The following is a 457,494-nucleotide window of genomic DNA, read 5'->3' as shown; positions in this document are numbered from 1 at the left end:
GCGTCAATGCCAGGATGGGGCATGGCATTCGGGATGACCCGCGACGTGTTGCGCCCCACGGACTCCTCGCGCGCGGATCGGGTGACGTACGTCGAGCTGTTCTTCGATCTGATGTTCGTGCTCGCGCTGACGCAGTTGTCCGCCTACCTCCACGAGAACCAGACGCCGCTCGGAGCTTTCGAGGGCGTCATCATGGTGTGCGCTCTGTGGTGGGCGTGGGTGTCGACCACATGGGTCACCAACTGGCTCGACCCCGTGAAGCTCCCCGTGCGCGGAGCGGTCGTCGCTCTGGGTTTCATCGCGCTCGTGATGAGCATCTCGATCGCGGAGGCCTTCGGTGATCGAGCGTGGGCGTTCGCGGTGGCGTACGTCGTCCTGCAGATCGGGCGCACGGGATTCATCGTGTGGGCGACCGTTCGCCACGACCGGCGGGTGGCGCACGATTTCGCTCTGATCCTCGGATGGACTGCCGTCGGCGGCGCCCTCTGGATCGTCGGTGCCGTGTTGCCGCCCGCCGGGCAGTTGCCGTTGTGGACCGCGGCTCTCGCGCTCGAACTGCTCGGCATGATTCTCGGGTACCCGGTACCGGGTCGAGGAAGGGTGCTGCTGCAGTCGTGGGACCTGTCCGGTCCCCACATCGCGGAGCGGACCGCGCTCTTCGTTCTCATCGCCGTCGGCGAGGGACTGCTCGTCACCGGCCTCGCTTTCGTCGAGAAAGAGTCGTCCGCGTCATCGGTGGCATCGCTGGTGACGGCGTTCGTCGCTGCCGCGGCGGCGTGGTGGATCTACTTCGATCACGGCGAGCGCGTCGGCGCGGAGGCGATCGAGGCTTCGAACGAACCAGGCAGACTCGCGCGCACGGCGTACACCTGGGTGCATCTTCCGATCATCGGCGGGATCGTGTTGATGAGCGTGGGCGATAAGGAGATGCTGTCGCAACCCGGTCAGCGAAGTGCCGCCGCGACGATCGTCATCGTCGGCGGGCCCCTCCTGTTCCTCGCCGGCACGGCGATGTTTCGGCGCACCCTCGAACGGCGGTGGCCGCGAGCTCAGCTGCTCGGCCTCATCGGTCTGGCCGCGCTCGCGGGGATGGCCCTTTTCCTCCCTGTCCTCAACGCGCTCGGATTGTCGATCGCGGTCGCGATCCTTCTCTCCGGTGTCGCCGCCGCCGAGACCATCGAGCGGGTGCGTCGTGGGCGCAGGGCGGGGGGATGAACGCACCTCTGTCGCTGCCGCCGGTGCGGACTGCCGTGACCACGCTCCTCCCTTACGACGGGTCGACGTGCCGAGATTGTGCGCCGGCTTGGCCCGATGACGTTGACGCGAGGAGCGAGACTGAGGATGAGATCGAGCGCAGTAGCCGTCCACCTCGGTCGGAGGTCGGTGCGGTCTACGGTGTCGCTGGGGGCGCACAGAAGTGAGCGGAGACTCGACGTGGGGGACGTGACGGAGGCGCGGTTCGTCGGGTTGGTCCCCGAGTTCCGCTACCGGTGGATTTCTGACGTCGGGATCCTCGCGGTCGCCGGTGTGCTTGCGCTTTTGATGACGTTCCGGCCGTTCGCCCCTGACGACTCGTCTGGTCCGCAGTGGTTGTGGCTTCTGGGTGGCGTCGGGCTGATCACATTCGTGTGCTTCATCCGAACCGCTCGCATGCAGACGGTTCGGACAGCCGCCCGATCGCGGGTGCGCAGCGCGGGTGGCCTCGCGGTCCTTCTTTCCGCGGTGGCCATATCCGGTCGGGGAGGAGTCGAGAACCGGACGGCCCGGATGGTGCGCGAGGCGGAATGCGGATGGCTCTGGATGACGGCGGAATCACTCACGGTGTTCTCCGGTGACCGTGTGATCGGCGAAGTTCATCCCGGCGACGTCGCGAACGTCTCGGAGACCGTCGGATGGAGCCGTCACCTGTTCGAACCGCAGCTGAAGGTCACGTTCCGCGACGGTTCGATTCTCATGGCGAATCCCGTCCGTGAGGGATTCGCGGAAATCCTTCCCTTCGGCGACCGGAAGCTGAGTCTGCTTCGGCGGCGGATAGAGGGGTTCCAGTAGTGCAGTGGTCGTTGAGGAGGGGTGAGCAGCCACCGAGAGTCTCCGCGGCCATTTTCGCTGGCTACACGCGGCGACGAAAGGAGAGTGGCGAATTAAGACTGTCAGCCGAGAGCTCTGCTGCTGAGATCTAGAACAGAATCCCGACGATGTCCTCAATATGAGACTTTGCTTTTGCGGCTCCGGGATTGTATTTATTCGGGTGTCCGCATTGGTTACGCGTGTGGAGGCACTGGCCGAGAATCGTCCACTGCGCCTTATCTAGCTCACCCAGGTCTCTCGCGATATCGAGCAGAGTCGTCTCCTTGACTGTTGCCAGGTCATCGAACTTCGCGATCTTTACCTTTTGGTAGTACTTCTGAGCGGCTCTCTCCACGATGCTCGCCCCGTGCAGCCACACGCGTTCTTGCAATACTCTCACCGCTCCGACCCAGATGAACACAATGGCGGCTCTGAGGGCATTCACGCTCAGGCACAGGATCGCCTCCTCGACGTAAGCCCTCACATCGGGGTCGGTGACCGCCAGAGCCACTTTTCGGAGTTCCTCGACGCCGTGTTCGATTTCGGGTTGAGTTTCTGGAAGACCCGCCATCGCTCTGACCGCAGTTTGGCCGGTCGGGGTGAGAGCCCAAAGACGTTCCCCGCTCGGGCCGAGGGCGGCGGCATCGACCAGTGCGCCAGCCTTGTTCATGACGTCGGCGACGTTCGCTTGTCTAGCTTTGGGCACGCGTGCCGCTTGCATCGAAGCCTTGATCTGGGCGCTGGATAACGCTCGTTCATCTTTGAAGTGAGCATGCCAGTACAGAACTACGAGGGCACGTTCGCGCCAGGTCTTGGCGCCGGATGTAGATAGGAACTCGACTAGCAACACGCGCTACTTCTTCGCCTCTGCCTTCGGCAGCCCGAGCACCAGGTTGCGCCCGAGATTCGATAGCTTGATGTCTTCCAAACCGCCTGAGTTGTCAAGTTCCTTCTTCCCGGCCTGGGAAGCGGTGTTCTTGACGTCAGTGGGGAGAGTCCACTTTTCTGCGTGGTAACACGTAACGATCTGGGCGATAGTCGCCTTTGTGTTCTCGGCGATCACGAGCATCCAGTAAACACACACGGTGTACTTCTCGATGTGAGTAGAGGGCTTCTTCTCGGCGACGAAGTCGGCGAACGATTGCTTCCCCTGGGGTGACAATTCCAGTGCCTTGTCAGGATTCACCCCGGGAGCCTTGGGTTTGCGGGGCGTCGACTTCTTGCCGTTTGCAGGGGCCGCCGGGGGATCTGCGGTCTGCGCCGCAGCATCATCGCTCGGGGCCGATTGTGACTGCGCGCGCGGTTCCGGCTCGACGCGAGTGCGGTGGCTGACCGGTTGCCCAATCAGGTAATGAAAGGCGTCCGCCTGGAGAGTTTTGGTGGGAAGGCTGCCGATCACATCTGCTGCCTTCCGGACGCGTTCCAGTCGCTGATCGAACTCTGCATCGCTCACGCCCGACTCCATCCCCTACCGGTTCCCGCGGTGTTTTTCTCATGGTGTCCACGTTTCGGGGCTAGCAACACGCCATCGACCGCATCAGTGCTGCCGGGACTCGTCGGGCGGCAAGCGAGCAGTCATCCAACAGTTGCTCACAAGTGGCGCCGAGGGCACCGGCTGAGGTCCCGTTAGGCTCAGATGCAGCTATAGCGGTTTGGAGAACGGCTGGTATGTTCAACCTTCTGATCGGACTCGACGCGAATGTGGTACCTGCGGGGCGCCTATTTGAGTACACGGACGATCGCGTTCGCGGTGATCTCGGAGATGACTACGAGTCTCGAATCGAACGCCTGCCAGCGCTGTCGATGCCCGAAATTGGAGATGATCGGCACGACCAGGTTGCGACGATCGGGCGGGTCACATCAATACGCGCGACAGGACGAACGCATCGATTCATTTTCGAAGCCAGTCCGAAGTTCGACCCCATTCCGACAGAGACGATCCGCGCCCTCGCTGACCGGTTGAACATCGATCCGGATGGATGGGAACTCAAACGAACGCACTGGGCGGTGAAACAAGCGGACTTGTTCGAGGTGCTGTTCGAGAATGCGACGAGAGCTTCCAATGCTGCCCGGACCTACAGTTCATCTGCCGCCGTGCAATTCCCCGTTGATACACCGCTCGACCCAAGACTCGTGGCGGTCATGATGCCCTTCGCCCCGAGCTTCGACGTCGTTTACGAGACGGTTGAGCATGCTGTTCAGGACGCGGGGATGGAGTGCGCCCGAGTGGACAACATCTGGGAACATGACCACGTCATGGGCGATGTGCTCTCGTTGCTTTGGCGTGCTCGGGTAGTTGTCGCAGACCTTACCGGCCAAAACCCGAACGTGTTCTACGAGACCGGTCTGGCACACGCGCTTCCGCGACGCACCATCCTGCTCACGCAGAAGGCCGACGACATTCCGTTTGACCTTCGATCGATCCGATACCTGTCTTACGGCCTCGGCTCCGCTGCTAGGAAGACGCTTCGATCGCAGCTAGGCGAGCGGCTCATGACACTCAAGGGGCTGAGCGCGTCCTGATTCCGGACCTTCCGTGAGAGGGCGAGGACGGGTTCTCGCCGGGATTTCCGATATCGGCTTCCCGGCGGAATCGCGCGATCCCAGTGTCTGACTGGTGGGCCCCGTGGGGCTCGAACCCACGACCCGCGGATTAAAAGTCCGATGCTCTACCGACTGAGCTAGAGGCCCTCGCCGTCCAGCCTACCGGCCTCGCGGGGGCGCTCGTGCTCACCGGCGTCGCCGGGACACGATCCAGAACAGGTAGGCGCCCCCGACGACGGCGGTGAGCAGGCCGACCGGAATCTGCAACGGTGCCAGGGCGCGCTGGGCGATGACGTCGGCGACGAGGAGCACGGCGGCGCCCGTGACCGCGGAGCCGACCAGGGGGATCCCGCTGGTGCCCATGGTGCGTCGGGCGAGTTGCGGTGCGGCGAGGGCGATGAAACCGATGGGACCGGCGACCGCGGTCGCGGTCCCGGTGAGAAGCGCGGCGACGACGATCAGCACGAGGCGTACTCGCCCGGTGCGCACCCCGAGGGCGACAGCGGTGTCGTCGCCGAGCTCGAGAGCGCGGAAGTCGCGGTATACGACGATCAACACGAGTGACAGAATGCCGATCGACGCGAGCAGCAGCGCCACATCGTCGAGAGATGTCGCCGCCAGGCTCCCGTGAAGCCACTGCGTCGCGTTGCGGGCGATCTCGAGTGGGGCCCGGGTCAAGAGGTAATCGTTGACCGCCGACAGCAGGGTCGAGAGCGCGATTCCGGCGAGGATCGTCCGCTCTCGCGAGACGCCCACGCTGCGGGCGATGGCCATGACGATCACGACGGTCAGCAGACCGCCGATCCATGCCCCGGCGGCGGGAGAGGCGGCCGGCGCGAGAAGAGTAAGTCCGACGAGGGCGCCGGTGGCCGACCCGGCGCTGAATCCGACGATGTCGGGGCTCGCGAGCGGGTTGCGGGCGAGCGTCTGGAACACGGCCCCGGCCACGCCGAGGGCGGCGCCGATGGCCAGAGCAGCCAGAACGCGCGGGACGCGCAGGCCCACGACCACGACGGTCGTCCGGCCGTCGCCTTCTCCGGTCAGCGCGGATGCCACCTGCCCGAGGGACGCCGGGAAGGAACCCGTCGTGAGCCCGACCACCGCGGCGATCGCCGCGACGACGAGCGTGCCGATCAGGACGAGGGCGTATCGGCGGCGCCGTCGCGATCGCGCAGGAGTGCGGAGGAGGGTTGCCGTGCTCACGGCATCCGCTTCTTTCGGAGGATGAGCCACAGCAGCAGCGGGGCCCCGAGAAAAGCGGCGACGATCCCCGCCTCCACCTCACCGGGAGGGGCGATGACACGACCGACGACGTCGCTCGCGAGCGTCAGCGCTGCCCCGGTCACGGCGGCCAGGGGGAGCGACGTCCGGACGGACCCGCCCACCGTGCCGCGAACGGCATGAGCCACGAGCAGACCGATGAAGGCCAGGGGCCCCGCAGCCGAGGTCGCGGCGGCGCAGAGCAGGGTGATGGCGACGCCAGAGCCGATCATGACCAGCGGGGGAGAGACCCCGAGCGCCCGCGCCAGGTCGGCGCCGAGCTGCAGCTGATCGAGGCTCCGCGACACGACGACGGCGAGCAGGAGGCCCACGATGGCAAAGGGCAGGAGCTGGAGCGCGACGTCCGGGTCGCGGCGCTCGAACGAACCGACCGCCCAGAAGCGGAACGATTCGAAGGTGTCGTCATCGGCCAGCGTGATGATACGGACGACGGCGCCGAGACACGCGCTGAGCGCCACCCCGGCCAGGACGAGACCGATGGTGTCGTCGCGCCGCTCGCCGCGGACGGCGGTGTGCACCAGCAGCGACGCCCCCGCCGCGCCCGCGAAGGCGAACCAGACGTATCCGCTCGCCGTCGCGACCCCGGAGAACCCGATGGCGACGACGACGCCGAGGGCGGCGCCCGCGTTCACCCCGAGCAGGCCCGGGTCGGCGAGCGGGTTCCGGGTCGCCGCCCGCATCAGTACGCCGGCCACGCCGAGGCATGCGCCTGCGAAGATCGCGGTGAGGGTGCGCGGTAGGCGGAGCTGATGGACGATGACGCCGGCGGCATCCTGTCGATCCGAGAAGAGGGCCGACACGACATCGAGGGGGCTGAGGGCGCGAGATCCCACGGCGAGACTCGCGAGGACGAGTCCGACGAGGATGCCGCTCACGACCAGGAAGAACATGACCGCGCGTCGTCGCGACGACCGTCGACTCGAATCCCGTTCCGCCACGCCCGGGACGGTGGGCGGCTGGACGACGATCACGGAGGTAAGGATAACCTAACCGGGTGATCGACTTTCGTTTCCCGTCCTCTCGTGCCCGATTCTGTCCTCGACGACTCGTCGGCGTCGGCCTCGCTGCAGCCGTGCTCGCCCTCGCCGGATGCGCCGGCCACGCCGCGGGCCCTTCGGCGGTGGATGCCGAGGCCGGCTCGACCGGGGAGTGGACCGTCTCGCGCGACCTCGAGCCCGGCATGGGCTCCGCGCAAGCCGACGGCGTCTTCCCCCGCGAGGTGACGCACTTCGCCGGCACGACCGAGATTCCGTCCGAGCCGAAGCGCATCGCGGTCGTCTCCACGGGGCAGCTCGACGCGCTCCTGTCTCTGGGGCAGGTGCCGGTGGCGGCGACCCGCGCCGAGAACAGCGGACTGGTGCCCCGGTATCTGCTCGACGCGTTCCCCGACCGGGTGCCGGCGCTGGACGCCATGTCGGACATCGGTCAGCGGACCGAGCCCGACCTCGAGGCGATCGCTCAAGCCGCGCCCGATCTGATCCTGATCAACTCGACCCGGGGTGCCCAGCTCTACGACGCCCTCGCGGCCATCGCGCCCACCGTGGTGACGAAGGGCAACGGGGTGAATTGGAAGAGCGACTTCCTCCTCATCGCCGACGCCCTGGGTGACGAGGGCGATGCCCGCGGCATCCTCGACGATCTTCAGGCGCAGAGCGCCGCTTTCTCGCAGACCCACCCGGCGGGGGAGCCGGCCGTATCGTTCCTGCAGTCGACGGGCGACCGCACGCGCATCATGGGACTGCCGTCTTTCGCGGGAGGCATCGCGGAAGATCTCGGTCTCGGACGCCCGGAGTCGCAGCGGTTCGACGAGACGTCGCAGGAGATCAGCGCCGAGCAGATCGACCTCGCCGACGCGGATCACGTGTTCTACGGCGGGACGGGGGAGGGCGTCTCGTTCATCGAGCAGGCACCGCTCTGGCAGACCCTCTCCGCCGTCGCCGGGCAGAAGGCGACGACCGTGGACTTCGACCCGTGGTTCATGAACGCCGGCCCTGTCGCCGCCCGGCTCGTGCAGGACGAGATCATCCGCACGGTCGGTTCCTGACGAACGAAAGCGAGCGCCGGACCCCCTCGCCTGGGGTCCGGCGCTCGCCGTCAGGATCGGTCGATCATCGACCGCTCGGAAACGCGAAGACTCGCGCTTTCGTGAATTACATGGCCGGGGGCATCAGCACCGAGTCGATGAGGTACACCGTGGCGTTGGCGGTCTGGACGCCACCGCAGATCACGTTGGCGTCGTTCACCTTGATGGAGTCGCCCGAGCCCGAGACGGTGACGTCCTGGCCCTCGACCGTGGTGTGCGTGCCGTCGATCGCGTCGGGAGCGATCTGGCCGGGGACCACGTGGTACGTGAGGATCTTGGTCAGGGTGGCCGAGTCGGTCTTGAGGCCGTCGATGGTGGCGGCCGGGATCTTGGCGAACGCGTCGTCGACCGGGGCGAAGACCGTGAACTCCGAACCGTTCAGCGTGTCGACCAGGTTGACGTCGGGGTTCAGCTGGCCGCTGACGGACGCGGTGAGCGTCTTCAGCAGCGGGTTGTTCGACGCGGCGGTGGCCACCGGGTCAGCAGCCATGCCGGCGACCGAGCCGGAGCCCGAGGGAACGGCGGCGGCGTAGTCGGCGCAACCGGGGCCGACGAGGTTGGCGGCCGGGTCCATCGCGCTGGACGACATCGACGGCGAGGCCGACATCGAGGGCATTGCGCTCTCGTCGGTGGTCGAGCCACCCGAGGTGGTGCCACCCGAACATGCGGTGAGAGCGAAGGCCGAGCCCAGAACGAGGGCGAGACCAGCGACAACGGGCTTCTTGTTGGTGAGCATGACATTCCTCCGAAATCATCCGGATCGCGTCTGCGACCCGTCAGGGACACCCCGGTGCGAGGGGCGGTTCGCCGTGGAGCGGCTTACACAGGGTCTTCGGGACCCCCTCGGGATCGGATTGCGAAATGTTGCGGATTCGACCGGTCGCCGGCATTCGGAGGGCTTTAAATCCCTGGTCAAGCGAGAATAAATATTCTTCAGAATGTTTTTCGATCGAACCCGTTGACGCCCGGAAGGCCGCGGAGGCTCAAGATAACGGTTTGCCCCGAGCTGTCTTGCCACGCGCATATACGCGCGCGAGGTTGCGCGGGGCGTAGGCAATGATGGGGTCATGGTGATCGACGGTTTCGACCTTCCCGACGACGGGACGGAGAACGCCGACCACGTGGGTGTCCTCTTGCAGCGCGTCGCCGCCGGCGACCGCGCCGCTTTCGCCGAGTTGTACGACTCCCTGTCGGCCCGCGCCTTCGGTCTGATCCTCCGTGTGCTCGTGGACCGCTCGCAGAGCGAGGAAGTGCTTCAGGAGGTCTTCCTCGAGATCTGGCAATCCGCTGGGCGCTTCACTCCGAACAGAGGTCAGGGAAGATCGTGGGTTCTCACGATCGCGCACCGTCGAGCGGTGGACCGCGTGCGGTCCTCGCAGTCGAGCGTCGATCGAGATGTGCGCGCGGGCTTCCGGGATATGGACGTCGCATACGACGCCGTGTCCGAGAAGGTCGAACTGAAAATGGAAGGGCGGCGCGTCGTCGATGCACTGGCGACGCTCCCCGAGGCGCAGAAAGAAGCGCTCACGCTCGCTTATTTCGGCGGGTACAGCCAAAGTGAGATCGCGACCCTCGTCGGGGCGCCGCTCGGTACGGTCAAGACACGAATGCGCGACGGATTGTCGCGCTTGAGAATGGAGATGGGGGTGGACAAGTGAACGAGAGGGATTTCGCCGACCTCGCCGTCGGACACGCGCTCAACGCGCTCTCCGAGGCTGATGAGCGCGCGTACCAGGAGGCTCTCGCGGGTAACCCGAACTGGGACCACCACGTGCGCCATGCCGTCGACGCGGTGGCCGCGATCGGCGACTCCGTCGAGCCCGTCGAGCCTCCGCCGTCCGTGCGGGCTTCGCTGTTCGCGCGCATCCTCGACCTCCCGCAGGAGTCAGCGGCATCCGCTTCCGCCGTCGAATCCGTCAACGACGTCGAGGACTTCGCCGCGGCCGGCCCCGCTGTCACCGAGCCCGAGCGCGAGGCCGTCACGGTCGGCGCGTCTCCGGGATCCGGATGGGGTGCCCGTCGCTGGTTCGCACTGGCCGCATCGTTCGCTGCCGTCCTCGTGCTCGGCTTCGGCGCCGTCACCGTCAGCCAGTTGTTCGCTCCGCCTGCCGCGGTCGTCGCCCTCCAGCAGATCGAAGATGCACCCGACGCGCAGTCGGCCTCGGCCACCATGCCCGACGGAACGGTCGCGACGGCGCACTGGTCGCCCTCGAGCGGAAAGAGCGTGCTCGTCGCCGACGGCATGCCGGCGCTGCCCGACGGCAAGACCTACGAGCTGTGGTTCGTTCGCGGTGAGAACCAGATCGCGATCCCGGCCGGGATCTTCGAGCCGGATGCCGATGGCAACGCCACTGCTCAGCTCTCGGGTGAGATGCACAGCGGTGACGTCATCGCCGTGACGGTCGAACCCGCGGGTGGTTCTCCCGACGGCACGCCGAGCTCGGCCCCCGTGCTCGCCGTCGCCACGGCCTGATCACCTCCAGACTGCCCGTTCCGGTGCCGTCGCCAGCGGGTACCTCTCGTGCGGCCCGCTCCGCGAGGGGGACGCTCTAGCCTGGATGCATGAGCGATTCCCCCCGCGAATTCCACAAGCCGGTTCGGCGTCCCGCAGAGCTGTTCGACCGTCTGTTCTCGGCGGAGGACCCGGCCGAGGTGTCGCGGGTCGCGCACAGCACGGCGCAGGCGCTCTTGTCGCGCGTGCGAGCCGACCCGAGCATCGACGTGGTCGAGCGGCTCGTGGCGTTCACCGACGATCACGGCATCGACGACATCGCCGAGCTGTGGTCGCGCTCGCCCGCTCGCTCCCTGCCCGGCGCGCTGTGGCGCCTCTATCTTCTGCAGCTGATGATCCACGACGACGCCGCCACAGCCGCCCTGCTCTACGAGCGCGGTCGGGTGGAGATGGCGACGGTTGATGCCGTGGTGGCCGGGGCTCCCGCGCCGGCGGGCCCCGAAGAGCTGGTGCAGCTGATCGACACCATCCTGCGCGGGCTCTTCGAAGGGGACTTCGCCGTGGCCCTCGATCGCGCCGCGGCGTTCTGCCGTGTGCAGGCGGCAGGGTCCACGCACCTCGCCGACGACTACGAGAACACCGAGTCGGAGCGGGCATCTGCCCTCACCACGCGCGCTCTGCGGCTCGCCACGTACGCGGAGGACCTGTCGGCGTCGGCCGCTCTCTGGCGCCGTGACGCGCTCACCTGAGCGGAAAAGATAAGTGCCGGACCGCAGAACGCCTCTCGGCGCATGGCCGCTCATAGCGGCAGAAGATGGAGCCCGGGGTTACTGCGGCCCGGCTAGGAAAGTGTAACAAGCCCCGCCCGCGGACATTCCCTGGAACAGCCCGGTTGACAAGACCCGGGCGTGTCGGCGGTGCGGCGTAGGCTCGGCTCATGGCTTGGCGCTTCGCTCTCGTGATCGACCCTGCGGCACCCGATGACGAAGGCGCCGACTACCGTGACACGCTGCACGAGATCGAGCCACACGGTCCCGCCCTCGGGGTGGGTGAGCTCAGTGCTCAGCGCGGAGACGGCGTGTTCGAGAGCCTCGGCGTCGTCGACGGCCATCCGCAAGAGGTCGGGCCGCACCTCGCGCGCCTCGCGCATTCCGCGGCGCTCTGCGACCTCCCCGCGCCGAACCTCGCCCAGTGGCGCGTCGCGATCGAGCGCGTGGCGCGCGAGGCGGGGGCGGGTGAGAACGTCATGAAGCTGCTGCTCAGCCGCGGCGTCGAGCACGGCCCCGCGCCGACGGCGTGGATCACGCTCGCCGACGCCCCCGACAACACGAGCGGACGAACGACAGGGGTCGCTGTCGCCACCCTCGATCGCGGCTACGCCCTCGACGTCCCCGCGCGCGCTCCCTGGCTCCTGCTCGGGGCCAAGACGCTCTCGTACGCCGTCAACATGGCCGCCATCCGCGAGGCGAAACGTCGCGGGGCCGACGACGCCGTGTTCGTCACGAGCGACGGCTACCTGCTCGAGGCGCCCACGGCATCCGTCGTCCTGCGTGTCGGCGACCGCTTCGTGACGCCCGAGCCGCAGGCCGGCATCCTGCACGGGACGACGCAGCTCAGTCTGTTCGCGTACCTCGAGGGTCGCGGCTTCACCACGGCGTACGAGACGGTGCCGGCGAAAGACCTCGCCACCGCGGATGCCGCCTGGCTGCTGTCGAGCGTGCGGCTCGCCGCCCCGATCCGATCCGTCGACGGGATCGAGGTGCCGGTGGACCGCGCCTTCACCGATGAACTGAACGCCTACCTGCTCAGCCCCCGCGACTGAGCGGCCGGGGAACGACGAAGGCCCCGCCGGAGCGGGGCCTTCGCACGGGACTGCTTATCCGAAACGGCCCGAGACGTAGTCTTCGGTCGCCTGGACGCTGGGTGCGGTGAAGATCGACGCGGTGTCGTTGTACTCGATGAGCTTTCCGGGCTTGCCGGTGCCGGCGATGTTGAAGAACGCCGTCTTGTCGCTCACACGCGAGGCCTGCTGCATGTTGTGCGTCACGATGACGATCGTGTACTCGCTCTTCAGCTCGCCGATCAGCTCTTCGATCGCGAAGGTCGAGATCGGGTCGAGGGCCGAGCACGGCTCGTCCATCAGCAGCACGTCGGGCGAGACGGCGATGGCGCGCGCGATGCACAGACGCTGCTGCTGACCGCCCGAGAGGCCGCCGCCGGGCTTGTCGAGACGGTCCTTGACCTCGTTCCAGAGGTTGGCGCCCCGCAGCGACTTCTCGACCAGGGCGTCGGCGTCGCTCTTCGGCATCCGCTTGTCGTTGAGCTTCGCGCCGGCCAGCACGTTCTCGCGGATCGACATCGTCGGGAACGGGTTGGGGCGCTGGAAGACCATGCCGACGTGGCGACGCACGAGCACGGGGTCGACGCCCGGACCGTAGAGGTCGTCGCCGTCGATGAGCACGCGGCCCTCGACGCGACCGCCGGGGATGACCTCGTGCATGCGGTTCAGCGTGCGCAGGAACGTGGACTTGCCGCAGCCCGAAGGGCCGATGAAGGCGGTGACCGAGCGGGGCTCGATGTCGATCGAGACGCCCTCGACCGCGAGGAAGTCGCTGTAGTAGACGTTGAGGTCTTGGACCTCGATGCTCTTGGACACGAGTGAGTGCCTTTCTGGGCTCAGCGCGCCTTGGGCGCGAACACCGCCGCCACGATACGGGCGATCAGGTTGAAGATGACGACGAGGACGACGAGCAGGAAGGCCGCACCCCAGGCGTTCGCCTGAGACGCATCGATGTCCTGACCGGGGAAGCTGTACGCGGTGTAGGCCATCACGGGGAGGGTCTGCATCGGGCCTTCGAACGGGTTGGCGTTGAAGTTGTCGGTGAAGCTCGCCGCGATGAAGATCGGCGCGGTCTCACCGACGACGCGGGCCACGGCCAGCACGACACCGGTGATGATGCCCGATGCGGCGGTACGCAGCACGACCTTGATGATCGTCGCCGAGCGCGGCACGCCCAGCGCGAGGGCCGCCTCGCGCAAGTCGGCCGGGACGAGGCGCAGCATCTCTTCGGTGGAGCGGATGACGATGGGGATCATCAGCACGCAGAGGGCGATGGATGCCGAGAACCCGCTGAACGCCTTCGGACCGACGACCAGGCTGAACAGCGAGAACGCGAACAGACCGGCGACGATCGAGGGGATGCCGGTCATCACGTCGACGAGGAAGGTGATCGCGCGACGCAGCGGGTTGTTCGGCTGCGCGTACTCGACCAGGTAGACCGCGGCGAGGACGCCGATCGGCACCGAGATGAGGGCGGCGATACCCGTGATGATGAGCGTGCCCGTGATGGCCTGCCAGGCACCCGCCGTCGCGACGACCTCGAGGGTGTCGGGGTTGAAGGCGGTGCCGCCCACCTGCGTGACGAAGTTCCAGTTGACCACCGCGAGGCCCTTGGAGACCACGGTCCACAGGGTCGAGATGAGGGGTGCGACCGCGAGGAGGAACGCGACGGTCACCAGGCCGCGGACGACGCGGTCCACCGCCTTGCGGCGATTCTCGACGATCGAGGACCCGACCCCGATGGCGATCAGGTACAGCACCGCCGAGAGGATCAGCCACGTCGCGAGGGCGAAGCCGCCCAGCAGGAGCTGGATGACCGCGACCACGACGGCCACGCCGACCAGGAGCGCGGGCTCGATGAAGCGGGGCAGCTGGCCGCTGGTGAGGGCCAGGGGAGACGAGGACGAGGGGGCCGTGACGGTCATGAGCGCTTGCCCTTCTTGCGACCCTTCGCACCGGGGCCCGTCGCCCCGATGATGTAGCGGGCGAGCATGTTCACCGCGAGAGAGACGACGAACAGCATGAGGCCGGTACCGATCAGCGCCGAGCGCTGGAGGTCGGTGGCGATCGGGAAGTTCAGCGCGATGTTGGCCGCGATGGTCTGCGAGTTGTATCCGTCGGTGAGCAGCAGCACCGAATAGATCAGGCTGGGCGAGACGATCAGCGCGATGGCCATCGTCTCTCCGAGCGCGCGGCCGAGACCGAGGAGCGTGGCCGAGACCATGCCGCTGCGGGCGTAGGGGAAGACCGCGAGGCGGATCATCTCCCAGCGCGTGGCGCCCAGCGCGAGGGCGGCCTCTTCGTGCAGGCGCGGGGTCTGCAGGAAGATCTCGCGCGTGATTGAGGTGACGATCGGGAGGATCATCACGGCGAGGACGACACCACCGGTGAACATCGTCGAACCCGTGGTCGAGACCGGGCCCTGGAAGAGCGGGATCCAGCCGAGGTACTGGTTGAGGAACTCACCGACCGGCACGAGTAGCGGGCGCATGACGATGATGCCCCACAGGCCGAAGACGATCGAGGGGACCGCGGCCAGCAGGTCGACGATGTAGCCGAGGAAGCCGGCGATCCGACGCGGGGCGTAGTGCGAGATGAACAGCGCGATGCCGATGGCGACCGGCGTGCCGATGACCATGGCGATGAGCGCGGCCCAGATGCTGCCGAACAGCAGCGGACCGACGTACTCCCAGAAGTTGGTCCAGCTGCCGTTCTGGTAGCCCGCGAGGTCACCCTCGGTCCAGTTGCCGGTGATCGCGGGGATGCCGCGGATGATCAGGAAGATCGCCACCCCGGCGAGGATGATCATGATCGACACGGCGGCCGTGGTCGACAGCCCCAGGAAGACCGAATCGCCGACGCGGCGCTTGCCGACGATCGACGTCCGAGGCGGGGGAGGGGAGGACGGGGCGGTCTCTGTGTCAGCGACGGTGTCAGTCACGGGGGACCTCACGCTCGGCACGGGTCATGGTTCTCCTCGGTCGGGTGTTCTCTGAGGATGCTGGCTCAGCGGAGCGTTCGAGCTGGTCGACCGCTCCGATCAGCCCGGCCCGGTCCGCACACGAGGTGCGGGCCGGGCCGAGTCCGAAGAGATGTTTACTTGATCGACGCGAGCGTCTCGGCAGCAGCCGAAAGCACCGAGTCGGGCAGCGGCGCGGAGCCGGCGTTCTTGGCCGCGACCTGCTGGCCGAGCGTGCTGGTCACGAAGCCGAGGTACGACTTGACGAGCTCGGACTGCTTGGCGTCCTTGAACGTGGTGCAGGTGACGGCGTACGACACGAGCGGGATCGGGTACGTCTCAGCGGTGAGCTTCGAGTAGTCGAACTTCTTCGACAGGTCACCGGCGACACCGTTGCTGGCGTCGACCGCGGCGGCCGCGAAGGTCGCGGTGACGGCCTCGGGGCTGTACGCGATGGCGGTGCCGTCCTGGATGATCGACGCGGCGTTCAGGCTGCCGATGGCGGAGTGGTCGGCGTAGCCGATGGTTCCGGTGCCGGCCTTGACGGCCTCGACGACGCCCGAGCCACCCTTCTGCTTCGACACGTTGCCCTCGATGGGCCAGTCCTTGCCCGCGGGCGAGGTCCAGACCGACGACTGCGTCGCGGCGAGGTAGTTGGTGAAGTTCTGCGTGGTGCCCGAGCCGTCCGAACGCGCGACGGTGGTGATGGCGCCGGCGGCGAGGGCCGTGCCGTTGTCCTTGGTGATGGCCGGGTCGGACCAGTCGGTGATCTGCAGAGCGAAGATCTTCGCGATCGTCTCGCCCGAGAGCTTCAGGCTCGTGACGCCGGGGATGTTGAAGATGATGGCGACGCCGTCGAGGTAGACGGGGATGTTGACGCCGCCCTCCGTGCAGAGGGCCTTGGACTGAGCCGTCTGGTCCGCGTTCAGCGGCGAGTCGGAGCCGGCGAAGTCGTACGCGCCGCTGAGGAAGTTGGTGACGCCACCGCCGGAGCCCTGCGACTTGTCGTAGTTGATCGTGACGCCCTTGGCCTGGGCGTTGTACGCGCTGGTCCACGCGGCCTGCGCGTTGGCCTGGGCGCTCGAGCCACCCGCGGTGATCGTGCCCGACAGGTTCGGGTCGACGGTGAACGCGACGTCGGACGAGGTCGACGAGGGGGTCGAGCCCGCGGCGTCGCCGGAGCCCGAGGGGCCGGCGCAGCCGGCGAGGGTCAGGGAGGCCACGGCGGCCACGGTGCCCAGCTGGGCGAGTCGGGAGAGCTTCACGGTGTGAATCCTTCGCATGTCGGGAACAGGAACCCGGTGCAGGGTTCGTCGTGAACGGTAAACAGCGACTGCTAACAGACTGCGTTGCACGGGTGAACGGAAGGTGAACCGGGGCGGCCGTTCCGGGGTGTTTTCCCGGGGGTTGTACTGTTCATCCCCGTGACGACCTCCGCTTCCGAAGCTCAGGCCCCGCTCGACCGGACGGGGGCCGCGGCTCCCGCGCGCACCCTCATCGACATCCTCACAGACGTCGCGTCTCGGCATCCGGAGGCCTCCGCGATCGACGACGGATCCGGAGCCCTCAGCTACCGCGAACTGCTCGCGCGGGTGTGGCGGACGGCGGCGGCCCTGCACGAGGCGGGGGTTCGTCGGGGCGACCGGGTGGGCGTGCGCATGCCGTCCGGGTCGAAGGAGCTGTACGTCTCGATCCTCGCGGTCATGGCGGCGGGCGCCGCATACGTGCCGGTGGATGCCGATGACCCCGACGAGCGCGCGCGCCTGGTGTTCGGCGAAGCCGGGGTGCGCGGCATCGTCGCGGGGGAGGGGGAATTCGTCGCGGCCGAGAGTGATCTCGTCCGTCTCTACGACGGAGAGGCGCCGCACCCCAGCACGAGCGCCGTCCCCATCGTCGCCCCGCCCACGATCGACGACGATGCGTGGATCATCTTCACCTCGGGATCCACGGGCGTCCCGAAGGGCGTGGCGGTGTCTCACCGTTCGGCGGCGGCGTTCGTCGAGGCGGAGGGGCGGATCTTCCTGCAGGGCGAGCCGCTCGGCCCCGGCGACCGCGTGCTGGCCGGACTGTCGGTCGCGTTCGACGCCTCGTGCGAGGAGATGTGGCTCGCCTGGGGACACGGGGCGTGCCTCGTGCCGGCTCCTCGTTCTCTCGTGCGCTCGGGGGAGGACCTGGCCCCGTGGTTGCTGCGACAGGGGATCACGGTCGTCTCGACCGTTCCGACCCTCGCCGCGATGTGGCCGGCCGACTCGATCGAGAACGTGCGCCTGCTGATCTTCGGCGGAGAGGCGTGTCCGCCCGAGCTCGCCGCTCGCCTCGTGGCCGAGGGGCGCGAGGTGTGGAACACCTACGGTCCGACCGAGGCCACCGTCGTGGCGTGCGCGGCTCCGCTCGACGGCTCTCTGCCCGTGCGCATCGGCCTGCCCCTCGACGGGTGGGCCCTCGCGGTGGTGGATGCCGACGGACTCCCCGTCGCCGAGGGCGCGGTGGGCGAGCTGATCATCGGCGGTGTCGGCCTCGCCCGGTATCTCGATCCCGCGAAGGACGCCGAGAAGTACGCACCGATGCCGACCCTCGGGTGGGAGCGGGCGTATCGCTCGGGAGACCTCGTGCGCTTCGAGCGCGAGGGGCTGGTGTTCCAGGGACGCGCGGACGATCAGGTCAAGGTGGGCGGCCGCCGGATCGAGCTCGGTGAGGTCGAGTCGGCGCTGCAGGATCTTCCGGACGTGAGCGCGGCGACCGTGGCGGTGCGGACCACCGAAGCGGGGGTGCCGGTCCTCGTCGGCTATCTCGTGATGGAGGTCGGAGCCGAGCTCGATCGCGGGGCTGCCCGTGCGGCTCTCGCGGAACGACTCCCGGCCGCGACCATCCCCCTCCTCGGCGTGGTGGACTCGCTGCCGGTCCGCACCTCGGGCAAGGTCGACCGCGCGGCCCTCCCGTGGCCCCTGCCCGGAGTGGAAGCCCCCGCCGCGACGGACTTCTCGGTCGACGAGGCCTGGCTGGCCGAGCAGTGGCAGGCCGTTCTGGGCATCCCCGTCACCGAGCGCAAGGCCGACTTCTTCGATCTCGGTGGGGGGTCGCTCGCCGCCGCGCAGCTCGTCTCGCGCATCCGGGCACGGGTGCCGGAGTTCTCGGTCGCCGACATCTACGACGTTCCGCGCCTCGGGGCCATGGCCAAGGCGCTCGGGCCGCAGCTCTCCGACGAGACGCCCGCCGCCTTCCACCGCGCCGAACCGACGCCGCGCACCACCCAGTGGGCGCAGACCCTCCTCGGCGCTCCGCTGTTCATCCTCTCGGGTGTGCGGTGGCTGCTGTACCTGCTCACGGCTTCGGCGCTCCTTCGGCTCGTCCCCGGATTCGACGTGCTGCCGTCGGTGCCCTGGCCGGCTCTCGTCGTCGGTCTCCTCGTCTTCGCGACGCCGTTCGGGCGCATGGCGATCGCCGTGGCATCCGCTCGACTTCTTCTCTCGGGCGTGCGCCCCGGCGACTATCCGCGGGGCGGGTGGGTGCACATCCGGCTCTGGCTCGCCGAGCAGATCGCCGATCAGGTGGATGCCGTGGGTCTGGCCGGAGCCCCCTGGGTGTCGTACTACGCCCGGGCGCTGGGCGCGCGGATCGGTCGGAACGTCGACCTGCACGCGTTGCCTCCCGTCACGGGGATGCTCGTCGTCGGCGACGGGGCCTCGATCGAGCCCGAGGTCGACCTGACCGGGTACTGGATCGACGGCGACCTCGTCCGCATCGGCGAGGTGCGCATCGGCGCCGAGGCCACGGTCGGTGCTCGCTCGACGCTCGCACCCGGCACCCGCATCGGTCGCCGTGCCGAGATCGCGCCGGGCTCGGCCGTCTTCGGACGCGTCAAGGCGGACCAGTCGTGGGCGGGATCGCCCGCCGTCCGCGTGGGCGGGACGGCGAAGGGGTGGCCGACGCAGCGGCCGCCGGCGCCCACCCGCTGGCTGTGGGCCTACGCGGCATCGGCGGTGGTGCTCGCTCTTCTCCCGCTCGCCTCCTTCACCGTGGGCGGTCTCGTCGTGGCGCAGGGGATCCGCGGGGCGGACGATCTCGGCCACGCGGCCGCGGGCGCCTTCGCCTGGCTCGTCCCGGGTGTCGCCGTCGCGGGCCTGGTGTTCGCGGCATCCGTGGTGCTTCTCGTGCGCGTGATGTCGATCGGCCTCACCGAGGGCACCCACCCGGTGCGCAGCCGCGTGGCGTGGCAGGCGTGGACGATCGAAAGACTCCTGGATGCCGCCCGCACGGTGCTCTTCCCCCTCTACTCCTCGCTGTTCACGCCCGTGTGGCTGCGCCTGCTGGGTGCGCGCGTCGGACACGACGTCGAGGCCTCGACGGTTCTTCTGATCCCGTCGATGACGCGCATCGAAGACGGGGCGTTCCTCGCCGACGACACGATGGTCGCGTCGTACGAACTGCGCGCGGGGTGGATGCGCATCGGGCCCGTACGGATCGGCAAGCGCGCCTTCCTCGGCAACTCCGGAATGGCCGCGCCCGGCCACCGCGTTCCGCGGGACGGGCTGGTCGCCGTGCTGTCCGCAGCGCCGATGAAGGCCAAGGCGGGATCGTCCTGGTTGGGCTCGCCCGCGGTGCGCCTTCGCCGGCTCTCGGCCGAGGGTGACGAGTCGCGCACCTATCGACCGACCGCGAGCCTGCGTCTCGCGCGGACGCTGTGGGAGCTGTGCCGCTTCGTGCCGGTCGTCGTCACCTGCGCGATCGGCCTCGGCGTGATGTTCGCTCTCGCCGCGCTCTGGGTCGTGCTCGGTCCGGTGTGGACGCTGCTGTTGTCGGGCGTCGTGCTGCTCGCGGTGGGGGCTGTCGCCGCGGGGGTCTCGACCGCGGCGAAGTGGGCCATCGTCGGCGTGATCCGCGCGGGCGAGCAGCCGCTGTGGTCGAGCTTCGTCTGGCGCACCGAAGTGTCGGACACCTTCACCGAGATGGTTGCGGCCCCGTGGTTCGCGCGCGCGGCGGCGGGAACCCCGGCGCTCGCCGTCTGGCTGCGCAGCCTCGGCGCGAAGATCGGTCGCGGCGTGTGGTGCGACAGCTACTGGCTGCCCGAACCCGACCTGGTCACGTTGGGCGACGCGTCAACCGTCAACCGCGGATGCGTCGTTCAGACGCACCTGTTCCATGATCGAATCATGAGTATGGATACCGTCGAGCTGGAGCCGGGGTCGACCCTCGGTCCGCACAGCGTCGTCCTCCCCGCCTCCACCCTCGGCGCGCACGCGACCGTGGGGCCCGCCTCGCTCGTCATGCGCGGTGAGACCGTCCCGGTCGGTTCGCGGTGGAGCGGCAACCCTATCGGTCCGTGGCGCGCGGTGAAGGTGCGCGCGTACCAGTCGACGACGTGAGCGTGGCCGACCCCTACGCCCCGCAGAGCGGCGACCTCTCGTACGACGTCGAGTCGTACGACCTCGCGATCGGCTATCGCGTCCGCACGAACCGCCTCGACGGCGTCGCCACGATCGTCGCGGTCGCGCGCGAGGCCGTGTCGTCGTTCGCTCTCGATCTCGTCGGCCTCCGAACGTCGCGCGTGCGCGTCGACGGGGCGGTCGCGCGATTCTCGGCGGGGCCGCGGACTCTGCGTGTGACGCCCCCGCACGCTCTCGCCGCCGGGGACCGCTTCGAGGTCGAGGTGACCTACGCGGGTGCGCCCGCTCCCCGCCGGTCGCGGTGGGGAACCGTGGGCTGGGAGGAGCTGACCGACGGCGCTCTCGTCGCGGGGCAGCCCATCGGCGCCCCGACGTGGTTCCCGTGCAACGACCGCCCCGACAACAGGGCGCGCATGCGCCTCGAGATCACGGTCGACGACGGCTACGCCGCCGCCGCCACCGGCGTCGCGGGGTCGAGCACGCGGCGGGGTGGTCGGACGACGACGACGTTCGTCTCCGACGTCCCCACGGCGACGTACCTGGCGGCCGTGCACGTCGGTCGGTACCGCACGCGTCAGCTCGAGGGCACCGGTGACGCCCCGGTGCCCGCCGTCACGGTCACCGCCCCTCCCGCCCTGACCGCCGCGGTCGATCGCGCCTTCGCGACGGTGCCCGACATGCTGCGGGCCTTCGACCGCTTCTTCGGGCCGTACCCCCAAGAAGCGTGCACCCTCGTGGTGACCGCCGACGAGCTCGAGATCCCCCTCGAGGCGCAGGGGCTCGCCGTGTTCGGGATGAACCACCTCGTTCCCGCCGCGCAGCGTCTGGTGGCGCACGAGCTGGCCCACCAGTGGTTCGGCAACAGCGTGGGCATCGCCCGGTGGAGCGACATCTGGCTCAACGAGGGCTTCGCCTGTTACGCCGAGTGGCTGTGGTCGGAGACCTCGGGAGGGGCCTCCGTCGAGTCGTGCGTCGCGGACTACTACGCGCGACTCGCCGCGAAGCCGCGCGACCTCCTGCTGGTCGATCCCGGGCCCGATGACATGTTCGACGACCGGGTCTACAAGCGCGGGGCCCTCACGCTGCACGCGCTGCGGCGCACGCTCGGCGACGAGGTGTTCTTCGATCTCCTGCGGTCGTGGACGGCGGACCACCGCCATGCCCTCGTCACCACGGATGATTTCCGCGCCGCGGTCGAGCGCGCCGGGGGACCCGATGCCGCGGCGGTGCTGTCGCGGTGGATCGACGACGTGGCATTGCCCGTGCGACCCTGACGGCCGGCTCGCGTCGTCGTCAGGCTCAGAGGCCCGAGGCGCTCTCCACCGCCACGGCGAGCACGACGTTCGCCGGACCATCGAGGTCCCACCCGCGCCATTCGCGCGGGCGGCCCTCCGCGGGGGACGGACCGCGTGAGGCGGACGGGAGGATTCGAGCCACCCACGTGCCCCCGTTCCCCTGGACGTCGACCCGTCGAGCATCGACGGTCAGCCCGCGTCCGTCGGCTTTCAGGACGGCCTCGACGCGCGCCCACGTCCGGGCGGGCGCGGCGCTCGACCCGCCGGCATCCGCCCACGCTTCCGGAGCAGGCGACTCGAGATCGTCCGGTCCTGGGGGCGCGGGTCGTGGAAGCACCCGCTCCAGACCCCCCGCATCGGTGGGCACCGCATCCAGACCGACGCGCTCGAGACCCTGCGCTGCCACCGCGACGGCCCACCCCTCGACGTACGACACCGAGACCGCGGCATCCGCCCCCTCCACGTGGATGCGGCCATGGTCTCCGCCGCACGCGGGGCATCGCGAACGGAACCGCGCGCCCGGCAGGAGCTCGGCCAGGAGCGCCCGCGACACGTCGCGACGCCTGGCACCAGCGGGGACCTCGCGCCAGGCGAGTCGGATGCCGGTGGGGAGCGTCACACCTTCGGTTCGTGCGTCTCGATGGCCACGATGCCGGCGCCGGGGTGCTCGACGGGGATGTGCACGACCGAGAACGCCGCGGGCTCCAGCGCCGAAGCGCTCCCGAGGTACGAGCCGCCCATGGTTCCGGTCGCGAGCGCGAGCTCGTGCAGGATGTCGGGCAGGACGGGTCGGTGGCTCGACACGACGACCGGCTTGCGCGCGCGCACCCGTTCGCCGATGAGCGACCGGGCGTCGGCGCGGCCCTCTTCCCACGCGTCCTGGCTGACGGCCTCGGTCAGGTGGACGCGCTGGCCGAGCGCCTGGGCGAGGGGAGTGGCGGTGCGGACACAGCGCTCGGCGGGGCTCGAGTAGACCCGACGCACACCGAAGGCGAGGAGGGGACCGACGATCGCCTCGGCCTGGCGGCGCCCGCGCGGGGTCAGGGGGCGGGCGCTGTCGGAGCTCTCCCACCCCTCGCGGGCCCGCGCCTTGCCGTGGCGCAGCACGACGATCGGGAAGGTGGGCAGAGCCCCCTCTTCGACGATCCGCGTGAACTCGTCGAGGATCTCGATGTCGACGGGGTAGCTGAGGTTCTTGCGGGCCTTCTTCAGGCTCACCCACTCGATCGCCGCGACCTCTTTGTTCGGCACGAACGTCGAGCTGCGCACGGCGGCATCGGTCGCCTCGGCCGCCCAGTAGTGCACGATCTTGGTGCGTGAACTCGGCATCCGGTATCGAGAGACCCCGACGGGCACCCCCAGCGAGACGCGGATGCCGGTCTCCTCACGGATCTCGCGCACCGCGGTCTCGGCGAGCGTCTCGCCGGGGTCGACCTTGCCCTTCGGGAGGGTCAGATCCCGGTACTTCGTGCGGTGGATGAGCAGGATGCGGAGCTTCCCCTCGACCTGCCGCCACACCACACCGCCGGCCGCGTAGACAGCGGTCTCGATCTCGGTCTTCGTCACCGCGCCGTCCGGGCCCGACGCTTGCGCTGGACGAGAGCCATCGTGTGCTCCTGCAGGTCGATGAGGGGCGCCCCGGCATCGTCGACGCTGTGCCGCGTCCACTCGCCCTCGGACCCCAGGTGCCATGAGCTCGTCCCGTCGTCCATCGCGAGGGTGAACAGGGTCGTCAGCTCCTGCACCTGCACGGGGTCGACCACGCGGACCAGGGCCTCGACGCGGCGGTCGAGGTTGCGGTGCATCATGTCGGCGCTGCCGATGAACACCTGCGGGTCGCCGTCGTTCTCGAACGTGAAGATGCGGGAGTGCTCGAGGTAGCGGCCGAGGATGGAGCGCACCGTGATGTTCTCGCTCATCCCGGGGACGCCGGGCTTGATTGAGCAGATGCCGCGCACCCACACCTCGACGGGCACGCCCGCCTGGCTCGCGCGGTACAGGGCATCGATGATCTCTTCGTCGACCATCGAGTTGACCTTGATCCGCACCCCCGAGGGCTTGCCCTCGAGAGCGTTGCGGCGCTCCTTGTCGATGTGGCGCAGGAGCCCTCGGCGCAGGTGCAGGGGTGCGACGAGCAGACGCTTGAACTTCTTCTCGATCGCGTACCCGCTCAGCTCGTTGAACAGACGCGTGAGGTCGCGACCGACCTGGTCGTCGACGGTGAACAGGCCGAAGTCCTCGTAGATACGGCTCGTCTTGGGGTTGTAGTTGCCCGTGCCGACGTGGCTGTAGTGGCGCAGGCGCCCCTCTTCTTCGCGGATGACGAGAGCGAGCTTGCAGTGGGTCTTGAGGCCGACGAGACCGTAGACGACGTGGACGCCCGCCTTCTCGAGCTTGCGCGCCCAGACGATGTTGTTGGCCTCGTCGAAGCGGGCCTTCACCTCGACGAGCGCGAGCACCTGCTTGCCGGCCTCGGCCGCGTCGATGAGCGCCTGCACGATGGGGCTGTCGCCCGAGGTCCGGTACAGCGTCTGCTTGATCGCGAGCACGTGCGGGTCGCGGGCGGCCTGCTCGAGGAAGGCCTGCACGCTCGTCGCGAACGACTCGTAGGGGTGGTGCACGAGCACGTCGCCCTTGCGGATCGCGCCGAACAGGTCGGCGCGGCCGTTCTGCTCGGGCGGCTGGAAGGCCAGAGCCGTCTTGGGCACATGCGGCGGGTAGCGCAGATCGGGCCGGTCGATGCGCGAGAGGTCGAACAGGCCGCGCAGATCGAGGGCGCCGGGCAGCCGGTAGACCTCCTGCTCGGTGATGTCGAGCTCGCTCAGCAACAGCGAGCGGGTCACGTCGTCCATGTCCTCGGTGATCTCGAGGCGGATGGGCGGGCCGAAGCGGCGACGCAGGAGCTCGGCCTCGAGCGCCTGGATGAGGTTCTCGGTCTCGTCCTCTTCGATCGTCATGTCCTCGTTTCGCGTCAAGCGGAACGCGTGGTGATCGAGGACCTCCATCCCGGGGAACAGGTCGCCGAGGTGGTTCGAGATGAGCTCCTCGAGCGGCAGGTAGCGCACGCCGGGCCCGTCTCCGCCGATCTCGACGAAGCGGGGGAGCATGGGGGGCACCTTGAGACGCGCGAACTCCTGACGGCCCGTGCGGGCGTTGCGGATGCGGATCGCGAGGTTCAGCGACAGGCCGGAGATGTACGGGAACGGGTGCGCGGGGTCGACGGCCAGCGGCATGAGCACCGGGAAGACGTTGCGCTGGAAGTACTCGGTGAGCCGCTCGGCGGTGGGCTCGTCGAGCGAGTCCCACGTGACGACCTCGATACCGGCGTCGGCGAGAGCGGGGCGCACCTTCTCGGTCCAGGCGGCGGCGTGGCGGAGCTGCAGGCGGTGCGCCTCGGCCGAGATGTCGGCGAGCACGTCGAGCGGGGCGCGACCGACGTTGGTCGGGACGGCCAGGCCCGTGACGATACGGCGCTTGAGGCCGGCGACGCGCACCATGAAGAACTCGTCGAGGTTGCTGGCGAAGATCGCGAGGAAGTTCGCGCGCTCGAGCACGGGGACCGTGGGGTCTTCGGCGAGTTCGAGCACGCGCTGATTGAACGACAGCCAGCTGATCTCGCGGTCGAGGTAGCGGTGGTCGGGAAGCTGGTCGTCTTCGGCCTCTACGGCCTCGTCGAAGTCGTCGTCGTCGGCGTCGCCGAGACCGGCATCCAGCGAGTCGTGTTCCATCATCCCCACATCATTGCAGGGGTCGGTGACACGTGAGTGAACACGCGGTGCGTGTGGCTTTATGCGGAGGGGGATGCCGCGGCGGGGGCGTCGTCTTCGTAGACGTTGAACCGGTAGCCGACGTTGCGCACCGTGCCGATGAGCTGCTCGAGATCGCCGAGCTTCGCGCGCAGGCGTCGCACGTGCACGTCGACCGTGCGCGTGCCGCCGAAGTAGTCGTAGCCCCAGACCTCGCTCAGCAGCTGCTCGCGCGTGAAGACGCGCGAGGGGTGCGTGGCGAAGAAGTGCAGGAGCTGGAACTCCTTGTAGGTGAGGTCGAGGGGCTTGCCGTGCACCTTCGCCGAGTAGGACGACTCATCGATCGTGATGCCCGAGGTCTGAATGCGCGTGGAGACCTGATCGGCGGCGCGACGGCCCATCGCGAGTCGGATGCGCGCGTCGATCTCGGCGGGACCCGCGCCGACCAGGACGACGTCGTCGATGCCCCAGTCGGTGGAGACCGCGGTGAGTCCGCCCTCGGTGACGATCAGCACGAGCGGCGCCTCGACGCCGGTGGTCGTCAGGATCTTGCTGAGCGACTTCGCGCCGACCAGGTCGAAGCGCGCGTCGACGAAGATGACGTCGGCGCTGGGGGCGTTCACCAGCTGCGCGGCCTCGGCGGGGATCTGTCGGACGCGGTGGCTCAGCAGTTCGAGCGCAGGCAGGGCCGCGCCGCCGCCCGGGGCGGAGCTGAGTACCAGAAGCTGTGCCAAGAGGACCTCCCGTGCGGCGTGCCGCGCACCCGATCATCTTAGGGTGACGGGCGCAGCCCCTCGACACCGGCGCTGCGCGTGCGCGTCGGGGGCGTCGTGGGTGATGATGGGGGCATGTCCACGCCCGACCTCGCGCCGCGCCGCACCTTCGGCGGCGTCGTCGCCGTGTGGGTGCTCGCCGCGGTCGCGGGTGTGCTCATCGGTTTGTTCGCCCCCGAGCCCTGGCGCGCGCAGTGGATCACCGTGGCCCTGGGCGGCTGCATCATCGTGGCCTTCGCCGTGCAGCTCTGGTACGGCCGATCGCAGGCCTTCATCCAGCGCATGGCGCTGAGCAGCGTCGGCGCCATGGTGGTGCTCGGCATCATCACTGCGGGGTTCGGTCTCGCCGCGGTGGTGTCGGGCTAGGATCGAGCTATGGACCTTTTCGCGCTCGAAGCGTTCTTCGTGGGACTTCTCGGCCTCGCCTCGCTGGCGATCGCCTTCGTGTCCGGGACGGTCATCTGGAACCTCTACCGCGGCCAGCGCTGAGCGCGTCGTGATCGAGATCCCGACCGATCTTCCGGCCGACCTCGTTCCGCTCTCGTGGTTGGTCGGCGTCTGGGAGGGTACCGGCGTCATCGACTACGAGGTCGACGGCCGATCCTTCTCGGGTGAGTTCGCCCACCGGGTGAGCTTCAGCCACGATGGCGGTGCGTTCCTGAACTACTCCGCCGACGCGTGGCTCCTCGAGGGAGAAGAGCGACGACCGCTCGTCTCCGAGATCGGCTACTGGCGCCTCGCACGGCCGGTCGGCGACGCCGATGCCGGTCCGGGACTGCTCCCGGCGACCGCGGCCCCGGTGACCCGGACGGCCGACGACGTCGAAGCGCTCCGCAACGCCGACGGCGGCTTCGACATCGAGGTGAGCCTGGCGCACGCAGACGGCATCCTGGAGCTTTACGTCGGGCAGGTGAAGGGCCCGCGCATCGATCTGGCGACGGATGCGGTCGTCCGCACGGCCGGAGCGAAGACCTACACCGCGGCCACCCGCCTCTACGGTCTCGTCGACAACCACCTGCTGTGGGCCTGGGACATCGCCGCCCTCGGCCGCGAGCTCGGCTCGCACGCCTCGGCTCGACTGGCTCGGGCGGAGTGAGCATGACCTCGTTCTCGGACGTCCCCGGTGCGGTCGTGGACGACCGGGGCCTCCGCCACGTCGGTGCTCCCGTCGCGGAGCAGCGCCGCTTGGCATCCGGATCCGCCCTCGCCCCGCTCGGTGACCGCCGTATCATCACGGTCTCGGGCGAGGATCGCCGTAGCTGGCTCGATTCCCTGTCGTCGCAGGCGCTCACGCACCTGGCGCCCGGGGTCTCGACCGAGTTCCTCATCCTCGACCCGCAGGGGCGTGTCGAGCACGCCGCCTCGGTGGTCGACGACGGCGAGATCACGTGGCTCCTCGTCGACGCCTCCGACGCCGAGGCCCTCGCGACCTGGCTCACGCGCATGCGGTTCCGCCTGCGCGTCGTGGTGACGGATCGTTCGGACGAGCTGTTCGTCCTCGGTGGCACGCGCGAGGCCGTCAGCGCCCTCACGACCGTCGCACCGGTCTGGGTCGATCCGTGGCCCGACGTCTCTCCCGGCGGCTGGGCGTACGCCCGTGTCGACCCGCACCCGGGTGCCGACCGCGACTGGGCCGAAGCGATCGTGGATGCCGCGGAGTACGAGCGCGTGATCGCGTCCGCCGCGGCGGGGCAGACGGCTCTGGCCGGTCTCGACGCCGTCGAGGCGCTGCGCGTGGCCGCGTGGCGTCCCCGGGTGTCCGTCGACGCCGACGAGCGGCTCCTCCCGCACGAGATGGACTGGCTCCGCACGGCGGTGCACCTGTCGAAGGGCTGCTACCGCGGCCAGGAGACGGTCGCCAAGGTGCACAACCTCGGTCACCCGCCGCGTCGCGTCGTGGCGTTGCAGCTCGACGGCAGCGACAACGTCCTCCCCTCTCGCGGAGACGTCGTCCGCGCGGGCGACACCGTGATCGGCGCCATCACCTCGGTCGCCGTGCACCACGAGGAGGGCCCCATCGCCCTCGCCCTTGTCAAGCGCACCGCCCCCGAGGGTGAGCCCCTCATCGTCGACACCGCTGACGGCCCGCTCGCCGCCGCAGCCGAGACGGTCGTGCCGGCCGACGCCGGGGCCACCGCCTCGGTTCCCCGCTTGCCGCGCCTCGGGCGCCGCCGCGCCGCGGAATGAGCACCGACGACTCCTCGACGACCGTCGGGGTCGTCGTCGCCCGTTCGCGCTGGCGCACGACGCTGGGTCGTCGCTTCGTCCGCGTCCGCGAGTCGCTCCCCGCGATCGCCCAGATCGTCGTCGCCGCCACGGCCGCCTTCGCGTTCGCCCACGTCGTCCTCGGGCATCCGGTGCCGCTGCTGGCGGCGACCGTGACGGTGTCGAGCCTGGGCCTCGTTCGCGACGCACGTCCGTGGCGGGTGGCCGAGACGGTCATGGGCATGCTGGTCGGCATCCTGATCGCCGAGGTCGTGCTGATCGTGGCGGGCGCGGGATGGTGGCAGATCGCCCTCGCGATGACGGTCACGCTCGTGGTCGCGCGCTTCCTCTCGCCGCAGCCGGGGTTCGCGCTCGCCGCGGTGGTGCAGTCGCTCATCGCCCTCGTCCTGGTCTCGGGCGTCCCGTTCCTCCGCCTGGTCGACGGCGCGGTCGGGGGTGTCGCGGCGCTGATCGTGACCGCGCTCATCCCGCGCACTCTGCGTCGCACCGAGCTGCGCGACGCCGACGAGCTGTTCGACGCGATGGACGCGGCCATGGACACGATCGTTCGGGCCCTGCGCAAGGGCGACCGGGCTCGGGCGGAGCGCGGTCTCGAGCGTGCCCGTTCGCTGCAGACCTACGTCGACGCGTGGAGCGGGTCGCTCGAATCCGGTCGCGAGGTCGCCCGCATCTCGCCGTTCCTGCGCCGCCAGCGGACCGAACTCGACCGCCATGAGCGAGTACGCGGGGCGCTGGATCTCACGACGCGGAATCTGCGCGTCGTCGCTCGGCGTGCGGCGTACCTCTGCGCCGACGGCGAGAGCCGGCCCGTTCCCGCCGACCTTCTGGCCGAGCTGGCCCGAGGGGCGGGGCTCGTGCGCGACGGCCTCGACGACATCTCGCTCGAGCCCGTCGCCCGCGAGGCGATCGGGGCGGTCGCTCGGCGGCTCGATCCGGCGGCCCTCCTTCCGGACGGACGCGTCGGCGAGCTCAACCTGATCGCGGCCCTGCGTCCGCTCGCCGTCGATCTGCTCGTCGCCGCCGGGATGCCCTCGGCCGACGCGCGCGAGTTGCTGCCGCGCGTCTGAGGCTCAGCGCGGAGCGACGGCCTCCCACGCCACGCCCACCTCGCCGAGTCTCCACCGCTCGCGGCGCAGCAGGGGCCACCCCGCGTCCGCCACGGCCCGCATCGCCGTGCGCCAGCGGTGGACCGGCCCGAACGGGGCGACCACCGCAGCGCGGGTCCACTCCCGATCGAGGGATGCCACGAACTCGTGCACGCGCTCGCCCTCGACGTTGCGGTGGATCAGGGCCTTCGGCAGACGTTCGGCGGCGATCGCGGGGGAGTCGAGCTCGGCGAGACGCAGCGAGAGGGTGAGGCTGCGGGGAACGGCATCCGCCCCCACCTCGGCCCAGGTCGCGATGCGACCGATCTCATCGCAGGTGCCCTCGACCAGGATGCCGTCCGGCTGCAGCCGCGCGCACATGCGGCCCCAGGCGTCGGCGACGTCGCCCTCGTCGTACTGCCGCAGGACGTTCATGGCGCGGATGACCGCGGGTCGTCGCGACCGCGGCACGGGAACCTCGAAGCCTCCGCGAGCGAAGGACACCCCCTCGATGCCCGCGGACTGCTCGCGCGCCCGGGCGACGCGGTCGGGGTCGATCTCGAGACCGAGGACCTCGGCATCCGGTCTCTGACTGCGCAGTCGGGCGAGGAGCTCGAGGGGCGTCACGGCACTGGCGCCGAAGCCGAGATCGACGACGAGGGGGTCGTCGGCGCGGCGGAGGACGGGGTGACGGGCGATCCAGCGATCGATCCGGCGGAGGCGGTTGACCCCGGTCGTGCCGCGCGTGGGCCGGCCGACGGGGGAGGGGGTCACCCGAACATTTTGCCAGGCCTCGCGGCCCCGGTCCGCGGCGCTCGTCTCGATAGCATGGAGTCATGCCTCACACGCTGATCCTCCTCCGCCACGGGCAGAGCGAGTGGAACAAGACCAACCAGTTCACCGGCTGGGTCGACGTGCGACTCACCGATCAGGGCAAGGCCGAGGCGAAGCGCGGCGGCGAGCTGCTCGCCGAGTCCGGTGTCCTGCCCGACGTGCTGCACACCTCGGTGCTGAGCCGCGCGATCCAGACGGCCAACCTCGCCCTCGACGCCGCCGACCGCCTCTGGATCCCGGTCAAGCGGTCGTGGCGCCTCAACGAGCGTCACTACGGCGCCCTGCAGGGCAAGGACAAGGCGCAGACCCTCGAGGAGTTCGGCAACGAGCAGTTCATGCTCTGGCGCCGCTCGTTCGACGTTCCGCCGCCGGCGCTGCCCGCCGACGACCAGTACAGCCAGGTGGGCGACCCCCGCTACGACGGGATCGACGGCGAGGTGCCCGACACCGAGTCGCTGAAGATCGTCATCGACCGCATGCTGCCGTACTGGCACAGCGACATCGTGCCCGATCTGCAAGCCGGCAAGACCGTGCTCGTCACCGCGCACGGCAACTCGCTGCGCGGGCTGGTCAAGCACCTCGAGGGCATCAGCGACGCCGACATCGCCGAGCTGAACATCCCCACCGGCATCCCGCTGGTGTACCGCCTCGACGACGACATGAAGCCGCTCGGCCCGGGCGAGTACCTCGACCCCGAGGCCGCGGCCGCCGGTGCCGCCGCCGTCGCCGCTCAGGGCAACAAGCACTGACGCCGGAACGAGAAGAGGGGGTGGATGCCGATCGGCATCCACCCCCTCTTCTGTTGTTCTGCGCTCAGACGACCGGGCTCGGCTCGTGAGCGGACTCGTCGTCGGCGCCGGCCCAGTCGCCCGTCGCGAGGTACACGACCTTCTTCGCGACCGAGACGGCGTGGTCGGCGAAACGCTCGTGGTACCGGCTGGCGAGGGTGGCGTCGACCGTGGCGGTTGCCTCGCCCTTCCAGGAGTCGCCGAGCACCTTCTCGAAGACGCTGACGTGCAGCTCGTCGATGTCGTCGTCGGCGTCGCGGATGGCCTCGGCGATGCGGAGGTCCTGCGTGCGCAGCAGCTCGGCGAGCTTGCGCGACACCTCGACATCGAGCTCGCCCATGCGGGTGAAGGTGCTCTTCAGGCCCTTGGGGATGGCCCGCTCGGGGAAGCGCGAGCGCGCCAGCTGGGCGATGTGCTCGGCCATGTCGCCCATGCGCTCGAGCGAGGCGCTCACGCGAAGGGCGGTGACGACGATGCGCAGATCGCGGGCGACGGGCTGCTGGCGGGCGAGGATTTCGATCGCGAGCTCGTCGAGCTCGAAGGCCTTCTCGTCGATGACGGCGTCGGCTTCGATGACCTCTTCGGCGAGGGAGACGTCGCTCGTGCCGAAGGCGCGCGTGGCGCGGTCGATCGCGACGGTCACGAGGTCGGCGATTTCGACCAGTCGGCTCTGAACGTCCTCGAGGGACTGGTGGAATACTTCGCGCATGGCGGGTACCTTCCTCGTCGGCGGCACGGCACATAGGTGTCCCGCAACCCTCGGGGATTCTTCCCAGCGAAGGTTAACGAGTGGTGCTGTGACAGTGAATAGTAGCCTCTGCCGCGGCCTGCACGGGGGTGAACGGCCGGTGACGCCCGGGAGGCGGCTCTACGCTGGGGGCATGGAACAACCGCAGCTCGTGCTGCTCGCGCTCCTCGCAGGACTCCTGGTCGGGGCCGCGGTGGTCGGCCTCGTGGTCGCAGCCCTCCGCGCTCGCGACCGTTCCCTCGCACAGACCTCCTCGGAGGTGCCCGAGGGCGTGGAGGCCATGCTGGGGGCGATGGACGACCCCGCATTCGTCTGCGACACCTCATCGACCGTGCTGGCGCTCTCGCCGGCCGCCGAGGTGTTCGGCGTCCACGCCGGAGAGGTGATCGCCAGCGAGGAGCTCAAGCGCGTGTCCCGGGTGGCGCGCGACACCGGCTCGGGCATCGCCGAGAACCTGCGCCTGCGCCGCGGCGCCGCTCCCGCCGAACCGCGCCTCGTGGCCGTGCGGGCCACGCCCATCTCGGCCCGCCTCACCCTTCTCGTCCTGCGCGACATCACCGAGCACGAGCGCGTCGAAGAGATGCGGCGCGACTTCGTGGCCAACACGAGCCACGAACTGAAGACCCCCGTCGGCGCGGTGAGCCTTCTCGCCGAGGCGATCGAGTCCGCCGCTGACGACCCCGCCCAGGTGCGGCACTTCTCGTCGCGCCTGCAGGCGGAGGTCACCCGACTGGCTGCGCTCGTCAACCGCATCCTCAGCCTCTCGCGCCTGCAGGCCTCCGACGAGCTGCGCGACGTGCGCGACGTCTCGATCGACGAGGTGGTCACGGCCGCGGTCGAGGGGTACGCGATCCAGGCGGATGCCGCCCAGGTCACGGTGGTCCGCGGGGGGACGAAGGGCCTGTGGGTGCGCGGGGAGCCGCAGATCCTCACCGAGGCCGTCGGCAACCTGGTGGCCAACGCCATTGCCTACTCGCCCGAGGGATCGAAGGTCGGTGTGGGCATCAAGCTCGACGACACGGTCGTCGAGATCGCCGTCACCGACCGCGGGATCGGCATCCCCGAGAGCGACCAGCACCGCGTCTTCGAGCGCTTCTACCGCGCCGACCAGGCGCGCTCGCGCCGGACCGGTGGAACGGGACTCGGCCTGTCGATCGTGAAGCACGCCGTCCAGCGCCACGGGGGAGAGGTGCGGCTGTGGTCTCGGCCCGACCGCGGCTCGACCTTCACCATCCGCCTTCCGATGTCGGAAGCTCCCGACCTCGAGAGCGTCCGCCCCAAACCCCGTCGCAAGGGCCGCAAGGGCTCCGCGACGACCCCCGTACCCGCGAAGGGAGACACCGCATGACCCGCGTTCTGATCGTCGAGGACGAACCCGATCTGGCCGACCCGCTGGCCTACCTGCTGCGCCGGGAGGGGTATGAAGTCGAGATCGCCGAGGACGGTGCCCTCGCACTGGTCGCCTTCCGCGAGCGCGGAGCCGACATCCTCCTGCTGGATCTCATGCTCCCCGGGATGCCGGGGACCGAGGTGTGCCGTCAGGTGCGTCTGACCTCGCAGGTGCCGATCATCATGCTCACGGCGAAGGATTCCGAGGTCGATATCGTCGTCGGTCTCGAACTCGGCGCCGACGACTACGTCACCAAGCCCTACTCGACCCGCGAACTCCTCGCGCGGATGCGCGCTGTGCTGCGCCGCCGCACTCCCGAGGAGGCCGACCTCGACGACCGCGTCCTGTCGGGCGGGCGGGTCGTGCTGGACATCGATCGCCACACTGTCGCCGTGGACGGAGGCGAGATCAACATCCCCCTCAAGGAGTTCGAGCTGCTCGAGGTGCTCATGCGCAACGCCGGTCGCGTGCTCACGCGCGGCCAGCTCATCGACCGCGTGTGGGGGACCGACTACTTCGGCGACACCAAGACCCTCGACGTGCACATCAAGCGCATCCGCTCGCGCATCGAGCAGAACCCGAGCGAGCCGAGCATGCTCGTGACCGTGCGCGGTCTGGGGTACCGCTTCGAGGCCTGACCCCGCGGGAACGACGAAGGCGCCGACGGAGACCGTCGGCGCCTTCGCCGTTCGTTCAGGATGCGGGAGTCGCGCTGGGAGTCGGGGTCGGCGTGGCCGAGGGCGTCGCCGGGATCGAGAACGTGGCCTCGGGGGTCGGCGCCAGGGGAGCGAGGTACTCGAGTGCACCGTCGAGCACGGGGACCTGGATGAGTGCGCCCTGTCCGTCGCCGGACTGGAAGTACACGGGCACGGTCGAACCGGGCACGGCGTCGATGTCGTCGAGGCGCAGCGGCTCGACGTCGTCGGCCAGGTCGCCGAGGCTGAGGGTCCGGTTGGCGGGGACGTTCACCGACGAGCGGACAGCGGTCGAACCTTCGCCGACCTCGAGGCGCAGCGTGAGCGGCTCGGTGGTGTCGTTGACGATGGCCGCGACGAAGTTGCCGGTGGTGCCGTCGTCGTTGGCGACGATCAGCGCGTTGCGCACGTGCAGCGGGCCGGAGTCGGCCGGCACGTTCACGCCGTCCGACGCGGAGTAATCGATGGTGGTCGCCTGCGGGGCGAGGATGTTGCATCCAGTCGTGCCGAGCACGACAGCGGCACCCACGGCGATGGACGCGATCAGGCGCGTTTTCACGGATCCTCCAAGATCGACAGACGGCATCCAGATCATCCTACGGGGTCCGCGGTGTCGAGCCGCCCCCACGCGCGCGAGGAGGGGAAGGCTGCGAGGTGGGCGGAACCTTAGCGCATGCGGGCCTGTGGTATCCTGGATGTTGCCGAAAGGACATAACTCCATGCTTTTTGAGGTTGGCGAGACCGTCGTTTACCCGCACCATGGCGCGGCCACGATCATCGAGGTCAAGGAACGCGTTATCAAGGGTGAGACGAAGAAATACCTGAAGCTCAACGTCACGCAGGGAGACCTCGTCATCGAGGTCCCGGCTGACAACGTCGACCTCGTCGGCGTTCGCGACGTGATCGGCAAAGAGGGTCTCGACCGCGTCTTCGAGGTGCTGCGCGCACCCTTCACCGAGGAGCCGACCAACTGGTCGCGTCGCTACAAGGCGAACCTCGAGAAGCTCGCGTCGGGCGACGTGATCAAGGTGAGCGAGGTCGTCCGCGACCTGTGGCGCCGCGATCAGGACCGCGGTCTGTCCGCCGGCGAGAAGCGCATGCTGGCCAAGGCCCGTCAGATCCTCGTCTCCGAGCTCGCTCTGGCCGAGAAGACCGACGAAGACCGTGCGAGCGTCGTGCTCGACGAGGTCCTCGCGTCCTGACGCCCCGGCGCCGGGACCCCCGCGCTGACGCCCCGTCCCCGCCGTCGAGAACCGATGACGAGGCCGGGGCTTTCGGCGTTCCGCGGCGCATGTCGGGTCGCGCTAGCGTGAACGGGTGACTCTCACCCCCGTTCCCCGTCTCGCGGTCATCGTCGTCGCCGCCGGCTCCGGCACCCGTCTGAAGGGTGGAGCGCCGAAGGCGTTCGTCGGCATCGACGACCGGTCGATCCTGCACCACGCCCTGCGCGGTGTGTTCGCGGCGACGACCGCGCAGGTGGTCGTCGTGGTGCCCCCGGGGTACGAGGGCGAGGCGTTGACCGATGCGCGGGATGCCGCGGGCGATCGTGCCGATCTCGTCACCGTCGTGGTGGGCGGCGCCACCCGTCAGGAATCGGTCGTCGCAGGCCTCGACGCGCTGTGGGCCGACGTCGAGATCGTCCTGGTCCACGACGCGGCGCGCGCGCTGACGCCCGCCGCCGTCTTCGACCGTGTGGTCGCGGCGATCGACGCCGGAGCCGTGGCGGTCATCCCGACGCTCCCCGTGGTGGACACCATCAAGCGGGTCGATGAGGACGGACGCGTGGTCGGACCCGTCGACCGCTCGGAGCTCGCCGCCGCGCAGACCCCTCAGGGCTTCCTGCGGACGGTGCTCCGATCGGCGCTCGCGTCGGTCGATGTCGACCACACCGACGACGCGGCGGCCGTCGCCGCGGCGGGGCATTCCGTGGTCACCGTCGAGGGGGACGCCGTGGCGTTCAAGATCACGACCGGCCCCGACCTCGACCGTGCTCGAGCTCTTCTGCAGGCGAGCCCCGCGGCATCCCTCGTCCAGGCGCCGGTGCACACGGCCCCGCGCGTGGGGATCGGCACCGACGTGCACGGTTTCGGCGGCGAGGGGACGCTCTGGCTCGCGGGCCTCGAATGGCCGGGAGAGCGGGCGCTCTCGGGCCACTCCGACGGTGACGCCGTCGCCCACGCGATCGTCGACGCGCTCTTGGCGGCCGCGGGTCTCGGTGACATCGGCACGCACTTCGGCACGGACCGGCCCGAATTCGCCGGAGCGCACGCCGCCGCCTTCCTCGCGCACACCGTCGGCCTGCTCGGAGCCGCAGGATGGCGCATCGGCAACGTGTCGGTGCAGGTGCAGGCGAACCGCCCGCGCTTCGCGTCGCGTCGCGTCGAGGCCGAGCAGGTGCTGTCGGCCGCCCTCGGCGGTGCGGCGGTATCGGTGAGCGCCACCACGACGGACGGTCTCGGTTTCACGGGGCGCACCGAGGGTGTGGCCGCCTTCGCGACGGCGCTTCTCCTGCCGGCCTAGAGCTCCCGCGTCATGAAGGTCGAGAGCGGGTCGGGCACGTAGGGCGCGAACGCCGGGCATTCGACGAAACCCTCGCTGGCGTAGAGGCGTCGCGCGGGCACGAAGTCGTCGGTGCTCCCGGTCTCGAGCCACAGACTCCGGATGCCGCGCTCCCGCGCATCGTCCATGATGTGCCGCAGGATGGCGCGACCGATCCCCTGGCCGAGGAAGCCCTCCACGACCCGCATCGACTTCAGCTCGGCCCGGCCCCCGTCGAGGTCCTTGCACGCGCCGATACCGGCGAGCTCGTCGTCCACCCACGCCGACCACACCGTGACGCCGTCGGCGGCGAGACGGTCCACGTCGAGCGCGTGCACGCTCTCGACGGGTGTGTTCTCGAGCATGCCGGCGAGGTGCGCGGCGACAAGAGCGCGCGTGGCGTCTCCGGACAGGTCATCGGGGCGGATCATGAGGGGCACTCCCGCACCCTAACCACCCCGTGTTTCACGCTCGGGTCGCGTGGGAAGGCGGCCGGTAGGCTGGGGCGGTGACTGTTCGGCTCTACGACACGAAGGCGCAGGCTCTGCGCGACTTCGTCCCCCTCGACCCCTCGAACGTCACGGTGTACGTCTGCGGGCCGACCGTGCAGTCGGGTCCCCACATCGGTCACGTCCGCGCGGCTCTCGCGTTCGACCTGCTGCGCCGCTGGCTCGCGCACCGCTACGGTCGCGTCACCTTCGTGCGCAACGTCACCGACATCGACGACAAGGTCCTCGCCAACGCGCGGGACACCGAGCCGTGGTGGGCCCTCGCCTACCGCATGGAGCTCGAGTTCTCTCGGGCCTACGAGGCCGTCGGCATCCTTCCCCCGACGTACGAGCCCCGCGCGACCGCTTCGGTGACGCAGATGCAGGAGCTCATCTCGGAGCTCATCGAGCGCGGTCACGCCTACGCCGCTGCCGGAGACGTGTACTTCGACGTGCGATCGTGGCCCGCCTACGGCGAGCTCACGCGGCAGAGCCTGGATGCCATGGAGCCGGCCGCCGACGCCGACCCCCGGGGCAAGAGAGACCCGCGTGACTTCGCCCTGTGGAAGGGCGCGAAGCCCGGGGAGCCCGCTTCGGCGACCTGGGCCTCGCCGTGGGGCGCGGGGCGCCCGGGCTGGCACATCGAGTGCTCGGCGATGTCGCGTCGATACCTGGGGCCGGAGTTCGACATCCACGGTGGCGGCCTCGACCTGCGCTTCCCCCACCACGAGAACGAGATCGCCCAGTCGACCGCCGCCGGGGACCCGTTCGCCCGGTACTGGGTGCACAACGGGCTCGTCACCGTCGACGGGCAGAAGATGTCGAAGTCGCTGGGCAACTTCACCCTCGCCTCCGACGTGCTCGACGCCCACGAACCGCTCGTGGTGCGCTACGCCCTCGCTGCGGCCCATTACCGCTCGAATCTCGACCTCACCGAAGCCTCATGGGCCGAGGCCGAGGCGGCTCTCGGTCGCATCCGGACCTTCCTCGACCGAGCCGCTCGCCTCGTGAAGCCGGGATGGTCCGAGGCGAAGGAGGAGCTCCCGACGGAGTTCGTCGAAGCGATGGACGACGACCTCTCGGTGCCGCGGGCGCTGGCGGCGATCCACACGAGCATCCGCTCGGGAAATGCGCTGCTCGACGCCGGCAAGTACGATGAAGCGAAGCAGGACGTCTCGGACGTCTCGCAGATGACGCTCGTCCTGGGTCTCAACCCTCACTCTTCTCAGTGGGGTAGCACCGGCGGGGGAGCGGAGACCGCCGCTCTGGACGCCCTCGTCCAGACGATGATCACGCAGCGTGCGCAGGCACGCGCGGACAAGGATTGGGCGGCCGCGGATCGCATTCGAGACGCGATCGCCGCCGCAGGAATCACGCTGGAGGACACTCCGGCCGGAACGCATTGGAGTATCGATGGCTAAGCCTGGACGCCCGGGAGCACGCAACCCCGGCAAGAAGAAGGGCCCCCTGAAGGGGACCGGCGGCCACGTCCGCAAGGGACTCGAGGGTCGCGGACCGACCCCCAAGGCCGAGGACCGCGCCTGGCACCCCGCGGGCAAGCGCAAGGCCGCCCAGGAGCGCTACGCCGCCGCCGGCGGCAAGGCGAAGCCGGGCGTGCGCGCCGTCGGCAGCAACCCGAACCGCAAGAGCCCCAAGGCGGCCGACGACACCGAGACGGTCACCGGTCGCAACTCGGTGCTCGAAGCGCTCCGCGCGAAGATCCCCGCCACGGCGATGTACGTCGCCCAGCGCATCGAGATGGACGACCGCGTCAAAGAGATGCTGTCGATGGCGACCAACCGCGGCATCCCCGTGCTCGAGGTCACCCGCCCCGAGCTGGACCGCATGGCCGGCTTCGACGGCGTGCACCAGGGCGTCGCCCTCAAGGTGCCCCCGTACGCCTACGCCCACCCGCAGGACCTGCTCGAGCAGATCATCGACAAGGGCCAGGTGCCCCTGCTCGTCGCGCTCGACGGCGTCACCGACCCCCGCAACCTCGGCGCGATCATCCGCTCGACGGGCGCGTTCGGCGGTCAGGGGCTGATCATCCCGCAGCGTCGCTCGGCGAGCGTCAACTCCGCCGCGTGGAAGACCAGCGCCGGGGCCGCCGCCCGCATCCCCGTCGCCCTGGCGGCCAACCTCACGGCCACGCTGAAGGAGTTCAAGAAGCAGGGAGTCTTCGTGCTCGGCCTCGACGGCGACGGCGACGTCTCGCTGCCCGCCCTCGAACTCGCGGATCGTCCCGTCGTGATCGTCGTCGGCTCGGAGGGCAAGGGCCTGTCGCGCCTGGTCACCGAGACCTGCGACCAGGTCGTGTCGATCCCGATCTCGGCCGTGACCGAGTCGCTCAACGCCGGCATCGCGGCATCCGTCGCCCTCTACCAGGTGTCGACGCTGCGCGCGGCTCGGTGAGCTCCACGATCCTGCTCTGAAAGCCCGACGAAAACGCCGGGTCGCATTGCCCGGGCGCCCCGATCACGGCACGCTGGATGAGGACGTGGTTCCGTCCAGTAGACTGACGAAAGGAACGCCCATGCCCCGCATCGCCGTCATCGGAGGCACCGGCTACGCCGGCAGCCACATCGTGACCGAAGCCGTGCGCCGCGGCCACACCGTGGTCTCGGTCGCCCGCTCGGTTCCGGCCGAGCGCATCGAGGGAGCGACCTACGTCGAAGGCACCGTGCTCGACGTCCCCGGGCTCGTCGCCGAGCTCGACGGGGTCGACGTGGTCGTGTCGGCCGTGGCCCCGCGCGGCGACATGGAGGGCAAGCTGCGCCCCGCGATCGCCGAGCTCGTGGCCGCGCTCCCCGACGGCGTCCGCATCGGCGTCGTGGGTGGCGCGGGTGGATCGCTGGTCGCCGAGGGCGGCCCGCGCCTGGTCGACACCGCCGAGTTCACCGAGGAGTTCAAGCCCGAGGCCCTCGAGGCGTACGGCATCCTCGAGGACCTCCAAGCCGACGACACCGGTCGCGACTGGTTCTACCTCCACCCCGCCGGCGGCTTCGGCGCGTGGGCGCCGGGAGAGCGCACCGGGTCGTACCGCGACGGCGGCGACGTGCTCGTCGTCGACGACGAGGGCAACTCGTTCATCGGCGGTGCCGACTTCGCGATCGCGGTCCTCGACGAGATCGAGAACCCGAAGCACACGCGCGAGCGCTTCACCGTGGGGTACTGAGCCCGCGAGACACCGAGGCCGTGGCATCCGGGATTGAATCCGGATGCCACGGCCTTCGTCGTTCCGGGCGCGCGGTGCCCGGCCCGAGGAGCGGTCAGACCAGGTCGCGCCAGTCCACCGCGTCGGTGTCGGTCGTGGGGACCTCACCGGTTTCGGGAGCGTCGGCGTCGGAGACCGTCGGCAGCGACATCGTGTCGGTGGGCGGGCCCATCACGGTGGCCTCGTCGCGACGGTGACGCAGGACGTCGTCGATGTACGAGCTCACGACCTCGGCCAGGGGCACCGAACGACCGCGCGCCTGCGACATGTACCAGCGGTGCTCGAGCACCTGGTGGAACACCTCGGCGGGCTCGAGCTTGGCGCGCAGGTCCCACGGGATCGCCATGACGATCGGCTCGAACACGCGGGTGAGCCACTCGTGCGCGACCATCTCCTCATCGGCGCCGAGGCGTGACACGCGGGCCCGGAACTCGTCCAGGTCGTTGAGCAGTCGACGGGCCTGGTTCTCTTCGACATCGAGGCCGGTCAGACGGAGCAGGCGGCGCTGGTGGTGTCCGGCATCCACCACCTTGGGTTGGATCGACACCTTCGTGCCGTCGCTGGCCGCGCGGATCGACATCTCGCCGATGTCGAAGCCGAGGGCGTTCAACCGATGCACGCGCTCGGTGATGCGCCACGACTCGTCGACGGCGAAGGACTCCTTGTCGGTGAGAGCCCCCCACAGCGAGTGATACGACGAGACGAGACCGTCGGCGATGGCCACGGCATCCACTCCGCCCTCGAGGCGGCCCCCGGCTTCGAGATCCATGATCTCGCCGGCGATGTTGATGCGGGCGATGTCGAGATCGTGCGCACGCTGACCCGGCGTCAGGCGGTTGCCGTGCAGCTCACCCGTCTCGGCGTCGACCAGGTACGCGGCGAACGCGCCGGCGTCGCGGCGGAAAAGGGTGTTCGACAGCGAGACGTCGCCCCAGTAGAAGCCCACGTTGTGCAGACGCACCAGCAGCACGGCCAGGGCGTCGACGAGGCGCGTCGCGGTGTGCGGGCGGAGCACCTGCGTGAACAGGGCACGGTAGGGGAGCGAGAAGCGCAGGTGCGCCGTCACGAGCGCGGCGGGGAGCGGGCGACCCGAGGCGTCGGTGCGACCGGCGATCACCGCGACGCGGTCGACGCAGGGGGCGTCGAGACGGTCGAGGTTGCCGAGCATGTCGTACTCGCGCCGTGCCATCTCTTCGGTCGTCTCCTTGATGGCGACGACCCGACCCGACAGGTTGGCGAAGCGCACGAGGTGCCGCGAGATGCCCTTCGGAAGCGCCACGATGTGGCTGCTGGGCCAGTCGGCGAGGCCGGTCGACCAGGGCAGCTGCAGGAGGCCCGGGTCGACGGTGCTGGCCGTGATGCTGAGGGATTCGGACACGGGTACCTCCGGGGGAAACGGTGCGGCGCGCCCCCGACCCGACGGATCGGGATCGAGGACGCGCCGCGTCGAAGCGTGGGTCAGGCCGAAGCGATGGCCCGGTCGGTCAGGCGCTCGCCCGTCTCGACGTCGAAGACGTGCACGTGGCCGGGGACCGGCGCCAGCACGACCGTCTCGCCCGCGTTGGGGTGACGGCGGCCGTCGACGCGCGCGACCAGGTCGGTGCGCTTGCCGTTGATGTCGGTGTGACCGTAGAGGTAGCCGTCGGCGCCGAGCTCCTCGACGAGGTCGACGACGACCGAGAGGCCGCGGCCGTCGGCGGGGGCGACCTGGATGTCCTCGGGACGCACGCCGATGGTGACCTCGGAGCCGTTGGCCTTGCCGATGGTGTCGGCTTCGACGGGCACGACCAGGTTGCCGAACTGCACGCCACCCTCGGCCAGGTCGGCGGTGAAGAGGTTCATCGCGGGCGAGCCGATGAAGCCGGCCACGAAGACGTTCTTCGGCGTCTCGTACAGGTCGCGCGGGGTGCCGACCTGCTGGAGCAGGCCGTCCTTCAGCACGGCGATGCGGTCGCCCATGGTGAGCGCCTCGGTCTGGTCGTGGGTGACGTAGACCGTGGTGACGCCGAGGCGACGCTGCAGCGACGCGATCTGGGTGCGGGTCTGCACGCGGAGCTTGGCGTCGAGGTTCGACAGCGGCTCGTCCATGAGGAAGACCTGGGGCTGACGCACGATGGCGCGACCCATGGCGACGCGCTGACGCTGACCACCCGAGAGGGCCTTGGGCTTGCGGGTCAGGTACTGCTCGAGGTCGAGCAGCTTGGCGGCCTCGAGCACGCGAGCTGCGCGCTCTTCTTTGCCGACACCGGCGATCTTGAGCGCGAAGCCCATGTTCTCGGCGACGGTCATGTGCGGGTACAGCGCGTAGTTCTGGAACACCATCGCGATGTCGCGGTCCTTCGGCGGGACGTCGGTGACGTCGCGGTCGCCGATGAGGATACGGCCCGAGTTGACCTCTTCGAGGCCGGCGAGCATGCGCAGCGACGTGGACTTTCCGCAGCCCGAGGGGCCGACGAGAACGAGGAACTCGCCGTCTGCGACGTCGAGGTTCAGCTTGTCCACCGCGGGGCGGGTTCCGCCCGGGTACAGACGGGTTGCGTTGTCGAAGGTGACGGACGCCATGTTTTCTTCTCCTTCACCGGCAGGTACGTGCCGGACGATCCGTAGTGAATGGAATGAACGGGGGCGACCCCGTGCGCCCGACGTTGGACGCAGGGTCAGTATCGCACGTGTCTGGTCATTTCTCAGCCAGCCTGGCTACCATCGATGCTCGGTCGCCCCACCCGCGCGGCCCCCCCTGATTTCATGCGGCATCGTCCGTGCCCGGAAGGTTTCATGTCCAACGACCAGTCACCGAATGTGCCAGCAGAACGCGACCGCCGCGAGGCGGTGCGCGAGAAGGCGCAGCAGGTCAAGGCGAAGCAGACGCGGTGGCGTATCGTGCGCCGCTCGCTGCTGGGCGTGGGCGCCGTCGCCGTGATCGCGGTCGCCGCGGTGGGAGTCTCGTTCGCCCTGAACTCCCGCGAGGCCCGCTCGCAGGCTCTCCCCGACGCGGCGACCGACGACGGCTTCGTGATCACCAACGCCTCGCAGGTGGCCGACCCCCTTGCCGACCAGACCGTCGACGGCAGCGCCGCCACGACGTCGGCCCAGGCCACTCCTCCCGGAGACGCGCCCGCGCCCACCGCCGAGGCGACGCCGGAGCCCACGGGCACGGCCGCTCCCGTCGACATCCGCGTGTACGTCGACTACATGTCGGCCGAGGCCCGCGAGTTCCAGTCCGCGAACGCCAGCCAACTGTCGAAGTGGGTCGGAGACAAGGCCGCGACCCTCACCTATTACCCCGTGGCGATGTTGACGTCCAAGTCCAACGGCACGAAGTACAGCCTGCGTGCGGCCGGTGCTGCCGCCTGCGTCGCGACCCACTCGTCCGACCGGTTCTTCGCGTTCAACCACGAGCTGCTCACCAACCAGCCCGCTGTCGATTCCGACGGCTACAGCGACCAGCAGCTCGCCGACATGGCGCAGGGCGCGGGCGTGAGCGACATCGGAACCGTGCGCGACTGCATCGAAGACGAGACGTACACGGCCTGGGCGAAGGCGGCGACCGATCGCGCCATCAAGGGGCTGCCCGGCACGAAGGGGCAGGCGCTGACGGCGACCCCGACCGTGCTCGTCAACGGCACCGAGTACGTCGGGAACATGGATGACGCGAAGGAGTTCGCCCAGTTCGTGCTCACGGTCGACAGCAACGCGTACTACTCGACCGCCACCCCGACGCCGTCGACCACCCCGTCGACGACGCCCGCGGGCTGATTCGATCCCTCGAAGAGGCCCGTGGTGTGCGATTCTGGTCATATGAACGAGAAGCTTGAGGACTCCCCGCCGCGGCGGTCCCTGGCGCAGCTGAAGATCTGGGTGCAGGAGTTCCGTGAGCAGGGGCACCTGTTCGCCGGCCAGCTGAAGGTCGTCGAGCAAGAGGACGCCGACAGCCAAGACACCGGTCTCGTGGTGATGAACCTGATGAACGCGCGCGCGTCGATCTACATGCAGCCCAAGGGCTACGACCAGCCGCTGTGGGAGGCGACGTTGACGTCGCGTCCCGAAGACCTGACCCTCACCCCGCACGAGATGGCGAGCCTGGCCGCCGAACTCGTCGTCGCGGGCAACCTCTGCTCGTTCCTGCAGTGGAAGTCCCTCGAGTGGGACCGCGAGAGCGGAACCCACGACGTTTGATGCGTCGAGAGCGGCCCGCCCGCCGCTCTAGACTCGTCCATCGAGACGTTCCCCGTCTCACGCCGGCTTGGCGCAATTGGTAGCGCACCGTACTTGTAATACGGGGGTTGCAGGTTCAAGTCCTGTAGCCGGCACCCCATCCATCCCCTGCGCGGGATCGCTCAGATGACGTCGAAGGGCGTGTCGTCGTCGTCGTAGTTGATCGACGGCGGCGCCCAGGCGGCCTGTTGCGCATCCGCCGTGTCCTCCTGCAGATGAACCGTCACGACGGAGATGGTGACCGAGGTGGCGGGGGTGACGAGAATGCTCAGCTTGCTGCCGTCGTCGGTGGTCACCGTCAGGAAGCCTCCACCGGCGTGCACGGCGGCGAGGACCTGACGGCGCAGGTCGTCCGCGTGCTCGAGGGGCGCGAGCGCGTGCGAGACGCCGTCGACGGCGATCCGCAATCGTTCGATGCTCTGTCCCATGACACGCACGGTAGGCGTGTTCCATCGATGCCGGACGGGGGTTGCCGGAACGGGGGAGCGCGAGGCACACTGCGGGGCGTCAACCCCCGACGGAGTTTCGTCATAACGAACGCCGGAAACGTAAGCTCGGCCCGTGACCGACGCCGACATCGAAGACTCCCCGCCGCGGCGCTCGCGCGAGCAACTGCAGGTTTGGGTGGACGAGTTCGAAGAGAACGAGCACTGCATCGCGGGCAGCATCTCGGTGGCGCCCCAGGAGGACGACGGGGGAGAGGACACCGGGCTGGTGATCCTGCGCCTTCGGTACGCATCGTCCTCGGTCTACATGAAGCCGCGCGGCTGGGACGACCCGCTGTGGGAGATGACGATCACCCCGCAGCCTCGGGAACTCGGGTTGTCCGTGCACGAGATCGCCAGTCTCGCCGCCGAACTCGTCGTGGCGAGCAACCTCTGCACGTTTCTCCAGTGGAAGTCGCTCGAGTGGGACCGCGAGAGCGGCCAGCGAGGATCCTCCGCAGGCGCGGCGCCCTCGAGCCCCCGCTGACTCAGCCTCCGTGCGCGGCGGTCCACTCGCGGAACGGCGAGGTCGAATCGTCGACCGGGATCTGCTCCGAGGGCGGGGCGCGTTCCTCGCCTCGACGATGATCTCGCCGTCTTTCACGATGAGGCAGGCGAAGGGCTTTCCCCCGTTCCGGACGATCTCCCTGGCGCGGGAGATGGTCAGGGCGGAGAGCTCGGCGTCGTTCATGGCCTCACCGTAGGCGTTCAGCCCGAAGCGGATCGGCCCTTGCCCTTCCCACGGTCGGCGTGCCAGGCGTTCACGACAAGGCCCGCGCCAGAGCGACGAGGAACACCGCCGCCGCGACGATCATGGCCAGGCCCGCCAGCAGAGCCCCGGCGATGGCGAGGGCGCGAAGGGGCCCCCTGCGGCGGCTTCCGTCCAGGGCGAACAGGAGGGTGCAGACCGAGACCACCAGGACGAGAAGATCGCCGATCAGCCCGGGCGGCGCCCAGACCGAGGTCGCTATCGCAACGACCCCCGCGCCCAGCGCGGCGAGGTGCCACGCGTGGTTGCGTGCGGGACGGGAGTCCTCGGGCACGACTCAGCGCATCCGCACGCGCAGCCACCGCACACCGTGAGGCGCGAGGGTGATTCCGGCACCCAGCCACACGGGCTGCGACGACACCAGGTCGAGCGCCTCCGGGACCAGTCCCGACAGGGTCAGGGCGTCGACCTCGACCGCCGAGTCGGCGACGTTCGCCAGCACCAGGACCGAGAATTCGCGACCCGGGCGGAGGAAGGAGACGACGGATGCCACGTTCGCACCGAACGCGATAAGTTCGTTGCCCGCGAATTCCGGCGTCGACCGGCGGACCTCGGTGAGGCGCGAGAGCCGAGAGAAGACGCGACCGGCCGGGGTGCCGGTATCCGTTCGATCCTCGTAGTTCCTCCCGGGGCGGAAGGGGCGGTTGACCCACCGGCTGTCGTCGGCCTCGTCCGCTCGTTCGGTGTAGGTGTATTCGTTCAGCTGGGCGACCTCGTCACCGAGGTAGAGCAGGGGGATGCCCCCTGTCGAGAGCGCGAGGGCGTGGGCGAGCACGACCCGGTCTTCGCCCCCGGCGTCTCCCGCTTCGACCCCGGCCAGCGAGGCGGTGGTTCCCGTGACGCGAGCGTCTCCCGTGCGCGGGTTCTCTTGGAACGGCACGCCGCGCGCGAACGAACCCTCCGCCCGGCCGACGTAGAAGTCGTTGAGGAAGCTGCGGTGCGGGGACGCGTCGATGCCCAGCTCGGCGGCATCCTCGTCGGCGAAGGTCCACCCGATGTCGTCGTGACTGCGCACGTAGTTGACCCACGCGGTGCCGGCGGGGAGGGCGTGGCGGCGCTCGAGCGCCTGCTGCAGGAGGCGGCCGTCGCGGGTGGCGAGAGCCTCCCAGGTGAGGGCCATCTGCAGCGGGTTGTACGAGATCTGGCACTCGTCCGGCGAGATGTACGAGATCACCTCGTCGGGGTGCACGATGGCCTCCGACTTGAACAGCAGGCCCGGGGCCGCCATGCGCAGGACCGCGTTGAAAGCTTGCAGCAGCAGGTGCGCCTCGGGGAGGGACTCGCAGGTGGTGCCGAGCTGTTTCCAGATGAAGGCCACGGCATCCATGCGGAGGATCTCGACGCCCTGGTTGGCGAGGAAGAGCATTTCGCCCGCCATCGCCTCGAAGACAGCGGGGTTGGCGTAGTTCAGGTCCCACTGGAAGTGGTAGAACGTCGCCCAGATCCAGCGGCCGTCGTCGAGCTGGACGAAGGAACCCGGGTGATCGTCGGGGAAGATCTCGCGCGTGGTCCGCTCGTAGGCGTCGGGCATCTCGCGGTCGGGGAAGATCAGGTAGAAGTCCTCGTACCCCGCCTCGCCCGCGAGGGCCTTCTGCGCCCACTCGTGCTCGTTGCTCGTATGGTTGAAGATGAAGTCGACCACGAGAGAGATCCCCGCCCGGCGCAACTCGGTCGCGAGGGCGGCCAGCTCGTCCATCGTTCCCAGCGCGGGGTTCACCCGCCGATAGCTGGACACCGCGTAGCCCCCGTCGCTGTTGCCCTCGGGGCTTTCGAACAGCGGCATGAGGTGCAGGTAGGTGAGACCCAGTTCGCGGAAGTACGGGATCGATTCCCGGATGCCGTGGAGTCCGCCCGCGTACCGGTCGACGTAGCAGACGCCCCCGAGCATGCCCTCGCTCTCGAACCAGCCGGGTGCGCTCTCGCGTTCGCGGTCGAGGGCCTTCAGCGTCCGGGGACGCGCCAGCCACGACGTGCGTGCGAGATCAACGACGGATGCCAGACGCTCGAGGCCGTCGGGACGCTCGCCGTACAGCCGCGTGAACAGATCGTGCAGGCGCGGAAGGTGCTGCTCGGCATGTGCGAGGAACTCGCGGTCGGTGTCGACCGCGCGGAGGTCGTCGATCAGGCGCGAGACGTCGTCGGAGCCGGGGTGGAGCTGGGTCACGGATCACAGCCTGACGCATCCGGGGGTCAGCGGTCGACAGCGACGTGCCGCCGCCGGCCCGGAGGCGAGGGCAGGGTGGCCCGACCCCGCGTCGTACGATCGACGGTGGCTCCCGCGCGGGGGCGCGAGGGGAGAGCCGTGGCGGAGCGGGGAACGGTCGGCGTGGCCGTCGGGGGAGCGGTGCTCATCGGCGCCCTCACCGCGCTGCAGGCGCGCATTAACGGCACCCTCGGGGCGGAGATCGGCGACGGCTTCGTCGCGGCCGCGGTGTCGTTCAGCTCCGGACTCGTGATCCTCGTCGTACTGTCCGCCCTGATTCCCGGGGGCCGACGCGGGTTCGGTCGCCTGGTCGCCGGCATCCGGACCCGAACCATCCCGCCCTGGATGCTGCTCGGGGGTCTGGTCGGGGCGTTCACCGTCGCGAGCCAGGGGCTGACGGTCGCGACGATCGGCGTGGCACTCTTCACGGTCGGTTTCGTCGCGGGTCAGACCACCGGGGGAATGGTGCTCGACCGCATCGGCTACGGGCCCGCCGGGGTCGTACCGGTGACGGTCCGCCGTCTGGTCGGCGCTCTGCTCGCCATCGCCGGAGTCGTCGTGTGCCTGTCGGGCGACGCGCTCGGCGGGGTTCCGCTGTGGATGCTGGTCGTCCCCGCGATCGCGGGCGCGGGTGTGGCCTGGCAGCAGGGCACCAACGGGCGCCTGCGCGTGCGCGTCGAGAGCCCGCTCACCGCGACGCTGGTGAACTTCATCGGCGGGACGGTGGTCCTCGTGATCGCCGCGGGTGTGCACGTCGGCCTCGTGGGGGCTCCGCGCACCATCCCGACCGAGCCGTGGCTCTACCTCGGCGGGGCGGTGGGCGTGATCTACATCTTCTTGTCGTCCGTCGTCGTACGCCGGACGGGGGTGTTGCTCCTCGGCCTCGGGTCGGTGGTCGGTCTTCTCACGACCTCGGTGCTACTCGACGCGCTCTGGCCGGCCCCGGCCGCCCCCTCCACTCCGGTGGCGCTGCTCGCCGCAGCCGTGGCCATCGCCGGGGTGGCCGTCGCCGCCGTGCCGTGGAGGCGCCGCCGCCGCTGACCGCGAAACGACGACGCCGCCGGGGACGGCTGTCCCACGGCGGCGTCGATCGGAGGAAGGTCAGAGACGCGTCTCGTCGACCGTGCGCTTCTTCGAGCCTCCGGGCATGCGCGACAGGTGCTTCGCGGCATCCACGGTCTTTCGTCGAGTGGCGCGGGTCCGCGGGGGCTTCCCGCCGACGTACAGCCAGCCGAGCAGGACCTCGCCTTTAGCGAGCCCGTGGGCCTTCGCGAGCACCTTGCTGCGGGTGTTGTCGTCGGTGCGCCAGAACACGCCGAAGCCCGCCTCGTCGAGCACGAGGCTGAGCATGTGGGCGACCCCGGATGCCACGGCCTCCTGCTCCCACGCGGGGATCTTCTTCGAGCTGAGGTCGGCGACGACCGCGATGATCAGCGGAGCGCGGCGGGGCTTCGACGAGTGCCCCTTCTTGCCGTCGGCCTTGTTCAGAGCTCGCGCGAGCACGTCGCGATCGGCGCCGCGGATCTCGATGAGCCGCCACGGACGCAGGCTCTTGTGATCGGCGACGCGACCGGCCGCGGCGACGAACGTCTCGAGCTCGGGGCCGGTGGGGGCGAGATCGGTGACCTTCGACCACGACCGGCGGTCGCGCATCGCCTCGAGCGCGCTCATGCCTCGTCGACGGGGGAGTCGGCGGGGGTGAAGTTCAGCGACAGCGAGTTCATGCAGTAGCGGTCGCCGGTGGGCGTGCCGAATCCGTCGGGGAAGACGTGACCCAGGTGCGACCCGCAGTTCGCGCAGCGGACCTCGGTGCGCTGCATACCGTGGCTGTTGTCCTCGAGCAGCTCGACGGCCTCGGGACGGACCGACTCGTAGAAGCTCGGCCACCCGCAGTGCGAGTCGAACTTGGTGCCGCTCTGGAACAGCTCGTTCCCGCAGGCGGCGCAGGTGTAGAAGCCGGCACGGCTCTCATCGAGCAGCTCACCGGTCCAGGCGCGCTCGGTTCCCGCCTGGCGGAGCACCGCGTACTGCTCGGGGCTGAGCTCGGCGCGCCACTGGTCGTCGGACTTGTCGACGGCGTAGGTCATGTTCACTCTCCTTCTTCGCTTCCATTCTCTCGTGCCCGAAGACGGTCAGGTCGTGACGGCATAATCTCCCGGGTGACTCAGGATGCCGTGACCGCCGTCGTCGACCGCTACCGGCGGTTCGCGCGAGACGAAGCCCCCGGCCGTTCGGCGGTGTACGAGGCGTGGGCCCGCCGCGTCACGGACGACGCCGCGGTGGCCGCGGCGCTCGCGCGCATCCCCGAGACACGGCGGCAGCCTCCCCTCGTGTTCGCGGTCATGCGCTTGCTCGGAGCGCCGCTCGACGACGTCGACGCGTGGAGCTCGTGGGTCCTCGACCACGCCGACGCGATCGTCGCCGAGTGCGGGCGCCGGAGCGTTCAGACCAACGAGCCTCTGCGCTGCGCCGCCCTGCTGCCGGCGCTTTCGCTGATCGAGGGGCCGATCGCCCTGCTCGAGGTGGGAGCGAGCGCGGGGCTGTGCCTCTTTCCGGACCGGTACTCGTACCGGTATCGCCGCGGCGGCGAGCTCGTCACGCTCGATCCCGCCGACGGGCCGAGCTCCGTCGTGCTCGATAGCGACCTCGAGGGACACCCCGACCTGCGCATGCCCGAGATCGTCTGGCGGGCCGGGATCGACCTGAGCCCCCTCGACGCTCGAAGCGAGCAGGACCGCTCGTGGCTCACGGGTCTCGTGTGGCCGGGCGAACAGGGGCGCCTCGAGCGCATCGAGCGAGCCCTCGACATCGCCGCGGCCGCTCCGCCCGTCCTCGTCGCCGGTGATGGGGCCGGGGCGCTTCCCGCGCTCGCCGCGACCGCTCCGGCCGGGGCGACGCTCGTCGTGACGACCCCCGGAGTGCTCGCGCACGTCCCCCGCGTCCATCGCGCCGCGGTGATCGACGCCGCGCGGACGGCGGGCAGGTGGATCACCCTCGACGCGCCCGGGCTGCACGACGGGTGGACGAGACGTCCGGAGCCCGCGCGCGGCGGGTTCGCCCTCGCCCTCGACGGCGAGGTGCTCGCGGAGGTCGATCCGCTCGGGGCGTGGGTGGCGTGGCATCCGGAATCGCGGGCGGCGGCGCAGTAGCGTGACGGCGTGACCCTGTCGGACCGTGACCTCGCCTTCCTCGCTTTCGAGGGGGAGTGGCGCCGCCACGCGGGTGCGAAAGAAGAAGCCATCCGCGCGGAGTTCGCACTGACGCCCGCCCGGTACTACCAACTGCTCGGTCGGCTGATCGACACCCCCGAGGCCCTCGCGCACGACCCCATGCTCGTGCGTCGACTGCGCCGTCGGCGCGACGACGCGGCTGCCCAGCACCGGGCGCGCCTGGGGCGGACGGCGGAACGCTGACGGGTTCGCTCGGACGCGACCGATAGCATCGTCCAATGGCCAGATCGACCTTCCCTCGGGATCGCTTCGACGACCTCCCGGCCGACTCCGGTCGCGTCGGCGCTCACCGGGCCGAGAACCCGCGTCTGCGCGGGTGGATCGTCTTCCTGTGGGCGGCCATCGCCACCCTGGTGCTGATCATCGCCGGCATCTTCGCGACGCTCGTGGTCTCGGGCCGTATCTCGCTGGGCCCCGCCGACGCTCCCACCCCGATCGCCTCGGCGGAGCCGACGACCCCGGCCGTGGTCGACACGTCGTACTCGGTGGTGGTGCTCAACGGCACGCCCGACAGCGGTCTCGCCGCCTCCGTCCGCGACCAGATCGTGGCGGCGGGGTGGAGCGGCGACACCGTCGAGACCGGCAACTCCGACAGCACCGACTTCGCCGACACGACCATCTACTACCGTCTCGACAGCGATGAGGCGGCGGCCGAGGGGCTGGCGCAGACGATCGGTGGCGCGCAGGTCGCGCAGAGCGACTTCCTGCAGCCCACCGATGACCCGAACACCCCCGACGACGAGAGCAACGTCAAGCGTCTGATCGTCGTGATCGGCCTCGACCGGGCATCCGGTCAGCCGTCCGCCTCGCCCTCATCCTGACAGCTCGCGGGCCGCGTGTTTCCGCGGAGTAACAACTTGGATGCACGCGCGTCAACAATGCTCCCGAACCCCGATTCGGTGGCACCCCCCGTGCTTACGATGACCTCGTCGTTCAGCAACAGGAGATTCGCATGACGCAGGGCACTGTCAAATGGTTCAACGCCGAGAAGGGCTTCGGCTTCATCACGGTCGATGACGGGCAGGACGTTTTCGTCCACTACTCGAGCATCGAGATGTCGGGCTTCCGCGTCCTCGAGGAGGGGCAGGCCGTCGAATTCACCGTCGGCACCGGTCAGAAGGGCCCCCAGGCGGAGTCCGTGCGACTGGCCTGAGCGCTGATCAGAACGCCGCGGCATCCGAGTTCCGGATGCCGCGGCGTTCGGTGTTTCCGGGACGGTGCGCGGCTTGCACTCCCCAGGGGCGAGTGCCAGAATGAGTTAGCACTCGCTTTCGTCGAGTGCCAAAATCTGCAAGTCACCCGTCCGGGAGGGACGACACACTTATGGCAAAGATCATCGCTTTCGACGAAGAGGCCCGGCGCGGTCTCGAGCGCGGCCTCAACACTCTCGCCGACGCCGTCAAGGTGACCCTGGGCCCCCGCGGTCGCAACGTCGTGCTCGAGAAGAAGTGGGGCGCCCCCACGATCACGAACGACGGTGTCTCGATCGCCAAGGAGATCGAGCTCGACGACCCCTACGAGAAGATCGGCGCAGAGCTGGTCAAGGAGGTCGCCAAGAAGACCGACGATGTCGCGGGTGACGGCACTACCACCGCCACCGTTCTCGCCCAGGCGCTCGTGCGCGAGGGCCTGCGCAACGTCGCCGCCGGCGCCGACCCCATCTCGCTCAAGAAGGGCATCGAGAAGGCCGTCAAGGCCGTCACCGACGAGCTGCTCGCCTCCGCCAAGGAGGTCGAGTCCAAGGAGCAGATCGCCGCCACCGCGTCGATCTCCGCCGCCGACCCCGCGATCGGCGAGCTCATCGCCGAGGCCATCGACAAGGTGGGCAAGGAAGGCGTCGTCACCGTCGAAGAGAGCAACACCTTCGGCACCGAGCTCGAGCTCACCGAGGGCATGCGCTTCGACAAGGGGTACATCAACCCCTACTTCGTCACCGACCCCGAGCGTCAGGAAGCGGTCTTCGAAGACCCGTACATCCTGATCGCCAACCAGAAGATCTCCAACATCAAGGACCTTCTGCCGATCGTCGACAAGGTGATCCAGGAGGGCAAGGAGCTCCTCATCATCGCCGAGGACGTCGAGGGCGAAGCCCTCGCGACGCTCGTGCTCAACAAGATCCGCGGCATCTTCAAGTCGGTCGCCGTCAAGGCTCCCGGCTTCGGCGACCGCCGCAAGGCTCAGCTGCAGGACATCGCGATCCTCACCGGTGGCCAGGTCATCACCGAAGAGGTGGGCCTCAAGCTCGAGAACGCGACCGTCGACCTGCTCGGCCGTGCCCGCAAGGTCATCATCACCAAGGACGAGACCACGATCGTCGAGGGTGCCGGTGAGTCGGAGCTGATCGAGGGTCGCGTGACCCAGATCCGCCGCGAGATCGAGAACACCGACAGCGACTACGACCGCGAGAAGCTCCAGGAGCGCCTCGCGAAGCTCGCCGGTGGCGTCGCCGTCATCAAGGCCGGAGCCGCGACCGAGGTCGAGCTCAAGGAGCGCAAGCACCGCATCGAAGACGCCGTGCGCAACGCCAAGGCCGCTGTGGAAGAGGGTGTCGTCGCCGGTGGTGGCGTCGCGCTCATCCAGGCCGGCAAGAACGCTCTCGCCAACCTCGAGCTCACGGGTGACGAGGCCACGGGCGCGAACATCGTGCGCGTCGCCATCGAGGCCCCGCTCAAGCAGATCGCGCTCAACGCCGGTCTCGAGCCCGGTGTTGTTGCGAACAAGGTCGCCGAGCTCCCCGTGGGCCACGGCCTCAACGCCGCGACCGGCGAGTACGGCGACCTGTTCGCACAGGGCATCATCGACCCGGCCAAGGTCACCCGCTCCGCGCTGCAGAACGCCGCGTCGATCGCCGGCCTCTTCCTCACCACCGAGGTCGTCGTCGCCGACAAGCCCGAGAAGGCCGCCGCTCCCGCGGGCGACCCGACGGGTGGCATGGACTTCTGATCCACGCTGACGCCTGAGAACGCCCCCTCCTCCGGGAGGGGGCGTTCTTGTTTCGGGGCAGGGGCGGGGTGACATCGGAGGAAGGGTGTAATTTCTCACATCTTCGACCCAGGTCATGGACTCGGGGACTACCATCACCCGAGTGACAGACCTCTTCTCCTCTCGTGAAGCCGAGGCGGCCATCGCTCGGATCGAGCCATCGCGGGTCACGGCGCCGTGACGCAGGAGGTTGGTCATGTCTTCCCTCGATGACTCCCTCGTCAGCGACGCGATCGTGCGCTACATCGGCGAAGACCGCTCACCCTTCCCTCTCGATGAGATGTCCGCGGTCAGGAAAGCGCATGCGAACGAGGGGCTCGAACTCACCTCGATGATCGTTCAGACCCTCGTACGATCGGAGGCGATCACACCGGAAGAGGTGGCGCCTTTCGATGACGGGTTGAGGGAACGGCTTTATGAAAAGCTCAGGGCGCTATTCCCGGGCTTGTCCGAGCAGGCAGTGCGCGCCATCGCGTGGAGGTGGGGGTTCCTCAACCTCAGGTGAGGGTGGAAACACCACGCGCTGACGCGCAAGAGACCGCCCAAGCCGTTATCGACAGCCACGGGGTGGAGCGCCGGTTCCGGGAGTCTGAGGAGCAGAAGGGCGCGAGCAACCGTGATCGCGATCCGGCCTCCGGGGCGACCCCCTTGATCAGGCGTCGTTCTCGGGCCGGTAGTTCTCGGGGAGGCGTTCGAGGGGCTGCGTCTCGATGAGTGCGTGCTCCTGGGCGTCGCGACGGTCAGCGAGGGGAAGGGAGACACGGAAGGTCGCTCCGCCCCCGGGGGTGTCGCGCACATCGACCGTGCCGTGCAGGAGGTCGACGATGGATGCCACGATCGACAGGCCCAGACCCGAGCCGCCGGTCTCTCGGGTGCGCGAGGTGTCGGCGCGCCAGAAGCGCTGGAAGATCTGCTCGCGGATCTGCTCGGGCACTCCCTCGCCGTGGTCGATGATCTCGATCCAGCCCATGTCGCTCTCGGCGTCGACGCCGACGCGCAGACCGATGGGGGAGTCCTCGGCCGTGAAGCGGCGGGCATTGCCGAGCAGGTTCGCGACGACCTGACGCACCTTGTTCTCGTCGCCCATGACGATGGGGGCGAGACGTGGTACGGGCCGGACCACACCGAGGGGGGCCGTGCCCTGCGCGGGCTCGCCTTCGGACGAGGGGGATGCCGTGGGCTCTGCGCCGTCCTTCGACCGACGCCGCAACCGGGACAGGGTCGCGCCCGCGATCGCCATCGCCGACGTGGTGGGGGCGGTGCGGCGTCGACCGTTGCCGCTCGCAGGCCGTCCGCCGGAGTCCAGCAGCGGGTCGAGGGTGATCGTGGGAAGCACCAGCTCGTCACGCGAGGTGGTGTCGTCGACGGTCACCTCGCGTTGCGGAGAGGTCACCCGCAGGTCGAGGGCGGCATCGCGGGCGATCGGGCGCAGATCGAGGGCGATGATCGTGACGTCACGACGCTCGTCGAGGCGGGCGAGGGCCAGAAGATCCTCGACCAGGGCGCCCATCCGGATCGCCTCCTTCTCGATGCGCTCCATCGACTGCGCGACGTCCTCGTCGGAACGGATCGCACCCATGCGGTACAGCTCCGCGTAGCCGCGCATGGTCACGAGGGGAGTGCGGAGTTCGTGGCTGGCGTCGCCGATGAATCGACGCATCTGCCGCACGGTGGCATCCCGTTGCCCGAGGGCTCCATCGATCCGAGCGAGCATCGCGTTGATGGCCGTCTTGAGCCGACCCACCTCGGTGTCGGGGACGATGTCGGTCAAGCGCTGACTGAAGTCTCCCGCCGCGATGTCCATGGCTGTCGTCTCGACCTGCCGCAGGTTGCGGAAGGCGAGGGTGACGAGCCAGCGCGTGAGCAGAGCCGTCGCGATGAGGATGAGCAAGGCCACGAAGGCGTAGATGCCGATGTAGGCCGCGACGATCCGATCCGTCGGGGCCAGCGGCTGGATCACCATCTGGGTGTAGACGCCGGGATTTCCCGGCACCTGCAGCACCCCGACGCGGGCGAGGAAGTGCTGCCCCGACTCGGGCGACTCGAGGTCGATGCGTCGATCGATCTGGCTGTAGGTCTGCTCGACCGTGAAGGTCGACGGGATGTCGGGGAGGGCGGTCGTCGACGTGCCGTTGTAGAACGCCTCGCGCTGACCGTCGGGACCGTAGACGACCACCATCGACCCGATCTGCGGTGCGTTGTCGACCTGCGAGAAGACGACGCGGCCGTCGACGGGCGCGGTGGTGAAGATGCTGTTCGCGATGCTTCCGGCGGCCTGCTGAGCGAGCTGCTCGTCGAGGTTGTTCACCAGGGTGGTGCGTAGGAACACCATGGTTCCGATGCCCGCGGTGAACAACCCGATGGCGAGGAGCGCGACGGTGACGCCGGTGACCTTGGTACGCAGGCTCAGCCCGCGCCACCAGCGCGTGAGCGAATCGTCGGAATGCGACAGGAGGACGCCTTCTCTCAGACGGTCTTGCCCGACTTCAGCATGTAGCCGAAGCCGCGCTTGGTCTGGATGAGCGGCTCGGAGGAGTGCGGGTCGATCTTGCGCCGCAGGTACGAGATGTAGCTCTCGACGATGCCCGCGTCGCCGTTGAAGTCGTACTCCCAGACGTGGTCGAGGATCTGCGCCTTCGACAGCACGCGGTTCGGGTTGAGCATGAGGTAGCGCAGGAGCTTGAATTCGGTGGGGCTGAGGTCGATCGAGACGTCGCCGACACTGACGTCGTGCGTGTCCTGATCCATCGTCAGCTCGCCCGTGCGGATGATCGACTCCTCGTCGGCCTGCATGGTGCGACGCAGGATCGCCTGGATGCGGGCGACGATCTCATCGAGGCTGAACGGCTTGGTGACGTAGTCGTCGCCTCCCGCGTTCAGGCCCATGATCTTGTCTTCGGTCTCGTCCTTGGCGGTGAGGAACAGGATCGGAGCGGTGTAGCCGGCGCCGCGCAGACGCTTGGTGACGCTGAAGCCGTTCATGTCGGGGAGCATCACGTCGAGCACGATGAGGTCGGGTTCCTCCTCGAGCACGGCCGAGATCGTCTGCGCGCCGTTCGCCACGGCCCGCACCTGGAACCCGGCGAAACGCAGGCTCGTGATGAGCAGGTCGCGGATGTTCGGTTCGTCGTCCACGACGAGGATGCGAGGAGCTGTCATGCCCTCATTATCGTGATCTGACCCAGCAATGTGCTGGATATGGAACGGAAAGGCGCGTGCTGGTATGCGTCAGGCCGCTTCTGCGTCGATTCCGTCGGCATCCAGAATCGTGTAGGCGTACCCTTGCTCGGCCAGGAATCGCTGGCGATTCTGGGCGAAATCCTGGTCCACGGTGTCGCGGGCGATGAGCGTGTAGAAGCTCGCGGTGTGGTTCGACTGCTTCGGACGGAGCAGGCGACCGAGCCGCTGGGCCTCTTCTTGGCGCGAGCCGAACGACCCCGACACCTGGATGGCGACCGACGCCTCGGGAAGGTCGACCGAGAAATTGGCGACCTTGGACACCACCAGCAGCGGGATGGATCCGTCGCGGAAGCCCTGGAAGAGCTCTTCGCGCTCGGGGATCGGCGTGGCGCCGGTGATCTGCGGCGCGTTCAACGCTTCCGCCAACTCGTCGATCTGATCGAGGTACTGTCCGATCACGAGGATCCTCTCGCCCGGATGCCGTTCGACGAGCCGGCGCGCGACCTCGATCTTGGCGGGGGCGGTGGCCGCGAGACGGTACCGATCCTCGTCGGCGGCGGCGGCGTATTCGAGCCGCTCGTCGGCGGGGAGGTCGATGCGCACCTCGTAGCAGGCCGCGGGGGAGATGAAGCCCTGAGCCTCGATCTCCTTCCACGGGGCGTCGAAGCGCTTCGGACCGATGAGGCTGAAGACATCGCCCTCGCGACCGTCCTCGCGCACGAGGGTCGCCGTGAGGCCGAGGCGGCGGCGGGCCTGCAGGTCGGCCGTGAGCTTGAACACGGGAGCCGGGAGCAGGTGCACCTCGTCGTACAGCACGAGGCCCCAGTCGAGGGCATCGAGGAGGGCGAGGTGGGCGTACTGGCCTTTCCGCTTGGCGGTGAGGATCTGGTACGTCGCGATGGTGACCGGCTTGATCTCCTTGACCTGGCCGGAGTACTCGCCGATCTCGTCGGGGGTCAGACTCGTGCGGCGCAACAGTTCGTCGCGCCACTGACGGGCACTGACGGTGTTGGTGACGAGGATCAGGGTGGTGGTCCGGGTGTCCGCCATGGCTCCCGCACCCACCAGCGTCTTGCCCGCCCCGCAGGGGAGCACCACGACACCGGAGCCGCCTTCCGAGAAGGATTCGACCGCCTGACGCTGGTAGGGGCGCAGGCTCCACCCGTCTTCGGCCAGATCGATCGGGTGCGGGGTGCCGGGGGTGTACCCGGCGAGGTCTTCGGCGGGCCAGCCGATCTTCAGCAGCTCCTGCTTGATGTGGCCGCGTGCCCACGCGTCGACCAGGAAGCTGTCGTCGCTCGGACGACCGATCAGCAGCGGGGCGATGCGCTTGTTGCGCGAGACCTCGCTGAGGACGGCGGCATCGGAGGAGCGCAGGACGAGCTCCCCGTCGTCGTTGCGCTCGATGACGAGACGCCCGTAACGGTTGACGGATTCGCGGATGTCGGTGCTGACCGAGGCGGGCACGGGGAAGCGCGACCACCGGTCGAGGGTGTCGAGCATGGACTCGGCGTCGTGACCGGCCGCTCGAGCGTTCCAGAGGCCCAGGCGGGTGATGCGGTACGTGTGGATGTGCTCGGGTGCGCGCTCGAGCTCGGCGAAGACCGCGAGCTCATGCCGCGCCGTCTCTGCCTGGGGGTGCGCGACCTCGAGGAGTACGGTGCGGTCGCTCTGCACGATGAGGGGGCCGTCAGCCATAGCGTTCGAGTCTACCGGGGTCGGGGAGGGCGGGGCGTGCGCGGCCGTCACTCGACGGGTGCGACCCCGTCGATGTGCGACAGGGGCAGGGTGCGTTCGACGTCGGCGCCGCGATCGCGACCGCGCAGTCGACCTCCGCCGAGACCCGTCGCTTCGAGCCGGAAGACGCGCGCCGAACCGTCGGGCAGGCGCACCGTGACGTCGATGACCGAGCGAGCGCGCACCGCCTGGTCGAGCTCGCGCTCGAGCCACGCGGCATCCGAGTCCTCCGCTCCCGTCCGCAGGCGCTCGATGAGGTCGGCGTAGGTGTCGGCGGGGGCGGTTTCGGGTGAGGCGGGGGCCGCTAGCTTCGCACGTTCGAGTGCGCGGGGACGTCCGTCGGCGTCGACGGCGACCGCCGGGTAGTGCGCGTCGGTCAGCGCCCAGAACACGACGTCGGCCGAGACATGGGAGACCAGCTCGTCGTCCGTGCGCGTGAGGGCGATCGAGCGGAGCGACTGATCGACCTCCATCGACCGCAGGAGCGTCTCGTCCTCGGTCATGACACGGGTGAGATGCGAGGCGGCATCAGCGGTCACCCGCACGCGTCCGTGTTCGGCGGCGGTGCGCTCGATGACGTACGCCAGAGGCTGGGGGAGACCGGTGAGCGAGATCCCGGTGAGGAACTCGCGCAGCGAGTCGGCGGTCTCTCCCGCCGTGATCGCCGCGCTGATGGTGGCGGCGCTGAAGCGATAGCTCGAGGCCTGGGCGCGCGATTCGCGGGCGGCCATCGACCGCAGCCGCACGTCCAGGTGAGGGGCCAGCGGCCCGGGCGCGATCGCCGTGAGGTCGTTCTGCAGGTACACGCGATCGACCTCGGGAGGCAGGAGCTCGCGCAACGCCGAGGTGTCGACGTCACCGCCCTCCGCCAGGGGGCGTGCCCACGGCGTCGCGTGACCGGCGGCGTCGAGAAGACCCCACCGCACGAGACGTTTGATCCAGAGGGCCGCACGGTCGGGTCCCTCGAGGTCGAAGGGCGTCGCCTGGGCCCACTGCTCGGTGGGGATCCAGCCGCCGTCGGACGAGCGGTAGGCCCGCGGAAGGGCGTCGCGCAAAGCCTCGGCGGTGCGCTGCCAGCGCTCGAGGGTCGGCAGTCGCAGCCATTCGCGCCCGGCCGGAGACACGAGCCACGCGCGGTCGTTCGTGCCGAGCAGGCCCACGTCGGCGGCGAGCCCCACGAGGAGGTCCGCCTCGGCCGCGGTCGTGACGGCACCGGCATCGACGAGGCGACGTCTCTCGGTGGCTCCGAGCGATCCGGAGCCGATGCGCCCGAGCGGGGCATCGAGGGTCTGCATGAGGATGTCGGCGACGGATGCCGCGTTGGTGAACACCGCCTCGGAGGCGGCCCCCGTGCTCTCGGGCGTCGACGTCGCGCGGCGCGGGGCAACGGCATCCGGGATCCCCGAGGGCAGGATCTCGCGCGCCGTCTCGAACACGGACGGGAAGGGGAGTCCGTCCTCTCCGACGAGGGCATGGGATGCCAACTGCTCGCGGACTCCGGCGGGTGCGGGGTGCTCCGCATCGAGCAGAGCCGCGGCTTCGTCGCGGTTGAGAGCGGGCAGGCCGCGGGCGATCGAGGCCGGGTCGAGGAGCGCCTCGGCGGCGTCGAACATGTCGCGCCAGGTGCTCGAGGGGGAGATGCTGCGTTCGGCGAAGAGGCGGGCGAGGTCGGCGTCGCTGCGCGCGCTCAACGAGACCGCCAGTGCGCGTTGTGCGGAGGTCTCGGGCACGTCGTCAGGCCTTGTTGGCCCGGGCCCTTCGGACGAAGCTCATGATCAGCACGGCCAGCAGGCACGCGAAGGCCACCGGCGGGGCGATGTAGACGAGCAGGCCGATGACGGGCCACACCCCCGAACCCATGTCGGCTCCGGAACTCGAGCCGATGATGATGGCGAAGAAGCACACGATCGACAGCGCGAGCAGGCCCAGCGACATGAACGCGAGAATGCGGTCGATGCGGCGGACGGGGACGTCGTCGCCCGGTGTGCTGCCACCGGAGGTGCGGGTGCTCATCGGGCTCAGCCTACTGCCTGGCGGAGGTGCCGTAGGCTGGAAGACCGGGATCCGATCGGCTCCCGCGTTCCGCCGCGCTTGCGCGCACTCATCCAGCGAGGTGTCCATGCCCACCGGCAAGGTCAGGTTCTACGACGACGAGAAGGGCTTCGGCTTCATCGTCACCGATGACGGCCAGGACGTGTTCCTGCACGCCACCGCCCTGCCCGCCGGAGCCCCCGGACCCAAGGCCGGGACGCGCCTCGAGTTCGGCGTGGCCGACGGCAAGCGGGGCCTCCAGGCCCTCTCGGTGCGCGTTCTCGACGCCCCCGTGAGCCTGTCGAAGCGATCGCGCAAGCCCGCGGACGACATGGCGATCATCGTCGAGGACCTCGTCAAGCTGCTCGACGGCATCGGCGGCGACCTGCGACGCGGTCGCTACCCCAACGGCCCGCACGCCCAAAAGATCGCCGCGGTCCTGCGCAAGGTCGCCGATGACTTCGAAGCCTGAGCAGCCCGTCGATGAGCGTCTGATCGGCGCCCACGACCTGGCTCTCGCCGCCCTTCACGAGATCACCCCCGCCAGCACCGTCGGACCCGCGGCCGGGTACACCGCCGAGGACGACGGGGCGGTTTCGCTTCGGTTCCACACGCGCCTCGCCGGGTACCCGGGATGGTTCTGGACAGTCAGCGTCGCCGTCGTCGACGACTCCGAACCGACCGTGCTCGAGGTCGAACTGCTGCCCGGTGACGGCGCGCTGCTCGCTCCCGACTGGGTGCCGTGGGCGACGCGACTCGCGGAGTACCAGGCGGCACAGGCGGCGGCCGCCGTCGACGATGATTCCGACGACGACGACGACGACGAGGATGCGGACGACGACGACTCGGACGACGAGGACTCGGATGACGAGGACGACTCCGACGACGAGGAGCCGAAGGCGCGCTTCCACGCGGGAGACCTCGACGGCGTCGACATCGACGAGCTGGACGCGACGCACACGGACGATCCGGCCGACGACGACGAGGCGGAGGACGACGAATCCGACGACGACGAGTCCGACGACGACGACGAGCGCGAACGCAGTTACTGAACGTCTTTCACGACGAAGGCCGCCCCGCTGATGCGGGGCGGCCTTCGTCGTTCGGGGGCTCAGGCCCGCGGCAGGTGCTCGATCGTGTAGTCGATCGCACCGATGAGGCGACGCACGTCGCCGGGCTCGATCGACACGAAGGTCGCCACGCGCAGCTGGTTGCGTCCGAGCTTGCGATACGGCTCGGTGTCGACGATCCCGTTCGCGCGGAGGCTCTTCGCGATCGCCGCCGCGTCGATGCTGTCGTCGAAGTCGACGGTGACGACCACGGGGGAGCGGTCGGCGGGGTCGCCCACGAAGGGGGTGGCCACCTCGCTCGCGTCGGCCCACTCGTACAGGGCCGTCGACGACTCCGCGGTCCGGGCGCCCGCCCACGACAGGCCGCCGTTGTCGAGGATCCACCCGAGCTGCTCGTCGAGCAGGAGGAGCGTCGCGAGGGCCGGGGTGTTGAGCGTCTGCTGCAGGCGCGAGTTGTCGAGCGCGTTCTTCAGGCTGAGGAACTCGGGGATGTAGCGGTCGGATGCCGCGATCCGCTCGATTCGCTCGATCGCGGCGGGCGACACGGCCGCGTACCAGAGGCCGCCGTCGGAACCGAGGTTCTTCTGGGGCGCGAAGTAGTAGACGTCAGCCTGCGTGACGTCGAAGTCGATGCCGCCGGCGGCGCTGGTGGCATCGATGACGGTGAGTGCGCCGGCGTCGGCGTTCACGCGCTGGACGGGAGCGGACACCCCCGTCGAGGTCTCGTTGTGCGGCCAGGCGTAGACGTCGACGCCGTCGACGGCCTCGGCGATCGATCGTGTGCCGGGTGCGGCCTTGCGCACGTCGGGTGCCTGCAACCAGGGAGCCGCGGCGGCCGACGCGAACTTGCCGCCGAACTCGCCGAAGACGAGGTTCTGGCTGCGCTTCTCGATCAGGCCGAAGGCGGCGGCATCCCAGAAGGCGGTCGACCCGCCGTTGCCGAGGATGATCTCGTAGCCCTCGGGCAGACGGAACAGCTGCGACAGACGCTCGCGCGTGCTGGCGACGAGGTTCTTCACGGGCGCCTGACGGTGCGAGGTTCCGAGGATCGAGGCTCCGCGGGTGACGAGGGCCTCGAGCTGCGCGCCGCGCACCTTCGAAGGGCCGCACCCGAAGCGACCGTCGGCGGGCAGGAGATCGGTGGGCAGTTCCACGTGCGACATGGGACCGATTCTAGGGTCACCCTCGGATGGGCCCCGCGCTCATGTCGGAGGGGGTCGGTAGGCTGGGATGACTTGCCGCGCGACATCGAGGACACCTGAATGACCGATCTGATCGACACCACCGAGATGTACCTGCGCACGATCCTCGAGCTCGAAGAAGAGAAGATCGTGCCGCTGCGCGCGCGGATCTCCGAGCGCCTGGGCCACTCGGGTCCGACCGTCTCGCAGACGGTGGGACGAATGGAGCGCGACGGTCTCGTCGTAGTCTCCGAAGATCGTCGCCTCGAGCTGACCGACGACGGTCGGCAGAAGGCCGTCGACGTGATGCGCAAGCACCGGCTCGCCGAGCGCCTGCTGAGTGACGTCATCGGTCTCGACTGGGCGTACGTCCACGATGAGGCCTGCCGCTGGGAGCACGTCATGAGCGAGCAGGTGGAGCGTCGCCTCGTCGAACTGCTCGGCCACCCCACCGAGTCGCCGTACGGCAATCCGATCCCCGGTCTCGACCAGCTCGGCGACGCCAACAGCGTCACCTTCGACGACGGTGTCGTCGGCCTCGTCCGCAAGCTCACCGATGCGGGCGGCCCCATCTCGGGGACGGTCCGCCGCCTCGCCGAGCCCGCGCAGGTCGACCCCGAACTGCTGCAGCAGCTCAAGGCCGCGGGAGTGCTCCCCGGTGCCCACGGCGACTACCGCTTCAACGAGGGCTACGTGCTTGTGCACATGGACGGCGTCGATGAGGGACTCGAGCTGCCCGTCGAGGTCGCCTCGCACATCTTCCTCGTCGCCGAGGACTGAGCGCGGCCGCGTTCGACGGTGCCGGGCCGAGCATCGCCTGGGAGCGGTTACTGAAGCGTGACATGTTCGTTATCTTCGGGTAGCCTCAGAAAGTCCACAGGCGAGAAGCCCGCCGTCGGACCCCTCGCGGTTTGCCTCATCGGCTCGTCGTCCGCGCAGGGCCCAGCCCGCACATCGTGCCCCACATTCGAGTGCTGACGAGCCAGCGTCCCCGAAGACGCAGAGGCGCCGGAGGAACTTTGGCTGAACACAACGAGCCCGCAGCGGACCTACCCGAAGGTGCCGCGACGGGACCCACCCGCAAGAGCGCGCGCGCCGCGGTGACCCGCCCGACCGGTCGCGCCCTGCAGACCACGGCCCCCGCGACCGCACCCGTCGCACGCACCGCTCCTGCTCGAAGCGCCTCGTCGCCGCGTCGCGTCGGCAAGCCGTTGCGCAGCGCCGTCATCCTCTCGATGGTCGCCGGGCTCGTCGCCACGGTCGCCATCCCCGCGTATGCGGCGACCATGCCGGCCGCCGAGACCATGACGCTCCAGCAGATGTCGGCCGCCGACAACCAGTCGCTCGTCGTGGCCTCGGACGCCACCGCCGAGACCCTCGACCGCAGCAGCTACTCCGCCACCACCGCCGACGAGATCCAGAAGAAAAAGGATCAAGAAGCCGCCGCGGCCGCCGCCGCGGAGCGCGCGCGTCAGCTGGCCGCCAACGCCACGAAGGCGTCGACGTCGGTGAGCTCGATCGACCTCAACATGACCGCGCCCGGATCGGGTGAGGTGCGCTGGCCGCTGACGAGCTACACGCTCGGCCGTGGCCTGTGGGATTCCGGCTACCACCAGGGAGTCGACCTCCTCGCCCCCGGCGGACAGCCCATCTTCGCCGCGGCCGGCGGAGTCGTCAGCGTCTCGCAGGAGAGCTACGGTGGCTACGGTGTCGCCATCGTGATCGAGCACGTCATCAACGGTCAGAAGGTCTCGACCACGTACGGTCACATGACGTACGGCAGCCGCCAGGTGCAGGCCGGACAGACCGTCGCCCCGGGCCAGCTCATCGGCCTGGTCGGCTCGACGGGCAGTTCGACCGCCAACCACCTCCACTTCGAGGTGCACATCAACGGCTCGGTCGTCGATCCCTACGCGTGGCTGCAGCAGAACGCCGGCTGATATTCCACACGAAGCGGCGTGCCGGAGGACATCGTTCTCCGACACGCCGCTTCTTGTTTCCCTCCGCGGCCGACCCCGGGCGTGTCGCAGTGGGTTAGCCTGTCAGCGACGTCGGAAGAACCGAAGGGACATACCGATGAACACCAGTCCGCGCATCCGCACCATGGATGCGCTCGGGCTGCTCGTTCTTCGGCATCGTGTGTTCGGATGCCGCGGTTTCACCGTGACCTCCCAGGCGCTGTCTGCCTAGACAGCGCCTTTTTCATACCCTTTCGCACCTTCCGTCGTCGCGAGTCGAACATCCGAGAAGCCGTCTCGGCCATTCGAGAGGACGAGAAATGCGCACACTGGTGCTGAACGCGGGCTACGAGCCCCTCGCGGTCGTGTCGTTCAAGCGAGCCCTCGTGCTCGTGATGAACGACAAGGCCACCGTCGTCGAGAGCATCGACGAAGACCCGGTCTGGGCCGCCCACGGAACCTACGATCGCCCGGCGGTGATCATCCTGACCCGTTACGTGCGGGTTCCGGGGGCCCGCCAGGTGCCGGTCACCCGTCGAGGGGTCCTGCGCCGCGACGCCCACCGTTGCGGATACTGCGGCAAGGCCGCGTCGACGATCGATCACGTGCTGCCCCGTTCGCGCGGCGGCAAGGACACGTGGGAGAACCTCGTGGCGTGCTGCCTGCTGTGCAACAACGTCAAGGGCGATCGCACTCCTCAGGAGATGCGGTGGGAGCTGCGGCTCGTCCCGGCGCCTCCGAGGGGGTCGTCGTGGACGGTGCGCGGTGTGGACAAGAGCGATCCGCGGTGGGAGCCGTACCTGGCGTTGGCCGCGTGAGACCGGCATCCGGGATCCTTCTGCGCACGTGTGGTGGGTGAGGCGTTCCGGGTGATGGGATGGGGGCATGACTCGTGCTCTTCTCGTCATCGACATGCAGCGGGGTTTCGACGACCTCTCGTTCTGGGGTCCGACCGCGAATCCGGAGTGCGAGGCGCATGTCGCGGCGCTGATCGATGCGTGGCGTCGTGACGACGAGCCGATCGTCGTGGTGCGCCATGAGTCGGCGTCCGTCGGTTCCCCTCTTCACCCGGATGCCGAGGGCAACGGGCTCGTCGACGCGGTCGCCGCTGCTCCCGCCGCTCTCGTCGTCTCGAAGAGCGTCAACTCGGCGTTCTATGGAGATCCCGATCTGAACGCGTGGTTGCACGAGCGCGGCATCCGGGAACTGGTGATCTGCGGCATCCAGACGAACATGTGCGTCGAGACGACGGCGCGGATGGCGGGCAACCTCGGCTACGACGTGACGGTCGTCCTGGATGCCACGCGCACCTTCGATCTGACCGGGGAGGTTGCGGGGCTCGGTACCGTCACCCGCACGGCGGCGGAGCTCATGGCGAACACCGCCATCGTGCTGCAGCAGGGGGGATTCGCGCGGATCGCGGCGACGGCCGATCTGGTCTGAGCGGGGCTGTCACCGGCGGGACGCGGGGAAGCCGGTGCGCTCTGCCGGGCGCGCGATCGGGGCTGTGCGGGCGATGTCGGAGGTCGATCGTATCTTCGACCCACAGGGATTGAGGTCATCGAACAGATGTTCTAACCTGTGGGAGTGAGGGCGATCGTGAGAGACCAGGTACAGGCCGTACCCGACATCCATGCGCTGCGCGATCGCCTCGAGCGCATGCAGGGGCGTCGCATGGACGCGCCGGTCCTGCCGACGCATCCGGCTTTCTCTTCGCTGCTGCCCGGTGGGGGATTGCGGTCGGGGTCGGCATACGCGCTGGCCCGCTCGGCGTCTCTTCTGCTGGCGCTCATGGCGCGACCCTCGCAGGACGGCGCGTGGTGCGGGGTGATCGGCATGCCCGAGCTCGGAGCCGAGGCCGCCGAGAAATACGGTCTCGATCTCGATCGACTCGTGTTCATCCCCGACCCGGGTCCCCGGTGGCTCGCCGTGACGGCGACGATCACCGAAGTGCTGCCCGTGGTGGCGGTGCGTCCTCCCTCGGGGTCGACGGCCGCCCGCGGAGGCGCCGAGACCACGAGACTGGCCGCGCGGTTACGCGATCGCGGTTCGGTCCTGCTCGTACAGGGAGCCTGGCCCCAGGCCGAGGCGGTGATCGATGTCGCCGATCCGCGGTGGTCGGGACTCGGCCACGGGCACGGGTACCTCGCCGGGCGTGAGCTGACCGTGTCCGTGACCAGCCGACGGTCGCCGAACGCCCGACGCGCGCGCATGCTGCTGCCCGCCGCAGACGGGACGATCGAGCTGCTGGGTGCTCCGGCGGAGCGACTGGTTCCGCGCGAGCGCGATGCCTTCCCGGTGCGGGCGGTGGGATGATGCAGGCCCCCACGCGCAGCCTCGTGCTGTGGTTCCCCGACTGGCCCATCACGGCGTTCTCGAACGAGGCGGTGAGCCCTCCTCGGCCGGATGCCGCGGTGGCGGTGTTCTCCCACAATGTCGTCGTCGCCTGCTCGTGGGCCGCCCGAGCGCAGGGCGTGCGCCGCGGACAGAAGCGCCGCGATGCGCAGGCGCTGTGCCCGGGACTGCAGGTGGTGCCGGCCGATCCCGTGCGAGATGCACGAGCATTCGCCCCGGTCGTCGCCCGGATCGAGGAGCGCGCTCCCGGCGTTCAGGTCGTCCGGCCCGGTCTCTGCGCCCTCCGCGCACGAGGGCCGGCGCGCTATTACGGCGGTGAGGTCGAGGCTGCGCGCATGCTGATCCGGCAGCTCGACGACGACGGGTTCGGGGGCGTGCGCGCGAGTGTCGCCGACGGGGTGTTCACCGCGGAGCAGGCGGCTCGGACGGCACCTGATGACGACCCCGTCCGCATCGTCGAGCCCGGTGGGGCCGGGGCCTTCCTCGCGCCCCTGTCGATCGCGACTCTCGACGACGCCGAGTTCGGCAGCCTGCTGTCTCGACTGGGAGTGCACACCCTGGGCGAGCTGGCGGGACTCCAGGTCGAGCGGGTGCGGGAACGGTTCGGCGAGAGGGGGGTTCGCCTGCACGCCCTCGCCGGGGGACTCGATTCGCAGCCGGTCCAGCCGCGGACACCCCCTCCCGAGTTGCACCGCGACGTCGCGTTCGAACCGCCTCTCGAGCTCGCCGACCAGGTCGCTTTCGGCATGCGTGTCGCCGCCGAGGAGTTCATCGCCCAGCTCGGCGTGCACGATCTGGTGTGCACCGAGCTGCGTGTCGTGCTCACGGGTGAACGGGGCGAACGCAGCGAGCGCGTGTGGCTGCACCCCGGTTCGTTCGACGCCGCCGGGGTGGTCGACCGCGTGCGCTGGCAGCTCGCCGAAGACGCGCAGGGCATCTTCGGTAGCGGGGTCGCGGGGGTGCACATCGAGCCGGAGGCCGTCGACGCCGCAGCGCACCACGCCAAGGGGCTGTTCGGGGCCGGACCCGACGAGCGGGTGCATCACGCTCTCTCTCGCGTCCAGGCGATGCTCGGCCACCGCGGCGTTGTGACCCCCACGATCGGTGGCGGACGCTGGCTCGCCGAGCGTCAGGTGCTCGTGCCGTGGGGTGATCGGGCGATCGCCGAGAAGGTGCGGACGCGGCCGTGGCCGGGCAGCCTCCCCGACCCTCTGCCCGCCACCGTCTATCCGGAGCCGCGTCTGGTGGGGGTCACCGACATCGCCGGTGCGCCGGTCACGGTGGGCGAACGCGACGTGCTGAGCGCTCCGCCGGCCGTCCTCGAGACCGCCGGGCAGCGACGCCGCATCAGCGAGTGGGCGGGTCCGTGGCCGATCAGCGAGCGGGGGTGGGATGCCCTGCGGGCGCGCAAGGCTCACCGGTTCCAGGTGGTCGACACCGATGGGGGTGCCTGGTTGCTGGTGGTCGAAGAGGGCGAGTGGAGAGCAGAGGGACGCTATGACTGAGGCTCCGCGCACCCCCGGTCCGCAGAAGGGGTCGCGCTGATGGGATGGACCAACCCTCCCGTGAAGTGGTCCGAGCTCGAGCGCGTGCTCAGCGACGCCCGCAGACCCACCGGCGCACCGCCGAACGGCGACGGCGGTGACAGCCCCGCCTGGTCGCACAAACGCGGAGCCTACGTACCGCCCTCGATCGAGCGGCCCACCGATACGGTGCCCTACGCCGAGCTCCACGCGCACTCGTCCTACTCGTTCCTCGACGGCGCGTCCTCACCCGAAGAACTCGTCGAAGAGGCCGAGCGCTTGGGGTTGCACGCCCTCGCCCTCACCGACCACGACGGCTTCTACGGCATCGTACGATTCGCCGAGGCGGCCGAACAGCGGGCCGTGAACACCGTCTTCGGCGCGGAGTTGTCGCTCGGGCTCCCCGGCCCCCAGAACGGGGAGGCGGACCCGACCGGCTCGCACCTGCTCGTCCTCGCCCGCCAGGAAGATGGTTATCACCGCCTCGCCGCCGCCATCACCCACGCCCAGCTGACCGGTGCAGAGAAGGGCCGGCCGGTCTACGACCTCGAAGACCTCGCCGAACGAGCCGGGGGACCGGGCGACCCGCAGTGGGCGGTGCTCACCGGATGCCGCAAGGGGGCGGTACGCCAGGCCCTCGCCTTCGAGGGTCCGGCCGGAGCCGCGCGTGAACTCGACACCCTCGTCGACCTGTTCGGCGCCGAGGCGGTCTATGTCGAGCTGATGGATCACGGCGATCCGCTCGACTCGCGCCGCAACGACGTCCTGGCCGCGCTCGCCGCCGAGCGAGGGTTGCCGATCCTCGCCACCAACAACGTGCACTACGCCGCTCCGCAGAAGGAGCTGTTGGCCGCCGCCGTCGCCGCGGTGCGGGCGAACCGGGGCCTCGACGAGCTCGACGGCTGGCTCCCCTCCCATGCCGGGGCGCATCTGCGTTCGGGGGTCGAGATGGCGGCGCGGTTCCGGCGCTACCCGGGAGCGGTGGCGCGCACGGTCGAGCTCGCCGATGAGATCGCTTTTCCGTTGCGTCGGGCCAAGCCCGCCCTGCCGAAGCAGAAGGTGCCCGAGGGGCACACGCCCATGTCGTGGCTGCGGCACCTGGTCTGGGCGGCCGTACCGCGCAAGTACCCAAATCTGTCCGACGACGACCGGCGACGCATCGAACGCGAGCTCGAGGTCATCGAGATGAAGGACTTCCCGGGCTACTTCCTCATCGTCTACGGCATCGTGGCCGAGGCGCGGCGGCGCGGCATCCTGTGTCAGGGGCGGGGGTCGGCGGCCAACAGCGCCGTCTGCTACCTGCTCGACATCACCGCCGTCGACTCGATCTTTTACAAGCTGCCGTTCGAGCGGTTCCTCTCGAGCCTGCGCGACGAAGAGCCCGACATCGACGTCGACTTCGACTCCGACCGTCGCGAAGAGATCATCCAGTGGGTCTACGGCGAATACGGGCGTGAACGAGCGGCGCAGGTCGCGAACGTGATCCAGTACCGCCCGAAGAACGCCGTGCGCGACATGGCCCGTGCGCTCGGGCACTCCCCGGGCCAGCAGGATGCCTGGTCGAAGCAGGTCGAGCGGTGGGGAGCCACCCTCGAGAGCGGAGCCGATCACGACATCCCCGACCAGGTCATCGAGTTCGCGTCGGAGCTGTTGAAGGCGCCGCGACACCTCGGCATCCACTCCGGGGGAATGGTGCTCACCGACCGCCCGGTGGGCGAGGTCGTCCCCATCGAGCACGCGCGGATGGAGAACCGCACGGTGATCCAGTGGGACAAGGACGATGCCGCGTGGATGGGGCTGGTCAAGTTCGACCTCCTGGGCCTCGGCATGCTCGCGGCCCTGCAGTACTGCTTCGACCTGATCCGCGACGCCACGGGGGAGGAGTGGGAACTGTCGACTCTGCCGAAGGAAGAGAAGGCGGTGTACGACATGCTCTGCCGTGCGGATTCGATCGGGGTGTTCCAGGTGGAGTCGCGCGCGCAGATGGGTCTTCTGCCCCGGTTGCAGCCCCGCACGTTCTATGACCTCGTGGTGCAGATCGCCCTCATCCGCCCCGGCCCGATCCAGGGCGGGGCCGTCCACCCGTTCGTGCGCCGCAAGCTCGGCCAGGAGCCGATCACCTACGTGCACCCCAAGCTCGAGCCGGTGCTCTCACGCACGATGGGAGTACCGGTGTTCCAAGAACAACTCATGCAGATGGCCGTGGCCATCGGCAACTGCTCCGCCGAAGACGCCGATCTGCTGCGTCGCGCCATGGGATCCAAGCGTGGACTGGAGCGGATCGACTCCTTGCGGGAGACGCTCTACGCGGGCATGGCCGAGAACGGCCTGGTGGGGCAGGTCGCCGACGAGCTCTACGCCAAGATCCAGGCCTTCGCGAACTTCGGTTTCGCAGAGTCGCATTCGCTGTCGTTCGCTCTTCTGGTCTACGCCAGCTCATGGATCAAGCTGCACTACCCGGCCGCCTTCCTCGCCGGGCTCCTGCGCGCACAGCCCATGGGGTTCTACTCGCCCGCCACACTCACCGCCGATGCCCGCCGGCACGGGGTGCAGGTACGTCGGCCCGATCTGCTGCGCTCGGGGGTCGAGGCGACCCTCGAACCCGTGGACGACACGGACAGCGAGAGGGGATCGGAGCGGACGGATGCCGCGGGGACGGCGAGAGGGGCGGATGCCGCGGGGTCCGCATCACCGGGTTCGGCGCCGCGGCGGGCGAGGAGGCCGGCGACCGGGCTCGAGGCGTGTGCTCACGCGATCCAGCCGCCGACGGGAGAGTTCGACCCCGCCGAGGCCGATGAGACGCTCGCCCATCGCCGCGACGGGGGTTTCGCCGTGCGTCTCGGGCTGGCCGGCGTCACCGGAATCGGAGCCAAGGTCGCCGCGCGCATCGTCGACGAGCGAGAGAACGGCGGAGACTACCGCGACCTGCGCGACCTCGTGCGGCGGACGGGATTGGTCACGGCTCAGCTCGAAGCCCTCGCCACGGCGGGAGCGTTCGACTGCCTCGGGCACACGAGACGCGAGGCGATCTGGTTGTCGGGGTCGGCCGCCCTCGACCGTCCGGAGTTCCTCCCCGACTCCCTGGTGGCCGTCCAGCCTCCTCTATTCACCGACCCGTCGAGCTACGAGATCCTCGCATCCGACCTGTGGGCCACGGGCCTGTCGGCGGACGACCATCCGCTCACCCATTTCCGGGCCGCGCTCGATGCCCGCGGGGTGCTGACCTCGCGTGAGCTCCGCACCTTCGAGACCGACCGGCGCATCGAGGTGGCGGGGCTCGTGACGCACCGACAGCGGCCGGCCACGGCATCCGGGATCACGTTCCTCAACCTCGAAGACGAACACGGCCTGATGAACATCATCTGCTCGGTCGGCGTGTGGAACAGATACCGCCGCGTCGCGCGCGAATCACCCGCTCTCATCGTGCGCGGGATGCTCGAGCGCTCGGTCGAGGGAGTGACCAACGTGGTCGCCGACGGATTCACCGATCTGCGCGTGGGAGTGTCCCACGCGTCGCGAGACTTCCGATGACGTCGGACGCCATCACTAGACTCGGGCCATCTCGCCCGGTTCCGCACCTGACAGGGGAAACGACATGACCGACACTCCCACTCCGCCCGACGGCTGGTATCCCGACCCCGCCGGAGGCGGCGGTCTGCGCCGCTGGAACGGCACCGGCTGGACCGACGAGGTGCGCTCCGCCACGGAATCCGCACAGACGCACGACGCTGCGCCGCGACCCGGCGACAGCTCGGCGGACCAGGGCTCCGCGGCCACCGAAGGGTCGTCGTACGACATCTCGTCGAGCCTCGACCCGCAGGAGCACCCCGCAGGCGCGGCGCACGAGGGAGCGTCGGCCGACGCTTCGGCGCACGAGGGCACTCCGTCGCTCGACACCCCGTCGGCGTACGCTGCGGGCGGTGCGGACAGCCACGACACGCACGGCCATGACGGCGCGCACGATGCGGCCGCTCCGCTCACCGCCTCCGAGCCGGCGGCCCCTGCTCCACACGAGCCGGCTCCGTACGACTCTGCCGCGCACAACTCAGCCGCGCACGACTCTGTCGCGCACGACTCTGCCGCGTACGAGTCCCCGTCGCATGACTCCGCAGCGTCCGAGTCCGCCTCGCACGGCTCGGCGTCGCACGGCTCGGCGTCGTCCGGCTCCGCGCCCTCGGCGGTTCCGGATTCGGCGTACTCCGCCGCCGGGGCAGCCGCCGGCGCGGGCGTGCCGCCCGTGGCTCCGCCCGCAGCCCCCGCGGCTCCGCCCACCGCCCCCGTCGCTCCGCCGGCAGCCCCGGCCTACACGTCGGCCCCGGCCTTCCCGGGCGCACCGGCTTCGTCCTCCGCTCCGTCGTATCCCTCCGCTCCGGCGTACACCGCCGGCGCGGCCGGAGCCGGCTACGCCGCGGGCCCGGGTTACCCGAGCGCACCCCCGGTGTCGTACGACACCGCCGCCCCTCGCCGCGACATCAAGACCAACACCGTGTGGGTGTGGCTCATGGTCTTCCTGCCGGTGCTCAGCCTGCTCGGAGTCGTGATCTTCGACTGGTCGTCGTACTTCCGTGATGCCTTCTACGCCGGCGTGTACTCCTACGACTCCGGCCCGGCGTCGATGGCCGGCACGAACGCCGCGACCGCGCTGATCACCGTCGTGACGTCGGTGGTGAGCATCGTCGTCTCGGCGCTCACGGTTCTGTTCGCCTTCCTCGACTGGCGTCAGTTGCGCGCACGCGGTGTCGATCGTCCGTTCCACTGGGCCTTCAGCTTCTTCGTGCTGGTCATCGGCTCGGGCCTTGTGTACATCATCGGTCGCGGTGTGATCCTGCGTCGCCGCACCGGCTCGGGCCTCGGTCCGATCTGGGCCGCTGTCGCTGTCAACCTCGCCGTGGTGATCGGCTTCATCGTCTGGATCGTCGTGCTCATCGCGCAGATGTCAGCTCTCATCAACGACTTCTCCACCAGTTTCGGCTACTGAATCGTCGGGCGGGCGCCCCTGGTGCCCGCCCGGCCACGTTCGAAGTCCGTCGTGCGTCTTGCGCCCCGCGTTGTTAGTCGCGCGGCGACAGTCACGCGTCGTCAGTGGCGCATCGACGCGCGCACGGTCAGGACCGCGTCGAGGAGCGCGTGAGCCGCGTCATCCTTGGATCCCGCGACCGTCGCGAGCACGTCACCCGTGGCATCCACGATGGTGAGGGCGTTCTCAGACGATTCGAACCCGCGCGTCCAGCCCACGGCATTGGCCGCCAGCAGATCGACGCCCTTTCGCGCCGCCTTCGCGCGAGCGCGTTCCCGCAGCTCCGCGTCGTCGGCCACGGTCTCGGCCGCGAACCCGACGATCGTCTGCCCGGGGCGGCGGGCGGTCGCGAGTCCCGCGAGGATGTCGCGGTTCTCGCGCAACTTGAGCGTAAGGCCGCCGGGGGAGTCCTGCTTCCGGAGCTTGTGTTCCGACACCGCGGCGACGGAGTAGTCGGCGACAGCCGCGGCCATGACGATCACATCGGCGTCGGGGGCTACGGCATCCATCGCCCGTCCCAACTCGTCAGCGGTCCCGGCGGCGATCACTTCGACGCGAGGGTCGGGACGCACGTCCGCGTCGAGGTGCGCGGCGACGAGCGTCACGCGCGCCCCGGTCCGCGGCGGCCCGTGCGATCGCCACGCCCTGCCGACCACTCGAGCGGTTCCCGAGGAACCGCACGGGGTCGATGGGCTCGCGCGTCCCCCCGGCGCTCACGACGATCGAAAGCCCCTCGAGGTCGCGCGGGCGTCCGACGAGACCCAGGGCCGCGGCCACGATCTCTTCGGGCTCCGACATGCGCCCGGGGCCCGAGTCGCCGCCCGTGAGCACGCCGTCGGCCGGTCCGACCACGTGCACGCCGCGAGAGCGCAGGACGTCCATGTTGTGCGCGGTGGCCGGGTGCCGCCACATCTCGGTGTGCATGGCCGGGGCGACGACGACCGGAGCGGTCGTCGCGAGGAGAGTCGTGCCGAGCAGGTCGGACGCCAGCCCCGCCGTCATCGCCGCGAGCGTGTTCGCGGTGGCGGGGGCGACGATCACCAGGTCGGCGGACTGGCCCAGCGCGACGTGCCGGACACGCGCGACGTCATCGTGCACCGAGGTCGTCACGGGGTTGCGACTGAGGGCCTCCCACGTGGGCAGGCCGACGAAACGCAGGGCGTCCGCGGTCGGGATCACGTGCACGTCGTGCCCCGCCTTCACGAGCAGGCGCACGAGGCTCACGGTCTTGTAGGCGGCGATGCCCCCGGTCACTCCCACGACGACGAACATCGTCCCAGTCTTCCAGGTCGGCGTCCGCGACGGGGGTGGTGCGATGAGAACAGGGGGAGCGACGAGAACAGGCGGTTCCGACGCCGAACGGCCTGTTCCCGTCGCGCGGCCTGTTCTCGTGACGGACCCGGGCCGCCGCACGGGGCGTCCGCGGCCCGCCCCGTCCGGGCCTCGCGCGGGTAGCGTTGTCGGAATGTGCACGGTCGTGATCGACGTTCCCGCGAGTCCCGGTGAGCCCGTGCGGGTGCTCGCCGTCCGCGATGAGGACCGCGACCGCCCCTGGCGGGGCATCGGTGCCTGGTGGCCCGAGCGCGACGGTGTCCTGGGCGTGCGCGATGACCGCGCCGGAGGAGCGTGGCTGGCCCTCGACCCGGCCGCTCACCGGCTCGCGGTTCTGCTCAATCGCGAAGACCTGTCCGACCGTCCCGACGACGGCCTCGTCAGCCGGGGCGGTGTTCCCCTCGATGCGGTGGGGGTCGGCATCCCGGATCGTCCCGCCACGCGGGGGTTCAACCTCGTCGAGGTGGATGCCGCGGGTGCGCACCTCGTGGAGTGGGACGGCGTGGTCTCGCGTCGCACCGCACTCGCCCCGGGCACGCACATGGTCGCCCACCACGCGGTCGACGACCCGGGAACCCCGCGCATCGCGCGGTGGCTCGAGGCGTTCCGCGCGGCCGGCCCGGCGGCCGGCTCGGACTGGTGGATGCCGTGGCTCGGCGTGATCGAGAAGGCGACGCACGAGCCCGAGTCGTCGATCCTGCGGCGGGATGCCCACGACGGGCTCGTCCTCGAGTCGCTCCTGGTCTGTGCGGTGAGCATCGGGCCCGACGGCATGGACGTGCGCGAAGCGACCCTCGCCGAGCCGGGGCGATGGGACGACGGTCTGGTCGCGGCGCTGCGGGAGCGCACGCCGCTGACGGGCGCCGACCGAACCGCCCGGGTCGAAGCGCCGCAGTAGGCTGGGACGATCCCGCCTCCGTAGCTCAGGGGATAGAGCGCCGCACTCCTAACGCGGGCGTCGCAGGTTCGAATCCTGTCGGGGGCACTCCATCGCGATGACTGCGTCGCGCCTTCTTCTGCGCTCGGCGCGACGCGCCCCGCGCGCGACGTCGCTCCGGCAGCGTCCGACGTGCCGTGATTCCGACGACGTCCGTCTCGGCGTTGCCTCCCCGCGTACCGCCGTGGCATGATTACTGAACGATCGGTCGGAAAACCTCGCAGGCGAGGTGGACGGGCCCCGCCAAAGTCGGCGGGGGAGAGGAAGACGATGGCGGACGCGTTTCTCATCGGCGGTGCGCGCACCCCGGTCGGTCGGTACGGCGGGGCGCTGGCATCCGTTCGTCCCGACGATCTCGCGGCCCTCGTCGTGGCCGAGGCGGTGGCCCGCGCGGGCGTCCCCGGCGAGGCGATCGACGAGGTGATCCTCGGTGCTGCGAACCAGGCGGGGGAGGACAACCGCAACGTCGCCCGCATGGCCGTGCTGCTCGCGGGGCTGCCCGACAGCATCCCCGGTCTGACCGTCAACCGCCTCTGCGCCTCGGGAATGAGCGCGATCGCGCTCGCCGCGCAGGCCGTGCGCGCGGGGGACGCCGACCTCGTCGTGGCCGGCGGCGTCGAGTCGATGACCCGCGCGCCCTGGGTGCAGGCGAAGCCCGAGAAGGCCTGGGCGAAGCCCGGGGCGGTATTCGACACCTCGATCGGCTGGCGCTTCACCAATCCACGCCTCGCCGCGCGCGCGAAGGCCACGTTCTCGATGCCCGAAACGGCCGAAGAGGTCGCGCGCCTCGACGGGATCTCGCGGGCGGATGCCGATGCCTTCGCCCTGCGCAGCCACGAGCGCGCGATCGCGGCCCAGGATGCTGGTCGCTTCGCGAGCGAGATCGTCGCCGTCGACACCGGCCGGGGCATCGTCGACAGCGACGAGGGACCGCGCCGTGACACCTCGCTCGACGTGCTCGCGAAGCTCAAGCCGGTCGTGAGGGACGGCGAGGTCGTCACCGCGGGCAACTCCAGCTCGCTCAACGACGGGGCCTCGGCCCTCGTCGTCGCGAGCGCCGAGGCTGTCGAGCGCTACGGACTCCGGCCGCGCGCGAGGATCGTGGCGCACGCCTCCGCGGCTCTCGCCCCCCAGATCATGGGCCTCGGCCCCGTGCCCGCGACCGAGAAAGCCCTCGCGAAGGCCGGGCTCTCGGCATCCGACCTCGGCGCCGTCGAACTCAACGAGGCGTTCGCCTCGCAGTCGCTCGCGTGCGTGCGGCGCCTCGGGCTCGACCCCGAGATCGTCAACGCCGACGGCGGGGCGATCGCGCTGGGGCATCCGCTGGGCTCGAGCGGCTCGCGGCTCATCGTGACCCTGCTCGGCCGGCTCGAGCGCGAGGGCGCGCGGTACGGCCTCGCGACGATGTGCGTCGGCGTCGGCCAGGGCACCGCGATGATCGTGGAGCGGGTCGATGGCTGAAACCATCCGCATCGATGCCACCGCCGACCGCGTCGTCGCCACCCTCGACCGCCCCGAGGTGCGCAACGCGATCGACCAGGCCATGGTCGACGAGCTGCACGCCCTGTGCGCCGAGCTCGAGGCGAACCCGCGCACCCTCATCCTCATCGGCGCGGGCGGTGTCTTCGCCGCGGGAGCCGACATCGCCCAGCTGCGCGAGCGCACGGGAGACGACGCGCGACGCGGCATCAACGCGACGGTGTTCGATCGCATCCGGCACCTCCCGATGCCTGTGATCGCCGCGGTCGACGGCTTCGCCCTCGGCGGGGGAGCCGAACTCGCGTACGCGGCCGACATCCGCCTCGGCACCCCCCGCGTGCGCTTCGGCAATCCCGAGCCGGGCCTCGGCATCATCGCCGCCGCGGGTGCGTCATGGCGTCTGCCCGAGATCGTCGGCCACGCCCGCGCGAGCGAGCTGCTGCTCACCGCGCGCGTGATCGACGCCGACGAGGCCCTCGCCTGGGGGCTGCTGTCGAGCGTGCACGAGCCCGACGACCTGCTCGCCGCCGCGCACGCGGTCGCCGACCGCATCGCCGCGAACTCGGCGCGCGCGACGATCCTCACCAAGCGCGCGCTGCTCGCGCCTCGCGCCGAGCACCCCGCGATCGACGGTGAGCTGCAGGCCGAGCTTTTCGACAGCGCCGACAAGCGCGCCCGCATGACCGCGTTCCTCGAGAGGAAGAAGAAGTGACCCTTCCCGAGACCACGTCTCGCACCCGCGCCGCCGCCACGGCCGCGACCGACACAGCCGCCGCTCCCGCCGGAGCCACGGCATCCGTCCCCGCCGTCGTCGGCGTGCTCGGCGGAGGCCGCATGGGTGCGGGGATCGCGCACGCCTTCCTGCTCGCCGGCTCCCGCGTGCACGTCGTCGAGCGCGACGAGGCCGCCGCCGCCCAGGCACGGGAGCGCGTCGAGACCGCCCTGGCCCGCTCGGCCGAGCGCGGAACGCAGATTCCGGATGCCGACACCCTCACCACCGGAGTCGACGGGGATGCATTCGCCGAGGCGGGCCTCGTGATCGAGGCCGTGCCCGAGGATCGCGACCTCAAGCGCGACGCCCTCGCGCGGATCGAGGGGGCTGTGCAGGACGACGCGGTCGTGGCATCCAACACCTCCTCCATCTCGATCGACGCGCTCGCCGCCTCGCTCGCCCGGCCCGACAGATTTCTCGGGCTGCACTTCTTCAACCCCGTGCCTGCTTCGGCCCTCGTCGAGGTGGTGACCGGCGAGCGCACCGCCGCCGCGGTCGTCACGCGGGCGACGCACTGGGTCGAGGCGATCGGCAAGGCCGCGGTCGTCGTGCGCGATGCGCCGGGCTTCGCGTCGAGCCGGCTGGGGGTCGCGCTCGGGCTCGAGGCGATCCGCATGCTCGAGGAGGGTGTCGCCACCGCGCACGACATCGACACGGCGATGGAGCTGGGCTACCGGCATCCGATGGGACCCCTGCGCACCACCGACATCGTCGGGCTCGACGTGCGCCTCGGCATCGCCGAAGAACTCGAGCGCGCTTTCGGCGCGCGTTTCACCCCGCCCGCTTTGCTGCGCGACCTCGTCGCCGAGGGGCACCTGGGCCGCAAGACCGGCCGCGGATTCTACGAATGGAGCGCCTCATGACCTTCCTCCCCAGCTACGTGAACGGCGCCTGGTGGGCACCCGAAAGCGACTCCGACGCGGCGATCGTGCGTGACGCCTCGACGGGGGAGGAGATCGTTCGCGTCAGCACGCGCGGACTCGATCTCGCGGGCGCGGTCGCCTACGCGCGCACCACCGGCCAGAAGAGCCTCGGTGCCCTCACCTTCCACCAGCGCGCGATGGTGCTGAAGAACCTCGCGATCGCGCTGAACGAGCGTCGCGAAGAGCTCTACGCCCTCTCGGCGCGCTCCGGCTCGACCCGCCGCGACTCGCTCAGCGACATCGATGGCGGCATCGGCGTGTTGTTCACCTTCTCGTCGAAGGCGCGGCGCGAGCTGCCCGCCGGGAAGGTCGTGCTCGACGGACCGATCGAGCCCCTGTCGAAGGACGGCTCGTTCCTCGGCCGGCACGTCTACACGCGCCTGCCGGGCGTCGCGGTGCAGATCAACGCCTTCAACTTCCCGATGTGGGGCGCGCTCGAGAAGTTCGCTCCGGCCTTCCTCGCCGGGCTCCCCACGATTGTCAAGCCCGCAACCCCGACGGCCTATGTCGCCGAGGCGTGGGTGCGCATGGTCGTCGAGACCGGCCTGCTGCCCGAGGGCTCGCTGCAGCTGGTGAGCGGAAGCGTCCCGGGCCTGTTCGACCTGCTCGACCTCGGCGACACCGTCGGGTTCACCGGCAGTGCCTCGACCGCCGAGCGCCTGCGCGCCCAGGCGAAGCCCGGCGTGCGGTTCACGAGCGAGACCGACTCGATCAACGCCTCGATCCTCGGCCCCGACGCCACCCCCGGCACCCCCGAGTTCGACGCCTACGTCAAGCAACTGCTGGTCGAACTCACGACCAAGGCGGGTCAGAAGTGCACGGCGATCCGCCGCGCGATCGTGCCGACGGGCATGACGGATGCCGTGGCCCAGGCGCTGCGCGACAAGATCGCCGAGCGCGTGGTCATCGGCGACCCACGCGCCGAGGGCGTGACGATGGGGCCGGTCGTCTCCCTCGAGCAGCGCGACGAGGTGCTGCGCCAGGTGCGCGCCCTCACCGATGCGGGTGGGCGCTTCGTGGTGGGATCCGCGGAGACGCCCGAGGGTGCTCCTACCGATGGCGCGTTCCTGCAGCCGATGCTGCTGGCCTTCGCGGATGCCGCGACCCCGGCCGTCAACGACATCGAGGCGTTCGGACCGGTCGCGAGCATTGTCGAGTACGCCGACGTCGCCGAGGCCGCGACCATCGTGGGCCGCGGCGGGGGATCGCTCGTCACCAGCGTCGCCACCCACGACCCCGACGTCGCGACCGAGCTGCTCACCCGCATGGGCGCGATGAACGGCCGCGTGCTCTTCCTCGACCGTGACGACGCCCGCACCTCGACCGGACACGGCGCCCCCGTGCCGCACCTCGTGCACGGCGGACCCGGCCGCGCCGGCGGCGGTGAGGAGCTCGGCGGCATCCGCTCAGTGCTCCACTCCATGCAGCGCACCGCGATCCAGGGCTCGCCCCGCATGCTCACCGCGTTGACCGGGGTGTGGCACCCGGGAGCCGAGACCGACTCCGCCGGGACGCATCCGTTCCGCAAGCCCCTCTTGGACCTCCGAATCGGGGATGCCGTGGAATCGGCCGAACGCGAGGTCACCCTCGACGACATCGAGGTGTTCGCGAGATTCACCGGCGACACGTTCTACGCGCACATGGACGAGGAGTCGGCGGCGGCGAACCCCTTCTTCCCGGGCCGCGTCGCGCACGGATACCTGCTCGTGTCGTGGGCGGCCGGCCTCTTCGTCGACCCCGCGCCCGGCCCGGTGCTGGCGAACTCGGGGCTCGAGAACCTGCGCTTCGTCACTCCCGTCTCACCCGGTGACCGCATCCGCGTCGCCCTGACGGCGAAGCAGATCACCCCGCGCGAGACCGACGAGTACGGCGAGGTGCGCTGGGATGCCGTGATCCGCAACCAGAACGACGAGCTCGTCGCGCAATACGACGTGCTCACGCTCGTGGCCAAGACGTGGGCGCCCGCTCCTCGGTCGGAGGGGGTGCTCGCATGAGCCTGCGGCCGATGATGCGCAACGACAACGCCTCGCGCATGCTCGGCATGGTCGTCGAGCACGACGCGCCGGGGGAGTCCCGCGTGTCGATGACCGTGCGCGACGACATGCTCAACGGCTTCGCCATCACCCACGGCGGGCTCGTGTTCACCCTCGCCGACACGGCCTTCGCGATCGCGTGCAACGAAGACGAGCGGGTCACGGTCGCCGGGGGCGCCGACATCACGTTCTTGAAGTCGACGACGGCGGGGCAGACGCTCACCGCGACGGCCGCCCGTCGCGCGCGGAGCGGGCGGACGGGCCTGTACGACATCCGCGTGACCGATGAGACGGGCGACCTCGTCGCCGAGGTGCGCGGCCGCAGCATCACGACCGACCGGCGGCCGCCGGAGGCTGAGCCCGTCGAAGCCGCCAGCCGCCGCGCACCCCACGACCCCGCCCCCGAGCGCGACGAGGCGCTCACGACCACGGAGGTGTCCCGATGACCCTGACCGCCGCATCGCGCCCCGACTTCCTGGCATCCGTCGATCCGACCGCGATCCCGCTCGAGAGCCTGCGCGCGCTGCAGCTCGAACGGCTGCAGTGGACCGTCCGCCACGCCTACGAGAACGTCGCGCTCTACCGACGCAAATTCGACGAGGCCGGCGTTCACCCCGACGACATCCGCAGCCTCGACGACATCCGCCTGCTGCCCTTCACGACCAAGGCCGATCTGCGCGAGACCTACCCCTTCGGCATGTTCGCGGTGCCGATGGCCGACGTCCGCCGCATCCACGCGTCGTCGGGTACGACCGGGCGCCCCACCGTCGTCGGCTACACCGCGGGCGACCTCGACCGGTGGGCCGATCTCGTCGCGCGGTCGCTGAGTGCTGCCGGCATCCGCGCCGGGGATCGCGTGCACAACGCCTACGGCTACGGCCTGTTCACCGGCGGTCTCGGAGCCCACGCGGGGATCGAGCGCCTCGGCGCGACCGTCATCCCCATGTCGGGCGGGCAGACCGCGCGGCAGGCGCAGCTCATCCAGGACTTCGAGCCGGATGCCATTCTCTGCACGCCCAGCTACCTCCTGACGATCGCCGACGCGCTGGAGTCCGCCGGCGTCGACCCGCGGTCGACCTCGCTGAGGGTCGCGGTGCTCGGTGCCGAGCCGTGGACCAACGAGATGCGCCACGAGATCGAGCGTCGCCTCGACCTCGTCGCGGTCGACATCTACGGCCTGAGCGAGGTGATGGGTCCGGGCGTGGCATCCGAGAGCGCCCTGACGAAGGACGGTCCGCACATCTGGGAAGACCACTTCCTCCCCGAGACGATCGACGGCGACAGCGGAGAGCCCGTCGGCGACGGCGAGCTCGGCGAGCTGGTGTTCACCTCGCTCACGAAGGAGGCGTTCCCGGTCATCCGCTATCGCACCCGCGACCTCACCCGGCTGCAGCCCGGCTCGGCGTTCCCGGCGATGCGGCGCATCGAGAAGATCACCGGCCGCAACGACGACATGATCATCCTGCGCGGGGTGAACCTCTTCCCCACGCAGATCGAGGAGATCGTGCTGGGCATCGAGAAGCTCACCCCGCACTTCGTGCTCGAGCTGCGTCGCGAGGGACGAATGGATGCCATGACCGTGCGCATCGAGCGGCATCCGGCCCTCGACCGCGAGGTGTGCGAGGCCGCGGGCGTCGTGCTGCAGCAGCGCATCAAGGTGCTGATCGGCACGACCGTCGACGTGCGCGTCGAGGAGCCCGGCGTGCTGCCGCGCAGCGAGGGCAAGTACAAGCGCGTGTACGACCTGCGCTGACGTCCCGGCGATCGAGTGTGGCCGCCCCGCCCGTGCGCTGAGGACGCACCGCTTCGTCGAGGACGCACACGTTCGGTGGCCATCTGGTGCGTCCTCGACAAACGCGTTCGGTCTCGCCGACGCGGCGCGGACGCGGGGCGTCTCAGGCCTCCGGGCGGGCGAGCGGCGTCTCGTCGAGTCCGTCGATGAGATCGCGGAGGCTGTCGAACACGCGAACGGCTCCGGCATCCCGAAGCTCTTCCGGAGAGAAGCCACCCGTGCGCACGGCGATCGTGGAGATGCCGGCCTTCCGAGCGGCGATCGCGTCCCAGGGGGAGTCCCCGATCATGATGCCGCGCGAACCCGGCACGCGATCGAGTGCCGTCTGAACGAGGTCGGGCGCGGGCTTGCTCGCCTCGACGTCGTCGGAGGTGGTCCAGGCGTCGGCGAGTTCGCGAGCTTCGACGAGGTCGAGGAAGTGCTCGACATGATCGCTCTTGCCGGAGCTGGCGAGGACGATCTGGAACCCACGCCTCTTCACCTCCGCGAGAAGGTCGTGCGCTCCCTCGAAGGGTTTCACCTCGTCGATGAGGGGGTCGAACTCCTCGGTCCACGCCGTCCGCAAGGCCTCGCCGTGCTCGCGCTCGACGTCGTCGCTGGTGAGGGACGCGACGAGCTGATCCCCGCCCATGCCGATGGCGCGGTGGATCCGCCAGATCGGCAGCACGATGTCGTGCCGCAGGAACGAGCGGTACCACGCGAGGGCGTGCTGGTAGTTGGTGTCGACGAGGGTGCCGTCGACGTCGAAGATCGCGGTGTCTGCCATGTCCTCCACGACACACGTTCGGTGCCGCGGGTGCACGCCCGTTGCAGTCCCTCGCGCCCTCCGCTACAGTTTTACTGAACGATCGGTCTGTAAAAGGAGTCGACGATGACGATGACCGCCCCCACGACGGAGGCCCTCGACGGCGAGGCGATGTTCGACGCCCTCATCGAGGCCGACGGACGCATCGAGCCGCGCGACTGGATGCCCGACGGCTACCGACGCACGCTCATCCGCCAGATCTCGCAGCACGCGCACTCGGAGATCATCGGAATGCAGCCCGAGGGGGCGTGGATCACGCGCGCCCCGAGCCTCAAGCGCAAGTCGATCCTGCTCGCCAAGGTGCAGGACGAGGCCGGTCACGGGCTCTACCTGTACTCCGCCGCGCAGACCCTCGGCATCACGCGCGACGAGATGACGCAGCAACTGGTCGACGGCAAGGCGCGGTACTCGTCGATCTTCAACTACCCGACCCCGACGTGGGCCGACATGGGGGCGATCGGCTGGCTCGTCGACGGCGCCGCGATCTGCAACCAGGTGCCCCTGTGCCGCGCCTCGTACGGACCGTACGGACGCGCGATGGTGCGCGTCTGCAAGGAGGAGTCGTTCCACCAGCGCCAGGGATTCGAGATCCTGCTGACGCTCATGCAGGGCACCGACGAGCAGCGGCAGATGGCTCAGGATGCCGTGGACCGGTGGTACTGGCCGAGCCTCATGATGTTCGGACCCCCCGACGACGACTCGCCCAACTCGGCACAGTCGATGGCGTGGAACATCAAGCGTTTCAGCAACGACGATCTGCGCCAGCGGTTCGTCTCGATGCTCGTGCCGCAGGCCGCGGTGCTGGGCGTGACCCTGCCCGACCCCGAGCTGCGTTTCAACGACGAGACCGGCCAGTACGACATGGGCGAGATCGACTGGACCGAGTTCCACGAGGTGCTCGCCGGTCGAGGGCCGCTCAACCGCCAGCGTCTGCAGAACCGTCGCGCCGCGCACGAAGAGGGCGCCTGGGTGCGCGAGGCCGCGGCGGCCTATGCCGCGAAGAAGAGCGCCGCCCGTACCGAGACGGCGGCGGCCTGATGGCCACCCCCGGCGGCAGCCCCGCCGAGACCTGGCCGCTGTGGGAGGTCTTCGTGCGCGCGAACCGCGGTCTGAGCCACGTGCACGTGGGCTCGCTCCACGCCCCCGATGCCGAGCTCGCGGTGCGCAACGCCCGCGACCTCTACACCCGTCGCGGTGAGGGCGTGTCGGTGTGGGTCGTGCCCTCGGATGCCGTGACCACGAGCGACCCGGGAGCCAAGGGCGCGTTCTTCGAGTCGCCCGCGGGAAAGAACTACCGGCACGCGGTGTACTACACCGCCTCCGAGGGGGTGCCGCACCTGTGAGCACCTGGACCGACCACGGTGCAGCGCCGGCGGCTGAGCCCGTCGAAGCCCCTGATCCCCCGCACGGCGACGATCCGCACGGCGACGTCTCGCTCGACGCGCGCGAGCTGTCGGCCGAGCTCGCCGGGGGAGAGGGCCGCGCGACCGACCCCGACGTCGCCGCCTACGCCCTGCAGCTCGGCGACGACGCCCTGATCCTGTCGCAGAACCTCTGCGGCTGGATCGCCCGTGCCCCCGAGCTCGAAGAAGACGTCGCGCTCGGCAACATCGCCCTCGACCTGCTCGGCCACGCCCGCTCGCTCCTGCGCTACGCGGGGTCGTACGACGGCCGCAGCGAGGACGACCTCGCGTACTGGCGCGACGAGCCCGACTTCCGCAGCGCCTGGCTGTTCGAGCTCCCGAACGGCGACTTCGCCCACACGATCGCCCGTCAGCTCCTGGCATCCGCGTACCTGCTCGAGCTGTACCGCGACCTCACGGCATCCGCCGATCCGGTGATCTCGGCGGTCGCGGCGAAGGCCGAGAAAGAGGTCGACTACCACCGCGACCACGCGGTGCAGTGGACGCTGCGTCTCGCCGGCGGCACCGACGAGTCGCGTCGACGCTTCCTCGTCGCCCTCGACGACGTGTGGCCCTATCTCGACGAACTGTTCCGCGACGAGCCGCTGCACGAGCGGCTCGACGGAATCGCCGTGCGCCCGTCGTCGCTGCGCGGTCGCGTCGACGACGTGCTCGCCGCCGTTCTGGCCGAAGAGGACGTTCCCGTGCCCTCGATCCCCGGTTCATCCGCGGGGGGTCGCCGGGGTGCCCACCATCCCTCGTTCGGGCCGTTGCTCGCCGAGATGCAGGTGCTGGCCCGCCGGCATCCGGGGGCGACATGGTGACCGCGACACTCGCGCACGCGCGCGAGGTCGTCGCGGCCGTCGTCGACCCCGAGGTGCCCGTGCTCACGATCGACGACCTCGGGGTGCTCCGCGACGTGCGCCTCGACGGCGACACCGTGACCGTCACGATCACCCCGACCTACTCGGGCTGCCCCGCGGTCGACGCGATCCGCGACGACATCGTGCTCGCGCTGACCTCGGCCGGCTTCGACCACGCCGTGGTGAAGACGACGCTGACCCCCGCGTGGACGACCGACTGGATGAGCGACGACGGCAAGCGCAAGCTCACCGAGTACGGCATCGCCCCGCCGACCGGCCGCGCGCCCGCGGGACCCATCCGCGTGAAGCTCAGCGTCGCGTGCCCCCGCTGCGGATCCCTCGACACCCGCGAGGTCTCGCGCTTCGGCTCCACCTCGTGCAAGTCGCACTGGGAGTGCCGCGCGTGCCTCGAACCCTTCGACCACTTCAAGGTCCTCTGATGACGATGACGGATGCCGTGAACCCGGCCGCCACACCCGGAACCCCGCGCGCCCGCGCCCGCTTCCACACCCTCCGCGTCGCCGACGTGCGCCCCCTCACCCCGACCGCGATCGAGGTGACCTTCGCGGTGCCCGACGACCTCGCGGACGCATTCGACTACGCGCCCGGGCAGTACGTCGCGCTCCGCGCCCGTATCGACGGCGAGGAGCTGCGCCGCTCGTACTCGATCTGCCGGCCGCCGGCGCCCGGCTCGATCAGCGTGGGCATCAAGCGCGACCCCGACGGGCGCTTCTCGACCTGGGCGCACGAGGGCCTGCGCCCCGGCGACGAGGTCGACGTGATGAGCCCCCAGGGCACCTTCGTCTCGAAGGCCTCGACGGCCACGGGCCACGTCGTCGCGATCGCCGCGGGCTCGGGCATCACCCCGATCATGGCGCTCGCCGCCGACGTGCTCGAGCGCTCCGCCGACAGCCGCATGACCATCGTGTACGCCAACCGGTCGTCGACCGACGTGATGTTCGTCGACGAGCTCGCCGACCTGAAGGACCGGTATCCGTCGCGCCTGACGCTCCATCACGTGCTGTCGCGCGAGCAGCGCGCTGCGCCCGTGTTCTCAGGGCGCATCGACGACGAGCGGCTGCGGCTGATCCTCTCGCGGCTCATCGATCCGGCATCCGTCGACGAGTGGTTCCTGTGCGGCCCGTTCGCCCTCGTCGAGCTGTGCCGCGAGGTGCTCGCCGAGGTCGGCGTACCGCGCGAGCGCGTGCGGTTCGAGCTGTTCACCGCGGGAGACGGCGACGCCCCCGCGCAGGCCGGGGGAGCGCGCCCGGTGCGCCTGCGCCAGGACGAACCCGTGCGCCGCATCGACTTCACCCTCGACGGACAGTCGGCGTCGGTCGACAGCCCGGTCGCGGCGAACGAGACGATTCTCGCGGCCGCGCTCCGCGTGCGCCCCGATGTGCCGTTCGCGTGCGCGGGTGGGGTGTGCGGAACCTGCCGCGCCCGCGTGATCGAGGGCGCCGTGACGATGACCGAGAACTACGCCCTCGAGCCCGACGAGATCGAGCGCGGATACGTCCTCACCTGTCAGTCGCACCCGAGCACCGACGCCGTCCGCGTCGACTACGACGGGTGAGCGCGATGATCGACTACCGCTTCGACGAGGGCGTCGCCGAGATCGTGCTGAACGCGCCCTCCCGCCGCAACGCCCTCGGCCTCAACGACCTGCGCGAGCTCGCCGCCGCGTACGACCGCGCCGAGGCCGACGGCGCCCGCGCCGTGCTGCTGCGCGGAGAGGGGCCCTCGTTCTGCGCCGGCCGCGACATCTCGGGCGTCGATCCCGCGACCGACGACGTCGGCGGCTACCTCGATGACATGCTGACCCCGCTGCTGCGCCGCATGGCGATGTTCCCCGCACCCACGTTCGGCGTCGCGCACGGCGCCTGCCTCGGCGTGGGACTCGGTCTGCTGATCGCCACCGACGTCGTCTACGTCGCCGACACCGCGAAGATCGGCTCACCCTTCGCCGCCCTCGGGGCGACCCTCGATTCCGGCGGTCACGCGCTGTTCGTCGAGCGCCTCGGCGCTCACGCCACGCTCGACCTCATCTACACGGGGCGGCTGATGTCGGGTGCCGAGGCCGTTCGTGCCGGACTCTTCTCGCGCGCTTTCCCGGCGGATGAGCTTCCGGATGCCGCGTCCTCGGCGGCCCTCTCGGCCGCGGCCGGTCCGACGCAGGCCTTCGGCGTGAGCAAGCGCATCGTGAGCGCGATCCGCGTCGAGCGCCTGGGCCTGTGGGACGCGATGGCGCTCGAGAACCGCGCCCAGGCGGCCCTGGCCGCCACGGACGACTACCGCGAGGGGTTCGCCGCCTTCCAGGCCAAGCGCCGTCCGGAGTTCACGGGGCGGTGAACCGCGGCCGCGGGGCAGACCCTGCTTGAATCGGGAGATGCCGCGCATCGACGATGATGACGAATTGTCCGCCCTCCGCCGCCGGGCGTACGCGCCGGGCGGCGACATCGCCGACGATCCCGAGGCCCTCGGGCGCTTGATCGAGCTCGAGAGCCGCGACGGCTCCTCCTCGACCTCCGCTTCCGGGTCGGCGCCGCCGGATGTGGAGGGGGCGCCGATCGAGGACAGCGCGGATGAGGGGCCGGACCCGGTACCCGACCCGCCGCGACGGAGGTTCCGGATGCCGCGCCTGCGGCGTTCCACGACGATCCTGCTGACCGCGGCGGCCCTGGTCGTCGTCTGCGCGGGGACCGCGCTCGTCCTCGTGCAGCGCGTGCAGACCGACCCTCTGCAGGTGGGCGCGACCCAGGTCGCCCGACTCGCGCCGGATCCGGGCTTCCGCCCGCCGAGCTCGTTCACGCGGGGAGTGTCGAGCGGCGTCACGTCGTACGCGGAGTTCGAGGGCTTCCGCGTCGCCGTGTACGCCTCGTTCGACGCCGGGGAAGGAGGGTCGAAGTGCATGACCGTCTGGCAACCCGCGCTGCTGCAGGAGCTGGGTGACGGCACGTCCTATGACGGCCAGTACCTCATGCCCTCCTGTGGGGCCGGGCTGTTCCCGCCCACCGCGACGATGCTCCTGAGCGAAGGCACCCCCGAATTGCGCAACGGCGACCTGCCCGCCGGCACCGCCCTGCAGTTCGTCTACGACGCCGCGAACGACGAGGTCGTGGTCTTCGAGGGCTGAGGTCTCGGCATCCGCCCCGCCCATGCGCCACCCCCGCCGCACGCGACGATGCCCCGGCACGCGGCCGGGGCATCGTTCGACAGCGTCAGCGCGTCACGCGGCGCTGGTCACCGCGAACTGCACCGAGCCCTGTTCGGGGTCGATCTGCGCGTCGAGCACGCGGTCGTCGAGGACGGCGGCGGCGTCGCTGTCGAGAAAGACACGCGCTCCGGCGTTCTCCACGACGGCGTCGTCGGGCTGGGGGCCATCCACGACCGAGAGCGCGAACTGCGACTCGGGGGATCCCGCGCCTTCGATGCGGACGCCGCCCTGGGCGGCATCCGGGAACTGGGCGGTGATGGTCTTCACGGCGGTCGTGGCCTCTTCGGTGAGCGTCAGCATGGTGACTCTCCTTCTCTGATCGACGACAGGAGTCAGCCACGATGCCGAGAATCCGAGCCGCGCTCAAGCTCAGGCCGTCATTGCCAGGGTTTTCCCACCGGCCTCTCGACCGGACTCAGGGCAGCAGGCCGGCGCGCCGCGCCCGCGTCACCGCCGCGTGACGCGTGGAGGCGTCGAGCTTCGACATCGCCGAGGCGAGATACGACTTGACCGTGGTCTCGCGCAGGTGCAGCGATGCCGCGATCTCGCCGTTCGTCGACCCCACCGCGGCGCACGCGAGCACGTCGATCTCGCGACGGGACAGGTGCACCTCGGAATCGGATGCCGTGTCGCCGGCGTCTCCGGTGAGGGCGGCGAGACGCGCTTCGACGTCTTCGAGGCGACGGCGCACCTCGTCGTCGGACACCCTCGCCGCGATGCTGCGTAGCTGGGCGTAGCTCTCTCGGATCTCCTCGCGCGCTCCGGCGCCGAGTCCGTTCTCGGGGCCGGGGGCCGAGGCCAGTCGCCGCTCGACCTCGGCGCGCACGCGGAGCTCGGTGCCGAGCTCGCCGGCGACGTCGAAGGCGGGGCGCGCCTCGACGTCTCCGACCGGGGCCTGCGCCCACGATCCGCAGTACAGGACTCCGCGAGCCGCTCCGCTGACGAGGACGGGGACGGCGAACAGCGTGGCGATCCCCTCGCCGAGGATGGCGCGGTCGTAGTCGTGGGTGATCGAGCGAGACGTGCGGTAGTCCAGCGTCATGCGTGGGCGCCGCTCCACGAGGGCGCGACCACCGAGACCCCGCGACGCGTGGACGACGAGGCCCTCGATGCTGCGCGTGCGGGCGCCGACGATCGTGCTGACGTGGACGGCGCCGTCGTGCTCCAACCCGCCGAAGGCGACGGGGAAGTGCGTACGGCGCGCGAGCTCGGCGACCGCGTGCGACACGAGGGTTGCATCGTCTCGAAGTGTGGAGGGTGCACTCACGCACTACCTACTTCCGGGGGTGACGGCTTCGTCGCCGCGTTTCGTAGCGTCGACCCTATCACCGGGGAAGCAGCGGCCGACCCGGACTTTTCCGCCGTTCGACGCAGCGTTGCGTCGCACTCATGAGGCAAGGAGGCCACATGACGGACCGTCGCATCGACGAAGCCCACAAGGGCGGCGTCGACTACATCGCGGTCGAGGAGTCCGCCCCGTTCCGGGAGTTGAAGAAGCGGCAACGCAGCTTCGTCTTCCCCCTCGCGGTGGCGTTCCTCGTCTGGTACTTCGTCTACGTTCTGCTGTCGTCGTTCGCGCCGGAGTTCATGGCGCAGCCGGTTTCGGGAGCCATCACGGTGGGGCTCGTGCTGGGGCTCGGCCAGTTCGTCACCACGTTCGCCATCACCATGGGCTACGTCGCGTATGCCAACCGCCGCCTCGACCCGGGGGCCGAGGCGTTGCGGGTCGAGCTCGAGCGAGCTGACGGGGGCCGCGCATGAACGACGTCTTCGCCAGCATCGAGGCGGCCGTGCAGACGGTCGAGAACAACCCGGTGCTGAACATCTCGATCTTCGGGGCGTTCGTCGCCGTGACCCTGTTCATCGTCATCCGGGCCAGCCGCAACAGCAAGACCGCGGCCGACTACTACGCCGCGGGCCGCTCGTTCACCGGACCGCAGAACGGGTTCGCGATCGCCGGCGACTATCTGTCAGCGGCCTCCTTCCTCGGTATCGTCGGCGCCATCGCCATCAACGGCTACGACGGCTTCCTTTACTCCATCGGGTTCCTCGTCGCGTGGCTCGTCGCGCTGCTTCTCGTCGCCGAGCTGATGCGCAACACCGGCAAGTTCACGATGGCCGACGTGCTGTCGTTCCGTCTGAAGGAGCGGCCGGTGCGCATGGCCGCGGCCATCACCACGCTGGCCGTCTGCTTCTTCTATCTGCTCGCGCAGATGGCCGGAGCCGGTGGCCTGGTGTCGCTGCTGCTGGGCATCACCGAGCGCGTCGGGCAGTCGATCGTCGTCGCGGTGGTCGGCATCCTGATGATCGTGTACGTCCTCATCGGCGGCATGAAGGGCACCACCTGGGTGCAGATCGTCAAGGCGTTCCTGCTGATCGGCGGCGCGATCGTCATGACGGTCTGGGTGCTGGCGATCAACGGCTTCAACCTCAACACGCTCCTCGAGAGCGCGGTGGCGGCCTCTCCCAAGGGTGATGCCGTCCTTGCGCCGGGCCTGCAGTACGGCAAGAACCCCTGGGACTTCATCTCGCTCGCGCTGGCCCTGGTGCTCGGCACCGCGGGTCTGCCGCACGTGCTGATGCGCTTCTACACCGTGCCGACCGCGAAAGAGGCGCGTCGCTCGGTGGTGTGGGCCATCTGGCTGATCGGTCTGTTCTACATCCTCACCCTCGTCCTGGGCTACGGCGCCGGTGCGATGGTCGGATCCGAGACGATCCTCGCCGCGCCCGGGGGAGTGAACGCGGCGGCGCCGCTGCTCGCCCTGGCTCTCGGCGGGCCGCTCCTGCTCGGGTTCATCTCGGCGGTGGCGTTCGCGACGATCCTGGCGGTGGTGGCCGGCCTCACGATCACGGCGGCCGCGTCGTTCGCGCACGACATCTACGCGAACGTCGTGAAGAAGGGCGACGTCCCGCCTGACGGCGAGGTCAAGGTCGCGCGGCGCACGGTCATCGTGATCGGCGTGCTCGCGATCCTCGGCGGCATCGGCGTGCAGGGGCAGAACGTCGCGTTCCTCGTGGCGCTGGCCTTCGCGGTCGCGGCGTCGGCGAACCTGCCGACGATCCTCTTCTCGCTTTTCTGGCGCCGCTTCACCACTCGCGGTGCCGTCTGGAGCATGTACGGCGGTCTGGGATCGGCCCTGGTGCTGATCTTCCTCTCGCCGGTGTTCTGGGGGACCGCGACGAGCGTGTTCGCCAACACGGGTGTGGCGATCTGGCCGCTGAACAACCCCGGCATCGTGTCGATTCCGCTCGGGTTCTTCCTCGGGTGGCTCGGGTCCGTCACGTCGCGGACGCCGGAGGATCCGCGCAAGGCCGCTGAGATGGACGTCCGCTCCCTCACCGGTTACGGCGCCGAGAAGGCCTCGAATCACTGACTGATCGATGCCCGGTCCCGCATCGCGAGGCCGGGCATCGTCGCGCGCGGCGCCCGGGGCGTTCAGGCCGAGGCGCGCAGGGTCTCGCCGAGGATCACGTCGCTCTCGAGCGAGAGCAGGTATTCCTTCACCTCGGGGTGGCCGCCGTATTCGCCGATCGAGCCGTCGGCGCGGACGACCCGGTGCACCGGGACGACGATCGAGAACGGCGACGACGCGCACGCCGTTCCCACCGCGCGGGCTGCTCGCGGGGCCCCGGCCATCATCGACACCTCGCCGTACGAGGCGACTTCGCCGTAGGGAATCTCGAGGGTGGCCTCGAGCGCAGCGCGGGTGAATCCGCGGGCCAAGCGCCAGTCGAGGGCGACATCGAAGGCCCGTCGCGTCCCGTCGAAGTACTCCTCGAGCTGCGAGACCAGGGGGTGGTCCGTGGGCTGATGGTGCTCGGGGACGACCCCGAGACGGTGCGCGATCTCGGCGCGCGCGAGCTCGAGACCGTCGAGGGCCACATTTAGACGCACGAGGGCGTCGTCGACGAAGGTCAGCAGGATCGGCCCGACGGGGCTGTCGTATTCGGTGCTGGTGACTCTGTTCATGCGCTCATCCTCATGACCGTGCCCGGGGCGTGCGCCGAGATCGCGCGCGAAGGGGGAGGATCTCGCCGACTCCCTACCTGGGGAGGAAGAGCCGGTGGCGCGGCGTGTTGCCGATTACCGCGAAACTCGGGCCCGCTGCGCACGATCCCGCACTGCCCGGCTTAGTCTGACAGGTGTGTGGCGAGCTGAGGACGGTGCCGTGATCGGCACTGACGGAGACGAGACGGTGTCGTCCGTCGATCCCGGCGACCTGCGATTGTCGGAACCCGGCATCGTGGTTCGCCACGTGGCCGACCCCGAACGCGACCGGATCCGGTCCGAGGCTGCGGCTCTCGGCGGACGTTCGACCCTCCTGCGCTTCGACGACGCCCGCGATGCCGGCATCGACATCACGAAGGCGCACCCGGGTTCGCTCCCGCAGTTCATCACGGGTCGCGCGACGATGCTGTCGAACCTCTTCCGCGACGAGGTGGCCCTGCGCACGGCCCGCATGGCCGCCGAGCGCATCACGGCGAAGAACGTCGAGCTGCGCACCGCGCGCGGCCTCGAGCCCGTGCACCTCGCGGTGGGCCTGTCGGCGTGGAAGATCGGGGGAGTGGAGTGGTCCGCTCCGGTCCTCCTGCGCCCGCTCGCCATCCGCCGCCACCACGGTGACTTCGAACTGAAGCTGCACGGCGCGTTCGTCATGAACCCCGAGCTCGCTCGCGCGTTCCGCACGCACCTCGGCATCCAGATCGATCCCGCGGCTCTCGCGGGCCTCGCCTACGACCAGGGCGTGTTCAAGCCGCAGCCGGTCATCGACCACATCCGCCGCCTCACTTCGCACGTGCCGACCTTCGTCGTGCATCCGCGTCTGGTGATCTCGTCGTTCGCCGACGTCGGATCGGGTATGGCTCGCGACACGCACGACCTCGACCACACCCTCTTGAACGCGCTCGCCGGTCACCCCGACGACCGCGCGCGCATCACGGTGCGTCGCGACGACCCGCAGGTCGTGAGCCCCGACGAGCGCACTCCCGCTGCCGACACCCTGCTCCTCGACGCGGATGCCGAGCAGGAGCGCGTCCTCGCCCGCATCGCCGCGGGGCAGTCGCTCGCCGTGCACACCCTTCCCGGCACGGGCGGCACGCAGACGGTCATCAACGCGATCGGGCAGCTCGTCCACGACAACAAGCGCGTGCTCGTGGTCAGTGCCCGTCGCTCGACGCTCGACGGCATCCGTCACCGTCTGGCCGGAGTCGGCCTCACGGGTCTCGCCGTCTCTCCGAACCACGTGCGTCGCGACCTCATCCGCGCGATCGGTCGCAACGAGAAGGCCGACCAGCCGAAGGTCGCCGAGATCGACGACGCCCTCGTGCGTCTGCGCACGGTCCTGCGCGACTACCGCTCCGCCGTGACCGAGCCGCACCTGGCGCTGGGCGTCTCGGCGCTCGACATCCTGCGCGCGCTGACGTCGTTGGCATCCACTTCTCCCGCTCCGTCGACCGAGGCCCGCTTCGATCTCGCGACCCTCGAGAGACTCGCCGGACGACGGGATGCCGCGGCCCGGGCGCTCGCGATGGCCGCGCGCCTCGGCGAGTTCCGCTTCGGGCCCGACGATTCGCCCTGGTACGGCGTCAGCTTCTCGCGGACCGAGGACGCGCGTGCGGCGCACGATCTCGCGGGCAAGCTCCACAGCAGCGACGTTCCTCGTCTGCTCGAGCGCGGGTACGAGCTCATCGCGCAGACGCGCATGCGCCCGTTCCAGACGGTGTCCGAGCTCGGGTCGTACCTGAAGCTCCTGCAGGGCATCCGCGAGTCGCTCGATCGCTTCAGCCCGAGTGTCTTCGAGCGTCCGCTCGGCGAGCTCATCGACGCGCACTCGCCGCGCCGCGACGCCTCCGCGATGAGCGGTCCCAACCGTCGTCGCCTCAAGCGGCTGTCGAAGGAGTACGTGCGCCCGGGCGTCCACGTGCCCGACATGTACGAGGCGCTCGTGCGCATCCAGCAGCAGCGTACGGAGTGGCAGCGCGTCGTCGACGCCGGCGTCACCCCCGAGGTGCCGCTGGGTCTCGCGGACGTCCACGTCGCGTGGCAGCGCACCGACGCCCTGCTCGGCGAACTCGATCAGATCCTCGGCCGTCAGGGCTCCGAGCGCCTCGCGACCCTGCCCGTGCAGCGTCTCGTGCGCACCCTCGCCGGTCTCGCCGCGGAGTCGACCTTCTTCGACAACCTCGTCGAGCGCGCGCAACTGCGTTCCGAGCTCGCGCGCCTGGGTCTCGAGCAGCTCCTCGTCGAGCTCTCGGTGCGCCACGTTCCCGAGGAGCGCGTGGGGGCCGAACTCGAGTTCGCGTGGTGGCAGTCGGCCCTCGAGCACCTGCTGCGCACCGACCGTGCTCTTCTCGGTGCGAACACGAGCGTCGTCGACCGTCTCGAGCGCGACTTCCGACTCGTCGACGAGGCCCACGCCGCTGCGGCCGGCCCGTTGCTCGCCGCTCAGCTCGCGACGCAGTGGCGTATCGGCATCGTCGATCACGCCGACGAGGCGGCCGCCCTCAAGCGCGTCCTGAAGGACGGCCTGCACACGGCGCAGGAGATGTCGGATGCCGCGCCCACCCTGCTGCGCACGCTCGCGCCGGTGTGGCTCGCGTCGCCGTACGAGGTTCCCGACGTTCCGACCGATCTCGCGTTCGACGTCGTCATCATCGCGGATGCCGCGGCCCTGTGCCTCGCCGAGGCGGCCCCGGCCCTGCGTCGGGCTCGCCAGGTCGTGCTGTTCGGCGACCCGGTGGTGCAGAAGCCCACCCCCTTCCGCGTGAGCGCGTCGATCGCCGCCGGCCCCGACGAGGCCGACGAGGTCCCCTTCGACGAGACCTCGGTCTTCGAGCGCATCGCCGAGCTGCTGCCCGTCGAGACGCTCACCCGCAGCTACCGCGCCGGCGGCGAGGATCTCTCGCAGCTGGTGAACGACGCCTTCTACGGCGGAGAGATCGTCTCGCTTCCCTGGGCCGGTTCGTACCTCGGCCGCGGCAGCCTGAGCGTCGATTACGTCGAGGGCGGTGTCGGTGCCCCCGACCCCGTCAGCGGCGCGGTCGAGAGCCCCGATGCCGAGGTCGCCCGCGTCGTCACGCTCGTCGTCGAGCACGCCGTGAACCGGGCGTCCGAATCGCTCATGGTCGTCACCGCCAGCCGCAAGCACGCCGAGCGCGTGCGTGCCTCGGTCGTGGTGGCGTTGGCCGGACGCTCCGACGTCGCCGAGTTCATCTCGAGGGATGCCGCCGAGCCCTTCGCCGTGCTGACGCTCGAGGAGTCCGTGGCCGAGAGTCGCGACCGCGTGGTGTTCTCGCTCGGCTTCGGTCTCACGCGCCACGGTCGCGTCCTGAGCGACTTCGGCGACCTGTCGACGCCCGATGGGGAGCGACTGCTCACCGTCGGGATGACGCGTGCTCGCCGCTCGATGGTGATCGTGTCGTCGATCCGTCCCTCGGCGTTCGACGACGGCCGCCTCGAGCACGGTGCCGCGACCCTCATGGGCATTCTGGGCAATGTCGCGTCGCGCAGCCGCGAGACGCGCCTCGAAGACCTCGCCGATCCGCTGACCCGCGCCCTGGCGCGCGAGCTGCGCAGACTCGGCATCGAGGTCGACGTCGATTACCGCGGGTTGCTTCCCCTCGTCGCTCGCTACCAGGGCAAGGCGGTGGTGGCCGAGAGCGATCCCGAGACCATCGGCGAATCCCTCCGCGAGACCCTCCGTCTGCGGCCGCAGATCCTCCGCCGCCTCGGCTGGCACTACGTGCGCGTGCACGCGTTCGATCTGTACAGCGACCCCGCGGGCGTGGCATCCCGTATCGGCGAGCTCCTGGGGCTCGCTCCCGACGACGCGGTCGCCCCCGACGCGACCACCGAGTCGCTCGATCTTCCCGACTGAGTGCGCGATGAGCGACACCCCGCACGATGCCGTCCCCGAGGTGAACGCGACGAGCGGTCGCGGCACCGAGCGTCAGCCGGTCGTCCGCGTCCGCGGTGCTCGTCGGGCGCGCCTGCTCGCCGCCCCGGGCACGACCGCCGAACCGGCGCCGGCCGACGATCCCGCGCGTGGGACGGGTGCGCGGCCCGCGGCATCCGGCCCCAACGACGAGCGCATGATGCGCGACGTCCCGCCGCACTACTGACCCGCGCAGACGAAACGGCGCCCGGGCCGGGATGCGATCCCGGCGCGGACGCCGTCAGGGTGGGGCGATATCGGTTCAGAGTTTGTTCTGGCGCTCCAGCAGGTCGCGGATCTGCACGAGCAGCTCCTGCTCCGTCGGCAGCTTCGGCTCGTCCGAGGCGGGCTCGTTCACCCCGGCGCGCGCGGCGGCGATGGCCTTCCACCGGTTCATCGGGTAGACGAACACGAGGTAGACGACGATCGCCACGGCGAAGAAGCTGATGATCGCCGAGAGCAGGGTGGGGAGGGGGAAGACCACTTCCTGTCCGTAGATGCCCGTGATCGTCGGCCCGACCTCGCCGTTCTCGGCGGGCTTGTAGAACACCTCGATCAGCGGGGTGATGACCGCCGCGACGATGGCGTTGACGACCGCCGTGAACGCCGCGCCGATGACCACCGCGACGGCGAGGTCGATGACGTTCCCGCGGAGGATGAACTCCTTGAATCCCTTGATCATGCGCTGGCTCCTCTCAGGCCGCGCCGACTCGGGCTCAGGAGGCCGAGGACGGGGCGGACGACTTCGATTCCGACTTCGATGATGTCGAAGAACCGGTCGAGCCGCTACCGGACCCGCCGGAGGTGGAGCTGCGGGAGTCGGTGCGGTAGAACCCCGAGCCGTTGAACGTCACGCCGATCGATCCGTACTGCTTGCGCACCTCGCCGCCGCACTCGGGGCACTCGGTGAGGGCGGCGTCCGCGAACGACTGGACCGCGTCGAAACGGTGACCGCACTGCTTGCAGGCGTAGGAGTAGGTGGGCATGAGCGTCCTTCGGGTGTTCAGGAGGTGTGGGCGGCGAGCGGCAGCGTGCGTGTGGGTGTGACCACGCCCGTGACGGGCTGGTCGTGCACGTCGCGCGGCACGTCGTCGATGAGCTCGGAGTCGAAGATGACCGCGTACACCGGCGGGCACTTCTCCATCGAGCCGAGGGTCTTGTCGAAGTAGCCGCGACCCCAGCCGAGACGCATGCCCTGGTGATCGACGGCGGCCGCGGGGATGATCAGAAGGTCGACGTCGTTGACGGCGATCGGCCCCAGAACGTCACCGATCGGTTCGGGAAGCCCGAACAGTCCCTCGGTGATCTCGGTGTCGGGAGTGGCCACGCTCCAGTCGAGCAGACCGTCTTCACGGGTGATCGGGAGCAGGACCCGGATGCCGCGCCCCACCGCTGCGCGGACGAAGGCGTGCGTGCCGGGCTCGGTGGGGGTTGACAGGAAACACGAGATGCTGCGCGCGCCGAGGCGGGCGACGAGGGCGTCGAGCTGCTCTGTGACGCCGGCCTCGGCCACCTCGCGCGCATGGGCGGAGATGGTCTGGCGGCGTTCGCGCAGATCGGCGCGCAGTGCGCGCTTGGCCTGCTCGATACGATCCGGCATGCGGTAAGTCTACGGGCGGGCGCGTTACCGGCGGTGTCGTAGGACCCCGCTAAGGTATGCCCATGCCTCATAAGCCCTTCAAGGCCGTCATCCCGGCCGCCGGACTCGGTACGCGCTTCCTGCCCGCCACGAAGGCGATGCCCAAAGAGATGCTGCCCGTCGTCGACAAGCCGGCCATCCAGTACGTCGTCGAAGAGGCCACCGGCGCCGGCATCGAAGACGTCCTGATCATCATCGGTCGCAACAAGAACAACATCGCCAACCACTTCGACTCCATGCCCGAGCTCGAGGCGAAGCTGCGCGAGAAGGGCGATGACGACAAGCTCGCCAAGGTCGAGCACTCGTCCGAGCTCGCCGACATCCACATGGTGCGTCAGGGCGAGCCGAAGGGTCTGGGTCACGCGGTGCTGCGTGCGCGCAGCCACGTCGGCGACCACCCCTTCGCCGTCCTGCTGGGCGACGACCTCATCGACGAGCGCGACCCGCTGCTCACCAAGATGATGGACGAGTACGACAAGCGCGGCGGTGCCACCGTCATCGCGCTGATGGAGGTCGATCCCGCCCACATCCACCTCTACGGCGTGGCCGCCGTCGAGGCCACCGACGAAGAAGACGTCGTCAAGGTCACGCAGCTCGTCGAGAAGCCCAAGGCCGAAGACGCGCCCTCGAACCTGGCGATCATCGGTCGGTACGTTCTCGGTCCCGATGTCTTCGACATCCTCGAGCGCACCGAGCCCGGCAAGGGCGGCGAGATCCAGCTGACCGATGCCCTCGAAGAGCTCGCGACCGGTGGTGGCGACGGCGGCGGCGTGTACGGCGTCGTCTTCCGCGGGCGTCGTTACGACACCGGCGACCGTGTCGACTACATCAAGGCGATCGTGCAGCTGGCTGCCGACCGCGACGACCTCGGCCCCGCCCTCCGCCCCTGGTTCAAGGAGTTCGCGCAGGGTCTCTGACCCGGGCAAGACGCCATGGATCTGTCCGTCCCCCGGCGGCACGGCGACGTGTCGATCCGTCTCATCCGCAATCGCGATGCGCGCGTCCTCCAGCAGCAGCTGATCGACAACCGCTCGTGGTTGAAGCGGTGGGAGGCGACCAGCCCCGACGGTCCCGTGTCGTTCGACATGCGCCTCGGCATCCGTCGTCTCCTGCAGCAGTACCGCGACGGCGTCGGCGTCCCCTTCGTGATGGCGTGGGACGACGACGTCGCCGGGCAGCTGAACGTGTGGGGCGTGTCGCGCGGGTCGCTGGCGTCGGCGACGATCGGGTACTGGGTCGCCGAGGAGTTCGCGGGTCGCAACATCACCACGATCAGCGTGGCGATGGCGACCGACGTGTGCTTCACCGAGCTCAACCTGCACCGCGTCGAGATCTGCATCCGGCCCGAGAACCACGCCAGCCTGCGCGTGGTCGAGAAGCTCGGCTTCCGCTACGAGGGGTTGCGCCGCAAGTACATCCACATCGACGGCGATTGGCGCGACCACTACGCCTTCGCCCTCGTGCGCGAAGAGGTTCCGTACGGGGTGCTGGACCGATACGTGCGGGGGCAGGTCCCGCCGGATGCCGCTCGTGTTCCTCCTTCGGATCGGGTCTGAACGGTTCCGTTGCGATCCGCCTCCGGTACGTGGCGAAAGTCTCGTCGCGACACGCCGGGGGATGCCGAGGTGTGATCTCTCGGTGACCTACCTTTATGGCATGGGTGGGCAGGTTCTCAGCGGCGGCGTGATCGTCTTCGTCGCGGTCGCGCTCTGGCTCGTCTATCTGCTTCCGTCGTGGCAGAGCCGTCACCGGTTCACCTCCGCCGAACGCAATGCCGTGCGTCTCAACCAGGCGCTGCGCGTGCTCGCCGAGACAGCCGAGACGCCCCGCGAGGTCCGGCTGGAGCTGACGGCCCGCACCGCCCACCAGCAGCAGAAGCTCGCGCGCCAGATCCAGGCCGAGAAGGCCCAGACCGAGCTCGCCGCGGCCAAGGCACGACTCGAGGTGGCTCGTCTCGAGAGTGCCCGCGATCGCGATGTCGTCAAGGAGCAGCGCGCCGCGGCCGTGGACCTGGCTCGTGCCGAGCGTGCCGCGGCCGTCGAGGTCGCTCGCGCCGAACGCGCTGCCGCGCTCGAGAAGACCCGCGCCGAGCGTGCCGCCGCCGTCGAGCGGGCGCACGCCGAGCGCGCGGCGGCCGTTGCGCGCCCCGAGGCTCGTCGAGTCCGTGCTCGCCGCCGCTTCCGTCTGAGCGTGACCACGGTGGGCCTTGCGGGCCTTGTTGCCGCGCTTGTCGGCCTCGCGCAGGTCGTCACCGGGGGAGCGCCGGTGCTACTTTCTCTCGGGTCGGTCGTCGTCGTGGCATCCCTCGTCGTCCTCCGCCGCATCTCCGTCGTGGCCGCCCGCACGGCGCCCGTGTCCGTTGCGACGTCGGTAGCGACGCGCGCGGTCGCGACCGAAGTGCAGGACGTCGCCCTCGTGCCCGAGCCGCGCCCCACGTGGACGCCTCGCGAGCTTCCGCGCCCGCTCGTCGCGTCGGCCGGGTCGCGTGCCGCCGCCGTGGTCGACGAGCAGATCGCCCGCGAGGCGCTGCGCGCCGCTGCCCGCGAGGAGGCCGCGCGCGAGCTCGCCGCCGAGCAGGCTCCCACCCCGATCGAGACGGCTCGTCCGGCCGCTGTCGCCCCCGCTCCGTCGCCGTATGCCGCGATGGGGTACGTCGACGAATCGGAGATCCAGGATCACGTTCAGCGGCTCCTGGCGCGTCGCGCGTCGGGGGAGTGACGCCGGCCCGTTCGCGGGTGCCGGGCTCGCTCCGTCGATCTCCCTCTCGACCGATGCTGTCAGCGGCATACGTTGCTCGTCGCGTGCCGACGGGGGCAGCGCGCGTCGAGGTGGGCGCGGATGACGTGATAGTCTTTACGAGGTTTCCGGGCCTGTGGCGCAGTTGGTAGCGCGCCTCGTTCGCATCGAGGAGGTCAGGGGTTCGAATCCCCTCAGGTCCACCAGAACACCACAAGAAGGCCTCCGCTCAGCGGGGGCCTTCTTCGTTTGTCGCCGGACTCTTCGGGGATGTGCGCACCTTCGCGCTGTAGGCCTGCGCCCTCGGGCTTCTTCCGCACGGCGGTGAGGAGCACGGGCTCGGATGCCCTCGGCCCCTCGTCCGATGGACGTCTCCGATTCAGTCGGCCTCCGCCGCGGCGCGTGCCCGGCGAGAGGCGACCGTCTTGCGGACGATCGCGATGATCACGGGTAGTACCGAGATGAGCACGATCACGATCATGAGGACGTCGATGTTGTCGACGATGAACGGGATGCCGCCCAGAAGCAGACCGATGAGGGTCATGGCCACGACCCAGAGCGTGGCGCCCAGGGTGTTCCACACGAGGAACCGGCGATAGTGCATATGCGCGGTCCCGGCTGCCACCGGCACGTACGTCCGCACGATCGGCACGAAGCGTCCGAGCACGAGGGAGCCGCCGCCGTACCGGGTGAAGAACCGCTCGGCATCGTGCAGACGTTCGGGGCGCAGCACGCGCGCGTCTTCGCGGAAGAGGCGGCGTCCGAAGCGTCGACCGAGCCAGTATCCGACTTGATCGCCCAGGATCGCGGCGGGGATGCCGACCAGCAGCACCTGCCAGGGCTGAATGCCGAGAGGGCCGGCCAGCACCGCCGCGGTGACCAGCAGGGAGTCGCCGGGCAGGAACGGGAACAGCACGCCCGACTCGATGAAAATGAGCAGCGCGATGCCCCCGAGCACCCAGGGCCCGAAAGCGTGGAGGATCGACGCCGCGTCGGGCAGGATCCCGGTCGCCATGGCGACGGAGTGGGTGTTCACGGCAGGTGCTTTCTCCAGGTCGAACGAGCGGGCGCAGACGCACGGGGTCGCGTGCAGGGCGACGCTAACGCAGCCCCGCCAAGGGAAGACCAAGAATCCGTGGGGGTTGCGCCGGCTGTGCAGCCAGGGTCGGAACGTCGGTCGCTCCCCGCCCGACTGTCGGGGTGGCGCTGGCGAGCATCCACGCCGCACCCCACGGAGCCGGCTACAACAGGCTCGTACGGCGCAAGTCGAAGAGATCGGGCTGACGCTCCTCGAAGACGTTCTCGAGCGCGTCCCCGCCATGCTGTTCTGCGTGGAGCGCCTCTGCCGCAGTGATCGGGACCAGTTGCAGCCAGACCGTGTACGTGTCGTCGTCTTCGACGGAAGGGAAGGTCTCGGGCCAGCAGAAGGGGGCCACGATGAACCCGTGTGGGGTGCTCACGCCCTCGCCGGTATGCTGGAACGCCCCGCGGACCACGGTCCCGTACCGCGAGGGACCGCCGTCGGCGACGAAGAACGTGCAGAAGGCGAGCGCGGTTCCGAACCGATCCCATCCGCTGCCCGCGCAGCCGACGAATTCCGCAGTGACCATCTTTCCGGATGCCGTTCGATAGCCGGTGTCGATGCGGTTGGTGCCAACAGTGCTCCATGACGTCAGGCCTTCGTCGGGACAGTCCGCTACCGAGAAGCCGCCCACGCGGTGACCCGACTCCGCCGTACTGTACGTTCCGACGTTCGGGTCGAGGCCTGTTCGCCCGAAACCGGCGAGCGAGTTCGCGAGAGCCGCGTAGTCGTCGACCACCGTTACGCTCGCCAGGCGTGAGCGGCCAGCGCGGAGAAGTCTCCCGCGAGGAACTCGGCGGCGATCGTCCGCACCTGGTCGTCCGTCGGGTCGGCGATCTGCCCGACCTCGTCACCCTCCAGGTTCTCGAAGACGACGAAATCGCGATAGACGGCTAGGTTCCAGCCGCCTGAGTCTGTCACGGACAAGGCGCAATGCTCCTCGTCAGTGGGGTCGAGCTCGGCGAACACTGTCAGGAACACCTCGAGAGTCGCTTCGTCGCCCTCGAACATGTCGCCGTACTGGCCCGTGATCCACACCGCTCGTTCGGGGTCCGCCCCCGTCTCTCGTCCAGCCACACGAGGATTCTTCCGGGGAACCGTCTCGGGTTCAACGCCGCGCGGCCACCGCACGAACCACGCCCCGACGCGATGGCGCCCGACGCCGCCGCCTGCCATGCTCGAGACCATGAAGCCATCCGCCGCCAAGGTCATCGCCGGTGTCGTGTGCGGAGCGGTGGTCGTGGGGCTGGCGGCGTTGACGGTGCCGGCCTTCGCGCCGCTGGGGACGGTCGCCTCGGTGGCAGCGGGCCTCACGTCGTCGCTGAAATCGACTCCGAGCGTTTCGTGGACGCCGTCGGCATCCGCGGCGCCCGTCGATCCCTACGGGCCTCCCGAGGGGTACGTCCACGTCGGCAACGGTACGTACATTCCCGGTGGCGGCTTCGGCGACTGCGCGGAATCCGCCTACATCCACATGGGCAGTCAAGACGGACAGGACTTCACCGCGAGCCTGTTCGGGAAGCTGGTCGACACGGGCGTGAGAGAGTTCGCGGCGGGGACCCCCGCGTTCGCCGATGACGGGCGGATCGCCACCTACACGGTCGCCCCGGGCGATGTCCCCACGGCGATCGGCGACCGGTTCTGCATCTGGAACGGCATGTCCCTCACCACGCTCAACGGCATCCCGGGCAGCACCGCCATTCAGCCCGGTCAGGTGCTGGTGCTCGATCCCGCGGCCGTCCCGGGCTTCGTTTTCGACTATCCCTACGCCCGGTGATCGCCCGCCGCGCCCGGCACGTGGCATCCGGTCGTCAGGCGCCCTGGAACGCCCGCAGCTGAGCGAGCAACGTCGGGGCTCCCGCATCGAAACGCTTGCCGCCGATGAACACGCCGCCCGCGAAGACGATCGCGCCCCAGAGCAGTCCGATCGCGAGCGAGACCCATCCGGCGCCCGTCACTCCGAAGAAGACAGCCATCACGGCGGGGATCACGGCGGGCAGCGCCAGCACGGCGACGAGAGCCCAGCACAGGAAGAACGCCAGGAACATCGTGAACGTCGACCCGGGCACGCGCTTGAAGGGCGAGTCGCCGGGGGCGGGCGTGGGAACGACGAGCAGGGCCGAGCTCACGGCACTGACACCGAGGCCGACCAGCGTGAGGCCCATCGAGCCGCCGATGACCGCGGGGAGCAGCTCCCCCCTGCCGACGATCCCCAGCGTCACGACATCGGCGAGTAGCACGAGCGGGATGCTCACGGTCGCCGATCCGAGCATGCGCCCGAGACGGTCGGCGCGCCCGCGGATACCGGTCTGCATCACCGTGGCGAAGGCGGTGCCGTCGTACGACACGTCGGTGTACGCCAGGATGCCGGCGAAGAATCCGACCAGCAGGCCCGAGGCCGCGAAGAACGGCCCGTCGAGATCGCCGCGTGAGTAGACGAGAACGAGGACGGGGGCGAACGGGATCAGCAGCAACTGCCGCAGATACCGGAAGTCCCGCGTCCACGACGTGAGTGAGCGCGCCCAGGTCGCCCCGACGGGACTCGAGGGCATGATGCCGAACCACCCCAGCGATCCGGACCGGCGACGCGTGGCCACGCGTGCCGGAGGACCGACGAGGGATGCCGCCAGGCTCCGCCGCCAGAGCACCCACAGCAGCGCGAGGGTGGCGGCCGCGATGACGAGCTTGAGGAGCCCCGTGATCCACGCCCCCGCGGCGAGGTCGCCCGGAACGGCCCACGCCGCGGCGACCGGGGTCCACGACAGCGCCGAGACGACGGTTTGCAGCTGCGCCCCCTGCTCGCTCGCCGAGAACAGCAGGTTCGTGACCCCGATGAAGAGCGGACTCGCGAAGATGACGAGGGCAAACCCGACCAGACCCACGACCTCGCGCGTGCGGCGGCCCCCGCCGATGCCCGCGGCGAGAGCGGCCACCGCGCGCGACGCGACGACGCAGATCACCACGCCGAGGGGGACGCACACGACGGCGGCCACGGCCGCGGCCGGGTAGCGGGCCCAGACGAGGAACACGGCGAGGGATCCGATCGCGGTGGTGATCCCGGGCACGCCCGTGAGCCCACCCGCGGTGATCGCGACCATCATCTGCCGGGTCGTCATCGGGAACGGTGCGAGCTTCGCGGGATCGAGGGTGGTGTCGAGCCCCGCGGCGAAGATCGGTCCCACCACCCACCCGAGGGTCAGCACCGCGCCCGCCAAGGTGATGACGGCACGCGCGATGTCGAGGTCGAGCGTTCCGACGAAGAAGAGGCCGACACCCGCGAGGAACAGCATCCAGACCGCACCGATGACGCCGAAGATGAAGCCGACCAACTGCATGGGGCTCCGCGACAGGGTGTTGCCCAGCACGCGGAACCGGATCTTCAGGACTGTCGCAACCACTGCGGCCCCTCCGCGTGGTGGCGCCCGCCGACCAGCTCGACGAAGCGGTCCTGAAGGGTCTGTCCACCGCGGACCTCGTCGACGGTCCCGGATGCCAGCAATCGGCCCTGCGCGATGATGGCGACGTGGTCGCACATGCGTTGCACGAGGTCCATCGAGTGGCTCGAGACGATGACCGTGCCGCCCGAGGCGGTGTAGCCGCGCAGGATGTCTTCGATGTTGGCCGCCGACACGGGGTCGACGGACTCGAAGGGTTCGTCGAGGACGAGCAGGCGGGGGGCGTGCACGAGAGCACAGGCGAGGGCGACCTTCTTGGTCATGCCCGCGGAATAGTCGACGACGGGCGTGCCCGCGGCCTCGGTGAGGTCCATGATCTGCAGCAGGTCGGCCGTGCGGGCACCGACCTCCTCGCGCGTGAGGCCGAACATCATGCCGGTGTAGGTGACGAGTTGCTCGCCGGTCAGCCGGTCGAACAGACGCACGCCGTCGGCGAGATTGCCGATGAGCTTCTTCGCCTCGACCGGGTGGGTCCAGACGTCGACTCCGTGGATGCCGACCGTGCCGGCATACGGCCTCAGGAGTCCCGTCGCCATCGACAGCGTGGTGGTTTTGCCCGCGCCGTTGGGGCCGACCAGGCCGTAGAACGACCCGGTCGGAACGACGAGGTCGAGGCCTTCGACCGCGACCTTCTGACCGAAGCGTTTGGCGAGACCGGTCACCTGCATCGCCGGGCGGGAGTCGGTCGAGGCGCGGGGCGCGACCGCCTCGGGCAGGGCGGACGGCGGGGGGACGTCACGAGGGATGTCGGTCACTCCTCGAACCTATCGGCGGGCAGCGGGGCATTCCCAGCCCCGCTGCGCAACTCTGCGTTCTCAGTACCGGATGGCGTCGATGACCTCGACCCGAACGGCGACGAGAGCGATGTTCATCCGCCCCGCAGCGCCACGCCCCCGAGCGTCCTGAGAACGACGGGGGCGTGGCATCCGGTGTCCGATCGGGTCACTCCTTCGGAGGCGAGACGACGTTCGGCTTGGTCGGGTCGAGGGGCGCTCCGGTCCCGACACGGGCGTGGCTGCGGGAGTACGCGAAGTAGATCGCGAAGCCCAGGGCCAACCAGATGAGGAACCGCAACCACGTCTCGACCGACAGGTTGAGCATGAGGTAGGTGCAGATGGCGGCCGAGAGGATCGGCAGGACCGGGCTCCACGGCACGCGGAATCCGCGCTTGAGGTCGGGGCGCTTGCGGCGCAGCACGATCACGCCGATCGAGACGAGCACGAACGCCGACAGGGTGCCGATGTTGACCATCTCTTCGAGGATGCCGACGGGCGTCAGGCCCGCGACGAGGGCGACGATCACGGTCACCACGATCGAGATGACCCACGGGGTGCGGAAACGCGGGTGCACCTTGGCGAGAGCGCCGGGGAGCAGCCGGTCGCGCGACATCGCGAAGATGATGCGCGTCGCGCCGATGAGCAGCGTCAGCACCACGGTGGTCAGACCCGCCACGGCGCCGGCGGCGATGACCGTCGCCATCCACGTCTGGCCACGCGACGCGAACGCCTCGGCGAGGGCGGCCTTCGGGTTCAGCTCGTCGAAGGGCACCATGCCGGTCACGACCACGGCGACGGCGCAGTAGAGGATCGTGCAGATGACGAGGGAGGCGATGATGCCGATCGGCAGGTCGCGCTGCGGGTTCTTGGTCTCTTCGGCCGTCGTCGCCACGACATCGAAACCGATGTAGGCGAAGAACACCAGGGCCGCACCGGCGAGGATGCCCCCGACGCCGAACGTCGCCGGCTCGAGGCCCGAGAGGAACTGCAACAGCGGCTGGGTGAGGCCGGAGGCCGACTCGGTGGGGACCGACGGCGGGACGAAGGGGGTGTAGTTGGCCGGATTGATGAAGAGGATGCCGGCCACGATGACGAACAGCACGATGAAGAGCTTCACGGCCACCAGCACGAGGTTGACCCGGAGGGACTCCTTGATGCCGACCGTCATGAGGCCGCCGAGGACCAGGACGAGAAGGATCGCGGGCACGTCGACGACACCGCCGGAACTCACCGCCTCGGGCAGGACGATGCCGAGTTGCTGAAGGAAGGTGCTGAGGTAGGCGCTCCACCCCTGGGCCACGACGCTCGCGCCGAGGAACATCTCGAGGATGAGATCCCACCCGATGATCCACGCGAACAGTTCGCCGAGCGAGGCGTACGAGAAGGTGTACGCCGATCCCGAAACGGGGACGGTGGAGGCGAATTCGGCGTAGCACATGGCCGCGAGACCGCACGCGATCGCGGCGATGATGAAGCTGATCACGACAGCCGGGCCGGCGACCTCGTTGGCGGCGCGACCGGTCAGGGTGAAGATGCCCGCGCCGATCACGACGCCGACACCGAAGACGGTCAGGTCGACGGCGCTGAGGGACTTCTTGAGCCGGAACTCCGGCTCATCGGTGTCGGCGATGGATTGCTCCACCGACTTGGTTCGGAAAAGACTCACGCGACGCATCCTCTGTCTCGAGCGATGTCCAGGGAGCGAACACCACCCAGGGAGGATAGTCCCCCGACGGGCGCGGTGCCTATCTTCGGGGAGGGCTCGACAGCCGCGCCTTTATCAGAGATGACTAATGCGGGAAATTCATTGAATGCGGGTGTAAGGTTTTTCGTATTATGGCTATGAAGCACATCACGCACCTCGTCGACGACCTCGACGGCTCTGTTCTCGAAGACGGCCAGGGAAAGCAGATCACCTTTTCCGTCGAAGGTCGCGCTTACGAGATCGACCTCTCCGACCGCAATGCGGACAAGTTCTATTCGGCGATCGCCCCGTTCGTGGATGCCGCTCGTTCGGTGTCCCGCGGCAATTCGTCCGCGCGCCGCCCCCGTGCTGCTCGCCGCTCGAACGACGTCGATCTCGGTGCCGTTCGGGAATGGGCGCGCGCGAACGGACACACCGTGAGCGATCGCGGTCGCGTTCCCGCGACGATTCTCGACGCGTACGCCGAGGCGAATTCCTGAACCTCGCTTGTTCTCCTCTCGGCCGGGCGTGAATGCGACGGCCGAGAGCATGACGATGTTCGCCCCCGCAGCTTGTCGCGTGCTGCGTCACCCGCGTGGAATCGCGGACGCGCCGCGCAGGGCGGGGGTCGGTGAAAGCGGACGAGTCGGCGGGTGAATTCCCAAACCGCAGCCCGGAATGCGCCTCGTCGGCGGCGTATGGTCGCGACATGGCGAAAAAGCACATCATGCAGACGATCGACGACCTCGACGGTTCGGTCATCGAAGACAGAACGACTGTGACCTTCTCTCTGGAAGGGCGTTCCTATGAAATCGATCTGGCTTCTGACAATGCAGACAAACTGCGCGACGACTTTGGGCCGTACATGACGACCGCGCGCCCGGTCGGTTCTTCTCCGTCTCCTCCGCGACGCACCCCGCGCGGGCGGGCCATTCCGACCCGCGATGTGATCGACGTGCGTTCCTGGACACAGAAGAACGGTTTCTCGATCACTGATCGCGGACGCATTTCCGCCACTGTCCTCGCGGCATCCGACGCCGCGCATTAAACCCCCGAACGCGAAGAACCGGATGCCCCGTCGAGGCGGCATCCGGTTCTTCTTTTCTTCCGGTCAGACGAGCGCGGTGCGTCCTGCGCCCGCGGCGAGTCGCTCCGCGGCGAGTCCCTCTGCTGCCGCGAGCGGGGTCACGCCCCGGTTCGCCGCCTCGTCGAAGACGCGGCGGACGGTGTCGCCGATGCCGGCGACGCGCCCCATGATGTCGTCGAGGCTGCCGCGCTCCTTCGCCACCAGGTCGAGGTAGATGACCCCGCCCGCGTTGACGACGAAGTCGGGCGCGTAGAGGATGCCCCGGGCGGCGAGACGGTCGGCGCCGGAGCGGTCGGCCAGAGGATTGTTCGCGGGACCGCAGACGGAGCGGGCGTCGAGGGCGTCGATCACGTCGTCGGTGAGCACCCCGCCGATGCCCGCGGGAACGAAGACGTCGGCGGGAATGAGGTGCGCCTCGCTCGGCTCGACCCACGCCGCGCCCAGTTCGGTCGCGAGAGCGCGCTTGGCGGGATTCACGTCGGTGACGGTGAGAACGGCGCCCTCGCCGGCGAGACGCTCGGCAAGGCGGCTGCCCACCTGGCCGAGACCGGCGATGGTGACGCGGCGCCCGGCCACGGCGCCGGTTCCGACGGCACGCTCCAGGGTCGCGACGAGCGAGGCGTACACGCCGAGGCTCGTGGGACCGGCCGGTTCACCCGAGCCGCCGACCGTGTCGGGGAGCCCGACCACGTGCGCGGTGCGCTCGCTGACGACGAGCATGTCCTCGGTGGTCGAACCCACGTCCTCGGCGGTGCGGTACAGCCCGCCCAGGCTCTCGACCGCGTCACCGAGGTCGAGGAACGCGGCGCGGCGCCGGTCGGCGTCGAGCACGGCGCCCTCCGGCAGTCCGATGACCGACTTGCCGCCGCCCGCGTCGAGGCCGGCGGCGGCGTTCTTGAGCGTCATCGCGGCCGAGAGGCGGAGCGCGTCGCCGAGCGCGTCGGTCCACGACGGGTAGGTCCACAGGCGCGCGCCGCCGAGAGCGGGGCCGAGGACGGACGAGTGCAGGGCCACGGCGACGAACAGACCGCTGCGTCGCCCCGTGATCACCTCCACGCGTTCGTGGGTGAAATCGGGCAGGGGCAGAGCGGTTGTCATCGCGTTCCTTGTCGTCGGTCGCCTTGTGGGCGGCACTGTGCGGATGCCGCGGCGTTGCGGCATCCGGGATCTATTCTGACCCGTCGGCGGGCGTCACGCGAGCGGCCCCGCGGCGCCTCGGCCGAGACCACACGATCCGCGCGAGCGCACATGGCCGGCCCGCGCTCGCGTCCGGCCCGCGGCGGGGCTCGCTCTAGGCTGTCGGGCATGACCGACGCCCTTTCCGCCCGTAGTCGCCTGGTCGCCGCCGCCCTCGAGGAGGCGGGCATCGCCGGCCGCATCGTCGTGCTGCCGGGTGCCGCGTCGACGGCTGCGCTCGCCGCCGCCGCCCTCGGTGTCGAGGTCGGCGCGATCGCCAACAGCCTCGTGTTCTGGAGCGACGACGAGCCATTGCTCGTCATGACCAGTGGCGCGCACCGGGTCGACACGGCGGCTCTCGCCGAGCGGCTCGGGCGCGGCGGCATCCGCCGGGCGACCCCCGAGCAGGTGCTCGCGGCGACCGGCCAGCCCATCGGGGGAGTGGCGCCGACCGGACACCCCGCGCCCCTGACGACGGTGGTCGACGAGGACCTCGCGGCGTTCCTCGAGATCTGGGCCGCGGGCGGCACGCCGCACACGGTGTTCCCGCTGACGTTCGACGAGCTGGTGCGGTTGACCGGCGGGACGGTGACGCGGGTCGTCTGAGTGCGGGCGCGGCGCGGCGTCTCGCCGTGGCCCCGGGGCCATCTTCGGCGCCCCGGGGCCACGTCGCGTGCCCCATGAAAAGGGAGGGGCCGGGCGGCGGCGGTTCGGGGCGGCGCCGCCCGGCGGGCTCACACCCCGGGGGCGGGTGTGAGGGCTGTGAGGCAGACCACCGCGGCGGCGGCTGACCACGCCTGCGGACGGCAGGCGGCGGGGTACGGCGTCGGCACCGACGAGTGGGTGCGCGGGTCGCCCGCGTGCAGCTCGGGCACGCGGTACGCGAAGCCCTCGGCGGCGTCCAGCAGACCGTCGACCACGGACCGCGCCTCGTCGTGCAGGCCCGCGCGCAGCATGCCGTGCGCGGCGATCGCGGTGTCGTGCACCCAGACGCTGCCCCCGTGGTACGACAGTGGCCAGTACCCGGCGGCGCCGGTCGACATGGTGCGGATGCCGTATCCACTCGACATGCTCTCGCCGAGCAACAGCTGGGCGACGTGCGCCTCTTCTTCGGCCGACAGGATGCCGGTGCCGAGCAGGTGCCCGATGTTGCTCGTCAGCGTGTCGACCGGACGCTTGTCGCGGTCGAGCGCGACGGCGGGGTAGCGGCCCTCGGGCGTCTCGACCCAGTACGTCGCGGCGAAGCGCTCCTTGAGGTCGGCGGCCCAGGAGCGCCAGAACGCGGCGTCATCGGCATCCGCTCCCTCGCCGAACTCCTCGAGGAGGTCGGCTCCGGCCAGGGCGGCCTCGTACGCGTACGCCTGCACCTCGCACAGGGCGATCGGACCCTCGGCGAGACTGCCGTCGCGCCACTGGATGGAGTCACCGGAGTCCTTCCACCCCTGGTTCGACAGGCCCGTGCCCATGCGGTCGATGTAGTCGAGGAAGCCGTCGCCGTCGCTGTCGCCGCTGTCGCGGATCCAGCCGAGGGCGCCGCGGAGCGTCGGGAGCAGCTCGCGCACCTCGGCGCCGGGCATGCCGGCGCGCCGGGCGTCGGCGAGAAGACAGATCCACAGCGGGGTCGAATCGACGCTGCCGTAGTACTTCGGCGGCAGCACGATGCCCTCGCCGGGGATCTCGAGCGCCGAGGCCCGCAGCTCGTGCAGGATCTTGCCCGGCTCCTGCGCGGTCTGCGCGTCGTCGTCGGCGCCCTGCAGGCGGGCGAGGACACGCAGAGTGGATGCCGCGATCTCGCGGTCGAGCGGGAGCGCGAGCCGCGCGGCCCAGATCGAGTCGCGGCCGAAGAGCGTGAAGAACCACGGCGCCCCCGCGGCGAAGAACTCGTCGTCGGGGTGATCGGGGAGCACGAGCCGCAGGGCGTCGAGGTCGTCGAGCGCCGCGCGCAGCCACCGCGACAGGCGCGGGTCGGGGGCGCCGGCGGCGACCGCCGCGGCATCCCATCGCGCGGGAGCGGTCGCCGAGCCCACGACGAGCGTGTCGTCGCGCAGCGTCAGCGTCCACCCGATCTCCGCGGAGCCGAAGGGGGCGATCTCGACGTCCCACTCGGCCTCGACGTCGTGATCGGTCGACGCCACGCGAGCGCCCGGAGCGACGAGCTCGAGGCCTTGGGCACCGGCATCCACCCGGATCTTCTCTCCGTCGACCACGGTCTCGGCGTCGCGAGCGGAGGCGTGGCCCGACTTCACCTCGTGCAGCTGCGCGAACTCAGGAGTGAGCGCCAGGCGCAGCGTGGTGCGGATCGGCTGATCGACGCGTGAGTGCAGGGTCCACGACTCGCTCACCACGCCGTCGGCGACGCGGCGGTCGCGCAGCAGCCGCACCTTCGGGTCGGGCGTGGTGTCGTCGAGCCCGCGCAGCAGCCCGCCGAAGACCACGCGCGAGGCGCCGTCGGGGGCGGTCGAGATCCACTCGATCGGCGAGCCGTCGCAGCGGGCGGTGAGCGCGCGCACGTGTCGCACGTCTCCGTGGTAGACGCCGTGCACCGCACCCGCGCCCATGTCGCCCGTGCCGTCGGACCACACCTGGGTGGGGGCCCGCAGAACGATGAGCGCATCGCTGAGCAGCGGTTGCAGGGGAGGGGAGTCGACCGTCGTCCCGGCAGGCGAGGTGGTGGGGGCGGTGGTCATTCTTTGACGGCTCCTTCGCTGGCGTTCATGATGCGGCGCTGGAAGATGAAGAACACCACGGCGACCGGGATCGTCATGATGGCCGCGGCCGCGAGTTTGAGGGGGAATTGGCTGCCCTGGCTGAGCTGACCGCTGGCCAGCGACGCCACGCCCTTGGTCAGCGTGGTCAGCTCGGGGGACTGAGTGGAGATGACGAAGTGGCTGAGTTCGTTCCACGAACCCTGGAACGACAGGATCACGATCGTGATGAGCGCGGGCCGCGCCATCGGCAGCACGACCGACCAGAAGATGCGGAACGTGCCGGCTCCATCGATGCGGGCCTGCTCCTCGACCGAGGGCGGGATCGACTCGAAGAAGTTCTTCATGATGAACACGCCCGCGGCATCCACCAGCAGCGGCAGGATCATGCCCGCGTACGAGTCGTAGATGCCCAGCTGATTGATGACGAGGAACTTCGGGATCAGCAGCACCACGGTCGGCACCGCCATGACCGCGATGAGGGCCGCGAACACGACCCCGCGCCCGCGGAACTGCAGACGGGCGAGCGCGTAGCCGGCGAGGGAGTTGAAGAACACCCGGCCCGCGGTGACGAACACGGTCACCACGACCGAGTTGCCGAACCACACGGGCAAGTCGGAGTTCAGGAACAGTCGCTCGTAGGCCGCCCATGTGAAGGGCTGCGGCGCGAGCGAGATCGGGTCGGCCGCCGCCGCGGCATCCGTCTTGAACGACGTCGCCACCTGCACGAGGAACGGATAGATGTAGATGACCGCGAGCACGATCAGCAGGACGTACAGACCGATCTGCCAGCGCAGGGCCTTGCCCGACATGCGGTGCTTCGCGGGCTTGACGGGTCCGTCGATGCGCTGTTCGGCGAGGACGGTGGTCGGGGGAGAGGCCGTGGCGGTCATCGCTGCATTCCCTTCTGCGCAGGCACCTCGTACTGGCGCAGGCGTCGGCGCGAGACCGGGCGATCGCGCAGCACGAAGCGCTGCAGGATGGTGAGGGCCACGATGATGACGAAGAGCACGAAGGCGATCGCCGCACCCTGCCCCCACTGCTGCGAGAGGAACGCCGAGGAGTAGCTGAGGTAGGCGGGCGTCAGCGTCGTCTTTCCGGGCCCACCCTGGGTGCCCGTGTAGATCTGGTCGAACACCTGCCACGTGCCGATGAGGCCGAGGGTCAGCACCGTGAACAGCACGGGCTTGAGCTGCGGCAGGGTCACGCGCCAGAAGCGCTGCCAGCCGTTCGCGCCGTCCATCATCGCGGCCTCCTGCACGTCGGCGCCGATGTTCTGGAGGCCCGCGATGAACAGCAGCATGAAGGTGCCCGAGGTGGTGAACACGGCCATGAGGATGAAGGCCGACATCGCGACCGAGGGTCCGGCGAGCCAGTCCCACCACGAGACGCCGAGCATCGTGTTGCCGGTGAGGAAGGCCGGGCCGCTCGTGACGCCGACCGCGCCAAGGAGGTTGTGCACGACGCCCGAGGGATCGCTGAACCAGTTCGGTCCGTTGATGCCGAGCCACGACAGCACCTCGTTGACGGCACCGGATGCCGAGAAGAGGAAGAGCCACAGCACGGTGATGGCCACCGAGCTCGTGACCGAGGGGAAGTAGAAGGCGGTGCGGAACAGACCGCGTCCGCGCAGGATCGCGCGGTTGACGAGCACCGCGAGGAAGAGCGACAGCGCGGTCTGCAGCGGCACGACCAACAGCACGTACCAGGCGTTGTTGCGCAGCGCCGTGCCGAAGTCGCGCTCGGCCAGCCCGCCGCCGGTGGTGACCGCGGCGTAGTTGTCGAGGCCGACGAAGCCGACGTTGGGCGAGAAGGGGCTGCCGCGCCCGGTCCAGTCGGAGAAGCTCACCCACAGCGCCATGAGCACGGGGACGAGCAGGAACACGCCCAGGATGATCAGCACGGGGGCGGTGAACAGCCAGCCGGCGGCGGCCTCGCCGCGCCGGATCCCCGGGGAGGAGGATCCGGCGCGACGCGGCGCTGAGGTGAGAGCACTCATGGTTACTTGGTGATGGCCTCGAGGTTGGATTGCGCCGTCTTGAGCAGCGCCTGCGGGTCACCGGTCTTCAGGGACTCCAGCTGAGCGTTGAAGTCGGTGATGACGTCGGCGGCGCCGGCCATGTTCGGCGGGAACTGCGCGTACTCGGCACCGGAGAGGAACGCCGTGAGGTCGGGGTTCGCGGAGCTCCACGCGTCGGCGGCCGACTGGATCGAGGGCATCGGGCCGAAGGCCTTCGAGAACGCCAGCTGCTGGTCGGTCGAGGTCAGGAACTCGACGAGCGAGCGTGCCTGCTCCTGGTTGCCGCTGTCGGCGGCCATGCCCCAGCAGTTGGTGAACTGCAGCGTGCCCTTGCCGCCGGGGCCCGCGGGCAGCTCGGCGACCTTGTACTTCACGCCGGGGTAGTCGGCCGACAGTGCGCCGGTGATCCAGTTGCCCTCGATGACCATCGCGGCCTTCTGGGTGCCGAACGCCTCGCCGCCCCAACCCGCGCCCACATCGGACGCGAAGGCGAAGGTGCCGTCGTTGAGGTGCGTCTTGACGTAGTTCAGCGCCTCGACGTTGGCCGAGCTGTCGGCCGTGGCCTTGCCGTCGGTGACGAGCCCGCCGCCGGCCTCGGCCATGAAGGCGCCCACGCGCTGGTACTCGGCGCCGAACGCGAGACCGACGCGGCCGTCGGTGGTGAGCTTCTGAGCGACGGATGCCAACTGGTCCCAGGTCGTGGGCACGTCGGCATCCGTGAGCCCTGCCGCCGACCAAAGGTCGGTGTTGATGATGAGGGCCAGGGTCGAGAAGTCCTTGGGTGCGCAGAAGAACTTCTCGTCGACGGTGAAATTGTCGACGAGCGAGGGGTAGAAGTCATCCTTGTTCGCCAGGTCGTCGCCGTACGCGGCGATCGAGCCGTTCGCCGCGTAGCCGGCGAGGGCCTCGGGGGCGAGGTAGAAGAGGTCCGGCGGCGAGCCGGCGGCGAAGCCCTGCGAGAGCTGCTGGGGGAGGTCGTTGGCGGTCTGGACCTCCGCCTGCACGCCCGACTGCTGGCTCCAGGCGGCGACGGCGTCGGTGACGGCCTTGGTCTCGGCGTCGCCCGAGGAGCCGATGAGGATGCTCAGCGTGCCCGAGCCCGAGGCTTGGGACTCGCCGGGGGTGTCGTTGAAGCCCGAGCCGCACGCGGTGAGCGTGAGCGCTCCGGTGGCGAGTAGTGCGCCGGCGGCGAGCCAGTTCCGGGCGGTGTGCCGTGTCATGTGTCTCTCTCCTTCGATGAGGCATGCGACCCCTCCGGGTGCTCGGAGGGCCGTCTCTTTGGATCGTTCAAATGACGGTTCGACTACGGTAAGGAACGGCGGTGTTTCCTGTCAAGCGGTTGCTCGCCCGCTTAGGCTGTCGGTCTGAACATCAGGCCTGCGTGCGCGTCATCGCGGAACGCGCAGGCGTCGAAGGATCGGAAGAACCGGATGCCGCTGGGCACCGGCCACGGCACGGGGGAGACGAGGCATGGCGAAGGCGCCCACCGTCGACGACGTCGCACGCGTCGCCGGCGTCTCGCGGCAGACCGTCTCGAACGTCGTGAACACCCCCGACATCGTGCGCGAGGCCACCCGCCTGCGCGTCGAAGCCGCGATCGCCGAGCTCGGATACCGCCCGCACGCCGCCGCGCGCCGCCTGCGCACGCGTCGGAGTTCCACCATCGGCATCCATCTCGATCCGTATGCCGGGGGGATCTCGGGCGTCGTGCTCGACCGCTTCGTGCACGCCCTCACCGAACGCGCGGGCGAGCGCGACATGCGCGTGCTGCTGTACGCCGCGCGCACCCCCGAAGAGGAGATCGCGCGCCTCGGCGACCTGCTCGAGGGGGGAGAGGTCGATGCCGTCGTCATCACCGGCACCTTCCACGGCGACCCGCGCACGGGGTGGCTGCTCGAGCGCGCCCTGCCGTTCGTGTCGTTCGGACGGCCGTGGGGCGAGGACGACGTCGAAGCCCCCGCGCACCTCTGGGTCGATGTGGACGGAGCGGCCGGCACGAGCGCCGCGACCGCGCACCTGCTCGGTCAGGGTTCTTCGCAGATCGCCTTCCTCGGCTGGCCGGGCGGATCCGGCACCGGCGACGAACGCGAACGCGGCTGGCGCGAGAGCGCGGCTTCGGGACCGCGGTGGGTCGTCGAAGAGAACGTCTCGGCCGCGCGCGACGTCGTCGCCGCGGGGCTCGCCGCCGACCCGGGAGTGACGGGCATCGTGTGCGCGAGCGATTCGCTCGCGATCGGCGCGCACCTCGCCGTCACCCTCGCCGGCCGCCCCGACATCACGGTCATCGGCTTCGACAACACCCCCGCGGTGGAGGCGCTCGGCCTCTCGAGCGTCGAGCAGTTGCCCGAAAAGGTGGCATCCGGAGCCCTCGACCTGCTCATGGGCGAGAACGGCACGGTCGTCGCCCCCCGCGCCCCGACGGCGGGGGCGGCGCACGTGCTGGTGGAGCCGCGGCTGGTCGTGCGCTGACGCGCTGCGGTGGTGCGCCGGGGCGGCACCCGCGTCAGGCGTGCCGGCCGATGCGACGGGCGAGCTCGGCGGCGGTTCCGGATGCCGCTGACGCCAGTGCCGCGGCATCGCGCGGCGGGCCGTCGGCCGGCCACGTGATCGCCACGGCCGCGGCGGGCCACCCGGCGTGATCCAGCACCGCAGCGGCGACGGAGCGGAATCCGGGCGTGACCTCGCCGTTCTCGCTCGCGTGGCCGTCGGCCCGCACGAGTCGGAGCACCTCGCGCAGCTCGCGCGGGGTCGCGGGGCCCGCGCCGTGGCGCTGGGTGAGGGCCGTGGCATCCGGGAACAACGCCCGCACCTGTTCGCGAGGAAGCGCCGCGAGCATCGCCCGACCCGTCGCGGTGAGGTGCGCGGGCAGGCGCACGCCCACGTCGGTCACGAGCGCGGGGCGGCGCGGAGCGCGCTCTTCGACGATGTACAGCACGTCGCGTCCGGCCAGCACGGCGAGGTGTGCGGATTCGCCGACCCGGTCGGAGAGCCCCGCGAGCAGCGGCCGGCCGAGGCGGGCGAGGGGTTGCTGCCGGGCGTAGCCGCCGCCGAGCTCGAACGCCGCGGTGCCGAGGCCCCAGCGGCGGTCGCCGGGCAGGTGCACGACGTAGCCGTGCTGCTCGAGGGTGGCGAGCAGGTGGTAGACGCTCGAACGGGGGATGCCGAGGGTCGTGGAGATCGACTGCGCGGCCATCGGGCCGGGCTGGCGCGCGAGCAGCGAGAGGATTCGCAGCGTCTGATCGGCGGCGGGGACCTGCGGGCGGGGATTGTCTGGCATGACAGACACAGGATGCCAGAACCCGGTCGTCGCGCGACAGTGCGCACGATGGAATCGGCGTATGAACGCGAGCGTCACCGTCGGATCCCAGCCCCTCACCCCTCAGGACGTCGTCGCCGTCGCGCGACACGACGCGCGGGTGACGGTGGACGACGACGCTCTGCAGCGCGTGGCCGACACGCGCGCTCTCATCGAGGCGCTCGCCGACGACCCGCAGCCGCATTACGGCATCTCGACCGGCTTCGGTGCGCTGGCGACGACCTTCATCGCCGAGGACCGGCGCGCCCAGCTGCAGGCGAGCCTCATCCGCTCGCACGCCGCGGGCACCGGCTCCGAGGTGGAGCGCGAGGTCGTGCGCGCCCTCATGCTGCTGCGCCTGCAGACCCTCGCGACCGGCCGAACCGGCGTGCGACCGGTCGTCGTCGAGACCTACGCCGCCCTGCTGAACGCCGGGATCACCCCGGTCGTGCGCGAGTACGGCTCGCTCGGCTGCTCGGGCGACCTCGCTCCGCTGTCGCACGTGGCCCTCGCGGTGATGGGCGAGGGGGAGGTGCGCGATGCCGCCGGTGATCTGCGATCCGCCGCCGACGCGCTCGGCGCCGCGGGGATCGCCCCGGTCGCCCTGCGCGAGAAGGAGGGCCTCGCCCTCATCAACGGCACCGACGGCATGCTCGGCATGCTGCTGCTGGCCCTGCACGACCTCGAGATGCTGCTCACCACGGCCGACGTCTCGGCAGCGATCTCGATCGAGTCGCAGTTGGGGACGGATGCCGTGTTCGCGGCCGACCTGATGGCGCTCCGCCCGCAGGTCGGCCAGGCGGCATCCGCGGCGAACCTCCGCTCGTTCCTCGCCGGTTCGCCCATCGTCGCGAGCCACCGCGGGCCCGAGTGCACGCGCGTGCAGGATGCCTACTCCCTGCGCTGCGCGCCCCAGGTGCACGGCGCCGCGCGCGACACGATGGCCCACGCGGCGCAGGTCGCCGAGCGCGAGCTGGCATCCGCCGTCGACAACCCCGTCGTCACCGTCGACGGGCGCGTCGAGTCGAACGGCAATTTCCACGGCGCCCCCGTCGCGTACGTGCTCGACTTCCTCGCGATCGCGGTCGCCGACGTCGCCTCGATGTCGGAGCGCCGCACCGACCGCGCGCTCGACGTCGCGCGGAGCAACGGGCTGCCGCCCTTCCTCGCCGACGAGGTGGGGGTCGACTCGGGCCTGATGATCGCGCAGTACGCCGCCGCGGGAATCGTGTCGGAGCTCAAGCGACTCGCCGCCCCCGCCTCGGTCGACTCGATCCCCTCGAGCGCCATGCAGGAGGACCACGTCTCGATGGGGTGGGCGGGTGCCCGCAAGCTCCGTCGCGCGATCGACGGACTCGCCCGCGTGCTCGCGATCGAAGTGCTGACCGGATGCCGTGCCCTCGACCTGCGCGCTCCCCTCCAGCCCGCGGCGGCCACCGGCGCCGTGCGCGACCTCGTCCGTACGCGTGTCGAGGGCCCCGGCCCCGACCGCTTCGTCTCGCCCGAGATCGAGGCGGTCACCGACCTCGTCGCCTCGGGCGCGGTGGCGCTGGCCGCGCTCGCGCAGACGGACGCCGCCCACACGCCCTCCACTCCCGTACACACCGCCTGACCTCGCGCCCCGATCGAAGGAGATCCGCCATGACCGACACCACCACGACCGGCACGGCACCGGTCGACACGACGCCCGAAGCCGCCGCCCCGGCACCGGAAGTCGTCACGGCCGCAGGACTGGTCACGGAGGCCGCAGCCGCAACGACCGCCGGGGTCCCGGCATCCGCTCGCCGCTCTCCGATCCGCGCGGCGCGCGGCTCCGAGCGCACCGCGAAGAGCTGGGGCGCCGAGGCCGCCAAGCGGATGCTCATGAACAACCTCGACCCCGAGGTCGCCGAGCGTCCCGACGACCTGGTCGTCTACGGCGGCACGGGCAGGGCGGCGCGGTCGTGGGAGGCGTACGACGCGATCGTGCGCACGCTCGAAGAGCTCGAGCCCGACGAGACCCTGCTCGTGCAGTCGGGCAAGCCGGTGGGCGTATTCCGCACGCACGAGTGGGCGCCGCGCGTGCTCATCGCGAACTCGAACCTCGTGGGCGACTGGGCGACGTGGCCCGAGTTCCGCAGACTCGAAGAGCTGGGGCTCACGATGTACGGGCAGATGACGGCCGGGTCGTGGATCTACATCGGCACGCAGGGCATTCTGCAGGGTACGTACGAGACGTTCGCGGCCGTCGCCACCTCGCTCGGCCGCGAGTCGCTCGCCGGCACCCTCACCCTCACTGCCGGGTGCGGCGGCATGGGCGGGGCGCAGCCGCTCGCCGTCACGATGAACGGCGGAGCGGTGCTCATCGTCGACGTCGACCGCACGCGTCTCAACCGCCGCGTCGCCCACGGCTACCTCGACGAGGTCGCTCCCGATCTCGACGCGGCCATAGAACGGGTGAGCGCGGCACGCGAGGCGGGTGAGGCGCTGTCGGTCGGCGTCGAGGGCAACGCGGCCGAGGTGTTCCCGGAGCTTCTGGCCCGCGGCATCCGGATCGACATCGTCACCGATCAGACCAGTGCGCACGACCCGCTGTCGTACCTGCCGGTCGGCGTCTCGCTCGATCAGTGGCAGGCCGAAGCCGCCCGTGACCCCGAGGACTTCACCCGCCGGGCGCGCGAGAGCATGGCGTCCCACGTGAAGGCGATGGTGGGATTCCAGGATGCCGGGGCGGCGGTGTTCGACTACGGCAACTCGATCCGCCGCGAGGCGGAGCTCGGCGGGTACGACCGGGCGTTCGCGTTCCCGGGCTTCGTGCCCGCGTATATCCGCCCGCTGTTCGCCGAGGGCAAGGGACCGTTCCGCTGGGTCGCGCTCTCGGGAGACCCCGAAGACATCGCCAAGACCGACCGGGCCGTCGCCGAACTCTTCCCGGAGGACGCAGCCCTGCACCGCTGGCTCGACAAGGCGGGAAAGCAGGTGCAGGTCGAGGGCCTGCCCGCGCGCATCTGCTGGCTCGGCTACCAGGAACGCCACCTGGCGGGCCTGAAGTTCAACGAGATGGTGGCCTCGGGCGAGCTGGCGGGACCCATCGTGATCGGCCGCGACCACCTCGACGCGGGATCCGTCGCCTCGCCCTACCGCGAGACCGAAGCCATGGCCGACGGCTCGGACGCCATCGCCGACTGGCCCCTGCTCAACGCGCTGCTGAACACCGCGAGCGGAGCGTCGTGGGTGTCGATCCACCACGGCGGCGGGGTGGGGATCGGCCGCAGCATCCACGCGGGACAGGTGTGCGTCGCCGACGGCACCGAGCTCGCCGCCGAGAAGCTCGCCCGCGTGCTCGTCAACGACCCCGGCACCGGAGTCATGCGCCACGTGGACGCCGGCTACGACCGCGCTCGCGAAGTGGCGGCCGAGCGCGGCCTGACGGTGCCGATGTGGTGAGCGCTTCCGCGCTGACCGGTGCCGATGTGGTGAGCGCTTCCGCGCTGACCGGTGCCGATGTGGTGAGCGCTTCCGCGCTGACCGGTGCCGACGCGGTGAGTGCTTCGGAGCGGACCGGTGGGGACGCGGGGGCCGACGGAGCCGGACGCGCGTTCCTGCTGACGAACATCGGCGAGCTCACCACCAACGTCTCCGCCGCGGGCGACCCGTACGGAACGCTGCGCGACGCGGCGGTCCTCGTGCGCGCGGGGCGCGTGGAGTGGACGGGGCTGACGACCGAAGTTCCGGATGCCGCGGGCCTCACCGCCGACGCGAGGATCGAGGTGATCGATGCCGGCGGTCGCGCCGTGATCCCCGGATTCGTCGACAGCCACACGCACCTCGTCTTCGGCGGCGATCGGGCCGAGGAGTTCGCAGCGCGGATGGAGGGGAAGCGGTACGCGGCGGGAGGGATCCGCACCACCGTCGCCGCGACACGGTCCGCCCCCGACGACGAACTCCGCAAGCGCCTGCGCTCCCTCGTCGCCGAGTGTCGCGCGCAGGGGACGACGACGCTCGAGATCAAGACGGGCTACGGCCTCGACGTCGAGACCGAGCTGCGGCTCGCGCGACTCGCCGCGGAGGTCACCGACGAGGTCACCTTCCTCGGGGCTCACGTCGTCGCGCCCGAGTTCGCCGGGCGCGCGGATGAGTACATCGACCTCGTGGTGGGCGAGATGCTCGACGCCGTGTCACCGCTCGTCCGCTGGGTCGACGTCTTCTGCGAGACCGGCGCGTTCACGGCCGCCCAGAGTCGGCGCGTGCTCGAGGCGGGTCGGGCGAAGGGGCTCGGCATCCGGGTGCACGGAAACCAACTCGGCGCGGGAGACGGGGTGGCACTCGCTGTGTCCCTGGATGCCGCCTCCGTCGATCACTGCACGTTCGTCTCGGATGCGGATGTGGCCGCGCTCGCCGCATCCGACACCGTCGCGACCCTGCTGCCGGGGGTGGAGTTCTCGACGCGCCAGCCGTACCCCGACGCGCGGCGCCTTCTCGACGCGGGAGTGACGGTCGCGCTCGCGAGCGACTGCAACCCGGGATCGAGTTTCACCAGCTCGATGCCGCTCATGATCGCCCTCGCCGTACGCGAGATGGGGATGACGCCCGCCGAGGCGGTGTGGGCCGCCACCGCGGGCGGCGCACGGGCACTGCGGCGCACGGATGTGGGCGTGATCCATCCCGGCGCGCGCGCCGACCTCGTGCTGCTCGAGGCCCCGACGCGCGTGCACCTGGCCTATCGGCCGGGTGTGCCCCTCGTGCGGACCGTCTGGAAGGACGGGGCCGAGGTCTGAGACAGGGCGGGCGGACGGCGGGCGGCCGGCCTCAGGGCGTCAGCAGCTCGAACTCGTCGGGAGGGGTGGCGTCGACGTCGTCCCACGTTCCCTCGTGCCACGTGAAGATCGCCACCGCGCACGTGACCATGCGTTCGTCGCGATCGGCCAGGCGCGACACGAGGGCGCTCATCCCGGGGTCGTGAGCGACCACCATCACCTCGTCGACTCCCGCGGCGCGCGCGGAGGCGAGCAGCTGCGCGGGCTCGGCGAGATAGAGCTCGGCGTGCTCGACGACCTCGGCATCGAACGCGCGAGCGAACGCCTCGGCGGTCTCTCGGGCGCGCAGCGCCGTGCTCGAGATCACGACCTCGGGGCGGACGCCCTTGCGCACGACGGTCCGGGCCATCGCCGGTGCATCGCGTCGGCCGCGGTCGTTGAGCGGACGGTCGTGGTCGTCGAGCCCCTCGTCGGCCCAGTCCGACTTCGCATGCCGCGCCAGAACCAATTGGATCATCGTCTTTCCGCCATTCCTGCCAGGAGCTCCAGAACGCACAGCGCGGCCAGTCGCACGGTGCGGGCGTCGGGAGTGTCTGCCGTGGCATCCACCTCGACGATGTCGGCGCTCGTCACGCCGGGGTCTCGGGCCAACCCGCGCGCGAGGGCGCGCAACTCCCAGGCGGCGAGTCCGCCCGGGACGCTCGCGGGGCAGCCCGGGGCGACCGAGCGGTCGCACACGTCCACATCGATGTCGAGGTGGATGCCGGAGGCCGCTGCCGCGGCATGGCCCGGCGCGGGGGCGGAGGTCCGGGTCGTCGGGTCATCGGTCGGGGACGCGACCGCGTGGCCGTCCGCCCACTCCACGGGTCCGTTCGCCGGCGATACGCCCGTGCCGCGGGCGATGCGCAGCGCCTCGGCGACGACCTCGTCGATGCCGCGGCGACGCACCTCGTCGAGCGTGATGACGGTGATGCCCGCGTCGAGAGCGCGCTGCGCGTACGCCGCCGAATTCGCGAAGTCGGCGATGCCGATCTGAACGATGCGGCGCGGGTCGAGACCGTCGGCGATGAGTCGCCGCACGGGGGAGCCGTTCGACTCTCCGTCGCGGAGATCGAAGTGCGCGTCGAGGGTGATCAGACCCCCGACTCCGCGTCCCTGAGCGACACCGTAGGTGGCGGAGTTGTCCCCGCCGAGGGCGATCACCAGACGGGCCGCCGAGAGCGCCGCCACGGCTGCGCGCACGCGCGCCTCGCCGTCACGCCCGTCGGGGTCGTCGACGTCACCGGCGTCCGCGATGGTCAGTGCGGCGGTGAGATCGAGAGGCGGGGGGCCGAGCACCGTCGGCGAGAAGCGCCGGAGAGCCTCGCGCACGGCCGCCGGTGTTTCGCCCGCGCCGGTCGGGGAGAGGGACGTGCGCCACGCGGGGATCCCGAGCAGGACGGCATCCGGCGCCGTCTTCTCATCGGGGGCGGGCCAGTCCCCGGCGCGCGGCCAGAGCGGGTCGACGGACAGGGCGCTCATGCGGCCACGTAGACCCAGGCGCGGATGCCGCTGGCCAGGACGACGGAGGCACGGCGGTAGAGCGAGACCTCGTACTCGTCGGCGGCGTCGAGTTCTTCGGGCGTCACGCGCAGCACGCGTCCGAACACGCGGTCGCGCGGGTCGTCGGTGCGGCGCAGGATCGGGTGCCGGTCGAGGCCGGACAGGCGCGCAACCCCTTCGTCGGCGATGTCGGTCCACTCGAGGCGATAGCCGGCCAGGGCGTCTTCTGCGCCCTCGACGCGGTGACCGAAGGTGTCGAGCTGCACCTCGGGCAGCTGCAGCGTCCCGTAGGTGAAGAGGGACTCCGTGCCCGAACCGTCGCTCACGCGCACCAGGCTACTCACGCGGCGGCGGCGAGGGGCGGCGCGACGCGAGAGGTTTCGGCCAGCGAGTGCGCGAACCGTCATGATCCCCACACCAGGTGGGCGACCGTGAAGATGACCAGGCCCGCGAGAGCACCGACGATCGTGCCGTTCAGACGGATGTACTGCAGGTCGCGCCCGACCATGAGCTCGATCTTCTCGGTGGTCTCTTCGGCGTCCCAGCGTTCGACCGTGTCGGTGATGATCGACGCGATGTCGTGCCGGTACCGCCCCACGACGAACACCGCCGCATCGGTGACCCAGCCGTCGACCCTCTTCTGCAGGGCCTCGTCGCGCTGCAGGCGGACGCCGACCTCGGCGAGGGCGGCGGAGGCGCGGCGACGCAGGGCGCTCTCGGGGTCGGCGAGCGAACGCAGGAGGCCGGCCTTAGCGGTGTTCCAGGCATCGGCCGCCAACTGCCGCACCCGCGGGCTGTCGAAGACCGCTGCCTTCGCCTCCTCGAGACGCACCATCGTCGCCGGGTCATGCTGAAGGCTGTCGGCCAGTCGCCCGAGATAACCGTCGATCGCACCCCGCGCCTGGTGCCGAGGATCGGCGCGCACCGCGTCGACGAACTGCACGGCCTCGCGGTACACGGTGTCGTCGACGAGCCGTGCGGCCATGCTGGGCACCCAGGCCGGGAGTCGACGCGAGACCAGCCCCTGGAACGTGTCGCGGTTGTTGCCGAGCCAGACCGCGATGTTGTCGAGGGCGAGATCCACGGCGCCGTGGTGAGCACCCGAGCCGACGACGCGTTCGAGCCATCCACCGATTGAGGGGCCCCAGTCGGGGGAGAGGAGGTGTTCGCGGGCGAGGTCTTCGATGAGACCCTGCACGTCGTCGTCACTCAGTGCGGTGAGGACGCTCGACGCGAGCGTCGCGCCCTCGGCGGCCACGCGGTCGGCGTGTGCGGGATCGGCGAGCCAGGCCCCGGCTCGCGCCGAGAGGGGCGTGGACTCGAGCTTCGTGCGCACGACGTCGCCCTCGAGGAAGTTCGTCTCGACGAACTCGCCCAGCTGGCGCCCGATCTCGTCTTTTCGTCGCGGGATGATCGCCGTGTGCGGGATGGGAAGGCCCAGCGGGTGCCGGAACAGCGCGGTGACAGCGAACCAGTCGGCCAGGGCGCCCACCATGCCGCCCTCGGCCGCCGCGCGGACGTACTGCAGCCACTCGACCTCGCGCTGCAGCGAGAACGACACGGCGAAGACGAGGGCCATCGCGATCAGCGCGCCGAGAGCGACCCCCTTCATCACCCGGAGAGCGCGGCGGCGCTCCTGATCGGCCGGGCTCAGCGCCCGGGTCGGCGTGCGCGCCATCAGTCGGTCACCGGCCCGAGCCAGGCCGTGGCCGCGGTGGAGTGCGCCGACTCGGAGTCGGAGGGGTGGAACATGCCGGCGAGGACGTCGCGGTACAACCGGCTCAGCTCGTGGCGCGAGAAGTACGCCGAACCGCCGCCGACGAGGATGGCGTCGTCGACGACCTCTTTCGCCATGGCGACGGCGCGGTACTTCACGCCCGCCAGCAGGGTGAACCAGCGCGCGCCGTGGTCGACGAGGGTGTCGACGTCGGAGGCGAGCGAGGCCAACTGCGGCGGGAGCGCGTCGTAGGCGAGCGCCATATCGGCGACGCGCCACCGGATGTCGGGGTCGTTCGCGTAAGTGGTCCCGGTCTTCTTAGACCGGCGCGAGGTCGCCGCCTCGACCGCGAGGTCGATGGCCCGCCGCGCGATGCCCGTGTAGACGGAGGCCAGCAGGATCTCGAAGACGGCGAAGATGCCGAACACGAGGGGATCGGGCTGGGGTCCCGGGACGACGCGGCGGATGACGCGGTCGGCGGGAGCGTGCGCACCGCGAAGCTCGGTCGTACGGCTCTGCGTGCCGCGCATGCCGAGGGTGTCCCAGTCGTCGCGGGCGACGACGTCGTCGCTGCGGTCGAGGAACGCGAACACCATGCGGGGGCCCTCGGGTGAGATCTCGTCGAGCCCGTGCACACCGAGGTGGTCCCAAACGGGGGACAGCGAGGTGAAGATCTTCGTCCCCGTGAACGTGTAGCCGCCCCGCCCGTCGGGGCGAGCCTCGGTGTCGCTGCCGAACAGGACCAGGTCGTTGCCCGCCTCGCTGATGCCGAAGGCGAACACCTCACCCGCGGCCGCGCCGCGCTGGACGAAGGCGAGATCGTCGAGCCCGCGATCGCTCAGCACCTTCGCGACGCCGGTCCACACGAGGTGCATGTTGACCGCCAGGGCCGTTGCCGGTGCCGCGCCCGCGAGGCGCTGCTGCAGGAGCGATGCCTCGGCGAGACTCAGCCCCGCTCCGCCGAGTTCGGTGGGCACCAGGATGCCGAGATACCCGGCCTCCCGCAGCTCGTCGAGGTCGTCATGAGGGAACGTGTTCTCGCGGTCGTGCACCACGGCGCGCTCACGGGTGCGCGCGAGCAGGTCGTCGGGCAGGTACCGAGCCGGATCGAACGAGGTCATGGCATCCATTCTGCTCGGCCCCACCGACATCGCGGGCGGGGTGGCATCGCGGCGCGAAACGCGTATGCGCGGGTCAGCGCAGGGCGTCGAGGACGGCGGCCACCGCGGCCTCCGGCCGGTCGCGATGCGGAGAGTGGCCGGCGCCGTCGACGACGCTCATCGTCACGACGGGATTGCGGAGGACCTCGGCCGCGAGCTCGCCCGTGAAGATCGAGTGCACCGCCGGATCGGCTCCGACCACGTGCGTCGGCACCGACAGCGCGGCCGCCGCCGCGCGCACGTCCCACACGGCGTTCTGCAGGCTCGTCTGCTCGACGGCCCACCGGCTCGCGCGCGTCGTCGCTCGTGCCTTCAACTCGACATCGATCGGGTGCCAGTCGGGATGCGCGGCCCGGACGGCGGCGATGCTCGGGTCGTCGAACGACTGCTCCTGGCTCGCGCGGACGATCGCGCGGTCCTTCTCCGACAAGAGGATGGCGGGGTCGATGAGCACGAGGCGACGGGTCCACCCCGGGCTCTCGGACGCGGCGAGAGTCGATGCGGCGCCGCCGAGGGAGTGCCCGACGACCGCGTCCCACGCCCCGCCGCGCGGGGGCGTCGTCCCGCGCAGATCAGCCGCGTACGCCGACAGGCGGTAGTCGAGGGTGCGCGGTGCGTCTCCGTGCCCGCGGAGGTCGACGGCGACGGCGCGCCACCCCGCCTCGGCCAGCGCGACGCCGTACCGCCACATGAGGGCTCCGTCGGAGCCGAGTCCGTGGGCTAGCAGGGCCTGCGGTCCGTTCGGGTCGCCCCAGGCGAGCTGCGGAAGGGTCACGGGAGAGGGCATGGCATCCATCTTGCTCCGTCCGCGCGCAGCGCCGCCGACCCGTCGTCACAGAACGCCCCCAGAATGGATGCCATGATCTCGACCGAGATGGCCCAGGCCCTGCGCGAGGCCGGCTTGGTGTGGCACCCGCGATCCGGTGACCGCTTCCAGCTCGACGAACCGGAGTTCGAGGCCGACGTCTTCACCGTCAGCGACATGACGGTGGAGCCGCGCGACTACCCCACGGGTCGGATCCTCGCGTTCAACGGCACGACGGAATGGGCGCTCGACTCGGTCGCGACCGAGGACGCGCTGTGGCTGCCGTCGGAGTCGCAGCTGCGCGAGATGCTGCGCTCGACCTTCCGGTCCCTGCGCCGACTGTCCGACACCTACGAAGTCGAGATCTCGATCGGCGGGTCGACGCTGGTGTTCGACCACCCGGCCCCGGCGGATGCGTACGCACTCGCCGTGCTCGAGTTGCTGCGACGCACGCACTGACCCGCCCGTCGGGGCGTTCCGACACGGGATGCCGCGCCCCGGCATCCGCTCAGGTGATGGTGGGCACCGGTTCGGTGTCGGGGATGGGGCTCGCGTCGCGGTGGCGGAGATCGGGGAATCCACGGACGAAAACCGCGGCGACGACGAAGCCGAGCACCGCGAATCCGGCCGCGGCGACGTACGCGCCGGTCGGGCCGACCCCGTCGACGAGGAAGCCCGCCACGGCCGAGCCCGCGGCCGCGCCGATGAGCTGACCCGTGCCGATCCAGCCGTAGGCCTCGGCCGTCTCGCTGAAGCGGACGCTCGCCGAGGTCATGGCGAACATCACGGCCAGCGCCGGCGCGATGCCGGCACCGGCGACGAGCAGGGTCGCACCGATCCACCACGCGTTGAGCGAGAAGACGGTGAGAGAGAGCCCGAGGGCGACGATCGCGAAACGTCGGGCCATCGCCCAGGGGCCGATGGGGATGTGGCCGAACGACAGGCCACCGGCGAGACTGCCGACGGCGAAGACGGCGAGGATGAGACCCGCCTCGAGCCCGCCGTGGTCGAAGGTCGCGACGACGCCCGCCTCGACCGCCGAGCACGCGCCGATCAGGAGGAACCCGGTGGCGGTGGCGAGGATGACCGGCGGTTTCGCCAGGACGCGACCGAGCCCGCGGCGGCTGCGCGGGATGCGCACGCGGCCGACCTCGGGGCTGAGGATGAACCACGCGCCCCCGCCGAGGAGGATGACCACGACGAGGAGCAGACCCGGGACGGTGCCGATCTGCGTCGCCACGAGGGTGATGAGCACCGGTGCGAGGACCCAGATGATCTCTTGCAACGAGGCGTCGAGCGAGTACAGCGGGGTGAGCCGCTGGGAGTTGACCATCTTGGGGTAGATGGTGCGGACCGCCGACTGCACGGGCGGGGTGGAAAGGCCGGCGATGAGGCCGAGCACCATGTAGAGGGGGAGCGGCATCTCGATGAGGGCGAGGGTCGCGATCGCCGCCGCGCACACGAGGAGCGTGACGGTGAGCACGCGGCGCATGCCCCAGATGCCCATCCAGCGGCTGGTGACGGGGCCGGCGACGGCCTGGCCGATGCTCGTGGCGGCAAGGACGAGGCCGGCGGCGCCGTACGAACCGGTGACGTGCTCGATGTGCAGGAGCACGGCGAGGCTGGTCATGCCGTTGGGGAAACGCGCCGTCAACTGCGCGGCGATGATGCGCCCCACGCCTGGGGTTCGAAGGAGTTCGCGGTAGCCGGCCACCGGATAACGCTACAGCCGACCTCCGACATGCGCCGAGGCCCCGTCCGTCCGCCGCGTCGCGACACGCCGCGACACGCCCACGGACGTTTTCACTCGCCTGTGCAATGTCGGAACCCCCGTCTAGCGTCCGACCTGTGGACAGACATCGAGCGGAGCCGCGAGAACCGCGGAATCGCGCCTGTTAACAACACCCGGGAAGGGGGTCGATCTGTGGATGAAATCGTGGACAACCTGTGTTGTACATGGGGAGAGACGGTGGAAAATCACACTGATGTAACTACTACCCCTTGTGGTGCCTTCCGATGTCCGTCCCCATATGTAGTATTGAGGTCCCGGCTGGCCCTGCCCGCCCGGACACAGTTTTTCCAGGGGAGAGAGAGAACGACATGGCGATCACGGTCTACACCAAGCCGTCCTGCGTCCAGTGCACCGCGACCTACCGCGCACTCGACTCGAAGGGCATCGAGTACAACGTGCTCGACCTGTCCGAAGACCCGACGGCGCTCGAGCAGGTCAAGTCGCTCGGGTACCTTCAGGCACCCGTCGTCGTCACCGACGAGGACCACTGGTCGGGCTTCCGCCCCGACAAGATCGACGAGCTCGCTTCGCGCCTCGCCTGATCCGGCGACAGGCTCTCAGACCACCGTCATGAGCACTGTCCTGTCGGCGACCGAGGCTCCGCTGCTGGTCTACTTCTCGAGCGTGTCGGGCAACACCGCGCGTTTCATCGAGAAGCTCGGCAAGCGGGCCGTGCGCATTCCGCTGCGGCCGACCGATCCGCCCCTCCACGTCGACGAACCCTTCGTGCTGGTCACCCCCACATACGGTGGGGGTGCCGGCCGGGGCGTCGAGAAGGGCGCGGTCCCCAAGCAGGTCATCCGGTTCCTCAACGAGGAGCGGAACCGACGCAACATCCGCGGGGTCATCTCCGCGGGGAACACGAATTTCGGCGATGCCTTCTGCCTCGCCGGCGACATCATCAGCCGCAAGTGCGCCGTGCCGCACCTGTACCGGCTGGAAGTATTCGGCACGCCCGACGACGTCGAGCGGGTCACCGAGGGATTGGAACGATGGTGGAAGTTGAGCTGACCGACGTGGACTTCAAGACCGAGGCGCGATTCGAGGGAATGGATTACCACGCCCTCAACGCGATGCTGAACCTGTACGACGCCGACGGCAAGATCCAGTTCGACGCCGACAAGCGGGCGGCGCGGGAGTACTTCCTGCAGCACGTCAACCAGAACACGGTGTTCTTCCACTCGCTCAAGGAGCGCCTCGACTACCTCGTCGAGAAGGAGTACTACGAGCCCACCGTGCTCGAGAAGTACTCGATGGACTTCATCCAGGAGCTCAACGACCGCGCCTACGGCGCGAAGTTCCGCTTCGAGACCTTCCTCGGCGCCTTCAAGTACTACACGAGCTACACGCTCAAGACCTTCGACGGAAAGCGCTACCTCGAGCGCTTCGAGGACCGCGTCGTCATGACCGCGCTCGCCCTCGCCGACGGCGACCCCCGTCTGGCCGTCCAGCTCGTCGACGAGATCATCTCGGGCCGCTTCCAGCCGGCCACCCCCACGTTCCTCAACGCGGGCAAGGCGCAGCGCGGCGAGCTCGTGTCGTGCTTCCTGCTCCGCATCGAAGACAACATGGAGTCGATCGCCCGCGGCATCAACTCGGCGCTGCAGCTGTCCAAGCGCGGCGGCGGCGTGGCCCTGCTGCTGTCGAACATCCGCGAAGCGGGTGCGCCGATCAAGCAGATCGAGAACCAGTCGTCGGGCATCATCCCCGTCATGAAGCTCCTCGAAGACAGCTTCAGCTACGCCAACCAGCTCGGCGCGCGTCAGGGCGCCGGCGCGGTGTACCTCAACGCCCACCACCCCGACATCCTCCGCTTCCTTGACACCAAGCGCGAGAACGCCGACGAGAAGATCCGCATCAAGACGCTGTCGCTGGGTGTCGTCATCCCCGACATCACCTTCGAGCTCGCGAAGAACGGCGAGGACATGTACCTCTTCTCGCCGTATGACGTCGAGAAGGTCTACGGCAAGCCGTTCGGCGACATCTCGGTCACCGAGAAGTACCGCGAGATGGTCGACGACCCGCGCATCAAGAAGACGAAGATCAACGCGCGCGAGTTCTTCCAGACCCTCGCCGAGATCCAGTTCGAGTCGGGCTACCCGTACATCATGTTCGAGGACACGGTGAACAAGGCCAACCCGATCGCCGGTCGCATCAACATGTCGAACCTGTGCTCCGAGATCCTGCAGGTCAACACGCCGACCACGTACAACGAGGACCTCTCGTACGACACCATCGGCAAGGACATCTCCTGCAACCTCGGGTCGATGAACATCGCCCTCGCGATGGACGGCGGCGACCTCGGCCTCACGGTCGAGACCGCGATCCGGGCCCTCACCGCGGTCAGCGTGCAGAGCCACATCGCCTCGGTGCGCTCGATCGAAGACGGCAACGACCGTTCGCACGCCATCGGCCTCGGCCAGATGAACCTGCACGGTTACCTCGCTCGTGAGCACGTCTACTACGGCTCCGAAGAGGGCATCGACTTCACGAACATCTACTTCTACACGGTGCTGTTCCACGCGCTGCGGGCCTCGAACCGCCTCGCGATCGAGCGCGGCACGGCCTTCGACGGCTTCGAGAACTCCACCTACGCATCGGGCGAGTTCTTCGACAAGTACACCGACCAGGTGTGGGAGCCGCAGACGGCCAAGGCGAAGGAGCTCTTCGCCGGGGTCCAGATCCCCACGCAGGACGACTGGCGCGAGCTGAAGGCCTCGATCCAGGCGCACGGTATCTACAACCAGAACCTGCAGGCCGTACCCCCGACCGGCTCGATCTCGTACATCAACAACTCCACGAGCTCGATCCACCCGATCGCCTCGAAGATCGAGATCCGCAAGGAAGGCAAGCTCGGTCGCGTCTACTACCCGGCTCCGTTCATGACGAACGAGAACCTGGAGTACTACCAGGACGCGTACGAGATCGGCTACGAGAAGGTCATCGACACGTACGCCGCCGCGACGCAGCACGTCGACCAGGGCCTGTCGCTGACGCTGTTCTTCAAGGACACCGTCACCACCCGCGACATCAACAAGGCGCAGATCTACGCGTGGCGCAAGGGCATCAAGACCATCTACTACATCCGTCTGCGTCAGCTGGCGCTCGAGGGCACCGACATGACCGAGTGCGTCTCGTGCATGCTCTGACCCGCTGACCACCCATCGATCAAGGACACAGGAACGACATGGCTGAGAAGCTGCAGTTGCTGAACCACGTGCAGGCCATCAACTGGAACCGCATCCAGGACGACAAGGACCTCGAGGTCTGGAACCGTCTCGTGAACAACTTCTGGCTGCCCGAGAAGGTGCCGCTGTCGAACGACATCCAGTCGTGGAACACGCTCACCCCCGAGGAGCAGACGCTCACGATGCGCGTGTTCACGGGGCTCACGCTCCTCGACACGATCCAAGGCACGGTCGGCGCCGTCTCGCTCATCCCCGATGCGATCACCCCGCACGAGGAGGCCGTCTACACGAACATCGCGTTCATGGAGTCGGTGCACGCGAAGAGCTACTCGTCGATCTTCTCGACGCTGTGCTCGACGAAAGAGATCGACGAGGCGTTCCGCTGGTCGACCGAGAACGAGTTCCTTCAGAAGAAGGCGCGCATCGTCATGGACTACTACCGTGGCGACGACCCGCTCAAGCGCAAGGTCGCCTCGACCCTGCTCGAGTCGTTCCTGTTCTACTCGGGCTTCTACCTGCCGATGCACTGGTCGAGCCGCGCCAAGCTCACCAACACGGCCGACCTGATCCGCCTCATCATCCGCGACGAGGCCGTGCACGGGTATTACATCGGCTACAAGTTCCAGCGCGGTCTCGAGACGGTCGACCAGGCCCGTCGCGACGACATCAAGGACTACACGTTCTCGCTGATGTACGAGCTCTACGACAACGAGGTGGGCTACACGCAGAGCCTGTACGACTCGGTCGGACTGAGCGAAGACGTGAAGAAGTTCCTTCACTACAACGCGAACAAGGCGCTGATGAACCTCGGCTACGAGGCGATGTTCCCCGCGTCGGTCACGAACGTGAACCCCGCGATCCTCTCGGCCCTGTCGCCGAACGCCGACGAGAACCACGACTTCTTCAGTGGCTCGGGCTCGTCGTACGTCATCGGCAAGGCCGAGGCGACCGAGGACGACGACTGGGACTTCTGAGTCCCGACGCCCACGACGAAGCCCGCCCCGCATCGCGCGAGGGCGGGCTTCGTCGTTCCCTCCGCCGTCGCCGGCGCTGACCCCGGCCGACGCTCGTACCCTGGACACCATGGCCGACGACGAGCACGACGATCAGGAACAGCGAGCCCTCCGCTCGATCGAGGCCATCAACGCGGGCGCCGACATCGGCGACGAGGCGTTCCGGCTCGCGAACGAGTTCACCGACCACCACACGTCGCGGTTCACGGCGTGGCTGAAACGCCGCCGCCGCTAGAGCGAAGCCTCAGGCGGGCCACTCCCGCGACTCGAGCCGCTCCAGCAGCACCTCGGCCGCCGAGCCCTCCATGGCGCGGATCCAGCGCTGCGTCTCGGATCCGCTGCTCGACACCGTCCGCCCGCGTTCGCCGCGTTCGAGCCGCACGTCGACGTGGCCCGACGCGACGCTGACGCCGCGCAGCGCCCCCGCGGCCACCATCGCGGCGAGCGGGTCGTGCAGCGCGCAGCGCCGGTCGGGGAAGACCCCGGCGTAGAAGTCGAGGTAGTGCGGCAGCATCCGCGCGAGCGCCTGCGGCACGGCACCCGGGATCGCCTCGAGACGCACGAGGTCGGCGGCATCCAGGGTCTGCGTCATCGTGACGTCGAGGGGGACGAGGGTGGTGTCCCAGTCCTGCGCGAAGACCACCGCCGCGGCCTCGGGGTCGTTGTGGATGTTCGCCTCTGCCCACGCCGTGACGTTCCCCGAGTGGGCGAAGGCGCCGCCCATGACGACGAGGTGGTCGAACAGGGCGACTCCCGGTGCCTCGGCGTAGGCCGCGAGGTTCGTCAGGGGCCCCAGGGCGAGGACGGTGAGGTCCGGATGCCGCGACGCCAGGTGGTCGATGAGCTCGACCGCCGCGCGGGCATCGTGCGCGCGGGCCGCGGCGCTCAGCGCGATGCCGCCGAGGCCGTCGTCCCCGTGCACGTGCGGCGCACCCCCGGCGTACGCGCGGGCGCGGAAATCATGGGCGCCGATCGCGACCGGGATGTCGTCCTCGCCGGCGAGCTCGAACAGCGACAGGGTGTTGGCGGCCGCGCGGGCGGCATCCGTGTTCCCCGAAACGGTCGTCACGCCCACGACCTCGACCGAGGGCTCGGCCAGCAGGTACGCGAGGGCGAGGGCGTCGTCGATGCCGGTATCGCAGTCGACGAGGATCGGGCGGCGGCTCATGCGGGGACTCCGTACGTGTCGAGGGCGGCGAGTGCCGGTTGCGAGGCGTCGTCGGCCACGGCGGCCGAGCCCACCGCGCAGGCGCGCGCGAGGGCATCGGCTTCGTCGTCGCCGCGAAGAAGCCCGACGACGAGGGCCGCGCAGAACGCGTCTCCTGCGCCGACGGTGTTGCGGACGGTGGTCGGCACCCCGGCCGCCGAGGCGACGAGCTCGCCCCGGCGGGAGAGTCGCGCGCCCTCGGCGCCCAGCGTGACGCACAGCAGGGGCACGTCGTGCACCTCGGGCAACTGCGCGTACTCGGTCTCGTTGACGATCACGAGATCACACCGCTCGAGGACGTCGGCCGGAAGCGGGCGGGCGGGGGCGGCATTGACCGCGAGGAACCCGGCTGCGCGTGCGGCGGCCGAGACCACGGCATCCGACACCTCCAACTGCAGCAGCACCGCCGCTCCCGGTTCGATGCCGAGCGCGTCCGCGTCGATCGCGGCGTTCGCCCCGGCGCAGACGACGATCGAGTTCTCGCCCGTCGCGTCGACGACGATCAGGGCGGTGCCGGTCGCGGCATCCGCGGTCTGCACGCCCGAGGCATCGACTCCGATCGATGCGAAGCGGTCCCGGATGCCGTGGCCCTCGGCGTCATCGCCGACGGCGCCGATGAGCCGGACGTCGGCGCCGAGGCGGGCAGCGGCGACCGCCTGGTTCGCGCCTTTGCCGCCCGGGCCGCGGTCGAGGACGCCGTCGGCGACCGTTTCGCCGGGGCCGGGGGAGCGCCGGACGCGAGCGGTGAGGTCGACGTTGATCGCGCCGACGACGGTGAGCTGAGCAGTGATGAGGAAGCCTTCCGGTCAGTGAAGCAGGAGCTTCGCGACGATGAGCAGCGCCGAGACGAGAGCCGCCCCCACGGCGGTGATCACGACGACGAGGGGAGAGTAGCCGCGCAGGCGCGCGCCGGCGGTGGCGACGACCACGAGGTAGGTCATGGCCACGCCCACGCCCCACAGCAGGGCGGTGGCGAGGCCCACTCCGGAGGCGACGAGCAGAACCACCACCAGCAGGGGCAGGAAAGTCACCGACACCATGGGCGCGCTCACCCGCATGTGGTGGCGGAAGATCTTCGACGGCCGGTCGGCCGAGGTGTCGCCGAGCGTGTACGCGAAGACGTGGGTGGCGAAATACACGACGTTCGTCAGCGCGACCACGAGGATCACGTCGCTCAGGTCGGCTTCGCCGAGACCAATGAGGGTGGATGCCGAGACGAGGGCGCCGTAGCAGCCCGCGCTGATGCGTTCGGCGGTGTCGGTGGAGAGACGGCGCTGTCGATCGGTGTCCATGTCGGGCTCAGCTTCTCGCGGATCGGCGTCGCAGCCCCGCAGACACGATGGCGACGATCGTTCCGACGGCGACACCGATGACCGTCTCGATCACGCGGTCGCGCAGCAGCATCTCGGGGGCGACGGGCGAGGCGAGCGACACCATGAGCAGGGCGAGCGGAGTGATGAAGAGCATCGCGATGCCGTAGTTGCGCCCCACGAACAGCTCGGCACCCGCCTGCAGGGCCACCGCGACCAACAGCACGACCCACGGCGGCAGGTCGAGGGCGAGAAGACCCGCGGCGATCAGCACGCCCAGTAACGTCCCGACGAGCCGCTGCACGCCGCGGATGAGTCGGGCCGTGACGTGTGCCCCGCCGACGGCCGCGACGGCGCCGACCATCGCCCAGTACCAGTGGGTGCCCACCAGGAGGGCTCCGGCCACTCCCGCGAGGAGGGCTGCGACGCCGACGGTCGCCGTCATCTCCCACGCCACCGAGCCGATCGGCGGGCGCGTGCGCGCCGGGCGTCGCCACGAACCGCGGCGCGCGAGGATGAAGACCGTCGTCACGAGCATGCTCCACAGCACGCTCGCGCCCCCGACGAGGATGACGGTGAGGAACGTCTCGGCCGTGGCCGGGAAACTCGCGGTGGCTCCCGCGGCGAAGACGGCGAAGAGGGCGCCGGGCGGATGCCACTGGGCTCGGTACGCGAAGAGGGTGACGACCGCCGCGAGCAGGGCGACGACGGTGACGCTGGCAAGGGCCGGGGTCGCGAGCGCGGACAGAGCGGTGCCGACGAGCATGCACGACACGAGGACGGCGCCCGCCACGGACTGCATGCGGACGCGTGTGCGGGGCAGGTCGGTCCGCCCGTAGAGCGCGGCGAAAGCTCCGAAGCTCGCGTACACGCTGAGGTCGAGCCGGCCGAGTGCCAGAAGTACGAGGAGCGGGATGCCGACACTCAGCACGGCGCGGACGGCGACGCGGTGATCCCCGCGGTGCGGCCCCACGCGGATGACCCCGGTCCACACGCGTCCCCGGGATTCCGCCACCCCCTCAGCCTACGCTTCGCGATTGCGGCCGCCGTCCGTCTTGCGGGACGGGCGCAGCGGGGCCGCGACGCATCCGGGCTGGGCGAGGGGCTCACGCGCCTCGGGCGGATGCGCGAGAGTGTTCCGCGGCGTCAAGGGAGTGGCATCCCTCCCTCGATCTGATGGGGTGGGGAGATGGATGCCGAACGTGAGAAGCCCCCGATCGAGCCTGGCCCGGAGCCCGACACGTCTACCGCGGCCGAGGGGTCCACGTCGGATCCGACTCTCGACGGGGACGATCAGCCGATCGAATGACCTTTCGACGTCGAACGGTGCGCCGGTGAGCGGGGAGGCCTTTCCGTAGGGTGGGAAGCCCCCGACCCGAACGAGGAGAGACGTGTTCCGCACGCCCCTGACCCTGTTTCGCACCCTCGCGATCGCCGAGGCGATCTCGTGGACGCTTCTGATCGGCGGGTTGATTCTTCGCGCCGTCGCCGACCTTCCCATCGCGGTGTCGATCGGGGGTGGCATCCACGGCTTCGTGTTCCTCGCCTACGGGGCCACCGCCGTCCTCGTGGCGCTGAACCAGCGCTGGGGCCTCGGGCCGACCGCGCTCGCGGTGGTGAGCGCCGTCATCCCCTACGCCACGATCCCCACCGAGATCTGGCTGCACCGCACCGGACGCCTCCGCGGGGCGTGGCGGCTCGACGACAGCGGCGACCCGCGCGATCGACGGCCGCTCGACCGTTTGCTGCGGTTCTTCCTCCGCCGGCCCTGGGCGCTCGCGCTGGTGCTCGTCGCGCTGGTGGTGGTCGTGTTCGTCGTGCTGTTGGTCGTGGGTCCTCCCGGCGGCAAGGGCTGACACCGCACGGTGAGCCTCAGCGCACGAGGATGCGCACGCTCGCCGGAACGATGCGGCACGTGGCGGTGAAGGTCTCGACCGACCCGGAGAGGCTCGCCGTGGCGCGGCCCACCCCGAGGAAAGCGACCGTCCCGTCGTGCGCATGCACGCTGGGCGAGCGGTCGGAGAAGTGGCGCATCTCTCCACCCGCGTGACTCGCGAACGCGAGGTCGAGTTCGACGGCGACGATCGGTCCCGTCTCGGAACTCACCCGCCAGTCGATCGCGGCCAGCCCGCCGCCGCGACTCGACATCGTCAGCGTCGCCGACCCGCATTCCTCGCCACCGACGAGCTCGGTGCGCAGGGGCTGCGACGCGGGTGTCGAGTCGGCGCCGCACAGGCCGATGCCGTGCAGTCGGGCGTAGCCGCGACCGTTGTCCGTGATGCTCGAGCAGTCCGCGAGCAGGGGCGCCGTGAGGGCGTCGGACAGGGGATCGGCGCGCACGGTCGGCGACGCGGGGGCGACGGCCGCCGACGCTCCCGTCGCGAGCACCGCCGCGAGGGCAGCGACGAGGGCGAGCAGCGGAGCAGCGGTTCGGATCCGCACGGTGCACCTCCTTGTCGACGTCAGACGGAATCTACGCCGGGAACAGCGCGCTCGCCACGGGTCGACGGCGGGCGGGTCAGCGTTTGGTCGACACCGTGACCGTGAACTTGCGGTCGCGAGCGATCTGACGGGTCGGGCCCACGAGTCGCTCGAGAGCGGGGCGGTACTGCAGCGACGAGTTCCACACGGTCCAGAGCTCGCCGCCGGGGGCGAGCACCCGAGCCGCGTCGGCGAACATCCGGGGAGCGAGACCCTCGTTGATGGCGGATCCGGCGTGGAACGGCGGATTCAGCGCGATGAACGACGCCGTGGCATCCGGCTGCCCCCTCAAGACGTCGTCGCGGACGACGCTCACGCGATCGGACACCCCGTTGGCCTCGGCGGTGGCCCGGGCGGACGAGACCGCGATCGCCGATTGATCGCACGCGATGACCCGGAGGGAGGGATGCCGCGTCGCCAGGGCCGCGGCGACCACTCCCGTCCCGCACGCCAGGTCGATCGCCTCACCGCCGCGCGGCGACGGGAGGTGGGCGAGCAGCAGCCGCGTGCCGATGTCGATCGATGCGCCCGCGAAGGCGCCGCCGAAAGCGCGGACCGCGATGCCGTCGACCTCGGCGCTCTCGGGGACGGGCTCGGCGCCGTCGTGGGGGCCGCGCGCGACGAGGACCCGCGACTTCTGCCGCGCATGCGTGACGTCGAGCCGGGTGAAGAACCGTCGCAGCACGTCGTTCATCGACGGAGTCATGTGCTTCAGGCGACCGCCGGCGTACACGACGACCTCGGGGTGCGCATGAACGGCGATCAGCCCGGCGATGTCCGAGAGAGCGTGGAGCGACCGGGGGAGCCGCAGGAGGACGACCCGCGCCCCGGTGAGAAGCGCGGTATCGAGCGGGTGCGAGACGAAGGACTCCTCGAGCCCGGTGTCGCGGGCGTTGAGCGCCAGGGCTTCCTCGCCCAGCAGTTCGTCTTGATGGACCCGGATGCCGCGACCTCCGGCATCCGCTGACGCCAGCGTGAGCGCCCCGGAGGAGTCGCCGATCACGACGAGCTCGTCATCGCCGACCTGGGCTCGGGCGTCCGCTGACTCGTCGAGGATCAGGCGGTCGGCGGCGTCGACCGCCAGGAGATCGGGGCCCTCGAGATCGGGGCGGCGACGCAGGGCGTCGAACGAGAAAGGCACCGGTCCACGCTACCCGGGGGTGACGTGGGGCGGTGCCGATCCGAGTTGCGGGCTCAGCGGGTGCCGAAGTGGAACGGCAACGCCAGGGAGGCCGAGACGAGGATGATGCCGAGCGCGAAGAACAGCGCGGGGGCGGCAAGCGAGAACGAGATGCCGGTCAGCAGCATGCCGCCGACGAACAGGATGAGCGAGACGATGAACATGAGGATCCCTTCGGTCGCTCCAGGCTATCGTGCCGAGTCCGCGCGCCGGTTCGCCGGCGGGGTGGGTTGCGCCGTCGCGGGAACGGCGTCGCGAACGGCGGGATGCGGCCGTGGCGTGACTCCCAGGGCGGCGTGCGCCCACAGCGTGCTGCCGGCGACGGCCGCGGGCATGACCGCGACCGCCCCCAGCGGCACGAGGAAGCACAACTGCGTCGCCACCCCGAACCCGAGGGCACGCGCGCGATGGGTGCGCAGCAGTCGGCGGCGCGCCTGTCTGTCGAGGCCACGCGCCGAGAGCGCACGCGAGGTGAGCTCGTCGGCCAGCAGCCAACCGGTCAGGACCACGCCGGTGACGAAACCCAGGACGCCCCCGACGAAGGGGATGAGTCCGATGAGCCACGCGAGGGCGGCCGCCAGGATGCCGCGGAGGATGAGCCGGGCGCTGTCGCCGACGGCCCTCCAGAACCCGTACTCCGCGTCGGGGACCGTGCCGGTCGCGCTCCTCTCGGTCGCCCGCCAGATGCGGTCGTAGAAGGGCTCGCCCACGGCGAGGGTGACGGCCGTGAACGACACGATCGCCACGAGGACCGCGGCGCCGAACGAGGCCACGCCGATCGCGGTGCGCAGGGCGCCGGCCCAGAACGGCATCCAGGCGTCGGCGAACGGTGTCCAGTCGTCGACGAGGCCCGGGAGGACGAGACCCCACGTCACGAGGGCGGCGCCGAAGACCAGACCGACCAGGGTTCCCGGAATGAGCCCGAGCGCCATCGCGCCGGGCGTCCGGCGCCATTGACCGAGGCCGCGTGCCAGCAGGGCCGCTCCGGCGAGGAATTCGCGCATGCCGGGATTCTGGCAGACGCCTCCGACATCGGCGGAGGCGGTTGCGTCCGGTTCGCCGGCCCCGTCCCGTCGCGATGTCGGAGAGGGATGCCAGGATGCCGCTATGCGCATCCGCACCACCTCGACGCAGCGCACCTACCGGTACGTGCGATTGGGCCTGATCGGCGCGACGGCCCTTCTGGCAATCGGGGTGGGGCTGGAACTGCTGAGCGGCGAGGGATTGCCGTCCGTCAGCGCGGCCTACTACACCCCCGCGGGTCCGATCTTCGTCGGCTCGTTGACCGCGATCGCCCTCGCGCTGCTCGCCCTGTCGGGTCGGAGCCTCGAGCAGGGCCTGCTCGACATCGCCGCGGTACTGGCCCTCGCGATCGCCTACGTGCCGACGACCGTCTCGTCGGGTGCCTGTCTCGACGCGGCGCGGTGCGTGCCGCCCGCGGTGCGGCCGACCGTGGCGAACAACGCCGTGGCGGTGGCATCCGTGGTCCTGCTCGGGGTGATCGCGGCGGCGATCCTCGCCCGGGTGCAGAGCACCGCGAGTGCCGGGGTGGCGGCGACGATCGGAGTGGTCGTCGTGATCGTCGCCGGAGGGGCGACGTGGGCGCTGATCGCGCCCGAGGCGTTCTTGGCGGGGGCGCACCAGATCGCGGCGGTCGCCTTCTTCGTGCTGATCGCAGCGGTGGCGGCGGTGGCGGCCTGGCGACCGCGGCGGACCGGGCGCCTTCGCCGCGGGGTGCGCATCGCGTATGCGACCGTGGCCGTCGGGATCGTGGTGACCCTCGTTCTGCTCGTGGTAGGCGTGATCTCGGGGCTCGAGCGCGCGGGTGTCCCGGTGGTGCTCGTGGGGGAGTCGGTGGCCCTGGCGCTCTTCGCGGTGTTCTGGCTCGTGCAGACGGTGGAGCTGTGGAACGAGGCCGACCCGACGCTGCGGGAATAGACCCGGGACCCCCGCGTTGAACTTGATACGACGGCGCTCAAGAAGCAAACTTGAGCGAACCGCACTCACGTATCTCAGGAGACGGAATTGCCCGAAGACTTCACCCCCGGTGACGGCGCCCAGTCGTTCGACGAGTTCCTCGCCCGCTACCTCGCGGGCGAGCAGGCGCGCGCCGAGCGCTCCATCGACCTCAGCCGATTCCTCAGCGCCCGCACCCAGGATGCCCTCCAAGAGGCCGGCCGCTTCGCGCTCGGCCGCGGTCAGCGCGAGCTCGACGCCCTGCACGTGCTCCACGTCCTGGTCGGACGATCGCCCGCGAAAGAGGCCGTCGCCCGACTCGGCGCCGACCCAGCCGCCATCGCCCGCGCGGCCGAGAGCCGCCTCCCCGCGGCGGCGACCCCCGCGAACGTCGACGGCGCCGTCGTCGCCGGCTCCGTGCAGCGCGCGCTCTTCCACGCCTTCCAGGTCGCGCGAGCCGCGGGCTCGACCTACGTCGACCCCGACCACCTCTTCTTCGCGCTCGTGCTCGCGCAGGACGCGCCCGCCGGGCAGATCCTCGCTCAAGCCGGCGTCACCGCCGAGGCCCTCACCCAGGGGGTGCGCGAGACCGTCATGGGCGGCGAGCAGGACGAGATGACCGGCGCGTCGGCATCCGTCACCCCGAACCTCGACCGTTTCGGCATCGACCTCACCGCCCGCGCGGCGGCCGGCGAACTCGACCCGGTCATCGGTCGCTCCGACGAGATCGAGCAGACCATCGAGATCCTCAGCCGTCGCACCAAGAACAACCCGGTGCTGATCGGCGAGGCCGGCGTCGGCAAGACCGCCGTCGTCGAAGGCCTCGCCCGCGCGATCGTCGCGAACGAGGTTCCCGAGCAGCTGCGCGAGACCCGCGTCGTCTCGCTCGACCTCGCCGCGATGCTCGCGGGCGCCCGCTACCGCGGCGACTTCGAAGAGCGCCTCACCCAGACGATGGACGAGATCGCGGCCTCCGACAAGCTCGTCGTCTTCATCGACGAGGTGCACACGCTCGTCGGCGCCGGTGGCAGTGGCGACGGATCGATGGACGCCGGCAACATCCTCAAGCCCCGCCTCGCCCGCGGCGACGTGCACCTGATCGGTGCGACGACCCTGCGCGAATACCGCACGATCGAGAAGGACCCCGCCCTCGAGCGGCGCCTGCAACCCGTGCGCGTGGGGGAGCCCTCGATCACGGATGCCGTGGAGATCCTGCGCGGACTCCGCTCGGCGTACGAGGAGCACCACGCCGTCACCTACACCGACGACGCCCTGCGCGCCGCGGTCGAGCTCAGCGACCGGTACCTGCCCGATCGCGTGCTGCCCGACAAGGCCATCGACCTGATCGACCAGGCCGGGGCGCGACTACGCCTGCGCCTCGGTGTGGCGGTCGACACCTCGTCGCTGCTCGAGCGTCTCGCGACCCTCGAGGCCGACAAGAACGCCGCCGTCTCGGCCGAGCACTACGAAGAAGCCTCGCGCCTGCGCGACGAGATGGTCACCGTGCAGCAGCGACTCGACGAGGCGACCAGCGGCCCGCGCGCCGCCGCCGTCGTCGACGAGCCCGAGATCGCCGCGGTGATCAGCCGGGCCACCGGCATCCCCGTCGCACGCCTCACCGCCACCGAGCGGGGCCGCCTGGCCGACCTCGAGGCCGAGCTGCACGCTCGCGTGATCGGTCAGGACGACGCGGTCGCCGCCGTCGCCAAGGCCGTGCGTCGCAACCGCACGGGCATGGGCGACGAGAACCGCCCGGTCGGGTCGTTCCTGTTCCTCGGCCCCACCGGCGTCGGCAAGACCGAGCTGGCGAAGGCCCTGGCCGGGTCGCTCTTCGACGACGACGGCGCCGTGATCCGCTTCGACATGAGCGAGTTCGGCGAGCGGCACACCGTGTCGCGTCTGATCGGCGCCCCTCCCGGATACGTCGGCTACGACGAGGCCGGCCAGCTCACGGAGCGCGTGCGCCGTAACCCCTACGCCGTCGTGCTGTTCGACGAGATCGAGAAGGCCCACCCCGATGTGTTCACCCTGCTGCTGCAGGTGCTCGACGACGGCCGCCTGACCGATGGCCAGGGCCGCACGGTCGACTTCCGGAACACCGTCATCGTGATGACGTCCAACCTGGGCGCCGAGTTCTTGGCATCCCGGTCGTGGGCCATCGGCTTCACCACCACGGGGCGCGAGTTCGCCGACGACGACCTGCGCGACCGCGTGATGGGCAAGCTGCGCGAGGCGATGCGGCCGGAGTTCCTCAACCGCATCGACGACATCGTGCTGTTCCGCAAGCTCGAGAAGGCGCAGCTGCGCCAGATCGTGCGTCTGCTGCTGAACGCGACCTCGCGCCGGCTCGCCTCTCGCGAGGTCACGCTCGAGGTGACGGATGCCGCGATTGACCGTCTCTCCGAGGTCGGCTACGAGCCCGAGTACGGTGCGCGGCCGCTGCGCCGCGTCATCCAGCGCGAGGTCGACGACCGCATCGCCGACCTGTTCGTCTCGGGCGAGTTGAGCGATGGGGGAGCGGTGACGGTGGATGCCACCGCCGCGGGCTTCAGCGTCTCGGCCGCCGTGCAGGCGCTCGCCGCGTAGAACGATGAGATGAACGCCCCGGGGCTTCGGCTCCGGGGCGTTCGCCGTGCGCGCGGACTGTTCGCCCTCGAGCGGACGCGCACGTGACGAGGACGTATACGTTCGGCGAGGACGCACCCGGTCGGCCGCGCTCTTCTGCGTCCTCGACGAACGAATGCGGTTTCGGCATGTGCGAGCACCTGCGACCCGCGTGCTGTCGCGCCCCGATGTCCGAGGTTGGCGGCAGAGTAGAACCATGAGTCGTATCGGCACGATCTTCAGCCCGTACCCGCATCCGCCCGAGCAGCTGCGCGACGCCGCGCGCGCGGCCGAAGACGCCGGTGTCGAAGAACTCTGGCTCTGGGAGGACTGCTTCCGCTCCTCGGCCTGGGCCGCGGCCGCCGCGGCGCTCGCCGTGACGGATCATCTGCGCATCGGCGTCGGTATCGCCCCGCTTCCGCTGCGCAACATCGCCGCTTCGGCCATGGAGGTCGCCACGATCGAGCGCATGTTCCCCGGTCGCCTTCTTCCCGGCTTCGGTCACGGTGTGCAGGACTGGATGCGACAGGTCGGGGCGAAAGCCGCGTCTCCCTTGACGCTCATGCGTGAGCACCTGCCCGCGCTGCGTTCCCTGCTCGCGGGCGAGACCGTCACCACGGAGGGACGTTACGTGAGACTCCGCGACGTCTCCCTCGACTGGCCGCCCGCCCAGGCTCCCCTCGTCTATGCCGCCGCCGAAGGGCCCAAGACTTTGAGCCTCGCCGGCGCCGTGGCCGACGGGGTGGTGCTCGACAGTCGGCACACCGTCGCCGAGATCGCCGCCGCCGTGCAGACCGTGCAGGCCGGGCGCGCAGAAGCCGGTCGAGAAGGCCGCGCCGACATCGTCGCGTACGTGCTGACCGCGTTCGGTCCCGATGCGCGAGAGCGCGCGACGGCGGTCATGTCCGATCGCGAGGACGCGACCGACCGCGTGCTCGCGGGATCGGTGGGCGAGGTCGCCGAGGGCGTTGCGCGCTTCCAAGCGGCGGGCGTCGACGACGTCGTGCTGCTGCCGACCGACGACGTCGATCTCGCCGCGTTCTTCTCGGCCGTCGGCCAGGTCGCTCAGGCTGTTCCCCACGCGGGAGGCGTGTCGTGACGCGCGGAACCGTTTCGCTGGGTCTCGCCGGCTCCCTGGGCCCCGACGCCGTCGCCCGGATCGCCCCGGTCGTCGAGAGCGCCGGCTTCGACACGCTGTGGATCAACGACACCCCCGACGGCGACGCCCTGGCGGCGCTGGCGGCCGCAGCGCGCGTGACCGACCGGCTCCGTCTCGCGACCGGGGTCGTGCCCGTCGACCGCAGACCCGCCGAGGCGATCGCCGCCGACGTGGCATCCCTGGCTCTTCCCCTCGACCGTCTCACGCTCGGCATCGGCTCGGGCATGGCGAAGCAGGGGGCTCTCGCCCGGGTGACCGAGGCCGTCTCGGTGCTGCACGAGGCCGGGGTGCCGCGCGTTCTCGTCGGGGCCTTGGGCCCCAAGATGCGACGAACGGGCGTCGAATTCGCCGAGGGCGTCTTGCTCAACTGGGTGCCCCCGACCGAGGCCCGCGACCAGGCCGAGGCGCTGCACGCGATCGCGCCGGACGCGCACATCGCCGTCTACGTGCGCACGGCGATCGCCCCCGCGGCGCGCGAACGGCTCGAGGCGGAGACAGCCCGATACGCCTCGTTCCCGAACTACGCCGCGAACTTCGAGCGGATGGGGGTGGATGCCGCAGACACGACGATCCGCGACGTCACCGAGCTGGGGGATGCTCTCGAGGCCTACACCGCGGCCGCCGACGAGGTCGTGCTGCGGGCGATCGTGGCGGAGGACACCGTCGAGGCGTATGTCGACTTCGCGAGGAGGACGGCGCCGTCGCCGCGCTGAGCATGACCCGCGATCGACGCGGTCAGCGCACCAGGCGCACCGTGCGGGGGATCGGGCCGAACGACGACTCCGCGTCGTCGGGACGGAACCCGTTGCGGAGATAGAACGCGTGAGCGCGCGGATTGTCCGCCGCGACCCACAGCGACGCGGGCCGGTCCCCGAGGACCGCGTCGAGCAGCGCCTGGCCCGCTCCGCTCCCGTGCGAGGACTCGACGACGTAGAGCATCTGCAGTTCCTCGGGGCGGACCGCGTCCGCCCCCGGGGTGAGGTGCGTCGCGGCGAAGCCCACGATGGACCCGTCGGCGTCGGCGACGACGACGTTCAGCTCCTCTTCCTCGAGTGAGGAACGCCACATCCCGATCCGGCGCCCGACATCGAACCACGGGTTCGTGTCGGGATCGTCGACGAACCGTCCGTAGGTCTCGCGCCACGACTGGGCGTGCACGGTCGCGATCGCGACCGCGTCGGCCGGGATCGCGGGGCGGATCCGGAGGGTCGCGCGCGATCGTTCCATGACGCGAGTCTAGGAACACCGCCCGATGGGGTCCGCGCGAGGCGCGCTGGATAGTCTCCCCTCATGACGCTGTCGCTTCCCGACCTTCCCGACCTGCACTGGACCGGCGTCGAGGGCGACGCCCGCGTCGACGCTCGCGGCGCGTTGACGCTGACATCCCGGGGCGGGGTCGACTGGACGAACGACGCGACCGGCGGTCCGGCCCAGCACGCCGCGACCGCCTTGGCCTTCGCGGCTCCCGACGGAGATTTCACCCTGTCGGCCCGGGTGCGCGTGACGGGGGAGCGCTCGACCTTCGACGCCGGGGCGCTCGCGCTGTGGTCGGGTCCGCAGAGGTGGGCGAAGGTCTGCAACGAGTACTCGCCCCAGGGCGACAGCATGGTCGTGAGCGTCGTGACGAACGACTTCTCCGACGACGCCAACGGCGCGGTCTTCGCGACCGACGCGGTCTTCCTGCGAATGGCTCGTGTCGGGGCGGCCTTCGCGTTCCACTACTCGCTCGACGGCGAGTCCTGGCCCTTCCTGCGCGTGTTCCGTCTGGACGCCGACTCCTCGACCCTCTCGGTCGGCTTCCTGGCTCAGGCGCCGATGGGAGCGGGGGCGACCGCCGTCTTCGATGAGATCCGGTTCGATCGCTCATCGCTCCGCGACCTGCGCGACTTGAGCTGAGGCCCCAGCCCCGCGTACGGATGACAGACTGACCGGATGCCGCGTCGCACAGGTCTCACCGTCCGCTCCGTCGCCCGCGGGGCACTCGCCCTACTGCTCGTCGGGGCCGGCGTCAGCCATGTCACGTGGGGTCGCCGTGGCTACCGGATCGTCGTTCCCGGGTGGGCGACGCGGCTGCTCCGCACCGACAAGGACGCCATCGTCGTGGCATCCGGGGCCGTCGAAGTGATCCTCGGCGTCGCTCTCGTCGCGTTGCCGCAGGAGCGCGGGCGCATCGGCGCGGCCATCGCCGCGTTCTTCGTCGCGGTGTTCCCCGGCAACGTGCACCAGTGGCGGACCGGGCGTTCAGCGCCCGGGTTGAACACCGACCGCTCGCGCTTCCTCCGACTGTTCCTCCAGGTGCCGCTCGTCGCCTGGGCCTGGTGGTCGACGCGCCGGAGCTGACGGCCGCGCCTACGCCGCCTCGCCGAGCTCGAGGATGCCGTTCTCGAACGCCGCGCGGGCCAGCACCTTGTAGCCGTGGTCGGCGAAGAAGACCGTCAGTCGATCGTCCTCGATGGCCATGACCGTACCGGTACCGAACTCACCGTGTTCGACGGTGGAATCGATGCGGATGCCGCCGGACTCGGCGTCTTCGGTCGCCGGCTCGACCGGCACCACCGCGCCGGCGTCGCACCGGTCGCATGAGGCGCACTGACTCGGCGTCTCGACGCCGAAATACTCGAGCAGCGCCCGCCGTCGGCAGTGAGTCGTCTCCGCGTACCCGCGCATGATCTCGATGCGAGAGGCCCGGATGCGCTCTTCGGCCTCGTCGCGCTCGCGCACGGCGCTCACCGCGTCGCCCGCCGAGACCTTCGCAAGCGCCGACACTCCGTCGGGGCCCGACACGGCGAGCTCGCAGGCCACGAGCTGGTTCAGCACCCGGCCGATCGCCCGGACCGAGCGGCCGCTCTCGTCGGCGACGTCTTTCGCGCGCACCGGCGTGCTGGTCCGCTGCAGAACGTCCCAGACGCCCGCGATGTCGGCTCGTTTGGTGTGGCCGCCCGCGAAGAACGAGCGCAGCGAGAAGTCCTCGGCGCGGTAGTGCAGGATCGCCCGCGCGGGCTGCCCGTCGCGGGCGGCGCGTCCGATCTCCTGGGCGTACGAATCGAGCGACTCCGTGACATCGGCGTGCACGACCAGGCGCACGTCGCTCTTGTCCACTCCCATGCCGAACGCCGAGGTCGCCACCACCACGTCGAGCTCTCCCGCGCTCCACGCGGAGTGCACCTCGTCGCGCTTCTTCTGCGCCATGGCTCCGTGGTACGCCGCCGCCCGCAGGCCGAGTTCGCGGAGTTCTTCGGCGTAGGAGTCGGTACCCTTGCGCGTCGCCACGTACAGCAACGCCGGGCCGCCGGCATCCTGGACATCCGCCACGACCGCGCGGCGCTTGTCCGCGTCGTGCTCGTGCCGGCGGACGGCCATGTGGATCTCGGGACGATCCATGCCGCGCACCTCGAGGTGGGGCTCGCGCATGCCGAGGCTCGAGACAATGTCGTCGCGGACGGGAGCGGATGCCGTTGCGGTCAGCGCCAGCACCGGGGGATGGCCGAGGGCTTCGATGGCGTCGCCGATGCGCGCGTAATCGGGGCGGAAGTCGTGGCCCCACGCCGAGACGCAGTGGGCTTCGTCGATGACGACGAGGCGTACATCGGCCTTCGCGAGACGATCGAACACCTCGGCGTTGGCGAGCTGTTCGGGGGCGAGGAAAGCGTAGACGGCGTCGGGTCCCTCGATCGCGGCCCACGCGGCTTTCTTGGCGGCGGCGCCGGTGCGCGAGTTGAGCGCGACCGCGGCGGGGGCATCGGGGGCGGCGTCGATCGAGTCGATCTGGTCGCGCTGGAGGGCCAGCAGGGGCGAGATGACCACGGTGGTCCCGCCCAGCTCACATCCGGCGATCTGGTAGACCGCCGACTTGCCTGCTCCGGTCGGGAACACGACGAGAGTGTCGCGGCCGCTCACCACCGCGTCGATCGCCTCGGCCTGACCCGGCAGCAGGTCGTCCCATCCGAACACCTCACGGGCGGTGCGGGCGGACTGTTCGAGTGTGGCGGGAGCGTTCACGAAGCCTCATTCCTGGGGGAGGTCTCAGCACACCTCAGACCTCCGACATCGCCCCGGGGGTTGCGAGGGCGGCCCGGATCTGTTCTCGCGAGGGGGTGGCCGTGAAACGCTGAAGGTCTCCGAAAAGCGCCGTGGTCATGGCACTCGCGCGTGATCCGCACAAGCGTCCACCCGATGTCGGAGGGGGATGCCAGGATGCCGACATGCTCTTCGGCGACATCGAGACCGCGCTCGCGACGGTGACGAACACGCGCTCGCGCCTGGCGAAGATCGAGGCCCTCGCGGCCCTTCTGCGCGGACTCGATCCCGAAGAGATCGAGCCCGCGGTGGGGCTTCTCACCGCGGCCCCGCGCCAGGGACGCCTCGGCGTGGGGTGGCGGACGCTCTCCGCCCGCGCCGGTGATCACGCCGACACCTCGAACCTGACGATCGGCGACGTCGACGACGCGTTCAGCGCGCTCACCGGGATCGTTGGGGCGGGTTCCGCGGCCGTCCGAACGCGCCTCCTCGACGACCTCGCGGGGCGCGCGACGGCGACGGAGTGGCACCTGCTCCTTCGCATCATGACGGGCGAACTGCGCACGGGCGCCCTCGAGGGAGTGCTCCTGGATGCCGTGGCCCGAGCCGCCGAGCGCGACGGTGCCCTGGTGCGTCGCGCCGCCATGCTGTCGGGGGATCTGGGTGGGACGACCCGCATCGCCCTGACCGGGACCCCCGAGGATCTCGCGGCGGTCGGGCTCGTGGTGGGGCGCGGCGTGCAGCCGATGTTGGCGTCTCCCGCGACGAGCGTCGCCGAGGCGATGGCCGTGACCGGCCGAGCCTCGGTGGAGTACAAACTCGACGGGGCCCGGGTGCAGGTGCATCGCCACGGCGACGAGGTGCGCGTCTTCACCCGCACACTCGCCGACATCACCCACCGGGTGCCCGAGATCGTCGAGGTGGCGCTCTCGCTCCCCGTCCACGACATCATCCTCGACGGCGAGACCCTCTCGCTCGACGAAGACGGCGGTCCTCGCCCGTTCCAGGACACGATGGCCCGCTTCGGCGCCGAGACGGCTCGAGAGATCGCCCTGCGCCCCTGGTTCTTCGACCTGATCCATCTCGACGGTCGCGACCTCGTCGACGAACCCCTCGCCACGCGCCTCGCCGAGCTCGAACGGGTGGCGGCGGAGCACCGCATCCCCGCCGTGCTCACGGACGACGTCGACGTCGCCGACGCCTTCGCGCGCGACGCTCTCGCCGCCGGCCACGAGGGAGTGATGGTGAAGGGGCTCGACGACCCCTATACCGCGGGGCGCCGCGGCAAAAGCTGGCTGAAGGTCAAGCCGGTGCACACCTTCGACCTCGTCGTCCTCGGGGTGGAGTACGGATCGGGCCGACGCTCCGGCTGGCTGTCGAACCTGCATCTCGGAGCGCGGGATCCACACGGCCGCTTCGGCGACCCGGGCAGCTTCGTGATGGTCGGCAAGACGTTCAAGGGACTGACGGACGAACTGCTGCAGTGGCAGACGGCGCACTTCGCCGAGAGGCAGACCGCAGACCTGCCGGGCGGCATCCGCGTGGCGCCCGACACCGTCGTCGAGATCGCGATCGACGGGGTGCAGCGGTCCGTGCGGTATCCGGGCGGCGTGGCGCTGCGCTTCGCCCGGGTGAAGACATACCGTTCGGACAAGACCGCGGCAGAGGCCGACACCATCGAGACCCTGCGCGCGTTGCTGCCCGGCGGCGGCGAAGCGGCGACGGAAGGATGAAGCCATGAGTCTGGCCCCCTGGCTCGACGGCGAGCTCGGCTACCGCAGTTTCGGAACCCCGGGAGCCCCGCGGGCCGTGTTCGTCCTGCGCACGGGCGATATCGCGACCACCGATCCCGACGCCCGCGTCACCTCGGGTTTCGACGTGCGGATCGTCGCGGTCGGCCTCGATGCGCCCGAGCTCGAGGACCCACCGGTCTTCGGTGGGCAGACCCCGGCCGGGCTGACGGTCGAGGCGCTGAAGGCGTTGCTCGAACGCGAAGCGCCCGGGGCGACCGTGGGAGTCGTCGGCGAAAGGGCCGCCGGACCGATCGCCCTCTACCTCGCCGCGGCGATGGGTGGTGTCGTCGATCGGGTCGCGATCGTCGGCGTCGAGAGCCCCTCCGACCCGCTGAGCCGCGACCTGCGGACCCCCCTGCTCGACGACCTCGCGGCCGAGGTGCTCGTCGTCGTGGGCGGCGACGGCCCCGCGGGGCGAAGCGATGCGACGTGGTACGTCGATCGCCTCCGCGCGGGCACCGCCGAGGTCGTCCATCCCGATGAGATCGGCTCGGTCGACGGTCAGGTCACGCTGACGTCGGTGTGGTCACGCGTGTTGGCGCACGTCGCCCCGGGCGCCGAACGCCGCTGAGGCCCGCCCCTCAGCCGCGCGCGACGGCCTTGACCTGCACGACGTTGGATTCTTCATCGACCTCGACGTGGTCGGTCTGCGCCTTCAAGAAGTCCGAGAAGCTGCGGAACCCGAGCGCCTTCTCGCTGAACGAGGGGTCGAGGCGCTTCATCAGGTCCTTCACGGCCGAGGCGTGCAGCCACTCGCCGTCGGCGCGCTCCGCCTCGAGCTGCATGGCGCGCTCGAGCAGGTCGACCGCCGGGTCCTTCGAGCGCTTGCGTGCGCGCGGCCGCGAGGGAGCGGCATCCTTCTTCGTCTCGGCGAGATTCGGGATGCCGGGGAGCGAGTCGTACGCGTCGAAGCGGTCGCACGCCGCGGCCAGGGACTTCGCCGTGGACCCGGCCACCCCGACCCCGACGACGTAGCGACCGAGCCGCTTGCAGCGCTGGGCGAGGGGAACGTAATCGCTGTCGCCGGCGACGATGACCACGTGCGACAGGTCGGGGAGGCGGAACATGTCCTCGACGGCATCCACCGCGAGTCGGATGTCGGCGCCGTTCTTGGCGTAGGCGGCGGCGGGGAACAGCTGCACCAGGTCGACGGCGCGCGCGACGAGCTGCGAGCGGTACTCGGCGTTCACCGGCGACGACCAGTCCGCGTAGGCCCGAGTCAGCACCAGGGTGCCGAAGGACGCGGCGTAATCGATCACCGCGCCGACGTCGATGGTCGCCTTGGTCAGGCGCTCGGCGATGTCGGGATCGGTCGGGTTCTCGGCGATCTTCTGCCGGTCGCGCGAGTAGGCGTTCCTCCCGTGCACGCGGTCGTACCAGGACATGACGATGTTGTCGAAGTCGAGGTAGACGGCGACGCGGGCGGTCTGGGTGTCGGGCATACGTCCAGTCTGACCCGTCGCGCCCGCGACCGGGTAGCCCTCGCCCCTCACCGTTCGCCGGGGTAGACCACGCCGATCTGGCGGCGCACCTCGTCGAGCACGCCCATGATCGCCACGGTCTCGTCGATCGACAGGATGTCGTGGGAGTCCGTTCCGGCGGCGACGAAACGCTCGGCGGCCTGGGCCTGGAACTGCATGCCGCGCCCCGGGACCTCGGAGGTGAACTCCTCGATCACGTCTCCGTCGGGCGAGACGACGCGGAACGAGGTCGGGGTGTACCAGACGCGGTCGATCTCGATGCGGGCCTCGGTTCCGACGATCTGCGCGACGTTCATCCCCGCTCCGCGCGACGACGACACACTGGTCGACAGGGCACCGCCCGCGTGGACGAAGCTGGTCGCCACTTCGGCGTCACTGCCTGCGTCGGACAGACGAGCCAGGGCGGTGATGCGCTCCGGCAGGCCGAGGACGTCGATCGCGAACGAGATCGGGTAGATGCCCAGGTCGAGCAGGGCGCCCCCGCCCAGCGCCAGATCGTTGAGGCGGTGCGCCGGGTCGGCGGAGATCTTCTGGGTGTGGTCGGCCGACACGACGCGGATCTCGCCGAGGGTGCCCGCGGCGAGGATCTCGCGGATACGCACCATGTGCGGCAGGTATCGGGTCCACATCGCTTCCATGGCGAGGAGACCCTTCTCGGCCGCTTTGTCGCGGATGGCCGCCGCCTCGGCGGCGTTGAGCGTGAACGGCTTCTCGACCAGCACGTGCTTGCCGTTGTCGAGGGCGAGCAGGGCGTTCTCGAGGTGCGCGGGGTGCGGGGTCGCGATATAGACGATGTCGACGTCCGGATCGGCGACCAGTTCTTCGTACGAGCCGTGCGCGTGCGCGATGTCGTACTGTTCGGCGAAGGCCCGAGCGCTGTCGATGCGGCGGGAGCCGACGGCGGTGACGTCGAGGCCCGCGGTGCGCAGGTCGGAGGTGAAGGCGTGGGCGATGCCGCCCGTCGCGAGGATGCCCCAGTGCAGTCCGGTCATGCGCTCCACCGTAGCGGCGCCCGCCGACATCGGCGTCGCGCGAGTCTCGAAGGGCCCCGGATGCCGGCATCCCGTGTCTCATGATGCCGGCATCGTCCTAGGCTCGTCGCATGACGGCCGTCGAGCGCTTCCGCGAGCTCCTGTCCATCCCGACGGTGTCGTGTGTCGACCCGGCGGAGGTCGACGATTCGGCCTTCGAAGACTTCCACGCGGCTCTCGAACGGCTCTATCCGCTCGTCCACGCGCGTCTCGAGCGAGAGGTGGTCGAGGGACGGTCGCTGCTCTACCGCTGGGCGGGGGAGAGCCCCGTCGAGCCCCTGGTGCTCCTCGCCCACCAGGACGTGGTGCCCGTGGACGGGCAGGAGTGGGGGCATCCGCCTTTCGCCGCCGACCTCGTCGGTGAGGAAGCGGAAGCGACGATCCATGCGCGCGGCGCGATCGACGACAAGGGGGCGCTCGTCGCGATCCTCGAGGCGGTCGAGGGGGCACTGGCCGAGGGGATCACGCCGCGAACGGACGTGTGGCTCGCCTTCGGACACGACGAAGAGACGCGCGGCACCGGCGCCCGAGCGATAGCGGCGCTGCTGGCTGCGCGCGGCATCCGTCCCGCTCTGGTGCTCGACGAGGGGGGAGCGGTCGTCGAGGGCGCCGTCCCGGGGGTGGCTGCGCCCACGGCGATGATCGGTGTCGCCGAGCGCGGCGTCGCCACCTTCGACCTCGTGACCCGAGAGGCCGGCGGGCATGCCTCGACCCCGCCGCGCATGCCGGCGACGGCCCGATTGGCCCGCGCGATCGATCGCCTCCGCCGTCGCCCGTTCCCCCGACGACTTGTCCCGCCCGTCCGTGCCATGCTCGCCACGGCCGCATCGCACGCCGGGGAGCCCCTGGCGACGCTTTTCCGCCGCACGTCCGTGTCAGCGCCGGCCGTGACCGCGGCCCTGTCGCTCCTCGGTCCCGAGACCAATGCGCTCGTTCGGACCACGGCCGTCGTCACACGTCTCGAGGGCTCGGCGGGCGAGAACGTGCTCGCCACCTCGGCGCGCGCGAGCGTGAACGTGCGCCTGCTCACCGGCGACACGCTCGCCGATGTCTCGATCCACCTGCGCCGAGCGGTCGCCGACCCGCTCGTCGACATCGAGCTGCGCCACGGCGACGACCCCTCGCCGGTCTCGCCCTGGCAGGGGGAGGCGTGGAGACGGCTGTCCCGCGCCGTCACAGACACCCTCGGCGCGGACACCGTCCCCCTGCCGTATCTCCAACTCGGGGCCAGCGACAGCCGCTTCTACACGGGTCTCACCGACGCGGTGTATCGGTTCGCGCCGTTCCACCTCACGAGGTCCGAACGCGACGCGTTGCACGCTCCCGACGAGCGCATCCGCGTCGAGGTGTGGCTGCGTGGCATCCGGTTCTATCGCGCGCTGATCGAGGGCTGACGCGGGCCGAGACCACCGAGTGCGGAGGACCGCGAGGCCGCCGTTCCGCGCCGAAGGGGCGATTCTTCTTCCGCGGCGGGCGATTCTGCTGGCGTCGGATATTCTCGTGTGACCGGTCACGCAACAGCGCGCGACCCGCAATGAGGCGGATGATGAGCGACACCGATACCCCGGAGGCCACGGGGCGTGCCCCGAGCATCCGCGACGTCGCCCGGCTCGCGGGAGTGTCGTACCAAACCGTCTCGCGGGTGATCAACAACAGCACTCAGCTCCGCCCCGAGACCGCGGCCAAGGTGCGCTCGGCGATCGCCGAGTTGAAGTTCGTCCCCAATCAGGCCGCGCGCGCCCTCGCCACGAGCCGCTCGCGCCTGATCGGTGTGCTGGGACCGCGAGCGACGACCCACGGCACCTCGGCGATGGTGCAGGCGATCGAGTCGGCGGCGCGGTCCGCCGGGTACCGCCTCACCCTCACGAACCTCGCCACCAGCGCCCCCGACGACGTGCGCTCCTCGATCGACCACCTCATGCAGCAGTCCATCGAGGGACTCATCGCCGTCGCACCGCAGACGCGGGTGGTGCCGATCCTCGACGAGCTCAAGCTGCCCGTTCCGGTGCAGATCGTCACCTCGACCGGCACCTCGACGACCCGCAACGACCAGAGCGCCGGGGCGCGAGCGGCCGTCCGCCACCTCATCGAGCTCGGGCATTCGCGGATCCTTCACATCGCGGGTCCGCGCGACTGGGTCGAGGCCGATCACCGCATGCGCGGGTATCTCGCCGAGATGGATGCCAACGACCTCTCGCCGCGTCCCCCCATCCTGGGCGACTGGACGGCGCAGTTCGGATTCGAGGCGGGCCTCGAGCTGCTGCGGACGGAGGATGCCACCGCGGTCTTCGCGGGCAACGACCATATGGCGCTCGGCTTCATGCATGCCGTCCGGGCCATAGGTCGCTCGGTGCCGGAGGACCTCTCGGTGGTCGGCTTCGACGACGTGCCCGAATCCGCCCACCTCTGGCCGCCGCTGACCACCGTCCGACAGGACTTCGTGGGTATTGGCACGCGTGCCGTCACCGACCTGCTGGCATCGCTCGGCGAGAGCGGTGACGACGGAGGCGTGATCGAACCCGACCACCTCCGCCTCATCGTGAGGTCGTCGACGGCCCCGCCGCGGTCCTGATCCGCGACGCGCTCACGTCACGTTTCGGCAACGGCTGGACTTCGAGCGCGTCGGGACTTGACAGTCGTGCCGTGCTTGGAGGTAGCATCGCTCACACAATGTGAACGGTCACATGACCGGGTCACACGGCCGACGGGACTCGCTGCGGAGCGGATCCGTCGAGACGAAGACGTTTCGAACGACGCGGGTTGACCGCCTCGCCGAGGGCCTTTCGTTTCGCCCCCGAGACCGTGCGCCCGACCTGCGCCGTCAGCACTGCCCGCGGTGTGCTCCAGGGGGAGCGCCGCGACAAACACCCAATGGAGGGAACCAGAGTGAAGAAGCACAGCATGCTCAAGGCGATCGCGGGAGCGGGCGTCCTCGCGCTCGGCATCGGTCTCGCCGGTTGCGCCGGTGACCGTACCGGCGCCGGCAGCGGAGACTCGCAGGAGGCCGGCGGCACCATCGGTGTGGCCATGCCGACCCAGCAGTCGGAGCGATGGATCGCCGACGGCAACAACGTCAAGTCGCAGCTCGAAGAGCTCGGCTACCAGGTCGACCTGCAGTACGCGAACGACGACATCCCCACCCAGGTCTCGCAGATCGAGAACATGATCACCACGGGCGCCAAGGCCCTGATCGTCGCCTCGATCGACGGCACCACGCTCACCGACGTGCTGCAGCAGGCCAAGGACGCGAACATCCCCGTCATCGCGTACGACCGCCTCATCAACGGCACCGAGAACGTCGACTACTACACGACGTTCGACAACTACAAGGTCGGCGTCCAGCAGGCCACCTCGCTCCTGACCGGCCTCGGCGTCCTCGACGCCTCGGGCAAGGAGACCGGCGCCGCCGGCCCCTTCAACGTCGAGCTGTTCGCCGGTAGCCCCGACGACAACAACGCCACGTTCTTCTGGAACGGCGCGATGGACACCCTCAAGCCCTACATGGACAAGGGTGTGCTGAAGGTTCCCTCCGGCCAGACCGAGTTCGGCCAGGCGGCCATCCTCCGCTGGCTGCCCGAGACGGCGCAGAAGCGCATGGAGAACATCCTCACCGTCATCGGCGGCACCAAGCTCAACGGTGTGCTCTCGCCCTACGACGGTCTGTCGATCGGCATCATCTCGGCCCTCACCTCGGGTGGCTACTCGGCCAGCGACCTCCCCGTCATCACGGGTCAGGACGCCGAGGCCGGCTCGATCAAGTCGATCATCGCGGGTGAGCAGTACTCGACGATCTTCAAGGACACGCGCGAGCTCGCCAAGCAGGCCGTGACCATGGTCGACGACATCCGCAAGGGCGAGAAGCCCGAGGTCAACGACGAGAAGACCTACGACAACGGCAAGAAGGTCGTTCCCTCGTACCTCCTGCAGTCGACGATCGTCACGAAGGACAACTACAAGGAAGTCCTCATCGACAGCGGTTACTACACCGAGGCCGACCTGAAGTAATCCCCCGGAGGGGCTCCCCGTCCCTCCGCCCCGCCTCCGCCGCGGCCCCCCGGGTCGCGGCGGAGGCTCCTGCGGGTCCGCGGCATCCCGCGCCCGCCCCACATTCCGACCGGCCACGCGCCGGTTCTGCAAGGAGGACCTCGTGAGCACCATCCTCGAGATGCGCTCGATCACCAAGGAGTTCCCCGGCGTCATCGCGCTCGCCGACGTGTCACTGACCGTCGAGCGCGGGACGGTTCACGCCATCTGCGGCGAGAACGGCGCCGGCAAGTCCACCCTCATGAAGGTGCTCAGCGGTGTGTATCCCGCGGGCGACTACCGCGGCGAGATCGTCTTCGACGGCAACACCGTCGAGTTCAAGGACATCCGCGACAGCGAAGCGGCCGGCATCGTCATCATCCACCAGGAGCTCGCCCTGAGCCCCTACCTCTCGATCGCCGAGAACATCTTCCTCGGCAACGAGATCACGCACCGCGGTCTCATCGACTGGGATGCCACGAACCGCGAAGCGGCCAAGCTCCTCGCCCGCGTGGGCCTGGGCGACAGCCCCGACGTTCCCGTCAACGAGATCGGCGTCGGCAAGCAGCAGCTCGTCGAGATCGCCAAGGCGCTGTCGAAGGACGTCAAGCTCCTCATCCTCGATGAGCCGACCGCGGCGCTCAACGACGACGACTCCGAGCACCTGCTGGATCTGATCCGCCACCTGCGCGGCCAGAACATCACGTGCATCATCATCAGCCACAAGCTCAACGAGATCCGCGCGATCGCCGACGAGGTCACGATCATCCGTGACGGTCGCACGATCGAGACGCTCGATGTGGCCACGGGCGGCACCAGCGAAGACCGCATCATCCGCGGAATGGTGGGCCGCGAGCTCGAGAACCGCTACCCCGACCGCGACGTGGAGATCGGCGACGAGGTCCTGCGCATCGAGGATTGGAACGTCAGCCACCCCACCGACGCGAACCGCACCGTCATCCACCAGGCCAACCTGAACGTGCGCGCGGGCGAGGTCGTCGGCATCGCCGGCCTGATGGGCGCCGGACGCACCGAGCTCGCGATGAGCGTGTTCGGCAAGAGCTTCGGCTCGAAGATCTCGGGCAACGTCTACATCCGCGGTCAGAAGGCCGACACCTCGACGGTGCCCGCCGCGATCCGTAGCGGTCTCGCCTACGTGACCGAGGACCGCAAGGGCGCCGGTCTCAACCTGATCGACACGATCAAGCGCAACATCTCGCTCGCCGGGATGCGCAAGCTCGTCAAGGGCGGTTGGGTCGACGGCGACGAGGAGTACCTGGTCGCCAACCGCTACCGCAAGTCGATGAACATCAAGGCGCCCAGCGTCGATGTCGTCGTCGGCAAGCTGTCGGGCGGCAACCAGCAGAAGGTCGTGCTGTCGCAGTGGCTGTACTCCGACCCGGAGGTGCTCATCCTCGCCCGGAGGTGCTCATCCTCGACGAGCCGACCCGCGGCATCGACGTCGGCGCCAAGTACGAGATCTACACGATCATCAACTCCCTCGCGGCGCAGGGGAAGGGGGTGCTGGTCATCTCTTCGGAGCTGCCCGAGCTCCTCGGCATCTGCGACCGCATCTACACCCTCAGCGAAGGCCACATCACCGGCCAGCTGCCCATCGAAGAGGCCACTCCCGAGGCACTCATGGTGCTCATGACGAAGGAAAAGGAAGCCGACCATGTCAGCGCTTGACAACACCGTGACCCCACAGGGTCCCGCCACGCCGAAGGGCCCCGTCGGCGGCGCCGCCGGCAGCGGTGCCGGCGGCATCGTGCAGTTCTTCACGTCGCGCCTGCGCGAGATCGGCATCTTCATCGCGTTGATCGTGATCGTGCTGCTCTTCCAGGCGTTGACCGGCGGGCGTCTGCTCACCGCGGGCAACGTGTCGAACATCATCGTCCAGAACAGCTACATCCTGATCCTCGCGATCGGCATGGTGATGATCATCATCGCCGGCCACATCGACCTGTCGGTCGGATCGGTCGCCGCCTTCGTCGGTGCCGTCTCGGGTGTGCTCATCGTGCAGTGGGGCCTGCCCTGGTGGCTCGGCATCGCCCTCTCGCTGCTCCTCGGTGCCGTGGTCGGCATGTGGCAGGGCTTCTGGGTCGCCTACATCGGCATCCCCGCGTTCATCGTGACCCTCGCGGGCATGCTCCTCTTCCGCGGTCTGACGCAGATGACCCTGGGCAACACGCAGATCACGCCGTTCCCGACCGAGTACCGCGCGCTCGGTGGCGGATACCTGTTCCCCGACCTGTTCCCGGCGGCGACCTCGCCCGCCGAGTGGATCACGGTCGCCCTCGGCGCCCTGACCCTCGTCCTCTTCGTCGTGTCGCAGGTTCGCCAGCGCGCGAAGCGCGCCGCGCTCGAGCTGCAGAACGAGCCGCAGGTGGCGTTCCTGGTCAAGGTCATCGGTGGCGGCGCGCTGATCGCCTACCTCACCTACCTGCTCGGTGTGGCTCCCGGATCGCGCGGCACGCCCATCGTGCTCGTCGTCCTGGCGCTGCTCATCATCGGCTACTCGACGGTCATGAGCCGCAGCGTCTTCGGCCGCCACATCTACGCCCTGGGCGGCAACCGCACTGCCGCGAAGCTCTCGGGTATCAACACCCGTCGCGTGGACTTCATGCTCTTCGTGAACATGGGTGTCCTCGCGGCTCTCGCCGGCATCGTCTTCACGGGTCGCCTGAACTCGGCCGGCCCGGGTGCCGGTAACCTCTTCGAGCTCGACGCGATCGCGGCCTCGTTCATCGGTGGAGCGGCCGTCCAGGGTGGTGTCGGCCGCGTGGTCGGCGCGATCGCCGGTGGTCTGGTCATGGGTGTGCTCAACAACGGCATGTCGCTGATGGGCATCTCGACCGACGTGCAGCAGTTCATCAAGGGCCTCGTGCTCCTGCTGGCCGTGGCCTTCGACGTGTGGAACAAGAACCGCACGCGCGGTTGATCCACGCTCTTTCGTCGAACGCCCCGTCGCCTCGTGCGGCGGGGCGTTCGTTCGTGCGCGGCCGCTGCCCGCGCGAGGGGTCGTTTCGTGTCGCCGAGGATCGCCCGCGGCGACCGGAACCGACCCTTCACGCGGATCTTTCGGGATAACCCGAAAGCGCGCGGGGGCTGACCGGGCGGCGCCGGCGCGGGGCCCACCTCTAGCGTGGAACCCATGACCACGGCATCCGTTCTTCCGCCTCCTCCGCCGACGCCCGCGCCCGTCGCCGGCGCTCCCGTTCCGAGGGTGGACCAGCCCCTCGCGCCGCGGGTGCGCATCGCCTCGCCCGGTCGCATCGCCGGTGCGGTGGTGCATCTCGCCGCGCTCGGCGTCATCGGCCCCGGCATCCTGGGAACCCTGTTCGGGCTCTTCGGCGCCGGCGTGGGGCTGCTCGCCGCCCTCTTCATCGGGGTGATCGCCCTGGTCGCCCTCGTCTACGCGCTCTTCGCGATCGCCTGGTTCGAACGCGCGCGTCTCGACGGCCTCTACCGCCTGGGTCTGCCGCCCCTGCGTCCCCGCCACAGCCCGCGCACCGGGTTCACCGGCGTCGCGCACACCATCTGGTTGCAGGCCATCGATCCGGGTCAGTGGCGGGCGGTGGCATCGTTCACCATCGCGACGATCCTGGGTCTCGCCACGCTCGGCGTCGCCGGGCTCACCTCGTGGGGGCTGGGTCTGATGATCAGCCCGATCTTCGGGTGGTCCCACCCGCGTCTGCTCGGTTTCGTGCCCCTGCAGGGCGTGGCAGCTCCCCTCGTGGGTCTGCTCGTCTTCGTCGCCTCGCTCGCGGCGATCGTGGGCCTAGCGGTGCTCCACGGGGTCATCTCGCGCGCGATCCTCGTCCCCTCCCGCGAGGCGCAGCTGGAAGAGCAGGCCCGCACCTCCGACACACGCCGCGCCGGGGCCGTCCGGGCGGCCGAGGTCGAACGCACCCGTATCGAGCGCGACCTGCACGACGGAGTCCAGCCGCGGCTCGTCTCGATCGGCATGACGCTGGGCCTGGCGCAGACCAAGATCGACGACGATCCCGAGGCCGCGAAGGCCCTCGTCGCCGAGGCGCACGCCTCGACCAAATCGGCCATCACCGAGCTGCGGCAGCTGGCTCGCGGCATCCATGCCTCGGTCCTCGACGATCGGGGACTCGATGCCGCTCTCTCGGCGCTCGCGTCACGATCTCACATCCCGGTGACACTCGATGTGCGAGTGCCGCGGCGGTGCTCGCGTCCGGCCGAGGCGGCGGTGTACTTCGTGATCGCCGAGGCGCTGACGAACGCGGCGAAGCACTCCCGGGCGACCGGATGCCGTGTCCACGTTCGACTGCGCGATGACGGGACTCTGTGGGCCCGGGTCGAGGACGACGGCCTCGGCGGGGCGCGGATCGTGCCCGGTGGCGGCCTCGACGGCATCGTCAACCGGGTCACCGCGGCCGGCGGCACCGCCCGCATCGACAGCCCGCAGGGCGGACCGACCACGGTGGAGGTGAGCGTCCCGTGCGCATCCTGATCTGCGAGGACTCGGTCCTCCTGCGCGAGGGGCTCGTGCGCCTGCTCGCGGACGACGGCCACGAGGTGGTCGCGGCGCTGCCCGATGCCGAGGGCCTCGAGGCCGCGGTCACGGAGACCACCCCCGACCTGTGCATCCTCGACGTACGTCTGCCGCCGACCTGGACCGACGAGGGCATCCGTGCTGCGATCGCGCTGAGGTCCCGGCATCCCGGTCTCTCGGTCCTCGTCCTGTCGCAGTACGTCGAGGAGCAGTACGCGAGCGACCTGATCGCCGACGGGCAGGGCTCGCTCGGTTACCTCCTCAAGGACCGGGTCGCCGACGTGCGCGACTTCCTCGACACGGTGGCCCGGATCGCCGGGGGAGCGACCGTGCTCGACCCCGAGGTCGTCGGCCAGCTGCTGGCGCGGCGCCGCCGCGACGAGCGGCTGCAGAGCCTCACCGAGCGCGAACGCTCCGTGCTCTCGCTGATCGCCGAGGGGCGCTCGAATCAGGCGATCGCCCAGGCGCTGTTCGTCTCGGAGGCCAGCGTCGAGAAGTACATCACCGCCATCTTCACCAAGCTCGGACTCGAGCAGGACGAGACCGGCAACCGCCGCGTCATCGCCGCCCTCGTGCACCTGGGCCACGACCACACCGGAGCCACCTCATGACCTCGCCGACCCCTCTCACGCCGCCGACCGCGCCCTCTCGTCACGGGGTTCCCTTCTTCGTCTCGCTCGCCACGATCGTCGTCGGGGCATGCGTGCTCGCGGGCACGGTCATCGGGACGGGCGTGACCGCGGCCGCGACGCTGCGCGACAGCGGGTCGGGGTACGCGATGAGCGAGACCGCGACCGACGGACTCACCGATCTCGACGTCGATGTGGCGGGCGGTTCGCTCACCATCGCGTACGGCGACGTCTCGGAGGCGCAGCTCGACGTCGGGAGCGGGGCGGACGGGTGGACGTTCGAACGGAAGGGCAGCACCCTGCGGGTGAGCTCTCCGCAGACCAACTTCGTCGGCTGGTCGAACGGCGCCGGATCCGCCACCCTGGTGCTGCCCCGGGCCTCCGCCACGACGAACCTCGACGCGCGGATCCAGGTCGCCGGCGGCGCCCTGTCGGTCGACGCCGACTTCGGGTCGTTGAACGTGCAACTCGCGGGAGGTGACGTGGATCTCGCCGGAGACGTCCGCACCCTCGACGTGTCGGTCTCGGGCGGGTCGGCGTCGGGGACCCTCACGGGGGTGGGGGACGCGACCTTCGAGGTCGCCGGCGGCAGCCTCGCCTCGACGCTGGCGGGAGACGCCCCCGCGCGCACCAGGATCACGGTCACCGCCGGCTCCGCCGACATCACCCTGCCCGACGAGGAGTACAACGTCACCACCGACAGCGGTCTCGGTCGGATCGACAACCGCCTGCGCACCTCGTCGTCGGCGACGGCGGTCGTGGACGTCGAAGCGTCTCTGGGGCAGGTGTCGCTGCGGTCGTGACGCCCGCGCGAGGGGTCAGGATCTGTCGCCGACGGACCGTCCGGGCGACAGATTCCGACCCCTCGCGCCGCTCGTGACGGCGATCGCCGCGAGCACCAGCACGATGCCCCCCACCTGCGGCACAGCGAGCGACTCGCCGCCCACCGCCACCCCGAGCAGTACCCCGGTCACGGGGTTCAGCAATCCGATGAGCCCCACGGTGCCCGCGGGCAGGTGACGCAGTCCGGTGAACCAGCACACGAACGCCAGTGCCGTCGCGATGACCGCGATGCCGACGTAGGCCAGCAGGCCCGCGGCATCCACTCGGGGTGGTCGGCCCTCGACCATCGCCGCCACCGCGACCAGGGCGACACCCCCGGCGGTCAGCTGCCACGAGGTGGTCGCGAGCAGGGGCGTCTCGTCCCTCCAGCGGGTGGTGAGGATCGCTCCCAGCGACGACGCCAGCAGTGCGATCACGGATGCCACGACCCCCGCGACCGGGATCGTTCCGGTGCCGAGCCCCACCACCGACAGCACGCCGACGAGACCCAGGAGCGCGCCGACGGCCCATCGCGCCGTGGGCCGTTGCGAGAGCAGGGGCCAGGCGAGCCCCGCGAGAGCCAGGGGGGGCCAGCGCCATGATCGACGCGGCGATCGAGGACGGCAGCAATTGCGCCGCGATGTAGACGAGCACGAAGAAGGCGCCGAAGTTCAGCAGACCGAGAACGGGCGCCTTCCACCACCAATCGCCGCGCGGACGACGGCGCGCGAGCGCCCAGAGCAACAGGCCGGCGGGGAGGGCCCGCAGTGCGGCTCCCCACAGCGGAGCGTCGGCGGGCAGCAGGTGTCGGGTCACCACGTAGGTCGCGCCCCAGGCCACGGGAGCGACGGCGGTGATCGCGCCGAGACGCCACTTATCTTCCATGGAAGACAGTCTAGCTTCCGTGGAAGATAGAATGGGGAAATGGATGCCGACCACGTCGACGAGATCGTCCAGCACTGGGCCGCCGAACGCCCCGACGTCGACGCCTCGCCCATGCAGGTCATCGGTCGGCTGAGCCGCATCGCCGCTCACCTCGACGCGGAGTTGCTCGAGGTCTTCCGCCGGTTCGGCCTGGGCGAGGGGGAGTTCGACATCCTCGCGACCCTCCGCCGCGGCGGCGAGCCGTTCGCGCGCACGCCGGGTGAGCTGGCGCGTCACACGATGGTGACCACGGGCGCGGTGACGAAACGCGTCGACCGGCTCGTGGCATCCGGTCTCGTGTCCCGGAGCGCCAGCGACGACGACGGGCGCGGACGCGTGATCTCGCTCACCGCGAAAGGCCGCCGGGTCATCGACGAGGCCGTCGTCGCCCACCTGACCAATGAGGAGCGGCTGTTGTCCGGGCTCGACGTCGATCAGCGGCGCACGCTCGAGGCGCTGCTGCGAGAGTGGGGACGGGCGCTCGGCGTCTGACCCCTCGTGCGCCTCGACGGATTCTGTCGCCTCCCGGCCCCGGAAGCGACAGAAGACGGCGGATCAGGCGCTCTTGAGCGCCTTGGCGATACGCTGCGGCGACACGGGCTCTGCCGTGCCGAGGCGCTGAGCGAACAGGCTGACGCGCAGCTCTTCGAGCAGCCAGCGCGTCTGCACGAGGTTCGCCGTCGCATCGGCGGGAAGCGGAACCGCGCCCCCAGCCTCGACGAAGCCCGTGGCCGCGCGCTCGTACTCGGTCATGCGCTGGCGATCGCGACCGGGGTTGTCGGACAGCGTCCTCACCCGCTCCAGCGCTCCGGCGAGATAGCGCGGGAGGTGCTGCAGGCGCGCGAGGCCCGTACGCGAGAGGAATCCCGGGAAGATCAGGCCCTTCACCTGCCCGCGCACGTCGTTCAGCGCGCCCAGCAGTGTGATCGACGAGGCGTCCTTCATCGCGCGGTCGACCTCGCGTTGCGCGAGCAGGATCCTCGCCGCGAGCGACACCGTCTGGAAGGTGCGGTCGACGGATGCCGTGGAGAAGGCGTCGCGCACGCATTCGAAATCCGCCTTCGTGCGCACGACGCCGCTCGGCGCCTCGCGCAGCAGGACGTCGTCGGCGAGGGCCACGCGCGCATCCTCGATGAGCGCCTTGGCGTTCTGGTACGGCGAGGCAGCCAGCGCGAGCTTCTCGTTCGCGGTGAGGTGGTCGAGCACGTAGGTCGCGGGGGAGGGGACGGCCAGCAGCAGGAGACGCCGGATGCCGGCCCGCGTGTGCCGCGCCGCGTCTTCGGGGGTCGCCTCCACGCGCAGGGCCACGCTGTCGCCCTCATCGACCAGGGCGGGGTAGCCGCGCACGACGCCACCGGCGACAGGGGTGTCGACGACTTCGGTGAGTTCGTCGAGATCCCAGGTCGTCAGCTTCGAGCGCGACGCGAAAGCGGGGGAGGCCTCGGCGACTTTCGCGGCTCTCTGCGCCGGGCGGGCGATCGTCGACTCGACGCTGGACCGGGCCTTGTCGGCGAGACGGCGCTGCAGGGTCGCCAGGTCGCGGTCGCTGCCGATCGCTCGGCCGCGGGCATCCACGGCGCGGAACGACGGCGTGAGGTGGCCGGGAACCCGCTCGAGCTCGAAGTCGGCGGCGCTCACCCGCTGGTTCGCCACGCGCTGCACGAGGGCGGCGAGGGCGTCGACGAGCGTCGTCTTCGGCAGGCCGTTGGCGTGCTCGGGGCCCTTCTCGGCGAGTTCGGCCGAGAATTTCTCCGCCCAGTCGGCGGCGGGCACGACGTTGCGGCGGATCGTCTTCGGCAGCGCGCGCAGCAGAGCGGTGACCAGCTCGTCGCGCATGCCGGGGACCTGCCAGTCGAACCCGTCGGGCCGCAGCTGCGCGAGCAGGGGCAGCGGCACGACCACCGTCACGCCGTCATCGGGGGCTCCCGGCTCGAAGCGGTACGCGAGGTTGAGCGTCTGATCGCCCTGGCGCCAGCGCGCGGGGAAGGCCCGGTCGTCGCCCTGGGCGCGGTCGCCGGTGAGGTCGGACTCGCGCAGGTCGAGCAGGTGCGGGGTGCGGTTCGAAGCGTCTTTCCACCACGTCTCGAACGAGCGCACGTCAGTGACGTCGGCCGGGATGCGGGAGGTGTAGAACGCGAACACGGCTTCGTCACCGATGAGGATGTCGCGGCGACGCTCGCGCTCCTCGATCTTCTCGAGCAGGCGGCGCTGCTCCTGGTTGCGGCGGAGGAACGCGGTGAGGCGCTTGTCGAGCACCGACGGGTCCCACTCGCCCTCGACCAGCGCGTGGCGCACGAACATCTCGCGCGCGAGCGGCCGGTCGAAGCGCGCGAGCTGCACCCGGCGACGCCCGACGAGCTCGACCCCGAAGAGGGTGACCTTCTCGTAGGCGGCGGCGGAGCCGGCATCCTTCGACCAGTGCGGCTCGCTCAGCGAGCGCTTGACCAGGTCGGGGGCGAGATCCTCCGCCCACGCCGGGTCGACGGCGGCGACCGTGCGGGCGAACAGGCGCGAGGTCTCGACGAGCTCGGCGGCCATGACGGCCGAGGGGCGCTTCTTCTTCAGCCCCGAGCCCGGGAAGATCGCGAACCGCGCCCCGCGCGCGCCGATGTACTCGCCCTTAGTGGGGCGGGCATCACCCGGCGCCTTGCGGTCTTTGGCCTGCGCCATGGTTCGGGGATCCAGGATGCCGAGGTGCGACAGCAACCCGGAGAGGATCGCGCGGTGGATCGCGTCGCCGGCGGCGTGCCCCTCGGGGGCGGCGTTCCGGTCGGCGGCTGTCGAACCATGTCCCGACTTTCGCGCTGCATGTCCCGAATTGTGCGGCCTGGAGGGGTCTGAACCAGCCGAAAGTGGGACATGGTTTCTCGAGCGCCCGCCGCGACGGCCTCCGTCGCCGGAGTCCCGCGCGCCGCCGTCGCCCGACCCGCGCTCGCCGCCGAGCGATCGGAGCTGCCGGTGCACGTCCATCCACTCGCGCACGCGCACGTAGTTGAGGTGCTCGCTGCGGCACAGGCGCCGGAACGCGTTCGAGCCCAGCTCGGCCTGCTTCTCCTGCAGGTAGTCCCACAGGTTCAGCAGAGAGAGGAAGTCGCTGGTGGGATCGGTGAACCGCGCGTGGAAGCGGTCCGCCTCTTCGCGGCGCTCCTCGGGCCGTTCGCGCACGTCCTGGATCGACATGCCCGACACGATCGCGAGCACCTCGGGCTGCACGTCGTTCCGGCGCGCCTCAATGAGCATGCGGGCGAAGCGCGGGTCGATCGGCAGGCGCGCGATCTCGCGTCCGATCTCGGTGAGGCGGGGCCCGTCCTCGCGCGGACCCCGTCCGCCGCGGTGCCGGGACGGGTCGCCGTCGCCGCGGACGTCGCGCTCGCGTGAGGTGTCGGCACCGCGCATGCCCGCAACGGGCAGCTTCACCGCGCCGAGCTCGACGAGCAGGTCGAACGCCGCCTTCACGCCCCGCGAGTCGGGCGGGGTGAGGAACGGGAAGGCCTGGATGTCGCCGAAGCCGAGCGACAGCATCTGGAGGATGACGGATGCCAGCGAGGTGCGCAGGATCTCGGGCTCGGTGTACTCGGGGCGCCGCGTGAAGTCGTCTTCGGAGTAGAGCCGGATCGCGATACCGGGCGAGGTGCGCCCCGCTCGCCCCGAGCGCTGCTGCGCCGACGCCTGCGACACGGCCTCGATCGGCAGGCGCTGGATCTTCGACCGGTTGCTGTAGCGCGAGATGCGGGCGGTTCCGGTGTCGACGACGTACCGGATGCCGGGGACGGTGAGACTCGTCTCGGCGACGTTCGTGGCGAGGATGACGCGGCGACGCACGCCCGCGACGCTCGAGCGCTCGAACACGCGGTGCTGTTCAGCCGCGGACAGGCGCCCGTACAGGGGCAGGACCTCGGTGGGGGAGGTGTCCTTCTGGTACGCCCCGCGGATGGCATCCGCCGCATCGCGGATCTCGGCCTCTCCGGGGAAGAAGACGAGCACGTCGCCCGGGGCCTCGCGATCGAGCTCGCGGAGGGCCGCGACGACGGCTCCGACCTCGTCCCCGTCGTCGTCGGAGCGCCCCGGCTTGGCGGCCGGTCGGGCCGGGCTGCGGGGCTTCTTCGGCTGCGGCGCCGGGGTCCCGGCATCCGGGGTCTCGTCGTCGGCGTCGTCGGAAACCTCATCCGCGCCGTCCACCGGCCGATACCGGATCTCGACCGGATACGTCCGGCCCGACACCTCGATGACCGGCGCCGGGGTCGGCTCGCCGCCCGGCTCGGTGGGAGCCGCCGCGAAGTGCCGCGCGAAGCTCTCGGGGTCGATGGTCGCCGAGGTGACGATGACCTTGAGGTCGGGGCGCTTCGGCAGGATGCGGCGCAGGTAGCCGAGCAGGAAGTCGATGTTGAGCGAGCGCTCGTGCGCCTCGTCGACGATGATCGTGTCGTAGCGGCGCAGCAGTCGGTCGCGGTGGATCTCGTTGAGCAGGATGCCGTCGGTGACCAGCGCCACGCGCGTGTCGGCCGACACCTTGTCGGTGAAGCGCACCTTGTAGCCGACGGTCGAGCCGAGGGGAACCTGCATCTCGTCGGCGATGCGCTCGGCGATCGTGCGCGCGGCGATGCGGCGCGGCTGCGTGTGAGCGATCGAGGTGCGGCCCAGTTCGAGGCAGATCTTGGGCAGCTGCGTGGTCTTGCCCGAGCCGGTGGCCCCGGCGACGATCACGACCTGGTGGTCGCGGATCGCGCGCGCGATCTCGTCCCGCGCGGCGCTGACGGGCAGCTCGGGCGGGTAGACGATGACGGGTTCGACAGACACAGCCTTCCAGCGTATCGCCCACCCATCGCGCGAGTCGCCAATTTCCGTCGCTTGGGGCTGCTCGAAGCGACATTCGTGGCGACTCGCGCGAGGGGTCACTTCCTGTCGCCTGGCCCGTGCCGGGGCGACACAAAGCGACTCCTCACGGGGGGAGCGCCTACGGCATCGACGCCTTCTGCTCAACGATCCGCCGGGCCGCGGCATCCACCTTCGCGGCGAACGCGGGGTCGCTCTCGGCGCGCGCCAGCACCGCCTGGTGCATGTCGGGGTACACCGAGGGGTCGGCCGAGACCAGCAGCAGGTCGACCCCGGCGTCCACGGCGAGGGTGGCGCGATCGGCCGGAGACCAGGGCTGCACCTGGCGCGCCGCCGACAGGTCGTCGACGGTAATCACGCCGTCGAACCCGACGCGGTCGCGCAGCACGTCCACCACCGCGGGTGAGAACGCGGCGGGCGCGCTCGGGTCGATCCGGGCGTAGATCGCGGTCGACATCATGACGATCGCGTCCCCTTGGGGCAGGACGCTCGCGTACACGCCCACGTCTGCGCCGTCGGCGGTGACCGTGTCGTCGGTGACGCCCGTGCGGGTGTCGGTGTTCTCGTCGACGTGCCCCAGGCCCGGGAAGTGCTTGAGCGTGGGCATCACGCCGCCGTCGCGCATGCCGGCGGCGAACGCGCCGACCTTGGTGGCGACAGTGGTCTCGTCGTAGCCGTACTCGCGCGCGAGCGCGCCGATCGGAGGATTGGATGCCGCGAACTCCGGGCTCGTGACGATGTCGGCGACGGGAGCGAGGTTCATGTTCACCCCCGATTGCGCGAGTTGCGTGCTCCAGGTCGCGGCGGAGGAACGCAGGGCCGCGTCGGTCTGGGCGGCCTGCTCGACGGCCGAGGGGATGCGGTCGAAGCCCGGACCCTTCAGCACCTGGACGGTGCCGCCCTCCTGGTCGGTGGCGACCCACAGCTGCGGAGCGGCCGCGCCGACGGTGGAGGTGAACTGCCCGATCAGGTCTGCGGTGGCCTGGGTGCCGGCATCCGACCTTCCGTGCAGGAAGATCCCGCCCACGTGATCGTCGCGCACGGCGGCGAGCGTCGTGGGGTTGGCGCCCTCCACCGACGTGCCGACCATGAACATCTGGCCGACCTTGTCCTGCAGGCTCATCCCCGCGAGGGGATCCGGGGTCGCGGTGGGCGTCGGCGTCGGGGACGGAGAGGGGGATGCCGTCGGCGCGGGCGCCGCGGCCGGGGCGCACGCGGTGAGGGTCAGGGCCGCGAGCAGGAGGAGGGTCGTCGAGCGCGTGGCGGTTTTCACCCCTCGATCGTCGCCGATGACTCTGGACGGTCCCCGGGTCTTGACGCTGATCCGCGCGCGGCGATCACCCGTTGCCGGCGGAGCAGGTGGCCTGGTTTGCCTTCGTTCCGCTGACGTTGCTCGGCAGTTCGACGACGCCCGGCGCGGCGCTGGCGTCCGTGGCATCCGGTGCGGGGGTGCTCGCCGCGGGGGCGGGCTCGCTCGGCGCGGGGGTCGGGGCCGAGGGGTCGGCGATGACTCCGCCGTTGGCTCCCTCTTCGCCGGTCAGCTGCAGAGGGGCGTTGGTGTCGAGCGCCTCCCACAGGGTTGCGGCCGACGCCTGGTCGGGGATCACGTGGTTGTTGTCCGCGGGGTCGTCGACCACCGGGAACTGCACGAACGTGATGTCGCTGAACGGCACGTCCTTGAGGGTGTAGGCCAGCTGAGCGATGCGGATCGGGTCGGCGAGGCTCTCGCTCGGTTCGATGTTGTTCACCGCGGTGTTGGCGAGCCCGATGAGGGTGCCGGGGTTCGAGAGCACCTCGTCGCTGCGCAGCTTGTTGATCAGCCGCGAGAGGTACTGCTGCTGGTTTCCGATGCGGGCGAGGTCGCTGCCATCGCCGATGCCCTTGCGTGTGCGCAGGAACGCCAGGGCATCGTAGCCCTTGACGACGCGCGGGCCCGGCTCCCAGTCGATCCCCGCGTCGGGGTCGTCGATGCCGTCGCCGCCGATGCAGACCTCCACGCCGCCGATGGCGTCGGTGATGTTGACGACGTTTCCGAAGCTCACCTTCGCGGCGAACGGGATGCTCTGTCCGCTCAGCTCCGAGACCGTGTCTGCGACGCAGGTCAGTCCGCCGGCTTCGTACGCGGAGTTGATCGGGGCCTTGGACGACGCCGACGAGGTCGAGCCGTCGGCTCCCGTGCACTCCGGGATGCCGATCTGCAGATCGCGGGGGAACGAGACGACGGTGACGCGACGGGGGTTCGTCGAGACGTGCACGAGCATGTTGACGTCGTTGCGGGTGCCCTCGTTGCCCGGGTCGGAGCAGCGCGCGCCGAAAGCCGCCTTCACCTGGTCGTCGCACTCGTCGGTACCGACGACGAGCACCGAGAAGGGTTCGTTGTAGGCGCTCAGCGCGGGCGGTTCGGCCGGGGCGTCCTTGAGGGGAACGGCGGCGTCTTGCAGACGCTGCGACAGCGAGAACGCGTAGAACCCTCCGACCGCCACGGCCGCGACGAGCACGACGGTCACGGCGATGGCGACGAGCTTCGCTCCCCGACGCCAGGCCGAGGAAGGGTCGCGTCGAGCGTGCCGGGTGGGAGGCTGCGGCGTCATTTCGGTAGTCAACCACGCCGGGGTGCGAGAAGGCGGGGGATAAAGGACTCGACCCGCGCGTCAACCCCGAGAACTCTTCGAGACACCGCTCCTAGGCTCTTCTCATGACCGTTCCTTCAGTTCAGCTCAACGACGGAAACTCCATCCCCCAGCTCGGCTACGGCGTGTTCCTCGTGCCCGCCGACGACGCCGAGCGTGCCGTGTCCGAGGCCCTCGAGGTGGGCTACCGCCACATCGACACCGCCGCGATCTACAAGAACGAAGAGGGCGTCGGCCGCGCCATCGCCGCGAGCGGCATCGCGCGCGACGAGCTCTTCGTCACCACCAAGCTCTGGAACGACCGCCACGACGGCGACGAGCCGCTCGCCGCGATCGACGAGAGCCTGCAGAAGCTCCAGCTCGACGCCGTCGACCTGTACCTCATCCACTGGCCCACGCCGAAGAACGACAACTACGTCCACGCGTGGCAGAAGATGATCGAGATCCGCGAGGCCGGCAAGGCCCGCTCGATCGGCGTCTCGAACTTTCTCGTGCCGCACCTCGACCGCATCGTCGCCGAGACCGGTGTGACCCCCGTGGTCGACCAGATCGAGCTGCACCCCGCCCTCAGCCAGCGCGAGATCGCGGCCTGGGGCCAGGAGCACGACATGCACATCGAGTCGTGGGGCCCGCTCGGCCAGGGCAAGTACGACCTGTTCGAGATCCCCGCGGTGAAGGATGCCGCCGAAGCCCACGGCAAGAGCCCCGCTCAGGCCGTGCTGCGCTGGCACATCCAGCACGGGTTCATCGTGTTCCCCAAGTCGGTGCGCCGCGAGCGCCTCGAGGAGAACTTCGACCTGTTCGACTTCGAGCTCACCGCCGACGAGATGGCCGCGATCGACGCGGTCGACCCGGGCGACGGCTCGGGCCGCGTGGGCACGCACCCCGACGACCTCAACTGAGGTCGGCGCACCCGCGCGCATGAACCGCCTCGCGAACGCCTCGAGCCCCTACGTGCGGGCCCACGCCGACAATCCCGTCGCGTGGTTCCCCTGGGGGGCCGAGGCGTTCGCGCTCGCGGCCGAGAGAGACGTCCCCGTGATGGTCTCGATCGGGTACAGCACCTGTCATTGGTGTCATGTGATGGCGCGCGAGTCGTTCCAAGACCCCGAGACCGCTGCCGAACTCAACGCCGGCTTCGTGTCGATCAAAGTCGATCGCGAGGAGCATCCCGACGTCGACGCCGCCTATCTCGACGCGGCATCCGCCTTCACCCCGCACCTCGGGTGGCCCCTGACGGTCTTCGCCTCGCCCGAGGGGCGCGTTTTCTACGCCGGCACCTACTTCCCGCCGGCCCCGCGCCCTCCCCAGCCCTCGTTCCGTCAGGTGCTCGCCGCGGTCCGCGAGGCGTGGACCGAACGCCGGAACGAAGTGGATGCCACGGGCTCCTCCCTCCGCGAGGCTCTGGCCGCCGCCGCCACCGCAGCGGCAGACGCTCCTCCCTCCCTCGAGCAACTCGCCGCCGCGGCGCGGACCGTCGTGGCCCGCGAGGACCGCGAGTACTCCGGCTTCGCCGCCGGGCCCGCGTTCGAGACCCCGAAGTTCCCGAACACTCCCGTTCTGCGCTTCCTGCAGCACCCGGCTCTGACGGCGGATGCTCCGGATGCCGCTGACGTGGCATCCCGCGCCCTCTCCGCCATGGCCCGCTCCGACCTGCACGACCTGGTCGAGGGGGGCTTCTTCCGCTACGCCACCCGCCGCGACTGGAGTGTGCCGCACTACGAGCGCATGCTCACCGACAACGCGGGTCTCGTCGAGGTGGCGCTCGCCGCGGGCGACGACGCCGTCGCCACCGATGCCGCGCGGTTCCTCGTCGACGTGCTGCAGCTGCCCTCGGGCGGAATCGCCGCAGCCCAGGACTCCGAGTCGGTGATCGACGGGGTCCGCACCGAGGGCGGGTACTACCGCGCCTCCGATCGCTCGGGGCTGCAGCCTCCGGCGCTCGACGCGAAGGCCGTCACCGGCTGGAACGGACACGCGATCGCCGCTCTCGCCGCCGCCGGAACCCGCACCGACCCGCGCTTCCTCGAGGCGGCCCGGTGGGCCGCCGACGCCGTGCTCGAGAGCAACGTCGCCGACGACGGAACCCTCCGACGGGCTTCGCTCGACGAGGTCCGCTCCGCAGCCCCGGCGACGCTGGAGGACTACGGCGGTCTTGCTCGGGGCCTCCTGGCGCTCGCTCGCGCGACCGGCGAGGTCGCCTACGCGTCGCGGGCCCGGGCGTTGGTCGATCTGTGCCTCGGCGCAGACGGCATCCATCCTCCGGGCGGCGGGGACCCCGTGCTCGTCGCTCAGGGCATGCAGTCGCACGCCGTGCCCACCGACGGCGCCTCGCCCTCGGGCCCGTCGGTGTTCGCCGCGGCCGCTCTCGACCTCTGGCGCCTCGGGGCGGGGAGCCGTACCGCACCGCGGCCGAGACGCTCGTGCGCGCCGCCGCCGATGCCGCGCTGGCGTCGCCGCTGGCGCACGGAGCGATCCTCGAGGTCGCCCTCGGCCTGGTGTCGGCCCCGCGCCAGCTTGTCGTGGTGGGCGAGACGGATGCCGAGATCGCCGAGGCCGCGCGCCGCGTCGCCGCCGATGTCGTGGCGGTGGTGTCGCCCGCGCAGGCTCTCGCCTTCGCCGAGGCCGGGTTCACGCTGTTCGAGGGCAAGGTCGCACTCGGCGGCGAGGCGACGGCGTACGACTGCCGCGCCTTCGCCTGCGCGCTGCCGACGACGGATGCGGGGCGGCTGGGCTGAGGGCGGTCACTCCAACAGATGCCGCAGGTACCGCCCCGGCGACTCGAGGAACCCGCGCTGCAGCCGCACCAGCTCCAGGTCTTCCCAGGCGCTCTCGCGGATGCCCCAGTCGCCCAGCTCGAGGATCGTCGCCCCGGGCAACGCGGCCAGCACGGGGGAGTGGGTGGCGCAGATCACCTGGGTGCCGCGGGAGCGCATGCGGTCGAGGGAGGCGAGCCAGCGCAGCGTCGATGAGAACGACAGCGCCGCCTCGGGCTCGTCGAGGCAGGCGAGGCCCGAGACATAGTGCGGGTGGTCGAGCGTCTCGTCGAGCAAGGCGTTGAAGGACTCGCCGTGGCTCATCGTGTGCAGGCTCGGGGCCGGGCCGCCCAGGTCGTCCCTCCAGCTGTAGTAGCCGTGCATCGTCTCGGCCCGCAGGAAGAACCCCCACCGCGGGGCGCGCGGGCTCCGCTCGATGCGCAGCCACTCGCCGAGCGGACTCTCGGTTCGCCGAGTCTCGCCGCCGCCGTTGGTCGAGCCGCCCTCGGCCGGCAGGCCGGCCGCCTCGGCGATGCCCTCGATGAGCGTCGACTTGCCCGACCCGTTCTCTCCGACGAGGAAGGTCACGCCGGGCCCGAACTCCCATCCCTCGCCGCTCGCCACCTCGAGGAACTGCGCGACCGCGGGAACGGTGGCCGGCCACGCGGCGGGGTTCACGGCGGCATCGCTGAACACCTTGACCCGCTGCACCGGCCGCGGATCGTTCAGCCACTCATCCCCGCGGGTCATCGCCCCCACCCGGTGGTCGGTCGGTGGCGAGCAGAGCGGCGGATGCCGAGCCCCCGGCGCGCCGGATGCACTCCACCCGTCCGCTCCCGCCGCCCGCTCATCCGGCTCAGATCCAGGTCGGCAGCCAGTTGTGCAGGCGCCAGAACTCGTACGGGACGGGAAGACCCGCCCACACCGGGTACCAGAACGCCGAGATGACGAGGCAGAGTCCCAGGAACACCAGCACGAGGACCTGCCCGCTCGCTCTCGAGGCGTCCTTCACCCCGCGGGCGACATCGCGCAGCGCGAAGGCGAGGGCGAGCACGAGGAACGGCAGCATCGCGACCGTGTAGAACTGGAAGATCGTGCGCTCGGGGTAGAGCAGCCACGGCACGTAGGTGGCGGCGAGCCCGGTCAGCACGAGAGCGAAGCGCCCGTCGCGGACGACGACGAATCGTACGAGCAGGTAGAGGGATGCCGCGACCCCGGCCCACCAGATGATCGGGTTCGCGATGCTCGAGATGGCCTCGGTGCACCCCGTCGGCAGGGCGCACCCGTTGACCCCGGTCTGGTCCTGGTGCCAGTACATCGAGGTGGGGCGGATGAGCAGCGGCCACTGCCAGGCGGGGCTCGCGTAGCTGTGCGGGGTGACGAGTCCGACGTGGAAGTTGTACATCTCCTGGTGGTACGCCCACAGCTGTCGAAGCGGCTCGGGGATCCACCCCCAGATACCCGTCGCGGCGACCGGGGTGCCGCGCATCCACCCGCCGTTGGTGAACAGCCAACCCGACCAGCTCGCCACGTACACGACGACCGCGACCGGTACGAGCAGCACGAACGATGCGAGCCCCTGGCGGACGGCATCCATCGGCCATTGATCGATCCCCGCGCGGCGACGGGCGAGCGCGTCGGTGATCACGGCGTACAGGCCGACGGCGGCCAGCACGTACAGCCCCGACCACTTCACGGCGGTGGCGGCTCCGGCGGCGGCTCCCGCGGCGACCAACCACGGACGGTTCCACAGCACGGGGCCCCAGGTGTGCCGTTCGCCCGGGAGGGCCGCGATCGCGGCTCGCAGGCGGTCGGCGGTGCGGCGGTGGTCGAGCGCGACGAACCAGAAGGTCAGCACGACGAAGAACGTCAAGAAGATGTCGAGCAGCGAGATGCGGCTCAGGACGATGCCGAGGCCGTCGATCGCGATCAGACCGGATGCCACGGTCGCGAACGGGATCGAGCGGATGAGCGTGTGCGCGAGCAGATACACCAGCAACACGGTCGCGGTGCCGAAGACCGCGGCCGAGATGCGCCAACCGGTCGCGGAGTCGGGGCCCAGCAGCGCCATGCCCGCGCCGATGAGGATGCGCCCGAGCGGGGGGTGCACGACGTAGCTGCCGATGCCGGTGAAGACGTCGGTGTCACCCGCGACGAAGCTGGCGTCGGCGCCGTCGGGCCAGGTCGAGGGGTAACCGAGCACCCACTGGCTCCACGAGTCCTTCACGTAGTAGGTCTCATCGAACACCAGCTGGTGCGGGTTGCCGAGGTCGATCAGCCGCAGCACCGCCGCGACGACGGTGACGAGCAGGGGAGCGAGCCAGCGCCACAGGCGGGATCCGCGGGGGCTCGCGAGCAGGGCGTCGCGCCACCGGTCGATGCGCGTCTGCTCGACGACGGGGAGCAGCGGAGGGACGGCGGTGGTCACGGGCCCCAGCCTAAGGTGGAACGGTGATCATCCTCGCGGCGACCCCCATCGGCAACCTGGGCGACGCCTCGAAGCGTCTGATCGAGGCGCTCGAGAACGCCACGGTCGTCGCGGCCGAAGACACCCGCACCACGCAGCGCCTGCTCGCCGGCCTCGGGGTCGAGAACCGCCCGCGCCTGATCGCCCTGCACGACCACAACGAGAAGGAGCGCGCGGCCGAGCTCGTCGAACTCGCGCGCGAAGACGACCTGCTCGTGCTGAGCGACGCGGGAATGCCCACCGTCAGCGACCCGGGCTTCGGGCTCGTCGCGGCTGCGGCCGCCGCCGGCGTGACCGTCACGGCCATCCCCGGGCCGAGCGCCGTCGTCACCGCGCTCGCGGTCGCCGGGCTCCCCACCGACCGCTTCGCCTTCGAGGGCTTCCCGCGCCGCAAGCCGGGGGAGCGCCGCAAGGCCTTCGCACAGCTCGCCTCGGAGGAGCGGACCCTCGTCTTCTTCGAGTCGCCCTCGCGCCTGGCATCCACTCTCGAAGATCTCGCGAGCGCGTTCGGCTCCGATCGTCCCGCCGCCGTCTGCCGCGAGCTCACGAAGCTGTACGAAGAGGTCAAGCGCGGCACCCTGGCCGAGCTCACCGCGTGGGCGGCCGAGGGCGTGCGTGGGGAGATCGCGATCGTCGTCGGCGGCGCCTCGGCGCGCGAGGTGGCGTTCCCGGATGCCGTGACCCAGGTGCTCGAGCTCGTGCGCGGCGGCACGCGGCTCAAAGAGGCCGCCGCGGAGGTGGCGTCGCAGACGGGTCACTCGTCGCGCGAGCTGTACCAGGCCGCGCTCGCCGTGAAGCGCTGAGCGTCTCCGCGCGTCTTCGCGTGAGGGGTCGATATGTGTCGCCTGGCGCGCTTCTCGGCGACACCAACTGACCCCTCACGCGCGAGGAGCGCCGGCGGGCCCGTCACACGGTCGGCCGTGTCGGAGGCTCCCCGTAGAATCTCCAGGTGACTTCCGGCCGATCCTTCTACATCACGACGCCGATCTACTACCCCAGCGATCTGCCCCACATCGGGCACGGGTACACGACCGTCGCCGTCGACACGCTCGCCCGCTGGCATCGTCAGGCGGGGGACGACACCTGGATGCTGACCGGCACCGACGAGCACGGGCAGAAGATGCTCCGCGCCGCCGCCGCCAACGGCGTCACCCCGCAGGAGTGGGTCGACAAGCTCGTCACCGAGTCGTGGTTCCCGCTGCTCGAGACGCTCGACGTCGCCAACGACGACTTCATCCGCACCACGCAGCCCCGCCACGAAGAGCGGGTGCAGCAGTTCGTGAAGGCGCTTTTCGACCGCGGCTACATCTACGCGGGCGAGTACGAGGCGCTGTACTGCGTCGGCTGCGAGGAGTTCAAGCCCGAGGCCGAGATCGTCGACGGAACCGGCCCCTTCGAGGGCCTCAAGGTCTGCGCGATCCACTCCAAGCCCCTCGAGCTGCTGCAGGAGAAGAACTACTTCTTCAAGCTCAGCGAGTTCCAGGACCGGCTGCTCGAGCTGTACAAGACGGAGCCCGACTTCGTGCGCCCCGAGTCCGCGCGCAACGAGGTCGTGTCGTTCGTTCGTAGCGGTCTGAAGGACCTCTCGATCTCGCGTTCGGCGTTCGACTGGGGCATCACGGTTCCGTGGGACCCCTCGCACGTCATCTACGTGTGGGTCGACGCCCTGCTCAACTACGCCACCGCCGTGGGCTACGGCACCGACCCCGCCGAGTTCGAGCGTCGCTGGCCGGCGTTCCACGTGGTCGGCAAAGACATCCTGCGGTTCCACGCCGTGATCTGGCCGGCCATGCTGATGGCCGCGGGCCTCGACGTGCCGCGCGGCGTCTTCGCGCACGGATGGCTGCTCGTCGGCGGCGAGAAGATGTCGAAGTCGAAGCTCACCGGCATCGCGCCCACCGAGATCACCGACGTCTTCGGCTCCGACGCGTACCGGTTCTACTTCCTCTCGGCGATCGCGTTCGGCCAGGACGGCTCGTTCTCGTGGGAAGACCTGTCGGCCCGCTACCAGGCCGAGCTCGCCAACGGCTTCGGCAACCTGGCCTCGCGCACGGTCGCGATGATCTCGAAGTACTTCGAGGGCGTCGTGCCGGCGCCGGCCGCGTACACCGAGAGCGACCTGACCATCCAGAAGATCGTGGCGGATGCCGCGACCACCGCCGACGCGGCCATCGAGCGATTCCGCACCGACGAGGCGATCGCCGCGATCTGGACGATCGTCGACGCGCTGAACGGCTACATCACCGAAAACGAGCCGTGGGCCCTGGCCAAGGACGTGTCGACGCGCGAGCGCCTGGGCACGGTGCTGTACACCGCGGCCGAGGGCCTGCGCGCCCTCGCGGTGCTGCTGTCGCCGGTCATGCCCGAGTCGACGTCGAAGCTGTGGGTCGCGCTGGGCGCGGCCGACGGCCTCGGCGCTCTCGTCGCGCAGCCGATCCGCCAGGCGGGCGCCTGGGGCCTGCTGCCCGCGGGCGCCACGGTCACGTCGCTCACCCCGCTCTTCCCGCGCGTCGAGCAGGCGTGACGCAGGTGCCTTCCGAGTCGGCGGCGGCGGTCCCTGGGTCCGTCGAAGGGTCCTCCGCAGCGGCCGCCGCCCCCGGCTCGACGCCGGTCGAGCGTCCCCGCGACACGATCGGCGACGGCGATCCGAGCCAGTACGTGCGCGAGCGTTCGGTCGACGGTCGTCGCGACGTCAGCTATCCGCCGGCGCCCGAGCCTCTCGGCATCCCGGTCTACGACAATCACACGCACCTCGAGATCGAAGACGGCGAGACCGGCCTTTCGTTGGACGAGCAGCTCGAGCGCGCTCTCGCGGTCGGTGTGCACGGGGTCGTGCAGGCGGGCGGCGACATCGACTCCTCGCGGTGGTCGGCGTGGGCCGCGCGCTCGCACCCGCGCGTGCTCGCAGCCGTGGCGATCCATCCGAACGAGGCTCCCGCGTACGAGCAGGCGGGGGAGTTGGATGCCGCGATCGCCGTCATCGACGAGCTCGCCGCCGAGCCGCGGGTGCGGGCCATCGGCGAGACGGGGCTCGACTTCTTCCGCACCGAGGCCGACGGTATCCCGGCCCAGATCCGCTCGTTCGAGGCGCACATCGCGCTAGCGAAGAAGCACGGGATCGCGATGCAGATCCACGACCGCGACGCCCACGACGCCGTGCTCGAGACCCTCGAGCGCGTCGGTGCTCCCGACAAGACGGTCTTCCACTGCTTCTCGGGCGACGCCGGCATGGCGCGCATCGCCGCCGACCGCGGCTACTACCTCTCGTTCGCCGGCAATGTCACGTTCAAGAATGCGCAGAACCTGCGCGACGCGCTCGCGGTGACGCCCCTCGACCGCATCCTCGTCGAGACCGACGCCCCGTTCCTGACGCCCGCGCCGTACCGCGGCCGCCCCAACGCGCCGTACCTGATCCCGGTGACGCTTCGCTTCCTCGCGGCAGAGCTGGCGATGGATGCCGACGAGCTCGGCGCCCAGGTCGCCGCGAACACGCTGGAGGTCTACGGCGCGTTCGAGGACTGAGCGCGCGCGGATCTCCGTCGGGGTTTCGCCCTCGACGCCACCCTGAGAACGACGAAGGCCGGCACCCCGCGGGGCGCCGGCCTTCTGGCATCCGGGATCAGGCCTTGGCCTTGTCCTTCGGCTTGCGGACGAACAGGGTCTCGGTCTGCTCGAGCTCCATGCCCTTGGTCTCGGGAATGCGCAGCAGCACGTAGACGAACGACAGCCCGGCGAACAGCGCGTACATACCGTAGGTGAGCGGGAGCGACCAGCTCGACATCGCCGGGAACGACACCGTGATGGCGAAGTTGGCGATCCACTGCGCGCCGGCGGCGACACCGAGCGCCTTGCCGCGGATGCGGCTCGGGAAGATCTCGCCGAGCAGCACCCATACGAGCGGGCCCCACGAGGCTCCGAAGCCGACGACGAAGACGTTCGCGGCGACGAGCGCGACGCTTCCCCACGGGGCGGGAAGCGAGACGTCCTGGCCAGAGCCGGTCGCGAACGCGAACGACAGGGCCATGGCTCCGAGCGAGACGGTCATGAGGATCGAGCCGGTCAGCAGAATGGGCTTGCGGCCGACGCGGTCGACCAGGAAGATCGCGACGAAGGTGACCACGACGTTGGTGATCGAGGTGATCACCGAGATCAGCAGCGAGTTGCTCTCGTCGAAGCCGACGGCCTTCCAGAGCGTCGTGGAGTAGTAGAAGATCACGTTGATGCCGACGAACTGCTGGAACATGGACAGCAGGATGCCGGTCCAGACGATGCCCTGAAGGCCCAGCACGGGTCCGCGCAGCGACACGTTCTTGTTCTTGCGATCGGCCTCGATCGTGTTCGACAGCTCGTTCATCGTCTTGTCGAGATCGGCCGGCGGAACGAGGCGCGCGAAGATCGCCTTCGCCTCGTCGCGCTTGCCCTTGGCGAGCAGGTAGCGCGGCGACTCGGGGACGGTGAACGACAGGATGCCGTAGACGGCGGCGGGGATCACGCCCACCAGGAACATCCAGCGCCAAGCCTCGAGGCCCAGCCACAGCTGGTTCGCCGCACCGCCGGCCGAGTTGGCGAGCAGGGCGTCCGACAGCAGCGCGCCGAAGATACCGAGGGTGATGGCCAACTGCTGCAGTGACGCGAGCGAGCCGCGGATCTGGCGGGGCGCGACCTCGGCGATGTACGCGGGAGCGACCACCGAGGCGATGCCGATGCCCAGGCCGCTCATCACGCGCCAGAGGATCAGGTCGGGCACGCTGAAGGTGAGGGCCGCACCGATCGACGACACGAAGAACAGCACCGCGCCGAGCAGCATGACCTTCAACCGGCCCCAGCGGTCCGAGAGGGCGCCGGCGATGATGGCTCCCACCGCGCAGCCCAGCAGGGCCACCGCGACGACGAAACCGGTGAGCACCTGCCCCAGCTCGAAGTTGCCGTCGACCGCGTCGACCGCGCCGTTGATGACGGAGGAGTCGAAGCCGAAGAGGAAACCGCCCACCGCGGCCGCGACCGAGAGGCCGATGGCTCGTCGCCCGTAGGGGCTTCTGAGGGTGAAGGCGTTCGAGGGGATGGACTGCGTTTGACTCACCTCATCACGCTACTCCTGCGTATCCGACGCGGCGGGTACTGGCGGGATCGCTGACTACAGTGGAACAATGCCCGTTTCCCTGCTCGGTGCCGCCGAGATCCGTCGGCTCGCCGCCGACCTCGACGTCACTCCCACCAAGAAGCTCGGGCAGAACTTCGTCGTCGACGCCAACACCGTCCGCAAGATCGTGCAGGCGGCCCGGGTGACGGCATCCGATCGTGTCGTCGAGATCGGTCCGGGCCTCGGATCCCTCACTCTCGCGATCCTCGAGACGGGCGCCTCGGTCGTCGCCGTCGAGATCGACCACCGCCTCGCCGAGCGTCTTCCGGCCACGGCGGCCGCGCACGACGTTCCCGCCGATCGCCTCACGGTCATCGACGCCGATGCCCTGCGCGTCGACGAGCTCCCCGGTGAGCCGAGCGTGCTGGTCGCGAACCTGCCGTACAACGTGTCGGTGCCGGTCCTCCTGCACTTCCTCGAGACCTTCCCCTATCTGCAGCGCGGTGTCGTGATGGTGCAGGCCGAGGTGGGGGAGCGCCTGGCCGCCCCTCCCGGGTCGAAGGTCTACGGAGCCCCGAGCGTCAAGGCCGCCTGGTACGGCTCGTGGCGTCTGGCCGGCACGGTGTCGCGTCAGGTGTTCTGGCCCGTGCCCAACGTCGACAGCGTGCTGGTCGGTTTCGATCGGGATGCCGAGCCCCGGGGCACCGAGGAGCACCGGCTGCGCACCTTCCAGATCGTGGATGCCGCCTTCCAGCAGCGCCGCAAGATGCTCCGTCAGGCGTTGTCGGGCGTGCTCGGCGGCACCGCGGCCGAAGCCTCGGCGCGCCTCGAGGCGGCCGGGGTCGACCCGACCCTCCGCGGAGAGCAGCTCACGGTCGAGGACTACGCCCGCATCGCCGCGTCGTCCTGACGGTTCGGCTGATCGCGGCCGCCGTGCCGGGGCGCGGCAGGCGGGCCGCGTGTGCCCGACGGCGGGGCGTTCGGCGACTCGCCGTGCGGGCCGGCCGGTACGCGGCGTGTCGACGACGACGTCCGCGGTTGTGCTCAGCCCACTGCGCTGCGGCCGAGCCAGATCCGGCGCGGGGTGAATTCCCGCCGTGTTCATCACGCGTTCCCGAAACATGTCTGTAACATTTCGAGCCAACCGGGAGCATCACGCCGGTGACGAGGTCGTACCCGACGGCCCGAGAGGATCGAGATGCGTTACGCCGAGTACCCCCGAGCCGAACGTGTGCTGCTCCACCTGAGCGACACCCATCTCCGAGCCGGCGGTGCACCGCTCTACGACGACGTCGACTCCGAGGCCTACCTCGCCCGCGCCGTGGAGGCGATCGAGACGTCGGGAATCCGCCCCAACGCCCTCGTCTTCACCGGCGACCTCGCCGACTTCGGTGAGACCGACGCGTACGACCGCGTCCGCGCCCTCGTCGAGCCGCTCGCCGAGCGCCTGCGGACCCGCGTGGTGTGGGTGATGGGCAACCACGACGATCGAGCGGCTTTCCGGTCGCGGCTGCTTCCCGCCGACGACGCCGAGGCGACCGCCCCGGTCGATCGCGTCGACGAGTTCGACGGCCTGCGCATCGTGACCCTCGACACCTCGGTGCCCGGGTCGCACCACGGCGAGGTCACCGCCGCGCAGCGCGAGTGGCTCGCCGAGGTGCTCGCGACGCCGGCCCCGCTCGGCACGATCCTCGCGATGCACCACCCGCCCGTGCCCAGCGTGCTCGACCTCGCGGCCTCCGTCGAGCTGCGCGACCAGCGGAGCCTCGCGGGGGTGCTGCGCGGCACCGACGTGCGCGCGATCCTGGCCGGTCACCTGCACTACTCCACGTTCGCCACGTTCGCCGGAATCCCCGTGTCCGTGGCATCCGCCACCTGCTACACGCAGGACCTCATGGTCCCGGTCGGCGGGACGCGCCCTCAGGACGCGGCCCAGGGCTTCAACATCGTGCACGTCTACGACGACACGGTGGTGCACTCGGTCGTGCCCCTGGCCGCCAGCGCGGCCCTGCAGTACGTGGATGCCGAGGAGTCCCAGCGTCGACTGCGCGATGCCGGGATCGTCGTCCCGACCTCGCGGGCGTTCAGCGGACCGGTGTCGCCGCCGACGACGCCGCTGCCGATCCTTCGCTGATCGAGGTCTTCTCCCAGGGGGCGGCGACCGGGAAGTAACGCTCGAGGCACGCCCGGAGCGCGGGGACGCGCACCTCTTCGGGGATCTCGGGCACGCTGCCGTCGTTGAGGCAGAACATGTCGGTGTCGCGGCGCGAGACGAGACGCTCCATGGTGCGCAGCGAGTCGAGCTGCGTGGTCTGCACGTAGCGGGTGCGGGGCTCGGTCGTGATGATCGCGCGCCCGGTCGCCAGCGCGTAGTAGTGGTACAGGCTGTTCGTCACCGAGATGTCGGTGGCCGAACGGAACCGGCTCGCGGCGGTGCGGGCGTAGTCGTCGGCGAACTCCTTCTCGAGCTCGAACGCCACCGAGCGACGCAACGGGGTGGCGCAGTGCTCGAGGTCGAGCGTGATGACCCGGCCGAAGCGTTCCCTGAGCAGTGCGCGGTTCACGCGCAGGCCGTTGTCGTGGCCCGAGCGCTCGATGTGCGCCGGGCCGCTGCCGATGCGCACGCCGCTCTCGACGAACCGGCTGACCCCACCGCCGCTGAAGAACAGCTCGGGGGTGACGGGGCGGCCGAAGAACATGTCGTCGTTGCTGTACAGGAAGTGCTCGGCCAGCCCGGGGATGCGGTGCAGCTGCGCCTCGACCGCGTGGGAGTTGTGCGTGGGCAGCACCGAGGGATCGGCGAAGAACTCCTCGCTGCGCACGATCGTCACCTTGGGGTGGTCGGCGAGCCACTCGGGGGTGGGGGAGTCGGTCGCGATGAAGATGCGGCGCACCCACGGCGCGTACATGTGCACGCTGCGCAGCGCGTAACGCAGCTCGTCGACCTGGCGGTAGCGCGCGGCATTGTCGTCGCCGTCGCCGACGACGTACCCCTTCATGCGCGCGGCACGCTGGCGTTGGAACTCGCTCGACGAGCCGTCGACCCACGAGAAGACCATGTCGACGTCGGCCGTGAACTCGTTGGGGTGCGGGTCGAACATCCCCGAGACGGTCATCCACCGGCGCCCGTACCGCTCCAGCTCGACGAGGTCGAGGTCGGCCGCGGCGAACTTGCGGCGGGTGAGGGCGCTCGGGCGCGGGGCCTCGATGGTCTTCTCGCCGAAGCGCCATAGCTCGAGTCGCGGAGCGAGAGACGCGCCGTAGCGGTACGACCCCTCGGTCGAGGTGCGCGGGCGGAACACCGCGTACGCCTGGACCGATCCGGGCGCGGGGTGCACGCTGTGCGCGGGCACGGGGTCCTCGCCGCGGGCCTTGAGATACACCGGGCCCAGCTCGGGGTTGCGCAGAGCGGTGAGCGCCGCCTCGGCATCCGCCGTGTCGACGACGAGCTTGGGGCGACGGTTCGCGTCGCGCACGAGGAGCACCTTCACACCGGCCGCCTCGATCGCGGACGCCGCGGTGAGCAGGTCGTCGCGCTCGGCCATCGCGGGCGTCGACGAGTCGTCGACGACGTGCAGGATGCCGTCGTGCATGCGGATGTCGGACCGGGACAGCAGGGCGCGCCAGGGGTCGGTGTCGATCGACAGGGGGACCATCGGGCGCATTCTGCCTCCTCGGGGGTGGGTGCATGGGATCCGGTCACCGTATGGTTCCGGGGTTACGAAGACGTTTCGGCCTCAGCGCCGAACGACGGGGAGCGGAGCACTACTGTCGAAGAGTGACTCAGATCGCTCGCTCCGGCCCGGACCTCCCCGTACCGCCTTGCGAGCGACGGCGGGAAGCAGGCCGACGTTCCAGTTTCGCACACGGTGAGAGCCCCCGGCGCGCAGGACGGCGGTCGTCGCGATGAGTGCGCAGACTCCGGCATCCGTCCGCGTCCGCGCCCCCGGCAAGATCAACGTGTTCCTCGAGGTGGGTGACGTCCAGGACGACGGGTATCACGAGCTCGCCACGGCGTTCCAGGCGGTCTCGCTCTACGAAGAGATGGTCGCAACGCCCGCGGACGAGATCACGATCGACGTCTCGGCGCGCGGTCCGGTCGACATCGAGGGCGTCCCCACCGACGATCGCAACCTCGCCGTCCGCGCGGCTCGACTTCTGGCGCAGACCGCGGGCATCGACCGCGGTGCCCACCTCGCCGTCCGCAAGGCCGTTCCCGTCGCGGGCGGCATGGGCGGCGGTTCCGCCGACGCGGCCGCCGCACTGATCGCGTGCGATGCCCTCTGGGGACTCGGGATGCCGACGAGCGAGCTCGTCCGGTTGGCCGCTCGCCTCGGCGCCGACGTGCCCTTCGCCCTGCTCGGCGGAACCGCCGTCGGAACCGGTCGCGGCGATCAGCTGAGCCCGGCGCTCGCGCGCGGACGCTTCGACTGGGTGCTGGTGCCGAACGAGACGGGCATGTCGACCCCCGTCGTCTACGGCGAGCTCGACGCTCACCGTCGGCGCCACGCCGTCGACATCGGGCCCGCGCCGCGCGTTCCCGCGGTGGATCGCGACGTCCTGCACGCTCTGCGCCAGGGCGACGCCGGGATGCTCGCCGCGACCCTTCGCAACGACCTCCAGGCGCCGGCCCTGCACCTGCGTCCCGACCTCGCCCGCGTCCTCGAACGCGGAGAGAGCTCGGGAGCGCTGGCCGGGATCGTGTCGGGATCCGGCCCGACCCTCGCGTTCCTGGCCGCCGACGAATCCTCCGCGATCGACCTGCAGGTCACCCTCAGTGCCGCGGGCCTCGTCGCTCTGCACGTGCACGGGCCCGTGCCGGGTGCTCGTGTGGTCTGACCGCGCCGCACCATAGCCGAGGTCGACACACGGAGCAATGTTCGCTTTTCGTGCCGACCACCTGGTTAGCCTCAGTCGAGGTGGACCGCCACCGCTGGGTGCCGTGCCCGCGGGGTGCCACGAAGGGGGTTTCCCATGAAGGCAGTGCTCGACGGCGTCGTGATCGCCGAAGCAGACCGCGACGACCTGGCCTCGATCGAGGGGAACTGGTACTTCCCGCCGCAGTCCGTCCGCGAGGGCGCGCTGCACAAGAGCCCCACCCCGTACACCTGCCCCTGGAAGGGTGCCGCCCAGTACTGGAACGTCTCACTCGACGGTGCCGAGCTGACCGACGGCGCGTGGTCGTACCCAGACCTCTACCCGGGAGCCGTGGAACGAGTGGGCAAGGACTTCGCCGGATTCGTCGCGTTCGACCGGAAGGTCGTGGTCTCCGACTGAGGTCGGGTGAGCACATGATCGAGTTCTCGGCCGTCTCCAAGGTCTTCCCCGACGGCACCCGCGCCGTCGACGACTTCCACCTCGTCATCCCCTCGCGCAAGACCACGGTCTTCGTGGGCTCGTCCGGTTGCGGCAAGACGACCTTGTTGCGGATGATCAACCGCATGGTCGAGCCCTCGTCGGGCACGATTGCCATCGACGGTGCCGACATCGGCGGCAAGCCCGCGGTGCAGCTGCGTCGCAGCATCGGCTACGTCATGCAGAACTCGGGTCTGCTGCCGCACTTCACCGTGGCCGACAACATCTCGACCGTCCCCGTGCTCCAGGGCCAGAGCCGCAAGGCCGCCCGCACGCGTGCCCTCGAGCTCATGGCGACCGTCGGTCTCGACAGCGCCATGGCCGACCGCTATCCGAGCCAGCTCTCGGGTGGACAGCAGCAGCGCGTGGGCGTGGCCCGCGGTCTCGCCGCCGACCCCAACATCCTGCTCATGGACGAGCCCTTCGGTGCCGTCGACCCGATCGTGCGCGACGAACTGCAGCAGGAGCTCATCCGGCTGCAGAGCGAGATCGGAAAGACCATCGTCTTCGTCACGCACGACATCGACGAAGCGTTCCTCCTCGGCGACCAGGTCGTCATCCTCGAGAAGGGCGCGAAGATCGCCCAGGTCGGCACGCCGAGCGAGATCGTCGAGAACCCCGCCAGCGACTTCGTCGCGAGTTTCATCGGAGCGGTGAAGGGAAAGCGCGCGCTGCACCTGAAGCAGACCCCGACCGGGACGGTCGTCGTCGATGCCGAGGGTCGCACGCAGGGCGCGCTGAGAGACGAGCCGTTGCCGTGACCTGGCTGATGGGGAACTTCCCCCTCGTGGTGGACCTGACGCTCAACCACATTCGGCTGAGCATCATCCCCATCGTGCTCGGCTTCCTGATCGCGATCCCGTTGGGGCGATTGACCCTGACCGGTCGATTCGCCCGCGGAACCGTCATCACCGCCATGAGCCTGCTCTACACGATCCCCTCTCTTCCGCTGTTCGTCATCCTCCCGGCCCTTCTCGGGACGAAGGTGCTCAGCGACACGAACCTGATCGTGGCTCTGACCATCTACGCCGTTGCCATCATGGTGCGAGCCACCTCCGACGCCTTCTTCTCGGTTTCGGCCGATACGAAGCAGGCCGCGACGGCTATGGGCTTCTCCGCCTGGCGGAGGTTCTGGCAGGTCGAGTTCCCCCTCGCCGGGCCGGTGATGCTGGCGGGGCTGCGAGTCGTGTCCGTGTCGACTATCGCCCTGGTCTCCGTCGGTGTGCTCATCGGCTCCGAGAACCTCGGCTACCTCTTCACCAACGGCAAGCAGCGCAACAACCTCGAGGAGGTGGGCGTCGGCATCATCGCCACCCTGCTCATCGCGCTGCTGTTCGATCTCATCCTGGTCGCGCTCGGGCGCATCCTCATGCCGTGGGTCCGTGTCGACCGGGCTGCGCGCCGACGCAGCAAGCGCACCACCGCCCTCGCCCCCATCGCGGCGGGCGACAGCACGGTGGCCGGCTCGGAGGGGCGATCGTGAACCTCTTCCTGAACGCCTTCGCGTGGATCTTCGACCCCCAGAACTGGCAGCCCGGCGGCATCTCGCCCCTACCGATCCAGGATCGCCTGCTCGAGCACCTGCTCTACACGGCCATCGCCGTCATGATCGCCGCGGTCATCGCCCTGCCCCTCGGGTTCTACATCGGGCACACGGGCAAGGGACGGCAGTTCGTCATCGGCTTCACCGGCGCCATGCGCGCCCTGCCCACGCTGGGCGTGCTGTTCTTCCTCACGATGGTGCTCGGCTCGCTCGTGAAGGGTGCCTCGGGGGTGTTCTGGGGCACGATCGTCGCCCTCGTCATCCTCGCGATCCCGTCGATCCTCGCCGGTTCCTACGCCGGTCTCGAGTCGGTCTCACGCCCGGCGATCGATGCCGCCCGCGCTCTCGGTATGACCGAGATGCAGATTCTCACCCGCGTCGAGATCCCCCTCGCTCTTCCGCTGATCATCGGCGGACTCCGAGCCGGAACTCTTCAGGTCATCGCGACGGCGGTCATCGCCTCGTACGCCGGCTTGGGCGGTCTGGGACGGATCATCAGCAGCGGAATCGGTCTCAACGATTACGACCGCATACTCGGCGGCGCCATCCTCGTGACGGTGTTCGCCCTTCTGGTAGACGCGTTGTTCGCACTGGTGCAGCGCGTCACCCGAGTGCCCGGAGCCGACAACGGCGACCGGGGACTCAAATCCCGTCGACGGGCGTCCCGTCCCGAGACGGTGGTGGAAACACCAACCCGAGAGAGGAATGTCACAGCATGAGCATTTTCAGTAAAGGCCGGGTCGCCTTCGGCGTCGTCGCGGTCGGGGCCGTCGTGGCCCTGGCAGGGTGTTCGCAGGCGGATCCCACCGCTCCCGACACCGGTGATGCCGGTGGCGGCGACTCGAGCCAGATCGTCGTCGGCTCCTTCGCGTTCCCCGAGAGCGAGATCCTCGGCGAGATTTACGCCCAGGCGCTCAAGGCCAAGGGCTTCGACGTCCAGACGAAGTTCAACATCGGCCCCCGTCAGCAGACGATCCCCGCCCTCCAGGACGGCTCGATCAACCTGATCCCCGAGTACAACGGCAACCTGCTCGCGTACTACGACACCGCCTTCACGCAGCGCACCACCGACGACGTCGACGCGGCCCTCACGGATGCCGTGGCCAAGGACAACCTGACCGTCTACAGCTCCGCCGCAGCCGAAGACAAGGACGCCTACGTCGTCACCCAGGCGTACGCCCAGGCCAACGGCCTGACCTCGATCGGCGACCTGTCGAAGGTGCAGCCGTTCAGCCTCGGCGCCAACCCGCAGTTCGCCGAGCTCGGCTACGGCATCCCGGGTCTGAAGTCCGTCTACGGCGTCAGCGACGTCACCTTCGTGCCCTACGAGGACTTCGGCGGCCCCGACACGGTCAAGGCGCTCACCGACAACACGGTTCAGGTCGCCGACATCTACACGACCTCGCCGGCGCTCAAGGCCGAGAACCTCCTCGTCCTGAAGGACCCCGAGAACCTCATCGCCGCACAGAACGTGCTCCCGCTGCTCAGCAAGTCGATCGACACGCCTGAACTGAAGGACGCGCTCGACGCCATCTCGGCGAAGCTCACGACCGACGATCTCATCGATCTGCGCGATCGCGTCGAGGGCAGCGAGCAGGCCTCGGCCAGCACGGCCGCCGCCGACTGGCTCAAGAACGCCGGTCTGCTCTGACCCGCACCCCTGCACCGACGACGAAGGCCGTCCCGTTCCGGGGCGGCCTTCGTCGTCGGTGAGCAGACCGGTGGATGCCGGCACCCCGGCGCGCGCGATCGCCTCGGGCACCGCGTAGCCTGGGACGGATATGGCACATCTGCTCGGGGGCGAAGCCCTGCACCTGGAATACCCGACCAAGGTCGTCTTCGACTCCGTCTCGCTCGGCGTGAACGAGGGCGATCGCATCGGGATCGTCGGCCGCAACGGTGACGGCAAGTCGAGTCTGCTCGGCATGCTCGCCGGTATCCGCGAGCCCGACGGCGGGCGCGTGACCGTGCGCGGCGGGGTGACCGTCGGCGTGCTCGACCAGCAGGACACCCTCGACGACGACGACACCATCGGCCACGCGGTGGTCGGCGATCGACCCGAGCACGAGTGGGCGGGCGACTCCCGTACGCGCGACGTGATCGCGGGCCTGCTCGGCGATCTGCCCTGGGACGCCCGTCTGGGGGACCTCTCGGGTGGTCAGCGGCGCCGTGTCGCGCTGGCCAAGCTCCTGTCGGGCGATTGGGACGTGCTGTTCCTCGACGAGCCCACCAACCACCTCGACGTCGAGGCGATCACGTGGCTCGCGGGTCACCTCAAGAAGCGGTGGGCGCCCTCGGCCGGCGGCCTGCTCGTCGTCACGCACGACCGGTGGTTCCTCGACGAGATCTGCACCGCGACGTGGGAGGTGCACGATCGGATCGTCGAGCCCTTCGAGGGCGGCTACGCGGCGTACATCCTGCAGCGCGTGGAGCGCGACCGGCAGGCGGCATCCATCGAACAACGCCGTCAGAACCTGGCCCGCAAGGAGCTCGCGTGGCTGCGCCGCGGGGCGCCGGCGCGCACGTCGAAGCCGAAGTTCCGCATCGACGCGGCGAACGAGCTCATCGCCGATGTGCCCGAGATCCGCGATAAGGTCGCCCTGCAGTCGCTCGCGGTCGCCCGCCTGGGCAAAGACGTCGTCGACCTGCTCGACGCGGGGGTCACCTTCGGCGACAAGACGGTTCTGAAGGACGTGGAGTGGCGGATCGCGCCGGGGGAGCGCACCGGCATCCTGGGCGTGAACGGTGCGGGCAAGTCCACGCTGCTCAGCCTGGTGACCGGCTCCCTCGAGCCCACCAGCGGCCGCGTCAAGCGCGGCAAGACGGTCAAGGTCGCCACCCTCACCCAGCGCCTCGACGAGCTCGACCAGCACCTGAACGACCCCGTGCGCGTGGTCATCGCCGGGTTGCGCACCACCTACGCGTTCGGCGCCGGCTCGAAGTCGCAGGAGCTCACCCCTGGGCAGTTGCTCGAGCGCCTCGGCTTCTCGAGCGCGCAGCTCTCGACACCGGTGAAAGACCTCTCGGGTGGCCAGAAGCGGCGCCTGCAGCTGCTGCTCGTCATCCTCGATCAGCCGAACGTGCTGATCCTCGACGAGCCCACCAACGACCTCGACACCGACATGCTCGCGGCGATGGAAGACCTGCTCGACTCGTGGTCCGGCACCCTCATCGTCGTTTCGCACGATCGCTATTTCCTCGAGCGCGTCACCGACCAGCAGTACGCGATCCTCGATGCCAAGCTCCGTCATCTTCCCGGGGGCGTGGACGAGTACCTGCGTTTGAGGGCGCTGCAGGATGCCGAACCCTCGCGGTCCGCGACGTCCTCCGGTGCCTCCGCGACCCCGGGCCTGCAGGGCGCCGAGCTCCGCGCCGCGCAGAAGGAGGCGTCCGCCGTCGAACGCCGTATCGAGAAGCTGCAGCAGCAGATCGACAAGGCGAAGGCGGCGTTGGCCGACCACGACCAGGCGGACTACGAGGGGCTCGGCAAAGAGATGCAGCGCATCTCGGCCCTCGAGGGCGAGCGCGACGAACTCGAGATGACCTGGTTCGAGCTCACCGAATCCATCGGCTGAGCCCTCGGGACGCCGCGACGGCGAACGGCCCGTCCCCCGGAGGGAACGGGCCGTGCTCGATCGACGATCAGCGCACCGACACGAAGATCGGGTTCGTGTAGAGCCACGTGTCGAGCCAGGGGTTCCCCTGACCGGCCGCGTGCGGCTGCGGGGCCCGCGGGTCCACGTCCGCCCCGCGCGGGCCGGTGCCGTGCACCTTGCCGTCGCTTCCGCGCACGCGCACGTAGCCGTCGACGTCGGCGGTGCCCACCGGGATAACGATCTGGAACGCCGAACCGCTGCGGTCGCTCACGTCGCGCAGCTCGATGACGCGGGTTCGGGGAGCGACCATCGTGTCGCGGTCGCTCGCGGCGCCCGTGATCTCGCCGCGGATCACGTCGAGGTGCGCGAGACGGGGCAGGATGCCGGCGGAGTTGCGCTCCGTGGTGGGCTCGACGTCGATGACGATCTCGATCTTCGTGCCCGTCGGTACGCGCAGGGTCCCGCCGAGTGTGGCGGTGTTGGCGGTGTCGTCGGCCGCGCGCAGGGTGACCGCGAGTCCGGCGACGAGGTGCCCGTGGTCGACCCACATGCGTCCCGCGCGCACGGCGTCGAGGACGGCGGTGTGCGTCTTGTCGGCGGCGCCGACGTGGGTGCGGCTGAACTCGCCCGGCCACAGGTCGCTGCCGCCCTGCGGGGAGGCGGTCGACACGGGGTCGGGTCGGCGACCCGCGCGGTTGAAGTTGGCCAGCGTGGCCCCGTTGTCCCACCCCGAGCCGGTGGGGAAGTCGCCCACGCGGGTGTTGTCGAAGTTCTTCAGGTGCAGGTCGCTGTTCGTGGTGATCCACCAGCGCCGGCCCTCGCTGAGCAGAGCGTCCCACATGCCGCCGACGACCGCGGTCATCCAGTCGAATCCGCCGTGCGCCCGGTACGCGCTCGTGGGGAATCCCGGGAACGAGTAGTCGCTGCGGGAGTTCTCGTACTCGCCACGCTGCGAACGGTCGGTGGTGTTCGCCGCGAGACCCGAGGCCTGCGCCCCCGGAGCCCCCTCGAAGCCCACGAAGACGTCGGGGTCGGCATCCTGCCACGCGCGCAGTTCGCCGGGGGAGTCGATGCCGAGTCGGCTGGGATGGTTGGCCAGGACGAGCACGTCGTCGACCACGCCCGCCTTGCGCTGCTGGCCGAGCCACGAGATCCCGTCGACGGCGTGCTGCAGCCAGTCGGCGGCGTCGCTCGTGTTGGGTCGGGGCTTCTCCCACTGGTTGAGCTTGCCGTCGTAGGTCAGCTCGAAGTGGCGCAGCACCTCGGTCACGCGAGGGCCGGGGGCGACCAGCACGGTGCCGTGCTCGGCGGCCGGGATGTACCACTCGAGGCCCTGGAAGACGAGGAGATCGGGTCGGGCGGTTCGCGCCGCCTCGATCTCGCGCGCCGCGTTGAAGACGCCGCCGACGTTCGCGTGACCGACGTTGCTGTGCTCGGTGAAGGCGATGGCATCCACCCCGAAACGCTGCGCCTGGTCGAGGATCGTCGTCATCGCGTACTTGGCGTCGTGCGAGTAGACCGAGTGCACGTGATGGTCGAAGACGAGCCAGCGCAGGGCCTTTGGGTCGGTCACGGCCGTGGGCGTGGTCGCGGCCACGGCGCTCGCGGCGGCTGCGGGCCCGAACGACGACGCGGCGGACGCGGTCGTGACCGCGGCGGCGGCTGCGGCGAGGAAGGTGCGGCGGGAGAAGCCGGAAGGGGTGTGAGAGGGCATCGCAGACTTTCGTGAGAGGGGTCGCCGGGAACGTAGGGGCCGCGGATGAATCGCGGGTGGACGCGCGGTGATGTTGACGTCACCATCCGTTCACCCGGTGGACCGCACGGTGCGGCACAGTCCGTTCGACCTCACCACCCGATCGAGAGCAGCCATGTCGTCCACCCCCGTGCCCACCCGCCTCCTCCCTTTCGCCGCAGCCGCGGTCCTCGTCACGGGTCTCGTGCCGCTCGGTGCCCTGGCCGCGTCCGCGGCGAGCCCCCTCGTGCTGCGGGATGCCGCGGGCACGGCCGTCTTCTCGGGTGACGCCGCCGCGTATCCCTCCTTCGGCACCGCGACCTTCGCCGACGGCTGCCCCTCCGGAACGAGCGATGGGGCGCGCCTGTCGGTGGCGGCCGGAGGCAGCACCGTCGTCGTCTCGGCGACCGTGCCGGTCACCGCGGGCGCGGCGGTGAGCGTCCCGATGGGCTCCTCGTTCACGGCGGTCGTTCCCATGGGCACGACGAGCGCGACCCTGAGCCTGGAGTGCCTCGCGCTGTCGTCCGGGGTGCCCTCGTCGATCCTCCCCGTCGCCAGCCTGCCGGTCACCCTGTCCGCATCGGGTTGGGCGGTCCCCGGTCAGCCGAGCCCCTCACCGACCACGTCGCCGACCGGCCCCGCGCCGTCCCCGTCGGCCTCGGGATCGGCCGCCCCGACCCCGCGGCAGCCGCCTCGGCCACCCCTGGCCCCTCGACCTCGGCCACCCCGGTTGCGGCCGCGGCCTCCGGCTCGGACCTCGCGGTCACGGGTGCACAGGTGGCGCGCGTTGCGGGCGTCGGCGCCGTGCTCGCCGTCGCCGCCGGTCTCGTGTTCCGTGCGCGCGCTCGTCGTCGCACGGCGGCGCAGGACTGATCGCCCGTCCGCTCGGGGTCGTCGCTGCTGCGGCGGCCCCGTCGCCGTCAGTGGACCGCGTACTCCAGCACCACGATGAAGACGCCGAGGCAGGCGGTGGCGAAGGCGCCGAGGAGTCGGACGGGGATCGACGCCTTTCGCCGGGCGTACGCGCCGTAGCCGAGCAGGGCGAGCACGGCGAAGGTCGCCCACATGCACAACTCGAACGCGTCGCTCACCGAGACGCCGGTCATCCCGGCCCAGACGAGCACGAGGATCGAGGGGATTGACGCGTAGAGCATCCCCGCCCCGTGCCGCATGCCCTCGCGGGTCGCGCGGCGGAGCCCGTGGGTGGCGTGCTCGGTCAGGGTGTGCGCGAACACGTGCGCGATGAAGAAGACGACGAGCGACAGCGAGGCGCTGCCGATCACCTCCCACACGTTCTCGGTGTGGTCGTCGGCGATCGAGACGAACGCCGCGAACACGATCAGGCCGTAGATCGCCGCGGGGGAACGGAAGCGGACGCCGAACCACGCCCGGACGCGCGCCCAGCGCGACAGCGACTCCGCCGGCGCGCTCACGCGTCGAACCCCAGGCTCAGTTTGCGCAGCAGGGTGGCGAGTCGTTCGCGGTCGCCGCGCGAGAGTCCCTCGAGCAAGAGGGCCTCGGCGTCGACGAGGCGGGTGATCGCGGCATCCACCCGTACTCGTCCGTCGTCGGTCAGCGTCACCAGAATGCTCCGTCCGTCTCCGGGGTCGGCCTCGCGACGCACGAAACGGCGGGCGACGAGACGATCGATACGGTTCGTCATCGTGCCGCTCGAGACGAGCGTCTGCTGCAGCAGCTGCTTCGGGCTCAGCTGGTACGGCTCGCCCGCCCGGCGCAGCGCCGAGAGTACGTCCCACTCCCACGACTCGATGTCGCTGCGGCGGAACGCCTCTTTGCGGGCGAAGTCGAGGTGTCGCGACAGGCGTGCGACGCGCGAGAGCACCTCGAGGGGCGAGAAGTCCAGATCGGGGCGCTGACGCATCCACGCATCGACGATGCGGTCGACTTCGTCGCTGTCCCGGGTCACGGTCTCATTATGTCGAGTGCTCGGCAGGTCGGTCGGCGCGCGCGGGCGGGCGGAACGCCCGGCGTCCGGGTCTGGCAGACTTGACCGGTGCCCTCGGGCACGGTCCGCCGTGGTGTAACGGCAGCACGACAGCCTTTGGAGCTGTTAGGTCCAGGTTCGAATCCTGGCGGCGGAGCATGACATCACCGACCGAGTTGGCCGTCGTCGTCCTCGCTGCGGGTCAGGGAACGCGCATGCGCTCCCGCACACCGAAGGTCCTGCACCCGGTCGGCGGTCGCCCGCTCGTCGGCCACGTGCTCGACACCGCGGCATCCCTCGATCCGGCCCGCATCGTCGTGGTCGTGCGTCACGAGCGCGAGATGGTCGCCGAGACCGTGGCGGAGCTCGCCCCGGGCGTCGTGATCGTCGATCAGGACGAGGTGCCCGGCACGGGTCGCGCGGTCGAGGTCGCCCTCGACGCGCTGGACAGCTTCGAGGGCGATGTCCTCGTGCTCAGCGCCGACGTGCCGTTGCTCGAGACCGGCACGCTCACCGAGCTGCTCGCGACCCACCGCAGCGGCGGCACCGCCGTCACCCTGCTGAGTGCGCGGGTCGACCAGCCCTTCGGGTACGGCCGGATCCTGCGCGACGAGACCGACGGCGTGCGCCGCATCGTCGAGCAGAAGGACGCCACGGCCGACGAGGCCGCGGTCACCGAGATCAACGTGGGGGTCTACGTCTTCCGGGCCGGTCCGCTGCGTGCGCAGCTCGCCCTCGTCGGGACCGCGAACGCCCAGGGCGAGAAGTACCTCACCGACGTGGTCGGGCTCCTGCGCGACGCGGAGATGGGGGTCGCGGCGTCCGTCACCGGCGATGCGTCCGCCGCACTCGGCGTGAACGACCGTGTACAGCTGTCCGAGGCCGGGCGCACGCTCAACGCGCGCACGGTGCGCCGCTGGCAGCTCGAGGGCGTCACGGTCGTCGACCCGGCGACGACGTGGATCGACGTGACCGCGACCCTCGCCCCCGACGTCACGATCCTCCCCAACACGCACGTGCGCGGGGCGACCGTCATCGCCTCGGGCGCCACCATCGGCCCCGACACGAGCCTCGTCGACTGCGAGGTCGGCGAGAACGCGACGATCACCCGCACCGACGGCACCCTCGCGGTCGTCGAGGCCGGCGCCACGGTCGGCCCGTTCGCCTACCTCCGCGCGAACGCGCGCGTCGGCGTGAACGGCAAGGTCGGCACCTTCGTCGAGGTGAAGAACTCCTCGATCGGCGAGGGGAGCAAGGTCCCGCACCTGTCGTACATCGGCGACACCGAGATCGGACGCGGCGTCAACCTCGGTGCCGGTGCGATCACGGCGAACTACGACGACATCGCCAAGCACCGCACCGTCATCGGCGACGAGGTCCACAGCGGATCGCACAACGTCTTCGTCGCGCCGGTTACGATTGGAGCGGGCGCCAAGACGGGTGCCGGCGCGGTGATCCGCAAGGATGTCCCGGCCGGTGCGCTGGCGCTCAGCGTGGCACCCCAACGCAACGTCGAGGGGTGGGTCGAGAAGAACCGACCGGGCACCAGAGCGGCCGACGTGGCCGCTCAGGCTCGGGCTGAACAGGAAGCGGCCGATGGCTCGTAAGAAGAATCGTGTAGACCTCGACCGCGACAACGGCATCGCCCCCGGGCTCGTCGCCAAGACCAAGAAGCGACTCGTCGTCGCCTCGGGCCGCTCGCACCCCGAACTCGCGAAGCAGGTGGCCGAGCACCTCGGCACCGAGCTCGCCCCCACCGAGCACCGCACCTTCGCTTCGGGTGAGATCTACACCCGCTTCGAGGTGTCGATCCGCGGCTGCGACGTGTTCGTCGTCCAGTCGTTCGGTCCTCCGGTCAACGAGTGGCTCATGGAGCTGCTCATCATGCTCGACGCCCTCAAGCGGGCCTCGGCCAAGCGCATCACGGTCGTCGCGCCGTACTTCCCGTACTCGCGTCAGGACAAGAAGGGCCGCGGTCGCGAGCCCATCAGCGCCCGCCTGGTCGCCGACCTGCTCAAGACCGCGGGTGCCGACCGCATCATGAGCGTCGACCTGCACGCCGCGCAGATCCAGGGCTTTTTCGACGGTCCGGTCGACCACCTGTTCGCCAAGCCGGTGCTGCTCGACCACTTCGAGCGGGGCCTCTCCGCCGAAGACCGCGAGACCCTCACCGTCGTGTCGCCCGACATGGGCCGCGTGCGCGTGGCCGACACCTGGTCCGACAGCCTGGGCGCCCCCCTCGCGATCATCCACAAGCGTCGCGACCCGAAGGTCGCCAACCAGGTCTCGGTGCACGAGATCGTCGGTGACGTGAACGGCCGCACCTGCCTGCTGGTCGACGACATGATCGACACCGGCGGCACCATCCAGAAGGCCGCTCAGGCCCTCAAGGCCTCGGGCGCCCGCAAGGTCATCGTCGCCGCGACCCACGCGATCTTCAGCGACCCGGCCACCCAGCGTCTGCAGGACCCCGCGATCGACCAGGTCGTCGTCACCGACACCGTGCCGATCTCGGCCGAGCGTCGGTTCGAGCGTCTCGAGGTGCTGCCGATCGCGCCCCTGCTCGCGCGCGCGATCCACGAGGTCTTCGAGGACGGCTCGGTCACGAGCATGTTCGGCGGCGACGCCTGACCACCGCCGTTCCGTTCGCATCCGGCCGTCTTCCCCAGGGGGAGGCGGCCGAATGCGTTCCGTCCGAGGGTCGATTCTCGAGGCAGGCCCCTCCGGCGGCGTCCGTCCTCGCACAGCTCGCACAAAAGAATGAACCCGGTGGCGGCCAAGGTCGTGTCCCTACCGTGAGCACGTACGCGCCGCGAGGCACGACCGAAGGAGGACCCTCATGATCCGCACCACAGCCGTACCCCGTCCCGTCCGCATCGGCACCGCTCTGCTGGGTGTCGCCGGCATCGCCACCCTCGCCGGGTGCGCCGGCGGCGCGACCACCGGCGACGCCGCCCCCGCCGACACCGCGGCCCCCGCCGCGAGCTCGGCCCCCGCCACGACCTCGGATGCCGCCGCCGGTGGCTCGACCGCGTCGGGCACCTACAAGGACGGCGAGTACGAGGCCACCGGCCAGTACGCGACGCCCGAGAGCGTCGAGACCATCGACGTCACCCTCACGATCGCCGGCGACACCGTGACCGCGGTGAAGGTGACCGGCGACCCGCAGGCCGCGGAGTCCAAGCGCTACCAGGGCGAGTTCATCGGCGGCATCCAGAGCGAGGTCGTGGGCAAGAAGCTCGACGAGATCTCGGTCAGCAAGGTGGCCGGTTCCTCGCTCACGAGCGGCGGCTTCAACAAGGCCGTCGACTCGATCAAGTCCGAGGCCAAGGCCTGACAGCCATGAGCACGCCGCTCGCCACGGGGTCGATCTGGACCTTCGACGCGATCGGTACGTCGTGGGCGATCGAGACGGCGCATCCGCTGCCCTCGGTCGCCCGCGACGCGGTGTCGACCCTCATCGAGCGGTTCGACCGCGAGTGGTCGCGATTCCGCGACGACTCTCTCGTGTCCTCGCTCGCCGAGGGGCGTACCGCGTCGGTTCCCGCTCCTCGAGACGCGGATGCCATGTTCTCGCTCTACCGCGAGCTCGATGCGGCGACCTCCGGTGCCGTCAATCCGCTCGTCGGCGACGCGTTGGCGCGCCTGGGGTACGACGCCCGGTTGACTCTCGCTCCGTGGGGAGCGCCGCAGCCGGCGCCCACCTGGAGCGAGGTCCTCACGTGGGACGACGACCACGTGCGGGTCACCGCTCCCGCCACCATAGACGTCGGAGCGCTCGGCAAAGGGCGACTGGTCGACCTGGTGCTCGACGCGGTGAGATCCCACGTGGACGGCGACGCCGTCGTCGACGCGTCGGGAGACCTCGCCGTCCGCGGGGCGCCCGTGCGCGTCGGTCTCGAGCACCCCTACGACCCGACCCGCGCCATCGGCGTGGTCACCGTGGCGGGCCGGTCGCTCTGCGCCTCGGCCATCAACCGCCGCGCGTGGGGGGACGGTCTCCACCACGTCCTCGACGCCCGCACCGGTGCGCCCGTCCGGGCGTACGCCGCCACGTGGGCCCTCGCCGAGACGGCGATGCGCGCCGACGCCCTGGCTACCGCGTTGTTCTTCGACGGTGGGCCCGAGTTGGCGGCATCCTGGGACGCCGAATGGGTGCGCATGCGCACCGATGGCCGCGTCGAGTGGTCTCCCGGCTTCTCCGGCGAGATCTTCTCCTGAGCCCGTCCTTCCCATCCCCCCCGTTTCGCCTCCTCTGAAGGGTTCCCCCATGAGCACCACGCTCACCGCCGGTTCGACCCGCGTCCTCGGCCTCATCGGTCGCGTCTCGATGTACCGGCTCGTCATGGCGTCGCTCGGTCTTCTCGCCGTCTTCTCGCTCGTCCTGTCGTTCGCGGGCCTGGTGGTCCCGCAACCTCTGGCGATCGTCGCGAGCGCCGTGGTGCTCGCCGCCGCGTGTGCCCTCGCGGATCTCGTCGCGCAGAGTCTGCTCCGGATGCCGCGACGCCTGGAGTCCTCACTGATCACGGCCGGGATCCTGTTGTTCGTCCTGCGTCCGTCGGTGGAGCCGATGGGCCTGGCCGGCCTCGCTCTCGCCGGTGTCGTGGCATCCGCCTCGAAATACGTGCTCGCCTGGCGCGGTCGGCACATCTTCAACCCCGCCGCGACCGGCGCGACCGTCTTGACGATCGTGAGCATCTGGGCGCCCGACCTGGGGTCTTCGGCGTGGTGGGTCGGTTCGCCGTGGCTCGCGGCACCCGTCCTGGTGCTGGGAGTGCTGCTTCTGCTCCGCACCGACAAGTTGCCGATCGTGGTCGTCTTCTGGGTCGTCGCGATGGCTGTCGCCTTCCTCCGCACGAGCGTGCAGTTCCAGGCCGCGGGATTCCCGGTCGATGTGCCGAGCGTGCTGCTGCAGGTGGCGTTCTCCTCGCCCTTCCTGTTCCTGGGCGCGTTCATGCTGTCCGAGCCCCTGACCCTTCCGCCCCGTCGCGTGCAGCAGTATCTGGTGGCGATCGTCGTCGGCGTCCTGGCCGGGTGGCCGCTGCCGGTGGGCGAGATCACGCTCGGTCAGGAGCGCGCGCTGCTCGTCGGCAATCTGCTCGCCTTCCTGTTCTGCCTGCGCGCGGCCGTGCGCCTGCGCGTGGACCGTCGGCGCGATGTCACCCCGACGGTGCGCGAACTCTCGTTCCGGGCCGCCCGGCCCTTCTCGTTCCACCCCGGGCAGTACCTCGAACTCGACGTCCCGCACCGCCGACCCGACGCTCGGGGAACGCGCCGCGAGTTCTCGATCGTCTCCGCCCCGGAAGACCTGCCCGAGGTGCGGATCGCCTTCAAGGACGGTTCGCAGTCGTCGTACAAGCGGGCCCTGGCCGCCGTCGAGCCGGGGGCGACCCTCGCCGTCACGGGGGTGTGGGGCGACTTCGTGCTCCCCTCGCGGCCGACCTCGCCCGTGCTGCTGGTCGCGGCCGGGATCGGTGTGACCCCGTTCGTCTCGCAGCTGCGCCACCTCGTGGCGACGAACCAGGACCGTGACGTCGTTCTCGTGTACGTGGTGTCCGAGGCGTCCGAGCTCGCCTTCCGCGACGAGATCGCCGCCGCGGGGATCCCCGTGATCGTCTTCTCGCGCGACGAGCCGCGCGATCTGCCCCAGCGCTGGGTGTGGGCCGGACCGGATCGAGTGGATGCCGAGGCGCTCCTGCGGACCGTCCCCGACATCGCACAGCGCGCCGCGTACGTCTCGGGCCCGCCGCGACTGATCTCGGCGCTCGCGCCCGCCCTGGGCAAGGCGAGGTCGCTGACGACGGACGCGTTCGCGGGGTACTGAAGCGGAAGGGTGGCGGGGAAGGGCTCGACAGGCGAGGGTGGCAGGATGCCGCTTCCTCGACGCGCTGTCGCCCTCATCGGCGTGATGGTCCTGCTGAGCGGCTGCGCGGTCGACGCTCCGAAAGACGACGTCGCCGCCTACGTCGACGCGGCGATCGCCGAGATGCGCGACGGCATTCACGCCGACACGGACGAGTTCCGGGATGCCGTGGCGCAGGCCGCGCCCGAGCTGAGGGCGAAGCCGACGATCGCCGAGACCTACCGGGGTCTCGACCAGCTCGCCGCCGCCGCGGGCGGACCGCATTCGTGGCTGCAGACGCCGGCCGATGTCGCGTCCATCACCACGCAGAACGCTCCGGGCGCGCCTTTTCCCGTCCCCACCGTGTCGACGCGCGACGGAATCAGCATGCTGACAGTGCCCGGGTTCCAGGGGGAGGACCGCGACGCGATCGAGCAGTATCAGTCCGCGGGCCTCGAGGCGATGCGCGCTGCGGCCCCCTCGACGACGTGCGGCTGGATCATCGACCTGCGGACCAACGGCGGGGGCAGCGCGTGGCCCATGCTCGCGGTGGTCGCTCCTCTCCTCGACGACGGCCATGTCGTCGGGCTGAAACGAGTCGAGACGGTGCACTGGGCGACGGTGGCGAACGGCGGTGTCGTCTCGACGCCCGGGGGAGACGACACCGCGACACCGGGCGGATTCCGCGTCGACGCCCCCGTCGCCCTGCTCACCTCCGGCATGACGAACAGTGCCGCCGAGATCGTGGCGATCGCGTTCGCCGGCCAGACCGACGCTGTCCGCGTCGGGAAACCGACCTCGGGGATGACGACGGGCAACCAAGTGAGAGAGCTCAGCGACGGCGCCCGCATCATCCTCACCACCTCGTACGACGTCGACCGCACCGGTACCGTCTACGACGGCCCCCTCGCGCCCGACATCGAGGTCGCGCCCGGCCCCGACCTCGAGGCGGCGCGGGCGGCGGTCAGATCGCGGTGCGCCTGACCTCCGGCATCCCGTGGTCTCAGACCGTGTCCCCGATCACCGGATCGGCGGGCTTGGCCGGGAGGCGCACCTCGAAGGTCGTGTCGCCGGGAGTGCTCGTGACCGAGATCGTTCCGCGGTGCGCGTCGACGATCGCTCGCGCGATCGACAGGCCCAGGCCGGTACCGCCGGTCTTGCGGTCGCGCGAGCGATCGGCGCGGGCGAACCGCTCGAAGAGCTGCGAGGCGACCGAGGGATCGATGCCGGGACCGTTGTCGTGCACCCGGAGCACGGCTTCGGCGCCCTCGTGGGCCACCGACACGTTGACCTCGCTGCCCGCGGGCGTGTGCGTGCGGGCGTTGGCGAGCAGGTTCGCCACCACCTGGTGAAGGCGGGCGGCGTCTCCGGCGAGCTCGACGGGCGTATCGGGGACGTCGATGGTCCACGAGTGGTCCGGCCCGGCCGGGCGGGCATCGCCCACCGCCTCGACGGCGAGGCGCGTCAGGTCGACCGACCCGTAGACGAGCTCCTGGCCCTCGTCGAGTCGCGCGAGCAGCAGCAGATCCTCCACGAGGGTGGTCATGCGCAGGGACTGCGCCTGGATGCGCTCGAGCGACTGTTCGGTCGTCTCGACGGCCAAAGAGATGCGCTGGCGACTCTCGTCGTCCTGCGCCTGACGCATGGCACGCAGCGACAGCTCCGAGAAGCCGCGAATGGATGCCAGGGGCGTACGCAGTTCGTGGCTGGCGTCGGCGACGAATCGGCGCATCAGCTCTTCGTTGCGCTGGCGGGCGCTGAGGGAGGCGTCGACGCGGTCGAGAAGGGTGTTCAGGGCCGTGCCGACCTGACCGATCTCGGTGTGGTCGTCGACCTGGTCGGCGGGCACGCGCTCGGTGATCGAGACGTCGCCCTGATCCATGCGCAGCGACGCCACGCGGGTGGCCGTCTCGGCGACGGCGCGCAGCGGTCGAAGTCCCAACCGGATGACGATCGCGATGATGACAGCCAGGAGCAGCAGGCCGCCCGTGGTGACCAGGGCGACGGTGGTCAGGATCGCGCCGATGGTGCTGGTGACGCTCGAGAGGGGGAGTCCGACCAAGAAGATGCTGTCGCTGCCGGGCGTCTGGAAGGGGCGGACGAGGTACTCGCCGAGGTTCGGCAGGTCGACGGTCTGGGCGTTCGGGTCGGCGGCGGCGGCCTGCAGACTGTCGGCGATCCGGCCGAGGTCGTCGGTGGTGAGCGCGCGGGCGCCGTTGTCGCCGACCACGGCGCCCGTGATGCCCGTGCCGCGCGAGTTCATGACGAGCAGAGTGCCGGAGTCGAAGAACCCCGACTCCAGGACCTGTTCCGCCGAACTCTGGAAGGCGGCACGCGGTTGGATGGACGCGGCCGCCTCGTCGACCTGGGCGCCGAGGTTGACGTAGAGCACCTGGGTGAGGATGGCGCTGGTCGAGATCCCGATCATCACGAGGATGAAGGCGACCATGCCGATGACGGCGGTCATCAAGCGCGCCTGGAGCGTCCAGGGACGACGGAGCCTCAGCGACAGAGGCTCCTTCTTGGGCCTCGGGGTCGACTCCTGCGGGGAATCGGCGTCGGGGGCGTCGGTCTCCCAGACCTCGGCGGGGGGAACGGGGGGAGCAGGTCGCGGCGGGGTACTCACTGAGGGGCTTTGATCATGTAGCCCACGCCGCGCACGGTGTGGATGAGCGGGTCGTTCCCGGCGTCGATCTTCTTCCGCAGGTACGAGATGTAGAGCTCGACGACGCTGGACCGACCGCCGAAGTCGTAGTTCCACACGCGATCGAGGATCTGCGCCTTCGACACCACGCGGCGCTGGTTGCGCATGAGGAAGCGCAGCAGCTCGAACTCGGTGGCGGTGAGCTCGATCTCCTTGCCGCCGCGGATGACTTCGTGGCTGTCCTCGTTCAGCGAGAGGTCGCCGACGCGCAGGATCGGCTCCGAGTCGCGCGTCAGGGCCGTGCCGGCGCGACGCATGAGGCCCCGCAGACGCGCGACGACCTCTTCGAGGCTGAACGGCTTGGTGACGTAGTCGTCGCCGCCGGCGGTCAGACCCGCGACGCGATCGGCCACGGCATCCTTCGCGGTGAGGAAGAGCACGGGCACGTCGTTGCCCGAGTGGCGCAGGCGCTGGAGGACGGCCATGCCGTCGAGGTCGGGCATCATGATGTCGAGCACCATGGCATCCGGCTCGAAATCACGTGCGGACTGCAGGGCGTCGAAGCCCGATCCGGCGGTCTTGACGTCCCAGCCCTCCATGCGCAGCGCCATCGACAGCAGGTCGGTGAGCATCTGCTCGTCGTCCACGACGAGGACGCGGAGGGCACTTCCGTCGGGGCGGGTGAAGGTGGGGGCGGCGGCGGTCGCGGTCATAGAACTCATTGTGCTCTCGTATCTATGAGCTTTCTATGGCGAGCCTTATGGGAATCCTGGGAACGCGAGATCCGGCGGCTGAGAACGCGCCCCACGAGCACCCCGATCGTCGCCCCGAGAGTGTTGGCCGCCACGTCGCCGACGTCGGCCACACGCGTCGGCAAGAAGAGCAGTTGCGTGATCTCGATCGCGCAACTCACGGTCAGGCCGAGCAGGATGCCGTGCCACCGGCGCCCCCGCCACGCGATCACGAGCAGACCCAGCGGCACGAACATGACGACGTTCGACAGGGATTCGACGACGTCGAAGGTGATCCACGCCGTCGCGGGGGACTGCTGGAGCGCGTCGAGCAGACGACCCAGGATGCCGCCCACCTCGGCGTCGTAGATCGAGGGGCGCAGCGTCATCCACCACACCGCGACCGCGTAGACGCACGAAGCGGCGACGAGCCATGCCCGTCGCCGCTTCGTCACCGTCGATCCCTCGGGATCAGTGGGTGTCTTCGGCTTCGATCTCGGTGCGGTCGCCCGACCAGAGGGTGTGGAAGGTGCCCTCCTTGTCGATGCGACGGTAGGTGTGCGCACCGAAGAAGTCGCGCTGGCCCTGGATGAGGGCGGCGGGCAGACGCTCGGCGCGCAGGCCGTCGTAGTACGCCAGCGACGAGCTGAAGGCGGGGGCCGGGATGCCACTGGCCGCCGACAGCGACACGATGTGGCGCCATGCGTCCTGGGCGCGGCCGAGCGCCTCGACGAAGTACGGAGCGGTCAGCAGCACCGGCAGCTCGGCTTCGGCGTCGTACGCCTCGGCGATGCGGTTGAGGAACTGCGCGCGGATGATGCAGCCGCCGCGCCAGATCTTCGACACGGCGCCCAGGTCGATGCTCCAGTCGTACTGCGCGGCACCGGCGCGGATCTCGTCGAAGCCCTGCGAGTACGCGACGATCTTCGAGGCGTACAGCGCCAGGCGCACCTGCTCGATGAACGCGTCGGCGTCCTCTCCCGACAGCACCTCGGTGCCCGAGGGGCCGGGGAGCTCGCGCGAGACCGAGCGCTGCTCGGGGTGGCTCGACAGCGACCGCGCGAAGGTGGCCTCGGCGATGCCTGACACCGGCACGCCCAGGTCGAGGGCGGTCTGCACCGTCCACGCGCCGGTGCCCTTGGCGCCGGCCTGGTCGAGGATCACGTCGACGAGCGGCTTGCCCGTGTCGGCGTCGGTCTGGCGCAGCACCTCGGCGGTGATCTCGATGAGGTACGACTCGAGCTCGCCGCGGTTCCACTCGGCGAACACGTCGGCGATCTCGGCCGGGCTCTTGCCCGTGGCGCGGCGGATGAGGTCGTAGGCCTCGGCGATGAGCTGCATGTCGGCGTACTCGATGCCGTTGTGCACCATCTTGACGAAGTGGCCGGCGCCGTCGTGGCCCACGTGCGTGACGCAGGGCTCGCCCTCGGCGACCGCGGCGATCGACTTCAGGATCGGGCCGAGCGTGGCCCAGGCCTCGTCGGAGCCGCCGGGCATGATCGAGGGGCCGCGCAGCGCGCCCTCTTCGCCGCCCGAGACGCCCATGCCGACGAAGTTGATGCCGGTGTCGCGCACGGCCTTCTCGCGGCGGATGGTGTCGGTGAACAGGGCGTTGCCGCCGTCGACGATGATGTCGCCGGGCTCGAAGACCTTGACGAGCTCGTCGATGACGAAGTCGGTGGGGCGGCCGGCCTTGACCATGATGATCGCGGTGCGCGGCTTCGACAGCGACGCGGCGAAGTCCTCGTACGAGAACGAGGCGACGAAGTTCGCCTCGGGGTGCTGCTCGAGCACGTGCTCGGTCTTGTCCTTGCTGCGGTTGAAGATCGCGACCGTGTTGCCCTCGCGGCTCGCGAGGTTGCGGGCGAGGTTCGAGCCCATGACCGCGAGGCCCACGACGCCGATGTTGGCGCGGCCGTCGCCCTCGCCCTCGGGGCGGGAGTCGGCCTCGGCGGTGGGACGATCCACCTCTTCGATGCCGGGTGCACCCTCGTGCACCTGTGCGGCCGTGTGCGGGGCCTGATCCTGGTCGCTCGAGGGTCCGGTCGGGGAGGGGGTCGACGTCATTCGTTGCTCCGTGTTCAGGTGCGAGGAAGGGGTGGGCGGGCTCACGCGGGCCGCCTCCGCCACTTTATCGGCTCGGCCCGCGTGTGTTTCAGGACGGGGTAGGGGTGAGCTGAAGGCGGTCGACGACCTGCTGCACCTGCTCCTGCGGAGTGAGGTCGAGGTCGACGCGGATCGCTTGCTCATCGGCATCCGGCATCTCGAGGGTCTCGAACTGCGAGGTGAGCAGCGAGGGCGGCATGTAGTGCCCCTGGCGGCGCAGCAGGCGCTCGAGCACGAGCTTCGGGTCGCCCATCAGCAGCACGAAGGTGACGTCGTCGCGGCGCAGCACGTCGCGGTAGCTGCGTTTGAGGGCCGAGCACGTGATGATGCCGGGGCGACCGGCGGCGATCCGCCCGTCGATCCACCCGGCGACGCGATCGAGCCAGGGCCAGCGGTCGTCGTCATTGAGGGCGTGACCGGATGCCATCTTGGCGACGTTCTCGGCCGGATGCAGGTCGTCGCCCTCTTGGAAGTCCCAGCCGAGACGACCGGCGAGCATGCCGGCGACGGTGGACTTGCCGGTGCCGGCGGGGCCCATGAAGACCAAGACGGGAACGGGAGCGGTCATGGAATCTCTCTTCGTCGAAAGCGATCGGTTCGGTGTCAGATGGTGCGGCGGACTTCGGTGAGCACCGCGGCGACGTACAGGCGCGTGTGCTCCTCGGCGGCGTCGGCGTCAGCGCGTCCGATCGCCTCGGCCGTGGCGACGTGGTTGTCGAGCGCGTCGGGGTGTGGGACCCCCGGGGTGAGCCCGTGCATCGCGCGTCCCTCGATCGCGGCGGCGATCGGGGCGCGGGCCGCGGCGAGCATGAGGTTGCCGCTCGAGATGAGGATGAGGTCGTGGAAGGCGATGTCGGCCGCGAGGTACTCGGGGGAGTTGCCGAGGCCGGCCGCGCCGAGGCGGGCGAGTTCGTCGGCCAGACGCAGGATCTCACCGCGCTGAATGTCGGTGGCGCGCCGGGCGCTCAGCCGAGCGGCGACGGGTTCGACCGCCGCGCGCAGCTCCGTGGTGTTGACGATCAACTGGTCGCGCCGGCGACCGGCCAGCTGCCACCCGATGAGGCGGGTGTCGAGGGCGCTCCAGTGCTCGGGCTCGCGCACGGTGAGTCCGACGCGACGGCGTTGCGAGAGCAGGCCCATCGCTTCGAGCGAGCGGACGGCCTCGCGCACGACGGTGCGCGAGACGGCGTACTCGGCCTCGAGGGCGGCGAGGGTCAGGACGGTGCCCGGCGGCAGGTCGCCGTCGACGATGCGGATGCCGATCGCGTCGACCAGCGAGCCGTGCGTCGCTCGAGCCATTCCCCCTCCTCGGGTCTTAGGTACGACCTTATCTTGTCAAAGATATGATCATTGTGTGAAGATGCCCTGACCGCTCCGGCGGATGCGGGGCGGACACAGCATGCCCGATGACGCGTCCGACGGCTTGAATCAACGGAGATCTCTTGGACGACTGGACTCAGACACTCGGCACGGCGCCCCTGCTCGCCATCGCCGCGGGCGCCATCGCGCTCATCCTCGTGCTCATCATCTGGCTGAAGGTGCACGCCTTCCTCGCCCTCATCATCGTGTCGCTCGTGACGGCGTTCGTCGCGGGCATCCCGGTGTCGGCGATCGTGTCGACGCTCACCGGAGGGTTCGGCGGAACCCTCGGCACCGTGGCCCTGCTGGTCGCCCTGGGCGCGATGCTCGGTCGACTGATCGAACACTCCGGCGGCGCGCAATCGTTGGCCGAGACGTTCGTGCGCGTCTTCGGAGAGAAGCGCGCCCCCTTCGCCCTCGGCATCGTCTCGCTGATCCTCGGGTTCCCGATGTTCTTCGACGCCGGGCTCGTCATGATGCTGCCCATCATCTTCGCCATCGCGCGCCGGGTGTCGGGCAACAACGTCCTGCTGTTCGGCCTGCCGGCCGCCGCCGCGTTCTCGGTGATGCACGTCTTCCTCCCGCCGCACCCGGGCCCGGTGACCGCGAGCGAGCTGTACGGCGCCAACCTCGGCCTGCTGCTGATCGTCGGCCTCATCATCGCCTTCCCGATCTGGTACCTCTCGGGTTACCTCTGGGGCAAGTTCATCGCCCGTCGCATCGTCCTCCCCGTGCCGCTGCTGTTCGGTGACGTCGACGCCGACCAGCCGAAGAACCCGCCCAAGCCCCTCACCGTCATCCTGGTGCTGCTGCTGCCGATGCTGCTGATCTTCCTCAATACCGGCCTCACCACCCTCGGCTCGGCCGGAGTGGTCGACACCGACAACACCGTCATCCAGGTGCTCGTCCTGCTCGGCAACTCCCCGGTCGCCCTGCTCATCACCGTCCTCGTCGCCACGATCGTCTTCGGCTTCCGCCGGGGCGAGAACGGCACCGCGCTCGAGAAGGTCGTCGACTCGGCCCTCGGCCCGGTCTGCTCGGTCATCCTCATCACCGGCGCCGGGGGCATGTTCGGCGCGGTCCTGCGCGCCTCGGGCATCGGCGACGCCCTCGCCGACAGCCTCGGCGACCTGGGACTGCCGGTCATCGTCGCGGCGTACATCATCGCCGTCATCCTGCGTCTGGCGCAGGGCTCGGCCACGGTCGCGCTCGTGACCGCCGCGGGTCTCGCCGCCCCCGCCGTCATGGCCGGCGACTTCTCGCCGCTGCAGGTGGTGGCGATCACTCTCGCGACCGCCGCCGGCTCGGTGTTCGCCGGTCACGTGAACGACTCGGGCTTCTGGCTCGTCGGCCGCCTGATGGGCATGGACGTCAAGACCACCCTGAAGACCTGGACCGTGCAGCAGGCGATCGAGTCGGTGCTCGGTTTCGTCGCGGCCCTGGCCGTCTTCGGCATCGGAGCGCTGCTGTGACGGGCTCGAACGCCGACTTGTTCGACGTCTCCGACCGACTCGCGCTCGTCACCGGTTCCTCGCGTGGCCTCGGCCGCGCGCTGGCCCTCACCCTCGCGCGCGGCGGTGCCCGGCTGATCGTGCACGGTCGAGACGCGGATGCCGTGGAGCAGACCCGCGCCGAGGCCGAAGAGCTGTCGGGTCGGCCCGCCCACGCCGTCGTCTTCGACGTCACGGATGCCGCGGCCGTCGAGGCTGCGATCTCCGGGGTGGTCGAGGCGGTCGGCGTCCCCGACATCCTCGTCAACAACGCCGGCGTCCAGCGCCGCGCGCCGATCCACGAGTTCGCGGTCTCGGACTGGGACGACATCGTGGCGGCGAACCTCTCGGGCGTCTTCTACGTCTCGCGCTTCGTCACCCCCGCCATGGTCGCCCGCGGGTCCGGCAAGGTCGTCAACGTCGCGTCGGTGCAGTCGCGCCTTGCGCGCCAGACCATCGCGCCGTACTCGGCCACCAAGGGCGGCGTCGCGCAGCTGACCGCCGGCATGGCGGCCGACCTCGCCCGCCACGGCATCCAGGTCAACGCCCTCAGCCCGGGCTATTTCGCGACCGAGATGAACCGCGACCTCGTCGACGACCCCGAGTTCACCCGCTGGTTGACCCAGCGCACGCCGGCCGCCCGCTGGGGCGACTTCGACGAACTGCGCGGGGCGCTGCTCTTTCTGGCATCCGACGCCTCGAGCTTCGTGTCGGGGCAGAACATCTTCGTCGACGGCGGAATGACGGCGGTCGTCTGATCGTGGAGGAGCACACCATGAAGTCGCTGCTGATCGAGTCGGCTCGCACCGCCGCCGTGCGCGAGGTCGCCGTGCCTGAACCGGGCGAGGGGCAGGTCCGCCTGCGGGTCGCCTACGTCGGCATCTGCGGATCCGACCTGCACTACTTCTTCGACGGCGCGAACGGCGCGTTCGTCGTGCGCGAGCCGCTCGTGCCCGGGCATGAGCTATCGGGCGCCGTCGATCTCGACCCCTCGGGAACCTTCGCTGCGGGCACGCCCGTCACGGTGCACCCCGCGCGCTTCGGAACTCCGCGCGAGGGCATCGAAGACGCCCCGCACCTGTGGCCCGGCGGCTCGTACCTCGGCAGTGCCTCGACCTGGCCGCACACCCAGGGCGCGGCATCCGAGTACCTGATCGTCGAGAGCGACATGGTGCGCCCGCTGCCGGCCGATCTGCCGGTGCGCCGGGCCGTTCTCGCCGAGCCACTCGCGGTCGCCCTCCACGCCCTCGGCAAGGCGGGCCCGGTGGAGGGTCTCGAGGTTTTGGTCACCGGATCCGGTCCGATCGGTCTGATGGCCGTCGCCGCGGCCACCGCCGCGGGGGCGCGCGTCACCGCGACCGATGTGCTCGCCGGTCCCCTCGAGCGGGCCCGGACCCTCGGCGCCCAGGCGACGATCGACGTCTCGACCGAGGTCGTCGAGGCCGGTGCGTACGCGGTCGTGCTCGAGTGCTCGGGCGTGCCCGTGTCGATCTCGACGGCCCTGAAGGCGGTGCGGGCGGGCGGCACGGTCGTGCAGGTCGGCATGCTCCCTGACGATGCGCGGCCGGTGAACCTCGCGCCCTTCATCTCGAAGGAGGTGCGCTACTTCGGCGCCTTCCGCTTCCGCGACGAGATCGACGCGGCGGTGGAGCTGCTCGCGGCGAATCCGGCGATCGAGAGTGCGATCACGCACGAGTTCGCGGTGCCAGATGCCGGCGAGGCCTTCGCTGTCGCGCGCGACTCCGAGCGCTCGGGCAAGGTGGTCTTCGCCCTCTGATCCGAACGACGAAGCGGAGCGACCCTCGGGCCGCTCCGCTTCGTCGTTCTCGGAGTGGTTCCGGCGTCAGCGGCTGCGCTCGGCGGTGAACCGGCGCGTCACCGCGATGTCGCGGTCGCCCAGGTCGCGCTCGACGATCTCGTCGAACGCGGCGCGCAGCGCGGGCAGCAGGGCGGGCCGGGTCGACGTCGCCTCGGCGATGTCGGCGGCGAAGCGCAGGTCTTTCACCATGTACGAGGCGACGCCGCTGGGGGAGTCGTCGCCGCTGACGAGCTTCTCGCGCCGGCTCTGCAGCAGGTTCGACCCGGCGTAGCCGCCGCCGAGCAGGTCCCAGAGGGCGGCGGGATCGACGTCGGATCGCGCGGCCAGTTCGGTCGCCTCGCCGAGGGCGAGGATCGTCGCCGCCACCACCATCTGGTTGCAGGCCTTCGCGACCTCTCCCGCGCCCAGAGGGCCGAGCCGCACGGGGGTGCCGCACGGAGCGAGCAAGGCGGCCGCCCGGTCGGTGTCGGCCTCGTCGCCGCCGAGCATGATCGACAGCGTCCCGGCCTTCGCGCCGTCTTCGCCGCCCGAGACGGGGCAGTCCACGATCCGGATGCCGCCGGGCAGGCGGTCGGCGAGCTCCCGCACGCCGACGGGTGACGATGTCGAGCCGATCATGAACAGGAAGTCCCGTTCGCCGACGCCGGCGAGCAGTCCGTCAGGGCCGTCGAGGTGCTCTTCGAGCTGCGGGAGGTCGGGGAGCATCACCAGCACGGCATCCGTCGCCTCTGCGAGCTCGCGGGCGGTGGCCGTCCAGTGGGCTCCGGAGTCGGTGAGTCCGGGTCTTTCTCGCCGCGCGTGAACCGTGAGGGATCCGCGGGCGGAGAGCAGGTGGTGGGCCATCGGCTCGCCCATGGCGCCGAGGCCCCACACGCCGAGTCGCACGTCATCGAGCGTCGTCATGAGTCGATCCTATCGGCTGGACAACAGGTTGAACAGGGTTCAATATGGTGAACAGAGTTCGAGAGAGACCGCTGCGGGGCGCACCCGCGGCGGCGGAGGGAATGACGACGATGTCGACACGGTCCAGTCTTCGCGCAGTAGTCGCGGTACCCCTGAAAGAGGAGCACTGCCGGCTCATCGAACGTCTCGAGCCGCGCCTCGAGCTCGTGCGCGATCCCTCGCTCACGCACCCGATGCGCGGACCGGCCGACTGGTCGGGCGACCCGGACCACGAGCGTACTGCCGAACAGCAGCGGGCCTTCGACGAGATGGTCGACTCCGCCGAGGCGCTCTTCGGCATCCCCGACGTCGATCCCGCGGCTCTCGCCCGGACGGTCGCGGCCAACCCGCGCCTGCGCTGGGTCATGACCACCGCGGCCGGAGGCGGGGGACAGGTCAAGGCCGCCGGCCTCGACCGTGAGGCCCTCGACCGTGTCACCTTCACCACCAGTGCCGGCGTGCACGGCGGACCCCTCGCCGAGTTCGCGGTCTTCGGCGTGATGGCCGGGGCCAAAGGGCTGCCTCGCCTCGCGCGCGACCAGGCCGAGAAGCACTGGAGCGAGCGCTGGGAGATGCGCCAGGTCGACGAGATGACGGTGCTCGTGGTCGGTCTCGGCGGCATCGGTGCCGAGTGCGCGCGGCGCTTCCATGCGCTCGGCGCGGAGGTGTGGGGGACCACGCGCAGCGGCGCCCCCGTCGAGGGGGTCGATCGCCTCGTGCCGCTCGACGAGCTGGTGTCGGCCGTCGCCGAGGTGGATGCCATCGTCGTCACTCTCCCCGGCACCGACCAGACGCATCACCTGATCGGCGCCGACGTGCTCGCCGCGGTGAAGCCCGGCGCGATCCTCGCCAGCGTGGGGCGCGGCACGGTGATCGACGAGGACGCCCTGCTCGCGGCCCTCGAGGACGGCCGGGTGTCGTTCGCCGCTCTTGACGTGTTCGAGGTGGAGCCCCTTCCTCAGGACTCGCCGCTCTGGCGGCATCCGTCGGTCCTGGTGAGTGCGCATACCGCCGCGCTCAGCAGTAAAGAGGAGGAGCGCATCGCCCGCCGCTTCGCCGAGAACGCCACGCGCCTCATCGACGGCGAGCCGATGCGGGCCGTTGTCGATACGGTCGAGTTCTACTGAGGTGTCGCGATCCGCGATGCCGGCGAGACGAGGGGGCCGCGGTGAGCGACGACGACGTGAGTGAGATCGCGCGCGATCCGGCGCCGGCCGTGGGGCGCAGCATCCGGCTCCTGGGCCTGCTGGCCGAGGCGGGGCGCACCCTGACCCTCACCGAGCTCGCCGCGGGTCTCGGTCTGGCGAAGTCGTCGACGGCGAACCTCTGCCTCTCGCTCGAGGCGGGGCGCATGATCGAGCGCGTCCCCCTCGGCTACCGTCTCGGCATCCGCACCGCCGAGCTGGGCGGTGCCTTCGCCGCGCAGTTCAATCAGGTGCGCGAGTTCTACGCCGTGTGCGAGACGTCGCCGGTGCTCGCGAGCGAGCTCGTGCAGGTCGCCGTGCTCGACGATGCCGACGCGCTGTACCTCGCCCGCTATGAGGGCTCGCGCTCGATCCGCATGGGCACGCCCCTCGGCTCGCGCCTCCCCGCGGCGCTGTCGGCCACGGGCCGCGCACTGCTCATGACCCGCACCGACGACGACGTGCGGGCTCTTCTCACGCACGGACGCCCGCTGCCCAAGCTCACCGACCACAGCACCCTCGACGTCGACGCCGTGATCGCCAAGATCGCCGCCTCGCGCGAACGCGGGTGGTCGGTCGACGAAGAGGAGTCGTTCCGCGGCATCGTCGGTGTCGCGGTGCCCCTCGAGGGATGGGCGCCCGGCGACCCGCAGCTGGCGCTGGGGGTCGGTCTTCCGGCGGCGGATGCCACGCCCGAACGCATCGCGCGCGTCGGCGCGGCACTGCGCGAGGCCGCCGCGGCGCTGACCAACCCGTTCAGCGCGTCCCGCGCAGGCTGACCCGCAGCGCCGCCCCACTCGACGCGCGCACGCCGTGCGCGCCCTCGTCGCCCCGCCACGCGCGTCGCGCTCCGCCGGTGCCCTGCCGGGCATGCCGCGCGCCTGCCAGGCACGCCGCGCGTCCCCAACGCCTCATCGCGACCGATGAGCGTGCGCGTCGCGCTCGCCGCGCCCCGCGCGCCGTTCGGGGCGGATCCCGTCGTTCCTGGCGGAAATTCCCGTTCCCAACGACGAATCACGCCCGAACCCGCGCTGCCCACACCTCGCCCCTCGAATTCTGTTCAACATATTGAACTCTGTCCACTCCGTTGGTACAGTCGGCCGAGTCGCAAGACCCCAGCCGATCGAAGGAGATGGCCGTGACCACTTCATCCACCACGACGACGCAGCCGACGGATGACCCCGAATACGCAGCGAACCTCCGCCGCGCAACGCTCGCCTCGAGCATCGGCAGCGCGCTCGAGTACTTCGACTTCGCGCTCTACGGCCTCTCGACGGCGTTGATCTTCAACGTCCTGTTCTTCTCGCAGGACAATCCCGCCCTCGCCACGGTCGCAGCCTTCGCCACCTACGGCGTGGGCTTCCTCGCGCGCCCGTTCGGCGGACTGTTCTTCGGCGTCCTCGGCGACAAGCTCGGACGCAAGTGGGTGCTGGTCATCACGATCCTGCTGATGGGCGGCGCCTCCACGGCCATCGGACTCCTGCCGACGTACGAGGCGGTGGGCGTCCTCGCGCCCATCCTGCTCGTGATCATGCGCCTGCTGCAGGGCTTCGGCGCCGGTGCCGAGCAGGCGGGGGCCACGGTCCTGATGGCCGAGTACGCCCCGGTGAAGCGCCGGGGCTTCTTCTCGGCGCTGCCCTTCATCGGCATCCAGGCGGGTACCCTCCTGGCGGCCGTCGTGTTCAGCCTCATCTCGCTGCTGCCCGAAGACCAGCTGCTCAGCTGGGGCTGGCGCGTGCCGTTCCTGGCGTCGTTCGCGCTCATCCTGCTCGCGCTGTTCATCCGCATGCGCCTGCGCGAGACGCCGACCTTCATCGAGCTCGAGAAGCACGAGCAGATCGCCGAGCGACCTATCCGCGACATCTTCACGCGCGGTCTTCCGGGAGTCATCGTCGGCATCGGCCTGCGCATGGCCGAGAACGGCGGTTCCTACATGTTCAACACCCTGGCGCTGACGTTCTTCGTCGCGACGGTCGGCGGCCAGGCCGACCGCAGCCTGCTGACGTGGGGTGTCACGCTCGGCTCGCTCATCGGCATCTTCTCGGTGCCGCTGACGGGGGCCCTGTCCGACCGCATGGGTCGTCGCACCGTCTATCGCATGGGCGCGGTGTTCATGCTGGTCTTCACCTTCCCGGCCTGGTGGCTGATGTCGCTCGGCAGCTACCCGATCACTATCGCGGTCATCGCGATCGGCATCGGTGTCGCCGTCAACTCGATGCTCGGACCCCAGTGCGCGATGCTCCCCGAGCTGTTCGGCAACCGTCACCGCTACCTCGGCGTCGCGATAGCCCGCGAGCTTTCCGCCGTGCTCGCCGGTGGTCTCGCCGGAGTCCTGGGCGCCTACATCATCGCCGTCAGCGGGGCGAACTGGCTGCTGCTGGCGATCTACATGGGCACGCTCGCCCTCATCACCACCGCGTCGACCTTCCTCGTCCCCGAGACGCTGCGTCGCGACCTCACCCGCACCGACGACGCGATCAAGGTGTCGCGCGAAGAAGCGGGCGAGGGCGTGGATGCCACGACCGTGACCGTCCGGACGATCCGGTGACGCACGACAGGCGGGGGAGTGCCGGCAGCGTGGTGGGGGCTCCGGCGCTCCTCGCGGACACCGCGGAGGGGTTCCGCCTCGAGGTACGCGGGGCGGTGCGCTGATGCGGATCGCTCGATTGATGACGGCCGAGGGCCCGCGCACCGTCCGCGTCGAGGGGGCGGGCTTCGTCCCGATCGGCGACCCCTACGCCGCGTTCGCCGCGGGTGTCGACCCCGCCGACGAGGGCGCCGCGATCACAGGGGTCTTGCTGGCCCCGTGCGAGCCGACCGTCGTGGTCGGCATCGCGCAGAACGGCCCGGGCCACGCCTCTCCCGTGCAGGCGTGGCTGAAGAGCCCGCGCACGGTCACGGCATCCGGAGTCCCGGTCCGCCTGCGCCGCGACGCCGGTGCGACCGTGGCCGAGGCCGAGATCGCCGTGGTGATCGGCCGCGACACGACCGGACTGACGATCGAAACGGCGCACGAGTTCGTGTGGGGCATCACCGCGGTGAACGACCTCTCGAGCCCCGACCGCGCGGCCTTCGATCCCCGCAACTTCGAGTCGAAGTCCGGAGAGGGCTACACCCCGCTCGGACCCTGGGTCGACACCGCCCTCTCGATCGACGGCGATCTGCCGATGCGGCTGTCAGCCGACGGTGAGGTGCGCGCCGAGACGTCGTCGCACCGCCTGCCGATGACGCTGCGCGAGTGCCTCGCCTACGTCGCGGGCTGGACCACGCTGGGGCCGGGCGACGTCGTCATGATGGGCGCGCCCTTCTCGCAGGCGCCGGTTCGTCCTGGGGAGACGGTCGAGGTCGTCATCGCGGGCATGCGGCTCACGACGCCGACGTCGTAGAGCGACGGCGCGTCAGTGCTTCTTGTAGTTCGCGTTGCGGCCCATGGTGAAGAGCGCGCCGACGGTGCCGATCAGGCCGAACGCGGCGATGCCGCCGATGACCCAGAGCACGACGTGAGAGAAGAAGCCGCTGTCCATGATGATCCTCCGGGTGGGTTGTGGCCGTTCGATCCTACCGTCGCTCGGCGCGCGCTCCCGCCGCCGTCCGAGGTCGGGTCGTGGTTCTCCCTCTCGCGCTGGTAGACTTCCGGGGAACTTCGGCGAGGGATGCCGCTTCGCGTGCCGCACGGTGCGCAGGCGTCCGTGATCGACGCAGTGATGCAGGCTCCCGGCTTTCCTCACGCGCTCGCGTTCGAGTCGAATCCAGACCACACAGGTGCGGACCATGTCCGCTCACAAGCTGCGGGACACGAGCCCGCGAGGAGAACATCATGTCGGAAGACAACAAGGTCGTCGCGGAACTCCGCGAGAACTTCGGCAAGGGCTTCGCCCGTCGCCTCCGCGCCGCGGGCAAGATCCCGGCCGTCATCTACGGTCACGGCACCGAGCCCCAGCACGTGGCGCTCCCCGGCCACCAGGTCGCCCTGCTCATCCGTCGCGCCAACGCGCTGCTCGACCTCGACATCGCTGGCAAGGACCAGCTCGTCCTCGTCAAGGACGTGCAGAAGGACCCCGTGCGTCAGATCATCGAGCACATCGACCTCATCGTCGTGAAGAAGGGCGAGAAGGTTCAGGTCGACGTTCCCGTCGTCATCACCGGTGAGCCCTTCTCGGGCACCGTCGCCATGCTCGACGCGACCTCCGTGTCGCTCGAGGTCGAGGCCACCCACATCCCCCAGAACATCGAGGTCTCGGTCGAGGGCGCCGAGGACGGCACGCAGATCACCGCTGCCGACCTGACCCTGCCCAAGGGCGCCACCCTCGTCACCGAGCCCGAGACGCTCGTGGTGGGTGTCTCGGTGCCGCTCGACACCCTCGCTGCCGACGAAGAGATCGCCGAGGCCGATGCCGAGGTCGCCGAGGAGCAGTCCGAAGAGGCCGAGTCGGCCGAAGAGGGCGACGACAAGTAATTCCCGAGGGCCGTTCCACGGTCCGAGTACGAGGGGGCGCGTTTTCGCGTCCCCTCGTTCGTTTCTCCGCGCGGATGGCGCGCGGGGTCCCGTCACCTGACGACCGCGTCGTCGCGCACGGTCCGCACGCGGACCCGGAAGGATGGATGCCATGGCAGACACCTGGCTCATCGTGGGTCTCGGTAACCCGGGCCCCCGTTACGAGGCGACTCGACACAACATCGGTCAGATGGTCGTCGACGAGCTCGCCGCCCGCCGCCGCGAGGCCTTCCGCGCCCACAAGGCCAACGCGCGGGTGGTCGAGACGTGGCTGCGCCCGGGAGCGGACAAGCTCGTCCTGGCGAAGCCGAACAGCTTCATGAACGTGTCCGGGGGGCCGGCGGCCGGGCTCGCACGTTTCTACGGCACCGCGCCCGAGCGCGTCGTCGTCGTCCACGACGAGCTCGACATCCCCTACGACACCATCAAGCTCAAGACCGGGGGCGGTCACGGCGGGCACAACGGGGTGCGCGACATCGCGAAAGCCCTCGGTACGCCGGAGTTCCCCCGCGTCCGCGTGGGCATCGGGCGTCCGGTCGGGCGCCAGGATCCCGCTGACTGGGTGCTCGATCCGTTCAGCTCGACCGAGCGTCAGACGCTGCCGATCCTCGTCTCGGATGCCGCGGATGCCGTGGAACTCCTGGTCGACGAGGGATTGGTCGCCGCCCAGCAGCGCTTCCACGCCCCGCGCGCCTGACGCGCGGCACGGCAGCTGGCCGAGCGCCTGCGTGCCGTGACCCCCGCCGTCCGTCCAGCCGGTGAACGGATCACCCGTCGCGTCCCCGGGCGCAGTCCCGCGCGCTCCCGCGCCGTCCGGGGATGAGAGCGCCGGAAACGACGATCGGCCCCGGTCACGAGGAACCGGGGCCGATGGTCGTGCCGAACGTCACGTCACGCGGAGACGCCGATCGCGGCGCCCGCGGCCAGCGCGCTGCCGACCACGATGCCGCCGAGAAGCGACAGGGCGATCGCGCCGATCGCCCATCCGCGACCGCGGTTCTTCACCGCGGCCACGATTCCCTGGATGAACCCCCAGAGTCCGAAGACCGCGTACACGACGAAGGCGACGACGGTCAGGATGCCGAAGACGATGGCCGCCTGCTGGACTTCCGGGGGAAGCGTGTTCGGTTCCATCTGCTGGCCGCCGTCGGCGTACGGGGCGAGGCTCGTGCTCTGCATCCCGGCGATGAAGGCGACGATCGAGCCGCCGACGACCGCGATGAGCGAGACGACGAAGGCGACAAGTCCGAGCTTCTTCGGGCCCTTCGGCTTGCTGGTGGTGGGCGGGACGTAGGCGGGTGCGGCGGGAGCGCCCTGTGCCGACGGGGCGGTGCCGGAGGAGTCGCCGCGCGTGACGGGCTGTTGGTACGGCTCGGGGGGCGGGGGTGTCGTGCTCACGAGATGCTCCTCTGGTCGTCGGTGGGCGTGGACCGCCCGTTCCCGGAGTCTAAGAAGCGTCCCGCGCCGGGGCGTGGGGCTGGACGCCCGTCCGCGCGGCGCGGTATCGGCGCCCGCAGCCGGCCCGGGGCGGGGTCAGACGGGCGCACCGCCTGCGGGCACGGTGGCCAGCCCCGCGACGATCCCGATGGCGGTCAGCACAGCGAAGAAGATCGGGCCCAGCACCGAGAGGACGAGTCCCGCGATCCCGGCACCGCGCCCCGACCGCCGGACGATGGCGACGATTCCCAGCACGAGGGCCGTGATGCCGATCGCCGTCCCCGTCCAGAACGCGACCTCCCCCAGCAGCACCAGCTCGCGCACGGGGGAAAGCACGCGCCAGTCGAAGCCGTTCGACGACATCGTGGTCAGCCCAGGGGCTGCCCCGCGCGCCGAGCGGAACGCCGCGAAGCCGCCGACGGCCGGGGCCAGGACGGCCGCGACCACGGAGAGCGCGAGCGCCCAGGTGCCCAGGGGGCGACCTCGGCGGGTGGGCGGCGGGGGAGTGAGGAGCGTCCCGACGGGCGGTGCCGCATGAGGGGCGGCGAAGACCGGACCGTTCGGGGCGCTCGGCGTCGTCATGCGGCAAGCCTACGAGAGGTGGCACCCGGGCGCGTTGTCCACCCCGGCCCGATGTCGGAGCCCCCGCGTAGACTCTTTCAAGTGACAGTTCCCGGGATCGTTCGCGCCCTCGAGCAGGCTGAGTCGTACCGTGAAGCCGCTTCGGCGGCCTCCTCCGACCTGTCGCTCTCTCTCGTCGACGGCCTCGACGCCCCCGTCGTCGCGGGCCTCGTCGAGCGTCGCCGTGCCGCGGGTGATCCCGGCGCCGTGCTGGTGATCGCGCCCACCGGTCGACGTGCCGAGTCCCTCGGCCCGGCTCTCGAGGCCGTTCTGCCCGGCGCGCAGGTCCTCCACTTCCCGGCCTGGGAGACGCTGCCCCACGAGCGGCTCAGCCCCAGTCCCGAGACGGTCGGTCGCCGTCTCGACGTCCTGCGCCGGATCGCCGCGTGGGACCGCACCGCGCCGCTCGTGGTGACCGCGTCGGTGCGCAGCGCCCTCCAGCCGCTGGCCCCCGGTCTGGGCGACGTCGAACCGGTCGAACTCTCGGTCGGGGGGCGCGGGCTTGAGCTCGAGGTCGTCACGACGCGCCTCGTCGAGCTCGCGTACCACCGCGTCGACATGGTCTCGCGCCGCGGAGAGTTCGCGGTGCGCGGCGGCATCCTCGACGTCTTCCCCCCGGTGGCGGATCACCCGTACCGCGTCGAGTTCTTCGGCGACGAGGTCGACCAGATCCGCGCCTTCTCCGTCGCCGACCAGCGCTCGCTACCCGGGGAGGTGCCCGCGGTGACGCTCGTGCCCAGCCGAGAGCTTCTGCTCACGGCGGAGGTGCGCGCGCGCGCCGCCGAACTCCGCGACGGCTATCCCGGGCTGCGTCAGTTGCTCGAGAAGATGGCCGAGGGGATTCCCGCCGAGGGCATGGAGTCGTTGATCCCCGTGCTGGTGGACGACCTCATCACCCTGGTCGACTATCTCCCCGGCGCGAGCGCGGTGGCGCTCGTTGATCCGGAGCGTTCGCTCGCTCGTGCCACCACGCTCGGCGACACCAACCGCGAGTTCCTCGAGGCGGCGTGGTCGGCGGCGACGGCGGGGGCGGACACCCCGGTCGATCTCGGGTCCGGTGACTTCGTCACCCTCGACGACCTGCACGAGAGAGCCAGCGGTCGAGGCGGCGTCTGGTGGCAGTTGAGCGCTTTCGACTCGGGAGCGGCGGATGCCGAAGACGAGGGGCTCGTCGTCGGCGATGACTCCGCTCATCGCATCAAGGCCGATCCGGTGCCGTCGTTCCAGGGGAACGTCGAGGGTGCGACTGCTCACGTCGGCGAGCTTCTGCGCGACGGGTGGTCGGTCGTCGTCACAGCATCCGGTCCCGGAATGGTGGATCGTGCCCGAGACGTCCTCTCCGAGCGCGGGATCGCCGCCCGCCGCGTCGACGATGTGAAGTCGGCCCCCGAGGCCGGAGTCGCCCATGTCGTCTGCGCTCCTCTCGAGCGGGGCTTCCAGCTGACCGAGGCGAAGTTCGCCGTCATCACCGAGACGGAGTTCTACGGGCGCTCGGTCAGCGGCGACAACCGCGGCGTCAAGAAGCTCGCCTCGCGTCGACGCAACGTGGTCGACCCGCTGCAGCTCAAGCCCGGCGACGTCGTCGTGCATGCGACCCACGGTATCGGTAAGTTCCTCGAGCTCACGCAGCGCGAGGTGTCCAGCGGCGGTCGCAACGCGGTGAAGACCACGAAGGAGTACCTCGTCCTCGAGTACGCGCCGGCCAAGCGCGGTTACCCGGGCGACAAGCTGTTCGTCCCCACGGATCAGCTCGACCTGCTGTCGAAGTACGTGGGCGGCGAAGCGCCGACCCTGTCGAAGATGGGCGGAAGCGACTGGGCGGCGGCGAAGGGGCGAGCCCGCAAGGCCGTCCGCGACATCGCGGTCGAGTTGGTGAAGCTGTACTCGGCACGCATGGCGTCGAAGGGGTACGCGTTCGGTCCCGACACCCCCTGGCAGCGCGAGCTCGAAGAGGCCTTTCCCTTCGCCGAGACCCTCGATCAGCTGCAGACGATCGACGAGATCAAAGCCGACATGGAGAAGCCGATCCCGATGGATCGACTGCTTTCGGGCGACGTCGGATTCGGCAAGACCGAGGTCGCGGTGCGGGCGGCGTTCAAGGCCATCCAGGACGGCAAGCAGGTCGCGATGCTGGTTCCCACCACGCTGCTGGTCAAGCAGCACCTCGAGACCTTCGCCGAGCGTTTCGCGGGCTTTCCCGTCACGGTCCGGCCGCTGTCGCGCTTCCAGACCGACAAAGAGGTGAAGGCCACCCTGGCCGGCCTCACCGACGGCACGGTCGACATGGTCATCGGAACCCATCGCATCCTGACCGAGAAGGTCATCTTCAAAGACCTCGGGCTGATGATCATCGACGAGGAGCAGCGGTTCGGCGTCGAGCACAAAGACCAGCTGAAAAAGCTCAAGACCAACGTCGACATCCTGGCGATGAGCGCCACCCCGATCCCGCGCACCCTCGAGATGGCGGTCACGGGGATCCGCGAGATGTCGACCCTCGCGACCCCGCCGGAGGATCGGCATCCGATCCTGTCGTACGTGGGCCCCCGCAACGACAAGCAGATCGCCGCCGCGATCCGCCGGGAGTTGCTCCGCGAGGGCCAGATCTTCTACGTGCACAACAGGGTCTCGTCGATCCAGCGCGTCGCCGCGCACCTCGCTGAACTGGTGCCCGAGGCCCGGATCGTCGTGGCCCACGGGCAGATGGGGGAGCACGCCCTCGAGCAGGTCGTCGATGACTTCTGGGAGCGTCGTGCCGATGTGCTGGTCTCGACCACGATCATCGAGACCGGGCTCGACATCTCGAACGCCAACACGATCATCATCGACCGCGCCGATAAGTACGGGCTGTCGCAGCTGCACCAGCTCCGCGGACGCGTGGGGCGTGGGCGCGACCGTGCGTACGCGTATTTCCTCTACGACGAGATGAAGCCGTTGTCCGAGACCGCGGCCGACCGGCTCGAGACGATCGCCGTGAACAACGACCTCGGCTCGGGCATGCAGGTGGCGCTGAAAGACCTCGAACTGCGTGGCGCCGGAAACCTCCTCGGTGCCGAGCAGGCCGGACACATCGCGGGTGTCGGTTTCGACCTGTACCTGCGCATGATCGGCGAAGCCGTTTCCACGTTCCGTGGCGAAGACGTCGACGGTCCCACCGAACTCCGCCTCGAGCTCCCCGTCGATGCTCGATTGCCGGAGTTCTACATCGACAGCGAGCGTCTGCGTCTCGAGGCTTACCAGAAGCTGTCGGCCGCGGCTTCCGCGACGGCGAAGAGCGATGCGATCGACCTCGTGGTCGAGGAGCTTCGGGATCGATACGGAGAGCCGCCGGCCGAAGTCGAGGGACTCATCGCCGTGGCGCGCCTGCGCCGCCGGGCCGCTCAGGCCGGTCTGGCCGATGTGGTCGCGATGGGCTCCAACCTGCGCATCGCCCCCGCGAACCTTCCGGACTCGATGCGGGTGCGTCTGCAGCGGCTGTACCCGAAGGCGAAGCTCGTCGCCGGCGGGGACGCCATGGTGGTCCCGCTCCCTCAGGATGCGGACGATGCGAACCTCATCGCGTGGGTGCGCCAGCTCCTCGACGCGCTGTGGCCGTTGCCCGTCTCAGAGAACGCCGAGACCGCGAGCGCGTGATGACGGCTCCCTCCCGGAGCGCAGACGATCAGGCCCGACCGACACCCGTCGGTCGGGCCTGCGTCGTCGATCCGCGTGATTCCGGGCTTCAGGGTCGACGACACGCCCGGGGTGAAGGGACGATTCGACCGATGCGGGGTCCCGACGTAATGTTTTACCTGTTCGCCCCACAGGGGAGAGCGGAGAGGCCGAAAGGCCCCGCATCGTCTCAAGTGGCGGACCACCCAAAACCTCCTCCGAATGGTGTAAGGTTTTGGTTCGGTCGTTCGGCCGGTTCCCGAGGTTGATCTCTCTGAGATCCCAATGAGGTTCCGTGTGCTGGCGGCTGTCAATTGAAGTGAACTGCCTCACGGGTAGGTCGAGAGATCGTTTCTGTGGGTGCGTCCGTTCCTTGAGAACTCAACAGCGTGCACTTGTCAAATGCCAATTTATTCCTCGTCGGTCTTCGGATCGCGAGAAATTCCTTTGGATCAAAGTCCAACCCTTTCGGGGGTTGGCGTGAAATTCGTCAGTAATGATGTTTTTCTTTGGTCAGTTTCAAACTCGCTGCGGCCCCGTTTTCCCGGTGGTTGTATGCATTTCTTTTTTACGGAGAGTTTGATCCTGGCTCAGGATGAACGCTGGCGGCGTGCTTAACACATGCAAGTCGAACGGTGAAGCCAAGCTTGCTTGGTGGATCAGTGGCGAACGGGTGAGTAACACGTGAGCAACCTGCCCTGGACTCTGGGATAAGCGCTGGAAACGGCGTCTAATACTGGATATGAGACGTGATCGCATGGTCGTGTTTGGAAAGATTTTTCGGTCTGGGATGGGCTCGCGGCCTATCAGCTTGTTGGTGAGGTAATGGCTCACCAAGGCGTCGACGGGTAGCCGGCCTGAGAGGGTGACCGGCCACACTGGGACTGAGACACGGCCCAGACTCCTACGGGAGGCAGCAGTGGGGAATATTGCACAATGGGCGAAAGCCTGATGCAGCAACGCCGCGTGAGGGATGACGGCCTTCGGGTTGTAAACCTCTTTTAGCAGGGAAGAAGCGAAAGTGACGGTACCTGCAGAAAAAGCGCCGGCTAACTACGTGCCAGCAGCCGCGGTAATACGTAGGGCGCAAGCGTTATCCGGAATTATTGGGCGTAAAGAGCTCGTAGGCGGTTTGTCGCGTCTGCTGTGAAATCCCGAGGCTCAACCTCGGGCCTGCAGTGGGTACGGGCAGACTAGAGTGCGGTAGGGGAGATTGGAATTCCTGGTGTAGCGGTGGAATGCGCAGATATCAGGAGGAACACCGATGGCGAAGGCAGATCTCTGGGCCGTAACTGACGCTGAGGAGCGAAAGGGTGGGGAGCAAACAGGCTTAGATACCCTGGTAGTCCACCCCGTAAACGTTGGGAACTAGTTGTGGGGACCATTCCACGGTTTCCGTGACGCAGCTAACGCATTAAGTTCCCCGCCTGGGGAGTACGGCCGCAAGGCTAAAACTCAAAGGAATTGACGGGGACCCGCACAAGCGGCGGAGCATGCGGATTAATTCGATGCAACGCGAAGAACCTTACCAAGGCTTGACATATACGAGAACGGGCCAGAAATGGTCAACTCTTTGGACACTCGTAAACAGGTGGTGCATGGTTGTCGTCAGCTCGTGTCGTGAGATGTTGGGTTAAGTCCCGCAACGAGCGCAACCCTCGTTCTATGTTGCCAGCACGTAATGGTGGGAACTCATGGGATACTGCCGGGGTCAACTCGGAGGAAGGTGGGGATGACGTCAAATCATCATGCCCCTTATGTCTTGGGCTTCACGCATGCTACAATGGCCGGTACAAAGGGCTGCAATACCGTGAGGTGGAGCGAATCCCAAAAAGCCGGTCCCAGTTCGGATTGAGGTCTGCAACTCGACCTCATGAAGTCGGAGTCGCTAGTAATCGCAGATCAGCAACGCTGCGGTGAATACGTTCCCGGGTCTTGTACACACCGCCCGTCAAGTCATGAAAGTCGGTAACACCTGAAGCCGGTGGCCCAACCCTTGTGGAGGGAGCCGTCGAAGGTGGGATCGGTAATTAGGACTAAGTCGTAACAAGGTAGCCGTACCGGAAGGTGCGGCTGGATCACCTCCTTTCTAAGGAGCATCTGACGCCCTGTAGTGGGGTTGTTCAGGCGCCGGATCAGACCGAATGTGTCTGCCGGTTAGCTCATGGGTGGAACATTTGACTCGGTGCTCATATCTGATGGTTTGGATCTAGTACGCAGCTTGTCTGTGGGAACGGTCTGGTCCGGAGGGGTGGGTACATGCACGCTGTTGGGTCCTGAGGGGCCGGGCGCTGATCGCGTCAGTCGTATGGCTGGTGGTGGTTGGTGGCTGTTCCTCGAGGGCCTGCTTTGGTGCCGGTGTTCCGGTGGCTGGGGTGGGTACCGCCCGTACTTTGAGAACTACACAGTGGACGCGAGCATCTTCGACATGAGCCTTTTGGTTTGTGTCGTGAAGATGATCTTAAAGATCATTAGTCAATTTTTTGACGATTCAACTCATGTGATTTCAAGTCTTTAAGAGCAAACGGTGGATGCCTTGGCATCTGGAGCCGAAGAAGGACGTAGCAATCTGCGATAAGCCTCGGGGAACTGATAAGCGAGTTTTGATCCGAGGGTGTCCGAATGGGGAAACCCCGCCAGGGCGCGTGCGTACCTGGTGACTCCCGCCTGAATATATAGGGCGGGTAGAGGGAACGTGGGGAAGTGAAACATCTCAGTACCCACAGGAAGAGAAAGCAAAAGCGATTCCGTAAGTAGTGGCGAGCGAAACCGGAAGAGGCTAAACCTAGCGTGTGTGATAGCCGGCAGGCGTTGCATGTTGGGGGTTGTGGGACTTTTCTGATTGTTCTGCCGAATGATCGACGTGACAAGAGGGTATAGACGAACGGTTTTGAATGGCCGGTCATAGAGGGTGCGAACCCCGTAGTCGAAATGCCTGTTCTTGGCGTGAAGAGTATCCCAAGTAGCACGGGGCCCGAGAAATCCCGTGTGAATCTGTCAGGACCACCTGATAAGCCTAAATACTCCCAGGTGACCGATAGCGGACAAGTACCGTGAGGGAAAGGTGAAAAGTACCCCGGGAGGGGAGTGAAATAGTACCTGAAACCGTTTGCTTACAAACCGTTGGAGCCTCCTTAGTAGGGGTGACAGCGTGCCTTTTGAAGAATGAGCCTGCGAGTTAGCGATACGTGGCGAGGTTAACCCGAGTGGGGTAGCCGTAGCGAAAGCGAGTCTGAATAGGGCGATTCAGTCGCGTGTCCTAGACCCGAAGCGAAGTGATCTATCCATGGCCAGGTTGAAGCGACGGTAAGACGTCGTGGAGGACCGAACCCACTTAGGTTGAAAACTGAGGGGATGAGCTGTGGATAGGGGTGAAAGGCCAATCAAACTTCGTGATAGCTGGTTCTCTCCGAAATGCATTTAGGTGCAGCGTTGCGTGTTTCTTGCCGGAGGTAGAGCTACTGGATGGCCGATGGGCCCTACAAGGTTACTGACGTCAGCCAAACTCCGAATGCCGGTAAGTGAGAGCGCAGCAGTGAGACTGTGGGGGATAAGCTTCATAGTCGAGAGGGAAACAACCCAGACCACCAACTAAGGTCCCTAAGCGCGTGCTAAGTGGGAAAGGATGTGGAGTTGCTTTGACAACCAGGAGGTTGGCTTAGAAGCAGCCACCCTTGAAAGAGTGCGTAATAGCTCACTGGTCAAGTGATTCCGCGCCGACAATGTAACGGGGCTCAAGCACGCCACCGAAGTTGTGGCATTGACATTTTTGGTAGGCCTTCGTGGTCCAGCCGTGTTGATGGGTAGGAGAGCGTCGTGTGGCGAGTGAAGCGGCGGGGTGACCCAGCCGTGGACGCTACACGAGTGAGAATGCAGGCATGAGTAGCGAAAGACGTGTGAGAAACACGTCCTCCGAAAGACCAAGGGTTCCAGGGTCAAGCTAATCTTCCCTGGGTAAGTCGGGACCTAAGGCGAGGCCGACAGGCGTAGTCGATGGACAACGGGTTGATATTCCCGTACCGGCGAAGAACCGCCCAAGCTAATCCAGTGGTGCTAAGAGTCCTAGCTCGGAATGTTGTTGATCCCTTCGGGGTGAGACGCGTCCGTGTGAACGCTCGACCCCATGCTGGTGCGGCTAGCGTATTAACAGGTGTGACGCAGGAAGGTAGCCCAAGCCAGGCGATGGTAGTCCTGGTGCAAGTGCGTAGGCCGAGTGATAGGCAAATCCGTCACTCATTGAGGCTGAGACACGATGCGGATAAAAAGTGGGTGATCCTATGCTGCCGAGAAAAGCATCGACGCGAGGTTCTAGCTGCCCGTACCCCAAACCGACTCAGGTGGTCAGGTAGAGAATACCAAGGAGATCGAGAGAATCGTGGTTAAGGAACTCGGCAAAATGCCCCCGTAACTTCGGGAGAAGGGGGGCCATCCACTTATTAGGACTTGCTCCGAAAGGGTGTGGTGGCCGCAGAGACTAGTGGGTAGCGACTGTTTACTAAAAACACAGGTCCGTGCCAAGTCGCAAGACGATGTATACGGACTGACGCCTGCCCGGTGCTGGAAGGTTAAGAGGACCGGTTAGCCGCAAGGCGAAGCTGAGAATTTAAGCCCCAGTAAACGGCGGTGGTAACTATAACCATCCTAAGGTAGCGAAATTCCTTGTCGGGTAAGTTCCGACCTGCACGAATGGCGTAACGACTTCCCAACTGTCTCAACCGCGAACTCGGCGAAATTGCATTACGAGTAAAGATGCTCGTTACGCGCAGCAGGACGGAAAGACCCCGTGACCTTTACTACAGCTTGGTATTGGTGTTCGGTGTGGCTTGTGTAGGATAGGTGGGAGACGGTGAAGCATTCACGCCAGTGAGTGTGGAGTCATTGTTGAAATACCACTCTGGTCACTCTGGATATCTAACTTAGGACCGTGATCCGGTTCAGGGACAGTGCCTGGTGGGTAGTTTAACTGGGGCGGTTGCCTCCCAAAATGTAACGGAGGCGCCCAAAGGTTCCCTCAACCTGGTTGGCAATCAGGTGGCGAGTGTAAGTGCACAAGGGAGCTTGACTGTGAGACTGACAGGTCGAGCAGGGACGAAAGTCGGGACTAGTGATCCGGCAGTGGCTTGTGGAAGCGCTGTCGCTCAACGGATAAAAGGTACCTCGGGGATAACAGGCTGATCTTGCCCAAGAGTCCATATCGACGGCATGGTTTGGCACCTCGATGTCGGCTCGTCGCATCCTGGGGCTGGAGTAGGTCCCAAGGGTTGGGCTGTTCGCCCATTAAAGCGGTACGCGAGCTGGGTTTAGAACGTCGTGAGACAGTTCGGTCCCTATCCGCTGCGCGCGTAGGAAGTTTGAGAGGATCTGACCCTAGTACGAGAGGACCGGGTTGGACGAACCTCTGGTGTGTCAGTTGTTCCGCCAGGAGCACCGCTGATTAGCTACGTTCGGGATGGATAACCGCTGAAAGCATCTAAGCGGGAAGCCGGCCTCAAGATGAGACTTCCATACCATTTATGGTGAGAGGCTCCCAGCCAGACTACTGGGTTGATAGGCCGGATGTGGAAGCGTAGTAATACGTGAAGCTGACCGGTACTAATAAGCCGATGACTTGATAACACACCTGTTTTTGGTGCTTGCGTCCACTGAGTGGTTCTCGATGTACGGTCGGGAACTCAACAATGATCATGTCGTTGTTGGTTTTTGAAACATCAATAGTGTTTCGGCGGCCATAGCGAGAGGGAAACGCCCGGTTACATTCCGAACCCGGAAGCTAAGCCTCTCAGCGCCGATGGTACTGCAGGGGGGACCCTGTGGGAGAGTAGGACACCGCCGGACTTCTTTTAGTCGAAATGGCCACCCAAAGTTGGGTGGCCATTTCGCATTTACGGGCACAATCCCCCGGTGATCGACCCCGGTCGACCGCCCGGGGATTGGGTTTCAGCGCCGGTACCCACACCACCCAGAGAAGGTGGTGTGGGCACCGGCGCTTCGCCGTACCCCGGCGTATCGATGGGGGCGACCCCGGGTCTACGCTGACGGCACCGAGAAGGGACGCCGTCATGCTCTACACACACTTGGGGGTCGAGCCCCGGATCCACCCCGATGCCACCATCGCCCCCACGGCGGTGATCAGCGGCGACGTGAGGATAGGCGCCGGATGCCAAGTTCTCCACGGTGCGGTGATCACGTCCGAGGGGAGCCCCGTCGTCCTCGGCGACGACTCCATCGTGATGGAGAACGCTCTCGTGCGCGCGAGCTCGGCGCACGCCGTTCACGTCGGTGCCCACACCCTGATCGGCCCGATGGCGAGCATCGCGGGCGCCGACATCGGCGAAGAGGTCTTTCTCGCGACGGGCACGCGCATCTTCAACGGCGCGGTGGTGGGCGATCGTAGCGAAGTGCGGATCAATGCCGTCGTGCACGTGCGAACCCTGCTGCCCCCGGACACCGTCGTCCCGATCGCCTGGGTGGCCGTGGGGGATCCCCTGCAGATCCTGCCTCCCGACCGGCACGAGGAGATCTGGGCCGCACAGAAGGAACTCGACTTCCCGGGTTACGTCTTCGCCTTGGATCGGCAGACGCCCGATCTCATGGTGCAGCTCACGGAACGCTACGGTCGAAGCTTGTCGCGGCACCGGACGGACCGACGCGTCGACCACGAGACCGTCGACATCACGAAAGACGCGCCGCCCCTCTGAGAGAGGAGCGGCGCGCCGTATCGGTCCTGAACGTCAGCCGGTGTTCTGCAGACCGGCGGCCACTCCGCTCACCGACAGCAGCAGGAGGCGCTGGTGTTCGGCATCCGGAGTCGGGTTGTCGGAGTCCGCATCCCGCAGCGCGCGCAGAGCCCGGAGCTGCAGAAGCGAGAGCGCATCGACGTAGGGACTGCGCATCTTGACGGCGCGCTGGAGGATGGGCTTGTTGCCCAGCAGGTCGCCTCCGGTGATGCGCTCGACCCAGGATCGGGTGAGGAGCATCTCGTCCATCACGAGCTGCGCGAGGTCGTCGCGGTCGCCGAGGGCCAGGTAGCGGCGGGCAATGCGCTCGTCGGCCTTGGCGAGGCTCATGGCGACGTTGTCGATCATCGTGCGGAACAGCGGCCACTGCTCGTACGCGTCGCGCAGACGCTGCTCGTCGCCCACAGCGTCGAGGGCGGTGCCCAGACCGAACCAGCCGGCGAGGTTGATGCGCGCCTGCGTCCACGAGAACACCCACGGGATGGCGCGGAGGTCTTCGAGCGATTCGACCGACAGACCGCGTCGCGCGGGACGCGAACCGAGCGCCAGATGTCCGAGTTCTTCCATCGGGGTGACCGTGGCGAACCACGGTGCGAAGCCCGGAGCCTTGACGAGGGCGAAGAACCGCTCGCGCGAAGCGACGTCCATCGTGCTCGCCACGTCGGCGAACGCCTCGGCGGCGCCACGATTACGACGTTCGATCGAGGGGGAGGATGCCGTGAGAACGGCGGCCGCCACCTGATCGATGTGACGCATGGCGATGTCCGCGTCGCCGTACCGAGCGAAGATGACCTCGCCCTGCTCGGTGAGCTTGAACCGGCCGTCCACCGAGTGGGGCGGCTGCGCGAGGATCGCGGAGTTGGCGGGCCCACCGCCGCGGCCCAGGGCCCCGCCGCGACCGTGGAACAGCGTCAGTTCGATGCCCTCGGCCTGGGCCCACGTGGAGATCTCGGCCTGGGCCTCGTAGAGGGCGAGGTTCGCCGCGACCGGGCCGACGTCCTTCGACGAGTCGGAGTAGCCGAGCATGACCTCGAGGCGGCGACCCGTGGCATCCAGTCGGCTCACGAACGAGGGGTGCGACACGATCTCGGCCAGGATGCCGGGAGCCGCCTGCAGGTCGGCGAAGGTCTCGAACAGCGGGATGACATCGAGCACCGGAAGCGTCTCGCCCGGGCCCATCGCGTACGAGGCGAGCTCGTGCACGTTGGCGAGGTCTTCGGCCGACTGTGTGAAGGAGACGATGTAGCGTCCGGCGGCGCGCGGTCCGAAGCGCTCCTGCACGTACGCGATCGAGCGGAAGACCTCGAGGACCTCGTCAGTCTGCTCGCTCCGGGCTCCGCCGGCGCGCAGCTCGTCGAGGACCTTGCGGTGCACGGCGGAGTGCTGACGCACCTCGAGCTCGGTCAGGTGGAAGCCGTAGGTCTCGACCTGCCACACGAGACGCTGCAGGGCGCCGTAGGCCTGACGAGCGGCACCCGCCGCCACCAGCGAATCCTGCACGGTGCGCAGGTCGGCGAGCAGGTGCTCGGGGTCGCGGTACGCGAGGTCGGCGTTGCGGGTACGGGTCGCCGCGATCTTGCGGGCGAGCAGCAGCAGGATCCGCCGGTGCGGCTCGTCGGGGGAGCGCTCGGCGATCTCGGCCGCAGCGTCCTCATCGGCGGCGCGCAAGCGGTGCCACAGCGCGACGAGAGCGTCGCTGGGCGGGGTGCTCTCGGCATCCAGGGTCAAACCGCGCCCCACGCGCTGGGTCGTGCGCTCGAGCCCGAGGAGCACGTGCTCGCTCGCGATCGCGGCGGCCTTGCGGGTGACGGATGCCGTGACGAAGGGGTTTCCGTCACGGTCGCCGCCGACCCACGAGCCGACGCGCACGAACGGCTTGACGATCGGCGCGCGGGATCCGGCGTTCTCGCCCTGCAGGATGTCGTCGATGCGGCGGTAGACGCGCGGGACCGCGGTGTAGAGCGTCTCATCGAACACGGACATGACGGAGCGGACCTCGTCGACGGGCGACGGCTTCTCACGCCGTAGAGGGGCGGTGCGCCAGAGCGTGTCGATCTCTTCGAGCATGCGACGCTCGGCACGACGGCTCTCGGTGCCACCCGCGGAGGCGTCGTCGTGCTCCGACAGCAGCTCGGAAAGACGTCGGATGCTGGTCGATATCGCGCGGCGGCGGGCCTCGGTGGGGTGCGCGGTGAAGACCGGGTGGAAGCGGAGCGCCTGGAGGCGTGCGAGCGCCGTCTCTTCGCCGACCTCGCTCGAGAGCCGCTCGAAAGCGCTCGCGATCGTGTCGGGGGTGCCGCTGCGCGAGGGATGATCGCCACGCTCGCGCAGCACGCGGACGCGCTGGTGCTCCTCGACGAGGTTCACGAGATGGAAGTAGGCCGTGAAGGCCCGGGCCACCTCGTCCGCCCGCTCGATCGAGAAGCCGTCGGCGATCGCGGCCGCCCGTTCGAACGCCTCGGGCGTCTCGTCGGTGTAGGCCTGGATCGTCGCCGATCGCAGTCGCTCGACGTCGTCGTACAGTCCGGGGGAGCCGCTCTCCTGAAGGACGCGGCCCAGGAGCGATCCCAGCAGGCGCACATCGGCACGCATCTGTTCGGGGAGCTCCTGGCCGGCTTCGAAGCGGCCCACGAGGTCGATGGCCTCGGTCGGGGTCAGTTCACGCACACGCCCCAGATTATCGGCGTCGAGGGCGCACCGATTCACGTGTAACGGCATGCGACCGTCCGACGGGTCGAACACCGGACAATCTTCGGCCGCGCCCGGGTGTCACCGCAGTGATTCGGGGCGCGGGGGCTCGGCATCCCGAAATCTCCGTCTTACGGCACGGGCGGGCGCCGCGCGCCTCGGCGCGGGGGATACTCGTGGCGAGCGGACCGCCGGGCCCGCCGAAGGAGGAACCGTGAGCGACGACGCCCTGCGGGAGGCCGCCGACACTATGCGAACCGTGCGCGCGCGCTGCGCCTGGACGCGGACCATTGACCACCGCGACCTCGTGCCGTACCTCGTCGAAGAGAGTGCCGAGGTGATCGACGCCGTCGAGTCCGGCACGCGCAGCGACCTGCGCGAGGAGCTCGGCGACCTGCTCTGGCAGGTCCTGTTCCATGCCGAGATCGCCGCGGGCGATGCCGACGATCCCTTCGACATCGACGACGTGGCCCGGGGACTCACCGAGAAGATGGTGCGGCGGCATCCGCACGTGTTCGCGGATGCCGTGGCCACCACACCCGAAGAGGTGCTGGTGCACTGGAACGCGGCCAAGGCCGCCGAGAAGAGCACGCGCACCAGCGTGCTCGACGGGGTCAGCGACCACATGCCTGCTCTCGCGCTCGCGCAGAAGGTGATGGGGAAGGCCGCGCAGGTCGGTGTCTGCGCGCCGACGCATCACCTGGCCGACCCCGCGACCGAAGCGGAGCTCGGCGACGCGCTGCTGACCCTCGTGCATCTGGCGCGCTCGCGCGGCTGGGACGCCGAGCGCGCCCTGCGCGAACGCGTGCGCGACCTGCGGACCGAGGTGCGTGAGGCGGAGGCGGAGGCGGGCCCGCGATGACGGGCTCCGCGCGAGCGTACACGGTCCGGTGCGGCCGGAGCGGGTGATCTCGACCGCCGGCGGGCGACGCGCCGGACGACGGACCGCCCGCGCCGCTCTGGAAGAATGGGGCCGTGGCATCCGTGAACCCGCCGCGCGGCATGCGCGACTTCCTCCCCGCTGACAAGGCCCGTCGCGAGCGCGTGCTCGCCGTCATCCGCGAGCGTTACCGCGCCCACGGCTTCGACGAGATCGAGACCCCCGTCATGGAGGACTACGACCGCCTGCACGCCGGGATCGGCGGCGACAACGAGAAGCTGTCGTTCAGCATCCTCAAGCGGGGGATGGATGCCGAGGGCATCCGCAGCGCCGCCGACGACCCTGCCGCGCTGGCCGACCTGGGCCTGCGCTACGACCTCACCGTGCCCCTCGCCCGGTTCTACGCCACGCACCGCGCACAGCTTCCGACGGTGTTCCGCTCGATCCAGATCGCCCCGGTCTGGCGCGCCGAGCGCCCGCAGAAGGGGCGTTACCGCCAGTTCATGCAGTGCGACATCGACATCATCGGCGACGCCTCGGCGCGTGCCGAGGCCGAACTGATGACCGCGAGCCTCGACGTCCTCGACGCGCTGGGTCTCGAGGGCGGGTCGATCCGCGTCAACGACCGGCGCGCCCTCGACGCGATGCTCGACGTCTTCGGCTTCGCGCCCGATGAGCGCCCGGGTGTGCTCATCACGATCGACAAGCTCGACAAGGTCGGCCCCTCGGGGGTGGTGGAAGAGCTCCGCGGACGCGGGGTGAACGCCTCGGCCGTCGACGCCTTCGCCGCCTACCTGGAGCGGCCCGCGGCCGAGCCGTCGTTCGACGAGCCCGGCATCCGCGCGGCGCTGCCCGACGGCATCCCGGACGAGGTCGTCGCGCACCTCGTCGATCTCGGCGACACGGTGGCCGCCGCGCGCGGGGGAGCCGTTCCCCTGGTCTTCGACCCGTTCCTCGTGCGGGGCATGGGCTACTACACGGGCACGATCTTCGAGCTCGCCCACCCGAGCGTCGACTACTCGCTCGGCGGCGGCGGCCGGTACGACGGCATGATCGGGCGCTTCCTCGGCCAGCAGGTTCCGGCCGTGGGCTTCTCGATCGGGTTCGAGCGCATCGTCGACCTGCTGCCGGCCACCGACGCCGACGGCGAGCGCGCGATCGTCCTCGTCCACGATCGCGACGTGCCGTTCGCGCGACTGCTCGCACTGAAGACGGCGCTCATCGCCGACGGCGCGCGCGTGCGCGTGGAGCAACGCGCGAAGAACATGAAAGCGCTGCTCGAGCGTTCCGCGGCGGACGGCTACGCCTCGTTCGCGAGCGTGAACGCCGACACGACCCCCGAGACCCTCGAGGTCAAACCGCTCGCCTGACGCCGACGGGAGGGGATGCCGGCCACCGCTGCCGTGCCCCGACCCACGGCGCGCGGGTCGGGGTCACGCCACCGCGCTGATGAGGGCTTCGGCAGGGTTCTCCGCGGCGAGGCGTTCCAGGCGAACCGCGGTCTCGGCATCGCGCGGAGAGAACCACACCACGCGCGAGCCCAGACCGTCGTCGATCCAGAGACTGGACATCTCGAGATGGAGTTCGCCCACGCGGGCGTGGACGAGGTGCTTGTTCGCGTTGCGTTCTCCTCCGACGTCGCCGAGCCGCCACAGTTCGGCGAAGCGCGGGGACTCCTCCTCGAGTTCGGCGACGAAACGCTGCCAGGAGGGTTCCTCGTGGTGGCGGCCGTACGCGGCGCGCAGGCGCGCGGCGATCCTCCGCTGGGCGTGGTCGAGGTCGACGTGCGAACGCTGCCACTCGGAATCGGTGAACAGCAGAACGGCGCAATTGCGTCGCTCGGCGGGCATCTCGTCGAGGTCGTCGAAGAGATACCGGTACGCGCGGTTGTAGGCGCGGATGTCGAAACGCGCGGTCTGGACCGCGGCCGGGTAGGGGAGGAGCTTCTCGAGCAGGTCGAGATGGGTGGCTCCGACGCACAGCCGCGCCTCGCGGTCGGGCACCGGCAGGTCGGCGAGGGCGAACAGGTGGTCTCGTTCGTCATCGCTCAGCCGGAGTGCTCGCGCGATCGCGGCGACGACCTGGGCGGAGGCCGCGATCGGACGCCCCTGCTCGAGCCAGGTGTACCAGGTCAGCCCCACCCCGGCGAGCTGTGCGACCTCTTCGCGGCGCAGGCCAGCGACGCGGCGTCGTATCCCCTCGGGAAGCCCCACGTCGGAGGGGCGGAGGCGCGCTCGTCTACTGCGGAGGAACCCCGCGAATTCGGCGCGCACATCGTCGGATCGAGTCATGGCATCCCTCCCTCTCCGGCGATCATAGGACGCGCTTCCATCATCGCGACGTCGGAGGGGAGTGGTGCCACTACCAGGATGAGCGCACTCCTGGTACCAGGATGCGACGGCCCGCATGCTGGCACCATGACGACTTCCGCACACCCCGGCACCGGGACCGCTCCGGTGCCCATCCGCCCCGGCGCTTCCGCCGAGGTGCCCACGTGGCGCTACCTCGGATTCCTCCTGGGGCCCGGGGTGGGGACCTTCGCCTTCAACGCGGTGACCGTGATCCTGCCGACTCTCCGTGAGCGGTTCGGGGCGGGGGACGTCGCCCTCGAGCTCGTGATCGCGGGGTACGGCATCCCGTTCGCCGTGCTTCTCATCCTGGGCGGCCGACTGGGCGATCGCTTCGGGCGGCACCGTCTCTACGTCGTCGGGATGGGGCTCTTCCTCATCTCGGCGATCGCCTGCGCCCTCGCACCGTCGATCGAGACGCTCATCGCCGCCCGGATCGTGCAGGGAGTCGGAGCGGCGCTCTGCACACCCCAGGTGCTCGCGACGATCCAGGCGACATCGCAGGGCGCGGCGCGCACCCGCGCGATCGCCGCGTTCGGGGCGAGCGGCGGTATCGGCGCCGCCGTCGGCCAGGTCGCGGGAGGGGCACTGGCCGCCTTGTCTTTCGGGCCGGTCGAGGGATGGCGCGCGGTCTTCGTGGTCGTCGCGCTCATCGCCGTCGCCGCGATCTCGCTCGCCCCTCTGGCACCTCGCTCCCGCGCGCACGAGGTCGTCGCGATCGACCTGGTGGGCACGGCGGCCCTCGGCCTCGGCATCCTGGCTGTCTCGGTGGCGCTGACCTTCGGTCCGGTCTGGAACTGGTCGTGGCCCGTGCCGGTCGCGCTGGTCGTCGCGGCGGTGTCTCTGGGGGCGATGTGGATGCACCAGAACGCGATCGAACGCTCGGGCCGGGTTCCCCTGCTGCCGCCCAGCGTGCTGCGACTGCGGCCCCTGCAGCTGGGCCTGGCCGCCGCGGCGCTCTTCTTCGCCGGGTACTCGGCCCTGCTCTACGTCTTCCCGCGCGCGGTCGAGGCGGGAGGGCTGTCGTCACTCGAGGCCGGGATGGCTCTCTTGCCGTTCGCCGTCGTGTTCGCCGCGATGTCGCTGGCCGTCGCTCGCATCCAGGCCAAGATCGGGGACTCGACCCTCGTGCTCGGCGTCTCGATGCAGATCGTCGCGCTCGTCGCAATGGCGGTGACGCTCGTCTTCGGGTGGGGGCACGACATCGGCCTGTGGCTGCAGCCCGCTCTCGTCGTGCTCGGGGCGGGGCAGGCGCTCATCTTCTCGCCGCTCACCCAGCTCGTGGTGCGCGAGGTGCCCGTCGAGGCTGCCGGCCTGTCGGGCGGGATGTTCAGCACCGCGCAGCAGCTCGCCCTCTCGTTCGGTGTGATCGTCATCGGAGGAATCGTGACGCTCACCGGCGTCGCCGGCCGCACTGAGCTGCTCGCGGGGCTCGCCCTCGACATCGTGCTGGCGGTGGCCGTGCTCGCTCTCGCCGTGGCCCTGCGCGCGCGGAGCCGGTCGGCGGCGCGGTGAGTCGCGGCATTCCGTCTCGATGGTGTTCACGGGATGCCGGGAGCCCGACGTCTCCCCATCGTCACGGCGCGTCCACCGCTCGTTCACCGCGGGCGGGTGTCATCGGAGGATGCGAACGCGTCGACCGGTGACCCTGACCGCGGCGTCGGTCGTCGCGCTCGCCGGCGCCGGGGCCGTGGGGCTGCGGACCCTCATCTCCCGTCAGGCGGCGATCGCCCGGCGCCGCATCGGCAAGCCCCTCGGCGAGCAGGCGCTCGACGCCGACCGCGTCTGGCGCCGCAAGAAGCACCCGGGCGAGCCGGTCGAGCTGCTCGTGCTCGGCGACTCGATCGCCGCGGGTCTCGGCGCGGGACACCGTCGAGACACGCTCGGCGCGCGGCTGGCGAAGGGCATCGCCCGTGAGGCCGGGCGCCCGGTGCGGTTGCGGACCGCCGCGGTGGTGGGTTCGGAGACCTCGGCCCTGGCCGGTCAGGTCGCCACGCTCCCGGAGGGGTACCGGCCGGATGCCGCGGTCATCGTCGTGGGCGGGAACGACGTGACGCACCGCATACCGGCGTCGCGCTCGGCGGAGCAGCTGGAGCAGGTCGTGCGCGAGTTGCGCGGGCGCGGGATACCTGTCGTCGTCGGCACGTGTCCCGACCTCGGGACCCTCCGGGCGATTCCGCAGCCGCTGCGCGCTCTCGCGGCCCGCTCGTCGCGGCAGCTGGCGTCGGCGCAGGCCGCGGCGGTCCACCGTGCCGGAGGGCGGGTCGTGGCCCTCGCGCGGGCGGTCGGCCCGGTGTTCGCCGAGCGACCCGACGAGATGTTCAGCGTGGACCGGTTCCACCCCAGCGCACTCGGGTACCGGCGCACGGCGGATGCGCTGCTCCCGGCGCTGCTCGCGGCTCTCGAACCGGTGCGTCGGCCCGGCGCGCGCGCCGGTGATGTGCCGGACCGCGTGAGCGAGCAGAACTCCTGAATCGCTGATCGGGCGAGCACTTCCCGCGCCGGATTCCTGCGGCTCAGGCGCCACGCGCGCCGAAACCTCAGGAGTTCGGTCCGCCCCCGATCCCCGGCGGACGCATAGCTCGCGGTTCTACCGTTCTTCCACGCCTCCCCTCGATGTCTTCCTCAGCACCTGGCGCGCCGATCCGATCACGCTCGGCGTGCTCTTCGTGGCATCCGCGGTCTACCTCTCGGGCGTTCGACGCGTCCGCCGACGCGGAGAGACCTGGCCCGTACTGCGCACGATCGGCTTCTTCGCGCTCGGGCTGCTGCCCTACGCGGTGATCGAGCTCGGCTTCCTCGGGGTGTACTCATCAGAGCTGCGGTGGGCGTTCTCGACGCGCGTCGCCCTGCTCATCTTCGCGGTCCCCGCCGGTATCGCGGCCGGGCGCCCGCTCGACCTCGTCCCCTCGGGCATCCGCGAACGCTTCCTCGCGTCGAGGATCACGCGCGTCTTCGGCAACGCGATGGTCGCCACCGTCGTCATCGCCGCGGTCTTCTGCCTCTTCCTCACCCCGATCGCCGGCATCCTGCGCGTGAATCCGGTGGTCGAAGCCTCGCTCGGGATCGTCGTGCCCCTCGTCGGGCTCGCGATGGTGCTCCCGATGATGGCGCTCGGCGCGATCCACACCGGCACCTTCATCGCGATCGAGTTCCTGCTCGCGTTCGTCGAGCTGCTGATCGACTCGGTGCCCGGTCTGCTGATGCGTCTGAACGACAACGTGCTGGATCTGATCCCGGATGCCACGCAGGCGGTGTCGTGGTGGCCCTCACTGCTGCACGACCAGCACCTCGCCGGCGACATGATCTGGTTCATCGCCGAGTTCGCCGACGTGCCGATCCTCGTGATCCTCATGGTCCGGTGGATGCGCAGCGACCGGGTCGAGGCCAAGGGCTTCGACGACCTCTCGGACGAGGAGTACGACGAGATGACGCGCGCCCACCTGCGCGGAGAGCGTTGACCCGCCGCTCGCACGCCGACAGGCTGGGGGAGTGCGCACCCACGAAGACGTCGACGCGTTCCTGACCGAGACCCTCATCGGGGCCGACCCTGCGGGAGAGGCCGCGCTCGCCGCCCAACACCACGCCGGGCTCCCCGCGATCGAGGTGGCTCCGGTCAACGCGAAATTCCTGCACCTGCTCACGCGGATCGCCGGCGCGCGGCGAGTGCTCGAGGTCGGCACTCTCGGTGGGTACTCGACGATCTGGTTCGCCCGGGCCGTCGGCGAGACGGGACGGGTCGTCACCATCGAGGCGGAGCCGGCGAACGCCGAGATCGCCCGCGCCAACCTCGCGCGTGCGGGAGTCGCGGATCGCGTCGAGGTGCGCGTCGGCCGCGGAGCGGACGTGCTGCCGACCCTCGTCGACGAGGAGCCGTTCGACCTCGTCTTCATCGACGCCGACAAGGAATCGAACGAGACCTACCTCGACTGGGCCGCGCGCCTCGGCCGACCCGGCACGGTCGTGGTGGTCGACAACGTCGTGCGCGGGGGAGAGGTCGCCGACGCCGACACGCCCGACGGCAAGGTGCAGGGCGCTCGCCGCGGCATCCTGATGCTCGGCGCCGACACCCGTTTCGACGCCACCGCCCTGCAGACCCTCGACCGGAAGGGGTGGGACGGGGTGGCGGTGGCGATCGTGGTGGATCCGACCGCGTCTTGACTCGGCCGCACGCCCGACGGACGGGGTCACTAGACTCGACCACGGACCGACGACGCTCCGCCCCCTCTCCACCCAAGAACCAACGAGGAGTCCTTCGTGGCACTTATCGAGGCTGTCAACGCGCGCGAGATCCTGGATTCGCGCGGTAACCCGACCGTCGAGGTGGAGGTGCTCCTCGACGACGGAATCGTCCAGCGGGCTGCCGTCCCTTCCGGCGCGTCCACCGGCGCGTTCGAGGCCTACGAGCTGCGCGACGGCGACAAGAGCCGCTACAGCGGCAAGGGCGTGCTGAAGGCCGTCGCCGCGGTCGTCGACGAGCTCGGCCCCGCCATCGAGGGCGTCGAGGCCAGCGAGCAGCGCATCATCGACGAGATCCTCATCGAGACCGACGGCACCGAGAACAAGTCGCGCACCGGCGCCAACGCCATCCTCGGCGTCTCGCTCGCCGTGGCCAAGGCCGCCGCGGACAGCGCCGACCTTCCCCTCTTCCGCTACCTCGGCGGACCCAACGCGCACCTGCTGCCCGTTCCGCTGTTCAACGTCATCAACGGTGGCGAGCACGCCGACAACGGCATCGACTTCCAGGAGTTCTTCCTGGCCCCCATCGGCGCCGAGACTTACGGCGAGTCGCTGCGCTGGGGCACCGAGGTCTACCACATCCTCAAGGGCGAGCTGAAGTCGGCCGGCTACAACACCGGCCTGGGCGACGAGGGCGGCTTCGCCCCCGACCTGCCCAGCAACCGCGAGGGCCTCGACTTCCTCATCCGCGCGATCGAGAAGGCCGGGTTCACGCCCGGCACGGACATCGCCGTCGGCCTCGACGTCGCCGCCACCGAGTTCTACAAGGACGGCGTCTACACGGTCGAGGGCAAGGAGTGGAGCGTCGACACGCTCGTCGACTACTTCGCCGACCTCGTCGCGAACTTCCCGATCGTCACGATCGAGGACGCCCTCGCCGAGGACGACTGGGACGGCTGGAAGAAGCTGACGGATTCCATCGGCTCCAAGGTCCAGCTCGTCGGTGACGACCTGTTCGTCACCAACCCGAAGCGCCTGCAGCAGGGCATCGACCTCGGCGTCGCCAACTCGCTGCTGGTCAAGGTCAACCAGATCGGCACGCTGTCCGAGACGCTCGACGCGATCTCGCTGGCCACCCGCTCGGGCTACACCTCGATGCTGTCGCACCGCTCAGGCGAGACCGAGGACACCACCATCGCCGACCTCGCCGTCGCGGTCAACGCCGGCCAGATCAAGACCGGCGCCCCGGCACGTAGCGAGCGCGTCGCGAAGTACAACCAGCTGCTCCGCATCGAAGAAGACCTCGGCACCGCCGCGGTCTTTGCGGGCCGATCGGCGTTCCCCCGTTTCAAGGGCTGATCGACCGACCATCGAGGAGGGGGAGCCGCACGGTTCCCCCTCCTTCGTCGTTTTCGCTGGACGGATGCCGAGCACCCGGCGCGTCCCCAGGGGCCCCCGGGCCGGCGACGTAGACTCACTCGCGGCCCGAATCCCGGGCGGGATGACGACGGAAGGGATGCCGTGGAGCGACCGACACTGCCGCCCCGCCGTCCCGCGGCATCCGAGGCTCCGACGTCGCGTTCCAAGGCGTCGAAGAGCTCGGCGAAGGCGCCCGCGCGTCCCGTGCGACAGCCCGTGCGCCCCTCGGCCGAGGAACGCCGCGTCGACGTGCGCGAGTGGCTCGGGCGGGTGCGCATCTCGGGCTTCGTCGTGATCATGCTGGGCCTGGTCGTGCTCGGGACCTTCGTGCTCGTCCCGACGGTAGGGACGTACATGGATCAGCGTCAGCAGATCCAAGCGTTGCGGAGCGCTGTGCAGCTGAGCCAGTCCGAGGTCGCCGACCTGCAGACCCAGCGCGATCGATGGTCGGACCCCGCGTACATCCGGACGCAGGCGCGCGAGCGGCTCGGGTACACCTTCCCCGGCGAGGTCGTCTACCTCATCGACAACGACCTCCCCGCCTCGGCGACACCGCAGGAGCAGGACGACGTCAGCGGAGACGTGGGGCAGACCCGTACCGACTGGATGGCGCAGCTCGTCCGCTCGGTCACCTCGTCGGGCGCCGCGCAGGTCGCCGTCCCCGACATCACGATCGGCGTCCCGGACCCGACTCCCGCGCCCGACGCCCCGGCCGGCTGAGCGGCCCGACGGAGTGTCGGAGACCCCGGGTACCCTGGAGTCGATGACTACCGCAACGCTTCCCCCCGCCTCCGACGCCGACCTGGCCGTTCTGCAGTCGCAGCTCGGCCGTGTACCGCGCGGCGTCGTGGGGATCGCCGCGCGCTGCGTGTGCGGCAATCCGACCGTGGTGGCGACCTCGCCGCGTCTCGACGACGGCAGCCCGTTCCCCACGTTCTACTACCTCACCCACCCCGCCGCGACGGCGGCGATGTCGGTGCTCGAGGCGGGGCACGTCATGAAGGAGTTCTCCGATGAGCTCGCCGAAGACGAAGAGCTGCAGCAGCAGTACCGCGCGGCCCACGAGGCGTACCTCCGCGACCGCGCAGCGTACGGCGAGCCCGAAGAGATCGCTGGCATCTCGGCCGGAGGCATGCCCACGCGCGTGAAGTGTTTGCACGCCCTGGCGGGGCACGCGCTCGCGGCCGGCCCCGGCGTCAATCCGATCGGCGACCGCGCCCTCGCGCGCGGCACCTGGTCGCCCGAGCGGTGCCAGTGCGAAAGCCCCGGGACCGGCGGATGAAGCGCGTCGTCGCCGTCGTGGCATCCGTTCTTCTCGTGACGGTGCTGAGCGGCGCGACGACCATGCCCGCGGCGGCCGTGTCGGTCCCGGCGTCGGTCAGTCCGCAGGCGTCCGCCAATCCTGTGCCCGAGGATCCGACCGACTCGGTCCGCGCGGGCGAGTACTGGCTCGACCAGTACGGCGTCCGAGAGGCATGGAAGACGACGCGCGGCGCGGGGCAGAAGATCGCCGTCATCGACACCGGGATCGGGCGCGGTCCCGCCGAGTTCAACGGAGCCGTCGCGGGTGGCACCGACGTCTCGGGCGTGGGGGCCGCCGACGGACGCACCCCCGTCGGTGCCGTCGACGCGAACCACGGCAGCTGGGTGGCCTCTCTCGCCGCGGCACGCGGCACCGGTAACGGTCGCGGCATGATCGGCGTGGCGCCCGAAGCCGAGCTGCTGTCCATCTCGGTCGGCTTCGGGGCTGCGAGCACCAAGCCCTTCACCGACCAGATCGCGGACGCCATCCGCTGGGCGGTCGACAACGGTGCGACGGTCATCAACATGTCGTTGACGACCAACACCCTCGACTGGGACACCAGCTGGGACACCGCTTTCGAGTACGCCTTCGACCACGACGTCGTGATCGTGGTCGCCGCGGGCAACAGGGGGAGCGGCACCGACCGCGTGGGCGCCCCCGCCACCATTCCGGGGGTGCTCGCCGTGGGAGGCGTCGACCCGACCGGCGCGGCGAGCAACGACGCGTCGACGCAGGGCATCACCATCGGGCTCTCCGCCCCGAGCGAGCGGCTCATCGGCGTCTCGGCCGACGGCACCCTGGTGCAGTGGAACGGAACGAGTGGCGCCGCCCCGATCGTCGCCGGCATCGCCGCTCTCGTCCGCGCCGCGCATCCGGGAATGGATGCCGACAACGTCCTCAACCGCCTGATCCAGACGGCGAAGCCGGCCGCGGGCGCTTCCGCGCGACCCGACAAGCTCTACGGGTACGGTCTGGTGGATGCCGCGGCCGCCGTGTCGGCGCGGGTCGAGACCGTGTCGGAGAACCCGCTGGGCAGCCTCGAGGAATGGATCCGGCTGTACCGCCGGGCGGACGCGCAGCCGTCGCCCGAGCCGACCTCGACCCCGGTCGTCATCCCCCCGCTGCCGCCGATCGAAGCCGCGCCGGCGGCGAGCTCGCCCCTGCTGCCGTCTCGCGATAGCGTTCTGTACGGATCGCTGCCGCTCGGTGCCGCCACACTGGCCGCTATAATGATTGCGCTCGGTGTCACTGCTGCTGCCCGGCGAATCCGACAGGCGCGCGTCTCCCGCGAGCCGAGCCGCACCACAAACGAGGAGTCCCTCACATCGTGACCACTACCGTGCCCAGAATCCTCATCGTCGGTGGGGGCTATGCAGGTTTCTACACCGCCTGGAAGCTCGAGAAGCTCCTCGGCCGTAACGAAGCCGACGTCACGCTCGTCGACCCGCTGCCGTACATGACGTATCAGCCCTTCCTCCCCGAGGTCGCTGCGGGCGAGATCGAGCCGCGCCACGTCGTGGTGGGCCTTCGTCGCCACCTCAAGCGCACGACGGTCATCGCGGGCAAGATCACGGGCATCTCGCACGCGACCAAGACCGCGACGATCACGCCGATCGCCGGTGACGAGACCTTCGAGCAGAGCTACGACCACATCGTCGTGACCGCCGGTGCCGTCTCGCGCACCTTCCCGATCCCCGGCATCGCCGACAACGCGATCGGACTCAAGACGATCGAAGAAGCCGTCGCCATCCGCGACCGCCTCACGTCGAACTTCGACAAGGCGTCGGTGCTGCCGGCCGGCCCCGAGCGCGACCGTCTGCTGACCGTCGTGGTCGTCGGCGGCGGATTCGCCGGTATCGAGGTCTTCGCCGAGCTCCGCGCCTACGCGTCGTCGCTACTGAAGCAGTACCCGACCCTGTCGTTCGACGACACGCACTTCCACCTCATCGAGGCCATGGGGCGCATCATGCCCGAGGTCTCGCAGAAGACGAGCGAGTGGGTTCTCGCCGACCTCGCGAAGAAGGGTGCCTTCGTGCACCTCGACACGCAGGTCAAGGGTGCCGTCGACGGCATCGTCGAGCTCTCCACCGGTGAGAACCTCCCGACCGACCTGATCATCTGGACGGCCGGAGTCATGGCCAACCCCACGGTCGTCCGTGGCAGCGACCTCCCTGTCGAAGAGCGCGGTCGCATCCGCACCCGCCCCGACCTGCGTGTCGGAACCGACGACGAAATCGTCGAGGGTGCCTGGGCGGCCGGCGACGTTTCAGCGGTTCCCGACCTCTCGGGTGGCGGTGTCGGCGGTTTCTGCGTCCCCAACGCGCAGCACGCGGTGCGCCAGGGCAAGCTCATGGCCAAGAACCTCGTGGCCGTCCTTCGCGGCGAAGAGCCCAAGGAGTACAACCACAAGAACCTCGGTGCCGTCGCCGGCCTGGGCCTGTACAACGGTGCGTTCCAGTCGGGGAACATCGCTCTGACCGGTCTCATCGCGTGGTTCGCCCACCGTGGGTACCACGGCCTGGCCATGCCCACGTGGGAGCGCAAGTTCCGCGTGGTCGGCGACTGGATGCAGAACTTCTTCCACGGCCGCGAGGTCGTCAACCTCGAGGCCGTCCAGAAGCCGCGCGCCGCGTTCGAGGAGTTCGCAGCGCGTCCGCGTCCGGCAGCTCCCGCCGCCGAGGCCCCCGCGGCTCCGGCCGAGAAGAAGGTCGAGCCCGTCGCGGCCAAGTAAGCCCTCGTTCGAGACCCTCGCGCCCCTGGGTGCGGGGGTCTCGTCGTTTCCGGATGCCGCGGGGCCACTTTCGCCGCCCCGTCACGGGTGAGGCATTCCGCGCCGGGTTGCGGCGTCCGGGGTCCGCGTGTCGGGGTGGCTGTGCCGGGCGCGCGTGATCGGGGCGGTGCGGCGTCTCGTCGTGGCCCCGGGGCCACCTACGACGCCCCGGGGCCACTTTCTCCGCCCCATAACGGGTGCGGCACCCCGCGCGACCGGCGCGCGGCCGCCCCGCGATACGGTGGAGGCTCGGGCCCCCGTAGCCCAATGGCAGAGGCAGGCGACTTAAAATCGCTTCAGTGTGGGTTCGAGTCCCACCGGGGGTACCAGTGCTCCGTCTCGTGGACATCCCCTGGGAGTCCCCGGCCACTGCCCGTAACGCTGTGCGGCCCGCGGTTACACTGAAGGGCAATCTCTCGAACGGAGTGTGGGGACTTATGTGGGAGTGGCTCGTACCGGTCATCGTGATCGTCGGCATCCTGATCATCGCCGGCATCTACCTGTGGGCCACCTATAACGCCCTCGTCGCGCTGAACGTGCGTGTCGACGAGGCGTGGAGTGACATCACGGTCCAGCTCAAGCGACGCGCCGACCTGCTGCCCAACCTCATCGAGACGGTGAAGGGGTACGCGGCTCACGAGAAGGCCGTGTTCGAGAACGTCACGCGCGCCCGCGCCGAGACGCTCTCGGCGCAGAGCCCTGCCGAGGCCGGTGTCGCCGAGGGCCACATGCAGCAGGCGCTGAAGTCGCTGTTCGCGGTCGCCGAGGCGTACCCGCAGCTCCAGGCCAGCCAGAACTTCCTGCAGCTTCAGCACTCGATCGTCGACACCGAAGACAAGATCCAGGCGTCGCGCCGGTTCTACAACGGCGGAGTGCGCGAGCTGAACACCAAGATCAAGGTGTTCCCCAACAACCTCTTCGCCCGTCAGCTCGGCTTCCACGAGCGGGAGTTCTTCGAGGTCATCGACGGCGCCGCGATCGCCGAACCGCCCCGCGTGCAGTTTTGACGAATCGCGCCCCCTCCGCTTCGGCAGAAGGGGCGCGTTTCAGTTCGCGCGACCATCGGGGTGGTCATGCCGCTCGGCGCGCAGGGCCCCGGCCAGGTCATCGGTGGCATCACCCCACCGCGACACGGTGACGCGGTCCAGGCCCTGCCAGCGCGCTGCCGTGAGCAGCTCGGCGGCGACACGGTCGGCGGCATCCGGCGCAGAACCCTGCTCCCACCACGCGGACTGGACGCGCAGGGCGCCCGACGCGCGATCGGCCTTGAGGTCCACCCGGCCGACCACGTCGTCTCCGACGAGGACGGGCAGCGAGTAGTACCCGAACCGGCGCTGGGGGGCCGGTGTGTAGATCTCGATGCGGTAGTCGAAGTCGAACAGGCGCTCGGCGCGATCGCGGAACCACACGACCGGGTCGAACGGGGTGAGGATCGCCGCGGCATCCACTCTGCGGGGGCGCGCGGCGTCGCGGTGCAGCCACGCTTTGGCGGGGCGGCCGGCGATCGCCCAGCCCTCGACCTCGACGGGGATCAGCTCTCCGTCCTCGACGAGATCGTGGATCGCCGCCATCACCGCGGGACGATCGCGGACGCGCCAGTAATCGGCCAGGTCGGCGGCCGTCGCGACGCCGTAGGCCACAGCGGCGCGGCGCACCAGCTCGGCGATCGCCTCGGGACGGGGGACGGCGGTCTGCAGGGCCTCGGAGGGCAGGACGTCGGATGCCAGGGCGTAGCGCCGCTCGAAGCCGCGCCGCCCCGCGATGGCCACCTCTCCGAACAGCCACAGGCGTTCCAGGCCGTTCTTGACGTCGTCCCAGCCCCACCACGACCCCCGCGACCCGCTGCGCGCATCGTGGTCGATCTCGGCCGGGCGCAGGGGGCCGCGGTCGGCGAGCTCGTCGCGGAGCCACTGCAGGAGGGGCTGGTTGGCCTCGGCCCAGGCATCGTGCCCGTACTTCGCCCGCAGATCGTCGCGGCGGAACTGCAGGAGCGGCCAGTCGTCGACCGACACCAGCGAGGCGACGTGCGCCCACGACTCCACCCACGACGGACGCCGAGCGAAGGCCAGCTTGTCGAGCAGGGCCGTGTCGTAGGCGCCGAGGCGCGCGAACAGCGGCATGTAGTGCGAGCGCGAGAAGACGTTGACGGAGTCGATCTGGAGGATGCGCATGCGGTGCAGAGCGCTGGTGATCTGCCGGGTGCCGACGGTGCCGGGCCGGGGGCGGGCGAAGCCCTGGGCGGCCAAGGCGATGCGGCGGGCGTCGGCGCGACGGAGCGTCGTGGTCATGTCTGTCACCGTATCGGCCACCTCCGACATGCTCGGCGGTGCATGTCGGAGGGCGGCGGTAGGCTGACGGGATGAGCGGCACTGATCCCGAACCTCGCGGATCGTTCCTCGACGCCCTCAAGCGGCGCACGGTTTCAAGCGACCTGCAACCGCCGGTGCCCCCGGCGCTGCGGCAGGCCACGGCCTACGCCTGGCGCCTGCTCGTGATCGCGGCCGCCCTGGCCGTCGTGGTGTTCGTGGTCATCCAGCTGAAGCTGCTGGTCGTGCCGCTGCTCATCGCGATCCTCGTCACCGCGCTGGTGTGGCCGGCCTTCTCGTTCCTGCAGCGCCACCGGTGGCCGAAGTGGCTGGCCATCGTCGTCACGGTCCTCGGTACCATCGCCGTCATCTCGGGGTTGGTCTGGCTGGCCGTCTGGCAGATCACGCGAGAGTTCGGTTCGGTGCGTCAGCGCACCGTCGGAGCCGTCTCGCAGTTCCGCCAGTACCTCATCGACGGTCCGCTCCACCTGAGCGCCCAGCAGATCGATGACGGGCTCCGACAGGCGGGCACCTTCCTGCAGCAGCAGGCGGAGGTGCTCTGGACCGGCGCTCTGGCGATCGGCACCACGATCGGTCACGTCGGAACCGGCGTGCTCCTGACGCTGTTCATCCTCCTCTGCCTGCTCGCCGACGGTGCCGGCATCTGGCGCTGGACGACCCGGTTGTTCCCGCGCGTCGCGCGTCCCGCCGTCGACGGAGCCGGTCGCGCGGGGTGGCGCACCGTGAAGAGCTACGCGCGCACGCAGTTGCTCGTCGCCACGATCGACGCGATCGGTATCGGCCTGGGCGCCTTCCTGCTGGGCGTGCCGCTGTCGATCCCCATCGCCGTCCTGGTGTTCCTCGGCGCGTTCATCCCCTTCGTCGGCGCCGTCGCCACGGGAGCCCTCGCCGTCTTCATCGCGCTGGTCTACAACGGTCCGCTCATCGCCCTGTTCATGCTCATCGTCGTGTTGGCCGTGCAGCAGATCGAGAGCCACATCCTGCAGCCGATCCTCATGGGCTCCGCCGTGAAGGTGCACCCCCTCGCGGTCGTGCTCGTGGTGGCGGGCGGCGCGATGGTCGGCGGCATCGCCGGAGCGCTCTTCGCGGTGCCGCTCGCCGCATTCGTGAACGTCGTCGCCGTCTATCTGAGCACCAAGGCGTGGAAGCGCGACGGTGAGGTTTTGGCATCCCCGGATCTGATCTGGCGGACCGTCCCGCGCGAGCGCGGAAGGAGATCATGAACGACACTCCCACCCTGGCCGAGTTCGAAGATGCCGCGCAGAACTTGCGCGGCATCATCACGCGAACCCCGCTCGATGAGTCGCTGCACCTGACCGAGCTCCTTGGCGTGCCGGTGAGCCTCAAGCTCGAGAACCTCCAGCGCACCGGTTCGTTCAAGATCCGCGGCGCGACCTACCGCCTCTCGCGTCTCACGGCCGAGGAGCGCGCGCGCGGCGTCGTCGCGGCATCCGCGGGCAATCACGCTCAGGGCGTGGCCCTGGCCGCGCAGCAGCTCGGCATCGCGGCGACGATCTTCATGCCGTTGGGCGTGCCCGTGCCCAAGCTCCTCGCCACGCGAGGGTACGGCGCCGAGGTGATCCTCGAGGGTGCGACCGTCGAGACGCCGCTCCGCCTGGCCGCTGAGTTCGCCGAGCGCACGGGGGCCGTGCTGATCCACCCCTTCGACCACCGCGACATCGTCGTGGGTCAAGGGACGCTGGGCCTCGAGCTCGTCGAGGACATGCCCGACCTCGAGACGGTGATCGTCGGGATCGGCGGGGGAGGGCTCGCCGCGGGCGTCGCCGCCGCGGTGAAGGCCCGGGCGGCCGCCGAGGGGCGCGAGGTCCGCATCATCGGCGTGCAGGCGCACAACTCCGCCGCCTACCCCTCGTCGCTCGCCGCGGGATACCCCATGCAGGTCGAGACGACGCCGACGATCGCCGACGGCATCGCCGTCGCCCGTCCCGGTGACCTGCCCTTCGAACTGATCCGCCAATACGTCGACGAGGTCGTCACCGTGACCGAGGACGACATCGCTCGAGCGCTCCTCGTCCTCCTCGAGCGCGCCAAGCAGGTCGTCGAACCGGCGGGGGCCGTGGGTGTCGCAGCGATCCTGGCGGGCAAGGTGAAAGCGACCGGCCCGACCGTCACGATCCTCTCGGGGGGCAACATCGACCCCCTCCTGCTGCAACGGGTCGTGGCGCACGGGCTCTCGGCATCCGGTCGCTACATGTCCCTTCGCATTCCGCTGCCCGACCGCCCGGGCCAGCTCGCTCGGGTGTCCGAGCTGCTCGCCGGCGTGGGCGCCAACGTGATCGAGGTGCTGCATACGCGTCACGGTCAGGGACTGCAGATCAGCGAGGTGATCCTGCAGCTGAGCGTCGAGACGCGCGGTGCGGAGCACCGGGCTCTGGTCATCCAGACGCTCGAGGACGCCGGGTTCGTCGCGACCGTCGTCCCCAACTGACCCGAGAGCAGAAACGCCGCGAGCCGCCCCACCCGATGACGGGGGAGCGGCTCGCGGGCGACAGGCGGGTTACTGGCCCGAGTACGTCTCGACCTTGACGACCTCGACCGAGATCTCTTTGCCGTTGGGCGCGGTGTACGAGCCCTTGTCGCCCTCTTTGAGGCCCATGATGGCCGCGCCGAGGGGCGAGGCCTCGCTGTAGACGTCGAGCTCGGAGTTGGCCGCGATCTCGCGGTTGCCGAGGAGGAACTTCTCCTCGCCGCCCGCGACGATCGCGGTCACGACGGTGCCCGACTCGACGACGCCGTGGCTCTCGGGGGCTTCGCCGACCTTGGCGTCCTTGAGCAGCTGCTGCAGGGTACGGATGCGGGCCTCCTGCTTGCCCTGCTCGTCCTTGGCGGCGTGGTAGCCGCCGTTCTCTTTGAGGTCTCCCTCTTCGCGGGCGGCCTCGATGCGCTTGGCGATCTCTTCCCGGCCCGTCGTCGAGAGGTGCTCGAGTTCGTTGTGAAGGCGGTCGTAGGCGTCTTGCGTGAGGAACGTCACCTGAGCGTCGTTGGACACGGGTACTCCTTCGTCGAGGCGCTGACGGCGCGCGTGCGGCCGCCGGCGGGGGATATGTCGAACGCCCCGGCATCGAGCCGGGGCGCGTCGTGATCCAGCGAGTTTACGGCACCCAGCAGGCGTTGACAAAACCCGTCGTCGCCAGCGAGAGCGTCGGAATCGTCTCGGAGAAGGCGCGGGATGCGTCGTCGGATGCCGGGTACTGCACGACCCTCCAGCCCACGGTGCCGTGGTCTTCGTCGCGTGCCTCGAGGGCGCAGGCGACCGGCTTGCCGACGGGGGCGGTGATCTGGAAAGTCGCCGTGACGGACTTGTCGTCGGTGACGGTGAAGCCGGTGTCGGTGGCCGTGACCGAGGCGGCACTGCTGGCGAACGTGGTGTAGCCGAGATACCCGATGGCTCCGAGCGCGAGCACCGCGACGATCGACCAGCCGACGATGCGCCGTCGGGGCGACCGCGTGCGCCCGTAACGGTCATCGAGCAGGGCTTGCGTCGTCATGGTCTCCCCGGGCTTTAGGCTGGAGTACCAGGCTACGCGCTTCCGCCCGGACCGAAGGACTCCATGCACTCCGTGATCGTCGCTCTCGCGACCACACCCTCCCCGGTCGTCACCCCCGACGAGTCGATCGTGACGCCCGGGCCGCTCGGCTTCGCCGCGATCGCCTTCATCGGCGTCGCGGTCTTCCTCCTCGTGTGGGACATGCTGCGTCGCATCCGCCGTGGTCGGTACCGCGAAGAAGTGAATGCGGAGCTGGATGCCGAGGAGCAGGCGCGCGCCGCCGAGAACGCCAGCGCAGTCGACGACCAGGACATCGACCCGGCCGCTCCCCGCGACTGAGCGGTTGTCGGAGGCCCCGGCGTCCGGCATCGCCATCACCGTGTGACTCGCTGATGATCGTCGCCTCAGACCTTTCCGAGGCGACGCATCCTGGCGACTCGCGCGGGATGCGTGGCGCGATCAGCCGCCGTGGTACGCGGGGGCGAGCGAGATCAGCAGGCACGCCGTCCAGTGGCAGAGGAACGCCAGCACGGTGCACACGTGGAAGATCTCGTGGAACCCGAAGTGCCCCGGCCACGGGTTGGGCTTCTTGAGCGCGTAGACGATCGCGCCGGCCGTGTAGAGCAGTCCGCCGACGACGACCAGCACCATCATCGCGACGTTCGCCGCGAGCAGGTCGCCGAGGTACATCACGGCGGCCCACCCGAGCGCGAGGTACAGCGCGACGTACAGCCAGCGCGGAGCGTTGATCCAGAAGACCCGGAACAGGATGCCGAGGATCGCTCCACCCCACACGATCGACAGCAGCAGCGTGGTCTTGGGGGTCGGCAGGGCCAGGACGGCCAGGGGCGTGTACGTGCCGGCGATCAGCAGGAAGATGTTGGCGTGGTCGATGCGCTTGAGCACGGCCAGCGTCTTCGGCTTCCAGTGGAAGCGGTGGTAGAGCGCGGAGTTGCCGAACAGCAGCATCGACGTCACCATGAACACCGCCGCCGCCCACTTGGCGGGCGTGCCCTGGGCGAGGGTGATCAGGACGATGCCGGCGACGATCGCGACGGGGAACGTGCCCGCGTGGATCCAGCCGCGCCAGGTGGGCTTGAGATCGGCCTGCGCGCCCAGAGCGCCCGCCTCCAGGAGGGGGAGCTGGGGCAGGTCGGGGCCGTCTGCGGGGGTCGAGCTCGTCACGCTTCGACCCTACGTCGGCCCCCATGCTCCGGGTGGCACATGGGCGATCCGCTCACCGTTCCCCCAGGAAGCCTCACCCGTTTCAGACCCGTGCCGTCGCCCGTGACGCGGTAGCGTAGGCGGGTGGCGCGTATGCGGAAGAACGAGGGGCGAGGCCCCCTCTACCGTCTCTACATCTCGCGTCTTCGCCGTCGCATGCCGGCCACCGTGCCGCACCACGTCGCGATGATGATCGACGGCAACCGTCGGTGGGCGCGGCAGCTCGGCTACGACAGCGCCGCGCACGGTCACCGCGCGGGGGCGGCCAAGATGCACGAGTTCCTCCGCTGGTGCGACGACCTCGGCATCGAGGTGGTGTCGCTGTACCTGCTCTCGAACGACAACCTCGTCAAGCGCGACAGTCAGGAGCTGCAGGACCTGCTCGAGATCATCGCCGAGCTGGCCGCGGAGCTCTCGCACGAGCCAAACTGGCGGGTCAAGCACGTGGGCCGCGCCGAGGGCCTGCCGACGGAGCTCGCCGAGGTGTTGCACGAGGTCACCGAGCGCACGCGGGGGCACAAGGGTCTGCACGTCAATCTCGCCGTCGGGTACGGCGGTCGGAGCGAGATCGTGGATGCCGTGCGCTCGATCATCGCCAAGCACGATCAGTCGGGTGGATCCCTCGAAGAGCTCGCCGCGAGTCTCACCCCGGAGCAGATCGGCGAGCACCTGTACACGGGCGGCCAGGCCGATCCCGACCTCGTCATCCGCACCTCGGGCGAGCAGCGGCTCAGCGACTTCCTGCTCTGGCAGTCCGCGCACTCGGAGTTCTACTTCGTCGAGGCCCTCGGTCCCGACCTGCGCGAGGTGGACTTCCTGCGCGCGATCCGCGACTTCGCGGCGCGCGACCGACGCTTCGGGCAGTAACACTTGCCCCGCGCGGCGGCGCCGGCGCACGGCATCCGGTGAACTACTTCGCGGCCGCGAGCCGCGCGAACGCGCTGTTCACGAACTCGTCATATTCGCGGCGTGTTAACGACCCTCGAGGGTGTCGCGGAGTCGTACGGTGATCACATCGGACACGGAGTCCGGTCGAGTCGACCTTCGGATCGCGACTCGTGACCCACAGGTCGACTCGTGACAACCGGGTGATTCACCCGGGTCGGGAGTGGGTTGTGACTGCACGAGCACCGTACGACCAGCGTCACGTCGTCGAGAGCACCGAGTCCGAAGCGGGAGTCGACCAGGCTCTTCGCACGTACGTCCTGGACACCTCCGTCCTGCTGAGCGATCCGCGAGCGTTCTTCCGCTTCGCCGAGAACTCCGTCGTGATCCCCGTCGTGGTGATCACCGAGCTGGAAGGGAAGCGTCACGACCCCGAGATCGGGTATTTCGCCCGCCAGGCCCTGCGTCACCTCGACGAACTCCGCATCGAGCACGGCCGCCTGGACTTCCCCGTCCCGGTCGGGACCGACGGCACGCTCCGCGTCGAGCTGAACAACACCGACCAGCAGGTGCTGCCCTCGGGGATGCGCACCGGCGGCAACGACAGCCGGATCCTCGCCGTCGCGATGAACCTCGCGCAGGACGGCGCCGAGGTCACCGTGGTGTCGAAGGACCTCCCGATGCGCGTGAAGGCGGCATCCCTCGGTCTGAGCACCGAGGAGTACCTCGCCGAGCAGGCGATGGACTCCGGGTGGACCGGGATCGCCTCGATCGACCTCTCGGGCGATGAGATCTCCGACCTCTACGAGACCGAAGTGGGCGTCAGCGAAACAGTGAAGGGGCTGCCGATCAACACCGGCCTCGTCATCCACTCCGAGCGCGGATCGGCGCTCGGCCGGGTGACCGGCAAGGGGGAGTACCGCCTGGTGCGCGGTGACCGCGACGCGTTCGGGTTGCACGGGCGCTCGGCCGAGCAGCGCATCGCGCTCGACCTGCTCCTCGACCCCGAGGTGGGGATCGTCTCGCTCGGCGGCCGGGCCGGCACCGGGAAGTCGGCGCTGGCGCTGTGCGCGGCGTTGGAGGCCGTGCTCGAACGTCAGCAGCAGAAGAAGATCATCGTCTTCCGCCCCCTCTTCGCCGTCGGCGGCCAGGAGCTCGGCTACCTCCCGGGCGACCAGGCCGAGAAGATGGGCCCCTGGGGGCAGGCGGTCTTCGACACGCTGGGTTCGGTCGTCTCGGGCAACGTGCTCGAAGAGGTGCTCGCTCGGGGTCTGCTCGAGGTGCTCCCGCTCACGCACATCCGCGGCCGGTCGCTGCACGACGCGTTCGTGATCGTCGACGAGGCGCAGTCGCTCGAGCGCAACGTGCTGCTCACCGTGCTGAGCCGCATCGGCCAGAACTCCCGCGTGGTGCTGACGCACGACGTGGGTCAGCGCGACAACCTGCGCGTCGGTCGGCACGACGGCGTCGCCTCGGTGATCGAGACGCTCAAGGGCCACGGTCTGTTCGGTCACGTCACCCTCACGCGGTCCGAGCGTTCGGCCATCGCCGCGCTCGTGACGGAGCTGCTGGAGGCCGGCGAGCTCTCGTAACGGTGAAGAGAGAGGGGCCGGGATGCCGTGGCATCCCGGCCCCTCTCTGTCTGTGCCGGAGTGGCTGAGGCGTTTTATTCGATCGGGGTGACCGGCGCCGGACGAGGCCGCGACGGAAGATGAGAGGGTTCTCATTCGGGGCTCGCCGGGTTCTCACAATGGCCCGTCAGAGTAGAGCCATCGACGAGGGAGACCTCGTCACCCGCCTCGGCGGTTCCCCCAGGAAAAACACGAGAACGTCACGTGCAGGTCACCGCTCTTCGGGTGAGTCGGAAGACCACCGTGGGCGTCTCCCCAAACCCCCGGTTCCCCCGCCGGGGGTTTTCGGGTTATCTACGTCATTCCCAGCGATAGCCCGCGCCGCGCACGGTGACGATATGGGATTGGCCGATCTTGGCCCGCAGATATCGCACGTAGACATCGACCACGTTGGACGACGGGTCGAAGTCCATCCCCCACACGCGGCTGAGCAGCTGCTCGCGGCTGAGGACCTGACCCGCGTGGCGGATGAACTCCTCGGCCAGCGAGAACTCGCGCGCGCTCAGGTCGATCTCGCGACTGCCGACCGTCGCCCGCCGCGCGAGGACATCGAGCGAGACGTCTCCGTGCGCGACCGTCATCGGTCCCACGGTCATCGGTTCGCGCATGCGTGACCGTACGCGGGCGAGGAGCTCATCGAACTTGAAGGGTTTGGCGACGTAGTCGTTGGCCCCGGCGTCGAGCCCGTCGACGGTGTCCCTCGTGCTCGTGCGGGCCGTGAGCATGATGACCGGGATCTGCGACCCCTGGCCGCGAATGCTCCGCAGCACCTCGAAGCCGTCGAGCGTGGGCAGCCCGACGTCGAGGAGGACGAGGTCGACGTCGCCCGACAGTGCGGTGTCGAGGGCCTCCGCCCCGTCGGCGACGATGAGGGTCTGATAGCCCGCGGACTCCAGTCCCTTCGCGACGAACGCCGAGATGCGTTCCTCGTCTTCCGCGATGAGGATGCGAGTCATCCGGTGGCCTCTCTCTGCATGACGACGTCACCGGCGCGCACGGGCGTCGGGAGCTCCGCGGGGGACTGGGCCCCGGTCACGGGGATGTGCAGGGCCACGGTCGCGCCCCCGCCGGGAGTGTCGCCGACGGTGCAGTGTCCGTCGTGCGCCTTGGCGATGGCATCCACGATCGACAGCCCCAGCCCCGATCCGTCCACTCCGCGCCCGGTCGAGAGCCGGTCGAAGCGGCGGAAGACGCGATGACGTGCGGCGGGCGGGATGCCGGGGCCGTGGTCGCGCACCCAGAGGTGCGCCGTCGTGTCGTCGGCCGTGCTGCCGATCTCGATCGAGGTGCCCTCGGGGGTGTATTTCGCGGCGTTGTCGGCTAGCTGCAGCCATGCCTGGACGAGGCGGTCCGCGTCGCCGTGGATGCGGACGCGAGCCCGCTGGTCGATCGTCCACGTGTGGCCGGGGATGGCGCCGGCGAGTTCGGCGACGCGGTCGGTGAGCGCCCCGACGTCGATGACCGCGGCCTCGAGCGCCCCGCTCTCGACGTCGGCCAGGGTGTCGATGTCGTCGACCAGTCGCGCAAGCCGGTCGAGTTCGGCGATGCCGAGCTCACGCGTCTCGGTGACGTCGTGGGGGTCGGCGGGATTCATCATCTCGAGGTGGCCGCGGACGATCGTGATGGGGGTCTTCAGCTCGTGCCGGACGTCGTCGAGCAACTGCCGCTGCGCGTCGACCGACATCGCCAGGCGATCGAGCATCGAGTTCACCGAGGTGGTGAGGTCGGAGATCTCGTCGTTCCCGTGCGCGCGCAGGCGCGTGCCCAGGTCGTCGATCGTGATGGCGTCGGTGGTGTCGCGCAGACGCCGGAGCGGCGAGAACAGGCGTCCCGTCACGAACCAGCCGGCGACCCCGACGAGCAGCAGCACCACGAGCGCCGAGATCCCGTAGGTGACGGTCGAGAGCGTGACGAGCTCCATGCGCTGATCGATCGAGATGACCTGCACGACGACTCCGCCGCGCGTCTCGACGGCCGCGTACAGGACGGGGCCGTGATCGCTGTCGAGACGGCCCCGGTCGTTGCCGAGGCTGATCTGATCGGCGAGGGATGCCACGAGCCCCGCGTCGTCGCCGACGGAGAGTCCCGGCGGGGCGGGCGTCGTCGCGAGCACGCGGGTGCCGTCGAGCGCCACCGTGCCATCGGTGCGGCCGGGGATGGTCGCAGCGACGAGGGCGGCGGCATCCTGGCTGCTCGTCGACAGCGTCGAGACGAAACCGTCGAGCTGGCGCTCGGCATTGGCCACGACACGTTCGCTCTGCACGAGGAACGTGACGCCGCCCGCGATGATCATCCCGAGCAGCACGACGCCGAGGATCGCGCCGAGGAAACGCACGCGCGTCGAGACGGGTCTCGGCGTGCGGCTCATCCTCTGATTATGGCGCGCCTCGGCGTCGTGGATGTGCGGGTGCGGTCGATCAGCCCGGGTGGGTCATCGACAGCAGGTCGAGCTTGGCATCGAGCACCTCTTCGGTGATCTCTCCGCGTTCGACGTAGCCGAGGTCGATGACCGCCTCGCGCACCGTGATGCCCTTGGCGACGGAGTGCTTCGCGATCTTGGCCGCAGCCTCGTAACCGATGACCTTGTTGAGCGGCGTGACGATCGAGGGCGACATGCCGGCGAACGCTTCGGCGCGCGCGACGTTGGCCTCGAGGCCGTCGATGGTCTTGTCGGCCAGCACCCGCATCGCGTTGGAGAGCAGGCGGATCGACTCCAGCAGAGCGGTGCCCATCACGGGGATCGCGACGTTGAGCTCGAACGAGCCCGAGGCGCCGGCCCAGGCGACGGTGGCGTCGTTGCCGATCACGCGGGCGCACACCATGAGCGTGGCCTCGGGGACGACCGGGTTGACCTTGCCGGGCATGATCGAGGAGCCGGGCTGCAGGTCGGGGATGTGCAGCTCGCCGAGGCCGGTGTTGGGGCCCGATCCCATCCAGCGGATGTCGTTGTTGATCTTGGTGAGCGAGACCGCGATGGTGCGGAGGGCTCCGGATGCCTCGACGAGGCCGTCGCGGTTGGCCTGCGCCTCGAAGTGGTCCTTCGCCTCGGTGATGGGCAGCTGGGTCTCGGCCGCGAGCAGCTCGATGACCTTCTGCGGGAAGCCGAGGGGGGTGTTGATGCCGGTGCCGACGGCCGTGCCGCCGAGGGGCACCTCGCCGACGCGGGGGAGGACGGCCTCGACGCGCTCGATGCCGAGGCGCATCTGGCGCGCGTAGCCGCCGAACTCCTGACCGAGGGTGACGGGGGTGGCGTCCATGAGGTGGGTGCGGCCCGACTTCACGATGCCCTTCCAGGCGTCGGCCTTGGTCTCGAGCGCCGTCGCGAGGTGCTGGAGCGCCGGGATGAGGTCGGTGATGAGGGCCTGGGTGACCGCGATGTGCACCGAGGTGGGGAAGACGTCGTTCGAGGACTGCGAGGCGTTGACGTGGTCGTTGGGGTGAACCGTGTCGCCGAGGATGCGGGTCGCGAGGGTCGCGAGCACCTCGTTCATGTTCATGTTCGACGAGGTGCCGCTGCCGGTCTGGTAGGTGTCGACCGGGAAGTGCGCATCGTGCGCGCCCGTGACGACCTCGTCGGCGGCCTGGGCGATGGCATCCGCGATGCCCCCGTCGAGGGTGCCGAGCTCTTTGTTGGCGAGGGCGGCAGCCTTCTTGATGCGCGCGAGCGCCGCGATCTGCGTCGACTCGAGGCCCGAGCCCGAGATGGGAAAGTTCTCGACGGCGCGCTGCGTCTGCGCGGCGTAGAGGGCGTCCTTGGGGACCCGCACCTCACCCATGGTGTCGTGTTCGATGCGGTACTCGATGTCGGTCACGTCGTCGTTCCTCCAGGTCGTTCGTTCGGTTGTCAGATGCGGGCGTCTTCGACGCGGGGGTCGTCGACGCGCGGGTCGTCGACATCGCCCACGATGACGACGGGGAAGGCCTCGCCCTCGTCGAGGCGGTAGTTCGCGCCGACCACGGCGACGCGGCCCTCGGCCACGGCCTCGCTGATCAGCTCGGAGGCGCGCAGCAGCTCGCCCACGGTGTGGCGCAGATGTTCGCGGCCCACGAGCTCGGGGTCGACGACGTCGGGCAGCTGGCCGTCCACGGCCGAGGCGCGCTGAACGCGGCGGACGGCGGGCACGATCGGGGCGATCTGGCGCCAGATGTACGCGGGGAGGGTCGGGGCGTCGACGCCCGTGCTCTCGATCGCTGCGCCGACCGCTCCGCAGGCGTCGTGCGCGAGCACCACGATGAGGGGGACCTCCAGCACGCCCACGGCGTACTCGAGGCTGCCGATGACCGAGTCCGAGATGACCTGGCCGGCGTTGCGGACGACGAACAGATCGCCGAGGCCCTCGTCGAAGATGATCTCGGCGGCGAGGCGCGAGTCGGAGCATCCGAACAGCGCCGCGGTCGGGTGCTGCGAGCTCGCGAGCTCGGTGCGACGTTCCACGTCTTGACGCGGGTGCGCGGGTGCGCCGGAGACGAAACGCTCGTTGCCCTCCACCATCTGCTGCCAGACCTGACGGGGGCTCATGCGCTTGCTCACGGGACCTCTCTCAACTGCTCGATCTGCGATGTGACGGAGGCGGCCGCGAGGGCCGCGGTCTCGGGGGCGGCATCGCCGTAGACGAGCACGTAGTCGGGCCCGGCCGGGGTGGCGAGGGCGTAGTCGACGTTGCCCGTACCCGAGGGGTTCGAGGGGCGGTAGACGTTCCACGTGATGCCGTCGATCTCGGTCGTCTCGGTGCTGCGCGTGCCGTCGAGAACCTGACCGACCCAGGCCTCGTCGGCGTCGAGACCCTGAGCGACGCGGAGGAACCCGCTTTCGCCCGATCGCACGTAGACCATGGTCCACGCCTCGGTGCCGCCGACGCCCTCGGTGCTGGCCTGGTTGACCCGCCATCCCTCGCCGAGAGACGGCGAGAGCACCGGCCGACCGAGATCGCGCTGCATGTCGGCCGCGAGGGCGGGCACGTCGATCTCGGGGCGGGGGGCGGGCTCGCCGCGGGGGACGGCCGCCACGACGACCAGGACGACCGCGACCGTCACGAGCAGGGCCGCGATGAGGTTGCGAAACGTCTTGCTCGAGCGGTACCGACGCGAGGACTCGGCTTTGCGGTCGGCGGTTTCTTGAGGGGTCTCGGGTCGGCCGAGATGCGCGACGACGCGAGCCATCAGTCGTCTCCCTCGCCGCGGGCGGCGTCGAGGCGGCGCTTGGCCCCGAGCAGCCACTCCTCGCAGCGGGCGTAGAGCTTCTCGCCGCGCTCCCAGAGCGCGAGGGATTCTTCGAGAGTCGGGGCGCCCTGCTCGAGTTCGGCGACCACGCGCACGAGTTCGTCGCGGGCCTGTTCGAACGACAGGGTGGCGACGTCGACGGCGGGGCCGGGGGTCGTCGCGGTCATGGCATCCATTCTAGGCGCGCCCCACCGACGCCCCGTCGCCGGGTGCCTCGTCGTCGAGCGGACGATCGACGGATGCCGCGGAGCCGGCCAGGTCGGCCGCGGAAGCGCCGTGTGTGACGGCGTCTGGCACGGCGCCGTCCGAACGGGCGGCCACGGTTCCCTGCTCGACCGTGAGCCGCAGGGCGGTTCCGGCCGGGGCGTGGGCGGCGTCGCGCAGCACCGAGCCGTCGGGGAGCTGGGCGATGGCGTACCCCCGGGCGAGAGTGGCGAGCGGCGAGAGGGCGCGGAGCCCCGCCCCGAGCTCGCTGGTGCGCCGACGCTCTCCTTCGATGCGGCGATCGACGATGTCGCGCCCCCGGTTCGAAAGCATCCACAGCTCCTGCGCGCGGGAGGTGAGCAGGGAGTGCGGGTTGCGCAGAGCGGGACGCGAGCGGATCTGTTCGAGCTGCGCGATGTCGTGGAGGACGCGCTGGGTGAGACGTCCGGTCAGTCGGGCGCGCAACTGCGAGACGAGGGCCCGCTGCTCGCTGACGTCGGGGACCACGCGCTTGGCGGCGTCGGTGGGCGTCGAGGCGCGCACGTCGGCGACCTCGTCGAGGAGCGGTCGGTCGTTCTCGTGCCCGATCGCGCTGACGATCGGAGTGGATGCCGCGGCCACCGCACGCAGCAGGCGCTCGTCGCTGAAGCCGAGGAGCGTCTGCGGATCCCCGCCGCCGCGTGCGATCACGATCACGTCGACCTCGGGGTCGGCATCGAGGATCCTCAGGGCCGCGAGCGTTTCGGGAACGCACCGGTCGCCCTGGACGGCGGCGTGCTGTGTGCGGAAACGGACGCGGGGCCAACGCAGTTCGGCGTTGCGGTGCACGTCCTTCTCGGCATCCGAGTTCTCGCCCGTGATGAGACCGATGCAGTGGGGGAGGAAGGGCAGCTTCTTCTTGCGGACGGGGTCGAACAACCCCTCCGAACGCAGCTGCACGCGCAGGCGCTCGAGGCGCTCGAGCTGTTCGCCCAAGCCCACGTGTCGCATCGCCGAGATCGCGAACGAGAAGTCTCCGGTGCGCGGGAAGTAGTCGGCCTTCACGCACGCGACGACGTGGTCGCCGACCTTGAGGTCTTTGGGCAACCGGTTGAGCGTGCTCGACCAGATGCGGAAGGCCACCGTCGACTCGGTGCTGAGGTCCTTCAGTCGCCCGAAGACGTTGCCGCCGCGGCGGTTGAACGAGGTGATCTCACCTTCGACCCAGACCGATCCCCAGCGCTCGATGAAGCCCCGGATCGTGTCGTTCAGCCGGGACACCGAGGTGGGGGCATCGGTGGAGGAGTCGCGGGGGTGCACGCTGTCGGCGGGCGGGGCCTGACCTGCGACGGTCTCGGGCTGGAAAGAGGTCATGTCACTCGCTGGGATGCACGCCGTCGGCGGGGGCCGCGAGAGCCGGACGTCTCTCGGGAGGGAAGGTCCCATGCTATCCGGCCGGGTCGCGTCGGGAGGTTCGGCCGTCGTCCAGGGGCGCCCCCGTAGAATCGAGGGGTGAGCTCACCTGCCGTGCACCTGCCCGTTCCCCGCATCCCGGGTCGACGCGGGCGGCTTCAGGACGTCCCCGTCCAGGGCAAGAAGAAGGTGTTGCTCGCGGCACCCCGCGGCTACTGCGCCGGTGTCGACCGTGCGGTCATCGCCGTCGAGAAGGCCCTGGAGCGCTACGGCGCCCCCGTGTACGTGCGCAAGCAGATCGTGCACAACATCCACGTCGTGACCGAGCTCGAGAAGAAGGGCGCGATCTTCGTCGAAGAGGTCGACGAGGTCCCCGCCGGCTCCCACGTCGTCTTCAGCGCGCACGGTGTCTCGCCGGCCGTCGTGTCCGCGGCATCCGATCGGGGTCTGCAGGCCATCGACGCCACGTGCCCCCTCGTGACGAAGGTGCACCGCGAGGCCGTGCGCTTCGCCCGTGACGACTTCGAGATCCTGCTGATCGGCCACGAGGGCCACGAAGAGGTCGAGGGCACCGCCGGAGAAGCCCCCGAACACGTCACCGTCGTGAACTCTCCCGACCACGCCGACACCATCGAGGTGCGCGACCCGTCGAAGGTCGTGTGGCTCTCGCAGACCACGCTCTCGGTCGACGAGACGATGGAGACCGTGCGGCGTCTGCGCGAGCGCTTCCCCGAGCTGCAGGATCCGCCCTCCGACGACATCTGCTACGCCACCCAGAACCGCCAGGTCGCGATCAAGAAGGTCGCCGTCGGCGCCGACCTCGTGATCGTCGTGGGTTCGGCGAACAGCTCCAACAGCGTGCGCCTGGTCGAGGTCGCCCTCGAGCACGGCGCGAAGGCCGCCTACCGCGTCGACTACGTCGACGAGGTGAAGCAGGAGTGGCTCGAGGGGGTCGAGACCGTCGGCGTCACCAGCGGCGCCTCGGTGCCCGAGGTGCTCGTGACCGAGGTCCTCGAAGAGCTCGCCGGCGCCGGCTACCGCGACGTCGAAGAGGTGCGCACCGCCGAGGAAGACCTGATCTTCTCGCTCCCCAAGGAGCTACGACAGGATGCCAGCGGCAAGCGCGACGAGCGCGCGCTGGGCGGCCGGGGCCGCGCGTGAGCGACGTCGACCCGCGCACCCCGTCCGCGGCGGACGAGGCTCGTCCCCGCCCGCAGTACGGCGAGTACGCCACCCCCGAGGAGCAGCGGGCGCGCATCCGCCGTCCGGAGGTGACCGAGGCCCTCGAGGCGGGCATGGCCCCGCAGCCGGAGCATGCCCCCGAACCCCGCGCCGCGGCGAAGCCCGGGCCCATGCCCGCCCCCACCACCCGCGGCGGCCAGGTCGACCGGATCGTGACGTTCGGTCTGTTGATCTACGGGCTGTTCTCCGTCGTCACCACGATCATCCAGCTGCTCAATTTCCCCGAGTACGCGAACAACTTCGCGCGGGTCTTCCAGGTCGACGCGACGTTCACCAACCTGACCGCCGGGTACCTCTGGGGTGCGGCGGCCGCGGCCGTCACCGGGATCGGGTGGCTTCTGACCGCCATGTTCACCTGGCGGTCCATGAGGCGCGGGCGTATTTCGTTCTGGATCCCGATCGCCGGCGCGCTGGTCTCGACGGTCATCGCGGCCGTCCTGTCGCTCATCGGCATGGCGAGTGACCCGCAGTTCCTGACGGCCGTCATGGGCACCGTCTCGAACTGAACCGAACCCCACGGCATCCCGTGTTCCTAGAAGAAGAGGGAGAGGGGATGCCGCTGTGCGAGACGACCACGCGCAACTGACCGCGCTGTACGACGCGCACGCGACCCCCGTCTGGCGTTACGTCGTGAGCCTCACCGGCGATCACGCGGGCGCCGACGACGTCGTGCAGGAGACGCTGCTGCGCGCGTGGCGTACGCCACGCGTCATGAGCGACGACCCGGCCTCCCTGCGCTCGTGGATGTACACCGTGGCCCGCAACATCGTCATCGACGAGGCGCGGAGCGCGCGGCGCCGGCACGAGCAGCCCGTCGACGAACTCCCCGAGACCGTCCGCGACGACGACACCGACGCGATGTTCGACGCGCTTCTGGTCGAGGAGGCGCTCGCCACCCTCACACCCGATCACCGCGCCGTCATCGTCAGCGCCTACTACGGCGGACGCAGCGTCGCACAGACGGCAGACGAGCTCGGCATCCCGACGGGCACCGTCAAATCGCGACTGCATTACGCGGTGCGGGCATTGCGGCTCGCGCTGCAGGAAAGGGGGGTGACCCGATGAACGACGATCACGAACGTCTGTCGATGTCGGACGGCGCCTACGTGCTCGGAGCGCTGTGCGCCTCCGACCGCGCCGAATTCGAAGCGCACCTGGCGGTGTGCGCCATCTGTCGCGCCTCCGTCGCAGAATTGGCTCCGACCGCGGGACTCCTCTCGCGACTGTCGCCCGAACGCGCCCGAGCGCTCAGTGCGACGACGGGCCCCATTCCGCTCGCCTCGCCCGATCCGTCTTTGCGCGGACGCGTGGTCGAGGTCGCGCGGCGTCACCGGAAGCGGCGCATCACCGCGTGGACGCTCGCGGCATCCATCGCCCTGGTGGCGGTCGCGGTGCCGAGCGTGTTCGCCGTGAACAGTGCGATGCAGCAGTCGGCGGGTACCGTCTACGCCCTCGACGACGTCGCCGGTGCACCCCTCGAGGCCTCGGTGAAGCTCACTTCCGCGCCGTGGGGGACCCGCATCGACCTCGTGTGCCAGTACACCGGTCAGGTGCTCGACGCCCCGCCCGGGGGCTGGCCCTACGCTCTCGCCATCACCGACGACTCGGGGACGACGAGCGTGCTCTCGACCTGGCGCGCCGACCCGGGCTCGACCACCGAACTGAGCGCGGGGACCGACCTCTCGGCCTCGAACATCGGCGCGGTCGAGATCCGCTCTCTCGACGGCGACACGGTCGTGATGCGGCGCGAGTTCGACTGAGGGCCGCGTCCGCGCGCCGCCGCCGCACGCTCTAGCATCGACGCATGCCTCGACTCGTCGCCGTCTGCGTCGTTCACAGCCTGCGCCCGGATTCCGGGTCGATCGGGGTGACGGCGATCGACAAGCGTCCGCTCGAGGGGAAGGTCCGCGTCGGCAAGCTCGGCCTCCGCTCCGACGTGCAAGCGAGCCGCAAACACCACGGCGGGCCGGAAAAGGCCGTCTACGCGTACGCCCAGGACGACGCCGACTTCTGGGAGGGCGAGCTCGATCGGGAGCTGCGCCCGGGATGGTTCGGCGAGAACCTCCGCGTCGAGGGACTCGACGTCAACGGAGCGCGGATCGGCGAGGTCTGGCGCATCGGCGACACCGTCGAGCTCGAGGTCACGATGCCCCGAACGCCCTGTGCGACGTTCGCCCGGTGGGTCGGTGGGTCGGCAGCGCGTGGCTGGGTCAAGCGCTTCTCGGACGAGGGGCGCCTCGGCGCCTACCTGCGTGTCCGTCGCGCCGGAGAGATCCGAGCGGGGGATGCCATCGAGGTGCTCTCGTCGCCCCACGGAGCGCCCACGGTGCTCGAGGTGTACCGCAGCTGAGGCGCGTCCGGCCCCGGTCGGCGCACCCGCGCTCGGCTGTGCGATCGCGCGGGGCGTCCTGCCTCGCCGGTGGCGCGAGACGGCAATTCGCTGACTCGTCCGTTGCAGGCTGACACCCGGTTGTCAGCGAGATGCCGTCTCGGCGTGCAGGAGGGGCGCGTGCGGGGGATGCCGGGACAGCGGAGGGGGCCGGGGCACGGCAACCGGAAACGACGAACGCCCCGGCGGGAGAGCCGGGGCGTTCGCGGGATGACGAGGTGTCAGCTCTTCGAGTGGCCGAACGAGCCGAGCTGCTTCGTGGCCTCGACCACGCGGACGGCCATCGCCGACTCGGCGACCTTGCCCCAGGCGCGGGGGTCGTACTGCTTCTTGTTGCCGACCTCGCCGTCGAGCTTGAGCACGCCCTCGTAGTTCGAGAACATGTAGCCCGCGATCGAGCGCGTGAAGGCGTACTGGGTGTCGGTGTCGATGTTCATCTTCACGACGCCGTTGGCGACGGCGAGGGCGATCTCGTCGTCGGTCGAGCCGCTGCCGCCGTGGAAGACGAGGTCGAGGGGCTTGGGGCCGGTGCCGAACTTCGCGGCGATGCCCTCCTGGATCTCGCCGAGCAGCTCGGGGCGGAGCTTGACGCCACCGGGCTTGTACACGCCGTGCACGTTGCCGAAGGTCAGGGCCGAGATGTAGCGGCCGTTCTCGCCGAGGCCGAGGCGCTCGACGGCCTTGGTCACGTCGGCGACCGTCGTGTACAGGGCCTCGTTCGAGCCCTCGTGCTGGACGCCGTCCTCTTCGCCGCCGACCACGCCGACCTCGATCTCGAGGATGGCGTTGATGTTCTTCATGCGGGGGAGGAGCTCCGCCGCGATGTCGATGTTCTCGTCGAGGGGAACGGCCGAGCCGTCCCACATGTGCGACTGGAAGATCGGGTTGCGACCGGCCTTGACCTCTTCTTCGGAGGCCTCGAGCAGCGGAAGGACGAAGCCGGGCAGGGCGTCCTTGGGGCAGTGGTCGGTGTGCAGGGCGACCGTGATCGGGTAGTTCTTCGCGACCTCGGTCACGTACTTGGCGAAGGCGAGGGCGCCGGTGGCGCGGGCCTTGACCGTGTGACCGGCGAAGTAGTCGGCACCACCGGTGGTGACCTGGAGGATGCCGTCGGAGCCGGCCTCGGTCAGGCCCTGGAGCACCGAGTTGATGGTCTGCGAGCTCGAGACGTTGATCGCGGGATACGCGAAGCCGCCGGCCTTCGCGCGGTCCAGCATGTCGGCGTACTGCTCAGGGGAAGCGACGGGCATGGAGGTGCTCCTTGGTGTTGTCGGGACACCGTCACTCTAGCGAAGCCGCCGGATCGTGACGGTGCGGGCGCGGCAGGAACCGGGCGGTTCTGCTGAACCGTTAAGAACGGCGATTCCTTCGTTGCACGTCCGGTCAAAACCCGCGATTGTCACCGGATCGCTGGATACAGTGGCCCCATGGTGAGCCTGACTGCCGACATGAGCCCTTTGCACCCCGACCGGAACCTGGCGCTCGAGCTGGTGAGGGCGACCGAAGCGGCATCCATCCGCGCCGTCCCCTTCATCGGCCGCGGCGACAAGGAAGCCGCCGACGGCGCAGCCGTCGACGCGATGCGTGCGTTCTTCAGCACCGTCAACTTCGACGGCACGATCGTCATCGGCGAGGGCGAGAAGGACAACGCCCCCATGCTCTACAACGGAGAGCGCGTCGGAAGCGGCCGCGGGCCCCAGTGCGACGTCGCGGTCGACCCGATCGACGGCACCTCGCTCACGGCCGCGGGCCGCCAGAACGCCCTGTCGGTCATCGCCGTGTCCGACCAGGGCACGATGCTCGACGCGTCCAGCGTCTTCTACATGGACAAGCTCGTCACCGGGCCCGCCGGTGTCGGTGTCGTCGACATCCGCCTCCCCATCGCCGAGAACATCCGCTTGCTGGCCAAGGCCCTCGGCAAGCCCGTCGACGAGATCGTCGTGTCGGTGCTGAATCGTCCGCGTCACGAGAAGCTCATCGCCGAGATCCGCGAGGCGGGGGCGGGCACGCGCCTCATGAGCGACGGCGACGTCGCCGGCGGCATCAACGCCGCCCGCCACAACGCCCGCACCGACATGTGCGTCGGCATCGGCGGCAGCCCCGAGGGCATAGTCACCGCGTGCGCGATCAAGGCGTTGGGTGGTCACATCCAGGGCGTGCTCGCCCCGCGGACCGACGACGAGAAGGAGAAGGGTCGGGATGCCGGCCTCGACGTCGACGGCCAGGTCTACGAAGCCGATGGTCTGGTGAAGGGCAAGAACACGATCTTCGTCGCCACGGGCGTGACCGACGGCCAGCTCGTGCAGGGAGTCCGCCGCGATGGCGACTTCATCTACACCGAGAGCGTCGTGCTGCGCGGCGCCTCGGGAACGCTCCGCCGCATCTCGTCCGAGCACCTGACGTCGAAGTGGCTGTGACGCCGCGGCGCTGAATTCGTCGTTTCCTGAGACAGCATCTCGCGGACGGAGCGGTCGCCCGGGGCAGCCGTGACATCAGCGGGGTGCTGTTTCGGCGCTCGGCGAGAGGCGCACGGTCGTCGCCTCGACGTGCAGATACAGCCGGGCGTGTCGTGACGCAAGCGTGACCGGTAACGGAAGCCCTGTCTGGCAGAATCTCTAGGAGTGTCAACGGCGACGCTGTGTTCTTCCGAGACCCGAAGGGGGATCGTCCATGGCAGCAGCTCCGACGAATCAGACCGCACCTCAGACAGGTGCACAGGCGGTCATCGCCAGCGCGGTCGACCCTGCGCGCCGCCCCGACGTGCTGTTGCGCGTCCGGCGCGACGAGGGTCACGAGGTCAGCGCGTGGTGGATGGTCGGCGCGTTCGTCGCCGTCTCCGCGGCCGTGGTGAGCCTGCTGAGCTGGGTTCCCGGCGGGGCCTGAACCTTCTCGTCTTTCGGAAGCCGGCCTCCCGGACGGCGGCTCCCGCATTCTCGGCCCTCGTGCCCGGCTCGATGCCGGTAAGGGTTCGAGCATCGCGCGTGTCGGGCCTTGCGCTCACGACTCCGTGTCGGCCAGTCCCGCTCGCTGGCGGATGACACCCAGGTCGGCCCTCGCGGCCGCCTCGGCCGTCTCGACCGGTGACGGGGTGGCTTCGCCGGCGCCATCGAAGTTCTCGATCATCTCCGGCGCGGTCCATCGGCGGGGAGTCGCCTCGATCGCGACGGGAGCAGCGACCGCATCGAGCTTGGTCTCGTCGATGCCGGGGAACTTCCGCGCCGTGACGAGCACACGTGTCTCGAGCGATCCGGCGAACCGGTTGTAACTGTCGACCGTTTTCTCGATCGCGCGGCGCAGGTCGTTCGCGTGCTCGGCGAGTTTGCCGACGCGCTCGTAGAGCTCTGTGCCCAGGGCGAAGAGCGTGCGCGCCTCGTCGGAGACATCTTGCTGGGTCCACGTGAACGCGACGGTCTTGAGCACCGCCCAGAGGTTGACGGGCGAGGCGAGGGCGACGCGGCGCGTGAACGCGTAGTCGAGCAGCGTCGGGTCTTCGTCGAGGGCCGAGGCCAGCAGCGACTCGCTCGGCAGGAAGCACACGACGAACTCGGGGCTCGTGGTGAGCCCCGCCCAGTACGCCTTCTTTGCGAGGGCGTCGACGTGGGCGCGCACCGCGCGGGCGTGCTTGGTCAGGAATGCGGCGCGGCGGGCTCCGTCGTCGCCGTGCGCCGTGATGGGGATCGCGCTGGCCTGCAGATACGCATCGAGGGGGACCTTGGCATCCACCGCCAAAGACTTGCGGCCGGGGAGGCGCACCACCATGTCGGGGCGACCGGCTCCGGCGTCGCTCGAGATCGCCGTCTGCAGGTCGAAGTCGACGTAGCGCGTGAGGCCGGCGGCTTCGACGACCCGGCGGAGCTGCGTCTCGCCCCAGACGCCGCGCGTGGTTCCGGAGCGCATCGCGGAGGCGAGCGACTCGGTCGTCACGCGGAGTGCCTCGTCGGCCTCGCGGGACAGGCGCAGCTGCTCGCCGAGCGCGGTGTACTGCTCGACCCGGTCGCGTTCGAGGCCGTCGACCTTGCGCTGCATCGCATCGAGCGTCTCGCGCACCGGGTCGAGGGCGCGAAGGACGGTCTGCTCGCGACGCTCGCGTTCTTCGCGGGCTGCCTGATCCGCGCGCGACTGCCCCACGAGCTCGCGGTACAGGGCGACCTGGTGGTCGAGCTGCGCCTGCACGCCCGCCCGCGCGGTCTCGGCGGCGGCGACGCGGGCGCCGTGGGTTCGCTGCTCTTCTGCGGCGCGGGCCGCGGTCCGCGAAGAACCCACGAACCACCCGCCGACGACGCCCACGACGAGAGCGAGGATCACGAAGACGAGAGCGATGGCATCCATGGGGTCAGCTTGCACCAGACCTCCGACATCGCCGGAAAGACGGGCCGAGAGGCGTCAGGCGACGGCGCGCTCGACCGGCTCCGCCGCGATCTGCGATACACGGACGCCCAGGTGCGCGGCGAGGGCGTGCACGTCGTCGACGCCGGCGCGGCGGGCGCAATCGATCGTGATCTCGGCGCAGGCGACGGCGTCGGCCAGGGCATCGTGGTGGGCGAACGGGGAGCAGCCGGCTTCCTCGGCGACGAGCGGGAGCCGGTAGGAGTCGAGCGTGTAGGTCTTGCGCGACATCTGCACGCTGCACATGTAGCGGTAGGGCGGGCACTCGTCGCCGGTCGCCGCGCACGCCCGGCGCAGCACCGACATGTCGAAACCGGCGTTGTGCGCGACCAGGACGTCGGCTCCCGCGAAGGTGGTGAGGCGCTCGAGTTGCGTCGTCCAATCGGGCGCGTTCACGACATCGGAGGGGTGGATGCCGTGGATCCCGACGTTGATCGGGGCGAAGTGGTCGTGACCTGGCGGCGGCTTGATGAGCCAGGCTGCCGTGGCGACCACGCGGCCGTTCCGGACGCGGGCCAGGCCCACCGCGCACGCGGACGCGCCGCTGGAGTTCGCCGTTTCGAAGTCTATCGCGGTGAAGTCCAGAGCCACGACTCCACCCTCACCCGCGCTCCCGTGGGGACGAAGAGGCGCGCCGGGGTCGGCGGCATCCGGTCTGCCGATTCGCTCCGGCGGCGGTCGCTTGAACGTTCTGCGGCAGATGCGTGCCGGCGAGGACCGAGAGGCGGCTGCGGTTACCCGACGCCGGCCGAAGTCCCTGCGTCGTGACCGCGGGGCTGGGGTGAGGACGTGGGGCGGATGCGATGTCGGAGGGGCGGCGTAGGGTCGGGGCATGACCGATCGCGAGAAGTCGACCTCGTTCGGGCAGGCGGCCTCCGCCTATGAATCCGGGCGGCCCGGGTATCCCGCCGAGGCCGTGGCGTGGCTGCTCGAACCCGTGCGCAAGGCCGGTCGCGCGCTGCGCGTCGCCGACGTCGGGGCGGGGACGGGCAAGCTCACTCGCGCGGTCGCCGAGCTCGGCGCCGACGTGGTGGCCGTGGATCCGGATGCCGACATGCTCGCGACCCTGCGCGAGAACGCGCGGGGTGTGCCCACGTTCGTCGGCACGGCCGAGCATCTGCCCCTGCCCGATTCCGGTCTGGACGCCGTCGTCATGGGCCAGGCCTGGCACTGGGTCGACGTCGAGCCGGCGTCGCGAGAGACCGCTCGCGTGCTGCGCAGCGGGGGAGTGCTCGGGCTCATCTGGAACATCCGCGACGACCGCGTCGACTGGGTGCGACGGCTCACCGCGGCCATGGGCGGGTCGAACGCCGAGGTCCTCCTCGCCACGACCGGTCCGCGCGTCGCCGAGCCCTACGGCGAGCTCGAGCACCGTGAATGGTCGTGGGAGAGGCGCATCACCCTGCCGCAACTGCGCGACCTCGTCGTCTCACGCAGCGACATCATCACGGCCAGCCCCGAGAAGCGCGCGGGCATCGAGGCCGCGGTCGACGGGGTCGTGGCATCCGTCCCCGAACTCGCCGACGGAGGCTCCGTCGCCCTGCCGTACGTCACCCACGCCTTCCGCGCACGGCGACCGTGACGCGGTGACCGGGCTCCGAGCCGGGTAACCTGGACTCCCGTGGCTCTTACCATCGGAATCGTCGGCCTTCCCAACGTCGGAAAGTCGACCCTCTTCAACGCTCTGACCAAGAACTCGGTGCTCGCGGCGAACTACCCGTTCGCCACCATCGAGCCCAACGTCGGGGTCGTGAACCTTCCCGATGTGCGCCTGCAGAAGCTCGCCGACGTGTTCGGCAGCGAGCGGCTCATGCCCGCTGCGGTGTCGTTCGTCGACATCGCCGGAATCGTCCGCGGCGCGAGCGAGGGCGAGGGCCTCGGCAACCAGTTCCTCGCGAACATCCGGGAAGCGGATGCCATCGCGCAGGTCGTGCGCGGATTCGCCGACGACGACGTCGTCCACGTCGACGGTTCGGTCAACCCGGCGAACGACATGGAGACCATCAACGCCGAGCTCCAGCTCGCCGACCTCCAGACGCTCGAGAAGGCGATCACCCGGTACGAGAAAGAGGTCAAGGGCAAGAAGCTCGACCCCTCGGTGCTCGAGGCCGCCAAGGCCGCGCAGGACGCCCTCCAGCGTGGCGTGCTGCTGTCGGCATCCGGAATCGACCTCTCGCCGATCCGCGAGCTGGGGCTGCTGACCGCGAAGCCGTTCATCTTCGTCTTCAACGTCGACGAGGCCGTGCTCACCGACCCGTCGCGCAAGGACGAGCTGGCAGCGCTGGTCGCTCCCGCGAAGGCCGTGTTCCTCGACGCGAAGATCGAGTCGGAACTCATCGACCTCGACCCCGAGGACGCCGCCGAACTGCTTGCGTCGACCGGCCAGGACGAGTCGGGTCTCGACCAGCTCGCCCGCATCGGCTTCGACACGCTGGGCCTGCAGACCTATCTCACCGCCGGCCCCAAGGAAGCGCGCGCCTGGACGATTCCGCAGGGCGCGAAGGCGCCGCAGGCGGCCGGTGTCATCCACACCGACTTCGAGAAGGGCTTCATCAAGGCCGAGGTCATCTCGTTCGACGACCTCGTCGAGCTCGGCTCGGTCGCCGAGGCCCGTTCGAAGGGCAAGGCCCGCCTCGAGGGCAAGGACTACGTCATGCAGGACGGCGACGTGGTGGAGTTCCGCTTCAACAACTGAGCGGACGGCGCGCGGCCCGGGCCCGCGCGATGAGGGCGGAAGTGTCGACGGGGTGGGCAGCGACCCCGTAAGCTGACGAACCACTTCGGGGGGAGAGGCTCATGGCCATTCAGGTTGATACGTCGGTGGTTCGAGGGGGCGGCGAAGCGTGCTTGCAGCTTGCTGACGACGTCGGTCGCGCGTTGGAGTACTTCGATAACCACATCGATAAGGCGCAGTCGTGGGCGGGTGGAGCGTTAATCCAGTGGCTTCTATCGGAGCATAGCTCTTACGCGTCCAGGGTTGACTCCGGGCTTATGCGATCGAAGGCGTTGATGATTGCCTCGGGCGGCGCTCTAGATGATGTAGCTCGGCGCTTCGACGAGAACGAGTACGATGCCCAGGTCAGCGTTCGTGACCTGTTCGATGATCTCGATCCGGGCGTGGCGACGGCGCCCATCGACGGGAGCACAGAGCACCAGAGCATTGCCGTCGGTTCTCCAAGCGCGGCGCTCGTTCCACCCGAGTCTTCCGTAGCTGACCCGGCCTTCGCGGTCGTGTGGAATATCATCAACTGGCCGGACTACATCTCTTTGTCCTACTGGGGTCGGCAGCTTCTGAATGCGATATTTCAGCTCGTTGCGCCGTCCCTTACTGAGGGCCAGGACCTGTTCGAATTCCTCGCGCAGAAGCTCGGCGGCGATTGGGACAAAGTGGCGCTGGCAGGAAGCGCTTTCGGTCATCTCGGAGATTTTTTTGACGGCCTCGCCGGCGAGGTGAACAACCTGGCGGTGGATGTGTTCGCCGCCTGGACCAGCGGAGAGAGCGCCGACCGTGCTGGCGAATACTTTGCAGAACTTGCGGCGGCGTTTGCCGCCCAACCGGAGGTGTACGGCGACCTCGCGTTGAAGTACTCCAATGCGGCGTGGGCAGCTTTCGGAGCGTGTCAGGGCCTGTTGTCTGCGCTCGATGCGGCCGTTGATGCGCTCGTCGTTTTCCTGATGGGATTCGCCTCTGTCGGCGAGGCGCTCGCAGCCATCTTCAGCGGGGGTGCGACAGCCGTACCGGCGGTCGTCTCCGCCGTGATCGCGGTTGTGGAGGCATTTTCGAGTGCGTGGGGCGCCATGATGACCACGCTCTCGCTGACAATCGCGGCCGGAGCGACCCTCGGCTCCGCCACCACCAACATCGAGTTCGTCTCTCTCCCGGAGGTCTGACATGAATCTTACTGATGTGTCCGCGGCGCTGCTGCGCACGACCGACGACGACTTCGCATCGAATCTGAAGAAACGATTGCTCGCGCTCGCCGACGCGACCGAGGACGAGGCGTATGCCAGTCGATTACGGCTAATTGCCAACGGCAAGCGACCCCTTCGGACGCTCCTTCACGATCCTCTATGGCGCGAATCGTTCGACTCCCGCATCCCCGAAACCGTGAAGTTGGCTGCGATTGAGCCGGAGCAACGCCGCGCGCTGGACGAAGCCGTCGAACAAGCTCGTCGTCGCACGGTGATGCCGACGCGAGAGGAAGTCGCTTCGGATGTTGCCGACGTCATGCGCCGTGCTACTGCCACTCGGGACGCAATCAATGACGATGAGCGCAGTGGCTGGCAAGTCGTCCGCGATACGGCCATCGATACGAACAACCCCGCAGCGTTCGAGCGATGAGTCCCGAAACGTCGTTCATTGCGCGTTACGACGAGGCAAAGCGTGCAGCGGTTGAAGACACTCTTCAGAAGGTGGTGCGGGCTCAAGGCATCGCGGCGATCGCTCTGGCAGTCGTTTGGGGATTCGTCACGCTGCTGCCGATCGCGGTTGTGGCCGCGGGCGGACAGGTGACCGCGGCACTCGTGCTCGCGGTGACGCTCGTGGTCCCTCTGGCCATCGGCGCGTTGGGCGTGCGCCAGCTCAGGCGGCGGCCGCGTATGCCCGAGATCGCGGTCGCGATCACCCCGACGAGCGTGCAGTTCCCCGCCCTCGAACGACCGTCTGCTCTTGCTCCCCGGGTGCGTGCTGAGCAGTGGGTCCGCGAAGGCACGACCGCCGAGATCCGCCCGGCATCCGGTCTGTTCCAGGCGCCCCTGGTCGTCTTCACTCGGCAGGACGGCGGCAAGCTCCGGCGACGAACGGTCTCCGCCGAGAACCTGGATATCGATCCGCGGATCCTCGTCGATGCGCTCGGCGGGACGGCTTCCGCGTAGCGGGTGTTTCGCGGGGCTGCCGAGAGCGTGTGCGAAATCGCGGCGGCCACTGCAGCGAGTGATGGCAGGTGCTGCGAGCGGCGTGCGCTGCTTCTCGGAACGGCTCATTTACCCGCCGAACGGGACCCTGCACGCAGCGGCTGGGCGCCCAAAGAACGCTCGGTCTGGCGGCGCACTAGCCTTGCGCACATGATCAGGCACAACAGTGCGTCGCTGTGCGTGTACAGCGACAAGTACAGCGTGGCGCAAATCACCGAGATGCTCGGAGTGGAGCCGGAACGCTCGGGAGACATCGGTGACCCGACGCCGTCCGGGCGCGCCGGTCGGAACCTCACGCCGCCTTACGCGAGGTATCAGCGCACGTTCTGGTGCCTGCACGAAGACGCGGACGACACGGACGCCGAGGATCAGACCGGCTTCTCCGCTGTGCGGAAGGTGGTCGATCGGGTGCTTCCCGTCGCCCACAAGCTCGCCGACCTTCGAAACGACGGAGAGACGATCATCTGGTGGTCGGGCGACTCCGACAGCACGCAGGGAGGCTTCGTCCTAGAAGCGGACCTTCTCGCGAAGATCAGTGTCCTCGGATGCCATCTCTACGGCACCACGTTCCTCGGCGAGGAAGGGTCGGGCACGTGACCACCATTCCCGAGCCCGCCCGCATCGACGATCTCGCCGCCTTCGCCGCGGCCAACGGCTGGACGTCCCAGCCGACCGCCGAGCCTCCCGCGCTCTCGGGTGACATGTGGGAGTACGCCACGGCGGGCAACGTCCAGGACCGCATCGCCGGCGCGGACTGGGAGGCCGGCCGGATCGTCGGCGGGGCGAGAAAGGCCGAAAACGTTCGCCAGAACGGCATCGTCACCATTCGGACGAGCGTGTCGGTCAACGTGCCGGTGAGGAGCATCAACCTCGGCTACCTGGCGATCCGACTGCCCCGGCACCTGCCGCACTTCGTGCTCGATGCGCGGAGCAACGACGGCATCCTGTCATCGCTCCAGCACCGACCGCAGCGGAGGCAGCGACTCTCTCTCGAGGGCGACTTCGACACGCACTTCCACCTCTTCGCGCCGAAGGGCTACGAGCGCGATGCGCTCTACGTCTTCACGCCCGATCTCATGGCGCTGCTGATCGACGAGACGGGCGACCTCGACGTCGAGGTGCGTGACGACATGCTGATCGTGTACCGGCCCGGCGGGTTCGACCTCCACGATCCCGCAGTCTGGGAGCGCTTCGCGCGCATCCGGGCCACGGTGGGCGCGAAGGCGTGGACCCAGACCGACGGGTACAGCGACGATCGGGCAGCGCCGGGGCTGTCCGCATCCGTCGGTCCGGAGGGGCGCCGACTGAAGCGCAGTCTGCCGCGATGGGTGTGGATCGGGATCGGAATCGCCGCCGCTGCCCTGCTCGTTCCGGTGGGGGTGCTGATCACGGTGTTCAGCGTGGCGAACCCCCTCTGACGCGGCGTCAGGCCCCCACGGCGGCCCGCGCGCGGCGCGCGAGCTCGGTGCCGTCGATACCGGGCCAGCCGTGCAGGCCCTCGGCGTGCGAGGCGGGAAGCGCGTCGGCGCCCCACACGGCGCCCGCGAGCGAGCCGGCGATGGCCGCGACCGTGTCGGTGTCGTTCCCGCCGCGCACGGCGCGCTCGATCGCGTCGAGCGGCGTCGCCGCGCCTGAGACGGCGGCGAGGGCGCCCTGGAACGCCCGGACGATCCACCCGTTCGCCTGTTCGAAGTCCCGCGGATGCCGGCCCTCGGTCGCGTCGATGAGATCGCCCCACCGACCGCGGCGCTCGGCGGGCACGAGATCGAGCTGCGCGCGCATGTCGAGTTCCCCGGTCAGGATGCCGTGGCGGATCGCCCCGCACCACAGAGCGCACGCGTCGAGATTGTCGTCCTCCCAGTGGGTGAGGCGAGCGACGGCGCCGGCGGCCGCGGCGAGATCCTCGCGCGGGCGATCGAGATAGCCGAGGGCGACGGGACCCGTGCGCATGAGCGAGCCGTTGCCTCCGCTGCGACCCGACGCGTCGTGCACGGCGCGGGATGCCGCGGTGATGGCATCCATTCCTCCACCGGCGGGGATGCGGGACAGGACCTGGCGCGTCTGGGCTCCGACGTCGAGGGCGTCGCCCGCCCACTCCTTCCAGCGGTGCACGATCGACTCGAGCGACGAGGGGTCTTCGAGGCGGTGTCCGGCGGCGAGTTCGTCGAGGATCGGAACGGCCATGCTCGTGTCGTCGGTCCACTCGCGCTCGCCGTGGCCGAAATGCCCGCGTCCGAACGCGGGCACGACCTCGTCGGCGAGGGCAGGGCCGAACTCGTAGGCGGAGCCGAGGGCGTCGCCCGCGGCCGAGACGAGGACGGCGCCGATGGCGCGATCGACCTGTGCGGGGGAGGGGGCGCTCATGACCTCAGCCTAGGAGCGACGTCTCTTCTCAGACGCGTGCAGCGCTGAGGGCGCTCGGTGAAAGCTCGACGAGACCTTCCCCGGGCGTCCACCGCCACCTCGTGCCGAGGCCATCGGCGTACTCCAACCGGGTGATGGAGCGATCGCCGGCGACGGTGAAGGGGTCGAGAACGTCAGCCTCGCGGACTGGTCGGGGAATACCGTCCCAGGAGGATTGCAGGGCGAGCCCTCGGTTCTGGACGAAGAACTGTCCGGGCGGCAGCACCTTCATGCGGATGATGTGGGTGTTCTCGCCCGGGCCGGCCACGTGAACTTCGACGTCGTAGAACACGGCCGACGTCGGGCTCTGGTTCGAGACGACGACCCCGTATCGGCGACCGCTTTCATCTCGGTCGGCCGCCCACCATGAGGCGACGCTGCCCGCCAACTGGCGACGGTCGCGCGCTCGGTCGACCTCGTCTCGTTGGGCTTCGCGCGTAGCCGAGTCGCGCGCGGAGGCGACGGCCTCTTGACGCGTCTCGTCAGCGGTCCTGTTCGCGGCGAGCGCGACGCGGAGCGCGAAGATACTCAAGATGCACCCCAGGACGGCGGCGAGCGCCGCAACCCAATCGGCGAGGGTTCCGGGTTCGAGAGGGAGTGGCGACATGCCCCTCACGTTAGGGTGAGGCACCGGTCCGGGGCGAGGAGATGCACTGTATTTCACCCGGGGGATCCGCGCGTTTCACCCGCAAAGAGGGATCAGATGTCGCTGAAGTCGTTCGCCGGCAGGATGAGTTGCGTCACCGCGTCGCCGTCGAGCACGAGCATCACGTACTCGCGCCCCACCTCGCCGGGGCGCTGCAGGGACTGCGTCCCCGGTGCGTCGCGCGTGTCGAGGCGCAGCTCGGTGGAGTCGAAGCCCTCCGTGGCGCCCGCGGCGACCGCCTCGGCGCGGGTCGAGCCGACACCGATGCCGCCCGTGGTGACGACCGGGTGGCCGGACACCGTGGGCGTGGTCACGCGAACGGTGGCGCCGCGCGTGGATCCGTCGTTGGGCACGGTCAGGGTGAATCCCGGCCAGGTGAGCGCGGTGAGCTCGAGGGTGCCGCCGTAGGGGCCCTCGACCGCCGACTGCGTGGGGGCCGTGGCGAGCGCCGCCGTCCACGCGTCGACGGAGTTCAGCGAGTACTCGAGGGTCGACCCCGCGGCGATCGAGGCGCTGTCGAGAGAGACGATCAGGACGGCATCGCTCGCCGGGGCTGCCGCGTCGGCCGTGGGTGAGACCGTCGGAGTGGGCTTCTCCGACGGGGTGAAGGCGGGCGTCGGCGAAGCCGCTTCCGTCGGCTCGGGGGAGGGCTGCGGGACGCACGCGCTCAGGCCGAGGGCCAGAACGGCCGTGAATGTCAGAAGGGGGACTGTTCGCCTCATAGACGAACGCTATCCGCCCCGCGGTCGGTCTTCAACGAGCCCCGGACGCGCCGCGGTCGATGACACCGCGAGGGTTCGGCATCCGGTCGACTCGTTCCTGGGGAAGCGGGCGTCCTCGGTGCTCAGCCCAGCTCGCTCGGGTGCGTCAGCCGCCACCACAGGGACGGCTCCTCGATCGCTCCCTTGATCTTCACCTCGGCCGACGTCGTCTGCGGCCCCGCGGTCCACGTGACCGAGCCGACGACCTCGCCGTCGGCGTAGTTCTGCGGGGTCGTGGTGTCGAGGGTGACCGAGACGGGTGTGTCCGACCACGTATGGAGTTTGGTCGTCTTGGCCAGCACGAGCGACGCGCTCGAGCCCCACGGGGTCGAGATGGTGCCGAGGTCGTCGCCGACCGTGCCGAGCGGGATGTCGTGGAAGCCGTCGCTGATGCTCTGGAGGAGGTTGCGGACGTCCGCGTCGGTGCTGTCGTGGGTCTCGCCACCCAGTCGCACGCCCGTGATCTGCAGGGGAGAACCGATTCCCACGTCGAGCGACGAGGTGAACAGCAGGTTGAAGGTGCCGTCGCCGAGGTTGCCGGTCTTCAGACCCGTGACGCCGAGGGTCCCCAGCAGGTCGTTGGTGTTGGTGACCGTGCCGGCGCCGGTGATCTGCGCCGATCGGGTGCCGGCGATCTGGGCGATGACCGGGTTCGCCTCGGCCAGTTTCGCGAGCGCCAGCAGATCGCTCGGGGTGCTGGCGTTGCGGGAGTCGATGCCCGTGGCATCCACGATCCGGGTGTCGTTCAGACCGTTCTTGCTTAGCCACGATCGAGCCGCCGACACGTACGCCCCCTCGGAACCGAACCCCCACCGGGCGATGGCGACGGCGTAGTTGGCGGCCGAGGGCAGCAGCATGGTCGTGAGCGAGTCGTGCAGCGACAGCTTCAGTCCGTCGGGCATCGGCGCGATGACCGCGCCCTGCACGTAGAACTGGTCGTACAGATCGGTGTCGGCCTCGGTGTACGAGATGGTCGGCCCGGGGTCGGTCGGCCCGCTCAGCGGGTGGGCGTCGAGGACGACCAGGGCGGTGACGAGTTTCGAGATGCTCGCGAGGGAGCGCGAGTCGTTCCCTCCCGACGCGGCGAAGGACTGGGCCGCATCAGGGCCGAGGTAGTCGGCGCCTCCGTCGACGCGCAGCAGGGTCTCGCCTCCGGCGGGGAGGGCGAGGGATGCCGCCGCCCCGGCGTTCGCGGCAGGAGCCTGCGAAGTGACGGTCGGGGCAGGGAGAGCGGCGGACGAGGCCCACCACACGTAGCCACCGCCCCCGCCGAGGATGAGGAGGGTGACGACGAGGAAGACGATGAGGACGACGCGCCCGGCGCGACCGCTCGGCTGCGGCTCTCGCGGTGCTTCCTCGAGGAGGTCGCCGAAATCGGCGAGCGTGCTCACGAGATCTCTCCAGGGGTCCCCACGTTTCGAACCTATTGGTTTCTCTTCCCCACCACGACCCGAAATTCAAGCCCCCCTTTTCTCCGAAGGTCGGCGGCTTACCGTGTACGCACATCGGGAGATACCCGAAGACCACACGGGAGGAGCCGACTATGGGACTCGACGACAAGATCAAAAACGCTGCGGAGAACATCGCTGGCAAGGCGAAGGAAGCCATGGGCAAGGCGACGGACAACGAGCGCCTCGAGGCCGAAGGTCAGGCTGACCAGACCAAGGCCCACGCCAAGCAGGCCGGCGAGAACGTCAAGGACGCCTTCAAGTAAGTCGCCCTCCCCGAAGTGCCCCGATCCGTGTGGATCGGGGCATTTCGTCTGTTCGGATGACATCCGGCGGAGGGGATGCCGGGGTGCGGGGGCCGCGGCCGGGATAATGGCGACATGACCGCTGCCGTTCCCACCGAGACCCCCACCGTGGTCTCGGGCACCCCCGTCGTCCTCCGCGCACACGGCTACGAAGCCGCGATCGCGAGCGTCGGCGCCTCCCTCCGCTCCCTGACGTACGAGGGCCGCGACCTCGTCGTTCCCTTCGATGCCGACGAGCTTCGTCCCGGCTACCGGGGGACGACGCTCGCCCCCTGGCCGAATCGCGTGGTCGACGGCATCCACCACTTCGACGGCGTCGAGCACCAGCTGCCGCTGACCGAGCCGAACCGCGGGCACGCGCTGCACGGGCTGCTGTCATGGGTCGACTGGAACATCCTCGAGGCGTCCGATGACGCCGTCACCCTGACCGCGACCGTCACCGCGCAGGCCGGGTACCCCTGGTGGCTCGTCGTCTCGACCACCTACCGCCTTGCGGCGAACGGCCTCACGCAGACCGTCCGCGCCACGAACCTGTCGGACACACCGGCGCCTTGGGGCACGGGACCCCACCCGTACCTCGTCGCGGGCCCCGCGACCCTCGACGAGTGGACGCTCGGCCTGCCCGCCGACACCGTTCTCGAAGTCACCCCCGATCGGCTCGCGCCGGTGGCACTGGCATCCGTCACCTCCGACGCCGAGCGCTTCGACTTCCGCGACGAGCGGGTGCTGGGTGCGGTCGAGATCGACCACGCCTACACGGGACTGATCCGGGATGCCGACGGCCGCGCGACCGTCACGCTCACCGATCCCTCGGGCACCGGCGTCGAGATGAGCTGGGCGGGGGAGTGCGCGTGGGTGCAGATCCACACCGCCGATCTGCCCGACGGTCCCGGCACACCCGGTCATCGCGCCGGCCTCGCCGTCGAACCGATGACCTGCGCACCCGACGCGTTCAACGACGACGCCTACGACTTCGACACGGGCGTCGTCTCGCTCGACCCCGGAGCCTCGCACGACGCCGAGTGGACCATCTCGGCGCGCTGAGACCCTGCCAACGACAGAACCGCCCCGGAGTGATCCGGGGCGGTTCTGTTCATGTGGGCGGTCCGTCGGTCAGAGGACCTGGGCCCCGCACATCCCGCAGTCGCCACCCGCGGAGACCTCGACGAAGCAGTCGGGGCACATCGCGCGCGTGGGGCGGTCGGTGATCGGGGTGGGCTTGAGGCTCGGCGCGCGACGCTCCTTGGGAGTGGACGCGGCACGGGCGCGGCGGGCCTCGATGGTGGGGGCCGGCGGCGGCGGCGGGGCGGCCGGCTTGTGTGCCTCGCAGTAGAACCGCACGAACCCGCCGTGGTGCTTGGGGTGGCGGTGCTTCACGGCCCACAGCTCGGTGCGCTCGTACAGCGGACCCTCAGTGCCGCAGGCGACGCAGCGGGTGGCTTCGCCCGGGACGACCTCGGAGACGAGCACGGGAGCATCGAAGCGGATGGCATCTCGCCAGTCCTGCGACGAAACGATCTTCATGGGGGACCCTTCTCGGGCGGTTCGGGCCGCCCACCCTCAACGGTACGCTCCTCCCCACCCCCGCGGGGACCGGAATCGTGCGCAGAAGGGGTGGACACCGCCCGCGGGCCCCCGGATAGGTTGGAAGGAATTCCCCCGTACCGCGGTTCGCGGTACCCGTCGAAGGAGAAGTATGGAACTCGCCGCCCTCGGAGCCATCGGCGTCATCGCCGCCATCGTCGTGGTGGTCGCGATCGTCGTGATGATCGTGCTCAGCCTGGTGATCCGCGGCTGGTACCGCGTCGCGAAGGCCGACGAAGCGCTGGTCATCGTCGGAAAGCGGCAGAAGAGCGCCGACGGCGAGTCCTCGCGCATCACCGTGATCACGGGCGGCGGCGCGATCGTCAACCCGCTGACGCAGCGCGGCGAGATGATCTCGTTGCGCGCGCGCCAGATCAAGATGGAGCCGACCGCGCAGTCGTCCAACGGCGTCACCGTCAACGTCAGCGGCGTGGCCCTGGTCAAGATCGGATCCGACCCGGAGTCGGTGCGCCGCGCGGCCGAGCGTTTCGCCTCGCAGGACAAGGCGATCGAGCAGTTCACGACCGAGCAGCTCGAGGGTGCGCTGCGTGGTGTCGTCGCGACGCTGACCGTCGAAGAGCTGATGCGCGACCGCCAGCGTCTCTCGGACCAGATCGCCGAGGGCATCAAGGCCGACCTTTCGTCGCAGGGCCTGATCCTCGACTCGTTCCAGATTCAGGGCGTCACCGACACCAACGGGTACATCTCCGCCCTCGGTGCGACCGAGGTCGAGCGCGTCAAGCGCGAGGCGGAGGTCGCCCGCATCAACGCGGTCCGCGAGATCCGCGCGCGCCAGATCGCCACGGACGAGGCCAACCTCATCGAGCAGACCAAGCTCGACAAGAACAGCGCCGCGGCCAAGGCCGAGGTCGGTCGCGCCAATGCCGAGGCCGAGCAGGCCGAGGCACTGACCCGCGCCGAGCGCCGCCAGGCCGTCCTGCAGCAGGAGGCCCAGAACACGCAGGCCCGCCTGGAATCCGAGGTCTCCCGCGTCGCCGACGCCGACCTCTACCAGCGCCAGAAGGATGCCGACGCCGAGGCCTACGCGCAGATCAAGGCCGCCCAGGCCCGCGCCGAGATCGCCGAGCAAGAAGCCGCCGCCGTGCGCGTGCGCGCCGAGGCCGACGCCCAGGCCGTCCGCCTGGCCGGTGAAGCCCGCGCCGAGGCGATCCGCGCCGAGGCCGAGGCGCTGTCGCACAACCAGGAGGCCCTGCTCGCGCAGCGCGCCCTCGAGGCCCTGGTGCCGATGATGGCGGAGTTCGCCAAGGGCTACGACCGCGTCGGCAACATCACCGTCCTCGGCGGCGAGGGCGCCAGCGGTCACCTCGCGACGGAATCGGCGACGGGCCTGCGCTCGTCGTTCGAAGCGGTCAAGGCGGCGACGGGCATCGACCTGACGCAGATCATCCAGGGTCGGGTCGTTGCGGACGCGTTCACGAACCCCCAGCACGCCGGCGAATCCGCCCAGACGCGCTCGTACCCGGCCCCGACCACGCCCTCGGCGTCGTCGGAGTCGTGATCGGAGCGACCGGTGCCTGAGGCACCCGAGGTCGAGGCGCTCGCGCTCTTCCTGCGCGAGCGCCTCACCGGTTGCGCCGTGACCGGCGTCGAGCTCGTCGAGGGGCGGGCGCTGAAGACCCGAGCGCGGCCGCTCGACGAGCTCGTCGGTCGTACCGTGACCGCGGTGACTCGCCACGGCAAGCACATCGACCTCGATCTCGACGGTGTGCACCTGGGTCTGGGCTTCGGGCGGGCCGGGTGGGCGACCTGGAGTGACGGGCCCGCGGACGACGACGCCCCCGCGGGAGCGGCTGTCATCGCGCGGATCGTGTTCGACCACGGCATCCTGGGCATCACTGATGCCGCGGAGTGGCTGTCGGTGCAGCTCCATGTCGTCGATGCGGCCGACGAGGTGCCCTCGGTCGCGAAACTCGGACCGGATGCCGCGGACCCCAGCTATTCGCGAGACAAGCTCGCCGAAGCCCTCGGGCGGCGGCGCAAGCAGCTCAAGGCGCTGTTGCAGGAGCAGGAGACGCTCGCGGGCATCGGCAACGCCTACTCGGACGAGATCCTCTTCGCCGCGCGACTGTCGCCCACCGCCCACGCCGCAGCCCTCAGCGACGATGACATCATCCGGTTGCACCATGCGCTGCACGACACCCTGACCGCTGCCGTCATCGCACGTCGCGGAGTCCCGATCGCCGAGCAGAAGGCCGCGAAGGTCGCGTCGATGCGCGTGCACGGGCGTACGGGAGAGCCCTGCCCCGATTGCGGCGGGGTGATCGAGGACATCCCCGGCACGAAGGGCGGCGGGCAGTGGTGCCCGTCCTGCCAGACGCTGCCCGCGGACGCCTGAGCGGCGCGCCCCGGCGCGCAGCCCGTGTGAGGGGTCGATACGCGTCGCCCCGCGCGTCGCTCGGCGACACGTTCTGACCCCTCGGGCGGCGGGGACGACGAAGGGGCCCCGCACCGAAGTGCGGGGCCCCTTCGTCGCGGAATGCTCAGGCGGTCTGGCCGGAGTGCTTTCCTTCGGCGACCTCTTCGACGAGCTTCGCGTTGAACGCGGGCAGGTCATCGGGGTTACGGCTCGAGACCAAGCCCTGGTCGACATGCACCTCTTCGTCGACCCACGTGGCACCGGCGTTGCGCAGGTCGGTCTGCAGCGTGGGGTAGCTCGTGAGCGTGCGGCCCTTGAGCACGTCGGCCTCGGTGAGGATCCATCCGCCGTGGCAGATGACGGCGACCGGCTTGTGCTGGTCGAAGAAGCCACGGGTGAACGACACGGCGTCCTTCACGATGCGGATGTCGTCGGCGTTCTGCACGCCGCCGGGGAGCACGAGGGCGTCGAAGTCGCCCGCCGAGGCGCCCGAGACGGAGAGGTCGACCTTCTGCTCGTGGCCCTTCTCGCCGCTGATGCTGTCGTCGTTCGGCGAGACGAGGACCGCCTCGGCTCCGGCGGAGGTCACGGCCTCCCACGGGCTGGTCAGCTCGCTGTCTTCGAATCCGTCGGTGGCGAGGAACGCGATGCGTTTTCCGGTGAGGTCGGTCATGGGGAGCCCTTCTTTCTCGATCGGGGGTGCTTCCACGCTAAGAACCGGGCGAGACGGAGAGACGGGGGTTGCGGATGCCCGACCCCGGCGTTACCTGAATCGCGCGGCCCCCGCGCTCGCGCGCAGGCGTAGCATGGAGCGCATGTCCGCTGACACCACCTCTGACACCACCGCCGCGTCGAAGCCGCTGATCGCGCTGCTCAACGCTCCCGGTGTCGAGACCGACACCACAGAGAAGCCTTCCGCGTCGCAGTGCTGCGGCGGCGGTTCCTGCTCGCTCTGATTCCGTGCTGGTGCGTGTCGCGCTGGCCCTCGCCGCCGTGAGCGCTCTGGCGCTGCGCCGGCGCGTGTCGTCTTGATTTCGCGTCGTGGCTTATCGCTCTGACTTCAGCCAGCGCTTGTCACGCTGAACGCTCGCTTCGCGTGTCGCATCGACGCCGCGTCGGCGCGTGCCTCAGTGCGGCGCCGCGTAGGACGGCTGCAGCCCCTCCGCCCGTCCCGGGTCGGGGAGCTGGCGTGTCTCGCAAGACCGGGCGGGCGCGGGCGCGCCCACCCGGTGCCGAGGTCAGTGTGCGGCGACAGGCGCGTCGGCGTCTTCGGCCTCCGTCGGTTTGCGGACGAAGCACGCGAGGACGACCGCTGCGGTGGCGATGACCGCGCCGACGATGAACGAGGCGTGGACGCCCGACGCGACGGCTCCGGCCTGATCGACACCACCGGCGAGAGCGGCGCTGGAGAACACGGTCATGATGGCCACGAAACCGGCCGTACCCGCCGCGCCGGCCACCTGCTGGGCGGTGCCCACCACGGCACTGCCGTGCGAGTACAACCGGCGGGGGAGCGAGCCGAGCGCGGAGGTCATCAGCGGTGTGAAGACGAGGCCCAGCCCGAGGTTGAGAGCGAGGTACACCGTCACGATCCACCAGATGGGCGTGTCCTGACCGAAGGTGAGCGCCATCGTCCACAGCACCGCGGCCGCGATCAGCATGCCGGGGATGACGAGCGGGGTCGGCCCGAAGCGGTCGAAGAGGCGGCCGACGATCGGGGCCATCACGCCCATGAGCACGCCACCCGGAAGCAGCATGAGACCCACCGTGAGGCTGCTGAGACCGAGCGCCTGCTGCAGGAAGATCGGCAGCAGGATGAGCGAGCCGAAGAGCGCGGCCATCACGATCGCGACCAGCGGCACAGCGAGACGGAACGACGAACTCTGGAACACGCGCAGGTCGAGGAGAGCGGAGTCGGAGCGCTGCAGGCGGAGCTGACGGATCACGAAGACGGTGACGAAGACCGCGCCGACGGCGAGGGGGATCCACACCGGAACGGACGAGTGCCCGGATGCCGACTCGCCGATGGCACTGAGGCCGTAGACGAGACCCCCGAAGCCGATCGCCGACAGGACCACGGAGAGCACGTCGAATCGTGCGTCGGGACGGGTCTGGGTGACGTTGCGGACCCAGCGGGCACCGAGCGCGATGGCCACGAGGGCGATCGGGAGGATGAGCCAGAAGATCGCATGCCAGGTGAGAGCCGACAGGATGAGGCCGGACACGGTCGGGCCGACCGCGGGAGCGACGGCGATGACGATCGTGACGACGCCCATGACCCGACCGCGCTTGTTCGCGGGGACCAGGTTCAGGACGGTGGTGAACAGCAACGGCATCATGACGCCCGTGCCCATCGCCTGGACGATGCGGCCCGCGAGCAGGACGCCGAAGGCCGGAGCGAGTGCGGCGACGAGGGTACCGAGAGCGAAGACGCCCATCGCGCTGAAGAAGACGACGCGGATGGGGAAGCGCTCGAGGAGGAAGCCGGTCAGGGGGATGACGACGGCCATCGTCAACAGGAAAGCCGAAGTGAGCCACTGTCCGGTGGCGGCGCTCACGCCGAAGTCGGCCATGATCGCGGGCAGAGCGACGGACATCGTGGTCTCGTTGAGGATGACGACGAACGCGGCGACGACGAGCAGAGCGATGACGGGGCCGGGGCGGGGCGCGGGCGCCGCGGGTGCGGCGGCGTGGGGTCGGGAGACGGGAACGGTGCCGGTGGCGGCCATGACGAGGTCCTTTACGTGCGGGGGGCTTCGTGGCGCCACGGAGGGCGACTGCGAGGGTCACAACGGAGGTGCGGCCCGGGTTATTCCGACGGCGGGTCCACGGATCGGAGGAGACCCGCTCGCGACCCTATCGGGTGCCCCCGACACCGCCGGAGCCGGAGCCGGTGTCGGTGGTCGGACGTAGGCTGACGATCATGAGCATGGGGATGGGCGGGAGTATGTTCCGCGGCGTGGATGCCGAGGTGCAGCGCCGTCGCAACGCGCAGGCCCCGCGCGTGGCCCACCTCGGTCGCCGCGTCGTCGACCTGTTCCGGCCCTACCGCGGTCGCATCGTCTTCACCGCGCTCCTCGTCGTGGTGGGCGCGGCCGTCGCCGTCGTCCCGCCGCTGCTGGTGCAGCGGATCTTCGACGACGCGTTGTTCCCCGTCGACGGGTCGAGCCCCGACCTCTCACTGCTCGCCTTCCTGGTCAGCATCATGATCGGACTTTTCCTGGTCTCGGCGGCCCTCAACGTGGGCCAGACCTGGCTCACCGCCACGGTCGGCAACCGGGTCACCGGAGATCTGCGCACGCGCCTGTTCGATCACCTCCAAGACATGGAGCTCGGCTTCTTCACCCGCACCAAGACGGGCGTCATCCAGTCTCGTCTGCAGAACGACGTCGGCGGTGTCTCGGGCGTGCTGACGAACACGGTCACGAGCATCCTCGGAAACGCCGTGACGGTCATCGCGTCGCTGGTCGCGATGATCCTCATCGACTGGCGACTGACCCTGATCGCGGTCGCGCTCATGCCCTTCCTCCTCGTCGTGCAACGCCGCGTGGGCCAGGTGCGGGCGCGCATCGCGGGCGAGACGCAGGAGTCGCTGTCGGAGCTGTCGGCGATCACGCAAGAGACCCTGAGCGTCTCCGGCATCCTCCTGTCGAAGTCGTTCAACCGCCAGCGCACGGAATCCGCCCGCTTCGACGCCGAGAACGACAATCAGGTCCGTCTACAGGTGCGCCGGGCCATGAGCGGCCAGGGCTTCTTCGCCGTGGTTCAAGTGATCATGTCGAGTGTTCCCGCGGTCATCTACCTCGTCGCGGGGTACCTCATCGGAGGCGGCGCGGGAGCGATCACGGCAGGAACGATCGTGGCGTTCACCACCGTGCAGGCTCGGTTGCTCATGCCGTTGATGGGGCTCATGCGCGTCGCGCTCGACGTGCAGACCTCGTCGGCGCTGTTCGCCCGCATCTTCGAGTACCTCGACCTGCGTCCCGCGATCGTCGACGAGCCCGACGCGCGGCCCGTCTCGGCCGCTCCGGGACCGGTGGGGCGCATCGAGTTCCGCGACGTCGAGTTCCGCTACCCCGACGCCCCCGCGCAGGCGCGGCCCACCCTCGACGGCGTCTCGTTCACGGTGGAGCCCGGCCAGCACGTCGCGTTCGTCGGCCCATCGGGCGCGGGCAAGACCACGATCCTCTACCTGACTCCGCGCATGTACGAGGCGACCGGGGGAGCGGTGATGTTCTCGGGCGCCGACGTGCGCACCCTCGACCGGGCCTCGATCATCGACGAGATCGGCATCGTCTCGCAAGAGACCTACCTGTTCCACGCGACCGTTCGCGACAACCTGCGCTACGCCCGCCCCGACGCCACAGACGCCGAGATCGAGGCCGCGTGCCGCGCGGCGAACATCCACCACGTCATCGCCTCGTTCGAGGCGGGCTACGACACCATCGTGGGCGAGCGCGGCTACCGTCTGTCGGGCGGAGAGAAGCAACGCATCGCGATCGCGCGCGTGCTGCTGAAGGACCCGCCGGTCCTCCTGCTCGACGAGGCCACGAGCGCCCTCGACACGGTGTCGGAGCGCATCGTGCAAGAGGCCCTCGAGACGGCCTCGCACGGACGCACGACCCTGTCGATCGCGCACCGCCTGTCGACGGTCATCGGCGCCGACCGAATCCACGTGGTGGATGCCGGCCGCATCGTCGAATCGGGAACGCACAGCGAGCTGCTGGCCCAAGGCGGCCTGTACGCGAGCCTCGCGGCCGAACAGCTCGCGGCGTCGTTCGTCCTCGCCGAGGAGCAGCTCGACGAAGCGGGCCTCGCCCGTGCCGCCCTTCCCGCGCGACGCGCCGACGAGGCACCCGCCTGAGGCGCCCGCCATCAGACCGGACGGGCGCGGGTCCGCCGCGTGCACAACGGCGGAGCTTTCCAACCGCGCGCCGTGTAGCGGCATCCGCCATCGGCGTGTCGGGCGGGGGCTCCGCGGTTGGGCCCGGGCGGGCGTCAGTCGGGCAGGGTCTCGACGAACGCCTCGAGCGCGATGCGGTACGCGGGGTCGGGGTGCGACTCGGCGATGCGCTCGAGCGGCGGCAGGTCCAGGGTGCGGATCAGCGCCCCGCGTTCCCGCACGGCCGCGTCGGCTCCGGCGGCCCGCAGGACCGCGATTCCCTCACCGAGAGCGTCGAGGTAGTCGCGCAGGATGTCGAGTTCGCTGAGTCGCTGGGTGATCGACCCGCCCTCGCGGCGCTGGCGCCAGTCGACCACGACGTCGGGGATGACGTCGAACCCCGCCGCCAGCGTGTACATGCATTGCGTGAGGACCTGGTCTTCGTAGTAACGCCCCTCGGGGAACCGCAGGTCGTGCTCGCGCCAGAAGGCGGTGCGGCTCATCTTCGACCACGCCACGATGTTGCCCGAGGCTGCGGGGTGCTCCGCGAGCGTCGTGCGCTCACGGGCGGGATCGGTGGATGCCGACACCCAGGGCTGCACCTCTCCGGCGACGTAGGCGGGGGTGTCGGCATCCGGTCGCAGACGTACGTAGGCGCCCACCGCGAAGTCGCTGCCGGTGCGATCGAGCGTGTCGGCCAGGCGCGAGAGGGCGTGGGGGCGCATGACGTCGTCGGCGTCGAGGAACGCGGTGTACGGGGTGTCGACCCGTGCGAGGCCGGTGTTGCGGGCGGCTCCGAGCCCCCGCCGTGAGGTGTGCCGCTCGAGGCGGAACCGCGGGTCGGCGGAGGCGGCGTCGGCGAAGATGCGCGCTGTGTCATCGTTCGAGGCGTCGTCGACGAGGATCGCGCTCCAGTGCGGGTGCGTCTGCGCCCGTAGGGAGTCGAGGGCTTCCTCGGCGAAGGCGGCGACGTCGAACCCGGGGACGATGACGGTGACGGGGGTGGAACTCACCCGCGCGATCCTACGGCGGTGACGGCGGTGGCGACGGCATCTGCCACGTCGTCGAGAGAAGCGGTGAGACCGTGCGGGAGCGTGAACCGCACGGCGGTGCGGGCGTCGTCGTGCGCGACGCCGATCGCGAGCAGCACGTGCGACGCCTCGTCGCTGCCGGCCGCGCACGCGGATCCGCTGGAGGACACGATGCCGCGCCGCTCCAGCTCGAGCAGCACGGTCTCGCCGTTGGTGCCGGGGAAGACGAAGCTCGCCGTCCCGGGGAGGCGATGCGTCGGGTGACCGGTCAGACGCGCGCCGGGAACGAGGGCGAGCACGCGGGCGATGAACGCGTCGCGCAGGGCGCCGACCCGGGCGACCTCGTCGGCCCTCTCGGTCTCGGCGAGGGTGAGGGCGGTGGCGATCCCCACGGCTCCGGCGACGTCGGGGGTGCCCGAGCGACGGCCGCGCTCCTGCCCGCCGCCGTGCAGCAGCGGCTCGAACGGCAGGCGTCCGCGCACGGCCAGGATGCCCGTGCCCTTCGGGGCGCCGAGCTTGTGTCCGGCGATGGTGACGGCATCCGCCCCCGTCCCCGACAGCGGCAGCCACCCCGCAGCCTGCACGGCGTCGAGGTGCAGGGGCACCCCGCGGGCGTGCGCGACGGCGGCGAGCGCGGCGACGTCTTGCACCGTGCCGATCTCGTTGTTGGCATAGCCCACCGACACGAGGGCCGTATCGTCGCGCAGCGCTGCGGCGAGCGCCTCGGGGGTCAGGGTTCCGGTGTCGTCGACGGGTGTGTGGGTGATCTCGACGCCGTGGAGGCGGTGCAGGTAGTCGGCCGAGGCGAGCACCGATTCGTGCTCGATCGCGGTGGTGACGAGGTGCCGCCGCTCCGACCCCAGGACGATCCCCTTGATCGCGGCGTTGTTCGATTCGGTGCCGCCCGAGGTGAACAGCACGTCTGCGGGGCGCATGCCCAGCACGGCGGCGACGCGACGGCGGGCGTCGTCGAGGGCGGATGCCGCGGCCTCACCCACCTCGTGATGGCTCGACGGGTTGCCGAAGTAGCGGGTGAGGTACGGGGTCATGGCCTCGAGCACCTCGGGGCGCACGGGGGTGGTGGCGGCGTTGTCGAGGTAGAGGCTCACGCCGTCTCGATGCGGATGTCGAGCCCGAGGTCGAGGGCGGATGCCGAGTGGGTGAGGGCTCCGACCGAGATGACGTCGACCCCGGTCTCGGCGATCGCGCGGACGGTCTCGAGGCTCACGCCCCCTGATGCTTCGACCTGCGCGGCGCCGGCGATGCGGGCGACACCGGTGCGCAGGTCGTCGAGCGAGAAGTTGTCGAGCATGATGGTGCCGACCCCGGCCGCGAGCACCGCGTCGATCTGGTCGAGGCGGTCGACCTCGACCTCGACGTGCGTGGTGTGGGGGAGACGCGCGATCGCACTCTCGAGTGCCTGGGTCACCGACACACCCTGCGCGGTCAGCACGGCGAGGTGGTTGTCCTTGGCCATCACGGCATCCGAGAGCGAAAAGCGGTGGTTGTGCCCGCCGCCGTCGCGCACGGCCTGCCGCTCGATCGCCCGCAGGCCGGGCGTGGTCTTGCGCGTGTCGACGATGCGCGCGCCGGTGTGGGCGACCTCGGCGACGTAGCGGGCGGTGAGGGTGGCGATGCCCGACATGCGCTGCACGAAGTTGAGCCCGATGCGCTCGGCGGTCAGCACCGCACGCGCAGGGCCCGTGACCACGGCGAGCGTGTCACCGGGGGAGAAACGCTCGCCGTCGGCGACGAGATGCTCGACGGAGGTCGAGGGGTCGGTGAGGGTGAAGGCGGCGGCGAACACCGCGGCTCCGCTGAAGACGCCCTCGACCCGCGCGACGAGCTCCGCGCGGGCGACGGCGTTCTCGGGGATGAGGGTCTCACTCGTGAGGTCGCCCCACGGTGCGTCTTCTTCGAGGGCGGCGGTGACGACGCGGTCGATGGCGGAACGGGTCAGCATGCGAGCACCTTCGAGGGGGAGGAGGGGGCGGATGCCGCGGTGGCGGGCACGCGGGCGGGTGAGGGGTCGCGCGGGTCGGTGTCAGTTTCGGGGGCAGTGACGGCGGCGGGGACGCGAGTGTCGGCGCCGACCGCCGGCGCAGCGATCGAACCGGTCTCGGCGTCGGAGCGGAAGTGCGCGCCGACGGATGCCGTGCGCCGCAACGCCGCGTCGACCACGTGCGACGCGACGAGCAACAGGTTCGCGTCTTCGACACCGAGGGCTGCGCCGGCTGTGCGCCACGCGGCGAGGATCCCGGCGACCCGGGTGAGGCCCGCGGCGTCGCGCATGAGCCCCGCGTCGGTCCACATCAGCTGCTGGAGCGCCGCGCGGGTGAAGGGCGGGGCAGCGGCGTCCGGGACCTCCCGAAGGGGGACGGGCGCGACGGCGGCGACGGGCCAGACCGTGTCGCGGCCCACGGCCTCTCCTGCGCGTGCGCCGAACACCGCGCCCTCGAGGAGGGAGTTCGAGGCCAGGCGGTTGGCGCCGTGCACGCCCGTGCGGGCGGTCTCGCCGACCGCGTAGAGCCCGGGAACCGTCGTGCGTCCGTCGAGGTCGGTCACGACCCCGCCCATCAGGTAGTGCGCCGCGGGGGTCACCGGGATCGGCTCGCGACCCCAGTCGAAACCGCGCTCGCGCACGGCGGCGTCGATCGTGGGGAAGCGCTGCGCGAGGCGCTCGTCGCCGATGGCAGCGGCATCGAGCCGCACCGGGCGACCGCCCTGCCCGGCCATCGCGCGCGCGTTGGCGCGGGCCACGACGTCGCGCGGGGCGAGCTCGCCATCGGGGTGGGCGTCGAACGCGAAGCGGCGGCCGGTGTCGTCGACGAGGGTCGCGCCCTCTCCGCGCACGGCTTCCGACACGAGGAACGGTGCGCCCACGGCCAGCGCGGTCGGGTGGAACTGCACGAACTCGAGGTCGGCGACGGCGGCGCCCGCGCGGATCGCCGCGGCGATGCCGTCGCCCGTGGCCCCGAGCGGGTTGGTGGTGTGGGCGTAGAGCTGCCCGGCGCCACCGGTGGCGAGGATCACCGCGTCGGCGGTGAGGCGCTCGCCGCCGTCGAGCGCGATGCCGACGACGCGTCCGTTCGCGATCAACAGGTCGCGCAGCAGCGCGTGCTCGCGCAGCTCGATGCCCGCGGCCCGGACAGCGTCGCCGAGAGCGGCCTGGATCGCCGCTCCCGTCGCGTCTCCGCCGGCGTGCAGCACGCGCGCGACGGCGTGGGCCGCCTCCAGCCCACGCGAGAAGTCGCCGTCGGCGGCACGGTCGAAGTCCACGCCCCGCGCGACGAGCTCGGCGATGCGGACCGGGCCCTCGCCGACGAGGACGTCCACGGCATCCGGATCATTCAGACCGGCGCCGGCCGTGAGCGTGTCGGCGGCGTGCGAGGCCACGGTGTCGGCGGGGGAGGTGACCGCCGCGATCCCGCCCTGCGCCCACCGCGTGTTGGTGTCGGGCAGGGCGCCCTTCGTCACGACCGTGACACGGCATCCGGACTCGGCCGCGTGCAGCGCCGCCGTGAGACCGGCGATGCCGCTGCCCACCACGACGACGGTGGTCATTTCACGGCGCCGTTCGGCTTGGCCGCGAGCATGCGCTCCAGCGCGACGGTCGCGGGCTCGGCGACGTCGGCCGGCACCGTGATGCGGTTGACGACCTCGCCCGCGACGAGCGACTCCAACACCCAGGCGAGGTAGCCGGGGTGGATGCGGTACATCGTCGAGCAGGGGCACACCACCGGGTCGAGGCAGAAGATCTCGTGTTGCGGGTACTGGGCGGCCAGGCGCTGCACGAGATTGATCTCGGTGCCGATCGCGAAGGTCGTGGGCTCGGTCGCGGCGGCGATGGCCTTGCGGATGATGTCGGTCGAGCCCGCTTCGTCGGCGGCGTCGACCACGTCCATCGGACACTCGGGGTGCACGATCACGCGCACGCCCGGGTGTTCGGCGCGGGCCTTGTCGATCTGGTCGACGGTGAAGCGGCGGTGCACCGAGCAGAAGCCGTGCCAGAGGATGACGCGGCTGTCTTCGATCACCTCGGCCGTCGAGCCGCCGAGCGGCTTCCGCGGGTTCCACATCGGCATCTGTTCGAGGGGCACGCCCATCGCCTTGGCGGTGTTGCGGCCCAGGTGCTGGTCGGGGAAGAACAGCACGCGACGACCGCGTGCGAACGCCCACTCGAGCACGGTGCGCGCGTTCGACGAGGTGCAGACGATTCCGCCGTGACGCCCGACGAAGCCCTTGATGGCGGCGGAGGAGTTCATGTACGTCACCGGGATCACGGGGACCAGGCCCTCGGCATCCGGGGTCTCGAGGTCGCCGAGCACGTCTTCGAGCTGTTCCCAGCACTCCTCGACCTGGTCGATGTCGGCCATGTCGGCCATCGAGCAGCCCGCGGCCAGGTTCGGCAGGATGACGGCCTGGTCGGGGCGCGACAGCAGGTCGGCGGTCTCGGCCATGAAGTGCACGCCGCAGAACACGATCGCCTCGGCTTCGGGGCGCTCCTTCGCGGCGTTCGCGAGCTGGAACGAGTCGCCCACGTAGTCGGCGTGACGCACGACTTCTTCGCGTTGGTAGAAGTGCCCGAGCACGACCACCCGGTCGCCGAGCGTCTCCTTCGCCGCGCGGACGCGGGCGTCGAGCTCGTCGTCGGACGCGTCGCGGTACTCCTGCGGCAGCTCGCCCTGGCGCGGCGCCCCCGTGGGGATGACATCGCCCATCGACGAGCCGGGGCCGTAGCCGGGGCGCGTGTCGAAGTCCCAGGGGCCGACGGCGAGGTCGGTCGAGCAGGTCGCATCGGTCGAGGCGCCCGAGACGATCGCCTGGATCGCGTGGTCGACGCTGGGGTCGATCGCGGGGCGGGGCTGCAGGGTGAGAGGCGTGGCGGACATGGGCGTTTCCGATCAGTGACGGGAGGGGAGCGGGCCGCGGTCGGCGAGCTCCACGTCGCGGTTGTAGCGGTAGAGGCGGGCGGGTCGGTGGCTTCCGGTGCGGAAGCGCTCGGTCGGGATGAGGGTGTCGGACGTGTCGACCTGGCGACGGAAGTTCGCCGGGTCGAGGCGCTTGCCGAGGATCGACTCGGTCACTTCACGCAGGTCGGCGAGCGTGAACTCGTCGGGCAGCAGGCCGTGGGCGATGCGGCTGTAGCCGACCTTGTTGCGCAGGCGCCACAGCGTGTACTCGACGATGTCGTTGTGGTCGAAGGCGAGGGCCGGGAGGTCGGTCGCGTCGAACCACTCGACGTTCTCGGGGGCGTCGCCCTCGCGGGCGTGCGCGGCCACCTGGGCGTCGACCTCGTCGGAGCGCAGCAGCGCCCAATAGACGATCGACACCACGCGCGTGGGGGAGCGGTCGACCGCCCCGAACGCGTACAGCTGCTCGAGGTAGCTGGGGGTGAGGCCGGTGGTCTCGGCGAGCGTTCGGGATGCCGCGGCGTCGAGCCCCTCGCTCGCGTCGAGCCAGCCGCCGGGCAGCGCCCACCGCCCGCCGAACGGATCGCGTGTGCGGCGCACCAGGGGGAGCGAGAGGACGGGTTCGTCGTCGGCGTCGCGGCGCACGCTGAAGATCACGGTCGACACCGCGACGCGCACGTCGGCGTCGCGGGACTCGGGCTGAGGGGTTCGTGTCATGGTGACCATATCTCCGGAGCCGATCTTAGTGTCATTCCGACTCGAAGGGCGAATTCGCGGTGGAGGCTGCGGGTCGGGGTGTGCGGCGTGGCCCCGGGTCCACGTTCGACGCCCCGGGGCCACGGACGGACGGGGGTTCGGGCGCCCAGGCGGGCTCGGGCGGGGCCGCGTGTCCAAGACGGCGTGGCCCCGGGTCCACGTTCGACGCCCCGGGGCCACGGGCGCACAGGCCCGCCCGGCCCCGCGCGTCGAAAGGGTTCTCTCAGACGGGCGTTCTAGCCTCGAAGCGAACACAGGAGGTCGGATGCCGATCGTCGACATCGCCCTGATCGCCCTTCTGGCGGTCGCACTCGCCGTGGGGCTCTCCCGGGGCTTCCTCGCCACCATCGGCTTCTTCGCGGGGCTCGCGCTCGGGGCGGTCGCCGCCTACTGGGTGCTTCCGTTCGTGGGGCAGTGGGTCACCGACCTCGCATGGCGAGGACCCGCCATGATCGGCGCGGGAATCGCCCTGCTCGTCATCGGCTCGGGTCTCGGCAGCGCCGTCGGCAATTTCTTCCGGCGCGGCGCCGACCGCATCAAGCTGCGCGTGCCCGAGCGCCTCCTCGGCGGTGTGGTGAACGTGGCCGCCGCCGCCCTCACCATCTCGTTCGTCGCCGGCTCGCTGACCCCGGTCGGCGTGCCCGTCGTCTCCGCCGCGCTCGGCTCCTCGACCGTGGTGCGCACGATCGACGACCTCACCCCGGCACCCGTGCGCGGAGCGCTCGCCGACCTGCGCGGAACGATCTTCGCCGACGGCATCCCTCGCCTGGGCGAGCTCATCCAGATCGGCCCGGTCCCCACGACTCCGAGCATCGCCCTCGACGACCCCGCACTGACCCAGGCGGCGCAGTCGGTGGCGCGGATCTCGGGCACCGCCTACGCCTGCGGCATCACCTCGAGCGGGTCGGGCTTCGTCGTCGCCGACGGCCGCGTCGTCACGAACGCCCACGTCGTCGCGGGCGTGGACACCCCGCTGGTCGAACTGCCGGGTCGTCCGGCGCGCGAGGGACGCGTGGTGTACTTCGACCCGGTCGACGACATCGCGGTGATCTCTGTGGATCAGTTGGATGCCGCCTCCCTGCCGATCGCGCAGACGCTGGCCGTCGGTTCTCCCGCCGTCGTGCAGGGGTACCCGGGTGGCGGTCCCTTCACCTCGGGGAGCGCGCAGATCCTGTCGGAGGGCACGGTTCCGGTGCCCGACATCTACGACGATTCCTCCGCCCCGCGTGACATCTACGCCCTGGCCGGGATCGTCCGGCCGGGCAACTCGGGCGGCCCGTTGCTGACCACGTCCGGTCAGGTCGCGGGGATCGTCTTCGCTCGATCCGACACCGACGACAACGTCGGCTACGCCATGACCCCCGCCGAACTCGAGCCCGTGATGGCCCAGATGGGGTCGTTGTCGGCTCCCGTGGCATCCGGGAGCTGCACGCGGGGCTGACGGACCACGCCCGTCGGCGGCCGCGTCACACGCCGCGGGTCGTCGCCCGCGCGTCGCGGGAGATCACCGACGCGGGTGACGATGACGCGGGCGCGGCGGGCGGCGGTCGCCGCGTCGGGATGGGCTCCGAGCGCCAGAGTGTGGCGGGCCGCGTCGTAGGCGGCGGCGAGGTACCCGGCCGTCTCGAGCCGGTACTTCCCTCATTGACAACGACACGGACGGCCTCGACGCCGCCGCCGATGCCTGGGGGCAGAAGGGCGCGAGCGTCTACAGCGAGTGCATGGCACGGGCGATGAGCGCCGGCCTCGACCGGCTGTCTGGCCGTTAGCACCTGGCGATCACCATGCGAGGCAGGGGTGGAATTGCACTTCTCGTGTGGGGGACCTCTCGATATCCGGCGACGAGGTGCGGCGGGCGGCGACTTGGCAGACATGTTCGAGAGCAGGGATGCCAGCGCCCAGGCCGACGTGAGGGCGGTGGGCGCTGTCGAGGGGTGAGCCGTCGAGTGGTTGTAGAGCTCGGTGTGAGTCGGGATCCGTCTGTTCACATCCCCGGTGGCCTCTGCGTAGCGCACGGCGCTGCCGCCGCGTAGTGGGGGATGACTGTCGGCGCGGGTGAATTCACCGGGTGAAATCCACTCCACGACTGCGCTGCCGATGCGTCTCATGTCTAGCCTCTTGCGCGTGGGGGACATTTCAATCTGCGTCGACGAGGTGCGGCGGGTGGCGACGAAGATGAGCGATGTCGCGCCGGACCTGTCGCAACTGCGGGACTTTTCCGTTGCCGACCAGCCCGACCTGAGTCTTGCTGTGGCGGAGTTCGTCGGGTGCATGAACGACTGCACCGCGGAGCGTCAGCGCGGTGTCGACGCGCTCGTGACCGGACTCCGTGAGGTGGCGGACATGTTCGAGAGCATGGATGCCGACGCCCAGGCCGACGTGAGAGCGCTGGGTGCCGTCGAGGGGTGGACCGTCGAGTGACCGCCGAACTCGGAAGCACTCGGGACCCGTCCCTGTTGATCCCCGGTGACGTCGGCGAGCTTCATGGTGCCGCAGCCGCGTGGCGGGCGCGCGCTGAGAGCGCGCAGGATGTGGGTTCGGCGCTTCACTCGATGCGAACGGTTCCCGACTGGGCCGGGGAAGCGGCCGATGCGTACGAGACCCGCGCGGGCACGGTGGCATCCGGGTGGACCGCCATGGCAACGGCCTTCCGCGCCGGCCAGTCCGCGCTCGAGGACGTCGCGGCCGCGATTGACGCCGCGCGCGCCAAGGCGGGAGACGCGATCGATCTCTGGGATCAGGCTGAAGCCCTCGATGCGGCAGCGTTCCAGGACGCGCCTGCTGAATCGACCGGCTGGCTCGGACCCGACCGGCGAGCTTTCCTGGGGTCCGCGCCGCGGGCCGAAGCGCGGGCGGTCCTCGCCGATGCGCGCACCGCGCTGAGCATTGCGACGCAGAAGGCCGCGGCGGCGCTTCGTGCCGCGATCGCCGCGCCCGGGCTCGGTGCGGATGAATGGGCGGCCGTTTTGACCGGCTGCGCGAACTCCAGCCAAGTGCTCGATGCGCTCGCGGGTGCGGATGCCGCCAGCCTTGCGGCCCTTCTTCGGGCGCGATCGAGTCTCGCCGGAGTCCTCGCCCAGGCGGAGCCCGCCGCCGTCGCACCGTGGTGGGCGCAACTCGACGACTCTCAGAGGGACGCTCTCATCCACGCGGCTCCCGCGATCATCGGCAACCTCGGGGGAGTGGCCTACGCGGCTCGCGACGAGGCGAACCGCATCTGGCTCGAGGACCAGCTGGCCGACGCCCGCGCGGCGTTGGCGGAGGCGGAAAAGCCCCCGACGTATGACGAGATCCTCGGCGGCTACGCCGCGGCCCGGGCATATGCCGAGCGGCTCGACCAGGTACGTTCCCGGGTGAAGGGTTTGGAGGACATCGAATCGTCGCTGGCGTCGCCCGATGGGGGTACCCCTCGACACCTCGTAACCCTCACGGCGGACTCGCCCCCTCTCGCCGCGGTCTCCATCGGAGACCTCGACACCGCGGAGAACATCACCTACGCGGTTCCGGGGATGGGTACCACGACTGAAGGTATGGGGGGATGGGCGCGTGCCGCTCAGAACCTCGTCGACCAACAAGACCGTGCTGATCCAGGTCGGACTCACGCGACGGTCGCGTGGATCGGGTACCAGACACCGCCCATCCCGATCGCGGAGGGCGGTTTTGAGGTGATGCACAACGACCTTGCCGACGCGGGCGCGTCGAATCTTGCCAGAGACCTGCGTTCTCTCGACAGCGTTAATTCTGCGGCTCAGGTCAGCGTGGTGGCGCATTCCTACGGGACGACCACGGCATCTTTGGCGCTTACGCGAGATGACGTTCACGTCGATGCCTTCGTAACGCTGGGCTCAGCGGGTCTGCCCGCGTACGTCGATTCGGCTGCGGACGTGCACGCGGGCTTGGTGTTCTCAGGACAGGCTCAGGACGTCTGGGCAATTGACCCAGCTCACGGGGATCAATGGGCTTGGACCGGCCGCCTGTCTCCTGAACACCCGATCAATCCGATTGACCCCGAGTTCGGCTCGCATTCGTTCAGCGTCGCCGGTGACGGGACGTTGCGTGCGGTCACCGACCATGGCGCGGTCACGTCCGACGAGGGGGGTTATCTTGACAAGCAGACGGAGTCGCTTCGAAACGTGGCCCTCGCGACGACCGGCCACGGGAACCTCGTGTCTCCCTACATGCCGCCGGCTCCGACCCCGCTGCAGAAGGCATTGATCGAAGGAATGACGAATGGTGTTGCGGACTAGTCGCCCGGTACTTCTCCCCGCCCTGGGGGTGCTTGTGGCGCTCTCGCTGGTTGGCCTGCCCGGATGTGCGCAATTGAAAGAAGACAAAATGACTCCTACCGAAGCGCGTGACGCTCTCGTCACCACCATCGAAGACAGCGCAGCCAAACTCGATGCCACGGGATGGAACCGCGATCACGCGCCCGAGGTCGGCGATTGCGACGGCCAGCAGGGCGAGCGCGCCAATTTCACCTACGGCTACGGCGCGCCTGCTCCCGATAGCGATCGAGGTGCGGACGCGAAGATCATCGCGGACTATTGGACGTCTCTCGGTATGCAGGTGCGAGTCGTCGATACCCCCCTGTACGTCGTGTACGCGTCCGGCGGCCCCGTAGCGGGCTTGTCCTTTTCGACGGCTCCCGGTGATTACTACATCGCCGGCACCTCCCTCTGCGTCCCCGGTGATGCCGCCGACATTCGCAAGCAGGACAACGGCTGACCACCACGGGGCAGGGCGATCAGGTGTCCTCTTATGTGGCGCCCGGGCCCACCCCGCTTCAGCGAGCGATCATCGAAGGGTTGACCAGTGGATAGGCGCACGCGAGGACATGCAGGCCGTGCCGTTTGCGCGGTTCTGGCGAGCTCGATGGTGATCATGTTGTCGTCGTGTACGACTTCTGAGGGAGACACAATGAGTCCTGAACAAGCCCGCGACACGCTTGTATCCACCGTGGAGGAGACCTCGACCGTGCTCGATGTTTCAGGCTGGGCGCGGACAGGGGCCCCCGAAGTCGGTAACTGTGGAGACCGGCCGGGTGAACGCGCGAACTACAACTACGGTTACAGCGCGCCACCACAGTCCCGGGACTTTGCGGCAGACGCGCAGAAGGTCGCAGAGCACTGGAAGTCAGTGGGCATGGAGGTTCGCGTTGTAGACAGCCCGTCGGTCGTCGTCTACGCAACGGGCGGACTCGTCGAGGGTTTGTCCTTCTCCACTGGGCCCGGTAACTACTACATCGTCGGTACCTCGCTGTGTGTTCCGGGTGACGCCTCAGAACTGCGCAAAAAAAGACAACGGCTGAGCTGTGAATCGGCGCCCTGTTAGCGCAGAAAGATGGGCGTACGTGACGTCGTTTAGGGCATCCCTCGCAGTCCGTGGTGCTGCCTCCTCCGTCACCGTCCTGGTCGCCGGTCTCCTTTTGACGTCCTGCGTGGCCTCGCTCGAGGCCACCGCGAGCGCGGATGAAGCGCGTGACGCTCTCGTCAGCACGGTCGAGGACAGCGCCGCGCAGCTCGATGTTGCGGGATGGTCTCGAAGCCACGCCCCCGAGGTGGGCGACTGCGGCCCGGGGAGCGGCGACAGGGCGAACTACTCCTATACCTACGGTGCCCCCGCGCCCGACAGTGATCGCGAGGCCGACGCGCGGAGGGTCGCCGACTATTGGCGCTCACTGGGCATGGAAGTCCGTCTGGTCGAAAGCCCTGCATACGTGGTGTACGGCAGCGGCGGTCCCGTTGAGGGGCTTACCTTCTCGACCGGTCCGGGCAATTACTTCATCGCCGGCGAGTCCCTCTGCGCCCCCGGCGACGCCGCCGAGCTCCGCAAGCAGGACAACGCGTGACGAACTGTTCCCGATTTTCTTCGCACTCGAGGGAGGGTCACGTTGTTCGCGCAGCCACTTATTCACGTGTCGCTCTGGGAGTGACGTTGTGCATCGCCGCCATCTCGGCGTCCGGCTGCGCGACCGGGCAGGCTGCTTCGTTGAGCCCTGATCAGGCTCGTGACGCGCTCGTATCGACTGTCGAGAACACCTCCAAGATCCTCGACGTTGAAGGTTGGACCTGGGACGGGGCGCCGGAGGTCGGAAACTGCGGGCAGCGCAGCGGCGAGCGCGTGAATTACACCTATGGCTATGGCGCCCCGCCGCCCGATGGAGACCGAGCTGCCGACGCGAAGAAGGTTGCCGATCATTGGCGCTCGCTGGGGATGGACGTCCGGACGGTGGAGAAGCCGGTGGTTGTGGTCTATGCCACAGGTGGGCCCGTCGAAGGGCTCTCGTTCTCAACGGGCCCCGGGGACTACCACATCGCCGGCACCTCCCTCTGCGTCCCCGGCGACGCCGCCGAGATCCGCAAGCAGGACAACGGCTGAACATCTCACGGCGCCCGCCGAAGCTCCGCTAGGCTGACCCCACAAGTCCACACCGGCCCCATGATCGATGCGGGAGAGCTCCGGCGAACGCAGCCGGGCACCGAAGGAGCAAGCCTCCCCGCCAATCTCTCAGGTACGCGTACCGCGTCGATCGGGCCACTCTGGAAAGAGGTTCGGGATGCCACGTCCCCGAGCCCGCCGACGGTGAAAGCCGCGCGATCCGCGCGGTGAAACTCTCAGGCCCATGACAGAGGGGGAGTTCTACAGGCGCCGTCCGGCGTCTGTCCGTCATCGCGAACGGCAGAACTCATGACCGAAACCCCCGCTCCACCGCGCACCTCCCCGTTGAATGATCGGCACGAGGCCCTCGGCGCCTCGTTCACCGACTTCGGCGGCTGGAACATGCCCGTGCGCTACACCTCCGACCTCGCCGAGCACCGCGCCGTGCGCGAGGCCGCGGGCCTGTTCGACATCTCGCACATGGCCGAGTTCCGCGTCGAGGGAGAGAAAGCGGCCGCGTTCCTCGACTATGTGCTCGCCGGCCGCCTGTCGACCATGAAGATCGGCAAGGCCAAGTACTCGCTCGTGCTTGCCGAGAGCGGCGGCATCGTCGACGACGTCATCGTCTACCGCCTGGGGGAGCAGAGCTTCCTCGTCATCTCGAATGCCGGCAATCGGGATGCCGTGGCCTCGGCCTTCGACCTGGCCCAGCGCACGTGGGTCGCCATGTCGAGCGAGGTCCCGGAGCCTGTCGAAGAGGCCGGAACCCTCGCGGTCGCCGACGTCACCGACGACTACGCCCTCATCGCCCTGCAGGGCCCCGAGGCCCGCGGCATTCTGAACTCCACCCCGGGTGTCGAGATCACCGGCACCGCCCTCGACGAGCTGGGCTATTACGCCTGGACCGAGGGCACCTTCGACGGGGCGCCACTGTTCGTCGCCCGCACCGGGTACACCGGCGAAGACGGCTACGAGCTCATGATCCCCACCGCGCAGGCCGCCGCCCTGTGGGATGCCGCTCTCACCGCGGGCACCGACCGGGGCCTCGTGCCGTGCGGTCTCGCCGCGCGCGACACCCTGCGCCTCGAGGCCGGCATGCCGCTGTACGGCCACGAGCTCTCGCGCGACATCGTCCCCGCACAGGCGGGTCTCGGCCGCGTCCTCGCCGTCGATAAAGAGGCGTTCGTCGGCAAGGACGGCTTGTCGTCCGGCCCCGCCGACGCCCCCGTGCTCGTCGGCCTCGTCTCGGAGGGCCGCCGCGCGGGTCGCGCGGGCTACGCCGTCCTGCGCGGCGACGACACCGTCGGCGAGATCACCAGCGGCGCCCTCAGCCCCACCCTCGGCCACCCCGTGGCCATGGCGTTCGTCGCACCCGCGGCATCCGCCATCGGAACCGAACTGTCCATCGACGTGCGCGGAACCCGTATCCCCGCGACCGTCACCGCCCTTCCCTTCTATCGGAGAAACGCATGACCGACCTCACCGCCCTCAGCTACACCTCCGAGCACGAGTGGATCGCCCTCGAGGGTGACATCGCCACCGTCGGCATCACCGACTTCGCCGCCGACAAGCTCGGTGACGTCGTCTTCGTCGAGCTGCCCGGCGCCGACTCGGCCGTCTCGGCCGGCGACGTCTGCGGCGAGATCGAGTCGACCAAGTCGGTCGGCGAGCTCTACGCGCCCCTGAACGGCACGGTCGTCGAGGTCAACGACGCCGTGGTCGACGACCCGTCGTTGGTCAACGCCGAGCCCTTCGCCGGCGGGTGGCTCATCAAGATCCGCGTTGAGGGCGACCTTCCCTCCGACCTGCTCGACCGCGCCGCTTACGAGGACCTCACCGCATGACCTCCGTCCTTCCTCCCCGCACGGATGCCGGGACCCCGGCCGCCTTCACCGACCGCCACATCGGCATCGGTGCCGACGCCCAGGCGCACATGCTCGAGGTGGTCGGCTACGACAGCGTCGAGGCGCTCGTCGAGACCGCCGTCCCGGCCTCGATCCACGTGCAGGTCCGCGCCACGAGCGCGATTCCGACCGCGGCCACCGAGGCTGAGGCCCTGGCGGAACTGCGGGAGCTGGCATCCGCCAACCGCTCCGCCCGCCCCATGATCGGTCTCGGCTACTACGACACCTTCACGCCCTCGGTGATCGCGCGGAATGTCCTCGAGAACCCGTCGTGGTACACCGCGTACACGCCGTACCAGCCCGAGATCTCGCAGGGCCGGCTCGAGGCGCTCATCAATTTCCAGACGATGGTGACCGATCTCACCGGGCTCGCGACGGCAAACGCGTCGATGCTGGACGAGTCCACCGCGGTCGTCGAGGGCATGCTCGTCGCCCGCCGCGCGTCGAAGGCGGAGACCGACCTCTTCCTGGTCGATGTCGACGCCCTGCCGCAGACCAAGGCGCTGCTGCACCACCGCGCCGCGGCCGTCGGCATCCGCATCGTGGAGACCTCGTACGAGGGGGATTTGCCCGAGGCGTTCGGCGCCTTCGTGCAGTACCCCGGTGCGACCGGTCGCATCTGGGACTTCTCGGCCGTGGCCGAGACGGTGCATGCCGCCGGCGGCCTCGTCGTGGCCGCCGCCGACCTGCTCGCCCTGACCCTGCTGCGCTCGCCCGGCTCGATCGGCGCCGACGTCGCGGTGGGCACGACCCAGCGTTTCGGCGTGCCGCTCGGCTTCGGTGGACCCCACGCGGGCTACATGGCCGTGCGCGCGGGCCTCGAGCGTCAGCTGCCCGGCCGCCTGGTCGGCGTGTCGCAGGATGCCGTGGGCGCCCCCGCCTACCGCCTGTCGCTGCAGACGCGCGAGCAGCACATCCGCCGCGAGAAGGCGACGTCGAACATCTGCACTGCGCAGGTGCTGCTGGCCGTGATGGCGGCGATGTACGCGGTGTACCACGGTCCCGACGGACTCCGCGCAATCGCGACGCAGGTCGCGCGCAAGGCCGACGCCCTGGCATCCGCTCTGCGCTCCTCCGACCTGACTCTCGCGAGCGACGCCTTCTTCGACACCGTGCGCGTCCACGTGCCGGGGCGCGCGCAAGACGTGGTCGCCCGCGCCCGCGAGCGCGGCTACCAGCTGCTCTGGGTCGACGACGCGACGGTGGGCGTCTCGGTCGATGAGACGACGACGGATGCCGATGTCTCGGTCATCCTCGACGCCTTCGGCCTCGCCGCGGACACGCTGCCCGAGGGCGAGGCGCTGCGCGGGATCGATGCGGCCCTGCATCGCGACGACGCCTTCCTCACGCACCCTGTCTTCCACGCGCACCGCAGCGAGACGGCGATGATGCGGTACCTCAAGACCCTCGCCGACCGCGACTACGCGCTCGATCGCGGCATGATCCCGCTGGGCTCGTGCACGATGAAGCTGAACGCGGCCACCGAGATGGCGGCGGTGTCGTGGCCGGAGTTCTCGCGCGTGCACCCCTTCGCCCCCGAGGCCGACGTGCGCGGCTACCTCGAGATGATCGAGCAGCTCGAGCGCTGGCTCGCCGAGGTGACCGGCTACGACGCGGTCTCGCTGCAGCCGAACGCCGGGTCGCAGGGCGAGCTCGCGGGCCTCCTCGCGATCCGCGGCTACCACCTCGCCAACGGCGACACCGCGCGCACGGTGTGCCTGATCCCGTCGTCGGCGCACGGCACGAACGCCGCCTCGGCGATCCTCGCGGGCATGAAGGTCGTCGTCGTCGCGTGCGACGAGGCCGGCAACGTCGACCTCGGCGACCTGCGCGCGAAGATCGCGCAGCACGCCGCGGAGCTCTCGGCGCTCATGATCACGTACCCCTCGACCCACGGGGTGTACGAGCACGACGTGCTCGAGATCACGCAGGCCGTGCACGACGCCGGCGGACAGGTTTACGTCGACGGCGCCAACCTGAACGCGCTGCTGGGATTCGCCCGCTTCGGCGACCTCGGCGGCGACGTCTCGCACCTGAACCTGCACAAGACGTTCGCGATCCCGCACGGCGGTGGCGGACCCGGTGTCGGTCCGGTGGCGGCGAAGGCGCACCTGGCCCCGTACCTCCCCTCGCACCCGTTCTCGCAGCGCGCGGATCACGCCGGTGGCGTGTTCGACGGGGGGCCGGTCTCGGCCGCCCCGCACGGCTCCACCGGTATCCTGCCGATCTCGTGGGCCTACGTGCGCATGATGGGCGCCGAGGGCCTGCGCCAGGCCACGGCCGCCGCGGTGCTCTCGGCGAACTACATCGCCACGCGCCTGCGCGAGCACTACCCCGTGCTCTACGCCGGTGAGGGCGGTCTCGTCGCGCACGAGTGCATCCTCGACCTGCGTCCCCTCAAGGAGCAGACCGGCGTCACCGTCGACGACGTGGCCAAGCGCCTCATCGACTACGGCTTCCACGCCCCGACGATGTCGTTCCCCGTCGCCGGCACCCTGATGGTCGAGCCGACCGAGAGCGAAGATCTCGCCGAGTTGGACCGGTTCGTGGATGCCATGATCGCGATCAAGCACGAGGCCCTCGCGGTCGCGGCGGGGGAGTGGCCCGCCGACGACAACCCGCTGGTCAACGCTCCGCACACCGCCGAGACGGTCGTGATGGGGGAGTGGGATCACCCGTACTCACGCGAGACCGCGGTATACCCCGTGCGCTCGCTGATCCGCGGCAAGTACTGGCCCCCGGTGCGCCGCATCGACCAGGCGTACGGCGACCGCAACCTGGTCTGCTCGTGCCCGCCGCCTGAGGCGTTCGCCTGACCCTTGCCCGTCCCTCGACGAGACGGCATCCCTCCGACGTCCCTTCCGCTCCGCGCGGGGGCTGAGCGGGATGCCGTTTCGTCGTTGTAGGGGGACGCGCAGCGGACCGGGAGATCCTCAGGGGGCGTTTAGTAAAGTGCCCCTGTGCACCACGGGCTGAACGACGTTCCTCGACCGCTTCGACGCCGTGGCGGCCCGGGACGGGTGATCGCCCTCCTCGTCGCCGCCGGTCTCGCGTTGGCCGGTTGTTCGGCGACCGACCCCGCGCCGGTCCCCGCGAAAGAGCAGCGGACGAGCCTGACAGTCGGTGTGGTCGGCTCGCTCACGAGCTTCAACGCCGCCAGCGCGACCGGGGACACCGCGGCGAACCGCGCGGTGTCGGCCCTCCTCGACGAGAAGCTCGGCTCCCTCGACGGAAACCTCCAGGTCGTGCCCAACAACGGTCTCGGGCGCATCACGCGGGTCGAGGGCGACCCGCTGACCGTCAGCTACGAACTCTTCTCCGACCGCGTCTGGTCCGACGGCACCCCGGTGACCCTCGACGACCTGCTGTTCGGGTGGGCGGTCACCTCCCACTTCTTCGACGACGCCACCTACGACGCCAACGGCCAGCTCGTGTCGGGTACGCGGTACTTCGACACCGCGCTCCCCGCCGACCCCAACGCCCGCACGACGCGTCCGCGCCTCGACCGGGCGAACGACACCCTCATGCTCACCTATGACCAGCCCTTCGCCGACTGGAACCGGCAGTGGCTGCTCGACCGCCCGGTCCACGTCGTCGCGCAGCGGGCGGGCGTGAGCGTCAAGGATCTGCTCACCGCGATTCTCACGGCGCCGGAGGGCGACCCTCAGGCTCCGGCGGCTCCGAATCCGGTGCTGGCTGCGGCCGCGCAGGCGTGGAACACCGGTTTCGATGTCGCTCCGGGAACGACGCCGGACCCGGCCGGTGTCGTGTCGTCGGGCCCGTGGACGGTCTCGGAGATCACGGCCGACACGCTCCAATTGGCCCGTCGGGACAGCTACCAGGGGGCGCACTTCCCGGGTCTCGAGGGGCTGACGGTCCGGTTCTTCCCCGATCGCGCGGCGCAGCTGTCGGCGATCGAAGCGGGAACGGTCGACGTGGCCAATGTCGGCGATCTCGATGTCGCGGAGCGGAAGACCCTGACCGATGCCGGGTTCAACGTCCAGGTCGGGCCCACCTCCGAGACGCTTCAACTCCGGTTCGCCACGACGACGGCATCCGATCTCCGTCAGGCGACGACGCTGTCGCTCGATCGGGCCTCGCTCGTCCAGGACGTGCTGGGCGCCGTGCGTCCGGACGCCCAGCCCCTCCAGTCGTTCTTGTCGTCTCCGGCGACCGGGCAGCTCTACAACGACCTGGTCTCGGGGAACGGCGCTCCCGGCACGGGGGCCGACGTGAACGGCGCGCGCTCCGCGCTGAACGACCGGGCGGCCGTGCTCCGCGTCGCCTACGACACGACCGATCCGACGGCGTCGCTGGTGTTCCCACGCCTCGTGTCGATGGCCGCCAAGGCCGGGATCGCGGTCCGCGCCGCCACCGCGACGGAGATTCCGGATGCCACCCTCTCGTGGGTCGGCGAGGATGAGAGCCTCTACCGGTCGGCGCGTGACCGCATCGCGGAGGGGATCGACGGCGGCGACACCGAAGAGCTCTTCGACGACCTCACCACGCACACCGACCCCGTCGACGTGTTGTCGGAGGCGAAGCTCATCGACCGCTCGCTGTTCGCCGCGTACGCGGGTGTGCCGCTGCTCGAGCGCACGGGCGCCGTGGTCAGTGCCGCGGGCGTCGGGGGAGTGTCGTACACCTCCGAGCCCAACGGGCTGCCGCCGGCGTTCTGGACCTGGTCGCCGCCCCAGTCCTGACGGTCACGACGCCGGGGTCGGTGCGGGGGTCGGGGCGAAGATCCCCGGCCACCACGCCGCGGCGAGGGGATACCCCACGAAGGCCACGACGTCGATGACCGTGTGTGCGATCACCAGGGGCATCACCCGCCCCCATCGCTTGTAGCACCAGCCGAAGACGAGCCCCATGACGACGTTGCCCAGCGCCGAGGGCCACCCCTGATACAGGTGGTAGCTGCCGCGCAGCAGGGCGGTCGACACGATGATCCACGTCCACGACCAGCCGAGCCGGCGGAGACGGTCGAAGAGGAATCCGAGGAAGATCACCTCTTCGGTGAGGCCGGCGCGCAATGCCGCGAGGACCAGCAGCGCGATCACCCACCACGACGAGTCCAGGGGAGCGGGGATCACCGCGATGCTCTGCCCGAGAGCGCGGCCGATCGCGTAGACACCGATACCGGGCGCGCCGATGAGGACGACGAGCAGGAGTCCCCGCGCGGAGTCACCTCCGAAGCGGCGGAAGTCCAGCCCGATGCGGCGGAGCGCGTTGTTCGTCGGCTCCCACAGCAGGTAGACCGCCAGGGCCACGAGGGCCAATGAGAAGAAGATGTCGAGGAACTGGTAGATCGCGTCCCACACCGGCTCGGCGCTGCGCGACGGATTCAGCTGCGTCTGCTGTTGCGAGATGGGTGCGCGGGTGGCGGCGCGGACGAACGAGACCACCGAGTAGATCGCCGACTGACCGACGCTGACGAGCAGCACGATCCCGATCTCCCAGCCGAGACGGCGGCGGGGGTAGGTGTCCGAGCGCTTCAGCGTCGGAGGATACGTCCAGTCCGCTGGGACCTGCAGCCGGGTGCGCTTGTCAGATTGCTCCATCGAGAGCCTCTCGAGTAAATGCTGTGTAACGTTTTTCAGAGGAGTTTGGGGCACCTGGGTAAACGTGCCTAGTGTGTTCTCATCCTGCCCGACGGATCTTTCACGCGCCTTGTGCTGCGCGAAAGCCCTGCGCGGGCGACGATCATCCCTTCCCTGGAGGAACTGTGAAGCGCAACAAGATTGCCCTCTCCGGTCTCGCCCTGCTGGGAGCCGTCGGGCTTATGCTCGCCGGCTGCTCGGGCGGCGGAGACAACGGCGGCGGCTCGTCATCGGGCGGCGACGCCACGGCGATCATTCGGACGAACGGCTCCGAGCCGCAGAACCCGCTGATCCCGACCAACACCAACGAGGTCGGTGGAGGAAAGATCCTCGACTCGATCTTCGCGGGTCTGGTCTACTACGACGGAACCGGCGCTCCGGTCAATGACATGGCCGAGTCCATCGTCACGAACGACCCCCAGAACCTCACGGTGACCCTGAAGAAGGGCCAGAAGTTCACGGACGGCACCGAGGTCAAGGCCGACAACTTCATCAAGGCGTGGAACTACGGCGCCCAGCTGTCGAACAACCAGGTGAGCAGCTCGTTCTTCGAGGACATCGTGGGCTTCAGCTACGACGCTGACTCCGAGCTCACCGGTCTGAAGAAGGTCGACGACTACACCTTCACGATCGCGCTCTCCAAGCCCGCCGCCGACTTCGCGCTGCGACTGGGCTACTCGGCGTTCTTCCCGCTGCCCGACGTCGCGTTCACCGACATGGCTGCGTTCGGCGAGAACCCGATCGGAAACGGCCCCTACAAGCTCAAGGGCGAGGGTGCCTGGCAGCACAACGTCCAGATCGACCTCGTCAAGAACGATGACTACCAGGGCGGTCGCACGGTCGAGAACGGTGGTCTTTCGATCATCTTCTACGCCACGCAGGATGCCGCCTACGCCGACCTCCTCGGCGGCAACGTCGACGTGATCGACAGCGTTCCCCCGTCCTCGCTGGCCACGTTCCAGTCCGATCTGGGCGACCGCGCGGTCAACCAGCCGGCCGCGATCTTCCAGTCGTTCACGATTCCCGAGCGTCTCGCGCACTTCAGCGGCGAAGAGGGCACGCTCCGTCGCCAGGCCATCTCGATGGCCATCAACCGTGACGAGATCACCAAGACGATCTTCCAGGGTTCGCGCACCCCGGCCAGCGACTTCACCTCGCCGGTCATCGCGGGCTGGTCCGACTCGCTCTCGGGCGCCGAGGTCCTGAAGTACGACGCGGACAAGGCGAAGCAGCTGTGGGCTCAGGCCGACGCCATCTCGCCGTGGAGCGGCTCGCTTCAGATCGCGTACAACGCCGACGGTGGACACCAGTCCTGGGTCGACGCTGTCACGAACTCGCTGAAGAACACCCTCGGTATCGACTCCTCGGGTGCCCCGTACCCGACCTTCAAGGAACTGCGCTCGGCGGTCACCAACCGCAGCATCGAGACCACGTTCCGTTCGGGCTGGCAGGCCGACTACCCGGGTGCGTACAACTTCCTCGCGCCGCTGTACGCGACCGGGGCATCGTCGAACGACGGCGACTACTCGAACCCCGAGTTCGACGGACAGATCTCGGCCGGTATCGCCGAGACGGATCTGGACGCGCAGAACGCGGACTTCGCCAAGGCTCAGGAGATCCTGCTGAAGGACCTTCCCGCTATTCCGCTGTGGTACCAGAACGTCACCGGTGGCTACGCCGAGGGCGTGAACAACGTCCAGTTCGGCTGGAACTCGGTTCCGCTCTACTACGAGATCACGAAGTAACCCTTCCGATCTCACCCGCGAGGCGGTGACGGATTCGTCACCGCCTCGCGGTCTGCCCGCCAGGCCTCATCACGACGTGTGATAGAACGGCACGGGTCTCTTTCGACCCACGCCCCCCATGAAACGTCTGATGAGGCGTTTCCCACGTTCGAAAAGAGAGCGGATGCTCGGCTACATCCTCAGACGTCTGCTGCAGGTGCTCCCCGTGTTCTTCGGGGCCACGCTGCTGATCTATTTCATGGTCTTCGCCATGCCGGGGGACCCGATCCTCGGCCTCTTCGGCGACAAGACCCCCGCGCCCCAGGTCGTCGAAGCCCTGCGGGCCCAGTACCACCTCGACCAACCCTTCATCGTGCAGTACTTCCTGTACCTCGGCGGGATCTTCCAAGGCGACCTGGGAACGACCTTCTCCGGTCAGTCCGTCAACGAGGTGCTCGCCCGAACCCTCCCCGTGACGGCGCGCCTGGCCGTGATGGCTCTGGCGATCGAGTTCGTCCTCGCCATCGTCATCGGCACCATCTCGGCGATCCGCAAGGGCAAGCTGTTCGACAATGTCGCGCTCATCGTCGCCCTGCTGTTCGTCGCACTGCCGATCTTCGTGGCGTGCTTCCTCGCGCAGTACTTCCTCGCCATCCAGCTGGGGTGGTTCCGTCCCACGGTGGGGGCGCAGAACAACTGGGGTGATCTTCTGCTGCCGGCCATCGTGCTCGGCTTCAGCCTATTCGCGACGAGCATGCGCCTCATGCGCGGGTCGGTCATCGACACCCTCAACCAGGACTGGGTGCGGACCGCGTACTCCAAGGGCCTCTCACGCCGACGCGTGATCCCCGTGCACGTCCTGCGCAACTCGCTCATCCCCGTCATCACGAACTCCGCGACGAACTTCGGTGTGCTCCTCGTCGGAGCCACCGTCACCGAGGGCATCTTCAACATCCCCGGTGTCGGCAACACGCTCTACCAGGCCACCATCCGCGGTGAGGGCCCCACGGTCGTGTCGTTCGTGACCGTCTTCGTCATCATCTACGTGCTGGTCAACCTCGTCGTCGACCTCCTGTACGGCCTTCTCGACCCGAGGATCCGCTATGTCAAGTAGTCAGTTCCCGGCGCCCCACTATGTCGCGCCGATCAAGACCGAGACCATTTCAGTCGACGCCGTCCGTGTCGCCGCCCGAAAGAGCAACCTGTGGCTCGACGCGTGGCGCGACCTCCGTCGCCGTCCCACGTTCTGGATCGCCCTGGTCGTGATGGCCATCGTGATCCTGATGGCCGCGTTCCCGACCCTGTTCACGCAGGTGCCGCCGGACAACGACTGCCAGCTGTCCAACAGCAACGGCGGTCCCACGGCGGGACACATCCTGGGCTTCACGTTCCAGGGCTGCGACACCTTCTCGCGCATCGTGTGGGGTGCCCGCACCTCGCTGTCGGTGGGTCTGCTGGCCACCGCGATCGGCACGATCATCGGCCTCGTCATGGGCGCGCTGTCGGGCTTCTACGGCGGATGGCTCGACGCGGTCATCTCGCGCGTCGGCGACATCTTCTTCTCGATCCCCTACATCCTCGCGGCCATCGTCGTGATGAGTGTGTTCTCGCAGTACCGCAACGTCTTCACCCTGGCCTTCGCGATCGGCGGGTTCGCCTGGGCCTCGACGGCCCGTGTCGTGCGCGCCGAGGTTCTGCGCGTGCGCCAGGCCGACTACGTCGCGGCCTCTCAGGCGCTGGGACAGTCGCGTTTCCGCACGCTGCTCACTCACGTCATCCCGAACGCCATCGCTCCGCTCCTCGTGGTCACCACGATCAGCCTGGCCGCGGCGATCGTCGCGGAGGCGACTCTGTCGTTCCTCGGCGTCGGCCTCGGCGGCAGCACCATGTCGTGGGGTAACGACATCAGCCAGGCGCAGCAGTCGCTGCGCATCGCGCCGATGGCGCTGATCTGGCCGTCGATCGCCCTGACCGTCACGGTTCTGGCCTTCATCCTGCTGGGCGAGCTCATCCGAGACGCCATCGACCCGAGAGCGAGGGCCCGCCGATGAGCGACGCCACCCAGACACCGCTTCTGTCCGTTCGCGACCTCAAGGTCGCGTTCGAGGGACAGGGTGGCACGCGCGAGGTCCTCCACGGAGTCAGCCTCGACGTCTACCCCGGCCAGACGGTCGCCATCGTGGGCGAGTCGGGCTCCGGCAAGTCGACGACCGCCTCGGCGGTCATCGGCCTGCTCCCCGGTACCGGTCACGTCACCGCCGGCAGCATCACGCTCGACGGGCGTGAGCTGACCGACCTCAGCCAGACGCAGTTCGAGTCGGTTCGCGGTCGCGACATCGGTTACGTCCCGCAGGACCCGATGTCGAACCTCAACCCGGTGTGGAGCATCGGCTTCCAGGTGAAGGAGGCGATCCGCGCGAACGGCATCGCCACCGGTCGCAAAGAGGTCGAGAAGCGCGCGATCGAGGTGCTCAAGCAGGCTGGTCTCGCCGACGCCGAGCGTCGCCTGCACCAGTACCCGCACCAGTTCTCGGGCGGAATGCGTCAGCGCGCGCTGATCGGAATCGGCCTCGCCGCCGACCCGAAGCTGCTGATCGCCGACGAGCCGACCTCGGCCCTCGACGTGACCGTGCAGCGCGTGATCCTCGATCACATGGCATCCCTCACGCGTGAGCGGGGGACCTCGGTGCTGCTCATCACGCACGACCTGGGTCTGGCCGCCGAGCGCGCCGACACCATCGTCGTGATGAACCAGGGCGAGATCGTCGAGTCGGGTCCCAGCCGCGAGATCCTCGAGAACCCGCAGCACCCGTACACGCAGCGCCTCGTCGCTGCCGCGCCCAGCATCGCTTCGCAGCGCATCCAGGCGAAGGTCGAAGACCGCGGCATCCTGCGCGAGTCCGACATCGACGCTCCCGCGACGGTCAAGGTCACCGACCTCGTCAAGGAGTACAAGATCCGCCAGGGCGGATTCCGCAGCGAGCAGTTCCGCGCCGTCGACGGGGTCTCGTTCGAGATCCCGCGCGGCAAGACCCTCGCGCTGGTGGGGGAGTCGGGCTCGGGCAAGTCGACGATCGCGAAGATGGTCCTCAAGCTCGAGGATCCGACCTCGGGCTCGATCGAGGTCGACGGTGTCAACACCGGCAAGCTGAGCGCGAAGGACACGTTCAACCTGCGCCGCCGGATGCAGCCCGTCTTCCAGGACCCGTACGGGTCGCTCGACCCGCTGCGCAGCATCGGCAACCTCATCGCCGAGCCGCTCAACATCCACAAGGTGGGCGACAACGCGTCGCGTCGAGCCCGTGTGGAGGAGTTGCTCGAGCAGGTCGCGCTTCCGCAGGAGCTGGCATCCCGCTATCCGAACGAGCTGTCCGGCGGACAGCGCCAGCGTGTCGCCATCGCGCGCGCGCTCGCGCTCAAGCCCGACATCCTCGTGCTCGACGAGGCTGTCTCGGCCCTCGACGTGCTGGTGCAGGCGCAGATCCTCCAGTTGCTGGCGGAGCTGCAGTCCGAGCTCGGTCTGACCTATCTGTTCATCACGCACGACCTCGCCGTCGTTCGTGTCGCCGCCGACCTGGTGTGCGTCATGGAGCGCGGCAAGCTCGTGGAGCAGGGAACGGTCGACGAGATCTTCGCGCAGCCCTCGCAGGAGTACACGCAGCGCCTGCTCGACGCCATTCCCGGCGCCTCCCTCTCGCTGGGCGGCGCGTGACGCGCGACGAGCGCTTCCGGGGCACGGAACACCCGCGGGTGTTCCGTGCCCCGTCGTCGATCTTCGGCCTGATCCTGGGTGCGGTGCTCGCGCTCGTGCTCTTGGGGGATGCCGCGCTGCGCGCCGGGCTGGGCGAGATGCTCCTGCTGGCGCCCTGGGTGCTGTTGGCGCTGTGGGCGGTCTACGCCCTGCTGTTCGCGCCGCACGTGCGCATCGAGGCCGAGGGCATCCGCATCCACAATCCTCTGCGCATCGCGGACATCGCGTGGGCGCGCGTCGCCGACATCGACATGCGCTGGCAGCTCGAGGTCCGCACCGACGAGCCCCGCGTGGTGAAGGCCTTCGGTGGCCCCGTCGCCGGTCGTCCGGGTCGTCCTCCGATCCGCCGTGACGCTGAGCGAGGACGTCGCGAACCTCCCGCGATCCGCGACCTGCAACTCATCCAGGAAGCATGGGAGACGGCGCGGCCGACCGCGTCGAAGACCGGTGTCGTCCGCCGGTCGTGGGACATTCCCTCGGTCATTTCCCTGCTGGTTCTGATCTGCTGGGTTATTATCGCTTTGTTCATCTCAGGCGGTCTCGGCTGAGCGCGATGCTGCGCTCGACGGAGACCGTGGTGACAAAGCGCCATGTAAGAGCTTTGTTACGGTCGTGAAAAGTGTGTTCCCCCGGCGCGCGTTTCATGGGAAGCCGACGTAGGGTCGCTGAAGATCCTTAGCCAGGCAAACGAATAGGCGGGGATCTCGAAGGCGAGAGGACCACCATGACGCACACCCCCGACGTGTTCCGGACGGGCCCGCGCACCTCATGACGCTGTACGTTCTGCGACGGTTCCTGAACTACGCCGTTCTGAGCCTGTTGGCGACGTGCCTCGCGTACGTTCTCGGCAGCGCGCTCTTACGACCCCAGGACCGCTTCTACGGCATGAACCCCCGGCCGCCCCAGGAGTCGATCGTCGCGAGTCTCGACGCTCTCGGCGCCAATCCCGACGTGCCGATCCTCGTCCGCCTGTGGAACTGGTTGGTCAACCTCTTCACGAAGTTCTCGCTCGGCACCACCATCGGCGGCCAGGACGTCATGACCGAGATCGCGACGCGCGCCGGCACGAGCCTGCGCCTGCTGCTGATCGGCTCGCTCATCGGCGCGATCGTCGGCGTGCTCATCGGCGTGTGGGGTGCGGTGCGCCAGTACCGGGCTCCCGACCAGGTGACCACGTACGCCTCGTACCTCGTCTTCGCGACCCCCACCTTCGTCATCGGCGTGCTGCTGATGATCGGCGCGACCAACCTCAACAACGCGGCCGGAACGCAGCTCATCCGCTTCACCGGCGAGTACACCGCCGGTGTCGAGGGGTTCTGGCCGATGATCGCCGATCGGGCGGTCCACCTGCTGCTGCCGACGCTGGCGCTCGTGCTCATCAGCGCCGCGTCGTACTCGCGCTACCAGCGGAGCATGATGCTCGACGTGCTCGGTGCGGACTACATCCGCACCGCCCGCGCGAAGGGACTGCCCCGCACGCAGGCGCTCTTCCGCCACGGCGTGCGCATCGCCCTGATCCCGATGTCGACGTTCTTCGCGTACAGCTTCGGCACGCTCATCGCCGGTTCCACCATGCTCGAGATCGTCTTCTCGTGGCGGGGCATGGGGCAGTTCCAGCTGAACGCCGTTACTCAGCAGGACATCAACGCCGTCGCCGGATCGACGCTCTTCGTCGCCGTGCTGGTGCTGTTGTCATCGACCCTGTCCGAGGTGCTCTACGCCGCACTCGACCCGAGAGTGAGGAGCTGACATGACCATGCAGGAAGAAGCCCTCGACGGAACGCTCGTCGCCACGAGCCCTGTCACCCGCGACCGCAAACCGCTGTCGCGCGGAGCGCTGGTGCGCTCGCGGCTGCGCAAGATGCCTCGCTTCTGGGTGGGCGCGAGCATCCTCGTCTTCATCGTGCTGTGGGCCTTCATCGGGCCGCTGCTTTACCCCTACGACTCGACCCAGCGCGACTTCCTGAACGTGGGCCTGGGGCCGACCCAGTTGCACTGGTTCGGGACGAACGGCATCGGGCAGGACATCTACGCGCAGACGCTCGTGGGTCTGCAGAAGTCGCTCATCATCGGCGCTCTGGCGGGCATCGGCGCCACCCTTATCGCGGCGGCCGTCGGATCCCTCGCCGGCTACCTGGGCGGCAAGATCGACGCGGTCATCGGGTGGCTCATCCACCTTCTGCTCGTCATCCCGTCGTTCTTCATCCTGGTGCTGCTGAGTCCGCTGACCCGCGGACTGTCGTGGCTCGCCCTCACGTTCTTCCTCGCGGTGTTCAGCTGGATGATCCTCGCTCAGGTCGTCCGCAACCAGACCCGGTCCCTGCGCAACCGCGACTTCGTGCGCGCGGCGCGGTACATGGGCATGCCGACCCGGCAGATCCTCGGCCGCCACATCATCCCCAACATCGCGTCGCTGCTCATCATCGACGCGACCCTCGGCATCGTCGCGGCCATTATGGCCGAGACCTCGCTCAGCTACTTCGGTTTCGGCGTCCAGGCGCCCGACGTCTCGCTCGGCACGCTGCTGGCGTCGGGGACGTCGGCCGCGGTGACCCGCCCGTGGCTGTTCGTGTACCCCGCCGGCGTGCTGATCGTGCTGCTCCTGGCCATCAGCCTCATCGGCGACGCCCTGCGCGACGCCATCGACCCCACCTCGGGAGCGAACCGTGACTGACACCCGATCCGCCACCCTGCTGTCCTCGACCGGCCGCTCGCCGCTGCTGTCGGTCCGCGACCTCAGCGTCACCTTTCCGCAGCGCGACGGTTCTCCCGTCCGCGCCGTCCGCGGCATCTCGTACGACGTGCACGATGGGGAGTTCCTCGGCATCGTGGGCGAGTCCGGCTCCGGCAAGAGCGTGTCGTCGCTCGCCGTGATGGGGCTGCTGCCCTCGAACGCGCAGGTCGAGGGCGACATCCTCTACGACGGTCGTTCGCTGCTCGGCATGAACGACGGGCAGCTGTCGAAGATCCGCGGCGCCGAGCTCGCGATGGTCTTCCAGGACCCCCTGTCGGCGCTGACCCCGGTCTACACCGTCGGCGACCAGATCTCCGAGGGACTGCGTCTGCACGACCGCGCCCTGAGCGCACAGGCTGCGCACGCCCGCAGCGTCGAGCTGCTCAAGCTCGTCGGCATCCCGGATGCCGAGCGTCGGGCGCGCGCGTATCCTCACGAGTTCTCGGGCGGTATGCGACAGCGCGCGATGATCGCCATGGCGATCGCCAACGACCCGCGCGTGATCATCGCCGACGAGCCGACGACCGCCCTCGACGTCACCATCCAGGCGCAGATCCTCGAGGTGCTGCAGAAGGCCCGCGAGGTGACGGGCGCCGCCGTCGTGCTCATCACGCACGACCTCGGCGTCGTCGCCGGCCACGCCGACCGCGTCGCGGTCATGTACGCGGGCAAGCTCGTCGAGCGGGGCACGGTCGACGAGATCTTCCACGACCCGCACATGCCGTACACCGTGGGGCTGCTGCGCTCGGTGCCGAACATGCAGACCGCGGGCTCGCACCGACTGGTCCCGCTCGAGGGGCGCCCGCCGTCCCTCGCCTCGCTGCCCAAGGGATGCCCCTTCGCCGCGCGCTGCCCGATCGCGATCGACGCGTGTCACGACATCGAGCCCGTGCTCGAGGTGCACGGAGCGGTGCCCGACCACGTCGCGGCGTGCATCCGCTCGGGCGAGATCGCCTCCGGTGCCCTCGCGCGGCCCGATATCTTCCCGCGGCCCGAGGCTCTCGGCGAGATCCCGCCGCTCCGCCCCGACGCGACCCCCGCGGTCGAGGTCACCGACCTCGTGAAGCACTTCCCGCTGATGAAGGGCGCGGTCTTCCCGCGCCGCGTCGGCACGGTGCGCGCGGTCGACGGGATCTCGTTCTCGATCCAGCCCGGTCGCACGATGGGACTGGTGGGGGAGTCCGGCTGCGGCAAGACGACGACGATCCTCGAGATCATGGAGATGGTCGCCCCGCAGAGCGGCAGCATCCGCATCAACGGCACCGACGTGGCCACGGTGAGCCGTAAGGACAAGGCCGTGCTGCGCAAGGGCATCCAGATCGTGTTCCAGGACCCGATGGGCGCGATCGACCCGCGCCTGCCGGTGGGCGAGGTGATCACCGAGCCCCTGCTGGTCCAGGGCGTGCCGCGTGCGGAGCGCGACCGCAAGATGCGCGAGCTGCTCGATCTCGTCGGGCTGGACCCGAACATGTCGGACCGGTACCCGCACGAGTTCTCGGGCGGTCAGCGTCAGCGCATCGGCATCGCCCGCGCCCTGGCGACCGACCCCGCCGTCGTCGTCCTCGACGAGCCGGTGTCGGCCCTCGACGTGTCGATCCAGGCCGGAGTCATCAACCTGCTCGAAGACCTCAAGGAACGACTCGGCCTCTCGTTCCTCTTCGTGGCGCACGACCTCGCCGTGGTCCGCCAGATCGCCGACGACGTGTCGGTCATGTACCTCGGCCGCATCGTCGAGCAGGGTCCCGTCGACGAGGTGTTCGACGACCCGCGGCATCCCTACACGAAGGCCCTCATCTCGGCCGCGCCCATTCCCGACCCGCGCATCGAGCGGGCGCGAACGCGCATCCTGCTCGACGGCGACCTCCCGAGCCCGACGCAGGAGATCTCGGGATGCCGTTTCCGCACGCGGTGCCCGCTCTACCGCCTGCTGCCCGACGCCGACCGGCGCCGGTGCGACAACGACGACCCGGGCTTGCGCTCCCAGGCGCACTCCCAGGTGGCGTGCCACTACGCCGAACGGTCCGACCTCGTCCTCGAGACGGTGTCGGCCGGCTCCCCCCGAACGTCCCCGACCGACGGCACCATGTCGCCGGGGGCCCTCCCCGATCACCAACGAGAGGATTGATCACATGAGAATGCGTAAAGCGAAGGCCCTCAGCGCTCTCGCGCTGCTGAGCGCCGCCGCCCTGGCGATCGCCGGGTGCGCGCCGGGCAACACCGCCGCTCCGTCGGCGAACCCCGAGGATCAGAACTCGCTGCCGTCGACCGCGTGGGTGCGCGCCGATGCCGCAGACGTCAAGGACGGCGGCACGCTGACTCTCGCGGTCGACTCCATGCCCGTGAACTGGAACAACTTCCAGATCGACGGCAACGAGGCCAACACGAACAACATCGTCGCCGCGATGCAGGGTGGGCCCATCCGCATCGGCGAGGACGGCAAGCCGATCGTCGACCAGAACTACGCCTCCTCCGTCGAGCTGACCAGCAGCGACCCCCAGAAGGTCGAGATCAAGCTCAACCCGGATGCCAAGTGGGAAGACGGCACGCCCATCACGGTGGCCGACTACCAGGCGACCTGGAAGGCCAACAACGGCAGCAACCCCGCGTACGTGGTCATCTCGACCACCGGGTGGGACCAGATCTCGTCCGTCGAGCAGGGCACCGACCAGTTCGACGTCGTCATCACCTTCTCGTCGGTCTTCGCCGACTGGCAGAGCCTCTTCGGCCAGGTCCTGCCCGCGAGCGTCGCCAACGACCCGAACACCTTCAACACCGGCTACCTCACGAAGGCGCTTCCGTCATCGGGACCCTTCAAGCTCGCGAGCTTCGACTCGACGGCCGGTGTGGCGACGCTCGAGCCGAACCCCAACTGGTGGGGCGCCAAGCCCAAGCTCGACTCGGTCGTCTTCCGCGCCGTGAGCCAGGCCCAGCAGGGCACCTCGTTCAGCAACGGTGAGATCGACGCGCTGAACATCAGCTCCAACGCCGACCTCTACCAGACGGCCCAGAACGTCCCGGGTGCCGAGATCCAGGCGTCGAACGGTCTGACCTGGACGCACATCACGATGCGCGCCTCGAGCGGACCCCTCGCCGACGTCAACGTCCGCAAGGCGATCGCATCCATCGTCAACCGCAGCCAGATCGCCACCAACGCGAACTCGCCGGTCGGCGTCCCCGCCATCACGCAGGGCAGCTACATCTTCATGCCCGGCCAGGACGGCTACACCGACGACTCGCTTCCGTACGACGTCGACGCGGGCACCAAGTACCTCGAGGCCGCCGGCTACACCAAGGACGGCGACTCGTGGACGAAGGACGGCACCGCGCTGTCGTTCAAGGTGACGGTCCCGGCCGACACGACGACGAACATCCAGCGCGCCGAGCAGATCCAGGCGGACCTCGCCGAGGTCGGCATCCCGGTCGAGCTCGTCTCGGTTCCCGTCGGCAGCTATTTCTCGGACTACATCATCAAGGGTGACTTCGAGATGGTGACGTTCTCATGGCAGGGCACCGCCTACCCGATCTCGTCGAGCCGTTCGCTGTTCACGCCGGTCGACTCGGCGCAGAACTACACCGGCATCGCCGACCCGCGCCTGGACGCCCTGTGGGAGAAGGCCAACTCCGAGCTCGACCCCGCCGCGCGTCAGCAGACCGCGCAGGAGATCAACAAGGTGCTCTGGGAGTCCGTGCCGATCATCCCGATCGCGCCGCTGCCGAACGTCTACGCCGTCAAGCAGGGCCTCGTGAACTGGGGAGCCACCCAGTTCGAGACCATCGACTGGACGATCGTGGGCTTCGCGAACTCCTGATCCGCTGACCGAAAGGGGCGGGATCCTGCGGGATTCCGCCCCTTTTCCGTGCGTTCCCGTTACCTGTGCGTCTCCTGCCCGGGAGTGTCGCAGGCGCCCGGTAGACTAGGGACGCCCGATTCCGGGCATCACCCCGAATTTTCCTGGAGACCCTCCATGGCGCACGCCCTTCGTCCTGACCTCCGTAACGTCGCGATCGTCGCGCACGTCGACCACGGCAAGACGACCCTCGTCGACGCCATGCTCCGCCAGACCGGCTCGTTCGGCGACCACGCGCACGTCGAAGAGCGCGCGATGGACTCGAACGACCTCGAGCGCGAGAAGGGCATCACGATCCTCGCCAAGAACACGGCGATCACTTACAACGGCGTGCACAGCGACGTTCCGGTGACGATCAACGTGATCGACACCCCCGGCCACGCCGACTTCGGTGGCGAGGTCGAGCGCGGCCTGTCGATGGTCGACGGCGTGGTGCTGCTCGTCGACGCGTCCGAGGGCCCGCTGCCCCAGACCCGCTTCGTGCTGCGCAAGGCCCTCGAGGCCAAGCTCCCCGTCATCCTGCTGGTCAACAAGACCGACCGCCCCGATGCGCGCATCGCCGAGGTCGAAGAAGAGGCGCACGACCTGCTGCTGGGCCTCGCGTCCGACCTGGTCGACGACGTGCCCGACCTCGACGTCGACGCCCTGCTCGACGTGCCGGTCGTCTACGCCTCGGGCCGCGCGGGTGCCGCGTCGCTCAACCGCCCCGACAACGGCTCGCTGCCCGACAACGAAGACCTCGAGCCGCTCTTCGGCGCGATCCTCGAGCACGTTCCGGCTCCCGCCTACGACGACGAGGCGCCCCTGCAGGCCTGGGTCACCAACCTCGACTCCTCGCCGTTCCTCGGTCGCCTCGCTCTGCTGCGCGTGTTCAACGGCACGCTCAAGAAGGGCCAGACCGTGGCCTGGGTGCGTGCCGACGGCACCACCAGCAATGCCCGCGTCACCGAGCTGCTGAAGACCCGCGCCCTCGAGCGCTACCCGGCCGAAGACGCCGGCCCCGGTGACATCGTCGCCATCGCCGGTTTCCCCGACATCACCATCGGCGAGACCATCGCCGACCCCGAGGACGTGCGCCCGCTGAAGGCGATCACCGTCGACGACCCGGCCATCTCGATGACCATCGGCACCAACACCTCGCCCCTCATGGGCAAGGTCAAGGGCCACAAGCTGACCGCCCGCATGGTCAAGGACCGCCTCGACCGCGAGCTCATCGGTAACGTCTCGCTCAAGGTCGTCGACATCGGACGCCCCGACGCGTGGGAGGTCCAGGGTCGCGGCGAGCTCGCCCTGGCGATCCTCGTCGAGAACATGCGTCGCGAGGGCTTCGAGCTCACGGTCGGCAAGCCCCAGGTGGTCACCAAGCGCGGTGAAGACGGCAAGCTCAAGGAGCCCTTCGAGCACCTGACCATCGACGCTCCCGAAGAGCACCTCGGTGCGATCACGCAGCTCATGGCCGCCCGCAAGGGGCGCATGGACAACATGACGAACCACGGCACCGGCTGGGTACGCATGGAGTTCGTCGTGCCCTCGCGCGGCCTGATCGGCTTCCGCAGCGAGTTCCTCACGATCACCCGCGGCACCGGTATCGCCAACGCGATCTCGCACGGCTACGACGACTGGGCGGGCTCGATCACGACCCGCCAGAACGGCTCGATCGTCGCCGACCGCATGGGTGTCGTCACCCCGTTCGCGATGATCGCCCTGCAGGAGCGCATGAGCTTCTTCGTGCAGCCCACCGAAGAGGTCTACGAGGGCATGGTCATCGGCGAGAACTCGCGCGCCGACGACATGGATGTCAACATCACCAAGGAGAAGAAGCTCACGAACATGCGTTCGTCGACCTCCGACTCCTTCGAGTCGATGACGCCCCCGCGCATCCTCACGCTCGAGGAGTCGCTGGAGTTCGCCCGCGACGACGAATGCGTCGAGGTCACGCCCGAGAAGGTGCGCATCCGCAAGGTCGAGCTCGACGCGACCGCGCGGGGTCGCTCCGCTTCGCGCTTGAAGCGCCAGGACGCCAACGCGTAAGCGTTCCCGTCTCGAACGGCCCCGCCCAGCCTCGTGCTCGGCGGGGCCGTTCGCTTTGCGGGGTCTGCGGGTGGGTGGCATCCGGATGCCGTGGCGTGCGTGACGGCGGGGGTTTTCGGCGACGCGGCGGGGTAGGCGGCGCGTCGGGGGATTCGTCCGCGGGTGTGCGGGGACCGGCGGGAGTTCAGCTGTCTCCGGACGCCCCCGCGCGCATCACCTTCGCGAGCGCTTTGCCTTTCGCCAGTTCGTCGACGACCTTGTCGAGCAGTCGGATGCGGTACATCAGCGGGTCTTCGATCTGCTCGACCCGCACGCCGCAGACCACTCCGGTGATCTCGGCGGCCTGCGGGGTGAGCCGCGCCTCGCCGAAGAACTCGCGGAACGTGGTCGACCCCTGCGCGTGGCGGGCGAGGGCCGCCTCGTCGAACCCGGTCAGCCAGCGGATCACCGTGTCGAGCTCGTCCGTGGTGCGCCCTTTGCGTTCGACCTTCGCGACGTACAGCGGATACACCGACGAGAAGGTCATGTCGAAGACGCGGGACATGCCAGCACGATATCCCCGCGTCCGGCCCCTGTCGACGCGGTCGTCGGGTCAGCGGGACTCGACGACGCAGACGGCGCTCATACCCGCCGTGAGCGCTTCGAAGACGTGGGGCGCGTCACCGGCGTACGAGAGGTAGTCGCCGGGTGCGAGCTCGAAGGGGGCGTCGGCCGGGCCGACGAGACCGCGACCCGAGACCATCACGAGGTGCTCGATCGTTCCCCGGGGATGCGGGTCGGATCGGCGGGGGGAACCCGGTTCGGCCGAGAGCAGGTAGATGTCGCGGCGAGCGTGCGGGGGGCTCGCCGAGAGCAGGACGGCGATGTAGTCGGATGCCGATGAGGCCACGGCCGTACCGGCTTCGCCGGCCCGGATGAGGGTGGGGGAGTGCGCGCCCTCGTCGACGAAGTCGGCGAACGTGATCTCGAGCGCCGAGGCCAGCGCCCACAGGGTCTCGACGCTGGGATTGCCGCCCCCGTTCTCGAGCTGCGAGACGGTGGCCTTGGCGACTCCGGCCCGCCGGGCGAGTTCCGAGACGCTGAGGTCACGTCTCTCTCGCTCGCGGCGCAGGCTCGCGGCGATTCGGGCGCTCAGATCGCTCATCTGTTCATTATGACCGTCGATCGTTCGACTTGACGAACGACGTCTTGAGCGTTCACGATGATGTCCATGCGTTCGCTTCACCGAACATCCGAGGGTGTCGCCGCTCGACAGGGCCTCGCCGTCGCCCTCGCCACGAGTGCCTACGGCATCTCTTTCGGGGCCCTGTCCGTGGCATCCGGTCTGGACATCTGGCAGACCTGCGTGCTGAGCCTGCTGATGTTCACCGGCGGATCGCAGTTCGCGTTCGTCGGGGTCATCGCCGCGGGGGGAGTGGCCGCCGCACCCGCGGCGATCGCGTCGTCGGCCCTGCTCGGCGTCCGCAACGCCGCGTACGCGATGCGCATGGCGCCCGTCGTGGCGGGCGGACCCTGGCGCAAGGCGTCGGCCACGCACTTCACGATCGACGAATCGGTGGCGGTGGGCCTGGCGCAGACCGAGCCGCGCGCTCGTCAGGTGGGCTTCTGGGTCACGGGTGTGGCGATCTGGGTCGGCTGGAACCTCTCGACTCTCCTGGGGGCGCTCCTCGGCGACGTCCTCGGCGACCCCCGTGCCTACGGTCTCGATGCGGCGGCGGCCGCCGCGTTCCTCGCTCTGCTGTGGCCGCGTCTTCGCGGACGTCAGCCCCTGGCGGTGGCCGCGGGAGCGGCGATCGTCGCGGCGCTGCTCACACCGTGGCTCATGCCGGGGATCCCGGTGATCGCGGCGGCGGGAGTCGCGATCGCGGTGGGACTGTTCGATCCCCGGCCCGCGAAGCCGGCGGCAACCGAGGAGCGGATGCCGTGACCCTGTGGACCGCGGTGCTCACGGCATCCGTCATCTGCGTCGCCCTCAAGGCGACGGGCTACCTGCTTCCCGCTCACTGGCTCGACAAGCCGCGCCCCGCGCGGATCGCGGACCTTCTCACCGTCGCCCTGCTCTCGGCGCTCGTGATGGTGCAGACGCTCGGCGCGGGGTCGGCGGTGGTCGTGGACGCGCGACTCCCGGCGGTCGGGGTCGCGGCCCTCCTCCTCTGGGCGCGCGCCCCGTTCCTCGTCGTGGTCGCCGCGGCGGCCCTCACCGCGGCGCTGCTGCGGCTCTGGGGGTGGGCGGCGTGAGGGGTGAGTGCTATCGGCCACGGCCGTCGCATAGCTGTCGCGCCTAGACTCGACCGGTGACTTCCACGATTCTCCGCGTCGTCGGCTGGGTGGTGGCCCTGCTCGTGGGGGCCTTCTACGGAGCAGCCGGCACCGTCGGCCAGGCCTTCCTCGTCGGCCCCGTGCCGGTGGGTTTGATCCTCGCGACGATCGGCAGTGCGGCCCTGCTCATCGCCCTGCGCACGCTCACGGGCGATCGCGTCAACGCCCTCGCCGGAGGGTTGGGGATCACCGCCGCCACGTACTTGTTCTCTCAGGTGGGGCCGGGCGGTTCCGCGATCGTCGCTGCGCCCACCGCGGGGACCGAGTGGATCCCGCTCGTGTGGACGGTCGTCGGACCCGCGCTCATGGTGCTGGTCGCGCTGTGGCCCGACTTCAGCAAGATGCAGGCGCCGGCGCGCCCGGCCGAATCCTAAGCCCGCGGCCCGGCGGCGGAGTCGGTCGCTCCGGCGCGATTAGACTGATGCGGTGACTTACGTGATCGCCCTCCCGTGCGTCGATGTGAAAGACCGCGCCTGCATCGATGAGTGCCCTGTCGACTGCATCTACGAGGGTGAACGATCGCTCTACATCCACCCCGACGAGTGCGTCGACTGCGGTGCGTGCGAGCCGGTCTGCCCCGTCGAGGCCATCTACTACGAGGACGACCTCCCCGAGGAGTGGTCCGACTACTACAAGGCCAACGTCGAGTTCTTCGACGACATCGGCTCGCCCGGTGGTGCGGCCAAGGTCGGCGTGATCGCCAAGGACCACCCCGTCATCACCGCACTGCCCCCGCAGGCGCACTGACCCGTGGGCGTCGCCGACCTCGCCGACTACCCGTGGGACGCGGTCGCCCCGTACGCGGAGCGCGCCCGACGCCACCCCGACGGCATCGTCGACCTGTCGATCGGCTCGCCCGTCGACCCGACGCCCGCCGTCGTCGCCGAAGCTCTGGCTGACGCAACCGACGCGCACGCCTACCCGCAGACGGCGGGGACCCCGGCACTGCGCGAGGCGATCGCCGAGTGGTACCACCGCCGGCGCGGCGTCCCCGGCCTGGCCGCGGCGAACGTTCTGCCGACCGTCGGCTCCAAAGAGCTGGTCGCCCTGCTGCCGTTGCTGTTGGGGCTCGGCCCGGGCGATGCCGTGGTTCACCCGCGCGCCGCCTACCCGACCTACGAGGTCGGAGCGCGTCTCGTGGGCGCCGAGGCCGTGGCATCCGACGATCCGTCCTCGTGGCCCGCGAACGCGCGCGTGATCTGGATCAACTCACCCGGCAATCCCGACGGGCGCGTCCTCTCGACGGACGAGCTTCGGGATGCCGTGACCCGGGCGCGTGAAGTCGGTGCCGTCCTCGCGTCGGACGAGTGCTACGCCGAACTGGGCTGGGACGCCCCGTGGGATGAGCAGCCCGTACCGAGCGTGCTCGACCCGGGCGTCGTCGGAGACGACCTCTCCGGCGTGCTGTCGGTGTACTCGCTGAGCAAGCAGTCGAACCTCGCCGGGTACCGCGCGGCGTTCCTCGCCGGTGACCCCGCCCTCGTGTCGCGGTTGCTCACCGGTCGCAAGCATCTGGGCCTCATGCCGCCCGCGCCGGTGCAGCGCGCGATGACCGTCGCCCTCGGAGACGACGAGCACGTCGCCGCGCAGCGCGAGCGCTACGCCCGCCGCCGCGCGGTCCTCAAGCCCGCGGTCGAGGCCGCCGGCTTCACCATCGACCGCAGCGAGGGCGGCCTGTACCTCTGGGCGACCGAGGGACGCGACGCGTGGGAGAGCGTCGACCGCCTCGCCGATCTCGGCATCCTGGTGGGACCGGGGCACTTCTACGGCACCCACTTTCCGAACCACGTGCGCTTCTCGCTCACCGCGACCGACGAGCGCATCGCCGCCGCCGCGGAGCGTCTGCGCGCCTGACCAGGAGGTTCCCTCCATCCGATGGGGGCAACCTTTAGCGGTGTCATCTGTACGCCGGAGTGCCTACTAGGCTGTAATGGCAGGTCGTTCGGGGTCATCCTCCGTGCGCCCCGCCGACCCGGATGCCATTCCCGTGGCATCCAGAGGGCGAGAAGATCGCGGGGTGCCGCAACCCCCCGCGTTCGACCACACGGGCGACCAGAAATCGCAAGGAGGCGCGGTGAGCGACGCGGGCACGCAGCAGGACAAGGCCACTCTCACGGTAGGGGGCACCACCGCCGAATTCCCGGTCCTGCGAGGCACCGACGGCGTTCCGAGCATCGACATCGCGTCGCTGACGAAGCAGACCGGTCACACCACGCTCGATTACGGTTTCGTCAACACGGCGTCGACGAAGTCCGACATCACCTACATCGACGGCGATCAGGGCATCCTCCGCTATCGCGGGTACCCCATCGAGCAGCTGGCGAAGAACAGCACCTACCTCGAGGTCGCGTGGCTGCTCATCTACGGCGAGCTGCCCTCGGCATCCGAGCTCGCGTCGTTCGACGAGCGGATCCGCCGTCACACGCTGCTGCACGAAGACCTCAAGAGCCTCTTCTCGGCGCTGCCGCCGACCGCGCACCCCATGTCGGTGCTCTCAGCGGCGACCGCGGCCCTCTCGACCTACTACGAGGCCGAGTCCGACCCGCACAACCCCGAGCACGTCGAGCTCAACACGGTCCGCATGCTCGCGAAGCTCCCCGTGATCGCGGCCTACGCGCACAAGAAGAGCATCGGACAGGCGTTCCTGTACCCCGACAACTCCCTGGGCTTCGTCGACAACTTCCTCAAGCTCAACTTCGGTGTGCACAGCGAGCCCTTCGAGGCCAACCCGGTCATGACGAAGGCCCTCGACCTGCTGCTGATGCTGCACGAGGACCACGAGCAGAACGCCTCGACCTCGACCGTGCGCCTGGTCGGTTCGACCGGAGCGAACCAGTTCGCGTCGATCTCGGCCGGCATTCAGGCGCTGTCCGGCCCTCTGCACGGTGGCGCGAACGAAGCCGTCCTGCAGATGCTCGCGCGCATCCGCGACTCGGGCGAGAGCGTCGAGCGCTTCGTCGAGCGGGTGAAGAACAAGGAGCAGGGCGTCAAGCTCATGGGCTTCGGTCACCGCGTCTACAAGAACTACGACCCGCGCGCGAAGCTCGTCAAAGAGTCGGCCGACGAGGTGCTCACCGCACTCGGCGTCAGCGACCCGCTGCTCGACCTCGCCAAAGAGCTCGAGCAGATCGCCCTCGAGGACGACTACTTCAAGGAGCGTCGCCTCTACCCGAACGTCGACTTCTACACCGGCGTGATCTACAAGGCGATGGGCTTCCCCACGCGCATGTTCACGGTGCTGTTCGCGATCGGCCGTCTGCCCGGCTGGCTCGCCCAGTGGCGCGAGGCGATCAGCGACCCCCAGACGAAGATCGGCCGCCCGCAGCAGCTGTACACGGGTGCCGCCGAGCGCAACTACCCCGGCATCTGACCCGGCCTGGAGCGCCCCGTCTCTCTTGCGAGGGGCGGGGCGTTTCGCTGTGTGCGGCGGGGTGTGTCGCTGGTTCTCCCCATGTCCCACTTCGTGCTGTCTGGGGCGCCGCCAGGGAGCCGATTGTGGGACATGGTCTGCATATATGGGGACATTCTTGTCGAGGGCGGTTCGCCCTGCAGCCATGTCCCACTTTGTGCTGCCTGGGGCGCCGCCAGGGAGCCGTTTGTGGGACATGGTCTGCGCAGATGGGGACATGGGCCGCGAGGGCGGTTCGCCCTGCACCCATGTCCCGCTTTGTGCTGTCTGGGGTGCCGCCAGGGAGCCGTTTGTGGGACATGGTCTGCGCAGATGGGGACATGGTCTGCGCACAGGGGGACATGGGGTGCGCCGGAGAGACCGGATGCCAGGCGGTTCCGCCGACGCCGATGACGCAACCAGTAGGGTCGGGGCATGCCGCGCCTGCTCGTCCGCCGTCCGTCGCCCCGCCTCGCCGAGGGCGAGCTCACCCACCTCGACCGCGTGCCGGTCGATGCCGAGCTGGCGCTGACGCAGTGGCAGGCGTACGTCAATGCCTTCCGCACCCGTGGGTGGGAGATCGTCGAGATCGACCCGGCCGATGACCAGCCCGACGGGGTGTTCGTCGAGGATGCGGTCGTCGTCTTCGGTGACCTCGCCGTGCTCTGCCGGGCCGGCGCCGTCTCGCGCCGCGGCGAGGCGGAGAGCGTGCGCGCGGGGGTCACGGCATCCGGAATCGATCTTGCCGAGATCGTGGAACCCGGAACCCTCGACGGGGGCGACGTGCTCAAGGTCGGACGGACCGTCTACGTGGGCGCGTCGTCGCGAACGAACGCCGAGGGCATCGCCCAGCTGCGGGCTCTGCTCGAGCCGCGTGGGTGGGAGGTGCGCGAGATCCCTGTCACGAAGGTGCTACACCTGAAGTCGGGGGTGACGGCGCTACCCGACGGAACGGTGGTGGGGTTCGAGCCGCTGGTCGACGATCCGTCGATGTTCCCGGTGTTCGCGGGCGTGCCCGAGGAGCACGGCACGGCCGTGGTCGTCCTGGACGACGACACGGTGCTGATGTCGGCGGACGCCCCGGCGACGGCGGAGGAGCACCGGTTCCGCGGCCTCGAGGTCGTGACCGTCGACGTGAGCGAGTTCGAGAAGCTCGAGGGCTGCGTGACCTGCCTGTCGGTGCGGGTGCGCGACTGACGCGACCGGCGCGGGGGCGGATACGCGACGAGAAACGCTCCCTGCACGGAGAAACGCGCGCCGCGGGCGTTTCCTCGTGCAGGGAGCGTTTATCGGGAAAAGGGCGCAGGCGCCTGCCGCTCAGGCGTGCAGTGCCTCGTTCAGCGTGACGCCGACGCCGGCGCGGGCCGAGGCCTCGACGGCGCCGGTGAGGGAGTTGCGGCGGAACAGGATGCCGTCGCGACCCGACAGCTCGCCCGCCTTGACCGTCTCGTCGCCGACGCGCACTTTCGTGCCGGCGGTGACGTAGAGACCGGCCTCGACGACGCAGTCGTCTCCGAGCGAGATGCCGATGCCGGCGTTCGCGCCGAGCAGGGTGCGTGCTCCGATCGAGACGCGGTGCGTCCCGCCGCCCGAGAGCGTGCCCATGATCGAGGCGCCGCCGCCGATGTCGGTGCCGTCGCCGATGACGACGCCCTGAGAGACGCGGCCCTCGATCATCGAGGAGCCGAGCGTGCCGGCGTTGAAGTTGACGAAGCCCTCGTGCATGACGGTCGTGCCGGGGGAGAGGTGCGCGCCCAGGCGCACGCGCGAGGCGTCGGCGATGCGCACGCCCGCGGGCAGGACGTAGTCGGTCAGGCGCGGGAACTTGTCGAGACCCTGGAGCTGGATGCCGTGACGCTTCAACTGCGGCAGCAGGCGCTCCGCGTCGTCGGGGTGCACGGGACCCGCGTTCGTCCACGCGACGTTGGGGAGGTGCCCGAAGATGCCGTCGAGGTTGATCTCGTTGGGCCGGACGAGCAGGTGCGAGAGCGCGTGCAGGCGCAGGTAGGCGTCGACGGTCGAGGCGGGAGCCGCGTCGGCGTCGATCATGAGAGACACCGTCTCGACGACGACGCCACGTCGCTCGTCGGGGCCGGCGGCGGATTCGAGCGCCGCCTGCTCGGCATCCAGGTCTCCGTGGGCACCGAGGACCGGCTTCGGGAACCAGGCGTCGAGCACCGTCCCCCCGGTGGTTCGCGTCGAGAGGCCGGCAGCGCTGATGCGTCGTTCGTTGCTCACCGTCCCAGGGTACTGGGGCACCGGCTGTGGGAAGATCGGGGCATGCCCGCGCTCGACCTCACCCAGTCCTCGGCCGCCCTGACGCGAGCCGTCTGCGACATCCACAGCGTCTCGGGAGACGAGACCCCTCTCGCGGATGCCATCGAGGCCGCCGTCTCCGCGTACCCCCACCTCGAGGTCATCCGCGACGGCGACACCATCGTCGCCCGCACCGCCCTGGGGCGCGACCGCCGGGTCGTCATCGCCGGGCACATCGACACCGTGCCGATCAACCGCAACCTCCCCGTCGAGGACCGCACGGTCGACGGCGAGGACGTCATCTGGGGCCGCGGGACGGTCGACATGAAGGCGGGCGTCGCGGTGCAGCTCAAGCTCGCCGCCGAGCTCACCGCGCCCCCGGTCGACATCACCTGGATGTGGTACGACCACGAAGAAGTCGACTCGGCGCTGAACGGCCTCGGTCGGCTCTCGCGCAACCGCCCGGACCTGTTCGAGGGTGACTTCGCGATCCTCGGCGAACCGAGCAACGGCGAGGTCGAGGGCGGCTGCAACGGCACGCTCCGCGCCATCGTGCGCACCGAGGGAGTCCGTGCGCACAGCGCGCGATCGTGGATCGGCGAGAACGCGATCCACAAGGCCGCGCCGATCCTCGCGCGCCTGGCCGAGTACCGTGCCCGCGAGATCGAGGTCGAGGGTCTTGTCTACCGCGAGGGCTTGAACGCTGTCAGCATCTCGGGCGGGGTCGCGGGCAACGTCATCCCCGACGCGTGCGCGGTCGAGGTCAACTACCGCTTCGCGCCGAGCCGTGACGCCGCCGCCGCCACCCGCGTCGTCACCGACGTGTTCACGGGCTTCGACGTCGAGATCGTCGACGTGGCCGAAGGAGCTCGTCCCGGCCTCGACGCGGCCCTGGCGAAGGACTTCGTGGATGCCGTGGGTGCCACCCCCAAACCGAAGTACGGCTGGACGGACGTGGCGCGGTTCTCGGCGCTCGGCATCCCCGCCGTCAACTACGGTCCCGGTGACCCGCACCTCGCTCATCACGACGAGGAGCGGGTTCCGATCGCGCAGATCGACGCCGTCGAGCGCGGCCTTCGTGCCTGGTTGAGCGGGTCGTGACCGCCGCGGCCACGACGCGCACGCGGGTCGGATGGTGGGAGCGCCTGCCTGTGCCGGCGCGCATCGCCATCGTCTACGGTGCGGCGCGCGTGGTCACGACGGGATTCTTCCTGCTGGCCTCTGCGCTGTCGGGGCCCGGGTCGCGTTACGGTGTGGCCCCCTCGCTCGAGAAGCTCGCGCTCGGGTGGGATGCGCAGTGGTACTGGCTCGCCGCGGTGTCGGGATATCCCGTTGATCTGCCCCTCGCCGCGGGCGGTCACGTCGCCGAGAACGCGTGGGCGTTCATGCCGCTGTATTCGTACCTCTCGGCCGGACTCGGATTCCTGCTCGGCTCGTGGGGCGCCGGGGCCGTCACCATCTCGTTGGCCGCGGGGTTCGGTGCGTGCCTCGTGCTGCATTCGATGCTGCGGGATCGGATCGGCGACTCCGCCGCGATGTGGGCCGTGGTCTTCTTCGCGTGCGGTCCGCTCGCCGCCTTGTTCCAGGTGGGGTATGCCGAGGCGCTGTTCCTGTTCTTCCTCTTCCTCGCCCTCCGGTGCGTGCAGCGACGTCGATGGGGCTGGCTCTATCTGCTGGTTCCGGCGATGGGGTTCACGCGCCCCGGGATCCTCGCCTTCGCTCTGTTCCTCGGTCTCTACGGGGTATACCGCTTCGTGCGCCGACGGAAGGATCCGCTTACGACGCGCGACATCGCGCATCTCGTGGCCCTCGGCGGACTTTCGGTCGTGGTGGGCTTCGCGTGGCAGGTGATCGCGGGGATCGTCACGGGCGACCCGGGCGCGTACCTGGCGACCGAGTTGGCGTGGCGGCGCAACTGGCTCGGGGACTCGGGGCGGGGCTTCGTCCCCTTCGACGGGTTCGTCGAGGCCGCGGGGTTCTGGTTCACCCGGTGGGGGCTCGGCTCCGTCACGGGCTACGTGTTCCTCGCGATGATGGTGGCGGCCATCGGCGCGCTGCTGCTGTTCTCGCCGCAGGTGAAGCGACTGGGCATCGAGGTGCGACTGTGGTCGGCGAGCTACCTCGTCTACCTGTTGCTGGTGTTCTTCCCGCAGTCCAGCATCTTCCGGCTGCTCGTGCCGATCTCGCCGCTGTGGGGCGCCCTCGCGGTGCCGAAATCACGCGCGTGGCGGTTCGGCGTGCTCGCTCTCGCGCTGCTCGGACAGTGGTGGTGGATCTACAACATGTACGCCCTCGCGAACACGTATTGGCAGATTCCCTGACCCAGATCCGCCCCCGCCGACCCGCCTGTACGACCCGCCACGCGGGATACCGGTAAACTTCTCAGGCAGACCAACGACGAAAAGGGGGCCGCGATGGCAGCCATGAAGCCGCGTACCGGCGACGGACCGATGGAGGCCGTGAAGGAGGGCCGGTTGATCATCGTGCGCGTGCCGCTCGAGGGTGGCGGGCGACTCGTCGTCTCGGTGAACGACGCCGAGGCGAAGGAACTCTACGACGTGCTCGGTGGTGTCGTCACCGCCTGACGACCATCGACGCAGTGAAGGCCGGCTCCCGCGGGGGCCGGCCTTCTTCGTTCCCGCGTGCTTCGCGGGGAGAGGTTCAGGCCTCGGGTGGACGGGTCGTGAGCTGCAGCAGGCCCTCGCCCGTGGTCGACAGGGCGCCGATGACGGCGGGGGAGGACTGCACCTCTTGAATCAGCGAGCGGTAGGCCGTGGTCACCGCGTCGCGGCGCACCGGGTCGGCGACCGCGCCGTGCGCGAGGACGCGGGGGATGAGGACGGTCCCGCCGGCGCGCACCAGACGCAGGCCGTGCTCGACGTATTCGATGACGCCTTCGGGGTCGGCGTCGATGAAGACGATGTCGTACGACGCCTCGTTCATGCGCGGCAGGACATCGGATGCCCGCCCGGTGATGAATCGGGCACGCGCGGCGGGCACGCGGGCGTCCGAGAACGCGGAGCGCGCGGCCCCGAGGTGCTCGGGTTCGCTGTCGATCGTGGTGATCGTCGCGCGGGGCGAACCGTGCAGCAGCCAGAGGCCCGACACACCGCCGCCGGTGCCCACCTCGACGATGTTGAGAGCACGGGATGCCGCCGAGATCACCGCGGCCTGGGCTCCGACCGCGGGGCTGATGGGCGCCGCGCCGAGCTCGAGCGCGTGCGCCCGGGCGCGAGCGATGTGCTCGGGCTCGACCGTCGACTCCTGCACGAACCGTTCGTTCGCCTCATGACCGCTCACGTGGACCTCCTCAGATCAGGCTAGACGGCGGATGGTCGCTGGACCCCCAGGCGAGGCCGGTAATCTGGAGGCATGTTCTTCGGCCTCACGATCGAGAAGCTGATGCTGATCGGCGTGATCGCAGCGGTCCTCGTCGGCCCCGAGCGTCTGCCGCGCTACGCGGAGGCGTTGGCCAAGTTCACCAAGCGCGCGAAAGAGACGCTGCAGGGTGCCCGTTCGCGCATGCGCGACGAGATGGGCCCCGAGTTCGACGACGTCGACTGGAAGAAGCTCGACCCGCGCCAGTACGACCCGCGGCGCATCATCCGCGAGGCGCTCCTCGACGACACCCCGACGGCGACGATGCGGGCCGCGGGCGCCGCAGCTCTCGCGGCGCGCGAGAAGCCGGCATCCACCCCCTTCGTGGCGGGCGAGCTGCCGCCGTTCGACGACGAGGCGACCTGACGCGGGAGCCCGTCACCGAAACAGGGGACGTGACGAGGACAGGCTGATTCCGGCGGGAACGCCCTGTTTCCCCTACAGCGTCATCTTCTCGTGACGGGCGTCCCGCTCTGCGTCAGACGTTGAGGCGCAGGGGCTTGCCGGACAGTCCGCGCGGGCGCACCGCCAGGGCAGAGGCCGCCGCGTCGATCGCCATCGCGGCCGGGTCGTCGGGCCGCGACAGCACGACGGGGCGTCCGTCGTCGCCCCCGGTGCGGAGGGCGGCGCTGAGCGGAACGGATGCCAGCAGCGGCACGTCCACGCCGTCGCTCGAGAGGGCGCGGGCCACCTCTTCTCCGCCGCCCGAGCCGAACAGATCGAGGACGGTCCCGTCGGCCAGGGTCATCGCGGCCATGTTCTCGATGACGCCGATGGGGCGTTGGCCGGTCTGGCGCGCGACGAGTCCGGAGCGCACGGCGACCTCCGCGGCCGCGGCCTGAGGTGTCGTGACGACCAGGACGTCGGCGTGGGGGAGCAACTGCCCGACCGAGATGGCGACGTCGCCGGTACCGGGCGGCATGTCGAGCAGCAGCACGTCGAGATCACCGAAGAACACGTCGGTGAGGAACTGCTGCACGGTGCGATGCAGCATCGGTCCGCGCCAGGCGACCGCGCCGGCGGCATCCTCTCCGGGTCGTCGGAGGAACATGCCGATCGAGATGACCTTCACCCCGTAGGCGACGGGCGGAAGGATGAGGTCGTCGAGCTTGGTCGGCGCCGGAGGCAGACCATCGGCGTCGACGAGCCCGAGCAGCCCCGGGATCGAGAAACCGTGGACGTCGGCGTCGATCAGACCGACGCGCAGCCCCTTCGCCGCCAACGCCACCGCGAGGTTCGCGGTCACGGTCGACTTGCCCACGCCGCCCTTGCCGCTGGTCACCGCGATGACGCGGGTCAGCGAGTCGGGGCCGAAGGGCATCTCGCGCTTCGCGCGGCCGCCGCGGAGCTTCTCGGTCAACGCCTTCCGCTCGTCGGGCGACATCACCCCGACCCGCACGTCGACCGCATCTATGCCGGCGACCGAGGCCGCGGCATCCCGGACGTCCCGCTCGATGCGGTCGGCGGCGGGGCAGCCCACGATGGTGAGGGCGATGGCCACCTGGGCCGTGGTGTCCGCGACCGAGATCTCTCGCAGCATGTCGAGCTCGCCGAGGGGACGACGAAGCTCGGGATCGGTGACCGCGGCGACGGCCGAGCGAACCCTCTCGGTGAGGTCGACGCTCACGAGCCGGGCCGCGCGGGCTCGGTGTGCGTGCCGCGGCGCAGGTCGCCACGAGGGGCGTCCGCGCGTCCGGACTCCGCCCGCGGGGCGTCGTCGTCGGCGTCGAGGCGCTCCAGCGCCGCCCGGAGTTCGGCGCGCAGCGTGTCCTTCGTGATGACCTCGTCGGTCAGATCGCGAACGGCCATGCGCAACGCCACGATCTCGCGGGCGAGGTACTCGGTGTCGGCCAGGTTGCGCTCGGCGCGCTGGCGATCCTGCTCGATCTGCACGCGGTCGCGGTCATCTTGCCGGTTCTGGGCCAACAGGATGAGGGGCGCGGCGTAGGACGCCTGCAGAGAGAGCACGAGGGTCAGCGCGGTGAAGCCGATCGCGGCGGAGTCGAAGCGCAGCTCGTCGGGGGCGATCGAGTTCCAGCCCATCCACACCACGCAGAACAGCGTCAGGGACAGCAGGAACGTCGGGGTTCCCATCGCGCGCGCGACCCACTCGGTGAACCGACCGAAGCGGTCGCGCGAGGGCTGCGGGGCGCGAGGGGCGAGGACGCCGGTGCGGCCGCGCGGGGCGTCGAGAGCCGGCTTGCGGTTGTTGCGTGCCATCAGCGCCTCCTCGGGGTCTGGGGGATCTGGGTCGGAATGCTCGACGTATGCGTGGGTCTGATCGTGGCCCTGGGTCTCGGATCATCGCTGTCGTGCGTGCGCCAGTCATCGGGCAGCAGGTAGTCGAGCACGTCGTCGACGCTCACGCAGCCCACGAGTCGGTGCGCCTGGTCGACCACGGGGAGCGAGACGAGGTTGTAGCTCGCGAGCAGACGCGCGACCTCGGCGGCGGTGGCGTCGGCGGTGACCGGCTCGAGGGTGTCGTCGATGATCGCGCCGAGGCGCTCGTGCGGCGGGTAGCGCAGCATGCGCTGGAAGTGCACGGTGCCGAGCAGGCGCCCCGTGGGCGTCTCGTACGGCGGAAGGGTGATGAAGACGGATGCCGCGAGGGCGGGGTGCAGCTCGTGCCGGCGGATGAGGGCCAGGGCCTCGGCCACCGTCGCATCGGCCGACAGCACGATCGGCTCGGGCGTCATCAGACCGCCCGCGGTGTCGGGGCCGTACTGCAGGAGGGCGCGAACGTCGTCGGCCTCTTCCGGCTCCATCAGGTCGAGCAGCTGCTCGGAGCGCGACTCGGGGAGCTGACCGAGGAGGTCGGCCGCGTCGTCGGGCTCCATGGCATCCAGGATGTCGGCGGCGCGCTCGTCGCCCAGCTGCTCGAGGATGTGGACCTGCTCGTCCTCGGGCATCTCTTCGAGGGCGTCGGCCAGGCGGTCGTCGCTGAGCTCTTCGGCCACCTCGATGAGGCGCTCCTCGGGCAGGTCGAGGAGGGTGTTGGCGAGGTCGGCGGGCTTGAGCTCGGAGTATGTCGCGACCAGCTGCTCGGCGGACTGCGCCTCGCCGGGAGTCTGGTTCTCGCGCACCTCGCCCCACGCGGCGAACGTCGTCGCGCCCTTGGCGAAGGGCGAGGCGCTCGTGCGCGGGCGGCGCAGGAACAGCTGCCCCACGTCCCACTCGCCGAGGCGGTTGCGCTCGATCGCGACGTCTTCGATGACCGCGGTGCCCGAGCCGTCGACGAGGCTCACGCGGCGTCCGAGCATCTCGGCCATGACGCGCACCTCGCCGCCGCGCTGCTGGAAACGGCGCACGTTGATGAGACCGGTCGTGATGACCTGACCGGCCTGTATGGAGGTGACGCGCCCGATGGACACGAACACATGTCGTCGCCCGGGAATCTCGACGACGAGCCCCACGACGCGCGGCGCCGCAGACGCGCGGTAGATCACCACGACGTCGCGCACCTTACCCAGACGGTCTCCCGCCGGGTCGAACACCGTGCAGCCCGCCAAGCGGGCGACGAAAACCCTTTGCGTGCTCACCGGTACAGCGTAGTCCGCGCCTCCTCTGCAACACCTCGGGAACGGTCAGGCGCGCGTGACAGGATGGTGAAATGAGTATGTTCGCGCAGCGTCCGGGTGCCGGTCGCGACGAGGTCGGCGAGAAGATCGCCTCGTTCCCGACGTATGAGCAGGCGCAGAAGGCCGTCTCGTCCCTCATCGCCGGCGAGGTGCCCGCGCGCGACATCGCGATCGTGGGTTCGGGTCTGCGCTCGATCGAGCGCATCACCGGCAAGCTCGGTTACGCCACGGCGGCCCGCTCGGGTGCGCTGAACGGCCTCATGCTCGGCCTGCTCTTCGCGTTCATCTTCGTGCTCGGGATGCCGACCGTGCAGATCTCCGCGTTCATCGGCGTCCTGCTGGTCGGAATGGCGCTCGGCATGATCTTGAGCATCGGGACATACTCGATCGTGCGCCGCCGCCGCGATTTCGCGTCGGTGATGCAGGTCGCCGCCGATCACTACGACGTCTGCGTCGCGGCGCCCAGCGTCCACAAGGCCCGCGGGATCGTGGGCCCGGCCGGCTCCGCTGCCGCTCCCACCGTCGTGTCGCGTCCGGCGCCCTCGGACTCCGCGCCGCCGCAGTATGGCGAACGGGTCGCTCCGGGCTCCGCTGCTCCCGTCGCCCCGCCGCGCCCGCCGGCACCGACCCCGAACCCGGCCCCGCGCGACGACGAGCCCCCGCGGTACGGGGAGCGCATCGCCCCGCCGTCGGCGCCCGTGCCCGAGGCGCCGGAGAAGGACGACCGCACCGCCGAGACTCCGCGCCCCGACGAGCGCCCCACCCCGACCGAGCGGTGAGCACCGAGCCCGTCCGCATCGCCGTCGCGTTGCCGGCGGGCGACACCGAGGTGTCGGGCCTGTGGTCCGCGGCACCGGCCGCGGCCGCGACCGTCGCTCTCGCGCACGGTGCGGGCGCAGGGATGGAGCACCCGTTCCTCTCCGGGCTCTCCGACGCCCTCGTGGCCTCGGGGGTGTCGGTGCTGCGCTTCGTCTTCCCCTACGTCGAGGCGGGACGCCGTATGCCCGGACCCGCGTCCCACGCGGTGGCCACCTGGACAGGCGTCGAGGCCTGGCTCGCCTCGGCCGCCCCCGGCCCGTACGCGGCAGTGGGGAAGTCGTACGGCGGGCGCATGGCATCCATGGCCTCCGCCGAAGGGGTGATCGCCCCGGCCGGTCTCGCCTACCTCGGGTATCCGCTTCACCCGCCGGGGCGTCCCGAGAAGCCGCGCCGCGAGCACCTGCCGGCCATCGGCGTTCCGCAGCTGTTCGTCGAGGGGGAGAACGACCCCTTCATCGCCCCGCGCGCGCAGTTCGACGAGGTCGTCGCCTCGTGCCAGGACGCGCGGGTGCATTGGATCGCCGGCGGCAACCACTCGTTCGAGGTGAAGGGCGCCCGGCGCCCGGCCGACGAGATCGGTGCGGCTCTGGCCCCGGTGGTCGCGGAGTTCGTGAGCTCGCTCTGACGACCTGGGCGGCGGGTCGGGTTTCGATGACTGTCGGCGCCCTGCCGCGAAGCTCTGGGCTCCGCGCGGTCTCGCGCGGCGAACGCATCGCAGGAATTTCGGCGCCGGGGCGGTGCACAACTCCTGCAGTTCCGCGACGGGGGAGGCGTGGATGCCGTGGGTGCGTCGATATTTCCTGAGTTGTGTCCGGGTGGTGCGGCCCCGTCGCGCGGTGGCGCGTCGGTCGCGGCTGCCCGCGTCGGGGCCTGGCCGCGAAGCTCTGGGCTCCGCGCGGTCTCGCGCGGCGAACGCATCGCAGGAATTGCGGCGCCGGCGTGGTGCACAACTCCTGCAGTTCCGCGACGGGGGAGGCGTGGAAGCCGTGGGTGCGTCGATATCTCCTGAGTTGTGTCCGGGTGGTGCGGCCCCGTCGCGCGGTGGTTCGTCGGGTCGCGGCTGCCCGCGTCGGCGCCCCGACGCGGGACGCCACACGTCTACGCCCCGCGAAGCCGGGCGCCCCGCCGCATGTAGCCCGGCGCGTCGGTGCCCCGACAGAGGTGGACCCGAGCGTCAGCGCCCCGCGGCGTAGCCCTGGGCTCCGCGGGGGTTCGCCGCGGCCCACAGCACGCCGTCGGCTCCGCGCCCGACGGCGGTGACGCGGCCGAGGGCCCAGTCGCCCGCGCGGCGCACGCGATGCCCGCGTTGCTCGAGCGCGGCGATGACGTCGTCGCCGATGCGGTCTTCGAGGGCGACGCCCGCGGGCACCCACGTGCGTGGCCAGAACGAATCGATGAGCGCGGTGATGTTGAGGTTCGGCGCGTCGATCGCCTGCTGCGCGCTGTAGCCGCCGACGAGCATGCGCAGCAGCACGGTCAGCTGCCACTGGTCCTGCTGGTCGCCGCCGGGGGAGCCGATCGCGATGACCTCCGCGCCGCGCGACACCAGGGTCGGGGTCAGGGTCGTCCGCGGTCGCTGGCCCGGGGTGAGCGATGCCGGGTGCCCCGGCACGAGCCACGTCGCCTGCAGGCGCGTGCCCAGGCAGAATCCCAGCGACGGCACGGTCGGCGACGACTGCAGCCAGCCGCCCGACGGGGTCGCCGAGACGACGTTGCCCCAGCGGTCGATCACGTCGAGGTGGCACGTGTCGCCGCGGGTCTGCCCCGAGCGGTCGACCGTCGGTTCGCCGGTCGAGCCGTCGGTGCTCGCGTGGTCGGTGCGCAACGGTGGCAGCACCGGGTCGCGGCCCTCGGGTGATCCCGGATGCCACTGACTCGAGGCCTCGGGCCCGATCAGCGCCCGCCGGGAGGCGACGTAGTCGTCGGCGAGCAGGGCGTCGAGGTCGACGGCCCCGCCGGCGTCGCCGAACCACGCGTCGCGGTCGGCGTACGAGAGCTTCTGCGCCTCGAGGAGCAGGTGCGCTCCCTCGACCGACGACGGGTCGAGGTCGTCGGAGGCCTCGATCAGCCGCAACGTGTGCAGCAGAGCGGGTCCCTGGGTCCACGTGCCGGCCTTGAACACGTCCCACCCGCGGAAGCTCGTCGACACGGCCGGCTCGAACGAGGCGCGCCAGTCCGCCAGGTCGTGAGCATTCAGGATGCCGGGGTGATCGGCACCGTCCGCGTGCCGGTGCGGCTGCGCGATGAAGGCGGCGGCCTCGGGCAGCACCGTGGTCATCCAGTGCGCGCGGGCGGCGTCGATGCGTGCGGCGCGGTCGTCGCGCGGCGCGCGGTCGCGAGACGCGTGGCCCGCTTGCGCGTCGTCGCGTTGCGAATGGTCCGCCTCCGCCTGGCGGCGCTGCACGTCGTCCGCCCGCGCGTGAGCACCCCGCACGGGGTCGACCCCCGCTCCCGCCGCCACGAGTCCGTCGAGCACGTCGGCATACGCAGGGTTGCTCACGAGCGTGTCGACGGCGGGTGGCGTGCCCTCCGGCATCCATCGTTCTGCCGAAGTCGGCCAGTGGTCGCGGAACAGGTCGGCGACCCGGGCGATGGTCGCGGCCGCCCCCGCCACGAGCGGGTGCCCGTCGCGGGCGTAACCGATCGCGTAGGCGAGCACGTCGCCGAGCTCCCACGTGCCGTGATCGCGCAGCAGCAGCAGCCAGGCGTCGACGGCGCCCGGCACGGCGGCGGCGAGGCCTCCCGCCCCGGGCACGAGGTCGAGCCCGCGGCCGCGGAAGTGCTCGATGGTCGCGCGCGCGGGCGCCGGGCCCTGGCCCATGAGGACGACGGGCTCCGCCCGCCCCGCGGGTCGGACGAGGGCGACGAGGTCGCCCCCGGGGCCGTTCAAGTGCGGCTCGACGACGTGCAACACGAACGCTGCCGCCACCGCCGCGTCGAACGCGTTGCCGCCGCGCTCGAGCACGGACTGCGCGGTGGCGGTCGCTGTCCAGTGCGTCGAGGCCGACATCCCGAACGTGCCCCGCAGGGTCGGCCGGGTGGTGAAGGATGCCGCCGGCGTGAACGTCATCGCGACAGCCGGGCGATCCACTCCTCGACCTCGTCCGCCGTGCGGGGGATGCCCGCCGACAGGTTGACCGGGCCGTCGGACGTCATGACGATGTCGTCCTCGATACGCGCGCCGATGCCGCGGTACTCCTCGGGGACGGTCAGATCGTCGATCTGGAAGTACAGGCCGGGCTCGATCGTGAAGGCCATGCCGGGCTCGAGCAGACCGTCGTAGTACATGTCGCGACGCGCCTGCGCGCAGTCGTGCACGTCGATGCCGAGGTGGTGGCTCGTGCCGTGCACCATGTAGCGGCGGTGTTGACCCCCGTTGTCGGCGTGGAGCGCCTCTTCGGCGGTCACCGGGAGCAGGCCCCACTCGGCGACGCGCGCGGCGATGACCTCCATCGCAGCCTCGTGCAGACGGCGGAACGGAACGCCGACCTTCGCGGCGGCGAACGAGGCGTCGGCGGCCTCGCGGACCGTCTCGTAGATGCGGCGCTGGATGTCGGTGAACGTGCCCGACACCGGCAGCGTGCGCGTGATGTCGGCCGTGTAGAGGCTGTCGACCTCGACGCCGGCGTCGACGAGGATGAGGTCGCCCGGCTTCACGGCACCGTCGTTGCGGGTCCAGTGCAGGTAGCACGCGTGGGGGCCCGAGGCGGCGATGGTGTCGTAGCCGACGCTGTTGCCGTCGGAGCGGGCGCGCTGGTGGAAGACGCCCTCCACGACCCGCTCGCCCCGGGGGTGCTTGATGATGCGGGGCAGCTCGGCGACGATGTCGTCGAAGCCGCGGCCCGTGACCTCGACGGCGAGGGCCAGTTCGGCGAGCTCGTACTCGTCCTTGATCAGGCGCAGCTCCGAGACGAAACGCGTGACCTCGTCGTCCTCGCCCACGGTGCGGTCGTCGTCGCCGGTCTGGAAGTCCGCGAGGTGGGCCGTGGCCAGGGCCAGGTCGGCGGCCACGCCGTCGAGGGCGGGGCGGGGGCCGATCCAGAATTCGCCGACGGTGGCATCCGAGTAGAACTCCGCCGTCGTGCGGTCGGCCCGCTCGCGGAAGTACAGCACGGCTTCGTGACCCTGGTCGCGCGGCTCGAAGACGAGGACGGCGTCGGGCTCGGCGTCGCTGCCCCATCCGGTGAGGTGGGCGAAGGCGGAATGCGCGCGGAACGGGTAGTCGGTGTCGTTGCTGCGCTGCTTCAGCCCGCCGGCGGGGACCACGACGCGCTGCCCGGGGAAGGCCTCCGAGACGCGGGCGCGGCGACGCGCGGCCCAGGCGGCCTGCTCACGCGGCTCGGGGAGGGCAGCGGGGTGCTCGGCCCAGCCGGTCGAGATCGTGTCGAGGAAGCCGCGCGGGAACGGGGCCTTCCTGTTGCTGGGGGCGTCGAGTTCGGTCGTCTCGGCCTGGGGCTCGGCGGTCGTCGCGGTCGTGTCGCTGGTGGAGGGGGCGTCCATCGTTCCAGTCTCGCACCGTCGGGCGTCACGCGCACGACGACGTGCACGGCGGTGCGTCGGGCATCGAGGGGGCGCGGGGGAACAGCATCCCGTGCCTCTCCTCCACGCGCGGGAGGGGGAGCGGTCAGCCGCCGGTGCGCTCGAGCTGCACGACGATGGGGCGGTGGTCGCTTCCCGAGCCGTCCAGCGATCGCATGACGACGGACGCCGACACCGTCCAGTCGGGGGTGGCCATGACGTGGTCGATGGGTGCGCCGAGCAAGGCCGGGGCATCGGTCGGCCACGTTCCGACGCCGCCGTTGCCGCTCTCGGACGCCGCATCGTGGCACCGGCCGAGGGTGCCGCCCTCGACGCCCATACCGGTCATGTGATCGAGCGTCGCGTTGAAGTCACCCGCGAGGATGACATTGTCGGTCGCGCACTGATCGGCCAGCCACTGCAGGTCGCTCCGCCACTGCGTCATGTACTCCTCGCGCGGGGCGACGGCGTGCGCGGCGACGATGATGGGGCCGTCGCCCGAGACGGGCATCGCGACGGCGCTCGGCACGGTCGAGGTGTTGCTCGATCCGTCGAGCGACGACTGGATGACGGAGTACTCGCCCAGCTCGGGCTTGATGAGCACGGTCGTCGAGGTGGCATCCCATCCGGTGATGCCGTACTCGCCGTACTCGGCGTGGTGCGCCCACATCGGCTGGCCCATGTCGCGCATGAGCTCGGCGACCTGCGCCCCCGTCTCGATCGTGGTCTCGGGGAGGGTCACGACGTCGGCCTGCATGCCCACGGCGAACTGCGCGATCGACTCGGCCGAGGTGGCCGAGCCGGCGGTGTTCCACGTCATGATGCGCAGGCTCGACGCGGTCTTGGCCGGCATGTCTTCGGAGCCGAGTCCGCGCTGCGCGAGCATCGAGACGTTGACGCCGCCCGCGAGGGCGAACACGATCGCCAGGACGAGGGCGAGAGCGCGAACGGGACGTATCAGCGCGAACAGCAGCATGAGCAGTGTCGCGCCGACGAAGGCGGCCGCCAGGGGAGCCCGGAACGAGATGACCTGCGCCAGGGGAAAGGTGCGTTCGACCCCGAACGCCGAGGGCCACGTCAACACAGCGGCGCCCGCCGCGAAGGCGAGCGCGACCAGAAGACCGACCAGACGACGCACGCACCCGACCCTAGGGGAGCCGTCTGGGAGATCCACGGATGCCGGGTGGGCGCTGCCCCTGTGAAGCGGCGCGCTACGCTCGACGGGTGCAGCGTGAACGTCGATTCGAGGGTCCGAGTGACCTTCACCTGCACTCGTCGCACTCCGACGGCACCGAGCCTCCCGCTCAGGTGATGGCCGCCGCTCACCGACACGGTCTGCACACCGCCGCCCTCACCGACCACGACACCACGTCGGGTTGGGCCGAGGCCGCCGAGGCGGCGACCTCGCTGGGGATGACGTTCGTACCTGGCATGGAGCTGTCGGCGCGGCACCGGTGGCGCAGCGTCCACCTCTTGGCGTACCTCGTGGATCCCGACGATGCAGCGCTGCGGGCGATGACCGACCGGATCCGGTCGTCGCGACTGGATCGCGCGCAGATCATGGCCGAGCGCATCTCGCACGATTACGACATCGCCTGGGACGACATCGTCGCCCAGACCACCGACGGCGCGACCGTGGGCCGCCCGCACATCGCCGATGCGCTCGTGGCGCGCGGCATCGTGGCGGATCGCACCGAGGCGTTCGCCGGCATCCTGCACCCCTCCGGCGACTATTACGTAGCGCTGTACGCCCCCGATCCGGTCACGGCCGTCGAGCTCGTCGTGGGTGCGGGCGGCGTGCCGATCATCGCCCACCCCGCGGGGCGATCGCTCCTGCCGGACGGGGTGCTCCAGGCCATGCTCGAGGCGGGCCTGGCGGGCTTCGAGCTCGCTCACCGCGAGAACCTCCCCGAACCCACGGCCCTCCTCGCCGTCCTCGCCGCCGAGCGCGATCTGATCGTCACCGGTTCGAGCGATTACCACGGTCTCGGCAAGCCCAACCTGCCGGGCGAGAACACCACGGCCGATGACATGGTCGCGCGGATCTTCGCCCGGGGCCGCGGGACGGCGCCGGTCTTCCCGTAGGACGCTGCGCGGCCGCCGGGCGGGCTGTGACGCTGCGCGAGGGCGCGGTGCGGGGCGCGATAAACGCTTGGTGCGACGAGAAACGCTGTCCGAGCGCGTTTCCGGGTGCAGGAAGCGTTCATCGCGAGGGCGAGGGCCGGGCGGGTCCGCCCGCGGGGCGGGCGGGGGATTCCGGATGCCGGCACCCCGGCGTACGTGAAACGGCGCCCACCCCCGCGGAGGGGATCGGCGCCGTTCTCGGTGTTCGCGTATCAGGCCACGGGAGCCGACGGCGTTCCCGAGCTGCCGCCGCTGCGGCGACGACGGCGACGGCGCGGGGCCGCGTTGCCGTCGTGGTGCTCCTTGCCGGCGCCGTCATGCGTTCCGGCGCCGCCCTCTTCGCGGGGAGCGGCGTCACCGGCGGGGGCGGTGCCCTCGGCCGACGACGATCCACCGCGACGGCGACGACGCGGGCCGCGGGTGCCCTCGGCATCCTGGCCCTCGTTCTTCTTCTCGACCTGCTTCGGCGCGACGGCCTTCGGAGCCGTCACGAGACGACCCTTGGTGCCCTCGGGGATGTCGAGGTCGGTGTAGAGGTGGGGGCTCGACGAGTAGGTCTCGGTGGGCTCGGGCTGGCCGAACTCGAGGGCGCGGTTGATGAGCGCCCACTTGTGCAGGTCGTCCCAGTCGACGAACGTGACCGCGATGCCGGTCTTGCCGGCGCGGCCGGTGCGGCCCGCGCGGTGCAGGTAGGTCTTCTCGTCGTCGGGGATCGTGTGGTTGATCACGTGGGTGACGTCGTTGACGTCGATGCCGCGGGCGGCGACGTCGGTGGCGATCAGGACGTCCTTCTTGCCGGCCTTGAACGCGGCCATCGAGCGCTCGCGCGCCTCCTGGCTCATGTCGCCGTGGACGGCGGCGGCGTTGAAGCCGCGGTCGCCGAGCTCGTCGACGAGCTTCTGGGCGGCGCGCTTGGTGCGGGTGAAGATGACGGCCTTTTCGCGACCCTCGGCCTGGAGGATGCGGGCGATGACCTCGTCCTTGTCCAGTGAGTGCGCGCGGTAGACGAGGTGCTTGATGTTCGCCTGCGTGAGGCCCTCATCGGGGTCGTTCGCGCGCATGTGAATCGGGTTCGACATGAAGCGGCGGGCGAGCGCGACGATCGGTCCGGGCATCGTGGCCGAGAACAGCTGCGTGTGACGCACCGGCGGCACCTTCGAGAAGATCTTCTCGATGTCGGCGAGGAAGCCGAGGTCGAGCATCTTGTCGGCCTCGTCGAGGACGACCTCGGTCGCGTTCGACAGGTCGAGCAAGCGCTGGTTGGCGAGGTCGATGAGGCGACCGGGCGTTCCGACGACGATCTGCGCGCCGGCCTTGAGCTGGTCGATCTGGCCCTCGTACGCCTTGCCGCCGTAGATGGCGACGACGCTGGTGGGGCGGTTCGAGGTCAGCATGTCCATGTCTTCGTAGACCTGCACCGCGAGCTCGCGCGTCGGGACGACGATGAGCGCCTTGACGCCCGGCTCGGGGTTCAGGCCGAGACGCTGGACGACGGGGATGCCGAAGCCGAAGGTCTTCCCAGTACCCGTCTTGGCCTGGCCGATGATGTCCTGGCCGGGAAGGCCCAAGGGGATCGTCTGCTCCTGGATGGGGAAGGCATCGACGATGCCCTTCGATGCGAGGGCATCGACGATGTCCTGATCGATGCCGAGCTCGGCGAATGTCGTCATGAGCGTGCCTGTTCCGGCGGCGAGAGACCGCCTGGGGGAGTCGTATCCACGCCTCACTCATCCACAGGCGCGGGGCCCCGATCCGACGCCGGGGCTGTTCCACTCTACCCGGCGTGTCTCGCGGGCCCCCGACGCCTAGGCTGTGGTCTGTGTTCGAGTGGTTCCGTCGTCGTCAGCGCCCGGTGGGCCGCACGCTGCAGTTGCGTTCGCGCGGAGACCTCGGCGAGGCCATGCGGGTCGACTTCGCGGAGCTCGCTCCCGAGGTCGAGACCTTCCTGGGTCAGGCCGCCTATCTGCAGCTCGGTTTCTTCGAGACGCTGAGCGAGCTCATCGCCCTGACTCCCGAGCTGGCCGAGAAGGAGTCGCTGTCTCGCGCAGCGGGCGCGGCCCTCATCAAGCACCAGGAGCTCGTCGCCCTGATCCGCGAACGCGGGGCCGATCCGACGCAGCTCATGCTGCCGTTCCGCGAGTCGCTCGATGCCTTCCGCCGCAACACGCACGGCGTCCGCCCGCAGGAGACGATGCTCACGGTCCACATCACCGCCGGTCTTCTCGACGATTTCTACCTGGCACTGTCGTCGAGTTACGGCGACACCGGCCGCCGGGTCGCGCGCATCCTGCAGGCCGACGACGACCGTCAGGCGATCGTCGACATCTTGGGCGCGACGATCGAAAGCGACGAGGAGTGGCGCTGGCTGCTCGCGCTGTGGGGCCGCCGACTGGTCGGTGACACCCTGCTGGTCGCGCGCGCCGCGCTCCGCCACGGTCACCTCGATCGCGACGAAGAGGCCAAGGTCGAGCCCGTGTTCAGCGAACTGATGGGTGCGCACGCACGCCGGATGGATGCCATGGGGCTCGCCGCCTAACGACGGTCACCGCCGGGGGCATGCACCTTGTCGCGGGGATGCCGCGGGCTTCGTCGGCGCCGGGGAGCCGGCATCAGGTGCTGCCGTCAGACGCCCAGGCGCGCGCGATCGGCTTCGTCGCGGGCGACGCGCGACCGCGTGAGCAGCGACACGAGCGCGAACGTCGTGACGGCCGGGGCCAGGACGGCGACGATCCAGAGGATCGGCGAGTCGACGCCGAGGCCCATCCACGTCAGCGCCGTCCACACGATCGCCGCCGCGGCGGCCCCCGCCAGAGGGGCGAGGACGACGCCGCGGAGGTGACGGTGCGGAAGCGCGAAGTGCACGGCGAGGCCGATGACCGCGCCGATGATCAGTCCGAGCAGGATCTGCACGGCTCGAGTGTCAGGCGACGAAGCCGACGCGACGCGACTCTTCGGTGCCCAGTTCGACGAACGCGAGGTTGGCGGTCGGAACGAGGTAGGAGTTGCCCTTCACGTCGGTGAAGGTGACGTGGCTGGCGGAGTTGTCGAGGGCGGCGGCGACGGCCGACTTGACGGCGTCCGAGCTCTCGTTCGTCTCGAAGTTCAGCTCGCGGCCGGTGTTGGTGATTCCGATGCGGATCTCCACGATGCGTCCTTTCCCCGCGGGCCGCGGTCGGCCCGGCGCGTGATTCGACTCTAGGGCAGGCTCCCGACACCGCAGCCCGCGGGAGGGGCCGCTTCGCGGACGGCGAACGCGCGTCGCTGTACCGGGAGATCTCGCCGGGTCGCAGCGTCCCTCGGGGGCGGGGCGGGGCGCGCGCCCGGGGGTGTCTGCGGGGTGCGAACCGGTGCGGTCGCGGCGTCGCACACGGCGATGTCGGAGGTCGCGATTAGCGTGGAGACATGCAGATCCCGGATGCCGTCGCCCTCGACGCATCTCCCGCCCGGGGAGGTGCTCTCGACGCCGAGCAGCGCGTCGTCGTCGACTGGCCCGCTGCCGCGAGCGGCGTCGTCGTGGGGGCCCCGGGCTCGGGCAAGACGACCACCCTTCTGGCGCGCGTGCGCGAGCTCGTGGCATCCGGGGTCGATCCCGACGAGATCCTCGTGCTCACGCCGACGCGGCCCGCGGCGACGGCGCTGCGCGACCCCCTCGCCCTCGCGGTGGGGCGAGCCACGTCCGGCGCTCTGGCGCGGTCGGTGGCGTCGTTCGCCTTCCAACTCGTGCGGGCCGCCGAAGTGCGTCGTGGCCTCGAACCGCCGCAGCTGCTCACGGGCGGCGACGAAGACCAGATCATCCGCGACCTGCTCGAGGGCGACGCGCTCGACGAGCTCGAGGGGCTGTCGCGCTGGCCCGCGTGGCTCGGGCCGGCGATCCGCGCCACGCGCGGTTTCCGTGGCGATCTGCGCGCGTTCCTCGCGGAATGCACCGACCTGGGCGTCGTCTCCGACGATCTCGTCCATCTCGCCGAGCGGTTCGACCTGCCGGTGTGGGCTTCACTGGCGTCGTTCGCCGACGAGTACCGGGCGGTGCGCTCCGAGATGCGCGGCGCGCACCGCGACGCGGCCGATCTCGCGCGCGAGGCCGTCGCCGTCCTTGACGAGGCGCGTGTCGAGCGCGGGCTGCTCGGACGCTTCTCCGCGTTGCGCTGCATCCTCGTCGACGATGCGCAAGAGCTGACAGCCGGCGGCATCGACCTGCTGCGCGCGTGCCGCGGCCTGGGGATCGGCGTGGTCGCGTTCGGCGATCCCGACGTCGGGTCGGGAGCGTTCCGCGGCGCGACCCCCGAGAACTTCGCGCGTCTCGCCCGCGAATTGGGCACGACCGCCGCTCTCGGCGAGCCGCATCGGGGAACGCCCGAACAGATCGACCTCGTTCGTCGCGTCGTGACGCGGATCGGTGCGGCCGGGGTCGTCGCTCACCGACGCGCCCCCTCGGGCGCGGTGCCGCAGGGGTCGGTGCGCACGTACCTCCTCCGGTCCCCGGCCGAAGAGGCCGATGCCATCGCCCGTCTGCTGCGGGAACGGCACGTCCTCGACGGCGTGCCCTGGGGCTCGTGCGCCGTGATCGCGCACGATTCACGGCAGGTCGCGACCCTCGAGGCCGAGTTGGCCGCGCGAGAGGTGCCCGCCCGGGCGAGCGGGCCCGGGCTCGCCCTCGGTGTCCAGCGACCGGTCCGCGACCTCGTGGGTCTTGTCGAGCTCGGCATGAAAGACCCCGACGACTGGGCTCCCGACGAGGTGGTCGACGCTCTGCTCGGGACGTTCGGGGGTCTCGATCCCATCGAGCTCCGTCGGCTGCGCACGGCGCTTCGCCACGACGAACTCGGCGCCGGGGGAGCACGCACGGCGACCGAGCTGCTCGTCTCCGGCGTGCGCTTCCCTCTCGAACTCGAGACCGTCGACACGCGCGAGGCACGTCGCGCCGCACGGCTGGGCGAGACCCTGGCCGCCCTCCGGGCGCAGGCCCTCTCCCGCGCGACACCCCACGAACTGCTGTGGACCGCGTGGGAGCGCAGCGGACTCTCCCGGTCGTGGCGCGAGGCCGTCCGCGGGCACGGGCCGATCGCCGAACAGGCCGACCGCGACCTCGACGCCGTCGTCGCGCTCTTCCAGGCGGCGAAGCGCTACACCGAACGCGAACCCGACGGCGAGGCCTCGGTCTTCCTGCGGGCCGTCCTCGACAGCGACGTCGCCGAAGACCGCATCGAGCAGCCCGCCATCGTCGACACGGTCCGCGTGCTCACCCCCGCGGCTGCGGCCGGCACCGCGTTCGACACCGTCATCATCGCGGGGGTGCAAGACGGGGTGTGGCCCAACACCCGCCTGCGCGGCGGCCTGCTCGAGACCTGGCGACTGGCCGATGCGGTGCAGAACCCCGACCTCCCCGCCGCGGGCATGCTCGACCGTCGTCGCGCGGCCATGCACGACGAGCTCAGGCTGTTCGTCCGCGCCCTGAGCCGGGCCGGTTCGCTTCTCGTCGTCACCGCCGTCGACGACGACGACACCGGGCCCAGCGTGCTGTTCGAGATGCTCCCGGCGCCCGAGCCGGCGGCATCCATTCCCGAACATCCGCTGTCGTTGCGGGGCCTCGTCGCTCGGCACCGGCGTTCGCTGACCGCGCCGCGGGTTCCCGCGACCGAGCGCGCCCACGCGGCGGGCCAGCTCGCGCTCCTCGCAACAGCCGGGGTCGCCGGTGCGGCGCCTGAGCAGTGGTACGGCGTGGCCGCACCCACCTCGTCGGCACCCCTGCGCGACCTGAGGCGCGAAGACGTCCGCGTCTCGCCGTCGCGCCTGCACGCTCTCGAAGAATGCGAGCTCGACTGGGTCATCGCCGACCTCGGCGGTGACCGGGGCGGGACGACGGCCGGCATCGGCACGATCATCCACGCGGCGCTCGAGACGGCGGCGTCGTCGTCCGAAGACGACCTCTGGGCCGTGGTCGACGAGCGCTGGGGCGAGCTGGCCTTCGACGCCGTGTGGCGCGAGCGGGCCGAACGCACCCGTGCGCGCGAACTGATTCGTCGTCTGGCCGCGTACCTGCGTCGGTTCGATGACGCGGGCGGGCGCTTGATCGGCGCCGAGCGGCACTTCGAGGTGCCGATCCCCATCGCGGATGCCGGCGAGCACGGCGCCGTGCTGAGCGGCGACATCGATCGGGTCGAGGTGACACCCGCAGGAGAGGTCGTGATCGTCGACCTCAAGACCGGCAAGAGCGAGCCCCAGACCGACGCCAAGGTCGCCGACAACCCTCAGCTCGCGGCGTACCAGCTGGCGTTCTCGTCGGGTGCGATCGAGCAGGTCGTGGGGCTGCCCTCGGGTGGGGCGAAGCTGCTCGTACTGCGTCCGACCGCGGCCAAAAAGGACTACGCCGAACCGACGCAGAAGCCGTTCGACGACGCGCAGCGCGCGCAGTTCGTCGAGCGGGTGCAGCGCGCGGTCGAGGTGATGCGCGGCACGAGCTTCGCCGCCCCGTACGAAGTCCACTGCCGAGACGAATTCTCGTACGGCCTGTGCCGCATCCACACGGTCTCGGCGGTGAGTGCGTCATGACCGCTGTTCTCCCGGTCCTCGGGGGCACCCGCCGACGCTCGAGGAGGACGTCGTGAGCGCTGTGCTCTCTGCCGCGACGATCGCCGCGGCCCTCGGGCAGTTCCCGCCGACCGTCGAGCAGACCGCCGTCATCGAAGCCCCCCTCGCCCCCGCCCTCGTCGTTGCGGGCGCCGGCAGCGGCAAGACCGAGACCATGGCCGGACGCGTCGTCTGGCTCGTGGCGAACGGACTGGTCCGGCGCGACGAGGTGCTCGGGCTGACGTTCACGCGAAAGGCGGCCGGAGAGCTGGCCGAGCGTATCCAGCGCCGTCTGCAGCGTCTGTCGGAGTTCGAGACACGAGGGCTGCTGCCCGCGCTGCCCGCTCTTCACGAGGCCGGCCGGCTGTCGGTGTTCGCCGACGTCGCTCGACTCGAGGGGGCGAAAGCCGACGCGGCTCGGCGGGAGGTCCTCGATGCTCTCGCCGCCGAGGTCGGGGCGGCCGACGCCGGTCTCGACGAGGGTGACCAACTCCTGCACCGGCCCACCGTGTCGACCTACAACAGCTTCGCCGACTCGATCGTGCGCGAGCACGGGCTGCGGATTGGTCGTGATTCCGAGGCGGCCGTGATGTCGGAATCGGCGGCATGGTTGCTCATGCGGAGGGTCGTCTTCGCCTCCGACGACCCCCGCCTCGAGGAGCGTCAAGAATCCCCGCGCACGCTGATCGACGCGGCACTGCGCATCGCCCGCGACGGCGTCGACAACCTCGTCGACCTCGAGAAGCTCGCCGCCTTCCCCGACGATTTCGGTCGCATCGTCGAGCGCCCGTCGACCTCGGCCCGCGTCGGCGTCTACAAAGACGTGGCCGACGCCGCGACCCGGGTGTCGGCGTTGTCGTTGCTCGCGCGGCTCGCCGCCGATTACGACCGCGAGAAAGCGCGGCTGGGTGTCATGGACTTCGCCGACCAGGTGGCCGGTGCCCTGCGCATCGCCCAGGAGCACCCCGCGGTCGTCGAAGAACTGCGCGCGCGCTATCGCGTCGTGCTGCTCGACGAGTACCAGGACACCTCGGTCGTTCAGACCGACCTGCTGGCGACCCTGTTCGGCGGGACCGGCGTCATGGCCGTCGGCGACCCGCACCAGGCCATCTACGCCTGGCGCGGCGCCAGTGCCGGAAACCTCGGCGGCTTCCCCGACGCCTTCGCCCCCGCGGGCGGATGTCAGCGCTTCGCCCTCTTAACGAGCTGGCGCAACAGCGTGCGCGTGCTCGACGCCGCCAACGCCGTGCTGGCGCCGCTCGCCTCGCGGGCGGCCGTCGCGGTCGAAGAGCTCCGCTCGCGGCCGGGGGCTCCCGACGGGGTGGTCGAGATCGCGTTCGAGAACGACCTCGACGCCGAGGCCGACCGCGTCGCGTCGTGGTTCGTCGGCGTCCGCGCGGCTCGTGCCGCAGAGGGACGCGGTACCACGGGAGCGGTGCTGTTCCGCAGCAAGAAGCACATGGTGCGCTTCGGCGATGCGCTCGGGCGGCGTGGCATCCCTCATCGCATTCTCGGGCTGGGCGGACTGCTGACCACTCCCGAGGTCGTCGACGTCGTGTCGGTCCTGCGGGTCATCAGCGACCCCGAGGCGGGGTCCGCGCTGATCCGCCTGTTGTCCGGCCCGCGCTGGGCCGTCGGTCTCGCGGATCTCCGCGCTCTCGCGCAGCTCGCCCGCCGCCTGGCCACCCACGACGTCGCCCTGCAGCCGCTCGCGCCCGAGACCGTGGACCGTCTGCGCTCGACTCCCGGAGCCGATCGGGCGTCGCTCGTCGACGCCCTCGACTTCGTCACGCGCCAGACCGACGGTCACGGCTGGCTCACCGACATCACCCCAGAGGGACGCGCGCGCCTCCGCGAGGCGGGAGCGGTGTTCGCCGCGCTGAGGCGCAGCGTCGGTGCTCCCATCCCCGAACTCATCCGGCTGATCGAGGCCGAGCTCCGTCTCGACATCGAGCTCGCGGCCAACGAAGCCCGCGGCCCGGCGCGCATCGCCTCGGCGCAGCTGCGCGCTTTCGTCGACGAGATCCGCGGGTTCCTCGCCGCGGACGAGTCCGGATCGGTGCCGAGCCTGCTCGCCTGGCTCGACCACGCCGAACAGGCCGACGAATTCGCGCCCCGCACCGAGCCGCCCGAAGACGACGTGGTGCAGCTCCTCACGATCCACGGCTCGAAGGGCCTCGAATGGGATGCCGTGGCAGTCGTGCGTCTCGTGACCGACGAGCTGCCCTCGCTGCCCCGTGACACGAAGGGGTGGCTGGGATTCGGCATCCTGCCCTCGGAGTTCCGGGGCGACTCCGCGTGGCTCCCGGTGTTCGGGTGGCGCGGGGCCGAGACGCAGCAGGACCTCAAAGCGGCGATCGACGCGTTCGTCGCCGACAACCGGGCGCGTCAGCTCGATGAGGACCGGCGTCTCGCCTACGTGGCATTCACACGCGCCAGGGATCACCTCATGCTGTCGGGGTCGAGCTGGTCGGGCACGAAACGCCCGCGGAGACCCAGCATCTTCCTCGACGAGGCGGCCGAGGCGCTCGGCGTCGAGCTGACCGTCGATGAGGCGGGGGAGGACCCCTACGACGGCGAGCGGCGCCTGCTGCAGTGGCCGCTCGACCCGCTCGGCGCGCGGCGCACAGCGATCTCGGGCGCGGTGAGCGCCGTCACCGCGGCGCGCGCGGCGCCTCCGGCCCACCCCGACGACGACCTCGAACTGCTGCTCGCCGAACGCGCCGACCGCCTCCGGCCCGTGCACACGCCGGCTCCGACGCGTATCCCGGCGTCGCGGTTCAAGGATTTCGTCGCCGACTACGGGCGGGCGGTCGACGACCTGAGGCGCCCCATGCCGGAGCGCCCGTACCGGCAGACGCGTCTGGGGACCCTCTTCCACGCCTGGGTCGAGCAGCGCTCTGGGTTGGTCGGCGCGGGGATCGGGCTCGACGACGACGGCCTGTGGGACGACGACGAGCACGGAGCGTCTGCGGCGGATGCGGTGGAACTCGAGCGACTGCGCGCCTGCTTCGAGCGCTCGGAATGGGCGGGGTTGCGGCCCCTCGAGGTCGAAACCGAGATCGACTTCGTCACGACCCGCCTCGACGGTCGCGAGCACGTCGTCATCTGCAAGCTGGATGCCGTGTACCGCCGCGGCGAGAGGTACGAGATCGTCGACTGGAAGACGGGTCGCCCGCCCACCAGCGAGCCCGAGCGTCGCTCGCGCATGCTGCAGCTCGAGCTCTATCGCGAGGCGTACCACGCGAAACACGGCATCGACCTCGACCTGATCGATGTGGCCCTGTTCTACGTCGGTGACGAGCTGGTGCTGCGGGGCTGACCCGGGCGCGGTCGCTTGCGCAGCGCGGTGACCACCTGATGACGGGTACGGGGTGATGTCGAGGTCGCGGAAGTACGCGCCTCAGGCCGGTCGCAGGGCGGTCTCCTTGACCTGAAACGCGCCATTTGCGGCGCGATTTGCGGTGGGCGCGCCCCTTGGATTTCCGTGGCGAGGTTCGCTGTCCTGGGGCGGTCATCACGGATTTGGGGCGCGATTTTCTGTTTGGGGCGTGAAATTGACGCCCCAAACGCCCAAAACCCGCCCCAAACCGCTGGCAACGCCGGGCCCAGTCCCCAAACCGCAGGCAACACCGGGCCTCGCCCCGAGCGGCGGAGCCCCGAGCGCAGTCGGTGTCAGCTGGATTTCTGCGGCGTGGTTCGCTGTGCCGGGGCGGTCATCGTAGGTTTTGGGGCGCGATTTTCCGTTTGGGGCGCGAAATTCACGCCCCAAACGTTCAAACTCGCCCCAAACCGCAGGCAACGCCGGGCCGCGCCCCAATCGGCGCGGCCGCGAGCGCGGTCGGTGTCACCCCCCGACGCAGGAGATCACCCCCGCGAACCGGAGAAACCCGTCAGGCCCCGTCGCCGGAGACGCCCCAGCGGCGAAGTGCGGCGCGGCTCGCGCGAGCGGCGTCCTCTTCGTCGTCGATGGGCGCGGCGTCACCCTCGGCGGGGTGCTGATCCTCGGATGCGTCGCCGCCGAACGTGTTCTCGTCGCGGACGGCGGGCCCGGCCGGGTCGGCGGACACCGCGGCGCGCGACCAGAGCGAGGTCGCGTCGGTGTCTCCGCTGAGTGCGGGCCCCTGAGTGCGGTCGTCCTTCGGCTCCCGGGCGTCACCCTCGGACCACCCGTCGAGGTCGAGCGGTTCGGTGGCGCCGGGCTCGACGCTGTCGGGGACGGGCAGCCGGTCGACGTGGATCGCTCCGCTGTCGGCATCCGATTCCTTCGCGTTCGCGAGGGCTTCGGCGAGGGCCTCGGCAGCCGTGGCGCGGTCGCGCTCGGCGGAAAGGTACAGCGAGAGGGCTTCGGGGTCGTAGGCGTCGGTCTGCATCGAGGTGTCGACCGCGGCCGGGGCGGAGACCGGGGGGACGCTCTCGACGAGGGCCATCGCGTCGTCGATGTCGCTGCGCGAGTCGGGCACGATGTGGTCGCCGCGCACGCCGTCGGCCAGGGCGTCGAGCAGGGCGACGGCGTCGGCGACGACGTCGGTCTCGCCGGCGTCGTGGCCGTGCACGAGCCACCGGGCGAACTCGAGCTCGGCGTACAGCCGGGCGCGCTCGCGCAGCAGGGGATCGGGGGAGCGGTCGCCCGCGGCGGCGTATCCGGCGTGCACGTCGTCGGCGGCCAGGGGAGCGGATGCCAACCAGCGCAGGTCCACGGCCGGGTCGCCGACACTGAGCCCGGCCCAGTCGAGGATGCCGACCACGTGGGGGATCTCGTCCCCGTCGTCGGCGAGGAGGATGGAGGAGCTGGTCGCTCCGCCCAGGACGACCGCCGATTCGAAGCGCCACAGGTCGTCGACGTCGAGCGCGCGGCGCCAGCGCAGCATGAGGTCGTCGCTGACGCGTCCGGTCGCATCGGCGCGGTCGAGGAGTCGCTTGACGTCGTCGCGCACCTGCTCGGGGGAGCGCACGGGGAGTCCGTCGGTACGGACGATCGACACGGGGAGTGCGTGCACGGCGGCCAGGGCTCCGCCGATGGCGGGTGCGTAGCCGGGGCCCTTGGGCAGGTGCGCGGGGTCGATGCGGTAGCCGTCGATGCGGTCGACGATGAGCACGCGCTGCGTTCCGGAGCCGCTTTCTCCGATCACTTCGGGCACGGCGAAGGGGAGGAGGGCGCGGACGCCCGCCGTGAGCGCGTGCAGGGCGCGCGATTCGGCGGCGAGGTCGGGGGCCGCCTCTTCGCCAGCCGGCATGCGGATGACGACCTCGCGCCCGTCGGCGGTGCGCGCGAGAGCGGCATCGAAGCGACCTGCGGCGTTCTCGGTCAGGGTGCTGACGTTCGAGAAGGCTGCACCGGGCAGGGCCGTTGTCGCCGACGCGGCTAAAATGAGGGGCGAGCGTGCCATGCCCCCAGGGTAGGTCGGGCCTTCCTTCACCGGCCCGCGCCACGCCCTTGACCGAGGAGGTCGGTCGTCCGACCGCCGCTTGCCGCCCGCCGTCAGAGAGGTGTTCGATGCCGCGTCCCGCGTCCTCGTCGTCCGAGGTCCGTCCCCCGTTGACCGTGGATCGCGCGGGTGGTGAGCGTGACGACGAAACCTTGCTGGGCCGCCTCCGCGCGGAGCCGGGCACGCGTGTGCTCGCGATCCGTCGAGACGCCGCGCCCCTCCGCGACGGCCGCCTCGCACTCGTGTCGACCACGGAGGTGGACGACGACGTCGTGACCGAGTGGGCATTCCTCGGACGCACTCCCGACCGCACCGCGGTCGTTCTGGCGGCGTTGAGCGATGGCGCGCCCGACGAGATCGTTCCGGATGCCGAGTGGTCCCCGCTCCGCGCCGCCGGTGGCGACCTGCCCGCCGGCGAAGCCGAACTGCTGACCACCGCCGTCGCTCTGGCGGGGTGGCTGCGCGATGCCGCCTTCTGCCCGGCGTGCGGCTCGGCGACCGAACTGCGCCACGCCGGCTGGTCGCGCCACTGTCCCGTGTGCGGGCGCGAGCATTTTCCGCGCACCGACCCCGCAGTCATCGTGCTCGTGACCTCCGCCACCAGTGACGACCGCATCCTGCTCGGTGCCAATGCCGCCTGGGGCGGGGACCGGTATTCGTGTTTCGCCGGCTTCGCCGAGGCGGGGGAGTCGCTCGAAGATGCCGTGTCCCGCGAGGTGGGCGAGGAGGCCGGGGTGCGCTTGCGCGACATCGCATACCGCGGTTCGCAGGCGTGGCCGTATCCGCGGTCGCTGATGCTCGGCTTCCGCGCGGTGGTCGTGGACGACGCCGAGGCGCAGGCCGACGGCGACGAGATCGTCGAGGTGCGCTGGTTCGACCGTGACGAGATCGGGGCGGCGCTGCGGGGCGAGGGCTCGGCGATGCTTCCGGGACGGGCGTCCATCGCCCGGCGGCTCATCGACGACTGGTATCGAGGCGTCGCGTGACCTCGCCGCTCGAGGGGCTCGACGAGTACCAGCTCGAGGCCGCCCGCGCGCTGCGCGGTCCGGTGTGCGTGCTCGCGGGGGCGGGTACCGGTAAGACGCGCGTGATCACGCGTCGCATCGCCCACGGCGTCGACACCGGCGCGTACTCGCCGCAGCGCGTGATGGCGGTGACCTTCACGGCCAAGGCCGCGGGAGAGATGCGCGGGCGTCTGCGCACTCTCGGCGTCTCGGGGGTGTCGGCCCGCACGTTCCACGCGGCGGCCCTGGCGCAGGTCAACTTCTTCTGGCCGACGCTCGCCGGCGACCAGGCTCCGTCGATCATCGACAACAAGGTCCGCATGCTCGCGCACGCGGCCGACGGTGTGGGACTCGCTCCCGACACGGCGACCCTTCGCGATGTGGCCTCGGCGATCGAGTGGCGCAAGGTGACCCTGCGGTCGATCGAGCAGTACGCGGCGGACCGCCCCGACGGCGTCGGCCGCCTCGGTGTGGATCAGGTCGTCGCGTTGCAGCGGGCGTACGAGAAGCTCAAGGACGAGCGTCGTCAGATGGACTTCGAGGACGTCCTGCTGACGTGCGCCGGCATGATCGAGGCCGAACCGCGCGTCGCCGCGGCGGTGCGCGAGCAGTACCGGCACTTCACGGTGGATGAGTACCAGGACGTCTCCCCGCTGCAGAACCGGCTGCTCGAGCTGTGGCTCGGGGATCGTCGCGACCTGTGCGTGGTGGGCGACGCGAGTCAGACGGTCTACTCCTTCACCGGCGCCGATGCGCGGTACCTGCTCGATTTCGAGCGCACCCACGACGACGCGCGCGTCGTGCGTCTCGAGCGCAACTACCGCTCCACCGCTCCCGTGCTTGCCGTCGCGAACGACCTCATGCGGGGCCGGGCCGGCGCCCTCGAGCTGAAGGCCGCGAGCGACGACGAGACGCCTACCCCGACGGTCCGCGCCTTCGACGACGACGAAGACGAGGCCGCCGCCGTGGCTCGCTCGATCCGCGATTCGCTCTCGCGCGGCGTCGATCCGCACGACATCGCCGTGCTGTACCGCTCGCACGCCCAGTCGGCGGCGCTGCTCTCTGCTCTGGCGAAGGTGGGTGTCGCAGCGTCCGTGCTGGGCGGGCGCAAGTTCTTCGACCTGCCCGAGGTGCGTCAGGCGCTCATGGCTCTGCGGGCGGCGTCCGTGGCGCCGCTCGAGACGGGCTTCCTTCCGACGGTGCGCGATGTGCTGCGCAGCGTCGGGCTCACCGACGACCCGCCCGAGGCGGGCGGTGCTCTGCGCGAGGCGTGGGAGGCGCGGGCGGCTCTGCTGCGGCTGGCCGAGGAGGCCCCCGCGGGTACGGATCTGCGAGCTTTCACCGACGACCTGCAGGCGCGCGCCCGCGATCAGCACGAGCCGACCACCCGCACGGTGACGCTGGCGACGCTGCACGCGGCGAAGGGTCTGGAGTGGGATCACGTGTACCTCGTGGGAGTCAGCGAAGGGCTCCTGCCGATCTCGTACGCGAAGACGTTCGAGGCGGTCGACGAGGAGCGACGCCTCGCGTACGTGGGCGTCACGCGGGCCGCGCGAACGCTGTCGGTGAGCTGGGCGCGGGGCCGAGGTCGGGGTGAGCGGTCTCCGTCGCGATTCCTTCGGGAGATCGGCAGTGGCAGTCTGCGCTCGGCTGATGCAGCGTCCAGGCCCGCCGGAACGAGTCGCCGCGCAGGTGCAACGACCTCGTCGTCCGCCCGATCGGAGCGGTGAGCAAGAACCGCGCCGCCCGACCGGCCTCGGCGGCGAGGGCCACGTCGACCTCGGGTCGGGGTCTGCCGATCAGTTGGGCGGCCACCGTGGCCCAGCCCGGGTCGTGGCGGCGCTGATCGGCGTCGAGGCAGGCCAGGCACGCGGTCCGTCCCGGCGCCACGACGGGGCCGATGCGGGCGCCTGACCCGTCGAGGACGAGGGGCACGTGGGTCACGTCGTCGCGGACGAGCGGCCCCGCCCGTCGCGGGTCGACCCGGTGAGCGGCCAGCAGAACGACCCGCGTTCCGGGGGCGACGTCTTCGGTCGCCGGTCCTGCCCAGGGAACGACCCGCGAGCGGGCGGGCAATGCCGCCAGCACGGCGCGAGTCGCCCGCGCCGGCAGGTCGTCGTCGATGTGAAGGGCGAGGGGTGGATGCCGCGTCCTCCGCGCCAACGCCGGCGCGACCGCCGCGAGGAAGGCGTCGGCCTCGCCGTCCCCGGCTCCGTGCACGCGGGCGAGCCCCCGCACAGCGGCCGGGTTCGTCCCCTCGGCCAGGGCCGCGACGACGACGTCGACCCACGAGCCGGTGAACGGCGAGACGGCCACCGCGGGGGCGCCGAACTGGATGCTCCCGTCGGCGCGCCAGAGCGGGGGAGCGGCGGAATCGAGTCTGATCATCGCCCGATCATCGCGTCGCTCGAGATCTCGGATGCCGTTGTCCCCAGGGCGAAAACGGCGAAACGCCCGTGGGGAGGAACGTCGTCCTCCCCACGGGCGTCAGCTCGAAGCCGGCTCGGCGCTCACAACAGCGCCCGGGTCCGCGTCACACCGGGTCCGCCGCGCGCAACGGCCATCGGCGCCCCGGGCCCGCGTCACACCGGGCGCTGGTCTCCCGGAGCCGCTCCATCGTCATCGCCGCCGTCGCGTCCGGCGTCACCCGCCGCGTCGCCCGCGCTCCCGGCATCCGGTCTCCCGGCATCCGGGGCTGCAGCGCCGGGCGTCCCGGCATCCGGGCTCTCGCTCTCGCCGTCGCGTCGACCGCCGTCGGCTTCCTCGGCGAGCAGCTGCGCCAATGCGTCGTCCATCGCGTCGGAGGGGGCCGCTTCGCCGCGCGAGGCGGCCGTCAGGCGCGCGATGAGCGCCGCGGGGTCGTCGATGTCCTCCGACGACGGCATGAGGTCGGGGTAGTCCCACAGCCCGTCGCGACCGTCGACGCCGACCGCGTCGGTGACGGCGCGCCACATGGCCGCGGCCTCGCGCATGCGGCGCGGGCGCAGTTCGAGGCCGACGAGGGCGCCGAGCGCCTGCTCGGCGGGACCGCCCACCGCGCGGCGGCGGCGCACGGCCTCGGCGATGCGTCCGGCCGAGGGCAGCCGCGAGGTGGCGTCCTCGGTGACGACGTCGACCCAGCCCTCGATCGTGGCGAGCAGGTTCTCGAGGCGCGTGAGGGCCGCGGTCTGCTCTTCGGAGCGCTCGGGCAGTAGGGCACCGCTCTCGAGGGCGCCGCGCAGTTCTTCGGGCTGCGTCGGGTCGAAGCGCGAGGCGAGGTCTTCGAGGGCGGCGGTGTCGACGTGGATGCCGCGGGCGAAGTCGCGCACCTGCGAGATGACGTGCAGGCGCAGCCACCGGGCGTGACGGAACAGGCGCGCGTGAGCGAGTTCGCGGGTCGCGAGGTAGAGGGCCAGCTGATCCTCGGGGATCTCGAGGTCGCGACCGAAGTCGGCGAAGTTCTGCGGCAGGATCGCGGCCTCACCGTCGGGCATGACGGGGATGCCGACGTCTCCGCCACCGACGACCTCGGTCGACAGTCGGCCGACGACCTGGCCGAGCTGGGTGGCGAAGAGCGACCCGCCGACGGTGCGCATGAGGCGACCGGCTCCGGCGATCATCTCCTGCATGTCGTCGGGGGCCTGCTGTCCGAGGGCTGCGGTGAGGGCGTCGGCGATGCTGGTCGCGACGGGCTCGGCGAGCTCCTGCCAGACGGGCAGGGTCGCGCTCACCCAGGCGCCGCGAGTGACGGCGCGCGGGGGACGGGGGAGGTCGCTGATCGAGGTGGCCTCTCCCAGCCACAGTGCCGCGAGGGTGAACGCCTGGTCGATGTCGGTGCGCTGACCGCTGGTCACGCCCAGGCCGTCCTGGTTGGCGATGTGCAGGGCCTGGCGCTCGGCCAGGCTCCAGTCGACGCCCTCGTTGGTGCCGGCGAAGGCGCCCTGCAACTGCGCCATGACCGCCTGCAGCATCGCGGGATCGATCTGCATGCCCGACAGCCGCGAGAGCTGTTCGGGGTCGATTCCGCTGACATCGCCTGACATGAGACGGCGCATGAGTTCTTGGAACTCGTCCTCGGGGCTCCGGTCGCCGCCGGGGTTGTCGTCTGCCACTTCAGCCGCCTTTCAGCCAGGTCTGGGGGAACGAGTCCTACGCTAGTCGCACGCTTCCCCGCATCTGTCGGCCCGGCCTGTCGCCGCTTACGCCGCGCGCGAACGACCCGGCAAAGGATTGAGACCGTGACCCTGTTCGATGAGAACGTCTCCGTCGTGCCCGCCCCTCGACAGCGGTGGAGGCGCGGCACCGTCGTCGGCGTCTGGTCGCTCACGATCGCCGTGATCGTGCTGTTCGTGATGACGTTCCTGCCCTCGGCGTACGTCATCCAACAGCCCGGCCCGGTCTACAACACGCTCGGGACCACCGCGTCGGCCGACGGCCAGCAGGTGCCCCTGATCACCGTGCCCGACGAGAAGGACTCCACCAGTACCGGTCAGCTCGACCTGCTGACCGTCCAGGTGAGCGGCAACCGCGAGCACACTCCGTCGTGGATCGAGTTGGCCTCGGCCTGGTTCGACAGCTCGCGCGCCGTCGTCCCGATCGACCGCATCTTCCCCGCGGGGCAGAGCACCGAGCAGCGCAACACCGAGAACGCCGCCCTCATGACCGACTCGCAGCTCGAGGCGAGCGCCGCGGCCCTCCGGCAGCTCGGGTACGACGTCCCGCAGGAGATCGCCGTCGGCACGATCGACGACTCCGGGGCCGCGAAGGGCCTGCTGCAGCAGAACGACGTCATCACCTCCGTCGACGGGGCGGCGGTTTCGAACATCGACGACGTTCGCGCCGCCGTGCAGAAGGCCGCCGGAGCCCCGGTCACCGTCGGGTACGAGCGCGATGGCACGGCATCCACCGTCCAGGTCACGCCCCGGCAGACCGAGGTGAACGGTCAGACGCAGTACCTGTTGGGCGTCGGACTGATGATGACGTTCGACCTCCCCGTCGACGTGAAGATCCAGCTGAACGACGTGGGCGGCCCGAGCGCCGGCATGATGTTCGCGCTCGGCATCATCGACAAGATGTCGCCCGGCGATCTGACCGGTGGCCAGCACATCGCCGGCACCGGCACGATCGACGCCGACGGCAATGTGGGCCCGATCGGCGGCATCCGTCAGAAGCTCTACGGAGCTCGGGATGCCGGGGCCACCTGGTTCCTCGCCCCTGAGGCGAACTGCAACGAGGTCGTGGGGCACGTGCCCGACGGCATCCGGGTGTTCTCGACGTCGACGCTGAAGCAGTCGCTCACCGTGCTCGAGACCATCCGCGACGGGGGCGATCTCGACGCCCTGCCGACGTGTACTTCGTGATCGTCCTTTCACGGCGAACCCCAGGCGGGGCGCGCCTAGGATGGACGGGTGACCACGACCTCGGCGCCGAATCAGGCCACGCCTCCTAACCGCTCTCGACGGATCATCTCGATCACTCTGGCGGTGATCGCAGCGCTCGTCGTGGCGTTCTTCGTCTTCGCGAACCTGTACTCCGACTGGCTGTGGTTCTCGCAGCTGGGCTTCACCACCGTGCTGACCACCCAGTGGATCGGCCGGAGCGTGATGTTCGTCGTCGGTTTTGTCGCGATGGCGTTGCCCGTGTGGGGCGTCATCCATCTCGCCTACCGGCTGCGGCCGGTGTACGCGCGTCTGAGCTCGCAGCTCGACCGCTATCAGGAGGTCGTCGAGCCGCTCCGCCGCCTGGCGATGTGGGGCATCCCGATCTTCTTCGGCTTCTTCGCGGGCTTCGCCGCCTCCGCCCAGTGGGAGACCACGTGGCTGTGGTTCAACGGCGTCTCCACCTCCACCACCGACCCCCAGTTCGGTCTCGACACCGGTTTCTACCTGTTCGGGATGCCGTTCTACGCCGCCGCCCTCGGCTTCGCGTCCGCGGTGGTGCTGGTGTGCCTCCTGCTCACGGGCGTGGTCTCGTACCTGTACGGCTCGGTGCGCGTCGGCCAGCGCGAGCTGCGCATCTCGAAGGCCGCGCGCATCCAGCTCGCGATCCTCGCCGGCCTCTACCTGCTGCTGCAGGGTGCGAGCCTCTGGCTCGACCGTTTCCGCACGCTCGTCGAGCCGTCGGAGCGCATCACCGGTCCTGGCTACGTCGGCACGAACGCCGTCATCCCCGGCCAGACGATCCTCGCGATCGCGGCCGTCATCGTGGCCCTCGCGTTCTTCGTCACGGCGTTCCTCGGTCGCTGGCGCTACCCGCTGATCGGTACCGCGCTGCTGGTCGTCTCGGCGATCGTCGTCGGCGCCGCCATCCCGTGGGCGGTGACCACGTTCCAGGTGCGTCCGAACGAGCTCGCTCTCGAGAGCCAGTACTACCAGCGCAACCTCGACGGGACGAAGGCCGCGTACGGTCTCGACAACATCGAGAAAGAGAACTTCCAGGCCACCACGACGGCCCAGGCGGGTCAGCTGCGCAACGACGCCGAGTCCACCGCGCAGCTGCGCATCATGGACCCCGCGATCATCGGCCCGACCGTGCGCCAGCTCGAGCAGTACCGCGCGTACTACCAGTTCAACACTCCGCTCGACGTCGACCGCTACACGATCAACGGCCAGACGCAGGACACCGTGGTGTCGCTGCGCGAGCTGAACATCGGTCAGCTCGGCGACGCGGCCTCGTGGCAGAACACGACCCTCGTCTACACGCACGGCTACGGCATGGTTGCGGCCGCCGGTAACGAGCGCACCGCCGACGGCGACCCGGTCTTCCTCGAGCAGGCCATCCCCGGCACCGGCTTCCTGACCGACCTCAACTACGAGCCGCGGGTCTACTTCGGCGAGCAGTCGCCCCCGTACTCGATCGTCGGCGGCCCCGAGGGCGGCGAGAACATCGAGCTCGACTACCCGCTCGGCGCCGACGGCGGCAACGAGACGCGCACGACCTTCGCCGGTAACGGCGGCCCCAGCGTCGGCAACGTCTTCAACCGCCTCATCTACGCGCTGAAGTTCCAGTCGGAGCAGATCCTGTTCTCGGACTACGTCAACTCCGACTCGCAGATCCTCTACGACCGCAACCCCAAGCAGCGCGTGCAGAAGCTCGCGCCGTACCTGACGCTCGACAGCGACCCGTACCCCACGGTCGTCGACGGGCGCATCAAGTGGGTCATCGACGGCTACACCACGAGCGCGAACTACCCGTACTCCTCGGGCGTCTCGCTCTCGCGGGCGATCGCCGACTCGAACAACCCGGCTCCGACCTACGCGTTGGATGACATCAACTACATCCGCAACTCGGTCAAGGCCACGGTCGACGCCTACGACGGCTCGGTGAGCCTGTACGCGTGGGACGACCAGGACCCGCTGCTCAAGGCGTGGCAGAACATCTACCCCACGACCGTCAAGCCGTGGACCGACATGTCGGCCGACCTCATGAGCCACGTGCGCTACCCGACCGACCTGATGAAGGTCCAGCGCTCGATGCTCGGCGTGTACCACGTCGACGACGCGCGTTCGTTCTTCCAGCAGGACAACCGCTGGACGACCCCGAACGACCCGCAGGACCCGGCGACCTTCCAGCCGCCGTACTACCTGACGATGAAGATGCCGAACCAGGACGACCCGTCGTACTCGATGTTCACGAGCTTCATCCCGGCGTCTCAGGGCGGGCAGGCGAGAAACGTGCTCACGGGCTATCTCGCCGTCGACTCCAATGCGGGTAATCAGCAGGGGACGAAACGCGACGACTACGGCAAGCTCCGAATGCTCGTGATCGATTCGTCGACCACGGTGCCCGGACCCGGCCAGGTGCAGAACACCTTCGACTCCGATACGAACGTCTCGTCGCAGATTAACATTCTGAAACAGGGGCAGTCGCAGGTGCTCAACGGCAACCTGCTGACCCTCCCGGTCGGTGGCGGTCTGTTGTACGTGCAGCCGGTGTTCGTGCAGTCGTCGGGTGATACGAAGCTCCCGCAGCTGAGACGCGTGCTGGTCGCCTTCGGCAACAAGATCGCGTTCGAGAACACGCTCAGCGAGGCGCTCGATACGTTGTTCGGCGGTGATTCCGGCGCGAATACGGGCGACGAGACCGTCACCCCGACCGACCAGAACAGCGGTTCGGGCGGATCGTCGGGCACCCCGGCTCCGACGGGCGACTACGCGGCTGCCCTGCAGGAGGCGCGCGACGCGCTCACGGCACGTCAGGCGGCGCTCACGAGCGGCGACCTCGCGGGCTTCGCGACGCAGGATGCCCGCCTCACCGCGGCCGTCCAGCGCCTGCTCGACCTCGAGTCGCAGGGCCAGGGCGGCACGGCCAGCACCACGCCGACCCCGGCTCCCTCGGCCACGCCCGCGGGCTGATCGATCCTCGACGCCGGCGTCCCGCTTCCCGCGGGGCGCCGGCGTCGTCGTTCCCGCCGCCGCCCACGGCGCGCGCGGCCCGCGCTTACGTGCGCGCCGCGCGCCCCTCACGCGCCGGACTGCCCGACGCACCCCGTCGCGCCCCACGCTCACGCGCCGCAGCGCCCCACGCTCACGCACCGCAGCGCCCCGCCTCGCACGCACCCCCAAGCGCCGAGACTGCATCTCGCTGACAAACCCGCGTCAACCTGACGCCCTCTCGTCAGCGAGCTGCAGTCTCGCCGGGCCGAGCGCGATGCGCCCGACCCGCGCCGCACGCGCTCACGCGCTGAGGAACCACCACCAGATCAGCAACATCGTGGTGCCGAAGCCGGCGATCTGGTTCAGCCACAAGAAGCGGTTCCAGCCGGCGGTGGCGCTGTCGCTCTCGGCATCGGTGACGTTCCGGTACGGCCAGCACACGACGAGGTAGGGCACCACGAGCACGGCGGCCAGGGGCCCGGGCCAGGCGGTGAACAGCATGGCCACCCCGGCGAGGGCGTAGGCGACGAGGGCGAAGCGCACGGTCCATCGGGCTCCGCGGGCGGTCGCGATCGACGAGATGTCGGCGGCGCGGTCGGCTTCGACGTCCTGCACTGCACCGAAGGCGTGCGAGGCGATTCCCCAGAGCGCGAACGCGATCAGCACGAACACGAGTTGCGGCGTCCACACGGCGCCCGCGAGCACGAGCCCGTACACGGCGGGCGAGAAGAAGTGGATGCTGCTCGTCATCGAGTCGGCGAACGGGCGCTCCTTGAGCCGCAGCGGCGGCGCGGAGTAGAACACGACAAAGAACAGGCTGAGCGCGAGCACGAGCCACGACAGCGGTGACCCGATGATGACGAGGTACACGACGAACGGCAGGCACGACAGCGCCGAGGCCCACAGTGTGATGGGGTGCATGCGCTTGGCGAGCACGGCGCCGTGTGTGCCGCCCTTGCGGGGGTTGCGCAGGTCGGACTCGTAGTCGAACACGTCGTTCACGCCGTACATCGCGAGGTTGTAGGGAACGAGGAAGAACAGGATGCCGATGATCAGCGTCGCATCGATCGTCCGCGTGGTCAGCAGGTAGGCGGCGGCGAACGGGAAGGCGGTGTTGATCCAACTGACCGGTCGCGACGACACGAAGAGCTCCCGCAGCACGCGGCCGGGGGTGAGGGCGGCGGGGGCGGTCATGCGGTGTCCTTCGAGGGCAGGGGAGCGAAGAGGGTGAACAGCGCCGGCACGAGGAACGCCGCGCACAGGGGGTAGGCGAAGTCTTCGAGGGGGGCGAGCCCGAGTTTCAGGCCGCTGAGGTGCTCTTGAGGATACGAGAACAGGTCGACGGCGATCATGAGGTTGTCGAACACGAGCGTCAGGCCCACCAGCACGAGTGCCGTCAGAGCGGAGGATGCCATCCGCTGACGGAACCGCGGCCGCCGGAGCGTGGCGAGGGTGACGAGGAGGGTGACGACGACGAACGGCAGCACAATGAGCGGGTAGGTCACGCGGACCGCCTCTCGACCGCCGGGGCGTCGGTGCGGCGAGTCCGTGCGGCGGCGCGCCGCTCGAACACGGCGAACATCACGACCGCGAGGTAGCTCAGGAACAGCAGGAAGAAGAGCTCCTCGAGCGGCAGGTGCGGGGCGAGCATCACGCCGACGAACAGCGGGCTCTCGCCCTTCACGAACACGCCCGTGGCGATGCCGACGAGGTCCCACGCGAGGAAGAACACCGTCCCGCCCAGCACCGCCATCGTGGTGCGGAGAGGAGCGACCCGCAGCGCGAGCGAGTACTTCCCATCGATCAGCATCATGCCGATCAGCGAGAAGAGGATCGCGCCCAGGTAGATCCCCGGCACCTCAGACCGCCGCGCGCGCGGGTTCCGCCAGGGGACCGGCGGTGGTGTCGCCCGTCAGGCGCTTGACCACGAGCTCGGCCGAGATGAGGCACATGGGCAGGCCGATGCCCGGCAGCACCGAGGTGCCGGCGTAGTAGAGGTTGTCGACCTTGCGCGAGCGGTTCTTGGGGCGGAAGATCGCGCTCTGGTTGAGCGTGTGCGCAAGGCCCAGCGAGTTGCCGTGCCAGGCGTGCAGATCTTCATTGAAGTCCTCGGGCGCGATGGTCTTGCGCACGACGATCCGCTCGGCGAGATCCGGAATGCCGGTCCATTCGCCGATCTGCGCGATGACGCGATCCGCGGCCTTCTCGATGCGCTCGTCGCCGGCGCCCGAGACGCCTCCGCGGCCGCTGTCGGGGTCGGCGGGCACGGGGACGAGGACGAACAGGTTCTCGTGTCCCTCGGGCGCGACGGAGTCGTCTGAGGCGCTGGGGCGGCAGATGTAGATCGACGCGGGGTCGGGGATCTTCTTGTTCTCGCCGAAGATCGCGTCGAAGTTGGTGTGCCAGTCGTCGGTGAACAGCAGCGTGTGGTGGGTGAGCTGCGGCAGCTCGCCTGCGACGCCGAGCAGAAGCAGCAGGGCGCCGGGGCTCGGCACCTTGTCCTTCCACCACTTCTCGGGGTACTGGCGGTCCTTCTCTTCGAGCAGCTCGTTCTCGGTGTGGTGCAGGTCGGCGCCCGAGACCACGGCATCCGCTGCGAAGATCCGGCCGTCGGCGAGGCGCACGCCGCGCGCGGTGCCCGACTCGGTGATGATCGCCTCGACGGGTGCCGAGGTCTCGATCGTGACGCCGCGCTCGCGCGCGAGCTTCTCGATCGCGGTGATGATCTCGGTCATGCCGCCCTTGGGGTAAAGCACGCCGTCGCCCAGGTCGAGGTGGCTCATCAGGTGGTAGAGGCTCGGCACCTCGAAGGGCGATCCGCCGAGGAACACCGCGGGGTAGGCGAGGATCTGCTGCAGGCGGGTGTTCTTGAAGTCGGTGGTGACGCGCTTCCACAGCGTGCGGGTGAGCAGGGGGATGAGCGTGGGCAGGCGCTTCACCAGCGCGGGGTCGCGCAGGCCCTTGGTCGACGAGTACGGGTCGTAGAGGAACTTCGACGTCGACAGCTCGTAGGCGTCCTTCGCCGAGTCGAGGTAGGCGTCGATGTTGTCGCCCGAGCCGGGCTCGTGCTTCTCGAACAGCGCGCGAACGGCCTCGCGACCCGACACGATGTCGATCGGCTCGCCCTTTCCGGGAGGGCCGTAGACGCGGTACGCGGGGTCGAGGCGCACGAGGTCGAGCTGTTCGGCGGCACTCGTGCCGAGCAGGCGGAAGAAGTGGTCGAACACCTCGGGCATGAGGTACCAGCTGGGGCCGGTGTCGAAGCGGAAGCCGTCTTTCTCCCACGAGCCCGCGCGGCCGCCGAGGGCGTCACGCGCCTCGAAGAGGTGGACGTCGTGTCCACGGTCGGCGAGCAGTGCTGCGGTACCGAGACCGGCGATCCCGCCTCCGACGACGACGATGCGCTGGGCGCTCATGAGCGTGAACCTTTCGGGGGGCGGCCCAGAAGGGCGCGGGCGGCGAGGGTGGCTTTGACACCGTCGGGAACGCGGACGCGCGGAGCGCCGGCGGGGGAGGAGCGGAGGCGGCGAGAGAGTTCCGCGAACAGGTCGTGCGCCGTGGTGACGGCGGCGCGGCAGTCGGGCGGCAGGTGGGGGATGACGGATGCCGCGGCGGCGAGGTCGGCGTCGATGCGATCGAGAACGGCCACTCGGCGTTCGTCGTCGGCCGCGCCGTCGAGGTAGTCGCGGCCGAGGCGGTCGGCGTCGTCGGCGAGGTCGCGCAGGAAGTTCACGTCTTGGAACGCCGCGCCCAAGCGCCGTGCGCCGTCGACGAGGTCGGCGGCGGGCCGGGCGGGTGCCGACATCCCGGCGTTGAGGAACACCTGCAGGCACATGAGCCCGACGACCTCGGCCGAGCCGTAGACGTAGGCGTCGTGCGAGAGGTCGTCGTGCTCGGCGGTGTCGAGGTCGGTGCGCATCGACGCGAAGAACGGGGCGATGAGCTCTTCGGTGATGCCGCATTCGCGCGCCGTCCGGGCGAAGGCGTGGACGACGAGGTTGGCGCTGAAGCCGGTGGCGATGGCATCCCGAACCTCGTTCTCGAGGCCGTCGAGCACCGCGCGTTCCCGCTCGGGACTGAGCCCCGCGTCGTGGGCGGGTCCGTCGACGATCTCGTCGGCCACCCGGACGAGGGCGTAGATGTTGCGCACGTGCGGGCGCGGGCGGGGCCCGAGCAGGCGCGCGGCGATGCCGAACGAGGTGGAGTAGCGGTTGATCACCGCGGCGGCGGCGTCGTCCGCGGTCTGGGAGTACAGCTCGAGGCCCGTGGGCGCGTGACTCACGGAATGCGCTCCTGCACGGCTTTCACGAGGTCGCGCAGCATCTCCTGGCACGCGGCCGGTACCGTCGAGGAGTCGACGATGATGAGGGCCTCTTCGAGCGTGTCGAGGATGAGGCATTCGAGTTCGGCGCGGGCGCCCGACTCGGAGAGGGCCTCTTGGGCGGCGCGCACGGCGATCGGACCGGTGTGGGCCTGGGCGAGCGCTTCGCTGACCTCGGGCCACTTCGGTGTCTTGCGGGCGAGCGAGATGAGGTGCGTCTTCTTCGCCTCGCGCAGGTCGCAGCCCTCTTCTTTGCCCGATACCGCCGACGAACCGAAGGCGCCGATGAGGTCGTCGACCAGCTGGTACGCGAGTCCCAGACGCTGGCCGAACCGCTCGAGCGCGTAGATCGAGGGGCTCGGGGCTCCCGCGATGAGGGCTCCGGCCTGCAGCGGTGCCGAGAACGAGTACGCGGCGGTCTTGTCGCGCGTGGTGCGCAGCACCGCCTCGGAGTCGACCTCGCCCGACGAGACGGCGTGCTCCACGTCCGAGAGCTCGCCCATCGCCGAGATGAGAACGGCGTCGTCGAGCATCTCGAGCAGCGGCTGGCGCATGCGGTCGGGGAGTTGCGCGAGGGCGATCATGCGTCCGGCCTCGTGCAGCAGCAGGTCACCGGCGAGGATCGCGGCCGCGTCGCCGAGCAGGGCCGAGCCATCGGCATCCGCGCCCTTCATGAGGCCGCGCTGGCGGAACTCCCCGCCGATGTTGGGCACGCCGCGGCGTTCGGTGTCGTGATCGATCACGTCGTCGTGGATGACGAACGCCGTGTGCAGCAGTTCGAAGGCCGCGGCGACCTGGTACACGCCGATGCGGTGTTCGTCGTCGCCGTAGAGCGTCTCGAAGGCCGAGACGACGAGCAGGGGACGGAAGCGCTTTCCGCCTTCGGTTGCCCGACGGATGGCGGATGCCAGGTACCGGGCGCCGTCGCCCAGGGTGGTGGCGCGCCGCTGAAGGCGCGAGAGCGCCCCGTCGATCTCGCGGTCGATGCCCTGACGGGCGACGGGGGTGGATTCAAGACTGATCATGAGGCACGCCTCACGGTGTGAGGGGTCTGGAAGAGGTGCAGCTGCTGCGCCTGCATGACGAGCCAGGGGCTGAACGCCCACGGCGTCGACTCGAGAGACGCGGCGAGCTCGAGCGGGTCGACCCAGCGGTACTCGGCGACCTCGTCGGGGTTGGGCTCGGGGTCGACGTCGGCGCGGGCGATGTACACGGGGCAGATCTCGTGTTCGACGATGCCGCTGGCGTCGACGGCGCGGTAGCGGAAGTTCGGGAGGGCCAGCTCGAGGTCGCGGATGACCAGGCCGACCTCGTGCTCGGCGCGGCGGTGCACCGCCGCGAGCGAGGCTTCGGAGGGGGCGGGGTGGCCGCAGAACGAGTTCGTCCAGACGCCGGGCCACGTCTTCTTGTGAAGGGCGCGGCGCGTGACGAGCACTTCGCCCGCGGAGTTGACCACGTGGCACGAGAACGCCAGGTGCAGAGGTGTCTCGGTGTCGTGCACGGTAGCCTTGGGCGCCGTGCCGATCTCGTTGCCGAAGTCGTCCAGGAGGACGACATATTCGGTCTCGCTCATCGTGCCTCCCGTTTGCTAGTTTAGCTAGCGATGTAGGCTTGACTATACCGACGCCGAAAGGGGGTGTCCACCGTGACGAAAGCTGTGTCGGCCTCTGGTACAAGGCCCGCCGTGACCCACACTTTACGCGCCGTCCAGACCCTCAGCGACGCCCTCGACCGCATGCACTCGGGCATGAAGGGCGAGATGGACATGAACGCCAGTGACCTCGCGACGCTGCGCATGCTCACCATCCGCGAGTACCGCGGTCAGATGGTCAGCCCGCACGATGTGGCGAGCCACCTGCGCATCTCGACCGCGTCGACCACCAAGCTCATCGACCGCCTCGTCGCCTCTGGCCATCTCGAGCGTCTGCCGCACCCCTCGGACGGGCGGGCCCGCGTGGTCGTGCTGACCGACAAGTCCCGCCGCGAGTTCTTCCAGCATTTCGGCGTGCACCTGGGCGCCATGCGCGATGTCGCCGAACGCTTCGACGACGGCGAACTCGACACCATCGTGGCGTTCATGGACTCGCTCACCGAGTCCATCACCACCGAAGACTGACCGGCGAAGCAGTAAGGCCCCCGGGGCCTCACCCCCGCGCGACTCGCACGCCCACGTCGTCGAACGCATCCCGCTGACGCCCGCCCCGCCGCGCGGTCGCCCGCACCTGCGCGGGGGCGTCCGACCATCCGCCGCCGCGGAACACGCGCGCGTCGTTCTCTCCCTCGGGGTCGTACAGGTCGGCGCACCATTCCCACACGTTGCCGAGAGTGTCGAAGAGTCCGTGGAGGTTCGGTATCCGTCCTCCGACGTCCGCCGGGGCGCGCAGGCCGTCGGCGGCCGTCCAAGCCACCTCGCGGACCGGTCCGTAGGCCGATGACGTCGAGCCCGCGCGACAGGCGTACTCCCACTCGTCTTCGGTGGGCAGGCGGAAGCCGTCCGAGTCGGGGTCGCCCGTGACGACCTCTCCGTCGAACGAGTAGACGGGGTCGAGGCCTTCCCATTCGCTCAGCGCGTTGCACAGGCGGATCGCGCGCAGCCAACTCAGCTGCGTCGCGGGGCGTCGCGGATGGCGGGACGGGATGCCGAGCAGCTCCGCGATCTGTTCCTCGGTGATGGCGTAGACGCCGATCTCGAAGCTGTCGACGACGATCTCGCGTCGTTCCGCGCCCCGCAGATCTCCGCGCAGTACGCGGCCGGCGGGGATGCGCGCCATCTCGACGTCGGTCACGCGAGTTCCACCATCCAGAGGTCGCTGTCGCCGGTGATGAACAGGCGCTTCTCGTCGGCGTCGAAGGTGCAGTTGCTGACGACGTGGGGGGTCGGGATGACGCCCAGGCGCGCGCCGGTCCCGTCGACGATGACGACGCCCGCTTCGCTCGAGATCCAGAGCCAGTCGCGGCTGTCGACGACGAATCCGTCGGGGATGCCGGCATCCACCGTCGCGAAAGTGCGCGGGGCGCCGAGGCTCTCGCCATTCCAGCTGCACGCGACGACGCGGGGGAGCCGTTCGGCGTTGGACTCGGCGACGTAGAGAGTGCTTTCGTCGCGGCTGAAGGCCAGTCCGTTGGGCTGGTCGAGGTCGATCATGCGCTGCAGGCCGTCGCCGTCGCGCCAGCGGTAGACGCTCTGGTGGGGGAGTGCGGGGTCGGCGGGGTATCCCTCGCGCGGATCCGAAATGCCGTACGTGGGGTCGGTGAACCAGATCCAGCCGTCGGATGCCACGACCAGGTCGTTCGGGGAGTTCAGTGGCTCGCCCTCGAAGGCGTCGACGAGCAGCTCGGTGCCGTTCTCGTCGGTGCGGCTGATGCCGCGGCGCCCGTGTTCGGCCTGGACGAGGCGGTCGTCGGCATCCATCGCGTTTCCGTTGGCGAAGTTCGAGCGGTCGCGCACCGTGACGATCGAGCCGTCTTCGCGCCACGCGAGGGTGCGCCGGCCGATCACGTCGCTGAACACGAGGGAGCGCTCTTCGGGCCACCAGACCGGTCCCTCGGCCCAGGTGGCGTCACCGTAGAGCGACAGCAGGCGCGAGGCGGAAGGCAGGACGGCGCTCAGGCGTTCGTCCCACACGCGGGGAGGCGCGACGTCGACCGCCTCGGGGGAGCGGGCGCTCTGCAGGATCTGACCGTCGAGGGGAATGCGGGGCATGGTCCCAGTCAAACGTGCGGGGGCCGCCGGGTGGGGCGGGTTGACGCGCTCAACCGAACGGGTGGGCGGTGGGCGCGGCCGGCGACGTGGCGAACTGGATGAGCACCTGCAGGCACGGCTCGTCGCCGACGGTGCCCGAGAGGTGTCCGGCCGTGCCGTCGACCTCGGTGGTGTCGGTGTCTTGCCCGAAGTGGATGTCGCCGGGTCCCATCTCGACGCGCGAGCCGTCTTGCGTCTCGAGGAACCAGCGCCCCCGCAGCGGGATCACCCACTGCGGATGAGGGGAGGGATGCCACTGCCCCACCCACCCGACCGGCAGCGCCGCGAAGAGCACGGCCGACACCTCGCCGGGGAACGGCCGCATCCACTGCGGGTCGGCTCCGCCGCCGACGCTCTGCATCCCGAATCCCCGTAGGACGGATTCGTCGAGCCGGCTCTTGCCGTCGAGTCCGGTCCACATGTGGACGAACGGCAGCGTCGGCGGGGTGTCGGCGTCACGCCCGTCGTCGTCGAGGGGAGCGGTGGTTGTCGTGTCCATGGCTCGAGTCAACCGCGCCGAGCCCGGGGGAGCGCAGGGTTGACGGAGGGGGATGGATGCCGCGTGCCGGTGCTGGCCTTCATCAACGAGGAAGGGGCGCCGCCGACCGAAGTCGACGGCGCCCCTTCAGGAACGCGTGGTGCGTCAGGCCTTGCCCTCGGCGCGGTTGCGACGAACCGTGGTGGCCACGGCGATCGTGCCACCGGCCAGAACGAGAGCGCCGCCGCCGACCCAGATGCCGAGCATCGAGTTGGCGTCGAAGCCGGTCTCGGGGAGCGAGGGGCCAGCGTTGTTTCCGCCTCCGCCAGCTGCGGCGCGGGCGCCGGTCGCTGCGAGGGTGTAGGTGCCCGAGGCGCCTGCGGGAAGCGTCACGGTGGCCGTGGCCGAACCCGACGAGTCGGCGGTCTTGGTGACCGAAGCCGAGGTGACGGGGAGGTTGGCGGTCGCGATGTTCGCACCCGTGACGCCGCGACCCACGAGCGTGAACGTGACCTGCGCGCCGGCCTGGAAGCCGGAGACGGGGACCGGTCCGTTGGAGGTGACGGTGACCGTGACGGTGTTGGGGCTGGACGGGACGTAGGCCTGTGCCACGGCGGGAGCTGCGAAGAGCAGCGCGCCGGCGAGGGCCGCGGTGACGCCAGCCTTTTTGAGGTTGAGCTTCATGAATGCCTGCTTTCGAATCCGGGCTACCGGGAGGTGGTGGTCCGCGTCCGTGCTATCCCATTGGAGCTGCAAGGGGAGGACAACAATGAAGCGGTGGGCGGTGCTGAGACCCTTCCTGAGTATTGCCTAAGCGTTCCCTGGATTGCAAATTGTCAAGGTTTCGACTACGTAAATTTACGCAGACGCGCACCGGTAGGTACATTTGCGCAGTCGCGCGGGTCACCCGAGCGTTGCATTGGGGACCACGCTGCACTCGGCTTCGACTGTCGGATTGATCGTTGCATCTGCCGTAGGAGTGACAATTGCCTCGGCGTTCGCGGCGGTCGAGGTCTCCCGGACGACCACCGTGAGGTCACCGGATGTTTGCGGTAGGAGGCTGAATCCGAATGTCAGGACCTGCCGGCCTTTCAAACTCCCGGTCGTGAACCCGGTCCCGTCCGACGTCGTGGCGGACACCAGTTCCCACCCCTCCGGCAGGTAGATGTTGTTCACCACCGTCGCCGTACCCGGAGCCGTACCGAACGCGCCGTTCGCGGTGACGTACGTCGGCAGACTCGTCGCCGCGTCGGCGGGTGCTGTGTTGGCGAGACTCAGCCGCAACGACAACTGACGTGAAGTGTTCCGATCGTCGGGTGAGCACTGATCCCAGGCGAGCGAAACTTCGGGCTTCACGTAGTAGCTCATCTTCGAGCCGCCACCATCGTTGAAGTACACGCCGAATCGTGCTGTCTCGCCGTCCGTGATGGGCAGATCTCCCGCGACCGATGATCCCTCGAGAATGTCTTGCTCGGCAGGATCCGCACTCCACATGAGTACCCGCCGCTGATCGGCGGCCGTCGCCAGGCCGGTGAACAGGCTGACGGTCGATCCACGCCCTTCCAAGAAGGCATTGAAGACAGCGCCGGTCGCTCCGGCGAAGAAAGCGTCCTGCGCCCCGGGATCCTTGTACCGCTGGTAGACATCGCTCAACAGCATTTGAACTGCATTGTCAGCGGAGAGTGTTTCGCCATCGGGCAACGTGACGGGGCCCGTGGCCTTCAGCAGATACGAGAGCACGACGGGGTCGAGAGAGATGACACCATTCACGTCGACCCCGGTCCGCTGGCGGTACATTTCCCTCGCGAGCGGGCCGTCGAACGTGAAGTCGGGAATCTGCGTCAAATTCTGGAAGAACCGCGCAGGACGAGTCTCGTAAATGCCCTGCACATCGGCAGGCAGATCGACGACGGGATTCTTGATGCCGCTAGACAAGGACGTTCCGGATTCTGTTCCGGCCAGACTTATCGCTCCCTCATTGGTCTTGAGCAGGATCGCCGTCCCGGCGATGCCTCCCAAGGAGCGCCACTCAGCGTTGTTCTGGACGACCACCAGGTAGTTTCGTTCGCCGTTCTGACCGAGAAGGCCGGGTAGCAAACGCGTCGCTCGAGAAAGCGCGTCCAGGCCGTTTGCCGCCTGATTGAAGACCTCTGTGGATTTGTCCACCGACCGAGAGACGACGCCGACGAGGGGTACTCGATTGATCCCCCCCAACTGCTCGGCCGCCTCGGCCGACTTGGCCGCCGCTGACTGTGCGGGCTCAGCAAGCGCGGACAGGCCCGTTGTGTCGATGCGTCCATTGACGGGCTTGAGGGCGTCGAAAGAGGTGTCCTGCGCGGCCGTCACAAGGGGGAGGAGCGCTTCGCTGAGGAGAGTGTCGCCAGCCGCAGCGACCGTCGCGAACGCACTGAGTTGTGGACCGATCCAGGGTGTCCTCTCGGCGAGATGCCACACGGGGTCCGAGGTGAGGTCGTGTGCCGCAGAAGCGTCAGACGCGAGTCGCGCGAGGGTGGCCCCGGCCGCAGCGGGCTCCGAGGCCAGTGCAGAGGAAGCATCGGCGATACCGGCCTCGATGCGGGAAAGGTGCTGGTATGCCAATACGCCCCGCACCCCGACCCACGCGGTGATCGCGATGAGCAGGATGAGGAACCCGCCGAGTACCCACGCTGCGATGCGACCGGCCGTGAGCATGGCCGGTGGGAGGGGGGATGAGCTCACAATGGCACCTTTCATCCCAGCGCGAGTGTGGGTTTTGTCCTGGCGCACTAACGATGTCGTCGATGCCGAGGGGACAGCGTTTCGGGTCAGGCCTCGCGCTGGGACTCTCGCGAGGTTCGACGCGGAGAGAAGCCCAACTCGTCGAGCGTCACTTCTTCAGCAACCCCCGACTCCCGGGAGCGTCTGTCTTTCTTTTTCGAGAAGCGGCTGGTCTTTGCAGGGATCTCGCGATAGCCGTAGCCGTATCCGTACCCGTAGCCCGAATAGTAGGAGTCCGGGCCGCGCGTCGGAACCATGGAGAGGATGAAGCCAGCGAGCTTGGCGCCCACGGTGTTCAATGCCTCTGTGGCGCCGGTGAGTTGATGCCTCGTAACCTTGCCCGCGGAGGCGACCATCAGCGCACCACTGGTCGCTCGGGCGAGGATGGCAGCGTCCGTGACAGGCAGAAGAGGCGGAGCGTCGCACAGCACCACGTCGAAGTCACGTTCGAGCATCTCGAGCAGGACCGTCATCTGCTGGGATCCCAGCAGCTCGCTTGGGTTTGGTGGGATCTTCCCGGCGGGCAGCACGTACAGGCTGCGACCGCCCCAGGGGAGCATGACCTCGTTCACCTTCGCGCGGCCGATGAGCACGTCGGTAAGACCCGCGCCGCCCTCGATGCTCAGATACTCGGCAACCTTCGGCTTACGGAGGTCCGTGTCGAGCAGGGCAACTCTCTTTCCTGCGTCGGCGAGGGCGATCGCGAGGTTGATCGTGGTGGTCGATTTGCCCTCACTGGGAATCGAGCTTGTCACGACGAAACTCGACCGACCGCCCATATCAAGGAACTGAAGGTTCGTGCGAAGGGCGCGGAACGACTCCGCCCGCGGACTCAGCGGATCCGCATGGACGATGAGTGGACGCTCTCTCGCCTTGGTGTCGTAGGCGATGGCGCCGATGGCAGGCGCGTGAGTGATCTGTTCGGCGTCGCGAGGCGTCCGGACCCGGTTATCGAGAGTCGTTCGAAGGACAGCCACGCCGACACCTACTGCAAGCCCCAAAACGACTCCCAGAATCAAATTCAGAGGAACATTTGGTGCGGTTGGCTGTAGAGCAGGTTGCGCCGCGCTGACGCGCGTAAGTCGGACGGGGCTGGCGCCGCCGTCGACGGCCGGTTCAAGCTGCGGTACCACCGTAGACAGGCTGACCGCTGTCTCATTTGCGATCTCCGAGGCTGTTTCAGGGTCCGAATCGCTGACCGAGATCGTGATGAGAGTGGAGTTCAAAGCCGCGGAAGCCTTGACATCTTTCGCAAGCAACTCCGCCGTGGTCGAAAGGCCAAGGCTGGAGATCACTGGATCCAACACGGCCGGGGTCGCCACAAGGCCAACGTAAGTGTTGATACGCGCCTGGGTGAAGTTCGAGCCTTGCTGGAGCTCCGCGGTGGTGCTTCCACCCTGAGTCGACACGAATATGGTGCTGGAGGACTCGTAGGTCGGCGTGCGGGTCAGGGTGAATGCAGTGGCCGCGCCGAGGCCAACCGCGGTCAGCACTAGAATGACGAGCCAGTTCTTGCGGAGAATCCGAATGTAGTCGCTGAGCTCCATGGTGCCTCTCGAGGACGCGTCGGCCTGAACAGGGCGATGCTGCTTGAAATCCAACTCAGTCTGTCACACGGAATGTTTCGAGCCGGTTTTCGATGCGCGTCAATACGCCAGGCGCTGAGCCTTCGCTCGAAAGGCGGCCTAGCCCGCACAGGCTCGCCGGACGGGAGCTCACGGGCATCAAGCGGCCGACGTGCTGAGCGCGAGACGGATCAACCGTTCGACGGGTGGGAGAGCCGCTGTGAGTTGCCCAGCTGACCGCTCGTAGGTACGTAAGGATCTCCGATATGGGTCCTCAATGTCGTCCTCCTCGATACCGCCGGGTCGGAAAGTAGTTCCTCTCCGGCTCGCTACCAGGGCAAGCATTGCAGTGAGACGAGAACTGGGAGAAGACAGCTCGGGCACGAGTGCAGCCTCGGCAAGAAGCGCTTGGTCGGAAATTTCGGCGGACAGGCGGCTCAGCTCTCGAAGCGTGAACGTTCTACGAGTGAGAGACGGGTTCAACTCCACAATTTCGCGACGATGTTCCCGGGCCATTGCAAGCGCAAGGTCCACCGTCGCGAGAGATTCATACGTCAGCGTCTTGGCCGCGTGCCTCTCGACGCTCTCGGCGGATGCGCCATAGCTGACGGCCACGTCGGCGGTCTCCTTTGTCATAGCCATCCCCTCACGTGCTCGTGTGCCGGCGCTAAACACCCGCACATCAAGGCCGGCCAGGGACTTCGACAGCAACTGTTCGGCGAGTGGCGACCGACAGACGTTGCCCGTGCACACAGCAATGATTTTGAGCAAAAGCTTTCCTTCCAGGACCGCCCCGGCAATGTAGTCTCGCCCGCGCCACACGAGTAGGTTTGGGCTGTGCATGACGAGCCTACCGACGTGGAACATGAGCCTCGATCTACTGCTGCGCCGGGCTTGAAGGACGCGAACACCGCGTTCGCGACTTCGGCTAGACGTCGGCGCCGTAGGCGAACCGACTGGCGTCTTGGCGGCCGCGGTGTAAGTCGGTGGGATAGCAGATTGTTGGTGGTGATTCTTGCGTCTGCAGGTATAGGCGCGTTTGGGAGCTATCTGTTGGCTCGGATTGATAGCAACATCGCCCAAATGCTGTCCGGAATAGCCTTATGGACAGGACTATTAGGGGCAGTCGTGTACGCGATGTCGCGAGCAATCCCCGCCAGCCTCCTAGCCATCCGTGCGCCCGACATTCTGTGGGGAGTTGGTTTGGCAGCTGCACTTCGCTACCTGGGAGGCATTTTAAGCGGGGCTGATTCTGCGACATTTCCTTCGCTCGCAATCGGCCCGAATTCGAACGCGTTACGTGAATTCTTCACGGAGTTGGGGCTGCGGGGAGTTGGCGGGCCTTTGATGGAGGAATTATATTTCCGGGCGGTGCTTCTGGTTGTAGTTTTCCAACTTCTCCGGCGCAGCACGGGGAGCATCGGTGCAGGCATTGCAGCTTCCTTCGTTTCCATGGGAGCATTTGTGTGTATTCACGCTCTTTACGCCCCGGTTACGTTGATGGAAGGTTTACAGCTTTCTATCTTGGCGCTCGCGTGTTCGTCCCTAGTCCTGCTTACGGGGCGCATGTGGGGCGCCGTTATCCTCCACGTTTCCTATAACGTCAGTTTCCTCGTACTTCAAGGAATGGGTACGCTCTACGCATGATGACCGTGGCGCGATAACTGAGCTTTGGCGTTAACATCGAGGCGAGGGATGGCCTGTTCGACACCGTCAAGGTCCGCCTCTCCCGCGCGTTGAAAGTAAGTGCGACGTGGGGATGGAGAGCGAACTCAGCTCCTGAGTCGACGCATTGCCCCGACAAGGTCTGAAGGCCTGATCGCGAAGATGTGTAGGCCCCCTCTTGTGCGCGATGCTAGCGCGAGGAGCAGGACCCAGGTACCCGTCGCACTGGCGATGGCCGCGCCGAGTGCTCCGATCACCGAGCCCAGCCAGATAAGCAGAGATATAGCGGTGATGAGTCGTAAAACTTGCGCACCCATCAGGACCCTACCTTTCCCGGCGCCAGCAAGCGAGAGCGTGTTAACGTAGCCAGCAATTGCTGCGACGCCTCCCACAGTGCAGACAATCGCGGGGCCGACGGCCGTCTCGAATTGGGACCCGAACAGAGCGGGGACGCCCAGTGGAATGATCGCAATCACCATCACAGAGGCCACGAGCGAGACGGCCAGCGCCTCCCGCGTCCTGACCACGATCACGGAGTCTCTCTGCGTTGCCGGGGTGCGGGCGACTGCATTGAAGGCAGACGCTGCCAACGCATGCCCAAGGGGCATCGCAAGCGCTCCAGCGGTTGCCGCCACAGCGTAGAGGCCGGCAGCCTGGCCGCCCATGATGGGGAGTGCGAGGAGCTGGTCGAGCCGGTTCGTCGTTGCATCAGCGACGCTGTTCCCCGCGAAGGGCAGGCTACTTCGCAATGTTTGGCCAAGCGGCAGCCGAGGCCCGCGGAGCGAAACCCTAACCAGAAGCGCTGAAACCGAACATGTAACGACGACAGCGAATGCATTCGAGATCAAGACGTATGAAACGCCGATGATGCCGAAGAGCCACCCTAGGCTTATTAGCGTCACGTATACAAGTGGTTGTAGCACTTGAACGATAGCGACTCTACCATATTGGATTCGACTAATGAGCACACTCTGATCACACATCCACGATATTGCGAACGGTGTAACTGATATCGCGAGAGCTGCTGCAAGGCGCTCTGGGGTGCTGAAGCTGTCGAACAGGGTGAAAGTCAATACTGCGGCGACTCCTAGGGAAGGAGCGAACGAGAACGCCATCCATAAGCGGGCCGTGCGAAGAACGTGCGCTTCGCCGGATTCCGCGGCGACCCGACGGACTTCCAAGGGCAAGCCGAGCCCGGCAATCAGCGGCCACATATAGGTGACGGCCAATACGGCGGCTGTTTCCCCTCGCCCTTCCGGCCCGATCGCTCGCGCCACGATCGGAGCGCTCAGTAGAGCCAGGCCCGAAGCCGCAAATTGGCCTATGGCGACAATGGATGGCGATGAAGGATTTAGGTATCCGATGAAGCGTGAAAAATTCACTTCTTTCCCGTCGCAAACCGCGGCACCGATCGTCGAAGCGTACCTCCGAATGCGCGCAGGACCTCGCGAGGGTTTCGCGTTGCTACACGGCTGAGCCTGAACCCACGATAGGACGGCACGGGACGGCCAGCCAGCATTCTCCCCGCGAGGCGCCACCAGAGCGTCAGTTTTCGCTCTCGCTGTAGTGGCTGGGTAGCCGCTACCTTATCGAGATTCAATGGACGGAGGGTGATTACACCATCATTTGCAGCGGCCCTCAGCCACGCGAGGCCTCGGTGAGTGCGCGCGATGACGATCGACGTCCCACCGGTCTCCGAGAGGATCGGGAAGCCCGCGGTGTCAGCCTCCCAGTAGTCGCCAACGGCAATGTCCGCCACTCCGCCGGTTCCGTCGGGGCAGAGTTTGCATCGCCAAGGGAGGCTTTTGCCGAGATGTACTCCCCAAGACTCTGCGTAGCTAAGCGCGCCGGAGCCGTAAGGGTCGGTGTAGCTGAAGTCGCCCGGTGATCCACGACCTCGGTACCGTAAGGAAGTCACTTCGGCGGGGGAACCACCTAAAAATTCAACCAAGCGGTCGGTGTCATGTTGGGACGGAGTACCCGCGCAAAAGAACGAGAGATACGGACGACGATCAGCATCGAAGGAATTGTTTGAGTCAAGCGCACGCATGGCAGCCACCTCACACGGCTTGCCGACGAAGGCGTCGTTTGCCTGCAGGTCCGATCTGCCTGCCATCGACACTGGGGCGTACCGAGACCCGGCGGTGCGTAAGGCTTCGTCTCGTGTCGTAATTTTCACCGGGACCGTATGTCTTGGCGACCGCGGGTCTGAGGTAGCCGTAAGTACTCCCTTAGAACGGTCGGTCTCGAGCAACCATGTGCTGATCGCCGTCAGTACCCCCGCGCTGCTTCCCTCGTGTCGAGTTGTAGGGTCGGTTGCTTCCCCGGAGAACGCTTCGACGTATTCGCCCATGACGTCGTGGTGCCGTCGATCGGGCTCACCGGGGAGACGAACTAGCCGGCCGGGGCACACCCGCTTGAAAAGTGCGGCCTCGGCCTTGTCGTTCCGCGCTTCTTGTCGATCGACTGATCGTCGACGCGTGATTGATGGACGTAGCTGACCTGAGGAGTCCAACCTCATCGATATTCGGGCAGAGACTCTCTCGCACCCACCGCATCCGCTGCAAGACTCGCGTGTCTCCACGACAGAACGGACAACGGAGGCCAGGTGATCACGCATCGACGACACCTCGTAAAGAGTGGACCATGAGATCGGTACGCGCCTCCGCGGCAGTCCGCACCGCAGCTAGTTCCGCACGCCACTGTGCCTCTGGGATCTCGGTTATCCACCGCATGACAGTCTTTGTAGGGTCGCTGTCTTGTCTCAAATCGACACTGTATTTCCAACCAAGATCATTCATCAGGGGGGCAAACTTCCGCGAGTACGCGAGAGCAATCGCTGGTGTTCCGACAGAGATTGAGTTCAGGCAAGCGTGCATGCGAGAGCCTATGACGAGTTGTGCTTCTCGGGCCATCAATCGGACCTCGTCTAGGCTTTTGGGAATCGCCACGTCGACACGCCCACCGAATTCTCTCGCGAAGGCTCGGACCGCGGGCACGTCGTTGTCCCCCCAATCGTCAGATTGGATTTCGGGTCCGACGACATGGGCGAGGAGGGTTACCCTTCTTCCTGCCGCAATTAGCTCTGAAATCAAAGATCGGACTACGCTCCGATACGTTGTCGAGCTCAGATGTGCGTCCGACGCTCCCAAGAGCCCTGATATGTTGAGAAGAATGTCGTATCGCTTATCGCTTACCGGCGGGACGGGTAAAGCAAACACCACGTCGGTATAACCTGCGCCGGCATCAAAACCGAGTCGTCGCGCGGATCGGAAGCTTTCAGAGTCTCGCGTGAAGACAGCAGACGCTGCGCTGAGTCCACCTCGTCCGAGCAGTCTTCCCATCCGGGTATTGAAAGGGCCTATAGTTTGAGGCATCATGACCAGCGGGACGCCTACCCGTTTTGCGGTCTTTTGAGTATAGACGATCTGACTGAGTCGAGAAATGCCATAGTGATCAGTGAAACTATCGCCCGCGCCGGTGTCAAGAATGAGATCGAAGTTCTGTAGACGTGAAGCAATAGGGCCCCATCCAAAACGAAGAACGTCTTTGATAAACATCTTCCGGGTGAGGCCTCCGCCGTCTGACGCGGAAGCGAACTCCTGGAAAGTAATATTCGTATCCGCGCCGAGAGCGCGTCTTGCCACTACAGCAGCCCCTTCAGCGAGAACGCTAACACCAAGATTTGCATTCCCTTCCGGGTTCGCCCATAAAACCAGAACTTTCATGTTGGGATGCTCCTCGCGAATTCGCGGTTACCACGACTAGACGGTTCGTGGAGGAAACCGTTTGTAACGATCCTGCTCGACTTAATTGCTCCGCTCACGGCGAACCCCGCTACAACCCATAGCAGGGCTTGCCATTGTGTGATGAAGGCGACGGTGAGAATCAATGGTAACTGGCCGGCCAGCGCGATCTCAGCGACATTTGCGCGACGCGTAAGGGTGCGAACGATTGGGACGAGATACAACGCACCCAGCGAGATTGCGAGCAACAGACCGAAGTCGAGACCCACCGAAATGAGGGCACTATCGATTGAAACGAAGCGTCCGTACGTGCGAAAACCCGTAGGCGAAATTTGAACCACTGCGGATTGGCCGAGCCAGTTCATATACGGAATTGTCGAAAGAAGATCTCCTCGGTACGCGCCACTGTTCGTAACTTCGTCCCCCGCTGTGGTGAAGACCGCTAGGACTGAAGGCACGATAACGATCGCGGCAACCCCCGTGAGCGCTGCTACTCCTGTCCGCGTACCAGCACTAGCCGACCGGCTGAACAGAATCACGAGGGCCGTCGCAAGCACCATGCTGATCAGGGCACTTCGAGAGAAGGTGACGGCGACCCCAGCGAAGAGTGCGCTCACGCACGCCACGCGTACAAGGAGCGGCGCAGGCATTGTGATCGCGAACGGAAGTGCCAAGGCAAGCGATCCTCCCAACGCTATCGAATGACCAAACGCCCACTCGCTCCGTGCGACACCGCCTCTTTCCTGGATTGGGCTCCAGATCTCATACAACAGGTTCGGCATGAATATCTCAGAGAATGGGTGCCAACCGAAAAGGAACTCCACGACGGCTAGTACCGCAACCGCAGACATGACCACGGCGAAGATGCTGCCCGCACGCTGAACACCGATTTGCGCGCAGAGTATCCTTCCGGCGAGATAGCTAACGACCCAAAGGCTAACGATGTTGACGAGTTCACCGGGTGGGCTGCCCGCGAAGTAGGTGGCGAGGCCGGCAATCAAGACGAGTGCGCCCACGATCCCGTCTACCGGCGAGAACTTCGCACCACCTAAGCCAACCACCGCAACGCACGCTAGCGCCACAAACGTCGAAATCGGTACGGTCGCGAAGCCCGAAGTTGCAACCCATATCGGTAGAAATGATATGGCGATCATCCAAATGCTCAGCGCCAGCTGGGGACGTCTCGTGCAGAGGAGAATGAAAAATATCAGGGCGGCTATGGAAACTCCCGCGAGCGGTACGGCGGCCCCAGCAATAACCACAATTGCGGCCGCAGTGAACCAAGTCGCTCGCCTCGGGTCAATCATAGGAAAAACTCTTCGACAAAACGTTCGTACTCATTCCGTGTTGAAACCTCGTACCGGTTGCGGTCCTCCGAAACGTCCTTATTCGAACGCAAGAGTGCCTGCCTGACTGCGCCTACCCAGTCTGCATCGTGGACGAGGCAGGGGGAATCTGCTCCAAGAATATCGGCGAGGCTCGAATCTGCGGGGCCTACTGTGACGCGATTGTTCTCGAGAGCTCTGATCGCGATGCCGCTCTGGTAAAATCTCGAGTACGGGATGAGAACGACCTGACTGGAATGAATCAAATTGTCAAGCTCCGCTTCCGGCACGAACCGATTATCCACGCTCCAGCCATCCACTTCGGGCCATCCGCGGCCAACCACCTCAAACCGAGGGTTCCCGTCGTACGCGGCCGCCGCTACAGATTTCATCGCTTCTATGTCGCGCGACGATTTCCATTGTCCCAGTACGCGCACAATCGTGTGTGGCATGCGGCCGCCCTCTTCGCTAGCCTTTCGCGATTGGTTCGATAAGATCGGATGAGGCAGCCTGAAAACCCTGTTCGCGGGATACCATCCACGTATCTCGGATTCCGCGGAATCGCTATGACAAATCAGTTGCGCGCCATAGGGTCGCGATGCCAAAGCCTTGGCGAATCGCCCGTATCCGATAGCGCGAACAAGAGGAGTGGGGTCGTGAAGCACGAGCTTCGCATGCCGGCCTGCGGCAATATGCAGTAACGGGATGTCAAAAAGACCCAGTACGGGCCAAGTCGAGATCGCAGTTGATGGCGAAAATCGCGCTTTGAATAGTTCGAATGCGTAGCTGATGACCCACCCGACCCTGGACCGCCCCTGGGATGGCTCGGGGATATGGACGACGGAGACGCTCACTCCGATGCTTTCGAGGACATCGACAAGCTCACGGGTATAGTGCTTTAGGGATGCGCCCAAAGGGTTCACTAGCCGTATCTCGGCAACGCGCCGTCTTGTTCGGACATCGCTCCATCCGGATGGCCGAAGCTGGCTTGTCCAGCCGTCTATCGCTCCACGAAGGAGTCCGGAAAGCCGTCGACGGGTATCTCGCTTGGCGGCTCGCACAATCAAGCGCGCGAATGTTGCAATCGATGCAATCACCGCCAGGTCTGCTCGGCCTTGCGTCCGCCAGAACAGGACCCGATTTCTCGCAGCGAAGTATGGGGGAGTCGAACCAGTCGTTTGGCTCGCCCGTGCGTCTACGGCGACCAGTACGGGTCCACCTTCGGAAATTGCGTTAGAGAAGTGAATATCTTCCCAGTACAGGAAGTAGCGCTCATCTAACGCCCGGTAGGTAGCCTCCTCATTCCGTGCTAGATAACAGCAACCATCGAGCCAGGTTGCCGCAACAACTGGATGGGCCGGTTGATGAACGCGGTGGCGTGGGGCGCCGAACCTTGTGAGGACCCCGCCGTAAGACCACACTTTCCTTGTTTCCGCGTTGTACAGAGCGGGTCCGACTTGAGCGGCATCGAATTCCTCGCGGACATCGATCATTCGACGTACCGCGCCTGCCGCGATCTGAACCTCGTGAGTTGCGAAGACAATCAACGGGGTCGACTGTGGCACTGCGCTCATTCCCAGACGCATTCCACCCGCGTACCCGCGATTCGTGGGCGAGGTGATCAATCTGACCCGTGAGTCGGTCATATCGAGGGCTGCCGCGCACACACCGTCCGCGGAACCATTGTCCACGACGATCACGACTTCTGGCGGGGGTTCCTGTGAAAGAAAACCCTTAACGGTTTGTGTGATTCCAACTCCGTGTCGGTAGTACAAGATGACTACTGCGTAGTTGTCAACCAATGAATTTTCTTCCGGTTTTGGCCCGCTCTACAGCGTCGGACAACGTGTTCTCGTAAGCGCTATTGACCCGTTCCCATGTGTATAGCTCTTCAGCCCGCATGCGAGCTTCCCTGCTGAAATGATCTTGCTTGGCGGGATCCGCAAGAAGCTCGTTGATACTCGTCTCGATACTTTCGGGCGAGGGCGCGGTGAAGAAAGCAGCCCCTCCGAGTACTTCACGGTTGAAGACTGTGTCCCGGGCGACCGTTGGTGCGCCAAGCATCATTGCTTGCACAAGCGCGGGGTTTGTTCCACCGACGCTGTGCCCGTGGAAGTACACGGCCGCGTTCTTCCATAGCGAAAATAGCCGGTCGTCATCGTGCACATGCCCAAGCCAATGAAAGTTTGAGTTCGTTTCACTCAGGTGTCGAGCTCGTTCGTCCAGTTCGCTCCCGTAACCGGATGATCCGACGAGAACGACGGGCGTTTGTCGAGCTAGGTTCTCGGCAGCCTTGAGGAATTCTGGGATTGTGTTCTCTGGAACCAGCCGGGCGACGGCTAGAACGTATCTTCCGGCCGCAAATCCCTCCGCGAATTGCCTGCCGGGGGAGTCTACGCCGCCGTACGGAATCCATGTCCCTTGACGTTTAAATGTGTCGCTCCAATACTCACCTATCGCCTTGGCATCGAAAATCAAGGAGTCGCCGAACTTTGCCGTCATGCGCGCTCCACTGTAAAAAACGCCTCTCGCCAGTCGGCCCCATTTTTCTCGGGTCCATTCCAGCCCGTCGACGTTGACGACGGAAGGGATGTTTCGGGCTCGAAGAAGTGGAAGCCAGAATCCGTTTGCCACATTCATGACTAGTGCTACATCAGGTTTTTTTGTTGCGGCGTGCATCGTGCTGGTCAGGCCATATGACAAGGTGCTTAGGGACTTGGATTCGAATCCGGGTGTGTTGATTGATGTGACTGCGCGATCTCCTTTCGTCAGCAATTTCGACTGACTGGTTCCTCGCCCGTATACAGAAACATCCCATCCCCGTGCGCTGAGGTAAGGCGCGAGATGACGCACTGCTGTCTCGAAGCCCCCGTAGTAACTCGGGTAGCCACGTGTGCCAATCACGCATACAGACGGCATTCAAGTCCGCTTTCTTGTCGACGCTATCTTTAACAATTCTGTTCAGATAAACCAAGCCGCATTGCGGTGCGCGTCAAGGACGTATTTCGTCTGGTTGCGTGCGCCGATTTTTTTCGCGGGTACCCCGCCTACTATGGTCCAGTCGTCCACGTCTTTGGTTACGACTGCGCCCGCTGCCACCACTGCTCCCTTGCCAATCGTGACTCCGGGAAGAATGATTGCCCTCATGCTAATCCAAGCGTGATCTCGGATCTCTACGGGGCCACCAGCAATGTCGAAGGACGGGCTTTGAGGATCGTGTTGCAATGTCCAGACGCAAGCTTCGCTGGAGAAGTTGACGCTCTTGCCGATCTTTATTCCTCGGCGTCCGTCCAAGATGCACCCCGACCCAATGATTGTGCCGGCGCCCACTTGGATTTGCCGAGCGTCTCGCACATCCCGCAACATGTAGATGTGCGCTGCAGGGTGCAGTTGCATGCCGAACCCGAACCGCAGGACGCACGATCGAATCGTCGCGGACGGTAGTCGCAGCGTTACTGCCATTGCCACTGCGTACATTCCCTCCGCGAGGCCTCGTATCGCGCTCCGAGCTGGACTGGGAAGCTTTCGGAGGCTGGCGATTGCCCCTTTTCTTAGGTCAATCCCGCGGTTGGTCACTGCGTCGCTCCGAATGCGTCGCGGGGGTTCAAGCTCTGCGTGGTGCTTGGCTGGGGGGCGTGGACACCCCTAGCGCACGCCTTGGTGTACGAGTGCGCCGTCTCGCGCACTGCTCGGAACCGGCCACCGCCATAGCTCATGATTCCTCCGTTTGAACCGCTAGTGCATTCACGAGTCGAGCCCATTCTTCATTATCCGAAATGCCCGACGGCCTTACGTCTCCGCGTTCGCGGCCTCGGGGCGCGTGCCCTCGTCTCGCTGAACGGTAGCAGTATGCAATGGTGCGCCAGATCACTCGTGTATGAACGTCACATTTCGGCCGGGAGCTGGCTCGCTTTCTGATGCGAGACGGGAGGCGGATCTTTGGGCGGGATCCTGGTGCTGGCGTGCTTCGTGCGTACGTCGTCGAGGCCGCCGACTCGCCGAGATTGGTCTATGGGAGAAAGCGAACTCGCTGCATAACGTCCCCGATCCGGGGACGGGCGGCATCCTCATTGCGTGTTCAGAGCAGACGGGGCATGCCGTCTCGCGCTCGAGACGATTCTGATCCAGCTTGGCTTCGGAGTGGGCCATCCATATGGCGGAGGTGACGGCTCAAGCGAGTACTCACATGCGGTTGGGGAGGGCGGGCGACACGGGGAATATCGTTGCGATCGTGCTCGCTCGGCGGCCGTCGATGCCTACCCACTAGCCGCTGACCATGCTCAGCGTTCAGGGAATTTGAGAGCGTTGATGCTCGTCGCGGCTCTCGCCGCCGCCGGCCCGGCGGCCGCCAACCAGCAGTGCAACTCGCTCTGGAAGCTGGCGAGAGCCCGCACTGCGTCTTCGAGCTGCTGGAGCCTCAGGATCTCGCCTCTCAGAGGGCAGGGTGACTCAGCCGAACGTCGGCGATGCTCTCGAGCCTCGAAGATCCCTCGTGGCTGCGGCGCCGTGGGTGGAGCATCGCTGCTTTCCGGCCGCTTCTGACATCACGCCCGATGCCTTTCAGTGGCCGGCCGTAAGTGCGTGGCGAGCGCGAGGTCGGTCGACAGAGTTCAACGACTAAGCGGATCGCCCTTCGATGACTTCCTGAGTGCAAGCCACGTAGGACGGACCGCCTCGCGTTCGCGTCGTCGGACCCGCACGAGCCTCGTACTCCCTTGCCCGTTTCGTCGACCGCTCGCAGGTGCAGTTGATCTGCTTTGCGCAGTGCTCCCCGCTATCCGAGATTCGTGCCCACGCGGCTCCAGGTGATTCGGCGAAAGCGCGAGCCCGGCGGTGTTGACGTCCATTATCCTGGCGCGTCGTTGAGCTGCGCGGCATCGCCAGCAGCGCACAGCGAGGTGCCGGAGAGGTCATAGAGGGCGGGACCAGTGCCGAAGGACCTCCGTTCCGCCGGCCCTCCTGTCGCGTAGACCACAGGTATCGGTTCTTCGACGAGTCGAACTTTCATCTCAAGACCTTTCCAGTAGTCCCGGATGATCTCGGCGTCTGCAAGATGATCCGCGCCGGGCTGAGATCCGATCGTGGCTGAGGTCCCAGCGTTTCCGTCGGAACCGCACGGCGCGGCCACCGGTGACGCTCCGACGTGCGTCCATGTGTGTCCCGGCAGCTGGGCTGCCGTGGCATCCATCACCTTCGATAGCTGGTCGCGTTCGCGTTCGGCTGTCGACGCTGTCCCGTAACTGCGCCGCAACCCGTCAGGACCAGGACCCCGGTTAGTGCCGCGGCTACCACAGCAAAACTAAGGCTCAGTAACGTTCGCCGAGGCGACGGGGCCGGGAAGAACGGCAACACACGCTCAGCGTAGACAGGGCCGAGTCCGTTGGTGCGCCCTCTGTTCAGTCGCTGCGTGCGCTCGATTCCGCCGCGCCGCGCATCAAGTGGGCTGGACCCGGGCTAGGGTCGGACTCCCGCACGAGGAAAGGCAGAAGGCCCCGAATCTTACGATCCGGGGCCTTCTTCTTGTTGCGGGGGCAGGATTTGAACCTACGACCTCTGGGTTATGAGCCCAGCGAGCTACCGAGCTGCTCCACCCCGCGGCACAAGAGAAAACATTACCCGCAGATGAACGAAGCCGCAAATCCTGGCGCTCCGCCCGGGAGTGTCGCGAGAGAATGGCCCGGTGAGCAGCAATATCGACGATCTCGACGACGGACGCCCCGAAACGCCCGCCCAGCGTGCCGACCGCAACTGGAACGAGATTCTGCAGGAACTTCGGGTGCTGCAGACCGGTACGCAGATCCTCACCGGCTTCTTGTTGGCGCTGGCGTTCCAAGCCTCCTTCGCCGAGCTCGACCCGGCCCAGCGGGTGTTCTACCTGGTGCTGATCTGTCTCGCGGCGCTCAGCGCGGTTGTGGCCCTGGCGCCCGTGGCGCTTCATCGAGCGGTGTTCCACCTGCAGGTCAAGCCGGCGCTCGTGCGGGTCGGGCACAACGCCCTCCGGGGAGCGCTCGCGTTGGTGTCCCTGCTGCTGGTGGGCGTCGTGGCCTTCGTGTTCGACGTGGTCGTGGGATTCGGTGGGGCAGTGGCGTCCGGGGTCGTGCTCGGGGCGATCATCCTCGTACTGTGGATCGTGGTGCCGGTGTACGTCCGGCGCCGGGGGAGGCAGAGCGCGCGATGAGTCACGACACCGTCGGTATCGCCGTCGCGCAGTTCGCCCCGTCTGCTTCTCGCGCGGGCAATCTGGCCGACATCTCCGATGCCGCTCGCACGGCCGCGTCTCGAGGCGCGCGGGTCGTCGTGTTCCCCGAGTACTCCAGCTACTTCGTCGACCCGTTCGACTCCTCACTCGCCGAGAACGCCGAGGACCTCGACGGCCCCTTCGTGCAGGCTCTCGTCGCCCTGGCCTCCGAGCTCGACATCGTCGTGGTCGCGGGTCTGGTCGAGCGCGCGGACGACGGCCGCCGCGTGCGTAATGCTGTCGTGGCGGTAGGCGCTGATGGCATTCTGGCCGTGTATCGAAAGCTCCACCTGTACGACGCTTTCGGTCAGCGTGAGTCCGACTGGGTCGAGCCGGGCGAGATCGCGCCTCCTCAAACATTCGAGGTCGACGGGCTGCGATTCGGCCTCATGACCTGTTACGACCTCCGGTTTCCCGAGGTTGCCCGCACCCTCGCCGACGCGGCCGTCGATGTCGCGCTCGTGCCTGCTGAGTGGGTGCGCGGCCCGCTCAAGGAGCACCACTGGAAGACGCTGCTCACCGCGCGTGCGATTGAGAACACATTCTTCGTGGCTGCAGCGGATCATCCGCCGCCCCTCGGCGTCGGACACTCGATAATCGTCGACCCGCAGGGCGTGACGCTCGCTCAGGTGGGGACGGCGACCGACGTGGCGGTGGCGCACGTCGACCCGGCGGCGATCGCTCGCGTGCGGCGCGTGAACCCGGCGCTCGAGCTGCGGCGGTATCGGGTCACGCCGCGCTGAGCGGGTCGCGGGGCCCGAGACAGGCTCAGCCACCACCCGCCTCAGTTGAACGTCATCCCCGCCAACCGCTCCGCCGCATCCTCCAGCACCTCCACCCGCTTGCACGCGGCGAAGCGCACCAGGGTGGCGTAGTCGCCGCGGTGCTCCGGTGTGACGAAGGCGGTGAGGGGAATGCCGACCACTCCGGCGCGGACGGGCAGCTCGCGGCAGAACGCGTCGGCGTCCGTGGCGCCGAGTGGGGCGGCATCCACCACCGTGAAATACGAGCCCGCGGGGGAGGACACGTCGAACCCCGCCGCGCGGAGCCCCGTGCCCAGCAGGGCGGCCTTGGCGGCCATCTCCGACGCGACCGAGGCGAAGAAGGCACCGGGCAGGCGCAGGCCGACGGCGATCGCCGGTTGGAAGGGCGAGCCGCCCACGTAGGTCAGGTACTGCTTGACCGCGAGCACGGCCGACACGAGATCGGCGGGGCCGGTGACCCAGCCGGTCTTCCATCCGGTCAGCGAGAACGTCTTGCCGCCCGACGAGATCGACAGGGTCCGCTCGGCCGCCCCGGGGAGCGTCGCGATCGGCACATGCGGCCCGTCGAACACGAGGTGCTCGTACACCTCGTCGGTGACGATGATCGCGTCGTGCCGGTGGGCGAGGCGCACGACCTCGTCGAGCACCTCGCGAGAGAACACCGTGCCCGTCGGGTTGTGCGGGTCGTTCACGAGGATCACGCGCGTGCGATCGGTGACGGCGGATGCCAGGCGCTCGAGGTCGGGCTGGAAGTCGGGCCACCGCAGGGGCACCGGCACGAGCTTCGCGCCCGAGAGGGCCACGCAGGCGGCGTACGAGTCGTAGTAGGGCTCGAAGACCACGACCTCGTCGTCGGGGGAGTCCACCAGGGCGAGCAGGGTCGCGGCGAGCGCCTCCGTCGCCCCGACCGTGATGAGCACCTCGCGCTGCGGGTCGAGCTCGATCCCGTAAAAGCGCTGCTGGTGCTCGGCGACGGCGGCCAACAGGTCGGGAAAGCCGCGCCCCGGCGCGTACTGGTTGACGCCCGACGAGATGGCCGCGCGGGCGGCATCCAGCACCGCTTCGGGCCCGTCCTCGTCGGGAAATCCCTGCCCCAGGTTGAGAGCCCCGGTCGCGGTGGCGAGGGCGCTCATCTCGGCGAAGATCGTGGGGACCGACGAGCCGTCGGGAGCGAGCAGGCCCGCGCCGCGGGCGGTGCGCTGCCAAGCGCCGGGGATGTGTCGCATGGATCCAGGATGCCGCACGGCGCGCCGGCGCAAGCGGGAATGCCTCGCGGTCCCTTACTGCTAGACCCATAGAGAGGGCCCACGCCCGTCATAGGTGGTCCACAGGATTGGTGGTCATCGTAGAAGCACCTGGAACAAGGAGCATCCCATGAGCGACAACACGGACAACCGCCCCGCGGGCGACCACAACAGCCACCTCGACAACTCCGCCGCGAACGGCGCCGTTCCCGCGTCGCCGCAGCCCGAGTCCACCACCCCCGCTGCGCCGCGTTACGACGTGCCGCCGGTGCCCACGCGTTCGCCGGCCTCGGCCGCCGCCGCCTGGCCCCCGCCCGCCGCCGGCACCGCACCGCAGCACCCCGGTTATGCCTCGGCCCCCTCGGGTGCGACGACGCCGACCGGTCAGGCCTTCGGCCCCGCCGCCACTGACGCGCACCCCACCCTCGCGATGCCGTCGTCGACGTCCACCGCCCCCCGCAAGAAGAGCTCGGTGCCGCGCGTCGCGGCCCTTCTCGTCGCGGCCGCCCTCGTCGGCGGTGGCGCGGGCCTCGGCGGCACCTACGCCGGCCTCAACCTCTGGGGCGGCTCCAACACCTCGGCGGCGTCGGGACCCTCGGCCATCACGGTCAACAACCCCGACAGCGTCAACAACACCTCGGCAGTCGCCGCGAAGGTCGTCCCCAGCGTCGTCACCATCAGCGCGACGGCCGGGCAGTCGGGCGGCACCGGTTCGGGCGTGATCCTCAGCCAGGACGGCTACGTGCTCACCAACACGCACGTGGTCACCCTCGACGGTCAGAGCGGCAGCGCCAAGATCTCGGTCACCACCTCGGACGGCAAGGTCTACTCGGCCAAGGTCGTCGGCACCGACCCCACCTACGACCTCGCCGTCATCAAGCTCGACAACGCCTCGGGCCTGACCCCCATCGAGTGGGCCGACTCGTCCAAGCTCAACGTCGGCGACAACGCCATCGCGATCGGCGCCCCGCTCGACCTGCCGAACACCGTCACGACCGGCATCGTCAGCGCGCTGAACCGTTCGATCCAGGTCGCCTCGTCGGCCGCCCCGAGCGACGGCACCGACCAGCAGCAGCAGGAGCCGGGTCAGGAGAGCCCGTTCCGCTTCGACTTCGGTCAGGGCCAGGAGCAGCAGTCCGCCAGCCAGACGATCAAGATCGCCGTCATCCAGACCGACGCCGCCATCAACCCCGGCAACTCCGGCGGAGCGCTCGTCAACAACGAGGGCAAGCTGATCGGCATCAACGTCGCCATCGCGAGCGCCGGCGGATCGTCGTCGGGCGGACAGTCCGGCAACATCGGCGTCGGCTTCTCGATCCCCTCCGACATCGCCAAGCGCATCTCGCAGGAGATCATCGACAACGGCTCCGCCACGCACGGCCTGCTGGGTGCCTCGGTTCAGGATGCCGCCTCCATCCAGGGAGCGACCACGACCGGTGCCTACATCGCCGACGTCTCCAGCGGAGGGGCGGCGCAGGCTGCCGGACTCCAAAAGGGCGACGTGATCACCAAGGTCAACGGCATCCCGGTGACGAACTCCATCGACCTCACCGCCCAGGTGCGCGCGCTCGCCGCGGGCAGCAAGGCCGAGATCACCTACAACCGCTCCGGCCAGGAGAAGACCGCCGAGGTCACCCTGGGCTCGATGCCCACGAGCTGACCTGCTCCGAGCAACGAGAACGCCACCCCGCCAGACAGTGCGGGGTGGCGTTCTCGTGAGGGAGTGAGCCGTCAGCGCAGGGGCGCCAGGCGCCCGATCGCGGCGAGGGGGATACCCACCCAGTCCGGGCGATTTCGCGTTTCGTAGATCGCTTCGTACACGGCCTTGTCGAGTTCGAACGCCTCGAGCAGGGGATCGTCGTCGGTGCGGGGGCGACGCGTCGTGTCGGCGTATCCGTCGAGGAAGGCCTGCTGCGCGGCGATGACCCACGCGCGCACGGCCTCGCCGTCGTCGTCGGCCACGGCACCCGAGACGTAGTCGAACGAGCGGAGCATGCCGGCCACATCGCGGACCGCGACATCGGGCTGGAGGCGCTCGTTGATCGGACGGAGGGGCTCGCCCTCGAAGTCGAGGAGCACCCATCCGTTCGAGGGCGTGTCGAGCACCTGACCGAGGTGCAAATCGCCGTGAATTCGCTGCAGAGCAGGCCATTTCGCGGCTAGAGCGCGGGCGTAGACGTCGCGGATCTGCTCCTCGTAGGGCTGCAGAGCGGGCACTTCCCCGAGCGCGATCGTCAGTCGTCGCTCCCAGGCACCGGTGATCGCGGAGCGGTCGGCCTCGCTCGGATCGAGGGTCGAGAACTGCTCGGCGAGCGCCACGTGCATGCCGGCGACGCTCGCTCCGAGGGCGTACGCGCGGTCGGCGAAGTCCTCTCCGGCGGCCGCGGCGTCGAGCGCGACGCGCCACGCGTCTTCGACTCCCTCGAAGAATTCCTGAGCGAAAGCGAGCGACCCGCTGACCGGAACACCCTCGGGCGTCATCCAGATTCCGCGGACTTCGCCGATCGCTCCGGGCACGAAAGCGGCCCCTCCGGCGGCGAGAGCGGACTGCAGCTCGACGTCAGGATTAATCCCCGGGTTCACCTGCCGGAACAACTTGCAAATGACGGGTACACCCGGCTCTTCACCCTCGGGCCGGTAGATGATCGAGGTGTTCGACTGCTCGCCGCTCAGCACGCGCGCGGTCATCTGCGGAGCCAACGCCCGCCCGCCCGTCGCCCCGAGCGGAATACCCCGGAACCCGTCCTCGTCCGAACCCACCTCGCCGCCGACCGTCACCAACGCGTACAGCGCATCGGTGAAGGCGGGGTCGGTCGTGGCATCCGTCCACACGAGCCCGTCGTCGGCGGCGCCGATCAGACTCCCGGGAGGAACGGACCCCTCCGGCCGGCGCGCAACCGGCACCTGGTACACGATCGCCGGTTGCACGGCTTCGTCGCGCACCAGCAGCAGTCGCGCATCGGCGGCATCGAGCGGCCAGTCGGCCACGAGAGTCAGCCGCGGATCGCGGCCCTTCGTGCCGTACCAGCGCTGACGCGGCATCCAGACAGCGAGGAGATCGAGGAGGTCGCCCATGTCGCGAGGCTAACGCGCGGGTCTTCGCATCGCGAAGGTCTTGCGCGCGCCCCCGTGTCGATGAGAAAGGGTGAGCCTCAGGATGCCGACGTGCGGTCGTCGTCGCCCGCGTCGAGCTCCGATTTCTCTGGGCGGTTCTTGCGCCCCGGGAGGGCCTTGCGGGCCAGCGAACCCGTACGGCGACCGGCCCCGGCGATGGCGTCACCGACGCGGCGGACACCGCCCACCGCGGCGCGTTCGAGCCGCTCGCTGCCGGGCGTGGGCTCGAGGTCGGCCGGGAGCGCGAGCGGGGGAGTGCCGAACGCGCGACGAGCGTTGACGAGTACGCGACGGCCAAGGATGTGGTTGCCCGCACCTCCGACGACGGCGCCGACGCCGAACGGCAGCGCCTTGCCGATCCATGAGGCACCGCCCCGCGTGGCGAACTGTCGCACGAACGTCGTCTTGAGGCGGTCGACGAGCGGCCCGACCATGGCGCGGGGGAGCGTCTTGGTCACCATCTCTCCCCAGTAGCTCGAGCGCGAGACGCCGCGACCGGCGGCCTGCGACGCCAGCTGCGACACGAGGTCGATGCCCTCCTTGCCGAGCATGAGCGCGAGCACCAGAGCGCGGGCGCGGTCGGGGTCTTCGACGACGACCCCGTGCACCTCGGCGACCGACTGCGCATACAAAGCCGTCGCCTCGAGGAAGCCCACGGTCTCGACCCCGCTCAACGCGAGCGTCACGCCCGTGCCGATGCCGGGCACCACGGCCGTGGCGCCGACCGCAGCTCCACCCGTGGTGACGGCCGCGAGATAGCGGCGCTCGAGGATTCTCAGGATCTCGTCGACGGTGGCATCCGGATGCCGCAACCGCACGCTGCGCAGATGCGCGAGCACCACGGGTCGCTGCACCGAGAGCACGCGATCGAGCAGACGGATGGTGCGCGGGTGCTCCTCGGACCCCACCGGCGGGAGGCCGCCTTTCCAGGGGGCGTCGTCGGGCAGGGTGTGGATGCGGTGCACCTTCTCAGCCATGCCTCCATCCTCACCCCGGTGGCGATTTGGCCGGGGGCGGTTGACGGCGCGGCGGAGCGGCTCCCGAAGCGCCGAGCGGCGTGAGGGGTCGGGAAGCGACAGGATTCGACCTTTCATGCGGAGCAGGACGGAAAGCCGGCCGGATGCCGAAAACGACGTCATCCGTTCAGATGAAATGTTTCGCACTGGTCGCCGGGCCTTTCGTTATCTGTGAGTGTGTGCGGCGCGCGACCAGGCGTCGGTCGGTGTCGGAGGGGGTTGGTAGTTTGGTGCGATGACAGCGTCGCTGCCGGTGCCCCCCGAAAAGTCCTCTTCAGATACCGAGGGCGCGTCGGCGAGCGCCGAAGCCTCGATGTCGCCCCCGCCCAAGCCCCGCGCTCCGCGGACGACGACCCCGCGTGCGCCCCGGCGCCCCGCCGCGGCGACGGCGTCGGACGACGCCGAGTCCGAGTCGGCCACGGCGCCCAAGCCGCCGGCGAAGCCGCGTGCCCCGCGCACGACGGCCGCGCGCGCCGCGTCGGGCACGTCCGCGACCGCCCGCACGGCCGCCGCGAAGAAGCCCGCCACCCCGCGAAAGCCCGCTGCCCCGCGCACCACGGCCGCGTCGAAGGCCGCGGGTGCGAAGCCCGCCGCTGGAGCGAAGCCCGCCGCTGGAGCGAAGCCCGCCGCCGGAGCGAAGCCGGCGGTTCCCAAGAAGCCGGCCGCCCCGCGCCAGACGGCGGCGGCGAAGGCAGCCGCGGCGAAGGCTGCAGCTCTCGAGGCTGCCCAGGACGAGGCGACGACGAGGGCGACCGATGCGGTCGCGCCGAGTGTCGGCATCCCTCCGCTGCTTCCCGATGACATCGTGGTGCCCCCGCGTCCGCCGCTGCCGGGTGCTGAGCCCTCGGGCGAGGCCGCGCCGGCTGAGGTGGTGGTCGAGGAGCCCGCTGGTGACTCTGCGGCTGCGCCGGAGGCGGCGGTCGGGGAGCCCGCTGGTGACTCTGCGGCTGCGCCGGAGGTGGCGGTCGGGGATCCTGCGCCTGAGCTGGCTTCGGCTGGGGCGGCTGATGCTGACCTGGAACCGGCGGATGCGGAGCCTGTGGCTGATCCCACGCCCGCCGATGTCGCCGTCGAAGAGCCCGTGGTCGAGGCCACGGACGCGTCGGTGTCCGAGTCTGGGCCCGTCGACGCGGCGGAGCTCGAGCCCGCTGAGGCGTCTCCGTCGGAGTCTGAGTCTGCCTCGGCGCTCGCCGCCGAGCCGGTCGCCGAGATCGTCACCGAGAAGCCGCTCGAGGACGACGCCCGAGCCGAGGTCTCGGGCGACGCGTCGAGCGCCGTCGCCGAGTCCGCCGGAACCTCCGACATCGACGACGCGGCCGAGCCCCACGACCCGGCCCCCGCCGACGTGCGCGTGGACGAGGTCGCGGCGGGGTCGGACGAGTCTGAACTGCTCGTCGAGAGCGTCGCCCCCGACGGAGCGGACGCATCGGCCGAGGCCGAAGAGACGCCCGAGCCCGAGACCGCCGTGTTCGCTGCCGTCTCGGCTGAGCCGAGCGACGACGAGGCGAACGATGACGCCGCCCACCACGGCGACGACCTCGAGCCCGCCGCGGTCGTGGCTGCGCCCGCGGTCGATGGGGTCACGGCATCCGCTGATGAGACCGCCGTCCCCGCTCTCGCGCTCCGGACGATCACGAAGAGCTTCGGCGAGCTGCGGGCGGTCGACGCGATCGACCTGACCGTTCCCGCCGGTGCGTTTTACGGTCTGGTCGGCCCCAACGGTGCCGGCAAGACCACGACCCTGTCGATCATCGCGGGACTGCTGCGACCCGATCGCGGCACCGTCATGATCAACGGCGTCGACGCGGGCAAGCGCTCGCGCGAGGCGAAGAAGCTCATCGGCGTCCTGCCCGACCGGCTGCGCACCTTCGACCGACTCACGGGCCGTCAGCTGCTGTCGTACTACGGCGCCCTGCGCGGGCTCCCCGCCCCGCTCGTCGAGAGCCGCACCGCCGACCTCGCCCGCGCGTTCGACCTCGTCGAGGCGCTGTCGCGTCCCGTGTCGGACTACTCCGCCGGTATGACCAAGAAGGTCATGCTCGCCGGCGCGATGATCCACTCGCCGCGCCTGCTCGTGCTTGACGAGCCGTTCGAAGCCGTCGACCCCGTCTCAAGCGGCGTCATCCTCGACATCCTCGGCACGTACGTCGAACACGGCGGCACGGTCATCCTCTCGAGCCACGGCATGGAGCTCGTCGAACGCGTCTGCTCGCGGGTCGCGGTGATCGTCTCGGGTCAGGTGCTCGCCGAGGGCACCGTCGACGAGGTGCGCGGCGAAGGAACGCTCGAGGAGCGCTTCCGCGAGCTCTCGGGTGGGCTCGGCGACGTGGAGGGCCTCGAGTGGTTGCACACGTTCTCCGCCTGAGGCTCGCCATGATGCTGGGCGCCCTGCGGGGCGACCGGCGCGAAGTCATCCGGCGTGCCATCGGCGTGGTCATCCTGATCGCCGCCACCGTCGTGGCCGCGATGAGCGCGGCCGGTCTCGCGGATGCCAGCAGCCTCACCACGGCCGTCGTCACGGTGCTCGCGGGCTCGGCGGTGACGCTCGGTTTCGCGGTCGGTCCGCCCGTCACCGCGTCGATCGACCCCCTCGACCCCCGGCGCTTCGCCGTCGTCGGCCCCGAACCCCGCCCCCTGGCCGGAGCGCTCCTGCTGGCCGGCTTCCTCAGCGTCCCCGTGCTCGTGGTCCTCACCCTCGGGGTGAGCCTCGCGGTCGCGTGGGGCGCTCACGGAGCATCGGCCTGGGCGAGCGTGGCATCCGTGGTCCTTGGGCTCACGACATGCGTGCTCTTCGCGCGGGTGAGCATGGCGCTCGGCGCTCTCGTCCAGCGCCCCCGGCAGTCGCGCGAGCTCATCGGGGTGTACCTGGTCGCCGTGCTCGTCGTCGTCGTGCCCGTGGGTGTCTTCCTCGGTTCGCTCGAGTGGCGCGGCGCCGTGCCCTCGCAACTCGCGTCGGCCGCCGAGGTGCTCGCGTGGACGCCGATCGGCGCCGCGTGGGGCATCGCCCTCGCGCCCTCGGCCGGAGCCGCCGTGGGAAGCTTCGTCGTGGCCCTGGCCACCGTGCTCGTTCTCGCCCTGGCGTGGTTCGCGCTCGTCAACACCCTGCTCACCACGACCCGCCGCCCCATCGCTGTGCGCGAGCGCGGCGGTCTCGGGTGGTTCGCGATCCTGCCGGGAACGCCCGGGGGAGCGGTCGCCGCCCGCAGCCTCTCGTACTGGCTGCGCGACCGTCGCTACATCGTCAACGTCATCATCGTGCCGATCGCCGCCGTCGTCTCGACGGTGCCGTTGCTGGTCGCCGGGGTGCCGTTCGAACTCGCCGTCCTCTTGCCGGTGCCGATCATGGCGCTGTTCTTCGGCTGGCTGCCGCACAACGACCTCGCCTACGACTCCACCGCGCTGTGGATGCACATCGCCAGCGGCATGCGCGGGGCTCCCGACCGCATCGGACGACTCGTTCCGGTGCTGCTCATCGGCATCCCGATCCTCGCCATCACCCTGCCGCTCGCCATCGTCGCCCACGGGCGCTGGGCCATCTTCCCCGCCATGGTCGGCGTCTGCGCGGCGCTGTTCCTGGCCGGGCTCGGACTGTCGAGCATCTCGTCGGTCGTCGCGCCCTATGCGGTGTCGCGGCCCGGTGACAGCCCGTTCCAGCAGCCGCAGCGCACGGGCTCGGGTGGCGTCGTCGCCCAGGGTCTCGTGATGGCCGGAGCGATCGCGGCGGCCTCGCCCGCGGCGTGGCTCACGTGGCAGGCGATCAACGGTCAAGAGATCGATTCGATGCTCGCTCTCTGGGTCGGCGTCGGCGCCGGAGCAGTCGTGCTCGTCATCGGTGTCACCGTCGGTGCGGCGCTGTTCGAACGTCGCGGAACCCGGCTCATGGAGTTCGCCGAAGCGACCTGACCTCGCCTCGCACCGACCGCTCGGGGCGTACCGCGGCTACACTGGCTCTCCATGAGCACGCCTCTCGACAGTCCTGACAGCGGGGGTCTCGCGACCCTGGATCGTGAGCTCGAAGAGCTCATCCGCGAAGAGAACATCGAGCCCGGTGATCACGAGCGCTTCTCGCATTACGTGAAGAAGGACAAGATCCTCGAGTCCGCCCTGAGCGGCAAGCCGGTGCGTGCGCTGTGCGGCAAGAAGTGGACGCCGGGGCGCGACCCCGAGAAGTTCCCCGTCTGCCCGCAGTGCAAAGAGATCTACGAGTCCCTCATCAACTGAGGGTTTCTCACCCCGCGTGAGGGGTCAGAAAGTGTCGCCGGCGCTGACGCACAGCGACACTTCCTGACCCCTCACGCGCGTTTCGGACCTGGTGCGCGAGGCACCTTGCTTCACTTGCCGCACTTTGTCGGTGCGCGCCCCGCCCGGTGGCCATTCGCGGCAACCCAACCCGGTGAGGGTGGCGGACTCGCGCGCCATGGCCGCGCCCCGCTTCACTTGCCGCACTTTGTCGGTGCGCGCCCCGCCCGGCCGCCATTCGCGGCAACTCAACCCGGTGAGGGTGGCGGACTCGCGCGCCATGGCCGCGCCCCGCTTCACTTGCCGCACTTTGTCGCTGCGCGCCCCGCCCGGCCGCCATTCGCGGCAACTCAACCCGGTGAGGGTGGCGGACTCGCGCACGCGCCACGGCCGCGCCCCGCTTCACTTGCCGCACTTTGTCGCTGCGCGGCCCGCCCGCCCGCCATTCGCGGCAACTCAACTCGGTGAGGGTGGCGGACTCGCGCGCCACGGCCGCGCCCCGCTTCACTTGCCGCACTTGGTCGCTGCGCGGCCCGCCCGCCCGCCATTCGCGGCAACTCAATCAGCCAAAGTCCCTTGCGCGCGTGGCTCACCTGCCGTGGGCTACGCGCACGCGGCGACAGTTTCTGACCCCTCACGCGCGGCGGGGCGGGCGAGCGCGGCTCACTCGGCGTTGCGGTACTCCGTCGGGAGCGCGGGGTCGGCCTTGCTCAGCGCGAGGGCGCGCACGGGCAGTTCCTCGCGAACGCGCGAGTGATGAGCCCGAGCGGCCTGCACTCCCGCTGCGCCGAGGGAGGCGGCATCCGCTTCTCCGTCCTCCATGAGCGCGGTCTGCAGCGCACGGGCGTCGGGGTGCTCGGCCGCGGTCGAGAGCTCTTCGAAACCGTCGCTGACGATGATCAGCTCCGAGGTCGCGGTGCCCGCGTCGAGGGTGCGGAAGGCCGCCTTGCGACCGCCGTGCGAGGCCTTCTGAGCGGATGCCTTGGCTACACCCACCCACGAACCGTCCGCGGCCTCGCGTGCGACGAGTTTGAAGACCAGGCCCGCCGTCGGAACGCCCGACCCGGTCGCGACCGAGGTCCCGACGCCGTACGAGTCGACGGGGGATGCCGCGAGAGCAGCGAGCGCGTACTCGTCGAGGTCGCTCGTCACGGTGATCCGCGTGTTCGTCGCGCCGAGTTCGTCGAGCAGCGCCCGCACCTCGCCCGCGACGATGGGCAGGTCGCCGGAGTCGATGCGGACCCCGCCCAGCTCGGTGCCCGCGACGCGGACGGCCGTGCGCACACCCTCGGGGATGTCGTACGTGTCGATGAGCAGGGTCGTGCCGGGGCCGAGGGCATCGACCTGCGAGCGGAAGGCGTCTTCTTCGGTGTCGTGCAGCAGCGTCCACGCGTGGGCCGCGGTGCCCATGGTCGGAACTCCCCAGCGGCGACCGGCCTCGAGGTTGCTCGTCGCCGAGAACCCGGCGATGTACGCCGCGCGGGCGGCGGCGACGGCGGCCTCTTCGCTCGCGCGCCGGGAGCCCATCTCGGCGAGGGGACGCTCGCCCGCGGCCACGGTCATGCGGGCGGCGGCGGTGGCGACGGCGGAGTCGTAGTTCAAGATGCTCAGGGCGAGCGTCTCGAGCAGCACCGCCTCGGCGAAGGTGCCCTCGATCGTCAGCAGCGGCGACCCGGGGAAGTAGACCTCGCCCTCGCGGTATCCCGTCACCGAGCCGGTGAAACGGTAGTCGGCGAGGAAGTCGATGGTCGTGGCATCCACCACCCGGTTGTCGCGCAGGTAGCGCAGCTCGTCATCGCCGAAGCGGAAGTCGCGGATCGCCTCGAGCAACCGCCCCGTGCCCGCGACGACGCCGAACCGGCGCCCGCCGGACAGGCGGCGACCGAAGACCTCGAACACGCAACGGCGCGAGGCCGTGCCGTCGCGGAGCGCCGCGTCGAGCATCGTGAGTTCGTAACGGTCGGTGTGCAGGGCGGTGCTACGGCTCATTCGATCAGCCTATTGCGGCCCGTTCTCGGGCGTCGGGTCACCCGCGACCCCTTGACGGGTCGGTGCGACACAACCCAGGACTTTCGGCCGACGCGCCCTGTCGACGGGCGTCGGAGGAGCGGGAGGATGCCGACATTCCTGCATTCTGGTGGCGTGCGCGGGATTCGGAACGGTCGCGGCGCCGCCTGGCGGTATATGCCCCCCGCACGCACAACGCAGGAAATACGGTGGCGGGCCTTCGACGAGCCGCGGCGGCGGGGAGGAGGGATGCCGAATCTCCTGCGTTGTGTCCGCGGCGACGCTGTCGACACCCCCGCAACCCACCCCACCCCCGCCCGATAGGCTGGGTCCCTATGAACGACGCGCCGATCGGGATCTTCGACTCAGGAGTCGGAGGCCTCACCGTCGCCCGCGCGGTCTCTCAACAGCTGCCGCGCGAGTCCATCCTCTACATCGGCGACACCGCGCGTTCGCCCTACGGCCCGAAGCCCATCGCCGACGTGCGCAAGTACTCGCTAGAGGTGCTCGACACCCTCGTCGAGCAGGGCGTGAAGATGCTCGTGATCGCCTGCAACACGGCGTCGTCCGCCATGCTCCGCGATGCCCGCGAGCGGTACGACGTGCCCGTCGTCGAGGTCATCGGCCCCGCCGTCCGCACCGCGATGTCGACCACCCGCAACGGCCGCATCGGCGTGATCGGCACGGTCGGCACGATCGGATCCCGCGCCTACCAGGACATGCTCGAGGTCAACGCGAACCTCACGGTGTTCGCCGAGGCCTGCCCGCGGTTCGTCGAGTTCGTCGAGGCCGGAGTCACCGACTCACCCGAGGTGCTCGCCACCGCCGAGCAATACCTCGCCCCGCTCCGCCACGCCGGCGTCGACACGCTCGTGCTCGGCTGCACGCACTACCCGTTCCTCGAGGGAGCTATCAGCTACGTGATGGGTCCCGACGTGAGCCTCGTCTCGAGCGACAGTGAGACCGCGAAAGACGTCTACCGTCAGCTCGTGTCGCGTGATCTCCTCGCGAGTCCGGATGCCGTGCCCACCGCCCGCTACGAAGCCACGGGATCATCGGCCGACGACTTCGTGCGCCTCGCCCACCGCTTGATGGGTCGCGAGGTGCGCGAGGTGCAGCTCGTGCAGACCGGCGCCATCGACCTGCCGCGCTGAGGCGTGGCATCCATTTCCCGTTCCTCTGGAGGACTCATGACCCGCAAAGACGGTCGCACCAACGACCAGCTCCGCCCCGTCACCATCGAGCGCGGCTGGTCGGCGCACGCCGAGGGCTCGGCTCTCGTCACCTTCGGTGGCACGAAGGTGCTGTGCACCGCGTCGTTCACGAACGGCGTGCCGCGCTGGCTGACCGGCAAGGGCAAGGGGTGGGTCACCGCCGAGTACGCGATGCTCCCGCGCGCGACGAACAGCCGCAACGATCGCGAGTCGATCAAGGGCAAGGTCGGCGGTCGTACGCACGAGATCTCACGCCTGATCGGTCGCGCGCTCCGCGCTGTCGTCGACACCAAGGCGCTGGGCGAGAACACCATCGTCATCGACTGCGACGTGCTGCAGGCCGACGGTGGCACGCGCACCGCGGCGATCACGGGTGCGTATGTGGCCTTGGCGGATGCCATCGCCTGGGGCCGCGAGAAGAAGTTCATCGGTCAGCGCGCAGAGGTGCTGCGCGACTCGGTCGCGGCGGTGTCGGTGGGCATCATCGACGGAGAGCCCATGCTCGACCTCGCCTACGTCGAGGACGTGCGGGCCGAGACCGACATGAACGTCGTCGTCACCGGCCGTGGCCTGTTCGTCGAGGTGCAGGGCACCGCCGAGGGCGCGCCGTTCGACAAGCGCGAGCTCGATCAGCTGCTCGAGCTGGGTGTGAACGGCTGCGCCGAGCTGCGCGGCATCCAGACCTCGGTGCTCGAGGGCTGACATGGCGCGCATCGTCCTGGCGACGCACAACCCGCACAAGGTCGAGGAGTTCCAGGCGATCGTCGCCGAGGTGCGCCCCGACCTCGAGGTGATCGCGTACGACGGGCCCGAGCCGGTTGAAGACGGCGTGACCTTCGCCGCGAACGCGCTGATCAAGGCCCGCGCGGCCGCGGCGCACACGGGTCTGCCGGCGCTGGCCGACGACTCGGGCGTGGCGGTCGACGTACTGGGCGGATCGCCGGGCGTCTTCTCGGCGTACTGGGCGGGACACAAGAAGGACGCGACCGCCAACCTCGAGCTGCTGCTCGACCAGCTGTCGGATGTCGCCGACCCGCATCGCACGGCGCAGTTCGTGTCGGTGATCGCGCTGGTGCGTCCGGACGGCGGGGAGCAGACGGTCGAGGGCCGTTGGCCCGGGCGTCTGGCGACGGCACCCGCCGGCCCCGGCGGTTTCGGCTACGACCCGATCTTCATCCCCGACGGCCAGCCCGCGGGCGAGGAACGGACCGTGGGGGAGTGGACGGCCGCGGAGAAGAACGCGGCATCGCACCGGTCGCGGGCGTTCCGCGAGTTGGCGCCACTGCTCGAGACGCTCTGAGCGAGAGCGACACCCGTTCTCATTCCCGAGTTGCTCGAACCGACGCGGCCGAGGCTGTGCCCGATCTAGCCTGGAGCTATGCACGATCACGCGCCCTCCGGTGGCATCCGGGATGCCAGCGATAGGCGCCTGCTCGCGACCGCCCTGGCCCTGACGGCCACGGTGATGGTCGTGCAGGTCGTGGGCGCGATCCTGACCGGATCGTTGGCGCTGCTGGCCGACGCGGCGCACATGTTCACCGATGCCGCAGCCCTGGTGGTGGCGCTGATCGCCACCGCGATCGCCGCGCGCCCGGCGGATGATCGCCGCACGTTCGGCTACCAGCGCGCCGAGGTGCTGGGAGCCCTGGCGAACGGCGTGATCCTCCTCGTGCTGTGCGCGTGGATCGGCGTCGAGGCGGTGCAGCGCCTCCTGATCCCCGCCGAAGCCGAGGTACAGGGCGGGCTCATGCTCGTCGTCGCGATCGTCGGTCTCGTGGCCAATGCGGTGTCGATGTTCCTGCTCTCGCGTGCGCAGAAGCGCAGCATCAACGTGCGCGGGGCCTACCTCGAGGTACTCGGCGACCTCATCGGTTCGGCCGCCGTGATCGTTGCCGCCATCGTGATCGTGACGACCGGATTCACGCAGGCGGATGCCATCGCCTCGCTATTCATCGCCGTGATGATCGTGCCGCGGGCCATCGGACTTCTGCGCGAGGTCGTGGTCGTGCTGACGGAATCGGCGCCCGTCGGCGTTCACGTCGCCGAGATCCGCGAGCACTTGCGTGAGGCGGACGGCGTGGTGGACGTGCACGACGTGCACGTGTGGCAGCTCACGCGTGGCGCCCCGGTGTTCAGCGCGCACGTCATCGTCGAGGACGCCGCCCTGACCGATGGGCGCGCGGCCGCGATCCTCGCGTCGCTGCAGACGTGCCTCGCCGACCACTTCGACGTGGAGCACTCGACGTTCCAGCTCGAGCCCGCAGGTCACGTGGAGCACGACTCGCGGCACGCGTGAACTCCGCCGCGACTCGACCTTCCTCGGACAGCCAGCACCCCGACAAGCGGGTGAAGGCAGAGCTGGCTCAACCGCGTCGAGGGTGAAACCGCGGGTGGATTTTGCGTCTAAAACCCTTGATTTTCCGCGCCTCCGCGATTTCGAGGGTCGAAGTGGACGCCATCCTGACGTGTGCCCTCTCCTCGCTTCGCCGCGTCCGTCGCGGTCCTTCTCGCCCTCGTCGGCGCTCTGACGCTGTCGCCGATCGCCGCCCGTGCTTCGGGTCCGGTCACCTCCGTCAGCGCCGGCGACGTCGACGGAGACACTATTCCCGACACGATCGAACGCCTGGTGTGCGGCAGTTCGACATGCGCCACGGGCACAGAGGACGTCGACGGTGACGGGATCGCCGACGCTGTCGAGGTTGCGTCGTGCGGGACGACGCGCTGCGCAGATCCCCGCGCCGACGCGGACGGCGACGGCATCCCGGATTTTGTGGAGCGACTGGTGTGCGGTTCCGACATCTGCACATCCGGCCGTGAGGATACGGACGGTGACGGTGTCCCCGACTGGGTGGAATTCGTCATCTGTGGGACCGCGACGTGTGCGACCGGCTCGGAGGACCTCGATGGTGACGGCGTCGCCGACGCGGTGAGCCTCCAGGCGTACGCGCTTTACCGGCAGAAACTCGCGACGACGGGTCAGGACGGGGATGGGGTTCCCTGGGCGGTCGGTGTCGGGGCGGCATTGATCTTGTGCGGTGCGGGCGCGCTGGCGGTGCGCGCGCACCGCCGCCCGAGACGTGACGCCAGCGAAGGTGCGGAGGTCCGCGCGTGAGCACGATGATGAGAAGTGCGTGTGCTGCCGTCCTGGTCGCGGCTCTGGTCGTGACGGGTGGGTCCGTCCACGCCGTCGAGCGACCCGTGACCCGTCCGGCCGACGTGCAACAGCAGATCCTTGATCGCGTGCGCGCTGCCGCGGCTCCCGCCGCGCGTGCGTCCGCTACCGCGGTCGACGAGGGCACATGGGCAGAAGCCACGCTCGAACCAGGAGAGGGCGCGGTGCTGGATGCGGATGCTGCCGGTGTTCGAGCGGAGTTCTCCGGTCACGAGGTCGACGAGAAGTTGACGGTGAGGGCCGTTGCGTTGGACGACGGTGCCGCGGTCTCGGCTGCGTCCGAGACCGGGGGTGTGGTCGCCGCTCCTCCCGTCGAGATCCGTGCCCACACGGAGGCCGGTGGCGACGTCACCCAGTTCCCCGCGTCGTACACGCTCGAGAAAGACGACTCGTCCGGTATCGAAGTTGCGAAGAACGTGCGGCCCGGCGTGAGCCTGCAGCTCGATGTCGACCCCGATTCGCTGACGCGGTCAGGCGTGGACCTCGACAGTCTTCGTGTCGTGACGCGGGAAAGTCCCGGCGACCCCTGGCAGCAGCTCCCGTCGTATTACGACGCGGACGCGCATGTGGTGCGAGCGGAGTCGGAGCACTTGTCGCAGTTCGTCGTCATCGGCACACCGGTGCAGACGACTCCGGTGCCCCGGATCGTGCTGGATCCCGACGATGATGCGGGGTGGGCGAACTCTCCCGGCCCGCGCATCACCGAACTGCCGTTGAACGTGCGGTTGGCCGATCAGATGGCGGCGATGCTCCGCGAGCGGTGCGTCGCGGACGTCACGCTCACGCGTGGCGCGGACCAGCGTTTCGTATCGGCGCAGACGCGACGCGCGGTTGCTGCATCCCACAACCCGGACGTGACGTTGACGGTCGCGTTCGGAACCAACCAGGGCACTGCCTGGGGCAGTGCCCTCAATGGCGGGACGCAGTTGTTCTCCCGCGGCGGAGACAGTGATGCCCTGCGCGAGTCGTTGCTGTCGGAGATGCGCGGATACACCGGCCGGCCCGGACGGGTGAAAGCTCCGACGGCGGACTTCCCGCGGGAGGAGTACCAGGGGCTGCCGGGGGCGGTGGTGCACATGGAAGCCCTGTACATGGACCACAACTTTGACCGCCCCGTGATCGACAACGGGTGGGACTCGGTCGTGAACGGTGCTTTCACCGGCGTCGGGAAATATCTCGAGTCGAAGGGCTTCTCCTGCACGAATCCGGTCACGGGCGGGTGGCCCGCTCGCCCCTCCGCCGCGGAGTTGTCGCGTTGGTACCAGCTCGGCTACCGCAACTGGCAGCACTACGGCGCTGACCCGGTGTCGTTCTCGACCGGCAACCTCGTCGAAACCGAACACCTCTTCTCCCTCCCGAGCGCGGGCGGCTCCGCGACGGATGTCTCCCTCGTCTACAACGCGCAGGACGGTCGGCTGGGTCGTGTCGGTGCGGGCTGGAGTTTTGCGCTCGGCGGTCACGCGCAGCGTTTCGATGACCATTCCGTCATGGTCGTGCGCGGCGATGGGGCGTCCATCATGTTCGAACCCGATGGGACAGGGGGCTACATCGATCCCGGTGGCGAGGGCCTCCACTTGGTCGAAGCCGGAGGCGGCATCCTGCGGATGTCGTCGCGCGCCGGGGAGACATGGGACTTCGACGCCGCCGACCAGGACGGCATCGGGGAGATGACCCGCGCTGTCGACACCACCGGTCGCGCCACCACCCTCACCTACGGCACCCCTTCGAGAACGCAACAGTTCGTGCCACTGACCGCGATCACCGACGCGAGCGGTCAGCGTGTGCGGGTCGACTCCGACGACGCCGGGCGGATCACCGCCCTTACGCTGCCCGATGGGCGCGCGTGGTCGCTCGGGTACGACGGCAGCGGCGACCTCACCCGCATCGCGTCCCCCGACGGGGGAGCGAAGAGCTTCGCCTACGACGGGTCGCACCGCATTGTCACGATGACCGACGCGTTGGGGGCGACGTATCTGCGCAACGCCTACGACGACGCGGGGCGGGTCGTGCAGCAGTGGGATGCCGCCGGTAACGAGCGTCACTTCGCCTACGAGGCGGGGCAGACGACCTATACGGATCAGGAAGGCCGGATTCACACCTACGCGTTCGACTCCCGTTCGCGCATTACGAAGATCACCGACCCCGCCGGTGGTGAGCAGTCGTGGACCTACGACGACGAGAACAACGTCACGGCCTTCACCGACGCGGCGGGACGCACCACCTCCTACGCCTATGACGCCGCCGGGAATGTGATCGGGGTGACGGATGCCGCCGGGAACACCACCGCGTACACGTACACCCCGAAGGGGACCGTCGCCTCGCGCACGGACGCCCTCGGTCGGGTCACGAGCTACGGGTACAACGACCGGGGAGCTTTGACGAAGACCGTGCAGGCCGACGGATCCGTCATCACCTACGACGTCGACGGGTCCGGCAACGTCGTTCGGACGACTCTGCCGTCGGGAGCGGCGTACGCGTTCGAGGTCGACGGGCGCGGAAATCGTGTGGCGAGCACCGACCCGTTGGGCCGGACCACCCGCTTCGCGTATGACGACGGGAACCGCCTGATCGCCTCGACCGACCCTCTCGGTCGGGTGACCCGGTACGCGTGGGATGCGCGGGACAATCTCACCGCCGTCACCGACGCTCTGGGGCGGGTGTCGCGGTTCGCGTACGACCTGAATGGGAACCTCACCTCCGCTACCGACCCCGCCGGCAACGCCACCCGTTACACCTGGGACGCGCTCTTCCGCATCGTCAGCGCCACGGATGCGACAGGCGGCACCACCTCGTACACGTATGACAAGGAAGATGGCCTCACCGGCACCACCGACGCGGCCGGCCGTCAGACCCGCTTCGTGCTCGACGTGCTCGCGCGTCCGGTCGAAGCCATCGATCCCGCGGGGCGATCGTGGAAGCAGACTTTCGACGCGTCCGGTGTCCCGGTGACGCAGGCCGACCCCCGCGGAGCGGAGACGAAGAACGAGGTCGATGCGCTCGGTCGCGTCACCTCGACGAAGGGCCCGACCGGCGTCGTGCAGCGCACCGCGTATGACGCCGTGGGGCGGGTGAGCTCCGTCGCCGACGGTGCAGGAAACACCACGACCTACGAGTACGACGCACTCGATCACGTCACCTCCGTCGTCGACCCCACCGGTCGACGCGCCGGATACACCTACAACGCCGACGGTCAGGTGGTCGGAACGACGGATCGCCTCGGCAACACCACCCTGTACGAGCGGGATGCGGCTGGCCAACTCGCGAAGATCACAAACGCGGACGGCACCACCTCCTACGCGTCCGACGCGGCAGGCCAGCTCGTCTCCGTCACCGACCCGACCGGCCGGACGAGATCGTTCGCCTACGATGCGACCGGTCAGATCACGGAGTCGACGGACGCCGCCGGCAACACGACCCGCTACGAGCACGATGTCCTCGGCAACGTCGTTGCGGTGACCGATCCGGACGGAAGCGTGACCCGCGCCACATGGGATGCCGCAGGCCGCCGGACCAGCGTGACGAATGCCCTCGGCGAATCGACGACGTTCACCTACGACACGGCCGGGCAACTGACCTCCACGACGGATGCACTCGGTCACGCCAGCGCCTACACCTACGAGGAGCACGGGCAGCTCGCGACCGTCACGGACCCGACGGGCGGGGTCACGCGGTACGCATATGACGAGCTCGGGGTGCTCGCAGCCGTCACCGACGCGCGCGGTAACCAGTCCGCGTACGAGAACAACGCGCTCGGGCAGCCGGTGACGGTAACCGACCCCGCGGGCGGGCGCACCCGTTACGAGTACGACCGGCGCGGGCTGACGTCCCGCGTCGTCGCACCCTCGGGTGCGGCCGTGTCCTACGGCTACGACGCGCGCGGCGACCGCACCGAACAGGCCTCCGTCTCCGATGTCCTCCGGTTCGAGTACGACGCGGAACAACGCCTCATCGCCGCCTCCAACGCCCATGGCACGACCGGGTGGACCTACACCCCCACCGGGCAGATGGCATCCCAGATCGATCAGCAAGGACGTGAGCTGTCCTACGCGTACGACCGCGCCGGTGCCCTCACGCAGCTCACCGTCCCGGGCGGTCAGAAGATCGACTACGAGCGCGACGCGGCGGGCCGCGTGTCGCGCATGTCGAGCCCGTGGGGGAGTGCCGTCTACGGCTATGACAAGACCGGGAACCTCACCGGCATCGACCGCTCCAACGGCGTCACCACCCGCTACGGCTACGACGCCGCCCGCCAGGTCACTGCGATCACCTCGACCACCCCACCACCGGCATCAACGGTAGCGGGACCCGCGGTTCCGGGGGCGGTGCGCACCCAGGGGTTGTGCCCGGTGGTGACGAACGAGAACGCCTCCGGACTCCGGGCCTCCACCGTCGACAAGCCTGGATGCAGCACCGTCTCGTCCTACCTCGGACATCGTTCACTGCCCTCCGATACCGGGTTGCTCCCGCAGGGCGCCACGTTGTCGCTCGGATACGGGTACGACGCGGCCGGCAATGTGACCGAGACCACCCGCACCGCCACCGCGCCGACGTCGGCTCTGCCCGGAGGCGTCGCGCCGGCAGGTGCTTTCCCCGGGGCATCGGACGCGTCAACGACCGTCCTGGACAAGCTCGCAACGACGTATGCGTACGACAACGGCAACCGGTTAACCCGGTCGGCGCAGAGCACCGGCGGAACCGACGAATATGCCTACGACCAGGTTAGTAACCGCACGGGTTGGTCGCACTCCGCCGCCACGTCCTCATCGGGGGTGCTGGATCCGGTGTTGATGGTCGATGCGTCCGGGCGAAGTGTTCCCCGCCCGCCCGCCTCGGTCGCGTCCGGGTCGGTGAAGGCGACCGATACCTCCTTCCAGCAGACTCAGGAGTTCAACAACCTGAACCAGCTCGTCTCTGCCACCGGCGGGCCCGCGGGCGCACAGACCTACGGGTACGACGCCGACGGGCACCGCACGTCAGTGACGGGGGGCGGTTTCGACGCGACGTACCGCTGGAACGAGCTCGGACAGCTCACCGGGTACACCGACAGCTCTGGATCCACCCGATTCGATTACGACGCGCTCAGCCGACGCGTCTCCACCACCACCGATAGTGCGCACGGCTCCGTGCACACCTCGACCGTGTGGAACGGTCTGCAGCCCGTCCAGGACGTCAGCGACGTCGCCGGGACGACCACCCTGGTCCGCGACGTCGCCGGCGAGCTGTTGCTCGAGGGGCGCACCTCGGGTGCGACGACCTGGGATCTTCTCGATCGGTTGGGAAGCGCTATCGCGCAGGTGGGGGATACCCGGCTCGGATCGTCGCTGAACAACCCGGTGCAGAGCGCCCGCGACGCCTTGACGGACCGCACCTCGCGGATCACTCAGGTGTCGGGTGGGTCGGACTGGGGTGTCTCGAGCTTCTCGACGTCCGGATGGAACGCCTCGGTCGGACATTCGGGCGAGCGTGCCGACCCTGTTGCCGGCCTGAGCCTGTTCTACTCCCGCGGGTACGACTCTCGGTCGGGTTCGTGGTTGTCGCAGGACTCTTGGGAGGGGGTGCTCAAGTCACCCGCGTCCCTGAACGGGTACGCGTACGTCGAGGGCAACCCGGTGACCTCGCGTGACCTGCTCGGATACCGGCCGCTGGGGCGGTATGACTGGGCCGACGGGAACTCGGTGCGGCCGCGATTCACCGCGCCGGGGGTGTGGCCAACCACCGGCGTGCGGACGCAGCCGTCGTCGTACAGCCCGTCCAAGACGTTCACCGGGTACCCGCTGAAGCCTGCCTCGAAGACGGTGAAGCCCGTGGCTACGACACCACGATCGACATCCGAGCCAACGGCGAGGCATGCCCCGGCTTGGCGCGAGACGACCGCAACGGTTGCCAATGTTCTGAAGTACGCGTCTTATGGATTGTCTGTGCTCTCGCTCGCGCTGACCGCCTTCGCCGCGAGGCCGAATCATCCGCTCGCGTCGCTCGCGACACTCGGGGCGGCAGACCTGATAGGAAGAATCGCACTTGGGGTGGGAACTCTATCCGTTGCTGCTGACTGCGTTGCGTACGCTGCGGACCAGCGGTGCTGGGTAAACATTATTACTACGGTAATGTCCAACATGATCGCCCTTTCCGCGCCGGGTATAGGGCCGCAGATAGGCGCTGCGATATTTGACACCCACATGATAATTCTCGACACCATTTTCCCCGGAGACAGGTCATTACCAAACTCGTGATCCATTCATTTACTCGGTCGTTTGCAAAGATCGCTGCCCGCTTTGAACTGATGCGCAAGCGCGTGTGCTGAGATAAGGTTATCTAATGGAAACGGTGGTGGAATGGGCAACGGCCGCCCGCCCGGTGTCTCGACTTGGCCAGATGATCACGTTCATTTCGCTTATAATACTTGGTGCGCTCGCGACATATTGTTGCGTGATTTCGATTATTAAAGGTCAAGGCGTGGCATCAATAGTAATCTGGGGGTTGACTGCAATCCTGGTGCCAACATTCAGCGCACTATTGGCGTGCAATCATTTGAGGGGACTAAGCGCGTGGGTTGATGGAGTACCGAGGACCGCAGGTGAGCTCAATCCAATAACGTTCTCCGACTCAGCGTTCGGGGGGCCCATCACAACGTGGCGCGACTGGAGTGATGAGCACCGCCGTGGCGCGGGCATGCTTCGACTGGTGGCTGACGGCATTGAGGTGGTCTGGCGCGCACCGGGGGGCGGTGTGATCCTCTCGCCCGCAATGGTCGACCGAATAGAGATTGTGAAATTTCGAGGAAGAATCGTGTGGTCCCCGCAGCTGCGACTTCGGCTTGATGGGGGAAGTCAGCTTGTGGTGGCGGTCGTGCGGTCGGGCTTCCCCGGGGTGTTTGGATTGTCGCTCTCTACGGCGAAATCGATGGCAACCCATCTCGAGCGGCACCTGGATGCGCTCGGCTGGATTGAGGAAGTGTCGGATTCTTCTTGAGCTGGGTCTGGCACCTCTGTGCGCCACTCGCCGGGTTGGTCAGCAACTACATTCTTGCGCAAATAATTGACTCTCGGGTTAGATGGTTAGGGGCGGTCGTCTTTCATGTGTTTTCCAGATCTGCAAGCTGTCATTTAGTCCGGTCGGGTCTTGCGCCGCGGCATGCGTAGCACTTAAAGGCTCGGGCTTTTTGGCGTTGGTGAGCGCCGTCGCGCCGGTGGAGGATACTCGGCTCGGTTCGTCATTGCGCAACCCGGTGCAGAGTGGCTGCGGCTCCTTGGCGGGCCGCACCTCACGGATTGCTCAGGTGTCGGGTGGACTGGGAAGATGGAACGTTTGTGGCCGTTGACCCGAATGAGATCGATGGTGGAACTGCGTTTCGACCCCCGGTCGGGGTGCAAATGCTTCATAGATCTGAAGGGTGCTGAATGATGAACGTCGAATACGCCTTCGCTGGGAGCGCAAGTGGAACGCAGACCAGGCCTGTTTCCGTCGTGATGAGCGTTACCGAAGACGACGCCTCGATCTGGCTTTCGTGCTTTCGTGAAGCTATTCAATCCCTGGGCGTCGGTTCCCCTCTTAGGGACAAGGTGGGAGCCTCAAGAGCTGAGCTCGACCGGGGGATGCGATTACTCCAGACTTACCCCAAGATTCGAGGTAAGCAAGCGGCTCGACATATTCTTATGAATGCTTTTGCGCTCAGTTCAGCTGAGGAGAAGTTTGTCCACCGGAACCTCCGCGCCACGGCTCGATCAATCGGAATTCTTTCGCTTGACACTAGTGCTCCGCTGCTATTAACGACCTTGAAAACGCTTCAGGTGTCGCTGTCCTGCGCGCATGAGATGGTGGCATACTTGTGGCCTCAAGAAGTGCACGCAATCACGGGCTATGACCCGCCGGAAATCAGGCGATTCGTTTCTTCCCTCACTCGATGTCGTGACATCGGGCAGCTCATGAGTTGGGGCTGACGTTGCTCCGCACTGGCGACCGCGCCACGTTTCTCTCGGTGACGCTTGAGCGGGACGCAAATATCGCCGTCACCGACGGCGAAAGCCTCGCGCCCGACGATGCGCTCAAGCGGGGCCTTCTGCGGGCATCGCACTGAACGAGCCCGACCCCCGCTTCTGCCTGCCGGTCGAAGAGCACGCGAACGTCACCGTGTCCGCGCCTGGAGCCGGCACGCGTCGCCTGACGGCCGACGACGCCGAGGTATTCGCCGCCCTCGCCGCCGCAGCACCTGAGCATGATCTCGACGAGGCGTTCGCCGAGATCGACCACGGGCTGGTGTTCGGCACATTCGTGAACGGCCGACTCGCCGCCGCGGCCAACATGCACCCCTGGAGCGGCACACGGCCGGCCGATCTCGGCGTCATCACGCTGCCCGAGTTCCGCGGGCGGGGGCTCGCCCGCGCCACCGTCCTGGCGATGGCTGCCGACGCGCTCGAAGGCGGCTACGAACCGCAGTACGGATGCCGGCTCGACAATGCGCCGTCGGTGGTACCGGCCTCGGCATCCGGGTTCTGCCGCTTCGGGGAGTGGGCCGTCATCGACGACTGACGCCGTGGCGGGGCTCGCGATGAGGACCGGTGGCTTCAAAAGGCCCAGCCGTCGCGTCGGCCGGTCACCTCGTTAGCGTCAGTCCTCCCGCACGACTTCGCCGGGCTCCTTGTCCGGCCGCAACCCACGCCACCGCGCCTGCCGCAGGATCCCGCTGGGGGTGAACTCGGCGAACTCGACTTCGGCGACGAGCTCGGGCCGCACCCACAGCGCATCGCGCGCATCGGCCGCGGGTACGCCCACGAACGGATCGGCGTCGACGCGCAGCGGTTCGAGCAGCTCGGTCAACCGCGCGAGGGTCTGCTCGCCGAAGCCCGACCCCACCCGGCCCGCGTATTGCAGGCCGTCGGCGGTGGGCACCCCCACGAGCAGCGAGCCGATGGTCCCCGACCGATTGCCCTTCCCCGGACGGATGCCGCCGATCACGACCTCCTGCGTCCGCGAGTGCTTCACCTTGAGCCACTGCTCCGAACGCACCCCGCGGCGATACGTCGAGGTCGGGTCTTTCACGACGACCCCCTCGAGCCCGAACCGGCCGCTCGTCGACACCGCGGCATCCACGTCATCGAAGACGGGCGGCACGACGACCGGACTCCGGGCGTCGGCGGTGAGTTCTTCGAGCATCTCCCGCCGTTTCGAGAGAGGGAGGGATGCCACATCCCGGCCCGCCACCGAGAGCACGTCGAACAGGTACAGGTGCACGGGCGTGCGTTTCGCCTCACGCTCGACCTCGCGGGGCTGGGCGAGGTTCATGCGTTTCTGCAGGAGGGGGAAGCTCGGTCGGCCCCTGTCGTCGAGCGCGACGATCTCGCCGTCGAACACGGCCGGGTCGGGCCCGAGGCCCAGGTCGACGCTCGTCAGCTCGGGATAGGCGGCGGTCAGATCGTTGCCGTTCCGCGAGCGCAGGCGCAGTCGCTCACCGTCCCACACGCCCAGCCCCCGGATGCCGTCCCACTTCATCTCCACCCAAGGAGAGCCCCAGCGGTCGGCGGCGGCGCGGGCGATCCCCGGCGTCGCGGACGTGGCGAGCATCGGCCGCAGCTCGGCGACGGTGGGAGCGTCGATGGGCGACGGGGCCGTCGCACGGGCGGGCTCGGGGGCGGGGGACCCGTGATCGAGAGCCACGACGGGGGCTCCCTCGCTCTGCGGCGTGCCGTCGGCATCCGTCTTCATCCGGTGCAGCAGCCACTGCGACTTCTCGCCCTGCCCCTCTGTGCGGATCAGCGCGAGGCGCACGCGCCCGAGCGGCCCGTCGTCACGACCCTCGAGGGTCGCGATCACCTCGTCGTCGCGCCACTTCTCGAGCTCGTACGTGCCGGTGTCCCAGACGGTCATGATGCCCGCGCCGTACTCGCCGCGCGGAATCTCGCCGGCGAAGTCGAGGTACTGCAGCGGGTGGTCCTCGGTCATGACGGCGAGGCTGTTCTTCGCGGTCGTCGGGGGAACGCCCTTGGGGACGGCCCAGCTGACCAGCACGCCGTCGCGCTCGAGGCGAAGGTCCCAGTGCAGGCGGCTGGCGTGGTGCTCCTGGATGACGAAGCGGGGGAGCCCCTCAGGATCGGGCTCGCCGTGAGGAGCGTCGGGCACCGGCTCGGGAGTCTTGCCGGCCGTGCGCTTGGAGATGTACGCGCGCAGGGGTCCGTGCGCTTCGTCAACCGGAGCCAACGGATCGTCGGGACGTTCGAGCACCTCGCTGAACAACAGGTGTCGCAGGTCGGGGTCGTCGAGCTCTTCCCACGTACGCGGGGCGGCGACGTAGGGACGCGGACGCCCGCGCAGGGAGTACGGCGCGATCGTGGTCTTCGAGCCGTTGTTCTGACTCCAGTCGATGAAGACCTTGCCCGGACGCGCCGCCTTCGACATCTGGCTCACGACGAGGTCGGGGTGGTCGGCCTCGATCGCGCGCGCGAGCTCCTTCGCAACCGCGCTCGCCGCATCGCTCGACTGGCGGCCGTCGAGGCGCGCGTACAGATGGATGCCCTTGCTGCCGCTGGTCACCGGGAACGGCTCGAGGCCGATGTCCTGCAGGATCGCGCGCGCCCACCGGGCAACTTCAGCGCACTCGGCGAGACCGACGCCCGGGCCCGGATCCAGATCGAGCACCAGCCGGTCGGGGTTCTGCCGCTCGCCGTCGGAGGCGAAGCGCCACTGCGGCACGTGCAACTCGAGGCTCGCGACCTGCGCGAGGTAGACGAGCGTCGGCAGGTCGTCGACGAGCGGGTAGTCCTTCGCGCCGCTCGAATGATCGATCGGAAAGCGCCGCACCCACGCCGGAGCGCCGGGCTCGAGGGCCTTGGCGAAGAACGGTTCGCCGGGGTCGGCATCCGTCCCCACTCCGTCGGGCCAGCGCTTGCGCGTGAGCGGACGATCGGCGACGTGGGGGAGCAAAAGCGGCGCGATGCGCGTGTAGTAGTCGATCACCTCGCCCTTCGTGGTGCCGGTCTCGGGGTACAGCACCTTGTCGAGGTTCGACAGGCGCAGGCGGCGACCGCCGATGCGCACCGTCTGCTCCGTCATCGCCCCAGCGTAGAGCGGAGGGGGCGGCGGATGCCGAGGGGGTTGCGGGGGACGCGGCGGCGTCGTGGGATCGCGGACACACCGCAGGAGGCAGGCGGCGGACGGCCGTCGGCGTGGCACGGAGGGGCGGTGAGACGGCCGGATCTCCTGCACAGTGCACCCGGAGCGGGCGGCACAACTCCTGCAGATCGCGACGGATGGCGCGCGGGAGAGGGGCGCGGGGGTGGATCTGCAGGAGTTGTGCGCGGAGAGCGGGCACAACCCCCTCGGCATCCACCGCCTTTTCGGTGTTCACTGATCCCATGCGATCGATCTGGAAAGGCGCCCTGACCTTCGGCCTCGTCAACGTGCCCGTGAAGGTGTACTCCGCGACCGAAGACCATGACGTGTCTCTGCACCAGGTGCACAACGCCGACGGCGGGCGCATCCGATACCAGCGCATCTGCGAGATCGACGGCGAGGTCGTTCCCTACCAGGACATCGACAAGGCCTACGACGACGGTGAACAGACGGTCGTGCTGACCAAGGATGATCTCGCGTCACTGCCGAGCGAACGCAGCCGCGAGATCGAGGTCGTCGAATTCGTGCCCAGCGACCAGGTCGATCTGCTGACCCTCGACAAGGCGTACTACCTCGAGCCCGACTCGTCGTCGCCCAAGGCGTACGTCCTGTTGCGCAAGACGCTCGAGCAGACCGACCGCACCGCGATCGTCCGCTTCTCGCTGCGTCAGAAGACGCGGCTCGCGGCCCTCCGCGTCCGCGGGGACGTGCTCGTGCTGCAGACCCTGCTGTGGGCCGACGAGGTGCGCGAGGCGGCGTTCCCCGCGTTGGACGAGAGCGTGCGCATCTCGGCGAAGGAGCTCGAGATGTCGGCCTCGCTCGTCGACAGCTTCTCGAAGGACTTCGACCCCGAGGAGTTCACTGACGAGTACCAGGCCGAGCTGCGCACCCTCATCGATGCGAAGCTCGAGCAGGGCGACGCGCTCGACACCGACGCCACCTTCGGCAAGAAGGAAGAAGAGGACGGCGGTGAGGTCATCGACCTCATGGAGGCGCTGCGCGCGAGCGTCGAGCGCAGCCGGGCCGCCCGCGCCGATAAGACCGAGGACGCGCCGAAGAAGAAGGCTCCCGCGAAGAAGAAGACGTCGAAGGCGTCTTAGCGCGTCGGCTGGTCTCCGTCTTCGAGGGTCTTCGGGTCGAGCGTGAGGGCCTCGGCCTCGGCGGGGGTGACGGCACCCTCGCGCTTGGCGGCGGCACGCTCGCGGAAGTAGTGGATCGCGATGAAGATCGCGGTACCGGCGACTGCGGCGAGCAGGATCACGTCGATGTACTCGGTGACGATGTCGCGGATGAAGGGGATGTAGCCGACCGCGTAGCCGAGCATCGTGAGACCGATGCCCCAGATGATCGCACCGATGAGGTTGTACAGCGAGTACTTCTTCCACGGCATGTGGCCCACGCCCGCCGCGATCGGGGCGAACGTGCGCACGACCGGCACGAAGCGCGCGAGAATCACGGTCAATCCGCCGAAGCGCTCGAAGAACGCGTTCGTGCGCTCGACGTTCTTCTTGCTGAAGATGCCGGAGTCCTTGCGCTCGAAGATCGAGGGCCCGGCCTTATGACCGATGAAGTACCCGACCTCACCGCCGATGAAGGCGGCGACGCCGATCGCCAGGGCCACCCACCACGCGTTGATGCCGAACACTCCGTTAGGAGCCGCGGGAGTCGAGTGCGACAGCAGCCCCGCCATGATCAGCAGGGTGTCACCCGGCAGCAAGAAGCCGATCAGCAGACCGGTCTCGGCGAAGATGATGAAGCACACCACGAGCAGCGCCCACGGCTGGGAGTTGGTGATGATCGCCGCAGGGTCGAGCCACGGGAGCAGCGCGGTGGTGGTGTGGATCACATCGGTCCCGTCGGGTCGGAGAGTCGGTGCTGAGAACAGCGGATGCCGTGCGGAAGGGGGGACTTGAACCCCCACGCCCGAAGGCACAGGAACCTAAATCCTGCGTGTCTACCGATTTCACCACTCCCGCGAGTGTGCTCATTCTAAGCGTGCGGAGCGCGCCCACGATGTGAAGCAGCCGTCAAGCCCACGCCTGTTCCACCCGGCGCGACACGCCGCGGGGGAATGCTGGACGACATGGCATCCGTTCTCCCCTCCATGAAGGCGATCACGTACTCCCAGCCCGGTGACTCCTCCGTCCTCTCGCTCGAGGACCGTCCGCTGCCCGAACCCGGCCCCGGAGAGGTGCGCGTGCGCGTGACCGTCTCGGGCGTCAACCCGACGGATTGGAAGGCGCGGGCCACGACCGGGCGGCCCCTTCCCTTCGAGGAGGTCACCCCGAACCAGGACGGAGCGGGAGTGGTGGATGCCGTCGGCGACGGCGTCGACACCCTGACTGTCGGTCAGCGGGTGTGGGTGTACCTCGCGGCGCACCAGCGTCCTCTCGGCACGGCGGCCGAATACACGGTGCTCCCCGCGTCGCGTGCGGTCGCCCTGCCCGACGACGCCTCGTTCGAACTCGGCGCGAGCCTCGGGGTGCCCGCGATGACCGCCCACCGCGCGCTCACCGTGCACGAGGACGGCCCCTCGCGTCTGGCCCCCGGCGCGCTCGCCGGACGCACCGTCCTCGTGCAGGGTGGCGCCGGAGCCGTGGGGCACGCGGCGATCCAGCTCGCGGCCTGGGCCGGGGCCACCGTCATCGCGACCGTGAGCAGTGACGAGAAAGAAGCTCTCGCGCGGGCCGCCGGCGCCCACCACGTGCTGCAGTACCCGAGCGACGCGCTGGCCGACGGCATCCGGGAACTCGCCCCGAACGGCGTCGAACACATCGTCGAGGTCGCGATCGCCGACAACGCCGCCCTCGACGTCGAGGTGATCGCCAACCACGGAACGATCGGGTACTACGCCGACAACGGCGGGGACGACTTCACCGCCCCCGTGCGCGTGAGCTTCGCGAAGAACATCCGCTGGCAGGGACTGCTGCTGTACACGGTGGGGGAGCGGGCGCTGCTCGCCGCCGCTGAGGACGTCGCCGCGGCTGTAGCCGACGGCGCTCTGCCGGTGGGGGAGGACGCGGGGCTTCCGCTGACTTTCTTCGACCTGGCCGACACCGCCGCCTCGCACGACGCCGTCGAGCAGGGGGCGCTCGGCAAGGTGCTCATCCGCGTCGCGGAGTGATCTCCGCCTCGCGTTGCGCGTGAGGGGTCGGAAACTGTCGCTGGGGCGGACCCGAGGCGACAGTGAGTGACCCCTCACGCGAGAGACGACAGGGGAGTGAGGCTCCGTCAGCGGGTGCGCGGGACGTAGCGCGGCACCCACCGGATGAAGCCCGCCGCACCCAGGACGGCGATCAGTCCCATTGCGCCGACACCGACCGACAGGGATGCCACGGCCGTCAGGGCCGACACGATCAACGGAGCGACCGCGCCCCCGGCATCCGTCAACGTCCTCCACGAGCCGAGGAACGCCGCGGGATCGGTCGGCGGGGCGACGTCCGCGCCGAGGGTGAGCAGGATGCCGCTCGACAAACCGTTCCCGACACCCAGGACCGCCGCGAACATGGCGTACCACATCGCCGCCGACGACAGATCGTGCGTGAACGAGAGGGCGAAGAACCCCGCGCCCATCAGGATCATGGCCGGAAGGGCGGCCCAGAGGCGACCGAAGCGGTCCATCACCTGGCCACTCGCGTAGAAGAGCGCGAAGTCGATCGCGCCCGAGACGCCGACGACCACCGCGATCGTTCCGGCATCCAATCCGAGAGAGACGCCCCAGAGCGGGAGCACCACCTGCCGCGCCGAGCGCACGGCCGACAGCGACGACGCCGCCAGGCCCAGACGGGCGAGCACTCCGCGGAAGCGCCACATCGTGCGGAACACCCCGACCCGCTCGACGGTGGGGATCGCCCCGGTGACCGGCTCGCCCGTGTCTTCGGCATCGCGCGAGTCCCCGCCGCCCCGCCGCGTCGGCGACCCCGCGCCCACCGGCACGGCCTTCTCGGGATCGGGGCCGAAGAACACGAGCAGGATCGTGGCGACCTGGCACACGGCGAAGAACACGATGGATGCCGTCTCGGTACCGAAGACCGCCAACAACGCCGCCGAGATGAACGGGCCGACGAACATCCCGAGGCGGAACGTGCCGCCCAGCAGCGACAACGCGCGAGCACGGAAGGTCAGGGGAACCCTCGTGGTCATGAAGGAGTGACGGGCGAGCGCGAACGACGCCGCACAGAAGCCGATGAGGAACACCGCCGCGGTGAAGAACGCCAAGGACTGCGCGAACACGATTCCCAGCAGACCCGCCAGCACGACGATGCCGGCCACCCCCATCGTGACGCGCTCGCCGAAGCGGGCGACGGCCCAGCCTGCCGGGATGTTGCCGCAGAGCTGGCCGACGACGAGGGCCGCGGCCACGAGGGCGGCGAGAGCGACGTCGGCGCCGAGGCGGTTCGCGATGACCGGAATGAGGGGGATCACGGCGCCCTCGCCGACCGCGAACAGCAGCGTGGGGCCGTAGATCATCGGTGCGAAGCGCACCAGCACGTTCCGGGGAGAGTCGGCTGTCACCGTCTCCACGATAGGCTTGATGTCAAATGCTCGAACTCGATTTGACCGCCGACATCCAGGCGCTGCGCTCGACCTTCGCCGATATTCAGGCCGTGGTCGACGTCGACGCACTCAAAGCCGACATCGAACGCCTCAGCGAAGAGGCCGGTGCCCCCGACCTCTGGGACGACGTCGACAACGCCCAGAAGGTCACCAGCCGCCTGAGCCACAAGCAGGCCGAGCTCAAGCGGGTCACCGAGATCGAGCAGCGCCTCGACGACCTCGAGGTGCTCGTCGAACTCGCCATCGAGATGGACGACGACGAGTCCGCCGACGAAGCGCGCCGCGAGCTCGCCTCGCTGAAGGACGTCATCGGCCAGCTCGAGGTGCAGACGCTGCTCGACGGCGAGTACGACCCGCGCTCCGCGGTCGTCACGATCCGCTCCGGCGCCGGCGGCGACGACGCCACCGACTTCGCCGAGATGCTGCTGCGCATGTACCTGCGCTGGGCCGAGCGCCACAAGTACCCCGTCAAGGTCATGGACACGTCCTACGCCGAAGGCGCCGGCATCAAGTCGGCCACCTTCGAGGTCGACGTGCCCTACGCCTACGGCACGCTGTCGGTCGAGGCCGGAACGCACCGCCTCGCGCGCATCAGCCCCTTCGGTGGCGCCGACAAGCGACAGACGAGCTTCGCGGCCGTCGAGGTCATCCCCGTCATGGAAGAAGCCGTCGAGGTCGAGGTGCCCGAGGGTGACATCCGCGTCGACGTGTTCCGTTCGTCGGGCCCCGGTGGACAGTCGGTCAACACGACCGACTCCGCCGTGCGCATCACGCACCTTCCGACGGGCCTCGTCGTCTCGATGCAGAACGAGAAGTCGCAGATCCAGAACCGCGCGGCCGCCATGCGCGTGCTGCAGACCCGCCTTCTGCTGCTCAAGCGCGAAGAAGAAGCGGCCAAGAAGAAGGAGCTTGCCGGCACGATCACCGCGAGCTGGGGCGACCAGATGCGCTCGTACTTCCTCTACGGCCAGCAGCTGGTGAAAGACCTCCGCACCGGATACGAAGTCGGAAACCCGGCGGTCGTATTCGACGGCGACCTCGACGGCCTGATCGCGGCCGGCATCCGCTGGCGTAAGCGCAAGGACGACGACGACTGAGTCGTCCCCTCTCACGACAGAGAGCCCTCTGGATGCCGGCACCTCGGCATCCATAGGGCTCTCTCGGTTTCGCCACCCGGCGCGTCCTGTCGGCCTGCCTGAAGCCCGCGCTTAGGCTCGTCAAGCCATGATCCGGTTCGAGAACGTCACAAAGCGGTATCGCGGCACCGCGAAGCCCGCCCTGAACGCCGTCGACTTCGAAGTGCAACGCGGGGAATTCGTCTTCCTCGTCGGCGCTTCGGGCTCCGGCAAATCGTCGTGCCTGCAGCTCATCCTGCGCGCCGAGACCCCCAGCGACGGCCGTGTCGTCGTGCTCGGTCGCGACCTGCGCACGCTGTCGAACCGCAAGGTTCCCTACTTCCGCCGTCACATCGGTTCGGTCTTCCAGGACTTCCGTCTGCTGCCGAACAAGACGGTGCACCAGAACGTCGCCTTCACACTGCAGGTGACCGGCGCCTCGCGCGGGTTCATCCAGCAGGCCGTGCCCGAGGTGCTCGCGCTCGTCGGTCTCGACGGCAAAGAGAAGCGTTTGCCGCACGAGCTCTCGGGCGGTGAGCAGCAGCGCGTCGCGATCGCCCGCGCGCTCGTGAACCGTCCGCAGGTGCTGCTCGCCGACGAGCCGACCGGAAACCTCGACCCCGGCACCTCGATCGACATCATGCGTCTGCTCGCGCGGATCAACGCCGGCGGCACGACCGTCGTCATGGCCACGCACGAGGCCGGCTTCGTCGACCAGATGCAGCGCCGCGTGATCGAGCTGCGCGGTGGCGAGATGGTGCGCGACGAGCGCCACGGCGGCTACGGCGACACGTCGAGCCTTCCGCGCCTCGCGCCCGAGGTCGAGCGCGGAGCGGCCGCGGTCGCCGCCCTCACCGCGGTGCTCGAGGTGCAGCGCGAGGTCACCGGTCTGACCGGGCCCGTCGAACCGCTGACGAAGCCGGGCGCGGACGCGACGCCGGCGGCACGACGCGACGAGGCTGCTCCGGCGGCGCGACGCGAAGAGACCGCTGCGGCCGCGTCGGACGACGCTCCGGCCCCCGCCGACGAGCCCCGCGAGCCCGGCACCAACACGCGCTCCATCCCGGTCACCCGCCCCGACGTCGACGCTCTCGGTCTCGCCGACCGACTCGGCCTGGGCCAGAAGAAAGACCGCAACGACGAAGTGGGACCCACGTCATGAGGTTCGGGCTCATCCTCTCGGAGGCCTTCACCGGTCTTCGCCGCAACGCGTCGATGGTCATCTCGGTCATCCTCGTCACCTTCGTCTCGCTGACCTTTGTCGGCGCGGCGATGCTCATGCAGATGCAGATCGGCAAGATGCAGTCGTACTGGGCCGATCGCGCCCAGGTGGCGGTGTTCATGTGCGCGGCCTCGTCGAACGCGCCGACCTGCGTGGCCGGTCAGCCCGCGACGCAGGATCAGATCGACGCGGTCACCGCGAAGCTCGACGGCTCCGCCCTGGCCCCGCTCATCCGCGACTACACCTTCCAGACCAGTGACCAGGTGTTCGAGAACGCCAAGGGCCTGCTGTCCGAGGACATCCTCGGTGTCGTCACGGCCGACCAGTTCAACGCGACCTTCAGCATCAACCTCGTCGACCAGAGCCAGTCCGACGTCATCGCCGAAGCCTTCAGCGGACAGGACGGCGTCGAGAGCGTCACGAACCAGCTCCAATACCTCGAGCCCCTCTTCCAGGCGTTGACGGTCGCGACCTACGTGGCGGTGGGCATCGCCGGACTCATGCTGATCGCGGCGGTACTGCTGATCGCGACGACCATCCGCCTCTCAGCGTTCGCTCGACGCAAGGAGCTCGGGATCATGCGCCTGGTGGGCGCTTCCAACCGCTTCATCCAGACGCCGTTCATCGTCGAGGGTGTCCTCGCTGCGCTGATCGGGTCCGCTCTGGCGAGCGTCGCCGTCTGGGCGATCGTCGGCGTCGGCGTGAACCAGTACCTGAGGGATCGGATCGGCTTCATCACCTCGTGGGTCGATTTCGGCGACGTCGCGATCGTCATCCCCGCGCTCGTGGTGATCGGTATCGTCCTCGCCGCCCTGAGCGCCAGTTTCGCCATCCGTCGCTGGCTGCGCGCCTGACCTCCGGTCGCGCGCGGAGTCGGCATCCGCTGTGGGGTAAACTGTAGGGCTCTGTGTGCCCATGATCATGAGGAGGTGGCACCATGCCTCGTGAGCAGGGTGAAAAGCTCATCGCGTCCAACAAGAAGGCGCGTCACGACTACGCCATCGAGAAGACGTACGAAGCGGGACTGGTGCTCACGGGCACCGAGGTGAAGTCGCTGCGCCAGGGGCGCGCGAACCTCACCGACGGCTACGCCTACATCGACGGTGGCCAGGCGTTCCTCGATGCCGTGCACATCCCGGAGTACTCCCAGGGCCACTGGACCAACCACTCGGCCAAGCGAACGCGCAAGCTGCTGCTGCACAAAGAAGAGATCATCAAGCTGTCGCACGCCGTGTCGGCGGGCGGGTACACGCTCGTGCCGCTGCGGCTGTACTTCCTGGACGGCCGCGCGAAGGTCGAGATCGCCGTCGCGAAGGGCAAGCGCGAGTTCGAGAAGCGTCAGACGATCCGCGAGCGCGAAGACAAGCGCGAAGCCGAACGCGCCATGCGCACGAAGAACCGTCTGGGCGAGTGACGCACTGAGTCACTCCGCGCGGAAGCGGCCCTCGACGACCGAGGTGACCACGATCTCGGGCGGCTGCAGGCTGAACGACGGCCCCCCGGCTGGACCGGAGGCCGCCATCATGCGCGCGGCGAACGGCGCCGGCTGTTCGGGGTGCGCGCCGAGCAGACCGGCATCCGCGATCTCGACGGCGGACACGGATGCCAGCCCCAGAGCGTCCGCATAAGCCGTCGCCCGTTCCACGGCGACGTGGACGGCATCGGCGGCCACCTCGCGCTCGACGCGCGCGCGGGTGGCGGGGGACAGGCGCCACTCCACCGCGGTGACCTGCACGTCATCGGACTCGGCCACATCCCCCAGCCACCACGACAGGGCACCGGCGTCGGTGAACGTGGCGGAGAGTTCCACGGCGGCGTGATGGACGAGGGGGAGCTGCGCTCCCTCGTTGTTCCACGGCCGGTCGGACCACACCGACACGCGCGCGCTCGACCACTCCGACACCTCGCCGGAGCGCAGGTGAGCGACCAGGCCGTCCTGCACGCTCGCCGCGCGCTCCTGCGCCCGTTCGACCACCGGCCCGCGAGTCGGACCGTCGGTCGACACGGTGACGCGGACGGCGGCCTCTTCAGCGCGGGCACGGGCGTTGCTCTCGCCCCGGACGGTGATGACGACGTCGCTCATGCGGCGAGCCTACGGGAGGGGCGCGCTCGGGTGGGGTTCGGTGTGGACGCGGCGACGTCGCTCATGCGGTGAGCCTACGGGGCGCGGGCGAGACGGCTTCGGGTGGGAATCATCGCGCGCCGCGAACCGTTGTAGACTGTGATGCTCGGGTGCTTCCGCCCCCGAGGTGGCAACTCAACAGCGTGACGATGGTCGCTCCTTCACGGAGTTCCCGGGGCTGATCGGTTTCGACAGCGCCTGCGAACCCGCGAGAAGCGGGCCGAGGATGTGGGGTTATCTCGTAAACGCTCCCTGCAAAACAATAAGTGCCAATGCTAAGCGCACTGACTTCGCCCTCGCTGCGTAAGCGAGCCCGATAGTCCGTCAGGCCGTGTGCGACCCCGCCACGGAATCTGGCGTCATTTAGGGGTCTTGCTGTGTGACGGCGTCTGGACGTCACGCGGGACTTTTCCCAGGCTGGGCTTGTCGACTTAGGTGTCTGTGACAAAGGTCGGAGCCGAGCAGAACGTCTGCACAGACTGCGCCCGGAGAAAACGCGGAGACCCAGCGTTGGACGGGGGTTCGATTCCCCCCAGCTCCACGAACCATCGCCACGAAGAGGTTGTCACGTGAGAAAGCCCCCATCTTCGCCCGTTTCGGCGAAGGTGGGGGCTTTCTTCATCTCGGGATCAGCCCGCGGAGCGCGTGTGGATGTCGCTCTCGCCGGCAACGCCGTTCAGCTCGAGATAGATGCGCCCCTCGGTGCGCGTCAGGGTGGCGGTGTTGCGTCGTTCGATGGCATCCGACAACTTCTCGACGAAGCCGGGCTCGAAGCTGTGCAGGAGCACCTCCTCAGCGCGATGGATGCGCTTTCCCGCCCACGGGGCGGCGACCTTGTCGGGATCGCGGTGCGTGTAGATCGCGACGCGCTCGGCCTTCATGCTGCCGGTGTGCAGGCGCGCGGCATCCGGAGCTCCGACCTCGACCCACGCCACCAGGGCGCCCGTGAGGTCGCGGATCATCACGGCGGGCTCGTCGGTCGCGGCGACGCCCTCGCTGAAGCCGATGCCCTCCTCGTACTCGAGGCAGTAGGCCAGCACGCGCGTCAGCATGTACGGAGCGGTCTCCGAGGGGTGCCGAGCGACGCGCAACGCCAGCTCGTCGTAGACGCCGCGATCGACGTCGGAGAGCTGCACGGTGAACTGGTGAATGGTCGAGCCGATAGCCACGAGGGTCGAGCCTACGTTGTCGGGACGGCATGCCCGTGCGCGTTGTTCTGTGCGCGTTGTTCTGTGCGCGCTGTGCCGTGTGCGTTGTGCCGTGCCGCGCCTACGCGGTCGCGGGGGCGGTGCCGGGAAGGCGGTTACGCCACTGGGGGAGGGGGATCACGATGCGGTGCGCGGGGTCGCCGTCCCACTCCACCGGCAGGCCGGCTTCGGCGAGAGCATCGGCGACGATCCGGCCGACGCGGGCATCGGTCTGTCGCCAGACCTCGCTGCGCGCGGCCTCGTCGCCGACGTCGGCCGCCGCGAGAAGCCCGGGGTCGAGATCGCGCAGGGGTGCAAAGGCGCTGAACGTGAGGAACAGATGTGCGGGCTCCTCGGCGAGTCGCTCGCCGTCCTGCTGGTGGAAGAAGGTGTAGGCCCACTCGCGGAACTGCGGTGCACCCGTCTCGTCGCTCGGCGCGGGCGTGCGCTCGTCGTCGATCTCAGCGGTTCCGCACGTGTTGCAGCAGGTGAAGTCGGCGCGGGCGACGAAGCCGCGTGCCTCGAGGATCGCGAATGCCGTGCGCAGGCGGTCGCCTTCCGTGACGGACGGCCACCCCTGCTCGACGCGGCGGCGCTCGGCCCAGACCTCGCGCACCACGGCCTCGGCGGTTGCGGCATCGTCGAGCTCGTGGACGTCCTGCACCTGCTGCACGACCTCATCGAAGTCGCGGAAGCCGGGGATGACGGCATCCTGAGCTGTCCGTCTGAGCTCTGCGAGACCAGGATCGGACGCGAGGGGAGCGGCCTGCGGGGCCGGCACGTTCTTGCCGAACAGGCGATCCAGGAATCCCATGCGTCCCAGTGAACCAGCTAGCGTCGGGGAATGCCCGATCCGCGTCACATCCGCATCGATGTCGGTCCCTTCCACCTCGACGCCGTTCCCGATTCGGCGCGGTGGCGGGCCGAGGGGAGAGGCGGCGACGCCCCGGTCGAGGGCGGGTGGAGCGACTGGGTCGCGTTCGCACAACGGATCCTGCAGGTCGACGAACGATGGCGTGGTCTCGAGGCGCGCGGAGACGCGTGGGACGAGGGCTTCGCCGCCGGCCGGGATGCCGCGGCGGTGAATCCGTACCGGTGAGCGAAGCGCCCGCGTCTGCAGCGCGCTACTGAGGCGTCTCGACGAGGAGCAGACTCTGGCGGGTATCCGCGAACTTCACCCACCCGTCGCCGAACAGGTACGTCAGACCGTAGCCGTCGGCACCGCGCCCGCCGAGCCAATCGGGGTTCTCGGTGACATAATCGCCCGTGCCGTCGCGCTCGAGCTTCCACCCCGAAGCGACGAGGTCCTTCTCGGCCTGCTGCGCCGTCGCGTCGTCGATGGGAGCCCACCCGAAGATCTGCACGCGATCGGATGCCACCTTGGCATCGCCCCACTTGCACTGGATGCCATCGTCAAGCGCCGTCGCGCCGATCCGGAACGGCTCCTCCTGGTAGGTCCACCCGAGGCTCTTGAAGTCGTCGACGGTGGCGGTCGGAATGATGTTCTCGCAGGTCGGGGTGATCGGGTCCGTCGTGGGAGTCGCGCTGGCACCGGGGTCGGGAGCGGGTGCATCGGTCGTCGTGGCGCTGGCCGCGACGCTCGGGGCGGCGTCAGGGGTCGACGTGCACCCGGCGAGAGCCGTTGCGACGATGGCGCCGCCGGCGGCGAGGAGAGCGAGGTGGGCGCGTGTCATCGGGCACCGTCCTCGTGCAGCAGAGCGAAGAAGTCGTCGTGCAGCAGGCCGTTCGTCGCGAGGGAAGAACCGGCATCGAGACGGTCGGTCCCGTCGAACGCCGTGAAACGTCCGCCGGCCTCGCGCACGATGGGGGCGATCGCCGCGATGTCGTACTCCTTCACCCCGAACTCGGCCACGAGCTCGAGACGGCCCTCGGCCAACCACATGTAAGGGAGCGCATCCCCGTAGGCGCGATCGCGCCAGACAGCGCGCGTGAGCTTCTCGAGAGTGGGGACGAGATCGACGTCATCCCACTGCTCGATGCTCTGGAAGCTGATGCTGGATGCCGAAACCTCGTCGACCCCGGACACGTGAATGCGTCGGATGTCACCGTCGGCGGTCGTCGTCCACGCGCCCTGGCCCGTTGCGGCCCACCAGCGGCGACCGATCGCGGGCTGGCTTACGACGCCCACCCGGGGGACGCCGTCGACGGTCAGGGCGATGAGCGTCGCCCAGACCGGAATGCCGCGCATGTAGTTGTGGGTCCCGTCGATCGGATCGATGACCCAGCGGCGGGACGTGTCACCCGACGTGCCGTATTCCTCGCCGAGCACGGAGTCGCCCGGGCGCTCCGCGTCGAGGATCCCGCGAATCGCGCGCTCCGTCGCCAGGTCGGCCTCGGTCACGTGCGTGCGGTCGGGCTTCGTGTCGATCCGGAGGTCGGCGGAGTCGAAGCGTTCCATCGCCACGGCGTCGGCAGCGTCAGCCAGGCGGAGGGCGAGTGCGAGATCGTCGGTCAGGTCCGCGGCGGGCGCGGCGGGCTCTTCGATGCGGGACACGGCTCCAGGATAACGGTCGATCCTGGCTCGATTTGGCGTGCCCGAGTCACGCCTGGTAGTGTCATTCCTCGGCGCGGAGAGCGAAACTCCGGCCGAACGGAACGCACCTCTAGCTCAATCGGCAGAGCAACTGACTCTTAATCAGTGGGTTCTGGGTTCAAGTCCCAGGGGGTGCACCAGCACAGAAAGTCCCCTCTCGCCCGTGTGGTGTGGAGGGGATTTTCGTTTCTCAGATCCGGGTTCTGCGCAATCCCTCCGCCTCCTCGATGGCGCTCGGCATGATGGGACGAGCCCCGTCTCCAACGGCGGCGCGTGACCCGGGAGGTTTTCATGGCCGACGACGAGATGTGGGATGTCACCGACATCCAGGGCACACCGACCGGAACCCTCCACCGGCGCGGGGACGGCCCTGTGCCGGCCGGGTTGTTCCACGTCGTGGCATCCGTCTGTCTGGTGTCGTCCACCGGCCGCGTGCTGATGAGCCTGCGCGCCGCGGGCAAGGACTACCCCTTGGCGTGGGAGTTCCCCGCCGGTAGCGCATTGCGCGGAGAGACCAGCCGCACCGGCGCCGTCCGGGAACTCGCGGAAGAGACGGGGATGGTGCTCGCCCCCGACGACCTGGTCTTGGTGGGTCGCGTCGTCGAAGAAAGAGTCCTGTTCGACCTCTGGGTCGGCCGTGTCGACGGGGAGCCCGCGCCCGTGCCGGATCCGGAGGAGGTCCAGGATGCCGAGTGGGTCACCCTCGACGTCGTGCACCAGCGCTGGAAGGACGGGGTGTTCGCGACACCGTGGAACGCCCGGTTCGATCAGCTGTGGGACACGCTGGGGGAACGGGTGCGAGAGGAGCGCCAGGTCGGCGCCGCCAAAGATCAGACCGGCGGCGGATCCACCTCGATGTCGTGACCCAGGGGTGAGCGCCACCTCAGGTCGACATCGCCGGGGTTTTTGAGCGGTTCCCATTTCGTCTCGTGGCGGAGGCGGTGGTGGTGGCGGCACTCGGGTTCGAGGTTGTCGTGGTCGGTGGCCCCGCCGTCGGCCCACGCGGTGAGGTGATCGATGTCGCAGTCGCGGGCGGGGCGGGCGCACCCCGGGAAGACGCACGTCGGCGAGGTGACGCCGAGCCAGCGCCGGAGTGCGGTCGTCACTCGGTATCTGGTGCGATCGAGGGCGAGCGGAACCCCCGTGACCGGGTGGGTGAGAACGCGGATCCACGACGACGCCTCTCCGGCGAGTCTTCGTGCCGTGTCGAGATCGATCGGGCCGTACCCGTCGAGGGTGGCTGGGGTGTCGTCGCGGCCGAGGAGGGTGAGGGCGGGAACGGTCACGACGACGGTGGGGCGGCCGGAGCCGGACGTCTGTGAGACCCCCGCTGCGGGAGCCGGCGCCGCCGCGGGACGCTCCGCGACCGATCCACCCGCGAGCAGATCCGTTAGCGCATCGGCTCTCAGTTGCGCCAGCGTGCGCTCTTCGCCGTCTGCCGTCGCCAGATGCCGCGCGGCGCGGTCCAGGCGTGTCATGGCGGCGTGCGCCCTGTCGGCCGGAAGCAAGGCTGTCAGTGTCGCCATGCCATCGAGCTCGGCGGTCAGCCACACCCCGCGGTCGCGGGCCGCGCGGCGATGCCGCTCCTCGATCGACTCGGCGTGGACCTTCTCGCGCAGCGCGCGAGCGGCGGTGTCGAAGCTCGAGGGTGTGAGGCGTTGAGCGCGCTCGGTGGCACCGGTGTCGAACGCGGTCCAGGCCTCGCGGTCATCGGGGAGGGAGTCGGCGAGCCGGGCGATCCTGATCGCGTGGCTCTCGGAGATCCGTCCGTCGAGGAACGCCCGCCAGGCCAGGCCGCACCGTGCCTGCAGCGTCCGGGCGTGGCCGACCCGCGTGCGGACCGTCTGCTCGGCCAGACGCAGGTGAACGGCGATCTCTGCGGCGGCGGCGCGCTCCGCGAGGTCGGCACGGTCGCGCCGCACGGCGGCCACTGACCGCCCGCGAGAGTCCTCCCACGCGTGATCCAGGGTGGGATCGGGACCGACCCACGGGTCGGGATCGGCAACGGCGCGGTCGAGGATCAGCGTCATGAGCCGGTATTCCTCGGCGGTGTGCTGGCGACGGCGGACGGCGACCGCGACGAGGGTGTGCACGAGGTCGATGGGACGAGCGTCGGCTTCGGACTCGGAAACCGCGGCGGCGTCCTCGCCGGGGGAGCCGAGGTCGTGGCTCACCGGCCACGGAGTGCTGTCGTCGGAGAACAGCTCGTTCCAGTCCGGCTCGAACCGTCCCTCTTCGATCGTGCGGATCTCATCGGCCCAGGCCTCGAGCTCGTCGTCGCTCGGGGGAGGCGCCAGAAACACGGCGGGCACGAGCGCAGCATCCGGTGTCGACCGGTGCGATGCGGGGGTCGGGCTCGTCATACGAGCACGGTATCGAGGACCTCCGACATCAGGAGGAACCGCCGGTGGAGGGCGAAATCGAGCACGTAGCGCCCACCCACGCGAAAGCGCCGGGCGCCGACACGACGATCCGAACGGTTCGTCCTGCCGGCACCCGGCGTGAGGAGAGGTGACGCCGACGCCTTACGCCGCATCCCCCACGAGAACAGCTGCGCCCTCGTCAGCGGCATCCGGGTGTGCTCCGTCGACGTGTGCGAGCAGACGCCGGCCGAACAGGATGCAGGCGGCGGCGATCACGACCGACACCGCGGCCATCACGTAGGGCACTCCGGCGCCGTACGCGTGCCAGAGCAGCGCGGCGAGCGGGGGAGCGACCGCCCCGCCCAGGAAGCGCACGGCCGAGTAGGCCGACGACGCGACCGAGCGCGGGAGGTCGGTGGCTTCCATGACCGCCTCGGTCAGCGCGGTGTTCACGACGCCCAGCACGAGACCGCCCACGATGATGCACACGACCAGAGCGACGGCCGACGACACGATGAACGCGGCGACGAGCAGGTCGAGGGCCAGCAGGGGCAGGGCGATCAGCAGGACCGTCGTCAGCCGCAGCCGGCGCAGCAGCAGAGGGGCGACCCAGACGCTCGTGATCGCCAGGCCCACGCCCCATCCGAAGAAGGTCAGGCCGATGCCCATCGCCCCGAACCCGAGGGGGAACGGCGAGAACGCGAGCAGCGTGAAGAAGCCGATGTTGTAGAACAGCGCGGTCGCCGCGAGGATCGCGAGCGCCGGACGGCCGAGGGCACGGAACGGGGCACTGAAGGGGAGCGGGGTGCGCGCGGGCTTGGGGCCGCGCAGAAGGACCGCCACCGCGAGGAACGCGATCGCCATCAGGACGACGACGCCGAAGAACGGCCCGCGCCAGCTGACTTCACCCAGGATGCCGCCGAGCAGCGGCCCCACGGCGATGCCGAGGCCCAGCGCGGCTTCGTAGAGGATGATCGCGGCCGAGCTCCCGCCGGATGCCGCGCCCACGATGGTCGCCAGCGCGGTGGAGATGAACAGAGCGTTGCCCAGACCCCATCCGGCGCGGAAGCCGATCACGGCGTCGACGCTGCCGCTGATGGCGCAGAAGAAGGCGAACACGACAATCAAACCGAGACCGACGAGCAGGGTCGCCTTGGCGCCGATGCGGCTCGAGATCCAGCTGGTGATGAGCATCGCCAGGCCGGTCACGACGAGGTAGCTGGTGAACAGCAGCTCCGTCTCGACCGGGGTGGCCTTCAGGGAGTCCGCGATGGCGGGGAGGATCGGGTCGACGAGACCGATGCCCATGAAGGCGACGACGCACGCGAAGGCGACGGCCCAGACCTGCGCGGGCTGTTTCCAGACGCTGGGCGCCTTGCTGACTGCTGCGGTTCCGGCACTCACCGGACCACCTCCTGTTCTTCTGCGGATTCCGTGGGGACTCCGCGGTCTTCGGTGGGGTCGGCGGCGCCATCGTCGTCGGGGGTTCGATCGTCAGTGGTTTCGTATCGACCCGCGGGAGTCGGCGCCATTCCCACGCGCAGTGAGAGCGCGGAGGCGGCGACGCTCACGGCATCCCACTCCTTCTCGGAGAGGTCGGCCACGTGCGGCGCAAGGGCCGCCCGGAACTGCTCGTACCACCCGGCCAGCGCGTCGAGGCCCTTCGCCGTGGCGGCGATCACGCTGACGCGCGAGTCGTCGGGCAGGCGGCGGCGCTCGACGAGTCCCGCGGCGTCCATCTGGTGGACGAGTCGGGTCATGCCGGGCTGTGTCACGCGGCTGAGGGTCGCGAGGTCGCCGAGGCGCTGGGGGCCGTGGTCGCGCAGGAGAGTCAGCGTGCGCCACTGCGCGGCGGGGGCGTCGGTCTGGGTGTCGAGAGCCGCGACGCGGGTGAGGGCGTGCACCGCGAGCAAAAGCGTCTGCAGGTCGTCGTGGCGGGTCATATGTGGAAGTATACCCCCGGTATATACCGTGGGTATCTATTTCGAGGGATTCAGCGAGACGCGATGCGCGTCGACAACTGGTGCGCGTGCGCGAGAAGGATCCGTCCGAGCTCCGCGAGGCGCTCGCCGCCGAAGCGGAACTCCACCCCGGTCAGGCTGAGAGCCCACTGCGGGTCGCCCGCGCGCGTGAACACGGCCGCGCCGAGCCCGTAGCTCCCCTCCACGATGAGCCCCGGATTCACCGCATATCCACGTGCCTGCGTGTCGCGGATCCGCCCGCGCAGACGGGTGGGGGAGTGCGACGCCCCCCATTTCTCGGGAAGTTCCGGATGCCGCTCGAGATACGCATCCACCTCGCTCGACGGCAGGAACGCCAGGATCGCCAACCCCGCCGAGGCCACCCCGAGGGGAAAGCGCACCCCCTCCGACAGCACGAACGAGCGGATCGGGAAGCTCCCGTCCTCGCGCACCAGGCACACCGTCTCGTCGCCCCGCCGTACCGACAGGAACGCGCTCTCCTCGGTTCGGACCGCCAGGGAGCGCACGATGTCGCGCGCGGTCGAGGTGATGTCGAATCGGGATGCCGCCACACTCCCCATCAGATAGAGCTCCGGCCCCGGTAGCCAGTGACCGGTCGGCTCGTCGCGGTCGACGAGCCCCTCGGCGCGAAGCGCGCTGAGGAGGCGGTGCGCGGTCGGTCGCGTGAGATCGGCGTCGCGCGCGAGGTCGCCGACCGACGCGCCGGTCTCGCCCGCGGCCGTCACGAGGCGCAAGAGCTGGGCCGCCCGCGAGATGGCCTGGGCGCCGGGAACGGATCGCGATGCAGTGTCCACGATGTGGACGCTAAGCCCCACGTCATCCACATGACAAGAGCGCGGTCGACTCGGCGGGCCCGAACAGCGCACCGTAGGAGGACGAAACGAAGGAGTTCGCGTGATCGACAAGACCGTCGCCTCGGCCGCCGAGGCCGTCGCCGACATCACCGACGGAGCGTCTCTCGCCGTCGGCGGGTTCGGCCTGTCCGGCAACCCCATCGCCCTCATCGAGGCCCTTCTCGCCCAGGGGACCCGCGACCTGTCGGTCGTGTCGAACAACTGCGGCGTCGACGACTGGGGGCTCGGCATCCTGCTCGGCGCCGGTCGCATCCGCAAGATGACCTCGTCGTACGTCGGAGAGAACAAGGAGTTCGAGCGGCAGTTCCTCTCGGGCGAACTCGAGCTCGAGCTCACCCCGCAGGGCACCCTCGCCGAGAAGCTGCGGGCCGGCGGCTCGGGCATCGCGGCCTTCTACACCCAGACCGGTGTCGGCACCCAGGTCGCCGAGGGCGGACTGCCGCGTCGCTACGACGGGGCCGGCGGCATCGCCGTCGCCTCCCCGGTCAAGGACGTCCGCACCTTCGAGGTGAACGGCGAGCAGCGCGAGTTCGTGCTCGAAGAGGCCATCACCACCGACTTCTCGCTCGTGCACGCCCACACGGGCGACCGGCACGGCAACCTCGTGTTCCGAAAGGCCGCGCGCGCCTTCAACCCCCTCGCCGCGATGGCCGGCCGCACCTGCATCGTGCAGGTCGAGCACCTCGTCGAGCCCGGTGACCTCGACCCGGACGCCGTTCACCTCCCCGGCGTGTACGTCCACCGCATCGTCGAGGTCGGCCCCGACGTCCCCAAGCGCATCGAGAAGCGCACCGTGAGTGAGGAGACCCGCTGATGGTTCTGTCCCGCACCGAGATGGCCGCCCGCGCCGCCCGCGAGCTCGCCGACGGCTCGTACGTCAACCTCGGCATCGGCCTGCCGACCCTCGTGCCCAACTACGTGCCCGACGCAGTCACGGTCGTGCTGCAGTCCGAGAACGGCATCCTCGGCGTCGGTCCCTACCCGACCGAGGACGCGGTGGACGCCGACCTCATCAACGCCGGCAAAGAGACCGTGACCACCCTCCCGGGGTCGGCGTTCTTCGACTCGGCCCTGAGCTTCGGGATGATCCGCGGGGGCAAGATCGACGCCGCCATCCTCGGGGCGATGCAGGTGTCGGCATCCGGAGATCTGGCGAACTGGATGATCCCCGGAAAGATGGTCAAGGGCCCCGGGGGAGCGATGGACCTCGTCCACGGCGCCGCCCGCGTGATCGTGCTCATGGAGCACGTCGCCCGCGACGGCTCACCGAAGATCGTCGACGAGTGCTCGTTGCCGCTCACCGGCCGCGGCGTCGTCGACCGGATCATCACCGACCTCGCCGTGATCGATGTGACGGAGGATGGACTCGTGCTCGTCGAGCTCGCCCTCGGGGTGAGCGTCGACGAGGTGCGGGCCGCCACCGAGCCCGAGCTGACCGTCCGACTCGCTGAGGAGCAGCACGCATGAACGCACAGAAAGACGTCGTCATCGTCGCCGCCGCCCGCACCCCGCAGGGCCGACTGAAGGGGCAGCTCGCCCCGTTAACCGCCGTGCAGCTCGGGGCGGCCGCCATCCGCGGGGCGCTCGAGCGCGGCGGCATCCCCGCCGACGCCGTCGATGCGGTGCTCGTGGGCCACGTGCTGCAGGCCGGAGCGGGGCAGAACGCCGCGCGCCAGGCCGCGATCGAAGCGGGCATCGGTTGGGACGTGCACTCCGCCACCATCAACAAGGTCTGCCTGTCGGGTCTCACCGCGATCATCGACGCGGCACGCATGCTGCGCCTGGGAGACGCGACGGTGGTCGTCGCCGCGGGCATGGAGTCGATGACCCGTGCCCCGCACCTGCTGATGAACTCGCGTGACGGCTACGCCTACGGCTCCGTCGAGGTGCTCGACCACATGGCGTACGACGGCCTCACCGACGCGTACGACCGCGAGAGCATGGGCGCCTCGACCGAGCGCGCGAACGCCCGGTACGAGGTCACGCGCGAAGCTCAGGATGCCGTGGCCGCCCGCTCCCACCAGCGCGCCGCCGCCGCGCAGGCGGAGGGGATCTTCGACGCCGAGATCGTGCCGGTGTCGATCCCGCAGCGGAAGGGCGACCCCGTGGTCGTCTCGGCCGACGAGGGCATCCGCGCCGACACGACGGTCGAGACGCTCGCGAAGCTGCGTTCCGCCTTCGCCGAGGGCGGCTCGATCACCGCGGGAAACGCCTCGCAGATCTCCGACGGTGCCTCCGCGGTGGTCGTCACCACCCGCGCGATCGCCCACGAGCGCGGGTGGGACGTGCTCGCCGTAGTCGGGGCCGCAGGTCAGGTCGCCGGCCCCGATAACTCCCTGCACGCCCAGCCCGCCCGCGCGATCGCGAAAGCGCTCGAGAAGCAGGGCATCGCGGCATCCGACCTCGACCTCATCGAGATCAACGAGGCCTTCGGCGCCGTGGTCGCGCGGTCGCAGGCCGAGCTGGGCGTCTTCGACGAGGTCGTCAACCCGCACGGCGGCGGCATCGCGATCGGGCACCCCATCGGCGCCTCGGGCAACCGTCTCGTCGTCCACGCGGTGCACGAACTCGTCCGTCGCGGCCGCGGGACGGCCGCGGTGGCGCTCTGCGGTGGCGGCGGTCAGGGTGACGCGTTGATCCTCACCCGGTAGGGCCGGCCCGAAACGAACGGATGCCGCGACCTCGAGGCCGCGGCATCCGTGAGGTCTCCGTGGGTCAGCGCGCGAGCCGCTTCTTGAACAGCTTCTCCTGCTTCTTCGAGACGGGGGAGTCCCCCGAGATCACGCGACCCCGACGCGCGCGGCGCGTGTCGACGACCGCGCCGATCGCGAGCGCGAGAGTGATGCCCCAGCTCAGCCACGCCAGCGCCGTGCGCCAGGTGAACGGCTCGTCGTTCTTGAGACCGCGCAGGAGCGTGACGCCGCCGGTGATGGCGCTGAGAAGACCGGTTCCGAAGATGTACTGCCGCATGAGCCCAACCTATCGAGCGGCGTGATCCGGCGCCGCACCTTGACAGCGGAGCGCGACCGGCCCGCGCGCGAGAACGCACGTATCGCATCCCGTCCACCCCCGTGCGCGGATCGGGCCCGCTGTTAGCCTGAGGACGATCCCCGAGGAGGACCTGTGACCCAGGCCGATTTCGTCGTCGTCGCCAACCGACTGCCCGTCGATCGCACCCCCGACGGCGAGGGGTGGCGACGCTCACCCGGCGGTCTCGTCACCGCTCTCGAACCCGTCATGCGTCGCGCCGAAGGCGCCTGGGTCGGATGGGCCGGTCAAGCCGATGCCACCGTCGACCCCTTCGACTTCGAGGGCACGCACCTCGTTCCCGTGACCCTGTCGGCGTCCGACGTGCAGCTCTACTACGAGGGCTTCTCGAACGACACCATCTGGCCGCTGTACCACGACGTCATCGCCGCGCCGACGTACAAGCGCGCGTGGTGGGACGCCTACGTGAAGGTGAACGAACGCTTCGCCCGCGCCGCCGCCGACGTGACCGCCGAGGGCGGCATCGTGTGGGTGCAGGACTACCAGCTCCAGCTCGTCCCCAAACTGCTGCGCGAGCTGCGCCCCGACCTCACGATCGGGTACTTCCACCACATCCCGTTCCCCGCCTACGGCCTGTACTCGCAGCTGCCCTGGCGCAAGCAGGTGCTCGAGGGACTTCTCGGCGCCGACGTCATCGGATTCCAGCGCGTGGCCGACGCCGGCAACTTCGCCCGGGCCGTGCGGCGACAGCTGCGATACGAGACCAAGGCCAGCGGCATCTTGGTGCCCGACTCCCAGGGCGGCACGCGCGTCGCCCTTGCGAAGGCATTCCCCATCTCGATCGACGCCGAGTCGTACATCGAGCTCGCGCAGAAGCCCGAGATCCAGCAGCGCGCGAAGGAGATCCGCGAGGGGCTCGGCAATCCGCGCAAGATCCTGCTGGGCGTCGACCGCCTCGACTACACCAAGGGCATCCGCCACCGCCTGAAAGCGTGGGGCGAACTGCTCGAAGACGGCCGGGCCACCGTCGAGGACGCCACCCTCGTGCAGGTGGCGAGCCCGAGCCGTGAGCGCGTCGACGCCTACGTGCAGCTGCGCGACGAGATCGAGATGACCGTCGGGCGCATCAACGGCGATTACGACACCACCACGCACACGGCCATCCGCTACCTGCACCAGTCGTACCCGCGCGAAGAGATGGTCGCCCTCTTCCTCGCGGCCGACGTCATGCTCGTCACCGCGCTCCGCGACGGCATGAACCTCGTCGCCAAGGAGTACGTCGCCAGCCGCATCGACAACCGCGGCGTGCTCGTGCTGAGCGAGTTCGCGGGAGCCGCCGACGAGATGGGCAGCGCGCTGCTCATCAACCCGCACGACATCGACGGGCTGAAGGACCAGATCCTGCGCGCGATCGACATGCCCGCCGCCGAGCAGGGCCGCCGCATGCGGGCCCTGCGCAAACGCGTACGCGATCACGACGTCGAGGACTGGTCGCGGGAGTTCCTCGAGGCGCTCTCGGTCTTCCACGAGAAATCGTCGAGCGCCGCCGCCGCCGAGGTGGTCGAACACGACGACGGTTCGGTCCCCGAACGCGAGCCCATCGACGAAACGGATGCCGAGTGACCGCCGCCGACGCGACGGTCGAGGCCGTCGCCACCACCGACACGCTCCTCGTCGCCCTCGATTTCGACGGCACGCTCTCGCCGCTCGTCGACGAGCCGATGTCGGCGCGGATGACCCCGGGTGCGCGGGCCGCGGTCGACGCCCTCGCGGTGCTTCCGCGCACGGTCGTCGCCCTGGTGTCGGGGCGCTCGCTCGGGCACCTGCGCGAGATTGCCGAGCACGACGACTCCTCGCCCATCTGGCTCGCGGGCTCGCACGGCGCCCAGTTCTGGGTGCCCGGTGCGGGGATCGAAGAGACGGGCGACGACGCCGCCGACCTCGAGCTGCGGGACGAGCTGCAGAAAGAGGTCCTCGAGCGCACGGCTGACATGGCGGGTGTCTGGATCGAGCCCAAGGAGTACGGTCTCGGCGTCCACACGCGCACCGCGGATGCCGCGACCGCTCGGGCCGCCCGTGCTCTCGTCGACGAGATGCTCTCCGATCGAGCGCCCTCGTGGCGGCGTCGCACCGGCCACGACATCCTCGAGTTCTCGTTCCGACACGAGGGCAAGGACTCCGCCGTGGCGCGCTTGCGCGAGCGCGTCGGGGCGACGGCCGTGCTGTTCGCGGGCGACGACGTCACCGATGAAGATGCCCTGAGCTCCCTGGATGCCGGTGACCTCGGCGTGCGCGTGGGCGGGGGAGACACCGCGGCGACGCTCCGCGTGGACGACATCGACGCGTTCGTCGCGGTGTTGGAAAATGTGGCGCGCCTGCGTCGTGCGCACGTCGACTGACGCGACGCCACCTCGACGATCCGCGTTCGCGCGGAAGTCGATGCGGCCGGCACCGGACGCGGGGTTCACGCGCGCCGATTAATCGAGCGTTCACGGCCTGCGGAGCATCGGGTGTCGTACCCGCGCAATAGACTTCGAGAATGCCCGCACCGCAGAATCCGAACACCGGCGAATTCGACATCAAGCCCCGCAGTCGCGTCGTCACCGATGGCATCGAAGCCACCACGTCGCGCGGAATGCTCCGCGCCGTCGGCATGGGTGACGAGGATTGGGACAAGCCCCAGATCGGCATCGCGTCGAGCTGGAACGAGATCACGCCCTGCAACCTCAGCCTCGACCGCCTCGCGCAGGGCGCGAAAGAGGGCGTGCACGCCGGCGGCGGGTACCCGCTGCAGTTCGGCACGATCTCCGTCTCCGACGGCATCTCGATGGGCCACGAGGGCATGCACTTCTCGCTCGTGTCGCGCGAGGTCATCGCCGACAGCGTCGAGACCGTGATGATGGCCGAGCGCCTCGACGGCTCCGTGCTGCTCGCCGGCTGCGACAAGTCGATCCCCGGCATGCTCATGGCATCCGCTCGCCTCGACCTCTCGAGCGTCTTCCTCTACGCCGGTTCCATCGCCCCGGGCTGGGTCAAGCTCAGCGACGGCACCGAGAAGGACGTCACGATCATCGACTCGTTCGAGGCCGTGGGCGCGTGCCTCGCGGGCAAGATGAGCGAGGCCGACCTCAAGCGCATCGAGTGCGCGATCGCCCCGGGTGAGGGCGCGTGCGGTGGCATGTACACCGCCAACACCATGGCGTCCGTCGCCGAGGCCCTCGGTCTCAGCCTCCCCGGCTCCGCAGCCCCGCCCTCGGCCGACCGCCGCCGCGACTACTTCGCCCACCGCTCGGGCGAGGCCGTGGTCAACCTGCTGCGCCAGGGCATCACCACGCGCGACATCCTCACCAAAGAGGCGTTCGAGAACGCCATCGCCCTCGCCATGGCGCTCGGCGGCTCGACCAACGTCGTGCTGCACCTGCTCGCCATCGCGAACGAGGCCGAGGTCGAGCTCAACCTGCACGACTTCAACCGCATCGGCGACCGCACGCCCCACGTGGCCGACATGAAGCCCTTCGGCCAGTACGTCATGAACGACGTCGACCGTCACGGCGGCATCCCGGTCATCATGAAGGCCATGCTCGACGAGGGGCTGCTGCACGGTGACGCGCTCACCGTCACGGGCAAGACCCTCGCCGAGAACCTCGCGGACCTGAACCCCGACCCGGTCGACGGCAAGGTCATCCACTCGTTCAACGACCCGATCCACGCGACCGGCGGCATCACGATCCTGCACGGCTCGATGGCCCCCGAGGGCGCCGTGGTGAAGTCGGCCGGCTTCGACGGGAACGTCTTCGAAGGCCCCGCCCGCGTGTTCGAGCGCGAGCGCGGCGCGATGGACGCCCTCGAGGCGGGCGAGATCGCCGCCGGCGACGTCGTGGTCATCCGCTACGAGGGTCCCAAGGGCGGTCCGGGCATGCGCGAGATGCTCGCGATCACCGCGGCCATCAAGGGCGCGGGCCTCGGAAAAGATGTACTACTGTTGACGGACGGACGATTCTCAGGCGGCACAACCGGCCTGTGCATCGGCCACATAGCTCCCGAAGCGGTGGACGCAGGTCCCATCGCCTTCGTGCGCGATGGTGATCTGATACGGGTCGATATCGCCGCTCGCACTCTCGACTTGATCGTCGATGACGCCGAGCTGAGTTCCCGCCGCGAAGGCTGGGAACCGCTTCCCCCGCGCTATACCCGTGGCGTTCTGGCCAAGTACTCCAAGCTCGTGCACTCCGCCGCGGAGGGCGCGGTCACGGGCTGACGGCCGTCCCCCTTCTCACCTTTCTCCCGGTTCTCGAGGTACTCCCATGTCCATCGATTCCTCCACGGCAGCCATTCCCCGGCCGCCCGCCCGCACCGCTCCGGCGCCCGTGATGACGGGTGCGCAGGCGGTCGTCCGCTCGCTCGACCTGCTCGGCGTCACCGACGTGTTCGGTCTGCCGGGCGGGGCGATCATGCCCGTCTACGACCCGCTCATGGACGACGAGCACGTGCGCCACATCCTCGTGCGCCACGAGCAGGGCGCCGGTCACGCGGCCGAGGGCTACGCCGCCGCCTCGGGCAAGGTCGGCGTCGCCATCGCGACGTCGGGCCCCGGGGCGACCAACCTCGTCACCGCGATCGCCGACGCCTACATGGACTCGGTGCCGCTGGTCTGCATCACCGGCCAGGTGTTCTCGACCCTCATGGGAACGGATGCCTTCCAGGAAGCCGACATCGTCGGCATCACGATGCCGATCACCAAGCACTCGTTCCTGGTGAAGACCGCCGAAGAGATCCCCGGCGCGATCGCCGCGGCCTTCGAGATCGCCTCGACCGGTCGCCCCGGTCCCGTGCTCGTCGACATCACCAAGGACGCCCAGCAGGCCGAAGCGCCGTTCGTCTGGCCGCCCAAGGTCGAGCTCCCCGGGTACCGCCCGGTGACCAAAGCGCACGGTAAGCAGATCCAGGCCGCGGCCCAGCTGCTCGCCACCGCCAAGAAGCCCGTGCTGTACGTGGGCGGCGGCACGATCCGCGCGAACGCCTCGGCCGAGCTGAAGGTGCTCGCCGAAGCGACCGGTGCGCCCGTGGTCACCACGCTCATGGCGCGCGGCGCGTTCCCCGACTCGCACGAGCAGCACCTCGGCATGCCGGGCATGCACGGCACCGTTCCCGCGGTGCTCGCCCTGCAAGAGAGCGACCTGATCGTCTCGCTCGGCGCGCGCTTCGACGACCGCGTGACCGGCAAGGCGGCGCTCTTCGCCCCGCACGCGCAGGTGGTGCACGTCGACATCGACCCCGCCGAGATCTCGAAGATCCGCACGGCCGATGTGCCGATCGTGGGCGACCTGAAGGACGTGCTCGTCGACCTCGACGCCGCCTTCCGTGCCGTCGACGCCGAGCAGCCCCACGACTACACCGAGTGGTGGACCTACCTGAACGGGCTCCGCGAGGAGTTCCCGCTCGGCTACACGCCCACCACCGATGGTCTGCTTTCGCCGCAGTACGTGATTCAGCGCATCGGCGAGATGACCGGCCCCGAGGGCGTTTACGCCTCGGGCGTGGGCCAACACCAGATGTGGGCCGCGCAGTTCATCAAGTACGAGCGCCCGAACGCGTGGCTCAACTCCGGCGGTGCCGGCACCATGGGCTACGCGGTGCCCGCGGCCATGGGCGCCAAGGTGGCCCAGCCCGAGCGCGCCGTGTGGGCGATCGACGGCGACGGCTGCTTCCAGATGACCAACCAGGAGCTCGCGACCTGCGTCATCAACGACATCCCGATCAAGGTCGCGATCATCAACAACTCCTCGCTCGGCATGGTGCGCCAGTGGCAGACGCTGTTCTTCGACGGCCGCCACTCGAACACCGACCTGAACACGGGACACGGCACCCGCCGCATCCCCGACTTCGTCAAGCTGGCCGAGGCGTACGGATGCCTGGCGATCCGCGTCGAGAAAGAAGACGAGATCGACGCGGCCATCCAGCTCGCGCTCGACACGAACGATCGCCCGGTCGTGATCGATTTCGTCGTGAGCGCCGACGCCATGGTCTGGCCGATGGTCCCGCAGGGCGTCAGCAACAGCTACGTCCAGTACGCGCGCGACCACTCGCCCACCTTCAACGAGCAGGAGGACTGAGATGTCCCGCCACGTTCTGAGCCTCCTCGTCGAGGACAAGCCCGGTCTGCTCACGCGCGTCGCGGGCCTGTTCGCCCGCCGCGGCTTCAACATCGAATCGCTCGCCGTGGGTGTCACCGAGGTGCCGGGCCTCTCGCGCATCACGGTCGTCGTCGACGTCGAGGGTCTGCCGCTCGAGCAGGTGACCAAGCAGCTGAACAAGCTGATCAACGTCATCAAGATCGTCGAGCTCGACCCCGCCAGCTCCGTCCAGCGCGAGCACGTCCTGGTCAAGGTGCGCGCCGACAACGCGAGCCGCTCCAACGTGCTCGAGGTCGTGAACCTCTTCCGCGCGTCGGTCGTCGACTACGCCCCCGACGCCATCGTGATCGAGATCACCGGCGACTCGGGCAAGGTTGCGGCCTTCCTCAAGGCGATCGAGCCCTTCGGTGTCAAGGAGCTCGCGCAGTCGGGCCTGCTCGCCGTCGGTCGCGGCGGCAAGAGCATCACCGAGCGCGTTCTGCGCGGCTGAATCTTCCCTTCTTCCATTCACCAGCGGCCCCTGAGCGGGGGCCACGACTCAAGGAGAAACATCCTCATGGCAGAGATCTTCTACGACGACGACGCCGACCTCTCGATTATCCAGGGCAAGAAGGTCGCGATCGTCGGCTACGGCTCGCAGGGTCACGCCCACGCGCAGAACCTGCGCGACTCGGGTGTCGAGGTCGTCATCGCGCTCAAGGACGGCTCCAAGTCGGCCGCCAAGGCGCAGGAAGACGGCTTCGAGGTCAAGAACGTGGCGGATGCCGCCGAGTGGGCCGACCTGATCATGATCCTGGCGCCCGACCAGCACCAGCGTTCGATCTTCGCCGACTCGATCAAGGACAAGCTCACCGAGGGCAAGACGCTCGCCTTCGCGCACGGCTTCAACATCCGCTTCGGCTACATCGACGCCCCCGAGGGTGTCGACGTGATCCTCGTCGCCCCCAAGGCTCCCGGTCACACCGTGCGTCGCGAGTACGTCGCGGGCCGCGGCATCCCCGACATCATCGCCGTCGAGCGCGACGCCTCGGGCTCGGCCTGGGACACCGCCCTGTCGTACGCCAAGGCCATCGGCGGCACCCGCGCCGGCGTCATCAAGACGACCTTCACCGAAGAGACCGAGACCGACCTGTTCGGCGAGCAGGCCGTGCTCTGCGGCGGAATGAGCCACCTCGTGCAGGCCGGCTTCGAGACCCTCGTCGAGGCGGGCTACCAGCCGCAGATCGCGTACTTCGAGGTGCTGCACGAGCTCAAGCTCATCGTCGACCTCATGTGGGAGGGCGGCATCGCCAAGCAGCGCTGGTCGATCTCCGACACCGCCGAGTACGGCGACTACGTCTCGGGTCCCCGCGTCATCTCGTCCGACGTCAAGGCCAGCATGAAGGCCGTCCTCAGCGACATCCAGTCGGGTGCCTTCGCTGAGCGCTTCATCGCCGACCAGGACAAGGGCGCCCCCGAGTTCCTCGAGCTCCGCGAGAAGGAGCAGGGTCACCCCATCGAGGCGACCGGCAAGGAGCTGCGCGGCCTCTTCGCGTGGAAGCAGCAGGACACCGACTACGTCGAGGGTTCCGCCGCGCGCTGATCCTCTCGTCGAACGCCCCGGGACCTCGCGGTTCCGGGGCGTTCGCCGTTTCGGCGGGGCGCGGCCCGGCGGCGGGGGAGCGCCGCTACCGTGGAGCCGTGAGCATTCCGCGCGATGACGACGCCCTGTCCTGGGGCGGTGACGACGACCCCACCCTCGACGTCGGCGAGAAGCACGCGCCGACCCCCGTCCCCGGCGGCGAGGTCGAGGCCGGGCCGATCGAGCCCCTGCAGCCTGCCGCGGCGCCGGTCACCCGGCATCCCGAGCCCGTCCGCTCCGAGCCGGTCGCGGTCGACGACGTCGACGATGAGGATCCGGATGCCGCCCACGCGGCGCCCCTCGGAAACGTGGGTCTCGTGGGGATCGGCATGGTGGCGGCGACGTTCCTGCTCTTCGCGATCGGCTGGCTTCTCGCGGGACTGCGGCTGAACGGCCTCGGTCTTCCCATTCCGTCGGTGACGGTGATCGCCCTGACGATCGGCGCGGCGCTCGCCCCGGTCGTGTGGTTCGTCGCCGTGCTCGCTCTCACGCGCAGCTGGCGCACGTGGCAGCGCTTCCTGCTGCTGATCGTGGGGATCGTGCTTCTCGTTCCCTGGCCGTTCCTGTCGTTGGGGGCCTTCGCATGAGCACTCCCGTTCGCACCCGCCACCTGCCGACGTGGCTTCTCGTCACGATCGCGGGACTCTTCGGCCTGTTCTACGCGTACGTCGTGTGGAGCTCGGTCGCGCTGCTGATCCAGCAGGTCAACGGCCCCCTGGGGCTCAACGGTCTGGGCTGGTTCGTGTACATCCTTCCCATCGTGTTCCCGCTCGTCGCGTTCGGTGTGGCCTTCGCGATCGGCCAGCGGCGAAGGGCTGGCGAGCTCGCGATCGCCCTCCTCGCGGGGCTGACGCTCTCCGCCGCGTTCTGGCTCGCGATCGTGGGTTACGGCACCACCTCGTACGGCCTGTACGGCGGCTGAGGACGAGGGTCCCGGCATCCGGGGTCCCGTTCTGCTCGCGCGCGGCGTTGTCCTCCGCGAGAAAGCATCTCGCTGACATCTCGGCGTCACGCTGACGTGGGCTCGTCAGCGAGATGCGGTCTCATGCGGCGGAGGTGTCGGCGCGATGTCTACCCGGCTCCGCCCTGCTCGGCTTGCACACGGCCAGCGCAGCCCGGACGTGCGGCGTCACACGGTCAGGGCGCCTCGTGGCTCCGCGCTAGGCTGACAGACGGCCCGCACGGGTCGCGCGCCCGGTTCGCGCCGGCGGTGTGCGACGGTGCGCGGCCGTCCCCAGCACCGTTTCGAAGGACGTATCCGTGACGAAGCCCGTCGTGCTCATCGCCGAAGAACTCTCTCCCGCCACGATCGACGCGCTCGGCCCCGACTTCGACGTGCGCAACGTCGACGGGACCGACCGCCCCGCGCTGCTGTCGGCCCTCGCCGACGCCCACGCGGTGCTCGTGCGCTCGGCCACCCAGATCGACGCCGAGGCCCTCGCCGCCGCGCCGTCGCTCAAGGTCGTCGCCCGCGCCGGTGTCGGGCTCGACAACGTCGACATCAAGTCGGCCACCTCGGCCGGCGTCATGGTCGTCAACGCCCCGACCTCCAACATCATCTCGGCCGCCGAGCTCACCGTCGGTCACGTGCTGAGCCTCGCGCGCCGCATCCCGGCCGCGCACGCCTCGCTCGCGCAGGGCCTGTGGAAGCGCAGCTCGTTCACCGGAACCGAGCTGTTCGAGAAGACGATCGGCATCATCGGCCTCGGTCGCATCGGCGCCCTCATCGCCGCGCGCGTGCAGGGCTTCGACATGCGCGTGATCGCGTACGACCCCTACGTCACCGCGGCCCGCGCGCAGCAGCTCGGCGTGCAGCTGGTGTCGCTCGACGAGCTCCTCGAGCAGAGCGACTTCGTCACGATCCACATGCCGAAGACGCCCGAGACGACCGGCATGATCGGCGCCGAGCAGCTGCGCCGCATGAAGAAGAGCGCCTACGTCATCAACGTCGCCCGCGGTGGCCTCATCGACGAGGAGGCGCTCTTCGACGCCCTCACCACGGGTGAGATCGCCGGCGCCGGTCTCGACGTCTTCTCGACCGAGCCCCCCGCCGAGGGCGGACCCGCCCGCAAGCTCCTCGACCTGCCGAACGTCGTCGTCACCCCGCACCTCGGCGCCAGCACCGAGGAGGCGCAGGAGAAGGCGGGCGTCTCGGTCGCGCGCAGCGTCAAGCTCGCCCTCGAAGGCGATCTCGTTCCGGATGCCGTGAACGTCGCCGGCGGCGCGATCGACCCCTTCGTGCGCCCCGGTATCGCGCTCGTCGAGATGCTCGGCCAGTTCTTCAGCGGCCTCGCCGACAGCGCCCTCACCAGCCTCGAGATCGAGGTGCGCGGAGAGCTCGCCCAGTACGACGTCAGCGTCTACCGTCTCGCCGCCCTCAAGGGGTACTTCAGCCGCATCGTCAGCGAGAGCGTCTCGTACGTCAACGCCCCGCTCTTCGCCGAGCAGCGCGGCGTCGAGGCGCGCCTGGTCGTCGAGGCCGAGAGCCCGCTGTACCGCAACATCACGATCCTGCGCGGCACGCTGGCCGACGGCTCGGCCCTCGAGGTCGCGGGCACGCTCGCCGGCACGCGCATGGTGCCCAAGGTCGTCTCGATCAACGGCTACGAGATCGAGGTGCCGATCGAGCAGCACCACGTGGTCATGCGTTACGCCGACCGCCCCGGAATCGTGGCGATCTACGGCCAGAAGCTGGGCGAAGCGGGCATCAACATCGCGGGCCTGCAGGTGGCGGCTCCGGATGCCACGGGCCGGGCGCTCTCGGTGCTCACGGTCGACTCGCCGGTGCCCGACGAGATCCTCGTCGCGATGCGCGAGGCCGTCGGCGCCGACCTGTTCCGACAGATCGACATCGTCGAGGGCTGACGCCCCGGATTCTCGTTCCGGGGGAGGGGGTCGCTGCGGCGGCCCCCTCTTCCGTTCGTTTTCGGCGCGCACGTTCCCCGCTCTGGGGCGACACATAATCGGGCGGATGACACTTCGCTCGTGGCCCTCGTCCTTCGCGTCGTCTCCGCCGGTCTCGGCATCCTGTTCGTCGTCGCCGGAGTGGCCGATGTCGTGCGCCGCACGCCGTGGGGCTTCGTCGGTGTGATCGGCGGGGCGCTGATCCTGCTCGGGGTGGTGATCGAGCTCCGGCGCGAGCGTCATGAGCGGCGGGTCCAGCGGCTGCGCGACTGACCGGCGACTCTCGCGGTCTAGGTCGCCGCGGCGACGACGCGGGCGATGAGCGCGTCGAGGTCGGCGCCCTCGAGGGCCGGGCCGGGGAGGGCGTTGAGGTCGAGGACGGCGTTGAAGTACAGCCCGTCGCTGACGAGCAGCACCATCTGCAGCGCCGTCTCGTCGCGCGTGTGCGCACGGAGGCTGTCTTCCCAGAGCTCGCGGACACGACGGAGGGAAGCCGAGGCGGCGTCGCTGCCGTTCTGCGCGAGGCGGGACACGGCGAGGATGGTCACGTCGAGGGGGGAGCCGGTGTTCTGCGAGGAGCGCAGGTGAGCTGCGACCACGCCCTCGTCGGATCGCTCGATCTCGGCGACGTCCTCTTCGGCGAGCCTCTCCAGCCGCTCGACGAGGGCCGCTTCGAGAGCGCTCTTCGAGCCGAAGTGATAGAGCAGGCCGCCCTTCGACACGCCCGCACCGCGCGCGGTGGCATCCATCGTCGCGGCGCGTTCGCCCTCGTCGACGAGGATGCGGCTGAAGGCGTCGAGGACGGCTTCGCGGGCGAGAGGGGGACGGCTCATGACTCCTCGATCGTACTGGCGGCGGTCGGCA

The 457,494-nt window shown here is 69.5% G+C and carries 418 protein-coding genes, 9 tRNA genes, 3 rRNA genes, 1 other RNA gene, 5 pseudogenes and 2 riboswitches; of the genes and pseudogenes, 254 read left to right on the top strand and 182 right to left on the bottom strand.

Features of this window, described 5'->3' with window-relative positions; genetic code table 11:
* The first annotated feature begins 21 nt into the window (after positions 1-21).
* Positions 22-1,215 (top strand): low temperature requirement protein A, encoded by a 1,194-nt coding sequence (locus tag OVA26_RS13615; RefSeq protein ID WP_268104428.1) that lies wholly within the window; start codon positions 22-24, stop codon positions 1,213-1,215.
* A gap of 219 nt (positions 1,216-1,434) precedes the next feature.
* Positions 1,435-2,049, top strand: coding sequence for a hypothetical protein (locus OVA26_RS13610; RefSeq protein WP_268104427.1), 615 nt, complete (start codon positions 1,435-1,437; stop codon positions 2,047-2,049).
* 127 nt (positions 2,050-2,176) lie between these two features.
* Here OVA26_RS13610 and OVA26_RS13605 read toward each other — a convergent pair whose 3' ends face one another.
* Positions 2,177-2,917: a hypothetical protein gene (locus OVA26_RS13605; protein WP_268104426.1), complete on the bottom strand. Its 741-nt coding sequence runs from the start codon at positions 2,915-2,917 to the stop codon at positions 2,177-2,179.
* A gap of 3 nt (positions 2,918-2,920) precedes the next feature.
* Positions 2,921-3,520 (bottom strand): hypothetical protein, encoded by a 600-nt coding sequence (locus OVA26_RS13600; protein WP_268104424.1) that lies wholly within the window; start codon positions 3,518-3,520, stop codon positions 2,921-2,923.
* A 215-nt stretch (positions 3,521-3,735) separates the two neighbouring features.
* Here OVA26_RS13600 and OVA26_RS13595 point away from each other — a divergent pair, with 215 nt between their 5' ends.
* Positions 3,736-4,590 carry a hypothetical protein gene (locus OVA26_RS13595; RefSeq protein ID WP_268104423.1) on the top strand — a complete coding sequence of 285 codons (855 nt, stop codon included), beginning with the start codon at positions 3,736-3,738 and terminating at the stop codon, positions 4,588-4,590.
* A gap of 92 nt (positions 4,591-4,682) precedes the next feature.
* On the opposite strand, the gene OVA26_RS13590 is transcribed toward OVA26_RS13595, so the two are convergent.
* The 3 genes from OVA26_RS13590 to OVA26_RS13580 all read right to left on the bottom strand — a co-directional run bounded on the left by OVA26_RS13590 (position 4,683) and on the right by OVA26_RS13580 (position 6,863).
* Positions 4,683-4,758: transfer RNA gene (locus OVA26_RS13590), tRNA-Lys, on the bottom strand.
* Positions 4,759-4,797: 39 nt separating this feature from the next.
* Positions 4,798-5,814: a FecCD family ABC transporter permease gene (locus OVA26_RS13585; protein ID WP_268104421.1), complete on the bottom strand. Its 1,017-nt coding sequence runs from the start codon at positions 5,812-5,814 to the stop codon at positions 4,798-4,800.
* Positions 5,811-6,863 (bottom strand): FecCD family ABC transporter permease, encoded by a 1,053-nt coding sequence (locus tag OVA26_RS13580; RefSeq protein ID WP_268104420.1) that lies wholly within the window; start codon positions 6,861-6,863, stop codon positions 5,811-5,813. Before OVA26_RS13580 ends, OVA26_RS13585 begins: the two co-directional genes overlap by 4 nt.
* 23 nt (positions 6,864-6,886) lie before the next feature.
* Here OVA26_RS13580 and OVA26_RS13575 point away from each other — a divergent pair, with 23 nt between their 5' ends.
* A complete protein-coding gene (locus OVA26_RS13575; RefSeq protein ID WP_268104419.1) occupies positions 6,887-7,936 on the top strand; it encodes an iron-siderophore ABC transporter substrate-binding protein in 1,050 nt (349 codons plus the stop codon).
* Positions 7,937-8,042: 106 nt separating this feature from the next.
* On the opposite strand, the gene OVA26_RS13570 is transcribed toward OVA26_RS13575, so the two are convergent.
* Positions 8,043-8,711: a fasciclin domain-containing protein gene (locus OVA26_RS13570; RefSeq protein ID WP_074696610.1), complete on the bottom strand. Its 669-nt coding sequence runs from the start codon at positions 8,709-8,711 to the stop codon at positions 8,043-8,045.
* Between the two features lie 331 nt (positions 8,712-9,042).
* Between OVA26_RS13570 and sigK the strand changes: the two genes are divergently transcribed.
* The 4 genes from sigK (at position 9,043) to OVA26_RS13550 (ending at position 12,249) form a co-directional block, all read left to right on the top strand.
* Positions 9,043-9,633: an ECF RNA polymerase sigma factor SigK gene (gene sigK / locus OVA26_RS13565; RefSeq protein WP_056229327.1), complete on the top strand. Its 591-nt coding sequence runs from the start codon at positions 9,043-9,045 to the stop codon at positions 9,631-9,633.
* Positions 9,630-10,448, top strand: a complete 819-nt coding sequence (locus OVA26_RS13560) for an anti-sigma factor (RefSeq protein ID WP_268104418.1) — start codon at positions 9,630-9,632, stop codon at positions 10,446-10,448. The genes sigK and OVA26_RS13560 overlap by 4 nt, the downstream gene beginning before the upstream one ends.
* Positions 10,449-10,537: 89 nt before the next feature.
* Positions 10,538-11,176, top strand: coding sequence for a DNA-directed RNA polymerase subunit beta (locus OVA26_RS13555; RefSeq protein ID WP_268104417.1), 639 nt, complete (start codon positions 10,538-10,540; stop codon positions 11,174-11,176).
* A gap of 188 nt (positions 11,177-11,364) precedes the next feature.
* Positions 11,365-12,249, top strand: coding sequence for an aminotransferase class IV (locus tag OVA26_RS13550; protein WP_268104416.1), 885 nt, complete (start codon positions 11,365-11,367; stop codon positions 12,247-12,249).
* A gap of 54 nt (positions 12,250-12,303) precedes the next feature.
* On the opposite strand, the gene pstB is transcribed toward OVA26_RS13550, so the two are convergent.
* From pstB to OVA26_RS13530, 4 genes are all read right to left on the bottom strand, one after another.
* Positions 12,304-13,083 carry a phosphate ABC transporter ATP-binding protein PstB gene (gene pstB, locus OVA26_RS13545; protein WP_056229315.1) on the bottom strand — a complete coding sequence of 260 codons (780 nt, stop codon included), beginning with the start codon at positions 13,081-13,083 and terminating at the stop codon, positions 12,304-12,306.
* 20 nt (positions 13,084-13,103) lie between these two features.
* Entirely contained in the window at positions 13,104-14,192 is a 1,089-nt protein-coding gene (gene pstA, locus OVA26_RS13540; protein ID WP_268104414.1) for a phosphate ABC transporter permease PstA, read from the bottom strand.
* A complete protein-coding gene (gene pstC, locus OVA26_RS13535) occupies positions 14,189-15,208 on the bottom strand; it encodes a phosphate ABC transporter permease subunit PstC (RefSeq protein ID WP_074696616.1) in 1,020 nt (339 codons plus the stop codon). The genes pstA and pstC overlap by 4 nt, the downstream gene beginning before the upstream one ends.
* Positions 15,209-15,363: 155 nt before the next feature.
* Positions 15,364-16,491 carry an extracellular solute-binding protein gene (locus OVA26_RS13530; protein ID WP_074696617.1) on the bottom strand — a complete coding sequence of 376 codons (1,128 nt, stop codon included), beginning with the start codon at positions 16,489-16,491 and terminating at the stop codon, positions 15,364-15,366.
* 159 nt (positions 16,492-16,650) lie between these two features.
* On the opposite strand from OVA26_RS13530, the gene OVA26_RS13525 reads away from it, so the two are divergent.
* Positions 16,651-20,589, top strand: a complete 3,939-nt coding sequence (locus OVA26_RS13525) for a Pls/PosA family non-ribosomal peptide synthetase (protein ID WP_268104412.1) — start codon at positions 16,651-16,653, stop codon at positions 20,587-20,589.
* Positions 20,586-21,884 (top strand): M1 family metallopeptidase, encoded by a 1,299-nt coding sequence (locus OVA26_RS13520; RefSeq protein ID WP_268104411.1) that lies wholly within the window; start codon positions 20,586-20,588, stop codon positions 21,882-21,884. Before OVA26_RS13525 ends, OVA26_RS13520 begins: the two co-directional genes overlap by 4 nt.
* A gap of 25 nt (positions 21,885-21,909) precedes the next feature.
* Here the strand turns inward: OVA26_RS13520 and OVA26_RS13515 are convergent, their stop codons facing one another.
* Genes OVA26_RS13515 through OVA26_RS13500 form a run of 4 tightly spaced genes read right to left on the bottom strand, consistent with a single transcriptional unit; the run spans position 21,910 to position 26,385 of the window.
* Positions 21,910-22,524, bottom strand: a complete 615-nt coding sequence (locus OVA26_RS13515) for a hypothetical protein (protein WP_268104410.1) — start codon at positions 22,522-22,524, stop codon at positions 21,910-21,912.
* Positions 22,521-23,471, bottom strand: a complete 951-nt coding sequence (locus tag OVA26_RS13510) for an NUDIX hydrolase (protein WP_268104409.1) — start codon at positions 23,469-23,471, stop codon at positions 22,521-22,523. Before OVA26_RS13510 ends, OVA26_RS13515 begins: the two co-directional genes overlap by 4 nt.
* Positions 23,468-25,636 (bottom strand): RNA degradosome polyphosphate kinase, encoded by a 2,169-nt coding sequence (locus OVA26_RS13505; RefSeq protein ID WP_074696623.1) that lies wholly within the window; start codon positions 25,634-25,636, stop codon positions 23,468-23,470. The genes OVA26_RS13510 and OVA26_RS13505 overlap by 4 nt, the downstream gene beginning before the upstream one ends.
* Before the next feature lie 56 nt (positions 25,637-25,692).
* On the bottom strand, positions 25,693-26,385 hold the full coding sequence (locus OVA26_RS13500) for a winged helix-turn-helix domain-containing protein (RefSeq protein WP_056229289.1): 693 nt from the start codon (positions 26,383-26,385) through the stop codon (positions 25,693-25,695).
* Positions 26,386-26,499: 114 nt separating this feature from the next.
* On the opposite strand from OVA26_RS13500, the gene OVA26_RS13495 reads away from it, so the two are divergent.
* From OVA26_RS13495 to OVA26_RS13480, 4 genes are all read left to right on the top strand, one after another.
* Positions 26,500-26,790: a hypothetical protein gene (locus tag OVA26_RS13495; protein ID WP_268104408.1), complete on the top strand. Its 291-nt coding sequence runs from the start codon at positions 26,500-26,502 to the stop codon at positions 26,788-26,790.
* Between the two features lie 130 nt (positions 26,791-26,920).
* The gene (locus OVA26_RS13490) at positions 26,921-27,520 is read left to right on the top strand and encodes an FABP family protein (RefSeq protein WP_268104407.1); all 600 of its coding nucleotides are present in this window, start codon (positions 26,921-26,923) and stop codon (positions 27,518-27,520) included.
* Between the two features lie 2 nt (positions 27,521-27,522).
* Entirely contained in the window at positions 27,523-28,611 is a 1,089-nt protein-coding gene (ygfZ, locus tag OVA26_RS13485) for a CAF17-like 4Fe-4S cluster assembly/insertion protein YgfZ (protein ID WP_268104406.1), read from the top strand.
* Positions 28,608-29,717 carry an FUSC family protein gene (locus tag OVA26_RS13480; protein WP_176786384.1) on the top strand — a complete coding sequence of 370 codons (1,110 nt, stop codon included), beginning with the start codon at positions 28,608-28,610 and terminating at the stop codon, positions 29,715-29,717. Before ygfZ ends, OVA26_RS13480 begins: the two co-directional genes overlap by 4 nt.
* Before the next feature lie 3 nt (positions 29,718-29,720).
* Here OVA26_RS13480 and OVA26_RS13475 read toward each other — a convergent pair whose 3' ends face one another.
* Positions 29,721-30,509 carry a class I SAM-dependent methyltransferase gene (locus tag OVA26_RS13475; protein ID WP_268104404.1) on the bottom strand — a complete coding sequence of 263 codons (789 nt, stop codon included), beginning with the start codon at positions 30,507-30,509 and terminating at the stop codon, positions 29,721-29,723.
* Between the two features lie 62 nt (positions 30,510-30,571).
* Here OVA26_RS13475 and OVA26_RS13470 point away from each other — a divergent pair, with 62 nt between their 5' ends.
* Positions 30,572-31,318, top strand: a complete 747-nt coding sequence (locus OVA26_RS13470; RefSeq protein ID WP_074696629.1) for a phosphoglyceromutase — start codon at positions 30,572-30,574, stop codon at positions 31,316-31,318.
* Between the two features lie 64 nt (positions 31,319-31,382).
* Here the strand turns inward: OVA26_RS13470 and phoU are convergent, their stop codons facing one another.
* On the bottom strand, positions 31,383-32,066 hold the full coding sequence (gene phoU / locus OVA26_RS13465; protein WP_268104402.1) for a phosphate signaling complex protein PhoU: 684 nt from the start codon (positions 32,064-32,066) through the stop codon (positions 31,383-31,385).
* A gap of 172 nt (positions 32,067-32,238) precedes the next feature.
* Here phoU and OVA26_RS13460 point away from each other — a divergent pair, with 172 nt between their 5' ends.
* On the top strand, positions 32,239-33,453 hold the full coding sequence (locus OVA26_RS13460) for a sensor histidine kinase (RefSeq protein WP_056229261.1): 1,215 nt from the start codon (positions 32,239-32,241) through the stop codon (positions 33,451-33,453).
* Positions 33,450-34,133: a response regulator transcription factor gene (locus OVA26_RS13455; protein WP_056229258.1), complete on the top strand. Its 684-nt coding sequence runs from the start codon at positions 33,450-33,452 to the stop codon at positions 34,131-34,133. The genes OVA26_RS13460 and OVA26_RS13455 overlap by 4 nt, the downstream gene beginning before the upstream one ends.
* A gap of 55 nt (positions 34,134-34,188) precedes the next feature.
* On the opposite strand, the gene OVA26_RS13450 is transcribed toward OVA26_RS13455, so the two are convergent.
* Positions 34,189-34,749 (bottom strand): hypothetical protein, encoded by a 561-nt coding sequence (locus OVA26_RS13450; RefSeq protein ID WP_056229254.1) that lies wholly within the window; start codon positions 34,747-34,749, stop codon positions 34,189-34,191.
* Positions 34,750-34,909: 160 nt separating this feature from the next.
* Between OVA26_RS13450 and OVA26_RS13445 the strand changes: the two genes are divergently transcribed.
* Positions 34,910-35,392, top strand: coding sequence for a CarD family transcriptional regulator (locus OVA26_RS13445; protein WP_056229249.1), 483 nt, complete (start codon positions 34,910-34,912; stop codon positions 35,390-35,392).
* A 115-nt stretch (positions 35,393-35,507) separates the two neighbouring features.
* Positions 35,508-36,710 (top strand): 2-C-methyl-D-erythritol 4-phosphate cytidylyltransferase, encoded by a 1,203-nt coding sequence (ispD, locus tag OVA26_RS13440; protein WP_268104401.1) that lies wholly within the window; start codon positions 35,508-35,510, stop codon positions 36,708-36,710.
* Here the strand turns inward: ispD and OVA26_RS13435 are convergent.
* Positions 36,707-37,159, bottom strand: a complete 453-nt coding sequence (locus tag OVA26_RS13435; protein WP_113576082.1) for a GNAT family N-acetyltransferase — start codon at positions 37,157-37,159, stop codon at positions 36,707-36,709. The genes ispD and OVA26_RS13435 overlap by 4 nt on opposite strands.
* Positions 37,160-37,236: 77 nt before the next feature.
* Between OVA26_RS13435 and cysS the strand changes: the two genes are divergently transcribed.
* The 3 genes from cysS to OVA26_RS13420 all read left to right on the top strand — a co-directional run bounded on the left by cysS (position 37,237) and on the right by OVA26_RS13420 (position 40,391).
* A complete protein-coding gene (cysS, locus tag OVA26_RS13430; RefSeq protein ID WP_268104400.1) occupies positions 37,237-38,637 on the top strand; it encodes a cysteine--tRNA ligase in 1,401 nt (466 codons plus the stop codon).
* Positions 38,630-39,628: a 23S rRNA (guanosine(2251)-2'-O)-methyltransferase RlmB gene (gene rlmB, locus OVA26_RS13425; protein WP_056229240.1), complete on the top strand. Its 999-nt coding sequence runs from the start codon at positions 38,630-38,632 to the stop codon at positions 39,626-39,628. Before cysS ends, rlmB begins: the two co-directional genes overlap by 8 nt.
* A gap of 121 nt (positions 39,629-39,749) precedes the next feature.
* The gene (locus OVA26_RS13420; protein ID WP_268104399.1) at positions 39,750-40,391 is read left to right on the top strand and encodes an NAD(P)-dependent oxidoreductase; all 642 of its coding nucleotides are present in this window, start codon (positions 39,750-39,752) and stop codon (positions 40,389-40,391) included.
* A 94-nt stretch (positions 40,392-40,485) separates the two neighbouring features.
* Here OVA26_RS13420 and OVA26_RS13415 read toward each other — a convergent pair whose 3' ends face one another.
* Complete coding sequence (locus OVA26_RS13415) at positions 40,486-41,808, bottom strand: DUF4032 domain-containing protein (RefSeq protein ID WP_268104398.1); 1,323 nt, start codon at positions 41,806-41,808, stop codon at positions 40,486-40,488.
* Positions 41,809-41,888: 80 nt separating this feature from the next.
* Positions 41,889-42,992, bottom strand: coding sequence for an ABC transporter ATP-binding protein (locus OVA26_RS13410; RefSeq protein ID WP_056229229.1), 1,104 nt, complete (start codon positions 42,990-42,992; stop codon positions 41,889-41,891).
* Between the two features lie 237 nt (positions 42,993-43,229).
* Here OVA26_RS13410 and OVA26_RS13405 point away from each other — a divergent pair, with 237 nt between their 5' ends.
* The 3 genes from OVA26_RS13405 to OVA26_RS13395 all read left to right on the top strand — a co-directional run bounded on the left by OVA26_RS13405 (position 43,230) and on the right by OVA26_RS13395 (position 44,740).
* Complete coding sequence (locus OVA26_RS13405) at positions 43,230-44,186, top strand: DsbA family protein (protein ID WP_326493368.1); 957 nt, start codon at positions 43,230-43,232, stop codon at positions 44,184-44,186.
* A 42-nt stretch (positions 44,187-44,228) separates the two neighbouring features.
* Positions 44,229-44,606: a hypothetical protein gene (locus OVA26_RS13400; RefSeq protein ID WP_268104396.1), complete on the top strand. Its 378-nt coding sequence runs from the start codon at positions 44,229-44,231 to the stop codon at positions 44,604-44,606.
* A gap of 61 nt (positions 44,607-44,667) precedes the next feature.
* Positions 44,668-44,740 (top strand) — tRNA-Thr (locus tag OVA26_RS13395).
* Between the two features lie 27 nt (positions 44,741-44,767).
* Here the strand turns inward: OVA26_RS13395 and OVA26_RS13390 are convergent.
* Positions 44,768-45,073 (bottom strand): hypothetical protein, encoded by a 306-nt coding sequence (locus OVA26_RS13390; RefSeq protein WP_268104395.1) that lies wholly within the window; start codon positions 45,071-45,073, stop codon positions 44,768-44,770.
* A gap of 133 nt (positions 45,074-45,206) precedes the next feature.
* On the opposite strand from OVA26_RS13390, the gene OVA26_RS13385 reads away from it, so the two are divergent.
* The gene (locus tag OVA26_RS13385) at positions 45,207-45,617 is read left to right on the top strand and encodes a hypothetical protein (RefSeq protein WP_056229215.1); all 411 of its coding nucleotides are present in this window, start codon (positions 45,207-45,209) and stop codon (positions 45,615-45,617) included.
* 274 nt (positions 45,618-45,891) lie between these two features.
* Here OVA26_RS13385 and OVA26_RS13380 read toward each other — a convergent pair whose 3' ends face one another.
* Together OVA26_RS13380 and OVA26_RS13375 are read right to left on the bottom strand one after the other, a co-directional pair.
* Positions 45,892-46,173: a hypothetical protein gene (locus OVA26_RS13380; protein WP_056229211.1), complete on the bottom strand. Its 282-nt coding sequence runs from the start codon at positions 46,171-46,173 to the stop codon at positions 45,892-45,894.
* Between the two features lie 3 nt (positions 46,174-46,176).
* Entirely contained in the window at positions 46,177-48,024 is a 1,848-nt protein-coding gene (locus OVA26_RS13375; protein WP_268104935.1) for an amylosucrase, read from the bottom strand.
* Positions 48,025-48,201: 177 nt separating this feature from the next.
* Here OVA26_RS13375 and OVA26_RS13370 point away from each other — a divergent pair, with 177 nt between their 5' ends.
* Entirely contained in the window at positions 48,202-49,143 is a 942-nt protein-coding gene (locus OVA26_RS13370; RefSeq protein WP_176786385.1) for a DMT family transporter, read from the top strand.
* 60 nt (positions 49,144-49,203) lie between these two features.
* On the opposite strand, the gene OVA26_RS13365 is transcribed toward OVA26_RS13370, so the two are convergent.
* Positions 49,204-49,773 carry a nitroreductase family protein gene (locus tag OVA26_RS13365; protein ID WP_164481597.1) on the bottom strand — a complete coding sequence of 190 codons (570 nt, stop codon included), beginning with the start codon at positions 49,771-49,773 and terminating at the stop codon, positions 49,204-49,206.
* Positions 49,770-50,189 carry a peptide-methionine (R)-S-oxide reductase MsrB gene (msrB, locus tag OVA26_RS13360; RefSeq protein WP_056229208.1) on the bottom strand — a complete coding sequence of 140 codons (420 nt, stop codon included), beginning with the start codon at positions 50,187-50,189 and terminating at the stop codon, positions 49,770-49,772. Before msrB ends, OVA26_RS13365 begins: the two co-directional genes overlap by 4 nt.
* Positions 50,190-50,261: 72 nt before the next feature.
* Between msrB and OVA26_RS13355 the strand changes: the two genes are divergently transcribed.
* The 6 genes from OVA26_RS13355 (at position 50,262) to OVA26_RS13330 (ending at position 54,819) form a co-directional block, all read left to right on the top strand.
* Positions 50,262-51,251 (top strand): DUF2332 domain-containing protein, encoded by a 990-nt coding sequence (locus tag OVA26_RS13355; protein ID WP_268104394.1) that lies wholly within the window; start codon positions 50,262-50,264, stop codon positions 51,249-51,251.
* 9 nt (positions 51,252-51,260) lie between these two features.
* Positions 51,261-51,515, top strand: coding sequence for a DUF3263 domain-containing protein (locus tag OVA26_RS13350; RefSeq protein WP_056229201.1), 255 nt, complete (start codon positions 51,261-51,263; stop codon positions 51,513-51,515).
* Positions 51,516-51,550: 35 nt separating this feature from the next.
* Positions 51,551-52,153: a LytR C-terminal domain-containing protein gene (locus tag OVA26_RS13345; protein WP_056229195.1), complete on the top strand. Its 603-nt coding sequence runs from the start codon at positions 51,551-51,553 to the stop codon at positions 52,151-52,153.
* Positions 52,154-52,284: 131 nt separating this feature from the next.
* Positions 52,285-52,485, top strand: coding sequence for a cold-shock protein (locus tag OVA26_RS13340; protein WP_056229192.1), 201 nt, complete (start codon positions 52,285-52,287; stop codon positions 52,483-52,485).
* 170 nt (positions 52,486-52,655) lie between these two features.
* Positions 52,656-54,275, top strand: coding sequence for a chaperonin GroEL (groL, locus tag OVA26_RS13335; RefSeq protein WP_074696647.1), 1,620 nt, complete (start codon positions 52,656-52,658; stop codon positions 54,273-54,275).
* Positions 54,276-54,510: 235 nt separating this feature from the next.
* Positions 54,511-54,819 (top strand): hypothetical protein, encoded by a 309-nt coding sequence (locus tag OVA26_RS13330; protein ID WP_268104393.1) that lies wholly within the window; start codon positions 54,511-54,513, stop codon positions 54,817-54,819.
* A 147-nt stretch (positions 54,820-54,966) separates the two neighbouring features.
* Here the strand turns inward: OVA26_RS13330 and OVA26_RS13325 are convergent, their stop codons facing one another.
* The 5 genes from OVA26_RS13325 to OVA26_RS13305 all read right to left on the bottom strand — a co-directional run bounded on the left by OVA26_RS13325 (position 54,967) and on the right by OVA26_RS13305 (position 61,244).
* Positions 54,967-56,646, bottom strand: coding sequence for a sensor histidine kinase (locus OVA26_RS13325; protein WP_268104392.1), 1,680 nt, complete (start codon positions 56,644-56,646; stop codon positions 54,967-54,969).
* Between the two features lie 134 nt (positions 56,647-56,780).
* Positions 56,781-57,473: a response regulator transcription factor gene (locus OVA26_RS13320; protein WP_013585852.1), complete on the bottom strand. Its 693-nt coding sequence runs from the start codon at positions 57,471-57,473 to the stop codon at positions 56,781-56,783.
* A 69-nt stretch (positions 57,474-57,542) separates the two neighbouring features.
* Entirely contained in the window at positions 57,543-59,192 is a 1,650-nt protein-coding gene (locus OVA26_RS13315) for a DNA repair helicase XPB (RefSeq protein WP_074696651.1), read from the bottom strand.
* Between the two features lie 47 nt (positions 59,193-59,239).
* Positions 59,240-60,961, bottom strand: a complete 1,722-nt coding sequence (locus OVA26_RS13310) for a helicase-associated domain-containing protein (protein ID WP_268104389.1) — start codon at positions 60,959-60,961, stop codon at positions 59,240-59,242.
* A 4-nt stretch (positions 60,962-60,965) separates the two neighbouring features.
* Positions 60,966-61,244, bottom strand: coding sequence for a hypothetical protein (locus OVA26_RS13305; RefSeq protein ID WP_056229175.1), 279 nt, complete (start codon positions 61,242-61,244; stop codon positions 60,966-60,968).
* Between the two features lie 106 nt (positions 61,245-61,350).
* Here OVA26_RS13305 and OVA26_RS13300 point away from each other — a divergent pair, with 106 nt between their 5' ends.
* A complete protein-coding gene (locus tag OVA26_RS13300; protein WP_056229171.1) occupies positions 61,351-61,734 on the top strand; it encodes a cold-shock protein in 384 nt (127 codons plus the stop codon).
* A complete protein-coding gene (locus OVA26_RS13295) occupies positions 61,718-62,314 on the top strand; it encodes a DUF3027 domain-containing protein (protein ID WP_268104387.1) in 597 nt (198 codons plus the stop codon). Before OVA26_RS13300 ends, OVA26_RS13295 begins: the two co-directional genes overlap by 17 nt.
* A gap of 59 nt (positions 62,315-62,373) precedes the next feature.
* Here OVA26_RS13295 and serC read toward each other — a convergent pair whose 3' ends face one another.
* A complete protein-coding gene (gene serC, locus OVA26_RS13290; protein WP_268104386.1) occupies positions 62,374-63,495 on the bottom strand; it encodes a phosphoserine transaminase in 1,122 nt (373 codons plus the stop codon).
* Positions 63,496-63,594: 99 nt separating this feature from the next.
* Between serC and OVA26_RS13285 the strand changes: the two genes are divergently transcribed.
* The 8 genes from OVA26_RS13285 to OVA26_RS13250 all read left to right on the top strand — a co-directional run bounded on the left by OVA26_RS13285 (position 63,595) and on the right by OVA26_RS13250 (position 74,327).
* Positions 63,595-64,293 (top strand): metal-dependent transcriptional regulator, encoded by a 699-nt coding sequence (locus OVA26_RS13285; RefSeq protein ID WP_268104384.1) that lies wholly within the window; start codon positions 63,595-63,597, stop codon positions 64,291-64,293.
* A 239-nt stretch (positions 64,294-64,532) separates the two neighbouring features.
* The gene (locus tag OVA26_RS13280; protein WP_074696661.1) at positions 64,533-65,453 is read left to right on the top strand and encodes a M23 family metallopeptidase; all 921 of its coding nucleotides are present in this window, start codon (positions 64,533-64,535) and stop codon (positions 65,451-65,453) included.
* A 338-nt stretch (positions 65,454-65,791) separates the two neighbouring features.
* Positions 65,792-66,289 carry an HNH endonuclease gene (locus OVA26_RS13275; protein WP_056229154.1) on the top strand — a complete coding sequence of 166 codons (498 nt, stop codon included), beginning with the start codon at positions 65,792-65,794 and terminating at the stop codon, positions 66,287-66,289.
* A 67-nt stretch (positions 66,290-66,356) separates the two neighbouring features.
* A complete protein-coding gene (locus OVA26_RS13270) occupies positions 66,357-66,914 on the top strand; it encodes a cysteine hydrolase family protein (RefSeq protein WP_082450560.1) in 558 nt (185 codons plus the stop codon).
* A 144-nt stretch (positions 66,915-67,058) separates the two neighbouring features.
* The gene (locus OVA26_RS13265; protein WP_371129343.1) at positions 67,059-67,787 is read left to right on the top strand and encodes a hypothetical protein; all 729 of its coding nucleotides are present in this window, start codon (positions 67,059-67,061) and stop codon (positions 67,785-67,787) included.
* Positions 67,787-69,331: a DNA polymerase Y family protein gene (locus OVA26_RS13260; protein WP_268104934.1), complete on the top strand. Its 1,545-nt coding sequence runs from the start codon at positions 67,787-67,789 to the stop codon at positions 69,329-69,331. The genes OVA26_RS13265 and OVA26_RS13260 overlap by 1 nt, the downstream gene beginning before the upstream one ends.
* 39 nt (positions 69,332-69,370) lie before the next feature.
* Entirely contained in the window at positions 69,371-72,880 is a 3,510-nt protein-coding gene (locus tag OVA26_RS13255; protein WP_268104383.1) for an error-prone DNA polymerase, read from the top strand.
* A gap of 64 nt (positions 72,881-72,944) precedes the next feature.
* A complete protein-coding gene (locus OVA26_RS13250) occupies positions 72,945-74,327 on the top strand; it encodes a DUF2510 domain-containing protein (RefSeq protein ID WP_268104382.1) in 1,383 nt (460 codons plus the stop codon).
* 101 nt (positions 74,328-74,428) lie between these two features.
* Here the strand turns inward: OVA26_RS13250 and coaBC are convergent.
* Positions 74,429-75,638 (bottom strand): annotated as a pseudogene (gene coaBC / locus OVA26_RS13245) (bifunctional phosphopantothenoylcysteine decarboxylase/phosphopantothenate--cysteine ligase CoaBC).
* Between the two features lie 193 nt (positions 75,639-75,831).
* On the opposite strand from coaBC, the gene OVA26_RS13240 reads away from it, so the two are divergent.
* The 8 genes from OVA26_RS13240 (at position 75,832) to paaK (ending at position 83,595) form a co-directional block, all read left to right on the top strand.
* The gene (locus OVA26_RS13240; RefSeq protein ID WP_268104380.1) at positions 75,832-76,596 is read left to right on the top strand and encodes an NRDE family protein; all 765 of its coding nucleotides are present in this window, start codon (positions 75,832-75,834) and stop codon (positions 76,594-76,596) included.
* Positions 76,597-76,610: 14 nt separating this feature from the next.
* A tRNA-Arg gene (locus tag OVA26_RS13235) sits at positions 76,611-76,683 on the top strand.
* Between the two features lie 222 nt (positions 76,684-76,905).
* Entirely contained in the window at positions 76,906-78,096 is a 1,191-nt protein-coding gene (locus OVA26_RS13230; RefSeq protein ID WP_268104379.1) for a thiolase family protein, read from the top strand.
* Entirely contained in the window at positions 78,089-78,826 is a 738-nt protein-coding gene (locus OVA26_RS13225) for an enoyl-CoA hydratase/isomerase family protein (protein WP_268104378.1), read from the top strand. The genes OVA26_RS13230 and OVA26_RS13225 overlap by 8 nt, the downstream gene beginning before the upstream one ends.
* Positions 78,823-79,749 (top strand): 3-hydroxyacyl-CoA dehydrogenase family protein, encoded by a 927-nt coding sequence (locus OVA26_RS13220; protein ID WP_442786062.1) that lies wholly within the window; start codon positions 78,823-78,825, stop codon positions 79,747-79,749. The genes OVA26_RS13225 and OVA26_RS13220 overlap by 4 nt, the downstream gene beginning before the upstream one ends.
* A complete protein-coding gene (paaZ, locus tag OVA26_RS13215) occupies positions 79,746-81,803 on the top strand; it encodes a phenylacetic acid degradation bifunctional protein PaaZ (protein ID WP_268104377.1) in 2,058 nt (685 codons plus the stop codon). Before OVA26_RS13220 ends, paaZ begins: the two co-directional genes overlap by 4 nt.
* The gene (paaI, locus tag OVA26_RS13210) at positions 81,800-82,288 is read left to right on the top strand and encodes a hydroxyphenylacetyl-CoA thioesterase PaaI (protein ID WP_082450557.1); all 489 of its coding nucleotides are present in this window, start codon (positions 81,800-81,802) and stop codon (positions 82,286-82,288) included. Before paaZ ends, paaI begins: the two co-directional genes overlap by 4 nt.
* Positions 82,285-83,595, top strand: a complete 1,311-nt coding sequence (gene paaK / locus OVA26_RS13205; protein ID WP_268104376.1) for a phenylacetate--CoA ligase PaaK — start codon at positions 82,285-82,287, stop codon at positions 83,593-83,595. The genes paaI and paaK overlap by 4 nt, the downstream gene beginning before the upstream one ends.
* Before the next feature lie 142 nt (positions 83,596-83,737).
* Here paaK and OVA26_RS13200 read toward each other — a convergent pair whose 3' ends face one another.
* Positions 83,738-84,400: an HAD family hydrolase gene (locus tag OVA26_RS13200; RefSeq protein WP_268104375.1), complete on the bottom strand. Its 663-nt coding sequence runs from the start codon at positions 84,398-84,400 to the stop codon at positions 83,738-83,740.
* A gap of 105 nt (positions 84,401-84,505) precedes the next feature.
* On the opposite strand from OVA26_RS13200, the gene paaA reads away from it, so the two are divergent.
* The 7 genes from paaA to OVA26_RS13165 are packed head-to-tail and all read left to right on the top strand — an operon-like array spanning position 84,506 to position 89,841.
* Entirely contained in the window at positions 84,506-85,477 is a 972-nt protein-coding gene (gene paaA / locus OVA26_RS13195) for a 1,2-phenylacetyl-CoA epoxidase subunit PaaA (protein WP_056229826.1), read from the top strand.
* A complete protein-coding gene (paaB, locus tag OVA26_RS13190) occupies positions 85,477-85,782 on the top strand; it encodes a 1,2-phenylacetyl-CoA epoxidase subunit PaaB (RefSeq protein ID WP_055838158.1) in 306 nt (101 codons plus the stop codon). The genes paaA and paaB overlap by 1 nt, the downstream gene beginning before the upstream one ends.
* Positions 85,779-86,666, top strand: a complete 888-nt coding sequence (gene paaC / locus OVA26_RS13185) for a 1,2-phenylacetyl-CoA epoxidase subunit PaaC (RefSeq protein WP_442786061.1) — start codon at positions 85,779-85,781, stop codon at positions 86,664-86,666. The genes paaB and paaC overlap by 4 nt, the downstream gene beginning before the upstream one ends.
* Positions 86,660-87,145 (top strand): 1,2-phenylacetyl-CoA epoxidase subunit PaaD, encoded by a 486-nt coding sequence (paaD, locus tag OVA26_RS13180; protein WP_268104372.1) that lies wholly within the window; start codon positions 86,660-86,662, stop codon positions 87,143-87,145. The genes paaC and paaD overlap by 7 nt, the downstream gene beginning before the upstream one ends.
* A complete protein-coding gene (paaE, locus tag OVA26_RS13175; protein ID WP_268104371.1) occupies positions 87,145-88,281 on the top strand; it encodes a 1,2-phenylacetyl-CoA epoxidase subunit PaaE in 1,137 nt (378 codons plus the stop codon). Before paaD ends, paaE begins: the two co-directional genes overlap by 1 nt.
* A gap of 5 nt (positions 88,282-88,286) precedes the next feature.
* Positions 88,287-89,057, top strand: coding sequence for an enoyl-CoA hydratase/isomerase family protein (locus OVA26_RS13170; RefSeq protein WP_268104931.1), 771 nt, complete (start codon positions 88,287-88,289; stop codon positions 89,055-89,057).
* 37 nt (positions 89,058-89,094) lie between these two features.
* Positions 89,095-89,841, top strand: a complete 747-nt coding sequence (locus OVA26_RS13165; RefSeq protein WP_268104370.1) for a hypothetical protein — start codon at positions 89,095-89,097, stop codon at positions 89,839-89,841.
* A gap of 93 nt (positions 89,842-89,934) precedes the next feature.
* Here OVA26_RS13165 and OVA26_RS13160 read toward each other — a convergent pair whose 3' ends face one another.
* Together OVA26_RS13160 and OVA26_RS13155 are read right to left on the bottom strand one after the other, a co-directional pair.
* Positions 89,935-90,222: a Fe-S cluster assembly protein HesB gene (locus OVA26_RS13160; RefSeq protein WP_056229095.1), complete on the bottom strand. Its 288-nt coding sequence runs from the start codon at positions 90,220-90,222 to the stop codon at positions 89,935-89,937.
* A gap of 115 nt (positions 90,223-90,337) precedes the next feature.
* Entirely contained in the window at positions 90,338-91,189 is an 852-nt protein-coding gene (locus OVA26_RS13155) for a helix-turn-helix transcriptional regulator (protein WP_268104368.1), read from the bottom strand.
* 140 nt (positions 91,190-91,329) lie between these two features.
* On the opposite strand from OVA26_RS13155, the gene OVA26_RS13150 reads away from it, so the two are divergent.
* Positions 91,330-91,683, top strand: coding sequence for a DUF485 domain-containing protein (locus OVA26_RS13150; RefSeq protein WP_056229087.1), 354 nt, complete (start codon positions 91,330-91,332; stop codon positions 91,681-91,683).
* On the top strand, positions 91,680-93,296 hold the full coding sequence (locus OVA26_RS13145) for a solute symporter family protein (protein ID WP_056229084.1): 1,617 nt from the start codon (positions 91,680-91,682) through the stop codon (positions 93,294-93,296). Before OVA26_RS13150 ends, OVA26_RS13145 begins: the two co-directional genes overlap by 4 nt.
* 62 nt (positions 93,297-93,358) lie before the next feature.
* On the opposite strand, the gene OVA26_RS13140 is transcribed toward OVA26_RS13145, so the two are convergent.
* Positions 93,359-93,892, bottom strand: coding sequence for a methylated-DNA--[protein]-cysteine S-methyltransferase (locus OVA26_RS13140; RefSeq protein WP_268104367.1), 534 nt, complete (start codon positions 93,890-93,892; stop codon positions 93,359-93,361).
* 199 nt (positions 93,893-94,091) lie between these two features.
* Between OVA26_RS13140 and OVA26_RS13135 the strand changes: the two genes are divergently transcribed.
* Together OVA26_RS13135 and OVA26_RS13130 are read left to right on the top strand one after the other, a co-directional pair.
* The gene (locus OVA26_RS13135) at positions 94,092-97,799 is read left to right on the top strand and encodes an AAA family ATPase (RefSeq protein ID WP_268104366.1); all 3,708 of its coding nucleotides are present in this window, start codon (positions 94,092-94,094) and stop codon (positions 97,797-97,799) included.
* 7 nt (positions 97,800-97,806) lie between these two features.
* On the top strand, positions 97,807-98,043 hold the full coding sequence (locus OVA26_RS13130) for a hypothetical protein (RefSeq protein WP_268104365.1): 237 nt from the start codon (positions 97,807-97,809) through the stop codon (positions 98,041-98,043).
* A 75-nt stretch (positions 98,044-98,118) separates the two neighbouring features.
* Here the strand turns inward: OVA26_RS13130 and mscL are convergent, their stop codons facing one another.
* Genes mscL through OVA26_RS13115 form a run of 3 tightly spaced genes read right to left on the bottom strand, consistent with a single transcriptional unit; the run spans position 98,119 to position 99,456 of the window.
* Entirely contained in the window at positions 98,119-98,538 is a 420-nt protein-coding gene (gene mscL / locus OVA26_RS13125; protein ID WP_056229073.1) for a large conductance mechanosensitive channel protein MscL, read from the bottom strand.
* Positions 98,539-98,572: 34 nt separating this feature from the next.
* On the bottom strand, positions 98,573-98,842 hold the full coding sequence (locus tag OVA26_RS13120) for an FmdB family zinc ribbon protein (protein WP_056229069.1): 270 nt from the start codon (positions 98,840-98,842) through the stop codon (positions 98,573-98,575).
* Between the two features lie 17 nt (positions 98,843-98,859).
* A complete protein-coding gene (locus OVA26_RS13115) occupies positions 98,860-99,456 on the bottom strand; it encodes a 5-formyltetrahydrofolate cyclo-ligase (protein ID WP_268104364.1) in 597 nt (198 codons plus the stop codon).
* Between the two features lie 62 nt (positions 99,457-99,518).
* Here OVA26_RS13115 and galU point away from each other — a divergent pair, with 62 nt between their 5' ends.
* The 4 genes from galU (at position 99,519) to OVA26_RS13095 (ending at position 102,437) form a co-directional block, all read left to right on the top strand.
* The gene (gene galU, locus OVA26_RS13110) at positions 99,519-100,412 is read left to right on the top strand and encodes a UTP--glucose-1-phosphate uridylyltransferase GalU (protein WP_056229819.1); all 894 of its coding nucleotides are present in this window, start codon (positions 99,519-99,521) and stop codon (positions 100,410-100,412) included.
* Positions 100,413-100,427: 15 nt separating this feature from the next.
* Positions 100,428-101,051, top strand: a complete 624-nt coding sequence (locus OVA26_RS13105; protein WP_056229062.1) for a GNAT family N-acetyltransferase — start codon at positions 100,428-100,430, stop codon at positions 101,049-101,051.
* Between the two features lie 82 nt (positions 101,052-101,133).
* Positions 101,134-102,213, top strand: a complete 1,080-nt coding sequence (locus tag OVA26_RS13100; RefSeq protein WP_268104362.1) for a large exoprotein — start codon at positions 101,134-101,136, stop codon at positions 102,211-102,213.
* A 148-nt stretch (positions 102,214-102,361) separates the two neighbouring features.
* Positions 102,362-102,437: transfer RNA gene (locus OVA26_RS13095), tRNA-Ala, on the top strand.
* 173 nt (positions 102,438-102,610) lie between these two features.
* Here OVA26_RS13095 and OVA26_RS13090 read toward each other — a convergent pair.
* From OVA26_RS13090 to OVA26_RS13080, 3 genes are all read right to left on the bottom strand, one after another.
* Positions 102,611-103,246 (bottom strand): DedA family protein, encoded by a 636-nt coding sequence (locus OVA26_RS13090; RefSeq protein WP_074696836.1) that lies wholly within the window; start codon positions 103,244-103,246, stop codon positions 102,611-102,613.
* 226 nt (positions 103,247-103,472) lie between these two features.
* Positions 103,473-104,051 (bottom strand): suppressor of fused domain protein, encoded by a 579-nt coding sequence (locus tag OVA26_RS13085; protein ID WP_268104361.1) that lies wholly within the window; start codon positions 104,049-104,051, stop codon positions 103,473-103,475.
* A gap of 2 nt (positions 104,052-104,053) precedes the next feature.
* Positions 104,054-104,389, bottom strand: coding sequence for a hypothetical protein (locus tag OVA26_RS13080; RefSeq protein WP_268104360.1), 336 nt, complete (start codon positions 104,387-104,389; stop codon positions 104,054-104,056).
* A gap of 109 nt (positions 104,390-104,498) precedes the next feature.
* On the opposite strand from OVA26_RS13080, the gene OVA26_RS13075 reads away from it, so the two are divergent.
* A complete protein-coding gene (locus tag OVA26_RS13075; protein WP_268104358.1) occupies positions 104,499-105,089 on the top strand; it encodes a LysM peptidoglycan-binding domain-containing protein in 591 nt (196 codons plus the stop codon).
* A 34-nt stretch (positions 105,090-105,123) separates the two neighbouring features.
* On the opposite strand, the gene OVA26_RS13070 is transcribed toward OVA26_RS13075, so the two are convergent.
* The 3 genes from OVA26_RS13070 to OVA26_RS13060 form a co-directional block, all read right to left on the bottom strand.
* On the bottom strand, positions 105,124-106,710 hold the full coding sequence (locus OVA26_RS13070; RefSeq protein ID WP_268104357.1) for a hypothetical protein: 1,587 nt from the start codon (positions 106,708-106,710) through the stop codon (positions 105,124-105,126).
* Positions 106,692-107,435 carry an ABC transporter ATP-binding protein gene (locus tag OVA26_RS13065; protein ID WP_268104930.1) on the bottom strand — a complete coding sequence of 248 codons (744 nt, stop codon included), beginning with the start codon at positions 107,433-107,435 and terminating at the stop codon, positions 106,692-106,694. Before OVA26_RS13065 ends, OVA26_RS13070 begins: the two co-directional genes overlap by 19 nt.
* Positions 107,436-107,709: 274 nt before the next feature.
* Positions 107,710-109,209, bottom strand: coding sequence for an amino acid permease (locus OVA26_RS13060; RefSeq protein ID WP_074696840.1), 1,500 nt, complete (start codon positions 109,207-109,209; stop codon positions 107,710-107,712).
* A 170-nt stretch (positions 109,210-109,379) separates the two neighbouring features.
* Here OVA26_RS13060 and OVA26_RS13055 point away from each other — a divergent pair, with 170 nt between their 5' ends.
* Together OVA26_RS13055 and OVA26_RS13050 are read left to right on the top strand one after the other, a co-directional pair.
* Positions 109,380-109,727, top strand: a complete 348-nt coding sequence (locus tag OVA26_RS13055; RefSeq protein ID WP_056229047.1) for a histone-like nucleoid-structuring protein Lsr2 — start codon at positions 109,380-109,382, stop codon at positions 109,725-109,727.
* Between the two features lie 209 nt (positions 109,728-109,936).
* On the top strand, positions 109,937-110,275 hold the full coding sequence (locus OVA26_RS13050; RefSeq protein WP_268104356.1) for a histone-like nucleoid-structuring protein Lsr2: 339 nt from the start codon (positions 109,937-109,939) through the stop codon (positions 110,273-110,275).
* A gap of 63 nt (positions 110,276-110,338) precedes the next feature.
* Here OVA26_RS13050 and OVA26_RS13045 read toward each other — a convergent pair whose 3' ends face one another.
* The gene (locus tag OVA26_RS13045) at positions 110,339-111,412 is read right to left on the bottom strand and encodes a Glu/Leu/Phe/Val dehydrogenase family protein (protein WP_056229042.1); all 1,074 of its coding nucleotides are present in this window, start codon (positions 111,410-111,412) and stop codon (positions 110,339-110,341) included.
* A 207-nt stretch (positions 111,413-111,619) separates the two neighbouring features.
* Between OVA26_RS13045 and OVA26_RS13040 the strand changes: the two genes are divergently transcribed.
* A complete protein-coding gene (locus OVA26_RS13040; RefSeq protein WP_268104355.1) occupies positions 111,620-112,096 on the top strand; it encodes a YbaK/EbsC family protein in 477 nt (158 codons plus the stop codon).
* A 128-nt stretch (positions 112,097-112,224) separates the two neighbouring features.
* Here OVA26_RS13040 and OVA26_RS13035 read toward each other — a convergent pair whose 3' ends face one another.
* From OVA26_RS13035 to OVA26_RS13020, 4 genes are all read right to left on the bottom strand, one after another.
* Positions 112,225-114,177, bottom strand: a complete 1,953-nt coding sequence (locus OVA26_RS13035) for a glycogen debranching N-terminal domain-containing protein (protein WP_268104354.1) — start codon at positions 114,175-114,177, stop codon at positions 112,225-112,227.
* Positions 114,174-115,007 carry a carbohydrate ABC transporter permease gene (locus OVA26_RS13030; protein ID WP_268104929.1) on the bottom strand — a complete coding sequence of 278 codons (834 nt, stop codon included), beginning with the start codon at positions 115,005-115,007 and terminating at the stop codon, positions 114,174-114,176. Before OVA26_RS13030 ends, OVA26_RS13035 begins: the two co-directional genes overlap by 4 nt.
* A 77-nt stretch (positions 115,008-115,084) precedes the next feature.
* Positions 115,085-116,194 carry a carbohydrate ABC transporter permease gene (locus tag OVA26_RS13025; RefSeq protein ID WP_268104353.1) on the bottom strand — a complete coding sequence of 370 codons (1,110 nt, stop codon included), beginning with the start codon at positions 116,192-116,194 and terminating at the stop codon, positions 115,085-115,087.
* A gap of 2 nt (positions 116,195-116,196) precedes the next feature.
* Positions 116,197-117,435 carry a sugar ABC transporter substrate-binding protein gene (locus tag OVA26_RS13020; protein ID WP_268104352.1) on the bottom strand — a complete coding sequence of 413 codons (1,239 nt, stop codon included), beginning with the start codon at positions 117,433-117,435 and terminating at the stop codon, positions 116,197-116,199.
* Positions 117,436-117,685: 250 nt separating this feature from the next.
* On the opposite strand from OVA26_RS13020, the gene OVA26_RS13015 reads away from it, so the two are divergent.
* Positions 117,686-118,684: a LacI family DNA-binding transcriptional regulator gene (locus OVA26_RS13015; protein ID WP_268104350.1), complete on the top strand. Its 999-nt coding sequence runs from the start codon at positions 117,686-117,688 to the stop codon at positions 118,682-118,684.
* A 34-nt stretch (positions 118,685-118,718) separates the two neighbouring features.
* On the opposite strand, the gene OVA26_RS13010 is transcribed toward OVA26_RS13015, so the two are convergent.
* The gene (locus tag OVA26_RS13010) at positions 118,719-119,492 is read right to left on the bottom strand and encodes an IclR family transcriptional regulator (RefSeq protein WP_268104349.1); all 774 of its coding nucleotides are present in this window, start codon (positions 119,490-119,492) and stop codon (positions 118,719-118,721) included.
* Between the two features lie 61 nt (positions 119,493-119,553).
* On the opposite strand from OVA26_RS13010, the gene hutH reads away from it, so the two are divergent.
* From hutH to hutI, 3 genes are all read left to right on the top strand, one after another.
* Complete coding sequence (gene hutH / locus OVA26_RS13005; RefSeq protein WP_268104348.1) at positions 119,554-121,122, top strand: histidine ammonia-lyase; 1,569 nt, start codon at positions 119,554-119,556, stop codon at positions 121,120-121,122.
* Positions 121,123-121,151: 29 nt separating this feature from the next.
* Positions 121,152-122,936, top strand: coding sequence for a urocanate hydratase (locus OVA26_RS13000; RefSeq protein ID WP_268104347.1), 1,785 nt, complete (start codon positions 121,152-121,154; stop codon positions 122,934-122,936).
* A 155-nt stretch (positions 122,937-123,091) separates the two neighbouring features.
* Entirely contained in the window at positions 123,092-124,267 is a 1,176-nt protein-coding gene (gene hutI, locus OVA26_RS12995; RefSeq protein ID WP_442786074.1) for an imidazolonepropionase, read from the top strand.
* Between the two features lie 31 nt (positions 124,268-124,298).
* Here the strand turns inward: hutI and OVA26_RS12990 are convergent, their stop codons facing one another.
* The 6 genes from OVA26_RS12990 to OVA26_RS12965 form a co-directional block, all read right to left on the bottom strand.
* Positions 124,299-124,763 (bottom strand): SixA phosphatase family protein, encoded by a 465-nt coding sequence (locus OVA26_RS12990; RefSeq protein WP_268104345.1) that lies wholly within the window; start codon positions 124,761-124,763, stop codon positions 124,299-124,301.
* A complete protein-coding gene (locus OVA26_RS12985; RefSeq protein WP_081349878.1) occupies positions 124,760-125,767 on the bottom strand; it encodes an arginase family protein in 1,008 nt (335 codons plus the stop codon). Before OVA26_RS12985 ends, OVA26_RS12990 begins: the two co-directional genes overlap by 4 nt.
* Positions 125,764-126,114, bottom strand: a complete 351-nt coding sequence (locus OVA26_RS12980) for a gamma-glutamylcyclotransferase family protein (RefSeq protein ID WP_056229800.1) — start codon at positions 126,112-126,114, stop codon at positions 125,764-125,766. The genes OVA26_RS12985 and OVA26_RS12980 overlap by 4 nt, the downstream gene beginning before the upstream one ends.
* A 77-nt stretch (positions 126,115-126,191) precedes the next feature.
* On the bottom strand, positions 126,192-127,466 hold the full coding sequence (locus tag OVA26_RS12975) for a DUF445 domain-containing protein (protein ID WP_268104343.1): 1,275 nt from the start codon (positions 127,464-127,466) through the stop codon (positions 126,192-126,194).
* Positions 127,466-128,626: an acyl-CoA dehydrogenase family protein gene (locus tag OVA26_RS12970; protein ID WP_268104341.1), complete on the bottom strand. Its 1,161-nt coding sequence runs from the start codon at positions 128,624-128,626 to the stop codon at positions 127,466-127,468. The genes OVA26_RS12975 and OVA26_RS12970 overlap by 1 nt, the downstream gene beginning before the upstream one ends.
* A gap of 73 nt (positions 128,627-128,699) precedes the next feature.
* Positions 128,700-129,452 (bottom strand): alpha/beta fold hydrolase, encoded by a 753-nt coding sequence (locus tag OVA26_RS12965; protein ID WP_268104340.1) that lies wholly within the window; start codon positions 129,450-129,452, stop codon positions 128,700-128,702.
* A 72-nt stretch (positions 129,453-129,524) separates the two neighbouring features.
* Here OVA26_RS12965 and OVA26_RS12960 point away from each other — a divergent pair, with 72 nt between their 5' ends.
* Complete coding sequence (locus tag OVA26_RS12960) at positions 129,525-129,929, top strand: pilus assembly protein CpaE (RefSeq protein ID WP_074696714.1); 405 nt, start codon at positions 129,525-129,527, stop codon at positions 129,927-129,929.
* 49 nt (positions 129,930-129,978) lie between these two features.
* On the opposite strand, the gene OVA26_RS12955 is transcribed toward OVA26_RS12960, so the two are convergent.
* Positions 129,979-131,184 carry an MFS transporter gene (locus OVA26_RS12955; RefSeq protein ID WP_056228990.1) on the bottom strand — a complete coding sequence of 402 codons (1,206 nt, stop codon included), beginning with the start codon at positions 131,182-131,184 and terminating at the stop codon, positions 129,979-129,981.
* 386 nt (positions 131,185-131,570) lie between these two features.
* On the opposite strand from OVA26_RS12955, the gene nrdH reads away from it, so the two are divergent.
* From nrdH to OVA26_RS12930, 5 genes are all read left to right on the top strand, one after another.
* Positions 131,571-131,804 carry a glutaredoxin-like protein NrdH gene (gene nrdH / locus OVA26_RS12950; RefSeq protein ID WP_056228987.1) on the top strand — a complete coding sequence of 78 codons (234 nt, stop codon included), beginning with the start codon at positions 131,571-131,573 and terminating at the stop codon, positions 131,802-131,804.
* Between the two features lie 28 nt (positions 131,805-131,832).
* On the top strand, positions 131,833-132,273 hold the full coding sequence (gene nrdI / locus OVA26_RS12945; RefSeq protein ID WP_056228982.1) for a class Ib ribonucleoside-diphosphate reductase assembly flavoprotein NrdI: 441 nt from the start codon (positions 131,833-131,835) through the stop codon (positions 132,271-132,273).
* On the top strand, positions 132,255-134,411 hold the full coding sequence (nrdE, locus tag OVA26_RS12940; protein WP_056228978.1) for a class 1b ribonucleoside-diphosphate reductase subunit alpha: 2,157 nt from the start codon (positions 132,255-132,257) through the stop codon (positions 134,409-134,411). The genes nrdI and nrdE overlap by 19 nt, the downstream gene beginning before the upstream one ends.
* A gap of 38 nt (positions 134,412-134,449) precedes the next feature.
* Positions 134,450-135,424, top strand: coding sequence for a class 1b ribonucleoside-diphosphate reductase subunit beta (gene nrdF / locus OVA26_RS12935; RefSeq protein ID WP_074696716.1), 975 nt, complete (start codon positions 134,450-134,452; stop codon positions 135,422-135,424).
* Between the two features lie 109 nt (positions 135,425-135,533).
* Positions 135,534-135,698, top strand: a complete 165-nt coding sequence (locus tag OVA26_RS12930) for a hypothetical protein (protein ID WP_156371668.1) — start codon at positions 135,534-135,536, stop codon at positions 135,696-135,698.
* Positions 135,699-135,707: 9 nt separating this feature from the next.
* Here the strand turns inward: OVA26_RS12930 and OVA26_RS12925 are convergent, their stop codons facing one another.
* The 4 genes from OVA26_RS12925 to OVA26_RS12910 are packed head-to-tail and all read right to left on the bottom strand — an operon-like array spanning position 135,708 to position 138,995.
* The gene (locus OVA26_RS12925; protein ID WP_268104338.1) at positions 135,708-136,631 is read right to left on the bottom strand and encodes a nucleoside hydrolase; all 924 of its coding nucleotides are present in this window, start codon (positions 136,629-136,631) and stop codon (positions 135,708-135,710) included.
* The gene (locus tag OVA26_RS12920; RefSeq protein WP_268104927.1) at positions 136,628-137,461 is read right to left on the bottom strand and encodes a ribokinase; all 834 of its coding nucleotides are present in this window, start codon (positions 137,459-137,461) and stop codon (positions 136,628-136,630) included. Before OVA26_RS12920 ends, OVA26_RS12925 begins: the two co-directional genes overlap by 4 nt.
* Positions 137,462-137,476: 15 nt before the next feature.
* Positions 137,477-137,962 carry a hypothetical protein gene (locus OVA26_RS12915; protein WP_268104337.1) on the bottom strand — a complete coding sequence of 162 codons (486 nt, stop codon included), beginning with the start codon at positions 137,960-137,962 and terminating at the stop codon, positions 137,477-137,479.
* A 7-nt stretch (positions 137,963-137,969) separates the two neighbouring features.
* A complete protein-coding gene (locus OVA26_RS12910; protein ID WP_268104336.1) occupies positions 137,970-138,995 on the bottom strand; it encodes an FUSC family protein in 1,026 nt (341 codons plus the stop codon).
* Positions 138,996-139,371: 376 nt separating this feature from the next.
* Between OVA26_RS12910 and OVA26_RS12905 the strand changes: the two genes are divergently transcribed.
* Positions 139,372-139,836 carry a DUF3817 domain-containing protein gene (locus tag OVA26_RS12905; protein ID WP_144785607.1) on the top strand — a complete coding sequence of 155 codons (465 nt, stop codon included), beginning with the start codon at positions 139,372-139,374 and terminating at the stop codon, positions 139,834-139,836.
* Positions 139,837-139,852: 16 nt separating this feature from the next.
* On the opposite strand, the gene OVA26_RS12900 is transcribed toward OVA26_RS12905, so the two are convergent.
* The 4 genes from OVA26_RS12900 to OVA26_RS12885 all read right to left on the bottom strand — a co-directional run bounded on the left by OVA26_RS12900 (position 139,853) and on the right by OVA26_RS12885 (position 142,645).
* Positions 139,853-140,422, bottom strand: coding sequence for a hypothetical protein (locus tag OVA26_RS12900; protein ID WP_268104335.1), 570 nt, complete (start codon positions 140,420-140,422; stop codon positions 139,853-139,855).
* Between the two features lie 76 nt (positions 140,423-140,498).
* Complete coding sequence (locus OVA26_RS12895; protein WP_268104333.1) at positions 140,499-141,602, bottom strand: class I SAM-dependent methyltransferase; 1,104 nt, start codon at positions 141,600-141,602, stop codon at positions 140,499-140,501.
* Between the two features lie 53 nt (positions 141,603-141,655).
* Positions 141,656-141,805, bottom strand: a complete 150-nt coding sequence (locus tag OVA26_RS12890) for a hypothetical protein (protein ID WP_164481596.1) — start codon at positions 141,803-141,805, stop codon at positions 141,656-141,658.
* A 24-nt stretch (positions 141,806-141,829) separates the two neighbouring features.
* Positions 141,830-142,645 (bottom strand): EI24 domain-containing protein, encoded by an 816-nt coding sequence (locus OVA26_RS12885; protein ID WP_268104332.1) that lies wholly within the window; start codon positions 142,643-142,645, stop codon positions 141,830-141,832.
* 103 nt (positions 142,646-142,748) lie between these two features.
* On the opposite strand from OVA26_RS12885, the gene OVA26_RS12880 reads away from it, so the two are divergent.
* From OVA26_RS12880 to OVA26_RS12865, 4 genes are all read left to right on the top strand, one after another.
* On the top strand, positions 142,749-143,579 hold the full coding sequence (locus OVA26_RS12880; protein ID WP_268104331.1) for a hypothetical protein: 831 nt from the start codon (positions 142,749-142,751) through the stop codon (positions 143,577-143,579).
* Between the two features lie 87 nt (positions 143,580-143,666).
* On the top strand, positions 143,667-146,183 hold the full coding sequence (locus OVA26_RS12875; RefSeq protein WP_268104330.1) for an ATP-dependent Clp protease ATP-binding subunit: 2,517 nt from the start codon (positions 143,667-143,669) through the stop codon (positions 146,181-146,183).
* 235 nt (positions 146,184-146,418) lie between these two features.
* The gene (locus OVA26_RS12870) at positions 146,419-147,300 is read left to right on the top strand and encodes an LLM class flavin-dependent oxidoreductase (RefSeq protein WP_268104328.1); all 882 of its coding nucleotides are present in this window, start codon (positions 146,419-146,421) and stop codon (positions 147,298-147,300) included.
* Positions 147,297-148,073 carry an LLM class flavin-dependent oxidoreductase gene (locus OVA26_RS12865; protein ID WP_268104327.1) on the top strand — a complete coding sequence of 259 codons (777 nt, stop codon included), beginning with the start codon at positions 147,297-147,299 and terminating at the stop codon, positions 148,071-148,073. The genes OVA26_RS12870 and OVA26_RS12865 overlap by 4 nt, the downstream gene beginning before the upstream one ends.
* 22 nt (positions 148,074-148,095) lie before the next feature.
* On the opposite strand, the gene OVA26_RS12860 is transcribed toward OVA26_RS12865, so the two are convergent.
* Positions 148,096-148,587: a GNAT family N-acetyltransferase gene (locus OVA26_RS12860; RefSeq protein WP_268104325.1), complete on the bottom strand. Its 492-nt coding sequence runs from the start codon at positions 148,585-148,587 to the stop codon at positions 148,096-148,098.
* 63 nt (positions 148,588-148,650) lie between these two features.
* Between OVA26_RS12860 and OVA26_RS12855 the strand changes: the two genes are divergently transcribed.
* Both OVA26_RS12855 and OVA26_RS12850 read left to right on the top strand, forming a co-directional pair.
* Positions 148,651-149,256, top strand: a complete 606-nt coding sequence (locus OVA26_RS12855; protein WP_268104324.1) for a DUF1349 domain-containing protein — start codon at positions 148,651-148,653, stop codon at positions 149,254-149,256.
* Between the two features lie 36 nt (positions 149,257-149,292).
* A complete protein-coding gene (locus tag OVA26_RS12850) occupies positions 149,293-149,700 on the top strand; it encodes a DoxX family protein (RefSeq protein ID WP_268104323.1) in 408 nt (135 codons plus the stop codon).
* Positions 149,701-149,709: 9 nt separating this feature from the next.
* Here the strand turns inward: OVA26_RS12850 and OVA26_RS12845 are convergent, their stop codons facing one another.
* Positions 149,710-151,359: a RecQ family ATP-dependent DNA helicase gene (locus tag OVA26_RS12845; RefSeq protein WP_268104322.1), complete on the bottom strand. Its 1,650-nt coding sequence runs from the start codon at positions 151,357-151,359 to the stop codon at positions 149,710-149,712.
* 203 nt (positions 151,360-151,562) lie between these two features.
* On the opposite strand from OVA26_RS12845, the gene OVA26_RS12840 reads away from it, so the two are divergent.
* Positions 151,563-153,110 (top strand): ATP-dependent DNA ligase, encoded by a 1,548-nt coding sequence (locus OVA26_RS12840; protein WP_268104926.1) that lies wholly within the window; start codon positions 151,563-151,565, stop codon positions 153,108-153,110.
* Between the two features lie 4 nt (positions 153,111-153,114).
* Entirely contained in the window at positions 153,115-153,741 is a 627-nt protein-coding gene (locus OVA26_RS12835; protein WP_074696748.1) for a hypothetical protein, read from the top strand.
* A gap of 10 nt (positions 153,742-153,751) precedes the next feature.
* On the opposite strand, the gene OVA26_RS12830 is transcribed toward OVA26_RS12835, so the two are convergent.
* Together OVA26_RS12830 and OVA26_RS12825 are read right to left on the bottom strand one after the other, a co-directional pair.
* Positions 153,752-154,612: an NYN domain-containing protein gene (locus tag OVA26_RS12830; RefSeq protein ID WP_056228758.1), complete on the bottom strand. Its 861-nt coding sequence runs from the start codon at positions 154,610-154,612 to the stop codon at positions 153,752-153,754.
* 47 nt (positions 154,613-154,659) lie between these two features.
* The gene (locus tag OVA26_RS12825; RefSeq protein ID WP_268104321.1) at positions 154,660-155,643 is read right to left on the bottom strand and encodes a Gfo/Idh/MocA family protein; all 984 of its coding nucleotides are present in this window, start codon (positions 155,641-155,643) and stop codon (positions 154,660-154,662) included.
* Between the two features lie 110 nt (positions 155,644-155,753).
* Between OVA26_RS12825 and OVA26_RS12820 the strand changes: the two genes are divergently transcribed.
* The 8 genes and pseudogenes from OVA26_RS12820 (at position 155,754) to OVA26_RS12785 (ending at position 165,662) form a co-directional block, all read left to right on the top strand.
* Positions 155,754-157,076, top strand: coding sequence for a M20/M25/M40 family metallo-hydrolase (locus OVA26_RS12820; protein WP_268104319.1), 1,323 nt, complete (start codon positions 155,754-155,756; stop codon positions 157,074-157,076).
* Positions 157,077-157,228: 152 nt separating this feature from the next.
* Positions 157,229-158,254 carry a LacI family DNA-binding transcriptional regulator gene (locus OVA26_RS12815; RefSeq protein ID WP_268104318.1) on the top strand — a complete coding sequence of 342 codons (1,026 nt, stop codon included), beginning with the start codon at positions 157,229-157,231 and terminating at the stop codon, positions 158,252-158,254.
* 329 nt (positions 158,255-158,583) lie between these two features.
* On the top strand, positions 158,584-159,687 hold the full coding sequence (chvE, locus tag OVA26_RS12810) for a multiple monosaccharide ABC transporter substrate-binding protein (protein WP_081349887.1): 1,104 nt from the start codon (positions 158,584-158,586) through the stop codon (positions 159,685-159,687).
* A 160-nt stretch (positions 159,688-159,847) separates the two neighbouring features.
* Positions 159,848-161,394: pseudogene (gene mmsA / locus OVA26_RS12805) on the top strand (multiple monosaccharide ABC transporter ATP-binding protein).
* Positions 161,381-162,646 carry a multiple monosaccharide ABC transporter permease gene (gene mmsB / locus OVA26_RS12800; protein ID WP_235556977.1) on the top strand — a complete coding sequence of 422 codons (1,266 nt, stop codon included), beginning with the start codon at positions 161,381-161,383 and terminating at the stop codon, positions 162,644-162,646. The pseudogene mmsA and the gene mmsB overlap by 14 nt, the downstream one beginning before the upstream one ends.
* Positions 162,647-162,859: 213 nt before the next feature.
* Positions 162,860-164,188 (top strand): sensor histidine kinase, encoded by a 1,329-nt coding sequence (locus OVA26_RS12795; RefSeq protein WP_081349880.1) that lies wholly within the window; start codon positions 162,860-162,862, stop codon positions 164,186-164,188.
* Entirely contained in the window at positions 164,176-164,841 is a 666-nt protein-coding gene (locus tag OVA26_RS12790; protein WP_074696756.1) for a LuxR C-terminal-related transcriptional regulator, read from the top strand. The genes OVA26_RS12795 and OVA26_RS12790 overlap by 13 nt, the downstream gene beginning before the upstream one ends.
* Positions 164,838-165,662: a hypothetical protein gene (locus OVA26_RS12785; protein WP_074696758.1), complete on the top strand. Its 825-nt coding sequence runs from the start codon at positions 164,838-164,840 to the stop codon at positions 165,660-165,662. Before OVA26_RS12790 ends, OVA26_RS12785 begins: the two co-directional genes overlap by 4 nt.
* 15 nt (positions 165,663-165,677) lie before the next feature.
* Here OVA26_RS12785 and OVA26_RS12780 read toward each other — a convergent pair whose 3' ends face one another.
* Together OVA26_RS12780 and OVA26_RS12775 are read right to left on the bottom strand one after the other, a co-directional pair.
* Entirely contained in the window at positions 165,678-166,178 is a 501-nt protein-coding gene (locus OVA26_RS12780; protein WP_268104317.1) for a DMT family transporter, read from the bottom strand.
* A gap of 148 nt (positions 166,179-166,326) precedes the next feature.
* Positions 166,327-166,566 (bottom strand): annotated as a pseudogene (locus OVA26_RS12775) (EamA family transporter); the annotation flags it as partial.
* Positions 166,567-166,605: 39 nt separating this feature from the next.
* Between OVA26_RS12775 and OVA26_RS12770 the strand changes: the two are divergent.
* Complete coding sequence (locus OVA26_RS12770; RefSeq protein ID WP_268104316.1) at positions 166,606-167,097, top strand: MarR family winged helix-turn-helix transcriptional regulator; 492 nt, start codon at positions 166,606-166,608, stop codon at positions 167,095-167,097.
* A 63-nt stretch (positions 167,098-167,160) separates the two neighbouring features.
* On the opposite strand, the gene OVA26_RS12765 is transcribed toward OVA26_RS12770, so the two are convergent.
* The 3 genes from OVA26_RS12765 to OVA26_RS12755 all read right to left on the bottom strand — a co-directional run bounded on the left by OVA26_RS12765 (position 167,161) and on the right by OVA26_RS12755 (position 174,029).
* The gene (locus OVA26_RS12765; protein ID WP_268104315.1) at positions 167,161-171,402 is read right to left on the bottom strand and encodes a DUF3418 domain-containing protein; all 4,242 of its coding nucleotides are present in this window, start codon (positions 171,400-171,402) and stop codon (positions 167,161-167,163) included.
* Positions 171,403-171,559: 157 nt separating this feature from the next.
* Positions 171,560-172,711, bottom strand: a complete 1,152-nt coding sequence (locus OVA26_RS12760; protein ID WP_268104313.1) for a glycoside hydrolase family 3 N-terminal domain-containing protein — start codon at positions 172,709-172,711, stop codon at positions 171,560-171,562.
* Positions 172,712-172,775: 64 nt separating this feature from the next.
* Positions 172,776-174,029, bottom strand: coding sequence for an LCP family protein (locus OVA26_RS12755; RefSeq protein ID WP_268104312.1), 1,254 nt, complete (start codon positions 174,027-174,029; stop codon positions 172,776-172,778).
* A gap of 104 nt (positions 174,030-174,133) precedes the next feature.
* Here OVA26_RS12755 and OVA26_RS12750 point away from each other — a divergent pair, with 104 nt between their 5' ends.
* The 3 genes and pseudogenes from OVA26_RS12750 to OVA26_RS17365 all read left to right on the top strand — a co-directional run bounded on the left by OVA26_RS12750 (position 174,134) and on the right by OVA26_RS17365 (position 176,806).
* A complete protein-coding gene (locus OVA26_RS12750; protein WP_268104311.1) occupies positions 174,134-174,970 on the top strand; it encodes an aldo/keto reductase in 837 nt (278 codons plus the stop codon).
* Positions 174,971-174,989: 19 nt separating this feature from the next.
* Positions 174,990-175,415 (top strand): annotated as a pseudogene (locus OVA26_RS17370) (thioredoxin domain-containing protein); the annotation flags it as partial.
* Between the two features lie 1,076 nt (positions 175,416-176,491).
* Positions 176,492-176,806 (top strand): hypothetical protein, encoded by a 315-nt coding sequence (locus tag OVA26_RS17365; RefSeq protein WP_326493379.1) that lies wholly within the window; start codon positions 176,492-176,494, stop codon positions 176,804-176,806.
* 6 nt (positions 176,807-176,812) lie between these two features.
* Here OVA26_RS17365 and OVA26_RS12740 read toward each other — a convergent pair whose 3' ends face one another.
* The gene (locus OVA26_RS12740) at positions 176,813-177,574 is read right to left on the bottom strand and encodes an AAA family ATPase (protein WP_268104310.1); all 762 of its coding nucleotides are present in this window, start codon (positions 177,572-177,574) and stop codon (positions 176,813-176,815) included.
* A gap of 106 nt (positions 177,575-177,680) precedes the next feature.
* Positions 177,681-179,252: a dolichyl-phosphate-mannose--protein mannosyltransferase gene (locus OVA26_RS12735; RefSeq protein ID WP_268104308.1), complete on the bottom strand. Its 1,572-nt coding sequence runs from the start codon at positions 179,250-179,252 to the stop codon at positions 177,681-177,683.
* A 23-nt stretch (positions 179,253-179,275) separates the two neighbouring features.
* Here OVA26_RS12735 and rsmI point away from each other — a divergent pair, with 23 nt between their 5' ends.
* The 3 genes from rsmI (at position 179,276) to OVA26_RS12720 (ending at position 182,813) form a co-directional block, all read left to right on the top strand.
* Positions 179,276-180,094 (top strand): 16S rRNA (cytidine(1402)-2'-O)-methyltransferase, encoded by an 819-nt coding sequence (gene rsmI, locus OVA26_RS12730; RefSeq protein WP_268104307.1) that lies wholly within the window; start codon positions 179,276-179,278, stop codon positions 180,092-180,094.
* A 146-nt stretch (positions 180,095-180,240) separates the two neighbouring features.
* The gene (gene metG, locus OVA26_RS12725; RefSeq protein WP_268104306.1) at positions 180,241-181,815 is read left to right on the top strand and encodes a methionine--tRNA ligase; all 1,575 of its coding nucleotides are present in this window, start codon (positions 180,241-180,243) and stop codon (positions 181,813-181,815) included.
* Positions 181,816-181,922: 107 nt separating this feature from the next.
* A complete protein-coding gene (locus OVA26_RS12720; RefSeq protein ID WP_268104925.1) occupies positions 181,923-182,813 on the top strand; it encodes a TatD family hydrolase in 891 nt (296 codons plus the stop codon).
* Between the two features lie 97 nt (positions 182,814-182,910).
* On the opposite strand, the gene OVA26_RS12715 is transcribed toward OVA26_RS12720, so the two are convergent.
* Positions 182,911-184,371 (bottom strand): sugar porter family MFS transporter, encoded by a 1,461-nt coding sequence (locus tag OVA26_RS12715; RefSeq protein WP_056228707.1) that lies wholly within the window; start codon positions 184,369-184,371, stop codon positions 182,911-182,913.
* A 67-nt stretch (positions 184,372-184,438) separates the two neighbouring features.
* Here OVA26_RS12715 and rsmA point away from each other — a divergent pair, with 67 nt between their 5' ends.
* Entirely contained in the window at positions 184,439-185,281 is an 843-nt protein-coding gene (gene rsmA / locus OVA26_RS12710) for a 16S rRNA (adenine(1518)-N(6)/adenine(1519)-N(6))-dimethyltransferase RsmA (protein WP_268104305.1), read from the top strand.
* A gap of 288 nt (positions 185,282-185,569) precedes the next feature.
* Positions 185,570-186,505, top strand: a complete 936-nt coding sequence (locus OVA26_RS12705) for a phosphodiesterase (RefSeq protein WP_268104304.1) — start codon at positions 185,570-185,572, stop codon at positions 186,503-186,505.
* On the opposite strand, the gene OVA26_RS12700 is transcribed toward OVA26_RS12705, so the two are convergent.
* Positions 186,456-188,036 (bottom strand): stealth family protein, encoded by a 1,581-nt coding sequence (locus tag OVA26_RS12700; protein WP_268104303.1) that lies wholly within the window; start codon positions 188,034-188,036, stop codon positions 186,456-186,458. The genes OVA26_RS12705 and OVA26_RS12700 overlap by 50 nt on opposite strands.
* Positions 188,037-188,277: 241 nt before the next feature.
* Between OVA26_RS12700 and OVA26_RS12695 the strand changes: the two genes are divergently transcribed.
* From OVA26_RS12695 to OVA26_RS12665, 7 genes are all read left to right on the top strand, one after another.
* The gene (locus tag OVA26_RS12695) at positions 188,278-189,210 is read left to right on the top strand and encodes a 4-(cytidine 5'-diphospho)-2-C-methyl-D-erythritol kinase (RefSeq protein ID WP_056228692.1); all 933 of its coding nucleotides are present in this window, start codon (positions 188,278-188,280) and stop codon (positions 189,208-189,210) included.
* 135 nt (positions 189,211-189,345) lie between these two features.
* A complete protein-coding gene (locus OVA26_RS12690; RefSeq protein ID WP_056228689.1) occupies positions 189,346-189,648 on the top strand; it encodes a DUF427 domain-containing protein in 303 nt (100 codons plus the stop codon).
* Between the two features lie 14 nt (positions 189,649-189,662).
* Entirely contained in the window at positions 189,663-190,487 is an 825-nt protein-coding gene (locus tag OVA26_RS12685) for an ABC transporter ATP-binding protein (RefSeq protein WP_268104302.1), read from the top strand.
* On the top strand, positions 190,484-191,209 hold the full coding sequence (locus OVA26_RS12680; RefSeq protein ID WP_268104300.1) for an ABC transporter permease: 726 nt from the start codon (positions 190,484-190,486) through the stop codon (positions 191,207-191,209). The genes OVA26_RS12685 and OVA26_RS12680 overlap by 4 nt, the downstream gene beginning before the upstream one ends.
* Complete coding sequence (locus OVA26_RS12675; RefSeq protein ID WP_268104299.1) at positions 191,206-191,988, top strand: ABC transporter permease; 783 nt, start codon at positions 191,206-191,208, stop codon at positions 191,986-191,988. Before OVA26_RS12680 ends, OVA26_RS12675 begins: the two co-directional genes overlap by 4 nt.
* Positions 191,985-192,920, top strand: coding sequence for an ABC transporter substrate-binding protein (locus OVA26_RS12670; RefSeq protein WP_268104298.1), 936 nt, complete (start codon positions 191,985-191,987; stop codon positions 192,918-192,920). The genes OVA26_RS12675 and OVA26_RS12670 overlap by 4 nt, the downstream gene beginning before the upstream one ends.
* A 130-nt stretch (positions 192,921-193,050) precedes the next feature.
* Positions 193,051-194,844 (top strand): ABC-F family ATP-binding cassette domain-containing protein, encoded by a 1,794-nt coding sequence (locus OVA26_RS12665; RefSeq protein ID WP_268104297.1) that lies wholly within the window; start codon positions 193,051-193,053, stop codon positions 194,842-194,844.
* A gap of 67 nt (positions 194,845-194,911) precedes the next feature.
* On the opposite strand, the gene OVA26_RS12660 is transcribed toward OVA26_RS12665, so the two are convergent.
* Entirely contained in the window at positions 194,912-196,579 is a 1,668-nt protein-coding gene (locus OVA26_RS12660) for a PHP domain-containing protein (protein WP_268104295.1), read from the bottom strand.
* 90 nt (positions 196,580-196,669) lie between these two features.
* Complete coding sequence (locus OVA26_RS12655; protein ID WP_268104294.1) at positions 196,670-197,074, bottom strand: hypothetical protein; 405 nt, start codon at positions 197,072-197,074, stop codon at positions 196,670-196,672.
* Between the two features lie 30 nt (positions 197,075-197,104).
* Between OVA26_RS12655 and OVA26_RS12650 the strand changes: the two genes are divergently transcribed.
* Complete coding sequence (locus OVA26_RS12650) at positions 197,105-197,470, top strand: hypothetical protein (RefSeq protein ID WP_268104292.1); 366 nt, start codon at positions 197,105-197,107, stop codon at positions 197,468-197,470.
* Positions 197,471-197,517: 47 nt separating this feature from the next.
* Here OVA26_RS12650 and OVA26_RS12645 read toward each other — a convergent pair whose 3' ends face one another.
* Positions 197,518-198,030 carry a hypothetical protein gene (locus tag OVA26_RS12645; RefSeq protein WP_056228662.1) on the bottom strand — a complete coding sequence of 171 codons (513 nt, stop codon included), beginning with the start codon at positions 198,028-198,030 and terminating at the stop codon, positions 197,518-197,520.
* Positions 198,027-198,479, bottom strand: a complete 453-nt coding sequence (locus OVA26_RS12640; protein WP_056229771.1) for a MarR family winged helix-turn-helix transcriptional regulator — start codon at positions 198,477-198,479, stop codon at positions 198,027-198,029. The genes OVA26_RS12645 and OVA26_RS12640 overlap by 4 nt, the downstream gene beginning before the upstream one ends.
* Before the next feature lie 148 nt (positions 198,480-198,627).
* Between OVA26_RS12640 and OVA26_RS12635 the strand changes: the two genes are divergently transcribed.
* The 7 genes from OVA26_RS12635 (at position 198,628) to OVA26_RS12605 (ending at position 205,368) form a co-directional block, all read left to right on the top strand.
* Positions 198,628-198,699: transfer RNA gene (locus tag OVA26_RS12635), tRNA-Gln, on the top strand.
* A 1-nt stretch (position 198,700) separates the two neighbouring features.
* Positions 198,701-200,149, top strand: coding sequence for a bifunctional UDP-N-acetylglucosamine diphosphorylase/glucosamine-1-phosphate N-acetyltransferase GlmU (gene glmU, locus OVA26_RS12630; protein WP_268104291.1), 1,449 nt, complete (start codon positions 198,701-198,703; stop codon positions 200,147-200,149).
* Entirely contained in the window at positions 200,139-201,173 is a 1,035-nt protein-coding gene (locus OVA26_RS12625; RefSeq protein WP_268104290.1) for a ribose-phosphate diphosphokinase, read from the top strand. Before glmU ends, OVA26_RS12625 begins: the two co-directional genes overlap by 11 nt.
* A gap of 208 nt (positions 201,174-201,381) precedes the next feature.
* Entirely contained in the window at positions 201,382-201,879 is a 498-nt protein-coding gene (locus OVA26_RS12620) for an FMN-binding protein (RefSeq protein ID WP_074696781.1), read from the top strand.
* Between the two features lie 5 nt (positions 201,880-201,884).
* Positions 201,885-202,763, top strand: coding sequence for an FAD:protein FMN transferase (locus OVA26_RS12615; protein ID WP_074696783.1), 879 nt, complete (start codon positions 201,885-201,887; stop codon positions 202,761-202,763).
* A 49-nt stretch (positions 202,764-202,812) separates the two neighbouring features.
* The gene (locus OVA26_RS12610) at positions 202,813-204,366 is read left to right on the top strand and encodes an FAD-dependent oxidoreductase (RefSeq protein ID WP_268104288.1); all 1,554 of its coding nucleotides are present in this window, start codon (positions 202,813-202,815) and stop codon (positions 204,364-204,366) included.
* Positions 204,367-204,411: 45 nt separating this feature from the next.
* The gene (locus OVA26_RS12605) at positions 204,412-205,368 is read left to right on the top strand and encodes a S41 family peptidase (protein WP_268104287.1); all 957 of its coding nucleotides are present in this window, start codon (positions 204,412-204,414) and stop codon (positions 205,366-205,368) included.
* 19 nt (positions 205,369-205,387) lie between these two features.
* Here OVA26_RS12605 and OVA26_RS12600 read toward each other — a convergent pair whose 3' ends face one another.
* The 6 genes from OVA26_RS12600 to OVA26_RS12575 form a co-directional block, all read right to left on the bottom strand.
* Positions 205,388-206,851 (bottom strand): sensor histidine kinase, encoded by a 1,464-nt coding sequence (locus tag OVA26_RS12600; RefSeq protein WP_268104286.1) that lies wholly within the window; start codon positions 206,849-206,851, stop codon positions 205,388-205,390.
* Between the two features lie 155 nt (positions 206,852-207,006).
* The gene (locus tag OVA26_RS12595) at positions 207,007-207,741 is read right to left on the bottom strand and encodes a response regulator transcription factor (protein ID WP_056228637.1); all 735 of its coding nucleotides are present in this window, start codon (positions 207,739-207,741) and stop codon (positions 207,007-207,009) included.
* 5 nt (positions 207,742-207,746) lie between these two features.
* Entirely contained in the window at positions 207,747-208,214 is a 468-nt protein-coding gene (locus tag OVA26_RS12590; protein ID WP_268104285.1) for a VanZ family protein, read from the bottom strand.
* 16 nt (positions 208,215-208,230) lie between these two features.
* Positions 208,231-209,826 (bottom strand): NADP-dependent phosphogluconate dehydrogenase, encoded by a 1,596-nt coding sequence (gene gndA / locus OVA26_RS12585; protein WP_144786132.1) that lies wholly within the window; start codon positions 209,824-209,826, stop codon positions 208,231-208,233.
* 88 nt (positions 209,827-209,914) lie between these two features.
* Entirely contained in the window at positions 209,915-210,433 is a 519-nt protein-coding gene (locus OVA26_RS12580) for a gluconokinase (protein WP_056228625.1), read from the bottom strand.
* 35 nt (positions 210,434-210,468) lie between these two features.
* Entirely contained in the window at positions 210,469-211,164 is a 696-nt protein-coding gene (locus tag OVA26_RS12575) for a FadR/GntR family transcriptional regulator (protein WP_074696792.1), read from the bottom strand.
* A gap of 143 nt (positions 211,165-211,307) precedes the next feature.
* Here OVA26_RS12575 and OVA26_RS12570 point away from each other — a divergent pair, with 143 nt between their 5' ends.
* From OVA26_RS12570 to OVA26_RS12560, 3 genes are read left to right on the top strand one after another with little or no spacing between them, the layout of a single operon-like run.
* Positions 211,308-212,696 (top strand): GntP family permease, encoded by a 1,389-nt coding sequence (locus tag OVA26_RS12570; protein WP_268104283.1) that lies wholly within the window; start codon positions 211,308-211,310, stop codon positions 212,694-212,696.
* Positions 212,693-213,472, top strand: a complete 780-nt coding sequence (locus OVA26_RS12565) for an SDR family oxidoreductase (RefSeq protein WP_056228614.1) — start codon at positions 212,693-212,695, stop codon at positions 213,470-213,472. The genes OVA26_RS12570 and OVA26_RS12565 overlap by 4 nt, the downstream gene beginning before the upstream one ends.
* 17 nt (positions 213,473-213,489) lie before the next feature.
* Positions 213,490-214,491, top strand: a complete 1,002-nt coding sequence (locus OVA26_RS12560) for a zinc-binding dehydrogenase (RefSeq protein ID WP_074696857.1) — start codon at positions 213,490-213,492, stop codon at positions 214,489-214,491.
* A 66-nt stretch (positions 214,492-214,557) separates the two neighbouring features.
* Here OVA26_RS12560 and OVA26_RS12555 read toward each other — a convergent pair whose 3' ends face one another.
* The gene (locus OVA26_RS12555) at positions 214,558-215,436 is read right to left on the bottom strand and encodes an NAD(P)-dependent oxidoreductase (protein ID WP_074696796.1); all 879 of its coding nucleotides are present in this window, start codon (positions 215,434-215,436) and stop codon (positions 214,558-214,560) included.
* Between the two features lie 110 nt (positions 215,437-215,546).
* Here OVA26_RS12555 and OVA26_RS12550 point away from each other — a divergent pair, with 110 nt between their 5' ends.
* The 4 genes from OVA26_RS12550 (at position 215,547) to OVA26_RS12535 (ending at position 220,045) form a co-directional block, all read left to right on the top strand.
* A complete protein-coding gene (locus OVA26_RS12550; RefSeq protein WP_369365698.1) occupies positions 215,547-216,602 on the top strand; it encodes a D-2-hydroxyacid dehydrogenase in 1,056 nt (351 codons plus the stop codon).
* 41 nt (positions 216,603-216,643) lie between these two features.
* A complete protein-coding gene (locus tag OVA26_RS12545; protein WP_056228602.1) occupies positions 216,644-217,438 on the top strand; it encodes an IclR family transcriptional regulator in 795 nt (264 codons plus the stop codon).
* Between the two features lie 353 nt (positions 217,439-217,791).
* Positions 217,792-219,207 (top strand): MFS transporter, encoded by a 1,416-nt coding sequence (locus OVA26_RS12540; protein ID WP_442786060.1) that lies wholly within the window; start codon positions 217,792-217,794, stop codon positions 219,205-219,207.
* A gap of 121 nt (positions 219,208-219,328) precedes the next feature.
* The gene (locus OVA26_RS12535) at positions 219,329-220,045 is read left to right on the top strand and encodes a fumarylacetoacetate hydrolase family protein (RefSeq protein ID WP_268104280.1); all 717 of its coding nucleotides are present in this window, start codon (positions 219,329-219,331) and stop codon (positions 220,043-220,045) included.
* A gap of 12 nt (positions 220,046-220,057) precedes the next feature.
* On the opposite strand, the gene OVA26_RS12530 is transcribed toward OVA26_RS12535, so the two are convergent.
* Positions 220,058-220,183: a hypothetical protein gene (locus OVA26_RS12530; protein ID WP_256335604.1), complete on the bottom strand. Its 126-nt coding sequence runs from the start codon at positions 220,181-220,183 to the stop codon at positions 220,058-220,060.
* 293 nt (positions 220,184-220,476) lie between these two features.
* Between OVA26_RS12530 and OVA26_RS12525 the strand changes: the two genes are divergently transcribed.
* Positions 220,477-221,115: a 50S ribosomal protein L25/general stress protein Ctc gene (locus OVA26_RS12525; RefSeq protein WP_056228590.1), complete on the top strand. Its 639-nt coding sequence runs from the start codon at positions 220,477-220,479 to the stop codon at positions 221,113-221,115.
* A 151-nt stretch (positions 221,116-221,266) separates the two neighbouring features.
* The gene (gene pth / locus OVA26_RS12520) at positions 221,267-221,851 is read left to right on the top strand and encodes an aminoacyl-tRNA hydrolase (protein ID WP_268104279.1); all 585 of its coding nucleotides are present in this window, start codon (positions 221,267-221,269) and stop codon (positions 221,849-221,851) included.
* A gap of 194 nt (positions 221,852-222,045) precedes the next feature.
* Here pth and OVA26_RS12515 read toward each other — a convergent pair whose 3' ends face one another.
* On the bottom strand, positions 222,046-222,552 hold the full coding sequence (locus tag OVA26_RS12515; protein ID WP_268104278.1) for a hypothetical protein: 507 nt from the start codon (positions 222,550-222,552) through the stop codon (positions 222,046-222,048).
* Between the two features lie 135 nt (positions 222,553-222,687).
* Positions 222,688-223,173 (bottom strand): hypothetical protein, encoded by a 486-nt coding sequence (locus OVA26_RS12510; protein WP_268104277.1) that lies wholly within the window; start codon positions 223,171-223,173, stop codon positions 222,688-222,690.
* 51 nt (positions 223,174-223,224) lie between these two features.
* Here OVA26_RS12510 and mfd point away from each other — a divergent pair, with 51 nt between their 5' ends.
* The 5 genes from mfd to OVA26_RS12485 all read left to right on the top strand — a co-directional run bounded on the left by mfd (position 223,225) and on the right by OVA26_RS12485 (position 233,558).
* Positions 223,225-226,842 (top strand): transcription-repair coupling factor, encoded by a 3,618-nt coding sequence (mfd, locus tag OVA26_RS12505; RefSeq protein ID WP_442786059.1) that lies wholly within the window; start codon positions 223,225-223,227, stop codon positions 226,840-226,842.
* Between the two features lie 585 nt (positions 226,843-227,427).
* Positions 227,428-228,949, top strand: a 16S ribosomal RNA gene (locus OVA26_RS12500).
* A gap of 415 nt (positions 228,950-229,364) precedes the next feature.
* Positions 229,365-232,476: ribosomal RNA gene (locus tag OVA26_RS12495) — 23S ribosomal RNA — on the top strand.
* A gap of 102 nt (positions 232,477-232,578) precedes the next feature.
* Positions 232,579-232,695: ribosomal RNA gene (rrf, locus tag OVA26_RS12490) — 5S ribosomal RNA — on the top strand.
* The 16S, 23S and 5S rRNA genes sit together here, the layout of an rRNA operon.
* A 224-nt stretch (positions 232,696-232,919) precedes the next feature.
* Entirely contained in the window at positions 232,920-233,558 is a 639-nt protein-coding gene (locus tag OVA26_RS12485; protein ID WP_074697094.1) for a gamma carbonic anhydrase family protein, read from the top strand.
* A gap of 33 nt (positions 233,559-233,591) precedes the next feature.
* On the opposite strand, the gene OVA26_RS12480 is transcribed toward OVA26_RS12485, so the two are convergent.
* Complete coding sequence (locus tag OVA26_RS12480) at positions 233,592-236,264, bottom strand: phosphoenolpyruvate carboxylase (RefSeq protein WP_074697092.1); 2,673 nt, start codon at positions 236,262-236,264, stop codon at positions 233,592-233,594.
* A gap of 271 nt (positions 236,265-236,535) precedes the next feature.
* Here OVA26_RS12480 and OVA26_RS12475 point away from each other — a divergent pair, with 271 nt between their 5' ends.
* Both OVA26_RS12475 and hisS read left to right on the top strand, forming a co-directional pair.
* Positions 236,536-237,147 carry a MazG family protein gene (locus OVA26_RS12475; RefSeq protein WP_268104924.1) on the top strand — a complete coding sequence of 204 codons (612 nt, stop codon included), beginning with the start codon at positions 236,536-236,538 and terminating at the stop codon, positions 237,145-237,147.
* A gap of 140 nt (positions 237,148-237,287) precedes the next feature.
* On the top strand, positions 237,288-238,535 hold the full coding sequence (gene hisS, locus OVA26_RS12470) for a histidine--tRNA ligase (protein WP_218128185.1): 1,248 nt from the start codon (positions 237,288-237,290) through the stop codon (positions 238,533-238,535).
* 63 nt (positions 238,536-238,598) lie between these two features.
* On the opposite strand, the gene OVA26_RS12465 is transcribed toward hisS, so the two are convergent.
* Positions 238,599-239,456, bottom strand: a complete 858-nt coding sequence (locus tag OVA26_RS12465; RefSeq protein ID WP_056229963.1) for a helix-turn-helix transcriptional regulator — start codon at positions 239,454-239,456, stop codon at positions 238,599-238,601.
* A gap of 126 nt (positions 239,457-239,582) precedes the next feature.
* Here OVA26_RS12465 and OVA26_RS12460 point away from each other — a divergent pair, with 126 nt between their 5' ends.
* From OVA26_RS12460 to OVA26_RS12410, 11 genes are all read left to right on the top strand, one after another.
* A complete protein-coding gene (locus OVA26_RS12460) occupies positions 239,583-241,028 on the top strand; it encodes an MFS transporter (RefSeq protein ID WP_268104274.1) in 1,446 nt (481 codons plus the stop codon).
* A 127-nt stretch (positions 241,029-241,155) separates the two neighbouring features.
* Entirely contained in the window at positions 241,156-241,986 is an 831-nt protein-coding gene (locus tag OVA26_RS12455) for an SGNH/GDSL hydrolase family protein (protein WP_442786058.1), read from the top strand.
* Positions 241,987-242,182: 196 nt separating this feature from the next.
* Positions 242,183-242,974, top strand: coding sequence for a cytochrome c oxidase assembly protein (locus OVA26_RS12450; RefSeq protein ID WP_268104270.1), 792 nt, complete (start codon positions 242,183-242,185; stop codon positions 242,972-242,974).
* Between the two features lie 31 nt (positions 242,975-243,005).
* Positions 243,006-243,674: an O-methyltransferase gene (locus OVA26_RS12445; protein WP_268104268.1), complete on the top strand. Its 669-nt coding sequence runs from the start codon at positions 243,006-243,008 to the stop codon at positions 243,672-243,674.
* Between the two features lie 96 nt (positions 243,675-243,770).
* Entirely contained in the window at positions 243,771-245,051 is a 1,281-nt protein-coding gene (gene eno / locus OVA26_RS12440; protein ID WP_268104266.1) for a phosphopyruvate hydratase, read from the top strand.
* 162 nt (positions 245,052-245,213) lie between these two features.
* Positions 245,214-245,831, top strand: a complete 618-nt coding sequence (locus tag OVA26_RS12435; protein WP_268104264.1) for an FtsB family cell division protein — start codon at positions 245,214-245,216, stop codon at positions 245,829-245,831.
* 43 nt (positions 245,832-245,874) lie between these two features.
* Positions 245,875-246,393, top strand: coding sequence for a DUF501 domain-containing protein (locus OVA26_RS12430; RefSeq protein ID WP_056230150.1), 519 nt, complete (start codon positions 245,875-245,877; stop codon positions 246,391-246,393).
* Positions 246,390-247,745 carry a S8 family serine peptidase gene (locus tag OVA26_RS12425; RefSeq protein ID WP_268104262.1) on the top strand — a complete coding sequence of 452 codons (1,356 nt, stop codon included), beginning with the start codon at positions 246,390-246,392 and terminating at the stop codon, positions 247,743-247,745. The genes OVA26_RS12430 and OVA26_RS12425 overlap by 4 nt, the downstream gene beginning before the upstream one ends.
* Entirely contained in the window at positions 247,742-249,145 is a 1,404-nt protein-coding gene (locus OVA26_RS12420; protein WP_268104261.1) for an NAD(P)/FAD-dependent oxidoreductase, read from the top strand. The genes OVA26_RS12425 and OVA26_RS12420 overlap by 4 nt, the downstream gene beginning before the upstream one ends.
* Before the next feature lie 292 nt (positions 249,146-249,437).
* Positions 249,438-249,513, top strand: a tRNA-Leu gene (locus OVA26_RS12415).
* 108 nt (positions 249,514-249,621) lie between these two features.
* Positions 249,622-250,191 carry a LemA family protein gene (locus tag OVA26_RS12410; RefSeq protein WP_056229986.1) on the top strand — a complete coding sequence of 190 codons (570 nt, stop codon included), beginning with the start codon at positions 249,622-249,624 and terminating at the stop codon, positions 250,189-250,191.
* A 39-nt stretch (positions 250,192-250,230) separates the two neighbouring features.
* On the opposite strand, the gene OVA26_RS12405 is transcribed toward OVA26_RS12410, so the two are convergent.
* Positions 250,231-251,472, bottom strand: a complete 1,242-nt coding sequence (locus tag OVA26_RS12405) for a winged helix-turn-helix domain-containing protein (RefSeq protein ID WP_268104260.1) — start codon at positions 251,470-251,472, stop codon at positions 250,231-250,233.
* 71 nt (positions 251,473-251,543) lie between these two features.
* Between OVA26_RS12405 and OVA26_RS12400 the strand changes: the two genes are divergently transcribed.
* On the top strand, positions 251,544-252,734 hold the full coding sequence (locus OVA26_RS12400; RefSeq protein ID WP_268104258.1) for an AI-2E family transporter: 1,191 nt from the start codon (positions 251,544-251,546) through the stop codon (positions 252,732-252,734).
* Positions 252,731-253,960, top strand: coding sequence for a threonine ammonia-lyase (ilvA, locus tag OVA26_RS12395; protein ID WP_268104257.1), 1,230 nt, complete (start codon positions 252,731-252,733; stop codon positions 253,958-253,960). The genes OVA26_RS12400 and ilvA overlap by 4 nt, the downstream gene beginning before the upstream one ends.
* Positions 253,961-254,029: 69 nt before the next feature.
* Here the strand turns inward: ilvA and greA are convergent, their stop codons facing one another.
* Positions 254,030-254,521: a transcription elongation factor GreA gene (greA, locus tag OVA26_RS12390; RefSeq protein ID WP_056230000.1), complete on the bottom strand. Its 492-nt coding sequence runs from the start codon at positions 254,519-254,521 to the stop codon at positions 254,030-254,032.
* 103 nt (positions 254,522-254,624) lie between these two features.
* Entirely contained in the window at positions 254,625-255,020 is a 396-nt protein-coding gene (locus OVA26_RS12385; protein WP_268104256.1) for a DUF4307 domain-containing protein, read from the bottom strand.
* Between the two features lie 63 nt (positions 255,021-255,083).
* On the opposite strand from OVA26_RS12385, the gene OVA26_RS12380 reads away from it, so the two are divergent.
* Positions 255,084-255,359: a hypothetical protein gene (locus tag OVA26_RS12380; RefSeq protein ID WP_056230009.1), complete on the top strand. Its 276-nt coding sequence runs from the start codon at positions 255,084-255,086 to the stop codon at positions 255,357-255,359.
* Between the two features lie 120 nt (positions 255,360-255,479).
* On the opposite strand, the gene trhA is transcribed toward OVA26_RS12380, so the two are convergent.
* Complete coding sequence (gene trhA, locus OVA26_RS12375; protein ID WP_176786408.1) at positions 255,480-256,172, bottom strand: PAQR family membrane homeostasis protein TrhA; 693 nt, start codon at positions 256,170-256,172, stop codon at positions 255,480-255,482.
* 165 nt (positions 256,173-256,337) lie between these two features.
* Between trhA and OVA26_RS12370 the strand changes: the two genes are divergently transcribed.
* A complete protein-coding gene (locus tag OVA26_RS12370; protein ID WP_056230016.1) occupies positions 256,338-257,111 on the top strand; it encodes an isoprenyl transferase in 774 nt (257 codons plus the stop codon).
* Positions 257,112-257,359: 248 nt separating this feature from the next.
* Entirely contained in the window at positions 257,360-258,721 is a 1,362-nt protein-coding gene (locus tag OVA26_RS12365; protein WP_056230019.1) for a PhoH family protein, read from the top strand.
* Between the two features lie 338 nt (positions 258,722-259,059).
* On the opposite strand, the gene OVA26_RS12360 is transcribed toward OVA26_RS12365, so the two are convergent.
* The 7 genes from OVA26_RS12360 to xseA are packed head-to-tail and all read right to left on the bottom strand — an operon-like array spanning position 259,060 to position 265,537.
* Positions 259,060-259,716: a response regulator transcription factor gene (locus OVA26_RS12360; protein WP_056230022.1), complete on the bottom strand. Its 657-nt coding sequence runs from the start codon at positions 259,714-259,716 to the stop codon at positions 259,060-259,062.
* The gene (locus OVA26_RS12355; protein WP_268104253.1) at positions 259,713-261,128 is read right to left on the bottom strand and encodes a sensor histidine kinase; all 1,416 of its coding nucleotides are present in this window, start codon (positions 261,126-261,128) and stop codon (positions 259,713-259,715) included. The genes OVA26_RS12360 and OVA26_RS12355 overlap by 4 nt, the downstream gene beginning before the upstream one ends.
* A 49-nt stretch (positions 261,129-261,177) precedes the next feature.
* Complete coding sequence (locus tag OVA26_RS12350) at positions 261,178-262,572, bottom strand: class II fumarate hydratase (RefSeq protein WP_144785506.1); 1,395 nt, start codon at positions 262,570-262,572, stop codon at positions 261,178-261,180.
* 32 nt (positions 262,573-262,604) lie between these two features.
* Positions 262,605-263,279, bottom strand: a complete 675-nt coding sequence (locus tag OVA26_RS12345; RefSeq protein WP_143017995.1) for a carbonic anhydrase — start codon at positions 263,277-263,279, stop codon at positions 262,605-262,607.
* Positions 263,280-263,287: 8 nt separating this feature from the next.
* Positions 263,288-263,920, bottom strand: a complete 633-nt coding sequence (locus OVA26_RS12340) for a DUF4245 family protein (protein WP_056230037.1) — start codon at positions 263,918-263,920, stop codon at positions 263,288-263,290.
* On the bottom strand, positions 263,920-264,147 hold the full coding sequence (locus OVA26_RS12335) for an exodeoxyribonuclease VII small subunit (protein WP_174799685.1): 228 nt from the start codon (positions 264,145-264,147) through the stop codon (positions 263,920-263,922). The genes OVA26_RS12340 and OVA26_RS12335 overlap by 1 nt, the downstream gene beginning before the upstream one ends.
* Positions 264,148-264,157: 10 nt before the next feature.
* A complete protein-coding gene (gene xseA, locus OVA26_RS12330) occupies positions 264,158-265,537 on the bottom strand; it encodes an exodeoxyribonuclease VII large subunit (RefSeq protein WP_268104252.1) in 1,380 nt (459 codons plus the stop codon).
* Positions 265,538-265,675: 138 nt separating this feature from the next.
* On the opposite strand from xseA, the gene OVA26_RS12325 reads away from it, so the two are divergent.
* The 5 genes from OVA26_RS12325 to OVA26_RS12305 are packed head-to-tail and all read left to right on the top strand — an operon-like array spanning position 265,676 to position 269,168.
* Complete coding sequence (locus OVA26_RS12325) at positions 265,676-266,737, top strand: 4-hydroxy-3-methylbut-2-enyl diphosphate reductase (protein WP_176786405.1); 1,062 nt, start codon at positions 265,676-265,678, stop codon at positions 266,735-266,737.
* Positions 266,734-267,324, top strand: coding sequence for a DUF6264 family protein (locus tag OVA26_RS12320; protein WP_268104251.1), 591 nt, complete (start codon positions 266,734-266,736; stop codon positions 267,322-267,324). Before OVA26_RS12325 ends, OVA26_RS12320 begins: the two co-directional genes overlap by 4 nt.
* Before the next feature lie 55 nt (positions 267,325-267,379).
* Positions 267,380-267,883: a sigma-70 family RNA polymerase sigma factor gene (locus OVA26_RS12315; protein WP_056230049.1), complete on the top strand. Its 504-nt coding sequence runs from the start codon at positions 267,380-267,382 to the stop codon at positions 267,881-267,883.
* On the top strand, positions 267,880-268,578 hold the full coding sequence (locus tag OVA26_RS12310) for a zf-HC2 domain-containing protein (RefSeq protein ID WP_268104250.1): 699 nt from the start codon (positions 267,880-267,882) through the stop codon (positions 268,576-268,578). Before OVA26_RS12315 ends, OVA26_RS12310 begins: the two co-directional genes overlap by 4 nt.
* Before the next feature lie 44 nt (positions 268,579-268,622).
* Positions 268,623-269,168, top strand: coding sequence for an MOSC domain-containing protein (locus tag OVA26_RS12305; RefSeq protein WP_268104249.1), 546 nt, complete (start codon positions 268,623-268,625; stop codon positions 269,166-269,168).
* 260 nt (positions 269,169-269,428) lie between these two features.
* On the opposite strand, the gene fbaA is transcribed toward OVA26_RS12305, so the two are convergent.
* Positions 269,429-270,457, bottom strand: coding sequence for a class II fructose-bisphosphate aldolase (fbaA, locus tag OVA26_RS12300; RefSeq protein WP_056230060.1), 1,029 nt, complete (start codon positions 270,455-270,457; stop codon positions 269,429-269,431).
* Positions 270,458-270,634: 177 nt separating this feature from the next.
* Here fbaA and glpX point away from each other — a divergent pair, with 177 nt between their 5' ends.
* Together glpX and OVA26_RS12290 are read left to right on the top strand one after the other, a co-directional pair.
* Positions 270,635-271,624 (top strand): class II fructose-bisphosphatase, encoded by a 990-nt coding sequence (gene glpX, locus OVA26_RS12295; RefSeq protein ID WP_056230063.1) that lies wholly within the window; start codon positions 270,635-270,637, stop codon positions 271,622-271,624.
* A gap of 253 nt (positions 271,625-271,877) precedes the next feature.
* Positions 271,878-272,090 (top strand): hypothetical protein, encoded by a 213-nt coding sequence (locus OVA26_RS12290; RefSeq protein WP_056230066.1) that lies wholly within the window; start codon positions 271,878-271,880, stop codon positions 272,088-272,090.
* Between the two features lie 114 nt (positions 272,091-272,204).
* Here the strand turns inward: OVA26_RS12290 and OVA26_RS12285 are convergent, their stop codons facing one another.
* Both OVA26_RS12285 and OVA26_RS12280 read right to left on the bottom strand, forming a co-directional pair.
* Entirely contained in the window at positions 272,205-273,536 is a 1,332-nt protein-coding gene (locus OVA26_RS12285; protein ID WP_268104247.1) for a DNA recombination protein RmuC, read from the bottom strand.
* Positions 273,537-273,590: 54 nt separating this feature from the next.
* A complete protein-coding gene (locus OVA26_RS12280; RefSeq protein WP_268104246.1) occupies positions 273,591-274,184 on the bottom strand; it encodes a 3'-5' exonuclease in 594 nt (197 codons plus the stop codon).
* A gap of 241 nt (positions 274,185-274,425) precedes the next feature.
* Between OVA26_RS12280 and OVA26_RS12275 the strand changes: the two genes are divergently transcribed.
* The 7 genes from OVA26_RS12275 to OVA26_RS12245 all read left to right on the top strand — a co-directional run bounded on the left by OVA26_RS12275 (position 274,426) and on the right by OVA26_RS12245 (position 279,925).
* Positions 274,426-275,175: a class I SAM-dependent methyltransferase gene (locus tag OVA26_RS12275; protein WP_268104245.1), complete on the top strand. Its 750-nt coding sequence runs from the start codon at positions 274,426-274,428 to the stop codon at positions 275,173-275,175.
* A gap of 39 nt (positions 275,176-275,214) precedes the next feature.
* On the top strand, positions 275,215-276,288 hold the full coding sequence (ychF, locus tag OVA26_RS12270; protein ID WP_268104244.1) for a redox-regulated ATPase YchF: 1,074 nt from the start codon (positions 275,215-275,217) through the stop codon (positions 276,286-276,288).
* 101 nt (positions 276,289-276,389) lie between these two features.
* Positions 276,390-277,484, top strand: a complete 1,095-nt coding sequence (locus OVA26_RS12265) for a hypothetical protein (RefSeq protein WP_268104243.1) — start codon at positions 276,390-276,392, stop codon at positions 277,482-277,484.
* Between the two features lies 1 nt (position 277,485).
* Complete coding sequence (locus OVA26_RS12260; RefSeq protein ID WP_268104242.1) at positions 277,486-277,935, top strand: hypothetical protein; 450 nt, start codon at positions 277,486-277,488, stop codon at positions 277,933-277,935.
* A complete protein-coding gene (locus OVA26_RS12255) occupies positions 277,932-278,468 on the top strand; it encodes a hypothetical protein (protein ID WP_268104241.1) in 537 nt (178 codons plus the stop codon). The genes OVA26_RS12260 and OVA26_RS12255 overlap by 4 nt, the downstream gene beginning before the upstream one ends.
* Before the next feature lie 189 nt (positions 278,469-278,657).
* The gene (locus OVA26_RS12250; protein WP_268104240.1) at positions 278,658-279,104 is read left to right on the top strand and encodes a DUF4279 domain-containing protein; all 447 of its coding nucleotides are present in this window, start codon (positions 278,658-278,660) and stop codon (positions 279,102-279,104) included.
* Positions 279,101-279,925: a hypothetical protein gene (locus OVA26_RS12245; protein ID WP_268104239.1), complete on the top strand. Its 825-nt coding sequence runs from the start codon at positions 279,101-279,103 to the stop codon at positions 279,923-279,925. The genes OVA26_RS12250 and OVA26_RS12245 overlap by 4 nt, the downstream gene beginning before the upstream one ends.
* 7 nt (positions 279,926-279,932) lie before the next feature.
* On the opposite strand, the gene OVA26_RS12240 is transcribed toward OVA26_RS12245, so the two are convergent.
* The 4 genes from OVA26_RS12240 to OVA26_RS12225 form a co-directional block, all read right to left on the bottom strand.
* Positions 279,933-280,871, bottom strand: a complete 939-nt coding sequence (locus OVA26_RS12240) for an ADP-ribosylglycohydrolase family protein (RefSeq protein ID WP_268104238.1) — start codon at positions 280,869-280,871, stop codon at positions 279,933-279,935.
* A gap of 28 nt (positions 280,872-280,899) precedes the next feature.
* Positions 280,900-281,517 carry a hypothetical protein gene (locus OVA26_RS12235; RefSeq protein ID WP_056230093.1) on the bottom strand — a complete coding sequence of 206 codons (618 nt, stop codon included), beginning with the start codon at positions 281,515-281,517 and terminating at the stop codon, positions 280,900-280,902.
* A 92-nt stretch (positions 281,518-281,609) separates the two neighbouring features.
* Entirely contained in the window at positions 281,610-282,278 is a 669-nt protein-coding gene (locus OVA26_RS12230) for a hypothetical protein (RefSeq protein ID WP_268104236.1), read from the bottom strand.
* 122 nt (positions 282,279-282,400) lie between these two features.
* Positions 282,401-283,708, bottom strand: coding sequence for a D-alanyl-D-alanine carboxypeptidase family protein (locus OVA26_RS12225; protein WP_268104235.1), 1,308 nt, complete (start codon positions 283,706-283,708; stop codon positions 282,401-282,403).
* 152 nt (positions 283,709-283,860) lie between these two features.
* On the opposite strand from OVA26_RS12225, the gene OVA26_RS12220 reads away from it, so the two are divergent.
* Together OVA26_RS12220 and OVA26_RS12215 are read left to right on the top strand one after the other, a co-directional pair.
* Positions 283,861-284,031, top strand: coding sequence for a CsbD family protein (locus OVA26_RS12220; RefSeq protein WP_268104234.1), 171 nt, complete (start codon positions 283,861-283,863; stop codon positions 284,029-284,031).
* 114 nt (positions 284,032-284,145) lie between these two features.
* Positions 284,146-285,114, top strand: coding sequence for an aldose 1-epimerase family protein (locus tag OVA26_RS12215; protein ID WP_074697046.1), 969 nt, complete (start codon positions 284,146-284,148; stop codon positions 285,112-285,114).
* A 69-nt stretch (positions 285,115-285,183) separates the two neighbouring features.
* Here the strand turns inward: OVA26_RS12215 and OVA26_RS12210 are convergent, their stop codons facing one another.
* The gene (locus OVA26_RS12210) at positions 285,184-285,594 is read right to left on the bottom strand and encodes a hypothetical protein (RefSeq protein WP_056230101.1); all 411 of its coding nucleotides are present in this window, start codon (positions 285,592-285,594) and stop codon (positions 285,184-285,186) included.
* A 172-nt stretch (positions 285,595-285,766) separates the two neighbouring features.
* Between OVA26_RS12210 and OVA26_RS12205 the strand changes: the two genes are divergently transcribed.
* Together OVA26_RS12205 and OVA26_RS12200 are read left to right on the top strand one after the other, a co-directional pair.
* Complete coding sequence (locus OVA26_RS12205; protein WP_056230105.1) at positions 285,767-287,173, top strand: SPFH domain-containing protein; 1,407 nt, start codon at positions 285,767-285,769, stop codon at positions 287,171-287,173.
* 12 nt (positions 287,174-287,185) lie between these two features.
* Positions 287,186-288,010: a DNA-formamidopyrimidine glycosylase family protein gene (locus OVA26_RS12200; RefSeq protein WP_056230108.1), complete on the top strand. Its 825-nt coding sequence runs from the start codon at positions 287,186-287,188 to the stop codon at positions 288,008-288,010.
* Between the two features lie 145 nt (positions 288,011-288,155).
* On the opposite strand, the gene OVA26_RS12195 is transcribed toward OVA26_RS12200, so the two are convergent.
* The gene (locus OVA26_RS12195) at positions 288,156-288,704 is read right to left on the bottom strand and encodes a type 1 glutamine amidotransferase domain-containing protein (RefSeq protein ID WP_056230112.1); all 549 of its coding nucleotides are present in this window, start codon (positions 288,702-288,704) and stop codon (positions 288,156-288,158) included.
* 142 nt (positions 288,705-288,846) lie between these two features.
* Here OVA26_RS12195 and OVA26_RS12190 point away from each other — a divergent pair, with 142 nt between their 5' ends.
* Positions 288,847-288,987 (top strand): hypothetical protein, encoded by a 141-nt coding sequence (locus tag OVA26_RS12190; protein WP_156371708.1) that lies wholly within the window; start codon positions 288,847-288,849, stop codon positions 288,985-288,987.
* 282 nt (positions 288,988-289,269) lie between these two features.
* Here the strand turns inward: OVA26_RS12190 and OVA26_RS12185 are convergent, their stop codons facing one another.
* Complete coding sequence (locus tag OVA26_RS12185; protein WP_268104231.1) at positions 289,270-290,760, bottom strand: MDR family MFS transporter; 1,491 nt, start codon at positions 290,758-290,760, stop codon at positions 289,270-289,272.
* Positions 290,761-290,954: 194 nt separating this feature from the next.
* On the opposite strand from OVA26_RS12185, the gene OVA26_RS12180 reads away from it, so the two are divergent.
* The gene (locus tag OVA26_RS12180; RefSeq protein ID WP_268104229.1) at positions 290,955-292,895 is read left to right on the top strand and encodes an ABC transporter ATP-binding protein; all 1,941 of its coding nucleotides are present in this window, start codon (positions 290,955-290,957) and stop codon (positions 292,893-292,895) included.
* A gap of 134 nt (positions 292,896-293,029) precedes the next feature.
* Here the strand turns inward: OVA26_RS12180 and OVA26_RS12175 are convergent, their stop codons facing one another.
* From OVA26_RS12175 to OVA26_RS12150, 6 genes are read right to left on the bottom strand one after another with little or no spacing between them, the layout of a single operon-like run.
* Positions 293,030-293,926: a glycosyltransferase family 2 protein gene (locus OVA26_RS12175; RefSeq protein WP_268104228.1), complete on the bottom strand. Its 897-nt coding sequence runs from the start codon at positions 293,924-293,926 to the stop codon at positions 293,030-293,032.
* Positions 293,923-295,053, bottom strand: a complete 1,131-nt coding sequence (locus tag OVA26_RS12170; protein WP_268104227.1) for a cysteine desulfurase family protein — start codon at positions 295,051-295,053, stop codon at positions 293,923-293,925. The genes OVA26_RS12175 and OVA26_RS12170 overlap by 4 nt, the downstream gene beginning before the upstream one ends.
* Entirely contained in the window at positions 295,050-295,907 is an 858-nt protein-coding gene (nadC, locus tag OVA26_RS12165; RefSeq protein WP_268104226.1) for a carboxylating nicotinate-nucleotide diphosphorylase, read from the bottom strand. Before nadC ends, OVA26_RS12170 begins: the two co-directional genes overlap by 4 nt.
* The gene (gene nadB, locus OVA26_RS12160; RefSeq protein ID WP_268104225.1) at positions 295,901-297,508 is read right to left on the bottom strand and encodes an L-aspartate oxidase; all 1,608 of its coding nucleotides are present in this window, start codon (positions 297,506-297,508) and stop codon (positions 295,901-295,903) included. Before nadB ends, nadC begins: the two co-directional genes overlap by 7 nt.
* A complete protein-coding gene (gene nadA, locus OVA26_RS12155; protein WP_268104224.1) occupies positions 297,505-298,836 on the bottom strand; it encodes a quinolinate synthase NadA in 1,332 nt (443 codons plus the stop codon). The genes nadB and nadA overlap by 4 nt, the downstream gene beginning before the upstream one ends.
* Positions 298,837-298,848: 12 nt before the next feature.
* Positions 298,849-299,574 carry an NUDIX hydrolase gene (locus tag OVA26_RS12150; RefSeq protein ID WP_056230168.1) on the bottom strand — a complete coding sequence of 242 codons (726 nt, stop codon included), beginning with the start codon at positions 299,572-299,574 and terminating at the stop codon, positions 298,849-298,851.
* A gap of 304 nt (positions 299,575-299,878) precedes the next feature.
* Between OVA26_RS12150 and OVA26_RS12145 the strand changes: the two genes are divergently transcribed.
* From OVA26_RS12145 to OVA26_RS12100, 10 genes are all read left to right on the top strand, one after another.
* On the top strand, positions 299,879-301,054 hold the full coding sequence (locus tag OVA26_RS12145) for a MarP family serine protease (RefSeq protein WP_056230128.1): 1,176 nt from the start codon (positions 299,879-299,881) through the stop codon (positions 301,052-301,054).
* 683 nt (positions 301,055-301,737) lie between these two features.
* Positions 301,738-302,034, top strand: coding sequence for a hypothetical protein (locus OVA26_RS12140; RefSeq protein ID WP_268104223.1), 297 nt, complete (start codon positions 301,738-301,740; stop codon positions 302,032-302,034).
* On the top strand, positions 302,031-303,860 hold the full coding sequence (locus OVA26_RS12135) for an alpha/beta hydrolase (protein ID WP_268104222.1): 1,830 nt from the start codon (positions 302,031-302,033) through the stop codon (positions 303,858-303,860). The genes OVA26_RS12140 and OVA26_RS12135 overlap by 4 nt, the downstream gene beginning before the upstream one ends.
* 88 nt (positions 303,861-303,948) lie before the next feature.
* Entirely contained in the window at positions 303,949-304,338 is a 390-nt protein-coding gene (locus tag OVA26_RS12130; protein WP_268104221.1) for a hypothetical protein, read from the top strand.
* Between the two features lie 712 nt (positions 304,339-305,050).
* Positions 305,051-305,461, top strand: coding sequence for a hypothetical protein (locus tag OVA26_RS12125; protein WP_268104220.1), 411 nt, complete (start codon positions 305,051-305,053; stop codon positions 305,459-305,461).
* Between the two features lie 80 nt (positions 305,462-305,541).
* Positions 305,542-305,991: a hypothetical protein gene (locus OVA26_RS12120; RefSeq protein ID WP_268104219.1), complete on the top strand. Its 450-nt coding sequence runs from the start codon at positions 305,542-305,544 to the stop codon at positions 305,989-305,991.
* Positions 305,992-306,051: 60 nt separating this feature from the next.
* Positions 306,052-306,146, top strand: a riboswitch (glycine riboswitch).
* A riboswitch (glycine riboswitch) is annotated at positions 306,147-306,252 on the top strand. It abuts the riboswitch before it with no gap.
* Positions 306,253-306,300: 48 nt separating this feature from the next.
* Positions 306,301-307,464 carry a glycine cleavage system aminomethyltransferase GcvT gene (gene gcvT / locus OVA26_RS12115; RefSeq protein ID WP_268104218.1) on the top strand — a complete coding sequence of 388 codons (1,164 nt, stop codon included), beginning with the start codon at positions 306,301-306,303 and terminating at the stop codon, positions 307,462-307,464.
* Complete coding sequence (gcvH, locus tag OVA26_RS12110) at positions 307,461-307,835, top strand: glycine cleavage system protein GcvH (protein WP_056230424.1); 375 nt, start codon at positions 307,461-307,463, stop codon at positions 307,833-307,835. The genes gcvT and gcvH overlap by 4 nt, the downstream gene beginning before the upstream one ends.
* Positions 307,832-310,711, top strand: a complete 2,880-nt coding sequence (gene gcvP / locus OVA26_RS12105) for an aminomethyl-transferring glycine dehydrogenase (RefSeq protein WP_268104217.1) — start codon at positions 307,832-307,834, stop codon at positions 310,709-310,711. The genes gcvH and gcvP overlap by 4 nt, the downstream gene beginning before the upstream one ends.
* Before the next feature lie 144 nt (positions 310,712-310,855).
* Positions 310,856-312,598 carry an ABC transporter substrate-binding protein gene (locus tag OVA26_RS12100; protein ID WP_268104216.1) on the top strand — a complete coding sequence of 581 codons (1,743 nt, stop codon included), beginning with the start codon at positions 310,856-310,858 and terminating at the stop codon, positions 312,596-312,598.
* A 3-nt stretch (positions 312,599-312,601) separates the two neighbouring features.
* Here OVA26_RS12100 and OVA26_RS12095 read toward each other — a convergent pair whose 3' ends face one another.
* Positions 312,602-313,456 carry a CPBP family intramembrane glutamic endopeptidase gene (locus tag OVA26_RS12095; protein ID WP_268104215.1) on the bottom strand — a complete coding sequence of 285 codons (855 nt, stop codon included), beginning with the start codon at positions 313,454-313,456 and terminating at the stop codon, positions 312,602-312,604.
* A 164-nt stretch (positions 313,457-313,620) separates the two neighbouring features.
* On the opposite strand from OVA26_RS12095, the gene OVA26_RS12090 reads away from it, so the two are divergent.
* The 10 genes from OVA26_RS12090 (at position 313,621) to typA (ending at position 327,583) form a co-directional block, all read left to right on the top strand.
* Positions 313,621-315,240 (top strand): peptide ABC transporter substrate-binding protein, encoded by a 1,620-nt coding sequence (locus tag OVA26_RS12090; RefSeq protein WP_268104214.1) that lies wholly within the window; start codon positions 313,621-313,623, stop codon positions 315,238-315,240.
* A gap of 163 nt (positions 315,241-315,403) precedes the next feature.
* Entirely contained in the window at positions 315,404-316,333 is a 930-nt protein-coding gene (locus tag OVA26_RS12085; RefSeq protein WP_056230432.1) for an ABC transporter permease, read from the top strand.
* Positions 316,323-317,270 carry an ABC transporter permease gene (locus OVA26_RS12080; protein ID WP_056230434.1) on the top strand — a complete coding sequence of 316 codons (948 nt, stop codon included), beginning with the start codon at positions 316,323-316,325 and terminating at the stop codon, positions 317,268-317,270. Before OVA26_RS12085 ends, OVA26_RS12080 begins: the two co-directional genes overlap by 11 nt.
* Positions 317,267-318,931: an ABC transporter ATP-binding protein gene (locus tag OVA26_RS12075; RefSeq protein ID WP_056230436.1), complete on the top strand. Its 1,665-nt coding sequence runs from the start codon at positions 317,267-317,269 to the stop codon at positions 318,929-318,931. Before OVA26_RS12080 ends, OVA26_RS12075 begins: the two co-directional genes overlap by 4 nt.
* Positions 318,928-319,518, top strand: a complete 591-nt coding sequence (locus tag OVA26_RS12070) for a hypothetical protein (protein WP_268104213.1) — start codon at positions 318,928-318,930, stop codon at positions 319,516-319,518. The genes OVA26_RS12075 and OVA26_RS12070 overlap by 4 nt, the downstream gene beginning before the upstream one ends.
* Positions 319,519-319,738: 220 nt before the next feature.
* Positions 319,739-320,719 carry an ABC transporter permease gene (locus OVA26_RS12065; protein ID WP_268104212.1) on the top strand — a complete coding sequence of 327 codons (981 nt, stop codon included), beginning with the start codon at positions 319,739-319,741 and terminating at the stop codon, positions 320,717-320,719.
* Position 320,720: 1 nt separating this feature from the next.
* The gene (locus tag OVA26_RS12060) at positions 320,721-321,644 is read left to right on the top strand and encodes an ABC transporter permease (protein WP_056230443.1); all 924 of its coding nucleotides are present in this window, start codon (positions 320,721-320,723) and stop codon (positions 321,642-321,644) included.
* A complete protein-coding gene (locus OVA26_RS12055) occupies positions 321,637-323,829 on the top strand; it encodes an ABC transporter ATP-binding protein (protein WP_268104211.1) in 2,193 nt (730 codons plus the stop codon). The genes OVA26_RS12060 and OVA26_RS12055 overlap by 8 nt, the downstream gene beginning before the upstream one ends.
* 4 nt (positions 323,830-323,833) lie before the next feature.
* Positions 323,834-325,513: an ABC transporter family substrate-binding protein gene (locus OVA26_RS12050; protein WP_200914199.1), complete on the top strand. Its 1,680-nt coding sequence runs from the start codon at positions 323,834-323,836 to the stop codon at positions 325,511-325,513.
* A gap of 156 nt (positions 325,514-325,669) precedes the next feature.
* The gene (gene typA, locus OVA26_RS12045) at positions 325,670-327,583 is read left to right on the top strand and encodes a translational GTPase TypA (protein ID WP_056230447.1); all 1,914 of its coding nucleotides are present in this window, start codon (positions 325,670-325,672) and stop codon (positions 327,581-327,583) included.
* A gap of 184 nt (positions 327,584-327,767) precedes the next feature.
* Here typA and OVA26_RS12040 read toward each other — a convergent pair whose 3' ends face one another.
* Both OVA26_RS12040 and OVA26_RS12035 read right to left on the bottom strand, forming a co-directional pair.
* Positions 327,768-328,127, bottom strand: coding sequence for a DUF2200 domain-containing protein (locus OVA26_RS12040; RefSeq protein ID WP_268104210.1), 360 nt, complete (start codon positions 328,125-328,127; stop codon positions 327,768-327,770).
* A gap of 48 nt (positions 328,128-328,175) precedes the next feature.
* Positions 328,176-328,727 (bottom strand): helix-turn-helix domain-containing protein, encoded by a 552-nt coding sequence (locus tag OVA26_RS12035; protein WP_144785451.1) that lies wholly within the window; start codon positions 328,725-328,727, stop codon positions 328,176-328,178.
* Positions 328,728-328,793: 66 nt separating this feature from the next.
* Between OVA26_RS12035 and OVA26_RS12030 the strand changes: the two genes are divergently transcribed.
* From OVA26_RS12030 to ddaH, 7 genes are all read left to right on the top strand, one after another.
* On the top strand, positions 328,794-329,510 hold the full coding sequence (locus OVA26_RS12030) for an AzlC family ABC transporter permease (RefSeq protein WP_056230454.1): 717 nt from the start codon (positions 328,794-328,796) through the stop codon (positions 329,508-329,510).
* Positions 329,507-329,821: an AzlD domain-containing protein gene (locus OVA26_RS12025; RefSeq protein ID WP_056230455.1), complete on the top strand. Its 315-nt coding sequence runs from the start codon at positions 329,507-329,509 to the stop codon at positions 329,819-329,821. The genes OVA26_RS12030 and OVA26_RS12025 overlap by 4 nt, the downstream gene beginning before the upstream one ends.
* A 56-nt stretch (positions 329,822-329,877) precedes the next feature.
* Positions 329,878-330,276, top strand: coding sequence for a histidinol dehydrogenase (locus OVA26_RS12020; protein WP_074696989.1), 399 nt, complete (start codon positions 329,878-329,880; stop codon positions 330,274-330,276).
* Positions 330,277-330,328: 52 nt separating this feature from the next.
* Positions 330,329-330,649 (top strand): ferredoxin, encoded by a 321-nt coding sequence (gene fdxA, locus OVA26_RS12015; protein ID WP_055836218.1) that lies wholly within the window; start codon positions 330,329-330,331, stop codon positions 330,647-330,649.
* A 3-nt stretch (positions 330,650-330,652) separates the two neighbouring features.
* A complete protein-coding gene (gene dapC / locus OVA26_RS12010) occupies positions 330,653-331,756 on the top strand; it encodes a succinyldiaminopimelate transaminase (protein ID WP_268104209.1) in 1,104 nt (367 codons plus the stop codon).
* Between the two features lie 220 nt (positions 331,757-331,976).
* Entirely contained in the window at positions 331,977-333,272 is a 1,296-nt protein-coding gene (locus OVA26_RS12005) for a citrate synthase (RefSeq protein ID WP_074696985.1), read from the top strand.
* Between the two features lie 453 nt (positions 333,273-333,725).
* Positions 333,726-334,487: a dimethylargininase gene (ddaH, locus tag OVA26_RS12000; RefSeq protein WP_268104208.1), complete on the top strand. Its 762-nt coding sequence runs from the start codon at positions 333,726-333,728 to the stop codon at positions 334,485-334,487.
* A 120-nt stretch (positions 334,488-334,607) separates the two neighbouring features.
* Here ddaH and dapD read toward each other — a convergent pair whose 3' ends face one another.
* Positions 334,608-335,528, bottom strand: coding sequence for a 2,3,4,5-tetrahydropyridine-2,6-dicarboxylate N-succinyltransferase (gene dapD, locus OVA26_RS11995; protein WP_056230463.1), 921 nt, complete (start codon positions 335,526-335,528; stop codon positions 334,608-334,610).
* A gap of 42 nt (positions 335,529-335,570) precedes the next feature.
* Between dapD and dapE the strand changes: the two genes are divergently transcribed.
* The 3 genes from dapE (at position 335,571) to OVA26_RS11980 (ending at position 338,131) form a co-directional block, all read left to right on the top strand.
* Entirely contained in the window at positions 335,571-336,647 is a 1,077-nt protein-coding gene (dapE, locus tag OVA26_RS11990; protein WP_056230465.1) for a succinyl-diaminopimelate desuccinylase, read from the top strand.
* Positions 336,644-337,867, top strand: a complete 1,224-nt coding sequence (locus tag OVA26_RS11985; RefSeq protein WP_268104207.1) for a hypothetical protein — start codon at positions 336,644-336,646, stop codon at positions 337,865-337,867. The genes dapE and OVA26_RS11985 overlap by 4 nt, the downstream gene beginning before the upstream one ends.
* Positions 337,868-337,960: 93 nt before the next feature.
* Positions 337,961-338,131, top strand: a complete 171-nt coding sequence (locus OVA26_RS11980) for a DUF3117 domain-containing protein (RefSeq protein WP_074615842.1) — start codon at positions 337,961-337,963, stop codon at positions 338,129-338,131.
* Between the two features lie 76 nt (positions 338,132-338,207).
* Here the strand turns inward: OVA26_RS11980 and OVA26_RS11975 are convergent, their stop codons facing one another.
* On the bottom strand, positions 338,208-338,846 hold the full coding sequence (locus tag OVA26_RS11975; protein ID WP_056230467.1) for an O-methyltransferase: 639 nt from the start codon (positions 338,844-338,846) through the stop codon (positions 338,208-338,210).
* 72 nt (positions 338,847-338,918) lie between these two features.
* Here OVA26_RS11975 and OVA26_RS11970 point away from each other — a divergent pair, with 72 nt between their 5' ends.
* A complete protein-coding gene (locus OVA26_RS11970; RefSeq protein ID WP_056230469.1) occupies positions 338,919-339,290 on the top strand; it encodes a hypothetical protein in 372 nt (123 codons plus the stop codon).
* A 112-nt stretch (positions 339,291-339,402) separates the two neighbouring features.
* Here OVA26_RS11970 and OVA26_RS11965 read toward each other — a convergent pair whose 3' ends face one another.
* Genes OVA26_RS11965 through OVA26_RS11955 form a run of 3 tightly spaced genes read right to left on the bottom strand, consistent with a single transcriptional unit; the run spans position 339,403 to position 342,463 of the window.
* The gene (locus OVA26_RS11965; RefSeq protein ID WP_268104206.1) at positions 339,403-340,551 is read right to left on the bottom strand and encodes an Mrp/NBP35 family ATP-binding protein; all 1,149 of its coding nucleotides are present in this window, start codon (positions 340,549-340,551) and stop codon (positions 339,403-339,405) included.
* The gene (locus tag OVA26_RS11960; protein ID WP_056230474.1) at positions 340,548-341,144 is read right to left on the bottom strand and encodes a DUF1003 domain-containing protein; all 597 of its coding nucleotides are present in this window, start codon (positions 341,142-341,144) and stop codon (positions 340,548-340,550) included. Before OVA26_RS11960 ends, OVA26_RS11965 begins: the two co-directional genes overlap by 4 nt.
* Entirely contained in the window at positions 341,144-342,463 is a 1,320-nt protein-coding gene (locus tag OVA26_RS11955; protein WP_056230475.1) for a magnesium transporter MgtE N-terminal domain-containing protein, read from the bottom strand. Before OVA26_RS11955 ends, OVA26_RS11960 begins: the two co-directional genes overlap by 1 nt.
* Positions 342,464-342,534: 71 nt before the next feature.
* Between OVA26_RS11955 and OVA26_RS11950 the strand changes: the two genes are divergently transcribed.
* Together OVA26_RS11950 and OVA26_RS11945 are read left to right on the top strand one after the other, a co-directional pair.
* Positions 342,535-343,281, top strand: coding sequence for a general stress protein (locus OVA26_RS11950; RefSeq protein WP_074696983.1), 747 nt, complete (start codon positions 342,535-342,537; stop codon positions 343,279-343,281).
* A complete protein-coding gene (locus OVA26_RS11945; RefSeq protein ID WP_268104205.1) occupies positions 343,278-343,946 on the top strand; it encodes an alpha/beta hydrolase family protein in 669 nt (222 codons plus the stop codon). Before OVA26_RS11950 ends, OVA26_RS11945 begins: the two co-directional genes overlap by 4 nt.
* Positions 343,947-344,495: 549 nt before the next feature.
* On the opposite strand, the gene OVA26_RS11940 is transcribed toward OVA26_RS11945, so the two are convergent.
* From OVA26_RS11940 to OVA26_RS11930, 3 genes are all read right to left on the bottom strand, one after another.
* Entirely contained in the window at positions 344,496-346,391 is a 1,896-nt protein-coding gene (locus OVA26_RS11940; RefSeq protein ID WP_268104204.1) for a gamma-glutamyltransferase family protein, read from the bottom strand.
* Entirely contained in the window at positions 346,388-347,821 is a 1,434-nt protein-coding gene (locus OVA26_RS11935) for an aminopeptidase P family protein (RefSeq protein WP_268104203.1), read from the bottom strand. Before OVA26_RS11935 ends, OVA26_RS11940 begins: the two co-directional genes overlap by 4 nt.
* A gap of 124 nt (positions 347,822-347,945) precedes the next feature.
* Complete coding sequence (locus OVA26_RS11930) at positions 347,946-348,977, bottom strand: endonuclease/exonuclease/phosphatase family protein (protein WP_268104202.1); 1,032 nt, start codon at positions 348,975-348,977, stop codon at positions 347,946-347,948.
* A gap of 86 nt (positions 348,978-349,063) precedes the next feature.
* Between OVA26_RS11930 and OVA26_RS11925 the strand changes: the two genes are divergently transcribed.
* Positions 349,064-349,924 (top strand): PHP domain-containing protein, encoded by an 861-nt coding sequence (locus OVA26_RS11925; RefSeq protein WP_156371715.1) that lies wholly within the window; start codon positions 349,064-349,066, stop codon positions 349,922-349,924.
* A 251-nt stretch (positions 349,925-350,175) separates the two neighbouring features.
* Here the strand turns inward: OVA26_RS11925 and OVA26_RS11920 are convergent, their stop codons facing one another.
* On the bottom strand, positions 350,176-351,633 hold the full coding sequence (locus OVA26_RS11920) for a DEAD/DEAH box helicase (RefSeq protein WP_056230485.1): 1,458 nt from the start codon (positions 351,631-351,633) through the stop codon (positions 350,176-350,178).
* 149 nt (positions 351,634-351,782) lie between these two features.
* On the opposite strand from OVA26_RS11920, the gene OVA26_RS11915 reads away from it, so the two are divergent.
* On the top strand, positions 351,783-352,499 hold the full coding sequence (locus tag OVA26_RS11915) for a ferritin-like fold-containing protein (protein ID WP_056230487.1): 717 nt from the start codon (positions 351,783-351,785) through the stop codon (positions 352,497-352,499).
* Positions 352,500-352,585: 86 nt separating this feature from the next.
* Here OVA26_RS11915 and OVA26_RS11910 read toward each other — a convergent pair whose 3' ends face one another.
* Both OVA26_RS11910 and OVA26_RS11905 read right to left on the bottom strand, forming a co-directional pair.
* Positions 352,586-352,873, bottom strand: coding sequence for a hypothetical protein (locus tag OVA26_RS11910; protein ID WP_074696973.1), 288 nt, complete (start codon positions 352,871-352,873; stop codon positions 352,586-352,588).
* A gap of 10 nt (positions 352,874-352,883) precedes the next feature.
* Complete coding sequence (locus OVA26_RS11905) at positions 352,884-353,108, bottom strand: DUF3107 domain-containing protein (protein WP_056230491.1); 225 nt, start codon at positions 353,106-353,108, stop codon at positions 352,884-352,886.
* A 257-nt stretch (positions 353,109-353,365) separates the two neighbouring features.
* Here OVA26_RS11905 and OVA26_RS11900 point away from each other — a divergent pair, with 257 nt between their 5' ends.
* Complete coding sequence (locus tag OVA26_RS11900; protein WP_268104201.1) at positions 353,366-356,512, top strand: ATP-dependent helicase; 3,147 nt, start codon at positions 353,366-353,368, stop codon at positions 356,510-356,512.
* 52 nt (positions 356,513-356,564) lie between these two features.
* Positions 356,565-359,852 carry an ATP-dependent DNA helicase gene (locus tag OVA26_RS11895; protein WP_268104200.1) on the top strand — a complete coding sequence of 1,096 codons (3,288 nt, stop codon included), beginning with the start codon at positions 356,565-356,567 and terminating at the stop codon, positions 359,850-359,852.
* A 571-nt stretch (positions 359,853-360,423) separates the two neighbouring features.
* Here the strand turns inward: OVA26_RS11895 and OVA26_RS11890 are convergent.
* Entirely contained in the window at positions 360,424-361,920 is a 1,497-nt protein-coding gene (locus tag OVA26_RS11890; protein ID WP_268104199.1) for a phosphotransferase, read from the bottom strand.
* A 107-nt stretch (positions 361,921-362,027) separates the two neighbouring features.
* On the opposite strand from OVA26_RS11890, the gene nudC reads away from it, so the two are divergent.
* Complete coding sequence (gene nudC / locus OVA26_RS11885; protein WP_268104198.1) at positions 362,028-362,945, top strand: NAD(+) diphosphatase; 918 nt, start codon at positions 362,028-362,030, stop codon at positions 362,943-362,945.
* Positions 362,942-364,693 carry an ATP-dependent helicase gene (locus OVA26_RS11880; protein ID WP_268104197.1) on the top strand — a complete coding sequence of 584 codons (1,752 nt, stop codon included), beginning with the start codon at positions 362,942-362,944 and terminating at the stop codon, positions 364,691-364,693. Before nudC ends, OVA26_RS11880 begins: the two co-directional genes overlap by 4 nt.
* Before the next feature lie 852 nt (positions 364,694-365,545).
* On the opposite strand, the gene OVA26_RS11875 is transcribed toward OVA26_RS11880, so the two are convergent.
* Complete coding sequence (locus OVA26_RS11875) at positions 365,546-366,997, bottom strand: zinc-dependent metalloprotease (RefSeq protein WP_268104923.1); 1,452 nt, start codon at positions 366,995-366,997, stop codon at positions 365,546-365,548.
* 183 nt (positions 366,998-367,180) lie between these two features.
* Between OVA26_RS11875 and OVA26_RS11870 the strand changes: the two genes are divergently transcribed.
* A complete protein-coding gene (locus OVA26_RS11870) occupies positions 367,181-368,302 on the top strand; it encodes a YlbL family protein (RefSeq protein WP_268104196.1) in 1,122 nt (373 codons plus the stop codon).
* A 48-nt stretch (positions 368,303-368,350) separates the two neighbouring features.
* Entirely contained in the window at positions 368,351-371,296 is a 2,946-nt protein-coding gene (locus tag OVA26_RS11865) for a UPF0182 family membrane protein (protein ID WP_268104195.1), read from the top strand.
* Between the two features lie 321 nt (positions 371,297-371,617).
* Here the strand turns inward: OVA26_RS11865 and OVA26_RS11860 are convergent, their stop codons facing one another.
* From OVA26_RS11860 to idi, 7 genes are read right to left on the bottom strand one after another with little or no spacing between them, the layout of a single operon-like run.
* Positions 371,618-372,511, bottom strand: coding sequence for a prenyltransferase (locus OVA26_RS11860; RefSeq protein WP_268104194.1), 894 nt, complete (start codon positions 372,509-372,511; stop codon positions 371,618-371,620).
* Positions 372,508-372,822 carry a lycopene cyclase domain-containing protein gene (locus OVA26_RS11855; protein ID WP_056230511.1) on the bottom strand — a complete coding sequence of 105 codons (315 nt, stop codon included), beginning with the start codon at positions 372,820-372,822 and terminating at the stop codon, positions 372,508-372,510. Before OVA26_RS11855 ends, OVA26_RS11860 begins: the two co-directional genes overlap by 4 nt.
* The gene (locus OVA26_RS11850; RefSeq protein WP_268104193.1) at positions 372,819-373,175 is read right to left on the bottom strand and encodes a lycopene cyclase domain-containing protein; all 357 of its coding nucleotides are present in this window, start codon (positions 373,173-373,175) and stop codon (positions 372,819-372,821) included. Before OVA26_RS11850 ends, OVA26_RS11855 begins: the two co-directional genes overlap by 4 nt.
* Position 373,176: 1 nt before the next feature.
* Positions 373,177-374,733, bottom strand: coding sequence for a phytoene desaturase family protein (gene crtI / locus OVA26_RS11845; protein ID WP_268104192.1), 1,557 nt, complete (start codon positions 374,731-374,733; stop codon positions 373,177-373,179).
* Entirely contained in the window at positions 374,730-375,599 is an 870-nt protein-coding gene (locus OVA26_RS11840; RefSeq protein WP_074696957.1) for a phytoene/squalene synthase family protein, read from the bottom strand. The genes crtI and OVA26_RS11840 overlap by 4 nt, the downstream gene beginning before the upstream one ends.
* Positions 375,596-376,663, bottom strand: coding sequence for a polyprenyl synthetase family protein (locus tag OVA26_RS11835; RefSeq protein ID WP_268104191.1), 1,068 nt, complete (start codon positions 376,661-376,663; stop codon positions 375,596-375,598). Before OVA26_RS11835 ends, OVA26_RS11840 begins: the two co-directional genes overlap by 4 nt.
* Positions 376,660-377,211 carry an isopentenyl-diphosphate Delta-isomerase gene (idi, locus tag OVA26_RS11830; RefSeq protein ID WP_268104190.1) on the bottom strand — a complete coding sequence of 184 codons (552 nt, stop codon included), beginning with the start codon at positions 377,209-377,211 and terminating at the stop codon, positions 376,660-376,662. The genes OVA26_RS11835 and idi overlap by 4 nt, the downstream gene beginning before the upstream one ends.
* Positions 377,212-377,322: 111 nt before the next feature.
* On the opposite strand from idi, the gene OVA26_RS11825 reads away from it, so the two are divergent.
* Entirely contained in the window at positions 377,323-377,754 is a 432-nt protein-coding gene (locus tag OVA26_RS11825; protein ID WP_326493367.1) for a MarR family winged helix-turn-helix transcriptional regulator, read from the top strand.
* 28 nt (positions 377,755-377,782) lie between these two features.
* On the opposite strand, the gene OVA26_RS11820 is transcribed toward OVA26_RS11825, so the two are convergent.
* The 7 genes from OVA26_RS11820 to OVA26_RS11790 all read right to left on the bottom strand — a co-directional run bounded on the left by OVA26_RS11820 (position 377,783) and on the right by OVA26_RS11790 (position 385,047).
* A complete protein-coding gene (locus OVA26_RS11820; RefSeq protein WP_268104189.1) occupies positions 377,783-378,424 on the bottom strand; it encodes a formylglycine-generating enzyme family protein in 642 nt (213 codons plus the stop codon).
* Positions 378,421-379,341 carry an SMP-30/gluconolactonase/LRE family protein gene (locus OVA26_RS11815; protein WP_268104188.1) on the bottom strand — a complete coding sequence of 307 codons (921 nt, stop codon included), beginning with the start codon at positions 379,339-379,341 and terminating at the stop codon, positions 378,421-378,423. The genes OVA26_RS11820 and OVA26_RS11815 overlap by 4 nt, the downstream gene beginning before the upstream one ends.
* A 49-nt stretch (positions 379,342-379,390) precedes the next feature.
* A complete protein-coding gene (locus OVA26_RS11810) occupies positions 379,391-379,879 on the bottom strand; it encodes a hypothetical protein (RefSeq protein WP_268104187.1) in 489 nt (162 codons plus the stop codon).
* Positions 379,880-380,023: 144 nt separating this feature from the next.
* Positions 380,024-380,542 carry an LPXTG cell wall anchor domain-containing protein gene (locus OVA26_RS11805; RefSeq protein ID WP_268104186.1) on the bottom strand — a complete coding sequence of 173 codons (519 nt, stop codon included), beginning with the start codon at positions 380,540-380,542 and terminating at the stop codon, positions 380,024-380,026.
* Positions 380,543-380,761: 219 nt separating this feature from the next.
* Positions 380,762-382,576 (bottom strand): DUF4012 domain-containing protein, encoded by a 1,815-nt coding sequence (locus OVA26_RS11800; RefSeq protein WP_268104185.1) that lies wholly within the window; start codon positions 382,574-382,576, stop codon positions 380,762-380,764.
* An 86-nt stretch (positions 382,577-382,662) separates the two neighbouring features.
* Positions 382,663-384,162 (bottom strand): polysaccharide biosynthesis tyrosine autokinase, encoded by a 1,500-nt coding sequence (locus tag OVA26_RS11795; RefSeq protein WP_268104184.1) that lies wholly within the window; start codon positions 384,160-384,162, stop codon positions 382,663-382,665.
* Positions 384,163-384,339: 177 nt separating this feature from the next.
* Entirely contained in the window at positions 384,340-385,047 is a 708-nt protein-coding gene (locus tag OVA26_RS11790) for an arsenate reductase/protein-tyrosine-phosphatase family protein (RefSeq protein ID WP_268104183.1), read from the bottom strand.
* 138 nt (positions 385,048-385,185) lie between these two features.
* Here OVA26_RS11790 and OVA26_RS11785 point away from each other — a divergent pair, with 138 nt between their 5' ends.
* A complete protein-coding gene (locus OVA26_RS11785; protein ID WP_268104182.1) occupies positions 385,186-385,827 on the top strand; it encodes a CPBP family glutamic-type intramembrane protease in 642 nt (213 codons plus the stop codon).
* Between the two features lie 125 nt (positions 385,828-385,952).
* On the opposite strand, the gene OVA26_RS11780 is transcribed toward OVA26_RS11785, so the two are convergent.
* The 9 genes and pseudogenes from OVA26_RS11780 to OVA26_RS11750 form a co-directional block, all read right to left on the bottom strand.
* Positions 385,953-387,227 (bottom strand): lipopolysaccharide biosynthesis protein, encoded by a 1,275-nt coding sequence (locus tag OVA26_RS11780; RefSeq protein ID WP_268104181.1) that lies wholly within the window; start codon positions 387,225-387,227, stop codon positions 385,953-385,955.
* Positions 387,224-388,198 (bottom strand): Coenzyme F420 hydrogenase/dehydrogenase, beta subunit C-terminal domain, encoded by a 975-nt coding sequence (locus OVA26_RS17425; RefSeq protein WP_442786057.1) that lies wholly within the window; start codon positions 388,196-388,198, stop codon positions 387,224-387,226. The genes OVA26_RS11780 and OVA26_RS17425 overlap by 4 nt, the downstream gene beginning before the upstream one ends.
* A gap of 259 nt (positions 388,199-388,457) precedes the next feature.
* Positions 388,458-389,573: a polysaccharide pyruvyl transferase family protein gene (locus OVA26_RS11775; protein ID WP_268104180.1), complete on the bottom strand. Its 1,116-nt coding sequence runs from the start codon at positions 389,571-389,573 to the stop codon at positions 388,458-388,460.
* Positions 389,570-390,898 (bottom strand): hypothetical protein, encoded by a 1,329-nt coding sequence (locus OVA26_RS11770; RefSeq protein ID WP_268104179.1) that lies wholly within the window; start codon positions 390,896-390,898, stop codon positions 389,570-389,572. The genes OVA26_RS11775 and OVA26_RS11770 overlap by 4 nt, the downstream gene beginning before the upstream one ends.
* On the bottom strand, positions 390,895-391,368 hold the full coding sequence (locus OVA26_RS11765) for a hypothetical protein (RefSeq protein WP_268104178.1): 474 nt from the start codon (positions 391,366-391,368) through the stop codon (positions 390,895-390,897). Before OVA26_RS11765 ends, OVA26_RS11770 begins: the two co-directional genes overlap by 4 nt.
* A 975-nt stretch (positions 391,369-392,343) precedes the next feature.
* Positions 392,344-392,691, bottom strand: a pseudogene (locus OVA26_RS17420) (glycosyltransferase family 2 protein); the annotation flags it as partial.
* 19 nt (positions 392,692-392,710) lie between these two features.
* Complete coding sequence (locus OVA26_RS11760; protein WP_268104177.1) at positions 392,711-393,835, bottom strand: glycosyltransferase; 1,125 nt, start codon at positions 393,833-393,835, stop codon at positions 392,711-392,713.
* Between the two features lie 42 nt (positions 393,836-393,877).
* Complete coding sequence (locus OVA26_RS11755) at positions 393,878-394,378, bottom strand: acyltransferase (protein ID WP_326493366.1); 501 nt, start codon at positions 394,376-394,378, stop codon at positions 393,878-393,880.
* Positions 394,379-396,439: 2,061 nt separating this feature from the next.
* Positions 396,440-396,513, bottom strand: a tRNA-Met gene (locus tag OVA26_RS11750).
* Between the two features lie 83 nt (positions 396,514-396,596).
* Here OVA26_RS11750 and OVA26_RS11745 point away from each other — a divergent pair.
* The gene (locus tag OVA26_RS11745; protein WP_268104176.1) at positions 396,597-397,094 is read left to right on the top strand and encodes a DUF6328 family protein; all 498 of its coding nucleotides are present in this window, start codon (positions 396,597-396,599) and stop codon (positions 397,092-397,094) included.
* On the top strand, positions 397,091-397,897 hold the full coding sequence (locus OVA26_RS11740; RefSeq protein WP_268104175.1) for a carbon-nitrogen hydrolase family protein: 807 nt from the start codon (positions 397,091-397,093) through the stop codon (positions 397,895-397,897). Before OVA26_RS11745 ends, OVA26_RS11740 begins: the two co-directional genes overlap by 4 nt.
* A 41-nt stretch (positions 397,898-397,938) precedes the next feature.
* On the opposite strand, the gene OVA26_RS11735 is transcribed toward OVA26_RS11740, so the two are convergent.
* Positions 397,939-399,144, bottom strand: coding sequence for an aminotransferase class I/II-fold pyridoxal phosphate-dependent enzyme (locus OVA26_RS11735; protein WP_268104174.1), 1,206 nt, complete (start codon positions 399,142-399,144; stop codon positions 397,939-397,941).
* A 148-nt stretch (positions 399,145-399,292) separates the two neighbouring features.
* Between OVA26_RS11735 and OVA26_RS11730 the strand changes: the two genes are divergently transcribed.
* Entirely contained in the window at positions 399,293-400,822 is a 1,530-nt protein-coding gene (locus tag OVA26_RS11730) for a S1C family serine protease (RefSeq protein ID WP_268104173.1), read from the top strand.
* A gap of 71 nt (positions 400,823-400,893) precedes the next feature.
* Here the strand turns inward: OVA26_RS11730 and OVA26_RS11725 are convergent, their stop codons facing one another.
* The 3 genes from OVA26_RS11725 to OVA26_RS11715 form a co-directional block, all read right to left on the bottom strand.
* Positions 400,894-402,237, bottom strand: coding sequence for a maltokinase N-terminal cap-like domain-containing protein (locus OVA26_RS11725; RefSeq protein ID WP_056230562.1), 1,344 nt, complete (start codon positions 402,235-402,237; stop codon positions 400,894-400,896).
* 77 nt (positions 402,238-402,314) lie between these two features.
* Positions 402,315-403,253 (bottom strand): hypothetical protein, encoded by a 939-nt coding sequence (locus tag OVA26_RS11720; RefSeq protein ID WP_268104172.1) that lies wholly within the window; start codon positions 403,251-403,253, stop codon positions 402,315-402,317.
* A gap of 204 nt (positions 403,254-403,457) precedes the next feature.
* Complete coding sequence (locus OVA26_RS11715) at positions 403,458-404,072, bottom strand: hypothetical protein (protein ID WP_268104171.1); 615 nt, start codon at positions 404,070-404,072, stop codon at positions 403,458-403,460.
* A 259-nt stretch (positions 404,073-404,331) separates the two neighbouring features.
* Between OVA26_RS11715 and OVA26_RS11710 the strand changes: the two genes are divergently transcribed.
* The 3 genes from OVA26_RS11710 to OVA26_RS11700 are packed head-to-tail and all read left to right on the top strand — an operon-like array spanning position 404,332 to position 407,513.
* Positions 404,332-405,657, top strand: coding sequence for an ABC transporter ATP-binding protein (locus OVA26_RS11710; RefSeq protein WP_268104170.1), 1,326 nt, complete (start codon positions 404,332-404,334; stop codon positions 405,655-405,657).
* A gap of 8 nt (positions 405,658-405,665) precedes the next feature.
* The gene (locus tag OVA26_RS11705; RefSeq protein ID WP_313957583.1) at positions 405,666-407,195 is read left to right on the top strand and encodes a hypothetical protein; all 1,530 of its coding nucleotides are present in this window, start codon (positions 405,666-405,668) and stop codon (positions 407,193-407,195) included.
* 51 nt (positions 407,196-407,246) lie between these two features.
* Entirely contained in the window at positions 407,247-407,513 is a 267-nt protein-coding gene (locus tag OVA26_RS11700; RefSeq protein WP_056230575.1) for a DUF3039 domain-containing protein, read from the top strand.
* A 24-nt stretch (positions 407,514-407,537) separates the two neighbouring features.
* Here OVA26_RS11700 and OVA26_RS11695 read toward each other — a convergent pair whose 3' ends face one another.
* Positions 407,538-407,912, bottom strand: a complete 375-nt coding sequence (locus OVA26_RS11695) for a hypothetical protein (protein ID WP_268104169.1) — start codon at positions 407,910-407,912, stop codon at positions 407,538-407,540.
* A 282-nt stretch (positions 407,913-408,194) separates the two neighbouring features.
* Entirely contained in the window at positions 408,195-409,520 is a 1,326-nt protein-coding gene (locus tag OVA26_RS11690) for a nicotinate phosphoribosyltransferase (protein WP_268104168.1), read from the bottom strand.
* Between the two features lie 353 nt (positions 409,521-409,873).
* On the opposite strand from OVA26_RS11690, the gene murI reads away from it, so the two are divergent.
* From murI to OVA26_RS11645, 9 genes are all read left to right on the top strand, one after another.
* A complete protein-coding gene (murI, locus tag OVA26_RS11685) occupies positions 409,874-410,692 on the top strand; it encodes a glutamate racemase (RefSeq protein ID WP_268104167.1) in 819 nt (272 codons plus the stop codon).
* A 36-nt stretch (positions 410,693-410,728) separates the two neighbouring features.
* Entirely contained in the window at positions 410,729-411,454 is a 726-nt protein-coding gene (gene rph / locus OVA26_RS11680; RefSeq protein ID WP_056230582.1) for a ribonuclease PH, read from the top strand.
* Position 411,455: 1 nt separating this feature from the next.
* On the top strand, positions 411,456-412,052 hold the full coding sequence (rdgB, locus tag OVA26_RS11675) for an RdgB/HAM1 family non-canonical purine NTP pyrophosphatase (RefSeq protein ID WP_056230584.1): 597 nt from the start codon (positions 411,456-411,458) through the stop codon (positions 412,050-412,052).
* A gap of 78 nt (positions 412,053-412,130) precedes the next feature.
* Entirely contained in the window at positions 412,131-413,048 is a 918-nt protein-coding gene (locus OVA26_RS11670; RefSeq protein WP_268104166.1) for a cation diffusion facilitator family transporter, read from the top strand.
* Positions 413,049-413,378: 330 nt separating this feature from the next.
* Entirely contained in the window at positions 413,379-413,864 is a 486-nt protein-coding gene (locus tag OVA26_RS11665) for a hypothetical protein (protein WP_268104165.1), read from the top strand.
* A 5-nt stretch (positions 413,865-413,869) separates the two neighbouring features.
* A complete protein-coding gene (locus tag OVA26_RS11660) occupies positions 413,870-420,154 on the top strand; it encodes an RHS repeat-associated core domain-containing protein (RefSeq protein WP_268104921.1) in 6,285 nt (2,094 codons plus the stop codon).
* A gap of 451 nt (positions 420,155-420,605) precedes the next feature.
* Positions 420,606-420,893, top strand: a complete 288-nt coding sequence (locus OVA26_RS11655) for a hypothetical protein (RefSeq protein ID WP_268104164.1) — start codon at positions 420,606-420,608, stop codon at positions 420,891-420,893.
* A gap of 428 nt (positions 420,894-421,321) precedes the next feature.
* Positions 421,322-421,861: a hypothetical protein gene (locus tag OVA26_RS11650; protein ID WP_268104163.1), complete on the top strand. Its 540-nt coding sequence runs from the start codon at positions 421,322-421,324 to the stop codon at positions 421,859-421,861.
* Between the two features lie 190 nt (positions 421,862-422,051).
* Positions 422,052-422,450 (top strand): GNAT family N-acetyltransferase, encoded by a 399-nt coding sequence (locus tag OVA26_RS11645; protein ID WP_268104162.1) that lies wholly within the window; start codon positions 422,052-422,054, stop codon positions 422,448-422,450.
* A gap of 78 nt (positions 422,451-422,528) precedes the next feature.
* On the opposite strand, the gene OVA26_RS11640 is transcribed toward OVA26_RS11645, so the two are convergent.
* A complete protein-coding gene (locus OVA26_RS11640; protein WP_268104161.1) occupies positions 422,529-424,967 on the bottom strand; it encodes an ATP-dependent DNA ligase in 2,439 nt (812 codons plus the stop codon).
* A gap of 302 nt (positions 424,968-425,269) precedes the next feature.
* Between OVA26_RS11640 and ku the strand changes: the two genes are divergently transcribed.
* Complete coding sequence (ku, locus tag OVA26_RS11635; protein WP_056230596.1) at positions 425,270-426,127, top strand: non-homologous end joining protein Ku; 858 nt, start codon at positions 425,270-425,272, stop codon at positions 426,125-426,127.
* Here ku and OVA26_RS11630 read toward each other — a convergent pair.
* Positions 426,124-426,873, bottom strand: coding sequence for a DedA family protein (locus OVA26_RS11630; RefSeq protein WP_268104160.1), 750 nt, complete (start codon positions 426,871-426,873; stop codon positions 426,124-426,126). The genes ku and OVA26_RS11630 overlap by 4 nt on opposite strands.
* Positions 426,874-426,921: 48 nt before the next feature.
* A tRNA-Leu gene (locus tag OVA26_RS11625) sits at positions 426,922-427,003 on the bottom strand.
* 128 nt (positions 427,004-427,131) lie between these two features.
* On the opposite strand from OVA26_RS11625, the gene OVA26_RS11620 reads away from it, so the two are divergent.
* The gene (locus OVA26_RS11620; RefSeq protein ID WP_268104920.1) at positions 427,132-428,151 is read left to right on the top strand and encodes an NADPH:quinone reductase; all 1,020 of its coding nucleotides are present in this window, start codon (positions 427,132-427,134) and stop codon (positions 428,149-428,151) included.
* Positions 428,152-428,258: 107 nt separating this feature from the next.
* On the opposite strand, the gene OVA26_RS11615 is transcribed toward OVA26_RS11620, so the two are convergent.
* On the bottom strand, positions 428,259-429,497 hold the full coding sequence (locus OVA26_RS11615; protein WP_268104919.1) for an MFS transporter: 1,239 nt from the start codon (positions 429,495-429,497) through the stop codon (positions 428,259-428,261).
* 71 nt (positions 429,498-429,568) lie between these two features.
* On the opposite strand from OVA26_RS11615, the gene prfB reads away from it, so the two are divergent.
* The 4 genes from prfB (at position 429,569) to smpB (ending at position 433,335) form a co-directional block, all read left to right on the top strand.
* The gene (gene prfB / locus OVA26_RS11610; RefSeq protein ID WP_056230598.1) at positions 429,569-430,681 is read left to right on the top strand and encodes a peptide chain release factor 2; all 1,113 of its coding nucleotides are present in this window, start codon (positions 429,569-429,571) and stop codon (positions 430,679-430,681) included.
* A gap of 127 nt (positions 430,682-430,808) precedes the next feature.
* Positions 430,809-431,861 (top strand): cell division ATP-binding protein FtsE, encoded by a 1,053-nt coding sequence (gene ftsE / locus OVA26_RS11605; RefSeq protein WP_074696879.1) that lies wholly within the window; start codon positions 430,809-430,811, stop codon positions 431,859-431,861.
* A complete protein-coding gene (gene ftsX, locus OVA26_RS11600) occupies positions 431,858-432,775 on the top strand; it encodes a permease-like cell division protein FtsX (RefSeq protein WP_056230602.1) in 918 nt (305 codons plus the stop codon). The genes ftsE and ftsX overlap by 4 nt, the downstream gene beginning before the upstream one ends.
* A gap of 83 nt (positions 432,776-432,858) precedes the next feature.
* Positions 432,859-433,335: an SsrA-binding protein SmpB gene (gene smpB / locus OVA26_RS11595; RefSeq protein WP_074696877.1), complete on the top strand. Its 477-nt coding sequence runs from the start codon at positions 432,859-432,861 to the stop codon at positions 433,333-433,335.
* A gap of 9 nt (positions 433,336-433,344) precedes the next feature.
* On the opposite strand, the gene OVA26_RS11590 is transcribed toward smpB, so the two are convergent.
* Positions 433,345-434,004, bottom strand: coding sequence for an SIMPL domain-containing protein (locus OVA26_RS11590; protein WP_268104159.1), 660 nt, complete (start codon positions 434,002-434,004; stop codon positions 433,345-433,347).
* A gap of 213 nt (positions 434,005-434,217) precedes the next feature.
* Between OVA26_RS11590 and ssrA the strand changes: the two genes are divergently transcribed.
* Positions 434,218-434,587: a transfer-messenger RNA gene (gene ssrA, locus OVA26_RS11585) on the top strand.
* A gap of 85 nt (positions 434,588-434,672) precedes the next feature.
* Here the strand turns inward: ssrA and OVA26_RS11580 are convergent.
* Positions 434,673-435,212, bottom strand: a complete 540-nt coding sequence (locus OVA26_RS11580) for a YaeQ family protein (RefSeq protein ID WP_056230606.1) — start codon at positions 435,210-435,212, stop codon at positions 434,673-434,675.
* A 100-nt stretch (positions 435,213-435,312) separates the two neighbouring features.
* Positions 435,313-436,044, bottom strand: coding sequence for a DUF6891 domain-containing protein (locus tag OVA26_RS11575; protein ID WP_268104158.1), 732 nt, complete (start codon positions 436,042-436,044; stop codon positions 435,313-435,315).
* A 30-nt stretch (positions 436,045-436,074) separates the two neighbouring features.
* On the opposite strand from OVA26_RS11575, the gene OVA26_RS11570 reads away from it, so the two are divergent.
* Positions 436,075-436,329, top strand: a complete 255-nt coding sequence (locus OVA26_RS11570) for a hypothetical protein (RefSeq protein WP_056230610.1) — start codon at positions 436,075-436,077, stop codon at positions 436,327-436,329.
* Positions 436,330-436,354: 25 nt separating this feature from the next.
* On the opposite strand, the gene OVA26_RS11565 is transcribed toward OVA26_RS11570, so the two are convergent.
* Positions 436,355-436,924 (bottom strand): hypothetical protein, encoded by a 570-nt coding sequence (locus tag OVA26_RS11565; RefSeq protein ID WP_268104157.1) that lies wholly within the window; start codon positions 436,922-436,924, stop codon positions 436,355-436,357.
* Positions 436,921-437,745: an inositol monophosphatase family protein gene (locus OVA26_RS11560; RefSeq protein WP_056230613.1), complete on the bottom strand. Its 825-nt coding sequence runs from the start codon at positions 437,743-437,745 to the stop codon at positions 436,921-436,923. The genes OVA26_RS11565 and OVA26_RS11560 overlap by 4 nt, the downstream gene beginning before the upstream one ends.
* A 103-nt stretch (positions 437,746-437,848) precedes the next feature.
* Here OVA26_RS11560 and OVA26_RS11555 point away from each other — a divergent pair.
* Both OVA26_RS11555 and OVA26_RS11550 read left to right on the top strand, forming a co-directional pair.
* Positions 437,849-437,924, top strand: a tRNA-Lys gene (locus OVA26_RS11555).
* Between the two features lie 151 nt (positions 437,925-438,075).
* Positions 438,076-438,648, top strand: coding sequence for an NUDIX hydrolase (locus tag OVA26_RS11550; RefSeq protein ID WP_268104156.1), 573 nt, complete (start codon positions 438,076-438,078; stop codon positions 438,646-438,648).
* Here OVA26_RS11550 and OVA26_RS11545 read toward each other — a convergent pair.
* From OVA26_RS11545 to OVA26_RS11530, 4 genes are all read right to left on the bottom strand, one after another.
* Entirely contained in the window at positions 438,615-440,147 is a 1,533-nt protein-coding gene (locus OVA26_RS11545) for an HNH endonuclease signature motif containing protein (RefSeq protein ID WP_268104155.1), read from the bottom strand. The genes OVA26_RS11550 and OVA26_RS11545 overlap by 34 nt on opposite strands.
* Positions 440,148-440,309: 162 nt before the next feature.
* Positions 440,310-441,551 carry an MFS transporter gene (locus OVA26_RS11540; protein ID WP_268104154.1) on the bottom strand — a complete coding sequence of 414 codons (1,242 nt, stop codon included), beginning with the start codon at positions 441,549-441,551 and terminating at the stop codon, positions 440,310-440,312.
* Positions 441,548-442,090 (bottom strand): MarR family winged helix-turn-helix transcriptional regulator, encoded by a 543-nt coding sequence (locus OVA26_RS11535; RefSeq protein ID WP_268104153.1) that lies wholly within the window; start codon positions 442,088-442,090, stop codon positions 441,548-441,550. Before OVA26_RS11535 ends, OVA26_RS11540 begins: the two co-directional genes overlap by 4 nt.
* Positions 442,091-442,140: 50 nt before the next feature.
* On the bottom strand, positions 442,141-442,923 hold the full coding sequence (locus tag OVA26_RS11530; RefSeq protein WP_268104152.1) for an IclR family transcriptional regulator: 783 nt from the start codon (positions 442,921-442,923) through the stop codon (positions 442,141-442,143).
* A gap of 100 nt (positions 442,924-443,023) precedes the next feature.
* Here OVA26_RS11530 and OVA26_RS11525 point away from each other — a divergent pair, with 100 nt between their 5' ends.
* The 3 genes from OVA26_RS11525 to OVA26_RS11515 are packed head-to-tail and all read left to right on the top strand — an operon-like array spanning position 443,024 to position 445,634.
* Positions 443,024-443,797, top strand: coding sequence for a CoA transferase subunit A (locus tag OVA26_RS11525; RefSeq protein ID WP_074696867.1), 774 nt, complete (start codon positions 443,024-443,026; stop codon positions 443,795-443,797).
* Entirely contained in the window at positions 443,797-444,450 is a 654-nt protein-coding gene (locus OVA26_RS11520; RefSeq protein WP_268104151.1) for a CoA transferase subunit B, read from the top strand. Before OVA26_RS11525 ends, OVA26_RS11520 begins: the two co-directional genes overlap by 1 nt.
* Positions 444,447-445,634 carry an acetyl-CoA C-acetyltransferase gene (locus OVA26_RS11515; protein WP_268104150.1) on the top strand — a complete coding sequence of 396 codons (1,188 nt, stop codon included), beginning with the start codon at positions 444,447-444,449 and terminating at the stop codon, positions 445,632-445,634. The genes OVA26_RS11520 and OVA26_RS11515 overlap by 4 nt, the downstream gene beginning before the upstream one ends.
* A gap of 64 nt (positions 445,635-445,698) precedes the next feature.
* On the opposite strand, the gene OVA26_RS11510 is transcribed toward OVA26_RS11515, so the two are convergent.
* A complete protein-coding gene (locus tag OVA26_RS11510) occupies positions 445,699-445,953 on the bottom strand; it encodes a hypothetical protein (RefSeq protein WP_056230625.1) in 255 nt (84 codons plus the stop codon).
* Positions 445,954-446,106: 153 nt separating this feature from the next.
* On the opposite strand from OVA26_RS11510, the gene OVA26_RS11505 reads away from it, so the two are divergent.
* The 10 genes from OVA26_RS11505 (at position 446,107) to OVA26_RS11460 (ending at position 456,903) form a co-directional block, all read left to right on the top strand.
* A complete protein-coding gene (locus tag OVA26_RS11505; RefSeq protein WP_074696863.1) occupies positions 446,107-447,594 on the top strand; it encodes an alpha,alpha-trehalose-phosphate synthase (UDP-forming) in 1,488 nt (495 codons plus the stop codon).
* Positions 447,591-448,370: a trehalose-phosphatase gene (otsB, locus tag OVA26_RS11500; protein ID WP_268104149.1), complete on the top strand. Its 780-nt coding sequence runs from the start codon at positions 447,591-447,593 to the stop codon at positions 448,368-448,370. The genes OVA26_RS11505 and otsB overlap by 4 nt, the downstream gene beginning before the upstream one ends.
* Positions 448,371-448,510: 140 nt before the next feature.
* The gene (ilvD, locus tag OVA26_RS11495) at positions 448,511-450,229 is read left to right on the top strand and encodes a dihydroxy-acid dehydratase (RefSeq protein ID WP_056230630.1); all 1,719 of its coding nucleotides are present in this window, start codon (positions 448,511-448,513) and stop codon (positions 450,227-450,229) included.
* Between the two features lie 46 nt (positions 450,230-450,275).
* Positions 450,276-452,084 carry an acetolactate synthase large subunit gene (locus OVA26_RS11490; RefSeq protein ID WP_074696861.1) on the top strand — a complete coding sequence of 603 codons (1,809 nt, stop codon included), beginning with the start codon at positions 450,276-450,278 and terminating at the stop codon, positions 452,082-452,084.
* 1 nt (position 452,085) lies between these two features.
* On the top strand, positions 452,086-452,595 hold the full coding sequence (gene ilvN / locus OVA26_RS11485; protein WP_056230635.1) for an acetolactate synthase small subunit: 510 nt from the start codon (positions 452,086-452,088) through the stop codon (positions 452,593-452,595).
* Between the two features lie 66 nt (positions 452,596-452,661).
* On the top strand, positions 452,662-453,687 hold the full coding sequence (gene ilvC / locus OVA26_RS11480) for a ketol-acid reductoisomerase (protein WP_056230637.1): 1,026 nt from the start codon (positions 452,662-452,664) through the stop codon (positions 453,685-453,687).
* 98 nt (positions 453,688-453,785) lie between these two features.
* Positions 453,786-454,313, top strand: coding sequence for a DNA polymerase III subunit gamma/tau (locus tag OVA26_RS11475; RefSeq protein ID WP_268104148.1), 528 nt, complete (start codon positions 453,786-453,788; stop codon positions 454,311-454,313).
* Positions 454,310-454,648, top strand: coding sequence for a hypothetical protein (locus OVA26_RS11470; RefSeq protein ID WP_056230642.1), 339 nt, complete (start codon positions 454,310-454,312; stop codon positions 454,646-454,648). Before OVA26_RS11475 ends, OVA26_RS11470 begins: the two co-directional genes overlap by 4 nt.
* A gap of 338 nt (positions 454,649-454,986) precedes the next feature.
* Positions 454,987-456,591: a phosphoglycerate dehydrogenase gene (gene serA / locus OVA26_RS11465; protein WP_056230644.1), complete on the top strand. Its 1,605-nt coding sequence runs from the start codon at positions 454,987-454,989 to the stop codon at positions 456,589-456,591.
* Positions 456,592-456,711: 120 nt separating this feature from the next.
* Positions 456,712-456,903: a hypothetical protein gene (locus OVA26_RS11460; RefSeq protein ID WP_268104147.1), complete on the top strand. Its 192-nt coding sequence runs from the start codon at positions 456,712-456,714 to the stop codon at positions 456,901-456,903.
* Between the two features lie 17 nt (positions 456,904-456,920).
* Here OVA26_RS11460 and OVA26_RS11455 read toward each other — a convergent pair whose 3' ends face one another.
* Positions 456,921-457,463 carry a TetR/AcrR family transcriptional regulator gene (locus OVA26_RS11455; protein WP_056230649.1) on the bottom strand — a complete coding sequence of 181 codons (543 nt, stop codon included), beginning with the start codon at positions 457,461-457,463 and terminating at the stop codon, positions 456,921-456,923.
* Between the last annotated feature and the right edge of the window lie 31 nt (positions 457,464-457,494).

It is taken from the genome of Microbacterium sp. SL62, from assembly GCF_026672635.1.
Taxonomy (GTDB): Bacteria; Actinomycetota; Actinomycetes; order Actinomycetales; family Microbacteriaceae; genus Microbacterium; species Microbacterium testaceum_A.
This window is presented reverse-complemented; position numbering and strand designations above follow the sequence as displayed.

Excerpts from the sequence above, each read along its gene's own strand:
- OVA26_RS13615 (WP_268104428.1), top strand. The coding sequence starts at position 22 with ATGGCATTCGGGATGACCCGCGACGTGTTGCGCCCCACGGACTCCTCG.
- OVA26_RS13595 (WP_268104423.1), top strand. The coding sequence starts at position 3,736 with ATGTTCAACCTTCTGATCGGACTCGACGCGAATGTGGTACCTGCGGGG.
- OVA26_RS13570 (WP_074696610.1), bottom strand. The coding sequence starts at position 8,711 with ATGCTCACCAACAAGAAGCCCGTTGTCGCTGGTCTCGCCCTCGTTCTG.
- sigK (WP_056229327.1), top strand. The coding sequence starts at position 9,043 with ATGGTGATCGACGGTTTCGACCTTCCCGACGACGGGACGGAGAACGCC.
- OVA26_RS13555 (WP_268104417.1), top strand. The coding sequence starts at position 10,538 with ATGAGCGATTCCCCCCGCGAATTCCACAAGCCGGTTCGGCGTCCCGCA.
- OVA26_RS13550 (WP_268104416.1), top strand. The coding sequence starts at position 11,365 with ATGGCTTGGCGCTTCGCTCTCGTGATCGACCCTGCGGCACCCGATGAC.
- pstA (WP_268104414.1), bottom strand. The coding sequence starts at position 14,192 with ATGACCGTCACGGCCCCCTCGTCCTCGTCTCCCCTGGCCCTCACCAGC.
- OVA26_RS13505 (WP_074696623.1), bottom strand. The coding sequence starts at position 25,636 with ATGATGGAACACGACTCGCTGGATGCCGGTCTCGGCGACGCCGACGAC.
- OVA26_RS13495 (WP_268104408.1), top strand. The coding sequence starts at position 26,500 with ATGTCCACGCCCGACCTCGCGCCGCGCCGCACCTTCGGCGGCGTCGTC.
- ygfZ (WP_268104406.1), top strand. The coding sequence starts at position 27,523 with ATGACCTCGTTCTCGGACGTCCCCGGTGCGGTCGTGGACGACCGGGGC.
- OVA26_RS13480 (WP_176786384.1), top strand. The coding sequence starts at position 28,608 with ATGAGCACCGACGACTCCTCGACGACCGTCGGGGTCGTCGTCGCCCGT.
- OVA26_RS13470 (WP_074696629.1), top strand. The coding sequence starts at position 30,572 with ATGCCTCACACGCTGATCCTCCTCCGCCACGGGCAGAGCGAGTGGAAC.
- phoU (WP_268104402.1), bottom strand. The coding sequence starts at position 32,066 with ATGCGCGAAGTATTCCACCAGTCCCTCGAGGACGTTCAGAGCCGACTG.
- OVA26_RS13460 (WP_056229261.1), top strand. The coding sequence starts at position 32,239 with ATGGAACAACCGCAGCTCGTGCTGCTCGCGCTCCTCGCAGGACTCCTG.
- OVA26_RS13455 (WP_056229258.1), top strand. The coding sequence starts at position 33,450 with ATGACCCGCGTTCTGATCGTCGAGGACGAACCCGATCTGGCCGACCCG.
- OVA26_RS13445 (WP_056229249.1), top strand. The coding sequence starts at position 34,910 with ATGCTTTTTGAGGTTGGCGAGACCGTCGTTTACCCGCACCATGGCGCG.
- OVA26_RS13435 (WP_113576082.1), bottom strand. The coding sequence starts at position 37,159 with ATGATCCGCCCCGATGACCTGTCCGGAGACGCCACGCGCGCTCTTGTC.
- rlmB (WP_056229240.1), top strand. The coding sequence starts at position 38,630 with ATGGCTAAGCCTGGACGCCCGGGAGCACGCAACCCCGGCAAGAAGAAG.
- OVA26_RS13420 (WP_268104399.1), top strand. The coding sequence starts at position 39,750 with ATGCCCCGCATCGCCGTCATCGGAGGCACCGGCTACGCCGGCAGCCAC.
- OVA26_RS13410 (WP_056229229.1), bottom strand. The coding sequence starts at position 42,992 with ATGGCGTCCGTCACCTTCGACAACGCAACCCGTCTGTACCCGGGCGGA.
- OVA26_RS13400 (WP_268104396.1), top strand. The coding sequence starts at position 44,229 with ATGAACGAGAAGCTTGAGGACTCCCCGCCGCGGCGGTCCCTGGCGCAG.
- OVA26_RS13390 (WP_268104395.1), bottom strand. The coding sequence starts at position 45,073 with ATGGGACAGAGCATCGAACGATTGCGGATCGCCGTCGACGGCGTCTCG.
- OVA26_RS13365 (WP_164481597.1), bottom strand. The coding sequence starts at position 49,773 with ATGAGCGCGCTCGAGGCGATGCGCGACCGCCGGTCGTGGTCGAAGGTC.
- msrB (WP_056229208.1), bottom strand. The coding sequence starts at position 50,189 with ATGACCTACGCCGTCGACAAGTCCGACGACCAGTGGCGCGCCGAGCTC.
- OVA26_RS13345 (WP_056229195.1), top strand. The coding sequence starts at position 51,551 with ATGGCCAGATCGACCTTCCCTCGGGATCGCTTCGACGACCTCCCGGCC.
- OVA26_RS13340 (WP_056229192.1), top strand. The coding sequence starts at position 52,285 with ATGACGCAGGGCACTGTCAAATGGTTCAACGCCGAGAAGGGCTTCGGC.
- groL (WP_074696647.1), top strand. The coding sequence starts at position 52,656 with ATGGCAAAGATCATCGCTTTCGACGAAGAGGCCCGGCGCGGTCTCGAG.
- OVA26_RS13330 (WP_268104393.1), top strand. The coding sequence starts at position 54,511 with ATGTCTTCCCTCGATGACTCCCTCGTCAGCGACGCGATCGTGCGCTAC.
- OVA26_RS13325 (WP_268104392.1), bottom strand. The coding sequence starts at position 56,646 with ATGGTGTTCCTACGCACCACCCTGGTGAACAACCTCGACGAGCAGCTC.
- OVA26_RS13320 (WP_013585852.1), bottom strand. The coding sequence starts at position 57,473 with ATGACAGCTCCTCGCATCCTCGTCGTGGACGACGAACCGAACATCCGC.
- OVA26_RS13315 (WP_074696651.1), bottom strand. The coding sequence starts at position 59,192 with ATGGCTGACGGCCCCCTCATCGTGCAGAGCGACCGCACCGTACTCCTC.
- OVA26_RS13305 (WP_056229175.1), bottom strand. The coding sequence starts at position 61,244 with ATGAGCACCCGCACCTCCGGTGGCAGCACACCGGGCGACGACGTCCCC.
- OVA26_RS13300 (WP_056229171.1), top strand. The coding sequence starts at position 61,351 with ATGCCCACCGGCAAGGTCAGGTTCTACGACGACGAGAAGGGCTTCGGC.
- OVA26_RS13295 (WP_268104387.1), top strand. The coding sequence starts at position 61,718 with ATGACTTCGAAGCCTGAGCAGCCCGTCGATGAGCGTCTGATCGGCGCC.
- serC (WP_268104386.1), bottom strand. The coding sequence starts at position 63,495 with ATGTCGCACGTGGAACTGCCCACCGATCTCCTGCCCGCCGACGGTCGC.
- OVA26_RS13285 (WP_268104384.1), top strand. The coding sequence starts at position 63,595 with ATGACCGATCTGATCGACACCACCGAGATGTACCTGCGCACGATCCTC.
- OVA26_RS13275 (WP_056229154.1), top strand. The coding sequence starts at position 65,792 with ATGCGCACACTGGTGCTGAACGCGGGCTACGAGCCCCTCGCGGTCGTG.
- OVA26_RS13270 (WP_082450560.1), top strand. The coding sequence starts at position 66,357 with ATGACTCGTGCTCTTCTCGTCATCGACATGCAGCGGGGTTTCGACGAC.
- OVA26_RS13260 (WP_268104934.1), top strand. The coding sequence starts at position 67,787 with ATGCAGGCCCCCACGCGCAGCCTCGTGCTGTGGTTCCCCGACTGGCCC.
- OVA26_RS13255 (WP_268104383.1), top strand. The coding sequence starts at position 69,371 with ATGGGATGGACCAACCCTCCCGTGAAGTGGTCCGAGCTCGAGCGCGTG.
- OVA26_RS13250 (WP_268104382.1), top strand. The coding sequence starts at position 72,945 with ATGACCGACACTCCCACTCCGCCCGACGGCTGGTATCCCGACCCCGCC.
- OVA26_RS13240 (WP_268104380.1), top strand. The coding sequence starts at position 75,832 with ATGTGCACGGTCGTGATCGACGTTCCCGCGAGTCCCGGTGAGCCCGTG.
- OVA26_RS13230 (WP_268104379.1), top strand. The coding sequence starts at position 76,906 with ATGGCGGACGCGTTTCTCATCGGCGGTGCGCGCACCCCGGTCGGTCGG.
- OVA26_RS13225 (WP_268104378.1), top strand. The coding sequence starts at position 78,089 with ATGGCTGAAACCATCCGCATCGATGCCACCGCCGACCGCGTCGTCGCC.
- paaZ (WP_268104377.1), top strand. The coding sequence starts at position 79,746 with ATGACCTTCCTCCCCAGCTACGTGAACGGCGCCTGGTGGGCACCCGAA.
- paaI (WP_082450557.1), top strand. The coding sequence starts at position 81,800 with ATGAGCCTGCGGCCGATGATGCGCAACGACAACGCCTCGCGCATGCTC.
- paaK (WP_268104376.1), top strand. The coding sequence starts at position 82,285 with ATGACCCTGACCGCCGCATCGCGCCCCGACTTCCTGGCATCCGTCGAT.
- OVA26_RS13200 (WP_268104375.1), bottom strand. The coding sequence starts at position 84,400 with ATGGCAGACACCGCGATCTTCGACGTCGACGGCACCCTCGTCGACACC.
- paaA (WP_056229826.1), top strand. The coding sequence starts at position 84,506 with ATGACGATGACCGCCCCCACGACGGAGGCCCTCGACGGCGAGGCGATG.
- paaB (WP_055838158.1), top strand. The coding sequence starts at position 85,477 with ATGGCCACCCCCGGCGGCAGCCCCGCCGAGACCTGGCCGCTGTGGGAG.
- paaD (WP_268104372.1), top strand. The coding sequence starts at position 86,660 with ATGGTGACCGCGACACTCGCGCACGCGCGCGAGGTCGTCGCGGCCGTC.
- paaE (WP_268104371.1), top strand. The coding sequence starts at position 87,145 with ATGACGATGACGGATGCCGTGAACCCGGCCGCCACACCCGGAACCCCG.
- OVA26_RS13170 (WP_268104931.1), top strand. The coding sequence starts at position 88,287 with ATGATCGACTACCGCTTCGACGAGGGCGTCGCCGAGATCGTGCTGAAC.
- OVA26_RS13165 (WP_268104370.1), top strand. The coding sequence starts at position 89,095 with ATGCCGCGCATCGACGATGATGACGAATTGTCCGCCCTCCGCCGCCGG.
- OVA26_RS13160 (WP_056229095.1), bottom strand. The coding sequence starts at position 90,222 with ATGCTGACGCTCACCGAAGAGGCCACGACCGCCGTGAAGACCATCACC.
- OVA26_RS13150 (WP_056229087.1), top strand. The coding sequence starts at position 91,330 with ATGACGGACCGTCGCATCGACGAAGCCCACAAGGGCGGCGTCGACTAC.
- OVA26_RS13145 (WP_056229084.1), top strand. The coding sequence starts at position 91,680 with ATGAACGACGTCTTCGCCAGCATCGAGGCGGCCGTGCAGACGGTCGAG.
- OVA26_RS13140 (WP_268104367.1), bottom strand. The coding sequence starts at position 93,892 with ATGAACAGAGTCACCAGCACCGAATACGACAGCCCCGTCGGGCCGATC.
- OVA26_RS13130 (WP_268104365.1), top strand. The coding sequence starts at position 97,807 with ATGAGCGACACCCCGCACGATGCCGTCCCCGAGGTGAACGCGACGAGC.
- mscL (WP_056229073.1), bottom strand. The coding sequence starts at position 98,538 with ATGATCAAGGGATTCAAGGAGTTCATCCTCCGCGGGAACGTCATCGAC.
- OVA26_RS13120 (WP_056229069.1), bottom strand. The coding sequence starts at position 98,842 with ATGCCCACCTACTCCTACGCCTGCAAGCAGTGCGGTCACCGTTTCGAC.
- OVA26_RS13115 (WP_268104364.1), bottom strand. The coding sequence starts at position 99,456 with ATGCCGGATCGTATCGAGCAGGCCAAGCGCGCACTGCGCGCCGATCTG.
- galU (WP_056229819.1), top strand. The coding sequence starts at position 99,519 with ATGCCTCATAAGCCCTTCAAGGCCGTCATCCCGGCCGCCGGACTCGGT.
- OVA26_RS13105 (WP_056229062.1), top strand. The coding sequence starts at position 100,428 with ATGGATCTGTCCGTCCCCCGGCGGCACGGCGACGTGTCGATCCGTCTC.
- OVA26_RS13090 (WP_074696836.1), bottom strand. The coding sequence starts at position 103,246 with ATGGCGACCGGGATCCTGCCCGACGCGGCGTCGATCCTCCACGCTTTC.
- OVA26_RS13075 (WP_268104358.1), top strand. The coding sequence starts at position 104,499 with ATGAAGCCATCCGCCGCCAAGGTCATCGCCGGTGTCGTGTGCGGAGCG.
- OVA26_RS13065 (WP_268104930.1), bottom strand. The coding sequence starts at position 107,435 with ATGCAGGTGACCGGTCTCGCCAAACGCTTCGGTCAGAAGGTCGCGGTC.
- OVA26_RS13055 (WP_056229047.1), top strand. The coding sequence starts at position 109,380 with ATGGCTATGAAGCACATCACGCACCTCGTCGACGACCTCGACGGCTCT.
- OVA26_RS13050 (WP_268104356.1), top strand. The coding sequence starts at position 109,937 with ATGGCGAAAAAGCACATCATGCAGACGATCGACGACCTCGACGGTTCG.
- OVA26_RS13045 (WP_056229042.1), bottom strand. The coding sequence starts at position 111,412 with ATGACAACCGCTCTGCCCCTGCCCGATTTCACCCACGAACGCGTGGAG.
- OVA26_RS13040 (WP_268104355.1), top strand. The coding sequence starts at position 111,620 with ATGACCGACGCCCTTTCCGCCCGTAGTCGCCTGGTCGCCGCCGCCCTC.
- OVA26_RS13035 (WP_268104354.1), bottom strand. The coding sequence starts at position 114,177 with ATGACCACCGCCCCCACCACCTCGCCTGCCGGGACGACGGTCGACTCC.
- OVA26_RS13030 (WP_268104929.1), bottom strand. The coding sequence starts at position 115,007 with ATGTCGGGCAAGGCCCTGCGCTGGCAGATCGGTCTGTACGTCCTGCTG.
- OVA26_RS13025 (WP_268104353.1), bottom strand. The coding sequence starts at position 116,194 with ATGAGTGCTCTCACCTCAGCGCCGCGTCGCGCCGGATCCTCCTCCCCG.
- OVA26_RS13020 (WP_268104352.1), bottom strand. The coding sequence starts at position 117,435 with ATGACACGGCACACCGCCCGGAACTGGCTCGCCGCCGGCGCACTACTC.
- OVA26_RS13015 (WP_268104350.1), top strand. The coding sequence starts at position 117,686 with ATGGCGAAGGCGCCCACCGTCGACGACGTCGCACGCGTCGCCGGCGTC.
- OVA26_RS13010 (WP_268104349.1), bottom strand. The coding sequence starts at position 119,492 with ATGCCAGACAATCCCCGCCCGCAGGTCCCCGCCGCCGATCAGACGCTG.
- hutH (WP_268104348.1), top strand. The coding sequence starts at position 119,554 with ATGAACGCGAGCGTCACCGTCGGATCCCAGCCCCTCACCCCTCAGGAC.
- OVA26_RS13000 (WP_268104347.1), top strand. The coding sequence starts at position 121,152 with ATGACCGACACCACCACGACCGGCACGGCACCGGTCGACACGACGCCC.
- OVA26_RS12990 (WP_268104345.1), bottom strand. The coding sequence starts at position 124,763 with ATGATCCAATTGGTTCTGGCGCGGCATGCGAAGTCGGACTGGGCCGAC.
- OVA26_RS12985 (WP_081349878.1), bottom strand. The coding sequence starts at position 125,767 with ATGAGCGCCCTGTCCGTCGACCCGCTCTGGCCGCGCGCCGGGGACTGG.
- OVA26_RS12975 (WP_268104343.1), bottom strand. The coding sequence starts at position 127,466 with ATGGCGCGCACGCCGACCCGGGCGCTGAGCCCGGCCGATCAGGAGCGC.
- OVA26_RS12970 (WP_268104341.1), bottom strand. The coding sequence starts at position 128,626 with ATGACCTCGTTCGATCCGGCTCGGTACCTGCCCGACGACCTGCTCGCG.
- OVA26_RS12965 (WP_268104340.1), bottom strand. The coding sequence starts at position 129,452 with ATGCCCTCTCCCGTGACCCTTCCGCAGCTCGCCTGGGGCGACCCGAAC.
- OVA26_RS12960 (WP_074696714.1), top strand. The coding sequence starts at position 129,525 with ATGATCTCGACCGAGATGGCCCAGGCCCTGCGCGAGGCCGGCTTGGTG.
- nrdH (WP_056228987.1), top strand. The coding sequence starts at position 131,571 with ATGGCGATCACGGTCTACACCAAGCCGTCCTGCGTCCAGTGCACCGCG.
- nrdI (WP_056228982.1), top strand. The coding sequence starts at position 131,833 with ATGAGCACTGTCCTGTCGGCGACCGAGGCTCCGCTGCTGGTCTACTTC.
- nrdE (WP_056228978.1), top strand. The coding sequence starts at position 132,255 with ATGGTGGAAGTTGAGCTGACCGACGTGGACTTCAAGACCGAGGCGCGA.
- nrdF (WP_074696716.1), top strand. The coding sequence starts at position 134,450 with ATGGCTGAGAAGCTGCAGTTGCTGAACCACGTGCAGGCCATCAACTGG.
- OVA26_RS12930 (WP_156371668.1), top strand. The coding sequence starts at position 135,534 with ATGGCCGACGACGAGCACGACGATCAGGAACAGCGAGCCCTCCGCTCG.
- OVA26_RS12925 (WP_268104338.1), bottom strand. The coding sequence starts at position 136,631 with ATGAGCCGCCGCCCGATCCTCGTCGACTGCGATACCGGCATCGACGAC.
- OVA26_RS12915 (WP_268104337.1), bottom strand. The coding sequence starts at position 137,962 with ATGGACACCGATCGACAGCGCCGTCTCTCCACCGACACCGCCGAACGC.
- OVA26_RS12890 (WP_164481596.1), bottom strand. The coding sequence starts at position 141,805 with ATGTTCATCGTCTCGCTCATCCTGTTCGTCGGCGGCATGCTGCTGACC.
- OVA26_RS12885 (WP_268104332.1), bottom strand. The coding sequence starts at position 142,645 with ATGCGCGAATTCCTCGCCGGAGCGGCCCTGCTGGCACGCGGCCTCGGT.
- OVA26_RS12880 (WP_268104331.1), top strand. The coding sequence starts at position 142,749 with ATGCGCATCCGCACCACCTCGACGCAGCGCACCTACCGGTACGTGCGA.
- OVA26_RS12870 (WP_268104328.1), top strand. The coding sequence starts at position 146,419 with ATGAGTCGTATCGGCACGATCTTCAGCCCGTACCCGCATCCGCCCGAG.
- OVA26_RS12860 (WP_268104325.1), bottom strand. The coding sequence starts at position 148,587 with ATGGAACGATCGCGCGCGACCCTCCGGATCCGCCCCGCGATCCCGGCC.
- OVA26_RS12855 (WP_268104324.1), top strand. The coding sequence starts at position 148,651 with ATGACGCTGTCGCTTCCCGACCTTCCCGACCTGCACTGGACCGGCGTC.
- OVA26_RS12850 (WP_268104323.1), top strand. The coding sequence starts at position 149,293 with ATGCCGCGTCGCACAGGTCTCACCGTCCGCTCCGTCGCCCGCGGGGCA.
- OVA26_RS12840 (WP_268104926.1), top strand. The coding sequence starts at position 151,563 with ATGCTCTTCGGCGACATCGAGACCGCGCTCGCGACGGTGACGAACACG.
- OVA26_RS12835 (WP_074696748.1), top strand. The coding sequence starts at position 153,115 with ATGAGTCTGGCCCCCTGGCTCGACGGCGAGCTCGGCTACCGCAGTTTC.
- OVA26_RS12830 (WP_056228758.1), bottom strand. The coding sequence starts at position 154,612 with ATGCCCGACACCCAGACCGCCCGCGTCGCCGTCTACCTCGACTTCGAC.
- OVA26_RS12825 (WP_268104321.1), bottom strand. The coding sequence starts at position 155,643 with ATGACCGGACTGCACTGGGGCATCCTCGCGACGGGCGGCATCGCCCAC.
- OVA26_RS12820 (WP_268104319.1), top strand. The coding sequence starts at position 155,754 with ATGACGGCCGTCGAGCGCTTCCGCGAGCTCCTGTCCATCCCGACGGTG.
- OVA26_RS12815 (WP_268104318.1), top strand. The coding sequence starts at position 157,229 with ATGAGCGACACCGATACCCCGGAGGCCACGGGGCGTGCCCCGAGCATC.
- chvE (WP_081349887.1), top strand. The coding sequence starts at position 158,584 with ATGCTCAAGGCGATCGCGGGAGCGGGCGTCCTCGCGCTCGGCATCGGT.
- mmsB (WP_235556977.1), top strand. The coding sequence starts at position 161,381 with ATGTCAGCGCTTGACAACACCGTGACCCCACAGGGTCCCGCCACGCCG.
- OVA26_RS12795 (WP_081349880.1), top strand. The coding sequence starts at position 162,860 with ATGACCACGGCATCCGTTCTTCCGCCTCCTCCGCCGACGCCCGCGCCC.
- OVA26_RS12785 (WP_074696758.1), top strand. The coding sequence starts at position 164,838 with ATGACCTCGCCGACCCCTCTCACGCCGCCGACCGCGCCCTCTCGTCAC.
- OVA26_RS12770 (WP_268104316.1), top strand. The coding sequence starts at position 166,606 with ATGGATGCCGACCACGTCGACGAGATCGTCCAGCACTGGGCCGCCGAA.
- OVA26_RS12755 (WP_268104312.1), bottom strand. The coding sequence starts at position 174,029 with ATGACGCCGCAGCCTCCCACCCGGCACGCTCGACGCGACCCTTCCTCG.
- OVA26_RS12750 (WP_268104311.1), top strand. The coding sequence starts at position 174,134 with ATGACCGTTCCTTCAGTTCAGCTCAACGACGGAAACTCCATCCCCCAG.
- OVA26_RS12740 (WP_268104310.1), bottom strand. The coding sequence starts at position 177,574 with ATGACCCGCGGGGATGAGTGGCTGAACGATCCGCGGCCGGTGCAGCGG.
- rsmA (WP_268104305.1), top strand. The coding sequence starts at position 184,439 with ATGCCCGTTTCCCTGCTCGGTGCCGCCGAGATCCGTCGGCTCGCCGCC.
- OVA26_RS12705 (WP_268104304.1), top strand. The coding sequence starts at position 185,570 with ATGCGTTACGCCGAGTACCCCCGAGCCGAACGTGTGCTGCTCCACCTG.
- OVA26_RS12700 (WP_268104303.1), bottom strand. The coding sequence starts at position 188,036 with ATGCGCCCGATGGTCCCCCTGTCGATCGACACCGACCCCTGGCGCGCC.
- OVA26_RS12695 (WP_056228692.1), top strand. The coding sequence starts at position 188,278 with ATGAGTGCGCAGACTCCGGCATCCGTCCGCGTCCGCGCCCCCGGCAAG.
- OVA26_RS12690 (WP_056228689.1), top strand. The coding sequence starts at position 189,346 with ATGAAGGCAGTGCTCGACGGCGTCGTGATCGCCGAAGCAGACCGCGAC.
- OVA26_RS12685 (WP_268104302.1), top strand. The coding sequence starts at position 189,663 with ATGATCGAGTTCTCGGCCGTCTCCAAGGTCTTCCCCGACGGCACCCGC.
- OVA26_RS12670 (WP_268104298.1), top strand. The coding sequence starts at position 191,985 with ATGAGCATTTTCAGTAAAGGCCGGGTCGCCTTCGGCGTCGTCGCGGTC.
- OVA26_RS12665 (WP_268104297.1), top strand. The coding sequence starts at position 193,051 with ATGGCACATCTGCTCGGGGGCGAAGCCCTGCACCTGGAATACCCGACC.
- OVA26_RS12660 (WP_268104295.1), bottom strand. The coding sequence starts at position 196,579 with ATGCCCTCTCACACCCCTTCCGGCTTCTCCCGCCGCACCTTCCTCGCC.
- OVA26_RS12655 (WP_268104294.1), bottom strand. The coding sequence starts at position 197,074 with ATGGGAACGACCGCCGTGAACGAGGAGCCCATCGGGACGCTCACCGCC.
- OVA26_RS12640 (WP_056229771.1), bottom strand. The coding sequence starts at position 198,479 with ATGCGTCAGCGCCCCGATCTGGACTTCTCGCCCCTCGAGGTGCTCTCG.
- glmU (WP_268104291.1), top strand. The coding sequence starts at position 198,701 with ATGACATCACCGACCGAGTTGGCCGTCGTCGTCCTCGCTGCGGGTCAG.
- OVA26_RS12625 (WP_268104290.1), top strand. The coding sequence starts at position 200,139 with ATGGCTCGTAAGAAGAATCGTGTAGACCTCGACCGCGACAACGGCATC.
- OVA26_RS12620 (WP_074696781.1), top strand. The coding sequence starts at position 201,382 with ATGATCCGCACCACAGCCGTACCCCGTCCCGTCCGCATCGGCACCGCT.
- OVA26_RS12615 (WP_074696783.1), top strand. The coding sequence starts at position 201,885 with ATGAGCACGCCGCTCGCCACGGGGTCGATCTGGACCTTCGACGCGATC.
- OVA26_RS12610 (WP_268104288.1), top strand. The coding sequence starts at position 202,813 with ATGAGCACCACGCTCACCGCCGGTTCGACCCGCGTCCTCGGCCTCATC.
- OVA26_RS12605 (WP_268104287.1), top strand. The coding sequence starts at position 204,412 with ATGCCGCTTCCTCGACGCGCTGTCGCCCTCATCGGCGTGATGGTCCTG.
- OVA26_RS12600 (WP_268104286.1), bottom strand. The coding sequence starts at position 206,851 with ATGACCGCCGTCATCGGCATGGTCGCCTTCATCCTCGTGATGATCGGG.
- OVA26_RS12595 (WP_056228637.1), bottom strand. The coding sequence starts at position 207,741 with ATGACCGCGACCGCCGCCGCCCCCACCTTCACCCGCCCCGACGGAAGT.
- gndA (WP_144786132.1), bottom strand. The coding sequence starts at position 209,826 with ATGACGTCGACCCCCTCCCCGACCGGACCCTCGAGCGACCAGGATCAG.
- OVA26_RS12580 (WP_056228625.1), bottom strand. The coding sequence starts at position 210,433 with ATGACCGCTCCCGTTCCCGTCTTGGTCTTCATGGGCCCCGCCGGCACC.
- OVA26_RS12575 (WP_074696792.1), bottom strand. The coding sequence starts at position 211,164 with ATGGCTCGAGCGACGCACGGCTCGCTGGTCGACGCGATCGGCATCCGC.
- OVA26_RS12560 (WP_074696857.1), top strand. The coding sequence starts at position 213,490 with ATGAAGTCGCTGCTGATCGAGTCGGCTCGCACCGCCGCCGTGCGCGAG.
- OVA26_RS12555 (WP_074696796.1), bottom strand. The coding sequence starts at position 215,436 with ATGACGACGCTCGATGACGTGCGACTCGGCGTGTGGGGCCTCGGCGCC.
- OVA26_RS12550 (WP_369365698.1), top strand. The coding sequence starts at position 215,547 with ATGTCGACACGGTCCAGTCTTCGCGCAGTAGTCGCGGTACCCCTGAAA.
- OVA26_RS12540 (WP_442786060.1), top strand. The coding sequence starts at position 217,792 with ATGGCCGTGACCACTTCATCCACCACGACGACGCAGCCGACGGATGAC.
- OVA26_RS12535 (WP_268104280.1), top strand. The coding sequence starts at position 219,329 with ATGACGGCCGAGGGCCCGCGCACCGTCCGCGTCGAGGGGGCGGGCTTC.
- OVA26_RS12530 (WP_256335604.1), bottom strand. The coding sequence starts at position 220,183 with ATGGACAGCGGCTTCTTCTCTCACGTCGTGCTCTGGGTCATCGGCGGC.
- OVA26_RS12525 (WP_056228590.1), top strand. The coding sequence starts at position 220,477 with ATGTCGGAAGACAACAAGGTCGTCGCGGAACTCCGCGAGAACTTCGGC.
- pth (WP_268104279.1), top strand. The coding sequence starts at position 221,267 with ATGGCAGACACCTGGCTCATCGTGGGTCTCGGTAACCCGGGCCCCCGT.
- OVA26_RS12510 (WP_268104277.1), bottom strand. The coding sequence starts at position 223,173 with ATGACGACGCCGAGCGCCCCGAACGGTCCGGTCTTCGCCGCCCCTCAT.
- mfd (WP_442786059.1), top strand. The coding sequence starts at position 223,225 with ATGTCGGAGCCCCCGCGTAGACTCTTTCAAGTGACAGTTCCCGGGATC.
- OVA26_RS12485 (WP_074697094.1), top strand. The coding sequence starts at position 232,920 with ATGCTCTACACACACTTGGGGGTCGAGCCCCGGATCCACCCCGATGCC.
- OVA26_RS12475 (WP_268104924.1), top strand. The coding sequence starts at position 236,536 with ATGCGAACCGTGCGCGCGCGCTGCGCCTGGACGCGGACCATTGACCAC.
- hisS (WP_218128185.1), top strand. The coding sequence starts at position 237,288 with ATGCGCGACTTCCTCCCCGCTGACAAGGCCCGTCGCGAGCGCGTGCTC.
- OVA26_RS12465 (WP_056229963.1), bottom strand. The coding sequence starts at position 239,456 with ATGACTCGATCCGACGATGTGCGCGCCGAATTCGCGGGGTTCCTCCGC.
- OVA26_RS12460 (WP_268104274.1), top strand. The coding sequence starts at position 239,583 with ATGACGACTTCCGCACACCCCGGCACCGGGACCGCTCCGGTGCCCATC.
- OVA26_RS12430 (WP_056230150.1), top strand. The coding sequence starts at position 245,875 with ATGACTACCGCAACGCTTCCCCCCGCCTCCGACGCCGACCTGGCCGTT.
- OVA26_RS12425 (WP_268104262.1), top strand. The coding sequence starts at position 246,390 with ATGAAGCGCGTCGTCGCCGTCGTGGCATCCGTTCTTCTCGTGACGGTG.
- OVA26_RS12410 (WP_056229986.1), top strand. The coding sequence starts at position 249,622 with ATGTGGGAGTGGCTCGTACCGGTCATCGTGATCGTCGGCATCCTGATC.
- OVA26_RS12405 (WP_268104260.1), bottom strand. The coding sequence starts at position 251,472 with ATGACCACGACGCTCCGTCGCGCCGACGCCCGCCGCATCGCCTTGGCC.
- OVA26_RS12400 (WP_268104258.1), top strand. The coding sequence starts at position 251,544 with ATGAGCGGCACTGATCCCGAACCTCGCGGATCGTTCCTCGACGCCCTC.
- ilvA (WP_268104257.1), top strand. The coding sequence starts at position 252,731 with ATGAACGACACTCCCACCCTGGCCGAGTTCGAAGATGCCGCGCAGAAC.
- OVA26_RS12385 (WP_268104256.1), bottom strand. The coding sequence starts at position 255,020 with ATGACGACGCAAGCCCTGCTCGATGACCGTTACGGGCGCACGCGGTCG.
- OVA26_RS12380 (WP_056230009.1), top strand. The coding sequence starts at position 255,084 with ATGCACTCCGTGATCGTCGCTCTCGCGACCACACCCTCCCCGGTCGTC.
- OVA26_RS12370 (WP_056230016.1), top strand. The coding sequence starts at position 256,338 with ATGCGGAAGAACGAGGGGCGAGGCCCCCTCTACCGTCTCTACATCTCG.
- OVA26_RS12360 (WP_056230022.1), bottom strand. The coding sequence starts at position 259,716 with ATGACTCGCATCCTCATCGCGGAAGACGAGGAACGCATCTCGGCGTTC.
- OVA26_RS12355 (WP_268104253.1), bottom strand. The coding sequence starts at position 261,128 with ATGAGCCGCACGCCGAGACCCGTCTCGACGCGCGTGCGTTTCCTCGGC.
- OVA26_RS12345 (WP_143017995.1), bottom strand. The coding sequence starts at position 263,279 with ATGAGCCCCCGTCAGGTCTGGCAGCAGATGGTGGAGGGCAACGAGCGT.
- OVA26_RS12340 (WP_056230037.1), bottom strand. The coding sequence starts at position 263,920 with ATGGCTCGCGTCGTCGCGCATCTCGGCCGACCCGAGACCCCTCAAGAA.
- OVA26_RS12335 (WP_174799685.1), bottom strand. The coding sequence starts at position 264,147 with ATGACCGCGACGACCCCCGGCCCCGCCGTCGACGTCGCCACCCTGTCG.
- xseA (WP_268104252.1), bottom strand. The coding sequence starts at position 265,537 with ATGACCTCTTTCCAGCCCGAGACCGTCGCAGGTCAGGCCCCGCCCGCC.
- OVA26_RS12310 (WP_268104250.1), top strand. The coding sequence starts at position 267,880 with ATGAACGACGATCACGAACGTCTGTCGATGTCGGACGGCGCCTACGTG.
- OVA26_RS12305 (WP_268104249.1), top strand. The coding sequence starts at position 268,623 with ATGCCTCGACTCGTCGCCGTCTGCGTCGTTCACAGCCTGCGCCCGGAT.
- fbaA (WP_056230060.1), bottom strand. The coding sequence starts at position 270,457 with ATGCCCGTCGCTTCCCCTGAGCAGTACGCCGACATGCTGGACCGCGCG.
- glpX (WP_056230063.1), top strand. The coding sequence starts at position 270,635 with ATGGTGAGCCTGACTGCCGACATGAGCCCTTTGCACCCCGACCGGAAC.
- OVA26_RS12290 (WP_056230066.1), top strand. The coding sequence starts at position 271,878 with ATGGCAGCAGCTCCGACGAATCAGACCGCACCTCAGACAGGTGCACAG.
- OVA26_RS12285 (WP_268104247.1), bottom strand. The coding sequence starts at position 273,536 with ATGGATGCCATCGCTCTCGTCTTCGTGATCCTCGCTCTCGTCGTGGGC.
- OVA26_RS12275 (WP_268104245.1), top strand. The coding sequence starts at position 274,426 with ATGACCGATCGCGAGAAGTCGACCTCGTTCGGGCAGGCGGCCTCCGCC.
- OVA26_RS12265 (WP_268104243.1), top strand. The coding sequence starts at position 276,390 with ATGGCCATTCAGGTTGATACGTCGGTGGTTCGAGGGGGCGGCGAAGCG.
- OVA26_RS12260 (WP_268104242.1), top strand. The coding sequence starts at position 277,486 with ATGAATCTTACTGATGTGTCCGCGGCGCTGCTGCGCACGACCGACGAC.
- OVA26_RS12255 (WP_268104241.1), top strand. The coding sequence starts at position 277,932 with ATGAGTCCCGAAACGTCGTTCATTGCGCGTTACGACGAGGCAAAGCGT.
- OVA26_RS12250 (WP_268104240.1), top strand. The coding sequence starts at position 278,658 with ATGATCAGGCACAACAGTGCGTCGCTGTGCGTGTACAGCGACAAGTAC.
- OVA26_RS12240 (WP_268104238.1), bottom strand. The coding sequence starts at position 280,871 with ATGAGCGCCCCCTCCCCCGCACAGGTCGATCGCGCCATCGGCGCCGTC.
- OVA26_RS12235 (WP_056230093.1), bottom strand. The coding sequence starts at position 281,517 with ATGTCGCCACTCCCTCTCGAACCCGGAACCCTCGCCGATTGGGTTGCG.
- OVA26_RS12230 (WP_268104236.1), bottom strand. The coding sequence starts at position 282,278 with ATGAGGCGAACAGTCCCCCTTCTGACATTCACGGCCGTTCTGGCCCTC.
- OVA26_RS12220 (WP_268104234.1), top strand. The coding sequence starts at position 283,861 with ATGGGACTCGACGACAAGATCAAAAACGCTGCGGAGAACATCGCTGGC.
- OVA26_RS12215 (WP_074697046.1), top strand. The coding sequence starts at position 284,146 with ATGACCGCTGCCGTTCCCACCGAGACCCCCACCGTGGTCTCGGGCACC.
- OVA26_RS12210 (WP_056230101.1), bottom strand. The coding sequence starts at position 285,594 with ATGAAGATCGTTTCGTCGCAGGACTGGCGAGATGCCATCCGCTTCGAT.
- OVA26_RS12205 (WP_056230105.1), top strand. The coding sequence starts at position 285,767 with ATGGAACTCGCCGCCCTCGGAGCCATCGGCGTCATCGCCGCCATCGTC.
- OVA26_RS12195 (WP_056230112.1), bottom strand. The coding sequence starts at position 288,704 with ATGACCGACCTCACCGGAAAACGCATCGCGTTCCTCGCCACCGACGGA.
- OVA26_RS12190 (WP_156371708.1), top strand. The coding sequence starts at position 288,847 with ATGTCCGCTGACACCACCTCTGACACCACCGCCGCGTCGAAGCCGCTG.
- OVA26_RS12185 (WP_268104231.1), bottom strand. The coding sequence starts at position 290,760 with ATGGCCGCCACCGGCACCGTTCCCGTCTCCCGACCCCACGCCGCCGCA.
- OVA26_RS12180 (WP_268104229.1), top strand. The coding sequence starts at position 290,955 with ATGAGCATGGGGATGGGCGGGAGTATGTTCCGCGGCGTGGATGCCGAG.
- nadC (WP_268104226.1), bottom strand. The coding sequence starts at position 295,907 with ATGCTGACCCGTTCCGCCATCGACCGCGTCGTCACCGCCGCCCTCGAA.
- nadB (WP_268104225.1), bottom strand. The coding sequence starts at position 297,508 with ATGACCACCGTCGTCGTGGTGGGCAGCGGCATCGCCGGTCTCACGGCG.
- nadA (WP_268104224.1), bottom strand. The coding sequence starts at position 298,836 with ATGTCCGCCACGCCTCTCACCCTGCAGCCCCGCCCCGCGATCGACCCC.
- OVA26_RS12150 (WP_056230168.1), bottom strand. The coding sequence starts at position 299,574 with ATGACACGAACCCCTCAGCCCGAGTCCCGCGACGCCGACGTGCGCGTC.
- OVA26_RS12145 (WP_056230128.1), top strand. The coding sequence starts at position 299,879 with ATGCCGATCGTCGACATCGCCCTGATCGCCCTTCTGGCGGTCGCACTC.
- OVA26_RS12130 (WP_268104221.1), top strand. The coding sequence starts at position 303,949 with ATGACTCCTACCGAAGCGCGTGACGCTCTCGTCACCACCATCGAAGAC.
- gcvT (WP_268104218.1), top strand. The coding sequence starts at position 306,301 with ATGACCGAAACCCCCGCTCCACCGCGCACCTCCCCGTTGAATGATCGG.
- gcvH (WP_056230424.1), top strand. The coding sequence starts at position 307,461 with ATGACCGACCTCACCGCCCTCAGCTACACCTCCGAGCACGAGTGGATC.
- gcvP (WP_268104217.1), top strand. The coding sequence starts at position 307,832 with ATGACCTCCGTCCTTCCTCCCCGCACGGATGCCGGGACCCCGGCCGCC.
- OVA26_RS12095 (WP_268104215.1), bottom strand. The coding sequence starts at position 313,456 with ATGGAGCAATCTGACAAGCGCACCCGGCTGCAGGTCCCAGCGGACTGG.
- OVA26_RS12085 (WP_056230432.1), top strand. The coding sequence starts at position 315,404 with ATGCTCGGCTACATCCTCAGACGTCTGCTGCAGGTGCTCCCCGTGTTC.
- OVA26_RS12080 (WP_056230434.1), top strand. The coding sequence starts at position 316,323 with ATGTCAAGTAGTCAGTTCCCGGCGCCCCACTATGTCGCGCCGATCAAG.
- OVA26_RS12075 (WP_056230436.1), top strand. The coding sequence starts at position 317,267 with ATGAGCGACGCCACCCAGACACCGCTTCTGTCCGTTCGCGACCTCAAG.
- OVA26_RS12065 (WP_268104212.1), top strand. The coding sequence starts at position 319,739 with ATGACGCTGTACGTTCTGCGACGGTTCCTGAACTACGCCGTTCTGAGC.
- OVA26_RS12060 (WP_056230443.1), top strand. The coding sequence starts at position 320,721 with ATGACCATGCAGGAAGAAGCCCTCGACGGAACGCTCGTCGCCACGAGC.
- OVA26_RS12050 (WP_200914199.1), top strand. The coding sequence starts at position 323,834 with ATGAGAATGCGTAAAGCGAAGGCCCTCAGCGCTCTCGCGCTGCTGAGC.
- typA (WP_056230447.1), top strand. The coding sequence starts at position 325,670 with ATGGCGCACGCCCTTCGTCCTGACCTCCGTAACGTCGCGATCGTCGCG.
- OVA26_RS12040 (WP_268104210.1), bottom strand. The coding sequence starts at position 328,127 with ATGTCCCGCGTCTTCGACATGACCTTCTCGTCGGTGTATCCGCTGTAC.
- OVA26_RS12035 (WP_144785451.1), bottom strand. The coding sequence starts at position 328,727 with ATGAGCGATCTGAGCGCCCGAATCGCCGCGAGCCTGCGCCGCGAGCGA.
- OVA26_RS12030 (WP_056230454.1), top strand. The coding sequence starts at position 328,794 with ATGCGTTCGCTTCACCGAACATCCGAGGGTGTCGCCGCTCGACAGGGC.
- ddaH (WP_268104208.1), top strand. The coding sequence starts at position 333,726 with ATGCCGCGCCTGCTCGTCCGCCGTCCGTCGCCCCGCCTCGCCGAGGGC.
- dapE (WP_056230465.1), top strand. The coding sequence starts at position 335,571 with ATGCCCGCGCTCGACCTCACCCAGTCCTCGGCCGCCCTGACGCGAGCC.
- OVA26_RS11980 (WP_074615842.1), top strand. The coding sequence starts at position 337,961 with ATGGCAGCCATGAAGCCGCGTACCGGCGACGGACCGATGGAGGCCGTG.
- OVA26_RS11970 (WP_056230469.1), top strand. The coding sequence starts at position 338,919 with ATGTTCTTCGGCCTCACGATCGAGAAGCTGATGCTGATCGGCGTGATC.
- OVA26_RS11960 (WP_056230474.1), bottom strand. The coding sequence starts at position 341,144 with ATGGCACGCAACAACCGCAAGCCGGCTCTCGACGCCCCGCGCGGCCGC.
- OVA26_RS11950 (WP_074696983.1), top strand. The coding sequence starts at position 342,535 with ATGAGTATGTTCGCGCAGCGTCCGGGTGCCGGTCGCGACGAGGTCGGC.
- OVA26_RS11940 (WP_268104204.1), bottom strand. The coding sequence starts at position 346,391 with ATGACGTTCACGCCGGCGGCATCCTTCACCACCCGGCCGACCCTGCGG.
- OVA26_RS11935 (WP_268104203.1), bottom strand. The coding sequence starts at position 347,821 with ATGGACGCCCCCTCCACCAGCGACACGACCGCGACGACCGCCGAGCCC.
- OVA26_RS11920 (WP_056230485.1), bottom strand. The coding sequence starts at position 351,633 with ATGACGACATTCGCCGAGCTCGGCATCGATCAGGACATCGTCGATGCC.
- OVA26_RS11900 (WP_268104201.1), top strand. The coding sequence starts at position 353,366 with ATGCAGATCCCGGATGCCGTCGCCCTCGACGCATCTCCCGCCCGGGGA.
- OVA26_RS11890 (WP_268104199.1), bottom strand. The coding sequence starts at position 361,920 with ATGGCACGCTCGCCCCTCATTTTAGCCGCGTCGGCGACAACGGCCCTG.
- nudC (WP_268104198.1), top strand. The coding sequence starts at position 362,028 with ATGCCGCGTCCCGCGTCCTCGTCGTCCGAGGTCCGTCCCCCGTTGACC.
- OVA26_RS11875 (WP_268104923.1), bottom strand. The coding sequence starts at position 366,997 with ATGCGCCGTCTCATGTCAGGCGATGTCAGCGGAATCGACCCCGAACAG.
- OVA26_RS11860 (WP_268104194.1), bottom strand. The coding sequence starts at position 372,511 with ATGACCGCCCCCGCCGCCCTCACCCCCGGCCGCGTGCTGCGGGAGCTC.
- crtI (WP_268104192.1), bottom strand. The coding sequence starts at position 374,733 with ATGAGCGCCCAGCGCATCGTCGTCGTCGGAGGCGGGATCGCCGGTCTC.
- OVA26_RS11835 (WP_268104191.1), bottom strand. The coding sequence starts at position 376,663 with ATGATCAGTCTTGAATCCACCCCCGTCGCCCGTCAGGGCATCGACCGC.
- idi (WP_268104190.1), bottom strand. The coding sequence starts at position 377,211 with ATGAGCGAGACCGAATATGTCGTCCTCCTGGACGACTTCGGCAACGAG.
- OVA26_RS11815 (WP_268104188.1), bottom strand. The coding sequence starts at position 379,341 with ATGCCCCGCATTCCCCTCGACGGTCAGATCCTGCAGAGCGCCCGCTCC.
- OVA26_RS11810 (WP_268104187.1), bottom strand. The coding sequence starts at position 379,879 with ATGGACACGACAACCACCGCTCCCCTCGACGACGACGGGCGTGACGCC.
- OVA26_RS11805 (WP_268104186.1), bottom strand. The coding sequence starts at position 380,542 with ATGAAGCTCAACCTCAAAAAGGCTGGCGTCACCGCGGCCCTCGCCGGC.
- OVA26_RS11795 (WP_268104184.1), bottom strand. The coding sequence starts at position 384,162 with ATGGAGCTCAGCGACTACATTCGGATTCTCCGCAAGAACTGGCTCGTC.
- OVA26_RS11790 (WP_268104183.1), bottom strand. The coding sequence starts at position 385,047 with ATGTTCCACGTCGGTAGGCTCGTCATGCACAGCCCAAACCTACTCGTG.
- OVA26_RS17425 (WP_442786057.1), bottom strand. The coding sequence starts at position 388,198 with ATGGGCGAATACGTCGAAGCGTTCTCCGGGGAAGCAACCGACCCTACA.
- OVA26_RS11775 (WP_268104180.1), bottom strand. The coding sequence starts at position 389,573 with ATGAAAGTTCTGGTTTTATGGGCGAACCCGGAAGGGAATGCAAATCTT.
- OVA26_RS11770 (WP_268104179.1), bottom strand. The coding sequence starts at position 390,898 with ATGATTGACCCGAGGCGAGCGACTTGGTTCACTGCGGCCGCAATTGTG.
- OVA26_RS11765 (WP_268104178.1), bottom strand. The coding sequence starts at position 391,368 with ATGCCACACACGATTGTGCGCGTACTGGGACAATGGAAATCGTCGCGC.
- OVA26_RS11760 (WP_268104177.1), bottom strand. The coding sequence starts at position 393,835 with ATGCCGTCTGTATGCGTGATTGGCACACGTGGCTACCCGAGTTACTAC.
- OVA26_RS11755 (WP_326493366.1), bottom strand. The coding sequence starts at position 394,378 with ATGGCAGTAACGCTGCGACTACCGTCCGCGACGATTCGATCGTGCGTC.
- OVA26_RS11740 (WP_268104175.1), top strand. The coding sequence starts at position 397,091 with ATGAGTCACGACACCGTCGGTATCGCCGTCGCGCAGTTCGCCCCGTCT.
- OVA26_RS11735 (WP_268104174.1), bottom strand. The coding sequence starts at position 399,144 with ATGCGACACATCCCCGGCGCTTGGCAGCGCACCGCCCGCGGCGCGGGC.
- OVA26_RS11730 (WP_268104173.1), top strand. The coding sequence starts at position 399,293 with ATGAGCGACAACACGGACAACCGCCCCGCGGGCGACCACAACAGCCAC.
- OVA26_RS11725 (WP_056230562.1), bottom strand. The coding sequence starts at position 402,237 with ATGGGCGACCTCCTCGATCTCCTCGCTGTCTGGATGCCGCGTCAGCGC.
- OVA26_RS11720 (WP_268104172.1), bottom strand. The coding sequence starts at position 403,253 with ATGGCTGAGAAGGTGCACCGCATCCACACCCTGCCCGACGACGCCCCC.
- OVA26_RS11715 (WP_268104171.1), bottom strand. The coding sequence starts at position 404,072 with ATGCCGACACTCGGCGCGACCGCATCGGTCGCCCTCGTCGTCGCCTCG.
- OVA26_RS11705 (WP_313957583.1), top strand. The coding sequence starts at position 405,666 with ATGATGCTGGGCGCCCTGCGGGGCGACCGGCGCGAAGTCATCCGGCGT.
- OVA26_RS11700 (WP_056230575.1), top strand. The coding sequence starts at position 407,247 with ATGAGCACGCCTCTCGACAGTCCTGACAGCGGGGGTCTCGCGACCCTG.
- OVA26_RS11690 (WP_268104168.1), bottom strand. The coding sequence starts at position 409,520 with ATGAGCCGTAGCACCGCCCTGCACACCGACCGTTACGAACTCACGATG.
- murI (WP_268104167.1), top strand. The coding sequence starts at position 409,874 with ATGAACGACGCGCCGATCGGGATCTTCGACTCAGGAGTCGGAGGCCTC.
- rph (WP_056230582.1), top strand. The coding sequence starts at position 410,729 with ATGACCCGCAAAGACGGTCGCACCAACGACCAGCTCCGCCCCGTCACC.
- rdgB (WP_056230584.1), top strand. The coding sequence starts at position 411,456 with ATGGCGCGCATCGTCCTGGCGACGCACAACCCGCACAAGGTCGAGGAG.
- OVA26_RS11670 (WP_268104166.1), top strand. The coding sequence starts at position 412,131 with ATGCACGATCACGCGCCCTCCGGTGGCATCCGGGATGCCAGCGATAGG.
- OVA26_RS11660 (WP_268104921.1), top strand. The coding sequence starts at position 413,870 with ATGATGAGAAGTGCGTGTGCTGCCGTCCTGGTCGCGGCTCTGGTCGTG.
- OVA26_RS11650 (WP_268104163.1), top strand. The coding sequence starts at position 421,322 with ATGATGAACGTCGAATACGCCTTCGCTGGGAGCGCAAGTGGAACGCAG.
- OVA26_RS11640 (WP_268104161.1), bottom strand. The coding sequence starts at position 424,967 with ATGACGGAGCAGACGGTGCGCATCGGCGGTCGCCGCCTGCGCCTGTCG.
- ku (WP_056230596.1), top strand. The coding sequence starts at position 425,270 with ATGCGATCGATCTGGAAAGGCGCCCTGACCTTCGGCCTCGTCAACGTG.
- OVA26_RS11620 (WP_268104920.1), top strand. The coding sequence starts at position 427,132 with ATGAAGGCGATCACGTACTCCCAGCCCGGTGACTCCTCCGTCCTCTCG.
- OVA26_RS11615 (WP_268104919.1), bottom strand. The coding sequence starts at position 429,497 with ATGATCTACGGCCCCACGCTGCTGTTCGCGGTCGGCGAGGGCGCCGTG.
- prfB (WP_056230598.1), top strand. The coding sequence starts at position 429,569 with ATGCTCGAACTCGATTTGACCGCCGACATCCAGGCGCTGCGCTCGACC.
- ftsE (WP_074696879.1), top strand. The coding sequence starts at position 430,809 with ATGATCCGGTTCGAGAACGTCACAAAGCGGTATCGCGGCACCGCGAAG.
- ftsX (WP_056230602.1), top strand. The coding sequence starts at position 431,858 with ATGAGGTTCGGGCTCATCCTCTCGGAGGCCTTCACCGGTCTTCGCCGC.
- smpB (WP_074696877.1), top strand. The coding sequence starts at position 432,859 with ATGCCTCGTGAGCAGGGTGAAAAGCTCATCGCGTCCAACAAGAAGGCG.
- OVA26_RS11590 (WP_268104159.1), bottom strand. The coding sequence starts at position 434,004 with ATGAGCGACGTCGTCATCACCGTCCGGGGCGAGAGCAACGCCCGTGCC.
- OVA26_RS11575 (WP_268104158.1), bottom strand. The coding sequence starts at position 436,044 with ATGGGATTCCTGGATCGCCTGTTCGGCAAGAACGTGCCGGCCCCGCAG.
- OVA26_RS11570 (WP_056230610.1), top strand. The coding sequence starts at position 436,075 with ATGCCCGATCCGCGTCACATCCGCATCGATGTCGGTCCCTTCCACCTC.
- OVA26_RS11565 (WP_268104157.1), bottom strand. The coding sequence starts at position 436,924 with ATGACACGCGCCCACCTCGCTCTCCTCGCCGCCGGCGGCGCCATCGTC.
- OVA26_RS11550 (WP_268104156.1), top strand. The coding sequence starts at position 438,076 with ATGGCCGACGACGAGATGTGGGATGTCACCGACATCCAGGGCACACCG.
- OVA26_RS11545 (WP_268104155.1), bottom strand. The coding sequence starts at position 440,147 with ATGACGAGCCCGACCCCCGCATCGCACCGGTCGACACCGGATGCTGCG.
- OVA26_RS11535 (WP_268104153.1), bottom strand. The coding sequence starts at position 442,090 with ATGACCCGCCACGACGACCTGCAGACGCTTTTGCTCGCGGTGCACGCC.
- OVA26_RS11520 (WP_268104151.1), top strand. The coding sequence starts at position 443,797 with ATGGTTCTGTCCCGCACCGAGATGGCCGCCCGCGCCGCCCGCGAGCTC.
- OVA26_RS11515 (WP_268104150.1), top strand. The coding sequence starts at position 444,447 with ATGAACGCACAGAAAGACGTCGTCATCGTCGCCGCCGCCCGCACCCCG.
- OVA26_RS11510 (WP_056230625.1), bottom strand. The coding sequence starts at position 445,953 with ATGCGGCAGTACATCTTCGGAACCGGTCTTCTCAGCGCCATCACCGGC.
- ilvD (WP_056230630.1), top strand. The coding sequence starts at position 448,511 with ATGCCCGCACCGCAGAATCCGAACACCGGCGAATTCGACATCAAGCCC.
- OVA26_RS11490 (WP_074696861.1), top strand. The coding sequence starts at position 450,276 with ATGTCCATCGATTCCTCCACGGCAGCCATTCCCCGGCCGCCCGCCCGC.
- ilvN (WP_056230635.1), top strand. The coding sequence starts at position 452,086 with ATGTCCCGCCACGTTCTGAGCCTCCTCGTCGAGGACAAGCCCGGTCTG.
- ilvC (WP_056230637.1), top strand. The coding sequence starts at position 452,662 with ATGGCAGAGATCTTCTACGACGACGACGCCGACCTCTCGATTATCCAG.
- OVA26_RS11470 (WP_056230642.1), top strand. The coding sequence starts at position 454,310 with ATGAGCACTCCCGTTCGCACCCGCCACCTGCCGACGTGGCTTCTCGTC.
- OVA26_RS11455 (WP_056230649.1), bottom strand. The coding sequence starts at position 457,463 with ATGAGCCGTCCCCCTCTCGCCCGCGAAGCCGTCCTCGACGCCTTCAGC.